At 53.3% G+C, this 461,373-nt stretch carries 420 protein-coding genes, 1 tRNA gene, 1 other RNA gene, 3 pseudogenes and 1 riboswitch (2 of these 426 only partly in view); of the genes and pseudogenes, 242 read left to right on the forward strand and 183 right to left on the reverse strand.

Going from position 1 to position 461,373, the window contains the following annotated elements:
- Positions 1-2,198, forward strand: the 3' portion of a protein-coding gene (locus MT343_RS03805) for a DUF6701 domain-containing protein (protein ID WP_145469799.1). The gene continues 1,645 nt to the left of window position 1, outside the view; only the last 2,198 of its 3,843 coding nucleotides appear in the window; its start codon lies beyond the left edge, outside the window; it ends in the stop codon at positions 2,196-2,198.
- A 20-nt stretch (positions 2,199-2,218) separates the two neighbouring features.
- Here MT343_RS03805 and ntrC read toward each other — a convergent pair whose 3' ends face one another.
- From ntrC to MT343_RS03820, 3 genes are all read right to left on the reverse strand, one after another.
- Entirely contained in the window at positions 2,219-3,649 is a 1,431-nt protein-coding gene (gene ntrC, locus MT343_RS03810) for a nitrogen regulation protein NR(I) (RefSeq protein WP_145469798.1), read from the reverse strand.
- A gap of 2 nt (positions 3,650-3,651) precedes the next feature.
- Positions 3,652-4,728 carry a nitrogen regulation protein NR(II) gene (glnL, locus tag MT343_RS03815; protein WP_186435967.1) on the reverse strand — a complete coding sequence of 359 codons (1,077 nt, stop codon included), beginning with the start codon at positions 4,726-4,728 and terminating at the stop codon, positions 3,652-3,654.
- 325 nt (positions 4,729-5,053) lie between these two features.
- The gene (locus MT343_RS03820; protein ID WP_186435966.1) at positions 5,054-5,566 is read right to left on the reverse strand and encodes a DUF4124 domain-containing protein; all 513 of its coding nucleotides are present in this window, start codon (positions 5,564-5,566) and stop codon (positions 5,054-5,056) included.
- Between the two features lie 104 nt (positions 5,567-5,670).
- Here MT343_RS03820 and MT343_RS03825 point away from each other — a divergent pair, with 104 nt between their 5' ends.
- The 7 genes from MT343_RS03825 to MT343_RS03860 all read left to right on the forward strand — a co-directional run bounded on the left by MT343_RS03825 (position 5,671) and on the right by MT343_RS03860 (position 15,448).
- Entirely contained in the window at positions 5,671-7,641 is a 1,971-nt protein-coding gene (locus tag MT343_RS03825) for a methyl-accepting chemotaxis protein (protein ID WP_145469796.1), read from the forward strand.
- 75 nt (positions 7,642-7,716) lie between these two features.
- Positions 7,717-8,151, forward strand: coding sequence for a D-aminoacyl-tRNA deacylase (gene dtd / locus MT343_RS03830; protein ID WP_145469795.1), 435 nt, complete (start codon positions 7,717-7,719; stop codon positions 8,149-8,151).
- Positions 8,152-8,359: 208 nt separating this feature from the next.
- On the forward strand, positions 8,360-8,734 hold the full coding sequence (locus MT343_RS03835; protein WP_145469794.1) for a SirB2 family protein: 375 nt from the start codon (positions 8,360-8,362) through the stop codon (positions 8,732-8,734).
- A gap of 18 nt (positions 8,735-8,752) precedes the next feature.
- Positions 8,753-9,232: a hypothetical protein gene (locus MT343_RS03840; RefSeq protein ID WP_145469793.1), complete on the forward strand. Its 480-nt coding sequence runs from the start codon at positions 8,753-8,755 to the stop codon at positions 9,230-9,232.
- An 86-nt stretch (positions 9,233-9,318) separates the two neighbouring features.
- Positions 9,319-10,722 (forward strand): TolC family protein, encoded by a 1,404-nt coding sequence (locus MT343_RS03845; RefSeq protein ID WP_145469792.1) that lies wholly within the window; start codon positions 9,319-9,321, stop codon positions 10,720-10,722.
- A gap of 6 nt (positions 10,723-10,728) precedes the next feature.
- Positions 10,729-12,321, forward strand: coding sequence for an efflux RND transporter periplasmic adaptor subunit (locus tag MT343_RS19570; protein WP_305852254.1), 1,593 nt, complete (start codon positions 10,729-10,731; stop codon positions 12,319-12,321).
- Entirely contained in the window at positions 12,302-15,448 is a 3,147-nt protein-coding gene (locus MT343_RS03860) for an efflux RND transporter permease subunit (RefSeq protein WP_145469790.1), read from the forward strand. Before MT343_RS19570 ends, MT343_RS03860 begins: the two co-directional genes overlap by 20 nt.
- A gap of 73 nt (positions 15,449-15,521) precedes the next feature.
- On the opposite strand, the gene MT343_RS03865 is transcribed toward MT343_RS03860, so the two are convergent.
- The 4 genes from MT343_RS03865 to MT343_RS03880 all read right to left on the reverse strand — a co-directional run bounded on the left by MT343_RS03865 (position 15,522) and on the right by MT343_RS03880 (position 20,620).
- On the reverse strand, positions 15,522-17,150 hold the full coding sequence (locus MT343_RS03865) for a methyl-accepting chemotaxis protein (protein ID WP_145469789.1): 1,629 nt from the start codon (positions 17,148-17,150) through the stop codon (positions 15,522-15,524).
- 184 nt (positions 17,151-17,334) lie between these two features.
- Positions 17,335-19,068, reverse strand: coding sequence for an ABC transporter substrate binding protein (locus MT343_RS03870; protein WP_145469788.1), 1,734 nt, complete (start codon positions 19,066-19,068; stop codon positions 17,335-17,337).
- Between the two features lie 134 nt (positions 19,069-19,202).
- The gene (locus MT343_RS03875) at positions 19,203-19,853 is read right to left on the reverse strand and encodes a 2OG-Fe(II) oxygenase (protein ID WP_230332677.1); all 651 of its coding nucleotides are present in this window, start codon (positions 19,851-19,853) and stop codon (positions 19,203-19,205) included.
- A 152-nt stretch (positions 19,854-20,005) separates the two neighbouring features.
- The gene (locus MT343_RS03880; protein ID WP_145469787.1) at positions 20,006-20,620 is read right to left on the reverse strand and encodes a TMEM165/GDT1 family protein; all 615 of its coding nucleotides are present in this window, start codon (positions 20,618-20,620) and stop codon (positions 20,006-20,008) included.
- A 392-nt stretch (positions 20,621-21,012) separates the two neighbouring features.
- Here MT343_RS03880 and MT343_RS03885 point away from each other — a divergent pair, with 392 nt between their 5' ends.
- The 4 genes from MT343_RS03885 (at position 21,013) to MT343_RS03900 (ending at position 24,288) form a co-directional block, all read left to right on the forward strand.
- Positions 21,013-21,189 carry a PA3496 family putative envelope integrity protein gene (locus MT343_RS03885; protein WP_186435965.1) on the forward strand — a complete coding sequence of 59 codons (177 nt, stop codon included), beginning with the start codon at positions 21,013-21,015 and terminating at the stop codon, positions 21,187-21,189.
- Between the two features lie 109 nt (positions 21,190-21,298).
- Entirely contained in the window at positions 21,299-22,384 is a 1,086-nt protein-coding gene (locus tag MT343_RS03890; protein WP_145469786.1) for a peptidase M42, read from the forward strand.
- 23 nt (positions 22,385-22,407) lie between these two features.
- A complete protein-coding gene (locus tag MT343_RS03895; protein WP_145469785.1) occupies positions 22,408-22,866 on the forward strand; it encodes a hypothetical protein in 459 nt (152 codons plus the stop codon).
- A gap of 270 nt (positions 22,867-23,136) precedes the next feature.
- Complete coding sequence (locus tag MT343_RS03900) at positions 23,137-24,288, forward strand: ABC transporter substrate-binding protein (RefSeq protein WP_145469784.1); 1,152 nt, start codon at positions 23,137-23,139, stop codon at positions 24,286-24,288.
- 66 nt (positions 24,289-24,354) lie between these two features.
- Here the strand turns inward: MT343_RS03900 and MT343_RS03905 are convergent, their stop codons facing one another.
- Genes MT343_RS03905 through MT343_RS03930 form a run of 6 tightly spaced genes read right to left on the reverse strand, consistent with a single transcriptional unit; the run spans position 24,355 to position 27,397 of the window.
- Positions 24,355-24,666, reverse strand: coding sequence for a peptidylprolyl isomerase (locus MT343_RS03905; RefSeq protein WP_145469783.1), 312 nt, complete (start codon positions 24,664-24,666; stop codon positions 24,355-24,357).
- A 33-nt stretch (positions 24,667-24,699) separates the two neighbouring features.
- The gene (locus MT343_RS03910; RefSeq protein ID WP_145469782.1) at positions 24,700-25,242 is read right to left on the reverse strand and encodes a paraquat-inducible protein A; all 543 of its coding nucleotides are present in this window, start codon (positions 25,240-25,242) and stop codon (positions 24,700-24,702) included.
- Positions 25,239-25,493: a cell division topological specificity factor MinE gene (minE, locus tag MT343_RS03915; protein ID WP_145469781.1), complete on the reverse strand. Its 255-nt coding sequence runs from the start codon at positions 25,491-25,493 to the stop codon at positions 25,239-25,241. Before minE ends, MT343_RS03910 begins: the two co-directional genes overlap by 4 nt.
- 1 nt (position 25,494) lies before the next feature.
- Entirely contained in the window at positions 25,495-26,301 is an 807-nt protein-coding gene (minD, locus tag MT343_RS03920) for a septum site-determining protein MinD (protein WP_145469780.1), read from the reverse strand.
- A gap of 42 nt (positions 26,302-26,343) precedes the next feature.
- On the reverse strand, positions 26,344-27,036 hold the full coding sequence (gene minC, locus MT343_RS03925; RefSeq protein WP_145469779.1) for a septum site-determining protein MinC: 693 nt from the start codon (positions 27,034-27,036) through the stop codon (positions 26,344-26,346).
- A gap of 1 nt (position 27,037) precedes the next feature.
- Positions 27,038-27,397 carry a HopJ type III effector protein gene (locus MT343_RS03930; protein WP_145469778.1) on the reverse strand — a complete coding sequence of 120 codons (360 nt, stop codon included), beginning with the start codon at positions 27,395-27,397 and terminating at the stop codon, positions 27,038-27,040.
- Between the two features lie 209 nt (positions 27,398-27,606).
- On the opposite strand from MT343_RS03930, the gene dinB reads away from it, so the two are divergent.
- Positions 27,607-28,725: a DNA polymerase IV gene (gene dinB, locus MT343_RS03935; RefSeq protein WP_145469777.1), complete on the forward strand. Its 1,119-nt coding sequence runs from the start codon at positions 27,607-27,609 to the stop codon at positions 28,723-28,725.
- 26 nt (positions 28,726-28,751) lie between these two features.
- Here dinB and MT343_RS03940 read toward each other — a convergent pair whose 3' ends face one another.
- From MT343_RS03940 to MT343_RS03955, 4 genes are all read right to left on the reverse strand, one after another.
- On the reverse strand, positions 28,752-29,336 hold the full coding sequence (locus tag MT343_RS03940; protein WP_145469776.1) for a phosphatase PAP2 family protein: 585 nt from the start codon (positions 29,334-29,336) through the stop codon (positions 28,752-28,754).
- Positions 29,290-30,504: a glycosyltransferase family 4 protein gene (locus MT343_RS03945; protein WP_145469775.1), complete on the reverse strand. Its 1,215-nt coding sequence runs from the start codon at positions 30,502-30,504 to the stop codon at positions 29,290-29,292. The genes MT343_RS03940 and MT343_RS03945 overlap by 47 nt, the downstream gene beginning before the upstream one ends.
- Positions 30,505-30,659: 155 nt before the next feature.
- A complete protein-coding gene (locus MT343_RS03950) occupies positions 30,660-31,688 on the reverse strand; it encodes an AraC family transcriptional regulator (RefSeq protein WP_145469774.1) in 1,029 nt (342 codons plus the stop codon).
- Positions 31,689-31,842: 154 nt separating this feature from the next.
- Positions 31,843-32,718: a DUF6685 family protein gene (locus tag MT343_RS03955; protein WP_145469773.1), complete on the reverse strand. Its 876-nt coding sequence runs from the start codon at positions 32,716-32,718 to the stop codon at positions 31,843-31,845.
- A gap of 93 nt (positions 32,719-32,811) precedes the next feature.
- Here MT343_RS03955 and MT343_RS03960 point away from each other — a divergent pair, with 93 nt between their 5' ends.
- Both MT343_RS03960 and MT343_RS03965 read left to right on the forward strand, forming a co-directional pair.
- Positions 32,812-33,204: a hypothetical protein gene (locus MT343_RS03960; protein ID WP_145469772.1), complete on the forward strand. Its 393-nt coding sequence runs from the start codon at positions 32,812-32,814 to the stop codon at positions 33,202-33,204.
- Between the two features lie 78 nt (positions 33,205-33,282).
- Complete coding sequence (locus tag MT343_RS03965; RefSeq protein ID WP_145469771.1) at positions 33,283-33,735, forward strand: flavodoxin domain-containing protein; 453 nt, start codon at positions 33,283-33,285, stop codon at positions 33,733-33,735.
- A gap of 30 nt (positions 33,736-33,765) precedes the next feature.
- On the opposite strand, the gene MT343_RS03970 is transcribed toward MT343_RS03965, so the two are convergent.
- From MT343_RS03970 to MT343_RS03980, 3 genes are all read right to left on the reverse strand, one after another.
- Positions 33,766-34,512 (reverse strand): DUF481 domain-containing protein, encoded by a 747-nt coding sequence (locus tag MT343_RS03970; RefSeq protein WP_145469770.1) that lies wholly within the window; start codon positions 34,510-34,512, stop codon positions 33,766-33,768.
- An 83-nt stretch (positions 34,513-34,595) separates the two neighbouring features.
- Positions 34,596-35,075 (reverse strand): hypothetical protein, encoded by a 480-nt coding sequence (locus MT343_RS03975; RefSeq protein WP_145469769.1) that lies wholly within the window; start codon positions 35,073-35,075, stop codon positions 34,596-34,598.
- 118 nt (positions 35,076-35,193) lie between these two features.
- The gene (locus tag MT343_RS03980) at positions 35,194-35,895 is read right to left on the reverse strand and encodes a hypothetical protein (protein ID WP_145469768.1); all 702 of its coding nucleotides are present in this window, start codon (positions 35,893-35,895) and stop codon (positions 35,194-35,196) included.
- A gap of 202 nt (positions 35,896-36,097) precedes the next feature.
- Between MT343_RS03980 and MT343_RS03985 the strand changes: the two genes are divergently transcribed.
- The gene (locus MT343_RS03985) at positions 36,098-36,808 is read left to right on the forward strand and encodes a TetR/AcrR family transcriptional regulator (RefSeq protein WP_145469767.1); all 711 of its coding nucleotides are present in this window, start codon (positions 36,098-36,100) and stop codon (positions 36,806-36,808) included.
- A 37-nt stretch (positions 36,809-36,845) separates the two neighbouring features.
- Here MT343_RS03985 and MT343_RS03990 read toward each other — a convergent pair whose 3' ends face one another.
- The 3 genes from MT343_RS03990 to MT343_RS04000 form a co-directional block, all read right to left on the reverse strand.
- Positions 36,846-37,097 carry a hypothetical protein gene (locus MT343_RS03990; RefSeq protein ID WP_145469766.1) on the reverse strand — a complete coding sequence of 84 codons (252 nt, stop codon included), beginning with the start codon at positions 37,095-37,097 and terminating at the stop codon, positions 36,846-36,848.
- 276 nt (positions 37,098-37,373) lie between these two features.
- A complete protein-coding gene (locus MT343_RS03995; protein WP_145469765.1) occupies positions 37,374-38,474 on the reverse strand; it encodes an NAD(P)/FAD-dependent oxidoreductase in 1,101 nt (366 codons plus the stop codon).
- Positions 38,475-38,645: 171 nt separating this feature from the next.
- Positions 38,646-39,662, reverse strand: coding sequence for a putative solute-binding protein (locus MT343_RS04000; RefSeq protein WP_222428581.1), 1,017 nt, complete (start codon positions 39,660-39,662; stop codon positions 38,646-38,648).
- 166 nt (positions 39,663-39,828) lie between these two features.
- On the opposite strand from MT343_RS04000, the gene MT343_RS04005 reads away from it, so the two are divergent.
- The 8 genes from MT343_RS04005 (at position 39,829) to MT343_RS04040 (ending at position 46,419) form a co-directional block, all read left to right on the forward strand.
- Positions 39,829-40,029 (forward strand): DUF2788 domain-containing protein, encoded by a 201-nt coding sequence (locus tag MT343_RS04005; RefSeq protein ID WP_145469764.1) that lies wholly within the window; start codon positions 39,829-39,831, stop codon positions 40,027-40,029.
- 183 nt (positions 40,030-40,212) lie between these two features.
- Complete coding sequence (locus MT343_RS04010) at positions 40,213-40,743, forward strand: hypothetical protein (RefSeq protein ID WP_145469763.1); 531 nt, start codon at positions 40,213-40,215, stop codon at positions 40,741-40,743.
- A 96-nt stretch (positions 40,744-40,839) separates the two neighbouring features.
- Positions 40,840-41,091 carry a DUF4404 family protein gene (locus tag MT343_RS04015; protein WP_145469762.1) on the forward strand — a complete coding sequence of 84 codons (252 nt, stop codon included), beginning with the start codon at positions 40,840-40,842 and terminating at the stop codon, positions 41,089-41,091.
- Between the two features lie 83 nt (positions 41,092-41,174).
- Positions 41,175-41,609 carry a CBS domain-containing protein gene (locus tag MT343_RS04020; protein ID WP_145469761.1) on the forward strand — a complete coding sequence of 145 codons (435 nt, stop codon included), beginning with the start codon at positions 41,175-41,177 and terminating at the stop codon, positions 41,607-41,609.
- Between the two features lie 223 nt (positions 41,610-41,832).
- Complete coding sequence (locus MT343_RS04025; protein ID WP_222428580.1) at positions 41,833-42,531, forward strand: helix-turn-helix domain-containing protein; 699 nt, start codon at positions 41,833-41,835, stop codon at positions 42,529-42,531.
- Positions 42,532-42,609: 78 nt separating this feature from the next.
- Positions 42,610-43,767 carry a glycosyltransferase family 4 protein gene (locus MT343_RS04030; protein WP_145469759.1) on the forward strand — a complete coding sequence of 386 codons (1,158 nt, stop codon included), beginning with the start codon at positions 42,610-42,612 and terminating at the stop codon, positions 43,765-43,767.
- 61 nt (positions 43,768-43,828) lie between these two features.
- Positions 43,829-44,131: a hypothetical protein gene (locus MT343_RS04035; protein WP_145469758.1), complete on the forward strand. Its 303-nt coding sequence runs from the start codon at positions 43,829-43,831 to the stop codon at positions 44,129-44,131.
- Positions 44,132-44,205: 74 nt separating this feature from the next.
- Positions 44,206-46,419 (forward strand): CHASE2 domain-containing protein, encoded by a 2,214-nt coding sequence (locus tag MT343_RS04040; protein ID WP_145469757.1) that lies wholly within the window; start codon positions 44,206-44,208, stop codon positions 46,417-46,419.
- A gap of 20 nt (positions 46,420-46,439) precedes the next feature.
- On the opposite strand, the gene MT343_RS04045 is transcribed toward MT343_RS04040, so the two are convergent.
- Positions 46,440-48,128: a FecR family protein gene (locus MT343_RS04045; RefSeq protein WP_186435964.1), complete on the reverse strand. Its 1,689-nt coding sequence runs from the start codon at positions 48,126-48,128 to the stop codon at positions 46,440-46,442.
- A gap of 11 nt (positions 48,129-48,139) precedes the next feature.
- A complete protein-coding gene (locus MT343_RS04050; protein ID WP_145469755.1) occupies positions 48,140-49,591 on the reverse strand; it encodes a tetratricopeptide repeat protein in 1,452 nt (483 codons plus the stop codon).
- 349 nt (positions 49,592-49,940) lie between these two features.
- Here MT343_RS04050 and ccoM point away from each other — a divergent pair, with 349 nt between their 5' ends.
- On the forward strand, positions 49,941-50,060 hold the full coding sequence (gene ccoM, locus MT343_RS19575) for a cytochrome c oxidase subunit CcoM (RefSeq protein ID WP_286716578.1): 120 nt from the start codon (positions 49,941-49,943) through the stop codon (positions 50,058-50,060).
- Between the two features lie 102 nt (positions 50,061-50,162).
- Here ccoM and MT343_RS04055 read toward each other — a convergent pair whose 3' ends face one another.
- Genes MT343_RS04055 through MT343_RS04090 form a run of 8 tightly spaced genes read right to left on the reverse strand, consistent with a single transcriptional unit; the run spans position 50,163 to position 57,672 of the window.
- Positions 50,163-50,936 (reverse strand): septal ring lytic transglycosylase RlpA family protein, encoded by a 774-nt coding sequence (locus MT343_RS04055; protein WP_145469754.1) that lies wholly within the window; start codon positions 50,934-50,936, stop codon positions 50,163-50,165.
- On the reverse strand, positions 50,933-51,907 hold the full coding sequence (mltB, locus tag MT343_RS04060) for a lytic murein transglycosylase B (protein ID WP_145469753.1): 975 nt from the start codon (positions 51,905-51,907) through the stop codon (positions 50,933-50,935). Before mltB ends, MT343_RS04055 begins: the two co-directional genes overlap by 4 nt.
- An 11-nt stretch (positions 51,908-51,918) precedes the next feature.
- On the reverse strand, positions 51,919-53,064 hold the full coding sequence (gene rodA, locus MT343_RS04065; RefSeq protein ID WP_225692195.1) for a rod shape-determining protein RodA: 1,146 nt from the start codon (positions 53,062-53,064) through the stop codon (positions 51,919-51,921).
- On the reverse strand, positions 53,064-54,917 hold the full coding sequence (gene mrdA / locus MT343_RS04070) for a penicillin-binding protein 2 (RefSeq protein WP_145469752.1): 1,854 nt from the start codon (positions 54,915-54,917) through the stop codon (positions 53,064-53,066). Before mrdA ends, rodA begins: the two co-directional genes overlap by 1 nt.
- A 7-nt stretch (positions 54,918-54,924) precedes the next feature.
- Complete coding sequence (rlmH, locus tag MT343_RS04075) at positions 54,925-55,392, reverse strand: 23S rRNA (pseudouridine(1915)-N(3))-methyltransferase RlmH (protein WP_145469751.1); 468 nt, start codon at positions 55,390-55,392, stop codon at positions 54,925-54,927.
- Positions 55,389-55,739: a ribosome silencing factor gene (gene rsfS, locus MT343_RS04080; protein ID WP_145469750.1), complete on the reverse strand. Its 351-nt coding sequence runs from the start codon at positions 55,737-55,739 to the stop codon at positions 55,389-55,391. Before rsfS ends, rlmH begins: the two co-directional genes overlap by 4 nt.
- Before the next feature lie 6 nt (positions 55,740-55,745).
- Positions 55,746-56,435, reverse strand: a complete 690-nt coding sequence (nadD, locus tag MT343_RS04085) for a nicotinate-nucleotide adenylyltransferase (RefSeq protein ID WP_145469749.1) — start codon at positions 56,433-56,435, stop codon at positions 55,746-55,748.
- Positions 56,416-57,672: a glutamate-5-semialdehyde dehydrogenase gene (locus MT343_RS04090; RefSeq protein WP_145469748.1), complete on the reverse strand. Its 1,257-nt coding sequence runs from the start codon at positions 57,670-57,672 to the stop codon at positions 56,416-56,418. Before MT343_RS04090 ends, nadD begins: the two co-directional genes overlap by 20 nt.
- A 117-nt stretch (positions 57,673-57,789) precedes the next feature.
- On the opposite strand from MT343_RS04090, the gene MT343_RS04095 reads away from it, so the two are divergent.
- Complete coding sequence (locus MT343_RS04095; RefSeq protein WP_145469747.1) at positions 57,790-58,722, forward strand: GGDEF domain-containing protein; 933 nt, start codon at positions 57,790-57,792, stop codon at positions 58,720-58,722.
- Entirely contained in the window at positions 58,712-59,698 is a 987-nt protein-coding gene (locus tag MT343_RS04100; RefSeq protein WP_145469746.1) for a GGDEF domain-containing protein, read from the forward strand. The genes MT343_RS04095 and MT343_RS04100 overlap by 11 nt, the downstream gene beginning before the upstream one ends.
- 30 nt (positions 59,699-59,728) lie before the next feature.
- Here MT343_RS04100 and MT343_RS04105 read toward each other — a convergent pair whose 3' ends face one another.
- Entirely contained in the window at positions 59,729-60,583 is an 855-nt protein-coding gene (locus tag MT343_RS04105; protein WP_145469745.1) for a class I SAM-dependent methyltransferase, read from the reverse strand.
- 99 nt (positions 60,584-60,682) lie between these two features.
- On the opposite strand from MT343_RS04105, the gene MT343_RS04110 reads away from it, so the two are divergent.
- On the forward strand, positions 60,683-61,303 hold the full coding sequence (locus tag MT343_RS04110) for a DedA family protein (RefSeq protein ID WP_145469744.1): 621 nt from the start codon (positions 60,683-60,685) through the stop codon (positions 61,301-61,303).
- Between the two features lie 9 nt (positions 61,304-61,312).
- Here MT343_RS04110 and MT343_RS04115 read toward each other — a convergent pair whose 3' ends face one another.
- Positions 61,313-61,552 (reverse strand): hypothetical protein, encoded by a 240-nt coding sequence (locus MT343_RS04115; RefSeq protein ID WP_145469743.1) that lies wholly within the window; start codon positions 61,550-61,552, stop codon positions 61,313-61,315.
- Positions 61,553-61,708: 156 nt separating this feature from the next.
- Here MT343_RS04115 and MT343_RS04120 point away from each other — a divergent pair, with 156 nt between their 5' ends.
- On the forward strand, positions 61,709-62,737 hold the full coding sequence (locus tag MT343_RS04120) for a DUF3549 family protein (RefSeq protein WP_145469742.1): 1,029 nt from the start codon (positions 61,709-61,711) through the stop codon (positions 62,735-62,737).
- Positions 62,734-63,195, forward strand: coding sequence for a YchJ family protein (locus MT343_RS04125; protein WP_145469741.1), 462 nt, complete (start codon positions 62,734-62,736; stop codon positions 63,193-63,195). The genes MT343_RS04120 and MT343_RS04125 overlap by 4 nt, the downstream gene beginning before the upstream one ends.
- Positions 63,196-63,226: 31 nt before the next feature.
- On the opposite strand, the gene MT343_RS04130 is transcribed toward MT343_RS04125, so the two are convergent.
- Positions 63,227-63,508 (reverse strand): hypothetical protein, encoded by a 282-nt coding sequence (locus tag MT343_RS04130; protein ID WP_145469740.1) that lies wholly within the window; start codon positions 63,506-63,508, stop codon positions 63,227-63,229.
- A 387-nt stretch (positions 63,509-63,895) separates the two neighbouring features.
- Here MT343_RS04130 and MT343_RS04135 point away from each other — a divergent pair, with 387 nt between their 5' ends.
- The 6 genes from MT343_RS04135 to MT343_RS04160 all read left to right on the forward strand — a co-directional run bounded on the left by MT343_RS04135 (position 63,896) and on the right by MT343_RS04160 (position 69,229).
- Positions 63,896-64,987, forward strand: coding sequence for a hypothetical protein (locus MT343_RS04135; RefSeq protein ID WP_145469739.1), 1,092 nt, complete (start codon positions 63,896-63,898; stop codon positions 64,985-64,987).
- A gap of 252 nt (positions 64,988-65,239) precedes the next feature.
- Complete coding sequence (locus MT343_RS04140; RefSeq protein WP_145469738.1) at positions 65,240-66,391, forward strand: D-alanyl-D-alanine carboxypeptidase family protein; 1,152 nt, start codon at positions 65,240-65,242, stop codon at positions 66,389-66,391.
- A 161-nt stretch (positions 66,392-66,552) separates the two neighbouring features.
- Entirely contained in the window at positions 66,553-66,825 is a 273-nt protein-coding gene (locus MT343_RS04145; RefSeq protein ID WP_225692204.1) for a YbeD family protein, read from the forward strand.
- A complete protein-coding gene (lipB, locus tag MT343_RS04150) occupies positions 66,825-67,460 on the forward strand; it encodes a lipoyl(octanoyl) transferase LipB (RefSeq protein WP_145469736.1) in 636 nt (211 codons plus the stop codon). The genes MT343_RS04145 and lipB overlap by 1 nt, the downstream gene beginning before the upstream one ends.
- Before the next feature lies 1 nt (position 67,461).
- Complete coding sequence (gene lipA, locus MT343_RS04155) at positions 67,462-68,424, forward strand: lipoyl synthase (protein ID WP_186435963.1); 963 nt, start codon at positions 67,462-67,464, stop codon at positions 68,422-68,424.
- 130 nt (positions 68,425-68,554) lie between these two features.
- A complete protein-coding gene (locus tag MT343_RS04160; RefSeq protein WP_145469735.1) occupies positions 68,555-69,229 on the forward strand; it encodes a TorF family putative porin in 675 nt (224 codons plus the stop codon).
- A gap of 65 nt (positions 69,230-69,294) precedes the next feature.
- Here the strand turns inward: MT343_RS04160 and MT343_RS04165 are convergent, their stop codons facing one another.
- Positions 69,295-69,534, reverse strand: a complete 240-nt coding sequence (locus tag MT343_RS04165) for a YdcH family protein (RefSeq protein WP_145469734.1) — start codon at positions 69,532-69,534, stop codon at positions 69,295-69,297.
- A gap of 145 nt (positions 69,535-69,679) precedes the next feature.
- Here MT343_RS04165 and MT343_RS04170 point away from each other — a divergent pair, with 145 nt between their 5' ends.
- Positions 69,680-70,819: a response regulator gene (locus MT343_RS04170; RefSeq protein ID WP_186435962.1), complete on the forward strand. Its 1,140-nt coding sequence runs from the start codon at positions 69,680-69,682 to the stop codon at positions 70,817-70,819.
- 2 nt (positions 70,820-70,821) lie between these two features.
- Here MT343_RS04170 and trxC read toward each other — a convergent pair whose 3' ends face one another.
- Both trxC and MT343_RS04180 read right to left on the reverse strand, forming a co-directional pair.
- Positions 70,822-71,259, reverse strand: a complete 438-nt coding sequence (gene trxC / locus MT343_RS04175; RefSeq protein ID WP_145469732.1) for a thioredoxin TrxC — start codon at positions 71,257-71,259, stop codon at positions 70,822-70,824.
- A 61-nt stretch (positions 71,260-71,320) separates the two neighbouring features.
- A complete protein-coding gene (locus tag MT343_RS04180) occupies positions 71,321-72,259 on the reverse strand; it encodes a GlxA family transcriptional regulator (protein WP_145469731.1) in 939 nt (312 codons plus the stop codon).
- Between the two features lie 91 nt (positions 72,260-72,350).
- On the opposite strand from MT343_RS04180, the gene MT343_RS04185 reads away from it, so the two are divergent.
- A complete protein-coding gene (locus MT343_RS04185) occupies positions 72,351-73,121 on the forward strand; it encodes an MBL fold metallo-hydrolase (protein WP_145469730.1) in 771 nt (256 codons plus the stop codon).
- 1 nt (position 73,122) lies between these two features.
- On the opposite strand, the gene dsbD is transcribed toward MT343_RS04185, so the two are convergent.
- Both dsbD and ispB read right to left on the reverse strand, forming a co-directional pair.
- Positions 73,123-74,949 carry a protein-disulfide reductase DsbD gene (dsbD, locus tag MT343_RS04190; protein WP_186435961.1) on the reverse strand — a complete coding sequence of 609 codons (1,827 nt, stop codon included), beginning with the start codon at positions 74,947-74,949 and terminating at the stop codon, positions 73,123-73,125.
- Between the two features lie 28 nt (positions 74,950-74,977).
- Positions 74,978-75,946: an octaprenyl diphosphate synthase gene (ispB, locus tag MT343_RS04195; RefSeq protein ID WP_145469728.1), complete on the reverse strand. Its 969-nt coding sequence runs from the start codon at positions 75,944-75,946 to the stop codon at positions 74,978-74,980.
- 409 nt (positions 75,947-76,355) lie between these two features.
- On the opposite strand from ispB, the gene rplU reads away from it, so the two are divergent.
- The 12 genes from rplU to ispH all read left to right on the forward strand — a co-directional run bounded on the left by rplU (position 76,356) and on the right by ispH (position 88,403).
- Entirely contained in the window at positions 76,356-76,667 is a 312-nt protein-coding gene (gene rplU / locus MT343_RS04200) for a 50S ribosomal protein L21 (RefSeq protein WP_145469727.1), read from the forward strand.
- 87 nt (positions 76,668-76,754) lie between these two features.
- The gene (rpmA, locus tag MT343_RS04205) at positions 76,755-77,015 is read left to right on the forward strand and encodes a 50S ribosomal protein L27 (RefSeq protein WP_145469726.1); all 261 of its coding nucleotides are present in this window, start codon (positions 76,755-76,757) and stop codon (positions 77,013-77,015) included.
- A gap of 87 nt (positions 77,016-77,102) precedes the next feature.
- A complete protein-coding gene (gene cgtA / locus MT343_RS04210; RefSeq protein WP_145469725.1) occupies positions 77,103-78,293 on the forward strand; it encodes an Obg family GTPase CgtA in 1,191 nt (396 codons plus the stop codon).
- A 57-nt stretch (positions 78,294-78,350) separates the two neighbouring features.
- The gene (proB, locus tag MT343_RS04215; protein ID WP_186435960.1) at positions 78,351-79,490 is read left to right on the forward strand and encodes a glutamate 5-kinase; all 1,140 of its coding nucleotides are present in this window, start codon (positions 78,351-78,353) and stop codon (positions 79,488-79,490) included.
- Between the two features lie 59 nt (positions 79,491-79,549).
- On the forward strand, positions 79,550-80,389 hold the full coding sequence (gene kdsA / locus MT343_RS04220) for a 3-deoxy-8-phosphooctulonate synthase (RefSeq protein ID WP_145469724.1): 840 nt from the start codon (positions 79,550-79,552) through the stop codon (positions 80,387-80,389).
- Between the two features lie 116 nt (positions 80,390-80,505).
- Positions 80,506-80,772: a 30S ribosomal protein S20 gene (gene rpsT / locus MT343_RS04225; RefSeq protein ID WP_145469723.1), complete on the forward strand. Its 267-nt coding sequence runs from the start codon at positions 80,506-80,508 to the stop codon at positions 80,770-80,772.
- Positions 80,773-80,939: 167 nt separating this feature from the next.
- Positions 80,940-82,523 (forward strand): murein biosynthesis integral membrane protein MurJ, encoded by a 1,584-nt coding sequence (gene murJ / locus MT343_RS04230; RefSeq protein WP_145469722.1) that lies wholly within the window; start codon positions 80,940-80,942, stop codon positions 82,521-82,523.
- A gap of 86 nt (positions 82,524-82,609) precedes the next feature.
- Positions 82,610-83,563 carry a bifunctional riboflavin kinase/FAD synthetase gene (ribF, locus tag MT343_RS04235; RefSeq protein WP_145469721.1) on the forward strand — a complete coding sequence of 318 codons (954 nt, stop codon included), beginning with the start codon at positions 82,610-82,612 and terminating at the stop codon, positions 83,561-83,563.
- Positions 83,564-83,597: 34 nt separating this feature from the next.
- Entirely contained in the window at positions 83,598-86,492 is a 2,895-nt protein-coding gene (gene ileS, locus MT343_RS04240) for an isoleucine--tRNA ligase (protein WP_145469720.1), read from the forward strand.
- A complete protein-coding gene (gene lspA, locus MT343_RS04245; RefSeq protein ID WP_145469719.1) occupies positions 86,493-86,999 on the forward strand; it encodes a signal peptidase II in 507 nt (168 codons plus the stop codon).
- Between the two features lie 26 nt (positions 87,000-87,025).
- The gene (fkpB, locus tag MT343_RS04250; RefSeq protein ID WP_145469718.1) at positions 87,026-87,469 is read left to right on the forward strand and encodes an FKBP-type peptidyl-prolyl cis-trans isomerase; all 444 of its coding nucleotides are present in this window, start codon (positions 87,026-87,028) and stop codon (positions 87,467-87,469) included.
- Positions 87,459-88,403, forward strand: a complete 945-nt coding sequence (gene ispH, locus MT343_RS04255; RefSeq protein ID WP_145469717.1) for a 4-hydroxy-3-methylbut-2-enyl diphosphate reductase — start codon at positions 87,459-87,461, stop codon at positions 88,401-88,403. Before fkpB ends, ispH begins: the two co-directional genes overlap by 11 nt.
- Here the strand turns inward: ispH and MT343_RS04260 are convergent.
- The 10 genes from MT343_RS04260 to MT343_RS04310 form a co-directional block, all read right to left on the reverse strand.
- Entirely contained in the window at positions 88,400-88,852 is a 453-nt protein-coding gene (locus MT343_RS04260; protein WP_145469716.1) for a type IV pilin protein, read from the reverse strand. The genes ispH and MT343_RS04260 overlap by 4 nt on opposite strands.
- Positions 88,842-89,651, reverse strand: a complete 810-nt coding sequence (locus tag MT343_RS04270; RefSeq protein ID WP_145469715.1) for a PilW family protein — start codon at positions 89,649-89,651, stop codon at positions 88,842-88,844. Before MT343_RS04270 ends, MT343_RS04260 begins: the two co-directional genes overlap by 11 nt.
- The gene (locus MT343_RS04275) at positions 89,648-90,220 is read right to left on the reverse strand and encodes a prepilin-type N-terminal cleavage/methylation domain-containing protein (protein WP_145469714.1); all 573 of its coding nucleotides are present in this window, start codon (positions 90,218-90,220) and stop codon (positions 89,648-89,650) included. Before MT343_RS04275 ends, MT343_RS04270 begins: the two co-directional genes overlap by 4 nt.
- Entirely contained in the window at positions 90,214-90,708 is a 495-nt protein-coding gene (locus tag MT343_RS04280; protein ID WP_145469965.1) for a GspH/FimT family pseudopilin, read from the reverse strand. Before MT343_RS04280 ends, MT343_RS04275 begins: the two co-directional genes overlap by 7 nt.
- A gap of 42 nt (positions 90,709-90,750) precedes the next feature.
- The gene (locus tag MT343_RS04285; protein ID WP_145469713.1) at positions 90,751-93,741 is read right to left on the reverse strand and encodes a pilus assembly protein; all 2,991 of its coding nucleotides are present in this window, start codon (positions 93,739-93,741) and stop codon (positions 90,751-90,753) included.
- 1 nt (position 93,742) lies between these two features.
- Complete coding sequence (locus MT343_RS04290) at positions 93,743-94,135, reverse strand: hypothetical protein (RefSeq protein WP_145469712.1); 393 nt, start codon at positions 94,133-94,135, stop codon at positions 93,743-93,745.
- 13 nt (positions 94,136-94,148) lie between these two features.
- The gene (locus MT343_RS04295; protein ID WP_145469711.1) at positions 94,149-94,709 is read right to left on the reverse strand and encodes a pilus assembly PilX family protein; all 561 of its coding nucleotides are present in this window, start codon (positions 94,707-94,709) and stop codon (positions 94,149-94,151) included.
- A 109-nt stretch (positions 94,710-94,818) separates the two neighbouring features.
- On the reverse strand, positions 94,819-95,382 hold the full coding sequence (locus MT343_RS04300; protein WP_145469710.1) for a GspH/FimT family pseudopilin: 564 nt from the start codon (positions 95,380-95,382) through the stop codon (positions 94,819-94,821).
- A 170-nt stretch (positions 95,383-95,552) separates the two neighbouring features.
- Complete coding sequence (locus MT343_RS04305; RefSeq protein ID WP_145469709.1) at positions 95,553-96,896, reverse strand: sigma-54-dependent transcriptional regulator; 1,344 nt, start codon at positions 96,894-96,896, stop codon at positions 95,553-95,555.
- Positions 96,897-96,927: 31 nt separating this feature from the next.
- Entirely contained in the window at positions 96,928-98,454 is a 1,527-nt protein-coding gene (locus MT343_RS04310) for a sensor histidine kinase (RefSeq protein WP_145469708.1), read from the reverse strand.
- Between the two features lie 115 nt (positions 98,455-98,569).
- On the opposite strand from MT343_RS04310, the gene MT343_RS04315 reads away from it, so the two are divergent.
- Positions 98,570-100,192: an NAD+ synthase gene (locus tag MT343_RS04315; RefSeq protein WP_145469707.1), complete on the forward strand. Its 1,623-nt coding sequence runs from the start codon at positions 98,570-98,572 to the stop codon at positions 100,190-100,192.
- Positions 100,193-100,251: 59 nt separating this feature from the next.
- On the opposite strand, the gene MT343_RS04320 is transcribed toward MT343_RS04315, so the two are convergent.
- Complete coding sequence (locus MT343_RS04320; protein ID WP_145469706.1) at positions 100,252-101,073, reverse strand: outer membrane protein assembly factor BamD; 822 nt, start codon at positions 101,071-101,073, stop codon at positions 100,252-100,254.
- Between the two features lie 158 nt (positions 101,074-101,231).
- Here MT343_RS04320 and rluD point away from each other — a divergent pair, with 158 nt between their 5' ends.
- Both rluD and pgeF read left to right on the forward strand, forming a co-directional pair.
- Positions 101,232-102,185 carry a 23S rRNA pseudouridine(1911/1915/1917) synthase RluD gene (rluD, locus tag MT343_RS04325; RefSeq protein WP_145469705.1) on the forward strand — a complete coding sequence of 318 codons (954 nt, stop codon included), beginning with the start codon at positions 101,232-101,234 and terminating at the stop codon, positions 102,183-102,185.
- Positions 102,172-102,903 carry a peptidoglycan editing factor PgeF gene (gene pgeF / locus MT343_RS04330; protein WP_145469704.1) on the forward strand — a complete coding sequence of 244 codons (732 nt, stop codon included), beginning with the start codon at positions 102,172-102,174 and terminating at the stop codon, positions 102,901-102,903. The genes rluD and pgeF overlap by 14 nt, the downstream gene beginning before the upstream one ends.
- 7 nt (positions 102,904-102,910) lie before the next feature.
- Here pgeF and MT343_RS04335 read toward each other — a convergent pair whose 3' ends face one another.
- Entirely contained in the window at positions 102,911-103,378 is a 468-nt protein-coding gene (locus MT343_RS04335; RefSeq protein WP_186435959.1) for a DUF4124 domain-containing protein, read from the reverse strand.
- A 369-nt stretch (positions 103,379-103,747) separates the two neighbouring features.
- On the opposite strand from MT343_RS04335, the gene MT343_RS04340 reads away from it, so the two are divergent.
- The gene (locus MT343_RS04340; protein ID WP_145469702.1) at positions 103,748-105,472 is read left to right on the forward strand and encodes an acetolactate synthase 3 large subunit; all 1,725 of its coding nucleotides are present in this window, start codon (positions 103,748-103,750) and stop codon (positions 105,470-105,472) included.
- Positions 105,473-105,474: 2 nt separating this feature from the next.
- Positions 105,475-105,966 (forward strand): acetolactate synthase small subunit, encoded by a 492-nt coding sequence (gene ilvN / locus MT343_RS04345; RefSeq protein ID WP_145469701.1) that lies wholly within the window; start codon positions 105,475-105,477, stop codon positions 105,964-105,966.
- A gap of 77 nt (positions 105,967-106,043) precedes the next feature.
- On the opposite strand, the gene MT343_RS04350 is transcribed toward ilvN, so the two are convergent.
- Both MT343_RS04350 and coq7 read right to left on the reverse strand, forming a co-directional pair.
- Positions 106,044-106,286, reverse strand: a complete 243-nt coding sequence (locus MT343_RS04350; RefSeq protein ID WP_145469700.1) for a hypothetical protein — start codon at positions 106,284-106,286, stop codon at positions 106,044-106,046.
- Positions 106,287-106,453: 167 nt separating this feature from the next.
- Positions 106,454-107,104, reverse strand: coding sequence for a 2-polyprenyl-3-methyl-6-methoxy-1,4-benzoquinone monooxygenase (coq7, locus tag MT343_RS04355; RefSeq protein ID WP_145469699.1), 651 nt, complete (start codon positions 107,102-107,104; stop codon positions 106,454-106,456).
- A 142-nt stretch (positions 107,105-107,246) separates the two neighbouring features.
- Here coq7 and MT343_RS04360 point away from each other — a divergent pair, with 142 nt between their 5' ends.
- The gene (locus MT343_RS04360; protein WP_145469698.1) at positions 107,247-108,722 is read left to right on the forward strand and encodes an AAA family ATPase; all 1,476 of its coding nucleotides are present in this window, start codon (positions 107,247-107,249) and stop codon (positions 108,720-108,722) included.
- On the opposite strand, the gene MT343_RS04365 is transcribed toward MT343_RS04360, so the two are convergent.
- From MT343_RS04365 to MT343_RS04405, 9 genes are all read right to left on the reverse strand, one after another.
- Positions 108,719-111,073, reverse strand: coding sequence for a 7TM-DISM domain-containing protein (locus tag MT343_RS04365; protein WP_186435958.1), 2,355 nt, complete (start codon positions 111,071-111,073; stop codon positions 108,719-108,721). The two genes, MT343_RS04360 and MT343_RS04365, sit on opposite strands and share 4 nt — an antisense overlap.
- 25 nt (positions 111,074-111,098) lie before the next feature.
- On the reverse strand, positions 111,099-112,391 hold the full coding sequence (gene purD, locus MT343_RS04370) for a phosphoribosylamine--glycine ligase (protein WP_145469696.1): 1,293 nt from the start codon (positions 112,389-112,391) through the stop codon (positions 111,099-111,101).
- A 235-nt stretch (positions 112,392-112,626) separates the two neighbouring features.
- A complete protein-coding gene (gene purH, locus MT343_RS04375) occupies positions 112,627-114,258 on the reverse strand; it encodes a bifunctional phosphoribosylaminoimidazolecarboxamide formyltransferase/IMP cyclohydrolase (protein ID WP_145469695.1) in 1,632 nt (543 codons plus the stop codon).
- A 70-nt stretch (positions 114,259-114,328) separates the two neighbouring features.
- Positions 114,329-114,607 carry a DNA-binding transcriptional regulator Fis gene (gene fis, locus MT343_RS04380; protein ID WP_444875579.1) on the reverse strand — a complete coding sequence of 93 codons (279 nt, stop codon included), beginning with the start codon at positions 114,605-114,607 and terminating at the stop codon, positions 114,329-114,331.
- A 50-nt stretch (positions 114,608-114,657) separates the two neighbouring features.
- A complete protein-coding gene (gene dusB / locus MT343_RS04385; RefSeq protein ID WP_145469693.1) occupies positions 114,658-115,647 on the reverse strand; it encodes a tRNA dihydrouridine synthase DusB in 990 nt (329 codons plus the stop codon).
- 147 nt (positions 115,648-115,794) lie between these two features.
- Positions 115,795-117,081, reverse strand: coding sequence for a DUF3426 domain-containing protein (locus MT343_RS04390; protein WP_145469964.1), 1,287 nt, complete (start codon positions 117,079-117,081; stop codon positions 115,795-115,797).
- A gap of 9 nt (positions 117,082-117,090) precedes the next feature.
- The gene (gene prmA, locus MT343_RS04395) at positions 117,091-117,981 is read right to left on the reverse strand and encodes a 50S ribosomal protein L11 methyltransferase (protein ID WP_145469692.1); all 891 of its coding nucleotides are present in this window, start codon (positions 117,979-117,981) and stop codon (positions 117,091-117,093) included.
- A gap of 1 nt (position 117,982) precedes the next feature.
- Positions 117,983-118,432 carry a type II 3-dehydroquinate dehydratase gene (gene aroQ / locus MT343_RS04400; RefSeq protein WP_145469691.1) on the reverse strand — a complete coding sequence of 150 codons (450 nt, stop codon included), beginning with the start codon at positions 118,430-118,432 and terminating at the stop codon, positions 117,983-117,985.
- Between the two features lie 134 nt (positions 118,433-118,566).
- Positions 118,567-120,168: a diguanylate cyclase gene (locus MT343_RS04405; protein WP_145469690.1), complete on the reverse strand. Its 1,602-nt coding sequence runs from the start codon at positions 120,166-120,168 to the stop codon at positions 118,567-118,569.
- A 69-nt stretch (positions 120,169-120,237) separates the two neighbouring features.
- Here MT343_RS04405 and MT343_RS04410 point away from each other — a divergent pair, with 69 nt between their 5' ends.
- The 3 genes from MT343_RS04410 (at position 120,238) to MT343_RS04420 (ending at position 123,500) form a co-directional block, all read left to right on the forward strand.
- A complete protein-coding gene (locus tag MT343_RS04410; RefSeq protein WP_225692235.1) occupies positions 120,238-120,999 on the forward strand; it encodes a transglutaminase-like cysteine peptidase in 762 nt (253 codons plus the stop codon).
- Between the two features lie 2 nt (positions 121,000-121,001).
- On the forward strand, positions 121,002-122,990 hold the full coding sequence (locus tag MT343_RS04415) for a bifunctional diguanylate cyclase/phosphodiesterase (protein WP_186435957.1): 1,989 nt from the start codon (positions 121,002-121,004) through the stop codon (positions 122,988-122,990).
- Positions 122,991-123,074: 84 nt separating this feature from the next.
- Positions 123,075-123,500: a copper chaperone PCu(A)C gene (locus tag MT343_RS04420; protein WP_186435956.1), complete on the forward strand. Its 426-nt coding sequence runs from the start codon at positions 123,075-123,077 to the stop codon at positions 123,498-123,500.
- 153 nt (positions 123,501-123,653) lie between these two features.
- Here the strand turns inward: MT343_RS04420 and MT343_RS04425 are convergent, their stop codons facing one another.
- The gene (locus MT343_RS04425; protein ID WP_145469687.1) at positions 123,654-125,342 is read right to left on the reverse strand and encodes a phytoene desaturase family protein; all 1,689 of its coding nucleotides are present in this window, start codon (positions 125,340-125,342) and stop codon (positions 123,654-123,656) included.
- Positions 125,343-125,492: 150 nt separating this feature from the next.
- Here MT343_RS04425 and MT343_RS04430 point away from each other — a divergent pair, with 150 nt between their 5' ends.
- The 3 genes from MT343_RS04430 (at position 125,493) to MT343_RS04440 (ending at position 128,744) form a co-directional block, all read left to right on the forward strand.
- Positions 125,493-126,029: a PadR family transcriptional regulator gene (locus MT343_RS04430; protein ID WP_145469686.1), complete on the forward strand. Its 537-nt coding sequence runs from the start codon at positions 125,493-125,495 to the stop codon at positions 126,027-126,029.
- Between the two features lie 18 nt (positions 126,030-126,047).
- Positions 126,048-126,986: a DUF808 domain-containing protein gene (locus MT343_RS04435; protein WP_145469685.1), complete on the forward strand. Its 939-nt coding sequence runs from the start codon at positions 126,048-126,050 to the stop codon at positions 126,984-126,986.
- A 234-nt stretch (positions 126,987-127,220) separates the two neighbouring features.
- Positions 127,221-128,744, forward strand: coding sequence for a hypothetical protein (locus MT343_RS04440; protein ID WP_145469684.1), 1,524 nt, complete (start codon positions 127,221-127,223; stop codon positions 128,742-128,744).
- A gap of 75 nt (positions 128,745-128,819) precedes the next feature.
- On the opposite strand, the gene yacG is transcribed toward MT343_RS04440, so the two are convergent.
- From yacG to MT343_RS04485, 9 genes and pseudogenes are all read right to left on the reverse strand, one after another.
- The gene (gene yacG / locus MT343_RS04445) at positions 128,820-129,020 is read right to left on the reverse strand and encodes a DNA gyrase inhibitor YacG (protein WP_145469683.1); all 201 of its coding nucleotides are present in this window, start codon (positions 129,018-129,020) and stop codon (positions 128,820-128,822) included.
- A 54-nt stretch (positions 129,021-129,074) separates the two neighbouring features.
- On the reverse strand, positions 129,075-129,674 hold the full coding sequence (gene coaE, locus MT343_RS04450) for a dephospho-CoA kinase (RefSeq protein ID WP_145469682.1): 600 nt from the start codon (positions 129,672-129,674) through the stop codon (positions 129,075-129,077).
- 16 nt (positions 129,675-129,690) lie between these two features.
- Positions 129,691-130,569: a prepilin peptidase gene (locus MT343_RS04455; RefSeq protein ID WP_145469681.1), complete on the reverse strand. Its 879-nt coding sequence runs from the start codon at positions 130,567-130,569 to the stop codon at positions 129,691-129,693.
- Positions 130,569-131,795, reverse strand: coding sequence for a type II secretion system F family protein (locus tag MT343_RS04460; protein ID WP_145469680.1), 1,227 nt, complete (start codon positions 131,793-131,795; stop codon positions 130,569-130,571). Before MT343_RS04460 ends, MT343_RS04455 begins: the two co-directional genes overlap by 1 nt.
- 48 nt (positions 131,796-131,843) lie before the next feature.
- On the reverse strand, positions 131,844-133,541 hold the full coding sequence (gene pilB, locus MT343_RS04465) for a type IV-A pilus assembly ATPase PilB (RefSeq protein ID WP_145469679.1): 1,698 nt from the start codon (positions 133,539-133,541) through the stop codon (positions 131,844-131,846).
- Between the two features lie 673 nt (positions 133,542-134,214).
- Positions 134,215-134,320 (reverse strand): annotated as a pseudogene (locus MT343_RS19645) (pilin); the annotation flags it as partial.
- 253 nt (positions 134,321-134,573) lie between these two features.
- On the reverse strand, positions 134,574-135,239 hold the full coding sequence (locus MT343_RS04475; RefSeq protein ID WP_145469677.1) for a hypothetical protein: 666 nt from the start codon (positions 135,237-135,239) through the stop codon (positions 134,574-134,576).
- A 34-nt stretch (positions 135,240-135,273) separates the two neighbouring features.
- Positions 135,274-136,137: a carboxylating nicotinate-nucleotide diphosphorylase gene (nadC, locus tag MT343_RS04480; protein WP_145469676.1), complete on the reverse strand. Its 864-nt coding sequence runs from the start codon at positions 136,135-136,137 to the stop codon at positions 135,274-135,276.
- Positions 136,112-137,494 (reverse strand): alanine/glycine:cation symporter family protein, encoded by a 1,383-nt coding sequence (locus tag MT343_RS04485; RefSeq protein ID WP_145469675.1) that lies wholly within the window; start codon positions 137,492-137,494, stop codon positions 136,112-136,114. Before MT343_RS04485 ends, nadC begins: the two co-directional genes overlap by 26 nt.
- 130 nt (positions 137,495-137,624) lie before the next feature.
- Between MT343_RS04485 and ampD the strand changes: the two genes are divergently transcribed.
- Together ampD and ampE are read left to right on the forward strand one after the other, a co-directional pair.
- Entirely contained in the window at positions 137,625-138,182 is a 558-nt protein-coding gene (ampD, locus tag MT343_RS04490; RefSeq protein WP_145469674.1) for a 1,6-anhydro-N-acetylmuramyl-L-alanine amidase AmpD, read from the forward strand.
- 9 nt (positions 138,183-138,191) lie between these two features.
- Entirely contained in the window at positions 138,192-139,067 is an 876-nt protein-coding gene (gene ampE, locus MT343_RS04495) for a regulatory signaling modulator protein AmpE (RefSeq protein WP_145469673.1), read from the forward strand.
- A 73-nt stretch (positions 139,068-139,140) separates the two neighbouring features.
- Here ampE and MT343_RS04500 read toward each other — a convergent pair whose 3' ends face one another.
- From MT343_RS04500 to MT343_RS04510, 3 genes are all read right to left on the reverse strand, one after another.
- Entirely contained in the window at positions 139,141-139,878 is a 738-nt protein-coding gene (locus MT343_RS04500) for an MBL fold metallo-hydrolase (protein WP_145469672.1), read from the reverse strand.
- A 37-nt stretch (positions 139,879-139,915) separates the two neighbouring features.
- Positions 139,916-140,515 carry a hypothetical protein gene (locus MT343_RS04505; protein WP_145469671.1) on the reverse strand — a complete coding sequence of 200 codons (600 nt, stop codon included), beginning with the start codon at positions 140,513-140,515 and terminating at the stop codon, positions 139,916-139,918.
- Positions 140,516-140,596: 81 nt separating this feature from the next.
- Positions 140,597-141,979, reverse strand: a complete 1,383-nt coding sequence (locus tag MT343_RS04510) for a DUF3530 family protein (RefSeq protein WP_145469670.1) — start codon at positions 141,977-141,979, stop codon at positions 140,597-140,599.
- A 153-nt stretch (positions 141,980-142,132) separates the two neighbouring features.
- On the opposite strand from MT343_RS04510, the gene rpe reads away from it, so the two are divergent.
- Positions 142,133-142,807 carry a ribulose-phosphate 3-epimerase gene (gene rpe / locus MT343_RS04515; RefSeq protein WP_145469669.1) on the forward strand — a complete coding sequence of 225 codons (675 nt, stop codon included), beginning with the start codon at positions 142,133-142,135 and terminating at the stop codon, positions 142,805-142,807.
- Positions 142,808-142,810: 3 nt separating this feature from the next.
- Positions 142,811-143,506, forward strand: a complete 696-nt coding sequence (locus tag MT343_RS04520; RefSeq protein WP_145469668.1) for a phosphoglycolate phosphatase — start codon at positions 142,811-142,813, stop codon at positions 143,504-143,506.
- Positions 143,507-144,332: 826 nt separating this feature from the next.
- On the opposite strand, the gene MT343_RS04525 is transcribed toward MT343_RS04520, so the two are convergent.
- Positions 144,333-144,824 carry a GNAT family N-acetyltransferase gene (locus tag MT343_RS04525; RefSeq protein ID WP_230332742.1) on the reverse strand — a complete coding sequence of 164 codons (492 nt, stop codon included), beginning with the start codon at positions 144,822-144,824 and terminating at the stop codon, positions 144,333-144,335.
- A 284-nt stretch (positions 144,825-145,108) separates the two neighbouring features.
- On the opposite strand from MT343_RS04525, the gene MT343_RS04530 reads away from it, so the two are divergent.
- The 4 genes from MT343_RS04530 to MT343_RS04545 all read left to right on the forward strand — a co-directional run bounded on the left by MT343_RS04530 (position 145,109) and on the right by MT343_RS04545 (position 148,451).
- Entirely contained in the window at positions 145,109-145,588 is a 480-nt protein-coding gene (locus tag MT343_RS04530; RefSeq protein ID WP_145469666.1) for an FxsA family protein, read from the forward strand.
- Positions 145,589-145,747: 159 nt separating this feature from the next.
- Entirely contained in the window at positions 145,748-146,041 is a 294-nt protein-coding gene (locus tag MT343_RS04535) for a co-chaperone GroES (RefSeq protein WP_145469665.1), read from the forward strand.
- Positions 146,042-146,096: 55 nt separating this feature from the next.
- A complete protein-coding gene (gene groL / locus MT343_RS04540; protein ID WP_145469664.1) occupies positions 146,097-147,737 on the forward strand; it encodes a chaperonin GroEL in 1,641 nt (546 codons plus the stop codon).
- Between the two features lie 267 nt (positions 147,738-148,004).
- Positions 148,005-148,451 (forward strand): hypothetical protein, encoded by a 447-nt coding sequence (locus MT343_RS04545; RefSeq protein WP_243989460.1) that lies wholly within the window; start codon positions 148,005-148,007, stop codon positions 148,449-148,451.
- A 90-nt stretch (positions 148,452-148,541) separates the two neighbouring features.
- On the opposite strand, the gene pdxR is transcribed toward MT343_RS04545, so the two are convergent.
- Positions 148,542-150,038 (reverse strand): MocR-like pyridoxine biosynthesis transcription factor PdxR, encoded by a 1,497-nt coding sequence (pdxR, locus tag MT343_RS04550; protein WP_145469662.1) that lies wholly within the window; start codon positions 150,036-150,038, stop codon positions 148,542-148,544.
- A 110-nt stretch (positions 150,039-150,148) separates the two neighbouring features.
- Between pdxR and MT343_RS04555 the strand changes: the two genes are divergently transcribed.
- Positions 150,149-151,390 carry a benzoate/H(+) symporter BenE family transporter gene (locus MT343_RS04555; protein ID WP_145469661.1) on the forward strand — a complete coding sequence of 414 codons (1,242 nt, stop codon included), beginning with the start codon at positions 150,149-150,151 and terminating at the stop codon, positions 151,388-151,390.
- Positions 151,391-151,669: 279 nt separating this feature from the next.
- On the opposite strand, the gene MT343_RS04560 is transcribed toward MT343_RS04555, so the two are convergent.
- Positions 151,670-152,221, reverse strand: coding sequence for a nucleoside 2-deoxyribosyltransferase (locus MT343_RS04560; RefSeq protein WP_145469660.1), 552 nt, complete (start codon positions 152,219-152,221; stop codon positions 151,670-151,672).
- A gap of 241 nt (positions 152,222-152,462) precedes the next feature.
- Between MT343_RS04560 and MT343_RS04565 the strand changes: the two genes are divergently transcribed.
- From MT343_RS04565 to MT343_RS04575, 3 genes are read left to right on the forward strand one after another with little or no spacing between them, the layout of a single operon-like run.
- The gene (locus tag MT343_RS04565; RefSeq protein WP_145469659.1) at positions 152,463-152,735 is read left to right on the forward strand and encodes a hypothetical protein; all 273 of its coding nucleotides are present in this window, start codon (positions 152,463-152,465) and stop codon (positions 152,733-152,735) included.
- Positions 152,725-153,048 carry a hypothetical protein gene (locus MT343_RS04570; RefSeq protein WP_145469658.1) on the forward strand — a complete coding sequence of 108 codons (324 nt, stop codon included), beginning with the start codon at positions 152,725-152,727 and terminating at the stop codon, positions 153,046-153,048. Before MT343_RS04565 ends, MT343_RS04570 begins: the two co-directional genes overlap by 11 nt.
- Positions 153,045-154,709, forward strand: coding sequence for a PepSY-associated TM helix domain-containing protein (locus tag MT343_RS04575; RefSeq protein WP_145469657.1), 1,665 nt, complete (start codon positions 153,045-153,047; stop codon positions 154,707-154,709). Before MT343_RS04570 ends, MT343_RS04575 begins: the two co-directional genes overlap by 4 nt.
- Before the next feature lie 75 nt (positions 154,710-154,784).
- Here MT343_RS04575 and MT343_RS04580 read toward each other — a convergent pair whose 3' ends face one another.
- The 4 genes from MT343_RS04580 to MT343_RS04595 all read right to left on the reverse strand — a co-directional run bounded on the left by MT343_RS04580 (position 154,785) and on the right by MT343_RS04595 (position 157,106).
- On the reverse strand, positions 154,785-154,991 hold the full coding sequence (locus MT343_RS04580; RefSeq protein WP_145469656.1) for a DUF2798 domain-containing protein: 207 nt from the start codon (positions 154,989-154,991) through the stop codon (positions 154,785-154,787).
- A gap of 128 nt (positions 154,992-155,119) precedes the next feature.
- Positions 155,120-155,683, reverse strand: a complete 564-nt coding sequence (locus tag MT343_RS04585; RefSeq protein WP_145469655.1) for a hypothetical protein — start codon at positions 155,681-155,683, stop codon at positions 155,120-155,122.
- Between the two features lie 168 nt (positions 155,684-155,851).
- Entirely contained in the window at positions 155,852-156,250 is a 399-nt protein-coding gene (locus MT343_RS04590; protein WP_145469654.1) for a GFA family protein, read from the reverse strand.
- Positions 156,251-156,305: 55 nt separating this feature from the next.
- Entirely contained in the window at positions 156,306-157,106 is an 801-nt protein-coding gene (locus MT343_RS04595; protein WP_145469653.1) for a hypothetical protein, read from the reverse strand.
- Positions 157,107-157,278: 172 nt separating this feature from the next.
- Here MT343_RS04595 and MT343_RS04600 point away from each other — a divergent pair, with 172 nt between their 5' ends.
- Together MT343_RS04600 and MT343_RS04605 are read left to right on the forward strand one after the other, a co-directional pair.
- Positions 157,279-157,761 (forward strand): hypothetical protein, encoded by a 483-nt coding sequence (locus MT343_RS04600; protein ID WP_145469652.1) that lies wholly within the window; start codon positions 157,279-157,281, stop codon positions 157,759-157,761.
- On the forward strand, positions 157,758-158,327 hold the full coding sequence (locus MT343_RS04605) for a hypothetical protein (RefSeq protein WP_145469651.1): 570 nt from the start codon (positions 157,758-157,760) through the stop codon (positions 158,325-158,327). Before MT343_RS04600 ends, MT343_RS04605 begins: the two co-directional genes overlap by 4 nt.
- 4 nt (positions 158,328-158,331) lie before the next feature.
- On the opposite strand, the gene MT343_RS04610 is transcribed toward MT343_RS04605, so the two are convergent.
- Positions 158,332-158,943 carry a TetR/AcrR family transcriptional regulator gene (locus MT343_RS04610; RefSeq protein WP_145469650.1) on the reverse strand — a complete coding sequence of 204 codons (612 nt, stop codon included), beginning with the start codon at positions 158,941-158,943 and terminating at the stop codon, positions 158,332-158,334.
- A gap of 126 nt (positions 158,944-159,069) precedes the next feature.
- On the opposite strand from MT343_RS04610, the gene MT343_RS04615 reads away from it, so the two are divergent.
- Both MT343_RS04615 and MT343_RS04620 read left to right on the forward strand, forming a co-directional pair.
- A complete protein-coding gene (locus tag MT343_RS04615) occupies positions 159,070-159,558 on the forward strand; it encodes an HPP family protein (protein WP_145469649.1) in 489 nt (162 codons plus the stop codon).
- A gap of 51 nt (positions 159,559-159,609) precedes the next feature.
- A complete protein-coding gene (locus tag MT343_RS04620; RefSeq protein WP_145469648.1) occupies positions 159,610-160,893 on the forward strand; it encodes a glycosyltransferase family 4 protein in 1,284 nt (427 codons plus the stop codon).
- Between the two features lie 110 nt (positions 160,894-161,003).
- On the opposite strand, the gene MT343_RS04625 is transcribed toward MT343_RS04620, so the two are convergent.
- On the reverse strand, positions 161,004-162,821 hold the full coding sequence (locus MT343_RS04625; RefSeq protein ID WP_145469647.1) for a 5'-nucleotidase C-terminal domain-containing protein: 1,818 nt from the start codon (positions 162,819-162,821) through the stop codon (positions 161,004-161,006).
- A 279-nt stretch (positions 162,822-163,100) separates the two neighbouring features.
- On the opposite strand from MT343_RS04625, the gene MT343_RS04630 reads away from it, so the two are divergent.
- On the forward strand, positions 163,101-164,222 hold the full coding sequence (locus MT343_RS04630) for a putative solute-binding protein (protein ID WP_222428579.1): 1,122 nt from the start codon (positions 163,101-163,103) through the stop codon (positions 164,220-164,222).
- 143 nt (positions 164,223-164,365) lie between these two features.
- The gene (locus tag MT343_RS19610) at positions 164,366-164,755 is read left to right on the forward strand and encodes a VF530 family protein (protein ID WP_145469646.1); all 390 of its coding nucleotides are present in this window, start codon (positions 164,366-164,368) and stop codon (positions 164,753-164,755) included.
- A 20-nt stretch (positions 164,756-164,775) separates the two neighbouring features.
- Here MT343_RS19610 and MT343_RS04640 read toward each other — a convergent pair whose 3' ends face one another.
- The 5 genes from MT343_RS04640 to MT343_RS04660 all read right to left on the reverse strand — a co-directional run bounded on the left by MT343_RS04640 (position 164,776) and on the right by MT343_RS04660 (position 171,516).
- The gene (locus tag MT343_RS04640) at positions 164,776-165,900 is read right to left on the reverse strand and encodes an ABC transporter permease (protein ID WP_145469645.1); all 1,125 of its coding nucleotides are present in this window, start codon (positions 165,898-165,900) and stop codon (positions 164,776-164,778) included.
- Positions 165,901-165,902: 2 nt separating this feature from the next.
- Complete coding sequence (gene rbbA / locus MT343_RS04645) at positions 165,903-168,668, reverse strand: ribosome-associated ATPase/putative transporter RbbA (protein ID WP_145469644.1); 2,766 nt, start codon at positions 168,666-168,668, stop codon at positions 165,903-165,905.
- 81 nt (positions 168,669-168,749) lie between these two features.
- Complete coding sequence (locus MT343_RS04650) at positions 168,750-169,724, reverse strand: HlyD family secretion protein (protein WP_145469643.1); 975 nt, start codon at positions 169,722-169,724, stop codon at positions 168,750-168,752.
- A gap of 227 nt (positions 169,725-169,951) precedes the next feature.
- Positions 169,952-171,172: a cation:proton antiporter gene (locus tag MT343_RS04655; protein ID WP_145469642.1), complete on the reverse strand. Its 1,221-nt coding sequence runs from the start codon at positions 171,170-171,172 to the stop codon at positions 169,952-169,954.
- A gap of 17 nt (positions 171,173-171,189) precedes the next feature.
- On the reverse strand, positions 171,190-171,516 hold the full coding sequence (locus MT343_RS04660; protein WP_145469641.1) for a hypothetical protein: 327 nt from the start codon (positions 171,514-171,516) through the stop codon (positions 171,190-171,192).
- A gap of 106 nt (positions 171,517-171,622) precedes the next feature.
- Between MT343_RS04660 and MT343_RS04665 the strand changes: the two genes are divergently transcribed.
- From MT343_RS04665 to MT343_RS04680, 4 genes are all read left to right on the forward strand, one after another.
- Complete coding sequence (locus MT343_RS04665; protein ID WP_145469640.1) at positions 171,623-173,011, forward strand: DsbA family protein; 1,389 nt, start codon at positions 171,623-171,625, stop codon at positions 173,009-173,011.
- A gap of 276 nt (positions 173,012-173,287) precedes the next feature.
- On the forward strand, positions 173,288-174,049 hold the full coding sequence (locus tag MT343_RS04670; protein ID WP_145469639.1) for an SDR family NAD(P)-dependent oxidoreductase: 762 nt from the start codon (positions 173,288-173,290) through the stop codon (positions 174,047-174,049).
- A gap of 7 nt (positions 174,050-174,056) precedes the next feature.
- Positions 174,057-175,205: an acyl-CoA dehydrogenase family protein gene (locus MT343_RS04675; protein WP_145469638.1), complete on the forward strand. Its 1,149-nt coding sequence runs from the start codon at positions 174,057-174,059 to the stop codon at positions 175,203-175,205.
- 137 nt (positions 175,206-175,342) lie between these two features.
- Positions 175,343-176,524: an acetyl-CoA C-acyltransferase gene (locus MT343_RS04680; protein WP_145469637.1), complete on the forward strand. Its 1,182-nt coding sequence runs from the start codon at positions 175,343-175,345 to the stop codon at positions 176,522-176,524.
- A gap of 69 nt (positions 176,525-176,593) precedes the next feature.
- Here MT343_RS04680 and MT343_RS04685 read toward each other — a convergent pair whose 3' ends face one another.
- Positions 176,594-177,079, reverse strand: a complete 486-nt coding sequence (locus MT343_RS04685) for a hypothetical protein (protein WP_145469636.1) — start codon at positions 177,077-177,079, stop codon at positions 176,594-176,596.
- A gap of 47 nt (positions 177,080-177,126) precedes the next feature.
- Positions 177,127-177,999 carry a hypothetical protein gene (locus MT343_RS04690; RefSeq protein ID WP_145469635.1) on the reverse strand — a complete coding sequence of 291 codons (873 nt, stop codon included), beginning with the start codon at positions 177,997-177,999 and terminating at the stop codon, positions 177,127-177,129.
- Positions 178,000-178,455: 456 nt separating this feature from the next.
- Between MT343_RS04690 and MT343_RS04695 the strand changes: the two are divergent.
- Positions 178,456-178,560 (forward strand): annotated as a pseudogene (locus tag MT343_RS04695) (hypothetical protein); the annotation flags it as partial.
- A 271-nt stretch (positions 178,561-178,831) separates the two neighbouring features.
- Here the strand turns inward: MT343_RS04695 and MT343_RS19650 are convergent.
- The 3 genes from MT343_RS19650 to MT343_RS04705 all read right to left on the reverse strand — a co-directional run bounded on the left by MT343_RS19650 (position 178,832) and on the right by MT343_RS04705 (position 181,852).
- Positions 178,832-179,053, reverse strand: coding sequence for a DUF7660 family protein (locus MT343_RS19650; protein ID WP_444875580.1), 222 nt, complete (start codon positions 179,051-179,053; stop codon positions 178,832-178,834).
- A gap of 220 nt (positions 179,054-179,273) precedes the next feature.
- On the reverse strand, positions 179,274-180,065 hold the full coding sequence (locus MT343_RS04700; protein ID WP_145469634.1) for a CPBP family intramembrane glutamic endopeptidase: 792 nt from the start codon (positions 180,063-180,065) through the stop codon (positions 179,274-179,276).
- 782 nt (positions 180,066-180,847) lie between these two features.
- Positions 180,848-181,852: an AraC family transcriptional regulator gene (locus MT343_RS04705; RefSeq protein WP_145469633.1), complete on the reverse strand. Its 1,005-nt coding sequence runs from the start codon at positions 181,850-181,852 to the stop codon at positions 180,848-180,850.
- Between the two features lie 263 nt (positions 181,853-182,115).
- Between MT343_RS04705 and MT343_RS04710 the strand changes: the two genes are divergently transcribed.
- Positions 182,116-183,777, forward strand: coding sequence for an AMP-binding protein (locus MT343_RS04710; RefSeq protein WP_145469632.1), 1,662 nt, complete (start codon positions 182,116-182,118; stop codon positions 183,775-183,777).
- Positions 183,778-183,998: 221 nt separating this feature from the next.
- On the opposite strand, the gene MT343_RS04715 is transcribed toward MT343_RS04710, so the two are convergent.
- Together MT343_RS04715 and MT343_RS04720 are read right to left on the reverse strand one after the other, a co-directional pair.
- Positions 183,999-184,418, reverse strand: coding sequence for a thiol-disulfide oxidoreductase DCC family protein (locus tag MT343_RS04715; RefSeq protein WP_145469631.1), 420 nt, complete (start codon positions 184,416-184,418; stop codon positions 183,999-184,001).
- 58 nt (positions 184,419-184,476) lie between these two features.
- The gene (locus MT343_RS04720; RefSeq protein WP_145469630.1) at positions 184,477-185,832 is read right to left on the reverse strand and encodes an MFS transporter; all 1,356 of its coding nucleotides are present in this window, start codon (positions 185,830-185,832) and stop codon (positions 184,477-184,479) included.
- Positions 185,833-185,900: 68 nt separating this feature from the next.
- Here MT343_RS04720 and soxR point away from each other — a divergent pair, with 68 nt between their 5' ends.
- Positions 185,901-186,338, forward strand: coding sequence for a redox-sensitive transcriptional activator SoxR (soxR, locus tag MT343_RS04725; protein ID WP_145469629.1), 438 nt, complete (start codon positions 185,901-185,903; stop codon positions 186,336-186,338).
- A gap of 111 nt (positions 186,339-186,449) precedes the next feature.
- Here the strand turns inward: soxR and MT343_RS04730 are convergent, their stop codons facing one another.
- From MT343_RS04730 to MT343_RS04740, 3 genes are all read right to left on the reverse strand, one after another.
- Positions 186,450-187,379, reverse strand: coding sequence for a hypothetical protein (locus MT343_RS04730; protein WP_145469628.1), 930 nt, complete (start codon positions 187,377-187,379; stop codon positions 186,450-186,452).
- Positions 187,380-187,599: 220 nt separating this feature from the next.
- A complete protein-coding gene (locus MT343_RS04735; protein WP_145469627.1) occupies positions 187,600-188,553 on the reverse strand; it encodes a hypothetical protein in 954 nt (317 codons plus the stop codon).
- Between the two features lies 1 nt (position 188,554).
- Complete coding sequence (locus MT343_RS04740) at positions 188,555-189,694, reverse strand: endonuclease/exonuclease/phosphatase family protein (protein WP_145469626.1); 1,140 nt, start codon at positions 189,692-189,694, stop codon at positions 188,555-188,557.
- 185 nt (positions 189,695-189,879) lie between these two features.
- Between MT343_RS04740 and MT343_RS04745 the strand changes: the two genes are divergently transcribed.
- On the forward strand, positions 189,880-190,473 hold the full coding sequence (locus tag MT343_RS04745) for a hypothetical protein (RefSeq protein ID WP_145469625.1): 594 nt from the start codon (positions 189,880-189,882) through the stop codon (positions 190,471-190,473).
- A gap of 32 nt (positions 190,474-190,505) precedes the next feature.
- Positions 190,506-192,038, forward strand: coding sequence for a DNA recombination protein RmuC (locus tag MT343_RS04750; RefSeq protein ID WP_145469624.1), 1,533 nt, complete (start codon positions 190,506-190,508; stop codon positions 192,036-192,038).
- Positions 192,039-192,102: 64 nt separating this feature from the next.
- Here MT343_RS04750 and MT343_RS04755 read toward each other — a convergent pair whose 3' ends face one another.
- Complete coding sequence (locus MT343_RS04755; protein WP_145469623.1) at positions 192,103-193,287, reverse strand: hypothetical protein; 1,185 nt, start codon at positions 193,285-193,287, stop codon at positions 192,103-192,105.
- 310 nt (positions 193,288-193,597) lie between these two features.
- Between MT343_RS04755 and cmoA the strand changes: the two genes are divergently transcribed.
- The 5 genes from cmoA (at position 193,598) to yghU (ending at position 199,106) form a co-directional block, all read left to right on the forward strand.
- On the forward strand, positions 193,598-194,350 hold the full coding sequence (gene cmoA / locus MT343_RS04760) for a carboxy-S-adenosyl-L-methionine synthase CmoA (protein ID WP_145469622.1): 753 nt from the start codon (positions 193,598-193,600) through the stop codon (positions 194,348-194,350).
- Positions 194,347-195,351 (forward strand): tRNA 5-methoxyuridine(34)/uridine 5-oxyacetic acid(34) synthase CmoB, encoded by a 1,005-nt coding sequence (cmoB, locus tag MT343_RS04765; RefSeq protein ID WP_256463987.1) that lies wholly within the window; start codon positions 194,347-194,349, stop codon positions 195,349-195,351. The genes cmoA and cmoB overlap by 4 nt, the downstream gene beginning before the upstream one ends.
- A 226-nt stretch (positions 195,352-195,577) precedes the next feature.
- Entirely contained in the window at positions 195,578-196,600 is a 1,023-nt protein-coding gene (locus tag MT343_RS04770; RefSeq protein WP_145469620.1) for a hypothetical protein, read from the forward strand.
- Between the two features lie 459 nt (positions 196,601-197,059).
- Entirely contained in the window at positions 197,060-198,133 is a 1,074-nt protein-coding gene (locus MT343_RS04775) for a 3-deoxy-7-phosphoheptulonate synthase (protein ID WP_145469619.1), read from the forward strand.
- Between the two features lie 112 nt (positions 198,134-198,245).
- Positions 198,246-199,106, forward strand: coding sequence for a glutathione-dependent disulfide-bond oxidoreductase (gene yghU, locus MT343_RS04780; RefSeq protein WP_145469618.1), 861 nt, complete (start codon positions 198,246-198,248; stop codon positions 199,104-199,106).
- A gap of 64 nt (positions 199,107-199,170) precedes the next feature.
- Here the strand turns inward: yghU and MT343_RS04785 are convergent, their stop codons facing one another.
- Positions 199,171-199,659, reverse strand: a complete 489-nt coding sequence (locus MT343_RS04785; protein ID WP_145469617.1) for a CreA family protein — start codon at positions 199,657-199,659, stop codon at positions 199,171-199,173.
- Positions 199,660-199,725: 66 nt separating this feature from the next.
- Positions 199,726-200,262: a hypothetical protein gene (locus MT343_RS04790; protein ID WP_145469616.1), complete on the reverse strand. Its 537-nt coding sequence runs from the start codon at positions 200,260-200,262 to the stop codon at positions 199,726-199,728.
- Between the two features lie 249 nt (positions 200,263-200,511).
- On the opposite strand from MT343_RS04790, the gene MT343_RS04795 reads away from it, so the two are divergent.
- The 3 genes from MT343_RS04795 (at position 200,512) to MT343_RS04805 (ending at position 205,944) form a co-directional block, all read left to right on the forward strand.
- Positions 200,512-202,341, forward strand: coding sequence for a DUF3592 domain-containing protein (locus tag MT343_RS04795; protein ID WP_145469615.1), 1,830 nt, complete (start codon positions 200,512-200,514; stop codon positions 202,339-202,341).
- 74 nt (positions 202,342-202,415) lie between these two features.
- Positions 202,416-204,293, forward strand: coding sequence for a transporter substrate-binding domain-containing protein (locus MT343_RS04800; RefSeq protein WP_145469614.1), 1,878 nt, complete (start codon positions 202,416-202,418; stop codon positions 204,291-204,293).
- A 208-nt stretch (positions 204,294-204,501) separates the two neighbouring features.
- Positions 204,502-205,944 (forward strand): DEAD/DEAH box helicase, encoded by a 1,443-nt coding sequence (locus MT343_RS04805; protein ID WP_145469613.1) that lies wholly within the window; start codon positions 204,502-204,504, stop codon positions 205,942-205,944.
- 113 nt (positions 205,945-206,057) lie between these two features.
- Here MT343_RS04805 and MT343_RS04810 read toward each other — a convergent pair whose 3' ends face one another.
- From MT343_RS04810 to MT343_RS04875, 14 genes are all read right to left on the reverse strand, one after another.
- A complete protein-coding gene (locus MT343_RS04810; protein WP_145469612.1) occupies positions 206,058-206,504 on the reverse strand; it encodes a hypothetical protein in 447 nt (148 codons plus the stop codon).
- 545 nt (positions 206,505-207,049) lie between these two features.
- Positions 207,050-207,376, reverse strand: a complete 327-nt coding sequence (locus MT343_RS04815; RefSeq protein WP_145469611.1) for a hypothetical protein — start codon at positions 207,374-207,376, stop codon at positions 207,050-207,052.
- Between the two features lie 394 nt (positions 207,377-207,770).
- Positions 207,771-208,370 (reverse strand): pentapeptide repeat-containing protein, encoded by a 600-nt coding sequence (locus tag MT343_RS04820; protein ID WP_145469610.1) that lies wholly within the window; start codon positions 208,368-208,370, stop codon positions 207,771-207,773.
- A gap of 146 nt (positions 208,371-208,516) precedes the next feature.
- On the reverse strand, positions 208,517-208,849 hold the full coding sequence (locus MT343_RS04825; RefSeq protein ID WP_145469609.1) for a hypothetical protein: 333 nt from the start codon (positions 208,847-208,849) through the stop codon (positions 208,517-208,519).
- The gene (locus tag MT343_RS04830; protein ID WP_145469608.1) at positions 208,849-209,649 is read right to left on the reverse strand and encodes a TatD family hydrolase; all 801 of its coding nucleotides are present in this window, start codon (positions 209,647-209,649) and stop codon (positions 208,849-208,851) included. Before MT343_RS04830 ends, MT343_RS04825 begins: the two co-directional genes overlap by 1 nt.
- 97 nt (positions 209,650-209,746) lie before the next feature.
- Complete coding sequence (catB, locus tag MT343_RS04835) at positions 209,747-210,382, reverse strand: type B chloramphenicol O-acetyltransferase (protein ID WP_145469607.1); 636 nt, start codon at positions 210,380-210,382, stop codon at positions 209,747-209,749.
- Positions 210,383-210,506: 124 nt separating this feature from the next.
- Positions 210,507-211,265: a hypothetical protein gene (locus MT343_RS04840; protein WP_145469606.1), complete on the reverse strand. Its 759-nt coding sequence runs from the start codon at positions 211,263-211,265 to the stop codon at positions 210,507-210,509.
- 401 nt (positions 211,266-211,666) lie between these two features.
- A complete protein-coding gene (locus tag MT343_RS04845; protein WP_145469605.1) occupies positions 211,667-212,242 on the reverse strand; it encodes a lysophospholipid acyltransferase family protein in 576 nt (191 codons plus the stop codon).
- Positions 212,243-212,408: 166 nt separating this feature from the next.
- A complete protein-coding gene (locus MT343_RS04850; RefSeq protein ID WP_145469604.1) occupies positions 212,409-212,819 on the reverse strand; it encodes a cupin domain-containing protein in 411 nt (136 codons plus the stop codon).
- Between the two features lie 11 nt (positions 212,820-212,830).
- Positions 212,831-213,229 carry a VOC family protein gene (locus tag MT343_RS04855; RefSeq protein ID WP_145469603.1) on the reverse strand — a complete coding sequence of 133 codons (399 nt, stop codon included), beginning with the start codon at positions 213,227-213,229 and terminating at the stop codon, positions 212,831-212,833.
- A gap of 146 nt (positions 213,230-213,375) precedes the next feature.
- Positions 213,376-213,858 carry a 6,7-dimethyl-8-ribityllumazine synthase gene (locus tag MT343_RS04860; protein WP_145469602.1) on the reverse strand — a complete coding sequence of 161 codons (483 nt, stop codon included), beginning with the start codon at positions 213,856-213,858 and terminating at the stop codon, positions 213,376-213,378.
- 88 nt (positions 213,859-213,946) lie between these two features.
- A riboswitch (FMN riboswitch) is annotated at positions 213,947-214,104 on the reverse strand.
- A 117-nt stretch (positions 214,105-214,221) separates the two neighbouring features.
- The gene (locus tag MT343_RS04865) at positions 214,222-215,247 is read right to left on the reverse strand and encodes a succinylglutamate desuccinylase/aspartoacylase family protein (RefSeq protein ID WP_145469601.1); all 1,026 of its coding nucleotides are present in this window, start codon (positions 215,245-215,247) and stop codon (positions 214,222-214,224) included.
- Between the two features lie 38 nt (positions 215,248-215,285).
- Positions 215,286-216,188 (reverse strand): 30S ribosomal protein S6--L-glutamate ligase, encoded by a 903-nt coding sequence (rimK, locus tag MT343_RS04870; RefSeq protein WP_145469600.1) that lies wholly within the window; start codon positions 216,186-216,188, stop codon positions 215,286-215,288.
- 121 nt (positions 216,189-216,309) lie between these two features.
- A complete protein-coding gene (locus MT343_RS04875; protein WP_145469599.1) occupies positions 216,310-216,588 on the reverse strand; it encodes a peptidylprolyl isomerase in 279 nt (92 codons plus the stop codon).
- Positions 216,589-216,712: 124 nt separating this feature from the next.
- Between MT343_RS04875 and upp the strand changes: the two genes are divergently transcribed.
- Positions 216,713-217,339, forward strand: coding sequence for a uracil phosphoribosyltransferase (gene upp / locus MT343_RS04880; RefSeq protein WP_145469598.1), 627 nt, complete (start codon positions 216,713-216,715; stop codon positions 217,337-217,339).
- Between the two features lie 21 nt (positions 217,340-217,360).
- Positions 217,361-218,659: a uracil-xanthine permease family protein gene (locus tag MT343_RS04885; protein ID WP_145469597.1), complete on the forward strand. Its 1,299-nt coding sequence runs from the start codon at positions 217,361-217,363 to the stop codon at positions 218,657-218,659.
- Positions 218,660-218,750: 91 nt separating this feature from the next.
- Here the strand turns inward: MT343_RS04885 and MT343_RS04890 are convergent, their stop codons facing one another.
- A complete protein-coding gene (locus MT343_RS04890; protein ID WP_186435955.1) occupies positions 218,751-219,539 on the reverse strand; it encodes an energy transducer TonB in 789 nt (262 codons plus the stop codon).
- A 194-nt stretch (positions 219,540-219,733) separates the two neighbouring features.
- Here MT343_RS04890 and MT343_RS04895 point away from each other — a divergent pair, with 194 nt between their 5' ends.
- Positions 219,734-220,336, forward strand: a complete 603-nt coding sequence (locus tag MT343_RS04895; protein ID WP_145469595.1) for a peroxiredoxin — start codon at positions 219,734-219,736, stop codon at positions 220,334-220,336.
- A gap of 366 nt (positions 220,337-220,702) precedes the next feature.
- The gene (locus MT343_RS04900) at positions 220,703-221,584 is read left to right on the forward strand and encodes a TIGR02285 family protein (RefSeq protein WP_186435954.1); all 882 of its coding nucleotides are present in this window, start codon (positions 220,703-220,705) and stop codon (positions 221,582-221,584) included.
- Between the two features lie 21 nt (positions 221,585-221,605).
- On the opposite strand, the gene MT343_RS04905 is transcribed toward MT343_RS04900, so the two are convergent.
- From MT343_RS04905 to bioF, 5 genes are all read right to left on the reverse strand, one after another.
- Positions 221,606-222,655 (reverse strand): cyclic nucleotide-binding domain-containing protein, encoded by a 1,050-nt coding sequence (locus MT343_RS04905; RefSeq protein ID WP_145469592.1) that lies wholly within the window; start codon positions 222,653-222,655, stop codon positions 221,606-221,608.
- A 98-nt stretch (positions 222,656-222,753) separates the two neighbouring features.
- Complete coding sequence (bioD, locus tag MT343_RS04910) at positions 222,754-223,473, reverse strand: dethiobiotin synthase (RefSeq protein WP_145469591.1); 720 nt, start codon at positions 223,471-223,473, stop codon at positions 222,754-222,756.
- A gap of 17 nt (positions 223,474-223,490) precedes the next feature.
- Positions 223,491-224,321, reverse strand: coding sequence for a malonyl-ACP O-methyltransferase BioC (gene bioC / locus MT343_RS04915; protein WP_186435953.1), 831 nt, complete (start codon positions 224,319-224,321; stop codon positions 223,491-223,493).
- Positions 224,318-225,118, reverse strand: a complete 801-nt coding sequence (locus MT343_RS04920) for an alpha/beta fold hydrolase (RefSeq protein ID WP_145469589.1) — start codon at positions 225,116-225,118, stop codon at positions 224,318-224,320. Before MT343_RS04920 ends, bioC begins: the two co-directional genes overlap by 4 nt.
- A complete protein-coding gene (gene bioF / locus MT343_RS04925; RefSeq protein WP_145469588.1) occupies positions 225,115-226,314 on the reverse strand; it encodes an 8-amino-7-oxononanoate synthase in 1,200 nt (399 codons plus the stop codon). Before bioF ends, MT343_RS04920 begins: the two co-directional genes overlap by 4 nt.
- A 209-nt stretch (positions 226,315-226,523) precedes the next feature.
- On the opposite strand from bioF, the gene bioA reads away from it, so the two are divergent.
- Together bioA and MT343_RS04935 are read left to right on the forward strand one after the other, a co-directional pair.
- Positions 226,524-227,843 carry an adenosylmethionine--8-amino-7-oxononanoate transaminase gene (bioA, locus tag MT343_RS04930; protein WP_243989461.1) on the forward strand — a complete coding sequence of 440 codons (1,320 nt, stop codon included), beginning with the start codon at positions 226,524-226,526 and terminating at the stop codon, positions 227,841-227,843.
- Positions 227,844-227,944: 101 nt separating this feature from the next.
- Positions 227,945-228,448, forward strand: a complete 504-nt coding sequence (locus MT343_RS04935; RefSeq protein WP_222428578.1) for a hypothetical protein — start codon at positions 227,945-227,947, stop codon at positions 228,446-228,448.
- Here the strand turns inward: MT343_RS04935 and MT343_RS04940 are convergent, their stop codons facing one another.
- From MT343_RS04940 to efpL, 3 genes are all read right to left on the reverse strand, one after another.
- Positions 228,449-229,099: a DUF502 domain-containing protein gene (locus tag MT343_RS04940; protein WP_145469587.1), complete on the reverse strand. Its 651-nt coding sequence runs from the start codon at positions 229,097-229,099 to the stop codon at positions 228,449-228,451.
- Between the two features lie 10 nt (positions 229,100-229,109).
- Positions 229,110-229,922, reverse strand: a complete 813-nt coding sequence (locus MT343_RS04945; RefSeq protein ID WP_145469586.1) for an ion transporter — start codon at positions 229,920-229,922, stop codon at positions 229,110-229,112.
- A gap of 125 nt (positions 229,923-230,047) precedes the next feature.
- The gene (efpL, locus tag MT343_RS04950) at positions 230,048-230,614 is read right to left on the reverse strand and encodes an elongation factor P-like protein EfpL (RefSeq protein WP_145469585.1); all 567 of its coding nucleotides are present in this window, start codon (positions 230,612-230,614) and stop codon (positions 230,048-230,050) included.
- Between the two features lie 504 nt (positions 230,615-231,118).
- On the opposite strand from efpL, the gene mraZ reads away from it, so the two are divergent.
- The 20 genes from mraZ to mutT all read left to right on the forward strand — a co-directional run bounded on the left by mraZ (position 231,119) and on the right by mutT (position 254,212).
- Complete coding sequence (gene mraZ / locus MT343_RS04955; protein ID WP_145469584.1) at positions 231,119-231,574, forward strand: division/cell wall cluster transcriptional repressor MraZ; 456 nt, start codon at positions 231,119-231,121, stop codon at positions 231,572-231,574.
- Positions 231,571-232,506: a 16S rRNA (cytosine(1402)-N(4))-methyltransferase RsmH gene (rsmH, locus tag MT343_RS04960; protein WP_145469583.1), complete on the forward strand. Its 936-nt coding sequence runs from the start codon at positions 231,571-231,573 to the stop codon at positions 232,504-232,506. The genes mraZ and rsmH overlap by 4 nt, the downstream gene beginning before the upstream one ends.
- Before the next feature lie 14 nt (positions 232,507-232,520).
- The gene (ftsL, locus tag MT343_RS04965) at positions 232,521-232,757 is read left to right on the forward strand and encodes a cell division protein FtsL (protein WP_145469582.1); all 237 of its coding nucleotides are present in this window, start codon (positions 232,521-232,523) and stop codon (positions 232,755-232,757) included.
- Entirely contained in the window at positions 232,754-234,478 is a 1,725-nt protein-coding gene (locus tag MT343_RS04970; protein ID WP_145469581.1) for a peptidoglycan D,D-transpeptidase FtsI family protein, read from the forward strand. Before ftsL ends, MT343_RS04970 begins: the two co-directional genes overlap by 4 nt.
- Positions 234,475-235,971: a UDP-N-acetylmuramoyl-L-alanyl-D-glutamate--2,6-diaminopimelate ligase gene (locus tag MT343_RS04975; RefSeq protein ID WP_145469580.1), complete on the forward strand. Its 1,497-nt coding sequence runs from the start codon at positions 234,475-234,477 to the stop codon at positions 235,969-235,971. Before MT343_RS04970 ends, MT343_RS04975 begins: the two co-directional genes overlap by 4 nt.
- Positions 235,961-237,346 carry a UDP-N-acetylmuramoyl-tripeptide--D-alanyl-D-alanine ligase gene (locus MT343_RS04980; protein WP_145469579.1) on the forward strand — a complete coding sequence of 462 codons (1,386 nt, stop codon included), beginning with the start codon at positions 235,961-235,963 and terminating at the stop codon, positions 237,344-237,346. The genes MT343_RS04975 and MT343_RS04980 overlap by 11 nt, the downstream gene beginning before the upstream one ends.
- 2 nt (positions 237,347-237,348) lie before the next feature.
- Entirely contained in the window at positions 237,349-238,431 is a 1,083-nt protein-coding gene (gene mraY / locus MT343_RS04985; RefSeq protein WP_145469578.1) for a phospho-N-acetylmuramoyl-pentapeptide-transferase, read from the forward strand.
- A 13-nt stretch (positions 238,432-238,444) separates the two neighbouring features.
- Positions 238,445-239,818 carry a UDP-N-acetylmuramoyl-L-alanine--D-glutamate ligase gene (gene murD / locus MT343_RS04990; protein ID WP_145469577.1) on the forward strand — a complete coding sequence of 458 codons (1,374 nt, stop codon included), beginning with the start codon at positions 238,445-238,447 and terminating at the stop codon, positions 239,816-239,818.
- Positions 239,815-240,975, forward strand: a complete 1,161-nt coding sequence (gene ftsW, locus MT343_RS04995) for a putative lipid II flippase FtsW (RefSeq protein WP_145469576.1) — start codon at positions 239,815-239,817, stop codon at positions 240,973-240,975. Before murD ends, ftsW begins: the two co-directional genes overlap by 4 nt.
- Positions 240,972-242,054 carry an undecaprenyldiphospho-muramoylpentapeptide beta-N-acetylglucosaminyltransferase gene (murG, locus tag MT343_RS05000; RefSeq protein ID WP_145469575.1) on the forward strand — a complete coding sequence of 361 codons (1,083 nt, stop codon included), beginning with the start codon at positions 240,972-240,974 and terminating at the stop codon, positions 242,052-242,054. Before ftsW ends, murG begins: the two co-directional genes overlap by 4 nt.
- Before the next feature lie 34 nt (positions 242,055-242,088).
- The gene (murC, locus tag MT343_RS05005) at positions 242,089-243,498 is read left to right on the forward strand and encodes a UDP-N-acetylmuramate--L-alanine ligase (protein WP_225692348.1); all 1,410 of its coding nucleotides are present in this window, start codon (positions 242,089-242,091) and stop codon (positions 243,496-243,498) included.
- Positions 243,495-244,421, forward strand: a complete 927-nt coding sequence (locus MT343_RS05010; protein WP_222428577.1) for a D-alanine--D-alanine ligase — start codon at positions 243,495-243,497, stop codon at positions 244,419-244,421. The genes murC and MT343_RS05010 overlap by 4 nt, the downstream gene beginning before the upstream one ends.
- Positions 244,414-245,172 carry a cell division protein FtsQ/DivIB gene (locus MT343_RS05015; RefSeq protein ID WP_145469572.1) on the forward strand — a complete coding sequence of 253 codons (759 nt, stop codon included), beginning with the start codon at positions 244,414-244,416 and terminating at the stop codon, positions 245,170-245,172. Before MT343_RS05010 ends, MT343_RS05015 begins: the two co-directional genes overlap by 8 nt.
- The gene (gene ftsA / locus MT343_RS05020; protein ID WP_145469959.1) at positions 245,172-246,407 is read left to right on the forward strand and encodes a cell division protein FtsA; all 1,236 of its coding nucleotides are present in this window, start codon (positions 245,172-245,174) and stop codon (positions 246,405-246,407) included. Before MT343_RS05015 ends, ftsA begins: the two co-directional genes overlap by 1 nt.
- Positions 246,408-246,468: 61 nt before the next feature.
- Entirely contained in the window at positions 246,469-247,632 is a 1,164-nt protein-coding gene (gene ftsZ / locus MT343_RS05025) for a cell division protein FtsZ (RefSeq protein WP_145469958.1), read from the forward strand.
- 92 nt (positions 247,633-247,724) lie between these two features.
- The gene (lpxC, locus tag MT343_RS05030) at positions 247,725-248,633 is read left to right on the forward strand and encodes a UDP-3-O-acyl-N-acetylglucosamine deacetylase (RefSeq protein ID WP_145469571.1); all 909 of its coding nucleotides are present in this window, start codon (positions 247,725-247,727) and stop codon (positions 248,631-248,633) included.
- A 161-nt stretch (positions 248,634-248,794) separates the two neighbouring features.
- On the forward strand, positions 248,795-249,721 hold the full coding sequence (locus tag MT343_RS05035) for a M23 family metallopeptidase (RefSeq protein ID WP_145469570.1): 927 nt from the start codon (positions 248,795-248,797) through the stop codon (positions 249,719-249,721).
- Between the two features lie 99 nt (positions 249,722-249,820).
- Positions 249,821-252,556 carry a preprotein translocase subunit SecA gene (gene secA, locus MT343_RS05040; protein ID WP_145469569.1) on the forward strand — a complete coding sequence of 912 codons (2,736 nt, stop codon included), beginning with the start codon at positions 249,821-249,823 and terminating at the stop codon, positions 252,554-252,556.
- A 28-nt stretch (positions 252,557-252,584) separates the two neighbouring features.
- A complete protein-coding gene (gene argJ, locus MT343_RS05045; protein WP_145469568.1) occupies positions 252,585-253,802 on the forward strand; it encodes a bifunctional glutamate N-acetyltransferase/amino-acid acetyltransferase ArgJ in 1,218 nt (405 codons plus the stop codon).
- Complete coding sequence (gene mutT, locus MT343_RS05050; protein ID WP_145469567.1) at positions 253,802-254,212, forward strand: 8-oxo-dGTP diphosphatase MutT; 411 nt, start codon at positions 253,802-253,804, stop codon at positions 254,210-254,212. Before argJ ends, mutT begins: the two co-directional genes overlap by 1 nt.
- Before the next feature lie 10 nt (positions 254,213-254,222).
- On the opposite strand, the gene MT343_RS05055 is transcribed toward mutT, so the two are convergent.
- Positions 254,223-254,588, reverse strand: a complete 366-nt coding sequence (locus MT343_RS05055; RefSeq protein WP_145469566.1) for a DUF6164 family protein — start codon at positions 254,586-254,588, stop codon at positions 254,223-254,225.
- Positions 254,589-254,897: 309 nt separating this feature from the next.
- Between MT343_RS05055 and MT343_RS05060 the strand changes: the two genes are divergently transcribed.
- Positions 254,898-255,701, forward strand: coding sequence for a FadR/GntR family transcriptional regulator (locus tag MT343_RS05060; protein ID WP_145469565.1), 804 nt, complete (start codon positions 254,898-254,900; stop codon positions 255,699-255,701).
- On the opposite strand, the gene lnt is transcribed toward MT343_RS05060, so the two are convergent.
- The 5 genes from lnt to miaB all read right to left on the reverse strand — a co-directional run bounded on the left by lnt (position 255,642) and on the right by miaB (position 261,075).
- Positions 255,642-257,186, reverse strand: coding sequence for an apolipoprotein N-acyltransferase (lnt, locus tag MT343_RS05065; protein ID WP_145469564.1), 1,545 nt, complete (start codon positions 257,184-257,186; stop codon positions 255,642-255,644). The genes MT343_RS05060 and lnt overlap by 60 nt on opposite strands.
- Positions 257,187-257,229: 43 nt before the next feature.
- On the reverse strand, positions 257,230-258,072 hold the full coding sequence (locus MT343_RS05070; protein WP_145469563.1) for an HlyC/CorC family transporter: 843 nt from the start codon (positions 258,070-258,072) through the stop codon (positions 257,230-257,232).
- Complete coding sequence (ybeY, locus tag MT343_RS05075; protein WP_145469562.1) at positions 258,069-258,548, reverse strand: rRNA maturation RNase YbeY; 480 nt, start codon at positions 258,546-258,548, stop codon at positions 258,069-258,071. Before ybeY ends, MT343_RS05070 begins: the two co-directional genes overlap by 4 nt.
- Positions 258,545-259,654 carry a PhoH family protein gene (locus MT343_RS05080; protein ID WP_145469561.1) on the reverse strand — a complete coding sequence of 370 codons (1,110 nt, stop codon included), beginning with the start codon at positions 259,652-259,654 and terminating at the stop codon, positions 258,545-258,547. The genes ybeY and MT343_RS05080 overlap by 4 nt, the downstream gene beginning before the upstream one ends.
- A 71-nt stretch (positions 259,655-259,725) precedes the next feature.
- Positions 259,726-261,075, reverse strand: coding sequence for a tRNA (N6-isopentenyl adenosine(37)-C2)-methylthiotransferase MiaB (gene miaB, locus MT343_RS05085; RefSeq protein WP_145469560.1), 1,350 nt, complete (start codon positions 261,073-261,075; stop codon positions 259,726-259,728).
- A 181-nt stretch (positions 261,076-261,256) separates the two neighbouring features.
- On the opposite strand from miaB, the gene MT343_RS05090 reads away from it, so the two are divergent.
- Positions 261,257-261,601 (forward strand): DUF1820 family protein, encoded by a 345-nt coding sequence (locus MT343_RS05090; protein ID WP_145469559.1) that lies wholly within the window; start codon positions 261,257-261,259, stop codon positions 261,599-261,601.
- Positions 261,602-261,668: 67 nt separating this feature from the next.
- Here the strand turns inward: MT343_RS05090 and MT343_RS05095 are convergent, their stop codons facing one another.
- The gene (locus tag MT343_RS05095) at positions 261,669-262,616 is read right to left on the reverse strand and encodes a hypothetical protein (RefSeq protein WP_145469558.1); all 948 of its coding nucleotides are present in this window, start codon (positions 262,614-262,616) and stop codon (positions 261,669-261,671) included.
- A 265-nt stretch (positions 262,617-262,881) separates the two neighbouring features.
- Here MT343_RS05095 and MT343_RS05100 point away from each other — a divergent pair, with 265 nt between their 5' ends.
- Positions 262,882-263,478 (forward strand): hypothetical protein, encoded by a 597-nt coding sequence (locus MT343_RS05100; protein WP_145469557.1) that lies wholly within the window; start codon positions 262,882-262,884, stop codon positions 263,476-263,478.
- A gap of 27 nt (positions 263,479-263,505) precedes the next feature.
- Here MT343_RS05100 and MT343_RS05105 read toward each other — a convergent pair whose 3' ends face one another.
- From MT343_RS05105 to MT343_RS05160, 12 genes are all read right to left on the reverse strand, one after another.
- Positions 263,506-263,670: a hypothetical protein gene (locus MT343_RS05105; protein WP_186435952.1), complete on the reverse strand. Its 165-nt coding sequence runs from the start codon at positions 263,668-263,670 to the stop codon at positions 263,506-263,508.
- A 102-nt stretch (positions 263,671-263,772) separates the two neighbouring features.
- Positions 263,773-264,366 carry a TetR/AcrR family transcriptional regulator gene (locus tag MT343_RS05110; RefSeq protein WP_145469556.1) on the reverse strand — a complete coding sequence of 198 codons (594 nt, stop codon included), beginning with the start codon at positions 264,364-264,366 and terminating at the stop codon, positions 263,773-263,775.
- A gap of 70 nt (positions 264,367-264,436) precedes the next feature.
- Entirely contained in the window at positions 264,437-265,687 is a 1,251-nt protein-coding gene (locus tag MT343_RS05115; protein ID WP_145469555.1) for a multidrug effflux MFS transporter, read from the reverse strand.
- A 144-nt stretch (positions 265,688-265,831) separates the two neighbouring features.
- Complete coding sequence (locus MT343_RS05120; protein ID WP_145469554.1) at positions 265,832-268,642, reverse strand: PKD domain-containing protein; 2,811 nt, start codon at positions 268,640-268,642, stop codon at positions 265,832-265,834.
- A 192-nt stretch (positions 268,643-268,834) separates the two neighbouring features.
- Positions 268,835-269,926: a redox-regulated ATPase YchF gene (ychF, locus tag MT343_RS05125; RefSeq protein ID WP_145469553.1), complete on the reverse strand. Its 1,092-nt coding sequence runs from the start codon at positions 269,924-269,926 to the stop codon at positions 268,835-268,837.
- A 57-nt stretch (positions 269,927-269,983) separates the two neighbouring features.
- Entirely contained in the window at positions 269,984-270,571 is a 588-nt protein-coding gene (gene pth / locus MT343_RS05130) for an aminoacyl-tRNA hydrolase (protein ID WP_145469552.1), read from the reverse strand.
- Positions 270,572-270,649: 78 nt separating this feature from the next.
- Positions 270,650-271,276 (reverse strand): 50S ribosomal protein L25/general stress protein Ctc, encoded by a 627-nt coding sequence (locus MT343_RS05135; protein WP_186435951.1) that lies wholly within the window; start codon positions 271,274-271,276, stop codon positions 270,650-270,652.
- 91 nt (positions 271,277-271,367) lie between these two features.
- Entirely contained in the window at positions 271,368-272,309 is a 942-nt protein-coding gene (locus tag MT343_RS05140) for a ribose-phosphate pyrophosphokinase (protein ID WP_145469550.1), read from the reverse strand.
- Between the two features lie 47 nt (positions 272,310-272,356).
- Positions 272,357-272,431 (reverse strand) — tRNA-Gln (locus MT343_RS05145).
- 7 nt (positions 272,432-272,438) lie between these two features.
- Positions 272,439-273,320: a 4-(cytidine 5'-diphospho)-2-C-methyl-D-erythritol kinase gene (gene ispE, locus MT343_RS05150; RefSeq protein WP_145469549.1), complete on the reverse strand. Its 882-nt coding sequence runs from the start codon at positions 273,318-273,320 to the stop codon at positions 272,439-272,441.
- On the reverse strand, positions 273,313-273,906 hold the full coding sequence (gene lolB / locus MT343_RS05155; protein ID WP_145469548.1) for a lipoprotein insertase outer membrane protein LolB: 594 nt from the start codon (positions 273,904-273,906) through the stop codon (positions 273,313-273,315). Before lolB ends, ispE begins: the two co-directional genes overlap by 8 nt.
- An 11-nt stretch (positions 273,907-273,917) precedes the next feature.
- The gene (locus tag MT343_RS05160; RefSeq protein WP_145469547.1) at positions 273,918-275,771 is read right to left on the reverse strand and encodes a tetratricopeptide repeat protein; all 1,854 of its coding nucleotides are present in this window, start codon (positions 275,769-275,771) and stop codon (positions 273,918-273,920) included.
- A 264-nt stretch (positions 275,772-276,035) separates the two neighbouring features.
- Between MT343_RS05160 and hemA the strand changes: the two genes are divergently transcribed.
- From hemA to MT343_RS05210, 10 genes are all read left to right on the forward strand, one after another.
- Positions 276,036-277,322, forward strand: coding sequence for a glutamyl-tRNA reductase (hemA, locus tag MT343_RS05165; RefSeq protein WP_145469546.1), 1,287 nt, complete (start codon positions 276,036-276,038; stop codon positions 277,320-277,322).
- Between the two features lie 3 nt (positions 277,323-277,325).
- On the forward strand, positions 277,326-278,411 hold the full coding sequence (gene prfA, locus MT343_RS05170) for a peptide chain release factor 1 (RefSeq protein ID WP_145469545.1): 1,086 nt from the start codon (positions 277,326-277,328) through the stop codon (positions 278,409-278,411).
- Positions 278,411-279,280, forward strand: a complete 870-nt coding sequence (gene prmC / locus MT343_RS05175) for a peptide chain release factor N(5)-glutamine methyltransferase (RefSeq protein WP_304650345.1) — start codon at positions 278,411-278,413, stop codon at positions 279,278-279,280. The genes prfA and prmC overlap by 1 nt, the downstream gene beginning before the upstream one ends.
- Positions 279,281-280,057: a HesA/MoeB/ThiF family protein gene (locus MT343_RS05180; RefSeq protein WP_222428576.1), complete on the forward strand. Its 777-nt coding sequence runs from the start codon at positions 279,281-279,283 to the stop codon at positions 280,055-280,057.
- A 199-nt stretch (positions 280,058-280,256) separates the two neighbouring features.
- Positions 280,257-281,537, forward strand: coding sequence for an NAD(P)/FAD-dependent oxidoreductase (locus MT343_RS05185; protein ID WP_145469544.1), 1,281 nt, complete (start codon positions 280,257-280,259; stop codon positions 281,535-281,537).
- Positions 281,538-281,810: 273 nt separating this feature from the next.
- Positions 281,811-283,037, forward strand: coding sequence for a hypothetical protein (locus tag MT343_RS05190; protein ID WP_145469543.1), 1,227 nt, complete (start codon positions 281,811-281,813; stop codon positions 283,035-283,037).
- Complete coding sequence (locus tag MT343_RS05195; RefSeq protein ID WP_145469542.1) at positions 283,034-284,023, forward strand: methionyl-tRNA formyltransferase; 990 nt, start codon at positions 283,034-283,036, stop codon at positions 284,021-284,023. Before MT343_RS05190 ends, MT343_RS05195 begins: the two co-directional genes overlap by 4 nt.
- Positions 283,983-284,561: a phage tail protein gene (locus tag MT343_RS05200; protein WP_145469541.1), complete on the forward strand. Its 579-nt coding sequence runs from the start codon at positions 283,983-283,985 to the stop codon at positions 284,559-284,561. Before MT343_RS05195 ends, MT343_RS05200 begins: the two co-directional genes overlap by 41 nt.
- A 15-nt stretch (positions 284,562-284,576) precedes the next feature.
- Positions 284,577-285,155 (forward strand): phage tail protein, encoded by a 579-nt coding sequence (locus tag MT343_RS05205; RefSeq protein ID WP_145469540.1) that lies wholly within the window; start codon positions 284,577-284,579, stop codon positions 285,153-285,155.
- A gap of 72 nt (positions 285,156-285,227) precedes the next feature.
- Positions 285,228-292,409, forward strand: coding sequence for an Ig-like domain-containing protein (locus MT343_RS05210; RefSeq protein WP_243989462.1), 7,182 nt, complete (start codon positions 285,228-285,230; stop codon positions 292,407-292,409).
- Positions 292,410-292,511: 102 nt separating this feature from the next.
- Here MT343_RS05210 and MT343_RS05215 read toward each other — a convergent pair whose 3' ends face one another.
- The 3 genes from MT343_RS05215 to MT343_RS05225 form a co-directional block, all read right to left on the reverse strand.
- Positions 292,512-293,096 carry a phosphoheptose isomerase gene (locus MT343_RS05215; protein ID WP_444875581.1) on the reverse strand — a complete coding sequence of 195 codons (585 nt, stop codon included), beginning with the start codon at positions 293,094-293,096 and terminating at the stop codon, positions 292,512-292,514.
- A gap of 71 nt (positions 293,097-293,167) precedes the next feature.
- A complete protein-coding gene (locus tag MT343_RS05220; protein WP_186435909.1) occupies positions 293,168-294,127 on the reverse strand; it encodes a M56 family metallopeptidase in 960 nt (319 codons plus the stop codon).
- Positions 294,117-294,560, reverse strand: coding sequence for a BlaI/MecI/CopY family transcriptional regulator (locus MT343_RS05225; RefSeq protein ID WP_145469093.1), 444 nt, complete (start codon positions 294,558-294,560; stop codon positions 294,117-294,119). The genes MT343_RS05220 and MT343_RS05225 overlap by 11 nt, the downstream gene beginning before the upstream one ends.
- 209 nt (positions 294,561-294,769) lie before the next feature.
- On the opposite strand from MT343_RS05225, the gene MT343_RS05230 reads away from it, so the two are divergent.
- A complete protein-coding gene (locus MT343_RS05230; protein WP_145469094.1) occupies positions 294,770-296,851 on the forward strand; it encodes a TonB-dependent receptor in 2,082 nt (693 codons plus the stop codon).
- A gap of 28 nt (positions 296,852-296,879) precedes the next feature.
- Here MT343_RS05230 and MT343_RS05235 read toward each other — a convergent pair whose 3' ends face one another.
- Both MT343_RS05235 and MT343_RS05240 read right to left on the reverse strand, forming a co-directional pair.
- On the reverse strand, positions 296,880-297,320 hold the full coding sequence (locus tag MT343_RS05235; RefSeq protein ID WP_145469095.1) for a YraN family protein: 441 nt from the start codon (positions 297,318-297,320) through the stop codon (positions 296,880-296,882).
- 36 nt (positions 297,321-297,356) lie between these two features.
- On the reverse strand, positions 297,357-299,159 hold the full coding sequence (locus MT343_RS05240) for a penicillin-binding protein activator (RefSeq protein WP_145469096.1): 1,803 nt from the start codon (positions 299,157-299,159) through the stop codon (positions 297,357-297,359).
- Between MT343_RS05240 and rsmI the strand changes: the two genes are divergently transcribed.
- The 7 genes from rsmI (at position 299,158) to sph (ending at position 305,418) form a co-directional block, all read left to right on the forward strand.
- On the forward strand, positions 299,158-300,018 hold the full coding sequence (gene rsmI / locus MT343_RS05245) for a 16S rRNA (cytidine(1402)-2'-O)-methyltransferase (RefSeq protein ID WP_145469097.1): 861 nt from the start codon (positions 299,158-299,160) through the stop codon (positions 300,016-300,018). The genes MT343_RS05240 and rsmI overlap by 2 nt on opposite strands.
- Positions 300,019-300,239: 221 nt before the next feature.
- Positions 300,240-300,604, forward strand: an RNA gene (gene rnpB, locus MT343_RS05250) — RNase P RNA component class A.
- Between the two features lie 411 nt (positions 300,605-301,015).
- Positions 301,016-301,474 carry a hypothetical protein gene (locus MT343_RS05255; protein ID WP_145469098.1) on the forward strand — a complete coding sequence of 153 codons (459 nt, stop codon included), beginning with the start codon at positions 301,016-301,018 and terminating at the stop codon, positions 301,472-301,474.
- A gap of 31 nt (positions 301,475-301,505) precedes the next feature.
- Positions 301,506-301,973: a GNAT family N-acetyltransferase gene (locus MT343_RS05260; RefSeq protein WP_222428564.1), complete on the forward strand. Its 468-nt coding sequence runs from the start codon at positions 301,506-301,508 to the stop codon at positions 301,971-301,973.
- Between the two features lie 185 nt (positions 301,974-302,158).
- Positions 302,159-302,743, forward strand: coding sequence for a DUF6151 family protein (locus MT343_RS05265; protein ID WP_145469099.1), 585 nt, complete (start codon positions 302,159-302,161; stop codon positions 302,741-302,743).
- A gap of 78 nt (positions 302,744-302,821) precedes the next feature.
- Positions 302,822-303,601 carry a nucleotidyltransferase domain-containing protein gene (locus MT343_RS05270; RefSeq protein WP_145469100.1) on the forward strand — a complete coding sequence of 260 codons (780 nt, stop codon included), beginning with the start codon at positions 302,822-302,824 and terminating at the stop codon, positions 303,599-303,601.
- Positions 303,602-303,837: 236 nt separating this feature from the next.
- Positions 303,838-305,418 (forward strand): sphingomyelin phosphodiesterase, encoded by a 1,581-nt coding sequence (gene sph / locus MT343_RS05275; RefSeq protein WP_186435910.1) that lies wholly within the window; start codon positions 303,838-303,840, stop codon positions 305,416-305,418.
- Between the two features lie 414 nt (positions 305,419-305,832).
- On the opposite strand, the gene MT343_RS05280 is transcribed toward sph, so the two are convergent.
- Complete coding sequence (locus MT343_RS05280) at positions 305,833-306,747, reverse strand: LysR family transcriptional regulator (RefSeq protein ID WP_145469102.1); 915 nt, start codon at positions 306,745-306,747, stop codon at positions 305,833-305,835.
- A gap of 122 nt (positions 306,748-306,869) precedes the next feature.
- On the opposite strand from MT343_RS05280, the gene MT343_RS05285 reads away from it, so the two are divergent.
- Together MT343_RS05285 and MT343_RS05290 are read left to right on the forward strand one after the other, a co-directional pair.
- The gene (locus MT343_RS05285) at positions 306,870-307,583 is read left to right on the forward strand and encodes an NAD(P)-dependent oxidoreductase (protein WP_145469103.1); all 714 of its coding nucleotides are present in this window, start codon (positions 306,870-306,872) and stop codon (positions 307,581-307,583) included.
- 11 nt (positions 307,584-307,594) lie between these two features.
- A complete protein-coding gene (locus MT343_RS05290; RefSeq protein ID WP_145469104.1) occupies positions 307,595-307,981 on the forward strand; it encodes a hypothetical protein in 387 nt (128 codons plus the stop codon).
- An 8-nt stretch (positions 307,982-307,989) separates the two neighbouring features.
- Here the strand turns inward: MT343_RS05290 and MT343_RS05295 are convergent, their stop codons facing one another.
- The gene (locus MT343_RS05295) at positions 307,990-308,463 is read right to left on the reverse strand and encodes a methyltransferase family protein (protein ID WP_145469105.1); all 474 of its coding nucleotides are present in this window, start codon (positions 308,461-308,463) and stop codon (positions 307,990-307,992) included.
- 208 nt (positions 308,464-308,671) lie between these two features.
- Here MT343_RS05295 and hemH point away from each other — a divergent pair, with 208 nt between their 5' ends.
- The 3 genes from hemH (at position 308,672) to MT343_RS05310 (ending at position 311,238) form a co-directional block, all read left to right on the forward strand.
- Positions 308,672-309,667: a ferrochelatase gene (gene hemH / locus MT343_RS05300; protein ID WP_368666039.1), complete on the forward strand. Its 996-nt coding sequence runs from the start codon at positions 308,672-308,674 to the stop codon at positions 309,665-309,667.
- Positions 309,668-309,726: 59 nt separating this feature from the next.
- On the forward strand, positions 309,727-310,206 hold the full coding sequence (locus MT343_RS05305) for a LabA-like NYN domain-containing protein (RefSeq protein WP_145469106.1): 480 nt from the start codon (positions 309,727-309,729) through the stop codon (positions 310,204-310,206).
- Positions 310,207-310,419: 213 nt separating this feature from the next.
- Positions 310,420-311,238, forward strand: coding sequence for a crotonase/enoyl-CoA hydratase family protein (locus tag MT343_RS05310; RefSeq protein ID WP_186435911.1), 819 nt, complete (start codon positions 310,420-310,422; stop codon positions 311,236-311,238).
- Positions 311,239-311,298: 60 nt separating this feature from the next.
- On the opposite strand, the gene MT343_RS05315 is transcribed toward MT343_RS05310, so the two are convergent.
- The 4 genes from MT343_RS05315 to MT343_RS05330 form a co-directional block, all read right to left on the reverse strand.
- Positions 311,299-312,384 carry a rhomboid family intramembrane serine protease gene (locus MT343_RS05315; RefSeq protein WP_222428566.1) on the reverse strand — a complete coding sequence of 362 codons (1,086 nt, stop codon included), beginning with the start codon at positions 312,382-312,384 and terminating at the stop codon, positions 311,299-311,301.
- Positions 312,377-312,994, reverse strand: a complete 618-nt coding sequence (locus tag MT343_RS05320; protein WP_145469108.1) for a hypothetical protein — start codon at positions 312,992-312,994, stop codon at positions 312,377-312,379. Before MT343_RS05320 ends, MT343_RS05315 begins: the two co-directional genes overlap by 8 nt.
- A 228-nt stretch (positions 312,995-313,222) precedes the next feature.
- The gene (rnk, locus tag MT343_RS05325; RefSeq protein WP_145469109.1) at positions 313,223-313,636 is read right to left on the reverse strand and encodes a nucleoside diphosphate kinase regulator; all 414 of its coding nucleotides are present in this window, start codon (positions 313,634-313,636) and stop codon (positions 313,223-313,225) included.
- Positions 313,637-314,530: 894 nt separating this feature from the next.
- A complete protein-coding gene (locus tag MT343_RS05330) occupies positions 314,531-316,375 on the reverse strand; it encodes an ABC transporter ATP-binding protein (RefSeq protein ID WP_145469516.1) in 1,845 nt (614 codons plus the stop codon).
- A gap of 381 nt (positions 316,376-316,756) precedes the next feature.
- On the opposite strand from MT343_RS05330, the gene MT343_RS05335 reads away from it, so the two are divergent.
- The 5 genes from MT343_RS05335 (at position 316,757) to MT343_RS05355 (ending at position 321,120) form a co-directional block, all read left to right on the forward strand.
- Positions 316,757-317,920, forward strand: a complete 1,164-nt coding sequence (locus MT343_RS05335; protein ID WP_145469110.1) for a type III PLP-dependent enzyme — start codon at positions 316,757-316,759, stop codon at positions 317,918-317,920.
- A gap of 139 nt (positions 317,921-318,059) precedes the next feature.
- Positions 318,060-319,439 carry a peptidoglycan recognition protein family protein gene (locus tag MT343_RS05340; RefSeq protein ID WP_145469111.1) on the forward strand — a complete coding sequence of 460 codons (1,380 nt, stop codon included), beginning with the start codon at positions 318,060-318,062 and terminating at the stop codon, positions 319,437-319,439.
- Complete coding sequence (locus MT343_RS05345; protein WP_145469112.1) at positions 319,426-319,989, forward strand: hypothetical protein; 564 nt, start codon at positions 319,426-319,428, stop codon at positions 319,987-319,989. The genes MT343_RS05340 and MT343_RS05345 overlap by 14 nt, the downstream gene beginning before the upstream one ends.
- A 2-nt stretch (positions 319,990-319,991) precedes the next feature.
- A complete protein-coding gene (locus tag MT343_RS05350; protein WP_145469113.1) occupies positions 319,992-320,483 on the forward strand; it encodes a hypothetical protein in 492 nt (163 codons plus the stop codon).
- 10 nt (positions 320,484-320,493) lie between these two features.
- Entirely contained in the window at positions 320,494-321,120 is a 627-nt protein-coding gene (locus tag MT343_RS05355) for a hypothetical protein (RefSeq protein WP_145469114.1), read from the forward strand.
- A gap of 26 nt (positions 321,121-321,146) precedes the next feature.
- Here the strand turns inward: MT343_RS05355 and MT343_RS05360 are convergent, their stop codons facing one another.
- Complete coding sequence (locus tag MT343_RS05360) at positions 321,147-322,469, reverse strand: metallophosphoesterase (RefSeq protein WP_145469115.1); 1,323 nt, start codon at positions 322,467-322,469, stop codon at positions 321,147-321,149.
- A 327-nt stretch (positions 322,470-322,796) separates the two neighbouring features.
- On the opposite strand from MT343_RS05360, the gene MT343_RS05365 reads away from it, so the two are divergent.
- The 4 genes and pseudogenes from MT343_RS05365 (at position 322,797) to MT343_RS05380 (ending at position 325,856) form a co-directional block, all read left to right on the forward strand.
- Positions 322,797-323,438: a chalcone isomerase family protein gene (locus tag MT343_RS05365; RefSeq protein WP_145469116.1), complete on the forward strand. Its 642-nt coding sequence runs from the start codon at positions 322,797-322,799 to the stop codon at positions 323,436-323,438.
- 245 nt (positions 323,439-323,683) lie between these two features.
- A complete protein-coding gene (locus MT343_RS05370) occupies positions 323,684-324,121 on the forward strand; it encodes a gamma-glutamylcyclotransferase family protein (protein WP_145469117.1) in 438 nt (145 codons plus the stop codon).
- Between the two features lie 156 nt (positions 324,122-324,277).
- Positions 324,278-324,844 (forward strand): annotated as a pseudogene (locus tag MT343_RS05375) (IS3 family transposase); the annotation flags it as partial.
- Between the two features lie 64 nt (positions 324,845-324,908).
- Positions 324,909-325,856, forward strand: coding sequence for an RDD family protein (locus MT343_RS05380; protein ID WP_145469119.1), 948 nt, complete (start codon positions 324,909-324,911; stop codon positions 325,854-325,856).
- A gap of 169 nt (positions 325,857-326,025) precedes the next feature.
- On the opposite strand, the gene MT343_RS05385 is transcribed toward MT343_RS05380, so the two are convergent.
- Together MT343_RS05385 and MT343_RS05390 are read right to left on the reverse strand one after the other, a co-directional pair.
- Positions 326,026-327,522: an RsmB/NOP family class I SAM-dependent RNA methyltransferase gene (locus tag MT343_RS05385; RefSeq protein WP_145469120.1), complete on the reverse strand. Its 1,497-nt coding sequence runs from the start codon at positions 327,520-327,522 to the stop codon at positions 326,026-326,028.
- A 132-nt stretch (positions 327,523-327,654) separates the two neighbouring features.
- On the reverse strand, positions 327,655-328,671 hold the full coding sequence (locus MT343_RS05390) for a helix-turn-helix domain-containing protein (protein WP_145469121.1): 1,017 nt from the start codon (positions 328,669-328,671) through the stop codon (positions 327,655-327,657).
- A 339-nt stretch (positions 328,672-329,010) separates the two neighbouring features.
- Between MT343_RS05390 and MT343_RS05395 the strand changes: the two genes are divergently transcribed.
- From MT343_RS05395 to tmpT, 4 genes are all read left to right on the forward strand, one after another.
- Positions 329,011-329,856: a metal-dependent hydrolase gene (locus MT343_RS05395; RefSeq protein WP_145469122.1), complete on the forward strand. Its 846-nt coding sequence runs from the start codon at positions 329,011-329,013 to the stop codon at positions 329,854-329,856.
- 498 nt (positions 329,857-330,354) lie between these two features.
- Positions 330,355-330,924 (forward strand): PhnA domain-containing protein, encoded by a 570-nt coding sequence (locus MT343_RS05400; RefSeq protein WP_145469123.1) that lies wholly within the window; start codon positions 330,355-330,357, stop codon positions 330,922-330,924.
- 117 nt (positions 330,925-331,041) lie between these two features.
- Complete coding sequence (locus MT343_RS05405; RefSeq protein ID WP_145469124.1) at positions 331,042-331,398, forward strand: VOC family protein; 357 nt, start codon at positions 331,042-331,044, stop codon at positions 331,396-331,398.
- A gap of 111 nt (positions 331,399-331,509) precedes the next feature.
- Positions 331,510-332,184 (forward strand): thiopurine S-methyltransferase, encoded by a 675-nt coding sequence (tmpT, locus tag MT343_RS05410; RefSeq protein WP_145469125.1) that lies wholly within the window; start codon positions 331,510-331,512, stop codon positions 332,182-332,184.
- A gap of 26 nt (positions 332,185-332,210) precedes the next feature.
- On the opposite strand, the gene tsaA is transcribed toward tmpT, so the two are convergent.
- Positions 332,211-332,951: a tRNA (N6-threonylcarbamoyladenosine(37)-N6)-methyltransferase TrmO gene (tsaA, locus tag MT343_RS05415; protein WP_145469126.1), complete on the reverse strand. Its 741-nt coding sequence runs from the start codon at positions 332,949-332,951 to the stop codon at positions 332,211-332,213.
- A 344-nt stretch (positions 332,952-333,295) separates the two neighbouring features.
- Between tsaA and MT343_RS05420 the strand changes: the two genes are divergently transcribed.
- A complete protein-coding gene (locus MT343_RS05420) occupies positions 333,296-334,780 on the forward strand; it encodes an OmpP1/FadL family transporter (RefSeq protein WP_145469127.1) in 1,485 nt (494 codons plus the stop codon).
- Between the two features lie 77 nt (positions 334,781-334,857).
- Here MT343_RS05420 and ccoG read toward each other — a convergent pair whose 3' ends face one another.
- A complete protein-coding gene (gene ccoG, locus MT343_RS05425) occupies positions 334,858-336,258 on the reverse strand; it encodes a cytochrome c oxidase accessory protein CcoG (RefSeq protein ID WP_186435912.1) in 1,401 nt (466 codons plus the stop codon).
- A gap of 156 nt (positions 336,259-336,414) precedes the next feature.
- On the reverse strand, positions 336,415-337,878 hold the full coding sequence (locus MT343_RS19530; protein WP_145469129.1) for a sigma-54 interaction domain-containing protein: 1,464 nt from the start codon (positions 337,876-337,878) through the stop codon (positions 336,415-336,417).
- A gap of 150 nt (positions 337,879-338,028) precedes the next feature.
- Here MT343_RS19530 and MT343_RS05445 point away from each other — a divergent pair, with 150 nt between their 5' ends.
- The 7 genes from MT343_RS05445 to MT343_RS05475 all read left to right on the forward strand — a co-directional run bounded on the left by MT343_RS05445 (position 338,029) and on the right by MT343_RS05475 (position 353,465).
- Positions 338,029-339,081, forward strand: coding sequence for a DUF2333 family protein (locus tag MT343_RS05445; RefSeq protein ID WP_145469130.1), 1,053 nt, complete (start codon positions 338,029-338,031; stop codon positions 339,079-339,081).
- Between the two features lie 344 nt (positions 339,082-339,425).
- Positions 339,426-340,556, forward strand: coding sequence for a DUF6160 family protein (locus tag MT343_RS05450; protein ID WP_145469131.1), 1,131 nt, complete (start codon positions 339,426-339,428; stop codon positions 340,554-340,556).
- 1 nt (position 340,557) lies between these two features.
- Positions 340,558-342,021 carry a DUF6160 family protein gene (locus MT343_RS05455; protein WP_145469132.1) on the forward strand — a complete coding sequence of 488 codons (1,464 nt, stop codon included), beginning with the start codon at positions 340,558-340,560 and terminating at the stop codon, positions 342,019-342,021.
- 13 nt (positions 342,022-342,034) lie between these two features.
- Complete coding sequence (locus tag MT343_RS05460; RefSeq protein ID WP_145469133.1) at positions 342,035-350,398, forward strand: lectin-like protein; 8,364 nt, start codon at positions 342,035-342,037, stop codon at positions 350,396-350,398.
- Positions 350,399-350,400: 2 nt separating this feature from the next.
- Positions 350,401-351,837, forward strand: a complete 1,437-nt coding sequence (locus tag MT343_RS05465; protein WP_145469134.1) for a hypothetical protein — start codon at positions 350,401-350,403, stop codon at positions 351,835-351,837.
- Between the two features lies 1 nt (position 351,838).
- Entirely contained in the window at positions 351,839-352,309 is a 471-nt protein-coding gene (locus MT343_RS05470; RefSeq protein ID WP_145469135.1) for a hypothetical protein, read from the forward strand.
- A 7-nt stretch (positions 352,310-352,316) separates the two neighbouring features.
- Positions 352,317-353,465, forward strand: coding sequence for a hypothetical protein (locus tag MT343_RS05475; RefSeq protein WP_145469136.1), 1,149 nt, complete (start codon positions 352,317-352,319; stop codon positions 353,463-353,465).
- A 528-nt stretch (positions 353,466-353,993) separates the two neighbouring features.
- Here the strand turns inward: MT343_RS05475 and MT343_RS05480 are convergent.
- Positions 353,994-354,635 carry a leucine-rich repeat domain-containing protein gene (locus MT343_RS05480; RefSeq protein WP_145469137.1) on the reverse strand — a complete coding sequence of 214 codons (642 nt, stop codon included), beginning with the start codon at positions 354,633-354,635 and terminating at the stop codon, positions 353,994-353,996.
- A 173-nt stretch (positions 354,636-354,808) separates the two neighbouring features.
- Here MT343_RS05480 and MT343_RS05485 point away from each other — a divergent pair, with 173 nt between their 5' ends.
- From MT343_RS05485 to MT343_RS05535, 10 genes are all read left to right on the forward strand, one after another.
- Positions 354,809-355,786, forward strand: coding sequence for a LysR family transcriptional regulator (locus MT343_RS05485; protein WP_145469138.1), 978 nt, complete (start codon positions 354,809-354,811; stop codon positions 355,784-355,786).
- Between the two features lie 120 nt (positions 355,787-355,906).
- Entirely contained in the window at positions 355,907-357,802 is a 1,896-nt protein-coding gene (locus tag MT343_RS19585) for a GAF and HD-GYP domain-containing protein (RefSeq protein ID WP_186435913.1), read from the forward strand.
- A 199-nt stretch (positions 357,803-358,001) separates the two neighbouring features.
- Entirely contained in the window at positions 358,002-360,980 is a 2,979-nt protein-coding gene (locus tag MT343_RS05500) for a TonB-dependent receptor (protein WP_145469140.1), read from the forward strand.
- A 98-nt stretch (positions 360,981-361,078) separates the two neighbouring features.
- Entirely contained in the window at positions 361,079-362,503 is a 1,425-nt protein-coding gene (locus MT343_RS05505) for a hypothetical protein (RefSeq protein ID WP_145469141.1), read from the forward strand.
- A 257-nt stretch (positions 362,504-362,760) separates the two neighbouring features.
- Complete coding sequence (locus tag MT343_RS05510) at positions 362,761-363,543, forward strand: DUF3450 domain-containing protein (protein ID WP_230331482.1); 783 nt, start codon at positions 362,761-362,763, stop codon at positions 363,541-363,543.
- Positions 363,543-364,925, forward strand: a complete 1,383-nt coding sequence (locus MT343_RS05515) for a MotA/TolQ/ExbB proton channel family protein (RefSeq protein WP_145469143.1) — start codon at positions 363,543-363,545, stop codon at positions 364,923-364,925. The genes MT343_RS05510 and MT343_RS05515 overlap by 1 nt, the downstream gene beginning before the upstream one ends.
- 2 nt (positions 364,926-364,927) lie before the next feature.
- Positions 364,928-365,452: a MotA/TolQ/ExbB proton channel family protein gene (locus tag MT343_RS05520; RefSeq protein ID WP_225691511.1), complete on the forward strand. Its 525-nt coding sequence runs from the start codon at positions 364,928-364,930 to the stop codon at positions 365,450-365,452.
- Between the two features lie 14 nt (positions 365,453-365,466).
- Entirely contained in the window at positions 365,467-365,877 is a 411-nt protein-coding gene (locus tag MT343_RS05525) for an ExbD/TolR family protein (RefSeq protein WP_145469144.1), read from the forward strand.
- Positions 365,878-365,879: 2 nt separating this feature from the next.
- Positions 365,880-366,506 (forward strand): energy transducer TonB, encoded by a 627-nt coding sequence (locus tag MT343_RS05530; RefSeq protein ID WP_145469145.1) that lies wholly within the window; start codon positions 365,880-365,882, stop codon positions 366,504-366,506.
- 12 nt (positions 366,507-366,518) lie between these two features.
- A complete protein-coding gene (locus tag MT343_RS05535) occupies positions 366,519-367,838 on the forward strand; it encodes a CDC27 family protein (RefSeq protein ID WP_243989463.1) in 1,320 nt (439 codons plus the stop codon).
- Between the two features lie 121 nt (positions 367,839-367,959).
- Here the strand turns inward: MT343_RS05535 and MT343_RS05540 are convergent, their stop codons facing one another.
- A complete protein-coding gene (locus tag MT343_RS05540) occupies positions 367,960-368,703 on the reverse strand; it encodes a hypothetical protein (RefSeq protein ID WP_145469146.1) in 744 nt (247 codons plus the stop codon).
- Complete coding sequence (locus MT343_RS05545) at positions 368,703-368,945, reverse strand: thioredoxin family protein (protein WP_145469147.1); 243 nt, start codon at positions 368,943-368,945, stop codon at positions 368,703-368,705. The genes MT343_RS05540 and MT343_RS05545 overlap by 1 nt, the downstream gene beginning before the upstream one ends.
- A gap of 102 nt (positions 368,946-369,047) precedes the next feature.
- Here MT343_RS05545 and MT343_RS05550 point away from each other — a divergent pair, with 102 nt between their 5' ends.
- The gene (locus tag MT343_RS05550) at positions 369,048-369,605 is read left to right on the forward strand and encodes a MarR family winged helix-turn-helix transcriptional regulator (RefSeq protein WP_243989464.1); all 558 of its coding nucleotides are present in this window, start codon (positions 369,048-369,050) and stop codon (positions 369,603-369,605) included.
- Between the two features lie 54 nt (positions 369,606-369,659).
- On the opposite strand, the gene MT343_RS05555 is transcribed toward MT343_RS05550, so the two are convergent.
- A complete protein-coding gene (locus tag MT343_RS05555; RefSeq protein WP_145469149.1) occupies positions 369,660-370,169 on the reverse strand; it encodes a DUF4442 domain-containing protein in 510 nt (169 codons plus the stop codon).
- 289 nt (positions 370,170-370,458) lie between these two features.
- Here MT343_RS05555 and MT343_RS05560 point away from each other — a divergent pair, with 289 nt between their 5' ends.
- The 5 genes from MT343_RS05560 (at position 370,459) to wrbA (ending at position 374,700) form a co-directional block, all read left to right on the forward strand.
- The gene (locus MT343_RS05560; RefSeq protein WP_145469150.1) at positions 370,459-371,493 is read left to right on the forward strand and encodes a metallophosphoesterase; all 1,035 of its coding nucleotides are present in this window, start codon (positions 370,459-370,461) and stop codon (positions 371,491-371,493) included.
- 121 nt (positions 371,494-371,614) lie between these two features.
- Positions 371,615-372,367, forward strand: coding sequence for an SDR family oxidoreductase (locus MT343_RS05565; protein WP_145469151.1), 753 nt, complete (start codon positions 371,615-371,617; stop codon positions 372,365-372,367).
- 137 nt (positions 372,368-372,504) lie between these two features.
- On the forward strand, positions 372,505-373,365 hold the full coding sequence (locus MT343_RS05570) for a LysR family transcriptional regulator (RefSeq protein WP_145469152.1): 861 nt from the start codon (positions 372,505-372,507) through the stop codon (positions 373,363-373,365).
- Between the two features lie 103 nt (positions 373,366-373,468).
- On the forward strand, positions 373,469-374,101 hold the full coding sequence (locus MT343_RS05575) for a DsbA family oxidoreductase (protein WP_145469153.1): 633 nt from the start codon (positions 373,469-373,471) through the stop codon (positions 374,099-374,101).
- Positions 374,098-374,700, forward strand: coding sequence for an NAD(P)H:quinone oxidoreductase (gene wrbA / locus MT343_RS05580; RefSeq protein WP_145469154.1), 603 nt, complete (start codon positions 374,098-374,100; stop codon positions 374,698-374,700). The genes MT343_RS05575 and wrbA overlap by 4 nt, the downstream gene beginning before the upstream one ends.
- A gap of 70 nt (positions 374,701-374,770) precedes the next feature.
- Here wrbA and MT343_RS05585 read toward each other — a convergent pair whose 3' ends face one another.
- Both MT343_RS05585 and MT343_RS05590 read right to left on the reverse strand, forming a co-directional pair.
- Positions 374,771-375,745 carry an alpha/beta fold hydrolase gene (locus tag MT343_RS05585; protein WP_145469155.1) on the reverse strand — a complete coding sequence of 325 codons (975 nt, stop codon included), beginning with the start codon at positions 375,743-375,745 and terminating at the stop codon, positions 374,771-374,773.
- A 38-nt stretch (positions 375,746-375,783) separates the two neighbouring features.
- Complete coding sequence (locus MT343_RS05590; RefSeq protein ID WP_145469156.1) at positions 375,784-376,458, reverse strand: hypothetical protein; 675 nt, start codon at positions 376,456-376,458, stop codon at positions 375,784-375,786.
- Between the two features lie 165 nt (positions 376,459-376,623).
- On the opposite strand from MT343_RS05590, the gene MT343_RS05595 reads away from it, so the two are divergent.
- Complete coding sequence (locus MT343_RS05595; RefSeq protein WP_186435914.1) at positions 376,624-377,748, forward strand: enoyl-CoA hydratase/isomerase family protein; 1,125 nt, start codon at positions 376,624-376,626, stop codon at positions 377,746-377,748.
- A gap of 7 nt (positions 377,749-377,755) precedes the next feature.
- Here MT343_RS05595 and MT343_RS05600 read toward each other — a convergent pair whose 3' ends face one another.
- Together MT343_RS05600 and ygfZ are read right to left on the reverse strand one after the other, a co-directional pair.
- On the reverse strand, positions 377,756-378,592 hold the full coding sequence (locus tag MT343_RS05600) for an HDOD domain-containing protein (protein WP_145469158.1): 837 nt from the start codon (positions 378,590-378,592) through the stop codon (positions 377,756-377,758).
- Between the two features lie 37 nt (positions 378,593-378,629).
- A complete protein-coding gene (gene ygfZ, locus MT343_RS05605; RefSeq protein WP_145469159.1) occupies positions 378,630-379,628 on the reverse strand; it encodes a CAF17-like 4Fe-4S cluster assembly/insertion protein YgfZ in 999 nt (332 codons plus the stop codon).
- Between the two features lie 218 nt (positions 379,629-379,846).
- On the opposite strand from ygfZ, the gene MT343_RS05610 reads away from it, so the two are divergent.
- On the forward strand, positions 379,847-380,101 hold the full coding sequence (locus tag MT343_RS05610) for an FAD assembly factor SdhE (RefSeq protein ID WP_145469160.1): 255 nt from the start codon (positions 379,847-379,849) through the stop codon (positions 380,099-380,101).
- Positions 380,085-380,477 carry a hypothetical protein gene (locus MT343_RS05615; protein WP_145469161.1) on the forward strand — a complete coding sequence of 131 codons (393 nt, stop codon included), beginning with the start codon at positions 380,085-380,087 and terminating at the stop codon, positions 380,475-380,477. Before MT343_RS05610 ends, MT343_RS05615 begins: the two co-directional genes overlap by 17 nt.
- A 6-nt stretch (positions 380,478-380,483) precedes the next feature.
- On the opposite strand, the gene nadB is transcribed toward MT343_RS05615, so the two are convergent.
- A complete protein-coding gene (nadB, locus tag MT343_RS05620) occupies positions 380,484-382,091 on the reverse strand; it encodes an L-aspartate oxidase (RefSeq protein WP_145469162.1) in 1,608 nt (535 codons plus the stop codon).
- Between the two features lie 271 nt (positions 382,092-382,362).
- On the opposite strand from nadB, the gene rpoE reads away from it, so the two are divergent.
- From rpoE to acpS, 12 genes are all read left to right on the forward strand, one after another.
- Entirely contained in the window at positions 382,363-382,962 is a 600-nt protein-coding gene (gene rpoE, locus MT343_RS05625; protein ID WP_145469163.1) for an RNA polymerase sigma factor RpoE, read from the forward strand.
- Positions 382,963-382,980: 18 nt separating this feature from the next.
- Entirely contained in the window at positions 382,981-383,556 is a 576-nt protein-coding gene (locus MT343_RS05630; RefSeq protein ID WP_145469164.1) for a sigma-E factor negative regulatory protein, read from the forward strand.
- Positions 383,553-384,635: a MucB/RseB C-terminal domain-containing protein gene (locus MT343_RS05635; RefSeq protein ID WP_145469165.1), complete on the forward strand. Its 1,083-nt coding sequence runs from the start codon at positions 383,553-383,555 to the stop codon at positions 384,633-384,635. The genes MT343_RS05630 and MT343_RS05635 overlap by 4 nt, the downstream gene beginning before the upstream one ends.
- Before the next feature lie 7 nt (positions 384,636-384,642).
- Positions 384,643-385,089 (forward strand): SoxR reducing system RseC family protein, encoded by a 447-nt coding sequence (locus MT343_RS05640; protein ID WP_145469166.1) that lies wholly within the window; start codon positions 384,643-384,645, stop codon positions 385,087-385,089.
- A 13-nt stretch (positions 385,090-385,102) separates the two neighbouring features.
- A complete protein-coding gene (locus MT343_RS05645) occupies positions 385,103-386,491 on the forward strand; it encodes a DegQ family serine endoprotease (RefSeq protein ID WP_145469167.1) in 1,389 nt (462 codons plus the stop codon).
- Positions 386,492-387,238: 747 nt separating this feature from the next.
- Entirely contained in the window at positions 387,239-389,038 is a 1,800-nt protein-coding gene (gene lepA, locus MT343_RS05650) for a translation elongation factor 4 (RefSeq protein WP_145469168.1), read from the forward strand.
- Position 389,039: 1 nt separating this feature from the next.
- Positions 389,040-389,402, forward strand: coding sequence for a DUF4845 domain-containing protein (locus tag MT343_RS05655; protein WP_186435915.1), 363 nt, complete (start codon positions 389,040-389,042; stop codon positions 389,400-389,402).
- Complete coding sequence (rnc, locus tag MT343_RS05660; protein WP_145469170.1) at positions 389,399-390,115, forward strand: ribonuclease III; 717 nt, start codon at positions 389,399-389,401, stop codon at positions 390,113-390,115. Before MT343_RS05655 ends, rnc begins: the two co-directional genes overlap by 4 nt.
- Positions 390,115-391,011, forward strand: coding sequence for a GTPase Era (gene era / locus MT343_RS05665; RefSeq protein WP_145469171.1), 897 nt, complete (start codon positions 390,115-390,117; stop codon positions 391,009-391,011). The genes rnc and era overlap by 1 nt, the downstream gene beginning before the upstream one ends.
- A gap of 3 nt (positions 391,012-391,014) precedes the next feature.
- Positions 391,015-391,686 (forward strand): DNA repair protein RecO, encoded by a 672-nt coding sequence (gene recO, locus MT343_RS05670; protein WP_145469519.1) that lies wholly within the window; start codon positions 391,015-391,017, stop codon positions 391,684-391,686.
- Positions 391,687-391,745: 59 nt separating this feature from the next.
- On the forward strand, positions 391,746-392,492 hold the full coding sequence (gene pdxJ, locus MT343_RS05675) for a pyridoxine 5'-phosphate synthase (RefSeq protein WP_145469172.1): 747 nt from the start codon (positions 391,746-391,748) through the stop codon (positions 392,490-392,492).
- An 11-nt stretch (positions 392,493-392,503) separates the two neighbouring features.
- Complete coding sequence (acpS, locus tag MT343_RS05680; RefSeq protein ID WP_243989465.1) at positions 392,504-392,911, forward strand: holo-ACP synthase; 408 nt, start codon at positions 392,504-392,506, stop codon at positions 392,909-392,911.
- Positions 392,912-392,937: 26 nt separating this feature from the next.
- Here acpS and MT343_RS05685 read toward each other — a convergent pair whose 3' ends face one another.
- Positions 392,938-395,769, reverse strand: a complete 2,832-nt coding sequence (locus tag MT343_RS05685) for a response regulator (RefSeq protein WP_145469173.1) — start codon at positions 395,767-395,769, stop codon at positions 392,938-392,940.
- A gap of 200 nt (positions 395,770-395,969) precedes the next feature.
- Between MT343_RS05685 and cysM the strand changes: the two genes are divergently transcribed.
- The 4 genes from cysM to mazG all read left to right on the forward strand — a co-directional run bounded on the left by cysM (position 395,970) and on the right by mazG (position 401,471).
- On the forward strand, positions 395,970-396,863 hold the full coding sequence (gene cysM / locus MT343_RS05690) for a cysteine synthase CysM (RefSeq protein WP_145469521.1): 894 nt from the start codon (positions 395,970-395,972) through the stop codon (positions 396,861-396,863).
- Between the two features lie 213 nt (positions 396,864-397,076).
- On the forward strand, positions 397,077-398,408 hold the full coding sequence (rlmD, locus tag MT343_RS05695; protein WP_186435916.1) for a 23S rRNA (uracil(1939)-C(5))-methyltransferase RlmD: 1,332 nt from the start codon (positions 397,077-397,079) through the stop codon (positions 398,406-398,408).
- Positions 398,401-400,650 (forward strand): GTP diphosphokinase, encoded by a 2,250-nt coding sequence (gene relA / locus MT343_RS05700; protein ID WP_145469175.1) that lies wholly within the window; start codon positions 398,401-398,403, stop codon positions 400,648-400,650. Before rlmD ends, relA begins: the two co-directional genes overlap by 8 nt.
- Entirely contained in the window at positions 400,647-401,471 is an 825-nt protein-coding gene (mazG, locus tag MT343_RS05705; protein WP_145469176.1) for a nucleoside triphosphate pyrophosphohydrolase, read from the forward strand. Before relA ends, mazG begins: the two co-directional genes overlap by 4 nt.
- An 11-nt stretch (positions 401,472-401,482) precedes the next feature.
- On the opposite strand, the gene MT343_RS05710 is transcribed toward mazG, so the two are convergent.
- Complete coding sequence (locus tag MT343_RS05710) at positions 401,483-401,815, reverse strand: pilin assembly protein (protein ID WP_145469177.1); 333 nt, start codon at positions 401,813-401,815, stop codon at positions 401,483-401,485.
- Positions 401,816-401,983: 168 nt separating this feature from the next.
- Here MT343_RS05710 and ppc point away from each other — a divergent pair, with 168 nt between their 5' ends.
- From ppc to MT343_RS05740, 6 genes are all read left to right on the forward strand, one after another.
- Positions 401,984-404,638, forward strand: a complete 2,655-nt coding sequence (ppc, locus tag MT343_RS05715) for a phosphoenolpyruvate carboxylase (protein WP_145469178.1) — start codon at positions 401,984-401,986, stop codon at positions 404,636-404,638.
- A 205-nt stretch (positions 404,639-404,843) separates the two neighbouring features.
- Positions 404,844-405,500 carry an adenylate kinase gene (adk, locus tag MT343_RS05720; protein ID WP_145469179.1) on the forward strand — a complete coding sequence of 219 codons (657 nt, stop codon included), beginning with the start codon at positions 404,844-404,846 and terminating at the stop codon, positions 405,498-405,500.
- 1,070 nt (positions 405,501-406,570) lie between these two features.
- Positions 406,571-407,428, forward strand: coding sequence for a hypothetical protein (locus MT343_RS05725; protein WP_145469180.1), 858 nt, complete (start codon positions 406,571-406,573; stop codon positions 407,426-407,428).
- A 146-nt stretch (positions 407,429-407,574) separates the two neighbouring features.
- Entirely contained in the window at positions 407,575-408,267 is a 693-nt protein-coding gene (gene tsaB / locus MT343_RS05730) for a tRNA (adenosine(37)-N6)-threonylcarbamoyltransferase complex dimerization subunit type 1 TsaB (RefSeq protein ID WP_186435917.1), read from the forward strand.
- Positions 408,268-408,287: 20 nt separating this feature from the next.
- Positions 408,288-409,085: an undecaprenyl-diphosphate phosphatase gene (locus MT343_RS05735; RefSeq protein WP_145469182.1), complete on the forward strand. Its 798-nt coding sequence runs from the start codon at positions 408,288-408,290 to the stop codon at positions 409,083-409,085.
- Between the two features lie 13 nt (positions 409,086-409,098).
- Complete coding sequence (locus MT343_RS05740; protein ID WP_222428567.1) at positions 409,099-409,902, forward strand: class I SAM-dependent methyltransferase; 804 nt, start codon at positions 409,099-409,101, stop codon at positions 409,900-409,902.
- 69 nt (positions 409,903-409,971) lie between these two features.
- Here MT343_RS05740 and plsB read toward each other — a convergent pair whose 3' ends face one another.
- Positions 409,972-412,425: a glycerol-3-phosphate 1-O-acyltransferase PlsB gene (gene plsB, locus MT343_RS05745; RefSeq protein ID WP_145469183.1), complete on the reverse strand. Its 2,454-nt coding sequence runs from the start codon at positions 412,423-412,425 to the stop codon at positions 409,972-409,974.
- A gap of 317 nt (positions 412,426-412,742) precedes the next feature.
- On the opposite strand from plsB, the gene MT343_RS05750 reads away from it, so the two are divergent.
- Genes MT343_RS05750 through MT343_RS05760 form a run of 3 tightly spaced genes read left to right on the forward strand, consistent with a single transcriptional unit; the run spans position 412,743 to position 416,314 of the window.
- Complete coding sequence (locus MT343_RS05750) at positions 412,743-413,660, forward strand: ABC transporter ATP-binding protein (RefSeq protein ID WP_145469184.1); 918 nt, start codon at positions 412,743-412,745, stop codon at positions 413,658-413,660.
- An 8-nt stretch (positions 413,661-413,668) separates the two neighbouring features.
- On the forward strand, positions 413,669-414,403 hold the full coding sequence (locus tag MT343_RS05755) for an ABC transporter permease subunit (protein WP_145469185.1): 735 nt from the start codon (positions 413,669-413,671) through the stop codon (positions 414,401-414,403).
- A gap of 18 nt (positions 414,404-414,421) precedes the next feature.
- Positions 414,422-416,314: a Gldg family protein gene (locus tag MT343_RS05760; RefSeq protein WP_145469186.1), complete on the forward strand. Its 1,893-nt coding sequence runs from the start codon at positions 414,422-414,424 to the stop codon at positions 416,312-416,314.
- 83 nt (positions 416,315-416,397) lie between these two features.
- Here MT343_RS05760 and MT343_RS05765 read toward each other — a convergent pair whose 3' ends face one another.
- Complete coding sequence (locus MT343_RS05765; RefSeq protein ID WP_145469187.1) at positions 416,398-416,658, reverse strand: SlyX family protein; 261 nt, start codon at positions 416,656-416,658, stop codon at positions 416,398-416,400.
- 133 nt (positions 416,659-416,791) lie between these two features.
- Between MT343_RS05765 and MT343_RS19590 the strand changes: the two genes are divergently transcribed.
- On the forward strand, positions 416,792-417,283 hold the full coding sequence (locus MT343_RS19590) for a cold-shock protein (RefSeq protein ID WP_145469188.1): 492 nt from the start codon (positions 416,792-416,794) through the stop codon (positions 417,281-417,283).
- Positions 417,284-417,349: 66 nt separating this feature from the next.
- Here MT343_RS19590 and MT343_RS19535 read toward each other — a convergent pair whose 3' ends face one another.
- Positions 417,350-417,478: a hypothetical protein gene (locus tag MT343_RS19535; protein WP_255449035.1), complete on the reverse strand. Its 129-nt coding sequence runs from the start codon at positions 417,476-417,478 to the stop codon at positions 417,350-417,352.
- A 249-nt stretch (positions 417,479-417,727) separates the two neighbouring features.
- Between MT343_RS19535 and MT343_RS05775 the strand changes: the two genes are divergently transcribed.
- Positions 417,728-419,695: a TonB-dependent receptor plug domain-containing protein gene (locus MT343_RS05775; RefSeq protein WP_186435918.1), complete on the forward strand. Its 1,968-nt coding sequence runs from the start codon at positions 417,728-417,730 to the stop codon at positions 419,693-419,695.
- Between the two features lie 102 nt (positions 419,696-419,797).
- Positions 419,798-420,523 (forward strand): 4'-phosphopantetheinyl transferase family protein, encoded by a 726-nt coding sequence (locus MT343_RS05780; protein ID WP_145469190.1) that lies wholly within the window; start codon positions 419,798-419,800, stop codon positions 420,521-420,523.
- On the opposite strand, the gene MT343_RS05785 is transcribed toward MT343_RS05780, so the two are convergent.
- Positions 420,506-421,702, reverse strand: a complete 1,197-nt coding sequence (locus MT343_RS05785; RefSeq protein ID WP_186435919.1) for a TolC family protein — start codon at positions 421,700-421,702, stop codon at positions 420,506-420,508. The two genes, MT343_RS05780 and MT343_RS05785, sit on opposite strands and share 18 nt — an antisense overlap.
- Positions 421,703-421,983: 281 nt before the next feature.
- On the opposite strand from MT343_RS05785, the gene MT343_RS05790 reads away from it, so the two are divergent.
- The 10 genes from MT343_RS05790 to entS all read left to right on the forward strand — a co-directional run bounded on the left by MT343_RS05790 (position 421,984) and on the right by entS (position 441,030).
- Complete coding sequence (locus MT343_RS05790) at positions 421,984-423,204, forward strand: isochorismate synthase (protein WP_145469192.1); 1,221 nt, start codon at positions 421,984-421,986, stop codon at positions 423,202-423,204.
- A complete protein-coding gene (locus tag MT343_RS05795) occupies positions 423,201-424,847 on the forward strand; it encodes a (2,3-dihydroxybenzoyl)adenylate synthase (protein ID WP_145469193.1) in 1,647 nt (548 codons plus the stop codon). The genes MT343_RS05790 and MT343_RS05795 overlap by 4 nt, the downstream gene beginning before the upstream one ends.
- Positions 424,848-424,855: 8 nt before the next feature.
- Positions 424,856-425,740 carry an isochorismatase family protein gene (locus tag MT343_RS05800; protein WP_145469194.1) on the forward strand — a complete coding sequence of 295 codons (885 nt, stop codon included), beginning with the start codon at positions 424,856-424,858 and terminating at the stop codon, positions 425,738-425,740.
- A gap of 2 nt (positions 425,741-425,742) precedes the next feature.
- On the forward strand, positions 425,743-426,495 hold the full coding sequence (gene dhbA, locus MT343_RS05805) for a 2,3-dihydro-2,3-dihydroxybenzoate dehydrogenase (RefSeq protein WP_145469195.1): 753 nt from the start codon (positions 425,743-425,745) through the stop codon (positions 426,493-426,495).
- Between the two features lie 74 nt (positions 426,496-426,569).
- Complete coding sequence (locus tag MT343_RS05810; RefSeq protein ID WP_186435920.1) at positions 426,570-427,700, forward strand: efflux RND transporter periplasmic adaptor subunit; 1,131 nt, start codon at positions 426,570-426,572, stop codon at positions 427,698-427,700.
- Positions 427,701-427,703: 3 nt separating this feature from the next.
- Positions 427,704-430,850, forward strand: a complete 3,147-nt coding sequence (locus tag MT343_RS05815; protein ID WP_145469197.1) for a multidrug efflux RND transporter permease subunit — start codon at positions 427,704-427,706, stop codon at positions 430,848-430,850.
- 32 nt (positions 430,851-430,882) lie between these two features.
- Positions 430,883-432,178: an enterochelin esterase gene (gene fes, locus MT343_RS05820; protein ID WP_186435921.1), complete on the forward strand. Its 1,296-nt coding sequence runs from the start codon at positions 430,883-430,885 to the stop codon at positions 432,176-432,178.
- Between the two features lie 15 nt (positions 432,179-432,193).
- On the forward strand, positions 432,194-432,412 hold the full coding sequence (locus MT343_RS05825; RefSeq protein ID WP_145469199.1) for an MbtH family protein: 219 nt from the start codon (positions 432,194-432,196) through the stop codon (positions 432,410-432,412).
- Complete coding sequence (locus tag MT343_RS05830) at positions 432,409-439,776, forward strand: non-ribosomal peptide synthetase (protein WP_145469200.1); 7,368 nt, start codon at positions 432,409-432,411, stop codon at positions 439,774-439,776. The genes MT343_RS05825 and MT343_RS05830 overlap by 4 nt, the downstream gene beginning before the upstream one ends.
- A gap of 24 nt (positions 439,777-439,800) precedes the next feature.
- Positions 439,801-441,030: an enterobactin transporter EntS gene (entS, locus tag MT343_RS05835; protein WP_145469201.1), complete on the forward strand. Its 1,230-nt coding sequence runs from the start codon at positions 439,801-439,803 to the stop codon at positions 441,028-441,030.
- Positions 441,031-441,120: 90 nt separating this feature from the next.
- Here the strand turns inward: entS and MT343_RS05840 are convergent, their stop codons facing one another.
- A complete protein-coding gene (locus MT343_RS05840) occupies positions 441,121-441,894 on the reverse strand; it encodes an inositol monophosphatase family protein (protein ID WP_145469202.1) in 774 nt (257 codons plus the stop codon).
- Between the two features lie 223 nt (positions 441,895-442,117).
- On the opposite strand from MT343_RS05840, the gene MT343_RS05845 reads away from it, so the two are divergent.
- From MT343_RS05845 to der, 12 genes are all read left to right on the forward strand, one after another.
- Positions 442,118-442,903 (forward strand): RNA methyltransferase, encoded by a 786-nt coding sequence (locus MT343_RS05845; RefSeq protein ID WP_145469203.1) that lies wholly within the window; start codon positions 442,118-442,120, stop codon positions 442,901-442,903.
- Positions 442,900-443,724, forward strand: a complete 825-nt coding sequence (cysE, locus tag MT343_RS05850) for a serine O-acetyltransferase (RefSeq protein ID WP_145469204.1) — start codon at positions 442,900-442,902, stop codon at positions 443,722-443,724. The genes MT343_RS05845 and cysE overlap by 4 nt, the downstream gene beginning before the upstream one ends.
- A 104-nt stretch (positions 443,725-443,828) precedes the next feature.
- On the forward strand, positions 443,829-444,314 hold the full coding sequence (gene iscR, locus MT343_RS05855; RefSeq protein ID WP_145469205.1) for a Fe-S cluster assembly transcriptional regulator IscR: 486 nt from the start codon (positions 443,829-443,831) through the stop codon (positions 444,312-444,314).
- A gap of 110 nt (positions 444,315-444,424) precedes the next feature.
- Positions 444,425-445,585 carry an aminotransferase class V-fold PLP-dependent enzyme gene (locus MT343_RS05860; RefSeq protein WP_145469206.1) on the forward strand — a complete coding sequence of 387 codons (1,161 nt, stop codon included), beginning with the start codon at positions 444,425-444,427 and terminating at the stop codon, positions 445,583-445,585.
- Positions 445,586-445,729: 144 nt separating this feature from the next.
- Positions 445,730-446,155 carry a nucleoside-diphosphate kinase gene (ndk, locus tag MT343_RS05865; protein ID WP_145469207.1) on the forward strand — a complete coding sequence of 142 codons (426 nt, stop codon included), beginning with the start codon at positions 445,730-445,732 and terminating at the stop codon, positions 446,153-446,155.
- 83 nt (positions 446,156-446,238) lie between these two features.
- The gene (rlmN, locus tag MT343_RS05870; protein ID WP_145469208.1) at positions 446,239-447,369 is read left to right on the forward strand and encodes a 23S rRNA (adenine(2503)-C(2))-methyltransferase RlmN; all 1,131 of its coding nucleotides are present in this window, start codon (positions 446,239-446,241) and stop codon (positions 447,367-447,369) included.
- 16 nt (positions 447,370-447,385) lie between these two features.
- Positions 447,386-448,186 (forward strand): tetratricopeptide repeat protein, encoded by an 801-nt coding sequence (locus tag MT343_RS05875; RefSeq protein ID WP_186435922.1) that lies wholly within the window; start codon positions 447,386-447,388, stop codon positions 448,184-448,186.
- A gap of 5 nt (positions 448,187-448,191) precedes the next feature.
- Complete coding sequence (gene ispG / locus MT343_RS05880; protein WP_145469523.1) at positions 448,192-449,304, forward strand: flavodoxin-dependent (E)-4-hydroxy-3-methylbut-2-enyl-diphosphate synthase; 1,113 nt, start codon at positions 448,192-448,194, stop codon at positions 449,302-449,304.
- A 27-nt stretch (positions 449,305-449,331) separates the two neighbouring features.
- Positions 449,332-450,612, forward strand: coding sequence for a histidine--tRNA ligase (gene hisS / locus MT343_RS05885; protein WP_145469210.1), 1,281 nt, complete (start codon positions 449,332-449,334; stop codon positions 450,610-450,612).
- 44 nt (positions 450,613-450,656) lie between these two features.
- Entirely contained in the window at positions 450,657-451,319 is a 663-nt protein-coding gene (locus MT343_RS05890; protein ID WP_186435923.1) for a YfgM family protein, read from the forward strand.
- Positions 451,319-452,557, forward strand: coding sequence for an outer membrane protein assembly factor BamB (gene bamB / locus MT343_RS05895; RefSeq protein WP_145469212.1), 1,239 nt, complete (start codon positions 451,319-451,321; stop codon positions 452,555-452,557). The genes MT343_RS05890 and bamB overlap by 1 nt, the downstream gene beginning before the upstream one ends.
- 81 nt (positions 452,558-452,638) lie before the next feature.
- Positions 452,639-454,123 (forward strand): ribosome biogenesis GTPase Der, encoded by a 1,485-nt coding sequence (gene der / locus MT343_RS05900; protein ID WP_145469213.1) that lies wholly within the window; start codon positions 452,639-452,641, stop codon positions 454,121-454,123.
- Positions 454,124-454,177: 54 nt separating this feature from the next.
- Here der and MT343_RS05905 read toward each other — a convergent pair whose 3' ends face one another.
- From MT343_RS05905 to MT343_RS05915, 3 genes are all read right to left on the reverse strand, one after another.
- Complete coding sequence (locus MT343_RS05905; protein WP_145469214.1) at positions 454,178-454,624, reverse strand: GNAT family N-acetyltransferase; 447 nt, start codon at positions 454,622-454,624, stop codon at positions 454,178-454,180.
- 70 nt (positions 454,625-454,694) lie between these two features.
- The gene (locus MT343_RS05910; RefSeq protein WP_145469215.1) at positions 454,695-455,090 is read right to left on the reverse strand and encodes a GFA family protein; all 396 of its coding nucleotides are present in this window, start codon (positions 455,088-455,090) and stop codon (positions 454,695-454,697) included.
- 76 nt (positions 455,091-455,166) lie between these two features.
- On the reverse strand, positions 455,167-455,463 hold the full coding sequence (locus tag MT343_RS05915) for a YceK/YidQ family lipoprotein (protein ID WP_186435924.1): 297 nt from the start codon (positions 455,461-455,463) through the stop codon (positions 455,167-455,169).
- A gap of 248 nt (positions 455,464-455,711) precedes the next feature.
- On the opposite strand from MT343_RS05915, the gene MT343_RS05920 reads away from it, so the two are divergent.
- Entirely contained in the window at positions 455,712-456,563 is an 852-nt protein-coding gene (locus tag MT343_RS05920; protein WP_145469217.1) for an ATP-grasp domain-containing protein, read from the forward strand.
- Positions 456,564-456,664: 101 nt separating this feature from the next.
- Positions 456,665-460,159 carry a DNA polymerase III subunit alpha gene (dnaE, locus tag MT343_RS05925; protein WP_145469218.1) on the forward strand — a complete coding sequence of 1,165 codons (3,495 nt, stop codon included), beginning with the start codon at positions 456,665-456,667 and terminating at the stop codon, positions 460,157-460,159.
- Between the two features lie 67 nt (positions 460,160-460,226).
- Here dnaE and MT343_RS05930 read toward each other — a convergent pair whose 3' ends face one another.
- Positions 460,227-460,991 carry an EAL domain-containing protein gene (locus tag MT343_RS05930; protein WP_145469219.1) on the reverse strand — a complete coding sequence of 255 codons (765 nt, stop codon included), beginning with the start codon at positions 460,989-460,991 and terminating at the stop codon, positions 460,227-460,229.
- A gap of 129 nt (positions 460,992-461,120) precedes the next feature.
- Between MT343_RS05930 and tilS the strand changes: the two genes are divergently transcribed.
- On the forward strand, positions 461,121-461,373 hold the 5' portion of the coding sequence (gene tilS / locus MT343_RS05935) for a tRNA lysidine(34) synthetase TilS (RefSeq protein ID WP_145469220.1). It continues 1,118 nt past the right edge of the window; only the first 253 of its 1,371 coding nucleotides appear in the window; it begins with the start codon at positions 461,121-461,123; its stop codon lies off the right edge, out of view.

Genomic DNA, 461,373 nt, shown 5'->3' on the forward strand with positions numbered 1-461,373 from the left:
GTTTTGTACCCCTGGTCGCGCCGGTTAATGTTGCGAACCTGAATGGCCAGGCGACGATTCCACAGAATTTATTACTCTCATTTACAGGATCAACCGGAGCCTCCAGTAATTATCACGAGATAGATCTGCTAAGGGTGTGTGCCAATACGATTAATCCGATTGGCCCCATCGTTCATCATTTTGAAATGAGCTACGCCAGCAGTGCACTGACCTGTTCTCCACAGGAAGTAGAGATTAAAGCCTGTGCCAATGCCAGCTGTTCCAGTTTATATACCGATCCTGTGACCGTCACACTTGGCCCTTCCGGCTGGGAAGGGGGCGATGTACAAACCTTCAGTGGTGGTTCTGCCACGCTTTCTTTACGCCAGAATACGGCGGCAACGGTTAATCTTCAGGTGTTGTCATCGGTACCGGTATCGCAGGCGTTTACGTCTAATCTTTGCTCGCGTGACGGTGGAGCATTATCGACCAACTGCAGTATGACCTTTGCAGACTCTGGTTTTGTGCTGGATATTCCGGATTTTCCCGCAGGGCTTGGCGCCAGTGATGTATTGCTGAAAGCCGTTAAAAAAGACGATGTAACCAGGGCCTGTGTGCCAGGATTTGCCAGTGTCAGTCGCGATATCGCTTTCAGCTCACAATATATTGACCCTGATAATACTTCCCGTGTTGTGTCCTGGCCGGTCAGTGTTAACGGAAATAATATCGCCGATATTTCTGCACCAGCAGTAACCTTAACATTGAGTTTTGATGCCAATGGACAGACTCCGCTGACGATTAACTATGCCGATGCCGGGCTGATGCAGCTGAATGTGCAATACAGCGGAACGGGTACGGAAAACGGATTAACCATGAGTGGCAACGACCGTTTTGTCAGTTACCCGGCGGGCTTCTGTATTCAGGCAGATGACAATAATGGCAACAATGGTGAATGTGGTCTTCCTGTCTATAGTGACTGTGATGCCTTCGTCAAAGCCGGAGATAATTTTAATCTGAATATTTCCGCCGTCGGCTGGCAGACGGCTAGTGATTCTGATTTTTGTAACAATACACCAACCCCAAGCTTTGCAATGAATAATATGACTCTGAGTACGGAGTTGGTTGCCCCTTCGGCAGGCGTTAATGCTGTATTAAATCCGGCGCAATATAATCACAGTGCCGCCACGGATAATAAAAACATTCTGGCAGCGAATGTATCAGAAGTCGGTGTATTTAATATCCGCTTAACACCGGGCAGTAATTATCATGGCGTAACATTACCAGCGGCGGTCAGTACTCCGACAGGACGTTTTTATCCACATCATTTTAACGTCACTGAACTGGTCGCCGGACAGTTGCAGCCCTATTGCAGTACGGCTTCTGGTTTTGCTTACAGCGGTCAGGATATTCACTGGGATCTTGCCCCTGTGCTGGAAATTCAGGCCCGGAATGCGCTGAATAATCTGACGCAGAACTATACCCAGACTGGGTTTATGAAATTACCGCCGAACCCGGCCATATTTTCTCTGCCGACCACAGACAGCAGCGCGTTGGCCAATGATGGTTTGCCTGTTTCGCTGTCAGCGGTGATTAATGCCGGAAACCTGACTACCGCTTCGGCAGGTATTCTGAATTATACCCTTGATGTGCTGAATGATACCTTTACCTACAGTAAAGAACTAAGAGCAAAAGTGTCCCCTTTTCAACCGAAGCCGATTTTAACCTTGAGCGATTTTAAAGATACCGATGAGGTTAATATGACTGGTTCATTAACGCTTAATATTTCTTCTGGTTTTGAGCTGCGTTACGGGCGTTTATGGCTGGAAGACAGCTACGGCCCGGAAACGCAAACTCTGCGGATACCGGCACGGGCAGAATATTTTTCTGGCGGACGCTTTGTGCAGAACAGCGATGACAGCTGCTGGAGTTACGACAGCAGCGTTGATGCCAGTGTCTTGCCGTCAACGCTGACCAGTGTGCTGGGTAATAGTCGTACGTTAATCAGTGGCCGTAATACGGATGCGGTGTTACTGCAGGCACCGGTTTTACACGCCGGTACACCGGATACCGGCACGGCAACGGTTGGCTTTAATGTGCCTGTATGGCTGCAGGATGATTTTGATAATAACGGTTCGCTGGACGATCCGCAGGCGACGGCCACCTTTGGTATTTACCGTGGCCATGACCGGGTGATTTACTGGCGCGAAGTCAGGCCCTGAGGCCTGACTGCAAAGAGACGTTATTCGTCGCTGTCATCGTCATCATCAGAACCGTGGCCATCCATATTCAGTTCTTTGATTTTACGGGTCAGCGTATTGCGTCCCCAGCCCAGCAGGTTGGCGGCATCACGACGGCGTCCGGCGGTATGCTTAAGTGCCGTTTCAATCATAATGCGTTCAAACACCGGTACGGCGGTATCCAGCAGATTGGTAACACCGTTGGCCAGTTGCTGATCTGCCCAGTAGCGTAAAGCCTGTTCCCAGTTGCCGGAGGTATGAATACTGCCCTGCTGTTCCAAAAGCTCCGGAGGCAGATCGCTGATTAATACTTCACGGCCGGACGCCATGACGGTAATCCAGCGGCAGGTATTTTCCAGCTGACGCACGTTACCCGGCCAGTCAAGCGAGCTTAAATAATCTTCGGTTTCACTGCGCAGGGTTTTGGCTTCGACTTCCAGCTCTTCGGCGGCACGCTTTAAAAAGTGTGACAGTAACTTCGGAATATCTTCACGACGATCCGCCAGACGTGGCAGATGAATACGGATAACGTTTAGGCGGTGGAATAAATCCTCGCGGAAACGTCCTTCTTTAACCAGGCCTTCAAGGTTCTGGTGAGTTGCGGCAATAATCCGTACATTCACTTTGACCGGCGTGGTGCCACCTACGCGGTAGAACTCACCGTCGGCCAGAACACGCAATAAACGGGTCTGGGTATCGGCCGGCATATCACCGATTTCGTCGAGAAATAAAGTACCGCCATTAGCCTGTTCAAAGCGTCCGCGACGCTGACCGCCGGCACCGGTAAAGGAGCCTTTTTCGTGGCCGAATAATTCTGATTCGATCAGGTCTTTGGGAATAGCCGCCATATTCAGGGCAATAAACGGCTGCGCCGAACGTGGGCTGTGTTTGTGCAGGGCATGGGCAACCAGTTCTTTACCGGTACCGGATTCACCGTTAATTAATACGGTAATATTGGATTGAGACAGGCGGCCAATGGCACGGAAAACTTCCTGCATGGCCGGCGCTTCGCCAATAATTTCATGCTCTTCGGTTTCTTCTTCGCTTTGCGGCGCATTGGCATTTAATTCAGCGAAGTGTGCAATCGCACGATGAATCAGGCTGACTGCTTCATCCACATCAAATGGCTTGGGTAAATATTCAAACGCACCCTGCTGATAGGACGATACCGCGCTTTCCAGGTCGGAATGGGCGGTCATAATAATTACCGGTAAATCCGGGTGAGCTTCATGAGCATGACGTAATAACGCCAGACCATCCATGCCGGGCATCCGGATATCGGAAATAATGGCATCCGGATGTTCTCGCTTTAACGCTGCCAGTGCCGGCTCCGCCTGTTCAAAGACGCGGGTGGTGATATTGGCCTGTTCCAGAGCTTTTTCCAGAACCCAGCGGATTGATTTGTCGTCGTCGATAATCCAGACAGTGCTCATAGTTATTCCAGAGGTAAATAAATAGAGAAGACGGTTTTACTGGCATCACTGACAAACTCAATGATGCCGTTCTTCTGATTGATAATGGATTGCGAAATCGATAATCCCAGGCCGGTGCCGTCGGCGCGGCCGCTGACCATCGGGTAGAAAAGATTTTCGCGTAATTCTTCGGGAATGCCCGGGCCGTTGTCGCTGATATCGATCTGTGCGACCAGACGGTGACGATGATGGCCAATGGTAAACTGGCGCACGGTGCGGGTGCGTAAACTCAGTTGTGGCTGTGCCAGTGGCGGCTGTGCTTCGAGCATTGCCTGCATGGCGTTGCGGCAGATATTCAGCAGGGCCTGAATCAGCTGACCTTTGTCGGCCTCAAGCTCCGGAATAGACGGATCGTAATCGCGCTCAATATTGATGCGGCCGGCCGATTCAACATCGATCAGCTGGCAGACACGTTCCAGCACTTCGTGAATATTAACCTGTTCCTGTTTCGGAATCTGGCGCGGGCCGAGCAGACGGTCGACCAGATCACGCAGGCGGTCGGCTTCTTCGATAATGATGTTGGTGTATTCCTTCAGCTCGGCCGAAGGTAATTCACGCTCCAGCAGTTGCGCGGCACCGCGGATACCACCGAGAGGGTTCTTAATTTCGTGGGCCAGCCCGCGGACTAAAGAGCGGGTGGTTTCCTGTTTGGCGATCAGCTGCTCTTCGCGGCTGATGCGCATCAGCCGGTCACGCCCCTGCAGCTCGATCAGCAGCGAAGGCAGGCGGCTTTCCGGATGGGATACCGGGCTGACACTGTAATCCAGTGTCATCTGTTGCTGATTGTGCAGCTGAATAGTGGCTTCGCGTTTGGTATAGGAGTGGCCGGTAATAATCGCCTGCTCCAGCGCGCTGGTCGCTTCTTCAGATTCGATGGCCAGTTCAAAAAAGGGCACGCCCAGACAGCGCTTGCCACTCATTTCCAGCAGGGCTTCGGCTGCGGGGTTCATATAAAGAACGGTCAGATCGGCGTCCAGCAGCAGAACACCGGTATTCAGGTGTTCCAGTAAGCGTTGATTGATGATCGGGCTGGCCAGCATGCTTGTCTCCGTTTGCTGCCTGTAAAAACGCCGCGTGAGGCGTGGGTCAGACCGCACCACCAGTACTTATCCAGAGGGCAGTCGTGGCCATCTGTCAGGCCGCTAAAACATTGTGCAACTGGCTTTCAGCAAAAACTGAGCCATATATCAGAGGTTATGGGAGGGATGCACAATATTAGCGCCGGGGTAGGCGATTCATGTTGCTAAGTCGAACATGAACGAACATACAGGAGAATTGAGCGCACAAAAACAGTGCTTCGCAGTATTTTTGTGCTCGAATTTGGTGCTTTGGTTTTAAGGCCAGTGCCGGCCGCGTTAACAGGCCTTAACGGCCTGAACGGTTCAGAACCGAAGCGCGCTGAACATAAATGGTCACCAGATTACTGCTGATAATGGTGTTGCCGGCTTGATCACGCACGACCAGTTGCAGGCCATGCTCGCCACGGCTGAGGTTGGTGAGCTGGAAGGATGTCTGGCGTCCCTGACGTAACACTTCGCCGTTATCCAGCAGATAAAGTGTGTCGGCCTCGCGCAGGCCGGGACTGAGTACGCCGGACACCTCAACATTACCGGCGAAACCGGTCGGAATATCCTGACCATTGCTTGGGGTGATAATACTCAGACTGGTGTAGTTAAAGCTGGGTTCGTTCACCTTGGCCGGCTGGTGTGCACTGGGGGGAGGCACATAGGCGGGGATGGACGGCAGCTCTTTTACCGCATGTTTTTCGGAGTTCTGTCCCGGCTTATCACTGAAGATGACGTTACCGTTAGCGTCGCGGCTGATGTACACCTCGGTCGCCAGACTGGTGCAGGCTGTTAATAAAAGAATGAGTGACATCAGTGTCTTCTTTGTCATGGTAATCCTGCTGTGCTGAGGGCGGTTATCCGGAAGAGTCAGGAATTCTCACTAGACTGAAAATAATCACCTTCCGGGCGTATTCTATGTTAATTCGTAAACAACTCTGGCTGGCCGGTGCATCTTTGCTGCTGGGCGCTGTTCTCTGTATCTACCTTCTTACCCACTATCTTGCCGAGCCACGTTTGTATCAGCAAGCGCAGGATAGTGCGCAGCTGCGGGTCGAGGGCATTGCTGCCGAAATCCATGGCGTACTGCAGGCCACAGCATCACTGACGCGCAGTATGGCGGCACTGGGTGCAACACTGCCATTGGATGAGACAACATTTATCACTCATTTACGCGATCTGGTGGACGAATTTGGTAATGGTGCCATTGCCGGTGGCGGTATCTGGCCAGAGCCGCAACGTCTGGACCCGGCGCGGGAGCGTGCCTCGCTGTTCTGGGCGCGTGACAGTCAGGGTCGTCTGCAACTGCTGAACGATTATAACGATCCGGCCGGGTCGGGTTATCACAACGAGGGCTGGTACAGCATCGGGCGCACGCTGGCGCCGGGGCAGTGTGCCTGGTCGGAGGCCTATGCCGATCCGGTATCCGGCACGCCAATGGTCACCTGTACCGTGGCTATTCGTCGTCAGGGAGAATTCTGGGGTGTTGCCACTGTCGATCTGATGCTCAGCGGTCTGGGCAAATTACTGCAGGGGCATCGCGAAATTGCTCAGGCTTATCCCTTCGTGGTTGATCAGACCGGTACCGTGGTCGCTGCACCGGGTCTGCGCGCGCAGTCTCTGGACATGAAAACACTGGATGAACTGGCCTCCAAAGACCGCAGCCTGGCACCGCTGAAAACACTGCTGAGTGCCGGCCGCAGTGGCGTTGCTGTACCTGCCGGCGTGGTGCCGGACGACGAGGCTTTGCTGGTTCTGAGCAGTCTGGAGGAACAGCATTGGCAGGTGGGCATGCTGTTGCCGCAGAGCGTTGCTCTGCAGACCATGAGTGCACTGTCGCTGATGCTGTATTCCAGTCTGGTTCCGCTGATTCTGCTGTTTGTGCTGGTGATGATTGTCTTTGGCCGGCAGATTATCGGCTGGCTGGAAGAAACCACGGCGCAGGTCCGCAGTCTGGTTAACGGTCAGATCAGTACCCGTCTTACCGTCAGCCGTGATGACGAAGTCGGGCGCTTACGTCAGGCGGTAAATGATTACGCCGATTATCTGGGCGGCATCCTCCGTAACATCAGCACCGAAGCCGAAGGTATCCGCACAGGTGCCGATGGTCTGAACGGTCTCAGCGATACCCTGACCCGCCGCGCCCATGCCCAGCTGGATGAAAACAACACTCTGGCAACCGCCGTCAGCGAAATGGCTTCCAGCGCCAAAGAGGTGGCCCAGAACACCGCCACCGCCGCGCAGACCGCCAGCGAAGCGCGCACCGTGGTTGATCAGGGGCAGCGGGTGGTCACCGAAAACAGTGAAGCCATTGGCCGGCTGGCGGATGCGCTGAGCAATGCTTCGCAGGTGATTGAACGTCTGGCCACCGATTCGCAGCAGGTCGGAGCCGTGCTGGCGGTGATTAAGGCGATTTCTGAACAGACCAACCTGCTGGCGCTGAACGCTGCTATTGAGGCGGCCCGGGCCGGCGAGCAGGGGCGCGGTTTTGCCGTGGTGGCCGATGAGGTACGTACTCTGGCCGGTAAAACCCAGGCCTCCGCCAGCGAGATCGAACAGATGATCACCCAGCTGCAGCAGGCCGCAGGCTCTGGTGTGCAGGTGATTGAAAACAGCCGTGAGCTGTCGCGTCAGTCAATCGAACGGGCGCAGGAAGCGCGCGACAGCTTTGCCGATATTGTCAGCGCTTTCAGTAATATTGAGGGCCGCACGGCGACCATTGCCACCGCCGTGGATGAACAGACGCGGGTTGCGCAGGAAATTCATCAGCTGGCCGAGCGTATCCGCAATTTGTCGGAGCAGAATGCACAGGATGCCAGCCATCTGAATGATATGAGCCGTGATTACACCGCCGTGGCGCAGCGTCTGCACGCCATCAGCCGTCACTGACGCCAGTGCGTGCAGGTTTGCGCGCGCTGGCTGAGCGGTTATTCTCTGCGCCTTTGTTTGCAGGGCAGGGTTTGTATGATCGGATTGATTCAGCGCGTCAGCAACGCCAGCGTGGTGGTGGATGGCGAAACCACTGGTGCCATCGGTGAAGGCATTCTGTTATTGCTTGGTGTACAGCGTGACGACAGCAGCGCCAGTGCCGATAAGCTGCTGAATAAAGTACTGAACTACCGTATTTTTGCCGACGAGCAGGGGCGTATGAACCGCAGCCTGCTCGATTGTGGTTATGAATTGCTGGTGGTGTCGCAGTTCACGTTAGCGGCTGATACCGGCAAAGGCACCCGCCCTGGTTTTTCCCGCGCCGCAGCGCCGGAGCTGGCGGATGAGTTATACCGCTATTTTCTGCAGCAGGCCGCGTTACAGGTAACCACCGCCAGCGGCCGCTTTGGCGCCGATATGAAAGTGTCCCTCACGAATGATGGCCCGGTAACCTTCTGGCTTGAGGTCTAGGGCCTGTTTAATTAGTGTCTAGCAGCCTGCTAGACGCGCGCGATTTCTGCTTGCTCTGTGTTGCCCATTGGGCCATATCGGTTCTGTCTTTGGCTGTGCGGGTGAATCGTCGGACACTTCTTGCTATGCTCGCCGCCACTTTTTTATCAGACCGCTGCCAGCCTCTGCCGATTCCGGGCAGGTAACGGCTGCGATAACGGAGATTGCCGTGGATTACTCTGTACTGAAACACTCGCACGCAGGCCTGGCCTATTTAACCGTCCTGCTGTTTGCCGGCCGCTTTATGCTGTTTTATTTCGCGCCGGTATGGCGCCGGAACAAACTGCTGAAAATACTGCCTCATGTGCTCGATACCCTGTTGCTGGTGTTTGCCATTATGCTGTGTATCCGCATTGCTCAGTACCCGCTGACCGATGCCTGGCTGACCGGTAAAGTGATTGGTCTGCTGCTGTACATCGGTTTTGGCACCGCCGCGATCAAGCGCGCCAGCCGCAGTGCATTTTTTATGGCGTTATTGAGTTATGCCTATGTTCTTGGCGTGGCAAAAACGCATAATGTTGTATCCTGGTTTTCGTATTTCTGAGCAATACAGGACAGAAACTTGCTGACACTGAGCCTTTCATCCATTAACCGCCGGCTGCGCGGCCCTCTTCAGGGGCTGCTGGTGCTGTCGTTGGTGTTTGGAGTGGTGCTGAGTGCCAACAGTCAGGCTCTGATGCTCTGGCAAATGGCAGCGCAGAATGAGCTGGTACAGATGACGGCGGGCGGAGACTCTCAGGCGCCGGCAGCAATGCATACCATGCCTGCCTGCCACGATATGATGCCGATGAGCGATATGAGCGGCGACGCTCAGCACGTCTCAGACAACAGCAGTATGCACACCGGTACGCATAGTAGCGCCACGATGGCCAACTGTGATGCATCCTGCCCCTGCTGTGCCGGTGCCTGTTCTTCTTTTGCTATGACGCTGGACATGCCGCGTGCCATACGCAGCAAACAGCAGAGTTTTTCCCGCTACGACCCACGCCCGGCTGCTGCCGTGGTGCTGGCCCTGCCGCAACGTCCCCCCATTTTCAGCTGAATCATCGCTACAGAACCGCACAGGTATTGGTGGCAACAGCCCCTGATCTTTGTGTCTTTTTGATTTGCTGAAAGTGGAGCATTTCCATGATGTTGTTTTTTACCGGCCGCCACCCCGCTGCGCAGGCCATTGTGTTTGTGCTGCTGTGCTGGCCTGCGCTCAGGGTACTGGCCGCGGAGCCGGGCCTGGGTCTGGGTCTGAGTCTGGAGCAGACCCGCGGCTACGCGCTGCAGTCGGACCCGGCGCTGCGCAGTCAGCGTCAGCTGGAGCAGGCCTATCGCCAGGACAGCGCCGCCAGCCGCTACTGGCCTAATCCGAAAATCGCGCTGAATGCGCAGAATCTTCCTACCGACTCCTGGTCGTTTGAGCAGGAACCCATGACCCAGATCCAGCTGGGTATCAGCCAGATGCTGCCGCGTGGTGACAGCCTTGATCTGCAGGCGCAGAAGCAAAGTCTGATGGCCGGCCTCAGCCGTGAAAATCAGGCGCTGCGTGCGCGTGAGTTACGCCGTGAAGTATCACTGTTATGGCTGGAAGCTGCCCGTGCTCAGGCGGCCGAAAAGCTGACCGCCGAACACCTGCAGCACCTGCAACAGCAGGCCGCCGTACTGAACCGCCGTTACCGTAACGCCAGCGGGCTGAATGCTGACAGCGGGCCACAGCAACAGGATTTGCTGCGCGTTGAGCTGGAAACCCAGCGTATCCGTGAGCGCCTGCTGAATCTGCAGCAGCAGTATCAGGCTGCGCGCCAGCGTCTGAATGAATGGCTGCCGCCGGGAGAGGCGATGACGGCTCTGGCGCTGGAAGATGCTCCCCGCTTTGAGCCCGCAGCAGAGCTGGTAAATGCAATGCCTGACGATCAGGCGTTAGCCGCCGTGCTGATGCAGCACCCGCTGTGGGCCCAGACCGAAAACCGCGTCGCCAGCGCCGCCGCTGATATCGAGCTGGCGCGTCAGGAAGACAAGGCGCAGTGGGGCATTCAGGCCAGCTATGGCTATCGCGGCGATGATGCGATGGGTAACGACCGTGCGGATTTTGTTTCCGTTGGTGTCAGCGTCGACCTGCCGTTGTTTAACGGCGAACGCAACGAGCGCAAGGTGGCCGCCAGTGTACGCCGCCGCGAAGCCGAACAAACCCGGCAGCAGCTGTTGTTACGCCAGCTGCTCAGCGCAGTACGTAACGAATGGGCTCAGTATCAGCTGCAGCGCCAGCGGCTGGAATTTTACGATCAGACTCTGTTGCCGCAGATCAGCCGCCAGCTACAGGCGGTAAAGAACAGCTACGGCCAGGACAGAGATGACTTTAACGATGTGATCCGTGCGGTGATGGAGCGCCTCAACGGCGATATCGAACGCCTTAACCTTTTGCGTGAACTGCACAAAACCGCAATCCGCCTTGAATTTTATGCCCCCGGATTTTCTGCACCGTCGCCTGCCGCCTCTGCTGCGCAGCCAGGCATGACATCCGGCCACGGTACTGAACAGGAATAAAACGATATGACAATGAAACAACAATGGCCGTTATTACTGGCTCTGGCAGTGGGTACCGGCCTCGGCGCCGGCCTGATGTCGGTACAGCAACCACAAACAGAAGCGGCAGAAACACAGGCCAGTGCTGAACCGCAGCCACTTTACTGGGTTGCGCCGATGGACCCTAACTATCGCCGCCCTGAACCCGGCCTGTCGCCGATGGGGATGGAACTGGTGCCGGTCTACGCCGATGACAACAGCGGTGCCGAAGACGCGCCGGGCACCATCCGCATCAGTCCTGCGGTAGAACAGAATCTGGGCGTACAGAGCGCTGCAGCAGAGCGGGTGCCGCTGGTGCAGCAGGCGCTGGCACTGGCGGAAATTCAGGTGAATCCGCAGTACGAACAGCAGATCCAGGTACGCAGCGAAGGCTGGATCAGCCGCCAGCAGGTGTTTGCCGTGGGCGAGCGTGTCAGCGCCGGACAGACGCTGTTTGAGTTTTACAGCCCGCGCATTATCAGCGCACAGGAAGAACTTTTGGGCGCACTGGAAGCCCGTCAGCCAGCGCTGATCCGCGCGGCGGAGAGCCGTCTGTTAGCACTGGGTGTGGATGCCGGCTGGCTGCAGCAGCTGCGCCGCGATCGCAAGGTGCGCCAGCAGGTGGCGATCGTGGCGCCGCAGGATGGTGTGATTACCCAGCTGAATCTGATGCCGGGAGCACGGGTAATGCCGGAGCAGGCGTTATTACGGATCGCGGATCTAAGCCGCCTGTGGGTGGACGTGCGTTTGCCGGGGTCGCTGGCCGGCTGGCTCAGCGCTGGTGATCGGGTTGTGCTGCAACGGCGTGACGGGGTGTCGGCCGAGCTTATGGCTGACAGTGTGTATCCACTGCTGAACAGCGAGCTGCGCAGCCAGACGGTACGCCTGCAGCTGGATAACCAGAGCGGTAACTGGCGCCCGGGGGATTTTGCCCAGGCACAACTGCAGAAACAGAGTGAACCGGTACTGCAGGTGCCGCGTAACGCCCTGATTGATGACGGCGTGCAGCCACGGGTTGTGCTGGCTTTGGGTGATGGTCGCTTCCGTTCTCAGGCGGTTATGGTTGGCCGCACCGGACAGGATAACGTCGAAATTCTGCGAGGCCTGAAAGAAGGCCAGCAGGTGGTTACCAGTGCGCAGTTTATGCTGGATTCGGAATCGGCCATCGGTGCCGACCTGAGCCGCTTTGACGATGAAGTGGATCATTCGCAGATGGATCATTCGCAGATGGATCATTCGCAGATGGATCATTCGCAGATGGATCATTCTCAGATGGATCATTCGCAGATGGATCATTCGAACATGGATCATTCGAATATGGATCACTCGAACATGGATCATTCGAATATGGATCATTCGAACATGGATCACTCGAATATGGATCACTCGAATATGGATCACTCGAATATGGATCATTCGAACATGGATCATTCGAACATGGATCATTCGAACATGGATCATTCGAACATGGACCATTCGAACATGGACCATTCGAACATGGATCATTCACAGATGAATCATGAGCAGATGGAAAGCGATAACCAGCCAGCGGAGGTGATGCATGATCACAGCCATCATTGATTGGTCGGTACGCAACCGCCTGCTGGTGCTGCTGCTCAGTCTGATGCTGGTTGGTGGCGGTTTTTACGCCTTATCGCGTACACCGGTGGATGCTATTCCCGATTTATCCGACGTGCAGGTAATTGTTAAAACCAGTTACCCCGGCCAGGCACCGGAGGTTGTGCAGGAGCAGGTAACCTATCCGCTGACCTCGGCATTAATGTCGGTGCCGGGTGCAGAAACCGTGCGCGGTTTTTCTTTTTTCGGCGATTCCTATGTGTACGTTATTTTTAATGACGACACCGATCTGTACTGGGCGCGTTCACGTGTGCTGGAGTATTTAAGCCAGATTGCGCCCAGCCTGCCGGAAGTAGCACGGCCGCAGTTAGGTCCGGACGCGACCGGTGTCGGCTGGGTATTTATTTATGCTCTGAGCGACCCTACAGGACAGCATTCGCTGGCGGATCTGCGCGCTTATCAGGACTGGTTTTTAAAATTCGAATTACAGAGTCTGCCCGGTGTTGCCGAAATTGCGCCATTAGGCGGCATGGTGAAGCAATACCAGATTCAGCTCGATCCGGTGGCGCTGGCGGCGCATAAAATTCCGCTGTCGCTGGTGGTGAATGCGCTGCAGTTATCGAATCAGGAAAGCGGTGCTTCGGTGATTGAAATGGCCGAAGCGGAAACCATGCTGCGCGCGACCGGTTTTATACGCAGCATTACCGATCTGGAAAATATTCCGCTGGGTATCGACAGTGCCGGCGTGCCGTTATTACTGAAAGATGTTGCCAGCATCAGTACCGGCCCGCAGATGCGTCGCGGTATTGCTGAGCTGAACGGTGATGGCGAAGTGGTTGGCGGTATTGTGGTGATGCGCTTTGGTGAAAATGCCAAGGCGACCATTGCCGGCGTTAAACAGCGTATTGAGCGTTTAAAGAGCTCACTGCCGGCCGGTATCGAAATTACCACGGTGTATGACCGCACCCGGCTGATCGATAATGCTATCGATAATTTATGGCAAAAACTCAGCGAAGAGTTTGTGGTGGTTGCTATTGTCTGTGCGTTGTTTTTATTTCATCTGCGTTCGTCGCTGGTCATCGTACTCAGTTTACCTGTGGGTATTCTGGCCGCCTTTGTACTGATGAAATGGCAGGGCATTAACGCCAATATTATGTCCCTTGGCGGTATCGCCATTGCCATTGGTGCCATGGTCGATGGTGCCATTGTGATGATTGAAAACCTGCACAAACATCTGGAAGCCGAAGAACAAAAACCACCCGCCGAACGCAGTGAACGCTGGGCACTGATCAGCCGCTCCGCGCAGGAAGTTGGCCCGGCGCTGTTTTTCAGTCTGCTGATTATTACCCTGAGTTTTCTGCCGGTGTTTGCCCTCGAAGCGCAGGAAGGGCGGATGTTTGCCCCGCTGGCCTTTACCAAAACCTATGCCATGGGCGCGGCTGCTATTCTGGCCATTACCCTGGTGCCGGTATTAATGGGCTATTTTGTTCGTGGCCATATTCAGCCGGAAGATAAAAACCCGCTTAACCGCGCTCTGCAGGCACTGTATCTGCCGCTGTTGCAACGGGTTCTTGCGCGTCCGAAAACACTGCTGGCACTGGTGCTGCTGGTGGCGCTTTCCAGCCTGTATCCGCTGAAAAATATCGGCAGCGAATTTATGCCGCCACTGGATGAGGGCGATTTAATGTATATGCCGACCACCTATCCGGGTTTGTCTATCGGTGAAGCGCGGCAGATATTGCAGCAGACCGATAAATTAATCCGCAGTGTTCCGGAAGTGGAAACCGTTATGGGAAAAATCGGCCGTGCGGAAACGGCGACCGATCCGGCACCATTAACCATGATCGAAACCTTTATTCAGCTGAAGCCCAGAGATCAGTGGCGTGAGGGGATTACGACCGCCGATATCCGTGCGGAGCTGGAAAATAAAGTACAGTTTCCGGGGCTGAGTAATGCCTGGGTTATGCCGATCAAGACCCGTATTGATATGCTGGCGACCGGTATTAAAACCCCGGTCGGGGTAAAAATTGCAGGGCCGGATCTGCAGCAGATTCAGGCAATAGGTCAGCAGCTTGAAGGCATTATTAAAACAGTACCGGGTACGGTATCAGCCTATGCTGAGCGGGTAGCCGGTGGCCGCTATTTAACGCTGGATATCCGCCGTGAGCAGGCCGCGCGTTATGGCCTGAGCGTGGCACAGCTGCAACAGATTATTACCACCACCATTGGCGGCAAAAATATTATTGAAACCGTCGAAGGACTGGAGCGTTACGGCGTCAATCTGCGTTATCCACAGGCTTACCGCGATTCCCCGGAAGCTTTAAAACAGCTGTTTTTTGTCGCACCAAACGGTCAGCTGGTGACGCTGGGCGATGTGGTTGATATCCGCAGTGAAGCGGGGCCTGCAGCCATTAAAAGTGAAAATGCCCGCATTAATGGCTGGCTGTTTGTTGATATCGACGGTGTGGATGTTGGCCACTATGTTGATTCTGCCCAGAGCCGGGTACAGCAGGCGCTGGACAGCGGCGAACTGACGCTGCCAGCGGGTTATTCGCTGCGCTGGTCGGGGCAGTATGAATATATGCAGCGTGCGAAAGAAAAACTGCAGTATGTGGTGCCGTTAACCATCGCCATTATTGCTTTGCTGCTGTATCTGAGTTTCAGCCGGCTGACCGAAGTCGCGATGATTTTGCTGACTCTGCCACTGGCACTGGTTGGCAGCCTGTGGCTGATGTGGGCGCTGGGCTTTAATTTTTCTGTGGCTGTCGGTGTAGGCTTTATTGCTCTTGCCGGTGTCGCCGTAGAAATCGGTGTGATTATGCTGGTGTATTTAAATCAGTCATATCAGGCTGCTCTGGCTTTGGCACAGGAGCAGCAGCGCAGGGTTACGGAAAGTGAATTACGTCAGGCGGTTATCAATGGTGCCGGTTTACGTCTGCGCCCGGTAGCGATGACGGTGGCTACTATTGCCGTGGGCTTATTGCCGGTCATGCTGGGAGAGGGCACAGGTTCGGAAATTATGAGCCGTATTGCCGCACCTATGGTGGGTGGTACTGCCAGTGCTCTGTTGCTGACGCTGGTGGTGATTCCGGTGTTGTATTTTCTCTGGCGTAAGCGTGAAACCGCATAATTAATCAACGCGATAAAATAAAAGCCGGCGACTGCGACAGTCGCCGGCTTTTATTATTTCCGTTTTACGCGGGTTAAAGTGAAAAGCTGGATACCTCATCACGCAGACTGGATGCCTGATGATTCAGCCCGTCAACGGCCTGGCGGATACTGCTGGCACTCTGCATACCCTGATCACTCAGATGTTTGGCATTGCTGAGGTTTTCATTAATGTTATTGATAACGGATGTCTGTTCTTCAATAGCGGAGGCAACCTGCAGAATGCGGTCACTGATACTGAGCAGTGAACCGGAAATATTGCGGATATTTTCTTCCGACTTGCTGGCATATTCGACGGTGCTGACCGCTTTTTCCTGACTCTCCTTCATGCTGCTGACGGCACGGTTAACACCACTGCGCAGCTTCTCAATCATGACATTAATATCGCCGGTCGACTGCTGGGTTTTGCTGGCCAGAGTCCGTACTTCATCGGCCACCACGGCAAACCCCCGGCCTTGCTCACCGGCACGGGCCGCTTCAATGGCTGCGTTCAGCGCCAGCAGATTCGTTTGCTCGGCAATGCCTTTAATCACATCCAGCACCGAGGCGATATTGGTGGTTTCGGCGACCAGCTCCTGAATAACGGCACCTGAGTTATCAACATTTTCGGCCAGTGCCTGAATCTCTTCCATGGCCTGACGGAATTGTTTTGATACCGCCCGCGCCGATTGGTCGGCCGCTTTGGCTTCTTCTGATACCTGCTGGGTGTTGGATGATACTTCCTGAATCGCCAGTCCCATTTCATGATTGGCGGTGGCAACCAACTCCATCGAACCTGCATATTCGCCGCTGATGCGCTGGCTGTCGCCGGCACCTTTTTTCAGGGTATTGGTGGTGGAAGCAACATCCAGTGCGACCTGTTGAATGGTGCCGATCATCTGCTGCATGCCGCCGAGAAAACGGTTGAAGTTATGGCTGAGCAAACCAATTTCATCGCGCCCAAGATCCGGCATGCGTTTACTCAGATCACCTTTACCATCGGCCATCTGGCCAAGCACTCTGGCCAGCTCGTTAACCGGGCGGGTAATCAGTCGTGGGAAATAGACGGCAACCAGCAATGCAATCAGCAGGGCCACACCGACCAGAATAAAAATGCTGCGCAGTGCGGCATTTTTGGCCTGTTCTGCTTTTTTCTGTAAGGATTTGGCTTCTTCACCAAGCTTTTCGCCGAGAACGTTGAGCGTTTCGCGGATGCCCTCAAATTCATTTTCCAACGAGCCTGTGCTCATTTCTGTTGCCTGGCGGGTACTCAGACTACCGCCGAGAACCTGCTGTACCATCGCTTCACTTTTCGGGCGCCAGCGTTCAAAAGCCGTCAGAAAAGATTGAGACAGCTTTTTCGCATCGGCAGAAATATCCAGTACCTGAATTTTTTTCAGACGGGTGGCAACCTGATCCAGATTTTCCTTATGCATTTGCTTATATGTGTCTGCTGTAAGACCTAAGGCCATCGAACGTTCGGCAATTTGTGCCTGATATAAATCGCGGTCAGCGTTCAGGGTCAGTTCCAGCGCCGGAAGATATTGCTCATTAATATGGCTGTATTCGGCAGTAATTGTGTTCAGGTTCGAGATCTGAATAACGGACAGTGTGGCGAGTAAAATCGCAAGAACGGCAATCGGTAATGTCAGTTTTTTGGCAAGGCCAAGGTCGGACCAGTTCATATTATTCTCCTGTTAGGCCTGCTTAATATGGGCAGATCCTGATACGAAATGGCTCAGTTATCCGGCGGAATATCTGGCCTTCATTACAGGGAAGTGTAGATCAGGGGCAGTTATCTACCATGTCAGTAACAACCGGCCCGGGAGGATGGCGCATTATGTGAACTGTGCAGCATACCGGCGTTATTTAATTATCAGCGCTGATAACCCGGTCGCGGCCACCGGCTTTGGCGGCGTAGAGATTCTGATCGGCCTGGCGCAGCAGCTGTGCGGTATTGTCGGCGTTGGTGCTGCTGCTGATTCCTATGCTGATGCTGAGGGTATTGTCAGCGCTGATCCGGATAGTGCGTGCCTGCTGGCGCAGACGCTCACACAGTACTGCTGCCTGTTCTGGCGTGCAGTTGTTCAGCAACAGCATAAATTCTTCGCCGCCCCAGCGGACAAGCAGATCCTGGGGGCGGATATGCTTAGTCAGTAAATCGGTCAGCTCAATTAATATCTGGTCGCCGCGTTCGTGGCCGTACTGATCATTGATACGCTTGAAATAATCCACATCGATCAGAGCCAGACTCAGCGGAGTTCTCTGCTGCAGAGCGTTCTCCATTGCCTTATGCAGTTGTATATCACCATGGCGGCGGTTGCTGATTCCGGTAAGCACATCGGTATTGGCCTGTAAGGCCAGCTGCTGGCTGAGTTCGGTCAGCTGCTGATTCTGGCGGTTAAGCGTATTGGTGCGTTGCGATACCCGTTGCTCAAGTGTCAGACGCAGGCTTTGCCATTGCTGCTCGGCATGCTGACGGCGACGAATATTCAGGCTCAGCACTAAAATAATCAGCGACAGAAAAACGATAATGCTCAGGCTGACACCGATCAGCACGGCATGGGCAGCGAGAAAACTTTGTGGCCGGAAATGCAGCTCGGTTCCGCTGGGCAGGTTGCTCAGCGGAATATTAAAACGCAGGCGCTGGCGCTCATCTAACTGTGGCGTAAAGCGGGTTTTTGGTAATACGGGAATATCAGCGGCAGGAACTCCACTCAGAATCTTGCGCACTATCTGTGCGGCCATTTCCGCCTGACTGCTGGCGTTGTGCATCATGCCACCGGCGCTGCCCTGACCCATCATCAGGTCGCCCCACATGCCGAAGATCGGTACCGGTGTTTTTGCGCTCAGCACAGGTAAATGTTTGGCGTAAGAAAAATATTCGCCATTACGGTCGTTATGAATGGCAAGAAACAACACCGCGCTGTTGGCTGGCATATTACTCAGGAACTGTTCCAGTTCGGTGAAGGTAAAATCGTCGTAAACAGATAATTTTATATCGTGAAAGCGCTGACTGCGGATCAGCTGGCGGGCTTCGTTTCCCATCAGGGCGCCCAGTCCGGAGCGGTCGGCAATTAACAGAATTTCGCGGGTGGCTGGCAACAGCGTGCGGATAAATTCGATATTTTCTTCAATCGCCATACCTTCCAGTACTCCGGTATGTTGCGGATGGCGGCTGAGGTCGTGGCCTTGGGGAACATTAATCCCTAAAAATACCAGTGGCGTATTCTTCAGCCAGGGCAGTTCAGCATTGAGCACCAGATTCAGTGCCGCATCGTCGCTGACTACCACCACATCCGGCGGTTGTTCTGCATATTTCAGATCATACAGGCGCAGTAATTCGGCACGGACCTGCGGGTTGTCGCTATAGCGCCGTTCATCCATAAATTCGACATGAATCTGTTCACCGGGCAGCAGCGGCTCAAGATTACTGAGTAGCTTGTCGTTAAGCAGACGGGTCCAGGGAAACTGCAGGTGATACGAGTGGATAATTAATATGTCAGGCTGGGGAAGGAATGTCGCGCGCTGGCTATCGGCCTGTAATACCGGGCTATAAATGATAGTAATAAAAATAACGAATAAAATATGCCTGATCAGCACGGTTGCTCCCGCAAATTATGCAGCCGGATATCCGTGGCTATACAACGGAGATTCCTCATCTCCGAAGTCAGAGCATAGCGTATTTTTCCTTGCCTTTCTGTTGCTCTTTAATCGTACAGCGGAAGCGTGGAGGCTCAGCGCGGAGGGTCGGCCCGGACAGTGGTTGAGCTGTTCAGACGGAACCAACCGGCAATGCTGTAGCGGTCGCGTTTGGCGGGCAGCACTTCGTGTGGGTAGTCTTCGCTGAGAAAGGTGACCAGCGTGCCGAAACGCGGACTGACGCGCAGCAGTTCCTGTTCATGGTTTTCAGCCTGATAGATCACCAGTTCACCGCCATCCTGAACTTCCCAGTTAGGGTTCAGATAGAGCACGGTGGTCAGTACGCGGTTGGCCTGCCCTTTGAATGCATCCATATGCTTTTTGTAAAAATCACCGGGCTGGTAATGGGCAAAATGGCCTTCGTAGCTGAACAGACCCAGATACAAACGGCGGTTCATATAGCGCTGCAGTTCGGCCATATAATCCAGCCACGCGGCTTCGGCCGGATCGTCATTGCTGAGCCAGCGGATTTTGTCGCGACGGACAAACTGGTTGAGCTGATGCTGTTGCTGGCGACCAGTGCCTGCGGCACTGAAATCATCGTGCTGCAGTCTCACCACACGGTTCAGCAGGCCGGAAGACATCAGCAGAGGCAGTGCATCATGGGTGATGGCATAGCCCTGGGTCTGCAGATCGGCGGCAATGCTTTCAAACAGATCATCATGGCTGGCTTCAGCAAACTGCAAGGACGTACTCCGGAGCAAAACACAAAGGGACTGGCGTTTTACCCAAAGCCCGGCGGCAGTAAAAACAAAAAATACAGATCGTTTCGATCCCGTTTATTGCTGGAGATAAGTGCCAGCGGCCGCACCGGGTACGGCCCTGACAGCACAGCGGCTCAGCTGAGCAATGTCCACAGCGCAAGTATGGCAAACAGCAGGCTGGTAGCGTAGCGGGCCAGATGCAGCGGCATACGGCGCATCAGACGTTCGCCATAAATCACCACCGGTACGTTGGCCAGCAGCATTCCGCAGGTCGTACCCAGAGTTACCCAAAGCACCGAGTTAAACTCGGCGGCCAGCAATACGGTGGCTACCTGGGTTTTGTCGCCGATCTCAGCCAGGAAAAACAGCACAGTGGTGGCCAGAAAGGCGCCCCAGGCCTGATGGGTGTCAGTGCTGTCGTCTTCTTTGTCCGGCACCAGCACCCAGATCGCCATGGCAGCAAAGCCGGCGGCCAGCAGCAGGCGGCCGGTACTGCCATTCAGCCATTCGGTCAGGGAATTGCCGAGCCAGGCGCCGAGCCAGGCCGAGGCTGCGTGGTTCAGCAGGGTTGCCAGCAGAATGCCGAGCACAATCGCACTCTTGTTACGGAAACGGGCTGCCAGCAGCAGAGACAACAGCTGGGTTTTATCGCCGATTTCGGCAATGGCAACTGCAACGGAAGAGGTCAGGAAGGCTGAATGAGCGAAGGTGTCGTTCAGAGCCGGCAGGCTAATCAGGGTATCAGTCATGTTTATAGTCCGGGCGGAGATCGTTAACCAAAGACAAACGGCACGATGCCGCCCTGGTCATCCTGCTGTTTGTCTCAGGTCTCATCAAACCATCGTGAGATGGTCGCCGGTGCCATGAGCATGAGGCTCAATTATGTTGACACGGGCGCCGCTGACTTTATGGGTCAGGGCAGATTACTCCCCCAAGAGCGCGGCGATTATAACGGCTTAAGCGGCACACGTCACCCCGTAAGACGTTATGGTGTTCTTTGTCAAAACAACAAAAAAAACTGATCCAGAAGAATAATTTTTTTCAATTTACCACAGCCGGAACTGGTGAAATTATGCCGCCGTTTTCGCCCCGGTGCCTTTGCCGGTAAGGGGCGGGCAGTATCTGAACATCTGAGGTGGGTATGAGTCAGCCACAAGACTACGAAGATTTTGACGATCTCGACGACCAGCCACAATCCCGCAGCAAGCCCAAAGGACGCAGTGTCGATTACGATAAAAAACGTCGTCGCGCCGAGCGTATTCTGGAGCAGGCACGTCTGCGCGATTTGCTGGGCTTCGATATCGATTATCAGGACTGAGCGCGCAACGCGCCGATTTCCTTCCTCCGGGGTGTAACTTCTCTTGCACCCCTTTTTCTAACCGTGCTTTCATCGGCTTTTCAATCTGTAGCAGCTCTGCGGGGTATCCATGAGCGACCGTACCGCCTTTCTCGATATTTTAAAAAGTCTGCTGCGCAGCCCTTCGGTGGTCGGCGCTGAGCATTCCTTTTTCCGCGTATTGCAGCGCGAACTGGAAGAGCGCGGGGCGCAGGTAACCTGGTACGAAGGCGTGCTGGTCGCGCAGGGCAAAGATCCGATGAGCCTGATGTTTTCGGCCCACATCGACCGTCACGGTCTGGTCTGTACCGGCCCGAACGAATTTCAGTACGCGGCCTTTGTCTCCGGCGGCCGTTCCGACCTGCTGGGTAACTCGGTGTCGGAAGAACTGATGAAAATGATCGTCGACCGTTTCGGCGATGTCGGCGTGTTTGCTTATGAACCCTGGTCCGGTGCTTACCGTGGGCGTGGCAAAATCGAGCGTACCTATATCTGTCCGCACCGTAATAACCTGATTTTTGAGCTGTCCGGTATGGAACATCTGGTGGCGGGTACGCCGGTGGCTTTCCGTGATCAGCTGCGTATCGAAAATGGCCGTTATCTGGGCCAGCTCGATAACGTACTGACCGCCGCCATGCTGGTGTATTTATTTGAACTGGGTTTTCAGGGCACCGCCTTTTTTACCGCTCAGGAAGAAGCCGGACGCAGCTGGCGTTACCTGCTCGAATGGTTCCGCCGTTTTGGTGGCTCCACCAACCAGCTGGTGGTGGTGGATACCAGCCCGTATCCGGATGTACCGGCGGCTAACGAGCAGTTGCTGGTGTTACGTCATTGCGATGCCAACGCTTCCTTTAATACGGAGTTAACCAACCGGCTGGCGGAAAAATGTAAAAAACTGGGCATCCGTTACAGTTTTAAAGATGACTATATCCGCCGTCAGAACGAAGAAAATGCCCGTCAGGGTATTGCTGCCAAATCCATGGGCAGTACCGAAATGGGCCGTATTATTGCGGCCTCTAATGGTCTGGTGGATGGCACCACGCTGCAGATTCCGACCACGGGTTACCACACCATGGACGAAAGTGCGGGCGTTGAAGCCTGTGATGCATTTTTACGTGTACTCTGTGCCATGGCTGGTCTGCGCTACCCGTTCTGGACCTATGATCCGATGGCCTGAGGCCATTAGCCGGTAATGGATTGATGAACGAACCTGTTGAGCTGCAGTTGTTAAGCGATTTACCACCCCCGGCGGATGATTCCATCAGCGGGCCGGGTGGCGCTTATGCATTTTTTTATGCCACAGCCACGGCAGCCGATCCGCATATTCTGGTGTATGAGCGGGCACGGGATTTTTTATCGGCCCCCAGAGCCTTTGTTGTGCTGGCGCTGATCTCTGCTGATACCGATGCAGTGGAGCTGAACAGTGTGCTGGAATACGACGGCATTGATTACGATACCGAAGGCAATATGCTGCAGCATGGCTGTTTTCAGTTAATTAATTCCGGCGCAGGTTTGGGTCAGGATCAGTGCCATTTTTTACTCAGCGTTCCCGGCCGTCGCTGTGAAGTTCTGTGCCGTGAATATCAGCTTAAAGCCACGCTGTATCATTGTCAGAGTGCCAGTCAGGCGCTGCGTCTGTTTCTGCATCAGGCAGAATAACCTACTCGCCAGCAGTATTTCAGCCGCTTTTCCGTAATCCTATTCTGCTTTGTCAGATGATTATTTGTGCCTTATTACCGTGCGCGGTAAAAAATATCAGCATCATGCTGGTGCTTTTATTCGTAGGTATTTCCGCTTTATTTTTTCCTTTGCTTTCTAATTGTGCAGTTGCTCACGAATTTGCGCTGATGTGAGGCGTATCACTAGCAATGGCATCATGTTTGCTAAAGCCCAGTGACGTTCATTAATCAGTTAATAGGAAATACCATCGTGCGTTCAATACTGTTGTTCTCTGCTGCCGTTCTGGCCCTGCTGTTCGCGCGGGGTGTCTTTGCGGAGCCCGAGTTTATTGAGCCTGAACCACTGGCAGCGCGTATTAATACGGCAGTGGGCCCGGTAAAGAATACTCAGCCACTGCGGGTGCCGATGATTACCTGGGGCGGCGATATGATCAGTATTCTGGCCAATGGTATGAATACCCGCACTCAGCCTGGCAGTGCCATGGCCAAGGCCGGATTGAATTACGAATTTGTCTTGCAGGATAACTTTGATAAACAGCTGCAGGATTATTTATCCGGCGCTTCCCCTTATCTGCGCTGTACCATTGGTATGTGCAACCAGGCGCTGGATCTGATTAATAAAGATCCGCGTACCCGCCCGGTGGTGATTTACCAGCTCACCTGGTCGCGCGGTGGTGACACCCTGGTTGCTAAAAACGGCATAGTCCGCGTTGGTGAATTAAAAGGAAAAACCATCGCTATTCAGGCTTATGGTCCCCATGTGGATTTTATGACCACGTTGCTGACCCAGGCCGGCCTGAAGATGAGCGATGTGAATCTGAAATGGATGCCGGATCTTACGTTATCGCCCAACTCACCACCGGAAGCACTGAAGCTGCCGGAAATCGATGCCTCATTTATGATTATTTCCGACGCTTACGGGCTGACCTCCGGCCGGCGGGTCGGTACCGGCAGTAACGGTTCGATTACCGGTGCCCGGATGATTATTTCGACTATGTTTGCACGCCGGATTATTGCCGATGTTTATGTGGTGCGTGCCGATTATTTTGAAAAAAATAAAGCTGAGGTGCAGAGTTTTGTACAAACGCTGATGAGCGCTTCAGCTCAGCTGCAGGAGCTGATGCGCGATCTGTCCAATCCACAGAAACTGCAATTACTGGAAGCCTCGGCAGATATTTTACTGGGTGATAAAAACGCCCAGCCGGATATTGAAAACCTGTATTACGACGCGCAGTTTGTCGATAAGCAGGGCAATGTTGATTTCTTCAGTAATCCGCAATTTCCACATCGTTTGGAAGTACTGAATGACCGGGTTCAGGATGCGTTTAATGCGATGGGGTTGATTAAAACCAGAGCGCCGATGGCGAAAGCTGACTGGGATTATTCATTGCTGTCGGAGTAAAGGCCCCCGGGGCAGAGAACAAAAAAAACGAGCCATTAGGCTCGTTTTTTGTTTTCAGCCAATTTATTACCCGGCTTCATCAATAAGCAGAGTGCGTTCCGGTTTCGCCACCGCTTTCAGAATATGGTAACCAAAGGCGGTTCTGACCGGACCGACGTAAGGAGATTCGCTGTCATGCTCATTCAGGGCGCGCAGCAGTTCGGTGGGTAATTGGTCGCTGTCGTGATAACCGGCAAAGCCCTGATGATGTGCTGAGGGGCAGGCGGAATATTCTTCGGCCAGTTCACTGAAGTCGGCACCAATATTCAGTTCCTGTAAAACATCGGCAGCCAGCAACGGGCTTTTCAGCAGAATATGGTGCAGGGCGAGGGTGGTCATAGCATCTCCGGAATCAACTGTCTGCGGATAAGCTTAGTTCAGCTCAGGCGTTCCTGCGCGCTGGTTTTGGTCGGTGTGCAGGGTCAGCATTTGTCCGGAGATAACGGAGCACAGGCAGAAGGCGGTAAACCAGTAAAAACCGGGTAACAGTTCGGCCGATAATTCGGCGGTGGCTTTGGCGGTAAAAAAAGCCACCAGAATAGCGACCACAAATACATCGGCCATCGACCATTTACCCAGCATGCCGACCAGGCGCCAGCGCAGTACTGAAGGCAGCAGCCAGGTGCTGATGATCAGCGCCAGTTTCAGCAGCGGAATAATCACACTGAAGCTGACAATAAGAATGGCAACCGGGGTGTAACCCAGCTCATGCAATTTGAGAACGGTCTGCCAGATTGAGCGGGTTTCGTGAAACAGCTGGGCCTTAAGGCCAAACATGCTGACCTGAGCGCTCAGGGTCATAATGGGTTCAGTAACCCCGGGCCAGAGTAAGGCGTAACTGCAGAGAGCGAAGAACAGGCCGCAACGCTGCAGAAGGGGGGCCTCTGACCAGCGTTGCACAAGCAGACGGATCATTTACGATCCGGCAGGGTAACGTTCAGCTCCAGCACCGATGTGGTGCCCTGCTGTTCGAGATGAACCGATACGTCGTCTTCACCGATGGCGACATATTTGCGGATAACCGCGAGAATTTCCTGCTGCAACTGTGGCAGATATTCGGGGCCGTTATTACGCAGGCGATCGTGGGCAACCAGAATCTGTAAACGCTCTTTGGCGACACTGGCGCTGCTTTTCTGCTCCTTGCGGAAGTAATCCATTAAACTCATATCAACCTCCGAATACGCGCTTCAGGAAGCCTTTTTTCTGCTTCTCAAGAAAACGATGCGGACGGTCTTCGCCCAGATAACGGGCTACAGCGTCATCGTAGGCCTGACCAGCGTCACTTTCGGCGTCATGCACAACGGGTACACCCTGATTCGAGGCTTTTAATACCGCTTCCGATTCCGGGATAACACCCAGCAGCGGGATGGCAAGAATTTCTTCAACATCCTGCACCGACAGCATTTCACCGCGTTCTACGCGTTCCGGGTTATAGCGGGTCAGCAGCAGATGTTCTTTAACGCTTTTGCCCTGTTCGGCGAGGCGTGATTTGCTCTGCAGAATGCCGATGATGCGGTCAGAGTCGCGTACGGAAGAGACTTCCGGGTTGGTGACGATGATGGCTTCCTCGGCGTAATACAGCGCCATATGTGCGCCGTGCTCAATACCGGCCGGGGAATCGCAGACGATGTAGTCAAAATCGGCGCTGAGTTCATTCAGCACTTTTTCCACACCTTCGGGATTCAGTGCGTCTTTATCACGGGTTTGTGAGGCCGGCAGGACAAACAGGTTCGGCAGACGCTTGTCTTTGATCAGTGCCTGTTTCAGGGATGCTTCACCCTGCACGACGTTAACGAAATCGTAGACCACACGGCGTTCACAGCCCATGACCAGATCCAGATTGCGCAGGCCAACATCGAAGTCGATGACGACGGTTTTATGGCCTTTCATGGCCAGAGCGGTGGAGAAGGCTGCACTGGTGGTGGTTTTACCGACTCCGCCTTTACCGGAGGTGACAACGATGATCTTTGCCAAAGCCGTATTTCCCTGAAAATTCAATGTGTGGCGCAGTATTTATCAAACGCTGGTGATGTTCAAGGTGCCATCCTGCAGGCTGACCGCGACCGGCTGCTGGCGTTGCTCCTGCTGTTCTTCAAACAGACGGTACTGACCGGCAATAGCAACCAGTTCCGGATCGAACTGCTGACAGGCAATAATGGCCGACTCATCGCCTTTTACCCCCGCCAGAGCTCGTCCGCGCAGGGTGCCGTAGATATGAATATCGCCGGTTGCCAGTACCTCAGCGCCGGCGCTGACCATGCCAAAAATGATCAGGTCGCCGTCGTTATACAGCTGCTGACCGGAGCGGATATTACCGGTATGAATTTTGACCGCACGTGCAGGCGGCGGTGTTTCATTGCCTGAATCTGTGGCCGCTGTGTCCTGCTGGCGGGCTGCAGCGCGGCTGGTTCCTTTACCAAGATCGGCCAGATGCAATGCTTCTGCCTGAGCCTGCCACTCATTGCCGGCATTGCGTACAGCAACGGGCAGCAGACCACAATCACGGCAGAGCTGTTGTAAATCCGCCAGCGTCAGCAGGTTGGGATCTAATGAGGATAAATCCAGCACACAGGGCAGATGACGGAACAATGCCGGCGCTTCGGCCTGTTTTTTCTCCAGCTGGGCGCGGATATCGGCAAGATCATTGCTGCTGAAATGCAATGTGGTCAGCGGCACCAGACCGGCTTTGAGACTGACGGCACTGTCCATATCAGGCCTGCGCTTTAGCAGTCAGCGGGAACAGCTCGAAGCTGATATCGCCTAAACCGTCGCGCAGTACACGGCGCAGGTTATGGTGATTATCGACATCCGGCGTGGCCAGCACGTCACGGTAATGTTCACCAAAGCAGCGCAGAGCCTGCTCTTTGCTCAGTTGCAGCAACTGGGCAAGGGCAAACACCTTGCAGCTGCCCTGGTTTTGTTCGGCGCTGTTTTGTACGCCACCGTTGTTGAACGCGCTTGGGGTGAAATCAAACCACTGCCCGATAAATGCCAGAGTGCTGGCAAACAGATGATCATTGCTGTCGAGTGCGGCAATAAAGTCGGCTTGCGCCTGAGAAAAATCGTTCACGCGGGAATTCCCTGTAAATAGGCGGCAAGGATAATGCTCTGTACGATTTCTGAGCGACTCGCCGGGCGGTTAATGACAGGTTGCCAAGGCTAACACCAGTACCGGGTTATGTCATGGCGATTGATTATTATACTGGTTGAATATACAGTAATTTAAACCTTGTACCAGATTGGCTGGTCATCGCTGTTTATCAAACCCGGAGTGATACGATGCCTTACAGCGTTCAGAGTTCACAGGCTTCCGCCGTGTCAGCGGAAGTGCCGGCTGTGGCAGAAACGGAATCTGCCGCTGTTACTCAGCGGAAAGTGATCCATATCGACTGCGACTGTTTTTTTGCCGCAGTTGAGATGCGCGAAAATCCGGCATTACGTGAGCTGCCCATTGCCATTGGCGGCGAATCTGACCGCCGTGGGGTGATCGCCACCTGCAATTATCCGGCGCGGGCTTTTGGCGTACGCTCGGCGATGGCAACGGCGCAGGCGAAAAAACTCTGTCCACAGCTGCTGTTGCTGCCAGGACGTATGGCGCTGTACCGCGAAGTATCAAAACAGCTGATGGTGATTCTGCAGGAATATGCCTTGCAGCTGGAGCAGGTATCGGTCGACGAAGCTTATCTGGAAATTGCCAGCCACCTGAATGCCACCGAGGTCGCGCGGGAAATCCGTGAGCGGGTACGTAACGAACTCGGTATTACCGTCTCCGCCGGTATCGCGCCGAATAAATTCCTCGCCAAAATTGCCTCCGACTGGAACAAGCCGGATGGACAATGGGCGGTAAAACCGCATCAGGTCGATGAGTTTGTCGCGGCGTTGCCGGTCGGGAAAATCCCCGGTATTGGCCCGGCGATGGAGAAAAAACTCGCGCTCTACAAACTGCAGACATGCGCCGATATCCGCCGCTGGGAGCTGACCGAGCTGGTGCGTACCTTCGGCCGTATGGGCGCGGTGCTGTATGAACGCTCCCGCGGCATTGATCATCGTCTGCTGAATCTGGAGCGGCCACGTAAATCGGTCAGTGTGGAATGCACCTTTGCCACCGATCTGGCCGGTGAAGAACATTGCCTGGCACAGTTGCCGCAATTGCTGGAACGCTGGCATGAACGGGTGGAACGCGCAGGCTGGCCGGCGGCGGCGCTGGCGCCCTTTGTGAAAGTGAAATTTGCCGATTTTACCCAGACAACGTTGGCCGACAGTCACGAGCAGGCATCAGAGCAGGGCTTTGCCCGTTTGCTGAAGCTGGCGCTGCAGCGGGAAAACAAGGCGGTGCGTCTGCTTGGTATTGGCGGACGCACGCCGGAGATAGACCGCAATCAGCTGACGCTGTTCTGATTGGCTGGCCTGATGTGCATGGGGTGTTACATCACCACGCCGGCAAACATCCCCACAGGCCAGATCAGCAGTGACAGATAGCTGATTAAAAGGCCAAGGCAGGCGCCGACCAGAACATCGGTCGGGTAGTGCATGCCGAGAATCACCCGCGACAGAGCAACCAGCAGGGCGAAAGGCACAACCAGCCAGAACAGCGCCGGGAAGAACACGCTGAACAGCACGGCAAAGTTCACCGCGTTCATGGTGTGACCGGATGGAAAACTGTACAGATCCAGTGGTGCGGTGTGGGCGCGGATATCGTCCCAGGAAATAAACGGCCGCTGACGCACCAGGCGGTTTTTCAGCTGGCTGTAAATCGCTACGCAGATCAGTCCGGTCACCGTCATATGGCCAACGGCAGCCAGACCTTCGATACCCTGCAACAGAATCAGCGACAGCGCCAGGCTGTACCAGAACACCCCGTCACCCAGACGGCTGATGCTTTTGAAAAACAGGCGTACTGAAGTGTACTGACCCATGCGGTTAAGGCGCTGACACAATGTCAGTTCGAAGCGGTCTGCTTTGTTAAACAGTAGCGCGGCTTTTGGCTGTATTGTTTTGCTCAGTTCCATGCTGGATTACCTCCGCAGTGGCGCCATTCAGGCGCTGAATAAAATCATCAACAATGCTGTTCCAGCTGATACTGCCTGCATGCAGGCAAGCCTGCTGGCGCAGTCGCCGGAGTAAATTCGGGCTGTCGAGTAAGGTTTCGGCACAGCGGATATAACTCTGATCATCGCCGAAGGGGGCGAGCATGCCGTTCTGACCGTTGTGGATATGTTCATGTGCGGCGGCATAGTCGAAGCTGACCACGGCTAAGCCGCTGGCCATGGCTTCGGTCACCACGTTGCCGAAGGTGTCGGTTTTACTCGGAAACAGAAAAACATCGCCGCTGGCATAGTGGCGGGCAAGGTCTTCACCACGTTGCATACCGCAACAAATCACCGCCGGGTAATGCTCACGTATGCCCGCCAGCGCCGGGCCGTCACCGACCAGCACCAGTTTCACCCGCTCATCGGCAGCCAGCAGGCGGCGGTATGTGGCCAGCGCCAGATCCATATTCTTTTCACCGGCAATGCGGCCGACGTACAGCAGCACCAGATCGTCTTCGCGTACACCCCACTGTTTGCGCAGTTCAGCACTGCGTTTTTGCGGGCTGAATAACTGGCTGTCAACGCCACGGGCCATCACCCGTACATTGTGAAAACCATGGGCATCCAGTTCATCGCGCTGAATGCGGGTCGGCACCAGAGTGCCGTTGGTACGGTTATGGAAGTAGCGCAGGTAACGGTAAGCCAGGCCTTCCAGTGCTCCGAGGCGGTAGTGCTCAATGTACTGGTGAAAATTGGTGTGGAAGCCGCTCAGTACGGTAATGCCACTGGCGCGGGCGGCACTGACCGCAGCCCAACCCATAGGCCCTTCGGTGGCGACATAGATCGCCTGCGGGGCAAAACGGTTGATAGCTTTACGGATGCGGCCAATCAGCGGAAAACCAAAGCGCAGGGCGTTGTAACCGGGAATCGGCAGGCCGGGCAGGGTAATGCTGTGCAGTTTGCCCTGACTGCTGGAGAGATCGTTGCGGTTCTGACGCGGGCGTATCACCTGAACCTCGATACCGCGTGATATTAGCCCCCGAACCAGATGACCGAGCGTATTGGCGACACCGTTGATTTCCGGTGCAAAGGTCTCGGTCACTATGGTCACGCGTTGCAGCGTGGAAGAACTCGCAGTCAAAGTCATAGGTCATCGCTGACAGGTTGAGTGTGACTTTCACTTTGCGGGTGCAGTATGACAGTTATGTTTCAGCCCTGTGACGGTCTGGTGAAGTCCGGGCGCCTGAGGCTGTGACGGGGAAATAAGGGAGAAATGACGGCCAGAAACTCTGGCCGCCGGGGTCAGAGTCCGCGTTCTTCGCGGTAGTAAGACGGCGCGTGCTGGGTCCAGCGGCGGAATGCTTTACGGAAGTTGGATGGGTCGCTGTAGCCAACGAGAGCGGCGATCTCTTCGATCGGCAGGCTGGAATTACGCAGGTACTCAATCGCCATCTCTTTGCGTACTTCATCCAGAATACGCTGATAGGAGGTGCCAACATCCTGCAGGCTGCGGCTCAGGGTGCGGGTTGAGGTTGCCAGATGGCTGGCAACCACATCCACCGGCGGAAAGGTGCCGGGATTACTGAGCAGAATACGGCGTACCTTGGCGACGATGCCTTCTTTCGGTCCCATACGGGCCAGGATCTCTTCGCACTGGCTTTCCGCCATGGCGGCGGTGGCACGGTCGGCCATCGCCAGCGGGGTATCGAGCAGCACGCTGTCGATAATAAATTCGGTGCGTGGCTGATCAAACAGTACAGGGCAGTTAAACAGGTGCTGATATTCGTCGGCATAACCCGGCATCGGATGGTTCAGGTGCACTTCGCGGGCGTCGATCTCTTTACCGGTCAGAAAACGTGCAAGGGTGGCAAAGATAGCAATGAACACATCGCACATCAGGCGATACATATGTTCAAACGGGATATGGGAGGTCAGGCGTACGGCGGTGGTATCGCCCTGATCGACCACTTCAAAAGTAAACGCAGGATCAACCAGTGAGTGATACTTCAGGCCCAGGCGCAACGCACTGCGCAAGTCGGCACAGCTGAGAATGGCGTAGCCGAGCATACCAAACTGATTGATATTGATGGCTTTGCCGAGATCCAGACCCAGCGTTTCTTCAGGATAATCACGCATCAGATTGCCGGCCAATAACAGCATCTGCTGATAGGTCAGACGGGCCGACGGGTCGGATAACTGCTCGGGACTGATGCCGGTGTTCTGCAGCAGGACATCGCTGGTTATCCCTTTTTCTGCGCCGACACGGATCATGGTTGCCGGAATATTTACCGGAACCAGAGGTTCGGTCAGGCTCCAAGTACCTCGGATCATGTGAATACCGTTATTGTTATATTGGGCGATAGGATGACAGGCTTTAGCGTTAAATCAAGAGCTATACGCTGTGTAAAGGGCACGAATGATACTTGTCGTTCGTATAAAAATGCTGAGTTTTTATGGTCGCCGGAGGCAGGTCAGATACATCCGGTCAGTGATTACGGAAAGGAAAATGCTGGCGCGTCAGAAAGCGGCCGAACTCGGTAATCTGCTGAGTTGAGCGATTATTCAGCAGATTCAGCAGAATGCGGTTGATCTTGCGGTTGTTCTTTCGTGCAACCAAAAAGACCAGATCACTGCGCCGCCATTCAAATTCGGCCAGTACCACAGGCAGGTCTGCACGGCTGAGCAGATCATGCATAATGTAGGCGCTGTCACGTTGCATCAACAGCAGCCAGTAATCGTTGCGCAGACGATCCAGCACCTTGGTATTCAGGCTTTCCACGTTGATCAGCGCCGGAATGGATGCGTCCCGCTGCTTTTGCTGAGCGTACAGCAGGGTAGCTGCAAACAGGCGCGGCTCCTCTTTATTCACCCAGTAATAACGGCCATCCCACTCGCGGTAGACCACCCGGTGAGGTTTGGCTGCATCGGGAAACACCGTATGCAGCGCCTGCTCAAAATCGTCCGCGCTTTCAAGCATGATGTCTGCGCAATTATGTTCTGCATAGGCATGCAGGTTGGGCCAGTCCTGTTCCTGATGACTGAATTCCACACCCTCAATTGCCGTGATTGATAGCGGCCGTTTATATTCTTTTTCGATCAGCAGTTTTTCCATTAGATCAATCAATGGCTGCCAGTCTTTGCCGGAGGCTTGCAGTGATTCATGCAGAGATTTAACCACAGCCTGCAGACTGAGCCAGCGGTGGCTGAGGAAACTGTTGGGGTTGATGGTTCCCAGTGGGGGCAAAGACAGTTCTTTCGCCGCCTGGCCGGCGTACCAGACAGGGAACAGACGCTGAATAAGATTGTTGAAAAAGCTTTCAATATCCAGAGCGGGTGGTGTTGGCTTTCCGGAATTATCCATGGGTCAGTGTAAGTACGTCTATGCTGAATGAAATGAAGGCCTGTCAACACTCATTAAGCAGGCACTATTACAAGTAAAGCATGAATGGGAGATATGGCTATGTCCGCCGAACCCTCTGCACCATCGCCTCTGCAGGTTCTGGCCCGGGTAAACCGTGCTCTGGAAGATGCGGGACTGAGCGATAACCGCGCTCAGCGGGAGCCCCTGCCGCTGTTCACTGAATTATTAAATGACTGGTTCGTGTGTCAGGACCTGAACGAGCAGCAGATGGAATGGAGCATCGCCCTGCCGCTGTTGCTGCAGACTATGACTGCTCTGGAGTTGTCGGAATCTATCCGCAGCGTGTTTGAAGAAACCCTGCAGTTATGCCGGGCGCACGGTACGCTTAGCGTCTGGACACGGCGCGAGCTGGAAAGCCGCTTCCGTTCGTTGCAGGCTGATATTGAGAAAGAAAACCAGCGCCTGCAGATTCCGGCCGGTTATTGAGGCCGTATGGTTGCTGTTCCGCTGAAGTGTTTCTGCCGGCCTTGATTGCGTATAATCGCCGCTTTTTGCGGAGGCCTTATGTCTGTTATTTATCTTGCTGTTGGCAGTGTAACGGGTACGGCGCTGATTGTTGCCAAAGCGGTACAGCAGCAACTGGAGCAAGCCGGTCACCGGGTTGTGTTAGACGATAAGCCCAGCGTCAGTGCATTAAACGCCAGCCAGTGCGATGCTGTATTAATCTGCACATCGACTACCGGGCGTGGTGATTTACCGGCCGCTATCGCCCCTTTCTATGTTGAACTCGAAGAACAATTCCCACTGCAGAATGGTAAGCCGTTTGGGGTGATCAGCCTTGGTGACAGCTCTTACGATGCCACTTTCTGTGGGGCCGGCGCCTTATTCGAAGAGCGCTTCTTTGAACTGCAGGGCAGTGCACCGGTACCTCGGGTCACCATCGATGCTACCGAAACCGTTACTCCGGATGAGGACGCCCTGTTCTGGCTGAACGAGTGGATGGAAAAAGCCCTCTGACAGCAAGGCTGGCAGAAGGCTGAATGTTGGTCAGAAACGCACCACCAGTTTCAGCTGAGTCTGGTGGTTGTGATATTCAGTACCTTCCGGCGGACGGGTATCCCAGCGGCTCTGCCATTGCCACTTCAGATCGGTATGAGTGCCCAGAGGTAAAGTGACTGCCAGCTGCCATAAGGCGCGCTGGTCTGAAGGCTCATCGACAGATGGCTGAAAATACAGTGTGCTCTGCAGCTTGCTGTAGGCCAGTTTCCACTGAATATGGGTGTACAGGCTCAGGCGTGTGAGCTGGCTGCTGTTATCTTCGTTGAGTACCCGTTCCCGTACTTCCTCATGAAACAAACCAATGCCCTGATACAGGCGGGTCTGCTCATCAAACGCATGCTGGTAACGCATTCCGGCACCGATCAGGGCCCGGTGTGCCAGGGCGGCAAAGGGATCACGTTCGTATTGGGCATAAAACTCTTCAGACCAGGTGTCACGACGGTTCAGCACCAGACGGCTGTGGATAAAGGTGTCATCGTCGGTGCGTTCACCGTTGCTGGATTCGTAGCTGCGGTTGCCCCAGGTGAAAAAGCGCTTGTTATCATCCTGCCAGTTGCCGTTCAGGCCCAGATTCCACTTCCGTTTTTCGTTGTTGCCGGATTCCGCATCAAAGCCGATCTCCGCTTTGCCGGACCAGCCCAGCTGATCGTCGCCGGCGCGCTTTTCTTCAACGTTGGTAATCGCCTGGGCGGTGAAACTGAGCAGGCTGAAAGCAGCGAGCAGCGGAAAGCGCATGTCGGACTCCTGAAATAAAAAAGTCGGACATTATAGGGAAGGCAGGGCAGAACTGCATGTTATGTCTGCCGCAGGAGGCGTAATTACTGCGGCAGACGGGCGGAAGCCAGATTCTGAATCAGGGTATGCAGACGGTTGATCTGCTGGCGCTCAGAGTAGGCCGTGCCGCGCTCACCAAACTGCTGGCGGGCTTCATCGAGAATGGCCACCGTATCCAGTTCGGCACTGTCATCCAGTTCAGCCCGGGCAGTATTGATCAGGGCAAAGGCGTTGAGGTCGCGCCCGGCGATCAGGCCGTACTGTTGCAGGCGGTTCTGAAATTCACCGACTTCTCCGGCAGGCAGGGAGCGCACATCGAAATCGCTGGCTACAGCGCTGACCATTAACGCGCGTTGCGAAGGAGAATATGGGTGGGCTCCGGCGGTGCTTTCTGCATTGCCAGTATTGGCAGCAGATACGGCTGCGGTAGCTCCGATCTGTCCGCCCGCGACGCTGTCTGCCGGATTGTGATCCGGAATCAGGGGCGACTGTTGTTGCAGGTAGCTGGTAAGGGCGTTAAGCATAAATCATATTCTCCGGCGTTAAGCGGAGAATGCAGAAGCTGTGCCACTACTGAAGAGGCGCTGAGCAAACAGCAGTCCCGCCAGGAGTGGCGGGACTTACGGAGCGGTTAGCGGGTTCTCAGAAGTGGTAAGTAGCGCTCAAGACAGGCCCGAAAGCGGCAACCTGCCAGTAAGGTGCGTCAGACTTTGCCGTTGCTGCCTCAAGGTTGCCATTGCGGTACTGTTCGCGCGCTGCCGTCATTGTCTGCGGCGAGGTGTAAATTTTCACTTCGGAGGCGATCATGCCAGTGGCGAAGGTCATCCAGCCATCAGCCGGACGTTTGTCGTCGTAGGCAACGGCAAGTCCGGCAAGGCCATTTACCAGGCCGGCCAGAAAATGATTCAGCAGGCTTTGTTCATAGATTTCACGCTCGGCAGCGGTGTTAAGCCATTGCTCGGCCTGTGCCAGCTTCACCTGCCGGGCCGTATTATCCGTTTCTGGCATGGCTTTCAGGTCCTCAGCAAAGCGATGGGTCTGCATCGGATTAAGCAACATATCGGCAGCACCGAGGAAGCTGGTCGTAAAGCCTACAGCACGGTCATATTTGTTGTGCTCGCCGTCGGTTTGCGTATAGGCAATGCCGTTCAGGGCGGTTACACCGGCAAATAATCCAAACCAGCCATCCTGCCACAGGCGGGAATGGCTGGCGCTGTTATCAAACTGTTGCTGCAGAAAGGCGAGTTTAGCCTGCTCATCTGCCTGGACTGCGGTGCAGCTCAGTAGCGAGAGAAGTGTCAGGGTCTGCAAAGAGGTTTGCCGAAGGTTGAGGCTGCTGAGCATACTTGGGTCCTGAAATTATTATTATTGTGCTTATAAAACCCAAATTTTGTACCAAAGTACAGTTTTGAGTGGGACAAATCCTGCCACTCTAAAGTATGAAATATGCTCAAGTGGTACCTTGGTGCTTATATTTGCCATTTTTCTTTCGTCGGACAATCCGCATAATAATGGCTATATCTGTGAAACATTCGGAGAGACGAACATGGCATTGGTTGCTGAAACAGCAATAAATAAAAGCAAGCCCTTACAATATCAGGGGCGAAAAGCCAGCCGGGCCAAGAGCGAGCAGCGTCGTCGGATTATTCTGGAAGCAGCATTACGTATTGTAATCAGTGAGGGGGTTCGTGGGATCCGTCATCGCGCTGTTGCGAAAGAAGCCGGCGTTCCTCTGGCGGCGACCACTTATTACTTTAAGGATATTCAGGAACTGATTATCGACACCTTCACCCTGTATACGGAGAAGGCGTTGGAAGTGGTTAACGAATTCACTCACCAGTTTTATCAGCCGATGGCCAGTATGGCTGGCACAGATATCAGCAGTCCGGAAGGCCAGAAGGCGCTGGTGGACTTTATGGTGGAACAGCTCACGGTGTATATGCATGAGCAGATTATCGGTCAGCGCGATATGTTGATTGCCGAGCAGGCATTCCGTTATGAAGCCATCGTTAATGAAAGTATCCGCAAACTGGCACAGATGCATCGTAAAGCGCTGTTTGAGAAAGCGGCAGAATTTTTCCGCAATGTAGCCAACTCAGATGCGCCGGAAGCTGATGCTGAAATTTTGCTGGGCTTATTCCATTCGCTGGAGTACAGCGCTTTGCTGAAAAATGAAGAAGAGCCGGATCTGGCAGAAGTGTCAGCCACCCTGCGCCGTCACCTGTCTCTGTTGCTGCCGAGGTTACTGGCAGTCTGAGGTTCTGCGCTTTGTCCTGAGGCCGGGCAAAGCGCTTTCAGAGTGCGAAGTGGTAGCCGGCCTGAGCCAGCAGCATGCGCATCAGGCGCATTTCTGTGGTGCTGAAGGTGCGGACATTACTGCAGTGCTCGCACAGAATACCGTGTTTGCTTTTCAGCGTTTCGATACTGATGTCGGTGTCCTGCTGGCAGTGGTCACAGTTTATCGGGATCATCACTTTGGCAGACAAAATTGTGCTGACATCTCCGTAGCTGACCTCTGCTTGTTTCACAGGCAGCGCTTGACTCATAGGGTTCCCCTGTTCATTCAAACCGTTTGTCTTAACAACTGTTCTTCAGATTAGCAGTTCGTTGTCTCATGCTTGTGTCGTATCAGGGAGTTATGGTGAGCATTCGTAAGCCGATTGTTCATCATCTGCGGCTTGTCGGATTACAGTGTAGTTTGGCTGTAACATAAATGCACAATCCGCCGTACTAACTGCATCAGATCGTATAACTCTATGATTTTTTAGATGAATTGCTTCGGCCCGTAGCCATGGGCAGGGCGTTTTTGGCAACACCTGAACCTACTTTTGTAACATTTCTGTTACAAAAGTGCCAATAGCAAGAGAAGCGGTCAGGCCCGGGCTTTCTATCCCAAACAGATGAACCGCGGGGGCACTGTTATCAGGACGCTGGATATTGAAGTCGGCTGCAGTCTCATGCTTTGTGTGCAGTTTGGGACGGATACCGGCGTAATCTGGCTGCAGGTGTTGTTCTTTCAGGCCGGGAAAGTAGCGCTGAATGGCCCTGGCGAACGTGGGTGCCAGCGCCGGGTCTACCCGGTAATCCGGGGTGTCGTCTGACAGATATTCGGTATCAGGGCCGAAGCGCAGCTGATTACCAAGGTCGAGGGTGGCATGAATGCCCAGTCCTGCCAGATTCTTTTCCGGCAGCGGGTAGATAAGATGCCGGAAAGGGTTTTTGCTCTGGTAGCTGAAGTAATGCCCGCGACAGAGATAAAGCTTTGGAATCCGGCTTTCTTTAATGCCCAGTGCGTGGGCCATCTTCTGGGCCTGCAGACCAGCGGCATTGACCAGTGCTGCGCAGCGGATACTGCTTACACCATCCATGCTGCATACCTCAATCTGCCAGCCATTATCGCGCTCACTGGCGGAGACAACCCGCGAGTGTTTGAGCAGCAGGGCACCGCGTTGCTCAGCCTGCTGGGCAAGACGCTCCATATAACTGTGGCTGTCGATAATACCGGTCGTGGGAGAGTAAAGTGCCACATAACCGCGCACCTGAGGTTCCATATCCTGCAGCTGCTGCTGATCAAGCGACTGCAGGGGAATCCGCAGATTACGGCCTTTGCGCAGCAGCTGTGTCAGCTGTTCCTGACCACTTTCGGGGGCGACAATCAGTTTACCGATAGCTTTGTGGGGAACATCAAAGTTTTCACAGAACCGATACAGGCGCTGCTTGCCTTCGATGCACAGACGTTCTTTCAGTGAGCCTGGTGCATAGTAAAGACCGGCATGAATGACTTCGCTGTTACGACTGCTGGTTTCTGCGCCAAAGCGGTTATTTTGCTCCAGCAGCAGGACGGAGCCGTGGTGGCTGAGTTCATAAGCACAGGCAAGGCCTATAACACCGCCGCCGATAATGCAGTAATCGAAGTCTGTCATAGGCTGAAAATCACCATGATGTGGCCGGGTCGGGTAGAGTACAGAATCAGGTCTGGCTGAATTGTAAAGGATATCCGCGCGTATGAAGATGCCTTCATGGCGGACCAAGGGGACGTGCGGTAACTGTTAACGCTCACCGCACGCAGCGAATCCCTGTTAATGGGGTTGGAATCAGCCTTCGGCCTTTTCAGCACATTCAAAATGGCCAGGATTAGCACGGCAGCGCAGACGGAACATCAGCTTCATCATCCGTGGGTCGTAAACCTCTTCGGCGGTCAGTTCCAGACGGATCTGACGCAACATTTCTTTGTACTCATCCATCATTTTCTGCGGTAGGTCGATCCAGTAGTTCTCCGGGATTCCGGCCTCCGCGACGCGGATATGTTCCATCGCTTTATCAAAATTACGGAAGGCAAACTCACGGCTCTGTTGTGCAAATTGTGGCGGGAAGCGCTTGCTGTGAATCAGCAGCTGGAAATTCATCTGCGCCATGCTGAAGCGATAAATACCTCCGTTTTCCCCCAGCCCTTTGTACATTTCGAAAGGCTGATAAGCGATGGCGGGTGCATAGGCAACGTCAACATCGCCATTATTAAAACGCGGTGCAAATGTGGCGACGCTGGATGGCACCATGGTGGCTCCTACATGTTCCACCACTTTTACCGAAGCCTTGTCGTAATCGAGAGTGGCGATACGCTTGCCGGCTGCTGCCTCGACTGAATTGATGGCCTTATCGCGTACGTAAATATATACCGCACCGCCAGGCATGATACCGGCCACCTCATAATCACCTTGCAGCATATATTTGCTGGCCTGAGGCTTGGCGAGCATGCCGATTAAATCCTGTAACTGCTGATAATCGCTGATGCCGCCCAGCGCTTCGATACTGGCAGTAAAGGCGTTATAGGGACGAACGCGCGTGCCTGTGACGCCCATAGCGTCACAATGACCGGCATTAAAATCGGCCAGTACGACGGCTTCGTTGGTATAGGCCTTTAACTCCAGTTCGGTTCCCCAGGACAGGGCGCTGGTCTGGTAATCACGCATGGCGTCGAATATCGGCCCTTTGGCACCGACCGGATCGAATACACAGAAGGTACGTTTGACGGTATCTGCATGGGCGGAAGACAGGCTGCACAGCAGAACAGCAAAAAGGATTAACAGGTGGCGTGAGGCGTTAGAAAACATAATCAGGACCTTTGTTTATTATTATGCAGGTCATCTGCCCGCCCATGATAACCGTCTGGGATGCGGTAGCAAGTCAGGCGCAGCATTGCCTTGCGGGCTGGTGCCAGAGCCCGCCTCTGAGTACCATACGCGCACTTTTTAGCTGTACACCGGAAGGTAGCGCGGAATGAATGCAGAGCTGTTTGAAACCTGGGCAATGAATATTGGCGTCACACTGTTGATCGGCTTTATGTTTTTCATTATTTACGACCTGGGTAAGCGCGCCAACGCCGGTAAGTTCGGGATGATGATTCTGCTGATTGGTCTGGGGCTGGGTATGGTTGGTTTTATTATTAAAACCGTACTGGTTGAAGTGCTTGATCTCTGAGCCATCCGTCATCTGACCAAAACACCAGATTTTTTAAGAACCTGGTGTGAATTCCTGCAGTAATGTCTGTCTGGTGCTAGCGCCAGCCTTGTTGTTTGTCTATACCTTAAAAGTATAAAGGATATCTTCTGTTTATCTGCTAACGGCAGAGGAGTCCGGCAATAATAACAACAGGGAGTGGTTATGGTTGCATGCAGCGCAGCACCAAGTCTGGAGCTATTGTCCCCAGAGCGGGGCGGAGCAGGAATCCAGCGGGTTCCATCAACCCTCAGCGGGCGTGCAGATGCCTGTGTTTATATCGTTAATCTGCCGGCAGATTCTGCTTCTCTGGGAATCGTGGGCTATACGCCTCAGCTCAGTGAACTGATTGAAGATGCTATGCCTCTTGTCTGGCACCTGCTTGCACGCCAGTCCCTGTCGGAACAACTCCCGATTTACCTTTTCTACGTGAACCCCCGTGATCAGATCGGCACTAATGCTGCGCGTTTGCTGCAATTGCTGCAGTTAATGTCCGGTAAGGCGCAAATCTGGGTGCCGGTGTCGACCAGCCACAGCGCGATCCTGCATTCGCTGCGCCTGATTTTGCCTGAAGCTGTGAGGCTGGATCTGAATCATTCATCTTTGCTGTATGTGGGCGACAACGCTAACCGCAAACCTATGAAGGCCATGGCTGAAGCCTGCGGTATGCCATTCTGCTTTCACGCGCTCTACTGAACAGGCTTTCTTGATTTGGATTAGCACCTGAGGCGCTGCAGTTGTTAGACTGACAGTAACAGTATGAACAGGCTTTAACCCAAGGAAGTTGCTTCTATGCCTCAACAAGATCTCAAACAACAACTGCAACAGCTGCACGAGACCCTGCAACAGAATCCCCAGCTGGACGACAGCAGTCTGGAGTTACTGCACAGCATTGCCCGTGATATCAATGCCATGGAGAACAGTGATGCGGCTGATATCGGCGAGCGGGTGCAGGAGCAGGCGATTCGTTTTGAGCAGGAACATCCGACCTTAGCGGGTATTCTGCATCAGATAGTGGATACGCTGGGGCGCATTGGCGTCTGAGCGCTGTACCGGGTACTGTACGTTGTGTGCTGGCGTCAGTATCCGGTACAGCGACCTGCGGAATTCGTTTTGAGGGAACAGCTATGCGCCATATGCCTACGATTGCAGAAATTATGACGGCGTTTCCGGTTCATGTGGAAGAAAGTCTGCCACTGGCCGAAGCCGCGGAACTGATGAAATCTCATAACTGCCATCACTTGCCGGTTATGGCCGAACATGAGGTTGTCGGGTTACTGACCATCGAAGATCTCAAACTGGCACAACAACCGGGTCATACCTCCAGCGATCTCGGAGACCTGAGTGCCGGCGATATGTGTCGCCGGCAGATTAAACAGGTTGATCTGCATACCCGGCTGGATGTCGTTCTTATGGGGATGGCAGAACAGCATGTTAATGCGGTGCTGATTATGCGTAATGATCGTCTGGCCGGAATCCTTACCAGTCAGGATGCCTGTCGCGGCTTTGCCCGCTGGCTGCAGAAAGAATACCTTCCGAGTGATGATCCGGGCGTAGCCTGAGGCGGCGCTTTCTCCGTAGTGGCCTCCGGTACTGCAGTTCCGGAGGTGCACCGCCTTGGAACATATCCATATTCCATTGTTTACAAATAGCGCATTTTTTCACGCTTTATCCTTCTTTTTTTCTGTCTTTCCGGCCGTAATCAGCCGTTTTTAAGCGCATCCTGAACAAAATAAAAACATGGTACGGAGTTTGCGAAAGGCTGATTATCAGGAGGAGCAGCCTATGTATAAAATTGCCGATATTCAGGATTACCGTCAGCCCGTTATGCCCGTTTCATCCATGCCATCGGCCTGGCTGAACAGCGTGACCGAAATTATTGAAAGCCGTTACCACGATGAGGACAGTATCCAGCAGCTGTTGTTGCTGGTGGCCGAAAACAGCGGACTGAATAATGTTTCCGTAGCCTTACCGGATTCTCCCAGCCGTTTTAAAGCTCAGTACTGTTCCACCGGAGTCAGTAACGGTGTTTACAGTTTCGCCGTACAGCATGCTCTGTGCCGTCAGTTTGAATCACGTGAGTGGTTGGTGATTAAAGATGGCAGCGAGCGCCCTGAGCGGTTCGAACCTTTTATCGATTCTTTGTGTCAGCAAGATCGCTGTCTGCTGGTGCCACTGGTGTTGCGCCAGTCGGTGCTGGCGGTGCTGGTGATGGATCTGCGTGGTGCACGGGCAGATCATATCGATCTGGCTCTGGTGAATTTTCTCGGTGCGCAGATTGCCCATATGCTGGCCACCCAGGTGGTGCCGAATTTCAAAACACTTTATGCCCGCCCTTACCAGCGGGTACAGGCCGATGAACTGAGTGACATTCAGTCGGCAATTGCCAAATGCAGCGGAAATAAGACCATGGCAGCGAAAGTGCTCGGCCTGACGCCGCGTCAGCTGCGTTATCGCTTGTCCAAACTTTCCGGCGAGTGCTGACACTCCTTCCTCTCTTCATAAAACTGTCATGGGTTAAGCGTCACACTGGTGGAATAATCACCAGAGTGCCGCTTAACCATGGCCAAGATCCGCATTTCGATCGTCACGGAAACCTATGTTCCGGACGTTAACGGCGTTGCCAATTCCCTGCGCCAGCTCCTCAGTGCACTGAACTCTGAACAATTTTGTATTCAGATTATCCGCACGGCACCGCGCAGCGACTGGCTGCCTGAAACCGAAGAAGTCTGGTGCCGTGGCCTGACCATCCCGATGTACCCGGATCTGCAGCTTGGATTACCAGCCCGGCGCCGGGTGGCCAGAGCCTGGCAAAGTTTCCAGCCGGATCTGGTGTACATTGCGACCGAAGGCCCGCTGGGTAACTCTGCTCTGCGCCAGGCCCGTAAGCAGGGTATTCCGGTTATCAGTGCCTTCCACACCAACTTCCATCGCTACAGCAGCTATTACGGTCTTGGCTGGATCAAAACACTGACCCTGGCCTGGCTGCGGCGTTTTCATAACCGCACGGCGGCCACGCTGGTGCCAGCGGGTGAAATCGCAAGCGCATTAAGCAGCGAAGGTTTCCGCAATGTATCGGTGCTGCCTCACGGGGTTGATTGCCAGCTGTTTCATCCGCGTCGGCGCAGCATTGCTTTGCGTCAGCAGTGGCAGGTTGGCGCTGAACCGGTGCTGTTGTATGTCGGACGCATTGCCGCTGAGAAAAATATTCCGCTGGCAATCCGCAGTTGGCAGGCGTTGCGGGCGCAGGGGAACAATGCCCGTCTGATCATGGTGGGTGATGGTCCTATGCGGGCGGAGCTGGAGCGAGAACATCCGCAGATTATTTTTGCCGGCGTGCAAACCGGTGAAACACTGGCGCGTTATTTTGCTTCAGCCGATGCCTTTATTTTCCCCAGTCAGACAGAGACTTTTGGCCTGGTAACGCTGGAGGCGATGGCCAGTGGCTTGCCGGTCGTGGCGTTCAATATGGCTGCCGCGCAGATGCATGTGCAACCCGGGGTTAATGGTGAGCTGGCGGCGGACGATACGGATGAGGCGTTTATTGCTGCGACATCGCGTCTTGTTGGTGGTGATCTTCAGGCCATGGGCATCGCGGCTCGTCTTCAGGCTGAGCGTGCCAGCTGGCAGAGTGTGGCAGAGCAATTTGCTGCACTGGCGAGCCGTCATACCGGAGCGGCTGCGCCGAATAAAACTGAACAGATTCAAACTATGGTATGAGGGTTGCAATACTTCGTTTAACTGAGACTTCTGATAGTAGCTATTAACCGGAGATGATTGCATGGAATTCAACCGTCATAACATCGCTTTGCTGCAAAAGATCAAACGACTGGCGAAAGACGAGCAGGGATGCGTGATTCACTTTGATTCACCGTCCCTTGAGCATGACCTGCGTGTTCTGGTGCAAAGCGGCGTCAGCCGTGATTTGCTGGCCCTGATTGAGGAGTTTCTGCCAACCCAGGAGCCACCAGAGCTGCATGAAATCAGCCATGTATACCGTGGCAGCCAGCGCCTGATGGATGATTCTGAGCGGGTCAGCAAACGTACCCAGCGTGTGTACCGCGGTCAGGTGGTGATGGCCTGAACTGCGGCTGGTGCGACATTAAAGTGCGCCTGTGCTAGTGTTCGCCCAATGCAGGGACGTTTCTGAGGGACTCTATGCGCTGGGGATCATTGTCTCGCACGCGTCTGCCCATTTTATTGGGTGTGTTACTGACCGCTTATTTTATTCTGCTGAGCCTGCAGCCCGGGCAAAGTCCCGGCCATTGGCTGAAACGACTCGACTTTCTGCTTTACGACCTGCGCTTTAACGCAGCACTCGACTGGCATCCGCCCGAACGTGGCGAGCAGCCAATTATCATTATCGACATCGATGAAAAATCCCTTGCCCATGAAGGCCGCTGGCCCTGGAGCCGGCACAAACTCGCCGATCTGGTAACCACTCTGGCGCAGTATGGCGCAGTGGTTGTGGCCTTTGACGTGGTGTTCTCTGAGCCGGAACGTAACCCGGTGGACGATATCCGCAAGCGTCTGGCGGTTGATGGTGAACGCTGGCAGGCGCCCGAAGGATGGCGCCGGCAGGTTGATGCCGATACTCATTTTGCACAGGAATTACCGGCGACCGATACGGTGCTGGGTTTTTTCTTTCTTGATGAGGGCAATGTGAGCGTGGGTCGTTTACCGGCTCCGGTCTACCGGTTGCCAGTGGAGGCTGCCAGACGTTCGGTAGTGATCGCCAAGCCGGGCTATGCTGCCAATCTGCCACTGCTGCAGGATGCTGCCGCCGGTGCTGGCTTTGTCACCACCTTTGCCGATGCTGATGGCGCGATCCGCCGGGCGCCACTGGTTATCCGCTATGGTAACGATCTGTACCCATCGCTGGCACTGGCGACGGTGATGGCTTATCTGTTCGACCGCACCTTGCAACTGGAAACGGTTGCGCTGGGCGATGTTGATGTACTGCGCTATGCCGGTGTCGGGGGACAGCTGGCACGTACCGATGCCGCTGGCCGGGTGATTGTGCCCTATAAAGGGCCGAAGCGTACTTTTACCTATTTTTCTGCCACCGATGTGCTTAATGGCAATATCAGCGACGATGCGTTGGAAGGTGCCATTGTGTTGGTGGGCACCTCAGCCCTCGGTTTATCGGATCTGCGTGCCACGCCGGTTGGAACGCAGTATCCGGGGGTGGAAGTACATGCCAATGTGATCGAAGCCCTGCTTAATGATGAATTCCCATACCGTCCGGAATGGGAAGCGGGTGCGTTGCTTGCCCAGCTGTTGTTGTTTGGCATAGTACTGTCGTTCTGGCTGCCACGGCTTGGGCCTTTCAGTGCCATGTTGTTGAGTGGTCTGGCGGTTGTACTGGTGATCAGTGGCAATTTTTATCTGTGGTCCTATCAGAACCTCGATTTACCGCTGGCAGCGGTATTGCTGCTGGTTGGCGGGCTGACCATCGTTAATCTGGGGTATGGCTTTGTCAGCGAAAATCTCAGCCGTCGCTTGCTGAAAGGGATGTTCGACCAGTATGTACCGCCGGCGCATATCGAGCGCATGATGAATGACCCTACGGCCTATCAGTTTGCCGGGGAAAGCAAAGAGCTGACGGTACTGTTCAGCGATATCCGCAGCTTTACCAATATCTCTGAAAATCTGTCGGCCGCTGATCTTAAGGCACTGCTGAACAGCTACTTCACGCCCATCACCAAAGTGATTTTTGATAATGAAGGCACCATCGATAAATACGTCGGCGATATGGTGATGGCTTTCTGGGGCGCGCCACTGGATGACGAACGTCATGCCTGTCATGCGGTACAGGCAGCGCTCAGTATGCAGCGCGTCACGGCTTCGCTGCGTGAAGAGTTCATTGCCCGTGGCTGGCCGGCGATTGAAATCGGCATTGGCATTAATACCGGTCCGATGAATGTTGGCGATATGGGATCATCCTACCGCCGTGCCTATACCGTGCTGGGGGATGCGGTGAATCTGGGTTCCCGGCTGGAAAGCATTACCAAGTTTTATGGTGTGAAGATTCTGGTTGGTGAGAACACCCATGCCCAGGCACCGGAGTTTGTTTACCGCTATGTCGACCGTATTCAGGTAAAAGGTAAAAACGAACCTATCCGCGTCTATGAACCGCTGGGCCTGGCAGGTGAAGTTGATGAGGCAACGCGGCAGGAGCTGGCACTGCAGCAGCAGGGAACCGAGCATTATTTTGCCCGCCGCTGGGATGAAGCGGTGCTGATTTTTACACAGTTATGGCAGCAACAGCCACGGCGTTTATATCAGGTATATATCGAGCGCATCGGCAGCCTGCGCCAGCAGACGCTGGCCGAGAATTGGGATGGTGTCTTCCGCCATACCGAGAAGTAAGCGGAAGACAGAGGTCAGCTTCAGAACTGACCTGTCCGCACCTGTTGTGGCCAGACAACAATGCCGGCGGCACTGTTGCCGTCCATATCGATCAGGTTGAAACTGCCGGCAAACACGCCGCCTGACGGAGCGACCAGTACGCCACTGAACTGGCTGGCGACGGCGTCCAGTGCAGAGCTTTCGCCGTGATAACCTGTGCCGAACTGCATCTGAACCAGCGCTGTATTTTTACCGTTGGCGCCACCCGCACGGATGGTGCCGGTAAAGTCGGCGTTCCAGAAATTACCGCCGATACTCTGGCCACCACTGCCATCAGCATAGTCAGCACTCAGAAAACCATTACTGACGATACCGGTAGAAAAATCCAGATCAAAATTGCCGCTGGCACTGAGCAGAGCATTCCCTTTGCTGTCTGTTCCCAGGGCCTGAGTGCCGCCGAAATATACCGAGCCAGAGGTAGGGATATTGCCTTCAAGTGCAGGATTGGCAATCACCCACATAACCGGCGATTCGACAGCGGTGACAACCAGCGAACTTTCTTCCAGCAACTGTGAAACCGGCGCCTCTGCGCTGCCGTTCCAGATGCCCCATTCAATACCGGCAATATCCGCCATCTCCGGCAGCAATGTACTGTCGGTTGTGCCACTGTAACGGGTGATATCAATACCTTTATTGTCGTCGACGGATACAAACACCGGCTCGCCACGCTCGTCACGGAAGGCGGATACAGGAATTGCTTTGCCATTAACAATAATGCTGCCGACGCTGGTACTGGTGAGAAAGGCGGTGAATTCTTCCGAACTCAGGCGCAGATCCGGTGAGGTGATCACAGGACCGCCGTCGCCACCATCACCACCGTCTCCGCCATCAGGAGGGGTGTTATCAATCAGATTACCGGCTTCTTTCAAGGTATCTTCATGACCACTGTCGGCATCCTGATCAAGAGGTGGCGGAACTTTGTTATCGCCGCTGGTGTTATTCAGTACCGTTGTAGCCGGGCTGGTAGTGGCTGTTCCGGGAGGTGGTGTGCTGCCATCCGGATTTTCTGAACCGGTTGTACTCATGCTGTCTGGTATGACGTCAGAATCAGCGTTATCCAGTGCCTGCGGTGCTTCCAGCATTCCCTGAAAGCCAGTGTTACCCAGTACGCCAAAGTTGAAATCAGCATTCTGACCAAGATTAAAATCGCCCTGATCTGAGGACAGCGTAATGCCTCCTTTCCAGACTCCCGCCATCAGCTGGCCTTTGGCCAGTAAGGCGCTGTAGAGCGTGCCACGGATACCGATGCTGGCAACGGGGGTGTCGACCCGGTAAGCCTCTTTATTGCCTTTGCCAATACTGCCGGTCAGGGTGCGGAACCCACCTTCTACCAGTTCCATCAGCACCTTGCCCCCTTTGCCATCGGCATCGGCCTGCTGGTAGGCATGAATACTGAGCTGGCTGTTTTCCTGCAAAGCCAGCAGGGCGTTATCGATAAAGCGGATCTGTACGCGGCTGCCGGTACCGGTACGAATTGTGTCGCTGGGGTAAATTTCATCGCGGCGCTTCAGATTGCGGCTGCTGCCATCGGCTGCCTGCGCAGTGACATCGCCTTTTACCATGATGATGTGGCCGGCCAGTTCGGCTGCGCGGGCTGAGTTCAGTGTGAACATCATCAGCAGAATAACCATTGCCTGAAACAGGCAGGCTGAACGTGTAATCCGGTGCATGATGGCCTCCATCAGAATGTCCAGTTGATGCCCGCTTCGAGCAGCGTGCGGTCATATTCGTACAAGGGGAGATTGCTGTTGTAACGGACCTGGCTGGCCTGGGTGTAAAGGGTCAGGGCTGGTAACAGGGTATAGCCGTAGCCCAGTACCAGCTGGATCATTTGCTCGGCACGGGTTTCGCCGGCGGCGAGCAGGTTGTCTGCCGGAAATGCCCCCTGAAACTGGTAGTCGCGCAGAATCAGGCTGGCATACAGACTGCTGTGAATGTTCAGCAGTTGCTGAGCACTCAGGTTAATACCCTGCGTGTCCCGTGCCTGATACTCCTGTTCGCCATCATCGGTGGCCAGCACCAGTGCAAACTGGGCTGAGAGCGATCCGGCTGAAAAAGCGGCACCCGCCTGAAGTTCGGCCTGCAGCAGGTCGAGATCATCATTGAGCTTATTGTCCTGGCTACTCAGTGTCAGACGGGTCTGACTCTGCCATTCGCTGGCCAGCTGGTAGTTCCATTCCAGATTCGCCGACAGGTCTGACAGCAGATCATCCCGGCCCAGCCAATAGTGGCTGTAACGACCGCCAAGCCGCAGATTGTGACGTCCACGGACCATCCGCATGCCGCCGCTGGCGTAGAGGTTATCCAGATCAAACAGATCATCGGCGGCGTTGTCTTTGCGGCTGGCTCCTAACTGCAGGTCGATGGCGCTGCGCTGTGTCAGTGGGCTGATATAACTGCCCTGGGCCCGCAGCTGATAGTAGCCACTGCCTTTAGCGCGCTGATCACGGCTCAGGCGCGCGGTCAGCAGGCCGTCGAGCAGGTCGACCTCATTGAGATCAGTAGCGGTATTGTAGTTGGAGTCATAACCGCCGCTGGCGGAGACAAAACCTCCCCAGGCAGGCATCACGCTCAGGCGCTGCTCCTGAATACGTTGCAGGAACTGTGCAATGGTCTCCCGGACCTGCGCAGGCGGGTTGGTACTCTGAACCCGGCTGAACTCCTGCTCGGCAGCATCGTGATTACCAAGGTAATAGTAAGCACGTGCTAACTCCAGACGGTAGCGGGCAACTGCCGGGTAGTTGCTGCTGAGGCGCTCGAAGCCGAATAAGGCTTCATTGAAATATCCAAGCTGGGCAGCGCTGAATGCGTAATAAAAATCAAATGACGGGTCGCCTTCGTAAAGGCTGAGCAGTGGTTGTGCCAGTTGATAGGCGCTCTGGTAGTCCTGCTGCCGGATCAGTTGTGACAGTTGCTGATTGGTTCGTGCCAGTGTTGTGGTATCTGCTTCGGGCGCTGCACCTAGTGCAACAGGCGTCAGGGCAGGTGTGGCTTGGTCTGTCGGAGCTTCTGCCGTTGCCTCTGTCACAGAGGACGTTCCGGCGGCGGGTTGTTCTTCCGCCTGCAGCAGGGCCGCAGAGAACAGTGATCCGCACAGCAGCAGTGAAGCAGCTTGTGTAATTGGTCCTTTCACCTTGCTCAGTCCTTTATGGTCGCCGGTTTACATAGTGTGCACTGACTGACGATAAATACCAATAATTGCGCAGTGTCTGTCTGCTGCATGGCTGCAAGGGATCTGCGCAGGAGTGTTGATGCTCAGCATATTCGGTAGCAAGGTTTACACCATTAGTCATAATAACTGTATGGTTATTTGATGTGTATCAAGCTCCGTATCAACCTCTTTCTGGGGCGATTTTTTCGTTGATTTACATCAATTCTGCCTTCCGGCCCCTTGCTAAAGTGACTTCATACCAAGCGCAATGAAGCAGCCAACGCAGCCATTGCCGCTCCGAACTGCACGGCTTAACTGAGAGGTGAGCACTATGTTTATGGATGAAGTTGTATTTTCCGGCCTGATTATTGTTGCCCTGACCTGCGCCTTCTTTGGCGGCGTTTACTGGGCTGTTAAGAAAGACATCGAAAAACACGGTACTGGTGAATAAGCCGGGCCAACACGCTTTAGTTTTACTGTTTCTGCGCTGAGTACCTTGCCTCTGGGCCTGACGTTGATCGTCATGGCCCCTTTTTTTGTCTCTTTGTTGTGATCAGTTCAGCTGGTGAGCAGCCAGCAGCAGTGGCTGGCGGATATTCAGCTGATTAAGCCGGTCCAGTACGGCCTGCAGATCATCACCCTCGGGCACTGGTCCGATCCGCACTTTATGTAAACCGGCTCCGCCGTCCTGAGTGCTGATGCTGACCGGCCAGGTCATGGGCGCCAGTGAGCGCTGCAGGCTGGCCTGCAGCCGTTGCGCGGCGGCGGCATCTGACAACGCGCTGACCTGCACCCAGCGTACGCTGTGGGCATGGGGTGGGGTGACAACTTCAACATCAACCACGGCCGTGCCCATTTTATTGATGCCAAGGCGAACGGCAGCAGCATAGGACAGATCAATAATCCGGCCTTCGTGGAACGGCCCGCGGTCATTGACCCGCACGATAATGGATTTGCCGTTATCAACCCGGGTAACACGGACATAGCTGGGCAGAGGCAGGGTTTTGTGGGCCGCGCTGAACTGATAGACGTCGTAAATTTCGCCGTTTGAGGTGCGGTGACCATGAAATTTCATACCGTACCAGGAAGCAATACCGCGTTCTTTGTAGTTATCGGCCTTGTCCATCACCTGATATTCCTTGCCGAATACCTGGTAGCTGCGCGGATTACCCATGCTGCTGCGGGGCTCTGCTTTAGGTTCCGGTTCCGGCAGATTGTGGATATCGGCAACGGTTGCCGGAGTGAAGTCGTTGGCGTGCTGATAACGCGAGGTTGCACAGCCTGCCAGCACCAGTGTCAGTGCCAGCAGAAGGGTAACCGCTCTCAACGCAGCGCCTCACTCAACTGATAGACGGCCATGGCATACATGCGGCTGTGGTTGTAGCGGGTGATAACATAAAAATTGTGTTCACCGAGCCAGAATTCTGCACCGACTTTTCCCTGCAGACGGATCAGGTTCGCGGGGCGGTCTTCGGCGACTTTATTGGTCGGTTCCACGCCCAGTGCTTTTAATTCGGCAACGGTCCATTTGGGTTTGAGGCTGTCGTTGATGATTTCTTCATAGTCTTTACCGCTGACCCGAACGCGTTGGGTTACGGCTTCACCGGTGCGCCAGCCGTGGCGTTTGAAGTAGTTGGCGACGCTGAAAATCGCATCCGCAGGGTTACCCCACAGATCACGCTTACCGTCTTTGTCAGCATCAACGGCGTAGTTCAGAAAACTGGTCGGAATAAACTGGCCATAACCCATCGCTCCGGCATAAGAACCTTTGACACTGGCCGGGTCGATTTTTTCATCGCGGGCGAGAGCAAAGAAGGCTTTTAATTCGCGCCAGAACAGCGGCCGTTGCGGATAATCAAAGGCCAGTGTGGCGAGGGAATCGAGTACGCGATAATTTCCCTGACGGGTTCCATAAAATGTTTCTACGCCGATGATGGCAGCAATAATGTGTTTATCCACACCGAATTTTTGTTCGGCCTGTTGCAGCAGCTCGGCATGTTCCTGCAAAAATGCTTTACCGGCAGATATGCGTTTTGAGGTCAGAAATATATCCTGATATTCGTCCCACTCTTTTACTTTTTCGGCCGGACGGGCAATGGCTTCGAGAACGGAGTCGAGCTTTTCGGCATGGGTCAGCCAGGCGCGGATTTCGGCCGGATCAATTTTGTATTCTTTGCTGGCTTCAGCAATAAATTCGTCGCTGCGCGGATGCTGATCATAAGCTGCAGAAACAGGCAGGGCTGCACATAACAATAAAGCGCTGCTTAATTTACTCAGGGTGTCACGGAAAAAACGCATAAATCTGTATCCTAATTCTGCCGGTGGGTGTACATGGACATAATTAAACCGAAAGCCGTCAGCAGACTGACTACCGAGGTGCCACCGTAGCTCACCAGCGGTAAGGGTACGCCGACCACTGGTAATATGCCACTGACCATACCTATGTTTACGAATACATAGATAAAAAACGTAACGGCCAGACTACCGGACAACAAACGGCCGAATAAAGTTTCACAGCGGGAAGACAGATACAGGCAACGCATAATAATCAGAAAGTACAATATCAGCAGGGCAAGTACGCCAATCAGGCCGAGTTCTTCTGCCAGTACGGCGATAATAAAATCGGTATGGCTTTCCGGCAGAAACTCAAGCTGCGACTGAGTGCCCTGTAAAAATCCCTTGCCATCAATGCCGCCTGAACCAATGGCCGTTTTTGACTGAATAATATTCCAGCCGGACCCGAGCGGATCGCTTTCCGGATTGAGAAAAGTCAGCACCCGTTGTTTCTGATATTCACGCATCACAAAAAACCACATCAGTGGTGCACAGGCTGCGACAATACCTATCATCGACAGTATTAATGCCCAGGACATACCGGCAAAAAACAACACCAGAATTCCGGACGCGCTGATCAGAATGGATGTACCGAGATCGGGTTGTTTCAGAATCAGAATGGTGGGCAGGCCAATAATTATCATGGCCTTAATCAGGTCGAAAAAACGCGGCGGTACAGGACGGGTCGACATATACCAAGCGACCGTCAGCGGCAGCGCCAGCTTCACCAGCTCTGATGGCTGAAAACGCGGCAGACCGGGTAGTTCCAGCCAGCGTTGTGCGCCTTTGGCACCCACGCCCATGACCAGTACGCCGATAAGCGCAATAACACCGATGGCAAAGGCCCAGGGAGCCACAGTCTGATAAAAGCGCGGAGGAAACTGGGCCACGACAATCAGGACGATAAAACCGATCAGAAAATGCAGCGCCTGACGTTTGACCATGGTCATATCCTGGCCGCTGCCGCTGTACAGAATCAGCAGGCCGCAACCGGCCAGCAGCAGAATCAGCAGGAACAGAATGAGGTCGATGTGCATGCGCTCAAACCAGGCGCGGCTGCGATCGAACCCATGCTGGTGATGGCCGCTGCCCATGGTGCGGCTGAAATCGGTATTAGCCACTAGCCTTCTGCGCCTCCGAGGTATTCGTTAATGATGCTCTGTGCAATAGGGCCGGCGGTACGGCCGGCGGATTCACCGTTTTCGATCACCACGGCAATGGCAATCTCTGGCTTTTCCACCGGAGCAAAAGCAATAAAGAGTGCGTGGTCACGCCAGCGCTCACGCAGGGATTCGGAGTCGTACTCTTCATCCTGTTTGATGCCCACGACCTGCGCGGTACCGGTTTTACCGGCAATCGGGTAGCGCAGTTTGCTCAGCAGGCGCCGGGCTGTGCCACGGCTGCCGCTGATCACCTGTTCCATGGCGTGATACATCTGTTCCCAGTCCTGCGGGTTTTTCAGCTGAATATCGGCAATATCGCCATGCGGAATTTCGTCGGCTATATCGTTATGCGCCAGAATCAGACGCGGTACCTGCCACTGACCACGATTGGCCAGTACTGCGGTTGCGGTTGCCAGCTGCATCGGCGTAACCAGCATAAAGCCCTGACCAATACCGAGGTTGACGGTGTCACCGGCGTACCAGAAGGATTTTCTTTTGGCGCGTTTCCAGTCGCGGTCGGGCAATAAACCCGGCAGGGCGTTGCTGATGTCCAGTGTCATATTGCGGCCAAAGCCGAACTGAGCGAGGAACGGCGAAATATTGTCGATACCGGCCCGTACAGCGACGTCGTAAAAATAGGTGTCACAGGATTCAACAATGGCACGCTGCAGGTTTACTTTGCCGTGGCCGCTGCGCTTCCAGTCGCGATACAGGCGTTCGTCATTTTCCAGCTGATACCAGCCCGGATCATCGATGCTCTCGTTCCAGCTGGTGATGCCGGAGTTCAGTGCCGCTAAGCCAACGAAAGGCTTGAGAGTGGAAGCTGGTGGATACTGGCCACGGATTGCCCGGTCAAACAATGGCAGATCGGGATTGTCACGCAGGCTTGAATAATCCTTGTGTGAGATTCCGGTAACAAATAAGTTCGGATCGAAACTCGGGTTGGAGTACAGACTGATAATACCGCCGGTTGCCACTTCGATTGCCACGAGGGCGCCACGCATCCCCTTCATTTCTTTTTCTGCCAGCTTCTGCAAACGGCTGTCGAGGTGCAGGCTGATGTCCTGGCCGGGCACAGGGTCCTGACGTTCAATAATCTGGATAACCCGTCCACGGGCGTTGGTTTCTACTTTCTGGTAGCCCACTTCACCGTGCAGATCCTGCTCGTAACGGCGCTCCACGCCGAGCTTGCCGATAAACTGGGTCGCGCTGTAACGGCGCTTGGTTTCCGGGTCGGTGTCGAGGGTGGCCTGCTCCTGCTGGTTGATCCGGCCAACATAACCGAGTACATGAGCAAAGGTTTCACCTTGCGGGTAATGCCGCACCAGCTGGGCTTCAACGTCGACACCGGGCAGGTAGAAACGGTTGACCATCACTTTGGCAATGTCGTCTTCGCTCAACTGGTGGCGCAGCACTACAGGCTCAAACGGCCGGCGGCGGAAGCCCTGACGTTTTTCAAACTGTTCGCGGTCACGTTCGCTGATACCGATCAGCTGATCGAGGAAAGCGATGGTCTGCTCCATATCGCGTACCCGTTCCGGTACCAGGGTCAGACTGTAAGAGGGAATGTTTTCGGCCAGCAGAATGCCGTTGCGGTCGTAAATCAGACCGCGGTTAGGTGCAATAGGACGCAGCTGAATACGGTTGTTTTCCGACAGGTCTTTGTATTTTTCGTAGAGGTTGATCTGCAGATAGGCCATGCGCCAGGCCAGTATGCACAGCATCAGGAAAATAAAGATGGCCAGTGTTAATGCGCGGGAGCGGAACAGCCTCCGTTCTGCCGATTTATCCCTGAATGAATGCTCCCACATAAACGACTCACTTATGGTAAGGGTGGCCCTGCAGGATGCTCCACGCGCGGTACAGCTGTTCGGCCAGCAGTACACGCACCAGCGGGTGGGGCAGAGTCAGTGCTGACAGCGACCAGCGCTGTCTGGCCAGTGCCAGTACTTCGGCAGTCATGCCATCCGGGCCGCCGACCAGCAGGGCCACATCGCCGCCCTGCATGCGCCAGCCTTCCAGCTGCTGTGACAACTGCTCGGTCGACCAGTTGCTGCCTTTTACATCCAGCGCCACGACATGATCCTGCGGACGGATTGCTTTACGCAGAGCGTCAGCTTCCTGCTGCATGGCTTTTTCTTTGCTGGTGTTTTTGGCGCGGTGTCCCGGCGGAATTTCCACCAGTTCGATGCTGCAGTCGGCGGGCAGGCGCTTGGCGTATTCCGCAAAGCCCTGTTCCACCCATGCCGGCATCTTATGACCTACCGCCAGAAGGCGCAGTTTCATGCCTCAGATTGTCCGGTCTCTGCGCCGGGTTCTCCCCAGAGGCGCTCCAGATCGTAGAAGTGACGGGACTGGTCGGTCATAACGTGTACCACCACATCAATCAGGTCGATCAGAACCCAATCAGCGGCGGCACGACCTTCCGTACCGTTAGGGCGCAGGCCGGCGTGTTTGGCTTTTTCTTCTACGTTAGCGGCAACAGCTGTGACGTGACGGTTAGAAGTACCGGTTGCGATGATCATCCAGTCGGTTACCGAAGTACGGCCGCGGACGTCGAGAACGGTGATATTTTGCGCTTTCAGGTCTTCCAAAGCGTCGATCACCAGAGATTTGATTTGCTCAGTTTGCATTCAGTTCTATCGATAGAGTTGTTGTTGGGTTATGTAATCCAGCACCGCGTCCGGTGTCAGAAAGGTCACATTGTCGCCCTGCTTGATAGCCCGGCGCAAGTCGGAGGCGGATATATCCAGCTCCGGCCAGTGATGAAGACAGATATGACCGGCTTCAGCGGCCAGTAAATCGGTCAGTGAGCACTCACGTTGCTCTAATTGTTGTTCCTGCCAGTGGCTGACATTGCGCAATCCGGGACGGCTGATGACCAGCAGATTGGCTTCATCCAGCAGTGACTGCGGCTGATGCCAGTGTTCGAACCCCTGCCAGGCATCCTGTCCCATGACCCAGGTAAAACCGACGCTGGGGTAGGCGGCGCGCAGGGCAGCGACGGTGATGGCGCTGTAGCTCAGGTCATCACGCTCAAGCTCGATGTTGCTCGGTTCAATCCCATCCAGGTTGCGGCATGCCAGCAGCAGCATTGCCAGACGCTGTTCAGCGCTGGCCTGTGGCTGGGGCCGGTGTGGCGGAATGCGGTTGGGAATCAGCAGGACTTTTTCGAAGCCGAGATCGCGCAATTGCACGGCGATACGTAGATGACCGATATGAACCGGATCAAAGGTACCGCCCAGCAGCGCCCAGCGTTTGTGGCGGCTGCCGGACGATTGCCTGGCGGTTGGCTGCGTGGCGGGCGGCTTATTTACGGACTTCGCCATTACCCAGCACTACGTACTTTTGTGAGGTCAGACCGTCGAGACCGACAGGGCCGCGGGCATGGATTTTATCGGTGGAGATACCGATTTCGGCGCCCAGGCCGTACTCAAAACCATCGGCAAAGCGGGTTGAGGCGTTGACCATCACCGAGCTGGAGTCGACTTCGGTCAGGAAGCGCCGTGCCAGCGTGTAGTTTTCGCTGACGATGGTGTCGGTATGGTGTGAGCCATAGTGGTTGATATGGTCGATGGCGCTGTCCATATCGTCGACGATTTTCACCGCCAGTACCGGCGCCAGATATTCGGTATGCCAGTCTTCTTCCGTCGCGGCATTAATATCGGTCAGCAATTCACGGGTACGCTCACAGCCACGCAGCTCCACGCCAAGGGCTTCATAGGCTTCGGCCAGCTCCGGCAGGATATCGGCGGCCACGGCCTGATGCACCAGCAGGGTTTCCATGGTGTTACAGGTGCCGTAGCGGTGTGTCTTGGCGTTGATGGCGATATTGATGGCCTTGGTTTTATCGGCGAATTCGTCGATATACACATGGCAGATACCATCCAGATGCTTGATCACAATCACCTTGGCGTCACGGCTGATACGTTCAATCAGGCCTTTGCCACCGCGCGGTACGATCACGTCCACGTACTCCGGCATGGTGATTAACGCGCCGACTGCGGCACGGTCGGTGGTTTCCACCACCTGCACGGCACTGGCCGGCAGGCCGGCTTCTTCCAGGCCGGCGCTGATAATGGCGGCCAGTGTGCGGTTGGCTTCAATGGCTTCGGAACCACCACGCAGAATGGCGGCGTTGCCGGATTTCAGGCACAGGCTGGCGGCCTCAATGGTGACGTTCGGACGGCTTTCATAAATGATGCCGATAACGCCCAGGGGCACGCGCATCTTGCCCACCTGAATGCCGCTTGGACGGTATTTCAGATCGGTGATTTCGCCGACCGGATCGGCCAGTGTGGCTACCTGATGCAGGCCTTCGATCATGGTATCGATACGCTCGTCGGTCAGTTCCAGACGATCAAGCAGGGCAGCCTCAAGGCCATTGTCGCGGCCGCGCTGCATATCACGCTGGTTGGCGGCCTTAATGGCATCGCGCTGGGCGGTAATGGCGTCGGCAATGGCCAGCAGCGCCTTATTTTTGTCCTGAGTCGACGCGCGGGCCATGGCACGGGAGGCCTGGCGGGCATTCTGACCCAGGGTCTGCATGTATTCGATTACATCCATCGATCACACCTGAACAGTCTGTAGCGGGAGAAAGTGCGCTAGTATACACCAACAACTACAATGAAAGCGTCCGCAGCCTCTGCGGTGCAGTAATTTCAGCTACGGATTCTCTCGGTTATGGAAAAAACGCAGTTTCACAGCCTGGTCGTGCTGCAGGTTAAAGTCCTTTATTGCCTGCTTGCGGCTTTGGGGTTGAGCATTATTGCCGCCCTGGATCTGCTCGAAGATAAAAAACAGTTCGCCATGATTGCCGCCGGTTTTTCGCTGGCGCTGGTGATTTATGCCGGTTACCTGCTACTGCGCCGTAAGCAGCGTTCTTCGCCGTACCCGGAGTGGGTTCTGGTGGGGCTGTTATCGGTGTTTACCCTGTTTGGTATGCATCAGAGTGCACAGGTCGCGCACTGGATTTATTTTGTGCCGGTGTACACCTACTTTTTGTTTCCCTTCCGTCTGGCAAGCTACATTACCCTCGCGTACAGCGCGGTGCTGGTATTACTGGTACTGGAAGACTTTGATAATTACAGCCGTTTGCAGATGCTGTTTACCTACGCTGCCTGTTACACCTTCTCGGTGATGTATGCACTGATTAACGAACGTAATAACCGTGCCCTGACCGAGATTGTGAATACCGATCCGCTGACGCAGGTCTATAACGAACATCAGTTGTATCTGGATCTGAATAAAGAAATGACCCGTGCTGACCGTCAGCGCAGCAGCCTGATGTTAATGGCGGTGGCAACACCAGAGGCCTGGCACAGTCTGAAAGTGGAAGATTATGAACAGCGCCTGAGTTATCTCGGTAATAAACTGCGCAAGTGTCTGCGTAAATACGATGCCTGTTACCGCCTGAATACCGATGATTTTGTGATTGTTATGCCGCACAGTGATCCGCAGGATTCTGAAGAGCTGAAAGCCCAGCTGCTGGGCTGTATGGCCGATAAAAAGTTTGCCGCACTGAAAGAACTGCCGGTGCATGTGGAGGCCTATCAACCGGATGACGATGCTCACAGTCTGATCCGCCGGGTTATGGAGACATTACATGCTGGCTGACTTATCACAGGACGAATTGCTGCCAAGACTTCAGGCCGTGGTGTATTTACTGGCATCGGTCGCCATTGGCATTCTGATGTACGACCAGTACCGGCAGGGGTTGTACCCGTTGGTGCTGAGTAACGCCATTGCCATCCCGGCGTTTGTATTCAGCGCCATTTTTATTTATATCAACCGCGACCGTGACAGCTTCTCCTGGGTCAATTATCCGCTGATTTTTACCCTGGCCGGACTGGCGCTGTATCAGTTGCCGCAGTACCCGCAGCTGATGACGCATTATTTATATGCCTTACCACTGTTCAGTTATTTTTGTCTGCCGCTGTATCCGGCCACCGTATTTAATGTGGTGGTCGCGGTTCTGATGACGCTGCTGCTGTGGCTTGATCATGGTTTTATGCTGGCGCTGCGCACCGGCACCAATTACTCATTGCTGCTCGGCTCTGCCTGGTGTTTTGCCTATTTAACGCTGTTAAAAGGCTGGTCGCTGAAACGTCTGGCGCTGACCGATCAGACTTCCGGCGCCTATAACCGCAGACACTTTTTTCATGCCCTGACCCGCGAGATTGCCCGCAGTGAATCGACCCGTCACAGTGTCAGCCTGATCGGACTGGTGATTGATGATTACCGTCAGCTGATTGATATTCACGGTAACCGGGTGATGTCGCAGTTTCTGCCGCGCTTTGTAGAACGCACTCAGCGCCAGATCCGTGCCGGAGATGAAATATTCCGTCTGGCCGATGATTTGTTTGTACTGGTGCTGCCGAACTGTCCGGAAGATGGCGCCATTGTGCTGATGGAGAGGGTTAAGCGCACCCTGCAGCAACAGGCGTGGAAACCCTTTGCGGAGATTTCCATCAGCGCATCGGCGGTGGGTCTGCAGAGTGGGGAAGACAGTAAAGATCTGGAAAAACGCTTATCGGCAAAACTGAAGAAACAGAAACGCGCCAGTCTGCAACTGGCGGCGTTTGCCGATTAACAGGGTTTCAATACGGTTGTTGCCTGTGACTTAAACGCTGGCGCGGATAATCCGCACCAGCGTTTTTGTTTTTGATTGTGGCAGGTTCAGCTTGCCGTAAAATTCCGCCGGGTCGTGTACCCGTACCTCGTTAAAACCATCCTGCTGAAAGCCTTCTTTAATCGCGGCATCCGATGAATAGTGCAGCGGCCATTGGCCGCGGGTAAAAAATCCCACCAGTTTCTGCGCGAATTTTACGTAGCGGTATGACGGATGATCGGCAAAATCCGGGTATAAATCGGTGACATAAAATCCGCCGGAAAATCCTTTCAGACCTTCCGCCATTCGTGCCCAGACACTGCGGATGGTGGTCAGATCAAAATAATTCACCAGCCCTTCGGTAACGATGGCGGTTTTTTTCGCCGGATCAAGACTGGCCAGCAAGGCGGCAATAGAGTCATCACCGCTTTGCTGCAGAATATTGCAGGCCCGGACGCTGTGGCCACTGGCCTGGCCAATGGCCGCCAATAGTGCCTGTTTGCGGTTGGCCATGCCGGGAAGATCGGCTTCGATATAAGTCAGCTGCGGATATTTCTGTTTAAAGCGGTAACCGCGCGGCGATAGACCAGCAGCAATTTCAACAATCTGCTCCACACCTTCTTCTTCAATCAGGCGCTCGACCTGATGATCAATAACAGAGTGCCGCTGCAGTAAAAATGTATCGATATCAGCACCGGCCACCAGACGTAAAAAGGCATTAACCGGGCTGAGTGCAGCGTTGGCGACACGTCCCATACCGGTAATAAACCCAGGGGCGGAGAGGCCGTGCTTGTACCAGATGTAGCCGGTATAGTGAGCGCTGATGCTGATGCGGGACGTATCGGTGGCGGAAGTGGAAGAGGTCATGAGCTGTCTTTTATTGTTGTTGTGTACGCACACGAGAATACAGGGGAATACCCTGCTGCGTCCACGCGTGGTCAATCGGCAACATCCCGGGCGGTTGTGATGGAGTCGGCACTATCCGGTTTTTTTGCAGGTTTCACCGACATTGTTGAGCAACATGTCTGGCTGTTGCTGCCGGCGGTATTTGTTCTGGCGCTGGCTGAGTCGCTGCTGGTGGTTGGGTTATTTATTCCTGGTGTGGCATTGCTGGTGGCGTTAACCATTCTGGCGGCGGAGCAGGGACTGCCCGTTGCATGGTGGTGGCTTGCCGGAGCGGCGGGGGCATTCTGTGGTGACGGTCTGAGTTTTCATATTGGTCGCTGGTATGGACCGCGGCTGGCGCACTGGAATATCTTCCGCCGTCACCCTGACTGGCTGCCCTCAGCTGAGCACTTTTTCGCCCGTTACGGTGTGTGGAGCATTGCGCTCGGGCGTTTTATCGGCCCGTTGCGCCCTCTGGTTCCGGCCATGGCCGGAGTGTGCGGGATGCCGGTGCGCGACTTCTGGTGGGTAAACAGCTGGTCTTCGGCGGCCTGGGCGGCGTTTTATCTGTTGCCGGTTTACTGGTTTGGTCAGGCAGCCCTGACCGTGCTGCAACCCTGGCAATTATTGCTGGGGCTGGGACTGGCAACGCTGGTCGCGCTGCTGCTCAGTCGCGTATTGCGGCGCCGGAAAGGCCGCTGATAACAGGTCTTACTGCTTATCCTGTAATGCCCGTACTTCGTTACGTGCCTCATTAAGCTGAAACTGCAGGTCGGCGACTTTCTGTTTCAGTTCGCGCGCAGCGGCCACTTCCTGCTGATGCTGGTCGGCAATCTCCTGCAGACTTTTTTCGGCATCTTTTACCTGCTGCTGCCAGCGTTTACTCAGCCGGTATGCCACCAGGGCACCACCAATAATCATGCCTGCCATAATGGCGAAAATAAGACCCATAACAACTCCTGTGGCCCTGAGGCTATGTGGGGTAAAACGTCAGTTTATCGGAATTAGCGCGGATATACCCGGCTGCCGGGCAAAAACTGGTAAACTGCCCGCCGTTGAATTTTCTGTGGGCTGATCGCCATCAGCCCATTGTTGTGGAGCTAAGTTGTGACCATTGCTGAACTGGTAGCCAAAAGTGGCGCGCAGATGCGCGTATTTGATCTTGGGCGACGCATCGAAGAAGTGCCTCTGGCGGATTTCAAAGCCTTTGAACAGATGCAGAAACCCTATCCGGTACCCTATCTGAAACATGCCTGGCTGGGCATTCTCAGCTGGAATCCCGATGAGCCGGGACAGCACAATATCTGGTTTGTGAAATTGCCGCTGGATGAGCAGAACATTCTGCAGCCGGGTCCGCGTGATGCCTTCCTGCAACACTGGCTGCGGGTTGCCCAGTATCCGGATCAGAAGCACGGCGATGCGCCCTGCAGCTACAAACCGGATGCCAACCGTATGGCCTACTTTCATGCACTGGCGCTGCAGGCGCTGGGGCAGGGGACGACCCAATACTACGCGACCGCCCGTGCTTACCTCAGCGGTGATATCGGCTGGGACAACTGGCAGCAGCTTGGTCTGCAGGGGCTGGCGGAAGTGGTTGCACGCCTGGCCGAAGAGCAGAATGAAACCCTGCTCTGTAATGCATTGCCGCATTTACCCGCGGTGCCGCGCAACGTGGTGCTGGGCTTCCTTGAAAATGCCGCACCGGGTCAGGCGCTGACCTCCGCGATTAACGACAGCCTGTCACAGGTGGTGGCAGGCGGTGCTGAGGTGGCCGATCTGGCAGCCTTTGCCCGTGCCTTATCGCACAGTGTTAATGCCGATCAGCGCGTGCTGTTGCTGCAGTTGCTGCTGCAACATCCGCACAGCCGTTCGGTCGAGTTGCTGGCCGCGCTGGGCAGCCGTTGTTGGCGTGATCTGCAGGGTGGACTGCTGCTGGCTTATCTCGAATGTCTGGCGGTTAACGAACAGGGCATCAGTGCCTTTAATGCGCTGGTTGCCGACCTGCTGGCGTTGCCGGGTATGCGCGAGCGCTTTATGGAAGTCTTCCGTTCTCCGCAGCGCAGTGAATCGCTGGCGCAGGCGATTGGTCAGCTGTTGTCGCTGGCGCGTCAGGGTGACCGCGGGCGTCTGCAATGAGCAGTCAGGCAGAAGCTCTTTGCCCCTGTGGCAGTGGCCGTCTGTATGGTGACTGTTGTCAGCCGTTGCATCAGGGACAGCCTGCTGCAACCGCTGAAGCCCTGATGCGCTCGCGTTACACCGCTTTTGTCTTTGGCTTGCAGGAGTATCTGCTCGAAAGCTGGGACAGCCGCACCCGCCCGGCAGAATTACCGCTGGATAACGATACCCGCTGGTTTGGCTTAACGGTGCATGATTCACAGCAGGATGGCGACAGGGCGACGGTCAGTTTCAGTGCGCGTTTTTGTGAAGGCAAAGACTGGTTCTGCCTGAGCGAGGTTTCTGCTTTTGCTTTAGCGGCCGATGGCCATTGGCGTTATGTGGATGGTAAGGCTGATTTTCAGCCGCTGCAGCCGGGGCGTAATGACCTTTGCCCTTGTGGCAGCGAGAAAAAATACAAGAAGTGTTGCGGCGCCTGACACTGATATCGGGCGCCGGATAAAAGGCCTGTCAGGATGGTTGCTGCGGACGGGTCATGCCTTTTAACAACATGCCCCAGACCATGGCAAAAGTGCCAAGCACAGACAACAGCATCATCAGATTGACCAGCGTGCTGTGGCGCTGATAGTAACTGCTCTGTGGTTGCGGCTGATCGGCACAGCGGGCATTGATGAAGTCGTAAAAGCCACCGCTTTGGCTGCATTCAGTCACGGCCGACATTTCGATTCCGTACAGTGTTAGCAAAATAATGCCGGGAACGGCAAATAACAGTGAACCGAGGCGTAGCCACATGGTTTTTTCTCCGCGTATTACAGGTGAATGACAGATGGAACTTGACATCAGAGGGCGATTCTTTGCATCTTACCAGCCTCGGGCCTGTTCACACTAATTGAATCAGGCCTGCTGAGAGCCAGTTTTCCTCAGAACAAGGAGAGAGGACTGATATTAGCAGGCTAAATGAATGACGAACGACGAGGTTTATGGGAGAAACCGGCCTCAGCCCGAAGGGTTATGGCTAAAAATTACTCATGCCGCGTTGCTGTTCGCTCGCTTAACCTGTTAGGCCACACTCTCAGCGCCTTGCCTGAGATATTTTTAGTCGATAACAGGCCTGTTTAATCAGTATGAACAGGCTCCGCTTATGCCCGACAAAACGATAACAAAATAAAGCTGCTCATTATGAAACGACTGATTACCGTAACTGCTCTACTGCTGGCCATGAATTCCCAGGCCGCTACCCAGAACCTGGATCAGCTGCTGAGCAGCATCAAAGCCGATATTGCTGCACAGCGTTTATCCAGCCCCGCAGGCAATAACGCGCTGGAGCGTATCGACGCTTTCCGTGAGCAGGCTCCCTATGATTTCCGTGTTGTGCCACTGGCCTATCAGTGGGGCGAAGCCTATGTGGCGCTGGCAAACAAAGCCATCGCAGCCAAAGAGTACGATAAGGCTCAGGGGTATCTGGATAAAGTCTGGCTGGTAGCAGCACTGACTCCGGGGCTGGAAGAAAGCCAGGATAAACTGGATAAGCTTTATAAAGGTGCACCGAACGTGGTTGCCCGTGCTGAAGAAAAAGGCCCGAGCAAAGAAGAGCTGGCGCGTCAGAAACAACTGGCCGAAGCTGCAGAAAAAGAAAAAGCCAAGGTAGAAGCCGAGCGTAAGCGTAAGGCGGAAGAAGAAAAACGTCAGGCTGCGGCGGACAAGAAGAAAGCCGAGCAGGAACGTCTGCGTCGTCAGGAAGAGGAACGTCAGCGTCGTGCTGAAGCGGAAAAAGCCGAAAAAGCAGCCGCTGCAAAACGTCTGGCTGATGCAGAAAAGGCCAACACTGCTAAATCTAAAGCTGATGCCAAACCAGCGGCTAAAGCTGCTCCTGTTGTCGCCGTGGCTAAACCCGTAGCGCCTAAGCCTGTGGTAAAAGCCAGCGCCGGCAGTAATGAAGTTTCTGAGTTGTGGAGTGAAGCGAAAGAAGATACCGCGCCTATGGCCAGCTATCCGGTTTCAGCCGAGCAGATTGCCAGCCGTGACCGTGATATCGCCGATAGTCTGCAGCCGGTCTGTAAAGCCATTCTGGATAACGATGCATCGGTGGTTGTTCATACTCAGGATAAAGCGGATTACCGTTGGTTGACGGTACGCCTGACACTGTGTCTGCGCCGTCTGGATAAGTCGTTCCGTCTGCGTCACAGCTATCAGGCTGTAGCTGACAACGCTCCGTTTGTGACTTTGCACCCAACGCGTGAAGTCTCTCTGGTGCGTCAGGCAGGGGATTAAACTTACGCGCTGAAGATAAAAACCCGGTTTTTTGCCGGGTTTTTTTATATCGTTTTTTCGTCTGTGGCGATGGAACCAAACACCGGTTTTTACGGTCACTCATGGTCGGGCAGCGGCCCGGCTAATTCACCCGACAGGGGCAAACGAACATTGGAGGGAGCAGGAGCAGTCGTTACTCTTTCTGCCCCCTGCAAAAAATGTTCAGCGTGTTACAATGCGCGCCCGTGTTTACCCAACGGTTAAATATTTGTTATGCGTTATTTGCTATTGATAGTTTCTGTAATGATTTCTGCCATCACTGCTTCTGCCGTGCAGGCAGAAGTAATCGTGCCTAAAGCGCCGGATCTGGATGCCAGTGCCTATGTGCTGATGGATGCCGACAGTGGCCGCATTCTGGTTGAACATAACGCTGATGAACGTTTACCGCCGGCCAGTCTGACTAAAATGATGACCAGCTATATTGCTGTGCATGAGCTGGAACTGGGCAATGTCACTGAGCAGACTCAGGTGCCGATCAGTGTTAAAGCCTGGCGTAAAGGCGGCTCAAAAATGTTCGTGCGCGAAGGTACCGAAGTTGCGCTGATTGATCTGCTGCGTGGCATTATCGTGCAGTCAGGTAACGATGCATCCGTTGCGGTGGCCGAATACTTTGCCGGTTCGGAAGAAGCCTTTGCCGGCTGGATGAATCAGTACGCTGAACGTTTTGGTATGACCAATACCCACTTTGAAAATGCAACCGGCTGGCCGGCTGAGGGGCATTTATCTACCGCTGGCGATATAGCTAAGCTGGCGTTGCATATCGTTAAAGACCATCCGCATTATTACAAGCTGTACGCCGAAAAATATTACGAATACAACGACATCCGTCAGCCAAACCGCAACAAGCTGCTGTGGCGTGACCCTTCCGTAGACGGCCTGAAAACCGGTCATACCGATGAGGCCGGTTTCTGTCTGGCGGCTTCTGCTGTGCGTGATAACACCCGTCTGATTGCCGTTGTTATGGGCACCCGCAGCGAAGAAGCCCGCGCCCGTGAAACCCAGAAATTACTGGCTTACGGTTTCCGTTATTACGAAACCCGTAAGGTCTATAACGCTGAAGAGGTACTGCAAACCAATCCGGTGTGGCTGGGTAAAACCGAAACCGCTGATATTGGTCTGGAAAAAGAGCTTTACCTGACCCTGCCGCGCGGCATGAAAGGCGAGCTGGAAGTGAATATCCTGACCGATGAATTTCTTGAAGCCCCCATCGTTAAAGGCCAGGTGGTTGGTACCCTGACCGTCAGCATGGAAGGTGAAGTACAGGCTGAGCGTCCGTTAATTGCGCTGTCTGATGTTGAAGAAGCTGGTTTCTTCGGTCGTCTGTGGGGCAGTATCAAGCTGTTCTTTGCCCGCCTGTTTGCCTGATTGAACGCGGCAGATACGTGCCAGTCTGGGTTTTGGCTCAGGCTGGCTTTTGTGTTTCTGGCTGCTGAATAATGTGGCGTCTTTGGCCAAAGTCCGATGGCGCTTGAATTTCGTATGGGTTACAACCATATAAGGCTCTGATGTACAGAGAGGCCATAAACGTGAGTCAGCCTGAAGCTCCAAAAATTGAATTCCCCTGCGCTAACTATCCGGTAAAAATTCTCGGTCATGGTAAGGATGACTATGTCGAGGTTGTACTGGAGATTGTGCGTATTCATGCGCCTGAATGCGATGTTGAACGCATTCAGATCCGCAACAGTTCCAATGGCCGTTTCCGTGCCCTGACCGTATATATCACGGCCACAGGGATCGAACAGCTGCAGGCTTTGCACAAAGACCTGCTGGCCCATGACTATATCCATATGGTGATCTGATGACGGCTGTGCTTGTGCGTGAGCTGGGCCTGCAGGAATACACCCGCGTGTATGACGATATGCTGGCCTTTACCGCCGCGCGCGATGAACAGACAGCTGACGAGCTCTGGTTTCTGCAGCATGAGCGGGTGTTTACCCAGGGGCAGGCCGGTAAGGCCGAACATGTACTGATGCCGGGCGATATCCCGGTGGTGCAGAGTGACCGTGGCGGGCAGGTTACCTATCATGGGCCGGGCCAGCTGGTGGTCTATCTGATGGTGGATATCAAACGCCTTGGCTGGGGACCGCGGGCACTGGTGTCGGCAATTGAGCGTGCGATCGTGGCCACTCTCAGCGAGTGGCAGATTGATTCTGCTCCGCGCGAAGATGCGCCGGGTGTTTATGTCGGTGAGCGCAAGATTGCCTCACTTGGGCTGCGTATTAAAAATGGCCGCTCCTTTCATGGCCTGGCTCTGAATATCGATATGGATCTGGAGCCCTTTCAGCGTATCAATCCCTGCGGCTATGCCGGCATGCAGATGACGCAGATGCGCAATGAAACCGATCTGCCGCTGAGCATTGAGGCGGTGATTGCTTCCTTACAACAACAGTTGCTGGCTGAATTGAGTGCCGGCAGCGATGCGCCCGGAGCGTGATATGACAGATAAGGCGAAAGTGGTTCAGGGAGAAAAATTACGTGGTGCTGAAAAGGTCGCCCGTATCCCGATCAAAGTCATCCCTACCGAAGAGTTGCCGCGTAAACCCGACTGGATCCGCGTGCGTATTCCGGCCTCACCGAAGATTAACGACATCAAACAGAAGCTGCGCAAGCACAAGCTGCACACCGTGTGTGAAGAGGCCAGCTGCCCGAACATCGGTGAGTGTTTTGGTGGCGGTACGGCAACGTTCATGATCATGGGCGATATCTGTACCCGCCGTTGTCCGTTCTGCGATGTGGGCCATGGCCGGCCGAATCCGCTTGATGTGGATGAGCCGATCAATCTGGCTACCGCCATTGCCGATATGGGCCTGAAATACGTGGTGATAACCTCGGTAGACCGTGACGATCTGCGTGATGGCGGCGCCCAGCATTTTGCTGATTGTATCCGCCTGACCCGCGAGCACAGCCCTGCGATTCAGGTTGAAACCCTGGTACCGGACTTCCGTGGCCGTATGGAAATTGCCCTCGATATTCTCAGCGAAACGCCACCGGATGTGTTTAACCACAATCTGGAAACCGTGCCGCGTTTGTACAAAGAATGCCGTCCGGGTTCTGATTACCAGTGGTCTCTGACGCTGCTGAAAGAATATAAGGCCCGCCGCCCTCAGGTGGTGACTAAATCCGGTCTGATGCTTGGCCTGGGCGAAACCAACGAGGAAGTGATTGAAGTGATGAAGGATATGCGCGCGCATAACATTGATCACATCACGCTGGGGCAATATCTGCAGCCGAGCAAAAATCACTCACCGGTTAAGCGTTTTGCTACACCGGAAGAGTTTAAAGAGCTGGGTGATATCGCCAAGAGTCTGGGTTTCCTGCGTGTGACCAGCGGCCCGCTGGTGCGCTCGTCTTACCATGCGGATCTGCAGGCGCAGGGGGAAGACGTTGGCGGATTGTAAAATGCTGTGGGCCGTGATTCTGTAGCGGCTCTTTCTGTGAACGTTATTGGATTGTGAAACGCTGGGCGATGATTCTGTAATCGCTCTGTGGTAGACAAGGGGTTCCTGTTTAATTCACTGAGGGAACCCCATGAAACGCACTACATTGCTGGCCATTCCGGCTTTTTTGGCACTCTCGTCTGCGGCATCCGCCGCCACTGTGACGTATAACGCCGCTTTTGTCTCAAACTACCTGTTCCGTGGCCTGAGCCAGACTGATGATGGTCCGGCCTTGCAGGGTGGTGCAGATGTTAAAAACGGTAATGCCTATGCCGGTGCCTGGTTCTCCAATGTTGATAAGCCAGACGGCGCCGAAGGTCTGCCGGTCGAGATGGACGTGTATTTCGGCTACAACAACCAGTTCGATGGTTTTAACCTCGATATGGGCGTGCGTACTTACAACACCCTGTTCGATGTGGGTCGTGAAGAAACCGAATTCAAACTGGGTACCAGCCCGGCCAAGGGTCTGTCTGTCAATATGCACCGTGGCGTAAAGGCTCAGTACTGGTATCCGGAAGTCACTTTCGAAAAACACCTGCCGCAGCGTCTGTACCTGGACGTAGCCGTTGGTATGTGGATGGTGGATGACGCTGACGATAAAGCGCTGACTGCCCGTGTTGAAGTGGCCCGTGATTTCCCCGAATTCCATAAGATTGATCTGTTTATCGCTGCTGACTTTATCAGCGATGACACCCCTTATGGCGACAATAACGATAAAGACGATTCCGATCTGAATTTCGTTATCGGTGTACGCAAAAACTTCTGATAAGTGATGCGTTACCCACAAAAAAGCCCGGAAAATCCGGGCTTTTTTGTGTCTGGCGGAAACGCTCAGGCGCTTTTCAGCATCGCATACAGGTCGTCCTTCAGATGCAGACGGCGCATTTTCAGGCCTTCCAGGCGCTCATCGGAGGCCGCTTCAACGGCTTCTTCGATTTTACGTACTTCGCGGTCAACTTCATGGTACTCGTCAAACAGACGGGCAAAGTGACGGTCTTTCATTTTCAGGGAACGGATCTGGTCGCCCATGTCCGGAAATTCGCTGTGCAGGTCGTGGTGTTCAATTGTCATTATCAGGCCTCCTTTTGCAGATGCTTTCAGATTGCCTGCTCTGGCAGAAAGCGTCTTGATACAGATCAGGCGAATCCCTGTCGTTTGCAGGGGCTTTGCTATAGTTGATGCAGATCAAATCGTTAATTATTTCAGGGAGAGGGATATGAGTTGTAACAACGTTGCGCTGCTGGATGATGAGATCAGTATGGTCAGGTTGCTTGAGCGCGCGCTGGATAACTACGATGTTCAGTCCTTTACCGATCCGGAAGGGTTTCTGAATGGTCTGCGTCCGGAGACGGACTGTATTCTGCTGGATATTCAGATGCCGGGCCGTGATGGCTATGAAATCTGTCGTCTGTTGCGTGCCCGTGAAGCAACACGCCATACGCCGATTCTGTTTGTCTCCGGTCAGAGTGATCTTGACCAGCGTCTGCAGGGGTATGCTGCCGGGGCCGACGATTTTATCAGTAAACCTTTTAATATTGACGAGATGCGCGCCAAGGTTGAGCGCGCTCTGCTCAGCAGTGAGCAGCGGGAAATCCTGCAATCATCGGCCGATTATGCCCGCCAGGCGGCGTTTGAAGCCATGACTCACTCGGCGGAGCAGGGGGAGATCAGTCGCTTTATCGAGCAGGTTATGGGCTGTAAAAACCGCCAGCAGCTGGCCTCTGTACTGATTGCCAGCCTGAAAAACTTTGGCCTGAATGCTGTTTTGGCTTGCTGGACGGGGCCGGAGTTCTGTTTTGTCTCGCATGCTGAGCAGGTGCGGCCATTGGAAGCGGAGCTGTTGCTGAGCTGCCGCGAAGGCGCGCGTATTATCGAGCTGGAAAAACGCATGATAGTGAACTTTGGTAATGCATCCGTGCTGATCAAGAACGTGCCCTGGCAGGAAGAGGCACGTTATGGCCGGATAAAAGATCACCTGTGCGTTCTTATGAGCAGTGTACATGCAAGGCTGCAGTCGCTGGCGACTGAGCACAAACTGCATCAGCAACAGACGCTGCTGAATGCACTGGACGATGTGGAATATGCCCTGCAGCATTTGCAGCAGCGTCAGGATCAGGGGTTAAACAGTGCGCGTGAAACCGTGCAGGAGCTGGAGCTGGAGTTGTCTGAAGAGCTGCTGTTGCTGAATCTCGATCCGGATCAGGAGCAGCATCTGACGCAGCTGGTGCGTAATCATATGGGTCAGCTGGAGCGCCTGTATCGTAACTGCGCAGATGTCACCGGCCCGCTGCAGCCGGTGCTGCAGGCGCTGGCTGATATTGCCGGAAAGCGCCTGCCTGACAGAGACTCTGTCTGAGATCAGTGAATTTTACTCAGCGCCGCCTGCAACCACTGTTGCAGCTGCGGTGCCGGTAAGGCTCCGGCCAGACGGTCAATTTCTTTTCCCTGATGATAAACAATCAGCGTCGGGATACTGCGGATGCCGAGTTGCGCGCTGGTTTGCTGCGCCTGTTCGGTGTTTACCTTGGCAAAGCGCATCTGTTGTTGCATCTGTCCGCACAGCTGGGTAAATACCGGCGCCATCATCTGACACGGGCCGCACCAGCTGGCCCAGAAGTCCACCACTACCGGCAGATCATTTTTCAGCAGAAAACGCTGAAAATTACTGTCGTTCAGTTCCACCGGATGACCGTTGAATAAGGGCTGTTTGCAGCGCCCGCACTGGGCCTGCAGCTTTTGTTGCTGATCTTCAGGGATGCGGTTAATGGCGGCACAGGATGGGCAGGTGTAATGCATGATGGAATCTCCGCGAGAATATGCCATCTATATGCGTCTTCGGTAATGAAGTTTCAAGGGCTCAGCCGAATTGCCGGCGATACTCACCTGGTGTCAGGCCGGTCAGCTGGCGAAAGCTGCGGCGCAGGCTGCTGTCATCAACAAACCCCAGCATATGGCTGATTTCGCTGATGCTGCGGTTGCTGGTCTGTAACTGATCACTGACCTGATTCAGTTTGATCAGCCGCAGCAACTGTGCGCAGGTCATTGTGCTTTCCTGTTTAACCCTGCGTGCCAGTGTGGCCGGGGTTAGGTGCAGATGGTCGGCCAGCGCAGAGGTTTGTACCTGTTGTGCCGGAGTTTGCTCCACCCACTGGATAATGCGGCGTAACAGCTCGCTTTGTTGCAGTAACAGGGGAAGTTGCTGAAAAGGGTTGTTCTGTTCATTCGGTCGCGGCAGCACCATATAGCGACGGATCTCTTCGGCGAGAGCAGCACCGCAGTGGCGGCTGATCAGCTTCAGCGCGATGGGCAGATAGCCGTTAACTCCCGAGGCCGTTGCCAGATGCTCGTCAAACAGGCAGCTGTGCTGCAGGCTCCAGTGAACCTGTGGAAAAGCCTGACTGACTGTATCTTTCAGCCACCAGGTTGTTGTGGCGTTGTGCTGATCCAGACGTCCGCTGCGGGCAAGCAGACAAACGCCGGTACAGTAGCTCCATAATTGTGTGTTGTCCGGCAGCCGCTGCAGGGTGTTAACCAGCGCCTGGTCACTTGCCTGTATGACCTGATGACGATCACGCCAGGCACCGGGGATAAGCAGGGCATCCGGTGGGTTTGCCGCCAGTGCTAGAGTGTCGAGCGTCTGACCATTGGCAACCGGCAATGCACCGCCGGGTTCACTCAGCCAGGTTATACGGAATTGCCGTTTGCCGAGGCGCAGATTGCAGGCAGTCAGCAGGTCGGCAAAGGCGAACAGGCCGGCAGGGATGCAATCAGGGTAGAGCAGTAATCCAATGTTCATCTGCTTAAAAATGTCTGTTTTATGTCGATTCTTGCCATGCTAGCGCGTGCAGGCCCCCTCTACAATGCCCTTACTCAGAGAGGAGAGCGCTATGAAAATACGACAGATTCGTAATGCCACCATGATTGTTGAGCTGGGCGAAAAGCGCATTCTGGTGGACCCTATGCTGGCTCCGAAAGGGGCGATCCCAGCGTTGAAATACGCAACTTTCAGCCGTCGGCGTAACCCATTGGTTGAGCTGCCGGATGACAGCCCTGACTGGTTGAATGAAGTGACCCATTGTCTGATTACCCATTGCCAGAAGGGGCACTTTGATCATCTTGACCGGGCTGGCAGCCGCTGGCTGCGTGAGCGCGGTATACCAGTATTCTGTATGACTGGAGATGCTGATTTTCTGCGCAGTAAGGGGCTGAACGTTCAGCCGCTGCAAAGCGGAACACAGTCTTTTCTGGAAGGCGAAATTACACCGGTTCCCTGCGTGCACGGCCGCGGGATTGTGGGCAGCATGATGGCCCATGGCTTTGGTTACCTGATTCGCTATCCGCAGGAGCCAAGTCTGTATATAGCAGGTGATACACTGCTGACAGCTGAAGTGAAACGTTGTCTGACGGAGCAGCAGCCGCAGGTTTCGGTGATTCCGGCAGGAGGGGCACGGTTTGATATTGGTGGCGATATCATCATGGGACAGGAAGAAGCACTGGAAGCCGCACGCCTTAGTCAGGGAGTGGTGGTGGCAAACCATCTGGAGGCTCTGGATCACTGCCCGGTGACACGCCAGTCACTGACACTGGCAGCACGTCGGGCAGGTATTCTGGAACGCTTACATATTCCGCAGGACGGTGAAGAACTCTGCTTTTCTTGAGTCAGGGTTGAGTAAGACCGGCGGCCTGAACCTTCTGCAGGAAGGCCGCTTTGTCCAGCTCTCCGACAATACGGGCGGATTGCATTTCCTGCTGCTGATTGAAAAACAGAATGGTTGGCGGGCCGAAGATCGCGTGCTTCTGCATAAAGGCAATCTGCTCGGCGCTGTTATCGGTGACGTCGAGCTGCAGCCAGAGGACGTTCTTCATCATCTGCTGCACATCGGGCTCGGCAAAGATTTCTTCTTCCATCACTTTGCAGCTGATGCACCAGTCGGCGTACAGATCGAGCATCACCGGTTGCTGGCTGGCAGCAATCCGGCGCTCGATATCGGTAACGGAATCGCTGCGGTAGAACGCTGAGCTGTGCGCTGTTGTGCTGTTAGTGTTAACCGCAACCAGACCGCCGCTCAGTGGTTGCAGCGGGTTGCTGTTACCCTGTAATACGCCGATAAAGGCGCTGATGCCGTAGAGTAAAAATACCCAGGCCAGACCTTTGACCAGCCGCTGTATGCCGCTGGTGGCCGGTTCCAGTGCGCCCAGGCTGATGCCGTAAAACAGGGCCAGCAGGGCCCACAACAGCAGGCTGACGCTCTCGGGCAGGATGCGGCTCAGCAGCCAGATGGCAACGCCCAGCAGCAGAATGCCAAAGAATGCCTTGATCTGGTTCATCCAGCCGCCGGCCTTAGGCAGGAACGAAGCGCCGGTGGTGCCGAGCACAATTAGCGGTGCGCCCATACCGAGGCCAAGCGCCAGTAATGCGCTGCCGCCCAAAACGGCGTCGCCGGTGGTGCTCAGATAAACCAGCGCGCCCGCCAATGGAGCAGACACACAAGGGGATACCACCAGAGCGGAGAGAACGCCCATGATAAAGACGCTCAGCCACTGACCGCCTTTCTGGTTCTGATTCAGCTGGTTCAGACGATTACGCAGGCCAGAAGGCAGTTGCAGCTCATACAGGCCAAACATGGCCAGTGCCAGCAGCACAAAGAGAACGGCAAACAGAATCAGTACCCAGGGTGTTTGCATCCAGGCCTGAATATTGGCTCCGGCACCCAGCAGGCCTACGGTCAGACCGGCGGCGGCATAAGTCAGCGCCATACCGAGGACGTAGATGGATGACAGCATAAAGCCACGGCTGGCGGAGGTATTCTTCTGACCCAGAACAACCGTGGTCAGGATGGGCACCATCGGCAGCACGCAGGGGGTAAAGGTCAGACCGAGGCCCAGCAGAAAGAACAAACCAACAACCGCGCCCCAGGAGCGGTTGCTGAACCAGCTGTCTGCTGCGCCGTTTGTTTGGTTGTTCGCTTTGTAGTTGCCAGTGCTGTCTGTGACACTGTTGCCTGACGCCGTATCGGAGTTGGCATTGGCCGTTGTGTTTTGTGCAGCCTGAATATCGGCCTGAGTAATGGTCAGGCGAGAGCGCTGCGGCGGATAGCACAGGCCGGCGTCGGCACAGCCCTGGTGGTGCAATACCAGTTCACCGGGCTGAAACCGGCTCAGGTCAAAGCGGGTATCCAGCTCACCATAAAATGCAGTGACCAGACCAAAGGCTTCGTCTTCTTTCTCTTTACCCGGATGCGAGTAGTACACCGGGTCGGCCTTCAGCTCACCCTGCTGGATAAAGATGCGGTGCTTGTAGAGGTAATAGCCATCGGCGGAGTGCCAGCTGGCGTGCAGCTGGCCATTATCGATCAGCGTGGTCAGCGGAAAGGCCTGTTCGACCGGCAGAAAGTCCGGCTCGTCGTTACCGGTCAGGCTGTCCAGCAAGCCAGCCTGCGCGGGCAGCCAGAACAGAGAAATACACAAGAGTAACCACTTCGCCACAGATAACCTCCGGGTCATTGTCCGTCTGTCAGGTATTACGCTTCACCGCCAGTAACGCCAGCGCACGCAGGGCCTCTTTGGCCTCTGAATCCGGCAAAAGTTGCAGGTGCGCCTGAGCGCGGTCAGCACAGTCATAGGCTTTCTGACGGGTGTATTCCAGCGAGCCCAGTTCGCGTACGGCATTCAGTACGTCGGCCATATCGTCAAGGCCGCCTTTGCGGATCGCCGAGCGGATCAGGCTGCGCTGTTGTTCGTTACCATGAGCCATGGCGTGAATCAGCGGCAGGGTTGGCTTGCCTTCGGCCAGATCGTCGCCGACGTTTTTACCCATGGCTTCGGCATCGCCTTCGTAATCCAGCACGTCATCAATCAGCTGGAAAGCCATGCCCAGTTCCTTACCGTATTCCTGCATGGCCCGGCTTTGCTCGGGAGTGCATTGCAGCAGAGCGGCAGCAGCATGGGTTGAGGCTTCAAACAGCATCGCCGTTTTGCCATGGATAACATCCATATACTGCGCTTCGCTGGTGTCCGGGTTCTTTACGTTGGTGAGCTGCAGTACTTCACCCTCGGCGATCACGCAGGTGGCATTCGACAGGATGCTCATCGTTGGCAGTGAACCCAGTTCAACCATCATGGTAAAGGCACGGCTGTACAGGAAGTCACCGACCAGTACGCTGGGAGCGTTGCCCCATTTGGCATTGGCGGTCGGGTTGCCGCGGCGCATGTCCGAGGTATCGACCACGTCATCGTGCAGCAGGGTGGCGGTGTGCAGAAACTCAATCACGGTGGCCAGCTTAACCGCTTGCTCGTTGCACTGGCCGAATGCTTTGGCGGTCATCAGTACCAGTAGCGGGCGAATGCGTTTGCCGCCGCTGCTGACAATGTAGTCGGCGATCTTTTCAACCAGGGGAACGCGCGATGCCAGTTGGGTATGGATCAGGCGATCCACCGCCTGAAATTCGTCGCTGACGACAGCGAGAATATCTTGTATCTGCATGAATTAAGGGCCTTATAAAAAACGGCGCTCGACTCCGGCGGAGCTTGCAGGCAGAACCGGAGCGGCTGAAGGCGTGCAGTGTAGCGATGTACTGGAAGGGCTGACAACGATAGCGGGTGAAAAAGTCAGTTTTTGGCCGCCTGAAACCGGCTTTTCAGCATATTTTTACTTTTTGGCCTGTAATTGCCGTCGCCGCTGGCCGGGAGTTTTCGCTGCTGATGTCAGCCGGATGGCAGGCTTACCGCCCAATAGGATTGTGACTTGCGCGTGTGGATAAGCTGGGGTATAGTCTCGCGCCCCGAAATTCTGCTCCCTGCCATATGGAAACCAGAGCGTTGCCAGTAGAAGCAGGTCGTGAAAGTAGCAGCCAAGTAAGTGCCCGTTTATGGGCTCATGTGGAGATTACAGTATGTACGCTGTAGTAGTAACTGGCGGTAAACAGTACCGTGTTGAAGAAGGCCAGACCCTGAAAGTTGAGAAACTGGAAATCGCTACCGGCGAATCCGTTGCTCTGGAAAAAGTTTTGCTGATCGGTAACGGCGATGACGTTAAGATCGGTGCTCCTGTTGTTGCAGGCGCTAAAGTGACTGCTGAAGTCGTTGCTCATGGTCGTCACAAGAAAGTGAAGATCCTGAAGTTCAAGCGTCGTAAGCACCACATGAAGCAAATGGGCCACCGTCAGTGGTTCACTGAACTGAAAATCACCAGCATCGCTGGCTAATTATCTGAATTAAGTCCGGGGTCCGTGCCGGTTTGCCAAACCGCCGCATCCGCAGTGTTGCAGTGACCCCAAAACAGGAGAAAAGCAATGGCTCACAAAAAGGCTGGTGGTTCTACCCGTAACGGTCGTGATTCCGAGAGTAAACGCCTTGGTGTCAAACTGTTTGGTGGTCAGGCTGCAAAAGCAGGCAGCATCATCGTTCGTCAGCGTGGCACCCGTTTCCACGCTGGTACCAACGTTAAAGTTGGCCGTGACCACACTCTGTTTGCTACTGCAGACGGCGTTGTTACCTTCGAGGTAAAAGGTCCGGAAAACCGTAAGTTTGTAAGTATCGTTCCAGCCGCTTAATCGCTGCACGACTTACCCGAGCGCCCTGGCTGCAAAGTTCACTTTGAAGTCAGGGCGTTTTTGTTTGCATTCAAGAGGATATAAGGCATGAAATTCGTCGACGAGGCGCGAATTACCGTTCAGGCGGGCAAGGGCGGCAATGGCTGTATGAGCTTCCGTCGCGAAAAGTTCATCCCTAAAGGTGGCCCGGACGGTGGTGACGGCGGTGATGGTGGTTCGGTTTTTCTGGAAGCCGATGACGCCATGAACACCCTGATCGATTACCGTTACACGCGCCATTATCAGGCCGAAAACGGTAAGAACGGTTCCAGCCGTAACTGTACCGGTTATAAAGGTGCTGACCTCTATCTGAAAGTTCCCGTCGGCACGACGGCTATTGATGAAGACACCGGTGAAACGCTGGGCGATCTGACTGAACATGGTCAGTTGCTGATGGTTTCCCGTGGCGGCTTCCATGGTCTGGGCAATACCCGTTACAAATCCAGTACCAATCAGGCGCCGACCCAGACCAAACCGGGTCAGCCGGGCGAATCACGCAACCTCAAGCTGGAGCTGAAAGTGCTCGCTGACGTAGGTTTGCTGGGCTTGCCGAATGCCGGTAAATCGACCTTTATCCGTGCGGTTTCTGCAGCCAAGCCCAAGGTGGCGGATTATCCGTTTACCACGCTGGTGCCGAATCTGGGTGTGGTATCGGTCGAAGCGCACCGCAGTTTTGTGGTTGCCGATATTCCGGGTCTGATTCCTGGCGCCTCTGATGGTGCTGGTCTGGGTACCCGTTTCCTCAAGCATCTGGTGCGTACTCACTTATTGCTGCATATCGTCGACATGGCACCCTTCGATGACTCCGATCCTGCGGAAAACGTACAGGCCATCAGCAACGAGCTGGAGCAGTTTTCTCCTGGTCTGGCGCAGCGTGACCGCTGGCTGGTGCTGAATAAGCTGGATCTGGTGCCGGAAGAAGAACGCGAGGCGCGTTGTCAGGACGTTATCGACCGCCTGCAGTGGCAGGGGCCGGTATACCGTATTGCCGCGATTAACCGCGAGGGTACGTTTAAAATCAGCTGCGACATCATGGAATACATTGAGCAGCGTCGTTTACGTGCCCAGGAAGATGAAGAATTTGCCGAGCAGTTACAGGCAGAGCGTGCACAGGTTGAAGCCGAAGCGCGTGAGCATATCGAGTATCTGCACGAGCGCCGTCGTCAGCAGCGCGAGCTGGATCAGGATTACGATGATGATGACGATTACGACGTGGAAGTTATTTATACCCGCGAATAATCGCGGCTAACCATAACGCTCGAAAGAGTAGTCGCAGAGAGCAACAGGCAGAAAGCAATGACGGCTGTGGAGTGGCAGGAAACCCGGCAGAAGCTGGCGCAACAGAAGCGCTGGGTCATTAAAATCGGCAGCGCGCTGCTGACCAATGATGGCCGTGGTCTGAATCGTGAAGGTATGCAGAGCTGGGTGGATCAGATTGCAGCTTTGCTGCAGCAGGGTCACGAAGTAGTGCTGGTATCATCGGGTTCGGTGGCAGAAGGCATGACTCGTCTGGGCTGGAGCAAGCGTCCGGACGAAGTGCATAAGCTGCAGGCCGCTGCAGCGGTCGGGCAGATGGGGCTGGTGCAGGCCTATGAGACGGCTTTTGCCGGTCACAAGCGCGCTACCGCACAGGTTCTGCTGACGCACGACGATCTCAGTGACCGCAAGCGTTACCTGAATGCCCGCAGTACCCTGCGCACGTTGCTTAGTCTGGGTGTGGTGCCGGTGATCAATGAGAACGACACCGTGGTTACCGACGAAATCAAATTCGGCGATAACGATACCCTTGGGGCGCTGGTTGCCAATCTGGTAGAAGCCGATGTGCTGGTGATTCTGACCGATCAGCTGGGCCTGTTTACCGCTGATCCGCGTTCCAATCCGGATGCTGAGCTGATCGCCGAAGGCCGCGCCTCAGATCCGCAGTATATGGCGATGGCCGGCGGCGGCGGTGTATTGGGGCGTGGTGGCATGATCACCAAGATCCGTGCGGCCAAACTGGCGGCGCGTTCCGGTGCGGACACTGTGATCGTCGGTGGCCGTATTGATAACGTCATAACCCGTCTGCGGGCCGGTGAAGTGCTGGGTACTATGTTACTGGCTGATAAAGAGCCGGTGGCGGCGCGTAAGCAGTGGATTGCCGGGCATTTACAGACCCATGGTGAACTGGTGCTGGATGCCGGGGCGATTAAAGCCTTGCGCGAAGGTGGCCGCAGTCTGCTGCCGATTGGTGTGGTGGCGGTTGGCGGTAAATTTGAACGTGGCCAGGTGGTGGCCTGTAAAGACGAGCAGGGCAATCTGGTGGCTAAAGGTCTGGTCAATTACAACCAGTCCGACGCTCAGAAAATTGTGCGCACACCGACTGCGCAGCTGGAGCAGGCTCTGGGGTATATTGCCGAGCCGGAGATTATTCACCGCGATAATCTGGTAGTCTTGTAACTTTGGCGCAGCACTTGGGCTGTGCGTTAAGCAAAAGTAAGAATAAGCAGAGGAATAACATGATCGAGGCCGTAAACGTAGCCGGTATTAACGTCAGTAATGACGCGCCTTTCACTTTGTTTGGCGGCATGAATGTGCTGGAAAGCCGTGACCTGGCAATGCAGATCTGTGAACACTACGTAAAAGTAACGGAAAAGCTGGGCATTCCGTATGTGTTCAAAGCATCTTTTGACAAGGCTAACCGCTCCTCGATCAATTCCTACCGTGGTCCGGGTATGGAAGAAGGTCTGAAGATTTTTGAAGAAATCAAAAAGACCTTTAACGTACCGCTGATCACCGATGTACACGAACCTTATCAGGCCGCACCTGTGGCTGAAGTGGTGGATGTTATCCAGCTGCCTGCGTTTCTTGCGCGTCAGACCGATCTGGTGGTGGCTATGGCCAAAACCGGTGCGGCCATTAACGTGAAGAAGCCGCAGTTCCTGGCGCCGCATGAAATGCGCCATATCATCAAGAAGTTTGCTGAAGCCGGTAATGAGCGCGTCATGTTATGTGAGCGTGGTTCCAGCTTCGGTTATAACAACCTGGTGGTGGATATGCTGGGTATGGACGATATGAAGACCATGGCGCCGGTTATATTCGACGCCACGCACGCGTTGCAGCGTCCTGGTGGCCGTGCCGATTCTGCCGATGGACGCCGTCAGCAGGCGTTCCAGCTGGCACGTTCCGGTATGGCTCTGGGGATTGCTGGTCTGTTTCTGGAGGCGCACCCGAATCCGGCTGAAGCCAAGTGTGATGGCCCTTGTGCCTTACCGCTGGATAAGCTGGAAGTGTATCTGGAGCAGATGAAAGCCGTGGATTCGCTGGTGAAGTCTTTTGCAAAAGTGATCATCGACTGATCATTAAGGGAAGGGACTGCTTTTTAAGCAGTGCCCTTGTTGACACTGGGGCGGGATGTCTGGATAATCCCGGCCCTCTTAGATTTGATTGATAAACCAATTTTGAGGAGCCGACTGTGGCAAATTCCGCTGGTTCTCGTAAACGCGCCCGTCAGGCTATCAAACGTCGTGCTCGTACTGTAGCTCTGCGCTCAATGGTGCGTACTTACATTAAGAAAGTACACGCTGCTGTTGCGACTAACGACTATGACCAAGCCCAGGCTGCGTTTACTAAGACTCAACCTTACATCGACAAAATGGTGAACAAAGGTATTCTGCACAAGAATACTGCTGGACGTATCAAGAGTCGTCTGAATGCTAAGGTTTTCGCACTGAAAGGTTAATCTCTGATTAACGTTCCGGTTCGGACGAAAAACCCGCTTTTGCGGGTTTTTTTGTTTCTGTCGTTTGCTGCGCGGATATGGCCAGGCCCGGCTGACTTTCCTGCAGGCTTTCCTACAGACTTTCCGGTGTAGCTGCGTATGATACGCGCAGGTAAATGGAGACTCGTATGACGCAACCGCAAGACCCTACTCCCGCCGAACAGAAGCCAGCCGGTAAAGGTCTGGGCCTGCTGCGTTCGTCGTCGATTGTCAGCCTGATGACGCTGCTCAGCCGGGTGCTGGGGCTGATCCGTGATGTGGTGGTGGCGCAGTATTTTGGTGCCCGCGCCGACGCTTTCTTTGTTGCCTTCAAAATTCCCAATTTCTTCCGCCGTCTGTTTGCCGAAGGGGCTTTCTCCGTCGCTTTTGTGCCGGTGCTGAGCGAATACCGCCGCCTGCGGCCGCTGGAAGAAGTGCAGCTGCTGATTGCCCGTACTTCCGGTGTATTGGGAGCGGCGCTGCTGGCGGTGACACTGCTGGCGCTGTTGTTTGCGGATTATCTGCCCTGGATTTTTGCGCCGGGCTTCCGTAATGATCCGGAAAAGTTTGCTTTAACTGCCGATCTGCTGCGTATCACCTTTCCCTATCTGTTGTTTATTTCGCTGACGGCCTTTGCTTCCAGTGTTCTGAACAGTTACGGTCGTTTCGCGGTACCGGCGTTTACTCCGGTGTTGCTGAATTTGTGCATGATTTTCGCCACGCTGGTGATGACCGACTGGTTTGAAGAGCCGTTGTTTGCGCTGGCCTGGGGTGTGTGTCTGGCTGGTCTGGTGCAGCTGGTATTTCAGTTGCCTTTTGTGGCGCGGCTGGGACTGCTGGTGCGCCCGCAATATCAGCCCAAAGATGAAGGTGTTAAGCGTATCGGCAGTCTTATGGTGCCGGCGCTGTTTGGTGTATCGGTCAGTCAGATCAATCTGCTACTGGATACTCTGCTGGCGTCTTTTCTGGAGAGCGGCTCGGTGAGCTGGCTGTATTATTCCGACCGCCTGAACAACCTGCCGCTGGGCGTTTTTGCTATCGCTATCGGTGTGGTGATTCTGCCGGCGCTGTCGGGTCGTCATGCTGCGGATGAAAAGGACAGCTTTTCCCGCACCCTCGACTGGGCTGTGCGTATGGTATTTCTGATTGCGCTGCCGGCAGCGCTGGCGCTGGTGCTGCTGGCGACGCCGCTGATGTCGACCATCTTCTTCCATGGAGAAGTGACGGTCTACGATGTCGGCAAGATGAGTCTGAGCCTGCAGGCTTACGGCAGTGGTTTGCTGGCCTTTATGATGATTAAGGTGCTGGCGCCGGGCTATTACGCCCGTCAGGATACGAAAACCCCGGTAAAAATCGGTATTCAGGCGATGGTGGTGAATATGGTGCTGAACCTGATTCTGGTTTTCCCGTTCGCTCATGCGGGTCTGGCGCTGGCGACCTCGCTGTCGGCTTATTTTAACGTGTATATGCTGTACCGCGGCCTGCGAAAGCAGGGGGTCTATCAGCCGCAGGCCGGATGGTGGTCTTTTGCCGGCAAGTTAGCGCTGGCTAATGGCGCTCTGGCGGCACTTATGTGGTGGCTGATGGGGCCGGCGCAGAGCTGGCTGGAATGGTCGCCTTCATTGCGTGCCGGCTGGATGGCGCTGATCGTTGTCTCCGGTATCGTTCTGTATTTTGCTTTACTGATTGCAGCAGGGCTGCGTTTGCGCCATCTGCGCGGCGAAGTGTTCTGAAATCATACGGCTGGCCAAATGGCTGTTCCCTGAGCAGTCATTTGGCTATAATCCGGCCCTTTGTATTCGGCGGGTAGTGGTTGTAGATGCGCTTATTGCGTGGGCTTCATAACATTCCGGAAGACTTCAGCGGTTGTGCGGTTACGATCGGTAATTTCGATGGCCTGCATCTCGGCCATCAGGGGATTCTGCGGGCGCTCAAAGCGGTCGCGCAGCAACACTCGGTGCCAACCCTGGTGATGTTATTCGAGCCCCAGCCGAAGGAGTTTTTTGCGCCTCAGGTGGCACCGGCACGTCTGGCTAACCTGCGTGAGAAGCTGCAGGATCTCGCCGCTCAGGGTGTGGATTATGTGCTGTGCCTGCCATTTAACCAGACGCTGCGCTCTATGCCGGCGGATGCCTTTATCCGCGATATCCTGATTTCTGCCTTAGGCGTTAAGCACCTGATCGTCGGCGATGATTTCCGTTTTGGCTGTGACCGCAGCGGTGATTATCAGGCGCTGGCCCTGGCCGGCAAAGAACATGGCTTTTGTGTGCAGGATACTTCCACCTTTGAGGTGGACGGCGAGCGGGTCAGCAGTACCCGCATACGCAGCGAGCTGGCCGCGAATAATCTGGCGCGTGTCGCGCATCTGCTGGGACACCCTTACCGCATGTCGGGCCGGGTCGCCTTTGGCCGTCAGCTGGGCCGTATGCTGGATACGCCAACCGCCAATGTGATGGTGCGGCGCAGTAAATTACCGCTGACTGGTGTGTTTGCCGTGTGTGCCATTGACGAAGCCTGCGGCAAGAAATATCAGGGCGTTGCCAATTGCGGTGTTAAGCCCACCATCAGCGGAGAGCCGGAACCTTCGCTAGAAGTACACCTGCTGGATTTTCAGGGCGATCTCTACCACCGCCATTTAACGGTGGAGTTTTTACATAAAATCCGCGAAGAACAGAAATTTTCTGGTCTGGATGAACTAAAGCAGGCCATTGCGGCCGATAAAACAGCGGCCAGACATTATTTTGCCGCCTTGCCTGATTCATCCCGATTTTGAACCGAATTCAGACTTTCAGAAAAGTGACGCAGCTATGAACGATAAAGTGGAAAGCCAATATAAAGCGACGCTGAATTTGCCCGATACCGACTTCCCGATGCGCGGAAATCTGGCACAGCGTGAACCGGAAATGCTCGCCCGTTGGGAGCAGATTGGCCTGTACCAGAAAATTCGTGAAGCCCGTGCCGGCCGTGATCAGTTTATTCTGCACGATGGCCCGCCGTACGCGAACGGCAAGATTCACCTGGGTCACTCCATTAATAAAATCGTAAAAGACATCATCGTGAAGTCGCAGACGCTCAGCGGTAAGGACTCACCTTACGTACCGGGATGGGACTGTCACGGCTTGCCGATTGAATTAAAAGTAGAAGAAAAAGTCGGCAAGGTTGGCGTGAATGTCAGCGCCAGTGAATTCCGTAAGCATTGCCGTGAATATGCGATGGAGCAGGTGAATGGCCAGCGCGCCGATTTCAAACGCCTGATGGTACTGGGGGACTGGGAAAACCCGTACCTGACCATGGATTTTAAATTCGAAGCCGACATCATCCGTACGCTGGGTAAAATCATCGATAACGGCCATCTGCACAAAGGCTTTAAACCGGTTAACTGGTGTTCTGACTGTGGTTCTGCACTGGCCGAAGCTGAGGTGGAATATCAGGATAAACAATCCATCGCTATCGATGTGAAATTCGCCTTTGCGGACAGCACTGCATTGCTGCGGGCTTTTGCTGCTGATGAATCTCTGGCGGCAAAAACGATCAGTATTGTGATCTGGACCACCACACCATGGACGCTGCCGGCTAACGAAGCCGTATCTGTACACCCGACGCTGGAATACTCGCTGGTATTGCTGAAAGAACAGGGTGAAATTCTGCTGCTGGCCGCCGATCTGGTGAACGATGCCATGCAGCGCTACGGTATCGCGGCTGATGGTTTTGAAGTGATAGCCACAGCTAAAGGTTCGGTTTTTGGCCAGTTGGATGGGCAGGCAACAGCACCTTTCGTTGTACAACACCCGTTTATGCCCGCGGCAGACGGCGGTGCGAAATATGTGCCTGTCATTACCGGTGATCACGTAACAGCAGAGTCCGGTACCGGAGCGGTGCATACCGCACCTATGCACGGTGCGGACGACTTTGTGGTGTCTAAACGTTTTGACGTTAAATCTGACGATATGTTGGTTGATGGCGCCGGTAACTTTATCAGTAACGCGGCTCTGGATGCGCTGGAGCTGGCAGGATTAAGTACCGCCGATAAAGGTAATTTCCGTGTGCTGGGTCTGTTGGCAGAAAAAGGCGCATTGCTGAAAAAAGCGAAAATTACCCACAGCTATCCGCATTGCTGGCGTCATAAAACGCCGATTATTTTCCGCGCCACGCCGCAGTGGTTTATCAGTATGAATCAGGCCGGATTGCTGGAAAAAGCCCTGCATGAAGTGAATGAAAATATCGAGTGGAAGCCAAGCTGGGGTCAGGCGCGTATCGAAAGCATGATGACCGACCGCCCTGACTGGTGTATTTCCCGTCAGCGTACCTGGGGTGTGCCGATTGCGTTATTTGTGCATAAAGAAACCAGTGCACTGCATCCGGATTCTGCGGCCTTGATTGAAAAAGTGGCCCTGAAAGTTGAAGAAAAAGGTATTGATGCCTGGTTTGAACTCGAAGCTGCTGAGCTGTTAGGCGCTGATGCCGAACACTATGTAAAAGTCACCGATACGCTGGATGTATGGTTTGATTCCGGTGTATCCCACAGCGCGGTTTTGCGTCAGCGTAAAGGGTTGCGGGCACCGGCTGATCTTTATATGGAAGGTTCAGACCAGCATCGTGGCTGGTTCCAGAGCTCCTTGCTGACCAGTGTCGCCGCGTACGGTGAGGCACCTTATAAAAGTGTGCTGACGCACGGTTTTACGGTCGACAGTAATGGCCACAAAATGTCCAAGTCGCTGGGCAATACGATCGAGCCTGCCGAGGTTATTAAACAGTACGGGGGCGATATTCTGCGTTGGTGGGTTGGTGATGTTGATTACACCGGTGAAATTACGGTGTCTCAGGACATCTTCAAGCGCAGTGCGGATTCATACCGTCGTGTACGTAATACCTGTCGTTTCCTGCTGGCCAATATTAATGGCTTTAACCCGCAGACCGATATGGTTGCCGGAAATGAACTGCTGCCGCTGGATGCCTGGATGGTGAATTATACCCGCCAGCTGCAGGACAAAGTTATTGGTTACTACCACAACTATGACTTTAAAGGCCTGACCAAAACACTGATGAATTTCTGTGTGACGGAGCTGGGTGGTTTCTATCTTGATGTGATTAAAGACCGTCAGTACACCTGTAAAGCCGATGGTCTGCCACGCCGTAGTGCGCAGACGGCTCTGTACCACGTGCTGGAAGCGATGAGCCGCTGGATTGCTCCGATTCTGTCATTTACCGCAGAAGAGATCTGGAGCTGTCTGGCCGGTGAGCGCGAGGAATCAGTTATGCTGGCCGAATGGTACAACGCTTTCCCTGACACCGGAGACAGCACCTTTGATGATGCGTTTTGGGCCGATATTATCGCCGCCAAAATTGCCGTGAACGGTGTGTTGGAAAAAGCCCGTACCGATAAAATCATCGGTGCCAGCCTGAGTGCCGAAGTAGAAATTTACGCGCAGCCTGAACTGAAAGCTCAGCTGGAAAAACTGGGTGATGAACTGCGTTTCGTGCTCATTACTTCCGGTGTTCAGGTATTGGATTTCAACGCCGAAGCCGGTGTTGAAACCGAGCTGACAGGTTTGCGAGTGCAGGTTAAAGCGTCTGCACATGACAAATGTGAGCGCTGCTGGCACCACAGCGATGATATTGGTCAGAATGTTCAGCATCCGACGCTGTGCGGCCGTTGTGTGGAAAACGTGGAGGGCGATGGCGAAGTCCGTCGTTTTGCATAAATGCCGAATTCTCAGCAGTCCCGCTCAGCATTAATCTGGCTCTGGTTGGCACTGGCGGTATTCGTACTGGATATCGCCACCAAACAGCTGGCCGAAATGATGCTGACGTATGGCCGTCCGGTATATTTATTGCCCGTACTGGATTTTACCCTGCTGTATAACCGTGGGGCGGCCTTCAGTTTTCTCGCTGATGAGTCTGGCTGGCAGCGCTGGTTTTTTACCGCTGTTTCACTTGGCGTGAGTGTCATGCTGATTGTCTGGCTGAAACGTTTGCCGCGTACACAAATCTGGATGCCGGTTGCACTGGCGCTGATTTTAGGCGGTGCTTTGGGCAATTTATTTGATCGCCTGGTGTATGGTCATGTGATCGATTTTATTTCCGTACATTGGGATCGTTCGTATTTTCCGGCTTTTAATCTGGCTGACTCGGCAATTACCGTCGGTGCTGTGATGATGGCATTGGATGTTGTGCGCGAGACCTGGCAGGAACGTCGTCAGGCTTCCTGAAATATAGTTTTTATTGAGTAGTTATTATGTCCGTCGGAATCATTGCAGCAGACAGTAAAATCACAATGCACTTTGCGTTGAAAATCGACGATGAGCAGATTGTTGATTCAACCTTTGAACGTAGCCCGGTTAACTTTGTTTTGGGCGATGGCAATCTGCTGCCAGGTTTCGAGGAGTATTTACTGGGACTGGCAACCGGCGATCATAAGACTTTCAGCGTGCCGCCGGAAAAAGCCTTTGGTCAGCCGAATCCGCAGAATATGCAGGAAATGAAGCGCAACAGCTTCCCTGTTGATATGCCGGTTGCACCGGGCTTAATGGTCTCTTTTGCTGACGCTCAGGGAGCAGAACTGCCGGGCGTTATCAGTAAAGTGGAAGGCGATTGGGTAACTGTTGATTTCAACCACCCGCTGGCGGGTAAAACCCTGCAGTTTGAAGTGCAGATTCTTGAGGTTCAGAATGCAGATTAAACTCGCTAATCCACGGGGTTTTTGTGCTGGTGTTGATCGCGCTATCGACATTGTTAATCGTGCGCTCGATTTATTTGAACCACCGATTTATGTGCGCCATGAAGTGGTGCATAACAAATTTGTGGTGAATGGCCTGCGCGAACGTGGTGCTATTTTTGTCGATGAACTGGATGAGGTGCCGGATAACAGCATTGTTATTTTTTCTGCCCATGGTGTATCTCAGGCGGTACGAAAAACCGCAGAAGATCGTGGCTTGCGCGTATTTGATGCGACCTGTCCATTAGTGACCAAGGTACATCTGGAAGTCAGCCGCTACAGCGCCGATGGCAGTGAGTGCATTCTGATTGGCCATAAAGGTCATCCGGAAGTTGAAGGCACAATGGGGCAGTATGATTATGCTCAGGGCGGACATATTTATCTGGTCGAAGACGAAGAAGATGTGGAAGCACTGTCGGTAAATAATCCGGACAGATTGTCGTATGTAACGCAGACGACGCTGTCTATGGATGACACCGCGCGTGTAATTGATGCTCTGCGGGTAAAATTCCCCAATATTCAGGGGCCGCGTAAAGATGATATCTGTTACGCCACGCAAAATCGTCAGGATGCAGTGAAAAATCTGGCCGCCGATTGTGATTTGTTACTAGTTGTCGGCTCACCGAACAGCTCCAACTCGAACCGTTTACGTGAGCTGGGTGAGCGTATGGGCGCTAAAGCTTACCTGATTGATAACGCCGCAGAAATCCAACCGCAGTGGCTGGAAGATGTGAAAGCCGTTGGTATTACCGCGGGAGCATCAGCTCCGGAAGTACTGGTGCGTGAAGTGGTTAACAAGCTGGTTGCTCTGGGCGGAGAAGCCCCGCAGGAAATGCAGGGCCGCCCGGAAAATGTGGTGTTTTCGTTGCCGAAAGAGTTACGGTTGCAAGAAGTTTAAAACTCTTCGAGAGTACCACCTTTAAGGCGATGATTTCTTGTACCTAAGGTGTTGAAAATAACATCACCGTCGTCTCGTTGATCCCCCAATGCGGTTGCTTCGACCTCAACGCATTGAGTCAATGGCATTACATTCCCATTAAGTACGCACTGTCGGGCACTGATGCGGAAGCGCCCGTTTGGGGTTGTATAAGGGTTGCTTGGCAGCCCCAGATCGGTCAGACTTGTAGTGTAGGTCAGGGTGTCGCGCCGAAATTCTTCCTGGGCTGATAAAATTGGCCCCAATTCGTCTGTACCGACTTCTGTACGATGGCTTTTGAGCATGTATTCGTAATAAGTGGGTACGGCTATTCCTGCAAGAATACCAACGATGGCAACGGTTACCATCAATTCCATCAGGGTAAAGCCAGAGTGTTTATTTTTGCCGGTTGTGCCTAGATTAATCTTCATTCGTCAAAAACACCGTCGTCAATTGTATTTGCCGTGCAATAGTATCATTGAATGTTAATGGCGTGGCATCCAGTAATACAAAGCTCCGTTGTTGTGCCCGCTGTGCCTGATCGGCGAAAGATCGTGTCAGAATGCTGAGTTTAACAGCATGAACATTGTTCCAGTTATTGACCTGGTCCGCTGATACATAGCGTCTTCCCGTAGCGTCGCGTTCACCATAGAGTATCTGCATATTTTCGACTCCAACTGCCAGTGTTTGCGCTGGAGCAACAACGGTGCCTGTGTTTTCGTTGTAGGTAACACAGCGGAATACATCATTAAAGTTATCATCTGCACCAGCACCGGCAAAATTTGGTTCAATCCAATAAACATCGACCAAAGGAGTGTCATCCGCCAGTGCCAGATTTACACCAGTACAGTCTTGTGCATCGCGTGGTGTTGTTGCGCCTCTGTAAAGGCGTCTGAGTGCAAGGCGATCGCTCAGATCTGTGCTTTCAAAGCTGCAGGCTGCTCCAGCAGCAGGAGGCATTGCTGCACCACCGCATAATGGTGCCATTGGAGTGGTACGGCCTTCTTGCTCATTCGGAGTATAGCCCGCACGATGAATTTCTTTTGTTAACCAATGCAATATGAAGCGACCAGTTTCCTGAGATTGTGCTGCAGAGTTTGATTGGTTAGCGCTGCGGTTAGAGGTCACCATTATGTTCATCACAAAATAAGTGACCATCATGCCGACGGATACTCCGATCAGGAGTTCCATTAATCCCAGGCCACGGTTCTTTCTGAAAGAACTTATCATGGTTCAAACCTCCCACTCACGCTGGCTCTTCTGGTTTCTGTTGCAAGTGGACTGTTGCTGGCGTAAATTTTATTGCCGTTTGCATCCTGTCTTTCTGTAGTTGAATCCCAGGTAACGGTTGCCACCATATCTGTTCCATCGACAGTTACCGATATAATGGGATTTGGCAGAAAGTTGATAGATTGCGCCCGAGTGGTAATACTACCCGGTACGCTGATTCCCATATTACAACGGACTTCCCAAAGATCATACGTAGCCAATTCTTCTGCAGTACAGCTGGGGTCTGCCAGAACCCGATTGCGGCCATCATGGTAATTTGAACATATTTTCGCAGGAACATTGCAATTCAGGGGAATTACGGTGGTGTCATAGTTGGCAGAGGCTTCTGAATTAAACTGGACCCTGCTGATAATTCCTTCCCTTATAAATAGTGCATGGGATTTTCCACCGGCATCAATCGCAGATTTATTCGCCTCAATCTGTAAAGAACTTAAACCAACCAGAGCTACGGAGGTTACGGCGACGGCGACCATTGCTTCAATAAGGCTGATGCCTTTTTGCTCTAACATGCTGCCTCCTGAACCAGAACCTGTCCCATAAACGTAATGGATATAGTTCTTACCCGGTTACCCGTGCAATTCGGAACATTAATAGTAAAGCTCCCTGCTGCACTGGTAACCCGCCCCTGGTCATCAAAAATTAATGGAGTACCTGACGTATAGGTTGAGGTAATAGTACCCGTTGCGGCAAGAGGCGTGGTTGCGCTTCCTGTTTGTATGCGAACAACCAAGCCGTCATCACCATCAGAAATGACCTGCCATCCGTTACTCCAGTCATTGTTGATTGGGCTAATCGATACAGTATCAATGGTTGTTACATTATTGACGGCGAAATCCCTGGCAAAGCTGATATCTCGCAGTAGATCATCGCGATACCGGTCTGCTGCACTATTAATGTTCATTGTGCTGAGGGATGGTACGCCAACAGTCAGCAGTATGCCGACTATCGCAATGGTGACCAGCAGCTCAATTAAGGTAAATGCACGTATTTTATACATCTGGTTCTCTCTGAGTGCCCTGCCCGAAGGCAGGGCAACATCTTAAAATAGTTCACGCCAGTAGCTTTTGTGGATAATTTTGGCCCCATCCTCACAGATTGAAATCGTAGAGCTACCATCGGTAATTATCTCTCCGCAATCCTTGGGCGGGAAAGGGGGCGGAGGGGGCGGAGGGGGCGGAGGGGGATCATCATCACCCCCACCAGTTGTTGATCCATTTCCTGTAATGATCAGTTTCAGATCATTCAAAGGGTTGTCAATTTTGCCCCAGTCATCAATATGCGGGTCTTTGGGTTGAGTAGCATCAGCATTGTTTGCCGAAATTTGTACTGAGTAGAGTTGGCCGTTACCCGCATCAGCGTTACAGCCAGATGAGCTTCCCAGATTTGGCCGGAAGGTGCTGAAGAATGTTCTTCCGTTTACTGTTGTTGACGTTGAAAGTACTTTTTCACCGGTTCGTGTGAGTGGTATATAGTAACCATTAATCTTTTTGTTAGCGGGCTCCGCACTGTAATTATTCAGGTTAGCCAGATCAGATTTAGTGACAGTTGTATAAGATGTCGGTGGTGTTACATCTACATTCATGTCGTTTACAACATAAAAACTATCTTTGGTATCGGTATCTAATGGATGAGCTCGATAGCCGGATCCTATTGCCAGCTGATATCTGGCAATTTCCTGATATACCGGGTTACCACTGACGGGATCAGTGCTGGTCTGAATTTTTCGCTTGGTATAAATAACATCCAGGTTGTTATAAAAACGCACATGGTTAAGGGTTGTATTGTCTGCACCAAGGTCTGCAATCATGCCTCCCTGTGCAGAATTGGCTGAACCTGAACCGAGATCAGTAAGATCAATACGCCATATCCGTCCACCCAAATCTGCGGCGTAGAGCAGATCGACATTTCCATCTCCCCTGTTATCAATGGGAATAACCTGACCGACGATGCCACTGGTCATTTTATTAAGTTGAAGATCAGCTGATGAATCTGCAGAAGCCCACCACAAACGTTTACCTGTTTCAGGGTCTACGAGATAAATTGCATTTCCCTGAGCGTGTTCCTTACGGGTTTTATTGTTGTCTTCATCAGGGTCATAACCACCTGCAAACAGTAAAACATCACGCTTTTTATTATTCCATAGCACAGGAATAACGGATATTTTTGACCAGCTTTGTCCCAGTTGTTTGAAATCTCCTGTACCGCCAGTAATTTGCCAGGCCAGTTTAGGGTTGTCGCGATCAGTAACGTCAAGTGCGTAATAATTACGGCCGCCACGGCGCATGGCTACGTAGATATAAGCTTTTTCACCAAGTGCAGGATCAATAATACGGTTACGATTAATATCTGTGTGGTAAGAACTGATCGGGCCATCCAATCCATAGACCTTCGTGCCTCCACCTGCGTAGTAAGCCGCAGCATTTGGTAGCAATTCTTTAGGGATAAAAGCGAATCGTTCTTTAGGGTTGCTCAGTTTGGTATCGAACGCATGCAAATAGCCGGAATTAGTACCAATAAACAGAGTGCTGTCTGGTACATTAACACCGTCCTCTTGTATTGTGCCGTAGTTAAGCAGGATTGGCTTGCTATGCAATGGGTCTTCGATACGGCGACGTGCTGCTGTCGGATCGCTGCCTTTTGTGTCCAGGCCGCGGGTCCACTGCACCAGCTTCTTGAATTCCGAACTAGAATAGCTGGTGTTAAACAGTGTTTGTTTCACATTGCTGTTGCTTTCTGTTATCCGGTTACCGCTATCCATGAGATTATTGTTGATGAGGTTGGAAACCACTCTACGATCAGTTGTGAGACGGCTGGCAATACCACCTTTTTCCACATTATCGCCATCCGGAGCATCGTCGTTTAAAGTCCAGAAACTTCTTGCATTGTTACGGAAGAAACCGGTGTTTGGGTCAATGGCGGGGCTGTCGTTCGCATCGACAAATGTACCGCCATCTTTAAGGCGGAAACGCTTAACATTACCTTGCCAGCTTACCGATGCATGTGGTTTGAAAACCGAAAAATATAATTGGTCGAGTAATTCCAGACTGTTGAATGCGTTTACGGCTACTGCAGGCGCAGAAAATGTATCTGCTGACTTGGAAATATCATCGAAAATTTTGGTTAATGCATTTTTCAGACTTTGATAGTCATTGGCTTCTGCCGAAATACCGCCACCATGGGTTGCTGCGCTGTTTAAAAAGCTTTGGGAATTCCCTGACAGGAAACCACCAATGGCATGAAATTGTACATGTTGATCACCATCCAGCGGGGAGTTGTCAGTGGTGTACATGTAGTAAGCCAGCTCTTCAATACAACTGTTAGTAATGGTGGTGTTACCGCCGCCATTGGATGAGCAGCTAGTGGACAGATCTCTTGGTCTGTCAGCGTATGGTGTTGTTCTCAGCATATCGCGGATAGCAGCATTGCTTTCACCATCCACGGACGAATCACCATCGGTGAACAGTACAATGTGATTTTTCTGACATTGGTCTGTAATAGGGCTTATATACCTGCCATTGCTGTGAGTGCTGGAGTGGCTGAGGTATGTCCACGGATAACTTGAATATCTCTTAGTCCGGCCGTAATTAACGGGGTCCCCACGCAGATATGACAGTGCCTCGTGCACACTTTCTGTCATCGGTGTACCGCCGCCATCATTATAAGCGTCAATAATATCTTTAAAATCTTCTTTATTTGAGCCAGCATCAATATCAAGCATCGGGGTGCTCAGATATCCCCCTCTGTATTGCTTATCCTGCCCGCTTTCATAATAACTCCGGGAAGGATTGTAGCGCATCAGAGCTAAATTGATGCCGCTGATATCATCGATTGTATCTTTCGCCGCGCGCTTGACAATATCAAGGCGGGTTTCAGATCCAGCGTAAGTCCCCATACTACCAGAGGTATCAAAAATAAAAATTACGTTAGGGTTTACCCGGTTGGGGTTGCCTAGGTAAATCTCCGTATCATCCGCCAGTAGCGGGTTGGTGAAGAGACCAAAACTTATTAATGACAGCCAATAGAGTTTCATATTATTTCTCCACCTGAGACTGATTTTCAGGGTTGTTCGGATCTGCAGCCAATTCGTCAAAGCCACCGATGATTATATAATCTGCTGATCTGTCATTACGGTTAATGCCGAGAGACAGGTACTCATATTTTCGTTTCAGGAAAAGCTCCAGTGCGGTCTGAAAATCTACTACGCTATTTTTTTCCTGAAATCTGGTGTTACTTGTAATTTTTACTTGCTCAATTTCACAGCCATCGCAGAGCCTTGCAGAAATATTATTGGGAGCAATGGATAGTACGCTGCTATTCAGAAGCTGTACTTCTACGTGGGACATAGGCAGTGCGGCGAATGTGTTCGTTGACGCTATCGACGTAATAAATACTGTCAGGGCCAACAGAGTTTTATTCATATTCATTATTTCGATCTCCTTACTGTTGGTTTGGGCTGACCGCGATCAGATAAAATCCCTGCTGTTGCCGGGATTTCAGTACATCGCCATTGGTAACACCTTCAGCATTGGCTTCCATATAGTATTTGAACTTAGCCCCGCCCTGAGAGTTGTCCTCGTTCTCTTTTGCCGAGTGTAGATTAGGTTCTTTAAGCATACGTACATTTATTGATACGGCCTTAATCGCTTTACCGTATCCGGGGCGGGTAATATTGTTAGTGCCAAAAGGGTCAAGGCGGACAAGGCCATATGGGTTACCCTGGGCAAAGCTGGCATTTTCCTGAAGGATAAGGTCACCAAGTGTATTGGCTGCTATTTGGTATTCGCCTGGCTCGTCGATTTCGGCAAGAAAAGAGCGCGAAGTACTGTAGGTCGCACGGAATACTTCCTGACCATGATCAAGATTTGAGATCATTCTAGCCTGGAGTGTGGTGCGCTGCATCGCGACCATTGCACCAACAGTGATCACCGTCATAATAACCAGACTGAAGATCAGGGCGGAGCCACGTTGCTGTGTATTGTTGCTTGATTGAGGAACCATAACCCACCTCAGATTGATGTCAGGCTTATAGTAATCTTACTGTGCTGTCATGGTAGGGATTGCCGATTAGTGGTCTTAATCCGGTGGCTAATGGTCGGCATTGCAAGGGTTAGCGGGCGGGGCAGGCCACATTCTTTCCGTTGGCGGTTTCTGGTAAGCCATCACCATCCTTATCCTGTCCGGGCCGGACACTTCCATTCCTTGATATGATAAAAGTTGCACCTGTAGGTCTGGAACCGTGGGCGCAGTAGCCGAAAGAGCCTGTGTGGAAGCCCGCAAAACCGCTTGCATTAAAGTGGATAACTGATCCATTGAAGGTTCGTAAGACTGTGCCAGCTATTACAGCGGGTAATCGCAGTAAAATGACCTCCCCCTGATCAAGTTGGCGATTGCTGTTTTTGTCCAGAAACATAGTTAATTCACTATTCCAATCAACGGCGCATTGATTGGTGTTGTTTAGCGGGCAAAGTGTGGTCGGAGTCATGTATTTAACGGCACTGCTTCTGGCGAACTGAATCGAAAACCTTAGCTGGCTGATGTCCTGCTCCGCAGACATGCGTTGTAGGAAGCTATTGAAAGCCGGGACTCCTGCCCCCAGAAGAAGGCTTGTCAGCATCAGAGTGGTCAGTGACTCGATCAGAGTAAAGGCTTTGATGTGTTGATTGTTATGCATAGTAACTCCTGAGTCCGTTCGGGAGGTGAGTGTTGCCGGCGCCTGTCCATGGCACCGCTTTCAATACTCTAGTGTCCGCTATGCTGGTGTCACTCAGACCTGAGGCTGAAATTTTGTTTTTCGGTTCAGTCTCAGGCCTGATGTCAGAGCTGCTTTAACGATCCGGAAATTTAATCTATCTCGAGTTTTTTACAGCGGTAACGCAGCGCGCGGAAGCTGATGCCGAGCTTTTCGGCGGCGGCGGTTTTGTTCCAGCGCGTGGCTTCCAGCGCCTGGGTGATGGCGCGGCGCTCAATGTTCTCGAGGTAGGCTTCGAGGTTGTTGGTTTCAATACGCGGATTGCTGCTGTCCGGTTCTTCGCTGATCGGTTTGCTCAGGCTCAGGTCGCTGAGGCCGATGCTGTCACCTTCGGCAAGGGTGACGGCACGCTGCAGGATATTCTCCAGCTCACGTACGTTCCCCGGATAGTGGTAGGCCAGCAGTGCCTGCTGTGCGCTATCTTCCAGCATAATCTCCGGCATGCCCCATTCCTGAGAATATTTACGGATGAAATGCCGGATCAGCATTGGAATATCTTCTGCCCGGTCGGCCAGACGCGGTACGTTAATCTGAATCACGTTAAGGCGGAAATATAAGTCCTGACGGAACTCTTCGGCTTTGACCAGTGCTCCGAGGTCTTTGTGACTGGCGCAGAGTATGCGCACATCGACCGGTGTTTCAAATTCGGAACCAACGCTGCGCACCGCTTTTTCCTGAATTACGCGCAGCAGTTTGGCCTGCATATCAAGTGGCAGTTCGGCGACTTCATCAAGGAACAGGGTGCCGCCATTGGCTGCGCGGAAAAAACCGGCCTTTTCGCTGCTGGCGCCGGTAAAACTGCCTTTGGCGTGACCGAAGAATTCGCTCTCCATTAAATCACGCGGGATAGCGCCGCAATTAACGGCGATAAAGGGCTGCTCCATGCGGGCGCTTTGGTGATGAATCAAACGTGCTACCAGTTCTTTGCCGGTGCCGGACTCACCGAATATAAATACCGGTGCCTGGGTGCGGGCCACTTTGAATATTTTTTCTTTCAGCGTGCGCATGCCGTCTGACTGGCCAAGCAGGCCGTCGGCAGAAGGCAGGTTTTCAATATTGGCCGGCACCTTGGTCAGCTGCAGGGCAGCTTTGACCAGTTCACGCAGGCGGTCGGTATCCAGTGGTTTGGCCACCACATCGAAGGCGCCGGCTTTCAGCGCGTTGACGGCGAGTTCCATATTGCCGTAAGCGGTGATCATGGCGACCGGCATGTCCGGATGGCGGGTGTTACACAGCTGAATCAGATCCAGGCCGTTACCATCCGGTAATTTCATATCCGTGATGCAGAAATGGTAAGGACGTTCCTGCAATAACGTCAGTGCTTCGCTGACACTTCCTGCCTGATAACAATCCAGTTCCATACGCTTCAGCGTCAGTGCAATCAGAGCGCGGATGTCGGGTTCGTCGTCAATAATCAGGGCGGCAAATTTATTCATACAACAGTGTCCGTTCTGTGGCGCAATTGGCTCAGGATGTTCGCATTATGATGCGGAAGCAGGTTCCGTTGGGTATCGGATGATACTGGATATGGGCCTGGTTTGCTTCGCACAGTTCGCGGCACAAATAGAGTCCGAGTCCGGTGCCATTATGTTCGGTGGTGTAAAAGGGTTCAAACAGGTGGGTGCGCTGTTCGGCCGGAACACCACTGCCATTATCAATAATATCCAGCTGTACCTGACGTTCATTTAAGGTTTGGGCGATAAGGGTGAGGCGCGCATTATCCGGTGCAGATTTAATCGCATAGCGCAGACCATTGGCGCACAGGTTATGCAGAATCTGTTGCAGATGATCCGGATCGAATTGCACCAGCAGGCTGTCGTTGCAGTGCACGCTGAAATGAAAGCTCTGACCGCTGGTCAGGTTGCGGAACTGATCGTGAAAATGCTGCAGCCAGGGTGCCAGACGCAGGGTTTCGGCAACGGCTTTATTGCGTCTGGACAGCTGCAGAATATCCTCGATGGTACGGTTGATACGCATGCAATGTTGTTCAACGATCTGGGTCAGTTGCTGTTCACTTTCCTGCAGATAGGGTGTTTCTGCCAGCAGCTGTGATGCCTGGCGCAAGGCGCTGAGCGGATTGCGTATCTCGTGGGCGATGGAGGCGGTCAGACGCCCTAATGATGCCAGCTTGAACTGTTGAGCCTCGGCGGCAATGCGTGCGGCTTCTTCAACATAAATGAGATAATCACCGGGCTCGGAACCATTCAGCGCCACGCGGCGGAACATCAGTTTTTCGTTACGCACTTCAATAACCTGATCGGCTTCGGCTTTCAGTAACGCCGGTGGCAGCGGTGCCCCTTCTGCGAGGCTGAACCACTGCCGCGCCTGTTGGTTATAAAACAGAATATGATCATTGATATCACAGGCGATGACGGCGTTGGGCAGTTCCAGCAGTGCCTGCTGGCTGAAACGCTGCAGGCGTTTGATGCGTGTCGCCTGATCAGAGGCCAGAGTTAAGGCACTGTTCAGACGATGTGACAGTGTCTGGGTTAACCAGGCGAGGATAAAGCATAAAAAGCCATACAAACCGGAGTTTACAATTTCTTGGGTGTTGTAGTTACCGGGCCAGAGGTGCTGAGTATAAAACACGGCAATGGTTGTCCAGGCGGCTACCCCATAGCCGAGAACGCCGGGAGCCAGCAGGTTGGACATCATGACCGGAATCAGAATCAGGCTGGAAAAGCCGGTATCCAGACCGCCGGAGGCATGCATCAGTGTGGCCAGAATAGCGATTTCAGCAAAGACATAACTGGTGGCCTGTTGCGGGTCCGGTTCGCGGTTGGCGATCGCGGCAAAACCTGAGGCGACAATCACATAGATTGATGATGCCACCAGAAAAATATGTGGCAGCTTGCCACCAATAATTACGTTCTGCAGGTCGATAGCATCAGTAATGATCAGCAACAGGGAAAGGAACAGCGAATAATAGCTGTAAAAGCGCAGCAGGCGGTTGCCACGTACAACCAGTTCAGTGGATTTAAACCAGCGTGCCACAGGGGCTCCTTAAGTATAAATATCGGGCGAAAAGCGCCGGCCAGTGCGTTGATGATTGCTTCGGCCCGGTAATTTTTCGACAATACGCGCAAATTCGTCAGGGTAACCCGAGAGTATGTCACAGTCACTTACCATCGCATTGGCACAGCACAACTTTCTGGTCGGAGATATTTCCGGCAATGGCCAGCGTATTGTTGAGGCTGCACAGCAGGTACAACAGCAGGGTGCGCAGCTGGTGGTATTCAGCGAGCTGGCGGTAACCGGTTACCCGCCGGAAGATTTATTACTGCGTCCGAGCCTTCAGCCGCGTGTAGAAGAAGCTTTACAGCAGATTGCCGCTGCCAGCCATAATATCGCTATCGCCGTTGGTTTCCCGTGGCGCGAGCAGGGCAAGCTCTATAACTGTGCCGGTGTCTGGTATCAGGGCGAATGTCTCGGGCGCTATGCCAAACAGTGTCTGCCGAATTATCAGGTATTTGATGAGCAGCGTTATTTCAGCGCTGGTGATCAGCCCTGTGTTATTGATCTGTTGGGACATCGTATCGGCCTGACCGTCTGCGAAGACGTATGGCACCAGGGGCCGGTGGAGCAGAGTGTTGTGGCTGGTGCGGAAATGATTCTCAACCTGAACGCTTCGCCCTTCCATCTGGGTAAGCATGGGGAGCGCCTGACTCTGCTGCAGCAACATGCCCGCAGTCAGAATGTACCGCTGCTGTATGTGAATCAGGTCGGCGGGCAGGATGAACTGGTGTTCGATGGCGGTTCTTTTGCGGTCGCCGCCGATGGTGAGCGCGTCCTGCAGATGCCATCCTTTAACGAATCGCTGGCACTGGTGAAGTACCACTCGGGTAAGCTGCAGGCGCTTTCAGCGCAGTCGGCAGAGCCGGACAGTGAACTGGCCAGTCTGTATCAGGCACTGGTGCTCGGTGTGCGCGATTACGTCAATAAAAACCGTTTCAAAGGGGTTTTGCTGGGGCTGTCCGGTGGTATCGACTCCGCGCTCACACTGGCCATTGCGGTGGATGCGTTAGGTGCCGAGCGGGTGCAGGCGGTGATGATGCCGTTTACCTATACCTCCGGCATGAGCAAAGAAGACGCAGCAGAACAGGCCGAAACCATGGGCGTGCGCTACCAGTCGATCTCCATTGAACCCATGTACCGTGAATTTATGGCGGCCCTTGCGGGTGAGTTTGCCGGTCTGCCGGTGGATACCACCGAAGAAAACCTGCAGTCACGCTGTCGCGGTGTGCTGCTGATGGCGATGTCGAATAAAAGCGGCTACATGGTGCTGACCACCGGCAATAAAAGCGAAATGGCGGTGGGTTACGCCACCCTGTATGGCGATATGGCCGGTGGTTACGGCGCTTTAAAAGACGTTTACAAAACCAAGGTATTCGCCCTGGCGGAATACCGGAATTCAATCTCGCCGGTGATTCCACAGCGTGTGATTGACCGTCCGCCATCGGCGGAACTGGCGCCGGATCAGAAAGACGAAGACAGCCTGCCGCCGTATCCGGTGCTGGATGCGATTCTTGAACGCTATATTGAGCGTGATATGAGTGCCGAAGCCATCATCAGTGCCGGTTTTACCCGTGACGACGTGCTGCGCGTGCTGCGTCTGGTCGACGTTAATGAATACAAGCGCCGTCAGGCACCCATTGGCGTGCGCGTAACTCAGCGTGGCTTTGGCCGTGACCGCCGTTATCCGGTGACCAACGGCTGGAAAGCCGGAATTTAATCCACAAAAAAGCCCGCAATAGCGGGCTTTTTTGTGTCTGTATATTTGTCGCTGTCTGCTCAGTCCAGCAAACCAAAACTGATGATGTTCCAGAACGAACGGCGGTCAACCATAGCCAGGCCGCTGTCTTCAAATTCACCGTCTTTTAATTGCGGATGTTGCGGGTAGTTCAGCTTCAGCAATGCCAGTGCCTGTTCTGATTCTTTATTCAGGCCCAGCAGGCGGTAGGCTTCAACCTGAATCGCCAGCGCGTCGGCAACGGCCGGGGTTTTCTGATAGTGCAGCAGAACGTTCTCACAACGGTTGGCGGCCGCCAGATAGGCGTGGCGCTTCATATAGTATTGCGCCACTCCGATTTCATGGGAGGCCATACGCTGCTGCAGGTACACCATGCGCGCCCGGGCATCGGCGGTATACGGGCTGTCTGGGAAGCGGATCAGCAGGTCGGAGAAATGGTTGAAGGCATCCTGCATGGGGGTTGGGTCACGCTGGGCGATTTCGCTGTCAAAATAACGCTCGGCAAAGGCAAAACCCATTTCATAGGTGGCCAGACCACGCATGTAATAGGCGTAATCGACCTGTTCATGCAGAGGATGCAAACGGATAAAACGCTCGGTGGTGGCCAGTACCGCTTCCAGGTCAGACATCATGTACTGAGCGTAAATCAGCTCCAGCTGTGCCTGCTCGGCGTAACGCCCGAACGGATAGCGGGATTCCAGCTGGCGCAGCTTTTCGGTGGCCGACAGGAAGTTATTGTTATCCAGCGACTCGCGCGCCTGTTCGTAGTACTCACGCTCAGTCAGCTCCTGAGGTTTGTCGGGGTTTCCTGAGCAGGCGCAGAGTAGCAGGGTAAAAATAACCAACAGCGAACGGGAGTTCATGGAGTGCATTCCTGATTGTCGATATACTTGGCAATGTGCCGGTTTACGAATGTGCCGTATTAAAACACAGTCCCCGCATAGCCCCAACTGACAGCACTGGCTGTTAGCGGGATACAGCCGATCGTCGCGGCAGCCATACAGCTAATCTCAGAGAGTTTATGTCCAATCAGATTTCAAACAGGGTAGAAGTTCCCTTCGACATGGGAAACAAGCGTCTTGATCAGGTCGCTGCCCAGTTATTTCCCGATTATTCGCGTTCGCGTCTGCAGCAGTGGATCAAAGACGGCCAGCTGACGGTCGATGGCAAGCCGTGGCGCGGCCGCGATAAGCTCACTGGCGGCGAAACCCTGATTCTGGAAGCCGAACTGGCGCCTGAGGGGAACTGGCAGGCGGAAGAGATCCCGCTCAACATCATTTATGAAGATGACCATATCATCGTCATTAACAAGCCCGCCGATCTGGTTGTGCATCCGGCTGCCGGTAATCAGGACGGCACGCTGCTGAATGGCTTGCTGCATCATTGCCCACAGCTGGAGAATATCCCCCGTGCCGGTATTGTGCACCGTCTGGATAAAGACACCACCGGCCTGATGGTGGTCGCCAAAACCCTGCAGGCACAGAACAATCTGGTCGGTCAGCTGCAGGATCGCTCAATGGGACGCGAATACGAAGCGGTGGTGCAGGGCGTGATGACCGGCGGTGGCAAAGTCGACCAGCCGATTGGCCGTCATGGTACCCAGCGTACCAAAATGGCGGTGAATCCTATGGGGAAAGAAGCCGTTACTCATTACCGTGTGCTGAAGAAATTCCCGACCCACACTTATATCCGTCTTAAGCTGGAAACCGGCCGTACGCACCAGATCCGGGTGCATATGGCGCATATCGGTTATCCGCTGGTGGGCGACTCCACCTATGCGGCGCGTACCCGTCTGACCAAAGGCATCGGCCCGGAACTGCGCGATACGCTGCTGCACTTTGGCCGCCAGGCTCTGCATGCGCGCAAGCTGGGCCTGATTCATCCGGATACCGACGAGTGGATGGAGTGGGAAGTGGATCTGCCGCAGGATTTTATTCATCTGCTCGATGTGCTCGAAGCCGATGCCGAGCGCTGAGTCCGGTCTGCTGATACCCGACTGGGATCTGCCCGCGGGTATCGGTGCCGCGATTACCACCCGCGAGGGTGGTGTTTCTTTACCTCCTTACGAACATAACAACCTGGCTCTGCACGTTGCTGATGATGCGGCCCGGGTGCGGTTTAACCGTAAGCGCTTGTGGCAGCAACTGCCGGGTGTGCAGGGCATTCAATGGTTATCTCAGGTACATGGCACGACCGTGGTCAAAGCCTGTGGCGAATCTGTGGTGCCCGAGGCTGACGCGCAGTTCAGTGATCGTGCCGGACTGGCCTGTGCCATTCTTACCGCCGATTGTTTGCCGGTATTGTTCTGTGCTGCTGATGGCTCGCAGGTGGCCGCTGCCCATGCTGGTTGGCGCGGACTGGCGGCCGGGATTCTGCTGAACACGCTGGCGACTTTCCCTGATCCTTCTCAGGTGCGGGTGTATCTGGGACCAGCGATTGGCCCCGACGCCTTCGAGGTGGGGCCTGAGGTACGTAAAGCCTTTGCGTGGGCGCCGGACCATTGTTTCCGTGCCGGGTGTGGTGATCGGGTGATGGCTGATATTTATGCGCTGGCGCGGCTGCAGTTATTGCGGGCGGGCGTGGCCGAGGTTGCCGGTGGTGGATTCTGTACCTTCAGCGATGAACGCTTTTATTCCTATCGCCGCCAGAGTCAGACCGGCCGTATGGCCAGCCTGATCTGGATACAGACTTAATCCTGCCTTACTGATTACGGGTCTTGTTGGAAAAGGTCATATTGCAGTATTTGGCAATCTGCTCGTCTGCCAGTTTGATCTGCTGCGCCCGCTGTTCATCAGAGAGCGGGCGATATTCGCCGTCTTCCTGCTTGAAGCGGGTGCTGTAGTTGGTGCTCACCACTTCTTTGTGTTTCCGGGCTTTGGCACAGGCTGCTTCGGCTTCGGCTTTACTCACCTTAGGTTCGCTGCTTTCACTGGCTTCTGTCGCCGTTTCTTTTTCTTTACCGGTGTTGATTTTATAGCCATCGACTTTGTCGGCGGGTTTGCTTACCCGCACTTTATATTCTTCAGTATTTTTAGCCTTGTCGGCGGGAGGCAGGCTGGAGAAATGGGTCTGACCATTTTCATCCACCCAGCGGTACATTTTGTCGGCCTGAACCGTCAGGCTCGCACAAGCAAGCAGCAGAGCGAAAAAAGCAGTAAAAAAACGCATAAAACACATCCGTTGTTAAGGAAAAGGATAATTTCTCTGACCTGCTCCGGACATTATTAAAACCGTATGATTTGTCAAGGATTTAGGGCGGTTTTTTGCTAGACAATAATACCGGGAATGCTAGAATTACCGCGCTTTTGTCAGCCGGCCTGCGCCTCCACCCAGTGCCCCGCTCGCTGACAATGACAGCCTCTGGTGCGGTTATCTCCGACCCAGTTTCAGACCCGGTGTCCTCGACCAGGCAACGGGACTCTGATGAGAAACTACAAGTTTATCATCCAGCCTGAGAGAGCCTTTGTGTTTCGGGCTCTAATCGCACAGTTATTTCAGTTACCCACGCCCCTGCGGGCTTGTGAAGAGGATAGTACGGTGGAATTACTTTCCGGCGGAGAAATGTTGGTTCGTGCACTGCATGAATCAGGCGTCGAATATATTTACGGTTACCCGGGCGGCTCGCTGCTGCACGTTTATGATGCGCTGTACAAGCAGAGCGCAGTCAAACACGTCCTGGTCCGTCATGAGCAGGCGGCTGCTCATATGGCTGATGGTTATGCGCGTGCAACCGGTAAGCCAGGTGTGGTCATGGTCACCTCTGGTCCGGGTGCTACCAACACAATTACCGGTATCGCCACGGCGTTTACCGACTCGATTCCTATGGTCGTCATTTCTGGTCAGGTGATGAGCCATCTGGTGGGCGATGATGCCTTCCAGGAAACCGACATGCTGGGTGTGTCACGTCCTATTGTTAAGCACAGCTTCAGTGTGCGCCGCCCGGAAGATATCCCTGAGCTGGTGGCTAAAGCCTTCCACATTGCCAGCACTGGCCGTCCGGGTCCGGTTGTTATCGATATTCCGAAAGACATGACCATGCCGAATGAGCGTTACGAATACGTTTATCCGAAGAAGGTCAAACTGCGTTCTTACACGCCACCTCAGCGTGGTCACTCCGGCCAGATCAAAAAGGCCGTTGAGTTGCTGCTGAAAGCCAAGCGTCCGGTTATTTATGCCGGTGGTGGTGTCATTATCGATGGCAGCTCCGACAAACTGCGTGCACTGGTTGATCGTCTGGATTTCCCTTGCACCAACACGCTGATGGGGCTGGGTTCTTACCCGGGCACCGGCGAGCGTTTTGTTGGCATGCTGGGTATGCACGGTACCTATGAGGCGAACATGACCATGCACCACGCTGACGTGGTTCTGGCTATTGGCGCGCGCTTCGATGACCGTGTAACCAACGCGACCAGCAAGTTCTGTCCGGATGCCAAGATCATTCATATCGACATTGATCCGTCTTCAATCTCCAAGACCATCATCGTTGATGTACCTATCGTTGGCCCGGTTGGCAACGTGCTGGACGAAATGATGGCGTTGCTGGATGAAAGCAACGAAGTACCGGATGCCGAAGCCATTGCGTCCTGGTGGAAACAGATCAACGAATGGCGCCAGCGTCATGCGATGCGTTATGAGAAAAACGACTCGCAGCTGATGAAGCCGCAGGAAGTGATCGAAGCGATCTGGGCGGCCACCAAGGGTGACGCTTACGTGACTTCTGACGTTGGCCAGCACCAGATGTTTGCCGCGCAGTACTACAAGTTCGATAAGCCAAACCGCTGGATCAACTCCGGTGGTCTGGGAACCATGGGCTTTGGTTTCCCGGCGGCGATGGGCATTAAGATGAACTTCCCGGAAGAAATGGTTGTATGCGTGACCGGTGAAGGCTCTATCCAGATGAATATCCAGGAACTGTCGACCTGTCTGCAGTACGGCATTCCGGTAAAAATCCTGTGTCTGAACAACGGCTCTCTGGGCATGGTTCGTCAGTGGCAGGACATGAACTACGAAGGTCGTCACTCCCACTCGTACATGGAGTCCCTGCCGGACTTTGTCAAACTGGTGGAAGCCTATGGCCACGTGGGTATCCGCGTGACCGGCCGCGATGAGCTGCCACAGGCACTGGAAGACACCTTCAATAAATACAATGACCGTCTGGTCTTCCTCGACGTTGCCGTCGACCCGGAAGAACACGTGTATCCGATGCAGGTGCCGGCTGGCTCCATGCGTGATATGTGGCTGAGCAAGACGGAGCGGACCTGAACATGAGACACATTATTTCGATTCTGCTGGAAAACGAACCGGGTGCTTTGTCACGCGTTGTTGGTCTGTTCGCCCAGCGTGGTTACAACATTGAAACCCTGACAGTGGCGCCGACAGAAGACAACACCCTGTCACGCCTGACCATGACCACCACCGGTGATGATCGCAAGATCGAACAGATCACCAAGCAGCTGAACAAGCTGATCGAAGTGGTGAAACTGGTTGATCTGTCTGAAGGCCCGCATATTGAGCGTGAGCTGATGCTGATCAAAGTGAAAGCGGTGGGTGCGCAGCGTGCGGAAATCAAACGTACTGCCGACATCTTCCGTGGTCAGATCGTGGATGTGTCTGCCAGCGTGTATACCATCCAGCTGACCGGAACCAGCGACAAACTGGAGGCTTTTATTGAAGCAATCGGTGCTGGCTGTGTTCTGGAAACGGTACGTACCGGTGTGTCCGGTATTTCCCGCGGCGAGAAAATTCTGAGCCTGTAATTCAGAATCAGAAGCCATAAAAGAACCCTCCGCCGGAGGGTTTTTTTATGCCTGCGATTTCGTGCACTAAAGAACCGTCAGAGTGGCGGATTATCCGGCTCAAGAAACGCCAGCGATAAAAAGGTGGCGAATGCGCCCAATACACAAACCACGGCGGTACTGCCGCTGGCGAGCATAATCAGGCCGGTAATAATCCAGCCATTTTTTACCTGCTCTAACCGGCGCCGGTACAGTTCGGTGCGGGTCCAGTTCAGTTCCGGATAATCCTGTGGCAGGCGATAAATACGGCGGATAAATTCGATAACGCTGAATCGGCTCATGGGATGCTCCTTACTCATCTTTATTCAGAGTAAAAGACCAGCGGCATTTTGCCTGCTAAACAGCGATTCTATCTATTGGTGACGGGAGTTATGCGTTCCGCATCTGACCTGCTTTGGTGCAGGTCAGTGCGCGATGCGGAGGCATGATTATACAGGCTGGGGTTTTATCAGAAGCGATAAACGGATTTGGTCATCACTTTCGATACCGCGGTCATCGCCAGTTTGACCGGCAGCGGGAATTTATGGCCGCCGGCTTCGAGGGCAACGGTTGCGTGTTTGGCTTCGTCTTCCAGCATTTGCAGCAGTACCGCTTTGCTCTTTTCGTCCTGCACCGGCAGGCTGGTCATATGCTGACTCAGATGCTTGCACACCTGTTCTTCGGTGGCGGCGACAAAACCCAGACTGACTTTGTCGGAGATTTTTCCGGCCAGAGCGCCGATGCCGAATGACAGTCCGTAAAACAGCGGATTCAGACGGCTGGTATGGCTGCCCAGATCTTTGATGCGATCTTCGCACCACACCAGGTGATCAATTTCTTCGCGGGCGGCTTCTTCCATGGCTTCCCGTACTTCAGGCAATTTGGCGGTCAATGCCTGGCCCTGATACAGCGCCTGGGCGCAGACTTCACCGGTATGGTTAATACGCATCAGCCCGGCGGCGTGTTTCTGTTCGGCCTCGTTCAGCTCGTGGTACGGGCGCTGCTGCGCCGGGGATGGGCGTTCTTCCTGTGCAGCACCGGGCACCAGTGTGCGTAATGCCTGATCGGCGTTCTGGATCAGTTTGTCAAACAGCGAGTAGCGACGGGAGTTGGCATTCATAACTCATACCTCCGGAATTTCCGGCCATTTTACGGCATAACGGCGTCCGGCGCATGACCCATATCAAGTGAGTTTCGGCCAGAACAGGGCGGACAGTCGCCCATGGAGTGGTTAGAATCGCGCATAGAATAAGGAGACTGCGATGCAGGATTTACACGATTTAAGCCTGTTGCTCGACCGCCAGGTGCCGCTGTTGCTGCTGGAATCCCATGAGGAAGCGCGGGCGTTGGAGATGCTGACCCGGCTGGCCATCCGCCGCGGTCTGGCGCTGCAACAATGGACGCTGAGCGATGGTCTGCGCCGTCTCGGCTTTGGTGAGGACATTGGCGCCAACGAAACCACGCAGCCCGCCGATGCCCTTCGAATCGTACGCGAGCGCGAACAGGGCGGATTGTTTATCTTCTGCGACCTGCATCCGTTTCTCGAAGAGCCTTTGGTGGTGCGTTTGCTGAAAGACATTGCTCTGCAGCATGAGCGTTACGGCAAAACCGTGGTGTTGCTCAGCCACCGCCTGCAGGCGCCACCGGAATTGCAGCGCCTGGCTGCCAGCTTCAGCCTGCAGTTACCGGATGACAGCCAGTTGCTGGCTTTGGTGAAAGAAGAAGCCCAGCGTTACGCCAAGCTCAGTGGCCGTAAAGTGCGCAGTGATAACGACACCCTGCAGCAGCTGGTCGCCAATCTGAAGGGACTTACTTTCTCCGATGCCCGTCGCCTGGTGCGCGGTGCCATCGTCGATGACGGCGCCATTACCCAGGACGATGTACCGGCGGTCAGCCGTGCCAAGATGGCCTTGCTGGATATGGACGGTGTGATGAGTTTTGAATACGACACTGCGCGTTTCAGCGATGTTGCCGGTCTGGAGGTGATGAAAACCTGGCTGGCGCAGCGCCAGCAGGCCTTTATGACCGCCGAGCGCAAACTGCGGCCGCGCGGCTTACTGCTGTTCGGTGTACAGGGCAGCGGTAAGAGTCTGGCGGCGAAGGCGGTGGCCGGTTCCTGGGGCTTACCCCTGCTGCGTCTGGATTTCGGCACCCTGTACAACAAGTTTTTCGGCGAGACCGAACGCAATCTGCGCGAAGCGCTGAAGCTTGCCGAAACTATGTCGCCCTGTGTGGTCTGGATTGACGAGATTGAGAAAGGACTGGGGCAGGACAGCAACGATGCCGGTGTCAGTCAGCGTATTCTCGGCACCTTGCTGACCTGGCTGGCAGAGCATGATGCGCAGGTATTTGTGGTGGCGACGGCGAACAACATTCATGCGCTGCCACCGGAGTTACTGCGTAAGGGCCGTCTGGATGAGCTGTTCTTTGTTGATCTGCCCAAGCCTGAAATCCGAGCGGAGATTCTGCGCCTGCATATGCACAAGCGCGGGCTGGACCCGCAGCGTTTTGATCTGGCTGCACTGGCTGAAGAAAGTGACGGTTTTTCCGGTGCCGAGCTGGAGCAGGCGGTGGTATCGGCCTGGCATGCCGCCAGCAGTGAGCACTCCGGCCCCGGTCTCAGCACGGATACCCTGCTGCAGGAAATCCGCCGTACCCGGCCGTTGTCAGTGGTGATGGCAGAACCTATGCAGGCACTGCGGCAGTGGGCTGCGAGCCGCGCAGTCGCGGCCGATTAACTGCCTTCGTTCTGCACCTGAGGCTGGTATTTGAGGGTCAGCAAGGCGTTACGCAGGCGTTCGCCGCTGGCCGGTTTGGCCAGCAGGTGCTGAATACCAACGGCCAGAGCATCGTCGCGCACACTGCTGATGCTTAAACCTGTCAGCATCAGGCGCGCTGGTTTTTGGCTGATGTCTTTATCAGAGCGGATTCGTTCTGCCAGCTGCAGGCCATCCATAATCGGCATATCGTGATCGATTATGATGAAATCATAGGGCTGGCCGATGCTTATCTGATTACGCAGCATGGCGAGTGCTTCCTTACCGCTGTAAGTGCTGTCCGGGCGCATGCCCCAGCGGCGTACCTGTTTTTCGATCACGTTTCTGAGTGATGCATTATCATCGACGATCAGAATGCGCAGACCAATCAGACTGTCATCCTGCGGCGAGGGAATGCTGTTTCCGGCTTCCGCTTCCAGCGGCAGGTAGAGCGTCAGTGAGGCTCCCTGACTGGTCATACTTTCTACTTCCAGAGTGGCTTTCATTTTCTGCAGCAGGTGGCGTGTTACCAGCAGATTCCAGCTCTTGGCGCTGTAGTTTTCTGCCAGCGGCAGGTGGTGCTGTAAAACGGAGAATGCATTTTTCAGCTCGTCCTGCTTAACGATGGTGCTGCTCAGCTGGATCTGCAGACGCAGTCCATGGGCCTGAGTGGTCTGGTAATAAGATGCCTGCAGTGCCAGCTCACCATATTCGGTATAAGCCAGAGCGCGGGCCAGAACATTATGCAGCAGGGTCTGCAGACGGCCGCGGTCACCGATAAAATATTCCGGCAGCTCGTCGCTGATATCCAGCACCAGTTCGACCTGTTTACGGCTGGCTTCCTGTTGGAAGTGGCTGATAACCTGATTCAGCAGCTGCGTGGTACTGAATGGTCGTTGCTCCAGTTCGAGCTGGGCGTTCTGGATGCGCGCCAGATCGGAAACTTCATTGGCAACATGCAACAGATCGCGACCGGCGAGGGCGATGGTATCGGAGAAATCACGCTGGTTGGCACTCAGTGGGGTATCGCCCAGTAACTCCGTCATGCCAATAACGCCATTGATTGGTGTACGCAGTTCATGACTGATCTGCGACAGCAGGGCAGGCGTCATACGCAGCTCGGCATTGGCCTGATTTTGCAAAGGGTGCTGTTGCAGCTTAATGCTCATAATTGCCAGCACCAGACTGGCAATAACGATAAATGGCAGAATAACCGGTGCCCAGCTGGTAAACAGATCCAGCGATAACAGGTTGTGGCTGGTCAGGATGGCCAGCAGCACACCAAAGCCAACCAGCAGGTGGCCAGTCAGCAGCCAGCGCTGAGCCTGTGGGTGTTCAGAACGTCCCTGGGTCAGAATCAGGGCTGCAAGAAATTCATTAGCGACAATCATGCAGGCAACCACCATCAGCGTGGCCTCCTGTGCCAGCCAGACGGTCACTAAAGCAACCGGCAGGTGAACCAATGCCGCCAGTAGCAGAATCCGCCGGTACAGTGTGGCGCGGCTGCCATGCCAGCCCAGCGCCAGTACGGCCAGCGCCTGACAGGTCGCGGAGGCTGCCAGTGCCAGTTCACCGATTTTATCGGCAATCAGTGGACTGATATTCAGCAGCAGGGAGAACTGTCCCATCCACGCCGGCTGGTAAATGATCATGCTGACGCAATAAGCGGCGCCGGCGGCCGCGAGCATAATGCGTTGGCTGCGGACCACAAAAATAAACCAGGCAAGGGTGGCCAGAATCCAGCCGATGCTCATGCCCTGCAGCATGAAAAATTCCTGCTCATTATTGAGGAAGCGGTCGAGACTCAGCAGGCTGACGTTGGTGCTCAACAGGCCATAAGAGTGAATGCGTACCAGATAACTGCGGGTGCTTTGTGCCGGTACGGTGAGTACAACCGGAAACGTCTGTAAAAAACCGCCACGCAGGCTGCGGGCCGGATCATCGGGGCTGATATAGCGGTAGGACTGTGCATCGCTGAGTTCATAAAAACTGAAATCGTCGATATCGCTGTCGGACAAAGTAAAAACAACTTCGCGCTCCTGAGCATAAGGATTACTCAGGCTGAAACGCAGCCAATAATTGGAATCGCTGATGCCGAATTTCAGCCGGCGGGCGTGGCTTGGAGTAAAACGCAGTTGCTGCTCACGGCTGAGCATGGCGTTGATATCGAGCGTGCGGCCAGGATCTTCGTAAACCGAAATATAGGGCGTGATCGGGTAATCAAACGAGGAGGTGGGCAGCAGCACAGGACTGCTGGCCCAAAGTTTCAGCGGCAGGAAAAACAAAAACAGCAGGGTGACAATCAGATGCTTACGTCCTCTGTACTGCCTCATCCCTGCTGTCTCCATTACGTTCTGCTTAGTTATCGGCCTGCTCGCGCGCAATGGCACGATAACCGATATCAGAGCGGCAGAACATGCCTTTCCAGCTGATCTGTTTGATCAGCTCATAGGCCTGAGCCTGAGCTTCACCCACGCTGTTACCCAGCGCCGTGGCACAAAGGACACGGCCCCCGGCGGTGACGGTATTGCCAGCATCGTCCAGCTTGGTGCCGGCGTGGAATACTTTGCGGTCAGCGCCGTCGTTTTCCGGCAGGCTGATGACATCACCTTTTGGGTAGTCAGCCGGGTAACCTGCAGCGGCCAGTACCACACCCAGAGAAGGACGCGGATCCCATTGCGCGGTTTCGCCGTCCAGTTTGCCTTCCAGCGCTGCCAGACAATGGGCAACGATATCAGACTGCATACGCAGCATGATTGGCTGGGTTTCCGGATCACCGAAACGGCAGTTGTACTCGATGACTTTCGGTGCACCAGACGCGTCAATCATCAGACCGGCGTAGAGGAAACCGGTGTAATCATTGCCTTCAGCGGCCATACCGTTAACCGTTGGCATAATTACTTCGCGCATCACGCGATCGTGGATTTCCTGAGTAACGACTGGCGCCGGAGAATAAGCACCCATACCGCCGGTGTTCGGGCCGGTATCTTTGTCGCCAACGCGTTTGTGATCCTGACTGGTAGCCATTGGCAGTACGTTTTTGCCATCGACCATCACGATGAAAGACGCTTCTTCGCCGGCGAGGAATTCTTCGATAACAACACGACAGCCCGCATCGCCAAAGGCGTTACCGGACAGCATGTCTTTGACGGCTTCTTCGGCCTGCTCCAGGGTTTCGGCGACAATCACGCCTTTACCGGCGGCCAGACCATCGGCCTTAACCACGATAGGAGCACCCTTCTCACGCAGGTAAGCCAGCGCCGGTTCGACTTCGGTGAAGTTCTGGTAATCGGCGGTCGGAATCTGCTGACGGGCCAGGAAGTCTTTGGTGAAGGCTTTGGAGCCTTCCAGCTGCGCAGCACCTTTGCTTGGGCCGAAAATCTTCAGGCCGGCGGCACTGAACTGATTAACGATGCCGCCAACCAGCGGAGCTTCCGGACCAACGATGGTCAGGCCGATGGCGTTATCTTCAGCAAATTTCTGCAGACCATCAAAATCCATAACGTCGAGGGCGACGTTTTCCATACCGGCTTCACGCGCGGTACCGGCGTTGCCCGGCGCAACAAATACTTTTTCAACCAACGGTGATTGCAGAGCCTTCCAGGCCAGGGCATGTTCACGACCGCCACTGCCGATAATTAATACCTTCATTCTTACATTCCTTATTGTAGGAGCGGGCCATGCCCGCGATATCTCGATCAGGTCGCGGGCATGGCCCGCTCCTACGGATTTTTATTTCATTTACGCGCCCCTGCGTCAGAAAGCGTTATGAGCGACGCTGTAGCAAGGCATTTTTTGCTGAGGGAGCGCAGTGTAGTTGACCTACATGAGCATCCCGAGGCAAAAAATAACGCCGCTACAGCGAGCGCAATCGCTTTCAACCCACTTAGTGGCGGAAATGACGCATTCCGGTAAATACCATCGCAATGCCGGCCTCATCGGCTGCGGCGATCACTTCTTCATCACGGATCGAACCACCCGGCTGGATAATGGCTTTGATGCCATTAGCCGCGGCGTTGTCGATACCGTCGCGGAATGGGAAGAAGGCATCGGATGCCATTACCGCACCTTCAACCACCAGACCGGCATGTTCGGCCTTAATCGCCGCGATGCGGGCTGAGTTTACACGGCTCATCTGACCGGCGCCTACGCCCACGGTCTGACGGTTTTTGGCGTAAACAATGGCGTTGGATTTAACGAACTTGGCGACTTTCCAGGCGAAAATCAGATCGTGTAGTTCGGCTTCGGTCGGAGCACGCTTGGTCACGACTTTCAGTTCATCGGCGGAGATCATGCCGTTATCGCGATCCTGCACCAGCAGGCCACCATTAACGCGCTTGTAATCCAGACCGGCGGCACGTTCTGCTGGCCACTGGCCACATTCGAGCAGACGCACGTTCTGCTTGGCGGCCACTACGGCGGCGGCTTCAGCGCTCACTTTAGGAGCAATGATGACTTCGACAAACTGACGGTCAACGATGGCTTTGGCGGTGTCGGCATCCAGTTCGCGGTTAAAGGCGATGATGCCGCCGAAGGCGGATTCGCTGTCAGTTGCGTAAGCCAGGTCGTAGGCCTTACGGATGCCACCGTCTTCTTCCGGAACCACAGACACACCACAAGGGTTGGCGTGTTTGACGATCACACAGGCAGGCTTAACGAAAGACTTTACACACTCCAGCGCAGCATCGGTGTCGGCCACGTTGTTGTAAGACAGTTCTTTGCCCTGCAATTGCTTGGCAGTGGCGATTGAGGCTTCGGCCGGGTTGGCTTCAACATAGAAGGCCGCATTCTGATGCGGGTTCTCGCCGTAACGCATGTCCTGCGCTTTGATGAACTGGCTGTTGAAGGTCTGCGGGAAGGCCAGACGGTTATCAGTGCTCAGTACTTCCGCGTTCTGGTTGATGGTGCCCAGATAGTTGGCAATCATACCGTCGTAGGCGGCGGTGTGTTCGAAGGCTTTCAGCGCCAGACCAAAACGGGTTTTGTAGGTCAGGCCGTTGTGTGCTTTAAGGTCTTCCAGCACCTTGCTGTAGTCGCTGCTGTTTACCACGATACCCACATAAGCGTGGTTTTTCGCGGCGGAACGCACCATGGTTGGGCCACCGATATCGATGTTCTCAATCGCCAGTGCCAGATGACAGTCTTCTTTGGCAACGGTGGCGGCGAACGGATAGAGGTTAACCACGACCAGATCAATCGGGTTGATGCCATGTTCGGCCATCACATCATCGTCCTGACCACGACGGCCCAGTACTCCGCCGTGAATTTTCGGATGCAGGGTTTTTACCCGGCCATCCATCATTTCCGGGAAACCGGTGTAATCCGATACTTCAACCGCCGGAATCTGGTTGTCGATCAGCAGCTTGTAAGTACCGCCGGTGGACAGAATTTCAACACCAGCCGCCTGCAGGGCCTGGGCGAATTCGACGATTCCGGTTTTATCCGACACGCTGATCAGGGCTCGGCGTACAGGGGTGATGTCCGCGGGGATCTCGTTGGCAGGAATAAAGTTGCTCATATGGTCAGGTTTTCTATGTTTTTAAAAAAGAAAAAGCGGCCACAAAGCCGCTGAGTATTCAGGATAAGTCTTAAAGCATGCCGTACTGCTTCAGTTTCTTACGCAGTGTGCCGCGGTTCAGGCCGAGCACAACGGAAGCTTTGGTCTGGTTGTCACGGGTGTACTTCATGACAGTTTCCAGCAATGGGGCTTCCACTTCGGATAATACCATGTCGTAGATATCGACTACGGCCTGACCATCAAGATGGTCAAAGTAGTTTTGCAGTGCTTTTTCCACACTGTCGCGCAGGGTTTGTGTCGCTTCTAACGGGGTGCGCAGATATTGCTGCAAGTCTGCTGAATCGGTCACTGTCTCAACCTTCCTTCTTTCGATTACTTCGCTGTTCAATGTATCGGTGTTCATGCTGCCAATTCCTTCTTCCGGATCGTATCCTTAAAAAACTGCTGCACCGCCTGTTGTTGCTCGGTACAGCCTTCCAGCCGGTTAAAGCGGGTACGGAAATCGCTGTCGCCGTTCTGATACTGGAGGTACCAGCTGACGTGCTTGCGGGCGATCCGTACGCCCAGAAAGTCGCCGTAAAACTCGTACAGCGCTTCCAGGTGGCTTAATAAAATCTGTTCGACTTCCTGCAGTTGTGGGGCAGGAAGCTCTTCGCCGGTGGCCAGATAGTGGGCCACTTCGCGGAAAATCCAGGGTTGACCCTGAGCGGCGCGGCCAATCAGCACGCCGTCTGCGCCGGTGTACTGCATTACCTCGAAGGCTTTGCGGGCGCTGGTGATATCACCGTTGGCAAACACCGGTATTCCAACGCTTTGTTTGATCGCGCGGATGGTGTCGTATTCGACGGTATTTCTGTAACCACAGGCCCGGGTACGGCCATGTACCGCCAGTGAGACAATGCCGGCGTCTTCGGCAATACGGGCAATGCGCACGCCATTGCGGTTGTCCGGATCCCAGCCAGTGCGGATTTTCAGGCTGACCGGCACATCAACAGAGCCGACGACCGCCTGTAATATGTCCTTCACCAAAGCTTCATCTTTCAGCAACGCTGAACCGGCAGCCTTGTTACAGACCTTCTTGGCCGGACAGCCCATATTGATGTCGATGATCTGGGCGCCGTTGGCAACATTAAATATGGCGCCCTGAGCCATGATTTCCGGGTCTCCGCCGACGATCTGTACCGCAATCGGTTCCGGTTCGCCGGTGTGATCCAGACGCAGCTGTGATTTACGCGTATGGCGTACATCCGGACTGGATGACACCATTTCGCCGACCACCAGGCCGGCACCTAACTGGCGGCAGAGCTGACGGAACGGACGGTCAGTTACCCCTGCCATTGGCGCCAGAACTACTGGATTGGGTAGTGTGTAAGGGCCAATCGAAGGCATGCGAAACCGCTGAAATCTGATCAAAAAATGTGCTGCGAAAAAGTCGCGGTATGATACTCATAACCCCCTGCTGAATAAAGGGGGAGTTGGCTGCTTTTGTATGAATAGTGTGAAAAATTCTGACGGCGGCCGCTTGACCGCCGGGAATTATTGGTTGCCTACAATCTGGATGGCATAGCTGACGGCTTCCGGGCCAGGATCGACAATTTCCAGTGCGATATGAATCGGTGCCTGGCTTGGCATATCGTGTTGTCCTGCCAGTTCACCGGACAGATACTGAGCCGGGGTAAACTGGCGGCTGGCGACGATATTGTCATTAAGATCACGGAATACCAGAGTGAGATCCGGGAACGGCTGTTCGTACGCCGCTTTATTCAGCAGCAGAGTGTCGACGACCAGCGCACGCTGCAGGTCAGGGTGTGCCCGCACAACCAGATGCTGAGTTGTCATCTCGCGGATGTTCTGAATTTTCGGCAGGCGGCAATCCATAGCAGCGCAGATTTGAGCGTAATAAGGACGCCATTGTGGGGTGCGTGCCCAGTTGTCGAACTGGAAATACAGCGTCTGCGCAGCGGCTGCGACCAGCATCAGTACGATCCCGGTGAGCCAGCCCCAGGGGAGTCTGCGACGGCGCTTTTTGGCCAGTTGCAGGGGTTCTTCCTGTAATCCGGCAATGCTGCTGGCCGGCAGGCTGATTTCCAGCGTTTCGGTTTGCAGGCCATCATCACCGCCGAGGGTGAAGTCATTCCGGTTATGGTGCTGATCGGTATCGTCTTCGTCATCGAGGAAACCGTGGAAGTCATCTTCTTCCGGTGGTGGCAGGTCGAAGTTGAATTCGTCGTTGCCGCTCAGTTTCAGGCGTGAGGAAGTAACTTTCTCTTCCTTCATCTGCCGGATGCTGTCGTCATCGTCGTTCAGCAGGGCATTGGCCCAGGACTCATCATCGTCCTTAATTTTGCCTTCGTCCTCTGCATCCATGTCAGAGAAATCGAGGGTGTCGTTGCTGACGTTACGCAGGCTGAAAATAGAATCGTCCATTTCCAGTTCAATACGGGGTTTGGGCCGTTTCTGCTTTTCGGGAGCGCGCAGATTGAAGTCGGTAAACGGATCGTCGGCGAGGGTGTCAGAGATAGGGTCATCGTCCATATCATCGTGGATCAGACCGGTGTCATCGTCATCTTCTTCAATCGCTGGCTGACTGGCGGCGGGTTTACTGGCTGGACGGGCCTGAGGGACCGCCGGGGCTTTTACCGTATCCGTCTTGGGCTGTACGGCTACCGCGGCCGCAGCGCCTTCCTGAATAAAGTGTTCGGCAGCTTTAAAAACCTGCAGGCAGGAGCCACAACGCACCATGCCACGGGCAGCATTCAGATGCTCATCGCGAACGCGAAAGCTGGTCTGGCAATGTGGGCAGCGGGTTACGTGAACAGCCATGACAGATCCTTAACGTTTAATCCCTGTAAGAATAACCCAATCACCCATTTGTTCCGCCGGGTTCATGATGAACCACTGAGCATAACAGGCCGAGACTTCGTCTGCCTGCTCGGCCAGCAGGCCGGACAGTGCCAGTTTGCCGCCGCTGCGGGTCAGTTCCGCCATGTGCGGCGCGAGGCTCATTAATGGTCCGGCGAGAATATTGGCTATCGTCATATCGGCCTGTACTACCGGCGTGGCTTCCGGCAGATAGATTTCGTACTGGCTGGCATCAATACCATTACGTTCGGCATTATCGCGGGTGGCAGTCAGTGCCTGCGGATCGATGTCGACGCCAATCATATGTTTTGCGCCAAGCAGCAGGGCGGCAATCCCCAGAATACCGCTGCCACAGCCGTAGTCGACGACCAGTTCGTTGCCTTCAACCGCGCCGTCGAGGTATTTCAGACACAACGCGGTCGTCGGGTGAGTGCCGGTACCAAAAGCCAGCCCCGGGTCGAGCATCAGGTTAACGGCATCTGCTTGTGGCGGCTCGCGCCAGCTTGGGCAGACCCACAGGCGCTTGCCGAAAGGCATCGGATGATAATCGTCCATCCAGGCGCGAACCCAGTCTTTGTCTTCCACCAGTTCCAGCTTGTGTTCAGGCAGTGCAGTACCGCCTTCGGCGGCATACATCAGGGCAATCTGCTCCAGCAGGGCATCGCTGTCCTGATTGGCATCAAACAGGCCGATGATCTGGGTTTTATCCCAGATAGGCGTGGTGCCCAGCTCGGGTTCGAGAATCGGCTGGTCAGCGTCATCCTGCAGGGTGACCGATAAGGCACCGGCGGCCAGTAATGCATTTTCAACCGCTTCAACATCGGCCTGTGTGGCGTGAATACGGATCTGAATCCAGGACATGTTATACGTTCTCCGCGTTTAAACGGCTGATAGCCGCCTGCAACGCCAGGTCATAGCCCTGCACACCGAGTCCGGCGATCACTCCGACGGCAATATCCGACAGATAGGAATGATGGCGGAAGGCTTCGCGTGCATGGACATTGGAAATATGAATTTCGATAAAAGGAATGGCAACGCCGGCCAGTGCATCGCGCAGGGCGACACTGGTATGGGTAAAAGCGGCCGGATTAATCAGGATAAAGGCCGTGCCATCCGTGCGTGCGGCATGGATGCGGTTGATCAGCTCATGCTCAGCGTTGCTCTGGAATTGTTCCAGGGTAAAGCCTGCGGCGCTGGCGTGCTGGCTCAGCTGCTGCTCAATATCGGCGAGGGTTGTGTACCCGTATATATGCGGTTCACGACTGCCCAGCAGATTCAGATTTGGCCCCTGCAATACCAGAATGCTTGCCATGATGATTCCCCTGAAATGAAGAAATAGGATCGCAGACGGCAGGCTCCTGTAGGCAGGCCGGCCGATATGACCCGAAAGCCCGCGAGTTTGCCGAAAAAGCCGGCGAGCGTCCAGTTCTGGCGGGGATAGCTTGGTTATTCGCCTTGCTCGGCGGTCTGCACCTGATTGCGGCCGTTACGTTTGGCGCGATACAACGCCTGATCGCTGGCAGCGACCAGTTCGCTGATACTCTGGCCACTCCATTCGGCGATACCGCAGGAGAAGGTCACGCGCAGTGACTGGCCATCATGAATCAGGTTGGCAAAGTTGAGACGGATATCGTCCATGATCTGGCGAGCCTGCTGGGCGGTGGCGTCGAGCAGGATGATGGCGAACTCTTCACCGCCATAGCGGCCGATCGGGTCGGATTTGCGCAGGCTCTGGCGCAGGAACAGTGACAGGTTGCGGATCACCAGATCACCGGCCGGATGACCATAACGGTCATTGACCTGTTTGAAGTGATCAATGTCGACCATGACAAAACTGATAGGCACATCTTCATTTTTGCGCATGGCATCCTGCAGGGCCCCCAGCAGGTGGGTGTGATTCAGCAGGCCGGTCAGGCTGTCACAGGCAATCAGATTCTGTAGCTGGCGGGCACGGCTGACACGGTTACGCAGGGTGGTAAGCAGATGTCCGGAATCGACGGGCTTCGTTAAAAAGTCATCACCGCCTTCGGCCATGGCGGCTAACTGGCGTTCGCGGTCTTCTTCGCCGGACAGATAAATGATGGGCAGGTTGATGTATTCACGTTGCTGACGGATCACTTTAGCCAGCTCCATGCCATTACAGCCGGGCATATACATATCCATCAGGATCAGATCCGGTGTAAATCCGCTAAGAACATCGAGTACCAGCAAAGGGTCGTTAGCGACCTGAGTGACCATACCGGCTTTATTCAGTACGTTGGCGGTATGGGTCGCCTGTGCGCGGGAGTCGTCGATGATCAGAATTTTGAAGGGCACATCGGGGGTGCTGTCGAGCAGGTTTTCCAGATGGCCGATGACCGACTGTACGTCCATTTCTTCGTAAATTCCCAGGCCACCGTTGCGCAGAGTCGCCAGACGTTGTTCCAGCGTTGGCGGTGTTTCGCGATAAGTGAACAGTACCGGCAGCGGATTTTCACGGCTTTGCTGCAGGCTCTGCGCCAGTTCCAGTCCCTGACCGGGTCCGGCAAAGTCGAGATCCAGCACCACGGCCGCGGGATGACGTCGTTCCAGTGCCTGGGCAAAGTCATGGGCGGTGCGCTGCAGCTCAGGACGTAAGCCAAAGTACTGCATCTGCTCGGCCATGGTCAGGGCGTGGTCGGTATTACTGAGGGCAATATAAACCGGCTTTTTTTCCGGAATCAGGGTGTCTGCGTTTTTATCGTCGGTATGGCGTAATGCCGTTTTACTGAGGGCGATAATTGTTTGATTGAGGCTTTCCAGCTGGGCACTGTCGGGGCTGTGGCCAACGGCGATATGGGCCAGCGTGGATAATAACTGACGGGCCAGTTTTTCATGCCGGGCAGCTTCAAAACGTTGTGCAAAACGCACCAGCTTTTCTACCGCGAGGGTGAAATCCATCATGCGCTCAGCACTCCAGTGCTGTGCCGGCAGCTGGCGCCAGAGATCAATAACCTGACGAACCTGATTAATAACCCGGAAGGAGAAGTGTTGTTTTAGGCGGGCGGCAGGGCTCAGGTTATCCGTCATCAGTGTTACTTCTTAGCTACAGATGTTCTAAGAGTAGCAGTTTCTGCGCCGGACTCATGTTGTCTGTCTATGCTTAATGGTAACAATTTTTATCTGTTGGTTGCCTGTCTGCGCATGGATTTCTCCATCATTGTGTTTTGCTCCCGTCGTCAGCCGGACTACCTCAGGTGGCTGCCATGGGTGTTGCTTGTTTCGTTGTGCTGGCATTTTTCCGGGCAGGAGAGACTGTATGCGGATACTGAAGGCTGGGTCCCTGAGTCTCTGACCCAAAAGGCGCAGCAGCAGTATGACGCTCCTGCGGCGGCGCGGATTGACGCCTGGCGACAGGTTTTACATGGACTGGCGGACGCTACCGAGGCCGACAAGCTTAAAGGGGTGAATGATTTTTTTAACCGCAAGTTGCGCTTTGTCAGCGATGAAAAACACTGGGGCATGGATGACTACTGGGCCACACCTTATGAAGCTCTGGGCAGTGATGGCGGCGATTGTGAAGACTATGTGATTGCCAAATATTACTCGTTGCGCAAGCTGGGCGTGGATACCAGTAAACTGCGCATCACTTATGTGAAGGCGATCCGTCTGAATCAGGCGCACATGGTGTTAACCTATTTTCCCACGCCGGATGCGGTACCTCTGGTGCTGGATAATCTGATCGGCATTATTGCTCCGGCCAGTGAGCGCGGTGATTTATCGCCGGTTTACAGTTTTAATGGCGATGGTATGTGGCTGGAGCGTATGAAGGGCGAAGGGATTCGTATGGGGAATCCGAATAAGCTCGATTTATGGACAGATTTACGTGTCCGCATGAACCAACTGGGAATGGACTTATAACAATGACATTGCGACAACAATTTTCCCTGCTCACCGGTTTGCTGGTTGTTATTTTACTGGCTGGTAATCTGCTGGTGATGGTTATGAATGGCCGTGATTATTTTCAGCAGCAGCTGAATGCCCGGGCTTATGATGCGGCGACTTCTCTGGCTTTATCCATGTCTCAGGTAGCGGCTGATGACGAGGTGCAGTTAACCCGTCTGATGGATGTGCTGTTTGACCGTGGTTTTTTTGCAGAGATCGAATTGCAGCGGGTCGACGATGAGCCCATCTATCGCCGCAGCCGCGATACGCCGGGGGATTTACCAGCGCCGCGCTGGTTTATGCATTGGGTTGGGCTGGAAATGATTCCGGCGGAAGCGGATGTTACCCGCCAGTGGCAGCGTCTGGGAACTGTACGTGTTGTCAGTCACAGTGATTTTGCTTACCGCGATCTGTGGGCGATGGTGCGCGCCGAGCTGATCTGGTTCTCGTGGGTGCTGGTGATTACGCTGGTTCTGTTGCAGTTGCTGCTGAACTGGCTGTTCCGGCCGTTGGTACGGGTCGAGCGTCAGGCGCTGGCCATCTGTGAACGGCAGTGGCAGGTACAGACCGAGATTCCGCGCCCACGTGAGCTGCGGCGCATGGTTCTGGCGATGAACAAAATGGTGCAGAAGCTGCAAAGCATTTTCACCGAACAATCGGCGATGACCGAGCAACTGCGGGCTGAGTCCTTTAACGATAATGTCAGCGGTTTGCTTAACCGTCGTGGCTTTGACCAGCGTTTGCAACATATTCTGCAGCGCGGGGAAGAGCACAGTGGTGTGCTGATGCTGCTGCAGCTGCAGAATCTGAGCGAGCTGAATCAGTCGCAGGGACGGCAGCTGGTGGATGACGTTCTGCACATGCTGGGAGCCGGGTTGCAACGCTGTTTGCAGGAATATCCCGCAGCGTTCACTGGTCGCCGTTCCGGCAGTGATTTTGCGCTTTATATTCCCTGTGCTGATCAGGCTCAGGCCGATGCCTTATTGCAGCAAATGTTCAGTCAGCTGGCGACCAGTGTTCTGTCGCGTCGCAAAGAGCTGATTTTTCATCTTGGTGGCGTGTTTCTGCAAGGTGTGCAGGACGATCCTGTGCAGGCGTTAAGTTGTGCTGATGCGGCTTTACGCCAGGCGCAGCGCTCACCGGAAGGCCGCGCACAGCTGTACCGCAGCGATAGCAGTAGCGGGATTCAGGAGTGGACGGCCGGTGAGTGGCGCGAGTTATTGACCGGTGTTCTGGAGGCGGGAGCGCTGCAGTTGCAGTTTTTGCCGGTGATCAGCAACCGCAATCGCCGCTTGCTGCAGTTTGAAGTATTCAGCCGTATCGTCTGGCAGGGGGAAACGTTGTCGGCGGCACGGTTCTGGCCAATGGTGGAACAGCATCAGCTGGCTGCCCGTTACGATGCCAGTATTGTTGCCCAGGTACTGGCTTTACTGGAGCAGCATGCCCCGCAGAAAGGTATTCGCTATTGCATTAATATTTCGCCGGCCTCAGTCCTGGATGAACAGTTCCACCAGTGGCTGGTGGAGTTATTCCGCGCTTCACCTGCGCTGGCGGCTCATATTGCACTGGAAGTACCTGAATCATCTCTGACCGGTATCGAAACTGCTCTGGCCCGGCTGGCTATACAGCTGAAACCTTTTGGCGTAACTCTTGGCGTTGATCAGGTGGGTACCGGCAGCATGGCCTTTGCTTACCTGCAGCGTTTGCCGCTGGATTATATCCGTATTGATGGCAGCTTTAACCGCGGCCTGCATCAGGCGCAGGATCATCGTTTCTTTATCCAGTCGATGGTGCAGATTGCCCACAACCTGGATCTGCTGATTCTTGGCGAAGGTATTGAAGAAGCCGATGATGTCAGCGTGCTGCGCCAGACCGGTGTGGATGGCATGAGCGGTTATTTCTTCAGCAAGCCGCTGGCGACACTGGCAGATGCTCATGCCTGGCAATTACCGGCAGACGATGACTAAAGCTGCGACATTTTGCCTCTGTATCCATAGGCTGTAACCAGTACAATGCGCCCAGTTTATACGCTGTCGTGCGGAGAAATTATTATGCGTAATATGACTGCTGTTTTGGTATTGCTGTTGGGGCTGACGTGCTCTGTAATAGCGTTGTCTCAACCGCTGGATGTGAGCGGTGCTTACGTGCGAGAGCCCATTCCCGGGCGCTATATGAGTGCAGCATTTATGACGCTCACTAATACGTCAGCCACCGATAAAACACTGATCAGTGTCAGTGCTGACTGGGCGGGAATTATTGAAATACACACCCACTTGCATGATAACGGCGTGATGCGTATGCGTCAGCTGGAGTCACTGACTATCCCGGCCGGCGAAACCGTGAGCCTGCAGCCCGGTGGTTTGCATTTAATGTTGTTTAAGTTGCAGTTACCTTTGACGGCACCGCTGCCATTAACCCTGTGTTTCGATGATGGTGAGTGTCAGACCGCCAGCGCTGAGTTACGCAGTCTTAAATAAATTCCCCGACATTTAAACCCAACAAAAAACGCGCCCATTAAGTATTCATCAGGAATATTTACAGGGCGCGTTTTTTTATTGCTTATTATTATCCATCATCAGGCTCCCATGTGGAGCATGGGAACGATAAATTGTCGTTAAAACACTGCCAGCTCAGGCTGTTTCAGTTTGCCCGGCATTTTTCTTGGCGGTTGTTTCTTTGGTGGTTTCCGTTTCATCAGGCTGAGGTGGCTGCCACTCTTTCAGCAGTTTTAATACCTCTCCGGCTTTACGTCCCTGCATGGCACAGGCGGTCATCATGCCCGCCATTAAAGCGCCACCCACGCCTGCGGTCATCACATCGGCACCTGTCATGTAGAGGTTTTTAACCGGTGTGATCGGATGAAGAAACGGCTTTTTAAAACGATCGACAAAGTGATCAAGGCCGTAGATTTCACCGGCCGTGCTTTTCTGGAACCAGTCGCTCGACAACGGTGTGGATAATTCCTGAAACACCAGTTTGTCGCGTAACTGCGGCAGACGCTGGTAGAGTTTTTCCAGCAGACGCTCGCTGACGCGGGCTTTGATATTGTCGTACTCTTCGCCACGCTGATTCCAGGTGCTGCCGCTCCACTGACTGAACCATTCGTGTTTGGCCACGGTGACAATTTCGACGGTGGATTTACCCGGAAAGCGGTTGTTCCAGTCAGGGTCTTTGGCCGATGGGAAGGAAATATATACGACCGGAAATTCCTGCTCCGGATCGTCATAGTAGCGCTGCAGATTGCCTTCGTGGTCGGCGCTTGGGTAAATCCACAGGTTGGTGGTGTTTAAGCCCAGTTCTTCGGCAGTCCCTTCAAAGCCGGCATAAATACAATAATGAGCGCTTGAACGCTGCACCTGTTTGGCCCAGCGTTCGGTGCCCAGTTTTTTCCGCACATCGGCGGGCAGCAGGCGCTGGGTGGTATTCCAGAAGCCTGCGTTACTGACCACGCGACCGGCCGTCAGCTCGGTGCCATTGGCCAGGCGCACGCCACAGGCGCGGTTATTACGCACGATGATTTCGTCGACATCAGCGTAGGTAAAGACTTCGCCGCCGGATTTCTGAATGGTCGGAATAATAGTGCGGGCAATAGCCGAAGCGCCGCCAACCGGATAGGCGCCACCGGCCAGATAATGCTTGGCGATTAAAGCGTGCATGATGAAGGCGGCGTCGGTAGGCGTCTGACCGTAATCGCCCCATTGGCCGGTCAGTACCGAAATTAATTGCTGATTGCTGGTGAGATTTTCCAGCACTTCACGGGTGGTCTGGAAAAATTCTTTCGGCAGAAGCAGCGGACGAATGAGGTTATAGGCCCGTGCAAGTAAGGGGGGCATCGCCTGGCCGGCAAAAAAACGCGGGGTCTTGCGGCTCATTTCACGGATCAGTTCGATGTAACGATCAATCGCCTGAGCTTCCTCTGGGAAGCGTTCTTTCAGCATGGCGGCAAAGTTATCCCGACCGGCAACAAAACCATATTCTTCTTTGCCGAGAATAATGCGGTCGTATTCCGGTTCCATTTCCGCCCACTGCAGGCGTCCTTCGCTGACCACATCAAATACCCGGCGCAGGGTAGAGGGCTTATGCACTTCACCGATGTAGTGCACGCCGACATCCCATTCAAAACCTTCACGGTCGTAAGCATGGGTAAAGCCACCGGCAGTGTAATGCTGTTCAAGAACCGCGACTTTCTGGCCCAGTAAGGACAGGAAGGCCGCGGTAGTCAGGCCGCCCATGCCGGAGCCAATAACAATTACATCGTAATGGCTGTCGGCGCGATTGGCGCGAAAGCGGGTGCCGGTTCTTACTTTGACCTTGCTCATGGGGTGCTCCTCCGGATGGGGCTGGTGTTTTGTTATTGTTATTACGATTTATCTATGCAAAAAGTTGCATATGGTTGTCAGATTATCCCGACCACATAGGCGATGCAAGCCCGGACAGGTAGAATGACGGCGAAAATTAAGGAGAACACAGTGTCGCTGAAACACGCCATTCTGGTGTTGCTGGAAACCGAGCCGGGCTCAGGCTATGACCTGCTGAAGCGTTTCCGTGAGCATATGGGGTATTTCTGGAATGCCAGTCATCAGCAGATTTATCAGCAGCTTAAATGGATGCACGAAGCCGGCTGGCTGGCGCTGCGCACCGAGCCTCAGCAGGGGAAGCCGGACCGCAAGGTGTACGAACTAACGCCGGCGGGCCATGATGCCTTGCTTGACTGGCTGGCTGAAACCAGCAAGCCGCAGAAGGTCAATGACAGTCTGCTGGTGCGTTTGTATGGTGGCCATTTACGTGAAGCGGACGCTATCCGTGCGGATATCGCCCATCACCGCAAACTGTATGAGCAGAACCGGGCAGCGCTGTTGTCGATTGAACAGCATTATCTGGCGTTGCCTGAAACTGAGCGGCAGCGTTACCGCTTTCCATACCTTACTTTGCGTCGCGGCATTCTGTCCGTGCAGGCTTGGCTCGACTGGGCAGATGAAGTCGACGCTTTTCTGAATCACCAATAAATTGAAAAAGGAACAACAATGGCGGGTGCAAGTTTATTAGCGTTGCTGGACGATATTGCCACGGTACTGGATGACGTGGCTGTGATGTCGAAAATGGCGGCCAAGAAAACCAGCGGCGTGCTGGGGGATGATCTGGCGCTCAATGCGCAGCAGGTTTCCGGTATACGTGCCGAGCGTGAGTTGCCGGTGGTGTGGGCGGTTACCAAAGGCTCATTGAAGAACAAGCTGATTCTGGTTCCCGCAGCACTGCTGATCAGTGCGTTTGCTCCTTGGGCGGTGATGATTCTGCTGATGCTGGGCGGCGCTTATCTGTGTTTTGAAGGCGTTGAAAAACTGCTGCACAGCTTTTTACACCGCAAAGAGGCGGAAGCTGGCAAACAGCAATTGCAGCAGGCGTTGCTCAATGGCTCTGAAGATTTACTGGCGTTTGAGCAGGGAAAAATCAAAGGCGCGATACGCACCGATTTTATTCTTTCGGCAGAAATTATTGTGATTACGCTGGGCTCGGTTGCTCAGGCCAGTTTTACCACTCAGGTGCTGGTTGTCTCGGCCTTAGCCCTGCTGTTTACCTTTGGCGTTTATGGCCTGGTGGCGGCGATTGTGAAAATGGATGACGCCGGTCTGTATCTCAGTGAACGGAGCAATCGTCTGCTGCAGGGCGTCGGCCGTGGCTTGCTGGTTCTGGCTCCGTGGCTGATGAAAACCTTATCGGTGGTCGGCACGCTGGCGATGTTTCTGGTGGGGGGCGGTATTCTGATGCACGGCGTACCACAGCTGGAACATTTGGCGCATTCGGCATCCGGTTGGGCGATTCACAGCTGGGGCGCAACGCTGCCATGGCTGGCGGATATCAGCAGTGCATTACTGCCGCTGGTATTTAACCTGCTGGTGGGATTGCTGGCCGGAGCTGTTTTGGTTGCTGTGGTGTCTGTATGGACAAAACTGCGCGGTCATTAAGACCGCGTAATAACTCCTGTTGGGGATTCTTAGCGGTGTTTTGCCGCCTATTAAGCTAGTGTAGTACATCCGCCTTATTTATAGGCGTTCTTCAATACATTCGATGATTCAGTTTATGTGCTGCCGATCACAATAAAAACAAAATTGTTATTAGAGGGCTGATAAGGCTGTTAGTTTTAGGATTCTGTATCAAAAGCAATTTTGTATACGTAACGTTATATAAGGAAATACTTAATGTCGCTGTCTAATTTATTCAGGAAAGTCTGTTTGTCGGGTCTAATTGCAACTCTCGGAGGCGTGAGCCACGCTGATTCTGGGAGGGGCGATTATGACTTAGATGATGACGGACTGATTGAAATTAACGATCTGGCTGATTTGGATGAAATTCGCCGTAATATTTATGGAACGACCTTATATGGTTCTGACTTAGGTTGTCCGGCCGGCGGTTGTAATGGATTTGAGCTGACCACCGATCTGGATTTTGATACCAGTGGTGATGGCCTTCTCGACTATCAGGATGCTTATTGGAATGCCGGTATCGGGTGGGCCCCTATCTCCTCATTCTATGGAGTATTCCGCGGAAACGGACATGTGATTAACAATTTATTCATCAGCAGAACTTCAGGCCAGACAGGGTTGTTTGGCGCCCTGAGAAATGCCGTTGTGACGGATCTGATATTGTCTGGACCACTCTTAGAACTGAGCGGTACTTCATCTGTAGGTGTGCTGGCTGGTGCTGCTATTTTAACCGATATATCTAATGTCCATGTTACATCCGGAAAAGTATCGGGATCATCAGACATAGTTGGTGGGTTAATCGGGAAATACGATGGTGGTCGTCTTGAACACTCCTCCTCTGTTGCTAATGTGACGGGGAATAGTTATGTAGTGGGAGGATTGGTGGGGGCAGCCCGAGGATTCTCCGGAACCAACTTAGTTATTTCCCATAGTTTTACTTCGGGTTATGTTTCTGCCGGGCGTGATAAAGTGGGCGGGTTGGTCGGATATTTTTCTGACGGATTGATTGAAGACAGTTTTTCTCTCGGTGAGGTATCTGGAGGCTTGGGTAATTATGGTTTTGGCGGGCTTGTTGGTCAGGGAAATAATGCCATCTTTGTCAGAAGCTATGCTACTGGCAAAGTATCCGGGAATCACCATTCGGCGGGATTGGTTGGCTATGCGGTAAACAGCCATTTCACAGCGTGCTTTGCGACAGGGGAAGTTATTTCTGATGGCTTGGTAGCTGGTGGACTGGTTGGCTATCTTAAGCATGGTGGAGTGTACTTGAGTTATTCAACATCATCTGTAACCGTTGATAGCTCAGGAGTTACTTACGCAGGAGGGTTAATTGGCACAGCGAATCCCGAATCATACCCAATGGAGATCACTGGCAGTTATGCCGTAGGTGCTTTAAGTGCAAGCTATCGCGGTGGTTTAATGGGCTATGATATGAGCTCGCCTACAAGAGGTGTTACCTTAACATCGAATTACTGGGCTTTTGATCGTGCGGGGCTGGTTTCAGATGTTGCAGGACGAGGACTACCTGGAGCCCGGTATTATCACACTCAGGCAGATTTGCAGCAGGCGGCTCCGGCAGGAGGAAATAGTATATTCAATGGATGGGATTCCTACAGCTATACTGATAGTAGTGGGGATAGTGTGCAGTATTGGGATTTTGGGACAACTGCTCAGCTACCAGGATTGAATCTTAGCGGTGTTGTATATCGCGATGGTGATGCTGATGGGGTTCTGGATTAATCATCAAGCTTTTGGTGGTTTATAGAGCAAAAAAGGCGGATAGATGCCCGCCTTTTTATTGGGTAGTGAAACCTGTCAGTTATACGGCTTATTCTGTTCCTGCTGCCATTCTTCCGACATCAGTACTTCATCAGCCGGTTTGCCGGGAATGGCATGACCTTCGCTGGCCCATTCGCCCAGATCAATCAGCTTGCAGCGTTCGCAGCAGAATGGACGGTATTTGTTTTCCGCAATCCATTCCACGTCTTTTTTACAGGTCGGGCAGTTTACTTTCATGGGTTTCTCACAGGTTTGCTACTCGCATGTCAGCCAGCGCTGTTGCTGACGATTTTATAGTGAGGCTGCACGCAACAGGTAGCTGTTGTGTAACAGTTCCAGTTGCTGGTGCAGCTCAGCCAGCCCCAGGCTGTTATCGGCAATATCATCGGCGCGTGCACGGCGTTCATCGCGAGGCATTTGTGCAGCGATAATGCGGCGGATCTGATCGGCGTTATTCTGGTCGCGGGAAGTGGCCCGCGCAATCTGAATATCGACCGGCACATCAATCAGCAGTGTATGTTGTGTTAATAATGCCTGGCCGGATTCGAACAACAGGGGCGACACCAGAATGGCATAGGCAGAGGTTGCTTGCTGCAACTGGCGGATAATACTGTCGCGGATGCGCGGGTGAGTTTGGGATTCCAGCCACTTACGTTCATTCGGCTCGGAGAAAACTTTGTCACGCAGCCAGGCACGATTAAGACTACCGTCCGCCAGCAGTGCCTGTTCGCCGAAATGCTCCTTGATTGCCTGCCAGGCCGGCTGGCCAGGCTCAACAACTTCGCGGGCGACAATATCGGCATCGACCACAGTAATACCTTTGCCGGCAAAAAAGTCACTGGCAGCGGTTTTGCCGCTGCCAATTCCACCGGTTAAACCCAGAACCCACATCGCTGATTATTACCTGTCAGAAACGGCCCAGATACCACTGGCTGATGTCATTGCCCCAGAGGGCGGCAATCCAGCCAGCGGCGGCCAGATAGGGGCCAAAAGGAATCGGAACATTTTTGTCCCGTCCGAGAATAATAATGCCGGCAATACCAACCACAGCGCCCACCACGGAAGAGAGCAGGATGATCAGCGGCAGGCTTTGAACGCCGAGCCAGGCGCCAAGGGCGGCCAGCAATTTGAAGTCACCGTAACCCATTCCCTCTTTGCCGGTAACCAGCTTGAAGATCCAGAACACGCTCCACAATGCCAGATAGCCTGCAGCTGCGCCGTATACCGCACTTTCCAGATCGGTAAATAATCCCTGACTATTGACCAGAAGACCCAGCCACAGAAGGCTTAACGTCATGGTGTCGGGCAAAATCTGATGGTCGATATCAATCACCGACATGCTGATTAACAGCCAGGTGAACACCAGCATAGCGGCCAGTTGCCAGCCCCAGGGATACACCAGTAATAACGCCGTACTCAGAATGGCGGTGGCAATTTCCACCGCCGGATAACGCAGGCCTATAGGGGCGCCACAACCGGCACACTTACCGCGCAGTAAGACCCAGCTCAGCAGCGGAATATTCTGCCAGGCTTTTACCGGAGCCTGACATTTGGGGCAGTGTGAGTCAGGCTTTAACAGGTTGAAGGGCTTACTCAGATCGTCAATGGCCGGGTGCTTGGGCAGATTGCTGTCCATTTCCAGGCAATCCTGCTTCCAGCTGCGGAACATCATGACCGGAAAGCGCAGTATCACGACATTGAGGAAGCTGCCTATAAGGAGGCTGAACAGCGTGATAAAAATAGCCAGCCAGACAAGGTTGTCGGCCAGCAGTTGCAGCAGTTTCATCAGATCGCTTTACCCATCTCGAAGATTGGCAGGTACATTGCGATGATCAGACCACCGATTACCACACCGAGGAATGCCATAATCATAGGCTCCAGCAGAGCGGTCATGTTGTCGACTGCGTTATCCACTTCATCTTCGAAATAAGTGGCGGCTTTATCCAGCATGGCATCAAGAGCACCGGATTCCTCACCGATACTGGTCATCTGTACCACCATATTGGGGAACACACCGGTCGAACGCATCGCAAAGTGCATCTGCTGGCCAGAGGATACTTCATCACGGATTTTCAGTACGGCTTCGCGGTAAACAACATTGCCTACCGCACCGGCAACCGACTCCAGTGCTTCTACTAAGGGCACACCCGCAGCAAAGGTGGTCGACAGAACCCGGGCATAACGGGCAACCGCCGCCTTGCGGATAAGATCGCCGAACACGGGAAGCTTAAGGGTGAGGCGCTCAAAGTTATTGCGGAAAGCCGGTGAGCGTTTCATTGCCTGTGAAAAGAACACCCCGGCAACGGCAAGAACGCCCAATACATGCAGATAATAGGCCTGCGCCTGTTCGGACAGATAAACCACAAACTGTGTCGGTGCCGGCAGTTGTGAACCAAAACTGCGGAACATATCATCAAAGGTTGGTACCACTTTAATCAGCAGGATAGCGGTTACCACGAAAGCCACTACCAGAGTTGCAAGGGGGTAGGTCATCGCCTTCTTGATTTTGGCTTTCAGTACTTCCGTTTTTTCTTTGTAGATAGCCACTTTTTCCAGCATGGCTTCAAGCGCACCGGCCTGCTCGCCGGACTCGACCAGATTACAGGTCAGGTCGTCGAAGTACTCAGGATGTTGTTTCAGCGCAGAGGCGAAGTCATTACCGGCAGAAACGGTATCACGCAGACCCAATATAAGCTCTTTCATCGACGGGTTATCAATGCCATCGGCCACGATATCAAATGACTGTACCAGAGGAACACCAGCTTTGATCATGGTCGCCATCTGTCGGGTAAAAAAGGTGATATCAGCGGATTTGATTTTTTTCTTGCCCAGCCCACCCATTCCCAGCAGGGGTTGTGCAACTTTACGGACCTTCAGCGGATTAACACCCTGCTTACGCAGCTGGGCTTTGACCATAGCGGCATTTTGGCCGCTCATCTCGCCCTTAATCGTCTGGCCGCGGCGATTGATGCCTTCCCAGGCAAAGGCGCTGTTCTTTATTTGCTTAGCCATTGTGCTGTTGTATCCATGCTATGGGCAGCACAAAGGCTGCCGTAAAACTTAGTCGGTGGTTACCCGGTTAGCTTCTTCCAGGCTGGTAACCCCTTGGGCAACCTTTTGCAGCGCCGATGTACGCAAATCGTTAAAGCCTTCTTTGCGCGCCGCATCAGAAATCTCAATCGAGTTACCGCCCTCCATGATAATACGGGAGATGGCATCGGTTATTCTAACTACTTCATAAATACCGACACGGCCTTTGTATCCGCCTTTACATTGTTCGCAACCAACCGGCTTATAAATCTCAGCGGTTTGCAGCTGCTCATCCGTAAAGCCAGCTTCCAAAAGCAGCTCTTTAGGTATTTCTGCCGGAACCTTGCAACTTGGGCAAAGGCGGCGTGCTAATCGTTGAGCGATAATCAGACTGACGGAGGTGGCAATATTGAACGAGGGCACGCCCATGTTGGCCAGACGGGTCAGGGTTTCGGCAGCACTGTTAGTGTGTAGTGTGGAAAGCACTAAGTGACCAGTCTGGGCTGCTTTAATCGCGATGGAGGCAGTATCCAGATCCCGGATTTCCCCTACCATCACCACGTCCGGGTCCTGACGCAGGAAGGAACGCAGAGCCGCTGCAAAGTCGAGGCCTACGCGGGCGTTCACGTTTACCTGGTTAATACCTTCGAGGTTAATTTCCACCGGGTCTTCGGCAGTGGATATATTGGTGCCTTCCACGTTAAGGATATTCAGACCGGTATACAGGGATACCGTTTTACCGGAGCCGGTCGGGCCGGTAACCAGAATCATCCCCTGAGGCTTGGCCAGGGCATCCAGATACAGGGTTTTCTGATCGGCTTCATAGCCGAGCATATCAATCCCCAGTTTGGCTGAAGAAGGATCGAGAATACGCAGTACGATCTTTTCGCCCCACAGGGTTGGCAGGGTATTGACGCGGAAGTCGATGGCCTTGGTTTTGGACAGCTTCATCTTGATACGGCCATCCTGGGGAACACGCCGCTCAGAGATATCCATCTGTGACATCACCTTTAAGCGCGCAGCAATCTTGCCGGCAAGGTTGACTGGCGGGCTGGCGACTTCATGCAACATACCATCGGTACGGTAACGTACCCGGTAGCGCTTTTCATAAGGCTCAAAATGAATATCGGAAGCGCCGCCTTTAATAGCATCGAGCAGCATTTTATTGACAAAACGTACGATCGGAGCGTCGTCGCCGGAGGAATCTTTCTCGGTTTCCTGGGCTTTATCCCGGGCGTCCGGGTCTTCCAGATCCACATCGTCGAGCTCGCCGTCCAGGTCACCAAAGCTGTTGTCGTTAGCGGCCAGAAACTTATCGACGGCACTGCCGAGTTTATCTTCTTCAGCCAGTACCGCTTCAACGGTCATGCCGGTATTAAACTTGATTTCGTCGATTGCCAGCATGGCGGATGGGTCGCTTTGCGCAACAAAAAGACGGTTTCCGCGCTGAAACAGTGGCAGCACCCGGTGTTTCTCGATCAGCTCCCGGCTGACCAGTTCTTTGGGCATCAGATCAAAATCAAAGGCACTGAGGTCCAACAGGGGGAGACCAAACTCTTCAGAAGCCAGCAGTGCAATGGCGCGTGATTTTATGTAACCCGATGCAACGGCGGCGGCAACAAAGCTGATTTTGTCCTGCTTTGCCTTATTGATGATTTCCTGAGCCTGCTGACTGTTCACCAGATTCTGCTCAACGATACGGCGTGGTAAGCCGGTTAAGACGGCCATAGAGATTCCCCAAAGGCATTGTGCTTTTTGTATCAGAACATACCAGAGGGCGTGGGGATAAGCCAGAGATTGGGCGTGGTAAGAGGGGGAGCACAGGCAATAAAAACCCCGCCAGAGCGGGGTTTTATTAGCTATTAAAGCTGGGTAGCGAAGTCTGAGTTGACGTTCTCATGCATCCACTTGCATGCAACACCAGCCAAATCTATACCAGCTGCGAGCGCGCCGGTTGCAGTTGCAGCCCACGCCAGTGTTTGTGGACGGTTTGCTATGTACAGAGGAATCAAGTCGATAGTTCCGTCGATATCGGCATCAATAGATCCGTCCAGATTGATTTGAACGTAAATATTAGGTGCTGTTGGGGCGGCAGGATATGCCAGAGGGAACCCTGTACAAGTTACTGCTGGAATGGCAGCACCCTCCAGAATAGACACGCCATCATTAGTGTCAACGCCATCAATGCGGTCTGCATCTGGAGCTGCACGCATTCCATATACGGTTTGCCAGCACGATTGAGCTGTATTCAATGGGCTATAGAGACATTCCACGGCTCTGATACTGCCGACACCGTTTGTTGCCAGGAGCCAGTTTTCGCCTTTGTCGGAGTAGTTCGAATTGATTGCTGTTTGTACAGAGCTAACAGCAGAAAAAATACCACTCATTTTGGTGGTGACGATGTATTCGCGATACGCAGGCAGAGCCACAGAGGCCAGAATACCGATAATCGCAATAACGATCATCAATTCAATCAGGGTAAAACCTTTTTGAACTTGTTTTAACATAGGGAATTCTCCACTCGATTTGAGATTTTTAATTCTTGACTCGTTTGGTGACGGTTGACTGTATTTCAGTCTGCGACACGCCTGCGGGTCAGAGCCATTCATGCTAGATGGTGCGAAGAGTGTGCCAAGCTTGCGGAGCCTCCGCAAGCCCTATTTGTGCGCTATCTCAATGATCTGTGAAGTAGTTACGGAAAAACCAGGTGACAAATATTGTCACTTTTGAGTGTGTTTTGTCCGGTGATGGCTAAGCATGTCAATGCCCGGTAGTGGCCTGGCCATCTTGTGGAGATAAATGAGTGATTTCCAGGTTTTTATCCTTATCGATGAGGATGTAGGTAGTATCTTTGACACCAGCATCGAGCTTTAGAAATACTGATGGCCGATCAGAGTACGTCTTATCCCGTAATATTTCGTTACTGAACGGGAGAAGATTGTCTTTACTGATTGAAAAATCCGACGCGTTCACTGAGCCTGTTACGGGACGATCATAAGCAGTTTGGTAATAGAACAATGGTGTATTTTGTTCGGCGATGTATGAAAGGGTACTTTTGTCAATATTTGATGCATACAGGGTTATTGCTCCGTTTTCCGGATTAAATACCAGAAACCCCACCGGCCGGCGTTCATGTATCAGGTAACTACCGGCGATCAGTGCGCCGGCCTGCAATAACGCAATTACAGCCAGATCCATCTTCAGACTTTTTTTCGCCGGATTAAAAACAATAAGGGTGCAAAGCGGGCCGAGAACCAGATCGACACCCGCGATTAACGCAATGGCTTTCCAGCCTTTTTCCGACTCAAAGAAAATACCCGGATACCAGACGTAAAACACCAGCAACAACAGAATAAGAAAAATAAAAAAGCTGACCGCCAGGTGAACGGCAAAAGCCTGATAACGGTTGTACGAAGTAATATTCATTTATATGCCTTTGAAATCTTTTTTATGGCGATTGTTAATTTACCAGTCGCATCGACAGGTCAATCGCTTTGCAGTCTTTGGTCAGAGCACCAATAGAAATGTAATCCACGCCGGTTTCGGCATAGGCACGCAGACTGGTATCGGTAATGCCGCCGGAAGCTTCCAGTTTTACCACGCCGTTAGGGCGGCCCTGACTTTTCTGTCTGGCATGGACAACGGCAACGCGCATTTGTTCAGGATTAAAGTTGTCGAGCATGATGATGTCGGCACCGGCGTCGATAGCTTCATCCAGCTGTTGCATGGTTTCCACTTCTACTTCGACTGGTTTGCCAGGGGCAATGTCATGAGCCTGGCTGATCGCCGCCCGGATGCCACCGGCGGCCATGATGTGGTTTTCCTTAATAAGGAAAGCGTCGTACAGGCCAATACGATGGTTAAAGCAACCGCCGACGCTGACGGCGTACTTCTGTGCGATTCGCAGACCAGGAATGGTTTTGCGGGTATCGAGCAACTTAACGCCGGTGCCGGTCACTTTGTCGGCATAGAAGCGGCACAGGGTGGCAGTGCCGGACAGGCTTTGCAGAAAGTTCAGGGCGCAGCGCTCGCCGGTCAGCAGCGAGCGGGCACTGCCCTGCAGTTCAAACAGCGTCTGGTTGGGGCGTACCCACTGGCCTTCAGATACACGCCAGATCACGCTGACGGCCGGATCGAGCTGGCGGAATACTTCATCTACCCAGGCGCGTCCGGCAACAATGGCGCGCTCACGGGAAATGATGCGCGCTTTGGCTTGCTGAGTTGCCGGGATCAGACGGGCGGTAATATCGCCGCTGCCCACATCTTCTTCCAGCGCACGGGCAACGATGGTGGCGATATCATTTTGATGCAGGCTCAGATCCATGGTTTAAGAAACTCTTTGTCAGCTTGAAGACGACCGGGCTCAGCAGTAACAGGGCAACCAGGTTTGGCAGCGCCATCATTGCGTTGAGGGTATCGGCAATCAGCCAGGCGACGTCGAGTTCACGCGTTGCACCGATCGGAATGGCCAAAACCCAGATGATCCGGAAAATGGGCACGGATTTTACACCGAACAGGTACTCTGTGCATTTCTCTCCATAAAAAGACCAGCCAATAATGGTGGTGAAGGCAAAAATCGCCAGGCCGAGGGTCACAATATAGTTACCAACGCCGGGCAGGCCGAGGGCGAAAGCGGCGGAAGTGAGGTTGGCGCCACTTAAGCCTTTGCCGGCGACACATTCGGCGACTTCGGGCGGGCACAGTTGCCAGGCACCGGAGGCGACAATCACCAGCCCGGTGATGGTGCAGATAATGATGGTGTCGATAAAGGTACCCAGCATGGCAATGCTGCCCTGACGCACCGGATTGTCAGTCTGAGCGGCGGCGTGGGCAATCGGCGCGCTGCCCAGACCGGCTTCGTTAGAGAATACGCCGCGGGCCACACCAAAGCGGATAGCAGCCCAGACCGCTGCGCCGGCAAAGCCACCCACTGCGGCTGTCGGGTTAAAGGCGTGATGAATAATCAGTTCAATTGCCTGTGGTACCCGGTCGGCAAAGATCACCAGCAGTATCAGGCCACCAAGTATGTAAGCAATCGCCATAAAAGGGACGAGCTTACCGGCCACTTCAGAGATACGGCGAATGCCACCTAATAGAACCATGCCAACGAGAATGGCGATAGCTACGCCGGTCGCCCATTCCGGCACACCAAAACCATCGTGCAGGGCGTCGGCGACCGAGTTGGCCTGTACGCCGTTACCGATACCGAAGCCTGCCAGCATACCGAAGAAAGCGAAGATTAATGCCATCCAGCGGAATTTCGGGCCAAGGCCGTTGCGGATGTAGTACATGGGGCCGCCAACATAATGGCCCTGTTCGTTGCGTTCACGGTAATGAACGGCAAGTACGGCTTCAGCGTATTTGGTAGCCATGCCCAGCAGGGCAATCAGCCACATCCAGAACAGCGCCCCTGGCCCACCGGAAGCAATCGCGGTGGCAACCCCGGCAATATTTCCGGTACCGATCGTGGCTGACAGCGAGGTCATCAGGGCGTTGAAACCGGATATTTCGCCCTGACCTTTGCCTTCGCGGTTGGTCCACAGGTAGACGAAACCGCGTTTGATATTACGGATCGGATAAGCTTTCAGGCCGATGGTCAGATACAGGCCGGTGATGCCGATCAGAAACAGCATGGGCGCACCCCAGGCCCAGCCATTAATCGTCTTAATAAACTCCAGCATGCTGCTCTCTCTTTATTGTCATTTTATGTCAGCGGTCACTATAAAGGTTGTGGCAGAGGCTGCCAAACTGACGACACTGCTAAAAAGCGTTAAGGTGTCGACTTTGTTCATGGTATCCGGGAGCACAAGCATGAAAGTGAGTGAGGGGCGTCTGGATAGTGCCTGCTGGTGTCCGTCACCGAACTTTGGCCCGCGCCCGTCCGGTAGTGAGGGTGAGATCAGTCTGTTGGTGATTCACAATATCAGCCTGCCGCCAGGCCAGTTTGGTGGTGGTTATGTGCAGCGTTTTTTTCAGAATGAATTGCCGGTCGATGAGCATCCGTACTTTGCCGAAATCGCTTCTCTGCAGGTTTCCAGTCACTTACTGATCGAGCGCGACGGAACCGTAACCCAGTTTGTGAATTTTAATGACCGCGCCTGGCATGCCGGGCGTTCGGTTTATAACGGCAGGGAAGACTGCAACGACTATTCTGTAGGTATTGAGCTTGAGGGTACGGACACCGATGCCTACAGTGCGGTGCAATACGTTACGCTGGCTGCTGTCATCAGAGCGTTGCAGCAGGCCTATCCTGCTATCGGTGCGCGTATTACCGGGCACGAGCATATTGCGCCAGGGCGGAAAACCGATCCGGGCCCGGCATTCGACTGGCAACATTTACTCCGTTTATTGGCTTCGTCCGGAGATTGAGAGGCTGTTATGAAATTTCTGATCGTTTTTATCGCACTGGTACTGCAATCGCAATTACCTTTGCCGCAGCGCAGTACACGCAGCCGCACCTTTGCGCGCTGGCTCAGCCTGTGGCTGCCGCGCAGCTTTTTTCCGCGTATCCCGCGCCACGTAAAATACGCTTTGATCGTGGTTATTCCTGCGTTGCTGCTGGCGGGCGGGTTCTGGTATATGGAGCAGTTTGCCTGGGGATTAATCAGCTTTGTGCTGGAAATCCTGTTGTTGCTTTATGTGCTGTCGCACATCGGTATTGAGCGGCACCTGCAGGAATACCGTGAAGATTTGCAACAGGGGGATACTCAGGGCGCTTACCACTGTGCTGAAAAATTCCTCGCGGTACCGGAAGTCAGCGTGACGGAAGATACCGGGCAGATGAACGAGCAGGTAATTAAAGCGCTGTTGCATCGCTGGTTCGAATATTTTTTCTTGATGGTTTTCTGGTACATGATTGCCGATGTCGCCGGGGTATTGCTGGCCTGGTTCAGTGTGCAGTATGCGCGCGCCAGCGACTGTGATCAGAAAGCCTGGCGTTACCTGCACTGGCTGGAGTGGATTCCGGTTCGTCTGTTAGGGCTTACTTATGGTCTGGCGGGTAATTTTATGCGTGCCCTGCCGGTCTGGCAGGGGTATTTATGGCAGCTGAAAGCGAGTGGCGCCGATATTTTGTTTTCCGTCGCCAGCAGTGCGTTATCCCATAACGGTGAGCAGAGAAAATGGCATAGCGTTGCTGACGATGGTGAGGCGGCGGCACGGGAGCTGGATGAATGGCATCAGCTGCATTTGCGCAGTGTCTCTATTTGGATGGTTATGATCGCTGCGGCCACGGTAGGGGGGTGGTTGCTGTAGTAACAGCGGCTTAAAAGTCGCTGCCCTGATAGTACTTAATGCACGGTCAGGGCAGCATTATTGTCTCTTACCTTCAGCCTTTGATGGCAATGCCGACTGGCAACTCTTCAAACCAGTTCAGAAATTCGTGCACATAGGGCGGCTGAAACAAGCGGCCATGCTGTGGTGCCATAATCTGAATATCCAGTTGCCGTACGCGACGAACCCAGTCCAGCTTTGCCTCATTCGACGGCATCCAGCGCTGGTGGAATTTACGCATTTTGGGAATGTGCGTACTCATATTGTCGACCCAAAGCGGAGCATCGGTGGATTCCATCGCTGCTCCGATATCGCCACTCATTAATATTTTAGCTTTCGGATCATAGACATTAAAATTGCCGGAAGAATGCAGATAATGGGCAGGAATAAACTGCAGCTGAATGCGGCCCAGATTCAGCGTCATACCTTCATCCGGAATTGAGCAATACTCTATTTTTTCCATACCGAAGTGACGGATAAAACTTTCCCATAACCAGGGGGAGTAAAGCTTGGCATTGGGTAATGCCTGATCCCATAAACCCAGCGACGAGATAATGTCAGGATCCTGATGCGAGGCAAATAAATGTGTGATCTGTTCGGCGGGTACGAATTTTAATACCGCTGACAACATTGGGGCGAATAGCTCAATACCGCCCGGATCCAGCAGAATGGTCTGATCACCACTCTGAATCAGATACTGATTGGTATCGATAATACCTTCGGCTTTATGTGGGTCGCGGCCGAACATAATCCAGCGGTGATCACCGTCTTCATACAGAGTGGTTGCCAGCATAGTGCGATTCCTTATCCTGTTTATCGTCCGTTGCGGATTATTGTGTGTGTTTTTGCCGCTGCCCGAGCAGGCGTCTGGCCTGGCTCAGGTGAGCGCGGATTTTGTCGGCGGTATCGGTAATATTTTGCGCAATCACCTCCAGCTGATTGCGGAAATCACCGGCTGAGGCGGCTTCTACTTTGCTGGAAGTGGCAATCAGATTGGCGGTGCGGATGTGTTTATCGCCTTCTTCCAGCTGTTGCTCCAGTTCACGCAGACCACGGCTGAGGGTTTGCGACAACGTCTCGCGCTGTTTATAGCAGTTCTGCATCGAAACGGTCAGCGAACCGAGGTTCTGGCTGTGCTGGTCGGCGACCCAGCCAAATTTGTCGGCGGCGGTACTGGCGCGCCACAGAGCCACCGCGTTATGGGATAAATGCTCAGAGACGCCGTTAATATATTGCGACTGGCGGATAATGTCGGATGCCAGCTCATCAATAAAATGCGTAATTGCCTTAAAACCTACGGTTTTGGAACCGGCTCGGACGGCCAGCGCACGGGCGTTTTTGGCTGTCAGGGCGAGTCCTTTGGCTTCCAGCATGGCCTGATGTAATTCGGCGGCAATGCTGGCAGCGGTAACAAAAATAGGTGTAGCCATAATCAGTGTGTCCGGCAGAGGCTCTGGTATCTGAGCGCGAATACTGAAAAGTATAGATAGTTTTTCTGTTATCTCCGCAGATCAGTTCGCGGTTATCTTCTGGTTCGGTAATTCAGTGCCCGCAGCATTGGTTTTCAGCCAGCCACGCACGCGGCGCACGATCAGGTTGCTGTCGTCGTAATTCAGATCAAATGCCGGAATTTCGATTTGCTGATATTGCAGGCGTTGTTTATGCCGCATGCTGCCGGCGCGTTGCTGAGTAGCATAAACAGGGCTGATGCTCTGCTCGCTGATCAGATCGAGTAATGGCAGATCCAGCCGCACCAGTTGCTGATTCAGTGGCACGGGAGACAGCGGGTTATCCAGGGCATCAATCAGAATCAGTGCCAGTCCGCGCTCCTGTGCTTTACTTTGGCTGCCTGCATTGCCTGCCGTTTTACTTGTCGCGCCGTTCTTGCTGCGCGCCAGTAAAAAATCAGCCGCCCAGTTAGCGCTGTTACCACAGGCAATCACCACAATATTGAGCTGACCGCGCTGATTGAGAAAGCTGATGCCTTGCCGGATACGGTCCTGCATCTGCTCGCGGTAGCGTTCGTTGGGGTCCGTTTTCTCTGCCGGTTCCGCTGTCTGCGGTTCATCTGTTGTTGGCAACGGTGGTAGTCCGCTCAGTCTTGGTAAGGCAGGTTCGGCGGCATTAAATGCACTGTCCTGTCCGTCGCTGGAGGTTTTTTCGACAGCACTGATGCCATTGCTGTCGACGCTGTCCGCGACTGGTGTTGCCGCTGGCGGTGAGGCTTCAGAAGGCGCTGCGGCATTGTCGGCAGGGGTTGCTTCAGGAACTTCTGTGGCTGCCGGCGTGGCGGCGGCGGTATATTCGGCCGTACTGGTGCGTGCCGGTGGCTGTGCTACGGGTTGTTCCGGCAGTTCGATGCTCAGGGTGGTCCAGCCATAAGCCGGCAGGGTTTCACGCAGCGGCGCGACGATTTCCGGCCAGTGTCCGTGCTGGCCATTGTCGTGCAGAATCAGCACACCGCCCTGAGGCTGGCCACGGGTTTCGGTTAACAGCAGGCCGTAAAATTCACTTTCGGCGGCAACCAGTCTGACCAGTTCGGATTCACGGCTGTGCAGTTGCAGATATTGCAGCAGGCCGTAATGGCGGCTGGCGTCCGGATTCGGAACAACCCGCGGCAGTTGCTTTACGGCGGTTTGATTCTGATCTTCCGGTGACTGCGGATCTTCTGTTGCCGCGGGTGCTTCTGCAGTATCCGGCAATGCTGCGTCACTGGCCGGCACTGGCTGACCGCTCTCATTGCCGCTGTTGTCATTATTGCCGCTGCCGCTATTTGGACTGCCGCTGCCATTGGTGTTGTCGCCATCTGCGGCATAAAGCACACAGCTACCCAGCAACAGCAGAGCGGGCAAGGCTTTGAGCAGGTTTTTCAGCAACCCTGAGAGAGCCGTCATGGGTGTAAAATCCTTAAAAACTGACGCTTTTCAGGCTTACAGCAAAAGCCGTTCCTGTTTTCTGGCTGTGGCTGACATGGTATTGCCGGCGGTAGTGTTCGCCGCGCTCAGACCTTACAATGCGCGCTGAATTTCTCTTTGCCGGAACCGCTGATGAAAGACTTCCTGATTGCACCGTCCATTCTGTCTGCCGACTTTGCCCGTCTGGGTGAAGAAGTTGAAAACGTACTGGCCGCCGGAGCCGATGTGGTGCACTTCGACGTGATGGATAACCACTACGTACCGAACCTGACCATCGGCCCGATGGTGTGTAAAGCGTTGCGCAATCATGGCATCAAGGCACCGATTGATGTGCACCTGATGGTAAAGCCGGTGGATCGTCTGATCGGCGATTTTATTGAAGCCGGTGCAACCTATATCACCTTCCACCCGGAAGCGTCTGAGCATATCGACCGCAGCCTGCAGCTGATTAAATCGGCGGGCTGTAAAGCGGGCCTGGTGTTTAACCCGGCAACACCACTGCATTACATGGACTATGTGATGGATAAGCTGGATGTGGTGCTGCTGATGTCGGTTAACCCGGGCTTTGGTGGTCAGTCTTTTATTCCGGCCACACTGGATAAACTGCGTGAAGCGCGCGCCAAAATTGATGCATCGGGTCTGGATATTCGTCTGGAAATCGACGGTGGTGTTAAGGCCGATAATATCCGCGAAATCACCGCTGCCGGTGCCGATATGTTTGTCGCCGGTTCTGCCATTTTTAATGCGCCGGACTACAAAACTGTTATCGATCAGATGCGTGCAGAAATCGCTGCTGCGGCGAAGTAACGGATGCGCTGGAATGCTGCGCTGAGTGCGCATTTTGCAGTGGCTTCAGGCCCGCAGTTATTGCTGCTGGATCTGGACGGCACACTGATTGACAGTGTGCCCGATCTGGCGGCCGCGGTGGATATTATGCTGGCAGGTCTTGGCCGTGCAGCCGCCGGCACAGAAAACGTCAGCCACTGGGTCGGTAACGGTGCGGATATGCTGATCCGCCGCGCCCTCTGCGACGGTGATGAACAGGCTGCCGTGGCGTTGGCCACCGGGCATGTGCAACCGGCGCGGGCGCTGTTCGATCAGGCGTATCTGAATGCCCTGCATCATGCCACCGGCGCATATCCGGGCGTTAGCGAGTGGTTGCAGCAGGTGTCGGTGCCCAAGGTGTTGATTACCAATAAACCGCGTTTATTTACCCTGCCTTTACTGCAATCACTGGGCTGGGAAGAGTACTTCGTTCAGGTGTTGTGCGGCGATGATCTGGCCGAGAAAAAACCATCAGCCATGCCTTTGTTACACGCCTGCCAGACGCAGAATGTGACGCCGCAACAGGCACTGATGATCGGTGATTCGCGTAACGATATTCAGGCGGCAAAAGCGGCGGGTATTGCCAGTGTTGCCGTCACTTACGGCTATAACCACGGCGAAGATATTCACAGCGCCCGGCCTGACTGGGTGGTGGATAATCTGCTGCAGTTACTCGGCTGATACTATCAATACTAACAGCGGCGGCCTAACCGCCGCTGTTGTCTGCTTTCTTTATCTGCCCGAAAACGGCTTAAAGGCACTGCTGTCCCACAGTTTTTAATCAGCACCATAAGTAGCAAAAACAGCATTTTTTAACATCAAGGCCTGCTGCCTCCCAGGGGAACTTATCCCCTTGCCGGCGGGCCGACCCCAGCTTCGCGCTTTCTGGGCCGTGAGACTCCGGGCGTCCTTGCCCTTCGCGCTACGCGCCAGCCTTCGGCTGTTCATTTTGCTCCGGCAAAATAGTCCTTGAAACCTTGATATTTACTGGCCGCGCGCCTCATCGGCCATCCATGGCCGGAGCCGCTTGTCCGCATCCCTGCGGACAGACCAGACATATCAGCGGTTTCTGCGGCGGCCCCAGAGGCGCAGAACACCGTCACCGCGATGCCGTTTTTCAGATCAAACGCATTTTTGAAATATCATGTCTCAAACACGGTTTCCTCTGGAATACGGCTGAGCGGATTGCTCAAACCGGCGATCGTGCGGCGCCAGACAACCAGATGATTCTGTGGCCTTCAGAGCAAAACCCGGCCCCGGAACGATACAAATTGTTGGTACTTAAAAGAGTCGTTCCGGGGCGAATTGTTTTGCGTGCCACATAATCATTGCAGTTGGCTGGATGAAGCCGGACGCGCCGAAAAGAGAGGATCGGAAGGAGATACCTCTCCTTGCAGGGGGCCAGGGGCTTGCCCCGGAAAGGCGTTTCAGATTGAAAAACAGTCGTCGATTAATGCTGCAATTTGGAGTGACGCGATGTCACTCCAGGCTGTGGACAGTAGTGTGCTTAAAGGTATTTCTGCCAGAACATCGCTTTACCCATGGCCGCATCCAGCTCATAGCTGGCATAACCCAGTGAGCGGTATGCGTTCTGCGCCACCTTATTACCTTCCAGCACTTCCAGCGTCAGCTTGCAGCAGCCGAGTTCGCGGGCGATCTCTTCGGTTTTATTCATAATGCGCTTTGACAGACCACGGCCCTGGAATTTTTCCATTACGGCAACGTCGTGCACATTCAGCAGTGGTTTGCAGGAGAAGGTTGAAAAACCTTCGATGGAAATCACCAGTCCCGCTGGCTCATCATCAATAAAGGCCAGTACCACGTGCACATTCGGGCGCCTGGCCAGCTCAGCTGCCAGATTAGCACGGGTAAAGTCAGACAGTTTTTCACCGCCACCCATAATGCCGTCGGCATAGTGGTTCAGCACCTCGATCATGGCGCTGGCATGAAGGGGATTGTTCAGATCAGCAATAACGATTTGTTCAGATTGTTCAGACACAACAGCAATTCCGGATTTAATAAGATACTCAGCAGTGCCGTACTGTAGGAGTTCCGGTCCGTGGCGTAAAGCATCGCATCCTGTGCTGCGTGGAATGACCGGCAGTGTTGACATTTTATGACGCCAGGGCCTGTTTAATTAGTGTTAACAGGCCCTGAGCCAGCCCCTTTGCCTTGTAATCTCCGCCCTTGATCCCATATAGCTGTTACCACCCGCCATCTTCTGCTGCACAGTCAGCCAACAGACCCGGCGGCCATTCAAGCACTGACCTCACGGAGCTGCCTGTGCCTTTGTTATTAATCTTTATTCTGGTGCCGATGATTGAACTGGCGGTTCTGATCAAAGTTGGCTCCCATATCGGTGTGCTGTGGACGCTGGCGCTTATTTTCCTTACCGCCATTATTGGCGTTACCCTGCTGCGTGCTCAGGGGCTGGCGACGCTGATGCGTGCTGGTCAGCGTCTGCAGGAAGGGCAGTTACCTGCACAGGAACTGGCGGAAGGCTTTTTGCTGGCACTGGCGGGTGCCTTGCTGATTACTCCGGGATTTGTCACCGATGCTATCGGCTTTACCCTGTTGTTGCCCGGCGTGCGTGGCCATTTTGCCGGTTCGGTGCTGAAAATGCTCAAACCTCAGATGATGGGGGGCATGGGCGCAGGCCGTGGCCCGCGTGATGTCTATGGCGAAAACGAGCAACCGGACCGTATTCACCCGAATCAGCACCGTCCGACCATTATCGACGGTGAATATCGTCGCGAAGACTGAAATTTTTTAACCGGGGGTGTTGAAAAGGTTGTGTGCCACCCCCAATAAGCGAAACACAACGAAAATACAGTTTGGGGATGAGGGCGAAGCAGGCTCTGTCTGTACCGTCCGACCCCGGTTATCAGCAAACATTGCTTTAAACATTGGAGAAAACCTCAAATGAAAATCCGTCCTTTACACGATCGCGTCGTTGTTCGTCGCAAGGAAGAAGAGCAAACCACCGCTGGCGGTATCCTGCTGCCGGGCGCCGCTGCTGAAAAGCCGAGCCAGGGTGAAGTGCTTGCTGTCGGTACGGGTCGTATTTCCAACAATGGCGAAGTTCAGCCTATGTCTGTGAAAGTTGGCGATACCGTTGTGTTCGGCAAATACTCCGGCTCCAACACCATCAAGATCGATGGTGAAGAGCTGCTGATTCTGAACGAAAGCGAAATTTACGGTGTTCTCGAAGCCTAAGCGTTTCTGCTTCAACCGTTAGTATCGAAACTCACTGAATTTAAAGGAAACAAACATGGCTGCTAAAGAAGTTAAATTTGGCAATGACGCCCGCGTAAAAATGCTGGCTGGCGTTAACGTACTGGCTAACGCGGTAAAAGTAACTCTGGGCCCTAAAGGCCGTAACGTGGTTCTGGAAAAGTCTTTCGGCGCTCCGACCATCACCAAAGACGGTGTATCTGTAGCCAAAGAAATCGAACTGGAAGATAAGTTCGAAAACATGGGCGCGCAGATGGTTAAAGAAGTGGCGTCCCAGGCTAACGATCAGGCCGGTGACGGTACTACTACTGCAACCGTTCTGGCTCAGGCCATTGTTAACGAAGGTCTGAAAGCCGTTGCTGCGGGCATGAACCCGATGGATCTGAAGCGCGGTATCGACAAAGCCACCGCCGCTGTTGTTGAAGCCCTGAAAGAACAGGCTCAGCCTTGCACCGATTCTAAAGCCATTGCTCAGGTTGGTACTATCTCTGCCAACTCTGACGAATCTGTTGGCACCATCATCGCCGAAGCGATGGCCAAAGTAGGTAAAGAAGGCGTTATCACCGTTGAAGAAGGCAAAGGCCTGAACGACGAACTGGAAGTGGTTGAAGGTATGCAGTTCGACCGCGGCTTCCTGTCTCCTTACTTCATCAACAACCAGGAAAAAATGGTTGCTGAACTGGAGCACCCGGTGATCCTGCTGGTCGACAAGAAAATCGACAACCTGCAGGAACTGATCCCGATTCTGGAAAACGTTGCCAAATCCGGCCGTCCGCTGCTGATCGTGGCTGAAGACGTTGAAGGTCAGGCGCTGGCGACTCTGGTTGTGAACAACCTGCGCGGTACCTTCAAAGTCGCTGCGGTTAAAGCGCCTGGCTTCGGCGACCGTCGTAAAGCCATGCTGCAGGACATCGCTGTTCTGACCGGTGCTCAGGTGATTTCTGAAGAAGTGGGTATGTCTCTGGAAACCACCACCATCGATATGCTGGGTACTGCCAAGAAAGTTGTGATCAGCAAAGAAAACACCGTGATCGTTGATGGCGCTGGTAACGAAGGCGACGTAAAAGGCCGCGTTGAACAGATCCGTGCCGAGATGGAAGCGTCCACCTCTGACTACGACAAAGAAAAACTGCAGGAACGTGTGGCCAAGCTGGCTGGCGGCGTAGCCGTTATCAAAGTAGGCGCCGGTTCTGAAGTTGAAATGAAAGAGAAAAAAGACCGCGTAGACGACGCTCTGCACGCTACCCGCGCTGCAGTAGAAGAAGGCGTGGTTGCCGGTGGTGGTGTTGCACTGGTTCGCGCTCTGACCAAGGTTGACGTGAAAGGTGACAACGAAGATCAGAACGTCGGTATCGCTCTGGCACTGCGTGCAATGGAAGCTCCGATCCGTCAGATCGCTGCCAACGCCGGTGCAGAAGGTTCCGTTGTGGTTGATAAAGTAAAAGCCGGTTCCGGTGCCTTCGGCTTTAACGCTGCCAGCGGTGAATACGGCGACATGATCGAGATGGGTATTCTGGATCCTGCCAAAGTAACCCGTACTTCTCTGCAGGCTGCTGCTTCTGTTGCTGGTCTGATGATCACCACCGAAGCCATGGTTGCAGAAATTCCGAAAGAAGCGCCAGCAATGCCAGATATGGGTGGCATGGGCGGAATGGGTGGCATGGGCGGCATGATGTGATCTGACGCCAGCCCGGCTGTCTGTAAGAACAGCGCCCACACCAAGGGTACTGCAATAAAAACCGGCCTCATAAGGGCCGGTTTTTTTATGTCTGCAGTTTGCGTTGTTAGTGTGGAGAACATGCTTATTGTTATATGTGATAACAACTTGAAAGATCGGAAAATCAGTGCATGCTGGTCCGGTGATGAACATATCATCAGAGATGTCTGGTGCAGAATCAGCCGGTAATTTCCGGCGGACACATGAGCATGCACAGAGACTACATGAATGCATTCAGCCACGGGGAGTTTGTTGATGTTTATCCCGCGAAAAACAGAAAGTAACCCGCAATGGACAGATCCGGATGGCATTAAAATTTATACCATTTCGGTTAATGATAATGCCGTTGATCAAAGCCGCTTCAGCGGGCGCTTAAATGCCGTAAAACAATCGAAAGCCCTGCCATGGGCAGAAACTGCAGCATTTACCATTTTTCATGAAGGGGCAGGTTTTCTTTATTTAATTCTCGCCTGGTGGGGGAACGATAATGAATTATTCACGTCGGTTTCCGTGCTGACTGAAGAAGGATGGGTGGAAGATCCGGGCCGATTTTCTTTCTGTGTTTATGATCTTGAGGTGTTCTGGGCAGAAAGAAATATTTATATCGACACACTGTATTGCGCTACCCCAGATATTCAGAAATACCGTGAACAGCGTATGGGGGTTGGGGAGTAAGAATAACTGGTATCGGGTAACAAGGGCCAACGCAGAGGTTGGCTGGATAACGATGTGATACATAAATCCTGTTCGTCCGGCTTATGGCGGTCAGCGACACAGTGCCCGCAGGATGTTAGCCAACTTCTTTACGGCGATTTCCATTTCATGCGGAGCGTGGGCGGCGAATCCCATCAGGAATCCAGGTGTATGCCGGTTCGATGCATGGAGCGCCGTCAGTCCCAACAGGTCAATTCCAGCCCGGCTCGCAGAGTCTATAGCCTCATCTTCGGGGATGTCGCGGATAAACACACAGGGCATCTGCATCCCGCCGGCGGGCACCCGTGGCTCCACGAATTCAGCCAGGTACTGGCGCACCAACCGCGCCAGTACATCGCGCCGTTCGGCATAGATGGCACGCATGGTACGCATATGCGCACCGAAGTGACCCCCTTCGATAAAGCGCGCCAGCGTGAGCTGCGGAATAGGTGCGCTGTGGCCATCCAGTAGGGTACGGGCTACGGTCATAGGCGCGACCAGCGGTGACGGCAACACCATATAGCCGATGCGCAGGCCGGGGAACAGCGACTTGGTGAAGGTACCGATGTAGATCGTCCGCTCATGCTGATCAAGCCCCTGTACGCAGGCGGTGGGCTTGCCTGCGTAATGGAACTCGCTGTCGTAGTCGTCTTCGATGATCCAGCTCTGATATTGCCTGGCCCACTCAATAACGGCCAGGCGCCGCTCCAGCGTCAGTGTTGTCCCGGTCGGAAACTGATGCGATGGCGTCAGGAATACGGCCTTGGCCGAATCTCCGAATGTTTGTGCCGCATTGTTCAGGTGTTCCACCTGCATGCCATTGGCATCAAGTGGCACGGGTACGCATTCCAGACCGGCGGCGTCGAATGCTTTGCGGGCTCCCTGGTATACCGGATCTTCAATGAAAATTCTGTCGCCAGGATCGAGCAATACATTGGCGCACAGCGTCATCGCTTGTTGTGAACTGGTCAGCACCAGAACGCGCTCGGGTGTGGCATGTGCCCCGCGTTCAAGGCTGACGTAATCTGCGATGGCCCGCCGTAATGGTTCCAGCCCTTGCGGGTCGCTGTGTGACAAAAGCTGAGTTCCATATTCCTTGAGTACCTGCCGCTCCAGGCGCTCCCAAATCTGGAGGGGAAAGTTACGCGTTTCCGGTACACCCGGAGCAAATGGGCGCGGAGCCAGGAAATCGCGCAAGCCTCCGCCCTGAAACATAGCGCTGCCGCGCTGGCTAAGGCGCAGGGTTTCCTTACGTGTTCCCGGGCGGCGTGCCGGGCTGCGTCTCGGGAGGCGTTTGGCCTGTTCCGATACGAAGCTACCGCTGCCAACGCGGCGCTCGAGGAAACCTTCCGCATGCAACTGGCTATAGGCCGATTCGACGGTATCACGGGAAACGCCCAGCGATTTCGCCAGAGCACGCGAAGCGGGCAGTGGCTTACCTACGGCCAGCGTGCCATCAAGAATCAGTTGCCGGATTCCACGCTGTATTCGCGCATACAGCGGCAAGGCGTTATGCGCAGGGTCGCCAATCCAGGCTTTGACCGATTCCAGCTGGGCATGCTTAAACAATTGGTCTGTATCTCTTTCATAAAATGGTGGGGCTTAGCCATCCATTTTAGGGCTATAAACATGTTTATCAACTTTGCCCATCAGATTGCATTCAGGAGCCTCTTCAGACCATGTCATCCATTCCTTCATCTTTACCCGTCCGTTGGAGCGATCTTACTCATCCCATTGTGGCGGGTCTGATCTCCGTTATCGTTAACTATGGCGGTACGTTTATTCTGGTATTCCAGGCCGCCAAAGTGGCCGGTCTCAGCCCAGAGCTTACGGCGTCATGGGTGTGGTCGATCTCCATCGGCGTAGGCGTGACAGGGATTATTCTGAGCTGGGTTTCCCGCGAACCGATCATCACGGCCTGGTCGACACCAGCGGCCGCATTTCTGGTTACTGCTCTGGCGAGTACACCCTACGCGGAAGCGGTCGGCGCTTATCTGATTTCAGCCGCCGCTTTTGTCGTACTGGGGCTGTCGGGCTGGTTTGAGCGGGTAATTCGCCTGATTCCACCCGGGGTAGCGGCCGGGTTACTGGCTGGCATCTTGCTCCAGTTCGGTATCGGGGCCTTTGGTGGCATGAGCATTGATCCATTATTGGCGGGACTCTTAATCGTTGCCTATGTCGCACTCAAGCGCTTCACCGCACGCTATGCGGTGGTGGGTATTCTGGTGCTGGGGTTGGCTTTCTTGCTTATTCAGGATCGCGTTGACTTATCGGGCCTGAGCCTGAAGCTGGCCGCCCCTGTTTTTACCACGCCCGAATTCTCGTTCAATGCTTTGCTGAGTGTGGCGTTGCCGTTATTTCTGATCACTCTGACCGGGCAATATATGCCGGGCATGCTGGTACTGAGCAACGATGGCTTCAGAACCAGTGCCAACCCTATTGTGACGATCACCGGATTTGGCTCTCTGCTGATGGCGCCCTTTGGCTCGCATGCTTTCAACGTCGCCGCGATAACGGCGGCTATCTGTACTGGCCGGGAGGCACACGAAAATCCGGATAAACGCTGGATCGCCGGTATTGCTGCTGGTGTGTTCTACATTCTGGTCGGTGTTTTTGGGGTGACACTGGCTGCGGTCTTTATGGCTTTCCCGGCAACCTTTATCACCACCCTGGCGGGTCTGGCTTTGCTGGGCACCATCGGCGGTAGTCTTGCCAGCGCTATGGCTGATGCCAGAACCCGTGAAGCCTCGCTCATCACCTTCCTTGCAGCAGCGGCAAATATCACCTTGCTGGGGATTGGCGGCGCGTTCTGGGGACTGGTGATCGGTCTGGTGGCTTATACGGTGCTTAATGGTCAGTTGCCACAGCGCACACCTGAATCGCTCATACCTCCCATAGCAGGCAGCAGCAAGGCGAACTGATATAAGCCACAACTGACACAGCCGGTAGCCAAACATTATGGTCAGTAACAGCCGCTGGTTGGCAAGGAAATGCAGACCGATGAGGGAGTGGCGTGCATTTCCCGCTTACTGTCCTCAAGCGCCGTGCTCAGTACGGCAACGGGGAGGACAGTCGCGCCGGTGGCATCAGTGACGTGAGTCAGATAGCCGCATAGCAGAGCAGCTGCAGATTGAGCCTTTGTTGCTGTCCTGCGCTATTAAAAAGCTGCAGGGCGCGGCTGATTCGTGCCGGGAAACGCATCAATTCAGCCTGATTAATAGCGCTTCAAATGCCGTTAAATCGGTGTACTTTTCCGCCTCTGCTGCCTGATGTGTCAGGAATATTCCGCCGCTCAGGGCGATACCGCCTTCGATCATCAGATTGTCGTGCAGATCAAATTGCTCGATGCTTAATCCATCACGATCGTGTAATTCAGAGCTGCCATGTTCTCCCTGACCAAATAACGCAAAGGTACGCTCGGCAAACAATGCCGGATCATTGCTGTAGCCATGAATTATTTTTCCAAGGCCACGTGCCAGTCCCAGCTCATACACCGTACCAGCATCAGCGCTGGCTCCGCGGAACGGCGTCAGGTTGGCAATCACCAGATCGGCACGGCGAATCAGTTGTTCGTTTGCCGCACTGATGGCAAAGCCCAGTTCGCGGGCGCTGCCACTTTGCTGTAATTCCCCATCAAGTGGAAATAAACCGCGGAACCCATAGTGTTCACACAGGGCTTTTTTACGCGCGCCAAGTTCACTGGCAGCCGGGCAGAAGACTTCCGGGCCGGCAAGGTAAATGGTTCTCGGCATCCCGATGTCTCCATAAAGGTAAATAAGAAAGCCCCGTTGGCATGGCGGCACTATAACAAAGACGTATAACAAAGACGGTTCAGCAGGGCAGTTGAGATTCAAATAATAATAAATCTCATTAACTATTGATGTGATAGCTAAAATACTTCAGAATCAAATGCTAATCGTTATCATTACCTGATCTGCCCTGTTTACTTTGTGTCGGCAGGCTCCGGGTTCTGTTCTGTAGCAGGAGTGTTCCATGCTGATGTTTATTGTGCTTACTCTCACCGGCTGTGTGCTGTTGTATCTGTCGCATAGCAACCAACAGTGGCTGCAACGGCCTTTATCCATACGCCCCTGGCGCTGGCTTGGCGTGGCCGCGGTACTTAGCGGACTGCTGTTTTCTGCCAGTTATTTGCCGGTTAACAGCGCATTGTTTGCCTGGCTGGTAATTATGATGCTCTGCATTGGCCTGCTGCCATTTGCTGCCTTGCTTAAACCTCCGGTGGAGGATTCCGTCAGTGAGCGCTGAATCACTATCGGCAGGCAGACAGAAGGCTCCACGCCTGCAACCCGATTGGTGGCGTAAAACCCTGGCGGCGGTTCTGCTCGGTTTTCCGCTGGCGCTGGTGATCACTGGTCTGTTTGCCTGGGCTGGTCCGGGCGGCATCGCAGCTACCGATAAAGTGCAATTTAATATGTGGCTGCTGACCTTGTTATGGCTGCTGGTCCTGAGTCTGGTGTACCTGTTCCGCAGTGGTAATCAGGCATTGTTGTGGCTCGGCGGTGCGAATCTGCTGTTGTGGCCGTTATTTTTGATCGTGCGGGGAGTCATGGCCGGATGAAAGTCAGCAGCGATATTCTGCGGGTTTATAAAGCGCTGCATACCTGGGTGGGTATTGGTACCGGTTTATTATTATTTATCGGCTTTTTTGCCGGCGCGCTGACCATGTTCAAACAGTCGCTTGACCGTTGGTCGGCACCTCCGGCGCAGCAGCTGGCTATGGTGAAAAGCAATGAGCTGGATATGCTGGTCAGCGGGGTCATGCAGCAATTCCCGGATGCCCGCCAACAGCTGGTGGTGCATCTTGAATCGGCAGAGCATATTTCTGCTCCGGTTGAGTGGCAATCGCAGGATGAAGATGGCGGTCATGGCCCGGATCTGGACGGCGAGTACTGGCATGCAACGCTGAATGCGGCTGGTGAAGTACAGGCTGAAAGTATCCGGCCTTCTATGCTGGGTGATCTGATTGATTTACTGCACCAGACCGCGGGTATTCCCGGTACTGTCGGGCATGAATATCTGGGCGTACAGATTCTTGGGCTGGCCGGCATTCTGTATTTTCTGGCGTTGGTTTCCGGGCTGATTATTCTGCTGCCGACTCTGGTAAAAGATTTTTTCCTGATCCGGCGCGGCAAAAACCGCAAACGTTTCTGGCTGGATGCGCATAATGTAATCGGCATAACCAGTTTGCCTTTCCATCTGATTATTGCGTTTACTGTTGTTGTTTTTGCTTTTCACGATTCATTTTATGGCAGCCTGAAGGCGGTTGTTTATCAGGACACTCCGATGTTCGGGGCGCCTCCGGCTGCGGGAGAACGACCACAGGCCAGAATCGTTGATCAGCTGTTACCGCCGACAGAACTGATCCGGCGGATCGAACAGGCAGCACCGGATTTTAAAGTGACCGAACTGGTGTATATGCAGGTCGAAAGCCCAAGGCCAATAGTGCGTGCCGGTATTTATAATCCGCAATATCTGGTGCGCGGTCCGCTGACGGGTTATGTCGGTATAAACCCCTACAACGGTGAGCTGACCATGACGGGTATGCTGCCGGGCAAGAGTAATGTCTGGAGCGATATCGTTGTGACATTTTTCGCGCTGCATTTTGGCAGTTTTGCTGGCGAGTGGGTACGCTGGGTGTATTTTCTGCTGGGATTAAGCGGAGCGTTCTTGTTTTATTCCGGCAATTTATTATGGATAGAAAGCCGGCGTAAAAAACAGAAACGGGGCCAGCCATTACCGCAACAGGCACGTAATACCCGCCTGATGGCAGCGCTGACCATTGGTGTTTCGCTGGGCTCCGTCGCCGGAATCGGGTTTGCTATTGCCGCCGGGAAATGGGGGCATGTTGCGGCTGTTGCCGACATTAACAGCCTTTATCTGCAGGTTTATTATCTGGTGTTCCTGTTGGCCCTGACATTTGCGTTTATGCGTGGCGGTGCCCGTGCGGCGGTACCGTTATTATGGTTGTGTGCGCTGGCCAGCGCGTTGATCCCGGTAACTTCGGCTCTGGCGGTTCTTATGCCATCTACCGGACTCTGGTTTTATAACAGTGCGGCTACGCTGGCGGTCGATTTTACGGCATTGTTGCTGGCACTGGCCTTTATCTTTGCGGCTTACCGCACACAGCGGGGCTTGCAGCGTGCCAATGCCGATACCGTATGGCATATCGAGGAATCCGGCCATAAGGCTGAGCCTGCCGGTATCGGAGCAGGTTCCTGATTACTGACAGACGGTACATATAAAAAAACGGACGCGTCAGCGTCCGTATTTATGTCTGGCTGTCAGTGAGCACTTTTATTTAAAACGCGCAGACCAGTGCTGAATTGTCGGGCCGCTAAAAAAGGCAATCAGCGCCGCCGCTGGCCAGGCCAGTATCCAGGCATTAAACCAGCGCAGAAAAAATTCGTCGGTAAATCCGAGATTGAGAAAGGTAATCCAGCAGGTCATCAGCACCGATAAGACAAAAGACATCATCAGCGTAAATGCAATGCGCTGTTTCATGGTCACAGCCTCGCGGAATAATGGATTGAACAGAAAGAAAGCGGCGCAGACTACGCCTGGCGGGGGAGCAGAAAAAGCCGTTGCGCCGGAACAGAATATTCCGGCGCAGACAACAGCGGTTACCGCTGTTATTTCAACAGGGTCAGATATTGTGGTTCAACATCGGTGGCCAGATAAGCCAGACCCAGTTTATTCAGGTAATCCATACGGTCACACTTGAACGGATCAATCTCGGCCAGTGTTTTGCCGTTGTTTTCATACAGCTCGCGCAGCCAGGCTACATACAGGTTACCCGGCTCCATCACCAGTGCTGCACCACCGGCATCGGTAGTCACCTGTGCCTGCAGTGTTTCTGGCAGGTTTACTGCAAAGATAACGGCTTCTTCGTTGCCCTGCAGGTAAAGATTACGGGTGTGGGTTTTCTGGCTGGCCCAGAAATACGCCAGTTCTTTACTCTGGGTTAAAAACACCGGGTCTTTATGTTCGCTGGTGGTGTGACCAATAGTGCTCAGGGTTTTCAGCTGACGCGCCATAATTTCAGCGTCGCCGGAGCCTTTCAGGCCCTCGCTCTGAATCGCAGCAACCAGACCGGAGGCGGTGCCGTGATACCAGATGCCGGACGTGGCAATACCATCGTCAGAAAGCAGCTGGGCAAGATCCTGAAACTGAGTTGGGGTGGTAAATTCTTTCATGTTCTGGATTCCGGACTAAGGGCCGGCACGGCAGGCCCTGATCAATGATCGTGTAAAGGCGGCCATTGTAGCAGGAGTCCGGCACTTTGTCTGAGCCGGCCAGCGTCCGGAGGGCTCCAGTCTGTTGTGTTAGGCCTGTTTAATTAGTGTTAACAGGCCCTAAGCGTATCAGTTTTTTCCGGGCGGCCATTGGGCAAAACCGTCAATCCCTTCCCAGTTAAGCCAGGGCTTGTCGTGTTCCTGCCAGATATGCGCCTCTGGCCGTGCACCCGGGTCTTCATCAAGGGTGGCAACACGCACAATCACCAGCGGCATCGCCGGACGTTCGGCCATTAAATGGCTGCCGCAGCGTGAGCAGAACCAGCGGTTTTTACCCGGTGATGATTCATAGCAGCTGAGCTTGTCTTCACCGCTCAGCCAGCGGAAGTGCTCACGTTTAACACCGGCGGTGGGTACAAAGGCTGCGCCCTGAGCCTTACGGCAGGTATCACAATGGCAATGCATAATGGGCATGGCCAGTTCGTCCATTTCGTAGCTGACCGTGCCACACAGGCAACTTCCTTTCATAACGCGGTTCCTTCTGTTTTTTCAGACCTGGGGGTTATTTCTTCAGGTGCGGGATTTATTTCTTCAGACGCGAATAGACCAGTAAGTAGCCTACCGAACACAGCAGCGAGGCGGCCGTTCCCCAGTGCAGGCCAAGCAGCGGATACAGGTAACTGACTGCCAGCGCATAAACCACTAATGCACCGATGCCATCGGGGTAATGTTTGATGGTGGCGTTAAGCACGCCGGCGCCATAGCTGATATGCAGAATCAGCATCAGCGGGAAAAAGCTCACCGGAAAAGCCGCCAGCAGGCCAGCACGGGTCGGGCCAAGCAGATCGGCGAGGCCGGTAATCAGCAGTATCGATGCGGTGGCAATACTGGCGCGGAACAGCAGGGTCGCGGCCTTACCGGATAATAATTCGGCCAGCCTATTGGCCGGTGGCTGGCTGCGGTCAATCTGTTGCTCCGTAATATCTTTAAACAGCGTGCGGAATAAAAAGATGGCAGCCACCACCACCGCCAGACTCAGCCAGCGGTTGGCCGGTAATTGCTGCAGTATCACGCTGGCAGAAAAAAAACAGGCAAAGCCACTGAGTACCGCCAGCGGCAACCAGGCTAAACCTGGTTTGCGCTTAATCACCTGCCAGTAACCAAAGGCCAGACAAACAGCGGAAGTCAGGCCCGACAGGGTAAAGACCGCGCTGTCGGCGGCAAACTGCGGCCCCTGCTGCCAGCCGAAAAAATACAGCGCAATGGCCGTGCCCAGAGGAAAACCGGCCAGTAATCCGGCGTGGCGCGGGCTCATACGTTCGGCCACTTTGGCCAGCAGCACAACGGTTAAGAAGGTAACCAGAATTTTGGCGAGTAACAGCACAATAACCTCACGATGCCGGAGCGGGCGGTGAAACAACGCGGACACCGGTGCCCGGTGTTTAAAATGCAGTTTAACAACAATGCCGGACAGGGCGAATGAGTAGTTTTACCGCCGTATATTCTGTGGCAGAGTCATGGCACAGGGATAAACAATAATTCATCAGGGAAATATCGTGAAAGATTATATCTATCTCGCCATTATTGCCGCCCTTGGTTCTGCGCTGGTTTATCAGGTGTTTAACCCACCGGAATGTCCTTTGCAGCAGGAACTCAGCGCGATACAGGATGAGCTGCGTAACTGCCGCAGTGAGCAGGATGGTCTGAAGACGGCCAATGCCTTACTGAATAACCAGCGTACTCAGGCTGAAGCACAGCGTGATGCGGCAAAGCTGCAGGCCGATCAGGCTGAGGGCAAAGTCGAAGGTCTGAATAACACCATCACCCAGCGTACCCATGAGCTGAACGAACAGATCGAAGCCTTTAACCGCTTAAAGACAGGGCGTGATCAGCTGCTGGTGATTAATCAGCGTATTAATGACCGTCTGAGTTTACTCAAAGCGCTTAAGCAGCAGGGGTCAGAACGCAGTCAGCAGCAGCTGGATGAATTACTGGCCGAAGATATTGATGGTTTTCTGGTATGGGAGGGCAGCCAATGAAACTGGGCCAGAGTCTGTTTATTGCGGCGCTGCCGTTTTTCCTGCCGGGGTGCGTGATGCTGACCAGTACGCACAATCAGTTAATGGCGGCAGAAGAGTACCGGGTGAATGACCTGAAACATCAGCTGCAGCAGGTCAGCACTGAACGTGATCAGTTAAAGCTGGATCAGCAGAGCAGTGCCAGCCAGCTGCAGGAATGCAGCTCGGCATTGAGTGTATGCAACCGGGAGCGTGCCGCGTTGCAGACCCAGCTGGCAGAATGCAATGCCCGGCCGACTGCTCCTGTGACCGTAGCAGATTGCAATATCACCAATGTTCGCTTTGAGGTGCTGGAAGAAAACAAACCACCGCAATGGCTGCGCGACTTCCACGTGCCGGATATCCGTGTTCAGCCACAGAAAGACGGCATCAATGCGCAGGGTGAAACACTGTATTACCTGTCGGCTGCTCAGCTGCAGGAACTGAACAACGGCATTAAATTATTAATCCGTGCCAGTCGCGGCTGGCCGATCTGGTATCGCGAAGTACTGGAGCGGCCACAGCGGCAAATGCCCGCAGCGGAATAAATCGTTAATGGGCTGATATCAGCAAGCCCTGAGCTATTAAAGCCGCCTGCCGGGCGGCTTTTTTATTGCCCTGCACCTGAGCGCAGACAATCGCCCCTTCTTTTAACAGACACAAATCATCCGCCAGTTTTTTTGCTTTTCTGCTATCCAGCCATTGCCCCAGGTGTTTGCTCAGCATACTGACAAGGCGGTTTTTATGCAGCGCACAGTGCTGATGAACCGGATGGGCAGGGTCGGTAAATTCGGCGGCGCTGTGCATAAAAAAACAACCGCGGAATTCCTGTAACTCGGCCACACGGTTATGAAACCAGTCATCCAGAGCGGCAAACCAGTGCTGCACCGTATCTTCTGTGCTGCTGGCGCCGCAGATACGTTGTTCAAGCCAGTTAAAAAATACCTCATCGCGATAGGCCAGCACTGCCAGTACCAGTTCATCTTTACTGGCGAAGTGGTGGTACAGGGTTTTTTTCGCAATACCGGCTTCCTGCAGAATCTGATTAATGCCAACGCCATGAATGCTGTCACGGTAAAACAAAGCAAAGGCCGTCTGTATCAGCTGTTGCTGCTTGGCGGGTACAGCATTGACTGCTGATGGTGTCGGTGATGAATCGGTCATGGTAAGGCTCCGCTGATATGCTGATATTGACAAAGGTATACCGATTTGTCTACCTTGTGTTTAAGGTAGACCGATCGGTCTATTTTGTTTGAGTTTAACGCTACAGCCGTTATCACAGGAGACACTATGCTTCATCTTTTACGCCACCCATCCATAACCTCGCTCAGGGCAGCTTTACTGGCCGGCGCCGGGGCAATGCTCTGTATCAGCAGCCTGGCATTACTGCAGCACTGGCAGCACAGCCTGCTGATCATGGCGCCTTTTGGTGCCACCATGGTGATTCTGTTTGCCTTGCCCGACAGCCCGCTGGCACAGCCGCGTAATATTATCGGTGGCCATCTGCTGACCACTCTGATCGGCTTGCTGATGCTGCATTATGCAGAGGTCAGCCCGCTGACACTGGGGCTGGCGACCGGGCTTGGAGTCAGCCTGATGGTGCTGACCAATACTCTGCATCCGCCGGCCGGAGCGAATCCATTGCTGGTTATGCTGACGGTTCCTGAATGGGATTTTTTACTGACTCCGGTGCTTAGCGGAGCCGTGCTGATTGTACTGTTCGGAGTGATCTACCACCGTATGATCAACCGTCGTGCGTATCCGTTGCGCTGGTTTTAACCTTTTTATCTGCGATGGCGGCCGGGGCATTGCGGCCGCTATAATCCGCCGATGACTGATTTCAATACTTCCCCCGAAACGACCGTGCCGGCGAAAACACTGCTGGTGATTGGCTATGTCTGGCCCGAACCCAATTCCTCGGCAGCCGGCAGCCGTATGCTGCAGCTGATTCAGGCGCTGCAGCAGGGTGGCTATACCGTGCACTATGGTTCACCGGCCGAGTTCAGTGAACATGCCACGGATTTGCCTGCACTGAATATTCAGCCGCATAAGCTGGCGCTGAACTGTTCGTCGTTTGATGACTTTATTCAACGGCTTAAACCCGATGCGGTGATGTTTGACCGTTTTATGATGGAAGAGCAATTCGGCTGGCGGGTAGAAAAATATTGTCCACAGGCATTGCGTATTCTTGATACCGAAGACCTGCACTGTCTGCGTCATGCGCGTGCGGCGATGATTAAAGCCGACCCGCAACAGCCGGTGATTCAGCCTCCGGCAGAATTTATGCACAGCGAGCTGGCCGTGCGCGAAATCGCTGCCATCCTGCGTTGTGATCTGAGCCTGATGATTTCTGAATTTGAAATGGACTGGCTGCAGTCACAATTTAATGTGCCGGCCACTCAGTTGTTGTATCTGCCGTTTATGCAGGCTGAAAAAAACACGGCACAGACTGTGCCGGATTTTTCCCGGCGTCAGCACTTTATCAGTATCGGTAACTTCCGCCATGAACCTAACTGGGATGCCGTGCGCTATTTAAAAGAATCGTTATGGCCGGCGATCCGCCAGCAACTCCCTCAGGCTGAGCTGCATATTTATGGCGCTTATCCGCCGCCTAAAGCCACCCAGCTGCATAACGCCCGTCAGGGTTTTCTGGTCAAAGGCTGGGCTGATGATGCGCAACAGGTAGTGCGTTCGGCGCGGGTGATGCTGGCACCATTACGCTTTGGTGCCGGATTAAAAGGCAAATTAATTGATGCCGCCGAATGCGGTACGCCAGCGGTGACGACCGCCATTGGTGCTGAAGGTATGTATGCTCCGGGCTCTGAGGCGGCGCTGGTTGCCAATAGCGCTGAGGAATTTATTCAGCAGGCGGTGGCGTTGTATCAGGATGAAGCGCAGTGGCTGCGTCTACAGAAAAACGGGCTTAATCTGATTCGTTCACGTTTTTCTTTTGCTGAACATGCGCCGCGTTTACAGCAGCGTCTGGCCGCTATCTGTAAGAATATTCAGGCCCACCGTCAGCAGCATTTTTACAGCATGATGCTGCGCCATCACAGCTTAAAAAGCACGCAGTATATGGCCCAGTGGATCGAAGCGAAAAACCGCATTCAGTAAAGTCAGTTGCAGATATAAAAAAACCGGCCGGGCATAATGCCGGGCCGGTGATCACAAGACCTTGTTAATAAGTGTGATCAGGCTGCAGATAATCTTCTTAGTGCAGATGCTCAGGGCGCAACGCTTACCGATTTAATGCAGTAATTGGCCGCATCCAGTGGCGGTAAAATATTGTCGGCCAGTACATCACGGAAATACTCAATTAAAGGAACAGCGTAGGCCACATCGGATTCTTCGAAAGCCGCCGGATTGGCCGCGCGCACATTGGCAAAGGTGTTATAGCCATCTTTACCCAGTGCGGTAAACGAGTTGGTGGCAACGGTGTAAGTTGCAGCCATATCAATATTACTCCACACGCCTGTGGCACGGTTGCGCACTTCGACATTGTGAATACCGGTTCCGGCCGCAGCCCCCAGGGTTACGTCATAGCGCAGGTTGGATGAGTACGGGAAAGCACCGGTTGAACCGGAAACACCCTGTGCATAATCCAGACCTTCGTTCAGCACTTTCACAATATCGGCACCGCTCATATCAATGGTAACCACGGTATTGGAAAACGGCAGAATGGTGTAAGCATCGGCTACGGTGAAATTACCACTGGCCATTTCTGCACGTACACCGCCGGCATTCTGAATCGCAACATCAGCTTTCGGCAGATACTGCATAAACGCATCCGCTACAACCTGTGCCGCGTAACTGCCCGATGGCGTGTCACCATTATTAAATGGCTGTGGAATGCGGGTAAACGGCATAGTGTTGGTAACAGTGCCCAGTGACGCATTTTTAAAGGTTTCGAGTTCGGTTTTATAAGGCGCGAGAATATCTTCGATACGGCTGTCGGCAGCCATTTCGCGGATGGTTTTCAGATTCTGAATCGCGGCTTTAATCTGTGTTTGTTGTTCTGCGCTGGCATCCACCCAGGCATTGCTGTCATTTTTTACCTGATAAGGTGCGCCAACCAGCAATTCTAAATTACCGTTGATGGCGGTAATTTCGCCCTGTTTATCAAAGGAAACATTCATACGGCCAAGGCCCTTGGCATATTCCCAGGCCTGGGCAATATAAACCGGTTTACCGGCCGGGTTCATAATGACCGTCGGATATGCACCGTGAACATCAATCCCCATACTACTCAGTTCGCCGCTGGAATCGAGAACATCATGGGTATCGCCACCGATAATAATATCCACATCGGTTACGCTGGCGGCGAGAATCTGGTCAAAGTCGTAACCCAGATGGCTCAGCACGATAATTTTATTCACGCCTTTCTGCTGCAGGCTGCTGACGTGCTCTTTTACCGAGGCAATTTCTTCATCAAACTCAACGGCGTCGGTAACCAGTGATGATTCACGGGTTTTCTCAACTTTTAATACACCGAGAATAGCAACCAGTTCGCCATCCACTTCTTTAATAACGTACGGCTGAATATCTGAACCGTATAACGGGCTGCTGCTGGTCGGGTGAATATTACCGCTGATCACCGGGAATTCGGCCATCTCAATCAGCTCGGCCAGACGGTTTTCGCCTTCATCAAATTCGTGGTTGCCCAGTTCGTAGGCATCCAGGCCAATAGCATTGAATACTTTAAAATCCACTTCGCCTTTAAACAGGCTGAAATACAGGGTGCCGTTTAATTCACCACTGTTCAGTACCAGAGTATTGTCATCGCGGTATGCGCTGATAGCACTGGCGATACGGGCAAAGCCACCCAGGTTAAGCCGTACATTTTCCGGCGCGCTGGTGGTGGTGTTGTAGTCCAGCTTCAGGTCGTAGGTCTGGCCTTCAAAGTAAGAATGGTGATCGTTGGTATGCAGGATCGTCAGGTCGATGGCTTTGGCTGAGTCTTTATTGTCGTCATCCTGACAACCGCTCAACAAGGTCACCAGACCCAGACTACTGAGGGCAATAATACGGCTTAACGGTTTCATAGCGGATCTCACAGGGTTACTGTTGGTTAAATAAGGTGAGCCTAAGAGATAAGCATGACGTTTGGGTGTCAGTTTTATGATCTTGCTATGTATTTTGTCAGTTATTGTCAGGTTAGCCGGAATCAGCAGCATGTCCGGTTACGCCAAAAACAAGACCATCGTTTCTTTTTTTCACCTGCTGCTGACTGCAGCATCAGGCTACTATCGAGCATGCCGTGTCTGGCCGGATAAGTACTGCCAGGCAGCACAATAATAACAATTCAAAACGCAGGCCCTTCCATGATCCGATTTTTGCTGTTTTCTCTCGTGTTACTGACTGGCAGTGCGTATGCCGCACAATCCACCACCAGTTCCGCTGTTTCTGCAGAGGCTCTGCACCAAAAAGCAATGAATCCGGCGCTGACAGAACATGAACGCATTGATGCGATTAAGCAGCTGTATGGCAATACACTGGTTGATGGCAATATTCCGCCACGAACGGTTTGCGTCTGGGATATTCTTGGCCGCTCCGGGCCTATTTATGCGGCTGCACTGGATCAGCAGGCACGGATGCTGGATATGGGGGTGACCATTAATATGGAGGCCTATACCAATGAAGGGGTGCTGGCCGATGATCTGAAAGCCGGTCAGTGCGATGCCGCTTTATTTACCGGTATCCGCGCGCGTTTATTTAATAAATTTACCGGCACCATCGATGCGATTGGTGCGATTCCGTCATCAAAGCATATGAATATGCTGATGAAAGTACTGGTCAATCCGAAAAATGCACCGCGCATGGAAGAAGGCCAGTTTGTGGTGATGGGTTTTGCCCCTATGGGTGCGGCTTATATTTTCGTCAACGATAAGCAGATCAGCACGCTGGCGAAAGCGGCGGGTAAGCGCGTGGCGGTGATGGATTACGATCTGGTGCAGGCGGAAATGATTCTGCAGCTGGGTGCCAATCCGGTGCCGACCAGCGTGGTCAGTGCCGGCAGTAAGTTTAATAACCGCGCCGTGGATGTATTACCTGCACCGCTGGTGGCTTATAACATTATGGAGTTATACCGCGGTATCGGCGATAAGGGCGGTATTGTGAATTATCCGTTCTCGCAGTTAACGCTGCAGTTAATTGGCCGTAAAGATAAATTTCCGACTGAAATTGCCCAGCTGGTGCGTGAGAATTTTTACAGCCGCTTTGCCGCTATTGAAAAAGAAGTAGAACGTCAGACCGGTGATGTGCCGGATAATCTGTGGATTGATATTTCAGCGGAAGACAAAGCCGAATACCAGCTGATGATGCAGCAGGCACGGATTGCCCTGCGTGACCGTGATTATTACGACGGTGATATGCTGACCCTGCAGCGTAAAATCCGCTGTAAATTTGAGCCTTCGCATTCGGAATGTGCGCAGCCGGTCGAGTAATTCTGATGGTTGCCAGCGGCGGTTGAGGCGGTCGCTGGCTGTTACAGCGTGCAGATGATGGTGTCAGCTGTAACCTGTCGCTATGCGCTTCTTCTTCCATCTGCTAAGGTCGCGCCTTAAGTACGAACCCGGAAGAGAAAATCATGACCGATACCCCGCCTGCTACTCCATCTGCACCGCGTAAAACCGACCATCTGCAGGGTGTTACGCTGGAAAATCTGCTCAACCAGTTGGTGGATCAGTACGGCTGGGCAACGCTCAGCGATCTGGTGCGTATCAACTGTTTCCGCTCCAACCCCAGCATCCGTTCCAGTCTTACCTTTCTGCGCCGCACTCCCTGGGCCAGAGCACAGGTGGAAGCGGTGTTTATTGGTTTCAAAGATGGTCTTGAGGTAGAAGCGATTCGCGGGCGGCTCAAAACCATGGCGGCCGGTGATGGCTTAAGCAAAGCGGCGCAGAAGCAAAAAAGCGCCGCCGCCAAACCCCGTAAACCCGGCGCTCCGGATCCCTGGAAAAAAGCCCGCGGCGAATAAATCCGGTTGGGCTGAACGCATCAGCCCATACTGACAATGGCTTTGCGGAAGCGTGCCAGTGCCACGCTGAAAAATACCGCGCCAATCGCCAGTAATATCAGCAGTAACGGCCAAACACTTTCAAACCCGGCACCGCGATAGAGAATATCCTGCGCCAGTGACACAAAATGAGTGGAAGGCGACAGCTGCATAATCCAGCGCAGCGCATCCGGCATACTTTCCTGCGGTGTCGTACCGCCCGATAGCAGATACATAATCACCACCACCGGAATAATCAGCAGGCCGAACTGTGCCATGGAACGGGTGAGGGTGCCGAGCATAATGCCCAGCGACGTTACCGAAAACAGGTACAGCGCTGAGGCCAGGGCAAATAAAGTCACCGAGCCATGAATGGGTACCGCCAAAAGCTTATTCACAACCAGCCAGAGTGACAGCAGGGTTGCGATTAAAATCACCAGACCATTGGCCCAGATTTTGGCCAGCATAATTTCTGCCGGAGTGACCGGCATCACCAGCAAATGTTCGATGGTGCCGTGTTCGCGTTCACGGATCAGGGCTGCACCGGTAAGAATAATGCCGAGCATGGTCACACTGTTAATCACCTGCATTACCGAGTTAAACCAGGCCGAGCTGGAATTCGGGTTAAACAGCTTACGCACGCTGATTTTAACCGGCAGCTGGTCGGCAAAGTTCAGCGTCGGAGCCAAAGCATGAATGGCCTCGGCGAGAATAATCTGCTGAATATACACGGCGCCGTTACCGGCCTGGGTCATGGCGGAAGCATCCACATTTAACTGTACTTCAGGCTGTTTACCCTGCAGCAGATCACGTTCAAAATCCGGTGGAAATACCAGCACAAAGACAAACTCGCCGTTATCCAGCACTTCGTTCATGCGGGAGGCTGCAATGCGCACCGCAGGCTGAAATTCCGGTGCCAGCAGGCTGGCGGTAATCTGCCGCGATAACGCGGAATTATCATCATCAACCACCGCGACCGAGGCGTTTTTAACTTCAAAATTAACCCCGGTTGCCACGGTATAAACCGCCACTGAAAAAATATAAATAATCAGCAGCAACAGTACCGGGTCGGCTTTCAGGCTGAATAACTCTTTGATGCCCAGCTGAGCGATATTTTTTATACGCATAATTAACGCTCCTGTTTATTCAGGCCGAGCCAGGCCAGCAGGGTAAAGAGCAGCACAAAACCAGCCAGTGCCAGATGGTTATGCCACAGCTGGGAGAAGGTCAGGGCTTTGGTAAAACTGCCCATGCTGATCTGCTGAAACCAGGCCGACGGGAAACCCAGCCCCAGCCACTGGCTGGCACCGGTTAATGACGATACCGGGGTTAATAAACCGGAGAAATTCACCGCCGGTAAAATGCTGAGTACCGCGGCGGCAAATAAGGCGGCAACCTGAGTACGGGTAAAAGATGAAATCACCATACCGAAACCTGTGGTCGCCCACACATACAGCAATGCGCCACTGCTTAGTGTCAGCAGTGAACCGCGCACCGGCACCTGAAACAGCAGCACGGCCATTAACAGCAGGGTGATATAGCTTAAAAAGGCAATGGCAATATAAGGCGCCTGTTTGCCAAGCAAAAACTCCAGCCGGGTGACCGGGGTAGAACGGAAATTGGCAATAGAGCCGGTTTCTTTTTCCCGCACAATACCCAGTGCAGTCATCATCGCCGGAATCAGCGCCAGCATCAGCATGACCACGCCGGGCACAATGGCAAATACACTTTTAAATGACTGGTTAAAGTGAAAGCGGGTGCTGACCGACATCGGTAAACTGAGCCCGGATGCCTGCGGACTGGCGGCGGCCATCGCCTGTAATTCCTGCAGCATCAGGCCGTCAATATAACCGGCGCTGGTTTCCGCTTTAAAGGGCATGGCGCCGTCAATCAATACACCAATTTCCGGCTGCCAGCCGAGTAATAAATGGCGGCCAAAATCCGGCGGGATTTCAACCAGCATACTCAGTTTGCCACTGCGCAATTGCTGCATACCATCAGCAAAATCCAGTGGTGCGGGTTGCTCGTCAAAATAGCGTGAACCGGATAGTCCTTCGAGCAGCATACGGCTTTCCCGTGACTGGTCCTGATCGATGACCGCGTATTTTAAATTATCCACATCAAAAGAAATGCCATAACCAAAGGTCAGCATCAGTAACAGCGGGCCGAATAAGGCAAACAGCAGGCGGATAGGATCGCGCTGAATTTCCAGCGTTTCACGCCAGGCATAGGCCCACCAACGGCGCAGGCTGAAGGCCTGACGTACAGGTTTCTGGCGCATGTCCTGTTCAGGAATATCCGGACGGCCCGCCAGTGTCTCCACTGAAACGTCACTTTTAACCGGGCTGTCCGTCAGGCCTGCGGCTTCGCGCAGGTAATCAACAAAGGCAATTTCCAGTGACGCGCTGCCACGCTGTTGCGCCAGTTCGGCGGGTTTTCCCACCGCCAGCACTTTACCGGCATGCATCAGCGAAATACGGTCGCAGCGCTCGGCTTCGTTCATAAAATGGGTGGAAATAAAGATGGTCACGCCCTGTTCACGCGACAGGCGGATTAAATGACTCCAGAACTGATCACGCGCCACCGGGTCAACGCCGGAGGTTGGCTCATCCAGAATTAAAATATCCGGCTGATGCAATACCGCAACCGCCAGCTGCAGACGCTGGCGGATACCTAAAGGCAGACTTTCCGGCAGGCTGTTCTGCACGTCGGCAAGACCGAATTCTTCCAGTACATCGGCAATACGCACTGATCCCTGTTGCTCTTCCAGCGCATAGAGTTTTGCATGCAGTTCGAGGTTCTGGCGTACGCTGATTTCGCTGTACAGCGAAAAGCTCTGCGACATATAGCCGACTTTTTTCCGCGTTTCCATATCGTTGGCCTGCGGCAGCTGACCGAATAAACGCGCTTCACCGGATGAGAAGGGTAAAAGCCCCGTCAGCATTTTCATGGTGGTGGTTTTGCCACAGCCATTGGAACCTAAAAAGCCGAATATCTCGCCGCGCTGGATGCGGAAGGAGACATCATTCACTGCAATAAAATCGCCAAAACGCCGGGTTAAATGCCGTGCTTCAATCGCGGGAGGACCATCGTGCTGCACCGCCGGGGGCACCACCACCTCATGATGACCGGCACGTTTTTCTTCCGGCAACAGGGCAATAAAGGCTTTTTCCAGCGTATCGCAGCCGGTTTTATGCAGTAATTCCTGTGGTGTGCCGGTGGCAATAATCTGGCCATCGTCCATGGCGGCCAGCCAGTCAAACTGCTGCGCTTCTTCCATATAAGCGGTGGCGACCAGTACGCTCATCTGCGGCCGCTCACGGCGGATTTCCTGAATCAGCTGCCAGAATTGCATACGTGATAACGGATCAACGCCGGTAGTGGGCTCATCCAGTACCAGTAAATCGGGGTCGTGAATTAATGCGCAGCACAGACCGAGTTTTTGCTTCATGCCGCCGGACAATTTGCCTGCCGGACGTTCAAGAAAAGGGGCCAGACCGGTGGCTTGGGTTAAACGCTGAATACGGCTGTTGCGCTCGGCTTTATCCTGACCAAATAAATGCCCGAAAAAATCCAGGTTTTCCGCCACGCTTAATGTGGGGTAGAGGTTTTTGCCCAGCCCCTGTGGCATATAGGCAATGCGCGGCAGGCTGGCATTACGGTGGCGGCGGTTATTAATATCGCCACCGAGTACCGTCAGCTGCCCCTGCTGCAGTTGGCTGACGCCGGTAATTAATGACAGCAGTGTGGATTTACCCACACCATCTGGGCCGATAAACCCAGCCATTACCCCGGCGGGAATATCAATATCCAGCGGTGCCAGCGCCTGGGTTTTACCATAAACGTGCTTTAAGCCGCGGGCTCTGACAATGCTGCGGAACGCTTGCTGATCCATATCTGTATCCATACCTGTATTCATAGGTCAGGGTCTGCGGCAGTCTTTGCTGTTACAGACGATTGTTGGCGGATATGAATATCAGGGCAGTTGCACGGCCAGATTTTGCGGCCATTCCAGAGTGCTGTTGGTACGCACATAGGCACTGCCGCGCACGCCGGTTTTGACTTTTTCTTCGTGCAGTTTCAGTAACTGCGGATCAATGCTGAGTTTTACCCGGAACATCAGGTTGTTGCGCTCTTCGCTGGTTTCTACCGATTTCGGGGTAAATTGCGCATCACCGGCAATAAACGAAATCCGTGCCGGTACCACGTATTCCGGAATCGGGTCGAGCACCAGCCGTGCTTCGTCATTAATACCCAGCTTTCCAACCTGAGTGGCCGGTAAGAAAATGGTCATATACACATCGGAAACATCCAGCAGGGTAATCACCCGGCCACCGGCGGCGAGCACTTCGCCCGGTTGTGCCAGTACATACTGCACACGGCCGTTACGCGGGGCGTAAATCTGTGTGTCATCCAGCAGACTCTGTAATTCCTGCAGTCCGGCGCGTGCCGCTTCGATACTGGCCTGGGTGCGTTTTTCGGTGGCCTGTGCCAGACGCAAACCAGCGCTGGCTGATTCCTGCTGGGTTTCGGCCTGATCCAGTTTGTCCTGCGGGGCGACTTTTTGTTTAAACAGGGTTTGCGCGCGTTTTAATTCGGCATTGGCCAGCTTCAGCTGACTCTGACGCTGGGCGACAGCAGCGGCGGCTTCTTCGGCGGCCAGTTCAGCCTGGGCAATCTGTGCTTCGGCTTCGCGCTTTTTCGCCAGCAGTTGCTGGTTATCCATGCGTACCAGCAAATCACCGGCGGCGACCAGCTGGCCTTCGCTGACCAGGACTTCGGCTACCCGGCCAGCGGTTTTTGTGGCCACTTCCACCTGTTCGGCTTCCAGCCGGCCGTTGGTTTCAACCACGCCTTCCGGCAGTGATGATGGGTTAAATAAAGTCCAGGCCAGTGTGCCGGCCGCGGCGAGAATAACGGCAGCGGCAGAGAGAATTTTCTTCGTTTCCATGACACAAACTCCTTAAGGCAGAAAAAGGGGCAGAACAAACAGGGATGAATAATAAATACTGTGCTGCCAAGGGTACTCAATCCGGGCCATAAGGCTATTGATATTGCGCAAACTTCAGCAACAGGATAGTTATCGGTAATACGGTCTTTGCTCAAGAAAGATCAGGTTTTATGCGGCTTAGCTCCGTTTTATCGCAGGGTCGTTGCATTTTCAGGACAGAGTGTCGGCTATGTCGGTTTGTTATCCACACTCAGGCGCGTAAAAAAGCGCGCCGAAATGCCATGAATAAAAATGCTGAGCAGCACGGTCAGTACGGTGGTGGCGAAGAGTTCGGCGTGATCCGGATTGCTGCTGCCGAAGCCGAGCTGCTCGCTGACCAGCAGCAGATACAGAATACTGGCAATACCGCGCGGGCCAAACCAGGCAAGAAACATACGCGCGCGCAATGGCAGGCCGCTGCCGGTGAGGCTGATAAATACCGGAACCATACGGATAACGGTCAGGCTCAGCAGGGCGTAAATCCAGCTGTTAAGCGTGATGTGTGGCAGGGCATCGGGCACAAAAATCAGGCCAAACAGGAAGAACATGGTCAGGCTCAGCAACTGCCCTTCGGCTTCACCAAATTCTTTCAGACGCTGCAGTACCAGAGTGTGATGTGACTGCAGAAAAAGCCCGGCGAGAAACACCGCAATAAAGCCGTTACCACCAAGAATCTCAGCCCCGCTGTATGCCAGAAGAGCCAGTGCCGGGGCTGATAAGCGCTGGAATGAAGCCGTCATCCACTGACGCCGGGCAGCGGTTTCGGTCAGCAGTCCGCCGACCCGGCCGGTTGCAACACCGCATAACACGCCGATCAGAAATTGTTTGCTGATAAACAACAGCCAGTGCAGATGATCAATGGCAGAACCGGCAGCGGTATTTGCTGCCAGCAGGGCCATAACAAATAATAAAACCGGCAACGCAATGCCATCGTTCAGGCCGCTTTCCACGGTAATGGAATGGCGCAGCGACTCATCGATATCTTTTTTATTAAAAATAGACTGTGCCAGTGCCGCATCGGTCGGCGTGAGCATAATGGCGAGCAGGGCCGCCAGCAGCCAGCCTCCGGCAAATAACGGATAGGCCAGCAGGGTGCCGGCAACCATGGTCAGTGGCAGGCCAATAGCCAGCAGGCGGATGGGTAATACTTCAAATTTGACCAGATGGGCACGTTCAATCTGGCTGGCATCAACAAACAGAATCAGTGCCAGGGTAAATTCCGCCAGCACCATCAGGCCTTTGCCGTCAATTTCTGCGGTTACCCAGTCAAGCCAGGCCGGCCCGAGCAAAATCCCCAGGGCGGTGAACATCATCGGCGCAGTCAGCGCGGCCTGCTCGGTCTTGCGGGAAAACAGCGCATAAGCAAATACTGCGGCGGCAATTAACAGAGCAAGAGGTTCTGCCAGCATGGAAAAATCCTTTCCGGTTATTCTTCCCAGATAATACGCAATGGCTCGCCAAAATCATCGTAAATGACTTTTTTACGCGGACGGCGGTGTTTTTTCTCGGCTGCCGGTTTGCTGTGCTTGCGGCTGGCTTCGCGTCGCTGGTCGATGGTTTTTAATACATCAGTCAGCGGAGTGCGTTCTTCTTTGGGCTTATCAAAGGCCAGGGAGTGATCGTTATAGCGGCCATTCTGCAGCCCGGTTTCACCACGGGCCACCTCTTTTACTTCGCCACCCTGACGCAGAAAGTCATCGACTTCCTGATTCAGTTGATCGCGTAAATCGCGTTTGCTCGGGCGTTTATTCATAGGCTCGCTTTAGCGCACTGATGGTCGTACAAGGAGTCAGGAAACAGACCTGACATGTCTGACACGGAGGTTTAGTATAAAGCATCGAATAACAATAAGAATCCCAATGACACTAATACCGACGCTTTTCCTCCGCGCCCGTCTGCAGGCGCAGGCTGCGCGCCTACTCAGTCAGCCCGGTTTACTGGCCCTGCGCCGCCGCTGGCGTGAAGGTCGAAGGCTGCTGGCCAATCGCCCGCATGAAATACAGGTTTTTCTGCGCATCGACGACCCTTACAGCTATCTGCTGGTACAGATACTGGCGGATTTTCAGCAGCATTATGGCGTCAGCGTACGCTGCTTTACCGTGCTGGAGCTGCAGGATGATATGTACCCCGAGCCTGCGCTGTGGCACAGCAATGCCTTTAAAGATGCCGGTTATCTGGCCGGGCTGTATGGGCTGGATTATCCATCACAGGAATTGCCGGATTCACAACAACAGCGCCTGCAACAACGCCGACAACAGCAAAGCCAGCAGCGCGCGATGCGCCGCTTACAGGCCAGTGCCCAGCTGCTATTGCTGGAGCGTCGCGGCCAGCCCGACTGGCAGGCGGTAGAAAAGGTATTCCGCGCTTACTGGTACGACGATACGCGGGTGCTGGACAGTTATCCGCTGCTCAATCACGACCTGAACGAGCATCTGCGCCGCAATGAACAACGCCTGCAGCAACTGGGACATTACCTCAGTGCAACGCTGTATTACGAAGGCGAATGGTACTGGGGGCTGGATCGTCTTGATCATCTGCAGCAGCGTCTGCGTGATCTGGGCTTACAAAAGGCCGATAGCACCCTGATGGAATTTAACCGCACCTGGCGCGACTTCTGCTGCCATCCTGTTGCTGATATTCCTCCTGCAGAAAACCAGCCGCTGGTGCTGTATTTTTCTGCACGCAGCCCCTACAGCCATCTTGGGCTGGAACAGATGCTGCAACTGGCACAGCACTACCGCCAGCCATTAATGATTAAACCGGTATTGCCCATGCTGATGCGCGGGCTGAAAGTACCGGCGCTGAAAAAATGGTACATCTTCGCCGACACCCAGCGCGAAGCACGCAAGCGCGGCATTGCGTACGGCTATGTTGCCGATCCGCTCGGTGCCGGGGTGGAACGCTGCTACAGCCTGTTCGCCTGGGCGCAGCAGCAGGGCAAAGCCGCCGACTATTTACTGAGTTTTTCCCGCGCGGTTAACAGCGAAGGTGTACTGGCCGAAACCGACTCCGGCATGCGCTTTATCGTGCAGCGCGCCGGCCTTAACTGGCCTGACGCCAAAGCCATTCTGCAGCGTGATGACTGGCGTGCACACTGGCAGGACTGGGCCGAAGCCAACCGCCAGGAAATGATCAGTTATGGGTTATGGGGCGTGCCCAGTATGCGTTATGGCGAGCTGGCGGTGTGGGGGCAGGACAGGATTTTTGTGATAGAGCGGGCGTTAAGACAAGCCGGGGCGGTTGAGTAACCGCTGCGCGGGATAGCTTTTGTAATCTCTTCTATGGAAATACTTGGTTCTGATGAGTAGCCGCTGTGCGGGCTGGCTTTTGGGCTGACCGCGCAGCGGCTATGGAGCAAGCCCAACCTAATCCTGCTTTTTTTTGCCAAATTTCCTGCGCAATCTTGTCATGGTTTGCTCCGCCAAGCTGCGTCACACTGAACTCCGCTGTTTATTCATCGTATAACCCGTTAACGGGTATTCCAGTCAGGAAAATTAATAACAACTAATAACAAGAGGCATGTCATGGAATTTAATAATGTAGCTGCCATCGTCACCGGCGGCGCGTCAGGTTTGGGCGAAGGCACGGTACGCGCACTGGCCGCCGAAGGTTGCCGTGTAGCGATTTTCGATTTACAGGAAGAGCGGGGCGAAGCGCTGGCCAAAGAAGTTGGCGGTATTTTTGTGCGCTGTGATGTGTCGTCGGCCGAGAGTGCCGAGGCCGCTTTTAAAACCGCACGCGAAGCTCATGGCCTGTGTGGTATTGCCGTGAACTGTGCCGGTATTGCTCCGGCGGCAAAAATTGTTGGCCGCGAAGGGCCAATGGCGCTGGATGCTTTTAACCGCGTTATTCAGGTCAATCTGGTGGGTACCTTTAATATTATGCGTCTGGCCGCGGCCGAGATGATGGAGCGCGAAGCCAATGCCGATGGCGAGCGCGGCATTATTATCTGCACCGCGTCAGTGGCAGCTTACGAAGGCCAGATTGGTCAGGCGGCTTACAGCGCTTCCAAAGGTGGTGTGGTGGCAATGACACTGCAGTCGGCGCGTGAATTAGCGCGCAGCGGTATCCGTGTTAATACCATTGCTCCGGGCCTGTTTATGACACCGATGATGGCCGGTATGCCGCAAGAAGTGCAGGACAGCCTGGCGGCGACATTGCCATTTCCGCAGCGCCTTGGTCGTCCGGAGGAATTCGGCATGATGGTGAATCAGATGGTTAAAAATCCGATTCTGAACGGCGAAGTTATCCGTCTGGATTGCGCCCTGCGCATGGCACCGAAGTGAGAGCAGCATGAGCTTTATTAAAGAACCTCAGGAACGCGCACTGTTCCGCGACAACGTAGCCCGCCTGCTCGAAGCCGAAGTTGCTCCGCATTATGAGCAGTGGGAAAAAGACGGCATTGTACCGGCACAAATCTGGCGCACTCTGGGTGAGTCGGGTTTGTTATGTGTCGATATGCCGGAAGAATTTGGCGGCTGCGGTGTACCGTTCGATTATTCCGTAGTGGTCGGTGCCGAGCTGGCGCGCATGGGCTTTGGCGCACTGGCGACCAATGTGATGGTGCATTCCGATATTGTTGCGCCGTACCTCCAGCATATCGGCAGCGAGCAGCAAAAACAGCAGTGGCTGCCGAAAATGGCCAGCGGTGAAATCGTGGGTGCCATCGCCATGACCGAACCCGGCGCGGGCAGCGATTTACAGGCCATGCGTGCGTCGGCAAAAAAAGACGGCGAGCATTATATCCTTAACGGTTCAAAAACCTTTATTACTAACGGCCAGCACGCCGGACTGGTGATTGTGGCGGCGAAAACCGATCCGACGGCCGGTGCCAAAGGCATCAGTTTATTTCTGGTCGACACGACGCTTGCGGGCTTCAGCCACGGCCGCAATATGGAAAAAATCGGTCAGCATTGCGGCGATACGTCAGAATTATTTTTTGACAATATCCGCCTGCCGGCATCGGCGTTACTGGGCGAAGAAGGCATGGGTTTTGTTTACCTGATGCAGGAATTACCCCGCGAGCGTCTGGTGATTGGTGCGCTGGCCTGTGCCGCCGCCCGTGGCGCACTGGATTTAACCGTTGCCTACACCACCGAGCGTGAATTATTCGGCCAGAAACTCAGCCAGTTGCAGAATACCCGTTTCCGCATCGCCGAAATGGAAACTGAATACCGCGTTAATCAGGCCTTTATTGACCAGTGCATTGGCCAATACAGCGCCGCTGAGCTGGATACCGCCACCGCCTCGATGGCGAAATACAGTGCCACCGAAATGCAGTTTCGCGTAGCCGATGGTTGCCTGCAATTATTTGGTGGTTATGGCTACACCTCGGAATACCCGATTTCCCGTGCCTTTACCGATGCCCGTGTGCAGCGTATTTACGGCGGCGCGTCAGAAATTATGAAAGAAGTGATTGCCCGTTCCCTGTTAGGAAAATAGCAGTCCAGGCAGCAGCTGATAAAGCGACAGCGCAGAGCAGCAACTCAGATAAACCCCGATATATAAACAAAAGTGGCTGACCATCCGGCAATAATATTTATCCAGGGATCGTCAGCCCAAAAAATCCGGAGCAAACTATGCACAATAATGACGTCGTTATTTGTGGGGCAGCCCGTACCCCAATGGGCGCTATGCTGGGCGAATTAAGCAGTGTACCGTCACCGCAATTAGGCGCGGTGGCTATTTCCGCTGCGATAGAGCGTGCGGGCCTGAGCCCGGATGAGATTAACGAAGTGATTATGGGCTGTGTATTACCGGCCGGACTGGGTCAGGCACCGGCGCGTCAGGCGTCGCGTGCGGCGGGAATTCCCGACAGCTCTGGCTGCTCGACCGTGAATAAAATGTGCGGCTCCGGTATGCAGGCAATTATTCTGGCCCACGACCAGATCAAAGCAGGCACTAATAACGTGATGATTGCCGGTGGTATGGAAAATATGAGTCAGGCACCGTATTTATTACCCAAAGCGCGCGCCGGTATGCGTATGGGGCACGGCCAGGTCATTGACTCCATGTTTTTTGATGGCCTCGAAGACGCCTACGAAGGCGGCCTGATGGGCGTGTTTGCTCAGCGCAGTGCCGATGAATATGGCATCAGCCGCGAAGCCATGGATAACTTTGCCATCCGCTCGCTTAATCAAGCGCTGGCGGCGATTAAAAACGGCCATTTTGAACAGGAAATTGCGGCAGTGCTGGTATCAGACCGCAATGGCGATACCCTGATTGACATTGATGAGCAGCCGGGCAAGGCCCGCCCGGAAAAGATCCCGACGCTGAAACCGGCGTTCAAAAAAGACGGTACTATTACTGCTGCTAACGCCAGCTCCATCAGCGATGGTGCTTCGGCGCTGGTACTGACCAGCAGCGCCTACGCGCAGCAGAAAAACCTGCAACCGCTGGCGCGCATCGTTGCTCATGCGACCCATGCGCAATTACCGGCGGAATTTACCCTGGCGCCTATCGGCGCAATAAAAAAGGTGTTGGAAAAAGCTGGCTGGAACAGCGCTGAGGTGGATTTATTCGAGATTAACGAGGCCTTCGCCGTTGTCAGCCTGCTGGCGATTCAGGAATTGGGGCTGGATGAGAATAAGGTAAACGTCAATGGCGGTGCCTGCGCACTTGGCCACCCGATTGGTTCTTCCGGTTCACGTATCGTGGTTACCCTGATTAATGCACTGAAACAGCGTGGCCTGACAAAAGGCGTGGCCTCTCTCTGCATTGGTGGTGGCGAAGCCACGGCGGTGGCTGTCGAGATTCTGTAAGCAGGGGTTTATCCGGTTTGGCAGGAGGCCATACTCTGCAAGTAACAGCCTTAAAGCCACTGATAAAGGTCAGTGGCTTTCCTGACGTTGTAAATCGGCCTGAACACGTGCCAGACAGGCGGCTGCTTCAGAACGAATACCGGCATCAATGGCATTGAATGACACATAGGCCACGGTCGCAATCGCACGGTTACTTAATTCATCCGCCTCTGTGCTGTCGCACTCATCCGCAATCTGCCGGCCCAGTGCATCCGGGTAAGCATGGGTTGTAACATCGGCATAATTCTGCAGCTCAGCGGCGCTCATGTTTTTAACATCCAGCTGCTTCAGTTCCTCTATGGGATATGCAAAGCCATGGCGGTTAAAAGGCTTACCTTCGATACTCAGGGGAACCAGCTCACGGGCAGCTTCCATAATATCGGGAAACCTCCAGGTAGGCGGTTCCGGAATACTCTGTACCTGTGCAGCAGCCTCAGTATCTGCGGTCTGTGTTTCAATCTGAGAGCAGGCGGATAACAGCAGGACTGAGGTTGCTAAAATCAGTAGTCTGGTCATTCAATATCCGTATCGATGATCTATGCAAAGGGCGTCATTCATGCACTTTATTCCCATACACAGGGTTGGCTTCCGGTTGCGCCAGAAAAGGGCATCTGACCTGATTTATAGTGCCAGGGTTGGGCTTGTTCGTAGGTTTTTAAGCGGCAACTCAGCCAGCTTTCCCAAACGATAAACTGTGGGTGCTCTTTACTTTCCTTTGTCAGTTTCTCAATGGCTTCTTTCTGAATTTTTACAGCCTCGTTGAATTGGCCATTTTCTGCATATATTGCTGCAAGCGTATCCAGTGTGGATGATCTTTCTGCTTCCTCATCATCTTCCATGACATCTTTAATAAGCTCTGATGCCAATGCGCCATCTCTGAACTCTTCGTCAGGATGGGTGGCTAACCACCAGGCATAATGATGAGCGGAATAAACATAGCGGTCATGGTCAATGGCTCTTTGAAATAAGAGCTTTGAAATTTTTAGATTCTTATCGACACCTTTACCAAAGGCATAAGTTTTTGCCAGCAACCCCAGTGCAGGTGAGTATTCAGAATAGCGGTTACCTCTGAGTATATCTGTACCTTGGCTGTCATTATCCGGATCGTCGTCATATAGCATTATCCGTGCTTCAGCTAAGGGGATGAAGTAATCAAGATACTGATCCCAGGGGGCATATCCCAGGCTTTTGGCTAACTCGAAGTATTTTTTAGCCTTATCAATGTCCCGTGGTATCTGATAATCGGATAAGTACAGAAAACTGGCCATCACAGCGGAGGTCTTGTCGCCATCCTGAATCGCGGCGGCTTCAAAGAAGGGCAGGGCTTTAGCGTATTCGTTGTCATCAACCAGATCAAAGCCTTTACCGCCCTGGGTGGTTGCGCAGCCTGATATTTGTAATAAAAAAGTGAAAGCTACCAGTATTTTCTTATACATAAAAAATTAAAAACCAAAATTAATCACTCGATTACCGGGAATGCTCTCATATTAAGGTCAGTCTATATGAGACGTTTTTCTTCGCCGCTTTTAAATGACGGATTGAACGGCAAATTTTCGCACTCACATCGTATTTTGTAAAACAAAATAACCTTATTACTCATCTTTTGATGCATTCAGGTTCCTGAGGCTGCGCTTACCAAGGTGGTAGTCCAGCATAGTCAGGCACCTGATAAGAAAATTTTCTGATTGAGCGAGGCATCAGTAGGAGTGTTGCAGTATTCATCTGATGATCGTAAAAGATATATTGATTAAACCTGCCTTCCGGGAAAAGCTCATTATGTGCCATGTTCAGGGCTTCATATGGCGTTTATCTTCCCGATTTACAATCCCATCGGTATGTTTATATTCAAGAAGAAGAGCGAAATTATACTCATACCTCATCGTCAATGGTGCGAGGTGGATTTATACGAAATTAACGAAACCTTTGCCGTCGTCAGTCTGCTGGCAATTCAGGAGCTGGGGCTGGACGAGGATAAAGTCAACGTCAATGGCGGTGCCTGACAAAAGGCGTAACCTCTCTCTGCATTGGTGAGGGGAGCCACGGCGGTGGTTATCGATATTCTGTCGGGGTTCAAAGAAGGCGTTTATTAAAAAGCCGCTGGCGGTGGGTCAGCGGCTTTGGTTTTTGGAAGTGAGAGCTGAGTTTTTTAAAAGCGGAGATGATCACACCTCGCCAGTTTGACTTTGGTGTCCGTTTTGTCTGAGCAAGATCAGGGCGATCTTTTCTTTGCTTGTTATGTATTGAAGATTACTCATAGATAGTTGCGGCCTAGATTGCATCCGCGAATATCTGCCAATTAGGAAGATCTGAATTCGTGTCTATTTTGAGATTTTTATAGAAATGACCTGAACCCTCTAGCCAAGCCGCCATAGCTTCAAGGAAGGATACAATAGATACGCTCTCCCACTTGGACGTATCCTCAGTGCAAAGTCTAGCAATAAGAGCGATCAGCTCCTCTTTACTTCCAATTTTTTCGTAGTCTATTTCCATGCACTTACTCTGATTGACACATAAGGATTAAGCTAACGGGCAGGAAAAGCGTAGCTTTTTACCGTCCAGTAACGAAGTTAGCGGTAGTTGAACGCGCTGTTGTACGCTTACACAAATTCATGCTTTTTCATTCCTGTGCAGCTATCGCGGCTGAAAGTCACTTCTACAGATCTCGGCTTTATCGCGGATAGGAGAAATTACAGGACTGGTTAGGCATTTATTAGAATCTACCTATCCCTGTTAAGGATAGCTTTATACCGTATATTCTGGCGACTAATAAGATACCTAAGGCAGAAATTATTAGTGATAAAAAGTTTACCTCAATGCCATTAAAATCACCTTGTGGCCAATAAATGAAAGCTAAATATGCAATTGCATTGTTTAAAGAGTGTGCAAATATACAAGGCCACAAAGAACGTGTAACGTAGTAAAGCCAACCGACATAACATCCTAAAAGAAAAGCCGTCGGCATTTGATATATATTAAAATGTACTGCAGAAAATAATATTGATGAGTAAAGTATTGATCTGGTAGGACTGTAATGCCCTAGAAAACCTCTTAGGAACATACCTCTAAAAAGCATTTCTTCGAGGAATGGAGCGATTACACAAATTGATATTATAGTTACCACTCCTCCTGATAGCATATTATTTAATGAATCAATGCTTTGTTTGTTTTCCGGTAAAAAGTTAGTTACAAACATAACTAGATCATTAAGCCATAAGGAGGAGGGAATTATCGTTAATGAAACAGGTATAAACAAAAAGCTTAAGGTGCTAAATATAGAATTGCTGGATAAGTGGAAAATATCTTTATAAGTTGAATTTGTTACTTTCATTAGTATGGAAATTAAGAAGCCGGTTGAGATTACAGAAATCACAGAGTTTTTCGGATCGCCATTGATGATGGAAGCACCGGAATCAATGAAGCTAATTACCACTAGAAACTGGAGGGCAAATAGTAAAACTAAAGCTGCACAGGCTTCGTAAATATTCAGAGTTTTCTGGTTCATTTCGGTCCTTGATTTGAAGAATTATTACTTAACAATGTATTAGTGTGCGTGCGCATTTATCCTGAGCGACTCTTTCGATAAAGCCTGCGTGACTGATTGATCCTGCTGAGAAATCTTCCATAACTCAAAAATCCCTTCCAGAAAACGCGAACCCTGTTAATTCAGGTTCAGAAGGCAGCTGTATTAACTAGCAGTTTGCAAACCATGTTTGCAAACTGTTGATTCATTTGACGTTTAAGTTACTACCCTCTGGAAAAACGAGCAAGCACGAATGTAAAGTGTGCCTGATTTGCGTATAACTCGGAAATATACTGTATATAGTTCCACCGTTTCTTTACATACGAAGCTTTGTGGGTAAATTGCAGATACCTACAAAGTCACTATTCAGCGGTCTTCTGTTCAGGCCTTTTGGTGGGCAGTGCCCACTTTACATATGAGAGTGAATGTAGGGCTGCTTCCGTTGCGGATAAGATCCGTTCCCACAGTGCGATGTTTGGTGTTATATCGGGCGTTGCGTGATTGATGGTTTTTGCTCCTGAAAAACCTGCATTTCCCCATCCATGGCGGTCAGGAGTAAGCTTCCGACCAGCGTGAGGGTAAGCCCCCTCAAAGAGGTCATAGGGCGGTAGCCAAAAAACCAACCCACGTAGCAGCTACAACTCAGAGCACAATCATTTCCAGAACCAAAAAAGCGGTAGGCACTACTACGCAGAGCGTAGTAGTGAGCCGAGAAATTATAGAACCGGGCGGCAGCCCAAAAGCCAACCCGCGCAGCGGCTCCTTTATTGATCCTGCTGCCGGTACGCCAACGGGCTCACCCCGGTCCAGCCTTTAAACGCGCGTGAAAACGCTCCCGGTTCGGCAAAACCAAGCTGGCTGGATATTTCAGCAATACTGAGGTTTTGCCGGGTCAGCATTACCACGGCCTGATCGCGGCGCAGGTTATCTTTAATTTTCTGATAGGCGCTGCCTTCGGCTTTTAATTTGCGGCACAGGGTGTAGGAGGTCATGTGCAGTTGCTCGGCCACCCAGTCGAGGTTCGGCAGGCTGCTGGTATCGCCGGCTTCAAGCAAGCGGCGCACCTGGGTGGTGATGCTGTCGTCTTCATCGGTCCAGACAATCAGGTCACGTGGTGAATTATTAATAAATTCATCCAGCTCGGCGGGTGTGCGCACCACCGGCATAGAAAGCAGGTTTTTACTGAAAAACAGGCTGTTGCGCTCGCGGCCAAAAAAACAGCGGGTGGGAAACACAAAACGGTATTCATCAAAATGCGGTGGCAGGGCGTGTGTGAACGTGGCCTGGCTGAGCACAATTTTACGGTCAATCAGCCAGCCGGTCAGGCGGTGCCAGACCAGTAATAACCATTCGACCAAAAAAGCATCGGGGTCGAGCTGCGGATTATGATGAGTCAGGCTCAGTTCGGCATCATCGCCATCGAGGTTCAGGCTGATTTCTATTTCGTTGGTAAATAAACGGTAACAGCGGATGCTTTCGCGCAGCACTTCTTCGAGATTATTAGCATGTACCGCCAGTGACCCCATAAGATGAAAATGACCGACCTTACAGGGGTTGATGGTGCGGCCCATAAACTCGTCATCCAGCGCTTTCCAGATCAGGCGGAACAGACGCACAAACTGGTCGGTAGGAATACGCGCCAGTGGCTCGCGGATCAGGTTGGGGTCAATATTCTTCGCCTGCAGCAGGGCCGAGCAATCGCCTTTTTTCTGTTCCAGTCCGTAGAGTGCAGCGCGGGCATAATGTGAAGAGAAGGTCAGATTTTGCATAGCGATATCGGCTGTCCTGCGTTGTTTTTACCAGTGTCTGGCCCGGGTGTCTGGACTGAGCGGCTGGCCTGGCATCAGCGCTCTGGCTGTGCGCAAAAGTTGTTAAGTTATCTGCTTAATCCTGTCATTCTGTTTGTCGCCTGCCTTGTCTTAGCATGGGTGAATCGCATGTCAGGGGCTGTCGACACTATTTAAACAGGCTCTGATAAACGCCCGCGCAGACAACAATGATGCGCACAACAAGAACAACAGGGTAAAGCACTATGCACACTATGAGCTATGACGCCTTCGTCAGCGGTTTTTCTGTCGATTCTCTCAAACAGCAGTTCTGTGCTGACTTCGACCAAGGTCTTAATGTCTGCACCGAAATCTGCGACCGCCATGCCGGAGATCCAACCCGGGTTGCCCTGCGTTACGAGCGTATTGATGGCTCAACCGGCGAAATTACCTTTGCCGGGCTGCAGCAGCGTGCGGCGCGCTTTGCCGGTTTTCTTAAAGCTCAGGGCATTGGCCCCGGCGACCGTGTGGCTTGTCTGTTGCCACGAACCCCGGAATTACTCATTTGTGTGCTCGGTACTCTGAAAGCCGGTGCAGTATATCAGCCATTGTTTACCGCGTTTGGTTCCGGCGCAATCGAATACCGTCTTGAACAGGCGCAAAGTAAGCTGATTATTACCAATCCGGAACAGTGGCCCAAGCTGGCCGATGTTAAAGGCTTGCCACCCAGCATGCTGGTCGCGGATTCCGCCGATGTTGTGGCGGGTAAGCCGGATTTTCTGTTCGAAGCCGAGCTGGCCAAACAATCAGACAGCTTTGAACCGGTTTTAATTGGTGCCGATGATCCGATGCTGCAGATGTTTACCTCCGGTACCACCGGCAAAGCCAAAGGTCTGGTGGTTCCGGCGCGGGCATTAATGGCCTTTCATATGTATATGAAATACGCCGTGGGTTTGCGTGCCGACGATAAATTCTGGAACGTTGCCGATCCTGGCTGGGCCTATGGTTTGTATTACGGCATTGTGGCGCCGCTGCAGTTGGGTGCGACCATTCATTTTAACGAAGCCGGATTTACTGCCGACAATACGTTTGAATTTTTACGTAAATACGCCATTACCAATCTGGCGGCGGCGCCAACGGCGTATCGTTTATTAAAAGCCAATGATGATTTATTAAAAAACTATCCGGAGATTAATCTGCGCGTAGCCAGCAGTGCCGGTGAACCGCTGAATCCGGAAATTGTCAGCTGGGCACAGCGCATGCTGAATTGCCGTGTGTGTGATCAGTATGGCCAGACCGAAACCGGTATGACCTCGGCGAATTTCCACGAGTTTGATCATATGCACCGTGATGCCAGCATGGGATATGAGATACCCGGCTATCGTCTGGTTGCGCTTGACCCTTATGGCAAAGAAGTGGCGCCCGGTGAAACCGGCGAGCTGGCGGTGGATATGGATAACTCGCCGCTGTTCTTTTTTCAGGGTTATATGGGCGATGCGAAAAAACCTTATAAAGGTCAGTATTATCTGACTGGCGATGTGGTCGTCAGCAATGGCGATGGTTCACATTCTTACACTGGCCGCGATGACGATATTATTGCCTCCGCCGGTTACCGTATCGGCCCGGCCGAAGTTGAAAGTGCATTGCTCGAACATCCGGCAGTGATTGAAAGCGCGGTCGTGGGTAAACCCGATGCCGAGCGTGGTGCCATTGTTAAAGCCTATGTGGTGTTGCGCCCGGAATATTTCAGCGATGAGGCGCTGGCGAAAGAATTACAGCAGCATGTGCGTAAATGCCTGTCGACCCATTCTTTCCCGCGTGAGATTGAATTTGTTGCTGAACTGCCGAAAACCTCCAGCGGAAAAATTCAGCGTTTTATGTTGCGTAAGCAGGCCGAGGATGAGGCTAAACAGCCTGTTGTGGGGTGAGTGTTTTGAAAATCCGCTGCGCGGGCCAGCTTTTGCGATTAATTCAACACCGGTGCAGGGCAAGCCCCTGCGCCCCCAACTTAACTAAAAAAGCCAGCCCGCGCAGTGGCTACAACTCAGAGCACAATCCTTTCCAGAACCAACAAAGCGGCAGGCACTACTACGCAGAGCGTAGTAGCGAGCCGGCCGCCTCAGATAGCCAGCCCACGCAGCGGCTACTATCACTTCCCCTGCTTTTTTTCCGCAATATCACAGCCACTAATCGCACAGGCCTCACACCGCTGCTGGCCGGTCAGCCAGCCGGAAATCCGGTAACGGTTGCGGGCAAACCACAGGTAAACCTGATCGGCGAGCAAGCGGATAACCGGCCAGCGCAGGGGCGCGATCCAATAGCCTTTGCCGACCAGTTGCCAGGCGCGGTGAGTAACATCGAGGCCGCGCAGCCATTCACCGTTGTCCTGCACGGCCAGCAAGATGCTGCTGGCTTCTGCTTTATTAACCTGCGGCCAGTGTTGGCTGAAATCATCGCTCTGGATATCGACGAGTTGCATCTGCCCGGCGGTATCCAGCCGGGTAAGATGCTTCATTTCGCGTACACAAAGCGGGCAGTAGCCATCGTAGAACAACGTCAGTTCGGGCATTGGTTTTCCCTGATATTGCTGGCGGAGGCTTTGATATTAATAGAAAAAGACGATACTTTCAGCGCCCTTTTACCTGACGCAGCTGTGCATAACGCACCGGGTTATAACGGCTGCACAGCAGCAAGGCGGCAGCATACATAATAGCCAGAGCCAGCCAGGCTGAGCTGAAATTACCCAGCTGATCGCGCACACTTCCCATTATTAACGGCGTAATTGCTGCGAGGCTGTAGCCGTATCCCTGCACTTTGCTGATTAATGACCCCGCCTGTTGAGCATCCGGGTGATGATCCATAGTAACGATCATAATCATCGGAAATTGTCCGCCAATACCCAGTCCCAGCAGCGTCAGCGGGATAAGCACTATGGGCATTGATGCCAGGGTGAATGCTGCAGAAGGCAATGGCACTGCACCTGTCAGCGGAAAATACGCCAGCCAGATAAAACCACCGATGGATAATATCAGCACGCTGAATAATACCCGGCGGCGGTCGGGGCTGCCTGCAGCCCAGGCCGGAAAGAGTAATCCGGCAATCACTTCCACTGCGGTCAGATAACCCAGCATTAATCCGGATTCTGTGTTGCTGTAGCCAAGGTCAATCAGAAACGGCGGCAACCAGGCCAGTACGCATACATAGCCAGCGGCTGCCATGCTGAAGGTCGCCACTAATGACATAAGCCGGTAACGGTTGAAGCTCTGGGCAGCCGGGCGTGCAAAGAGTATTTCAGCGTCTGTTGCTGACTGTGGTTCAGCGGACGTTGCCGCAGGCTGAATTTGTGTCCGTGCTGTCCAGCGTATCCAGGCCACGAATGCTGCCACCGCCAGCACCGCCCAGAAAGCCAGAGCGGCGCGCCAGCTGGCCAGCCACTGCGCCAGAAAAGGAGTAAGGCCTGCGCCTAACGCCGCACCCGCCATAATGGCACTGACATAAAACCCCATAATTCTGGCACTGTCGCTGGCCAGCGACTTAATCACAATCGGCAGTGTTGCCTGAATAACGGCAATACCGGAGCCGGCCAGTAATGCGGTCAGCAGTAATAGTGCGGAATTCAGGCTACCGGCGTCGATCAGACGCAGCAGGTTGGCGAGCAGTAACAAGGCTAAAGCGCCCTGAATTAAGTACGCCAGGCTGATATGGCGGCGCAGCCATAAGGTAACAAAGCAGCCAATACCCATCGCCAGTACCGGCAGCAGGGTCAGCCAGGCAACAGCGCTGAAGCTCAGCCCGGTATCCTGTTGTAGCAGCGTTACAACCGGGCCGATGGCCGCCAGTGCCGGGCGCAGATTCAGGCCGACCAGAACGCAGATAATAATCAGACTGAGCGCTGAGGTTTGTTGTGTTGGCGGCAATTCCGCGGATGTTGCGGGGGCCTGTATCGGGACAGCCTGAGCCGGGGATATGACGGTCTGTGACATAAATAGTCTTCTCAATAATGAAACCGGCGGCTACCATAAAACCTCAACTTAACTTGAGGTCAAGCCTTATGCCGCAGCCGGTTGCCGCCGACAAAACCGCATTGAGCGTGGGTGAAATTGCCCGGCGCTGTGATATCCCGGTATCCACCGTGCATTTTTATGAAGCAGAAGGGCTGATCCGCAGCTGGCGTAATAATGGCAATCATCGCCGTTACAGCCGCCATGTATTGCGCCGTATTGCGGTTATTAAGGTGGCGCAGCGCACCGGCATCAGCCTGCGCGAAATTAAACAGGCGCTGGCGGTATTACCCGCAGACAGCGCCCCGACTGCCGCACAATGGCAGGCCATGTCACGTCAGTGGCAGGCGTTACTGCAACAAAAAATAGCTGACCTGAATTTATTACAGCAGCAGCTCGACAGCTGCATAGGTTGTGGTTGTTTATCGTTAGCGGATTGCCCGTTGCGTAATCCGGGGGATTGCCGGGCGGAGAGTTTGGATATGTGAGTGCGGGTCTAAGGCCCGGTTCAATTAGTGTTAACAGACCCTGGCAAAGAAAATATCTGTTCATCGCGCTGGTCGTGATGAACAGATATTTTTAAATCTTAATGTGGTTATTTATTCGATTGGCTCCTGGTACCAGGTTTTGAGCATATTAGAGTCCAGAGGATCATCGAATATCGCTGAACTTCCCCAGTTCTGGTTTATCCCCTGAACTTCATAACGATACACTTTCTGCCACCAGGCAATACGGATAGGTGAGCTGTCTGTGCTTCCGGTCAGTTTCTGAGTAATCGTCGTGTGGTTGGTTATTCTTTGGGTATGGGTTGTTTCTTTGGATATTTCCGCACCGATGCTCAGGAAGCTGGCTTCCACGCCCAGACTGGCACTGACCTGCTCAGTAACCGATATTTCATTTTCGACACCAGCACTTACTTCTATCATTCGGTCGATAGGACTTCCTTTAATGGCAGTACCGGAATAAACCAGCTTGTAAAATGCACTGACTTTTAATGTTCTGTATTTACTGTTGTTTAAATCCGGCAGTCGTTTGTGACAGACTAAAACAGGCTGTGAATCCACAAGATTGTCATTGATGCTGGTCGGGGTAGGACAGATAAGATGGCTTTCATCCCAATCCTGTTGCTGGAAATCCAGAACCGGAATAGTTATGGGTTTGTTTACACCATGTTCTTTTTCGGTGGCTGCGTTACTGTAGTTCGGAAAAACCCAGGATTCCTTTCCGGATCTTAAAACAACGACGCAGGGACGGTAAGCATCACTGTGCAGGCAGGAAATGGTGATGCTGGTAGGGGATACCAGATCCTCCACCATTACCGGAATCTCTTTTGCTGCGAACGGATCAGAATGAGGAGACGCAACACTGTTATTATCTTTAAGCCCACGGCAACTTAAAATTTCAAATGATGGGGAGGAAATCATCTTTCCCTTGGAATTCAGGCCGTGGAGGGTGAAGTGTATTCTGTAATCGGTTCCGGAGTCGCCTTTCCCTGCGGTGGTCATTCGAACGTAAAATGCATGTTCCATACGCTGTTCTCTTGGTTTAGCTTCTGCTGAAGCGGAAGAACAAGGGTAGTGGAAAACAGAATAATTATTTTACAGCTGATTTATATTGCAGAAAAAACAGCAATATTTATTAGAACACTTATCCGATGTGCTCAGGGGTAATATCATCCTTGATGATTTAGTACGAGGATGCTCCGGGATAGCTGATGCAGGCGATGGTGCAACCGTCTCCGGAGCTATATCAGTGCAGTTTCGCTAAGGTTCCGCTTTCTTTTAATTGTCTTTCTTCACGCTTGCGCCAGCGTTCGGCACTGGCTTCACTCAGGTATTGGCGGCGCAGCTGGTAGCGTTGCTGCAGCTTATCGCCAGCATTGGCAGCGTCGCCGGCTTCGTACAGGCTGATCAGGCGGTTAACGTGGTCGATGGCATCGCTGCTCAGGGCGCTTAACGGCTGACCATGCTGGCTGGCAAATTGTTGCTGCTGTTGTTCATACCAGGCCAAACGGTCTTTTAATGGCAGGTTTTTGGCCTGTGTTAAAAAATCCTGAAAGCGTTGATTAAAACGCATGCCATCGCGCTGGGCGCTGAAGACTTCCCGGCTTATATCGGTACCGTAAAGTGCATCCTGTGTGGCCCAGTATTGTTCAAAAAACTGCAGCGGATTATCGAAATCGCTCAATGGTGAGCGTTGCTGGAATTGTTTCAGCGGTTGTGGGTTTTCCCGGCTGAGCGAGATAAAACGACTGGCCTGCTCCAGGGTTAAGCCCTGACTTTCCGCCAGAGATAACAGCAATTGCTGTTCACAGAGTTGCTGAATGTCGCTGTCGTCAGTGTTGCGTTCAAAGGCACGGCTGAGTTGTTGTTGGCAGCGTTGCTGCAAACGCTCAAGCCCGGCATTGGGGTCGGCCTGCCATTCGCTTTCGCGCCAGTGCAGGGTATTCAGTGATTGGGTCAGCTGTTGAGCGGCGGCCTGCTGGGCGCCGCGCAGTAAACTCTGGTGCAGGCGTTCACGCAATGACGCCGGCGCGTCGGCCAGAGTGTGCTCTGGCGCAGCATCAGACTGTGGGTCAGTAACAAGGGATACAGAATCACCGCCGACCTGAGTCAGCGGTGTCCGCCATTGCAGCAACAGCAGAGTGAAACCAGTGGCGAGTGCTGCAAGCAGCACCAGCCGGATAATAGTTAAACGCTGCATATTACGGCTGGCAGAAATCGATTTCGGTCAGACTGCCGTAATGATCGCTGTGGGTGTAATAGGCGAGGTAACGCTGGCCATCCTGACCGCGCCATTCCGGTGCCCAGACGCTGGTATTGACGCGGGTAACGCCGCAGCCGGTAGCCGGAGCGCCGATGTTCCAGTTGGCTGCATCAAATACCAGGGTGTAATCGAACCAGGCGTAATCGTCGGTTGCCAGACCGTTTGGACCGGTGTCTTCACAGCAGGCATCTTTTGGCCAGTAGGTATATTGCAGGCCATCGCGTACTTCGGTGTTCTGATTACGTACTAATGCCATCTGATCCCACAGGCTGCCCTGGGTGATGTTCTGTACCGCGGCGGGGTTCTGCAGGTCGGTGTTAAAGTCGCCACCGAAAATAACGGCCGCTGGCGGGAATTGTGCGGCGTTGGCGTCGATCTTACCTTTAATCCAGTTAATGGCTTCATTCATCTGGCCACGGCGGGCGTTGTCGTCGCTGCTGTTGCCGCCCAGATGCTGAGCGCTGCCGTATACCAGATGGGTGTTGAATACATAAATGTACTGGCCATTTTTTTCGACAATGGCACCGATCACGCCTTTGCCTTTTACGCCATCAATACCGCTGGTGGCGTTGTATTTGTGGTAGCCCAGTTTTTTTGCATAACCGTGGCGCGAGAAAATCATCAGTCCCGGACAGTCGTCTTCGATATCACTGCCGTTGCAATAGTTGCTGCCACCGCCGTAGGTGTCTTCAAAACCGCGTGCGGCAAAATCATCCACCGGGCCGTCTTCGTACATATCGTCGTAGTCCCAGGCTTCCTGCAGCATAATAACGTCGGCACATTCAGTGACCTTGCCCAGTGACTGTTCCATTTCATCACCGAAGTCGTACACAAAGCCCACATTGTGGAAAATGTTGTAGGTGACGGCGGTAAAGTCGGCGCTGTTATCGCAGGCCGGATTGGTTACCCAGGTGGTGGTGAAATTGGTGTCGAAGTATTCCAGCTCGGAAACCTCGTTGTACCACTGCAGCGGATGGGTAGAGTAGTGGTTGTTCATGCTCGGGGTAGAGGAGCTGGCCTGAACCTGAGTGGTCAGCACCGGGGTCAGCGCAAGCAGCGCTAAAGCAACGGCTTTCATGGAATTATCCTTTGGTGGTGAGCTGTTTTTATTGTGATGTCGATTCTGCACGATGGAACCAGTTTGGCAATTCACTGGCACGCAATGCCGCAGCAATCAGGCATAATCAGCACAGATTGGCGCGCAGGGTGGCAAATGACGACAGCGCATTTGGCCCGATGGCCTAAGTAACAACAGGACTGAACATGATGTATTCCGATGACAACACGATGAAAGGCCGGTACAGCTGCGGTACCGCAACGAGCCGTATGGGCTTTCTGCTTTTACTGCTGGGTATGCCGGTACAGGCATGGCAGCCTCAGGGGTATGCCGCGCTGGCGCTTGGGCTGAGTGCCCAGAGCATTCCGGAAGAGCGCAGTGACGATGGTGAGTCTGACACCCTGCTCACCGATCTGGTGTATGCCAGAGGCGGCATCGAGTGGATTCCGGGTGTCAGTACCGGTCTGGGTTTATGGTTGTGGGGCGATAAAAACATTAACGAGAATGCCGAAAGCCCACAATTCGACGGTATCAGTGCCGGTTGGGATGTTACCCTGCGTTTGCCACTGGCCAATGGCGTTGGCCCCTGGGTGCGTTATGGCCGTCATTGCTGGAGTACGGCGGTGAGTGGTGTTCTGGAGCCCTGGTCAGACGATGGTTGCTCTACCATGCGCAGTGCCGGATTTAACTTCCCGCTGCCCAATCAGCATGATGTGGTGTTATTCGCCGAATATTCCACCACCGAATTCAGCGATATTGATGCCGACAGTATTATTGCCGGCGTGCGTGCGCATTTTTAACTGATGTTTATGTCTGCATCTGATGAGGTTTTATGTTTGAGTTTTCGTTAATACAGCTGGCTTTATCGGCGCTGGCGTTATCATCGGCTGCTGCAGCTGCGTCCTGGTTTTATCAGCATGCACAGATGCAGAAAATTCAGCAGCAGCTGGAGCAGGAACAACTGCAGTGGCAGCAGAGCGAGCAGCAGTGGTTGCAGAAAGAACAGCAATATCAGCAGCAGAATACTCAGCTGAGCCAGAGTCTGGATGCGCAGCAACAGAAGCTGGAACAGGTACAGCAGGAATTGCAGCAGCAGAATGTCGCCCAGGCACGCTGGCAGGAGCGCAGCGAAAATCTGCAGCAGCAGGCACAACAGCTGGAACAGCAGCGTCAGGAGCAAAACCTGCAGCAACAGCAATTGCAGCAGCAGCTGAATCAGTTGCAGCAGCAACTGGCCACCGAGCAGGAAGCGCGCGCGCAACAGCAGCGCAGCGCTGAAGAAAAGTTAGCCTTGCTGGAGCAAAATAAAGAACAGCTGCTGAAAGAGTTTGAGCATCTGTCGCATAAAATTTTCGAGCAGAAACAGCAGCAATTCAGCGAGCAAAGCCAGAAAGGTCTGAACTCATTACTGACGCCTTTTAAAGATCAGCTCGAAGGTTTGCGTAAAAAAGTCGACGATGTTTATGTGAACGATGTTAAAGACCGCACCGAGCTGAAAACCCAGATCGAAAATTTGCACAAACTCAATCAGCAGATTACCGCCGAGGCCCACGCATTAACCACCGCATTACGCGGTGAGAAAAAAATGCAGGGTAACTGGGGCGAAATGGTACTGGAAACCGTGCTTGAACGTTCCGGCTTACGCAAAGGGGAAGAATACCAGCGCGAGCAGAGCCATCAGAATGATGAAGGCAAGACCTACCGTCCGGATGTGATTATTAATTTACCGGAAAAGAAACACATCATTGTCGACTCTAAAGTCTCGCTCAATGCCTATACCGATTATGTTAACGCCGAAAGCGATATTGAGCGCGATGCTGCCGCGCGCCGCCATGTGGATGCTATCCGTAATCATATCCGCAGCCTGAGCGATAAAGCCTATCAACAATTACAGGGGCTGCATTCACCGGATTTTGTCTTCCTGTTTATGCCGGTAGAGCCGGCTTTTATGCTGGCATTCCAGCAGGATGAAGCCTTATTTAACGAAGCCTTTGAACGCCGTATTGTGGTGGTCACACCAACCACCTTGCTGGCGACCCTGCGCACGGTGGCCAGTATCTGGGCGGTGGAACGGCGCAGTAAGAGCACCGAAAAACTCGCTGACCAGGCGGCTAAGGTGTATGAAAAACTGGTAATCGTGGTGGAGAAATTCGAGAAGGTCGGCAGCCAGCTTGGCACCGTACAGAAGAGTTACGACGATGCCTGGAACTCAATGAAAAGCGGCCGTGGTAACCTGCTCAGTCAGAGCGAGAAGTTTTTACAGCTGGGCGTACGGGCGAAAAAAGAACTGTCGCGCGATCTGGCCGAAGAAGCACTGGAACAGGATGGCCAGTTATTACTGGATGAGGTGTCGGAACCGGATTGAGTTTTCTGGCGCCGGAAGCAGGTAAAAAAAGCACCGCAGAGCGGTGCTTTTTTATTCTTTCTTATCAGAAGGCTACGGTAACGTTTACCCGGCCACTGACAGTTAAGCCGCTGGTATCTACCAGGTTCAACACGTTGTACAGCTCTGTGGTGTCGCTGTCTTGCAGACGAACAAACAGGTTGCTGTAAGTAATGTACATAGCATTGTCAGCGGTGCCGCTGTTATTGCCGTTGAAGTTTACCGGATTGGTAATAAAGTTTGGCTGCAGAGTCAGAGTCAGACCGTCGGCAGACAGAGTAACCGTTACTTCACTGCCCTGGCTGTTGGTATCCAACACCGCTGTCGTGGCATTGGTCAGTGCAGCGCTGGCAAATGATTCATTCACGATGCTGACCGGACGGCTCAGTTTCAGAGTCAGAGTACCATTGCTGTTAATGGCGTTGTCGTCTTCGTTAGACGCCTGAGCAACGTACAGACCGTCGTTGTTGCCTGGTACGATATCGACCATCGCTACGCGCTGGTGGATAGTGCTGGTACCAATATTCACGTTAACGGCAGTAGGCTGACCCAGTTCAATGCCTTTGTAGCTCATTGGCAGAATCTGTACCTGATAACGGCCACCCAGAACCAGAGCGTCGCCGGAGAATACAGCGTTACCTTCAACATCGGTTGTGGCAGTGATTGCACCCTGGAAACCATTGTTAGGGGCAATAACATTAATGCTGTCGGCAGTCAGGGTATTACCATTGGTATTTGGTTGCAGCTGAACGGCTGCTCCTTCAATCTTTTCACCATTGTAGGTAACGCTCACTGTCATATCCGCAGCGCTTACGCCCAGCGGGTACAGATAAAAATTACCCATGCGCCATGCATTTTTATCCTGCAGGTTGTTTGTATCAGCGTTGAAATCAACGGAAGCAATGACCGGCTGGTAACCCGTTGCTGTGGCTTCCATACGGAAAGTCACATTGTTTTCAGTTGAGGTCGGAATATCCTGAATGAAATAGTCACCAGCGTATTCTTTGTTCAGTTTCGCTGTACGGTATTTATCTCCCTGGACCAGCAGCACTTTCAGAGACTCGTTGCTGATTCGTGCACCGGTAACGGCATCAAATACCGTGCCCTGCAGATGGGTGGTAATGTTGTGATAATTCTGCGGAACTGCAGCATCCTGATTTTCATCGCCGCCACAGGCGATCAGGCCAGATGCCAGCACGCTCAGGCCGGCGGTTTTCAGCATTACATTCATGCGATTCTCCATAGTGTTGTAATAACGACAGGGAACCGGGTGGCTGTCAGAGTTCGTCTGAGTGGTTGCCTTTTGGCTTCCCTGTCGGGTCCTTTTAGGACGGCGGCACCTTAAGTAGCGGCCAGACCGGAGTCAAAAGCTGTTCGGTCGCCTTTACTGATTATTTAATAGTTTTATCAGTAAATAGTATGGGGTCGCTGGGTATTATCAGACTCGGGCGGCCTTACAGGCGCGAATGGCGGCCAGTGCTGGCCGCTCCGGTGTCCATCCGTTAGAATGCGCCCCCTGCACAGAATCTGGTCAGTTTGCCATGTCCGACTTCGATCAACAGCCCGATACCATCTTTAATACCCCGCAGCAGAAGGTCGCCAGTTTTACCTTCGACAGTGCGGTCGCGCGTGTCTTTCCGGACATGATCAAACGCTCCGTGCCGGGCTATGCCGAAACCGTGGCAATGTCCGGCATTATTGCCGGCCGTTATGCGCAGCCGGGTTCCAGTCTGTACGATCTGGGCTGTTCGCTGGGGGCGGTTACTCTGGCGATGCGCCATGGTGTACAGGCGGCGGGTGAACGCGCCGCGGGCTGCCGGATTATCGGTCTGGATAATTCGGCCTCGATGATTGAGCGTGCCGAGCATTATGTGGCGCTGGATGAAGGTCAGGTGCCGGTCACCATGGCCTGTGCCGATATTCTTGAATACCCGCTGGAAAATGCTTCGGTAACGGCACTGAATTTTGTGCTGCAGTTTATTGCCCCCGAGCAGCGTCTGACTTTGCTGAGCAGAATTGCCGATGCGACCCTGCCGGGCGGGGCGCTGATTCTGTCGGAGAAACTCTGCTTCGGTGCTGAAGAGCAGTTGCTGCAGGACGAACTGCATCTCGACTTTAAACGCGCCAATGGTTATTCCGATCTGGAAATTGCCCAGAAACGCAGCGCGATTGAAAACGTACTGATTCCGGAAACGGAACAGACGCATATTGAGCGTCTTAAAGCGGCCGGCTTCCGTCAGGTTATCCGCTGGTATCAGTGTTTTAATTTTGTGTCTTTTTTAGCGGTTAAATGATGACAGAGCGTGACGATATTCTGCACTGGTTTGATGATGTGCTGGCCTTTATGCGTGAAGGCAAACTGGCGCCCTGGGCGGAGGTTTTACCGCGTCAGCTGGAACTGGTGCTGCAGGAAAAAGAACACGGCGATCAGCAGCGCTGGTTACATGCCCTGCAACAGCTACCGGTTATTGAGCAGGTTCAGGCCGATCTAAATCGCCATGATATTGCCCTCAGCAGCGATGCCATCACCGCCGCTCAGCAGGAACAATTACAGCAGGCGCTGGAAGGGCTGATTCCCTGGCGTAAAGGGCCGTTTCAGTTTTTTAGCACACACATCGATACCGAATGGCGCTCCGACTGGAAGTGGGAGCGGGTGGCTCCGCATCTGGCGCCGCTGGATGGCCGTGTGGTACTGGATGTTGGCTGTGGTTCCGGTTATCACATCTGGCGCATGCTGGGTGCCGGTGCTTACCGCGTGATTGGTGTTGATCCGTCACGTTTATTCCTGATGCAGTTTCAGGCGTATAAACGCTATCTTCAGGCTGCAGGTCACAGTGCCCGCGCCGATTTATTACCGCTGAAAATGGAAGATGTGCCGGGCAATTTAAAAGCCTTTGATACGGTGTTCTCAATGGGTGTGCTGTATCACCGCAAATCGCCGGTGGATCATCTGCAGGAATTAAAAGACGCACTGCGTCCCGGCGGTGAGCTGGTGCTGGAGACGCTGGTGATCGATGGCGCTCTGGGCGAAGTATTAATGCCGGAAGACCGTTACGCCATGATGCGCAATGTATGGTTTATTCCCAGCACCGAAACCCTGCTGCTCTGGTGTCGCCGCGTCGGCTTTAAAAACGCAAGGGTGGTGGATCTGAACCAGACCTCGCTGGATGAGCAGCGCACCACCGACTGGATGCATTTCAACTCGCTGGCGGACTTTCTCGATCCGCAGGACCGCAATAAAACCGCCGAAGGTTATCCGGCACCATTGCGGGCGGTGATTATTGCCGAAGCCTGATCTTTACTGAGCAGGCAATAAATAGTGTAATCGGCACTGCTTTTGAAAATCCCGGCAATAGCCGGGATTTTTATATTTTGTACCGTCTTTCTGATGCCGGGCAGGGAATGCAGCGGTCATTCAGCCGCCATGCAGCGGTCATACAGAGACGAGTGCTTATTCTGCCCCATTTTGTCCGTGCAGTTCCTGAGCTGCTGGCGGCACAACGATAAAAGGATTATTTATCATGTTATTGCTATTAAAAGACCTGTTCTGGCGCGACCAGTTCAGCGGCGAAAAACCCGCTGTTCTTGACGGACGCATCGACCGTGACCGCTATATGCTGGCGTTTTTTATTCTGTTCGCGATACAGGGTGCATTGCATGCCGGTGGCGCTTATGTATTCCCGGATTCTGGTTATGCGTTTAACGGTCCTTATTCCGACTACGTTGAGCTGATGTGGGTTTTCTTCTCCATTAATATTCTGGTTGATCCGCTGTGGCTGGTGCTGAGTGTCATTCTGGCCTGCCGTATGTTTGGTCGCTGGCTGATGGTACCGGTTGGCTTGCTGAATTACGGTTTGCTGTCGATGGTGCCTTATATGTCGAATATCAACATGAACAGCTCGCCATCAGGAGTGATGATGTTCTCCATTATGGGGATCAGCGCAGGCTGGTTGCTGTTTCATATTTATGTACTGTTCCGCCCGGCACTGAGCGTCAGCCAGCCGCAGCATCCGTTGCTGCGTATGAATCCGCGCTATGCGGCTGAAGAGCAGCTCAACAGTATTCAGTTTTTCTGGCGCTGTACGGTGCTGGGTGTGGTGGCAGCGCTGCTGCTGATTGCGGGAGCTGTGTCGCTGTTTGGTTACAGCAATGGTTATGGTTATTCGTCGTCACGTCAGGAACAGCTGCTGGTCTGGTTTGCTCTGGTGCTGATTGTGAGTGTGATTGTTGCGTTCTGGTTTCTGGTTCAGCGCCTGCGCAATATGGGCTGGAGTCCGCTGAAGACCATCCTTCTGGCCATGCTGTTACCGGGTTTGTTCTTTGGTCTGCAGCTGTTTTTCTACTTCAACGATTACTACGACAACCCGATACTGCTGGCGGTCTTCTACCTGTTGCTGCCATGGGTACGCTTGGCGCTGGCGGTGTTTAACAGCTTTATCATCGTCTTACCTGCGCCAGAAAACGCCAGCCCGGCATATGCCGGAACGGATACCGGAGCTGACGCCGGGCCTGAAGGTGATGCGCAGCAACCGGTTGCCGGATAAATGGCCTTGTTTCACAAAATTGTCATGGATGAAACGCGCTGCGGGGTTGAAATGTATGCCTTTCAGCGTAGTATTGAGCGCTATGAATACTGATTCCCGCGTCCTGAACATGCTTTCTGCCCATGCTGCTTCTGCAGCAGGCAGCGCTGTATCTGCTGTTCAGAACGTTAATTATTGGTGGTTTGGTTATGGCTATTTTAGCCAGGAGCCGGGCCGCGCTTAATTTGCATCATGCAGTTAAGGCAGTCCGGTGAGAACCGACTGCCACCGGAAAACCCCGATTGGCAGTCCGCCTTTCGGGGTTTTTTGTTATTGGCTTGGCAGAATTAAGGAATATGTCATGAAAGTTCAGTCCGCTGTTTGTTTGTTGCATCAGTACCGCCGATTTAGTCGCGGCCGCTATTGGCCGCACTTCTGATTCGCAGGAAATACGCTGACAAATACATTGAGGACTGCACCATGAACGTACAAACACAGAGCAAGCAACCAACAGAAACACAAACCGCCGATCAACAGGCAAGCAATGACCCGGCGGTGCGTCCGCTGCGTACACCGCGCCAGCTCAAGGCTGACCTGCCGCTTAACGAAGCGCTGGCATTGCAGATTGACCAGCAGCGTCAGCAGATCCGCGATCTGCTCAACGGCAACGATGACCGTCTGCTGATCGTCACCGGCCCCTGTTCCATTCACGATGAAGCGGCGGTACTGGATTACGGCCGCCGTCTGGCCGCGCTGAACGAGCAGCTGAGCGATCGCCTGCTGATTGTGTTGCGCGCCTACGTGGAAAAACCCCGTACCAGCATCGGCTGGAAAGGGCTGGCCTACGATCCGGAGCGTAACGGCAAAGGCGATATGGCGCTGGGGCTGGAACGCTCGCGCGGCATTATGCTGCAACTGGCGGAGCTGGGTTTGCCGCTGGCCACCGAAGCACTGAATCCGCTGGTGATGCGCTACCTCGATGATCTGGTGAGCTGGACCGCCATCGGCGCACGCACCGCCGAATCGCAGACCCATCGTGAAATGGTCAGCCATCTGCCAATGCCGGTGGGCATTAAAAACAGCACCGATGGTTCGGCCACCAATGCCGTGAATGCGATGATTTCTGCGCGTCACAGCCACCATACGCTGGGCGTGGATGTGGATGGTCAGATGGCCATGCTCGACACACCGGGAAACCCGGACACGCATCTGGTTCTGCGCGGCGGCCGTGGCATTACCAATTACGACGCCAGCTCAATTGCGTCTGCTCTGGCGGAACTGGAAAAAGGCAACTGCCACGCCAAAGTGCTGGTGGATTGCAGCCATGATAATGCCTGCAAGCAGCATGAGCGTCAGGTGGCGATCGCGCAGGACGTGGTGGCTCAGCGGGCTGCAGGCAATCGCGGTATTTTGGGTTTAATGCTGGAAAGCTTCATTCACGCCGGACGTCAGAACGATGAAGGTGAGCTGCAGTACGGCCAGTCAATTACCGATGCCTGTATCGGCTGGGATGAAACCGAAAGCTTGTTGCGCGGATTGCACGCTGCACTTTAAGGCTGCAACTCAGTGTGCCGTAATCCGTTATAAAACGGCCGCTTGCGGCCGTGGCCTTGGTCTGCGGAAAGGGTACACTTGAGGCTATCTGTTCATCCGCAAGGGGAGCCTCATGACTGAAACAACTTACATCCCGCCTAAAGTCTGGCAATGGCAGGCGGGGAATGGCGGTAAATTCGCCAATATTAACCGTCCGGTTGCCGGCCCGACTCACGACAAAGAATTGCCGGTCGGCAAGCACCCGTTGCAGTTGTATTCGCTGGCGACGCCGAACGGTGTGAAAGTCAGCATCATGCTGGAAGAGCTGCTGGCTGCCGGAATCAGCGATGCCGAATATGACGCCTGGCTGATTAATATTATGGAAGGCGATCAGTTTGGTTCAGGTTTTGTTGAGGTTAACCCTAATTCCAAAATTCCGGCGCTGATGGATCACAGTGTTAATCCGCCGCAGCGTTTATTTGAATCGGGTTCCATCCTGATGTATCTGGCAGAAAAATTTAATGCCTTTATTCCGGCGGATGCCGCAGGCCGTGCTGAATGTTTTAACTGGTTATTCTGGCAGATGGGCAGCGCGCCGATTTTAGGTGGTGGCTTTGGTCATTTTTATGCGTACGCGCCGGAAAAATATCAGTATCCGATTGACCGCTATACCATGGAAATCAAGCGCCAGCTCGATGTATTAAACCGTCATCTGGCGGATAAAGAGTTTATCTGTGGTGATGAATACAGTATCGCTGATATGGCCATCTGGCCCTGGTATGGCGTGCTGGTGCGTGGCGGCTTATACGACGCCGCAGAATTTATAGAAGCACACACCTACACCCATGTTCTGCGCTGGGCCAATACCATTGCTGATCGTCCGGCTGTGCAGCGTGGCCGTATGGTTAACCGTACCTGGGGGGAACCGCACGAACAGTTGCATGAACGGCATGATGCCAGTGACTTTTTGCTTAAAACTGCGGACAAGGTATAAGCCAACGTCTGAGTTTTGAACGAAAAAGGTCCGTCAATGACGGGCCTTTTTTATTGTGTATGCCTTATTTCTGTGCCGGTTGCGGTGCATTGTTGTACGCCTGAGTTCCCCACAGGGGCACTGTCGATAAACTGTGTTTAAAACTGCCGGATGTTTCTTTGGTGGCATAAGACAGATACATCAGGGTCTGGCTTTCGGCGTCGTAAATACGGCGGATTTTCATATTTTTAAAGAAAATACTTTTTGATTTTTTAAACACCACATCGCCGGATTTACTTTTATCGATCTGGGCAATCATCGCGGCGGTAATTTCACCGGTCTGACGGCAGGAAATGGCACTGTCGCTGGGATCGGAAAAACTCAGGTCAGCTTCAATTGACGCAACATGGCAGGTAACGCCGGGAACCAGCGGGTCGGTCATAACATTCAGTTTGATGTCTTTGAGGGTAAATAAACCCAGTGAAACATCGCCAACTTCATCATTGCTGCAGGCACTGAGCAGGCCAGCCAGGCAGACGGCTGCAAGGGTCAGGGCCGTTTTAGGTTGTTTCATGAAAATACTCCGATGGTCAGATAATCAGTTGCGGTTACCCACTTACAGTCTGCGAGCGGGTGCGGTTCAGGCGTGCGGCTGCCGGGTTTTGCGCAGGCTGACATAGCGGATGGTCAATGTCAGCGCACCGCTCAGATACAGTGCGGCGAGTGTCCATTTTAAGGTGGCGCTGAAACCGGCAATCATAACCCAGGGATCGCTGGGGGGGCTGAGCAGGTTAAACCAGGGTTCATGAATGCTGTTTTCAATAACATCCAGAACCGACATCAGCACGGCAGGCCACAGCAGCAGATTCCAGCGCGCGGATAATGCATTCAGATCAAACAGCCAGCTGGTCAGGGATAATGCCAGCAATCCGTACCATAGCGGGTGCATATGGTCATAGGCGAAGTGTTGCTGCAGGGCATTTAACTGAGCATCGCTGATGCTGTGCAGCAGCGCGGTAAATGCATCTGCCTGATAGCAGAACTGAAAACGGAACAGCAAGGCCTCGGCACCACCCTGTTGCAGAGTATGGGCAATCATACTTTGGGAAACGATATAAATAACCGCCATTGCAATAACAATCAGCGGGTGAGCCAGCCAGCGGCGTACGGCATTCATAGTACAGTTCCTTGTGTGTTATCTGTTGTCCAGCCTGCCACAGTTCTGCGCGTTGTAAAACTGCGGGGTTATGCTCTGTTATCGGTAGCGCTTTACCCGGTGCGGCGCTGCATGAAGGATTCCCGGGGGCTTTTCTTTCAGGCTGTGATCTGGCTCGCACTGATGATAAGAAAATCAGATTCTGCGTTGCAGCTTGTTGCTGACTGTCTCATCATACCGGGCATTTAATTATAGAGTCAGGGAATACCTATGCCGGCTTCATCGAACATCCGCAGTAAAGGCGGAGAATCCACCGAGAAAAGTAAATCCGGAAAAAGCGTCGGTATGATGCTGTTTGGTTTTATTTTTTTTGCAGCAGGCTTTGCCGTTGCCGCTTTTACTGTGGGCAGTAATCTGCTGCGTTATTACGAAACAGAAGACTGGGCCCGCGTACCGGCCACTATTACCAGCCTGGATTTGCGTACACATCACGGTGATGACAGCGTGACCTGGAGTGTAGAAGCACACTATCAATACCAGTTTAATGGCCGCACCTATTACAGCGACAGCGTGGCCTTAACCGGTGGCTCTGACAATATCGGCGATTTCTGGCAGGTACTTTATGCCCGCCTTAAATCGGAGCAGCAGCGTAATCAGGTGAAGGCTTACGTGAATCCTGCGAAGCCGCAAGAAGCCTATCTCGACCGAACCCTGCGTATGGGGCTGATGGTGTTTGGTGGCATTTTCGGTGCGGTATTTATGGCAGTGGGCGGCGCCGTTATGTTTATGGGCGGCCGCAGCAGCAATGTCAGCGATCAGGCAGATCGTGCGCGTGAAGGAATTCCCAGTGACCAGCGAGGCAGTTATAAAATTCTGCTGTTTATTGGCTGTCTGTTTGTCCTGATATCTGCGCCACTGTTGTTCATTATTGTTGATGCCCTGCAGGATGGTGAGCCGGAGGTTTTGCTTGGGCTGATTTTCCCGCTGGTTGGAAGCGGTGCAATTTATGCCGCACTGCGTATGCGTAAGCGCTATCTGCAGATTGGTCAGACTCTTTTTTATCCTGATCCTTTACCCGGAAATGCCGGCGGACAGGTGGGTGGATATTTTCATCTGGCCAGCGGTGAGTGGGTTACGTCACCACAGGTGCGGTTAACCTGTGTGCATATCTACAGCACCGGTAACGGCAAAGAGAGTAAGACCCATCACGATGTTATATGGCAGAGCAAAGGCCGTGCGCACTGTGAGCCGAATAACAGTGGCTGTAATGTGCATGCCCTGTTTGATGTGCCGGCTGATTTACCGGGCAGTGGCTCACCGTCTGGTTACCGGGGGCGTATTCAGTGGAATCTTCATTGTGACGGTATTGTCAGTGTGCCGGTTGCAGCGGCACGTAATCCGCGGGTGGATAACAGCCGGGCGATGCGCGACAGCAATCGTCTGCAGGTTGAGTTCGAACGCAGCTGGAGCATTCCGGTAGAAAAAGGTCAGCAGACATCATCATTTCAGATGCCGGCAGAAGAGCAGGAAGCCTGGAATCAGCAGCAGCGGGAAGACGCGCACACCAGCGCCGCTGCGCAGATTGCTATGACAGCCGCAGGCAGTGGTCTGCATCTTGAGAGTGCTGCCGGACGGCATACCGGTATGGCGCTTGGGCTTTTGGTATTCGGCCTGATATTTGATTGTGTCGGCGTCTTTCTGTTCTTTATGGCGGCACAGGGTGAACTGATGCTGTGGCTGATGGCTCCGGTATTTTTGCTGGTCGGCCTGCTGGTCACCTGGCTGGGTGTATTCTGGTTGGGGCGTGGCCTGGAAGCCGATGTTGAGCCGGGCAGAGTGCGTGTGGTGCGGCGTTTATTCGGTATCGCCTTATATCAGCGCAGTGCTGAGATTAATGCCGCCAGCCCGCTGACTCTGGATATGGGGATGTCGTCCAGCAATCAGAACGGTATCAGCACCGAGTATTTTTCTCTGCAGGTTGAAGCCGGCGGTAAAAAAATCAAACTGGCCGAAGGCATTGAAGGACGTGAAGCCGCCGAAGCATTAAAAGAGAAAGTCAGGGCAGTGCTGACCCGTGAACTGGATAGTGAGCTGATCTGAAGGCAGAAATATACGATTGGTTTATGCTGAATAACAGATAAACAGACACCCGGGGCACGGGCAGGGAGACGCAGATGCACTGGCAGGATAAAACGGACAACCCTTATCCGCTGTCGGCAGCGGCTCTGCAGTTCCGCCTGATTGTCGCGGTGGTGCTTGTTACGCTGATCACCGCCGCGGTTGCCCTGAGTCTGCATTACTATTTCAGCCGTGCCATGGTGCTGGATTCTGCCATGGCGCGTTATCAGCAAACCGTCAGTGCGACCCGCGACTACCTCAGAAACCTCGATAACAATGCGCTGCAAACCACACGGGCACTGGCACAATATCCACAATTAGTAGAGGGACAATGGGTTAACCGCGCAACTCCGCAGTTATTTGCCGAAGTAATGCGTAATAATCCGGTGCTGTACGCCATTTATATCGGGTTTGAAAATGGTGATGTCTACGAACTGGTAAACCTTAACAGCAGCGATGCTGTACGCCGTCAGCTGAAAGCCGCGCCCAGCGACCGCTGGGTGGTCATTACGGTTACAGGGAAAGGAGATCAGCGTCGCCGCCGCTTCGAATTTTACGACCTGCATATGCAGCAAACGTTTGCCCGCGATGAAGCCAGTGACTACAACGCCAGCCAGCGTCTTTGGTATACCAGCGCCCAAAGCGGCAGTGTGAATAAAACCCAGCCATATTTATTTCAGCATCTGCAGGCGCCGGGACAGAGTTACAGCACACGTATTGCTGGCGGGCAGGCTGTACTGGCGGTAGATATTGCCTTTTCTACCCTTGCCGCCCACTTGCGCAGCCAGCCATTGAGTCTGGATGGTGAAATATATCTCTACCAGCAGAGTGGCGAAATTATTGCCAGTAATGCCGAACGCTGGAATGAAGACCGCCTGCCTCCCGCCGATCCCTTTACGCTCAGCGAAGCACAGACCCGCTATATCGACAGCCTGGGGCTTTTGCGTATTTCCAATGAAACCGACTGGCCGCCGATTGATTTTGCCGTATCAGCCGAGCCGCGTGGTTACAGCATTGATTTATTACGCTTAATTGCGCAAATGACCGGCCTGAATATCGAATTTGTAAATGGCTATGCCTGGCCGGAATTAATGGAATTATTCCGTCGTAAAGAGCTGGAAATTCTGCAACCGGTATTAAGTCGTCAGCAATTACCCGGCGTAATGACTCAATCATTTCTGCAGTTGCCCTACGCAGTGGTGCAGCGGCCGGAAGACGCTGAAATTAATGATTTGCAGCAACTGAACGGTAAAACACTGGCTATTCCTGCCGGCTGGAGCGTTATTAATGTTATCCGCAATAATTACCCACAGATCACTTTGCTGGATATTGCCAATACGCGGGAAGCACTGGAAGCGGTAAAACAGGGCAGGGCAGATGCGGCGCTGGATATGGAACTTATTCTGCGTAAAACCGCCGACCAGTATTTTATAAACGGACTGCGTTTCAGCCAACAGATTGCCGGATTGGAGCTATTGCCTCAGGGGCTTAAATTGCTGCTGCAGGAAGATCTGCACCCGTTAGCGGCGATACTGGATCAGGTGCTGGCCGCTATCCGTCCACAAACCTGGCAATTTTTACAGGATAAATGGCTGGCCGGAGAAGACGCCAGCCGCAACGCTGTACCCGCGGTAGTGCCTTACCCACAGCTTCTCAGTATGACCCGCCATAATGCGTTGCAGAATCGTCTGGAAAAAACCACGATTAACGGCGCTGAGTACTATATTTTCGCCTCCTCCTTTGAGCATAAACAAAGCACGCGTGAGCATTTTGCCTTTGTTATATCTGCACAGCGTTTGTTTGCCGGCAGCAGCCGCGAAGTATGGTGGTCGGTGCTGATTATTGCCGCCGTCTGGCTGCTGCTGATACCACCGGTTCTGCTGCTTTTAGTACTGCGGCCGTTACGCCATTTTGGCTCTGACAACCACGGGTAAGACCGGCAGCCGTTATTACGCAGCGCTACATTTCCATACCGGGCTTTTCTGGACTCACCCTGTTAATTCCAGTACAGTCCGCCCCCTCTCAAAGGCTGGGTGAACACCTGTTGACCTGCCTTGCCGGGCGACTGCCCGGATGGACGCGGCTGCTGACACCGCGCCATTTCTCCTTGCAATGTCAGCTCTCAGAGCAGATCACGCACTCATGACCCAATTTTCCGAACTCGGCTTAGCCGATGCCATCCTGAAAGCCGTTGCTGATCAGGGTTACACCACGCCATCTCCGGTACAGGCCCAGGCCATTCCCGCCGTACTGGCTGGCCGCGATGTAATGGCCGCCGCCCAGACCGGCACCGGTAAAACCGCCGGTTTTACCCTGCCAATGCTGCACAAACTGCAGCAGGGCGAACGCGCCAGCGCCAACCGCTGCCGCGCGCTGGTATTAACACCCACCCGTGAGCTGGCTGCTCAGGTAGGTGAAAACGTTGCTGATTACAGCAAATACCTGAATATCCGCTCCGCCGTTGTATTCGGTGGGGTCAGCATTAATCCGCAAATGATTGCCCTGCGCCGTGGGGTGGACGTACTGGTGGCCTGTCCGGGTCGTTTGCTCGACCTGTACCAGCAGAAAGCCATTCGTTTTGACGAAGTGGAATTTCTGGTGCTGGACGAAGCCGACCGTATGCTCGATATGGGCTTTATTCACGACATCAAAAAAATCCTCGCACTGCTGCCGAAAAACCGCCAGAACCTGATGTTCTCGGCCACTTTCTCTAACGAGATCCGCACCCTTGCCAAAGGCCTGGTAAACGATCCGGTAGAAATTGACGTCAGCCCGCGTAACAGCACAGCCCACACCGTTGAACAGTGGCTGATTCCGGTCGATAAAAAACGCAAACCTGAAGTGCTCAGCCACCTGCTGAAACAACACGGCTGGAAACAGGTACTGGTATTTACCCGCACCAAACACGGCGCTAACCGTTTAACCACGCATCTGCAGGATCGTGGTATTACCGCCGCTGCAATTCACGGTAATAAAAGTCAGGGTGCCCGTACCCGTGCGCTGGCCGAATTTAAAAGCGGCGATATTGCAGTATTAGTGGCGACCGACATTGCCGCCCGTGGTCTGGATATCGAACAATTACCGCACGTAATCAACTTTGAATTGCCTAACGTTGCCGCCGATTACGTACACCGTATTGGCCGCACCGGACGTGCCGGTGCCAGTGGTGAAGCCATTGCCCTGGTCTGTGCCGAAGAACTGGAAGACCTCGAAGGCATTGAAGGCTTAATCGGCAAAAGTATTGAACGCCGTGTGCAGGAAGGTTTTGAGCCTAATACCCCGCTGCCGGTGTCGCGCCCTAAATCTCCGCGTAAACCGAAAAAAGCCAAGCAACCTAAAGGCTTTAAAGATACCTTCGACCGCGAGCCGCGCGCTCCGCGTCCGGCCGGTAGTGGTCGCTCTAACGGCAATGGCGGTAACGCTGGCCGTTCCGGTTCAGGTCGTTCTGGCTCAGCTCAGAAACAGGGTGAGCAAAAGCAGGGTGAACAGCGCCGTTCATCCGGCAGCAGCGGTAATAACAATGGCGGTAACAGCCGCCCGGCAGGCAGCGCACCGCGTCGTCCACGCCGCCCGGCACAGGGATAAAACCTGCGCCAATAGCGGCTGCTGTTAACGCCGCCTAAAACAAAAACGGGCCTCAGATGAGGCCCGTTTTTTATGCTGATAATAAAGTAAAGAACCTTATTACCTATTCCTGCTTAGCGATCAGTGTTATTGGCGTCTGTTTGAAAATTGCTTGCAGGCCTGAATGCTAACTCCGGATTGATCAGATAGGCAAAAATAAATCCGATACCGGCGGAGCCAAAAAACGACAGAATAGGAATGGCGCTGCTGTCTCCGTTTACGAACAGGTAATAGCCGAACCCGGAAATTGCGGTAAAGATTCCGAATGTAATCATGAAAAAAATCATATTGATATACCTGCCGATTTTTTGGTTGGTCGCAGGTGCTGGTAGCGGAATAATCTTACTGAAAAGAGCCAGTATCGCCGGAGCGAACAGACCGAAGAATACCCCAGGAAGAACTGGCATATGCTCTGTGTGAAGGATAATGTTGCTGCTGAATATCATGATTCCCTGAATCAGGCCTGCAACAGTCCCGGCAGCAAGACCAAGCCAGTCACCGGGTAAAAAATGGATCTTCATTGTGATACCTTTATTTTAAGTGAGATAAGTCGTGAAGGGGTAGCTCTGTCTTTATTGCTATGAACCGGGACTCAGAAGGTCGCGCATTAGGTGATCTGAATTCAGGTCTTTTACGGCAGAGGTTGCTGTAGTCGGGCAGTTAGTTCCTGATTGAGACGCAGAGTCTCAGTTACTCAGAGGCAGGCTTCGCAGAAAGGGTGCAATTTTCAGGATATTGCTGACATAACCACACTAAATATCTGATGAAGTAATACTTATAGATTCCATTGTCTGGCATGAAATCAATAATTGGCTGTGCAGTGTTTTCATATGTCCGGCTTATCCAGCGGTTATTTATCTCAAGTCTGGGTCAGGCTGCGAGTAAGGGATAAGTGAGGAGCACGGTTATCGCTACGGCTAATATTCCTGCTGTTGCTTTCTGCTTTTCGGATATGGTTAAGGTTTATTGCCTTTTCGTATGCTGTTCGCTGCAGAGCGTTTAAATACGCTCTCTGGTCTTTAATCTCTGATGATAAGAGGTCCTGGAGGACCATGGTTGGTAACTTTTATACACCAGTGAGAGCAGCGAAAAATCCAATGATCAGAAGAGCGGATCCGGACAATAATAAGCGCCTGGCAATGATGGCTTTTTTGAAGTCAGACCTTCCACGCTCTTTTACTTCCGGGCTTTCAGAACTTTCATAGCCCTGATTCAGTACCCAGCTGAACATTCCCAGTGTTTTTCCAAGATCAATAAATGACGATCCCTCCGGAGATCCCAGTTTCGTCCACTGCGCCTGATCCTGCTCTTTTAGTGACTGAGTAAGACCCTCAAAATTAATTGAGAGTAATCCGGCAATAAGAAGAAAAGATCCGATTAAAATGAATAACATATCATAGTCCTCTGATTTCTTTCATGCTTGCTTACACCAGACACGCTGCCGCCCATCCTTATATACGCAGACAGGAATAGCGTGGCTTTATCATTCGGGATTGTTAGCGGGGGGCGGTTGTTCTCGGTCGTTCTGACTGCGTTGTATTAACGATATAGCGGCATCTCTGCTGTGGTTCGAGAGTACTTAAGTTCAGGCTTTGGTTCAATAATTGATAGAGATGGGTACAAGTGGCAACAGACGACAGGGAGTGCTCTGTCTGGCGCGTAGGTTGGTTCAAGTGCTACTCAACGGAGCCGAGCATTGGCATAGAATAGATTACAGAAATCACTCCGCGCAGCGGCAATGTCTGAGTCGCTGATGACCGCACACCTTCACACAAGCCGCCAAAACATTAATCCACCAGATTAATACCCAGACTCTCCAGCAGATTTAACGCCTCATAGCGACTGAAGGTCGCATTGCTCAGATTATTATCCAGCACATCGATATTAAAATTAACCGATTCACTCAGGTCTGCACCGCTTAAATTGGTGCGGCCAAACAGGCTGTGGGTAAAGTCGCAGTAGGTGAGGTGGGCGTTGTTCAGCTGGGTTTCGCGCAGGTCAACATCGTGTGCTTTGCACTCTTCCATAACCACTTCATGCAGGTTCAGTCCGAGGAAGGAGGAGTCGTTCAGTATGCACTGGTAGAACTTCAGTTCAGGGTGAAACTGGTAGCTGGACCATTGGGCACGGGTCCAGTCGATACCAACCATTTTGCACTCGCGGAAGGTTGTTTCGGCAAAACGGCTTTGCGGAATTTTAATCAGGCTCAGATTGCAGCGGGTAAAGCGGCAGTTAATAAACTTACAGGCTTTAAATACGCTGTGCGATAAGTCGCAGTCGCTGAATTCGCATTCTTCAAACTCGGTATTGCCGATCTGGCTGTCGGTGATATCGAGTTTAGTGAAGTGTTCTTCAAAATACTGGCTGGCGCTGGTCAGGCTGATCACGGCACTCTCCGCTGCAATTTCTTAAGATGGTAAAGCAGAAGCAGAGCGTCTGCACGGTTGCGGTTATGAATACCCTGTTGCAGCCAGGGTAACGGTTATTCTGCATTTTGTGCTTGTTACCGCCGTGAATATCAGAGCAAGTCCTGTCATTGACGGGGATCATTCAGTTCAACCAGCAGCCAGGCAACGTAGGCAATAAAAGTGGTCGGAAAATACAGAATACGTGAATACCAGTAACCTGCGTCTTCACCTAAAAAGGTGTATACCGGCACGACGGTCAGCATAGCGGTAACAAAGGCAATATAAATAAAGCGTGGTGCATGCCAGCGCAGGTTGGTGAAAGGGTATTTATTGTAGCTAAAAGCCCAGCGCGCCCACAGTCGTGAGCTGGCATAAAAAAAGACCCCGAAGGCCAGCAACCAGAGCCAGTCGCTGGCACCGAGTTCACTGAGCTGGCAATCGGGCAGGCAGCTGAACATTAAAAGAACTCGCGCAGGGAATTCTGGTAAGTCTGCGCTAACACCTCTTCAACACTCAGGCCTTTTACGCCGGCAATTTTTTCGGCAATAAAAGGCAGATATTTCGGAGCATTTTCCATCCCGCGGAACGGAATCGGCGTGAGGAAAGGTGCGTCGGTTTCCAGCAATAAATTGCTCAGTGGTGTGGCGGCAACCACTTCGCGCACGTTGTCGGCTTTATTAAAGGTAACGATGCCGTTAATACCGAGGCAAAAGCCCAGTTCAACGGCCAGCAGTGCCAGTTCCATGCCGGAAGTAAAGCTGTGCACCACGCCTTTACGTTTCATCTGCGGGGCGTATTCACGCAGAATGGCCATGGTATCTTCGTCGGCTTCGCGGGTATGAATAACAACGGGTAATCCGCATTCAACCGCCAGTTGCAGCTGGCGGGCAAATACCTGACGTTGCACAGTACGGTCACAGTGGTCGTAATAATAATCGAGACCAATTTCGCCGACGGCGACCACTTTTTCGTGGATGGCATGGGTGCGGATATAGCCTTCGGCGGCGTCATCAAACAGCGCGGCTTCGTGCGGGTGTACACCCAGTGTGGCATACAGGTCGGCGTGGGCTTCGGCCAGCGCCAGCGCCTTGGGCATATTGTCCGGCTCAACACTGATGGTCATAAAGCGTTCCACGCCAATGGCGCGGGCGGCACTGAGAATATCGTCGGCACTGCCTTCTTTCAGATAATCGAGGTGAAAGTGGGTTTCGATAATGGGCAGGCCGTAGGCCGGAATATCACGACGCTTTTTACTCATAATGGTTCTTTCTGATCTCAGCGGTAGCAGACAGGGCGGCGCAGAATTATAACGCGCTTAAGCGCTGATTTCTGCAGCGGCCCGTTTTTGTCCGTATTCAGGGTTTTATATGTTGCTGCCAGTGTTGATAGAGCGCGGCAATATCTGCGGAACAGAGCAGCTCCATACAGGCGCTGAGTTGTTCATCCGGCCAGTGCCACCAGGCCATTTCCTGCAACAGGGCAATATGCTCGTCACTGAAGCGCGAGCGGATAACCCGCGCCGGGTTAGAGCCGACAACGGCATAGGCCGGAACGTCGCGGGTAACCACCGCCCGGCTGGCAATAATGGCGCCGTTGCCGACGGTAATGCCCGGCATAATCATGGCTTCTGAGCCGATCCATACATCATGGCCGATGCAGGTGTCGCCAGCGCGGCTGAAGCCATCTTTACTGGCAGCAAAGGCTGGGTGCAGCTGGTAGAAAAAGGGGAAGGTGCTGATCCAGTCACTGCGGTGCCCCTGATTACCCGCCATCATAAAAACGGCGCCGGAACCAATAGAGCAATAATTACCGATAATGAGTTTGTCAACATCGTCGCGGTCGGGTGCCAGGTAGCGGGCGCAGTCATCAAAACTGTGGCCATGGTAATAACCGGAATAATAACTGTGACGGCCAGCAATAATATTGGGGTTGGTTATCTGTTCGCTCAGGGGTTTACCGGCAAAGGGGGAGTCGAAATAATTTCCGGTCATGGGGTTGTACCTGATCTGTCATCAGACCGCATGATAAAACCTTTTGGCGAGGGGCTCACGGTTTAGTGTGTTTCAGGTCTGTTGCCATTGCAGCAAACCTGAAAAGACAGGCACGGAGGTGCCGTCAGTTGAATAAACGACGCAGCTGTTCGCCGATAGCGGCTTTGGCGTTGTTCATTAATGGTGAGCCGTGGGCGGCGAGTAGATGGTCAAAATCCAGATTCATCAGACGGTTAAAATCCGCTTCCAGAGTCTGGCCTTTCGGTGTTACGCGTTTCAGCCACGGCTTGCCGATATTCAGCCCCGGTTTAAAACCCATAACGCGCAATGCCAGACGGCTGAACAGGCTGGTGTAATTCCAGTTATCCAGATATTGCAGGGAATCGGTGGTCAGCAGGCATTTGTGCTTGGTCAGCAGTAAAGCCGCTTCCGGGTATTTGGCGTTATCAAAGATAAACAGCTCAGCGTGCGGGAAAGGCATGGCCAGACCGGTTTTCAGATGCACGTTTGCGCGTGGGGTTTTGTAGGTGCTTTGGCCAGGCTGGCACCAGAAACGCGCCTGATATTTATCGACGTAGTACTGATCATCCAGTCCATGAAAATCGCCGAGGCGGAACACATGGGTTACGCGGCCAAGTTTTTCCAGTTTGCGTTCTTCCGTCTCGTTCAGCCGAACCGGGTTGATCAGGGTCAGCTCGTGGCGATTACGGATGATCACCATATTACGGTTCATGCTCATGCCCGGGCCTACGCGGATACTGCCCTGCACCCAGAAAATATCCCAGAAGAGTTGTTCGATTTTACCGTGTGGATAAGCCGGGGCGTAGCTCTGGCTTTGTGCCGCCGCTGCGGGCGACAGCTCTGAATTCAGTGTGGCAGTCATGGCGTTCTTCCTGCGTTTATAGGTATGCGTGTGAAAATGGTCGGCACAGACAACGGCCGCAGAGAGATATTAACGGGAATTAACGGCAAAACATTACGCAATGTGACAATTTTTGTCACATTGAGCTGAAAGTGTGACGAATTTTGTCAGGATGCTGGGCTCGGCAGGTCAGGATGAGAATCTGTGTTGGTTTTTGTCCTGTCAGGACACGACAGGCATCAATCCGGAATGTGACAGAAGAGCCTAAAAGAAGAGCCTAGAAAAAGAGCTCAGAAAAATGAGCCGGGAAAACAGCAACGCAAGAAAAATAAACAGAGGAGGCAAGACAGGCGGTAGTCAAAACTGCAGTACGGATGCCAAAGCGCAGGCGGTTGCGCTGCGCTTTGCCGTTGGGCGGTAAATTACTGTCCGGCTTTTTTCCCGCTCATGGGGGCGTAGACCGCCTGAATAGCCTGCATATCGGCGTCGATGTCGCCTGTGGTATGGAACACGCCGGCAATGCCGCCGGTTTTGTTCGGATAGTCGAGAAATCCCATCAGCACCGGCACGCCGGCATTATGGGCAATATGATAAAAGCCGGTTTTCCAGTAGGTTACTTTGGCGCGCGTACCTTCCGGCGGTACGATCAGGAACAGCTGCTCGTTGCTGTTAATAGCATCAACCGAAGCCTGCACCATGTTGTTGGCTTTGGAGCGGTCAACGGGAATGCCACCCATCCACATCATCAGGCCGCGGAATGGCGGTTTGAAAATCTGCTCTTTACCCATCCAGTAAATTTTTACGCGGAAGACAAAAGCGATCATAAGCATAAAGGGCAGATCCCAGTTGCTGGTGTGCGGCGCAGCGATCATCACGCATTTTTTTAAATCCGGCGGGATATGGCCCACGCTTTTCCAGCCGGCGAGCTTCAGAAAAGCAATGGAACCCCAGCGCAGCAGGGTTTTCAGAATGGGGGTATCGAACATGGTACGGTGCATAACAGGCCCTAGTAAAAGGGCAGGCGTACGGACAATGCCGGATAAGACAGCAGGTCCGGAGACTCCGGCCCCGATCAGTGAGGCGCAGATCATAGCGGATTTGTTGAGGGCCGACACTGAGATAAATCAGCCTGCCTGGCCCCTCACACCCGGCGAGGTCGCCTGTTCAGAGCGCAGGTGGTTCTGCGCCCTGATGGTGACGGGTGTTTTCGCCAGGGGTGATAAACAGCAGGCGGGTGGCTTCAGAAGTGGTTGCGGTATGCCAGATGCCTTGCGGAATCAGTACATAGTCTCCGGCGGTTGCCAGCGCTACCTGCTGCTGACCGTCGCCGGTCAGCAGGGTAAAGGTGGCACTACCGCTCAGCAGTATCACGGTTTCATCACCGGCCGGATGAATCTCCCAGCTGTTCCAGGGACCGGAAAACTCATACTGAGCAACCAGTGAGCACTGCCGGAACTGATTAAAATCGCGGTCGAGGGCGGCGTACATGCCCTCATTAACCGCGACCCGACTGGCACGCTGCTGGCCATCCAGCACAACGAATTCATCGGTAATCTGTGCTTTGCGGATGTCCATAAGGTTTGTCCTCAGCTGTTTTGTGCTTCCATATACATCAGCTCCCAGGTGTGGCCATCCGGATCTTCAAAGGCCAGGCCGTACATGGGTCCCTGATCCTGGCCGGGCCGGGCAATTCGTCCGCCATTGTCTTCGGCGGCCTGGCCGATGGTATCGACTTCGGTGCGGCTGCTGCAGCTCAGGCACAGCAACACTTCGCTGCTGGTATGGGCATCGCACAGACTCTTGGAAGTGAACTGCGAATAGAATTCCGGCTTCAGCAGCATGGCGAAAATGTTGTCGGCAATGACGACGCAGATGGCCACTTCATTGCTGTACTGCTCGTTAATACTGAAGCCCAATGCGGTAAAAAACTGGCGCGAACGCTGGATGTCGCTGACGGAGAGATTCACAAAAATCTGACGGCTCATGGCGCTTCTCTTGTTCTTGTTATGGATGAGAACGCTATTGTTAGCAGATTTTTGCGCCAGAAAAAATCCGTTGCCGAGCAGAGGGCAGGTGTTGAAAGCGGCAGCTGCAGATACAGAACTGCCGCGTAAGGCTGCTTAGCGCCTGTTTAATTGCCCTGGGCCAGGGCTTTGGCGCTGGCTGTTAAACGCATGGCCTGATCGGCGGCGTTAGCCAGTTCCTGCCCTTTAATCACAAAATGGCGGGCATAGTAGTTTTTATGCTCGTCGTGCTCGTGAAAATTGTGCGGGGTCAGTACCGCGGTCAGTACCGGTACTTCGGTTTCCAGCTGTACCTGCATCAGGCCGTTACACACGGCGGCGGCAACGAAGTCGTGGCGGTAAATACCACCGTCGACTACCAGAGCGCTGGCGGCAATGGCGCTGTAGCGCCCGCTCCTGGCCAGCAGTTTGGCCTGCAGGGGAATTTCGTAGGCGCCGGGAGCGGCAATCACATCAATATTGCTGATGTCGTAACCACGGCTGGCGAGTTCGTCTTTAAAACCATCCAGACACTTGAGTACGATGTCGGTGTGCCAGGAAGCGTGAATAAAGGCGATGCGTTGTTGCTGAGGATTAAAAGTGTTGTTCATTGGCTCTGATTCTTCTTTAAATGCTGATTAGAATCAGGGCGAACGGGCAGACAAAAGCACTGACAGAGGCGGGCCTCTGTGCTGTCTGACACGCTCTCTCTTATCCGGACTATACCGTCGGCTCCGGAGTTACACCGGATCTGCTGACCTTGCTGGCAGTTAAACCGCCGGCAAGCGCTCGCGGGCTTCAGCGCAATAAACGCTGTTACCGCCGGTGGGGAATTTCACCCCGCCCCGAGAACGATGCGCTCTCAGCAGGCTGAGATCGCGGCGGCAATATAGGGAGTTTGGCGGGAAGAGTCAAAGGCAGCGGGCGCAACGCATTGTTGCGCCCGTGCGGCTTTTGATTTGTCTGAGCGTGCATCAGCTCAGGGCTTCGTCCGGCAGCAGATCCTGCAGCTGTTCGATACCTTCGACCACATCATCGGGCTGATGGAAGTAGGCCACGTGGTACATGGCTTCGCCTTCCTGCACCAGCGGGATATTGGTTTTGCCGATAATAATGCCTTCGTAACGCGAGCGGACTTCGTCCAGCACAGTGCCGTACGGGTCGCGGATAGTAGCGAGTAATTCCTGTTTCTGTACGCGGTCACCGAGTTCTTTATGGTGCTGCACAAAGCCGCTGTCGGTAGCGCGTTCCCAGGCACTGGTACGCGCCGTGACCGGCTCCAGCACATGGGATTTTTTCGCCCGGCTGCGTGGCAGCATACCGAGGTGGCGCATAACGTTAATGGTGCCGCGTTCGCCGGCACGGATGCACAGCTCGTCGTAACGCAATGCTTCGCCGGCTTCGTACAGCAGAATACGCACGCCATGGTCGGCGGCGGCTTCACGCAGCGAGCCATCGCGCAGGTTGGAATTCAGCAGTACCGGAACACCAAAGGCGCTGGCCATGGCGGCGGTTTCTTCGTCGTCGAGGTTGGCGCGGATCTGTGGCAGGTTAGAGCGGTGAATGGCGCCGGTATGAAAGTCGATGCCGTAATCGCATTTACTGACGATTTCTTCGAGAAACATATTCGCCATACGCGCCGCCAGCGAGCCTTTTTTGCTACCGGGAAAAGAGCGGTTTAAATCGCGGCGGTCGGGCAGATAACGGCTGTGGTTGATCACGCCATAAACATTGACGATCGGCACCGCAATTAACGTACCGCGCAGGCTGTTGAGTTTGCGTGAATTAATCAGACGCTGAATGATCTCGATGCCATTCAGCTCGTCGCCGTGAATGGCTGCACTGATAAATAAAGTGGGGCCGGGGCGTTTACCACGTTTAACAAAGACCGGCATGGAGACGGAATTGTCGGTGTATAAACGCCCGACCGGTAATTCGATTTTCTGGCTTTCGCCGGGAGCGATGCTGATCCCGGCAATTTCAATACTACGCTTTGGCATGCTTTCCCTGATCGTTATGTATTAATTCAGTCCGCGCATTAACCCTGACCGCGGGTTTTGGTGCTGGTGCGGGCTGATTTTTCCAGAAACTGGAACACCATGCCGGCAACGTCTTTACCGGTGGCGGTTTCAATGCCTTCGAGGCCGGGAGAGGAGTTCACTTCCATCACCACCGGACCATTGTTGGAGCGCAGAATATCCACACCGCACATATTCAGGCCCATGGCTTTGGCGGCGTCGATGGCGGTTTTACGTTCAGCCGCTGATAAACGTACGATTTCGGCACTGCCGCCACGGTGCAGGTTGGAGCGGAATTCACCTTCGGCCGCCTGACGTTTCATCGCCGCAACAACTTTACCGCCGACCACTAAACAGCGGATATCGGCACCGCCGGCTTCCTTAATAAATTCCTGCACCAGAATGTTGGCGTTCAGACCCATAAAGGCTTCGATGATGCTTTCGGCGGCTTTTTTGGTATCGGCCAGTACCACGCCAATGCCCTGGGTGCCTTCCAGCAGTTTGATCACCAGCGGCGCGCCGCCGACGTTTTTGATCAGGTCTTCAACGTTATCCGGACGATGGGCAAAACCGGTACGCGGCAGGCCAATACCTTTACGTGACAGCAATTGCAGCGAACGCAGTTTATCGCGCGAGCGGCTGATGGCGACGGATTCGTTAATGGAATAGGTGCCCATCATTTCAAACTGACGCACCACCGCCGTACCGTAGAAGGTAACGGAGGCGCCGATACGCGGAATCACCGCATCGTACTGCGGCAGGGCGTCACCTTTGTAACGCACCGTCGGCTTGTTACTGGTGATATCCATATAGCAGTGCAGGGTGTCGATAATATCGACCTCATGCCCGCGTTGCTCCCCCGCTTCTTTCAGACGACGGGTCGAATAAAGATTGGCATTACGGGAAAGAATGGCGATACGCATAGCGGCTTCCGGAAGCTGAAAATAAAGCGCTTAGTCTGCGCTGACGGATGGCAAATGTCATCATAGGCAGAAAAAGATAGTTACAGACAGAGCATAGGCAGGGGTGGGCATTGCCACTGCCTCAGTTACGGTAAATAGTCTCGATCAGATGGTAGCCAAAACGGGTTTTAACCGGCCCCTGTACTTTTAACAGCGGCCCTTTGAACACCACATCGTCAAAGGCTTTGACCATATCGCCTTTGTTGAACTCACCGAGGCTGCCGCCGTTTTTCTTGCTCGGGCAAATGGAGTGTTGTTTGGCCAGTTTGCTGAAGTCGGCTCCTTTATCGAGTAACTGCTTCAGTTTGTCGGCTTCTTCTTTGGTTTTTACCAGAATATGGCGGGCACAGGCGCGGGGCATACTTACCTCGGATTCAGTCTATCAGGCCAATCTGACCATTCGGTTAAATTTTGCGTCGCGCAGGATCAGGTGCTGTGCGAAAATTGCGCCCGTTATTGTACCCGAAAGACAGAATGAGGCATGCATGAGCGTACATGAGATCCGCCACCCCCTAGTGCAGCATAAAATTGGTTTGATGCGATCCAAATCAATGAGCACCCGCACCTTCCGCCAACTGGCGGCTGAAGTCGGCAACCTGCTGACCTACGAAGCAACCAAAGATATGGAACTGGAAAGCTACACCCTCGATGGCTGGTGTGGTCCGGTTGAAGCGGAGCGGATTCGCGGCAAAAAAATTACCGTGGTACCGATTCTGCGTGCCGGTCTGGGCATGCTGGACGGCGTGTTAGAGCTGGTGCCAAGTGCCAAAATCAGCGTTGTCGGCCTGTACCGCGATGAAGAAACCCTGGAGCCGGTGAGCTACTTCGACAAACTGGCCGGTGATATCGACCAGCGTATGGCACTGATTGTGGACCCGATGCTGGCCACCGGCGGTTCGATGGTTGCAACCATCGACCTGTTAAAACAAGCCGGTTGTACCAGCATCCGTGCATTGGTGTTGGTAGCGGCACCGGAAGGCATTAAAAAGGTTCAGGATGCGCACCCGGATGTGGATATTTATACCGCATCGGTGGACAGCCATCTGAACGAGCAGGGGTACATTATCCCTGGTCTGGGCGATGCCGGTGACAAGATCTTCGGCACGAAATAATTAAAAATCAGGGGAGTTTCTATGCGGGACAATACAGAAGATCTGTATCGCGGCTGGCGTATGCTGCTGGCCGGTTTACAGATGTTGTTCGTTGCCTTCGGCGCACTGGTGCTGGTGCCATTGATTACCGGCCTCGATCCGAGTGTGGCGCTGTTTACCGCCGGTATTGGTACGCTGATTTTTCAGTTCACCACCAAGCGTTCGGTGCCGGTATTTCTGGCTTCATCTTTTGCCTTTATTGCGCCGATTCTGTTCAGCGTAAAAACCTGGGGCATGGCGGCCACCATGGGCGCGCTGTTCTGTGCCGGTATGGTTTATGTTGCGCTGTCGGCTCTGGTGGCGTTGCGTGGCCCGGGTTTCCTGCACCGCTTACTGCCACCGGTGGTTACCGGTCCGATCATTATGGTGATTGGTCTGGGCTTAGCTCCTATCGCGGTGAATATGGCGATGGGTAAAGCCGGTGATGCGTCAGCAGAGCTCTTCCCTTATGCCGATGCCATGTGGGTATCGATGCCTGCCCTGATTACCACCTTGCTGGTGGCCACTCTGGCGAAAGGTATTTTCCGTCTGGTGCCGATTCTGGCCGGTGTGGCGGTGGGTTACACCATTGCGGCGTTTACCGGTATGGTCGATCTGACTGCCGTGGATGCCAGCCCCTGGGTTAAGTTACCGCAGTTTGTGACGCCGGAATTTCAGCTGGCGGCCATTCTGTTTATGATTCCGGTGGCCATTGCGCCGGCGATTGAACACGTTGGTGACGTTCTGGCCATCGGCAGTGTGACCGGTAAAAACTACGTGCAGAAGCCTGGTCTGCACCGCACTCTGCTGGGCGATGGTTTGGCGACCTCTGCGGCGTCTCTGTTTGGCGGCCCGCCAAACACCACTTACTCCGAAGTGACCGGTGCGGTGATGCTGACCAAAGCCTTTAACCCGGTCGTCATGACCTGGGCGGCGGTGTTTGCCATTGTGCTGGCATTCGTGGCCAAGTTTGGTGTGCTGCTGCAGACCATTCCGACGCCGGTGATGGGCGGTATTATGATTCTGCTGTTCGGCTCTATTGCCGGCGTGGGCATGAACATCCTGATCAAAGCCAAAGTCGATATGAGTGCACAGCGCAATCTGGTGATTGTGGCGACCACTCTGGTATTCGGTATTGGTGGTATGGCAATTGGTTCTTCCGAGTTCCACCTGCAAGGTGTCAGCCTGTGCGGTGTGGTGGCGATTGTGCTGAACCTGCTGTTGCCGCATGAAAAAGCCGACGCTGAAGACCTGCATGAAGAGCAGGAAATTGTGGAAGATATTCTGGAACACAGTAAATAAGCTGTCGTTTCTTTTTATCTGCATTATCCGCAGAAAAATGGCCGCCTATGCGGCCATTTTTTATGGGCTGTGTTCAGGGCATACCGCTGCGTTATTGCAGGGTACGGATGGTCGGGCGGAAGGTATACGACGCTGGTAATTCATCCGGCACTCTGGGGTACGGGTTGGCACTCAGTGCGGCTTTGACGGCCCAGTCGTCCATTACCGGGTCGCCACTGGAGCGGATAACCCGCACGTTGGTGGCCACCTGACGGTAACTTAAGGTCAGCTCCAGCCTTACACTGCCGGTAAATTGCGCCGGTGCGATTACCCGTTCGCGCAGATGTGCGAGCAGTTGCTGCTGATAGCTGCGCTCCAGCGGATCGGCTGATAAATCTTCTTTCTCCGTGACCAGTCCGGCTTGTTTCTGGCTCGGTTGTTGTGCTGTCTGTGCGCTCGACTGCTGCTTTGGTTGTGGTGCGGATTTCGGCTCAGGTATTGGCTTTTGGGGCTGTTGTTTGGCGGCTTCTGTTTTTGCCTGAGGCTGCTTTTGAATCTGCTCCGGAGCTGTGTTTTGTTTCACCGCCGCGTTTTGCTTTAGAACTGCATTTTGCTTGAGAGCCGCGCTTTGGCTTTGAGCTGTCTCCTGAACCTGGGCTGTATGAACCTCAGCCGTCGGCACCTGAGCTGGCGCTTCATCCTGTAAGGTCCGGGCGCTTACCTCTGGCTGGCGCAGTTCGGCATTAATTACGGGTTGGGTCTGGGCCGGTGTCAGCCGTACAGAGAAGGGCGCCGACAGCAGCAGGGCATGCAGCAACAACGAGATAGCCACAGCCAGCAGCAAGCGCTGGTAGTGTCTCCGCTTCGGTGCCGGGAGTTTGCTGAAAAACCCTTCTGCCACAATCACTTACCCGTGTTATAGACAATTGCTATGGCTATGATTGGCAAAATTAATCATCGCCCTGATTCTCTGGCGGCGGCGGTATGCTTAGCCGGGAGCGCGTTGTATGATACCAGCTCTTTATGCTCCGGCTGCGCCGCAGGTGTTGTCCGGATAATACCGATAAATTTCAGAACTCACAGGGAGTAAGAAACATGAGCGTACTGGTAGGTAAAAAAGCACCTGACTTTACCGTTCCGGCTGTACTGGGCAACGGTACCATCGTTGATTCATACAACTTCGCAGAAGCAACCAAAGGCAAATACGCTCTGGTGTTCTTCTATCCACTGGATTTCACCTTCGTGTGCCCATCTGAGCTGATCGCTCTGGATCACCGTATGGCCAAGTTCGAAGAACTGGGCGTGGAAGTGATTTCTGTGTCTATCGACTCTCACTTCACCCACAACGCATGGCGTAACACGCCGGTTGCCAAAGGTGGTATCGGCGAAGTTAAGTACACCATGGCGGCTGACGTTGACCACGGTATCTGTAAAGCATACGACGTAGAAACTGCCGGTGGCGTTGCGCTGCGTGGTGCTTTCCTGATCGATAAAGAAGGTGTGGTACGTGCTGCCAACATCAACGACCTGCCACTGGGCCGTAACATCGATGAGCTGGTACGTCTGGTTGAAGCTCTGCAATTCCACGAAGCGCACGGCGAAGTTTGCCCGGCTGGCTGGAACAAAGGCGACAAAGGTATGGACGCATCTCCTGAAGGTGTTGCCAAATACCTGGCAGAAGAAGCCGGCAAACTGTAAGTTTTGCCCTTCTGAAAAAACCCGCCTTGTGCGGGTTTTTTTATGGCGGCCATCCATGGCCGCCACCCTGCGGGCCATTGCTACGCAATGTTGATCAACGCTCCCGGCGTTGATGCTATGCCCGCCATCCGTGGCGGTCACCCTTCGGGCTATTGCTGCGCAATGTTGATCAACGCTCCCGGCGTTGATGCTATGCCCGCCATCCGTGGCGGGCACCCTTCGGGCCGCGCTGAAGCGCGTTAAGCTATGCTCCTGCTGCGCTTTGATGCCCGCCATCTATGACCAATACCCTGAAGTACCTTCCTGTCCTCAGACGATATGGCTGGTCTACGCTTAAGTTCTTATTATCGGAGGATGGGGGTTGATATGCGTTGGCTGTTGGCTATGGGGATGTTTGTGGTGGCACTGTCCTGCCTGGCGCAGGAAACGCCTGTAGCAGATGATCGTCCGCTGTTGCGCTGGATTGTGATGCCATATCCGCCGCTGCATATCAGCGAGGGACCAATGGCAGGCAAGGGCATCGCCGATACTTATCTGGATCTGGTCATCGCGGCGATGCCGCAGTATCGCCATGTACGGGAAGAGATGACCCCGGCCCGGGCCTGGCAGCTGATCCGTGCCGGGGAAAATATCTGCCATCCGGCGGCGCTGTATACTCCGGAGCGGGCAAAGTACACCCTGTTCAGTGATTCTCCGGCGTTGTTTCCATCATTGGCCTTTATGGTGCGGCTGGATGATTATCAGGCGCTGTTTGCGCCGCAGATGACCATTGCAGCAGCAGATATGCTGGCGCGTACCAATATGCGCCTGGGGCTGGTGGCTGACCGTTCCTATTATGTGTTTCTCGATAATCTGCTGAGTGCCGGCGATGTGTATCAGCGTGCTACGGTGCTCTCCAGCCTGCATGGGCCGCTGAGTCTGTACCGTATGCTGCAGTCGGGGCGTATTGATTACATTATCGAATACCCCTGGATTAACCGTTATATGGTCGACACGATTCAGTCACCGGAAGAGCATGAGCTGGTGGCACTGTCGATCAAAGAGCTGCCGCAGTTTGCCAAGGGTGCCATGGCCTGCCCGAAAACGCCCTGGGGAGAAACCGTGGTGGCGGCGGTAAACCGCTGGGTAGCTGAGCAGAAAAATACCGAAACCAACCGTCAGCGTATGGCGGTATGGCTCGACCGCAATACGCTGCCGCGTTATATGAAAGCTTATGAAGAGATGATTGCACCGGTAACCAGGCCCTGAACCGGTCTGGCAGGCGCTGCGCTATTCACTGCGCTTCAGCACCCGCGCCTGATAACCGGCCTCGGTGAGGATATAGGCCGCGGCTTCTGCCCGGCCTTCGCCGGTAACCACATACACAAAGGCTTTGGATAATTCATTCAGACGGGTACGCAGCTGTGCCAGTGGTATGGTTGTCGCACGGTGAATCGGGCTGGCCGCGACCTCCTGTGGCAGGCGTACATCGAGCACCACAGTACCTGTATCGCCTTCATCGATCAGGGCGCTGAGCTGGCTTTCGCTGACGTATTCAACCACCGGTGTTTTCAGCAGGGTGTCGAAGTCTTCTTTGGTTAATACCATCAACACGCCGTTACTGCTCATGGTAATGCTGGCATTACGCGGCAGATTACTGACCAGGGCGTCTTCACCAAACAGATCTCCGCTGCCAAGAGCGGCGAGGGTTTCCTGTTTGTTATTTACTTTACGGCTGACAATGGCCTTGCCGCTTTTGATCACATAGCACTCATGGCCTTCTTCGCCCTCACGGATGATTTCTTCACCGAGTGACACTTCACGTTCGTTAAAACGGGCCAGCAGCTTCTGGATATTGGCCGGTGGTACACGGTTGAACAGATCGGAGGTGAGCAGGCTTTCCAGCCAGTCGTGTTCAGAGTCTTCTTCCTGATCATAGGCCTGACGTAACTCCGACCATGTGGTGATCAGCTCCAGATATTGACGCTTGATAGCAAACAACTGGCAGGGCGACTGGGTAATGGCCGCATGGCGGTGAATTGGATGGCTGGCATCCAGAGCGAGAAAGTTTTCGTCATCGTCGCCTTTAATCTGGGTAATACGGAACTGGTCATCGGCCAGGTCGACCGTTCCTTCAAGCAGAAAGTGACATTCGTCGTCTTCTTCACCACGTTTGAACAGAATCTTTTTATCGGCCAGCGAATAGGCACGGAAATGCGGCAACAGCTCGCTGACAGCATGGGCAGACAGCTCATCAAAGGGAATAAAGCGCTGAATCTGCTCTGTCGTAAGGGCCGTATCCGGCGCGGTTGCTGAAGATGGATTGATAGAATCTTCCATGGTGTTTCTGGCCTGACCAATGACGAATGAAATAACACACGATGAATGTATTTTTGCACACTATCACGAAGCCTGCCGTTTTTTGCTGTGCCTGTTATTCACAACTGCAGGCCCGGAGGCCAATGCAGACAGTCAGAAACGGCCTGTAATTGTTGCTTATCTGTGCAATTCAGAGCGTCGATAGGCGGAATAACCCCCAGGCAGGGAACATTCTGCTGATTGAACCAGTGTTGCAGGAATTGCAGATTTTCCTGTGCTGCGGTCATCCCCGGTGGCAGCTGGTTGGCCACCCAGCCTGCCAGCGCTAAGCCGGATTGCTGTATGGCGCGGGCACTGAGCAGTGCGTGGTTAATACAGCCCAGTTTCATTCCCACCACCAGAATCACCGGGGCGCCCAGTGCACAGGCAAAATCGGCGAGGGTTTCTGCGTTATTTAATGGTACCAACCAGCCACCGGCGCCTTCGCATAACAGCAGATCCGGCTGCTGACGCAGGGCGGGCTGGCAGGCCTGCATCAGACTGTCCACAGTAAGTGTGCACTGCTCCTGTTGCGCGGCAATATGGGGTGCAATCGCCGCCTGCAGAGCGATGGGATTGTGGACGCTGTAATCCTGTGCCGGCTGGCTGTACTGCTGGTGCAGCAGGGCATCGCTGTTGCGCATCAGATAAGAGGAAGGCTTACGTTCACAACCGGCGGCGACGGGTTTCAGACCCAGGCAGGTTAAACCCTGCTGTTGTGCTTTCAGCAGATAGGCGGCGCTGATCAGGGTTTTGCCGGCGTCAGTATCGGTGCCGGTAATAAAGAGGCGCTGTGTCATTTGGCTCTGTTCCCATTTTACTCTTTACGCAGCAACAGCCACTGGACCTGATAGCTCAGCGGCAGCAGGCCATTGCGGTCACGCGGATAAGCGTTATCCAGCTGCTGCAATGCCCGGCGGCCGCCCAGGCCGCTTTTCCGGCCGGGGTTCACATTGGTGGCGCCAATGGCTTTGAGGTTGCGCAGCAGGCTGGTGAGTGAGTCGTAATACTCCTGCAACAGACTCTGCTGCCGGCTGACGCTGCGCAACCCGGCCTGCAACAGTGCCTGCTGCAGGTCTGCGGCGCTGATGAAATTATTTACATGAGGCTTGTCGTCGATGCTGCGCCAGGCCTGTAACAGCTCCCGCTGAGTACCGGGCAGCAGCGTTGCCAGGGCCAGTGTGCCGCCGGGTTTCAGCACCCGCGCCCATTCCCGCAGGGTGCTGTGCGGCTGCTCGCTCCATTGCAGCATCAGGCTGGAAAACAGCCCATCGCAACTGGCATCGGCCAGAGGAATCTGGTCGGCATCGGCCTGTAACAGGGCGATGGCCGGGCTGGCAAAGCGCCGGGCACTGCTGATCATGCCGCAGGCCAGATCAATACCGCAAACCTGTTGTGCGCCCAGCTGGTGCAGACGTGGCAGGGTCTGTCCGGTACCACAGCCAATATCCAGCCAGTGACCAAACAGCGGCCCGTTTACGCGCTGCAGACGGCTGAGCAATTGATTGCGCACCTGCAGCTGAATGCCTGCGGCCTGATCGTACGAGTGGGCGGCGCGGCTGAACTGCTGTGCCACCAGACGTTTATCACGCTGCAGCGTTATCGTGCTGTCGCCGGGCGTTTGCAGAGAAAGACATTCAGCGTTCATCCCTGTGCTCCGCTGGCCGGTTTGAGCTGGCAGCATAAGGCCTGCAGCCGGGTTAACAGGGCGGCCTGTCCCTCGGGTTCGAGAAAAAAGGCATGACTGTGGCCGGGGCTGTAATACACCGGGTTGAGTCCGCCGGCATTGAGCGCATCGTGGCTGCCGAGCCAGTGTTGTTCCTGCCTGACCTGCAGGCGGTTGCCGGTTGCAGGGTTAAGACGATAGCTGCGCAGCCAGTCGAGGCCCGGCAGCAGGGTAGCCGGATCACTCAGCTGGTGGCTGGCAAGCAGGCGACTGAGTGGCCGTGCGTCAGCGGCGCCCTGAGTGCAGAGTGCGAGAAAGCGGCGCCGGGTTTTCTCCGGCTGTTGCTGCATATTCTGGCTGAACTGCTGCAGCAGATCGGCATCCAGACCAAACTCGTCCTCCGCCTGTAAACGGCAGAACGTGGCACTGGTGGCCAGTGTGATCAGGGTAATATTGCCCGTTTTTTGCGTTGCTGATGCCGCTGCAGAAACAGACAGCGCTGCGCAGGCCAGGGCCCCCCCCAGCGACCAGCCAACCCAGATCGCCGGACGTTGCGGACTGGCGGGAGCCTGATTGATCAGAGCCTGAGCGCAGCTGTTGAAGTCACTGTTGTCTGCAACACCTGTTGCGGAATAATCAAAGCCATAGTGATGACCCGGCAGCTGGTTATAGAGCGGGGCAAAGACTTCCGGGGCAAAACTCCAGCCCGGCAGCCAGAACCAGTCGGGGCCGGGGCTTTCTGTCCGTAGCAGGCGCCATGGGGAGATAGGCTGGCTCATGCACTGGCCTCCTGAACCGGCAGCAATTCAGCGAGGGCGTTTAACAGTAAGTCGATATCGCTCTGACGATGTGCAGCACTCAGGGTTATGCGCAGGCGGGCGCTGCCGGCAGGTACGGTGGGCGGACGGATGGCACTGACCCACAACCCGCGTTGCAGCAACTGCTCAGATAGCCGCAGGGCGCTACCGCTGTCACCGATCAGCAGCGGCTGAATGGCTGATTCTGACGGCATAAGCGATAAACCCAGACTGGCGGCCTGACGGCGGAAATAGCGGATATTGGCCTGCAACTGTTGCTGGCGGTCGCCCTGCTGCAGACGCTTCAGGTTGGCCAGCATTGCTTCGGCCAGCGCTGGTGGCAGCGCGGTGGTGTAGATGTAAGGCCGGGCAAACTGGATCAGGTAATCGATAAGGTCAGCACTGCCGGCAACAAAAGCACCAAAACCGCCCAGCGCTTTGCCCAGAGTGCCGACGTACAGCGGCAGCTGTTGCGGACTGAGGCCAAAATAGGCCCGTACTCCCTGGCCTGCAGCGGGTTCGATGTTGGGTGTGCTGAGTGTACTGCCCAGTACGCCAAAGCCGTGGGCGTCGTCGATCATTAACAGGGCGTTGTGTTTGCTGCTCAGTTCGCTCAGGCGACGGACGTCGGCCAGATCGCCGTCCATGCTGAAGATACTGTCGCTGACGATCAGACGTTCGCCGTTGGCCGGCACGTCCAGCAGCTGTTGCAGATGGTGGTAATCGGCATGGCGGTAACGGCTGAGTCTGGCGCGGCTGAGCAAGGCGCCATCCAGCAGTGAAGCGTGGTTGAGCTTGTCCTGCAGCACTTCGTCACCACGTCCGGCGAGGGCGGCAATCGTGCCGAGGTTTGCCATAAAGCCGGTTGAGAATAACAGCGCCCGCTCATAGCCACAGTGCGCGGCCAGTGCCTGCTCCAGCTCATGGTGGGCGCTGCTGTGGCCACACACCAGATGTGAAGCACCACTTCCCATCGCCCAGCGCTGTGCGGCATGGGCCAGATCATCAGCACCACAGGCGGCCAGACCAAGATAATCATTGGCGCAGAAGTTCAGCACCGGCTGGCCGTTGCGCAGGGTGTGTGTCTGCTGCACATCGCCCAGCAGAGCGCGCTGGCGCCACAGCTGCTGTTGCTGGCGTTCATGCAGTGCCTGTTGAATACGCTGGTTCCAGCTCATGCTGCCTGAGGGTGCCTTTTCTGAATGGGTTAAAGCCTGTCGCTGTTGCCGGCTCGTCTGTTTCTGTTGCCGACTCGACAGGGGAGTTGCGGCTGATCATAATGCTGATGGTTAACCAGTCAATTTAAAAATGGTTTACAAGTTTACTGCGGAACGGTCCGGAGCCGGGCCTGCCTCGGCCTGGGTCTCTTCCACTGTCAGGAGTTGCTATGCATTTTTCATCTGTTTCTCACCCGGCTTCTTCCATGCTGCGACAGAAACCCGATCTGGCTTTTGACCGTGAACACCTCTGGCATCCTTACAGCTCAATGGCTGATCCGGCGCAGGTGTGGCCGGTGGTTGCGGCCCGTGGCGTCAGGCTGCAGCTGGCCGATGGCCGCGAGCTGGTCGATGGCATGGCTTCCTGGTGGTGTGCGGTACACGGCTATAACCATCCGCGTCTGAATGCTGCTCTGCTGGAGCAGGCTGAGCAGATGAGTCATGTGATGTTTGGCGGTCTGACGCACAGTCCGGCCATTGAGCTGGCACGGCGTCTGGTGGCGCTGACGCCGGCGGGGCTGGATAAGGTGTTTCTGGCGGATTCTGGCTCGGTGGCGGTGGAGGTGGCGCTGAAAATGGCGCTGCAGTATCAGCAGGCCCGCGGGCTTAGCGGTAAACATAAGATTCTGGCCCTGCAACGCGGCTATCACGGCGATACTTTGGGGGCGATGTCGGTATGTGATCCAACCCGTGGGATGCACCAGTTGTTTGCCGGTATTCTGCCGCAGCAATATTTTGTTCCGCCGCCGCAGACGGGTTTTTATGACGACTGGGATGCCGCCGACTGCAGCGCACTGGAGCAGGTGTTACAAAAGCATCATGCCGACATAGCCGCCCTGATTGTTGAGCCGGTGGTGCAGGGAGCCGGAGGTATGCGCTTCTATCACCCGCAGTACCTGCGCGAGGCGCGGCGCCTGTGTGATGAATACGACGTGCTGCTGATTGCCGATGAAATTGCCACCGGTTTTGGTCGCACCGGACGTTTGTTTGCCTGTGAATGGGCCGGAATCACACCGGATATTCTCTGCCTTGGCAAAGCCCTGACCGGTGGTTATATGACACTGGCGGCAACGCTTACTACCTCACAGGTTGCGGAAACCATCAGCACTGGTGAGGCTGGCTGTTTTATGCACGGCCCGACTTTTATGGGCAATCCGCTGGCTTGCCGGGTGGCCTGTGAAAGTATCGATTTACTGTTGGAAAACGACTGGGCGGCGCAGGTCGCGCGTCTGGAGCAGGGACTGCTGTCGGGATTAATGCCGGCACGTCAGTTACCGGGAGTTGCTGATGTCCGTGTGTTGGGTGCTATTGGCGTGATTGAAATGCAGCAGCCGGTGAACATGGCGCAACTGCAGCCAGCCTGTGTGGAACGCGGTATCTGGGTGCGGCCATTTGGTAATCTGCTGTATGTGATGCCGCCTTTGGTGATGGATGATAACGACCTTGCGCACTTAACTTCTGGAATGCTTGCAGCGCTTGCAGCCCTGTAGTTGTACTTCAGCTGTGCTTTGGCTGTAAAAAAAGAAGGAACCGTGCAGGGATGAGGCAGTCTCAGACAGACGTATTTTTAACGCTGTCACGGGACCGACTTATGCTGAATTCGTTACTGACTCCATCGGGAAACACTGCCCAGCCTTTGCTTCATCAATACAAAACCGGCGTCGCTTTATTATTTTCCGGTGTATTCCATCTGCTGGCTTTATTGTTGGTGGGATTATCGTTTTCGACGTTTTTTAACGGATTATTTAGCAGTGATGGCGATATGGTCACGCTGGTGATTAAGGCGATTAATACGCTTGTTATCGCGCTGGCAATGTATGAGCTGGGGTTGGGGGTTGGTAAGGAATACGCGGCGGAAGAAGCCGGGGAAAATATTTTCCAGAATATCCGCCGCACCATCACCCGTTTTGTCGGCACCGTGTGTATTGCACTGGTGCTGGAAGCGCTGATTATGATTATTAAATACAGCCAGCTCGATCTGGCCGGTAATCTGTATTATCCGGTGGCGATTCTTGTTGCCTGTGCCTTTTTATTGCTGGCGCTGGGAGCCTTCCTGGCGCTGACGCGCCAGGTGTGTGACATTGCCGCCGATTGATTATTCAGAGACACCTTTGTTTTTATCGTCACCATTAAGGGGCCATAACGGCTCTTTGGTTTTGCGTGCCTGGCTTTGTGATACTCCGGCAGTTAATGCAAAGCGCATGGCATCTTCAAACGACCAGTCGAGCATCGTCAGGCGGGCGCGCGGAACAAACAGGGTATAGCCGCCAACCATGTAGCTCATGGGCAGGTATACCGCGACCAGCTCTTCCTTATCACCGGCATTCTGCACCGCCGGCGGAATTTTGCTGGCGGTAATAAAGCCCAGTAATTGTGCATCGCCGGGCATATCGACCAGCACGACCTGTTGATTGTGCTGTTTTTCCTGATCGAACATGGCGGCAAAGTCTTTAACCGCGCCGTACAGTGTTTTTACCAGCGGAAAACGCAGCAGGGCATCTTCCACATACTGATACAGCCAGCTGACCGGGTTGAACTGAAATAATAATCCGACTGACAGCAAAGCCAGCAGCATCAGCAGCAGGCCCATACCAGGAAAAATGCTGGGAATATGCAGGCTGGCGAGCAGGCTCAGGCCCAGACCGTTAAGCCACATCAGCGCAGACCATAACAGCCAGATGGTAATCAGTAACGGCAGTACCACCATGGAGCCTTTGATCAGCGGTTGCAGCAGATAGCGTTTCATAAAAACTCCGTCAGGACTTTGGTGGTTGCTGCTGTTGCAGCAGGGCTTTCAGTTCGCGGATTTCTGCCGCCAGATCGTCAAGGGTAGCTTTGCCGTCGGCGGCATCCTGCTCGGCTTTTTCCTGTGCATGTTCATCTTCAAGTACGTTTACCACAATACCGATGACCATATTAAGAAAGGCAAAGGTGGTGAGGAAAATAAAGCTCAGATAAAAAATCCACGACAGCGGGTAGACCGCCATGGTTTCGTACATAACATCGGTCCAGTCTTCAAAGGTCATCACCCGGAACAAGGTCAGCATGGAGATGGAAATATCCCCCCACAGCACATCATTGATGGGTTCAAAAAAGGTGGTGCCGATAGCCGCGTAAATATAATAAATAATAAACATCAGCAGCAGGACATAGCCCAGCTGTGGCAACGCGCGCAGCAGCGAGTTCAGCAGCATACGCAATTCCGGGATGATAGATACCATCCGCAGCACGCGGAAAATACGCACCAGACGACCAATAAGAGCCATATCGCTGTGATCGACCGGAATCAGACTGACAACCACGACCAGGGTATCAAACAGGTTCCAGCCATTATGGAAGAAGCGTTTCTTATCCGGTGCCGCGAGAAAGCGGATAACGATTTCGATCAGGAAAATAACCGTAATGCCGGTATCCAGCCAGTTCAGCACCACCATCAAAGTGTCGGGAATGCTGTAGGTTTTGGCACCGATCAGAAGGGCAGAAAAAATAATGATGGCTACAACAAAGAGTTCGAAGGCTTTGTTATCACGAACGGCCTGCGAAGCGGCCTGTAATTGCTGAATATTCATGGTCTGGATTGAAGTCGGATGACGGCTGGTGATAGGACGACGCGAAGTCTGTCACAGCCGCCGGACTTCGCCAAGACAGGCTGACGCAACTATACATTGCGCCAGCCTCAGATTTGCCAGATCAATCAGGCGCGGGAGATAAAACGGTTCTCAGCGGTGTTGATCTTGACGGTTTCACCCTGTTCCAGATATTCCGGCACCTGGATGACCAGACCAGTGGCAAAACGGGCCGGTTTGGTACGGGCACTGGCGCTGCCGCCTTTAATGCCTGGGCTGGTTTCGATTACGGTCATTTCTACCGATGATGGCAGCTCAATGGCAATCAGCTGACCATCGACCAGCAGACCCATAGTGCCTTTCAGGGATTCGCTGATATAGAGCGCATCGGTGTCCAGGGTTTCGGCATCGATCGGATACTGGTCGAAGCTTTCTTCGTCCATAAAGTAGTAGGTGTCTTCTTCACGGTAAGAGAACACGATCTGGCGACGCAGCAGTTCAATGGCTTGTAGCTGATCGTCACCTTTAAAACTTTCTTCCAGCTTCTGCCGGCCGGGAACGGTCTGGAAGCGGATTTTGTACAGGGTGGCACCACCGCGCGAATGCGGGTTCTGCACTTCGATGTTTTTGATCAGGCAGGTCTGATTCTTGAATTCGACGACGCCGCCTTTCTTCAGTTCGTTGGCTCTTGGCATGCAAGGGGTCCTTGTGGCAGTGCTTGCAGGATGATGTAAAGGGAGCCGATGTTACCGCCTTGATTATTCCGGCTGAAGATTTTTTTGCACAACGGCTGCAGAATTCTGCACTGGTTTCCCGTCGCAGATTTCGCCATCATTGGCCCGGCTGCACAGAGCCTGTCTTTAATGATTAGTTAGTGGTCACTTCTTATAGCTAAATTATATAAACCCTCATGTAAGTGAGTACTAACCTCAGAAGTTACTTTAACTTCGTGATGCAGGCTCACAGTCCTGTTTAAGATTTGCTCTCCACATTTTCCCACCTTGCCGTTAAGGCTTTCTAAGTCCTTGTGAGATAAAGCAAAAATGCAGATATCCACACCCCGAAGTGGCTTGCAAAAGGCTATTTGCCTTCCTATAGTGTCGTAAAGTGGAAAATAGTGGGTAATAGTGGGACTTTGACGAGGTTGGTAACTACTTACACCGACAGAGGATTCACACCCAAACCAACAGGAAGGACGTATGTTCCGGGGGCTGCACACGATCAATCTGGATGCCAAAGGGCGTCTGGCGATCCCGACTAAATATCGGGAAACGCTGGCGGAGCTCTGTGGCGCCCGTTTGGTGGCCACCATTGATACTGAAGAACGCTGCCTCCTGATTTACCCCGTAAACGAATGGGAACTGATCCAGGCCAAAATCGAGGCTCTGCCCAGCTTTAACCCGGTTGCCCGCCGCATTCAGCGCTTATTGATTGGTCATGCGACTGATCTGGAGCTGGACAGCGCCGGTCGTATCCTTTTGCCGCAACCGCTGCGCGAATATGCCTCGCTGGAAAAAGAAAGCGTGCTGATGGGGCAGGGAAAGAAGCTGGAGTTGTGGAGTAAGTCGCTGTGGGAAGACCGCCGCGATGAGTATCTGGATATGGTCAGTCAGCCCGAACAATTACCCGAAGAACTACAGAGTCTGTCGTTATGAATCTGAGTGAGTTTGCTCACACCACCGTACTGCTGCAGGAGACGGTCGACGGCTGCCTGAATGATCCGGCGGGTATTTATGTGGACGGAACTTTTGGCCGTGGCGGTCACAGTCGTCTGCTGCTGAGTAAGTTGGCACCTGAAGGTCGCCTGATTGGTTTTGATAAAGACCCGCTGGCCATTCAGACCGGTAAAGAGCTGGAGCAGGAAGACAGTCGCTTTCAGATTGTGCAGGCCAGTTTTGCCGATATGAAAGCCGAGCTTAATGCTCTGGGGATCAGCCAGATCAACGGCATTCTGCTGGATCTGGGGGTGTCTTCGCCACAGCTGGATGATGCTGAACGCGGCTTCAGCTTTATGAAAGATGGCCCGCTGGATATGCGTATGAATCCGGATGCCGGCCTGAGCGCTGCTGAGTGGTGTGCCCAGACTTCCGAAGAAGAAATCGCCCGCGTATTAAAAGAATACGGAGAAGAGCGCTTCGCCAAGCGTATGGCGCGCGCGATTATCAAGGCCCGCGCTGAAGCGCCTATTACCCGTACCCGCGAGCTGGCTGAGTTAATTAAAGAAGCCAATCCGGCCTGGGAAAAACATAAGCATCCGGCGACCCGTGCTTTTCAGGCAATCCGTATTGCAGTGAATAACGAGCTGGGTGATCTGGAAAAAATTCTGGCCGACAGCGTTGATCTGTTGCTGCCACATGGCCGCCTGGCAGTCATCAGTTTCCATTCGCTGGAAGACCGTATGGTGAAGCGCTTTATCCGCGCACAGGAAAAAGGCCGTGATTTACCTCCGGGTATTCCGGTGCCGGATGACATGCTCGGCCGCACCATGAAAAAAATGGGTAAGGCGATTATGCCCGGCAACGATGAAATACGGATTAATGCCCGCGCCCGCAGTGCGGTATTACGCATTGCTGAGCGGTTGGCGTGAAAGCAGGAGTCGCCGTGTTGTGGGCTGTGGTGCTTATGTCTGCTCTGGCTCAGGTCGGGGTGGTGCACTGGCACCGCGTGCTGCTGCAGGTGTGGCAACAGGAAGATGCATTACGGGCGCAGCTGCTGCAGGAACATACCCGTTTGCTGCTGGAAAAAAGCACATTAACTGCGCATGGCCGGATCGACCAGCAGGCGCGTAAACAATTAAACATGACAGAACCAGGCAAGGTGCAGGTGCTTTCACAATGAATGCGCAACCGAACCAAGAGACAACATTAAGCGGCATCACCCGCTGGCGTTTTACGCTGGTGCTGGTGGTGTTTGGCTGTCTGCTGGCTGCGGTTCTGGTGCGTCTGGTTATGCTGCATACCGTGGATCAGCCTTTCCTGTTTGAGCAGGGTGAAAAGCGTACGGTGCGTGAAGAAGTTCAGCCGGCAATGCGCGGCATGATAACCGACCGTTATGGCAAACCACTTGCAGTCAGTACTCCGGTGGTAACGCTGTGGCTGAATCCGCAGCAGGTTAATGTTCAGCAATTACCGGCTGTCGCCACGGATCTTGGTCTGAGCACCAGAGAACTGGTGCGCAAAGTTGAACGGGCGGCCTCTCAGGGTCGCTCTTTTTTATACATTAAGCGTCAGGTTCAGCCGGAGCTGGCACAGCAGGTATTAAAACGCCGTATCGCCGGTATTTATGGTGATGATGATTTCCGCCGTTTCTATCCGGCAGCAGAAGTGACCGCACACACGGTGGGTATCGTTGATGTGGACGGTAATGGACAGGAAGGTCTGGAGCTGGCTTTTGATGAATTTCTGCAAGGCAGCGAAGGCTCGCGCCAGGTGGTTAAAGACCTGTATGGCAATGTGATTAAACAATTAAAAGTTAATGCGGTGCCAAAGCCAGGCGGTGACTTGGCGTTAACGCTGGATCTGCGCCTGCAGTATCTGGCATACCGCGAATTAAAAGCAGCCGTTTCCCAGCATAATGCTAAGTCCGGCAGTGCAGTGTTGGTGGATGCGCGCAGCGGGGATGTACTGGCTCTGGTTAATCAGCCGTCTTATAACCCGAATAACCGCGCCAGCCTGCGTGCGGAAAACATGCGTAACCGGGCTATCGCCGATCTTATTGAGCCGGGCTCTACGATTAAACCTTTTACGGTGGCTGCGGCTTTAAGTTCCGGACGTTATTTCCCAGGTTCCGAAATTAATACAGCGCCGGGTTATGTGCGGGTTAAAAATAAAACCATTCGCGATCACCGTAATTACGGTGTGCTGGATATTACCGGTGTTATTACCAAATCCAGCAACGTTGGAGTTACCTATCTAGCTCATCAGCTGGGGGCAGAGAATATCTGGAATTTTTTCAGCAAAGCCGGTATTGGCCAGGCAACAGTGCTGGGTTTTCCCGGAGAAGCGGTAGGCAGCCTGCCTTATCCGGAGCAAATGGATGCTCTGCGTCTGGCGACGGTTTCTTACGGCTATGGTTTATCGGTATCGCCTTTGCAGCTGGCGCATGCCTATACCAGTTTTACTCAGGGTGGTTGCCGTAATCCGGTGCGTTTATTGATGAATAATCAACCACAGACGGAATGTCAGCGGGTAATGCCAGCGAAAGTTGCCCGTCAGGTTCTGGATATGCTGGAAACTGTTACCTCAAAACAGGGAACCGGCAGTCGTGCCCGGGTTGCCGGTTACCGCGTTGGCGGTAAAACCGGTACTGCGCATAAAGTGGGTCAGCAAGGTTACGAAGATTCAGAATACACCGCGGTATTTTCCGGAATAGCGCCGATTTCCTCCCCGGATCTGGTGCTGGTTGTTGTGATCGACTCACCTCAGGGCAAAGAATATTACGGTGGTGAAGTAGCAGCGCCGGTATTCTCACGCATTATGCAACAGGCGTTGCGTCTGCGTCAGGTTGCTCCGGATGATGGCAGTGTACCGGCGTTACAGATGGCAGGAGGTCCGGCATGAAATTAAGTCAGATGGTTACTCCTGAATTATTTATTCCGCCGGAGTGGGATCGTGAATTCGCACAGGTTGCTGTCGATAGCCGCGATGTACAGCCTGGCGATGTATTTATTGCCCGTCGCGGTTTGAAGAGTCATGGCGAAGAACATATTGCCGCAGCTATTGAGCAGGGTGCGGTTGCGGTACTGGCAGAAGGTGAGTTGGGCTTCCGTTGTGAACAGAGCCCGCATTTTCCTGCCGTCCCTGTCTTCTTTAATAATGAAATTCCAGCCTCGTTAACCACCTGGCTTCATCGTCGTTATGCACCCGTTGCGGATATGAAACTGACAGCGGTAACCGGTACTAACGGCAAAAGTTCTGTGACGCAATATATGGCACAGCTGGCTGGTTTTTGTTCAGTACCTTGCGGCGTATTGGGGACTTTAGGTAATGGTGTATGGCCAGATCTTCAGACCAGTCGTAATACAACCGCCGATTTATCCGTAATCTTACGTCACCTGAACAATATGCAGGAAAACGGTGTTGATTTTGCCGCACTGGAAGTCTCATCCCATGGTCTGACGCAGCAGCGTGTGGCCGGATTGAACTTTCGGGTAGCCGTGCTGACCAACCTCACCCAGGATCACCTGGATTATCACGGCAGTATGGCCGATTACTTTGCGGCAAAGCGTCAGTTATTCGTTGGTCATGATATTGAAGCGGCATTAATTAATATTGATGACGATTATGGCCGCCGACTGGCCGCTGATTCAGCAGTAAATACCAATGTCATTACCTATGGCCAAAGCGAGCAGGCTGCAGTGCGGTATTCCGCTGTGCAGATGCAGGCCCGTGGAATGCAGGCCTGGCTGGATACCCCATGGGGCAATGGTTTATTGGTCCTGCCATTAATCGGTGAATTTAATCTGGCCAATGCAACGGCTGCGATTGCTGCACTGGCCTTGCAAGGATTTGATTTTAAGCAGCTGCTCGCGGCTGCACAAAAACTGGAGCCGGTGGCCGGACGTATGGAGTTGTATGTAAAAGATGATGCGCCACTGGCGGTTATCGATTTTGCCCATACGCCGGATGCTTTGCTGAATGTATTGCAGGCACTTAAGCCCTGGAATAAAAAAATTACTGCGGTATTTGGCTGTGGTGGTGATCGTGACCGCAGCAAGCGCGCGCTGATGGCTCAGGTAGCTGCCGCGCATGCGGATGTAGTCTGGCTGACAGACGACAATCCGCGCAGCGAAGATCCGCAGCAGATTTTTGCCGATGCACTCAGCGCAGAGAATACCAGCGATTTTTATTGTGAACATGATCGCAGCCGTGCCATTACACAGGCACTGGATATGACAACTGCTGCCGGTATTGTACTTATTGCCGGCAAAGGTCATGAAAATTATCAGGAAGTTCAGGGCGTGAAATTACCCTACAGCGATGCCTCAGTGTTAACTCAGGCGGGTTATCGCAAGGCCGGACGGTTACTGAGCGGAGATCATCATGCTGAGTAATTTGTCGCTGTCGCAATTAGTTAAAATTGTGCATGGGCAGCTGCAGGATAATACGGCAGCTGCGCTTGATGATGACATGATTCATGGTGTGAGCACCGACAGCCGTAACATTAAAGCCGGTGATCTGTACGTACCATTAAGCGGTGAACGTTTTAATGGTCATTATTTTATTGCTCAGGCCGCAGAGCAGGGCGCGGTTGCTGCGCTGATTGATCAGGATGTGGATACTGCCCTGACACAGTGTCTGCCGTTAATCCGGGTAACGGATTGCCTGATCGCGCTGGGGCAGATTGCCGGCTGGAACCGCAGTCAGTTTCACGGGCCGTTGGTTGCCGTAACCGGCAGTGCCGGTAAAACCAGTGTGAAACAATTAATGAGTAGTGTACTGGCACAGCGCTACCGCACATGGATGACACAGGGCAATCTGAATAACCATATCGGTGCGCCGCTGACGCTGCTGGCATTACAACCTGAGCATGAGGCGGCCGTCATTGAACTGGGTGCCAGTGGTGCCGGTGAAATTGCTTACACCGCACAGTGGGTTAAACCTCAGGTTGGCATTATTACCAATGCTGCAGAAGCTCATCTTGAAGGTTTTGGCAGTCTGCAGGGAATTGTGCAGACCAAAGGTGAGTTGCTCGATTTTATTCAGCCAGGCGGCTGCGCCATTTTAAATGCCGATGATGTGTTCTATGGCGAATGGGCAGAGCGCGCAGCGGCGGTTAAATTGCTCAGTTTTGGATTTTCTGCCTCAGCGGACGTACGTGCCAGTGCTTTGCGCTGTGATCTTCAGGGCAGTCATTTTGTACTGCATCTGGACGGTGAAGAATATGCAGTTCGCCTGCCATTACTGGGTGAACACAATGTGCGTAATGCGCTGGCTGTGAGTGCCGCGGCTTATGCGCTTGGGCTGAGTGCTGCTGAAATTATTCAGGGTCTGCAACAGGCAACCACGGTTTCCGGTCGTTTGCACTGGCTGGATGGGCAAGCCGGTCAGCGGATTTTAAATGACGCTTATAACGCCAATCCTGCGTCAGTCAAAGCAGCTATCGACGTGTTAAAACACGCGGCACAGAGCTGGCTGGTATTGGGCGATATGGCCGAACTTGGTGAAGGCGAATTGGCTGCCCATGTGGATATTGGTCTGTACGCCAAAACGCAGGGAATTCAGCATTTATTGGCAACGGGCGAGCGCAGCCGGAAAACGGTTGAGGCATTTGGCGCCGGAGCGCACTGGTTCGCAACCAAAGAAGAATTGGTGCGGTATTTACAACAACAGACCACTAAACAGGATGTCATTCTTGTTAAAGGGTCACGTAGCGCTGGTATGGATCAGGTGGTTCAGGCGCTGCAGAAAAATACAGAGGAAAACTGATCATGTTGCTATGGCTGGGAGACTGGTTAGCGCAGTACCACTCCGGATTCGGGGTCGTTAACTATTTAACGCTGCGCGCTATTCTGGCGGTGATTACTGCCCTGATGGTGTCATTACTCCTTGGGCCTGTGGTTATCCGCAAATTGCGTGAATACCAGATTGGTCAGGCGATCCGTGAATTAGGTCCTAAATCCCATTTAAGCAAAGCCGGTACTCCGACCATGGGCGGCGTGCTGATTCTGCTGTCGATTGCCGTCAGTACTTTGCTGTGGGGCAATCTGGAAAATCGTTTCGTCTGGGTTGTACTGCTGGTAACCCTGGTCTTTGGTGCGATCGGCTGGGTGGATGATTACCGTAAAGTGGTTGAGAAAAACTCCCGTGGTTTACCGGGGCGCTGGAAATATTTCTGGCAGTCGGTGTTCGCCTTAATTGCTGCCGCTTATCTTTTCTACAGTGCGCAAAGTCCGCAGGAAACCCAATTGGTTGTTCCTTTCCTGAAAGATGTGATGCCGCAGTTAGGCCTGCTGTTTATTCTGTTGACCTACTTTGTAATTGTCGGCTCCAGTAATGCCGTAAATCTGACCGATGGCCTGGATGGTCTGGCGATTATGCCAACCGTGATGGTGGGTGGTGCTTTAGGTATCTGTGCGTACCTTGCCGGTAACGTTAATTTTGCTAGTTATCTGCATATTCCTTATATCGCCGGTGCCGGTGAACTGGTGATTTTCTGTGCCGCTATTGTCGGCGCCGGTATCGGGTTCCTGTGGTTCAACACCTATCCGGCTCAGGTTTTTATGGGCGACGTGGGCTCTCTGGCATTGGGCGCAGCATTGGGTGTGGTGGCGGTGATCGTTCGTCAGGAAATTGTGTTGTTTATTATGGGCGGTATTTTTGTGGCGGAAACCGTATCGGTGATCCTGCAGGTTGCCTCATTCAAAATGACTGGCAAGCGTATTTTCCGCATGGCACCGTTGCATCATCACTATGAATTAAAAGGCTGGCCGGAGCCGCGCGTTATTGTCCGTTTCTGGATCATCACCATTATTCTGGTGCTGATCGGTTTAGCCACGCTGAAGATTCGCTGAGGAATCTGAATTTATGTCGCAGCTGATTTCCACAGATTACAAACGACTGATCGTCGGTCTTGGCATGACCGGGCTCTCTGCTGCCCGTTATTGCCAGAGCCGCGGCTGGGCGTTTGATTTGTGCGACAGCCGCGATGTGCCACCGGGACTGGATGCGGTACGCAGCGAGTTTCCACAGTCGGCTATTTATAGCGGTGAATTGCAGGCCGCTGTCCTCAGTCAGTACGACGAATTAATCGTCAGCCCCGGCATTGCGGTTTCTCATCCGGCCATTGCTGCAGCCCGTCAGGCCGGTGCTCGGATTGCCGGTGATATTCAGTTATTTGCCGATGTCTGCAGCAAGCCATTAATTGCCATTACCGGCTCCAATGGTAAAAGCACGGTCACTACTCTGGTGGGAGAATTACTGGCAGCGGCCGGCAAGCGTGTTGCGGTTGGCGGTAATATTGGTATTCCTGCGCTGGATCTGCTGCGTAACGATGCTGGAATCGATATCTATGTCTTGGAGCTGTCGAGCTTTCAGCTGGAAACCACCGAAAACCTGGCCGCCTCGGCTGCGGTGGTGCTCAATATGAGCGAAGACCATATGGACCGTTATCAGGGCATGGCGGATTATCATCAGGCCAAGCACCGCATTTTTCAGCAGTGTCGTGGCGTTGTGGTGAATCGTGACGATGCGCTCAGTCAGCCGCTGGTTTCCGATAAAATGCCGCGTCTGAGTTTTGGTGTAAATAAAGCGGACATCGGTCAGTTTGGTCTTGAGCGAATCGACGGCGAAAGCTGGATCATGTTCGGTACTGAAAAAATTATCGCTGCCAGCGAGCTGAAAATTAAAGGTCAGCATAATCTGGCAAACGTAATGGCGGCGCTGGCACTGATCAAACTGCTGTCGGTAGATATTACTGCCGTATTACCGGCGCTGCGTGAATTTGCTGGCCTTGATCATCGTTGTCAGTGGCTGGGCAATAAAGCCGGTGTTGATTTTTACAACGATTCTAAAGGTACCAACGTCGGTTCTACTCTGGCGGCGCTTTATGGTCTGGGGCCGGAAATTAACGGAAAAATCTGGCTGCTGGCCGGTGGTGAGGGTAAAGGACAGGATTTCAGTCCACTGGCTTCTGCCTGTGAGCGATACGCCGCGGAAGTTCTTACTTTTGGTGCTGATGCAGGAACCATTGCGGCGGCCGTTGCTAACGTTTGTCCGGTATCGCAGCAGGTTACTTTAGCTGAAGCTTTTACCCGCGCCTGTTCTGTAGCAGCTGCAGGTGATGTCATTTTATTGTCTCCGGCTTGCGCCAGTTTTGATCAGTTTAAAAACTATGTCGCCCGCGGAGAATATTTTGCGCAGCTGGTAAAAACGGAAATCAGCACTGAGGTGGCGTCATGAATGCTGAACGCTTTCTCTGGCAGAGCCGGCAGAGCATGTTTTATCCCTGGCTGGCGCTGATGTGCCTGGGTTGGCTGATGGTGGCATCGGCTTCAACCGGAATCGCAGAGTTTTATACCGGTAATGCTGCGTATTTTGCTGTGCGTCATGCCGTTTACCTGCTGTTAGGCGTTGCCGTGGTTTATACCATCAGCCAGATTCCGCTGAGCTGGTGGAGCAGGGTTGATGTGATTTTTCTGCTGTTGGCGGTAGCGGGTCTGATTCTGGTGTTTGTGCCCGGAATCGGCCACGAGGTTAACGGCAGTCAGCGCTGGCTGAACCTGGGGATTATTAAAATTCAGGCATCAGAACTGGCGAAATTAGCGGCGGTTTTTTATGTGTCTGGTTATCTGGTTCGCCGTCAGGATGAAGTTCAGCAGCAGTGGTCTGGCTTCCTCAAACCGCTGGGTATTCTGGCCGGAATGGTTTTCCTGTTGTTGCTGGAGCCGGATTTTGGCGCCGTTGTTGTGTTGATGGGGGCCGTGCTGATTCAGTTATTTTTAGGTGGTGTAAAAGCCGGGCAGTTTTTCCTGCTGTTAATCGCCACCTTAATTATCAGTGTCGTGGTACTGACCTCCGAAAGTTACCGTGTTGAACGCTTGATGGCTTATCTCGACCCCTGGGCGCCAGAGCATGTGTACGGCACCGGTTATCAGCTGACCCAATCGCTGATTGCTTTTGGCCGTGGAGACTGGTTTGGCGTAGGTCTGGGTGAAAGTGTGCAGAAATTATTTTATCTGCCGGAAGCTCATACGGACTTTGTTTTTGCCATCTGGGCAGAAGAAACCGGTCTGATTGGTGGTGTAGCTGCTTTGACATTATTGGCTGTTGTTATTGCTCAGATCTGGCGGGTGTCATGGAAAGCCCAGCTGCAGGGGCAGTTATATGGTGCTTATGTTGCCATTGGTATTGCTTCGTTGTTAGGGCTGCAGGTGGTGATTAATCTGGGTGTGAATATTGGCCTTTTACCAACGAAAGGACTGACATTGCCTTTCTTCAGTTATGGTGGCAGCAGCTTGCTGGTGTGCTGCGTTATGGTTGGTATTGTAATGCGTATTGCTCATGAAAATGATCAGGCTAATCAGAGCGAAAACGCTGCTGCGGGAGGTGCTGCATGAGTCAGGCATCTTCGGGTAATGTTTTATTAATGGCAGGCGGTACTGGCGGGCATGTTTTCCCGGCATTGGCCGTTGCTGAACAACTTAAACAGGAAGGTTTTACCATTCACTGGCTGGGCACAGCATCCGGTATTGAAAAAGACCTGGTGCCTGCCAACGGTTATCCGCTGCATTGCATTAATATCAGTGGCCTGCGTGGTAAGGGCAAACTGGGTTTGTTAACTGCGCCGCTGCGTATTGCTAAGGCAATTCTTCAGGCGCGGAAAATTATTAAACAGATAAAACCTGTCGCGGCTTTAGGCTTTGGTGGTTATGCCACAGGCCCCGGTGGTGTTGCTGCCCGTCTGAGTGGGGTGCCTCTGCTGATTCATGAGCAGAATGCTTTCGCTGGTATGACCAATCGTTTATTAAGCCGCATCAGTCAGCATGTTATGCAGGCATTTCCGGGAGCTCTTGCGGGAGCCCAGGTTACCGGAAACCCGGTACGTGAAAGTGTTCTCAACCTGCCTTCACCAGCGCAGCGGATAAAAGCCGATGGGCCACTTAAGGTTCTGGTTGTCGGTGGTAGCCTTGGTGCTGCTGCGCTGAACCGTACGGTGCTTGCGGCGATGCAATTGCTGTCTGAAAATCAGCGCCCGCAGTTACGTCATCAGGTGGGTAAAAGTAATCTGGCAGAAATGCAGGCTGCTTATGAGCAAGCCGGAGTGCAGGCTGAGGTTATTGCTTTTATTGATGATATGGCGGCCGCTTATGGTAATGCCGATTTACTGATTTGCCGTGCCGGTGCACTGACCGTATCTGAAGTTGCAGTCGCAGGCTGTGCAGCGATTTTTGTACCTTTCCCTTTTGCGGTGGATGACCATCAGACTGCAAACGCAGAGTACCTGACGAAAGCCGGTGCGGGTCTGATCTGTCAGCAGAATGAATTAACCGCGGAATGGCTTGCAGCTCAGTGGCAGCACTTTTCTGAGCACAGAACATTATTACTGGAAATGGCTGAGAAGGCGCGTAGTCAGGCCATCACCAATGCAACCGCACAGGTTGCTGAACAGATTAAGAGGTTTGCCCGTGACAGATAAATCCAATACACCGCTGAATCATCTGATACCGGAAATGCGCCGCATCCGCTGCATGCATTTTGTTGGTATTGGCGGTGCCGGTATGTGTGGTATTGCTGAAGTATTACTGAATCAGGGCTATCAGATTTCCGGTTCAGATTTACGTCAGTCGGCGGTTACTGAGCGGCTGCAGGCTCTGGGGGCCACTATTTATATCGGCCATCAGGAAAGTAATGTCACACATGCTGATGTACTGGTGGTGTCGACAGCGATTGATCATGAAAATCCGGAAATCCGTGCCGCGGTTGAGGCGCGTATTCCTGTTGTCCGTCGTGCGGAAATGCTGGCGGAGCTGATGCGCTTCCGTCATGGAATTGCGGTGGCCGGAACCCATGGTAAAACCACAACCACCAGTATGGTGACATCGGTACTGGCTGAAGCCGGTCTGGACCCGACCTTTGTTATCGGTGGCAAATTAAACAGTGCCGGTACTAATGCCCGCTTGGGAGCCAGTCGTTATTTAGTCGCTGAGGCCGATGAGAGCGATGCTTCTTTCCTGCACCTGCAGCCGATGGTTTCTATTGTTACCAATATCGATGCTGACCATATGGCGACTTATGGCGGTGATTTTGAACAGCTGAAAAATACCTTTATCGAATTTCTGCATAATCTGCCTTTTTATGGGCTGGCGGTGGTCTGTATTGATGACGATGTTGTGCGTGAATTATTGCCGCGGATCAGTCGTCAAACCGTCACTTATGGTTTTTCGGAAGATGCTGATTATCGTGCCACCGAGTTGCGCCAGGATGGACTGTTCACGCACTTTACCGTACAGCGCCCGGCAGGCCGTGCGCCGCTGAATATCAGTCTGCGCATGCCTGGTAAACATAATGTGCTGAATGCTATGGCGGCTATTGCGGTAGCGGATGACGAAGGTGTGGCAGACAACGCAATTGTTACATCACTGGAAAAATTTGCCGGTGTGGGCCGTCGCTTTACAGTCTGTGGTGAATTTCCATTGGGTGATGGTGATGTGATGCTGGTTGATGATTATGGTCATCACCCACGCGAACTTGAAGTTACGCTTGATGCCATTCGCAAAGGATTTCCTGAACGCCGGCTGGTAATGGTATTTCAGCCACATCGTTACAGCCGGACCCGCGATCTGTATGAAGACTTTACCCGGGTACTATCCGGTGCCGATGTACTGCTGTTAATGGATGTATATCCGGCGGGAGAGAAACCCATTGCCGGTGCTGATGGACGTTCGCTGTGCGGCAGCATTCGCCAGCGTGGCATGGTAGATCCTATTTTTATTGAGCGTGATGAGTCTCTGGAGGCACCGCTTAAAAGCGTATTAAAACCAGGTGACCTGTTACTGACTCAGGGAGCCGGTGATATCGGCAATCTGGCTGTGACATTAACCCAGCAATTACCGGTATGGTTGGCAGAGGTAAAAGTATGAACGTTGCCGCATTAGGAAAAATCGCGGTTTTAATGGGCGGAACATCTGCGGAGCGCGCGGTGTCACTGAAAAGTGGTCAGGCTGTTTATGCCGCCCTGCAGCAAAGTGGTGCTGACGTTATTGCTATTGATGTTCAGGCGCATGCGATTGAGCAATTAACCAATGTTGATTTTGATGTGGCGTTTATTGCACTGCATGGTCGTGGTGGTGAAGACGGTACTATTCAGGGTGTGCTGGAGTGGCTGAATAAACCTTATACCGGCAGTGGTGTAATGGCATCTGCCCTGGCAATGGATAAATGGCGCACCAAGCTCATCTGGCAGGCAGCAGGTTTGCCGACGCCAAAAGCGTTTCTGCTGAATGAGAACAGTGACTGGAGTCAGCTGATTACCGAACTGAACGCCGATGCCATTGTGAAACCAGCACGTGAAGGTTCCAGTATCGGTATGCGTAAGGTTCACACTGCAGAAGAACTGCAAAACAGCTTTGACTTTGCCCGTGAATACGATGGACTGGTTTTGGCTGAGTCCTGGGTGAAAGGCGCAGAGTTCACGGTTGCTATTGTGGATGGCAAGGCGTTGCCGGCTATTCAGTTAAAAACCAGTCATGCTTTTTATGATTACGATGCCAAATACCAGGCAAATGACACTCAGTATTTGTTGCCTTGCGGTCTGTCAGCGGAAAAGGAGCAGGAATTACAGCAACTGGCTCTGAAAGCGTTTGATGTTATTGGCGGTCAGGGTTGGGGGCGTATCGATGTGATGCAGGATCAGAACGAACAGTTCTGGTTGCTGGAAGCAAATACCAGTCCGGGAATGACCGATCACAGTCTGGTACCGATGGCAGCGGCTGCGGTTGGTATGAGTTTTTCTGAACTGGTTGTGCATTTATTAACGGAAGCCAGGGAAAGAATTCGTGGCTAAAAAAGCAGCTCCACGCGGCGCAACCCCTTTGGTGGTTAAAGAGCCCATACAGTGGCGGATAACGATGCCGGATATTGCCTGGCAGTGGCTGTTGTTGCCATTAATCGTGGTTGCTTTGGCAGCTGGAGTCCGCTGGGCGTATCACAGCTGGCCTATTACCAGTGTTGATGTTAAAGGGCGCTTGTCGGTCTGGAATGCAGAGGATATCGCAGGAAAAATTGTCTGGGTAAAAGACGAGAGTTTTTTCTCGCTGGATCTGCAGCGCGTATATCAGCAGCTTTCCGGGTTGCCATTAATTATGCAGGTGACTGTGCGTAAACGCTGGCCGAACACGTTAGAAGTAAATCTTTATGAAGATGTGCCGATGGCAATCTGGAATGGGGATCAGCTGCTGAGCGGAAATGGACGTTTAAGCGAAATTCCGGCACACCTGAACGCCGGGAATCTGGCGCGAATTGATGGTGACCGTAATTACGCTGAAGCGGCAGTAAGACATTTTCGCCGTATCCAGCAATCGCTGGGGCATTTGAATATTGGAATCAGCCGGTTGACGGTTTCTTCTGTCGGTGCGGTTGATGTGGAATTAAGTAATGGCTGGCAGGTTCGTTTTGGTCGCCAGTATTTTGAAGAACGCGTTCAGCGTTTGGAATTATTGATCGCGCAACTGCCGGAAGCTGCGGTTGTGAGTGTTGATTTACGCTACGGAAAAGGTGCCGCCATTGGCTGGCGCACAGTGCAGGAGATGGGATGATGAGTCAGGTACAACAAAAAAATATGCTGGTTGGCCTGGATATTGGCACCTCTAAAATTGTGGCCATTGTTGGCGAGTTGGGGGCGGACGGCACTATCGAGGTGGTTGGTCTGGGTTCTCATCCGAGTCGTGGGCTAAAAAAAGGCGTGGTGGTCAATATTGAATCCACGGTGCAGTCCATCCGGCGTGCTGTGGAAGAAGCCGAATTAATGGCGGGCTGCACGATCCATTCAGTTTATGCCGGTATTGCCGGCAGCCATATTCACTCAATGAACTCTCATGGGATTGTTGCTGTTCGGGATCGTGAAGTAACGCCTATGGATGTCGACCGCGTTATTGACGCGGCTCAGGCGGTGGCCATTCCTCAGGATCAGCGTATTCTGCATGTCTTGCCGCAGGAATATGTAGTCGACAATCAGGAAGGTATTAAAGAACCGGTGGGAATGTCCGGTGTCCGTCTTGAGGCGAAAGTGCATTTGGTTACCGGCGCCGTTAATGCAGCACAGAATATAGAACGTTGCGTTCAGCGCTGCGGTCTGCAGACCGATGCCATTATTCTTGAGCAGCTGGCTTCCAGTTATGCCGTATTAACAGACGATGAACGCGAATTGGGTGTCTGCCTGGTGGATATTGGTGGCGGTACAACGGATATCGCAATTTTCACTGAAGGTGCAATCCGTCATACCGCGGTGATTCCGATTGCCGGTGATCAGGTCACCAATGATATTGCAATGGCGCTGCGTACTCCGACTCAACACGCAGAAAAAATCAAAATTAAATATGCCTGTGCTTTAACTCAGTTAGCTAAAGCCGACGAGACAATTAAGGTTCCTAGTGTTGGCGAACGCCCTCCACGCGACCTTTCCCGTCAGGCACTGGCAGAAGTAGTTGAACCCCGTTACGACGAACTTTTTACCCTGATTCAGGCAGAGCTTCGTCGCAGTGGTTTTGAAGATATGGTTGCTGCAGGCATTGTTCTGACCGGTGGTACCGCAAAGATGGAAGGCGTAGTGGATCTGGCTGAGGAAATTTTCCACATGCCGGTTCGGCTGGCAAAACCATATGGTGTGTCAGGGTTGACCGATGTGATTAATAACCCGATTTATTCGACGTCTGTGGGCTTGTTGTTGTATGCGGCAAAACAGCACAGGAATAAAACAAATAATACCCGCAATGAAGATTGTCCGGATGGCTTTTATTCCAAAATAAAAGATTGGATTAAAGTCAACTTTTAAGATTAAATATTATTCAGCGCGCTAAGGAGATAACGCTATGTCTCAGCAAAGAGAAGGGGATATGTTCGAACTGGCAGATGATTTACAACAATCGGCGGTCATTAAAGTCGTCGGCGTTGGTGGTGGTGGTGGCAATGCTGTTCAGCACATGGTGGCTGGCAACATTGAAGGTGTTGATTTTATTTGTGCTAACACCGATTCACAGGCACTGCGTAATGTGAGTTCCCGCTCCATTATTCAACTGGGTAACGGTCTGACCAAAGGATTGGGTGCAGGCGCGAATCCGGAAGTGGGCCGTCAGGCTGCTCTGGAAGATCGTGAACGTATCGCCGAAGCACTGAAAGGTGCTGATATGGTATTTATCACTGCCGGTATGGGTGGTGGTACAGGTACCGGTGGTGCTCCGGTTGTTGCTGAGGTGGCGAAAGAATTAGGTATTCTTACTGTTGCTGTGGTTACCAAGCCGTTCCCGTTTGAAGGTAAAAAACGGATGTTGATTGCTGACCAGGGTCTTAAGCAACTGGCCGAGCATGTCGACTCCCTGATTACTATTCCGAACGAGAAGCTGCTCTCTGTCTTGGGGAAAAATACTTCCCTGCTGGATGCTTTTAAAGAAGCAAACAATGTTCTGCAGGGAGCTGTTCAGGGGATTGCCGATCTGATTACCCGCCCGGGTATGATCAACGTCGACTTTGCTGACGTGCGTACAGTGATGTCCGAAATGGGTCAGGCGATGATGGGAACTGGTGTTGCCAGTGGTGAAAACCGTGCCCGAGAAGCTGCAGAGCGTGCAATTGGCAGTCCGCTGCTGGAAGATGTTGATCTGCAGGGGGCCCGTGGCATTCTGGTTAACGTAACTGCAGGTTTTGATCTGTCTCTGGGTGAGTTCAGCGAAGTCGGCAGCGTGATCGAAGAGTTTGCCTCTGAGCATGCAACCGTTGTTGTTGGTACTGTAATTGATCCGGATCTGTCGGATGAGCTGCGTGTAACTGTTGTTGCTACCGGTTTGGGACGCCGCGACGCGATTGAGGAACCAAAGCCGACCAAGGTGGTCGATAACACGGTCAACGCACGTAAGGCTGATGGCACGACAGATTACAGTCAGCTGGATCAGCCGACCGTAAAACGTCAGGCAGGTAACGCCGCGAAGCAGTTGGATGTCGCAGCTCGTCCGGATATGGACTATCTCGATATTCCGGCCTTTTTGCGCCGTCAGGCTGATTAAAGAATGCGCACTAGCGCATTCTTTATTTATTGCTATAATGCCGGACTAGTCTTTTTGTATGAAATTTGCTCAGTAATGGCAGGATTGTTCAGATGATTCCACAACGAACGTTAAAAAACGCTATCCGGGCGACTGGGGTTGGCCTTCATTCAGGTGAGAAGGTGTATCTCACGCTGAAACCGGCACCTGTTGATACCGGTATCGTGTTCCGACGTATCGATCTTGATCCGGTTGTGGATATCCCTGCTCACGCGCTGAATGTTGGCGAGACAACGTTGTCCACAACGCTGGTTAAAGATCATGCACGTGTAGATACCGTTGAACACCTGTTGTCAGCAATGGCGGGCTTGGGTATCGATAATGCGATTGTTGAACTCAGCGCGCAGGAAGTGCCGATCATGGACGGCAGTTCTGGTCCGTTTGTGTTCCTGGTACAGTCCGCAGGTATTGCTGAGCAGAATGTTGCGAAGCGCTTTATCCGTATCAAACGTCGTGTTGAAGTGCGTGAAGGCGATAAAGTTGCCTCTTTTGTTCCCTACGATGGCTTTAAAGTCAGCTTTGAGATCGATTTCGATCATCCGGTATTTAAACAGAGCGTACAGAAGGCAAGCCTGGATTTTTCATCCACTTCTTATGTAAAAGAAGTCAGCCGTGCCCGTACCTTTGGCTTTACCAAAGATCTGGAATACATGCGCTCCAAAAATCTGGCACTGGGTGGCAGCGTTAAGAACGCCATCGTGGTTGATGAGTATCGTGTGCTGAATGAAGACGGTCTGCGCTACGATGATGAGTTTGTGAAGCACAAAATACTGGATGCGGTAGGTGACTTATACCTGCTCGGTCACAGTCTGATTGGTGAATTCATCGGCTATAAGTCGGGTCATGGCCTTAATAATAAGCTGCTGCGTGAGCTGTTGTTGCAGGAAGATGCCTGGGAATTTGTCGAATTTGCTGAAGAAAGCTCGCCAATCTCCTACATGCGTCCGGCCGCTGCTGGTTAACTTATTGAAACAGTAATACGTTTGAGTATCCTCATACAAAGGCCATAATTGATTTATGGCCTTTGTTTTGTGGGTGGCTGGTGATTCGTTTATACGGGTCAGGCAGGCAGGAAGTCAGTGCCAGAGATTGCACAGCCGATTAGGAAGTAAATAGCTTAACTATGAATATCATTATTGTTGGCCGCCGCCATGGTGAATCTAGAACCTACACACTGAGTGCTTCTGCACGCACAGTGATGTTTGGGTTCCTGTTCGCTTTGCCTTTTGCGATGGGAGTCGCGGGCTACTGGCTGGCTGAGCGTCTGGCTGATGAGGGTATTCTTGATCTTAACGCTGCCAAAGCCTGGGAGCGTGACCTCAATATGCAGCGTCAGGAGCTGCAGCAAATCCGCAAACAGACCGATCAAGAGCTGGAAGCGCTGACTCTGCGTCTGGCTGAGCTGCAGGCCAAGTTACTTCGTCTGGATGCTCTTGGTGAGCGTCTTGTGGATGTTTCCGATCTTAATTCCGAAGAATTCGATTTCAGTATGCAACCGGCCGTTGGCGGCCCGGGCACGCTTGGTGAAGCCTATCAGGTTCCTGAAATCAATGAAGTGCTGAATGAGCTCGCTGAACGTATCGACAGCCGTGAGCAGCAGCTCGAAGTGCTGGATGATCTGATGTCGGCCAATAAGCTCAGTGCCGATACCTTTGTAGCCGGGCGTCCGATTACCAAGGGCTGGATGTCATCTCGCTATGGTAAACGTACGGATCCGTTTACAGGCCGTCTTGCCTGGCATGGCGGAGTCGATTTTGCCGGCAAAATGGGCGCTGACATCGTTGCCGTTGCCTCAGGTGTTGTTACCTGGTCCGGCCCGCGTTACGGCTATGGCAATCTGGTCGAAGTTAACCACGGCAATGGCTATAAAACCCGTTATGCACACTGCAAAGAGCTGAAAGTTGCTCTTGGAGATATTGTCCGCAAAGGTGATGTTGTTGCATTAATGGGAAGTACCGGACGTTCAACCGGCCCTCACGTTCACTTCGAAGTGTATAAAAACGGTCGCACAGTCGACCCGGCGGCGTACATTCACCGCACTCCTCAGTAATCTTTCTGTTTCAACACGCTTGTCATCATTCTGGGTTATAAGTAGCCTTTAGCACTTTGGCCCAGCGCCTTATTTTGTTTCCCGGATAATGATAATTCCATGATTGGTAACCTTTTTCGTAAAGTCTTTGGCAGTAAAAACAGCCGCGAACTCAAGCGCATGGGCAAACTGGTATCCCAGATCAATGCCTTTGAAGAATCTGTAAAATCCCTCTCTGATGAGCAGCTTAAAGCAAAAACAGCGGAATTCCGCCAGCGCTTGAGCGATGGTGCGTCACTGGACTCCCTGCTACCCGAAGCTTTTGCCGTGTGTCGTGAAGCCGGCAGTCGGGTTATGGGGATGCGCCATTTCGACGTTCAGCTGATCGGTGGTATCACCCTGCATGAAGGCCGGATTGCTGAGATGCGTACCGGTGAAGGTAAAACCCTGGTGGCAACCCTGCCGACTTACCTGAATGCCCTGACCGGCAAAAGCGTTCATGTTGTAACCGTGAACGACTATCTGGCCCGTCGTGACGCCGAGTGGATGCGTCCGCTGTACGAATTTCTGGGTATGAGTGTGGGTATTGTTGTTCCCGGGCAGAACCCGCTGGAAAAACGCGAACAGTACAAGGCTGATATCGTTTACGGTACTAACAACGAGTTTGGCTTCGATTATCTGCGCGATAACATGGCTTTCTCTCTGGCCGATAAAGCGCAGCGAGAACTGTATTTTGCCATTGTCGATGAGGTGGATTCGATCCTGATCGATGAGGCCCGTACGCCGCTGATTATTTCTGGCCCGGCGGAAGACAGCTCTGAGCTGTACCGTAAAATCAATAAGCTGATTCCTAAGCTGGAACGTGGTCAGGCTGCCGATGAAGGTAATGAGGCGGCTTCGGGTCATTACTTCGTGGATGAAAAGCAGCGCTCTATTGAAATGACCGAAGAAGGACATGAGTTTGTTGAAGAGCTGTTAACCAAAGAGGGCATTCTGAAAGAAGGTGAAAGCCTTTACGCCGCCGGCAATCTCAATCTCCTGCACCATGTGCATTCTGCGCTGAAGGCTCATGCGGTTTATCAGAAAAATGTCGACTATATCGTGCAGGGCGGTCAGGTGGTCATCGTTGATGAGCACACCGGCCGTACCATGCCAGGCCGCCGCTGGAGCGAAGGTCTGCATCAGGCGGTTGAAGCGAAAGAAGGTGTGAATATTCAGAACGAAAGTCAGACTCTGGCTTCGACCACTTTCCAGAACTACTTCCGTCTGTACGAAAAACTGGCCGGTATGACCGGTACTGCAGATACTGAAGCCTTCGAATTTCATCAGATTTACGGTCTGGATGTGGTGGTTATTCCAACCAATAAAGCCGTTCGCCGGATCGACTATAACGACGTTATTTACGCCACTCAGAAAGAAAAATTTGATGCCGTTATTGAAGAAATCCGTGAAGTAACCGCACAGGGCCGTCCGGTTCTGGTGGGTACTGCATCTATTGAATCATCAGAATATATTTCGCATCTGCTGACGCAGGCGAAAGTTGCTCACAATGTTCTGAACGCCAAAGAAAACGCGCGCGAAGCACAGATTATTGCTGAAGCCGGTAGTCCGGGTGCGGTGACGATCGCTACCAACATGGCCGGTCGTGGTACCGACATTATGCTGGGCGGTAACTGGGAAGCTGAAGCAGCGGCGCTGGAGAATCCGACCGACAGTCAGATTGCAGCGATTAAAGCCGACTGGCAGAAGCGCCACGATGCTGTTCTGGAAGCCGGTGGCCTGCATATCATCGGTACCGAGCGTCATGAATCCCGCCGTATTGATAACCAGCTGCGTGGTCGTGCTGGTCGTCAGGGGGATGCAGGTTCCACCCGTTTCTTCCTGTCGCTGGAAGATAACCTGATGCGTATTTTCATGTCTGAGCGTATGCGCAGCATGATGCAGGCGCTGGGTATGAAAGACGGTGAATCCATCGAGCATAAGATGGTGACCAATGCCGTTGAGAAAGCTCAGCGCAAAGTAGAAGGCCGTAACTTCGATATCCGTAAACAGTTGCTTGAATACGATGATGTGGCTAACGACCAGCGTCGCGTGGTCTACAACCAGCGTAACGATATTATGGCGATGGAAGATATTTCTGAAATCATCACCAATATCCGTAAAGACGTTGTTAATGAAGCCATCGATGGTTATATCGCACCACAAAGTCTGGAAGAGCAGTGGGATATTGCCGGCCTTGAAAGCCACCTGAAAGCTGAGTTCGATGTCGAGCTGCCGGTGCAGCAGTGGCTGGATAACGAAGATAAATTGTACGAAGAAACTCTGCGCGAGCGTATTCTGGAAGCAGTACAAAAAGCCTATGACGAAAAAGAAGCGACCGTAGGTGCCGAGCCAATCCGCATGTTTGAGAAGCAGGTGATGCTGCAGATTCTCGATAACCTGTGGAAAGAGCATTTGGCGACCATGGATCACCTGCGTCAGGGCATTCACCTGCGTGGCTACGGCCAGAAAAATCCAAAGCAGGAATATAAGCGTGAATCCTTTGGCCTGTTCCAGGAACTGCTGCGTAATATCAAGCACGAAACCATCCGTATTCTGTCCCACGTAAAAGTGCGTCAGGAAGAAGAAGTCCGGGCGATGGAAGAACAGCGCCGTGCGGCGGTGGAAGCCCAGGCACAACGTGCGCAGTATCAGCATGAAGCTGCTGAGTCTCTGTCAGGTGGTCAGCCAGAGGTTGATAGTGGCGACGATCAGGCACAACCTTTTGTGCGTGATGAAAAGAAAGTCGGCCGCAACGAGCCATGCCCGTGCGGTTCAGGTAAAAAATACAAACATTGTCACGGCACTTTGTCGTAAGCAAAAGTCGGAAGGCGTAAGCAAAAAAATGGCAGTTAATTTCACGGTTTTTGAAGATTTTAAAGCGGTAGATGGCGTTCGTCTTGGTGTGGCACAGGCGCATGTGCGCTATGCCAACCGTGACGACATGGTGGTGATTGAGCTGGCCGAGGGAACAACCGTTGCCGGCGTATTTACCACCAACGCATTCTGTGCAGCGCCGGTGCAGATCAGCAAAGTGCATCTGACAGATACTGCTCCGCGTTACCTGCTGATCAATACCGGTAATGCTAACGCCGGTACAGGTCCGCAGGGCTATGCTAATGCGGTTCGCAGTTGCGAAATGCTGGCGGCAGCAACTGCTGTACAGCCGGCTCAGATTCTGCCGTTTTCGACCGGCGTGATTGGTGAGCCGCTGAACATGGCGGCGTTTGAACGTGGTATCCCGGCAGCACTGGATAATCTCAGTGCCGATAACTGGGCCCGTGCTGCCAAGGGCATCATGACCACTGACACCCTGCCAAAAGGTTACAGCACCCAGTTTGAGGTTAACGGTAAAACCGTCACCATCACTGGTATGTCCAAAGGCGCCGGTATGATCATGCCGAACATGGCGACTATGCTCGGTTATATCGCTACCGATGCCGGTATCTCTCAGGCGCTGTTGCAGTCCTGGTGTAAAGAGCTGGCCGATTGCTCGTTTAACCGTGTGACCATCGATGGTGATACCTCAACCAATGATTCCTGCATGCTGATGGCCACCGGCCGTTCCGGTGTGCAGATCAATGATGTTGCCAGCCCGGAAGCACAACTGGTCTTTGCCAAACTGAAAGAAGCCTTCCAGATTCTGGCTCAGGCGATTGTTCGTGACGGTGAAGGGGCCACCAAATTTGTGACCATCGAGGTCGGTGGTGCAGCCAGCCAGAAAGAAGCGCTGGACGTAGCTTATACCGTGGCGCACTCACCGCTGGTTAAAACCGCGATGTTTGCATCCGATGCGAACTGGGGGCGTATTCTGGCTGCGGTCGGTCGTTCCGGTGTACAGGATTTTGATCTGGAGAAAGTACAGATCTTTATCGATGACGTGCAGATCGTGGAAAACGGGGGCCGCTGTGAGTCTTATACCGAAGAAGCCGGCGCTGCTGTTTTTGCCCTGACTGAGTTCCGTGTCCGTATTGAGCTTGCGCGCGGAGACTTCCGCGAAGAGCTGTGGACCTGTGACTTCTCGCACGAGTACGTAACCATCAACGCCAACTACCGCTCCTGATGAAGACGGTGCATGTAGCTGTAGCTGTCGTGGTCGTTAATGACCACGATATTCTGATTGCCCGCCGCCCGGATGACAAACATCAGGGCGGGTTGTGGGAGTTTCCCGGCGGAAAAGTAGAAGCCGGTGAAAGTGTCACGGCGGCTCTGGTGCGCGAGCTGGATGAAGAAGTTGCACTGAGTGTGACGGAGCAGTCTATGTCACCTTTGCTGCAGATCCCTTTTGATTATCCGGATAAAAGCGTGCTGCTGGATGTGTACTGGGTCGAGGCGGATATGAATTCCGCCTTGCTGGCTCACGGTGCAGAAGGCCAGGAAGTTCGCTGGCTGCCTTTCACCCGCCTGGCAGAGTTTGAGTTCCCGGCGGCGAATCAGCCAATTCTCAATGCTGTTTGCGCCCGTCTGGGCTGACGTTTTCCTCTTACTGACCCAGTGACAGAAATGGCCACAGGGTCAGGCCCAGAACCAGAAGCACCGCAATCAGCGTCATGATCAGCTCAGCGGGTTGCTCCAGCCAGCGCTGCAGCATGCTCTGGGTGTTGCCTTCCTGTTGTTGCTGTTCATATTCGCTGCGTATACGCTGCAGGCGTTCCTGCTGATACTGATCAAGTAAACCGCGCGCCTGTTCATAGTCGTCATTGTGGCGAAGCCAGATGGCGGCCACAGAAATACGCCAGCGGCCTTCGTCGGTTTCGTAAAATTCTATTCCGGCATCCTGCAGGAGGGTGCGGACATCTTCTGCTTCATCTTCATTAACGCCATTGAGGCGGAACAGCAGCTTGGCCATAGTGATCTTCAGTTCAGAAATTTGTGCTTATTGTACCTAAAGTGCTGGCATAACTTCCGGCTAAATCCGGCCGCGAATGGCGGGCATAAAAAAGCCGCCAGACCCGTAGGTGGCGGCTGAAGCTCTGAGAGTGTGCACTTCTCAAATTGGATAATCCAATGCTAGTTCAGGATCTGCAAATGCGCAAGTAAAGATCTGGTCAGTTACATGGGATACAGGCTATTGCACCGTTGGCGGATTTTCGCCAGACTGGGTCATCCGGCTGAGGCTGGCGTATGAATGACTCACTAATAGATAAGTATAATAATAATGAGTAAAACCCTACCGGATCAGATAGCTGATCTGTTGATTTCCCTTATTTTTACCGGCGATCTGCGGGCCGGTGAGAAGTTGCCACCTGAACGTCAGCTGGCAGAGTTCCTTGACGTTGATCGTACTTCCTTACGCATGGCACTACGTACCTTAGGGCGTATGAACGCTGTACGCAGTGTGCAGGGTTCAGGTATCCGGGTCGGTGATGTGCGCCGTGATATGGGCCTGGATTTTCTTGATAATCTGTACCGCATACCGGAGCTGGAACTGGGCGGTGAACTGTTGCTGGCCGGACTGGAATTATTCAACCGCGCGATTCCGACGGCTATCCGTCTGGCTCTGGAGAAACGTGAGCGCTCCGGAGGAAGCCCGGAAGATGCGGTTATTCCGCAGCTGGTGCAGCGTATGTATCAGGGGCTGAACGAGGGAATGCCGATGAGTGACCTGGCTGATCTGGAGGTGGAGATGATCGACACCATCATGACCGCGACCGGCAATCTGGTGCTGCAGGCTTCATCGACTAGCTCCCGCCGCATCCGCAGCTTGCTGACTCAGAAATTGTTTGAACAGATTGATGTACGTGCCCATCTGGATCATCAGGTGCAGATGCTGATGCGCACCCAGCAGGGGGATTACCGGTTGGATGAGATGATTCAGCAATACCAGCAGTACATCGATACTCTGACTAAACCGTTACGTGAGCATCTGAATAACATTCCGGAGCAGCCGCGTTTATTGCGTTCACCGCTCCACAACGGGCGCAATATTATCAGCCTGCGCCATCTCACGGGCTCTTCCTGAACGCCGCAGCCACCAGGCCGCGCCGATAATCAGCAGGCTCAGGACATACAGCGGCCACAACTCCCAGATCATATAAGGCGTTTTGCCCTGACGCATTTCTGCGGTTCCGCTCAGGGTTGCCCTTTGTTCATAAGGCAAACGTGACATCATCCGGCCTTTGTTATCCACCAGAGCGGTAATGCCGGTATTGGTCGAACGCAGCAGCCAGCGTCCGGTTTCCAGTGCGCGCATTTGCGCCAGCGCCATATGCTGTTTCGGCCCCAGAGAATCGCCAAACCATGCATCGTTGCTGACCGTAATCAGAAAATCGGCATCCTGTGCCATACGGCTGACCAGCTGTGGATAGGCAATTTCGTAGCAGATATAGGGTGCGACCAGATACAGCTCTTCTGTGCTTTCTGAATGCTTACCGACTTTCAGCAGTGGCTGATTCGCCGGCCCATGCAGGAAGCTGGACATATCCAGATCAAAAAACGGAATCAGTCCGCGAATCAGCGCCTGCAGGGGAACATACTCACCGAACGGCACCAGATTCTGCTTGTGGTAGATGCCTTCGCCGTTGCCGAAGGCGATCACGCTGTTATGAAACTGTCCGGCCAGTTCGTGGCCACGGGGGTAGCGGTAGGGAATGCCGGTAATCACTGTAGTGCCGGTTTCCTGTGCCTCAATCGCCATATCATCCATATAAGGCTGGAACTGATCGAGTAGCAGCGTCATGGCGGTTTCCGGCCACAGAATCAGGTCACTGTCCCAATGCTCGCTGGTCTGCTGGAAATAGGCATTGATGGTTGGGCTGATCCACTCACGCTGCCATTTCTGATCCTGAGGAATATTGCCCTGTACGGCGCTGACTTTCAGCTCACCGGTTTTATGGGTCCAGTCCTGCTGCTCTAACAGCAGGCCAGCAGGCCACAACAGCAGCACCAGCAGGAAAGCCGGCTGATGTGTCTGCCAGAAACGGTAGAGTGCGGTCACGCTCAGTACACAGATAAAAGATAATCCGTAGCTGCCGAATACCGGTGCCCAGCCGGACAGCCAGGTGCCGAGGTGAGCATCGCCGGCAAACAGCCAGGGGAAGCCGGTCATAAACCAGCTGCGGAACCATTCGTGCAGAAACCAGAATACCGGAATCGTCAGCCAGGCCAGACTCTGGCCGAGAAAGCGCTGGCGCAGGGCAAACCAGAAACCGGGGAAGGTGGCTAGAAAGGCGGCAAACAGGCCGATCATCAGCACGGCGAGCAGTGCAGGCGTTCCGCCATGGTCATGCATGCTGACGTAAATCCAGGAAATACCGACCGAGAATTTGCCCAGACTGAACCACCAGGCGGTGGCAAAGGCAGAACGTGCATTGTCCGTCTGCAACAGAAAATGCACGAACACCGCAATACTTAACAGGCCAACCGGCCACCAGAAAAGGGGAGCCAGGGCGAGTGGAAACAGCGCACCCGCCAACAATAACAACGCCCGCGCAGCCCAGCCTGCCATAGCTTTACCTGATTATGAGATGTGTGAGGGTTAATGCGCCGGCTCAGCCGGCGTCGATGGGCGTTACTTCCAGCAGGTTGATCTGTCGGCTGGTACCGTTGACCACCTTGAACTGCCATTGTTCGATGCGGATGCTTTCATTGCATTCCGGCACCCGGCCAAAGTGATGTACCACAATGCCGCCAATGGTATCGAATTCGTCGTCCGGAAAACGCGCACTGAAGTGTTCGTTGAAGTCGTCCACCGGGGTCAGGGCTTTGACCATGGTAATGCCGTCTTCCACTTCTTTGATCATGCTGTCTTCTTCATCGAAGTCGTGTTCGTCTTCAATGTCACCGACAATTTGTTCAAGCACGTCTTCGATGGTAACCAGACCGGCAACTCCGCCAAATTCATCGACCACAATCGCCATATGATTGCGGGTTGCACGGAATTCACGCAGCAGCACGTTCAGGCGTTTGCTTTCCGGAACGAAGGTTGTTGGGCGTAACACCTCTTTCAGGCGGAATTCTTCACGATTTTCGTTAAGGATTAATGGCAGCAGGTCTTTGGCCAGCATAATGCCCAGCACTTCGTCCTGGCCTTCACCCATCACCGGGAAACGTGAATGCGCAGATTCGATGATCTGCGGCAGATAATCTTTGAGCGAATCGTTGACGTTGATGGAAGTCATCTGCGAGCGCGGAATCATAATGTCCCGCACCTGCATTTCAGATACCTGCAGAGCGCCTTCGAGAATATTGAGGGTTTCGTTATCGACAATGCTGCGCTCGGCAGCCTCGCGCACAATAACCTTGATGTCCTGACGGCTTTGCGGGTCGTCGGAGAATAAATCAGTCAGTCTTTCCAGCCAGCTACGATGCTGGCCCGATCGGTCTTCGCTCATGGTGCCTCATCTGGATAAGGATCAGGGAATCCCAGTCCGGCCATAATCTGGCGTTCCAGGTCTTCCATAACTTCTGCTTCGTCGTCCTTTATATGGTCGTACCCCAGCAAATGCAAGCAGCCATGCACGACCATGTGGGCCCAGTGGGCTTCGGCGGCTTTACGCTGTTCTTCACTTTCCTGCTGTACCACCTGAGCGCAGACGATCAGATCGCCCAACAGTTCGATCGGTACCTGCGGTGGCGCTTCAAAAGGGAAAGACAGCACATTGGTGGGTTTGTCTTTGCCACGGTACTCGTTGTTCAGTTCCTGGCTTTCTTCTTCTGCGACCAGACGAATCGTCAGTTCCGGCTCGGCGAAATTGGTGCGGCCGCTCAGTGCGGCGCTTGCCCAGAGTTGCAGCTGCTCTTCGCCGGGCAGCCAGGCCTGGTAGCCTTCCAGCTCGTCGGCAAGCTGCACATCAAGCAACAGGTTCATACCGCATCCTCGTCGTTCTGCTGTGCAGCCAGACGGGCGGCCTTACGTTCTTCGTCGGCCTGCTTTTCTTTTTCGTCGAAGCGGTCATAGGCATCAACAATCCGCTGTACCAGCGGATGGCGAACCACGTCGGCGTTGGTAAAGCGGGTAATGCCGATGCCGGGAACGCCATCGAGCACTTCCAGACCGTGTTTCAGGCCTGAGTAGACGCCACGTGGCAGGTCGACCTGAGTAACGTCACCGGTGATCACCGCTTTGGAGCCAAAGCCAACACGGGTGAGGAACATCTTCATCTGTTCTTTGGTGGTGTTTTGCGATTCGTCGAGGATCACAAACGAGTGGCTGAGGGTACGGCCACGCATATAGGCCAGCGGTGCAATTTCAATCACATTGCGTTCCAGCAGGCGGGCAACCTGTTCAAAGCCCAGCATTTCATAGAGTGCGTCGTACAGCGGGCGCAGATAAGGGTCGATCTTCTGTGCCAGATCGCCGGGCAGGAAGCCCAGTTTTTCACCGGCTTCAACCGCAGGACGCACCAGCAGGATGCGCTTCACTTCGTCACGCTGCAGTGCTTCGACAGCGGCGGCAACGGCGAGGAAGGTTTTACCGGTACCGGCCGGGCCCACACCGAAATTGATATCAAACTCACGCACGCGCTGCAGGTAGTCAAGCTGGTGCGGACCGCGCGGCTTGATGATGGCCTGTGGCGTTTTAATGGTGCGGCTGTCGTAATCGGATTTGGCTTTGCGTCCGGCGGCCTGCTCGCTGCCGTCTTCCTGCAGCAACAGATGGATCAGATCTGGCGTGATCGGCGTGCCATTGGCGGTTTCGCGGTACAGGCGCTGAATCAGCAGGGCGGCACGCTGTGCCAGCTTCACCTTACCTTCGATAGTGAATTTATTACCGCGGTTATAGATTTCCAGCTCGAAGTGGTCGGCAATCTGCTCGATATGGCTGTCAAAATGGCCGCACAGATTGGCCAGACGCTGTGCATCATCCGGTTCCAGTGCAAAGCTGGTGCTGTGGCGGTTGGGGCTGGCGCTTTCAGTCTCGGCAGGCTGAAGGGCCTCGGTGGATTCTGGTTGCTCAGTATCTTTGCGGGTCAATGAGAACTCTCTCTGTGGGCTTTTGTTTATGTGGCCCGGCTCTGGCCTGGCCACATAAATCACGAATGAGGTTAGTAGGCTAACTCTGGATTAAGCAGGATGCCACGCAAACTGTTTGGGTACGCATCCTCGATGCTGACTTTAACGAATTTGCCGATCAGGCTGTGATCGTCGGCCTTGAAGTTCACCACCCGGTTGTTTTCGGTACGGCCCTGTAATTCGCCCGGATCTTTACGTGATACGCCGGTAACCAGAATGGTTTCTTCACGGCCTACCATGCGGCGGCTGATCTGCTGCGCATGCTGCACGATACGGGCCTGCAGAATCTGCAGACGCTGCTTTTTCAGCTCTTCCGGCGTGTCATCTTCCAGATTGGCGGCCGGTGTTCCCGGACGCGCACTGTAAATGAAGCTGAAGGAGGTGTCGAAGCCGATACGGTTGATCAGGTTCATGGTGTCTTCGAAATCTTCGGCGGTTTCACCCGGGAAGCCGACGATAAAGTCTGAAGAAATCGAAATGTCCGGGCGCAGTGCTTTGATGCGTTCGATTTTATCGATGTACATATCGATTTCATGGCCGCGTTTCATCGCCGCCAGAATGCGGTTGGAGCCGCTCTGTACCGGCAGATGCAGGTGGCTGACCAGTTCCGGCACTTCGGCGTACACGTTGATCAGGCTGTCACTGAATTCCAGCGGGTGCGAGGTGGTGAAACGGATACGGTCGATGCCGTCGATATCGGCCACCAGAGTGATCAGCTCCGCCAGATCGGCCACTTCGCCATCGCTGGTGTCACCGCGGTAGGCGTTAACGTTCTGACCCAGCAGGTTAACTTCACGTACGCCCTGATCGGCCAGAGCCTGAACTTCTTTCAGTACATCGGCCAGCGGACGGCTGACTTCTTCGCCGCGGGTGTAAGGCACGACACAGAAAGTACAGTATTTGGAACAGCCTTCCATGATGGAGACAAAGGCAGAACAGCCTTCTACTTTCGGGGTCGGCAGATGATCGAATTTTTCGATTTCAGGGAAGGTAACGTCCACCACCTGAATGGCATTGCTGGCCTTGTTCACCATATCCGGCAGACGGTGCAGGGTCTGCGGACCGAACACCATATCCACGAACGGAGCGCGTTTGATGATGGCATCGCCTTCCTGTGAGGCGACGCAACCGCCGACGCCGATTTTCAGATCCGGATTCTTGGTTTTCAGGCCTTTCCAGCGGCCCAGTTCATGGAACACTTTTTCCTGGGCTTTTTCGCGGATCGAGCAGGTATTGAGCAGAATAACGTCCGCTTCTTCCGGGTTATCGGTCAGCTCCATCTTATGACTTTCGCCCAGCATGTCGGCCATGCGTGATGAATCGTACTCATTCATCTGGCAACCGTGGGTCTTGATGTACAGCTTTTTCACCTGGTCAGTCATGAGGGAGTTTCCGGCCTCGTCAGCGGTTTATACAAAAGGGGCAACATTATACTGTCCCTGCTCAGTTAGTCACCAGTATCCGTCGGCTGTCTGCATCCTGTCTTGCCCGCCCGTGTTACAATTGCTCTCTTTTTCTTTGTCCGGTGCTTTAACCGGCATTTCAGGTCGACAAGCAGGCACCATGAGCAGTAAAGACAAGCAGGAACCGACTTACCGTATTGTGTATCAGCAGCAGGGCGATGTGGTTGAGATTTACGCCCGCTACATCTATCAGAGTGATCTGCATGGTTTCATTGAGGTGGAGCAGCTGCTCTTTGGCGAGCGTTCTTCTCTGGTGGTTGATCCTGATGCCGAGAAGCTGAAAGCCACCTTTGCCGATGTAAAACGCACTTTTATTCCGATGCACAGCATCGTGCGCATTGATGAGGTGGAAAAAGAAGGCAGCCCGAAAATCAGTAAGGGCGAAGGTTCGAATATTTCGCACTTTCCGACCCGTTTTCTGCCACCGCGTGACGAAGACGAGTAAAATCTGAGCGGCGAAAGAGCACAAAAAAGCCCGGATTACCGGGCTTTTTTGTGGCCAGTGGCCAGGATTAACGGTTACGCATCAGGGCTTCAATCGACGCCGCATATTCACCAGCCTGTTCATCCAGTGGCTGATGACGGATGTCTTCATGTTTGAGTGCGACGCTGATGCGGTACAGCCAGCGTTCCATGCGCAGGGCAATGGCTTCGGCGTCATCTTTGCTGGCATCCAGAATTTCGTTACTCAGGTTGGTGATCACTTCGGCATGCTGAGCGGCCTTTGTGGCGGCTACGGTCGCCTTGGCGATGGCACCCTTGGCACGCGGTGTTTTGCTGATCAGCGCCTGAGCCTGCAGCAGGGATTTCTGCGCGGTATCCCAGCTGATCGGAGCAACAGAAGCGCCACCTTTGTTTTTGATACGTTCGAGATGATCTTTAACCGGCTGCAACTGGATGTACTCGATGGTGGCAACCTCAACGCGGTGCATCTCCGCTAACAGCAGTTTCTGTCCGGCATCGGCTTTGATGGTCTGGTGGTCTTCCATCAGATCAATCAGTTTTACCAGTTCTTCTTCAATGGCCAGATAGTCGGCCGGGAAGTACTGATCGGCCTTGATGTCTTTCAGCACCTGACGGTGATCCAGAGTTGGCTTCAGCTGTTTGAGAATGTCTTTTTTTACATTCAGGCCGGCCTCAACGGTTTTCAGCGAGGTCATGGCGACGGTTTTTACAACGCCATCGGGCTCGCCGCTGGTCAGCATTTCCTGTGCTTCCAGCAGTTGTTTCTGTGCCAGCTCAAGGTGGCGTGGGGCGTAAAAACGCAGGTTTTCGCTTTTGCCCAGCTCAATTTTGGATTGTGCGTGCTGGATGGTGCGGGAGGCCGATTCGTCCGCCATCGCAGCGTCACGTTTGGCATCGAGGCTGATGGCATCAAAGTTAGCGATTGGCGTGGCGCAGCCGGACAGCAGTAACAAACCGCAGCCGGTGATCAGGGTGCGGGTAAAGAGTGAGTGCATGGTAATTCCCCGGAGTTCTGTCAGTGTTTGTTATTAGACCCTGATGTTAACACCATTTTTCACGCTGACTGAACGTTTACGGCGCAATCGGTGCCAAAGGGTAAATACAGAATTTGTCATCACTGCCCGGCGATATTGTGCGGCTGCTTCTTGTCACTGTCATGCAGCCCTGCTATATAACGGATATAGCCAAGCATAAGGGAGGTTCGTCAGACTCATTGCCACGCAGGCTCCATTTAATCATGGTGAATACGGAGTGATCCCTATGAATGCAGAGATGCAACCCTTGTTTTGGCGTATCAGTGATCAGGACCAGAGCGGTTTCGAAGCCGTAAGCCTGTTAATGCCTGCCGGTACCGCCGGTGAAGATCCGGCAGAATTTCCCACCGAAGTCAGTTTCCGTTCCAACCGCAGCAGTCATCATCCTGTCGACCTTCGCTGGTCTGAAGAAGATTCCGATCTGTTTATGAGTTTGCTTGATCGCCTTATGGAGCCAGAAGAGGAGGGCGACATCGAGGTGGATATCAGCGATGGTGTGATTCAGGGCATTGTGCAGCTGGTGGCGCTGGCGCGCTTCAAAACGCCGTGGCCGACTGACGAACTGGTAGGGGACGATATTATTACCGAGCGCGAAGAGCTGGAGGTGGGTGATCTGGTGGCGCTCAATACCAAATATGGTTTTGCCCTGGCGATTATCGTCGGACTGGATTCGATCGATGCGACCTGTGTGCTGCTGGACGCGCTGATGGATAACGACCAGCTGCTGATTCCGGATCACAGCCTGCTGATGGTAAACCGTCTGTGTGTGTTGCCGGCGTCATTTGCGGAGGCCGATCTGGGCGAGGATGCCATCATTCATTAACTGATGGCTCGCCCGGATGACGGTGGTTCAGGCGCTCTGTCGTGCCGTGGCGCGGTTGCGCTTCTGGGTCAGAGTCAGCTGAGTCAGCATGGAATAAAAATCACTGCCGCTGTTACGTACTGCCGGAGTCATCGCGGCACTGGCTGGCATCGTGGTGGTTGATTCTGACGCCTGAGGTAAGCTGTTCGACATGGTATGTCTCCTTAGTTAGATTTGAATCAACGAGAGTGAACGTTCATTCAGGGTCTGGCGTTTAAAAAAAGGCCTTGTGGGCCTGTTTTGTTCATCCGGCTGTTACGCTTTGATGGCGTCCCAGCACAGATTCAGCAAATCTTCGGCTTGCACCGCCTGTGGAAACATCTGCGGTGATAGCTGTTGTTTCTTGGCCATCATGGTCAGACTGCCGAAAGTCATGGTGGTGATGATTTCATCCGGCAGGTCTTTGATCAGCATCTGGCTTTTGCCCTCGGCCAGCAGCCGGGTCAGCGCTTTGTTCATCGGCTCCAGTGCTTTTTCCCGTTGCAGCTCACTGATGGCTGGTGAGGCTGACAATTGTTCCATCAGTGCACGGTCTCTGGGATGCTCACGCATGTAACGGTAAAAATTTCCCCAGAAGCTGTAAAACCTTTTCTTGATACAGGCACTTTCGTCATAGCCAGCCATGCAGTGGCTCGCCATTACTTCGGTCAGATGCAGAAACAACTGCTGCACTAATTCTTCTTTGGTCTCGAAATAGCGGTAGATGGTACCAGCACCGCAACATGCATGCTTTGCGACCATCGCCATAGGGCAGGAGTGTAATCCCTGCTCTGCAATCAGATCGGCGGTGGCTTCCAGAATTTGCTGGCGTTTATCCATGTTCTTTCGTGTTTCGGACTGAACGTTCATTCTGTTCCTCTTCCGGCGCGCAGACAAGTCAGATTTGTCCCACTGATGCACCAGTCTGTTGTTCTCATAATCAGGATGTTGTAACCGCGTCACTCTGCTCTGCCGGAATGCGGCACAGCGCAAGATTGGCCAGCAGTGCCGTGCACAGCATGACCGCCATCATCGGCAGTGGTGTGCCGTTATGCAGGTGGCCCCAGATCAGGCCAAACAAAGCGCCACTGCAGAAAACACTGACGCCGGTCAGAGCAGTGGCTGTTGCACTGATATCACGGAAATAATGCAGGATGGTTGCCGTGGCATTGGCTGAAATCAGGCCGAGTGAGCCAATAAACAGCATCATTAAAGGCAAGGTCAGGGACAATGAGGCCTGCTGGGGATATGCGCTAAACAGCAGAACCAGCAGCAGCGCACTACTCAGTTGCAGACTGAGTCCGGCCCTGAGTATCTGCTGGCTGTCGAAACGGCGCAGCAGCAGTATATTCAGGCGGTTCATTGCCATCATGGTCAGAACGTTGGCGCCAAACAACCAGGGGAAGTGTTCGGCATCCTGCTCAAAGTAATCCAGATACAGGTAAGGCGAGGCGGTAATAAAGACAAACATGCCAGTGGATGCCAGTGCCTGAGCCAGAATAAAGCGGCGAGCACGGACATGTCTGATGACCCGCAGGTAGTCACGCACCGGCAGACGTTGCTGACGTTTGTGTGGCGGATGACTTTCTTCCAGCTGCCAGACGAGAATGATCAGTACCAGCACCGCATAGATGGTCAGTGTCTGAAAAATGGTGCGCCAGCCGGCAAAGGATAAGGTCAGGGCGCCGAGCATCGGTGCTACCAGCGGTGCCAGCATCATAATCATGGACACCAGTGATAAGGTTTTGGCGACATCCGCCCCCTGAAAACGGTCACGGACGATGGCGCTGGAATTAACCGTTGCCAGCCCACCGCCGATGGCCTGCAGGAAGCGCAGTGTCAGCAGTGCCTCAAGCGAAGTTGTCAGCATCAGTGCAGCGCTGCTGAGGGCAAACAGAATCAGGCCGGTGATGATCAGGGGACGGCGGCCGTAGCGGTCAGACAGAGGTCCGCCACCGAGCTGACCAAGTGCAAAGCCCAGCAGGTAACTGCTGACGGATAACTCCACCAGGTGGATGCTGGTCTGCAGATCGCCGGCCATTGCCTCCATCGCCGGAAGATACATATCAATGGCCAAAGGCGAAAGTGCTGTCAGCAAGGCCAATAGCAGAGGAAGTGGCAGTGTAAGTGCGGGCATAGTGTTACCGATAGAGGCTGCCGGGCGCTGCTCGGCGAAGATAATGTCAGACATGGTCTGCAGAATGAGTATTTTAGCCCTAATGCCTTGCTACAGTGAGAGGCGGGGTGGAACGGATTGTTCAGGTTATCTGTCGGCGGACATAACAAGGGCCTTCCGTGGAAGGCCCTTGTATGGCTTTACTGCAGAGTGTTGCGATTATTCAATCAGGCGCCCTATCAGGAAACCGTGTGCACCACGATCGCTTTCTGTGGTGTTAAGCAGGCGTAGTAGTACCAGCTTGCCATTGGCACTGACATAACCGTCCAGTGTTGTTTCGCTGTCGTACAGTTTTATGGCGGAGGCCGAGCCGAACTCAGCCGCCAGCGGGTCATCACTGGAGCTATAGTCTTCGCTGCTGCGGACAACGGTGAAGTTGGTATTACGTAGTCTGACCTCTTGGTTATTGACCGTAACCACCGGCGCTGCCGGAGTGCTGCCAAAGCTCAGGGTACCGCGGATCAGATTGGCGGAAGAACCACGGTCATTGGCATCAACAGCGTATTCAACGCCGCGCAGTTCATAGGTTTTACCGGTAAAGTCAGCCGCTATGAGGGTCGAGTTATCGATGGCCAGACCAATATAGCGCTCATTGACCAGGGTTTTTACCGGTGTGCTGTTATAGCTTCCTTTGGATGTTGTTCCCATTAATGTCGACATAAATAACGCTCCATTGGGAGTCGCTATCCCTTCCATAATGGCATTACCACCGTCAGGCAACAGGGCTGCTGCAAGGCTGCTTGGAATACGGAATTGTCCGCTCTTGCTGCCGTCGATAGCAAAAATTGCCTGGCGTTCACTGGCAGGAGTCTGCGGATCATTGCTGGGAGATTCTTCGCCTGAGAGAACGGAAAAGCTGCCAAGACTCTCAGAGTAGACGCCGCCAGACAGTTCTATGTCATGGCTGTAACGACTGCCAACCCGGCCGGACCCACTGAGGCCGGGGTCAGACTCCATGGTGGCGGTGATGACGGACGGCGTACCACTGTCTTTCGTGATGTTCCAGCGCTGCAGCTCTGAGACCAGCGCATGTGCAAAGGTTTCATCCGTCGCCTGAGACAGGACAATCACCCCATAATCGTTCTGGAAACTGTCCTGGCTGAAGTTGCCGTTGTTTTTAACAAGCAGCAGGTTTTCGACATCAAAGTCACGGTACCTTAGCTGGCTGGTATCAGCACTGCCGTCAGCCTTGGCGGCAAAGCCTTCGCTGTGGTTCATATTCAGCGCCAGGTAGCTGCCGGTATCGACGGGCATAAAGGTCAGAATGTTGGAGTAATCGTAACGGACAACTTCATTACCCTGACCATCTGTATCCTGTTCAACCGAGGTTGGATCGTTGATGGTAATCACGCCCTGAGCATCGACCTTGCCGTCCAGGGTAAAGTTTTCACTATCGACTTGTGGTACCAGTTGTCCGTCCGTAACAGACTGGGCTGCACTGCCGGGGCCGTTAAAGAAACTGCCGTAGGGATAACGGTTTTCCAGCCGCCAGCTTTCGGCCGAACCTTTGATGTTTAAGCTGAAGGCGGATGGATCACTGGCCGACGCCGTTACACTCAGTCCGGAAACCAGATTCAGATCAAAATCAAACTCCGTCTGCTGATTACTGAAAGCGCTGCTGCTGAACATCTGGTTAGGAATATAAATCCGGTAATTACCGGCCAGAGCGGCTGCGGCCCCGGCTGCGGCCCGGATTTTTACTGTAACCCTGTCTATGTCATCGTAGCCTGCAGCATCCTTGGCGCGCAGAGCAAAAACCAGATCGCCGCTGGCTTGTGGGGCAGTGAAGCTGGTGGTTAAGGCCGTGGGAGTATTCAGGTTGACGGGAGTGCCGGATACCTGAGTCCATTGGTAGGTCAGATTCGTACCGCTGATCAGGTTGCCGGTCAGTGTTACGCCGGCCTGATTCGGTGTGGCGCTCAGGTCTGCGCCGGCATCAATTTCCGGCGGATTAATATTACTGACACCGCTGTTGTTATCGGCACTGTCTTTCTCGTTGCTGAGGCTGGTGGTGATGCTCCCCGGAACATTACCGTTAGCCGCAGCAACGGCATTGGCAGCGGCGAGAATAGCGGCAATATTCAGTTCACCGGTATCGGTGCCGTTCCAGTAGAGCTGACCACCATTGGCGGTAAAATTCTGGGCAAAAGTGCTGAGCACCTGCTGGATGCTTTCACCACGCTGCCCGGCCAGCTCGGCGAGGGCGGCAGTTATCAGACCATAGGCGATGCCGGATGGATCATCGCTGTTCTGTGCTGAGGTCGGATCCAGAGGGGAGGTCAGCAGAAGATCCACGGCGCCGACTTTATCTGCGCTCAGGCCGAACAGCTGCCGTACCCGGTTATTCAGGCGGCGTATCAGATCCGCGTTAACACTACTCTGAGCGGCACTGTATTGGGCAGCGATGTGTGTCAGTGACGTGATATTGGCGGTATAGCTGTTGTCTTCCAGGGATGAAGTGCTGATCGAGGGCAGCAGGGCGGACATTTCAAAGTCGGTAGCCAGATCGAAGGTTTCACCGAAGTCGATGGCTGCAGAGTCGGGATTATTCGTATTGCGGTCGTCAGGAATAACAGGGTAATCACCACAACCGGAGTTGGCATCGCAGATCATTTCAGCGCCTTCCTGCCAGCTTATTTTTACCAGAGCAGGGCCGTTATAAGCCTCTTCTGAGGTGGCTGTCAGATTGTAGCGACCTTCCAAATCGGTTGTGCCGGTTGCGAATGCTGTCTCTTCAATATTTCCATTGATCAGACGGAAGAGTTCAGCCTTGGCACCTATGACGGTTCCTTTGACGGCGAGGCCTGTCAGGCTGACACGTTCAACAGTCACTGCTTCGCCGGCCTGACCATCGCCACCTGAACCGTTATCACTGGGTTCGTCACCGGAACTGGTACTTGAGCCGCTACAGGCGGCGAGTGATGCTGCTAACAACAGAGAGATAGACGATGCGAGGGGATGCAATTTCATGCAGGGCTCCGGGTCGACTTAAGTTTCAGTTGAAAGAGTATAGTGAGAGATTTGGGTAAAGTGCGACAGTCATTCACCGGATTGCCCAGATGGTTGATTCAGGTTGGCCTATATTGCTGCAGATAATAAAAAAGCGCCCTGAGGCGCTTTTATTCTTTGCAGTATGTGTGCGGGAGTTTTTCCTGTCAGGCTTCACACATTAAAGCGGAAGTGCACTACATCGCCGTCTTTAACGATGTACTCTTTGCCTTCTAAGCGCCATTTACCGGCTTCTTTGGCACCGGCTTCGCCTTTGTACTGGATAAAGTCGTTATAACCAATCACTTCGGCACGGATAAAACCACGTTCAAAGTCGGTGTGAATCGCGGCGGCTGCGCGTGGTGCGGTATCACCGATTTTGATGGTCCAGGCGCGTACTTCTTTCACGCCGGCGGTGAAGTAAGTCTGCAGACCCAGCAACTCGTAACCGGAACGGATTACACGGTCCAGACCCGGTTCTTCCATGCCCATTTCCTGCAGGAATTCGAGTTTGTCTTCATCGTCCAGCTCGGAAATTTCGGCTTCGATCTTGTTGCAGACCACCACAACGGAGGCGCCTTCTGACTCGGCAATACCACGTACCACATCGAGGTGAGGGTTATTTTCAAAGCCGTCTTCCGCCACGTTAGCGATGTACATGGTTGGCTTGATGGTCAGCAGGTGGAAGGTGCGCGCCAGCTTGCGCTCGTCGTCGTTCAGTTCCAGCATGCGGGCGGTTTTGCCCTGTTCGAAATGCGGAATCAGACGTTCCAGCAGTGCTTTCTGCGCAATGGCGTCTTTATCACCACCTTTGGCAACGCGGGTAATACGCTGCAGCTGCTTCTCACAGGATTCCAGATCGGCCAGTACCAGTTCGGTATTGATGATGTCGATGTCGTCGGCCGGGCTGACGCGGTTGGCAACGTGGATCACGTTGTCGTCTTCGAAGCAGCGCACAACGTGGGCGATGGCGTCGGTTTCGCGGATATTGGCGAGGAACTGGTTACCCAGGCCTTCACCTTTGGACGCGCCGGCAACCAGGCCAGCAATGTCCACAAACTCCATCGAGGTTGGCACAACACGCTCAGGTTTTACGATGGTCGCCAGTTCATCCAGGCGCTTGTCAGGCATGGCAACCACACCGGAGTTGGGTTCAATGGTACAGAACGGAAAGTTCTCGGCGGCAATACCGGATTTGGTCAGTGCATTGAACAGTGTGGATTTGCCGACGTTGGGTAAGCCAACGATACCGCATTTAAAGCCCATAAAAGTATCCTGTGATCCGTACTGCTGCCGTAACAGCGTTAAAATTTGGCGGGTATTTTACCCTTTAAATGAATGAAGTCGATTCATGGCTTTGGCCAGGTCGCCGCCCAGTACATCGGGCAGAACGCGTAAGGCTTCATCGATCACCGCATCAATGGCCTGTTGGTCGCTCTTGCTGGCGCGGCCCAGTACATGGCCGGTGACCTGGGATTTGTCACCAGGATGACCAATACCGATACGCAGGCGGTGAAAATTCTGATTGTTGCCAAGCTTGCTGATGATATCGCGCAGGCCATTCTGGCCACCGTGACCGCCGCCAAATTTAAATTTGGCTGTGCCGGGAGGTAAGTCCAGCTCGTCATGAACCACCAGAATCTGTTCCGGTTTCAGCTTATAAAAGTTGGCCAGCGCCTGTACGGCCTGTCCGCTGAGGTTCATAAAAGTCGTGGGAATCAGTAACCAGCAATCCTGCCCGCCGAGGCGGCCTTTACCGGAGCGACCGGAGAATTTTTTGTCCGGGCTGAGACTGATGCGTTCATTCTGCGCCAGGCGTTCAACCAGCCAGGCGCCCGCATTGTGACGGGTATGCTCGTATTCGGCGCCGGGGTTGCCCAGGCCTACGATCAATTGAATAGGGTCAGACATGATGTCGATATCCGATGATAAAGAATCACCAATAAAAAAGCGGGGACCAGCCCCGCTTTTTTGCTACAGCAACCGGAATTACTCGGCAGCTGCTTCTTCTTCGCTGTCGCCGCCTTTAGGAGCGATAACAGTAACAACAGAAGTGTCGTGCTCTGGGCCGTGAGACAGAGCCAGAGACTCAACGCCTTTTGGCAGTTTCAGATCAGACAGGTGGATCACGGAGCCAGCTTCAACGTTGGCCAGATCTACTTCGATGAACTCAGGCAGGTCGCCAGCGTTACAGATGATGTCCAGGCTGGTCAGCTGGTGAGCGATTTTGCCACCACCGGTTTTCACGCCTACACAGCTTTCTTCATTGATGAAGTGCAGAGGTACGTGAGCTTTGATCTTGGTGGTTTTGCTTACACGCAGGAAGTCAGCGTGCCAGATCAGAGCTTTGGATGGGTGACGCTGCAGATCTTTCAGAACAACCTGCTCGGCTTTTTCACCGATAGTCAGGGTGATCACGCTGCTGTAGAACGCTTCGTTTTCCAGTACTTTGTTCAGCTCGTTAGCTTTCAGAACGATGGCTTGTGGCTTGCGATCGTTACCACCGGCTTTACCACCGTAAACGATGGCTGGTACGGCGTTTTCGCGACGCAGGCGGCGGCTCGCACCTTTCCCCGCATCTTCGCGAAGTTCAGCTGACAGATTAAATTCTGACATGGGTATTTCCTCATGGTTTTGACATAAAAAGCCGTTTGAGCTTGCGACCAGCTCAAACGGCCCGAAAAATCGTTTTGTATGCTGTTATGGCTTAACGAAACATCGCACTGATGGATTCTTCGTTATTTACCCGGCGTACAGCTTCAGCCAGCAGACCAGCAATGGTCAGTTGGCGGATGCGGCCAATGGATTTAGCAGCTTCAGACAGCGGGATGGTGTCGGTAACAACCAGCTCATCCAGTTCAGCACTGGCTAGACGCTCAACAGCGGGGCCGGATAGTACAGGATGTGTACAGTAGGCGACAACTTTTTTCGCACCGAACTCTTTCAGAGCTTTGGCTGCGTGGCACAGGGTGCCGGCGGTATCGACCATGTCGTCAACCAGTACACAGGTACGGCCGGAAACATCACCGATAATATGCATAACTTCAGAAACGTTGGCTTTTGGACGACGTTTGTCGATGATCGCCAGGTCAACGTTCAGCTGCTTAGCGATTGCGCGGGCACGAACAACACCGCCGATGTCCGGAGACACAACGATCAGGTCTTCGTAAGCCTGACGCTCAAGGTCATCAATCAGTACCGGAGAGCCGTAGACGTTATCAACAGGAACATCGAAGAAGCCCTGGATCTGGTCAGCGTGCAGGTCAACGGTCAGAACGCGGTCGATGCCGGCAGTCGACATCATGTCGGCAACTGCGCGGGCACTGATTGGCACACGGGCAGAACGCGGACGACGATCCTGACGGGCATAACCGAAGTAGGGAACAACCGCAGTGATACGGCTGGCTGATGCGCGGCGCAGGCCATCGGCCATCAGCAGGATTTCCATCAGGTTATCGTTAGTCGGTGCACAGGTAGGCTGGATGATAAACACATCCTTACCACGCACGTTCTCATTGATTTCGATGGTTATTTCACCATCACTGAACTTGCCAACAGTGGCTTCGCCAAGGGGAATATCGAGACGCTCAACAACGAGCTTAGCGAGCTCCGGGTTAGCGTTACCGGTAAAAACCATCAACTTAGACACAGTTGTCCCCTTTGATGTAATTGTTCAATGATGGAAGGAAAGAGAATTGGCTGAGGTGGTAGGACTCGAACCTACGAATGACGGGATCAAAACCCGTTGCCTTACCACTTGGCGACACCCCAGCAACTTTTAAGACGGTCCGAATAATACCTTATGTGCAGGTGATTGGTTAACACCCTTAGCCACAAAGACCTTATATTCGGCCGGTAACTGCGCAGAAACACTGATGGCTTCTGTTTCAGAGCCGAAGCTTGAGAATATACAAGCTCCAGTGCCCGTCATCTTAGCAAAGGAAAATTTATTTAGCAAATTCAATGTGTTACCAACTTCTGGATACAACATTGAGACTATTGCCTGGCAGTCATTTCTGCCCCCTTGCCTCAGCGCGGTGCGAATATTAATGGGGTCCGTATCCCTTGTCAAACCCTTATGTGAAAAAATTTTTCCTGTATTAACATGGACTTGCGGGCACACCACCAGATACCAGGGTTCGTCCAGCTCCGGTACCGGGGTCAGTATCTCTCCCACGCCTTCGGCAAAGGCCGCTTCACCCCGCACAAACACTGGAACGTCGGCTCCGAGCGTGAGTCCGAGTGACGCCAGTTCGTCGAAAGACAGTTGCAGATTCCATAGCTGATTCAGTGCCAGCAGGGTTGTGGCTGCATCAGAACTTCCACCGCCAAGACCGCCACCCATGGGCAATTTTTTATCCAGCCGGATATCGGCACCCAGTGTTTTTCCGGATGTTTTTTCAGATTTTTTTTGCAGCAGGCGGGCGGCGCGGATGATCAGATTGTCTTCGAAGTCGACACCTTCAATGGCCGGGCTCAGTGTCAGGTCGCCATCGTTGCGTAATTTAAAGTGCAGCTCATCACCATAGTCAACGAACTGAAACAGGGTCTGCAGGTTATGGTAGCCGTCATCCCGGCGTCCGGTGATGTGCAGCATCAGGTTCAGTTTGGCCGGCGCTGGTACGCTCAGCCAGCCAGTGTTTTCAGGCAGTTCAGCCATTAACAGTCCACTCTTTGATCGAAAATACAAAACGGAAATCGTGGCCGGATATTTTAATCAGGCCGGGCAGCCAGTAATCGCCATGCTGCTGGTAGCGGGAGAAACGGATATCCCAGCCATGCTGTTGCAGATGCGTGAGCAGGCCATGCTCATCGTACTTGCCGGTTGCCGCCGCATTGGGGCTGGCCTGGCCTTTTACCCAGTAGCGGATGTCGGTCACCGGAAAATTCCAGCCCATATGAGCAAGCATCAGTTGCTCGGGCGTGCGCGCGCGCTGTGGTTTGTCCCAACCGGGTAAGGTCAGCTCAGCCTGGCGGGCATTACCCTGCAGACGGGAAGCGCCGGAACCGAAGGGGCCGGAAATAAACAGGTCATAGCTTTGTTTATCCTGTTCCCAGGTCAGGTAGCCGGTGACACTGTCATCAGGTGAGGTCACCGATAATTTACCGCGCACCTGCCACTGTTGCAGGTGATTGAGGCTGCTTTGCAGGTTCTGTTTGCCGCCCTCTGGCTTCGGCAGCAGGCTGCTGCAGCCGCTGAGCAGCGTCAGCAGGAGCAGTGTTGTAAGCGTGGTTCTGATGGTCATGGCAGGTCTGATCAATTCTGGCTCAGGCTTTCCGGATCAATATCCAGGCGTTGCAGGGTACGCAGAATAATCTCGCTGTCAGGGGTTTGTTCCAGCCCCTGCAGCCATATGTCGCGCGCTTCGTTCTGATCACCGCTGAGCCATAACAGTTCACCGTAGTGGGCGGCAATTTCATGGTCTTTCATCATGTCGAAAGCTTTTTTCAGCAGTGGACGGGCGCGTTCGATATTGCCCATGCGGAAGTAGATCCAGCCCAAGCTGTCGATAACCGCCGGATTTTCCGGTGTCAGTTCCAGTGCGCGCTCAATTAACGGCAAAGCTTCAGCCCAGCGGTCGGTACGGTCGGCGAGGGTGTAGCCCAGTGCATTCAGGGCTTCGGCATGGTCTGGTCTGAGGCGGATAACCGTGCGCAGATCCTGCTCCAGTTTATTCAGATCCCCCAGACGTTCAGCCAGCATAGCGCGGGTATAAAGAAGATTGATGTCTTCCGGTGCAACGCTCAGTGCCTGGCTGATGAGTACCATGGCGTCTTCCGGCTGACCGGCAGCGGATAACAGGTCGACCTCGATCCGTACCAGTTCGCTTGAGTGTTGTGGAAAATCTCCGCGCAGGTCATTCAGATAACTGCGGGCGGCATCAATCCCCTGGGTATCATTCAGCAGATAAGAAGCTTTCAGGTGAGCCGCGAGAAATTCACGGCCGCTGCTGACCTGAGCGTACTGCTCAATGGCGGTGTCGTAGTCTTCTTCTTCCTGAGCAATTTTACCCAGATAAAAGTGGGCTTCGTCTGTATGCGACTGGTTGGCCAGCAGTTGATACAGATGCTCCCGCGCCTGTTCCCGCTGGCCCAGTTCTTCTTCCAGCAGGGCCAGTGACAGCAGAATGGCAGAATCTTCGGGGAAATTTTTGTGCAGCTTGGCAAAGGCATCGCGGGCACTGTCCATTTTGCGCTGCTCGAGCAGGATGCGGGCATGCAGAACCTGGATACCTTTATGCTCCGGGTAGTCTTCGTGAATATCTTCAAGCCAGTCGATAGCGTCGTCAGAGCGTTGCAGCAGCACCAGTATGCGTGCTTTCTGCAGGGCGGCACTCAGATATGCCGGATTACGTTTCAGCGCTTCATCTATATGCAGCAATGCTTCCGGATAGAGGCGCAGGTGTTGCTCCATTATGCCGCGTGCGTACCAGACGGAAGCATTCTCCGGGTATTTGTTGGAAAGAAGCTGAAACTTCGCCAGCAGAGCCTGTTGCTGTTCCTCCGGTAGCTGTCCGGCATTCGCAGCCAGATAGTCAAACTGACTGATGCCGGCAAGATCCTGCAATATCTCCAGATGTTCCAGTGCCTGGCTGAACTGGCCCTGTTCCATCAATAGCTGGGCTGCCGCCTGGTGAGCAGCGGGGTTTTCGGGCTCTTCTTCTAGCCAGATGGCAACGGCTTCAATGGCGTGGGTGTCGCTGCCAACATACTGGGCGATACGGGCAGCACGTTCGGCAATGGCCGGATCACGGGTGGTACGGGCCTGATCCATATAGTTGTAGAGCGAAATATCAAAGCGCTGGCGCTGGCCGGCCATTTCTGCAACCAGCAGGGAATACAGTGTGGCTGCAGGAATCGGGCGGTAGACCGGTTCGGCTGAGGTACCGGTAGGCGGGGTGGTTTTATAGTGAATACTTTGTGGCTGGGTGTTATCAGCCGGAACGCTTTGTTGCTGATCCGCTGCCGGTGAGGTGCCGAAACTGGCGCAGCCCGGAAGGACGATCAGCGCCGAAAACAGCGGCGCCAGCCAAAGACCTGTACGTAGGAAAACAGGCAGCGGCGGGCGCTCAGAAGAGGTACGGCGGGACTCACGGATGTAAAAAAACATATAAAGAGAAGACCTGATGATTCGGATGCCAGTATGAGATAGCGCATGCTATTTAGGGTCAGATAGCGATTTAAGTCAAAGATTTCAGCGGCAAAGCCGCGGCCAGATGTTTATAATCCCCGCTTTTGCATAGCCGCCACCTGCTGTGACGTGCAAAGCGACTGCTTAGTTGCAGTACGCTTGGCGTTTTTTGGGCAGGTCAGGCACTCCGCCGCTGATGATCGTCAGCGGAGCAGTTTGAAAGCGGGAGCAGCGTCAGTCGACATGGGTATTTGGGCACTGGGGATTAACCATAAAACAGCACCGGTTGCTGTGCGTGAGCGTGTTGCCTTCGATCCGGCGTCTATGCCGGCGGTGTTGGGCGAAGTGCAGGCTCTGGACCCTGTGTCTGAAGTAGTGATCCTGTCGACCTGTAACCGTACCGAAATTTACTGCTCGGCTGATGAATTGCGCGAAGAGGTGATCGTCGACTGGCTGGTCCGTCATCATCATATTGACCGCCGCGATCTCGATTCGGCCCTCTATTGCCTGACCAGCGAGCAGGCGGTGCAGCACACCATGCGTGTTGCCAGCGGTCTGGATTCGCTGGTGCTGGGTGAGCCGCAGATTCTCGGCCAGATGAAATCGGCCTTTGCCGTGGCGCAGGAAGCCGGCACCGTCGGTTCCGAGTTAGGGCGTCTGTTCCGCCAGACCTTTTCCATTGCCAAACGCGTGCGCACCGATACCGCCATCGGTGAAAACCCGGTGTCGGTCGCCTTTGCTGCGGTGCGTATGGCACAGCATATCTTTGCCGATATGGCCAACAGCCGTGCGCTGCTGATTGGTGCCGGCGAAACCATCGAACTGGTGGCCCGTCATCTGTATCAGGCCGGCGTGCGCGATATTATTGTCGCCAACCGCACCCTGGCACGGGCGCAGAACCTGGCGCAGGAATTTCATGCCGAAGCGGTGCTGCTGGAAGACATTCCCAATGTACTGGCACGTGCTGATATCGTGATCTCATCCACCGCCAGTCCGTTGCCGATTCTGGGCAAGGGCATGGTCGAGAAAGCGCTGAAAAAACGCCGCCACAAGCCGATGTTTATGGTCGATATCGCTGTACCGCGCGATATCGAAGAAGAAGTTGGTGAGCTGTCGGATGTCTATCTGTATTCGGTAGACGATCTGCGCAGCATCATCGAAGAAAACGTGCGCTCCCGTGAAGACGCCGCGCGTCAGGCCGAAGAGCTGATTCTCTCCGGCGTCGACCATTTTATGCGCGAGCTGAAAGCGCTGGATGCGGTGCAGACCCTGACCGATCTGCGCAGCAGTATTGATGAGCTGCGTGAAGAACAGCTCAGCAAAGCGCTGAAACAACTTGAAAACGGTGCCGACGCAGAAAAAGTGTTGCGCCAGTTTGCCCATACCTTCAGCAATAAGGTGCTGCATGCACCGACCACTGCGCTGCGCAAAGCCGGTGCTGAAGGCCGTCTGGAAGTGCTCGACTGGACCCGCGAACTGTTCAGCCTGAACAGCCCTGCGGCGCCATCCTCCTCTGCTGATACCGAATAAACCATGAAAAGCTCGATTCTGAATAAACTCGAACACCTGCGCGACCGTTATGAAGAGGTCGGACATCTGCTGTCTGAGCCGGATGCGGCCAACGATCAGGATCGTTTCCGCAAGCTGTCGAAGGAATACGCCGATCTCGAAGTGATCGCCCAGACCTACAGCGATTACGAGCAGGCCGGCGCCGATCTGGCAGAAGCCAAAGCCCTGGCCGCCGATCCTGATCCGGATATGCGCGCCATGGGTGAGGAAGAAGAGCAGGCCGCCGGCGAGCGTCTGCAGCAGCTGGCGCATGAGCTGGAAATTCTGCTGTTGCCGAAAGATCCGGACGATGGCCGCAACGTGATTGTCGAAATCCGTGCCGGTACCGGCGGTGACGAAGCCGCGATCTTTGCCGGCGATCTGTACCGTATGTACACCCGTTATGCCGAAACCCGTGGCTGGCGCACCGAACTGATGAGTGCCAGCGAAGGTGAGCACGGTGGCTTTAAAGAGGTGATTACCCGCATCTCCGGCACCGATGTGTATTCACAGCTGAAGTTTGAATCCGGCGCGCACCGTGTGCAGCGGGTACCCGAGACTGAAAGTCAGGGCCGTATTCATACCTCGGCCTGTACCGTAGCGGTGATGCCGGAAGTTGAGAGCGAAGAAGAAATCGACATCAACAAGAACGATCTGCGCATCGACACCTTCCGCGCCTCCGGTGCCGGTGGTCAGCACATTAACAAAACCGACTCGGCCATCCGCGTTACGCACCTGCCAACCGGGCTGGTGGTGGAATGTCAGGATGAGCGTTCGCAGCATAAAAACCGCGCCAAGGCGCTGGCGGTGCTGGCGACCCGGTTGCGCGACGCCCAGCGTCAGGCCGCCCAGGCAGAGCAGGCGGCGACGCGCAAAAGTCTGGTCGGCTCCGGTGACCGCTCAGAGCGTATCCGCACCTATAACTATCCGCAGGGCCGGGTTACCGATCATCGCATCAACCTGACGCTGTATAAGCTCGACGAAATTGTGCAGGGCGATCTGACGCCGGTGATTGAGCCGTTAATCCGCGAGCATCAGGCCAATCTGCTGGCTGAGATGGCAGGCGGCTGATGATCTCTGATCCGGCATCCGTGCTGAGCATTGAAGCCTGGTTAGCCGAGGCACGAACGCAGCTGGAAGCCGGTTCCGACAGCGCCCGGCTGGATGCCGAATTGCTGCTGGCCCACGTGCTGCAGCAGAGCCGTACCTGGCTTTACACCTGGTCTGATCGGCCATTAAGCGCAGAACAGCAGCAGGCAGCGGATGCCTTACTGGCGCGGCGTCTGGCCGGAGAGCCGGTGGCCTATCTGCTGGGTGAGCGCGATTTCTGGTCGCTTAATCTGAATGTGAACCCTTCAACCTTAATTCCCCGCGCTGACACCGAAACCCTGGTGGAATGGGCACTGGAATTACCTTTGCCAGCCAACAGCCGGGTGCTCGATTTAGGCACAGGCACTGGCGCGATTGCTTTGGCGCTGGCGTCGGAGCAACCTTCCTGGCTGGTATCCGGCGTTGATTTTAATGCTGATGCCGTGGCGCTGGCGCAGAGCAATGCCGTCCGTAACCAGCTGGAACGGGTGGCTTTTGCTCAGTCCGACTGGTACAGCGCCGTCAGTGGCGATTTCGATCTGATCGTCAGCAATCCTCCTTATATAGATGAAGACGATGAGCATATGGCGCAGGGCGATGTGCGCTTTGAACCACGCTCAGCACTGGTGGCCGATAACCATGGCCTGAGTGATCTGGCGCTGATTATTGACCGGGCGCCGGACTTTCTGCGCGCCAATGGTTGGTTATTGCTGGAGCATGGTTATCAGCAGGCGGATGCGGTGTGTGAGTTATTGCGCGCCCGTGGCTTTACTGAGGTGAGTAATCGTCGTGACCTTGCTGGCCAGCCGCGCATCAGTGGTGGCCGCTGGCCGCAGCAGGTGATGGGATAAATGATGAACGATCAGCAATTACTGCGTTACTCGCGCCATATTCTGTTACCGCAGCTGGATATTGACGGGCAGCAGGCGCTGCTCGACGCCCATGTGATGATTATCGGCCTCGGCGGTCTTGGCTGCCCGGTGCTGCAGTATCTGGCGGCCAGCGGTGTTGGCCGCCTCAGTCTGGTCGATGATGACCGTGTAGAACTGTCGAATCTGCAGCGCCAGACCGCCCATGGCAGTGCTGATGTTGGCCTGCTGAAAGCAGAGTCCGCCGCCGCCGAAGTGCAGCGGTTAAATCCGGAAGTACAGGTGATCACTCACGCTCTGCGCGCTGATGCCGACTGGCTGATGACGCAACTGTCCGCCGCGGGTGACGCGCAGGAAGACCGGGTGAAAGTGGATCTGGTCATCGACTGCAGTGATAACAGTAACGTGCGCTATGCGTTGAATCGCGCCTGTATTGCGCACTCTGTACCCTGGGTTTCGGGCGCGGCGGTTGGGCTGAATGGCCAGATTACTGTGTTTGATCCACGTCAGGCTGATGCTCCCTGCTATCGCTGTTTGTACCCCAGTCTGGATAATCAGCAGCTCAGTTGTGCCGAAAGCGGCGTGTTGTCACCGCTGGTGGGGGTTATTGGCGCCATGCAGGCACTGGAAGCACTGAAAGTGTTGGCGGGCATCGGCGAAAGCCTGAGTGGCCGTTTGCTGACCTTCGATGCTCTACAGGGCGAGTGGCGGCGCTGGGGTATCAGCCGCAATCCTTCCTGTTCCGACTGCCAGAACTGACGCTTCCTTCCGACAAATCTGTCACCCTGTGTTTTTTGTGTTGCTTTCTGCGCTGGTCGCTACCTGCAGCAGCGGTTGAAATTCTCTGTGAATTCAATCGCTTTGCACTATTAATTCTACTTTATGCTTATGTAGTAATATTTGGCCTCTGTTTTGCTCCTTATCTGTCACTTCGACAATAACAAGCGTGAGGCAGACTATGGCCAGAGTTATCATATTGGGCGCCGGTACCGGTGGTATGGCAGGCGCGTATGAAATCCGCGAAATCCTGAATAAAGAACACCGGGTTACGGTTATCAACGAACGTGAAGACTTTCAGTTTGTTCCTTCGAACCCCTGGATTGCGGTTGGCTGGCGCGAACGCCCGGAAATCAGTTTTCCTATCCGCCCTCATCTGGAGAAAAAAGGCATTGAATTCATCGCTTCGGCGGTGGTTACCATCGATCCCAAAACCAACCAGCTGACGTTAGCCAATGGCGATGTTGAAGCCTATGACTATCTGGTGATCTGCACTGGCCCGAAACTGAATTTTGCCGCGGTTGAGGGCGCTGGCCCACATGGCGGTTTTACCCAGTCGGTGTGTTCGCTGGATCATGCTGAAACCTGTTATGACAATGTTAAAGCCATGATTGCCGAACCGGGCCCGGCGATTGTCGGTGCCATGCCGGGCGCTTCCTGTTTTGGGCCGGCTTATGAGTACGCCTTTATTCTTGATAAAGAACTGCGCAACAAAAAAGTCCGTGACCGTATTCCTATGACCTATGTGACCAGTGAGCCTTACATTGGTCATCTGGGGTTAGGCGGTGTGGGGGATTCCAAATCGATGCTGGAAAGCGAGTTGCGTAACCGTCATATCAAATGGATTACCAACGCCAAAGTCACCCGCGTGGCCGACGGCATGATGTATGTCGATGAGATGAACGACGATGGTTCACTGAAAAAACAGCATGAGCTGCCGTTTAAGCACTCCATGATGTTGCCGTCCTTTGCCGGGGTTGACCCGGTGGCTGCGGTGGAGGGGCTGGTGAATCCGAAAGGCTTTGTCATTATCGATGAGTTCCAGCGTAACCCGACCTTTAAAAATATTTTCTCGGCGGGTGTGTGTGTTGCCATTCCTCCTGTAGAGGAAACGCCGGTTCCGACCGGTACACCGAAAACCGGCTATATGATCGAATCCATGATGACGGCGATTGCGCATAATCTGGCGGCTGACCTGGATGGCAAAGGTGAAGCTAATGCCCGCGGGACCTGGAATGCAATCTGTCTGGCGGATATGGGAGACACTGGCGCGGCCTTTGTTGCCATCCCGCAGATTCCGCCACGCAATGTCACCTGGTTCAAAAAAGGTAAGTGGGTGCATCTGGCGAAAATTGCTTTCGAAAAATACTTTATCCGCAAGATGAAAACCGGTTCGAGTGAGCCGATTTATGAAAAATACACATTAAAAGCATTGGGTATCAACCGTCTAAAGGATGAGTAATGACAGATATAGCCGGAGTTAAATTCACAAATGTTTTTTATTACAGGTAAATATTAAAGGATGATTTACTAAACGCCCCATTTTTGAACGTGGGGCGTTAACACAAATAAATTTTATCGTGTATATCCAAAAGTATAGTTTTTAATAGGTTGCTTCAATCCAAGAAAATATTACTTATATTAATATCGTCTGATATTCCTGGTGCCGTTGATTTTTGTGGGGCGATAGATCATGCTGCGCTTTATATCAAGGATGTCGAACGAGAATCAGGTTATGGATACAGCAGTGCCGAACCCCAATACTCAGATAACTTTTATGCCGGAAGACAATTCATCTGAGCAACAGTATTCATATCACCCTTCGCTATTAGCTTCTCTTAACCAGCAATTACGCACGTCATTAAAAACGCCAGCGAAAATTTCTGCAGGAGAATGGCCTGAACGTATAACAAATGTATTTTCTGAAAGTGTCTGTCAGGTAATTAATGATTCTCCGGCTCTGCCGGTATTTCAGCAATGTTTTCAGGAACTTACGGGGTTTTATTGCTCGCTGGATATTCCCGCTCCTTTACGTCAGCGTCAATTTATTAATAAAAATGGCTTAGTGATGTCGCCGGATTATGCCATCCGTACGGTACTGGACAGCCAGCGTGTGGGAGCATTCTGGCAGGCGCTCAGTAACATTCTGCCGCAGTATGCAGAGCGCGAATGTCATCTTGTTTATCCTGCCTGTGGCCCCTTTGCACCACTTCTTCTGCCGGTACTGCATTTTCTGCGTGAACAACAACAGTTACCGGAGAAGCTGGAAGTTACCCTGATTGATATTCATCCGGCTGCTGCTCAGAGTTTGCAGGCTTTGGTGGAAGTCACTCAGCTTGATTCTGTTGTGCAGGTATTATGTCAGGATGCCTGTGACTACCGCGCCGAACATGGCAGTGTGGATATTTTGCTGGTGGAGGCCATGCAGCATGGTCTGAGCCGGGAAGGGCATCTGAATATATGTCAGCATTTTGCCCCTCTGCTGGCCGAAGACGCATTGTTGTTACCGGAAAAAGTCAGTGTCCGTGCTGTTCTTACTCAGGCCGAAGATGAATTTCCGACAGAGCCAAGAGCAGAGGGCGAAAAAAATACACGCCGGATTGATATCGGCCCTGTGCTGGAGCTGAGTCGTGACACTCTGCGACAGCTGGATCTGCTCCGTCTGGATGATGGCAGTGAGCTGATCCGCTGCCTTCAGGTTAAGATCCCTGAAGATCTGGATACCTCTGTTGAACATATTCTGTTGCTGACCACTGAGATTCAGGTTCATCAGGATTTATCACTGCCTGAGTATGCATCCGGTATCACTCATCCGCTGCCGGATTTAAGTGTCTGTATTGGTTTTGAACCGCGCAATCCTCAGCCCGGTGACCTGCTGATAAAACCTGGCGACAGTATTCTTTTTTATTACCGTAAGCAGGGGTTACCCGGTTTTCTGCCGGTGTATGTGGAGCCGGTATGAAGCTGATTATTGCCACTCAGACCAGTCTTGCCCTGCCATTAATTCAGGATCTCTATGCCCGTCAGCAACTGGCGGCTGTATGGCTTTACGATGTAACGGGGGAAGACAGCCGGCAGTTAGCAGCACAATGCTCCATGCTGGGAATTAATCTGCTGGTTATGGATCCGGAACAGCCTCAGGTTCTGATTGATCATCAGAAAACGCTGCAGGCCGATGCCATCGTTTCCTGCTATTTATCCTTCTTATTTCCACCGGCGATGGTGCAGGCTCTGCAGGGTAAACTCCTTAATATTCATGCCAGTGATCTGCCACAGTGGCGTGGTGCAGATCCTTTGTTCTGGCAAATTTCAACAGGTGCTGAAAGCAGTTGTCTGACTTTGCATCAGATTGCAGAGCAGGCTGATAGTGGTGACATTCTTTTTCAGCAGGAATTTGCTATACACCCATACGATACCCATCAGGGGCTTAATCTTTATCTGTCGCAGCAGATGCCATTATTTATAGCGCAATGGTGGTCATCAGGCGGTATAGATCTTAAACCGCAGCCGCAGCGTGTTGTGCAAAATACGGATAAGCCTGCCACACGCCCTGACATTAATTCGGCGGGTATCAACTGGCAGCAATCAGGGTGTCTGGAGATTTTTAATCTTGCCCGCGCCTGTAATCCAAACCTGGGTGGGGCAGCTTTCAGTTTTAATCAGGAGGTGTTGTACTTGCTGGAGGCAACTCCGGTCAGGTATCCATCCTATGGGTTAGAAGCAGGAACCATTGTGCACATCGGTGAACCGGAAGGTTTATTGGTTGCCTGTCACGATGGTGTATTACGCCTTGATGTTATTTATTTATCGGCAGGGATATTCAGTGGACTGCGCTTCGCTGAGCGTTATCAACTTCAGGCCGGACAAAGCTTTGACAGTTATCCAATAACAAAACGGGAGAAGCAGGATGGAAGGAACAATAGCCAATATAACGAACTTTGCCGGTAATTTTGCCCCCAGGAACTGGGCATATTGCCATGGACAATTACTGGCGATCAGTCAGTATGATGCTCTGTTTTCATTGCTCGGTACGAATTTTGGTGGTGATGGGCGCACAAGTTTTGCTTTGCCAAACCTGTCGGGCCGGACGTCCATAGGTACCGGGCATGGTCCGGGTTTAAGTGATCGCAGAATCGGAGAGTGGGTCGGGAGTGAGGATGTAACTCTCACCATTGCCCATATGCCAGCACACAATCATTCGGTGCGTGTTGATCACGCTGGGCATATCGAAATTCCGGTTAACACAGCGGTAGGAGATGCAGATGAAGCGAGTCCGGGCAGTGGTGTTCTGGCAAACAGCGGTGGAGATGTTTATGCCAGCTCCGCGAGTATCAACGCTGTTTATTCCGGCAGCCCGCTGGCGGTTAATGGTCTTGAAGCCGTGGCGACCAATACCGGAGCAGGGAAAGAGTTCAATAATATGCAACCTTCTCTGGCACTGCCCGCCATCATTTGCATGTTTGGTATTTACCCATCCCGAAGCTAATCAAGGAGAATAAAAATGGAAGGAACAATTGCAACCGTTACCCAGTTCGGCGCTAACTGGGCTCCGCGAGCCTGGTCATTTTGTGGTGGCCAGTTGATTGCTATTTCAAGCAATACCGCACTGTTCTCTATTATCGGCACTATGTACGGTGGCGATGGCCGGACGACTTTTGCTTTGCCTGACTTACGTGGTCGTTGTGCGCTGGGTACTGGTGCTGGTCCGGGTTTGACGCCGCGTTCTGCTGGACAGAAGTTTGGTACCGAAACGGTAACCCTTACCAGTCTGAATCTGCCTTCTCACAACCATGCGGTGATTGTGCAAAGTGCCGGTCATGTTGCGGTGCCTGTTAATACTGAGACAGGTGAAGCAGATGAAGCCAGTCCGGGGGCTGGTGTTCTTACCAATAGTGGCGGTGATGTTTATGCCAGTGCACCGACAGCCAACGCTATGTACTCAGGTAGTCCGATGCCTGTTGCGGGTCTGCAGGTAGAAACCGGTTTAATGGGCGGCAGCCAGTCGTTCAATAATATGCAACCATCACTGGCAATCAGCTACATTATCTGTACACAAGGGGTATTTCCTTCGCGTGGTTGATGAATACCGGACCGGTTTACCGGTCCGGTATTTCTGCACCTAAGGAAATCTGAATAACGAATGGAGATTGGTATGAAGCAATTTTTATTTTTACTATGTTTTTTGCCGTTAGTTGCTTCAGCCGCAACCCAGAACAGCTCGCTGGACTCTCCGGGCGATGTAGCAATTCTGGCATACAACGGTTATGACGTCAGTCCTTCAGTTATTTATAACGATGGTTTAACTTTTCTATTGGTTGATGACTGCCCGAACGGAACAACACTGACCATTACAGATGAAGAATGGGATGGTACCGCCTTTTCAACGCCAACCGGCGAAGGCAATTTAACCTGGACAAATAATACCGGCAGTACTCTTGCCAGAGGGACGGTAATTAAAATTACCAATGCTTCCGATGATCCAAGCACTTCTGGTATTACCGTTAATATTGGTAGTGCTGCGGAAAGTGATACCGGTTTTAATATGATCGATGGTGATCAGCTTTATATCTATACCGGAACCCGGGCAGCACCTGGTGTTTTTCTGGCTTTTTATGGTGACGAAAGTAGTCTTGGTAATGGAGATGCAGCAACTATTTCAGGGACTTCGCTTGTTAACGGGCAAACTGCGCAACTGAATATTTTACAAGGCTATTACATCGGTCCCGCATCTTGTAACTCAACACTGTCAGATTGTTTATCCCAGATTTATAATACTTCGAACTGGTCATTTACAGATAACCCAAGTTATCCCAGCAATCTTCCGGATACTTTTACCGGCTCGTTATTTTCTACCAATAACGCTCCAACAGCTGCAAGCTTTACTGCAAGCCCTGTTTATCAGGGAACAGCTTATGCTTTTTCAACGTCGGATTTTTCATATTCCGACACTGATGGTGATCCTTTAAATCATATTCGTATTGTCACTGTTCCTGCACAGGGAAGTCTCTGGCTTGACAGTGATGGCAGTAATACGATTAATGGCGGTGAATCCGCTATGAGTAATGGATCGCCGGTCAGTAAAGCCAGTATTGATGCCGGTTATCTTAAATATCTGAACACTACAGGTTCATCTTCCAGTTTCACTTTTGATGTTAATGATGGCACGGAATACAGTGCGTCTGCTTATACCGCAACGCTGACAGTAACAGCCTACCCATCCATCACCTTATCAGCCAGCAGTACGAGTCCCGCAGAATCTGCCGGCAGTATTAATTTAACTGCAACCGCCAGTCATGCTTTTAATCAGGATATTACGGTTAATCTGAGTTACTCAGGAACAGCAACCAGTGGTGTTGACTATACCCAGATCAGCAGTCTTGTGATTACCACAGGAAATACGACGAAAACCTCAGCGCTGAGTATCAGCGAAGATGCAACAGAAGAGGTCAACGAAACAATTATTGTCGATATTTCGACGGTCAGTAATGGCACTGAATCCGGCACGCAGCAACAGACGATAACCATTGTTGATAATGATCAGACAATTCCTTCCGTTGCTATATCCGGGGCCAGTGGCACTATCAATGCGGCTTTTACCGCAACTTTCACCTTTAGTGAAGATGTCACCGGCTTTACCGTTGGCGACATTGTTGCCGGTAATGCCTCCGTCAGTGCCTTCAGCGCGACCAGTGCATCGGTTTATACCGCGTTAATTACGCCAACCACAGATGGTGCAGTCACGGTGGATGTTGCAGGCTCTGTTGCCCAGGATGGTGTTGGCAATAACAACACGGCTGCGACTCAGCTGGCAGTTACTTATGACGGCACAGCCCCGACAGTGGCTATCAGCGGTGCCAGCGGCAGTATTAATGCTCCGTTTACCGCGACCTTTACCTTCAGTGAAAATGTTACCGGTTTTACCGTTGGCGATATTGTTGCCGGTAATGCCTCCGTCAGTGCATTCAGTGCGACCAGTGCATCGGTTTATACCGCGTTAATTACGCCAACCGCAGATGGTTCGGTAACGGTGGATGTTGCTGGCTCTGTTGCCCAGGATGGTGTTGGTAATAACAACACGGCGGCAACTCAGCTGGCGGTTACTTACGATGCGACGGCACCGACGGTGGCTATCAGTGGTGCCAGCGGCAATATTAATGCAGCGTTTACTGCGACCTTTACCTTCAGCGAAAATGTTACCGGCTTTACCGTTGGCGATATTGTTGCCGGTAATGCCTCCGTCAGTGCGTTCAGTGCAACCAGTGCATCGGTCTATACCGCGTTAATTACGCCGACTGCAGATGGCGCAGTAACGGTGGATGTTGCTGGCGCTACTGCTCAGGACGCTGCGGGTAATAACAACACGGCAGCAGTGCAGTTAGCCGTTACCTACGATGGCACCCAGCCTTCTGTTGTTATCAGTGGTGCCAGCGGCAGTATTAACGCAGCGTTTACCGCAACCTTTACCTTCAGTGAAAATGTTATCGGCTTTACCGTTGGCGATATTGTTGCCGGTAATGCCTCAGTCAGTGCGTTCAGTGCGACCAGTGCATCGGTCTATACCGCGTTAATTACGCCAACCGCAGATGGTTCGGTAACGGTGGATGTTGCTGGCTCTGTTGCCCAGGATGGTGTTGGTAATAACAACACGGCGGCAACTCAGCTGGCGGTTACTTACGATGCGACGGCACCGACGGTGGCTATCAGTGGTGCCAGCGGCAATATTAATGCAGCGTTTACTGCGACCTTTACCTTCAGTGAAAATGTCACCGGTTTTACCGTTGGCGATATTGTTGCCGGTAATGCCTCCGTCAGTGCGTTCAGTGCGACCAGTGCATCGGTTTATACCGCGTTAATTACGCCAACTGCGGATGGCGCAGTAACAGTGGATGTTGCAGGCTCTGTTGCTCAGGACGCTGCGGGTAATAACAACACGGCAGCAGTGCAGTTAACCGTTACCTACGATGGCACCCAGCCTTCTGTTGTTATCAGCGGTGCCAGCGGCAGTATTAACGCAGCGTTTACCGCGACCTTTACCTTCAGTGAAAATGTTACCGGTTTTACCGTTGGCGATATTGTTGCCGGTAATGCCTCCGTCAGTGCATTCAGTGCGACCAGTGCATCGGTTTATACCGCGTTAATTACGCCAACTGCAGATGGTTCGGTAACGGTGGATGTTGCAGGCTCTGTTGCCCAGGATGGCGTTGGTAATAACAACACGGCGGCAACTCAGCTGGCGGTTACTTACGATGCGACGGCACCGACGGTGGCTATCAGTGGTGCCAGCGGCAGTATTAATGCTCCGTTTACCGCGACCTTTACCTTCAGTGAAGCGATGAGCGGTATTACCAATAATAATTATATCAGCGTCAGTAATGCTTCTGTGAGTGCGTTTAATGCAATCAGCTCTTCAGTGTATACCGCATTAATTACGCCAACCGCAGATGGCGTTGTAACTGTGGATGTTACTGCAGGGGTTGTGCAGGATACGGCGGGTAACAACAACATGGCTGCTGCTCAGTTGACTGTTACCTACGATGCTACGGCACCAGCGGTTGTTATTACTGGTGCCAGTGGTTCGATTAATTCATCATTTACCGCCACCTTTACCTTCAGCGAAGCGATGATGGGTATTACCGATAACAGCTACATCAGCGTCACTAATGCTTCTGTTGGTGCATTTAATGCAATCAGCTCTTCAGTGTATACCGCATTAATTACGCCAACTGCGGAGGGCGCTGTAACGGTGGATGTTGCTGCGGGGGTTGTGCAGGACACGGCAGGTAATAGCAATACGGCAGCAACACAGCTGGCGATTACTTACGATACAACGGCACCGACGGTTGTTATCAGTAGTGCCAAAAGCAGTTTCAATGCTCCATTTACTGCGACTTTTACGTTCAGCGAAGCGATGAGCAGTATTACCGATAACAGCTACATCAGCGTCACTAATGCTTCTGTTGGTGCATTTAATGCAATCAGCTCTTCAGTGTATACCGCATTAATTACGCCAACTGCGGAGGGCGCTGTAACGGTGGATGTTGCTGCGGGGGTTGTGCAGGACACGGCAGGTAATAGCAATACGGCAGCAACACAGCTGGCGATTACTTACGATACAACGGCACCGACGGTTGTTATCAGTAGTGCCAAAAGCAGTTTCAATGCTCCATTTACTGCGACTTTTACGTTCAGCGAAGCGATGAGCAGTATTACCGATAACAGCTACATCAGCGTCACTAATGCTTCTGTTGGTGCATTTAATGCAATCAGCTCTTCAGTGTATACCGCATTAATTACGCCAACTGCGGAGGGCGCTGTAACGGTGGATGTTGCTGCGGGGGTTGTGCAGGACACGGCAGGTAATAGCAATACGGCAGCAACACAGCTGGCGATTACTTACGATACAACGGCACCGGCGGTTGTTATCAGTAGTGCCAAAAGCAGTTTCAATGCTCCATTTACTGCGACTTTTACGTTCAGCGAAGCGATGAGCAGTATTACCGATAACAGCTACATCAGCGTCACTAATGCTTCTGTTGGTGCATTTAATGCAATCAGCTCTTCAGTGTATACCGCATTAATTACGCCAACTGCGGAGGGTGCCGTAACGGTGAATGTTGCTGCCGCAGCTGCTCAGGATGTTGCGGGTAATAACAACACAGCTGCGACTCAGCTGGCCGTTACTTACGATGCTACAGCGCCAACGGTTGTGATCGGCGGTGCTAGTAGTACGATTGATGGGCCTTTTACCGCAACCTTTACATTCAGCGAAGCGGTCGGTGATTTTGTGGCGGCAGATGTCACGCTGACCAATGCCACTCCCGGAGCTTTTGTTGCTGTCAGTCAGACTGAATACCGTCTTGAGGTAACTCCGGCAGCGCTTGGTCAGGTAACGGTAACGGTTGCTGCCAACAGTGCGCATGATGCTGCGACTAACGGTAACTCCCCAAGTACTCTGTCAGTCGACTATCAGAATGCGGTACCTACGCTCAGCCTGCAGGGACCGGCCCTGGCGACCGGAAGCTTTACCCTCACGCTTGAGTTCAGCGAAACCGTTACAGGTCTAGAGGAAACGGATATCACCGTTGCTAATGGCAGTGTTCAGCAGCTGACCGGCAGTGGTGCTCTGTACAGTGCAGAAATTCTTCCGGCAACCTTGGGGTCTGTAGTCAGCATTAGTGTTGCAGCAGGCGCAGTAAAAGATCTGAGTGGTCAGGATAATCAGGCTGCAATGCTGATGGTGTTTACCAACAATAATGGTTCTGTTGGTATTTCTGGTCTTGCCGTAGAGGGCCAGGCTCTGTCAGCGCAGGTGAATGATGCTGACGGTATTGATGATGCTACTCAGGTTTATCAGTGGCTGTCGGATGGTAACCCGGTTGGAAGTGCAGCAACTTACACCATTGTTGCGGGTGATGTTGGTCACAGCATCAGCCTGCAGGTCAGTTACACGGATGATCTTGGCCGTGATGAGCAATGGACATCCGCCGCAACCGGTACTGTGATCAGTATTCAGCAGTACGCTCTGGATACCATTTCAGCTGCTGCCGGAAGCGACGTTAATGCCGCACTTCTGACGGTTGTTCAGTACCGTCAGGCCGGACTGGATTGGCCGGATAACGTTGGCTTTACCCGTATCCTGCCGATTCTGAACAGCGCAGTTGCCCGTTCTCAGGCTGATGATGTCAATGAGTTGTCAGAGCTGGAAGCCCTGGTTGCCCTGATTATGGAAGCCCAGGACGATGACGGTGATGGTCTGCCGAACAGCCTCGAAGGGGATGCAATTAGTGACAGTGATGGTGATGGCATTGTTGACCGTAAAGACACCGACAGCGATCAGGATGGTCTGTCTGACCGGGTTGAGCTGGGTCTGGTGCTGACCGACACCGACAATGACGGCATTATCGATTTCTTCGATGCCGATATCGATAACGATGGCAATGTCGATGATGGCCGTACCGACGACAACCTTGATGGTGCGGAAGACAGTCTGATGACCGTTGAAGGTTATCGTACAGCCAATGCTCTGGCGGATGCTGACAGTGATGGCCTGCTGAACAGTCAGGATCTGGATTCCGATAACGATAGCATTGGCGACATCGTGGAGAATCGTCTGGCCGATGCTGACGGTAATCTGCTGGTTGATGATGCGCGTGTTGAAATCGATGACAGTAACGATCTGATCGACGATAACAACGATGGCATCTTTAACTTCCTGCAGCTGAGCAGTGATGGTATTCAGACGGATTTCTCGCGCACTGGTTTGCCGAAGCTGCTGGATGCCGATAACGATGGACGTCTCGACAGCACGGTGGATATGGACCGTGATGGCCTGATAGACGCTGTGGATAACGCGGTCGGGGCCTTCGGTTCTCTGCCCGATATTGATGGTGATGGTATCCCGAACCATCTGGATGATGATGATGACGGTGACGGCATTCCGGATGCGGATGAAAATCCACAGCTGGGCTTCTTTACCGGTCTGGATGCTGATGCCGATGGTATTGATGATGGCGTTGATTACGATGTGAACGGCCTGATCAGCGGCACTGACACCAATGCTAATGGCGTACGTGATGACCGTGAGATGCCGGATCACGACAACGATGGTATCGCTGACCATCTGGATCCGGACTCCGATAACGACAATGTCACCGACGGAGAAGATCCATCAATCAATACCGGCGATGATGTAACGACCGCTACCGGTGCATTCAGTCCATTAATGCTGCTGATTGCCGCAGCACTGGCGATGGCCGGACGAATGGCTGCGCGGGTGTCTGTGCCGGCATCAGTGCCGACATTGTTGCTGGTCAGCATGCTCTGGGCGCCGCTGTCGCAAGCCAACAGCACGCAGCCTGCCAGTGAATTGGCGATGGATGATATGCACTGGCTGCTGGCCTGGGGCGTGGGCTATAGCTGGCTTAGCCCGGAAGTACACGGCAATAATAAAGTCACCGACGACGGCGGGCTGGCCGGGCATTTTGCCGCCGGCCTGCAGCTGAACGATGCCTGGCAGGTTCGCTATCAGTACAATATTCCGGGTTCTGCCGAGGTTAACAGCGCCGCTATCGAATACACAGTGCACAGCCTGCTGGCGCAATACAGCCAGCCACTGCAGGGGCAGTGGCGCTGGATGCTGGGAGCGGGAGCCTCGCAGATTGACGTTGATGTGGCAGCGGGCTTTAACGCGGATCTGGATAGCGAAATCCAGCTGAGCCTGCAGGCCGGTGCCAGTTATCAGCTGCCCAACAACATCAGCATTGCTTTACAGGCAACCCGCTATTCGGATGATGTGCAGACCCTGATGCTGGACTTCAGCCATCTGATTCCCTGATAGCGGCACAGGTGTAAGTAATAAAAAAACGGCCCGGGCATGCGAATGTCCGGGCCGTTTTTTTATGCGCCGCGTTTGTCGCGGCCAGAATGCTGTGTAGGGTTATTCTTCGCCGAACAGTGAGCAGTCAATCAGGTCGCACAGGCAGTGAATCACCAGCAGGTGAACTTCCTGAATCCGCGCCGTTATATTGGCTGGTACCCGCACCTCAACATCGTCACGGGTAAGAAGTGACGCCATATGGCCACCGTCTTTACCGGTTAAGGCAACTACCGTCATATCGCGCTCGTGGGCGGCCTGAATGGCCTGCACCACGTTGGCGGAGTTACCGCTGGTGGAAATGGCCAGCAATACGTCGCCGGCATTGCCCAGAGCACGGATCTGCTTGGAGAAAATCTCGTTATAGCTGTAATCGTTGGCGATTGAGGTCACGGTCGATGAGTCGGTGGTCAGAGCAATGGCCGGCAGACTCGGACGCTCACGCTCAAAGCGGTTCAGCAGTTCGGAAGAAAAGTGCTGGGCATCGCCGGCAGAGCCGCCGTTACCACAGGTAAGAATTTTCCCGCCGCTGAGCAGGGCATTCACCATAATCTGCGCCGCGCGCTCAATATAAGGTGGAAGCTCTTCTGCTGCGTGGGTTTTGGTTTCGATACTGGCGCCAAAATGGCCGATGATCCTATCCTGCACAATAACGCTCCGGGAGTAACAGATGGGCCATCATAAATGAGCCATGAGACAAAACCAAATAACAGTGATTCTCAGAGAAATAATGTATCCAGAAGCGGATGCAGCCAGTGGCTGAAAAGCGCCACCTGAGCGCAAAGCAGCAACACCAGCAGCAACCAGCCATCGGCACTGCTGCAAGTGGTTATCTGTTTCTCCGGCAGCAGCGCCTGTATACGCACGCCACTGGCCTGGGTCGCCATATCGGTCTGCGGCTGCAGTTGCTGCAGCAGTGCGGCCAGTTCCTCAGGTGCATAACCCTGGCTGGTGACATAGGCGTCGCACTGTAATTCACAGTTCAGCGCAAACTGTTCTTGCAGGGCTTTGCGTGCCTTTGGCAGCCACAGCAGGCTGGCCCAGTGCAGCAGGAACTTGCGCAGGTTGTCACGGCGGATAAGGTGGCAATATTCATGCAGCAGCACCATGGCCGACTGCTGTGGCGTCAGCTGTTGTTGCAGCGCACTGGACAGATAGATCCGTGGGCGCCAGAGCCCTGCACACCAGGCCAGAGGTAACTGCGAATGAATCAGGCGGAAGTCTGGAGCTGCGCTGCTGTTACCGGACGGGTTACCTGCTGTGCTGAGCAGATCCACACTGGCCAGACGCTGACGTCCGCGCCGCAACTGATGATTGAACAGCAATAACGCAAACAGCAGCAGAGCGCTGACAACGCCTGCCAGTACGGCTCCGGTCAGCGATGAGGAACTGACATCCGGCACATGGGGGCCACACAACTGCCCGTGGCAATGGGCGCTGTGCAGGGCGCCGGTCAGTTCCGGATTCATCAGCAGAAACACCACCCAGAAGGTCACGACCCAGGGCAGCAGGGCGTACAGCATCAGCAGGCGGGACTGCTGCTGTGGGCGGCTGTTGCGCAGTGTTTTCTGCAGCAGAGGAAACAACAGGGCCACCAACACCGATGACGCCGTCAGGCTAAACGCACTGGCCAGAAGAATATCGGCCAGCTCAGGAATCATGGCCAATTCAGGAGTCATTGTTTGCGCAGCGGCTTTCTGACTCGTCATTCAGAGCCTGATGCAGACGATTTCCCATGGCCGGTGCCACATCCGCTAAATAATCGATAAAGCCCGACACCATAGGCGCCATATCGCCGCCACTGAGGTCGGCGGCAATGTCGTGCAGCAGATTGCTGATCAGCGCCTGCTTCTGCAGCACAGCACTGTAAAAAAACGCCCGGCTTTCTTTGCGGCGCTGCAGCAGGTCTTTGCGGTGTAAACGCTCCAGCGTGCTTTGCACGGTATTCAGCGAGATGTCTTCCTGCAGGCTGGCATGCACCTGCTGCACCGACAGTGCTCCCTGTTGCCAGAGTACTTCCAGAATGGCCAGCTCGCGCTTTCCCAGTGCCGGGGTGCGTGAGCGGGCGGCCGGCAGTTTCAGCCAGCGGGTTAAATCGGTGCTGCGGTTCATGGGTCGTTTGGCCGTTTCTTTTACGCGTTTTCTGGCGCGTCCGTTATTTCCATCCCTTACCTGCCGCAGATGGCGAACACCGAGCCGTTATCGGTATTCATCTGGGCTGATAAGTTCGTCAGCAGATGATGATATTTTCGTTAACAGGGCCGGTGGCGGCAATTGTTGAGAGCCGCCTTACGCCGCTTAAATGGACAATGAGGATAAAGATGAAAATTCAGCCAGCCGGTTTTTTGTTATTGGGGTTGCCTGTGTTGGCCGTGGCGCAACAGGCGCCGCTTAACGATAACCCGGCAACAAAAGGCGCATCTTTGGATACCCAGCAGGTTACGGCCAGAAATCAACTGCCGGGTGAGGCGATGTCGGCCTCGCAGGGGTATGTCACCGCCGACGATATTAACAGCCGGCCGTTATTACGCACCGGCGAAGTGCTGGAGCTGGTGCCCGGCTTAGTCGTCACCCAGCACAGTGGCAGCGGCAAGGCGAACCAGTATTTTCTGCGCGGCTTTAATCTCGATCATGGTACCGACTTCGCCACCTTTGTTGATGGTATGCCGGTCAATATGCGCACCCACGGCCATGGTCAGGGTTATACCGACCTGAATTTTATAATCCCGGAAAGCATCGGTGCGCTGAGTTATCAGAAAGGCAGTTACTACGCCGATGTGGGTGATTTCAGCGGTGCCGGCAGTGCCGCCCTGCAGACCGCCGATGTCTTTGCGCAGGGTCTGGCGCAGCTGAGTCTGGGCGAAGATCAGTATCGCCGGGCGCTGTTGCTCGACAGTCTGAGCAATGCTCAGGGCGACTGGCTGTATGCACTGGAGCGCAATACCTACGATGGCCCCTGGAGCGATATCCGTGAAGATCTGGATAAAACCAGCCTGCTGCTCAAACATCGCCGTACACTGGCCGGCGGCAAGCTGAGCCTGTCCTTTATGGGCTACGACAATCAATGGAACAGCGCCGACCAGATTCCGCAGCGCGCGGTCGACAGCGGCCTGATCGATGAGCTGGGTTCGCTGAACGACAGCGTGGGCGGAGAATCCAGCCGCTACAGCCTGAATGCCATCTGGCAGCGTGAGGGTGTTCAGGCTTCGGCCTATGCCATCCGTTACGACATGAACCTGTGGTCGGACTTCACCTATTTTCTCGACGATACCGTCAACGGCGATCAGTTTGAGCAGGTCGATAAACGCTGGATCTACGGCGGCCAGATCAGTTACCTCTGGCACTCAGAGATGGCCGGACTGGCGATGAGCAACCGTATCGGCGCTGACCTGCGCTATGACGATATCGGCGAAGTCGGTCTGTACCGCAGCAAGCAGCGCCAGCGTATGGGAACCGTACGCAGCGACCGCGTAGGCGAACTCAGCAGCGGCTTCTATGGAGAAAACACCCTGTACTGGAATGAACGCGTGCGCACCGTGCTCGGCCTGCGCTACGACCACTACCGTTTTGACGTGCAAAGCCGGGTTGGCAGCAATATCAACGGCGTCGATCTGCATGCCAATAGCGGCAAAGCCAGCGACGACAACATCGCCTTAAAAGGCAGCCTGATCGTCGCCCTGAACCGCGACTGGGAAAGCTATCTGGCGGCGGGGCAGGGACTGCATTCCAACGACGCCCGCGGCACCACCATTCAGGTTGATCCGGCCGATGGCAGTGCGGTTGCGGCGGTTGATCCGCTGGTGGATTCGATGGGTTATGAGGTCGGTGTGCGCGGTATTATGGCCGGGCGTCTGAGCACCTCGCTGGCGTTGTGGCAGCTGGATCTCGACAGCGAACTGCTGTTTGTCGGCGATGCCGGTAATACCGAAGCCAGCCGTGCCTCACGGCGCAAAGGGCTGGAAATGACGCTCTATTATCAGCTGAACGAGCGCTGGAATATGGATCTGGAATACGCCTGGACCAAAGCAGAATTACGCGGCGATGCGGCCGGGGGGAACGAGATTCCCGGTGCGGTGCGCAATGTGCTGCAGGCGGGCATCAGCAGCCAGCGCGGTGCGGGCTGGTTTGGCAGTCTGCGCCTGCGCTATTTTGGTGAGCGGCCGCTGGTGGAAGATGGCTCGGTCACCTCCGATCCGACTACAGTGGTGAATCTGCGCAGCGGCTACAGCCTGAACAGCTGGGTGTTCAGTGCCGATGTGCTTAATCTGTTCGACAGCCGCGATCACGATATTGATTACTGGTACGCCTCGCGTCTGGCGGGCGAAAGCAGTGAGCAGGAGGATATTCATTACCATGTAATCGAACCGCGCACTGTGCGTCTGGCGGCGGCCTATCAGTTCTGAGGCGGGTGCTGTCTGTTGCTATACGGGGTCAGCCAAACACATTCCGCAGCCACTCAAACTGCACCGGCTGACCACTGCCCGACATCACGTCAAAGCGGCAGTCCGGCGGGTTCGCACCATAGTGTTGCTGCAGATAGTGCTGAGCTGTTTTGACTAAGCGCTGTTGTTTGTGATGAGTGATGCTTTCGGCGCCGCTGCCGTGGCTTTGGCTGGCGCGGTAACGCACCTCAACAAAGACCAGCACCTTGCCGTGGCGCATAATCAGGTCGATTTCACCGCCGCGGATGGTGTAATTGCGGGTAACGGCTTTCAGCCCCTGACGCTTAAGGAAGTGTTCGGCGGCCTGTTCAATCTCGGCGCCTTTTTTACGGGTTGCAGGCTTTTCTGCAGTACAGGTTTCAGCGGCAGAGGAATTCTCTGCCGTTTGTTCTGAATCCTGCGGGTTTTTGTCTTTGCGGGTAAACCACATGGCATCCTTGCCTCGTGAGTTATGCGGTGTGAGTACTCAGCGTCTGGCTAAACGCTGCGGCCGGCCAGAACGGAACTGGGTACATTCGGTACGGCGGTGAATGCGGCGCTCGTGATCCAGCGCCAGCGCGCCGGTGCTGCCAAACATCTGGCTGTGCGGGAATACTTCAAGCTGTTTTAACCGTGGCAGCAGGCGGAAGGCATCCACGCCCATGGCGTATAAGCGGGCATAGCCGCCCTGACCATTCGGCATCACTTTTTCTACGGTGCGGTACAGCTCGCTGCTTTCCAGCAACCAGGGCACATCACAGAACTGCACGCCGTTCAGGTCGCGGTCTTTGGTTGGATTCGGTTCGCCGGAATACACATGCGAGGTGGCGTATACCGGCAGATCACCGGCAAAGTTAAATGCCAGCGTCGGCTTGATCTGGCGGGCCTGCTGCGGCAGGGCGACCATAAACACCCAGTCGACATCCTGACGGCGGCGCGGCTCAAACTCGGTGCTCTGACGTAACAGACGGCGCATGGTCTGATACCGCTTCTGGCTGTCGTCGACGTTCAGCAGCGCTTTGATTTCCGGGTTGTAGTCCTGACGGTTCGGATAAAAACGCTGTTCGCCGATTTCACCACCCAGCTCCAGCCAGCGCTGTTCAAAGGCAGCATAAATACGCTCGCCCCAGTTGCCCTGTGGTACCAGCACCAGTGCGCGGCGCAGGCCATCGGTCCAGGCTTTTTCGGCAATCTGTACGGCTTCGTCTTCAGCGGCCAGGCCGAACTGATAGAGGTTGGCGGGCAGGGTTTCGGCTTCGCTGCGGTCACCATAGTTCAGGGCCAGGGTTGGCAGCGGCAGGGTTTCGCGTTGCTGCAGCGCCTGCACCTGCATTTTGTTGATCGGCCCGATCACCCACTGCGCACCGTCGAGCTGCGCCTGGGCGTAAGCAATATCGATATCGCTGTATTTCTGGCTGTCGTACAGGTGTACCTGCGGAATGGCGTAGCCTTTATCCAGAGACTCGTAGTAAGCGGCCATAAAACCATCGCGGATGGCGCCACCGGTTTTCTCCAGCGGGCCGGATAACGGCAGCATCAGTGCGACGCTGTGCGGGCGGTTAGCCGCCAGATCAGCCAGCAGCGCCAGGCCGCCGGGTAATTGTATCGCTGCCGGGTGAGCCGGATTCTGTTCGCGCCATGTGGTTACCGCCGCCAGATGTTCGTCCAGTGTCAGGCGGGAGTTACGGGAAATCGCCGCCAGTCGCAGCCAGTCGCCAAACTGGGTAGCCGGGGTTTTTTCTGCCCATTCCAGCAGCTCGACTTCCGGCATGGCCATTAAATCCTGCCAGATTTGCTCATGATTCTGCTCGCGCTGCTCCGGATTTAATGCGCCGGATAAAAAATCACGCTCGCGCGCGGCGGCCAGATATTCGCCATTGCTTTCGTACCAGCGGGCTTTTAACAGGCTGGCACGCAGTTCCTGCTCCGGCGTGGCGTAATCCATACGCTGGGCAAGCTGGCTGAGATATTCGCCGGCAATTTCCGGCTCATTGCTGCCCAGATGCATCTGCGCCGACAGCAGCATAAATTCCACCTGCTCCTGTGGCGTGAGCACACGCTCGTGCAACAGTTGCAATTGCAGCGCAGCATTGCCAAACTCGCCGTCGTCGAGTTCGCCGCGAATCTGCTGCATTAATACTGAATTACTCTGACTACTGCTTTCGGTAAGGCTGTTGTTGCCCAGCCCGGTTTGTCCCGGTGTGGTAGAACAACCGCTTAAACCCAGACCCGCGCTGACAACCAGCAGCGATAATCCGCGTAACCAACGATCAGGTAAGTTTCCCCGCATGACTTCAGATCCCAGAATGCAGGTCGGCACGTTTTACGTCGTGGCGACACCCATTGGTAATTTGGCTGACCTCACCGAGCGTGCAAAGCAGGTGCTGACCAGCGTTGATGTAATTGCCTGCGAGGATACCAGACATACCGCAAAATTACTCCAGCACCTGGGCCTGCGGAAGCCGCTGTTATCGGTGCACGAACACAACGAACGCGAGCGTGTAGAACAGATTGCCCGCCATCTGGAACAGGGCCAGAGCATGGCGCTGGTATCCGATGCCGGCACCCCGTTAATTTCCGATCCGGGATATCCTTTGGTGCAGGCGCTGCGTGCGCGCGGCCTGAATGTCAGCCCGATTCCCGGCGTCAGCGCCATTATTACTGCCCTGAGTGCCGCGGGCCTGCCGACCGACCGTTTTACTTTTGAAGGTTTCTTACCGCATAAAAGTGGTGCCAAACGCGAAAAATTACTGGCTCAGGAACAGGAAGCACGCACCCTGGTTTACTACGAATCCAAGCACCGGATTCTCGATACGCTGGAAGTCATGGCTGAGGTTTTTGGCGCAGAACGTCAAGCCTGTGTTGCACGCGAATTAACCAAAACCTTCGAGACTTTTTATCACGGAACACTGCCAGACATTCTCAGCCAGCTGCAGGAGGATGCCGACCAGCAGAAGGGTGAATTCGTGGTGATGATTGCCGGCAACCCCGATCCGGCACCGGCCAGCGAAGTCGACAGCAACAAATTGTTCCGCCTGCTGCTGGTCGAACTGCCACCGAAAAAAGCAGCGGCCATTATCGCCGACCTGACCGGCGAGAATAAAAAAGAGCTGTACCAGAAAGCGCTGGAAATGCAGGGAAAAGCTTAAACACAGGCGTCTGCGGGTATTCCACACCGCCGCAGACAATTGACTGAATACGATGGTTGATTCAGTGGAAGTGACTTTCAGTAGTGGGAGTGACTTTCAGTCACGATTATCAGCGCGGCAGAAGTGCCGCTCCCACTGGTTTGGTTATTTCCCTTTCCTGCAGAACCGGCGCCCGAATACCGGTCTGGCTATTACTGCTCGTTCCTGTAGAATCCGCGCCCGGAGTCGGCCAGACAGTCGTCGCCCGCACTGGCAACAGTGTGGGGGGAGGAAAGTCCGGGCTTCACAGGGCAGGGTGCCAGGTAACGCCTGGGAGGCGCGAGCCTACGACCAGTGCAACAGAGAGCAAACCGCCGATGGCCCGCGCAAGCGGGATCAGGTAAGGGTGAAAGGGTGCGGTAAGAGCGCACCGCGCGACTGGTAACAGTTCGTGGCACGGTAAACTCCACCCGAAGCAAGACCAAATAGGTTCCCTATAGGCGCGGCCCGCGCTGGGAACGGGTAGGTTGCTTGAGCCTGTGAGTGATTGCAGGCCTAGACGAATGACTGTCCACGACAGAACCCGGCTTATCGGCTGACTCCTTTTATTATGAAAACCCCGCTCAGGAAACTGAGCGGGGTTTTTCTTTACCAGCGTTTCGCCGGCTTCGGCGGGGACAGTGACTGCCCACGACGACGATTCAGAAACTCAGGGCTTATCGGTTGGCTCCTTTTATTTAAAAGCCCCTGAAAGAAATATCCGGGCTTTTTCTTTGGTCCTAAGCCGGTTCTGCCGGGACAGTGACTGCCCACGACGACGATTCAGAAACTCAGGGCTTATCGGCTGACTCCACTTATTTAAAAGCCCCTGCAGGCTAACGTTTGCAGGGGCGTTTTCTTTGGTCCTAAGCCGGTTCTGCCGGGACAGTGACTGTCTACGACGACGATTCTATATCACGTTAATGCATGTACGGGTATTATGAATATCAGGATTTTATTTTTAGTGGTGTGGTAATTAATGAGTTCTTTGTACCTGATTAGAGCTATATCTCTCGCTCTTTTTCATACTGTAGCAGTTGTAGCTTCTGATATATTATTTTTGGCCTGCATGTCTGATGTTGTACGGGAAGTCGAATTATCTTTTTTGCCAATTTCTTTGGTAAGTATGACTGTTGAGGGGGGAGGAGTATTTCACTCTGTTCTTGGGCTTGCCCGTTTTGGTTTGATAGAGCTTTTGGTGGCAGCGATTACAGTCTTCGTATTTCTTTTTAATATTAAGGTTCGTATTCTTACCAATTGTCTGATTTTGGCTGTGTCGATATTTATATTTCGTCTTCTCATTGGTGATGTGGCTCATTCTTGGTACTTGTTTGGATTGGTAAGTTCGTTGCTGTCTTGTATTGTAATTTTTTCTATCGGGGCTATGCACTGTAGAGAAGATAATAATAGGATCACTACGCCAGTGGATTCACTATGAAACGAGAAATAGGATCAATGGTGAAACCAGCATGATGATTCCGGTAAAACTAAGAGATCTTCAACGTCAGGATAAAACAGCGGTTATGGCCATGCTCCAGGATTCCCGGGTCATGAGGTTTCTTGGGCCCCGCCGGGCTTTAACAGAAGATGAGGCAGATTCGTGGTTTGAGAATGCGCTTGATAACCCGTCACGTTATGCTATTGCTCAATCTGATACTGATGAGTTCATCGGATTCTGCGGTGTTAAAGAGATCGAAGGTGTTTTGGACTTCGGCTATTTCATCAGATCGGAGTTCTGGGGTAATGGCATAGTGGTAAGGGCCTCCAGACTGGCGCTTGAAAGGTTGTCGGCTGAGATCGACACAGAGTCCGTTCAGGTTTTTATTGCTGACGATAATGTGGCAAGCAAGAGAGTGGCCCAGAAATTGGGCTGGCAGGTCACACACAATGGGACTAAGGATGGGGAGTATGGCGGATATTACCGGATCGTCCTGTAATGCATGAAAATGACCTGTGACTTTTCTCCGCTTTAACGCACCCTAAAGTAAAACCGACAGGCACTTAATGCCTGAGTATCAGAATGATCACCAGAAATAAGATTTAACTTTAATTAGTGTTAACAGGCCCTAAACATGCATCATAAAAGCTATCCAGATAGCATTTTTCAGTAACGAGTAAAAATATGCACAAAATTCAGTGTCAATGCGGGGCTCTTAGTGGTCATGTTCGGGGGGGCGGAACCTGTAGTCGGGTGGTATGTTACTGTGCCGACTGTCAGGCTTTTGCGAAATTTTTAGGCCGGGCAGGTGATATTCTGGATGCACAGGGTGGGACTGAAATTGTGCAGTTGGCACAGCCCCGTGTGGTTTTTTCACAAGGTAAGGAGCATCTCGCGGCTGTGCGGCTTAGCGATCAGGGGATGATCCGCTGGTATGCCGCCTGCTGTAACACTCCCCTTGGTAATACGCTGCCAGATCCTAAGGTTTCATTTATCGGCCTTATTCATTCGGTGCTGAATCGTGCAAAGATGGCCGAAGATTTTGGCAAGAATATCGCAATAGTCAATGTGGATTCTGCTATAGGAGAACCGAAGCCGAAGCAAAAAGGACTCCCCGGTATGATTGTAAGATTTTTGTGGATTATTTTATCCATGCGTATCGGTGGTAAGTATCGTAATTCTCCGCTTTTTACTGAGTCTGGTGAACCTGTTGTGTCACCCGTTATACTCAGTGGCGAAGAGTTTAAGAACTTAAAAAATACCCTGTGATAAGGTGTTATGTATTTACAGCGTCACGGGCTATAAACCCTGTAGTGACGGTGATTACCAGGTTAACCAGACATCGCTATGATTGAACCCGCTGTTAAAAAAGAGATCCTTACCCGCATTGAAAATGCCGAAAAAGAGCACGGTGTTCGTGTTCTTTACGCGGTTGAATCGGGTAGCCGTGCCTGGGGATTCGAGTCACCTAACAGTGATTACGATGTGCGTTTTATCTATGCACATCCTAAAGACTGGTATGTGGCGGTGGATCTGGAAGATAAGCGCGATGTTATCGAGTATCCGATTGTCGATGAAATCGACATCAACGGCTGGGATATCCGCAAAGCCTTAAAGCTGTTCTCGCGTTCGAATCCGGCCTTTGTCGAGTGGCTGCAGTCGCCCATTGTTTACCTTGATCGCGGTGATTTTGCGCACAGGTCGCGTGAGCTGCTGAGTACGGTCTATTGCGTTGAAAAAGGGATATACCACTACCGCAGTATGGCGAAGACGAACTACCGGGGTTATCTGCGTGATGATCTGGTGCCAATTAAAAAATACTTTTATGTGTTACGCCCGTTGCTGTCCATTATGTGGTTGGAGAGATATCGCGAGCCTGCACCCATTGAATTTGAAACTCTGCGCCAGCTGATCGCTGGCAACAGCGAGCTGAATGAACGGATATCAGCACTGCTGGAGCGTAAGAAGATCAGTCTGGAAAAAGAACTTGCGCCGCCGATTCCGGAGCTGAATCAGTTTATCGAATCTGAATTAGAACGTCTGGAATCCTTTGCTGACAGTACATTTAATGACCGTCTGGTAATGGAGGAACTGAATGCTTTGTTTCATGAGAGCCTGGTTTTTTAAGGCGCTCGGTAAAGAAAAAGCCCATACAAGCGCGGGTTTGTATGGGCTTTTTCTGTCACGGGTCCGGCCTGTGGACGCCCGGAATGCTGACTTCAGCGGATCAGTTCTGATGTTGCTCTGAGATATTTATCTGAATTGGTACGATAGGCCCATTTTTGCTGAGGCTGTTGCTCTTTAGAATGACAGGTCGGGGAAGGGAATCCCAATCTGATAAACATAATAAATCCGGGATTAACATGACTCTGAAAAACGCTGCATTCAAACCGCTGATGGCCGCTTCTTTATTGCTGGCCGCTATGAGCAGTCAGGCCATGTCTGACACGCCAATCGTCACTCAGGAAGCCACGGCGCCCACTCCTGCACCCGTAACCCCTGCCAGCAATCTGGCGTATGTGGACGATTTAAAGCTGCTGGCCTACAACGTGTACATGTTGACCGGTGCTATCTCCGACTGGTCACAACAAACCCGTGCGGAACTGATTCTGCAATCGGACGTTATTCATGGGCACGACGCCATTATTCTTAACGAGCTTTTTGATAATGGGCCGGCGCAAACCCTGCTGGATGGCCTGAAAGGTCAGTATCCGTATCAGACTCCGGTACTGGGCCGCACCCAAAGCGGCTGGAATCAGACTCTGGGTGCATACAGTAGTACCGCTCCGGAAGATGGCGGGGTGGCTGTTGTCAGCCGCTGGCCTATTGAGGAAAAAATTCAGTACGTCTACAAGGACGGCTGCGGTGCAGACTGGTTAGCCAATAAAGGCTTTGTTTATATCCGTCTGGATAAAAATGGTCATGACTATCATGTGATTGGTACCCATGCCCAGGCCGAAGACGGCGCCTGTTCCGACCCGGCTGCCACACGCAGAAGTCAGTTCACCGAAATGCAGCAGTTTATTGCCAGCAAAAATATTCCGGCTGATCAGGTTGTGTTTATTGGTGGCGACTTTAACGTAATTAAAAACAGTGCTGAGTACCCGGATATGCTGGAAACCCTGCATGTGAATGCACCGGATGCCTACGCCGGATTTGATACATCCTGGGACCCGGAATCCAACGGTATTGCCGCCTATAATTATCCGGACCTGCCCAGCGAATACCTCGATTATATTTTTGTTTCCCGTGATCATGCGCAGCCAACCTACTGGCATAACCAGTCGCTGGACGTGACCTCGCCACGCTGGGAAAACAAAAATTATCAGTATCAGGAACTGTCCGATCATTATCCGATTGCCGGTTTCTCCTATGCCGATGACAACACCCGCACCGAAAGCTACCGCTTTGTGAATCAGCCTTATTCCGCCGTGAAATTCCGTAACCAGGCCAATGGCGCTTATATCAAAATTAACGCCAGCGATAACGACGGCTGGATTAAGGTGAATGGCAGTGCCAGCGATGCGGCAGCCAGTTTTAATCTGGATAACTGGTATCCGAAAAACCGCGCTTTCTGTATTCGCAGTAACGACTTTGTGCAGGTACAGGGTAATCTGCGTGCCGGCTCTTACTGGAACTGGTGGCTTGGCGGTGGTGGCGGTAATTATGCCTATTTTACCAAACAGGATAATGCCTCCAATAAATTACGTATCCGTATTCTGAATGACGATGGCGACTGTCTGAAAAACGGCGATCAGGTGGTATTTGTTGACCGCGATACGGTGAGCGGCAAAGATTATTATCTGCAGCGCTGGCCGTCAGGTTCCTGGACCGATCATCTGTATATGTGGTCAGGTTCGGTGGGTGCTAACGAAACCTTTACTGTTGAAATGGGTGTGGGTGAGAAGCAGGACTGGACGTCAAAACTGCGCTACGTGCAGTAATTATCAGGCTTCGGTCTGATGGAAAATGGCGTGCTACGGCACGCCATTTTTTTATTTGTCTGCCATTGACTGAAAACTCAATGACGTTCAGTCTGATCAGTAGAGCAAAGGAGAGGCTTTATTGAAGGCTGGGTGGAGAGTATCCGTCTGGCCCGACAGGGAGGTTTTTGATAACAAACACTAAGAATCGGAATCTCACCATGAAAAAAATAATCCTGGCATTATCACTTGTGATTTTTACATCGGCTGCTTTCGCTCACAGCGGCGGTTGCCGGAAAGACAGCCCGGCAGGGCAGTGCTGTCATGCCGGATCACAGCCTTATCATTGTCATTAATGCTGTCCTAATAAACAGGGCCACTTTCTCGGGGTGGCCTGTTTAACCGCCCTGAAACGCTGCTGGTTAAAAGCCTTTACTAATTTTCCTCCGTCAGCATCTCTGCCAACAAATCAAATACCCGCTTAACCCGCGGATTGGTGCGCAATTCCCGGTGGCAGACCAGCCATAGCGGCACGGTTACCGGTGCGCCGCGTTCGCTGAAGGCTCGACGGAACGCTGGCTCGGCATCGCCAATCTGTTGCGGAAAAAAGCCAAGGCCATTGCCTTGTTTGACGAGTTGCCATTGCAGCATCTGAAATGTGGTGACGATGGAAAAATTCTTCTGGCTCAGCTGCCAGCCATGCTGGTTAAGAATATTCATCAGTCTGTCGTTACGTTCAAAACCGATAATCTGAATATGTGGGTCAATGCTTGTTTTGCTCTTGCCGGCAGTCTTATTAACCGTATCCAGATTATTAAGGTACTCGTGGCTGCCGTACAGCCAGATAGGTTCATCGGCGAGTTTCCTGACGATTAAATCGGGCTGTTCGGGGCGGAGGCTGCGGATAGCAATATCGGCTTCACGGCGCTGTAAATCGCTGATGTTGTTGGATACCACAATTTCCAGCTGGATGCCGGGTTCGTGCTGGCGGATAGCGTCGATCATGGCGGGCAGGCGGAAGATGGCGTCAATTTCGCTGGCGGCAATACAGACCGGGCCTTCGGTCAGTTGTGATTGCCCGGCGGCCGTTAAAGCAAAGCGGTTGGCGGCTTCACCCATGGGGCGCAGGTGCTCAAGCAGGGCAGCGCCGCTGTCGGTCAGCTGCAGTCCTTTACCGACCCGCTCAAACAGGGTGATGCCGAGTTCCTGTTCCAGTGCCGCGACCTGACGGCTGAGGGTGGGCTGGCTGGTATTGAGCAGACGTGCGGCGGCCGACAGCGAGCCTTGCTCGGCGCTGATTAAAAACGCGCGGGCGTGGTTCCAGTCGAAGTTTACCGAGCCCCAGTCCATATTCTTCTCTCCTTAAATTCATTGTTCTTATACAGATATGTATATGAATGATGCAACTTTAGCGGATTTCTATACGTTTTGTGTATGGATAAGCTGGGCAGACTGAAATGAGGGCTCAGGCTATGAAGAAAATCTGCATCGTTGGTATCTCGGGCAAACTTGGCCAGTATATGACCGAACACGCGCTGGCGCAGGGTTATGAAGTGGTGGGCGTTTGCCGCCCGCAAAGTGTCGCTAAGCTCAGCCGCTTTGCCGGACAAATCCGTATTTTTCCCGGTCGTACGGATGAGCGCGAGGTTATCCGTGCGGCGGTCGCCGATTGTGATGCGGTGCTGACGGTGCTGGTGCCCTGGGGCGTACAGGGCTACGCCACCAACACGGCGCAGGCGGTGCTGGATTTTGCTCCGGCGGAGGCACGCCTGGTGTTTTCCTGCGGCTGGCATATTTCGCGCGACGGTAAAGACCGTTATTCCTGGCAGCTGCGTTTATTCGTCGCGCTGTTCGGGCGGCTGGCACGCTGGTTACGGCTGGCGGATCTGAGTGATCAGGAAGAGGCCTGCCGCCGGGTGTTTAACAGTAAAAGACGCTGGACAGTGGTGCGTGGCAGCGATCTTGAAGAGGGCGAGCCGGAGGGGTTACCGCGCTGGAGCGGGCATGTGGGCGATGCCGTTCTGGCCAGTAATCTGACCCGGCGTACCGACTTTGCGCTGTTTATGGTGCATGCTGTGGAAGATGACAGTCTGATTCAGCAGGCGCCGGCGATTGTTGGCTGCCGGGCGCCGTCAGCTCTGATGGCCAGAGCCGACGGAAAATATCAGAAGCCACTCAGCGGCTGAGGAGATACAGGATGGATGCAGCAGCAGCGCAGGCCCTGTTGAAGGGCGCCTGCTTACAACAGGCCAGTCCGGCTGACAAAATAATGCAGGCCACAGAGCGTGCAGGTTATCTGGATATTGCAGGCCTTAATCTGCAGTTTGATCGTGGCCATCTGGCGGTTTTTAATCCGCTGCGTTTGTTGTGCGACAGTGGCGTCGCCCTGAGTTTGCAGGCTTTGATTGGCTGTCGCGTTACCTCGGTCAGCCTCAGCGAGGATGATCTGGAACTGCTGTTTGATGACCGCCTGTTATTACGTATTTCTTTGCGTGATGAAGATTACACCGGGCCCGAAGCCGCGGTGTTTTACGCGCCGCCTGACACTGGGTGTGTGAATGCCGCTCCGCTGATGGTGTTCTGAATACGGCCTTACAGCCAGCGTCTTACCCGCTGACAGTAAGCGCGGTATTCGTCGCCGAATAATTCGCTCAGGGCTTTTTCTTCGGCCTCAATCTGAAAGTGATTCATATAAGACATAAACAGCGGAATGCACAGCGCGCTCAGGTAATTACCCAGCACCATCGCCAGCGCGCCAAGCAGCAGTACGAAGCCTGTATACATGGGGTTACGGCTCATGCGATAAACCCCGGTCTGCACCAGTGTGCTGGCCTGTTGCGGGCGCATCGGATTAACGGTGGTGCGGGCACGGCGGAAGCTGGCAACTCCGGCCAGGCAGAAGACGGCACCGGCAAAAAACAGGGCCAGCGTGATAACCAATAGCGGAGAGCGCAGGCCATGCCAGCCGCTGATATGACCGGTACGCAATATCACCGGCAATAACATCAGCAAGGCGGTAAGGCCAGCCAGCAGCAGTGGCGGTATTTTTAACTGCAGAAATTTCATCGCTGTACTCCATCATGGGGTTGCTGCGCGCAATCGGCAGACACTGGCATCATGACAGAGTTATTCCCCCTGTATACAGACCTGAATTTCACCCAATACCGGCTTGCCTTATCGGCCTTCATCAGCCGGATCAGATAATCACGGATGACCCTCTGCCACGGTTCCGATAAACTTAGGCAAAACTTATACAAGGCAGGAGATTACGCCCGTGAATTTGCCTCAACGCCCGCCTTTTGGCGTGCTGCTCGCCAACCTTGGTACTCCCGAAGCGCCGACACCGAAGGCCGTGCGCGAATATCTGGCTGAATTTCTCTGGGATAAGCGCGTGGTCGATGTGCCGCGGCCGTTGTGGTGGCTGATTCTGCATGGCGTGATTCTGCGTATCCGTCCGGGCCGGGTGGCCAAGGCTTATGCCTCGGTCTGGGGCGAGCATGGCTCACCGCTGATGACCATTTCCCGTGCCCAGCAGCAGGCTCTTAAAGAGGCCTTAAAGGCACAGTATGGGTGCGATATTCCGGTGGTACTGGCGATGACTTACGGCCAGCCGTCGATGGAGCAGGCCGGGCGTGAATTGCGCGCCGCCGGTGTCGATAAAATGCTGGTGCTGCCGCTGTACCCGCAATTTTCTTCCAGCACCACGGCGGCGGTGTTTGATCGTCTGGCTAAGGCGCTGAAGCCTTGCCCGCATCTGCCGGAAACCCGCTGGGTCAACGAATATCATCAGCACCCGGCGTATATCAAAGCACTGGCTGATTCGGTGCGTGAATACTGGGCAGAGCACGGTCAGGGCGACCGTTTGCTGATGTCGTTTCATGGTATTCCGCAGCGTTATGAAGACCGTGGTGATCCGTATCCGTCACAGTGCCGGGCAACCGCTGCAGCGCTGGCAGCCGAGCTTGGGTTAAGTGAAGAGCAATGGCTGTGCTCGTTTCAGTCACGCTTTGGCCGTGAAGAGTGGGTGAAGCCTTATACCGATTTTACCCTCACCGACTGGGGTAAAGCCGGTGTTGGCCGGGTGGACGTGATCAGCCCGGCTTTTGCTGCCGACTGTCTGGAAACCCTGGAAGAGCTGGATGTGGAAAACCGCGAAACCTTCCTGCATAACGGCGGCCGCGAGTATCACTATATTCCCTGTCTGAATGACCGTCCCGATCATATCGGTATGATGGCGCAGCTGGTGAAGGACAATACTCAGGGCTGGTAGCCAGGCTCGTGTTCACAGGCCCTGGCAGCCCTTTTTATGGTTAATTTTCCGGCGGATTTATGACAGAACGCATTGCCCTGTTTGTCGATGTGCAGAATATTTATTACACCACGCGCCAGACCTTCGGCTGCCATTTTAATTATCAGGCCTTCTGGGATCAGCTGACCGCCGGGCGCGAAGTAGTGCGCGCGGTGGCCTATGCCATCGACCGTGGTGATGCGGCGCAGATGAATTTTCAGCGTATTCTGCACAACATCGGTTTTGAGGTACGGCTTAAGCCTTTTATTCAGCGCCGCGATGGCTCGGCCAAAGGCGATTGGGATGTGGGCATCACTATTGATTTACTGGATGCCGCGCCTGAAGCCGATATCGTGGTGCTGGCCTCCGGTGATGGCGACTTTGATCTGGCACTGGAGCGGGTTAAACGCAGCGGTGCCCAGGCCTGGGCTTTTGGTGTTGAGGCGTTAACCGCCCAGGCGCTGATTAAAGCCGCTGACCGCTTTATTGCCATCGATGAGTCGCTGTTGCTGCGGCGCTGAGCCTTGTTGTTTTAACCCGGCTGTCTGAGCCGGGTTTTAGCAGCCAGTTGTGCCTTATTTGCTGAGCGCTGCGCTTTTGGGTTTCTGATCTGTTCAGATTGATCATGGCTGACGGCCGTAATCTGTGAAATCATCGCCTGCAGAATCATACGAGGCTGAGCCTGAACTACAGGCCAAACCAGCCGGATACCCCCGAATGCTATGGACAACCTTATGAGCAGCACCGACCGTATTCTCTGCGAAATCAAAGATCATATTGCTTACGTGTATATGAACCGCCCGGAAAAACTCAACGGGCTGGATATGCCGATGTTTAAAGAGATGATCGCCTGTGCGAAAAAACTGCGTAAAAATCGCAGTGTGCGCGCCGTGATTCTCGCTGCCAAAGGCGACTCTTTCTGTGCCGGTCTGGATTTTAAAGCGCTGAGCAAAGATCCGATGATGGTGCCTAAAGTCTTTTTAAAATGGCCCTGGACCAAACAGAATATCGCCCAGCAGATTGCCCATTGCTGGCGTGACCTGCCGGTGCCGGTTATCTGTGCGATTCACGGTAACTGCTTCGGTGGCGGTATGCAGATTGCGCTGGCCTGCGATTACCGTATCGCCACGCCGGATGCCAATTTATCCATTATGGAAATGAAGTGGGGCCTGATTCCTGATATGAGCGGAATGGTGACGTTGTCACGTTTAACCCGCGTGGATATCGCCCAGGAACTGACCATGACTGGCCGTCAGTTCAGTGCCGAAGAAGGTTACGAATACGGATTAATCAGCAAGCTGTCGGCCGATCCGCTGGCCGATGCTCAGGCACTGGCGGAAGTGATTGCCAGTAAATCGCCGGATGCCATTGCCGCCACCAAATATTTATTCAAAAAATCCTGGAAAGCCGATACCTGGAAAGCACTGCGCTGGGAGCGTTGGGTGCAGGCACGTTTGCTGGGCCGTAAAAACCAGCGTATTGCCATGGCCAATGGGCTGGCCGGTAAAGATAAAGAGCCAAAACCCTTTAAAGACCGTACCTCTTTTAAATAATAAAAGTTCCGGACGAAAAAACGGGCGCTGTAAGCGCCCGTTTTTTATGCCGGATACTATTCAGCGCAGTAGCTGAGCGTGCGGCTTGGCCAGCATAGCAATGACCGGATTGCGCTCCATCACGAAGTTTTTCAGCAGCAGCGCAATAACAACACCGATAATAAAACCACCGATGTGTGCCCAGTAATCGATACCACCGCCGCCAACGGCCATACCAAACAGGTTGATGCCTAACCAGATCAGGAAGTACCAGGCTGCTGACAGTTTTTTCTGCCAGACAACAATCATAAAGGTCAGGCTGGCATGGCGGAACCAGATCATATACATACCAAACAGACCGGCAATTGCACCGCTGGCCCCTACGCTTGGAATGGTGCTGTTCCAGTTCATGCCGATACTGAAGGCACTGGCACCCAGACCACAAATCAGATACAGACCAAGGAAACGCCAGCGGCCAAGCGCATCTTCGAGGTTATCACCAGTCAGCCAGAGGAAGTACATATTGCCGAGCAGGTGCATCAGGCTGCCGTGCAGGAAGGTTGCCGTTAATGGCGTCCACAGATGTTCGCCATGGGCAAAATCGGATGGTGTGCTGGCAAACAGCTCAAAAACCTGATTGGTCATTTCATCGCTGGTGGCGTAAGTAAAATAAATCAGGCAGTTGATAATAATCAGCGCCCAGGTCACCACCGGAGTGCGATGCGGTTTAACGTTATATTCCACCGGCATTTGCGACAGAAACTGGAACAGCCAGGTTTTCCAGCTGGTTTTCTGGTTGATGTTGTTTAATACATCACGCAGGCGTGGCGAGTGTTTAACTTCTTCCAGTTCGTCGTGGTCAATCCAGGTGCCGTCACACTTATGACAGATATCGACCTCCACCTGAAAAGATTCGAGCAGATGGTAGTTATACAGTTTGGCGTTGCACTGTGGACAGTCGGCATCGGTTTGTCCCAGACGCTTGCCCAGCTGTTCTTCAAACTGAACGGCATCGTCACCATTATCGAAGGCGGACAGCAGAGAATTCAGCTCGTTCTTTTCAAACCACATGCCGCCGCATTTGCGGCAGACATCCAGTTCTTCACCCTCATAGGCCATTGGCGTCAGCAGGGAATTACTGCAGCGCGGACAATATTTATTACTCACCGGCTACTTCCTTATCTTCATGGACATCAACGTTGTATACCAGCAGCTCAGCCGCCAGCCTGTTACCGTTTTCGGCCAGTTTTGGTAATACGTTCTTTTCCATATTGTCGAGTTGCTCTGTCAGCAGCTTGGTTGCGTATGACGGGCCATAAGTGAACTTTTCACGCTTCTCAATCAGATCATCCACGGTGCGGTAGAAGTTCTGAATTTCGGTCAGGAAATAGCTCGGAGTTTCCAGTGTGTTAGGAGAGTACTTCATGGTCTCCCAGACATAACGGCCGATTTTCGGATTGTTCTGCTTCAGTTCCTGTACCGAAATGCCACGGGCGAAATATTCTTCGTTGTATTTACGCAGAATTTTTACGTTCGTGTTGACTTCGTCATACAGTGACTGACGCAGATAATAGTTGGTTTCTTTACTGGTGATATCATCAAACAGGATGGCTTGCTGCAAACCGGCCTGAGCGGCCAGATACACACCGGCAATGGTGGCTGCAATCATTAATAAATGGCCGATCCAGAAACCAGAGCTGGTCAGATCCCTGTGGTCCGCATGTGCCAGTTTTTCTTTCACCGGCCGGCTGAGTACGGATAATACTTTCATTGGCATGCTGCCTCCCTGTATGAATTCAGGGCGGCATTATAGCGACTGAAACGCAGCTGCCATACAGCGCTGACATGAAAATAACAAATATATTAATGCTTAGGTGCGAGGAGTCTGGATAAAGATGCCAGACACCGTGGATTATCGACGCATTTTATCGGCATTATTTATCTGAAAGGAGACGTGGTTCACAGACGCAGGGCGCCATTAACTACAGGCGCCCCGCGAGGAAAATCAGCGGTGGAATTCACCGGCACTTTCCGGTTGATACAAAATCTCTCCGATAGAGACCTGCATCGGCTTGCCGCTGGGACCTGGCCACTCAATTTCATCGCCAACCGACAGACCAAGCAGGGCACTGCCGACCGGCGCCAGAATAGAAATTGTACCGCCCGTGGTGTCCATGTCTTTTGGATACACCAGCGTCAGACAGAATTCCTCCTGCGTATTTTTTACCTGAAAACGCACGGTAGAATTCATGGTAACAACAGTTGCCGGAACATCGCGCGGTGCGACAATCTGAGCCCGTTCCAGCTCTTCTTCCAGCTCATTCATTCCCGGGAAGGCTTTGCCGGGCAGGGAATCCAATAAACGTTCCAGGCGTTCCAGATCAAGACTGGAAATAATAATGTTCGGCTTGCTGCTCATAAAACTGACCTGTTTGTAGGTAAGGCCCGCATGAAAAAAACGCCCCGCAGCAGGGCTGCGGAGCGAATAAGGGATTACGGGAATAAAGATTAAGTTACAATTGTGTTAATAATAAAGCAAGGGGTCATAAACGGCCATGGTATGAATGCCGCGGTGCTTATGTTTTGTCTTACTTTCTGCCAATAAAACTACTGATCCGGTTTGTCTGAATGAGCCCAGAGTGGGCTTAAATACTGACTTAACGCTAATGCTGTTCACTTAAGCAACCAGCCAGCGCGGACTGCACTTGAACAGCCTTTGCGGGGCAAGCCCCTGCGCCCCAATCCGGGGAACTTCTCCCCGGGCCCCTGCTTTGCGCTTTCTGGCCCGTGATCCTTATTCACTCAGTTTTTACTGACCACGCGTATATCGGCCATCCATGGCCGGATACGCTTGCCTGGCATCCATGCCAGCCAGATCGTAAAAATCATCGCTCATGGCGGCGGGCCCAGAGGCGCGGCTTATCTCAGCCGCAACGTCGTTTTTATCGAACAATAATGTCCGTTCTGAAAAGCCGCTTTGCGGAGTAATCAATGCGCCTGCAGGACGCCGGAATGAAGAGCACTGAGCCGGTACGTCTCTGCATGGATGCAGAGCGAGCGGATAGGGCCATGGATGGCCCATTATCCGCGTTACCGTGACCGAGGAGGTCTGAATGGAGGAAAAAGGCCTGCAAAGCGCGAAGCTGGGCCTGTTTGTGCTCCTGCAAAACATGCATTTCCGCCATCCATGGCGGTCAGGTATAAAGCCCCGCCGGCAAGGGGAGAAGTTCCCCTGGGAGGCATTGGGCGTTTCAAAATGATTTAAAACGTTAAGTGAGCAGCATTACGGTTCAACGCGGCTTTGCTATTTACCTTATTCTTCGCCAATAAAACCGCCGGTCTGGTGCGCCCACAATTGCGCGTAAATTCCACCTTTGGCAATCAGTTCCTGATGCGTTCCCTGCTCAGCAATACGCCCCTGATCCAGTACGATCAGGCGATCCATCGCGGCAATGGTCGATAACCGGTGAGCAATAGCTATCACGGTTTTATTTTCCATTAACCGGTACAGACTTTCCTGAATGGCGGCTTCGACTTCCGAGTCCAGCGCGGAGGTGGCTTCGTCCAGAATCAGAATTGGCGCGTCTTTTAATAATACCCGGGCAATGGCGATACGCTGGCGCTGACCACCGGACAGTTTTACCCCACGTTCACCGACCTGAGCGTCGTAGCCCGTGTTGCCTTCCGGATCGTGCAGTTCCTGAATAAATTCGTGCGCTTCGGCCTTGCGCGACGCTTCCAGCAGTTCGGCTTCGCTGGCATCCGGGCGTCCGTAGAGAATATTGTCACGTACGCTGCGGTGCAGCAGCGAGGTATCCTGAGTCACCATGCCGATATGTTTGCGCAGTGAGTCCTGAGTTACGTCTTTAATATCCTGACCATCGATCAGAATACGGCCGGAATTCAGGTCGTAAAAACGCAGCAGCAGATTAACCAGTGTCGATTTGCCGGCACCGGAGCGTCCGACCAATCCCACTTTCTCGCCGGCTTTGATATGGATATTCAGTGCCTCGAATACCTCTTTATTCTGGTTGTCTTCATGTCCCTGATAATGGAATGAAGCCTGCTCCAGGCGGATTTCGCCCTGATTTACGTTCAGTGCTTTGGCGTCAGCGCTATCCTGCACCTGCGGGGTTTTGGACAGCGTTTTCATGCCGTCGGCAACGGTGCCGATATTTTCAAACAGGGCGCTGACTTCCCACATAATCCACTGCGCCATACCGTTGATGCGCAGCGCCAGCGAGATCGCAATGGCAATGGCGCCAATACTGATGGCGCTATCCATCCACAGCCAGACGGCGATGGCGGCAATGGTAAAAGCCAGCAGGTAATTAATGACGTTAACGGTCACATTCAGACCCGTGACCAGACGCATCTGGCGGTACACGGTATCCATAAAGCCTTCCATAGAGTCGCGTGCATAATCTGTTTCACGGTCGGTATGTGAGAACAGCTTTACTGTCTGAATATTGGTGTAGCTGTCGACAACGCGTCCGGTCATGGTGGAGCGGGCGTCGGCCTGTTCGGTGGCGATGCGTTTCAGCTTGGGTACAAAGTACAGCTGGGCAAGAATGTACAGCGCCAGCCAGGCAAGCATTGGCAGCATCAGGCGCCAGTCGGCCAGTGCCACCATGACCAGTACCGAGGTGAAATACACCAGAATATAAACCGCCAGATCCATCAGCTTCATAACGGTTTCGCGCACCGCCAGAGCGGTTTGCATCACCTTGGTGGCGAGGCGGCCGGCAAATTCATCCTGATAAAAACCGAGGCTTTGCTTTAACAGGTAGCGATGGGTCAGCCAACGGATTTTCATCGGGTAATTACCCAATAACGTCTGATGCACCAGCAAGGTGTGGAAAAAGACGACTAAAGGCATCACCAGTACGACCATCAGTGACATCAGCAGCAGGCGGCCGCCTTCTTCAGCGAGCAGGGTGTCGGGTGTGCGCTGACTCAGCCAATCAACCAGATTGCCCATAAAGCCGAACATCATGACTTCCAGCACCGCCAGCAGAGCCGTCAGCAGCGACATAAACACCAGTGGTACTTCCAGACCACGGGTGTAATGGCGGCAGAAAGCAAAAATTCCGGCAGGTGGCTGCTGCGGGTGTTCCGGAGGAAAGGGATTCACAAAACGTTCAAAGAGTCTGAGCATACTGGTCATATAAAGGCAGGAGTGAAACAGCCCGACACCTTAGCGGAGCAGGCTTATGAATGTAAGCGCTGAAAATTGATTTCACTGTTCGGGCGACGGAATAACGCTCTGAGAGAGGTTGCTGGTGTAAACCCGGTGTTTTACTCTGCCGCAGTGCTAAAGCGGCTGTAGCGCTTTGTCAGGACGATTCAGGAGCATTGCTGGCGGATTGCTGTGAATTTGCATCCCTTTGAGCAAAGATTCTGATCGCCAGACGTGTTACGATTTGAGAATGTGATCGTTAGGACAAAGAAAAATCACTGTACTACCGCGCAGATAAGCCTATCTTTGCGCGACTTTTTTCATTCACATCACTACCCGGATAAGGAGGTAGCGAGCCCAATGGTTGTTCAACCTGAAGACTACTACGATGCCGAGAGCTTTGCTCGCCTGAAAGAATTTGCCGACAAACAGGAAACTCCTTGTCTTGTTGTCGATAAACGTATTTTTGAGCGTCAGCTTGATGAACTGATCAGCAGTTTTCCTTATGCGAAAACTTACTACGCCATTAAAGCCAACCCGATGCCTGAACTGCTGGGCATTCTGCGTGACCGTGGCTGTTGTTTTGACGTAGCTTCACGCTACGAGCTGGATAAAGTTCTGGCACAGGGTGTGACAGGTGACCGTGTAAGCTATGGCAACACGATCAAGAAAGCCCGGGATATCCGCTACTTCTATGAGAAGGGTGTGAACCTGTTTGCTACCGACTCAGAAGCCGACCTGCGCAATATCGCCAAAGCGGCGCCGGGTGCGCGTGTATTTGTGCGTATTCTGACTGAAGGTTCGCAAACTGCCGACTGGCCACTGTCGCGTAAATTCGGTTGTCAGACCGATATGGCGATGGACCTGTGCCTGCTGGCGCGTGATCTGGGTCTGGTGCCTTACGGTATTTCTTTCCACGTAGGTTCTCAGCAGCGTGATATCGGTGCCTGGGACTCGGCGATTGCCAAAGTGAAGGTGATTTTCGAACGTCTGAAAGAAGAAGACGGCATCGAACTGAAAATGATTAACCTGGGTGGTGGCTTCCCGGCCAACTACATCAGCCGTACCAACGATCTGAAAACCTATGCAGAAGAAATTACCCGTTTCCTGCATGAGGATTTCGGTGACGAACTGCCGGAAATCATTCTGGAACCAGGTCGCTCGCTGGTCGCCAACGCCGGTATTCTGGTCAGCGAAGTGGTGCTGGTCAGCCGTAAAGACCGTTACGGTCTGCACCGCTGGGTATTTACCGATGTGGGTAAATTCGGTGGTCTGATCGAAACCATGGACGAGTCCATCAAGTATCCGCTGTTTGTGGAGAAAAAAGGCGAACTCGAAGAAGTGGTTCTGGCTGGTCCGACCTGTGACAGCGCCGATATTCTGTACGAAGACTACAAATATGAGCTGCCACTGAATCTGGCATCCGGTGATCGTCTGTACTGGTTCTCAACCGGTGCTTACACCACTACATACAGTGCTGTGGAATTCAACGGCTTCCCGCCGCTGGCTTCTTTCTGCATCTGAGCAGGCTCCGGTCTGCTATATAAACCGCCTGCGGGGTAACCTGCCGGCGGTTTTTTTATGCCCTTCGCATGGTGGCGGTTGGTCAACAGGCGCGAAAAGGGTATCTTGTCTGCAACGATCTCATACACAGGGAGGATGTATGCAAGCCGTACCTCTGGAATTGCTCATCAATGGCCTGACGGTAGCCGCCGGTGCTGCCTTACTGGTCGAACGGTTTACCGAAATTCTCAAGCACGTAAAAGAGCGCGCCAACAAATTCTTTCTTGAACGTGATGCTGAAGCGGCCAGACTGGCAGCGCTGAAAACGGCGCAGCAACAGGCCGCAGCTATTCAGCAGCATTTACAGGCTGGCCATGCACCCGACGTTGCGGTCTTGAAAGCGGCTGCCGCCTCTGCTGAAAGTTCCGCTGCCGGAACAGACAACGACACCGCTTCTTTTGAACAGCATACGGCCATCAGCGTTGTTCCAATTCCCGTTATCTCCACAGAAAGTGCTGCGCTTAATTTATTTATGCGACTGGCCCCTTTGGGGTTGGGCATTATTCTCGCCGGTATTTTTGATCTGCATTTATTAGCGATGTTTACCGGACAAACCGTAACAGATATTCCAACGCTGTGGGGGCAGGGCAATTGGCACGCCATCATTCTGCAATCGCTGGACACTCTGTTGTCGGGGTTATTGATTGGTGGTGGCAGTCAGCCGGTGCATGTGCTGCTGTTGTTTTTAACCACCCGCCGCTTAACCGACAGTGAGAAGCAGGCACTGCAACAGGTGGTTGATCCGGGAGAAGAAGCACACTGCCAGCCTGTACCGCAGGCGCCGGAAGTTGCCGCAGCGACTAACGATGATCGTGGCGGCAGCCTTTTAGCCGGCCCGGATATTCACTATGCCGGCGGCGTTAATCCGCAGAGTTTGGAACAGGTTCACCGCCGCAGCGGTGATCCGGAGCAGATTGTTGTACACCACACGGCGATGAATTCGGCGTTGGGTTTTAATGCCATTGTGGATGAATTTATCGGGCAGAAAAAATGGCTTACCGGTTATCACTGCGTGATTATGCCCGATGGCAGTATCCGCCCGTTCTGTCGCTGGGACCGTATGGGTAATCATGCGAAGGGGCACAATGACCGCACGCTGGGCATTGCCTTTCATGGCAATTTTCATAATCAGGAACATGACCGCTTTGCCAACAGCGATGGCCGCTATGGAGCGCTGAAACCGACCGCTGCGCAGCTGGATGCCGGAGCCCGGGTGATAGCCCTGTGGCTGAATCTGTATCCGCAGATGTCCGGCGTGCTGACACAGGCAGTAGTACCGCACCGTGCACTGGCAGGCGCTGACACCGTGTGTCCGGGAAATCAGTTTCCTTTTGCCGAATTACTCAGCCGTACCGATGCCTATTGCAGCGCCTGGCAAACATCCGCCGCAGCTCAGGCCGGGCTGCAGGCATTCCGCCAGAAACCCTATATTTATGCCCTGAGCACAACCAGCGCAGGAGGTCAGCATGGACAGCTTTGATTCCGCATTAATTATGCTTTGCAGTGCGTTGTTTTTCTCCTTATTACTGGAGCGCCTGCTAGAAATTCTGAAAGCCCTGTACGATTTTTTTGAAGTACGGCTGGGCTATCAGAGTTACTGGAACCGCACTGCGCAACGTCTCAGTGAACAACTGGATGGTCTGCGTCAGGCGGGACGTGTTCAGGCGGAAGTGAGCAAAGCGGTCAACGATTACTTACGCACCGATTATCCGGGGCTGGAAGGTGTGGAAGCTTTATCGGCGGCGACGCTGCGCTCGCTGACGATTAAAGCCGTCAGTAAAATTCTGGCCATTATTCTTGGTATATTGCTGGCGCTGCTGTTGGGCATTAATTTATTTGCCTTAATCGAACAACTGAACAGCCAGATCGGCGGTGCCGTCTATGACGGCTATTTTTCCAGCCGTTATATCCCCGGCTGGCTGGGAGAATGCCTGACCGGTATTGCTATTGGTCTGGGCAGCGGTCCGCTGCATAAAATTATTGAAGCACTGGAAAAATCCCGCAAAAACCGCACGGATAAAGGAGCCTGAACATGGACAAGCTGCATATTGGTTTATGGCTCGCCGAACATCTGGATACCGTGATTGGCTTTGTATTATTGCTCGGCGCTTGCCTGATGCTGCCGAAAAGTGTGCGTTGGTATGTTTTTACCGGTGGCGCCGCTTTGCTGTTGATGAACCTTTGGCAGGTGGCGCGAGCACGGGAAAAATTAAAAAAACTGGATAGTGAACGTTCTGCCCTGCAGGAGCAGCTGAGCGGATTAAAAGACGCCAGCGAGCAACTGAAGCAGCGTAATCAGGAGCTGGAAAAACAATCGGCTGAACTTGAGCAGCAACGTCAGGCGTTATTGCAGCGCCAGCAGGATCTTGCCAGTGGCGATGCGGCATTGCAGCAACAGCAGGAAGACATTAACCGTCAGGTTAACAACCACGCTGAGCAGCGCAATGCATTGCAGGACGAAAACCAACGCGTGCTGGATGCGCTGGCCAAACTGAAACAACTGGAAGCAACCTCACAACTCTGACGGAGGCTATATGCTGGTTTTAACAAGGATGGCTTTACTGAGCAGTGTTATCGCTGTTTTTGCCGGGCAAAGTGTACAGGCAGAAGAGACTACCTGTGAAATGCTGATCACACTGGCAAATCTCAGTCAGCAGACCATTAATGGTCAGGTTGTTTATCTGCTGCCTGCCGACAAGGTACAGCAAACTCAGAACATTACCGGCTGTGTTAATTACACTGAGTTGTTGCAGAAAAATCAGGATGACAGCCGTAAAGCCAGTGCCGATATTGCTGCACTGCAGCAGCAGAATGCTGACCTGGCGCAGCAGCTGGAAAAATACCGCATACTGGTGGCGGATCAGACGCAGCTGGGCGACCGCTATAGCCAGCTGAGTACTCAGTATCAGGATCAGGTTAAACAATGCCAGGCGCTGAACACGAATCTGATTTCAGTGGCCGATAAACTGGATACGTTATCCGGAGAATACCGCAGCATTGCCGTACAGTCGCTCAGCCGTTACCGCGTTGGCGCTGCCGTTGGCGGTGGCAGCGAAGGTTTTGCCAGCCAGCTGCATGTTGGTTATGACACACTCAATCTGTTTATTCATAATTACGATGATAAAACCAGCGCGTTAATCGGTGCCGAGCTGCGTTTTTAAGACGCAGTCCGGCCGATTGAATACCGTTAATGTTGCTGGCTGCGTTGTGGAAAGGTCAGCATAACCTGTTCTGTGGTGGCACCACTTTCATCATTGGGGGTGGTGATCATCCTTACCTGAATATCATCACCAAGCGTGATATGCGCAAATCCCCAGACCATGCCCTGCAACCACAGCTCCTGATATTCAGCATAGGTTTTTTTCTGATATGCCTGAAACGGCGTATGAATTGGCCGCTGTTTTGCCGCAGCACCTGAAACAATGATTGGCAGTGGTTTTAATTCTTTTCTGTTTGCACTGTTATATTGCTGGCAGTCATCCTGATGAGCTTCCAGATCATGCTCATGCCCGGCCAGATAAAGATCGGCAAACTCGCACAGCATAGGCATTAATAACGGGCGCAGGGCGCGGGCCTCTTCAAATTTACTGCCCCCGGATGACCAGAGCGGATGATGTCCGGCAACAATTTTCCAGCGTGCTGAAGACTGCTTCAGGGCATTTTCCAGCCAGTCTAACTGCTGCTTTTCCTGTCCCTGTGGTTTCTGCCAGTCATCATAGTGTTCCAGACTGTTATGCTTTTTTTCGCTGCCGTCAGGGTTGAGTTTGTCTTTTAAAACCGTTGTTCCGGCCAGCAATAAATTGGTATCAATAACAAAGAACTCGGCATCACCGCGATTAAAAGAATAAAACCCGGGTTGTGGTAAGACCATTTTATTGTCGTTACGGCTGGCCCAGGCAATCTGTGCATCGCGACCGGCGCGGGAGGTTTGCCAGTCATGATTGCCCAATACACCGTAAATACGGAAATCATCATGGCTGCTGACCAGTTGGCGGAAAGGCAGATCGAGAATATCGAGGAAACGCTGCTCATCACGCTCACTGCCATCGCCACCGGCCGGATAAATATTGTCGCCGAGCATCAGCGAGAAATCACAGCGATTGCTCTGACAATACTGTGTCATGGCGCCAGCCACGGCATTCAGCCCGGTGCGTTCGACGACATAATCTGTGCCACTGAGACGATGCATTGGCGGTGCAACAAAATCTGCGGGTGGCAGACCCTTCTTTTCCCAGGCAGCGCGTTCACTGAGCAGGAATTGCTGGCGGGTTTGCGGGTTATTTAAGCTCGCCTGTTTTGGGTAATCATAGTGGTAACCGCTGTCACCAAAGGCAATAAAAGCAACGGGTTGCTGCGTATCAGCCAGTGGTACTTTGTTGAATGGCTGATTTTGCTGCACATTGGTGGTTGTCATCGGTTTGTTCTGACAGGCCGCCAGCAGTGCAGAAACAGTGGATACCAGTAAAAAAGTGCGCAGTTTCTTATGGCCGTATTGCAGTCGCAGTGTCATTTCATTCTCCGGTTAAAGCAATTGCCCGCTGTTGTAGCATGGGTAATGCAGAGAATGGATGACAGTGGGGGTCTGTTTGGCTCACGCTAATCCGTATTTCTGGTAGTTAATGCGGTTTTTATCAGGAATAAGAAGGAGAATTTAAGGGAAACCTCCCCATACCCGTCAGGCTAAAGGCTTACAAGTGCGGTCTTGCGGTCATACTCCGGAGTGGTTAGAGTGCAGGGCTGAAATGCTGGTAAAGGATGTTGCCAGTGTTGCCTGTTGTGATCTGTGGGTTTTCCTTACAGGACATAATCGGGCGTTAATAATGATAAGGAGTGTCGTATGAAAATATTCTCAGCCGCTTTTTCCCGCCTTTGTAATTTCCAACCCCGCATTGCTGTTGCGGCCTGTTTTTCGGTACTGATATTAATGCTGTCAGTGCAGGTACAGGCACGGACCATTGCCGATACCGAATTCCCCGATGTGCTGGAAGCGACCAGTGAGTTTCCACAGATGACACTGAATGGCGCCTCGGTGCGTAAATACTATTACGTGGTCGATATGTATGTGGGCCTGCTGTATATGCAGAACCCGGGACGCTCTGAACAGGCCGTGATTAATGATGAGGGCTACAAACGCATGGTATTCCACACGCTGCTGCCGCGTGCCAGCGGCCGTCGTGTTGCTAAAGCCTTATACGATGCATTGAACCTCAGCAACGAAGAAGCCGAGGCATTAGGTGCGCCGATTGACGAAGTAATTGAGATGTTCGATGTCAGCATGAAAAGTGGTGACGAAACCCACGTCGAATACGTTCCCGGTGTTGGCACCCGCATTATTGTTAAAAATGAAGTGCGCGGTGTGATTGCCAGCAAGCGTTTATTTGATGCCTTTCTGGGAATCTGGATTGGCGCCAAGCCATTCAGCGAAACTTTTAAAGCGGAAATTCTGGGTACCGAAAATGCCCTGATTGCGCACGAGTAGTTGCGCATGATGGCGCATATAAATAGCCGCTCATAAATAGCAGCATATAAAAAACAGGAATGCATAATTGCCTTTCCTGTGCTTAATCCGGACGGTGTGCAGCCGTACACCGTCTGGCATCAATATCCCTCTGTTTCTCTTCGTTGTTCTTTTTCGCTGCTTTCTTTTACGCGATTTTTCTTTGACGCGATTTTTCTTTTTAGGTTTGACGTTTTACACTGCAGGCAAAATTCTGAGAGTCAGCCATGAACGACTGGTTGTTTGTCTACGGTACTCTGCAACAGCACTGGCTGGCGGATGAATCGAAGTGGCCTGCTACGGCCGATAAAAAGGCATTACGGCAATTGCGCCGCGCATTGCAGCAACAGGCACGCTGGTGCGGGCCGGCACAGATCCGTGGCCGTCTGTATCGTGTGGCTCATTATCCGGGGCTGATCTGTGATCCGCGCGGTGACTGGATCAATGGCGACCTGTACGCCTTACGCCAGCCGCAGACTCTGTTGCCATTGCTGGATGCCTATGAAGAATGCAGCCCGGCGTTTCCGCAACCACATGAATATCAGCGCGTGCGCTGCCCGGTGCAGGTTATGGCGGAAAATGGTCAGCGGACGCTGACGAGACGCGCCTGGGTGTATCGTTATAACCGTTCTGTGGCGGGGTTGGAGCTGCTGGCGGGTTACTGAAAAACGCTTCACGGCTTAACGGTTTTTTAATCAGCGGGTAGGGTGGGCACTGCCCACCAAATGGCCTGTAAAGAAAGCCGCTGCTCAGCAATGAGTGGCGGCTTTCTTGTGGGCGATCTCGTAACTCTGAATGTAAATAGATGATGGGGTAGAACCCAACTGAATATGAGGAGAAAAGGTAAACAGCGTTTACCGAGCCGTTATCCTCAACCTCTGGCTGTACCAGATGCAGAGAACCATAACTGGTCTATGGATTTTATGAGCGATGCTCTGAAGTGCGGAAGAAAGTTCAGAACGCTCAACGTAGTGGATGATTTTAATCGTGAAGTACTGGGAATCGAAATAGACCTCAACCTCCCATCAAAACGTGTAATCAGAACATTAGATCGGATAGCAGAATGGCGTGGTTATCCTGCGCAAATCTGTACAGATAACGGCCCGGAATTTACAGCTTTGGTACTGTCAGAGTGGGCAGAAGAACATGGTGTGAAGCTTGAATTTATCAAGCCAGGAAAGCCAACTCAAAATGGTTATATCGAACGATTAAACCGCACATACCGAACAGAAATACTGGATTATTATCTGTTCAGTGACCTAGATGAAGTAAGAAATATTACCAGTCGCTGGATGATGGAATACAATGAAGAACGACCTCAAGAATCGCTTGGAGATATGACGCCTGTTGAGTATCGTGAGAAAGCATCCTCCCTAGAGATACTCTAATAATGAATGGCACTAATTCGGGGAGGGTTACAAGATTACCTTGAAAACCAATGAAGGAATAATAATGTCTGAAGAAATACAACAAAATTGGATAGCGAAATTTTGGAGAAGAGTCTGGGCCCTTTTCATCGATACACTGATTCTTGGTCTAGTAGGCTTTTTATTGGGACTGGCTCTTGATAGTACATTTGTTCAACTCGGTGGCTGGGGGCGATTTATAGGTTTCGTAATCGCACTGATCTATTTCGGAATAATGAACAGCAAGCTATTTGAAGGTCAAACTATTGGCAAAAAACTCCTCAATCTGAGAGTGGTTGATTCGGAGAACAAGACAATATCCTTGAGTAGGTCTGCTCTTCGATACATTGTTTTAGCTACCCCTTTTTCTTTAAATGGGGCTCAGTTCTCGAGTGAAGCGATGCTTTCTTTTTTGATGTATCCGCTTTCACTGATCATTTTTGGTGGGCTAATTTCGATAATCTATTTATATATATTTAACCGAGTCACTAGACAGTCCCTACACGACCTTGTAGCAGGCACATTTGTGGTTAATGCCAATATCGACAAGCAAGAGGTTGGCACAGTCTGGAAAGCGCATTTAGCAGTAGTCGCAGTGTTTTTTATCGCTGCTGCAATAGTCCCAGCCTTTACAGCAAGACTCGCGGAGAATGAACTATTTAAAGATATGCTCACCGTTCAATCAGCTCTCTCAAATGAGTCTGGAGTAACCTATGCCACAATTACTACGAGTACAACGACCTTTAGTTCCGTAAACGAAGGAACTAAAACAACTACCTACGTAAATGCTCAGGTCTTTCTTTCATCTAATAATGTTAGTGATGTTGATTTTGCCCGTAAATTAGCGGCAATAGTTGTCAAGAATTATCCAGAGACCAAGAATAAAGATGCCCTAAGAATAACTCTTACTTACGGTTATGACATAGGTATTTGGTCTCAATGGTCTAATCATACACATGACTTCAACCCTGGTGAGTTTGCAGGTGCGGAGTAAGCGTAATTTCGCAAGCGGCTGTTGTCTGGCGTGCCTACGCTTCGCTTCGGCACGCCTCTGTTGTAAGCGCTAAGCCCTCTGCCCCGATCGCTACAAAATTACAGATTAAAACACTAACCAATTAAGCTTCAGCCGGAGTGACACTCTGTCACTCCAGCTATAAAACCGCTCAGCTGCCTGCCTTCTTCATCACCGCTACAAACATACAGTCGCAGTCATCTTCCGGTGCACCTAACATTTGCTGGCTTTGCAGGCTGAAGGCCGGGTTGGCCTGCAGGAAGGCGCTGACGATGTCTTCGTTTTCGCTTACCTGCCAGCTGCAGGTGGCGTATACCAGCATACCGTCGGGGCGCACGGCCGGTGCGGCCTGGGTCAGAATATTCAGCTGAATCTGCTGCAGCTCGCTGCTGTCGGCGCTGTTAAAACGCCAGCGCGCATCAGGGTTGCGGCGCCAGGTTCCGGCGGAGCTGCAGGGCGCGTCGACCAAAACTTTGTCGAAGCCCTGCTGACGGGCAATTTCCTGTGGCAGACGCAGTGGTGCAGCGGCATCCCACAAAAAAGTCCGCACATTACGCGCACCGGCGCGGCTGGCGCGGCGTTTTAATTCGTCCAGTTTGTGCTGATGCAGATCGGTGGCGACTACGGCGCCTTTGTTGTTCATCTTCGCTGCCAGAGCGAGGGTTTTGCCACCGGCACCGGCGCAGGCATCCCAGATTTTATCGCCGGGGCGGGCATCGAGTGCGGCGGCAATCTGCTGGCTGGCCAGATCCTGAATTTCGATCACGCCGTTACGGTATAACTCGCTGCTGTTTACGCCGCGGCCACCGCTGGCGCAGAGGTGGTCGTCACGCAGCTGGGCGCTGACGCCTTCTTCCTGCAGGCGCAGTTGCAGGGCTTTCAGCTCCCGTGCATCGGCCGGTAATTCGTTCAGGCGCAGGTCGTTGATGCGTAACCACAGCGGCGGAAAGCCATTCTGCATCTGCAGGAAACGCTGCAGGTCGCTGTCTGACCACTGGCTGCGTTTGGCGCGCTGTTGCAGCAGCGGCAGAAAGGACGGACGCACGCCGTGCCAGAGCAGGGCAAGCGGGGATAACGGTTTGGCTTTTACCTGATGTTCGATGCTGGCAAACAGGTGGGCGCGTTGTTCGTCCTGGCGCACCATGCGCACGAAATTCCAGGGCTGCAGGCTGCGCAGCTGAATCCAGTACCAGAACGCACTGGGGTGCATGGTATCGGCAGCGGCCGGTTGCCATTGCTCATCCCAGCTCTGCCAGTCGTGCTCAGCGGCATGGCTGGCGCTGACGCCGTTGCGTTCATTCAGCATATCTTCCAGTGCACAGGCCAGTTGCTGAAAGCGCAGGGCACTGAACATGGCTTCGCTCAGGGCGCGGCTGTTGTCGGCGCTGTCGGCCTGACGCGGTGCGCGCAGCTGGCCACGCAGCCAGCGGTCAAGCGGCGGTTTTACCGCCTGCGACTGCCATTGTGACCAGAGCTGGATAATACGGGCTTCATCACCGCTGCCGCGGCGGCCATTAGCTGAACCTGAAGCGGCACGGCTCTGGCGTTGTTTCTGCGGCGGGCGCGAACTCTGGCTTTTGGCCGGGCGTTGTTTGCTTTTTCCGAAGGTGGAGCCGGAATTTTTGGCCGGGCCATGAGATTTGCGCATAGAGAGTATCTGCCGTTGCGGAGCGAAAGGGGCCTTAGATACGGAAAAGCCGGGAGTGTGACCAGTTAAAAGAGTTTATAGATGGGGGAATCTTAATTCTTTTTAGCTATCGGTTGCTGTAACCGCCCGGATTCAGGCGCTTTGCCGGTATTGCGAGGGTGATACGCCGGACCAGGCTTTGAAGGCCTTGGCGAAGTTACTGGCGTCGCTGTAGCCCAGTTGCTCGGCGATCAGGTCGATGGCTAGATCTTCCTGCTTCAGCAGGCGCTGGGCGTGGCGGTAACGGACATCGTCTTTCAGCTGCTGAAAACTGCTGCTGTCGGCTTTGAGTTTGCGGTTAAGGGTGGCGGCCGACATGCAGAGCATGGAGGCCACATGCTCAACGGTGGGCATATCCTGCAGCCGGTCGTTGAGGATTTCCCGTACTTTGCCGCTGACAGAGCCGCTTTGAGTCAGGCTGGTGAGTGCGTTCTGCAGTTGCTGCTCGGCGAGGGTTTCCAGCTCCGGGTTAAAAAAGGGCAGCGGATGTTCCAGGGCATCGGCCGGCCAGGTCAGGCTGTTGTCGCGCTGTTCTCCGATTACGCTGCAATGCGGCAGGGTGCTTTGCTGTGCCAGATCGGTCGGGCAGACCATGCGAATGCAGCTTTCAGCCGTCAGGCCATGGCTGCCGACCAGAGTGCGGCAGATGGTTTCGACGCTGCTGAGAAAGGCCAGGGTAATAAAGGGGCCGGCAACCGGATTATCAAAACGTGGGGTAATGGTCAGGTGGCGGTGATGTTCGCTGCTGGCGCGGGCGATTTCGAAAATCTGAGCGCGGGTTTCAACATAGCGCATCACCTTTAATGCCGCATCACCCATGGTGGCACTGTACTGCGCGGCGTAGCCCAGAGCACCGTGCTTGGACAGGGTCATGCGCTTGCCGTATTCCAGCGCGATACCGAGGTCATTGGTCAGGCGGCAGAAGCGTTCAATAACCTTCAGGCAGGATTCATGGCCAACGGGCACGCCGGGCTGGAACAGAATCTGTTCTGGCAGGCCTGAATCAATCAACAGGTCGGCGGCCGATATGCCGCGCTCGAACGCCAGTTCGGTCAGCAGAATCAGATAGTCGGAGGAGATGCTGTAGGCGCCGGTGCCGATGGTCTTCATGCCTGATGTTATGCCTGTTTCTGCGGTTATTGTTTTTGCTTTTTTGTGCCGGTATTGCTGTATCCGTCAGGGATCTGCTCCGGCGACTGCGTTTGCGCTTTTTGCACTGGAGACTGCAAGCTTATCACCGGGGGACAGTTGCCCGAGTATGTCATAGTGCTGAGCATGTCAGGATGTCTTATCTGGCCACTGTTATCCGGGCACTTTTATCCGGCTAATGTTAAATGACAACGACGCTGTAGCCGCTTACAGCAATGACCTGTCTGCAGCCTCCCTCGATCCGTCGCGTTATAAGGCTCAGGTTGCCGGCAGACCCTGTTCTATCTCTGGAGTAACACCATGACTGAGCACAACAATAAATCACAGTCGGTAGAAATCAAACCACGGCGCATGGCGTTCGATACCGCCGCGCCGATGCGTAAGTACACCTTTAAAGATAACTCGCTGGTCAGCACGTTTTTTTATGCGCTGTCGGCACTGTTTCCGGATGGCGAGCGCTTCTTTATTCACTCGGTGCGTAACTATCAGAACGAAATCAAAGACCCGGTATTGCTGGCGCAGATCCGCGGTTTTATCGGTCAGGAAGCACACCACGGCCACTCCCATGAAGGGCTGAATAATACCATCGACCAGATGGGCTTTCCGATGCACGAAATTACGGCCCGGCTACAGAAACGGGTAGCCATGCTTAAGCGCACGCTGGGTCGTGGCCGTCAGCTGGCACTCACGGTAGCGATGGAGCATTTCACCGCATCCATGGCTGAGTTCCTGCTGAAAAATCCGGAAATTCTTGACGACGTTGATCCGACCATCCGCCAGATGCTGATCTGGCACGCGGTGGAAGAAATCGAGCACAAGGCGGTGGCCTTCGATATTTACCGTCTGAAGGTGAATAACGAAAAACTGCGCAAACGCGTGATGTTTATTTCGATTATCGGCCTGTTCTCACGTCTGGCGTACTATCAGTTCCTGATGCTGAAAGCCGACCGGCATTTTCCCAGTCTGCGAGAGTGGGTTGAAGCGACAAAATTCTTCTGGGGTAAAAAAGGCATTCTGCGTGACAACCTGAAGTCGATGCGTCTGTTCTTTCAGGATGGCTTCCATCCGTGGGATATCGACCAGCATGACCTGATCGACGGCTGGCAGGAACGCTTCCCCGATATTGCTGCTCTGCAGATGAACTGAAGTTTATCCTGAGCGGCCTGGCCTTTGCCGTTCAGTCTGCAGAAGGTAACGAAAGCCTGAATATCCGCTGAGGATATTCAGGCTTTTTCGTATACGGGCAGTGCTGTCGTGAAAAGCGGAGCAGGGCTACAGGCTCAGCAAAGAGCCTGAACCGGCTTTACAGTTTTTGACACAGGCGACAAAAAGGGTGTTTTTGTGCATAATAGCCCGCCTTAATTCAGGGCCTGTTAGCACTAAGTGAATCGGACCTGCTGAGAGCCAGTTTTTCTCAGAACAAGGAGAGAGGAGTGATATTAGCGGGCTAAATGAATGACGAACGACGATGTTAATGGGGAAAACTGGCCTCAGCCCGAAGGGTTATGGCTAAAAATTCCTCATCCAGCGTTGCTGTTCGTTCGCTTAACCCGTTAGGCCACACTCTCAGCGCCTTGTTTGAGAAATTTTTAGCCAATAACAGGCCTGTTTAATTAGTGCTAACAGGCCCTAAGGGTAATGCTTATGTCCATCGAACAAAGTCTGCTGCAGCGCGCGGCTAATCAGTGCGAGCTGTGTACTTCTGCCAACGATCTTTCTCCGTTTCTGGTGCCGCCGCACAGCCAGCTGACCGTCGACAGCGGTGTTGTTCTCTGCGCTACCTGCAAAGCCCAGGTTGAAGGCGGTGAGCCGGATGCTAACCACTGGCGTTGCCTGAATGACAGCATGTGGAGCCAGGTTCCTGCGGTACAGGTGCTGGCTTACCGTATGCTGAAGCGTCTGTCGGCCGAGCCATGGGCGCAGGATCTGCTGGATGTGATGTATATGGAAGACGACACCCGCAAATGGGCAGAAACCAGTGCCGCAGCGGCCGATGATGACCGTGAACCAACCCGTGACAGCAACGGTGCTGTGCTGCGGGCCGGTGATAACGTCACCCTGATCAAAGACCTGGATGTAAAAGGCGCCAACTTTACTGCCAAGCGCGGCACCATGGTGCGTGGTATTGGCCTGACTGATAACCCGGAGCATATTGAAGGCCGGGTAAACGGTACGCGTATTGTGATTATCAGTGCTTACACCAAAAAAGCCTGAGTTACGAAATTGATCGTCTCAAAAGCCGGATTTATTCCGGCTTTTTTGTGGCCGTTATTCAGGCTATGGTGATGGACTTTATTCACAGTCAGACAGTATCTGATACAGGGAGCATGTATGCAGGAAAAATTAAATTACGTCGAATTTTCCAGCCGCGATCTGGCGGCCAGTAAAACCTTTTTTCAACAGGTTTTTGGCTGGACATTTCAGGACTATGGCCCGGAATACTGTGCTTTTTTTGCAGCCGAAGCCGGACTGGATGGTGGTTTTTATCTGGACCCTGAAAAAGCGCCGGCCGCCGGTGCATTATTGGTGTTTTATTCTGCGGAGCTGGAACATTGTCTGGCACGGGTAGAAGAGGCTGGCGGGCAAATAACAAAGGCGGTATTCAGCTTTCCCGGTGGCCGGCGTTTTCATTTTTCAGAACCCGGTGGCAATGAGCTGGCGGTCTGGTCGGATAAAGCAGCGGAATAGGCCGACCGGCATAGAACGACCAGAGTCGGATTGGAATCGGTATGTCTGATCGGTTATAAACAACCTTTGCGCCGCATTGTCGGCGTGTTGAGATTGGCAGATGGGGTATTCATGCACAGCGAATTCTGGCACGACAAATGGTCAAAAAAAGAGATTGGTTTTCACCTCGACGAGGTGAATAAAGTCCTGCTGAAATACTGGCCGGATATGCATCTGGCCACAGGATGCAAAGTGTTGTTGCCTCTGTGTGGAAAAACGCTGGATCTGTTCTGGTTGCGTCAGGCTGGTTATGGCGTGGTCGGTATTGAACTCAGTGAAATTGCGCTGGACGAACTGGCCGCTCAGCTGACTGCGGAACTGGACATTGCCATTGAAAAAAACCGTGAAGGCGAGCAGGTGTTTTATCGTGGCGACGGCGTATTACTGATTGCCGGTGATTTCTTTAACGTCAGCCGGGAATTGCTGCAGCGTGAGCTGGGTGGCGATATCGATGCGGTGTATGACCGTGCGGCACTGGTGGCGTTACCGGAAAGTATGCGCCGGCAATACAGCCAGCATCTGCATGCTCTCAGTCATGGTGCGCCACAGATGCTGGTGACCCTCGATTATGATCAGAGTCAGATGGACGGCCCGCCGTTTGCGCTCAGTGACGCCGAAGTACATGCTCACTACGATGCGTTGTATACGCTGACATTGGCGGAAGAGCGGGAGCTGATCGAGCAAGAGCCGCGCTTTAAGGCCCGTGGCCTGACATCCTTTAAACAGCGGCTGTATTTTTTACGCTGAGTGCGGATGTCGGGCTGTGGCGGAGCTTATACGGCTCCGTCAGTCTCAACCGACAGAACACAAATCCCGCCGCTTTGCGGGTAATGCCAGACCACATTGATATCCCAGAAACGCACACCGTAACGGCGGCTCTCATCCGGCTGCTGATAAGCCGGTTTTGGGTCCTGAGCCAGGCACTGTTCCACCAGTGCCACAACGTCTTCCCCCAGTCTTTTCGCCTGTTGTTGTGCTGCCGCCAATGCGTCTGGCTGCCAGCTGACGCTGACGGTGACCGGTGCCTCACTGGCGATGCCATTGTGGGCACCGGCAATACTGTCGGCGTAGGGGACATAGGGTTTGATATCCAGGATAGGAGTGCCGTCGAGCAGATCGACACCGGATACCCATAATCGCGTGCCTTCCACTTTTTCCAGCCTGACCACTGACTGGCCAATACCGTTGGGGCGGTGGGTGCTGCGCGTGGCGAATACTCCCAGTTTCTCGTTGCCGCCCAGACGCGGTGGCCGTACCCGCAGCCGCGGTGCTGCAGGATCATCGGCCGGTGCCTGATGGAACTGAAACAGCAACCAGATATGGCTGACCTGCTCCAGACCAAGCAGGGCTTCCGGCTGATTGTAAGGTGGTAGCAGCTCAATCACCGCCCGTGCAGCCAGTGCCAGTTGTGGCTGGCGCGGAATGGCAAACTTTTCGGCAAACGGCGTACGCGCAATGGCAACTGGCTGCACGCTGGTGGGGCCGATTGCAGAATGTATGGCTGCTGGGCTCATGACAGATTATTCCGGAAAAAGCGGCAGTATACCTGTGGTCGGTTCGCGCATACGACCCCGCCATGATTTTGTGCAGAGCTTGTGCTGGCGTTGCGCCGACCCTGCAATGGCGCACAGGTTCCGTGGTGTTTTTTTCAATACTGAACATGGATGTTCAAAAAATTTATTTGAAGCCTAATTTGTTTCAATAAGTTACCTAATGATTACCATCTGATACAAATTGGCCGTTTTTGTGCTGGCATACTGCCGCCGCATTCGACGAACAGTAATAAATCCGTCGGTTATTCCGCCTGTGGGGTTCTCCTGACCGGGCGGCTCACATAGCGTTTCAGCAAGGTGTTCTGATGTTCAATAAACCATCCGTTCTGGCGGTTGCCGTAGCGGCAGCTTCCCTGTTCAGCGCCGGTGTTCAGGCTTCCGGTTTTAAAATTAATGAGCAAAGCGCCAGTGGCGCCGGCCGTGCCTTTGCCGGCAGCGCAGCGGTTGCCAACGATGCTTCTGTGGTGTTCTTTAACCCGGCCGGTATGAGCCGTCTTGAGCGCTCCCAGGCCAGCTTTGGTTTTACCTATCTGCAGCTGGAAGGCAGTTTTGAAGGTGTACGCACCAACCCGACTGGTATGGTGACCAGCGATACTGCTGAAGCCGGTGTGTATAACGACGGTGGCGATTTTATGCCGGATAAAGTCATTCCGTTTGGCTATATCGTGCACAAGCTGGATGACAAAGCGGCCGTGGGTCTGGGCATTTTCGCGCCGTTCGGTACCGCAACGGATTACAAAAGCGGCTCTCTGGCCGGCGGTTTTGCCGATGAGACTCAGCTGTCTGCCATTGATATTCAGCCAACCTTCTCTTATCAGCTGAGCGATACCCTGTCATTCGGTGTGGGTATTGATATTGTTTACGCTCAGGGTCTGCTGAGCAAAGAACTGGATCTGATTCCTTATGGCGCTCCTGGTGCTACCGATCCTCAGTACAAAGGTTACGAAAACAAGTTTGAAGTCAAAGGCGATGATATCGGTTATGGCTGGAACTTCGGTGTAATGTGGGATGCCAGCCAGTCGACCACACTGGGCTTTGCTTACCGCTCTGAGATCGACTTTGATCTGGAAGGTAAGTCTGAGTTTAAGCAGTCTAATGGCGTTGAAGTTTACAATGCAGACCTGAAAGGTCATCCACTACTGGATCCGGATGACAACGGTATTGTTCTGGCGGATGCAGCTATTGCCGCAGCAACTGGCAGTTACAATCCGGCCAACACATACACCGGTAAAGTCGATAAGCAGGACTCCCGTGTACCTCTGACCGGCCCGCGTTCTGCGACCTTCAGTATCGCGCATAAGCTGGATGACCGTCTGCAGTTGCTGGCCGGTGCCACCTGGACTGACTGGTCTTCGTTCAAATACTTCGATGTGATCGCGACCAAGTCCGGCATCATCGATGACCTGAGTGGTCTGGGTGAGAACTACGTTGGCCATATCGTTGAAAAATGGCATGACACCTGGTCTTACTCTGTGGGTGCTGAGTACAGCCTGAATCAGGACTGGACGCTGCGTACCGGTTACGCCTTTGACGCTTCACCGGTTAAGGACGAGCACCGTACTGCGCGTGTACCGGATAACGACCGTCAGTGGCTGACAGCAGGTGCCACCTACAACCTGAACGACAGCTGGAGCTTTGATGCGGCCGTGGCGTACCTGTTTATCGATAAATCCAAGATCGACGAGTACAACTACGATCTGGACGATGAGCAGAAAGGCGCCGACAACCTGAAGGGTGAGTTTGATGTGAATGCACTGGGTCTGTCTTTCCAGGCAAACTATCGTATGTAACAGACGCTTTTAACCGGTCTTAAAAAAAGCCCGTATGGAACTCCATACGGGCTTTTTTGTGGGCGTTGATCAGGCCCTTAATTGTTTGCCGCGAGGCTGGCGGTACGCACTCTGGGGTTGGTAAAGCGCGCTGGCAGTTCCTGCTGATAGCCGCTGCGCTGGTCTTCAATACGTAACTCCAGCGCCTGGCTTGGGGTGTCGGTGGTGCGCTCGATATCCAGGCTGTGGGCGGCGCGCTGACCGGCGCTGAGGGTGGTGTGCAACAGGATCTGCTGCTGATCGTAAACCGTCAGCTGCATAGCGTCTTGGCTGCGGTTGTGCAGCTTCAGGGTGTAGCGGTTAATCAGGGTGTCGTCCGGTGTCAGCTGGTACAGAGCCAGGCGGTCGCGCTCCAGGCTGGCACTCAATGGCGGTTGCAGCAGTGTGGTGACCAGAATGACGGCAAAGGCACTGAGTGCCAGTGCGCCATAACCCCACAGACGCCAGCGCTGCAGCGGGCTTAGCTGTTGCTCCGGCTGATAGGTAATGAGTCCGGTGGCACGGCCGATCTGCAGCATTACTTTGTCACAGGCATCGATGCAGGCACCGCAGTCGATACAGGCAATCTGCAGACCGTCACGGATATCAATATTGGTCGGGCAGACCTGCACACACAGACCGCAGTCGATGCAATCGCCGCCGCTGTTGGTATTGTCAGGGTTGTGCTTACCCCGGGGTTCGCCACGCGCGCTGTCGTAGCGTACGGTGCGGGTCTGGTTATCGAACATCACCGACTGAAAGCGGGAGTAGGGGCACATATGGGTGCAGACGGATTCGCGCAGCCAGCCGGCGTTGAGAAAGGTGAGGGTGCTGATCAGGATCAGCCAGAACATAGCGACGCTGCTGATATCTCCCTGGATAACATCACTCCACCACTGCGCCAGCGGGTAGAAGTAGGCAATGATGGTTATGGCGGTCGCCAGACTGAGCAGTCCCCAAGCAACAAACTTCAGTGCCCGGCGAACCTTCTGCTGGCGGCTCCCTTTCCCCTGATCCAGCTTGCGGCGCATCTGGCGTGAGCCTTCGATTTTCTCTTCCAGCCAGATAAACATAAAGGTCCACACTGTCTGCGGACAGCTGAAGCCACACCACAGGCGGCCGGCGTACATGGCAACAAAAAACAGGGCGAAGGCACTGCCGATCAGCAGACCACTGAGCAGCAACAGATCTTCCGACCACAGGAGCCAGCCGCCGATATGAAACTGCTGAGCATTGAGGTCAAAAAACACCGCAGGTTTGCCCTGCCAGCTGAGCCATGGGGTGATAAAGAACACTGCCAGCAGCGGCCAGCCAACAGCACGGCGCCAGTTGCGGAACAGGCCGCTGGCCAGACGCACCCGGTGCGGCGGCTCGTCAATCATATGCAGGGGGATACGGTTGTCGTGGCGGCGGCGGGCGGCGGTGAACAAAGCGGAGAGCAGGGGAATGCGGGGGATCATAACCATCAGAACCTGTGAAAATCTTTGACAGGCTCCTATGGCAACCGGCGTACCAGTTATTCAGGGCGCATAAATACTGGGGTTTTGGTCATTACCTCAGATACAAAAACGATATCCGGAGTCGATATATAGTTTTATGCGATATGTCGCTTTTTGTTACAGCAGGCCCAGCTTTTTCATGCGTGAGCGCAGGGTGGAAACCGGCAGGCCCAGCAGTCTCGCAGTGCCCTTATCGCCACCGATCATACCGCCACAATAGTTCAGGGCGCGCAGGATATGCTGCTTCTCGGCTTCCTGCAGAGGGAGTGGCTTTGTCTCCTGCCCGTTGTGGTCCTGCAGGCTGGTCATGCTCTGTAACAGCGGCAGTTGCAGCTGGTCGCTGCTGAGAATCAGGCCGTGTTCGAGCACGTTGGCCAGCTCGCGCACGTTACCCGGCCAGGGATGGTTCATCAGCTGGCGCAGTTGTGCCGGTTGCAGGGCCGGCGCCTTGCGGTTCAGACGGCTGGCCAACCGCTGCAGCAGGTGGGTGGCCAGCAGCGGGATATCAGCCTGGCGTTCACGCAGAGGCGGTACATGCAAAGGGAAGACATTGAGGCGGAAATACAGGTCGGAGCGGAACTGACCACTCTGTACCATGGCAGCCAGATCGCGGTGGGTGGCGGCAATGATACGGACATCTACCTTAATGGTGTGCTGGCTGCCCAGGCGCTGGATTTCACCTTCCTGCAGTACACGCAGGAGTTTTACCTGAGCGGCGGCGGATAATTCACCGATTTCATCGAGAAACAGAGTGCTGCCGTCGGCCTGTTCAAAGCGGCCGATACGGCGCTGGTGGGCGCCGGTAAAGGCACCACGTTCGTGGCCGAACAGCTCACTTTCGAGCAGGTTTTCCGCCATGGCACCGCAGTTCACCCGCACCATGGGTTTGGCAGCACGCGGGCTTTGCTGGTGCAGACTGCGCGCGACCAGCTCTTTACCACTGCCGCTTTCACCCAGAATCAGCACGCAGCTGGGGGTAGGGGCCACCTGACGGATACTGTGCTGCAGCTGCAGCATGCCATCGCTCTGGCCGAGTAGCTCCGATTCTCCCTGCTGATCACGCAGCTCTTGCTGCAGGTACTGGTTTTCGGCCTGCAGCTGGCGCTGCAGCTGACCTACCTGATCAAGGGCAGCCTGCAGTGAGCGCTGATGTTGCAGGCGTTCACTGATGTCTTTGAATACCACCACCGCGCCGGTAATGACACCGTTGTCGATGATGGCGGTGCTGGAATATTCCACCGGAAACCAGCTGCCGTCTTTGCGCCAGAAGACTTCCTGATCGCTGTAGGCGGTGATGCCGGTCTGCAGGGTCTGGTAAATCGGGCAATCTTCCTGCGGATAATGGCGGCCATCCACATGGCTGTGATGATGAAAGCGGTGGATACTCTGGCCTTCGATTTCGGCCTGGCTCCAGCCGGTCAGACGTTCGGCCGCCGGGTTTACAAAAGTCGCGTGGCCTGCAGCATTAAGGCCGTAGACACCTTCAGACATCGCCTCAAGAATACGCTGATAGCGATGGCTCAGTTCACTGTGGCTGAGTGCGCTGTGGCTCTGGGCTGGGGAATTCTGACTGGCGGACATGGCCTGGCCTCGGCTGACAGGGTTAACCGCCAAAGCGGTACAGACTAATTGAGTTGCCGCAGTATATCAGCTGTGTGCAGCTTGTCCGAACGGGCGGTGGCGGGTAGGCTTGCTGCTGTTTTTTGCGATACAGACAAAGGAAAGGAAGATATGAAGGGGCAGTTGCAGAACAAAATTCTGGATATGCGTGAGCGTCTGCAGGACTGGTGGACTGATGGTGGTGTGGTACGCAGCGCGGTACTGCTGGGGCTGGTGGTGTATCTGCTGGTATGCATTGTTCTGGGATTTCTGTGGAGCTCTGAGCCGGATATGTTCCCGGTGCGCGAGCGCGCTATGCAACGTGCTGAGGCGATGGGCGTTGAGCCGGTGGTTGGTTTCACCACCACCGCAACGCTGATGGAAGTGACGGCGGCTCTGTTAAACAAGCAGGGAGGCTATCTGAGTAATGATGTTTTCCCGCCGGGTTTGTGGCTCGACAATATCCCTAACTGGGAATACGGCGTGCTGATTCAGGTGCGTGACTTTACCCGTGCCCTGCGTAAAGACTTCAGCCGCTCGCAGAGCCAGTCTACTGAAGATAAAGACCTGTCGGTGGCGGAACCGCAGCTGCACTTTGATAACAACAGCTGGGCAGTTCCTTCTTCTGAAGCGGAATACGAGCGCGGCCTGAAAGCACTGGATAACTACCTGCACCGCCTGGCTGACCCGAAAGAACCGACGGCACAGTTTTATGCCCGTGCCGATAACCTGCGCCAGTGGCTGTTTGATGTGGAAACCCGCCTGGGCAGCTTGTCGCAGCGCCTGAGTGCTTCCGTAGGCAAGCGCCGTCTGAACACCGATCTGGCTGGTGACAGTGCTGCCAGTCAGTCAACGCCGGCGGATTATGATCAGGAAGTGAAAACCCCCTGGACGCAGCTGGATGATGTGTTTTATGAAGCGCGCGGTACCGCCTGGGCGCTGTCTCATATCCTGCGTGCGATTGAAGTGGATTTCCGTGACGTGCTGGATAAAAAGAATGCACTGGTGAGCCTGCGGCAGATTATCCGTGAGTTGGAAGCAACCCAGGAGCCGCTGTGGGCACCGATGATTCTTAATGGCAGTGGCTTCGGTCTGTTTGCCAACCACTCTCTGGTAATGGCGTCTTATATCTCCCGTGCCAACGCCGCCATTCTGGATTTGCGCGAGCTGTTGTCGCAGGGCTGATTCTATAGATCTCCGGGTGGCCAGATCCGCCCGGAACCCCCTCCTGATTTGTTGCCTCGGGCCACTTTCTGGCGCCATGTAACCCATGCTTTTTTCTGCCTGTCTGACGCCTGAGCTTACTGCTTCCGGTTGACGCAATCTGGCCAATTTCTGCGAACTTTACATAATGTTTAGCTGCTATCTAAGTGGTTGAATATTAATGTGTTTTTCTTATTTTTTCGTGTTTGAAGTAAAACAATCGTCCAGCATATAAGTGGAACGGCTGTTTTGGTTCTGGTATCTTGCACGTTCGTATCACCGCTAGTCCGTACGTATAACAACAATAAAAAATTAGGGAGAGTCAGATGGCATCAAAGTGCTGTCTCATCCTGGCCACAATGATGGCCGGTTCACCTGCTCTTGCGCTTGAAGCGCTGGATGAAAGCTCGCTGTCGGAAGTGACAGGTCAGGCTCAGGGGTTGCGTTATACGTCGGAATACGACGCGCGTATTGATTCCATTTCTTATATCGACGACGACGGCCTGGGTGCAGATGGCACCGTGGGCAGTATTTCTATGTCGCCAATCCGCGTTTACACCCAAACCAACCGGCCGGTTCAGGTTGATCTTGAAGTAAAAGATGTTGGTGGCCGTAAGGCGCTGGTGTTCACCAACCGTGACCTGCCGGTTGAAGTGGAAATAGGATCCATTGCCATTAATGAATATTCCCTTGGTGGTTTTGGGCAGGGCAATTTCCAGATAGGCGCTGGCGATTCTATGGTTACTTACCTGTATGCCGGCGGCTTTGATGGTAATGGCCTGACGCTGGATCTGGATATTCCCAATTCGATGTCTTACGAAACCTACATTGACGATGAAGGTGCACGCTTTACCACAACGGTGGACTTTTCTGACCCTTATGATGCAAACGGCGGTGGTCTTTTCCTTAAGGATATTACCTTCGACTTAGTTGGCGAAGGCTTGCGTATGGGCCTTCCTACAACGACCGGAGGTAACATTAACTTCTATAACGCCCGGGTTGGCGACGATGTTCTTAACAGTATTGCTCTGCGAAATATTGTGCTGACTCCAGGCGGTTATTTGCTGATTAAGAATGCTCGTGGTGCCAGTGAAATCGGTCTGGAGATGGATGCTGTACTGAAGCAGGGTTCCAATTTTGATTATGTGTATATTGCCGGTGAAGTGGATGGTTCTTACCCCAACCCGAATGTGTTTGAAATGTCAGCAAATATCAGCCTGTTAAGCGACTTCAGCGTCAAAGGCATGCGTATGAATGTTGATGGTCAGCGTGGGCTGGTTTTTGATTTTGATAATACTGACCCTTCCAGCGGTGTTACAGCCAATATTCTTGTTCAGGATTATACGTTGCAGCGCAGCGATAAGGTCGCTGCCGCTGTAAATCCGGTGAGTATCGGCACGATGGATATTCAGATGAACCTGACCAATAACAGTTATTTACAGGTTGAGGGGCATTAATATGGCGCTGCGTAAATTGCTGTACCTCTCTTTTGTTGCTGTAACTGTACCTGTGATGGCGATGCAGCCTCTCGGTGATGAGTCTATGGCAGCCGTATCCGGGCAGTCGGGTATCACTATTGAAATGACTACACAGGATCCGAATGGTGATTTTCTGACAACAGGCACCATCCGGTTTACTGAAAACGATAAAGACGGTAAAGGTAAAGATTTTCTGGAAATCGGCAGTCTGAAGTTACGCACCATCGAAACTGATGGCGCAGGCAATATGATTGGTGTCGATACAATCCGTACAGATATTGATATCGACAGTGGCGGTAACATCAGCATCCGCAGCAGCGATATTAATACACTGGATCTGGAGTTGGGTGAGATATCCCTTAGCGGGCGCACTCTGTTCGGAGCTATGCGTTTCTCGGTCTGGGAATTTGTTGGTAACAGTTACCTGGAGACGGTACTCCTCAACGATGTTGCCGGCTCTAAAATTGCTTTCCGTACAGTGATGGAAGCGGGTAGTGGTCTGACCTATCAGTTTGATGAGGATGGCCTGACTTTTTCTTCTGATGTTGTATTTTTGCCTGCAACCGGACAATCGGAATTTCGTAGTGAGTTATTTCTGACCGGCGATAGTGACAAATTAAAACTGGAGCTTGGTGAAACCAGTGGCAGCTTTGAAATCAAAAATATTTCACTGCTGGACCCTGCCGGAAATAACATTTTTGGTGCAAACAACTTTGGCGATGTGGGCTATTCCGATATTACTATTAATACCGGTTATATGACGATTGCCGCGAATAACACGCCTGGTGTCGATGGTCTGAAAGGTGTTGTTAACGCAGATCTGAATATTGGTAGTGCGTTTTACCGCACAGGAGATCAGCGCCTGAATATGCGCAATGTCCAGCTGCGCACTAATGGTGAAATTAACTATCAGACGGATTTTACCGATAACGGTTATTCAACAGGTATCGATGCCACCATTTATGGTGTCAGTGATCTGGATCTGATTATTGGTGCGCTGACTCTGAGCTCCGGAGATGGCAGTAATGAATCTCTGAGCATGGGGTCATATGCAATCGAGAATCTTAACCTGAATGGCGGCAGTATCGAGCAGCAGCTCTATACCTTGCCGGGAGCTGGCGCTCAGGGCATGCAAATGGATCTGACAATCGCAGGGACAACCAGTTTTGATCTGACTATTAAAGATGATCCTGCAGTAAACAGCGGTGATCCTGACCCAACGCTTACCGCCGAAGTTGTTCTGAATAATGTCTCTGTCTCGCAAACCATCGACCAGACCAGTAAAGGCCTGCATATCGGTATTCTTAATCAGAGTATGGATGCCAATATCAATGCCATTCGTGTCGGTGATGGTTTAATTCAGCAAGGGCAGAGTGGCCGTTTGGTTATGAATAATCTTTCGCTGCAACCGGGTAGTTACTTCCGGATAGAACCGCTCCAGTAAGGGCCTGTAGTATATGAATAACAATTATAAAAAAATATTTCTCACGCTGACGTTTGCCCTGAGTGCTGTTGCTGCTCAGGGAGCAAGCGTTTCGTCGAAGGCGTCTGTCTGGTATGACCTGGTACGTAATACAGGAACACCTGTCGACTATAACGGTGGCAGTATTACCCGTGCACAGGCCGGTATTATCAATGCTGACACGGTAACTTTCTGGGCTTCTGGGGAGCCTAATGATTCCAGCAGCGAAGATTGTGCGACACAGGTCGCAAACGGTAGCTGGAACGATCTTGGTTGTGAACAGAGCCGCCGGGTTGCATGTTTTAATGGCACTAACTGGACGATCAGCTCTGCCAGTGTTGCCATGGGCGCAGACAATAATGCAGCTGAAAACATCAGCAATGCTCAGAACGCCTGTCCTGCTAATACCTATTTTTCAGCACCGGTTACGCTTGCACAACGTAATGCCCTGTCCTCTGCCATCAGTGCAGCCAATGTAACTAATGGTGTCTGGATTAATGCTCAGGACATGAAAACTGAAAATGTCTGGGCAATTAATAAAAACTCTTCGGCCATTGCTCCTTTTTGGGGGGCGGGTGAACCTTCGGGCGCTGCCAGCGATTGTGCTGTTATTGATGGCGCAGGAAACTGGAGTGCTTCTGATTGTTCAGCTTCATATGCTGTTGCCTGTGCTGACGGTACGCTCGACAACTGGCAAATCGTAAACTCTCCGGTTGCATTTACTTCTATCGAAAAATTAACTCAGGTGTGTCAGCAAAGTTTCGGTGTTTTTTATCAGTTTGCTGCACCCCGTACTTCTTCTGATAACACTGCCCTGAGCAACGCGCTGTCTTCTGCCGGAATTTCTTCTGCCTGGATTAATGCGCGCGATAACGGCATTGAAGGTTATTGGATGCTGAATCACGGCTTGTTTGATTGGGCTGCTGGACAACCTGATGCCTCTGCGGGTATTTGTACTCAGATCCAGAAAAGTGATGGCAAGTGGATTACCGTTGATTGTGACAACAGAGGAAAACTCCTATGTTCAGACGGAAAAAACTGGATTATCCGTGCTGTAGAGCATCAATTCAGCAATCAGGCACTGGAAGCCTGTAGCCGGGGTGATGGGTATCAGAGCTATTTTCTGGCAGCTCCACGTACTGAACATGAACGCTCCTTGGTATCCAGGCTTAACAGTGCCCGTCCGTCCTCTGATACAGGGCCTTTGTGGCTGAATTTAAAATACATTCAGGACAGCAGCTTCTGGTTATGGAATGACGGCTATGATAGTCCGAATGTCAGTGGTGGTGATCTGGCGAGTGTCGTATGGTATGACCTTATTGAGGAAGGTACGAACTGGGTTGGTCAGCCTGATGATAGCCCATACTCAAGCTGGCAGAGGTATTCTGATAACGTCACCATTTATATGGATGAAGCCTCCAGAGCTAATCGTGCTGCAAAAGCTTATTTCAGCCCACGGGAGCCGAATGATTCGGGCGATTGTGTTCAGCTGTACAGCAGTAATGCACGCTGGGATGATGATGATTGCTATATATCAAAAAGGGTCGCCTGTTTTAATGGCTATGACTGGGCTATTTCCAGTGCATCAATCGGGCTGGAAATGGAAAACGCTCAAGGGACATTAAATGAATATCAGCTGGTAGATACGGCTAATGCCGCTTGCAGCACGATTCCGGATGCTAATGGCTCTGTAGGAAATTACCGCTTTGCTGCGCCAATGTCGTATGCGCAAACTCAGGATTTGCGTACAGTGGCTGCAAATGCAGGGGCTGGCGACGTTTGGATCAATATGAATGACCGCCGCCGTGAAAAAGCTTTTATCCTGAATATCGGTGTGGATGTATTGGCCCCTTTCTGGAATGCAGGAGAGCCTAATAACGCCGGTGCCGGAGAAAATTGTGCCGTTCAGCAAACCAGTGGCCTGTGGAATGATCTGAGCTGTTCTTCTGTCCTGCCACTTGCTTGTTTTAATCCTGAAGGTAGTGCTAACGGTTCCTGGAATATCACATCGACGAGTTACGCTTTTTCAACCCCCGAAGCTATGTCTGTTATTTGCGAACAGACATTTGGAGGTCCTTATAAATTTTATGCACCGGTTACATTAAGTCAGAAGAATGATCTGATATCTGCAATGACAAGCGCAGGTGTAAATAATGTTTATATCAATGCAAGTGATCTGCAGAGTGAAGGAACCTGGCTGCTGAATCAGGATATTAATAATTGGGATAGTGGCCAGCCAACGTTAAATACAAGTGAGCGTTGTGTTTCAGCATCTGCAGAGAGCTCTCGCTGGAGCGCCCGTGATTGTTCTATTGCATTACCTGTTGCCTGTACCAGTGGTGGACGCTGGTATTTTACGGATGAAACCGTCACTCTGAATGATTTCAGCAATGGCCAGAAAGCATGTTCAGAGCTTGCTAAGGGATACCTCTTCATTGCACCGCGTTCCCTGGATGAATCAGCGTTATTGCAGTACTACGCAAAACTTGAAGGTTATGGCGGAGATTTCTGGATCAATGGCAACCGGTTAAGCAGTTTCAGTAAATGGGAATGGAACAAGCCTTCTACTATTCTTCCTATCTGGTCCGGAAGTGAGCCAAATGGTGGTGTTAAAGCGAATTGTGCGACGTTGAGCAGTACAGATGCGTCCTGGTCAGATGAATACTGTGATACAGCTTCCGACTTTAAATACCTGTGCCGTAATGGAGATAACTGGGCTATTTCTGCGGTGTCTGGTGACCTTCATGATTTCTCTCTGGCATTTTCAGCTTGCTCTGCGTTGGGGGCCGGCTGGTATTTCGCAGCTCCGACAACGTATAACGAGAATATTTTAGCTAAAAATGCGATGGGAGCCGAAGCTCAAGTCTGGATGAATGCCACTGATGCTATGCGTGAAGGTAGTTGGGTATTAAATGCAGCTGCGATTGATCAATATCCTAACTGGGCTTCTGGTGAACCCGATAACGGCGGAATTGATGCAGTTTCTGAAACTGCAATGATTAAAGGCGAAGATTGTGTGTACCAGTCTGATAGTGGGTATTGGTCGGATACCAGTTGCTCTGGGGCAAATGAATACCCTTGGGCCTGTACTGATGGCTATATCTGGAAAGTAACCAAAGGACAGGGGCGCATTCAGAATCTTGCTGATGGCCATAAACAGTGTTTTAAAGAGTATGGCGCCGCTTTTGTATTTGCCTCACCTCTTAACAAAAATGATGCGATTCAGATTGATTTTGCTCGTCTTCAGGCCGAAAAAGAGCGGTTGTCTGCTATTTCTCGCGTTTGGTTGAATATGACGGATGGTGGAGATGAGGATATTGGTGCAGCTGGAACCGGTTCGCTTTTCCGTAAAAATCTGCCATTTGTTAACTGGCTGAATCCTTATCCGGGAGAAGAACCGCAGAATGTTTGTGTCTATAAATCGACTGTTTCTGCTGGGCAGAATAACCCTTGGTATACCGCAAATTGCACAGCTAATGCTGCACATTATGCCTGCTTCGATGGTGCCAGTTGGAAGATTGCGACGTCCAAAGGTACATTGGTTAATGGTTCACTTCAGGTAGTTCCTCAGGTTGGTGAAGATTACTGGTCTTACGAACGTGGCGATCGCATGTGTAAAGATCAGTTTGGCCAGCAGTACTACTTCTCTGCACCGGTAACTGCAGCTGAAGAACTGGCGCTGGATGCTACAATTCGATCGACTAATGCTCAGGTGAAGAGTACTTGGCTCAATTATTATTATGTGAGCAATATCACCTCCAAAAATAACCGTTGGTTTGCTAATCGGCTGAAGCTTGGCGTTTGGCAAAAGCCTGTATTTGATAATTACAATAACTCAGATTGTGCCGTCGTGGATGGCAGTGGTAATTGGACAGATGTCCCCTGTTCTGAAGCTCATCCATATGCGTGTTTTGATGGCAACTGGACAGTGACAGGACTGAGTGGTCAGTGGAGAGATGGTTTTTCTGCCTGTGATAATTCCCTGGCTGGAAGAATGTTTGCTGTACCCCGAACCCCAGATGAAATGAATGCTCTGATCAACCAGATCAGTGGTGGAGAAAAGGTCTGGGTAAATCTTTCAGATACAGGACTCGAATCTCAGTGGATATCTAATCGCTTACGTTATGCTTGGTGGGCTGAAAATGAGCCGTCCAATACAGGTAACCGTGATTGCGCACGTATAAACAGTACGGGTGAATGGTATGCGGCCAAATGTTTTACAGAGACTGCTCCATTCGCCTGTCGCAAAGTGAACGGTGCTAATATTGAATGGTACCTGACAACGGAAGAAGGTATTTGGTCGCACGGTTTTTCTGCCTGCGCTCTGGAATATCCGGGTAGTGAATTTATTTCGCCAAATGGCTACGGCAACCATTCTGCAACGATGGATCAGAATACTCTGCAGGCCATTGTTATTGCGGCGAATAAAGATGTCTGGCTGAACCTGAGTGATCAGGAAGTCGAAGGTAGCTGGCGCCCGTATCAGGTTTATGGTGATTGGGCTGTAAGCTCCTTGCTCGATCAGAATAATGACTGCGGTTATTTTGATCGTGTGACAACAGGGAGCGGAACCTGGCATTCGGATAGCTGTAAGTATTTATCTGGCACACCAGTATCCCGTGGATTTTCATGCACAAACGGCTATGAATGGCGTGTTGTAAACAGCGCACCAACGACTGACTTGCGCTGGTCCGAAGGCTTTACTGCCTGCCAGGCCCAGGGTACTGACTGGCATTTTGCAGCGCCTACAAATGCTGTAGACAATGCAAAATTAAAACTTGCCCTGGAATTAGCAGGTCTTGAGCAAGTCTGGATTAATGCCCACGACCGGATTGAGGAAGGTGAATGGCAGATTAATGGTGCGGAAACCAACTTTGCCGTATCCATTGATCTGACTCAGACAGCACAACTGGTTAATGAACAGGTTAATAATATTCAGTTGCATGCATTGCTGGCTGATGATGAGGAGGTTGGTGTAGCGTCGGCCAGCTGGGAGTTGATCAGCAATACAGATTTTGACAACCCGGCAAGCACTCACAATGATATTACGGTGGGCAGCAGTGTTGTGACTTTGGGGGCCAATGGCACGGCAACGGTTGTCGCCAATTATTCAACGCCGGCTTTATTGCAGAAAGACCGTATTCTGACCTTTAAAGTAATTGCGACGGATATTCCTCCTGGTACGGCCAGTCCGGCGGTGGCAGAAGCTTTTGTCAATGTTCGGGTAAAAGCACCTATTCTTGCACACTACGACTTTAGTAATTCATCACAGCCGCAAAATGATATTTCGGGCAATGATCATCACGCCCTTAATACGGTGGCATATCCTATGCCAGATGTCGTTAACGGCGCTCTTATGCTTGAAAACACACGAAGCATGGTAATACCTGGCCTGGCAGCCGACAGTGTTAATGGGTTGGTACTTCCGGAAGATGCATATACGGTTGCTTTCCGTATCAGTGTCGAAAGCGCCGTTGCTGGCGGTATTCTGCAGAAAGGTGATGGTGATCTCGAACGTCAGCCTGCACTCTTTATGTATCCGGATGCTGCTTCTTTGCATGCAACTAACTCAACAAGCGCTGACAACAATCGTGCAGCTAACGTTGCAGATATTCCTTTCCAGCAGTGGCTGAATCTGATTTACGTTAAGGATGCTACAGGGTTTCGTGTTTACATCGATGAAGAACTCGCGGCGAGTTATACCTATACTGGCGGGGAAACCGCAGTTGCTAACACCGGCAATCTTTATGTCGGTAAAGTTCCGGGACATGCATCCTCTTTCTTTGGACTGCTTGATGACTTACAAGTCTTTAATCGGGCACTGAATGCAACGGAGAGAGCTAATATATTGCCTGAGCCGCCAATGGGGCAGGTTCAGTTTGTTGATGCTGGTACCATTACTGACGAGTTCACAACAATACCGGGAAATACTGTCACTATCGCATTGGAGCGTACCCGTGGCAGTAAAGAACCGTTAACTGTTTATGTAGACGTCGATAGTACTAATAGCACTGCTACGCGTGGTACTCAGGCTGATATGATAACAGCAGTTAATGCAGCAGATTTTGCTTTCCCTGCCAGTTATATCCAAGGCACAGGTTTAGCGGTCAGCTGGCCTGCCAATACCCGAGGTCAACAAAGCTTCGTCATTACATTGGATAATGACGATGATAACCTGCGAGAGGGTACCGAAATTGCCCGCCTGAAAATCAGTGATACCGGTAGTGCGAACACCGGTACACCGGCGAATTTTGCATTGCGTCTTACTGATCTGACGCCAAATCCTTATGGAAATTTTTCGTTGGTTGGTCCAGACCCACATGTTGTTCTGGAAAATAATAATGCTGTTCAGAGTTTCTGTATCCGACGTGAGTCGGGTTCCGATGGTGAAGTAACAGTCAGCTATGAAATCAGTGGTGATGCGATCGCTGGCGTTGATTATCAATATGTAGCAGGAGATATAACTCCGGCAGGCAGTAGCGGCAATGTCATCTTTGCTGATGGTGATGGTGCTGATAAATGCATTAATCTACAAGTTGCTGTAAATCCAGAGGTGGGTACTGCTGATAAGTCGTTATCCGTTGCCCTGACAGGCCTGACTTATACGGCACCAACAGATCCTATTTTGACAGCTCAAAATAATGCGGTGCTGATTATTCGTGATTATGCCCCAGGAGACTTTTCATTTGCTGCGAGCAGCTTTAGCTGTAAAGAACCAAATACTGGTGTAACTGTCCCTGATGAGCTGAAACCTAGCGCTGCAGAGCTGACATGTGAGGTTATTGTTACCCGGACCAATACAAGTATTTATGCACCAACGGCAACTGTTAATGTTATTGCTTCTCCTGCATCACCTACAGATTATGGCTTTACTGCTCAGCTTAACTGGCCAGCAATAACGCCTTCTGAACCAGCAAGTGCTGCAACTGAAAATCAGTTAATTACTTTTACTATTGTGAATGATGATGTTCAGGAAAATGATGAGATTGCATCTTTGTCGCTAATCCCTGCTGACTCTGAGAATATTGTTTCGGGTAATGCCGCGCTTACAATTGTGGATGTTACAAGCCCTGCATTAGTGACTTTGTCATCAGCAGTTGGTTCGGTTGATGAAGGCGATGATGTCATATTTAATATTCTGCGTGGTGGTAACCTCAATACGGTATTCAGTTTTGATTATGAATTAAGTGTTGAAGGAAAGCCGATAGGGAAATCAGATTCAGATTATGTTGACTTTGTCGGAGGAGCTGCACAAACGGGTACTATCAGTTACAGTATTGCTGATGCGAATGATTCTCGTCAGTTGGCGTTTAAGTCCATAGATACTTTAGATCCAACCGCAAGCGTTGGCTTGAGGTTAATGTTGAAAAACCCAACAACACCAAGAGTTGTTGGAATGGGGGTGCTGAGTAATGCCAATAAAGACAATACAATCAACCAAACCGATGATCTTGTTACGGTACTGAATACAAAGGACAGTATCCAAAACAATTACAGTATCAAGCTTACGGATGGTGGAGACATTCGCGAATATCAGCCGGGAGTAGATGCTTCCATGCCAACTTATCTGGTGGCTTTGGAGCAGCACTCACCTAACAGGAAGGTAATTAATTGGTCATTTACGCTACCCGCTAAGAATACACTTGATATTGATTACACAAAAATTCGTTATAGCTGGCGTTTGTTAAATGCTGCAGGGACTGCTCCTGCGACTTGGTTTGATGGTGTAAATAACCAAACGGACACTGCAGACTTTCTTGGTGGAGATACAGGTCTATTTACCGTCAACGGTAGTGCAGGCAATGGAGAAGTTGAGTATGGTGACGGACTGCAGAGTCCGGATGATAGCCTGACCATTACTGGCTCTATGCGCATTCCTTTTGTTCTGGATCCGACTCAATTTACTTTAGAATTGACTTTGGAAGGAGGAGATGGGGTAACCTGGCCCGAACTTTACCAACGTTCCATTCCTATTGCAGCCCAGCCGTATTACCGTCAGTTGTATAACAATGGAAAATGTTTAAATCGTTCGGGAAAAACATCCTCCTGTGGTTATCCGGCGAATTTCTGGACATGGAACCAAAGTTATAATCGCTTGATCAATCGTCAGTCTTTACTGGATTCCGCAAGTAATATCTGCTTCCAACAAAGCGGTAGTGGGGTAGCGATCGTAGATTGCTCAAATACCAGTAATACCAACGTGACATTCCCTACCGTCAGTGGCTTTAATCAGTTAAATGTTGGAAGTAATGCTGTATGTGGCGTGTTGTGGAGTGACAATTTGTCACAAACGAGTAATCCAGGTGGTTGCATTGCAGCTCACAGAACTTGGAGCTGGTCTGCTCCTCTGGAATTTTGATTATGAAGAATAATTATCAGATAGTCTTATTTGTGATTACTTTGCTATCTCCGATGGTATCGGCTATGCAACCTATGGATGAATCTCAGTTAGGAGAAATTACAGGCGAAGGCATCGGCGCTACCTTCGATAATGTCGTGATTCATTCTGGTAATTATGGTGATCCGGATGATTTTCAGATTCGTTATAAACTGACAGAAAATGGCCCGGAAACGCTTATATTCAGTGAGCTGCGTTTTTATCGCTCCGGTGCGACACCTGGTCAGGCTGACAGCGGTGGCTTTTTCGGTACCTACGATGATCCGTTTTTTGTTGGAGATTTGAGGGAAATCAGTGAGAGCTACATAAGTTCTATTGATCCTGAGGGGGATGGAACCTACGTTGATGCAAACCGCACCCATGTCGCTTTGTATACAGGATTTCCGGCGGCGGATGTTAGCCAGCTTAACCGAAATTTTTATTCATATTCTGGAAAACGGTTTAATGCCCCATCGAATGTCGGTTCTTCATCATACTATCGGGGGCTTCCTAATGGTTTCTTCAGCGGAACACCAAATGTTCCGCTAGGCAATCTTGAAGAGTTAACCACGCAGTATGCGGGATATCTTGCTGGACAAGATGCACGTTTAGATCAGGCTACTGATAAATTTGACCTGCATTTCCGTTTGGATGCCATTACCAGTGCAAATGTAAATATGAATACCGACGACCAGTTTATTGCTTTCGTCGATGTTGAAGGGGCGCGTCTCTATGGGACTAGCTCATACATTTGGTCTCACAGCCGTCAGAACGAAGTACTCGGGCAAACAGAAATTAATAAATATAGGAATAACAGTGCACCTGTTCAGGCTGATTATGGTCTGGCAATGGCGATGACAACAGGCTTGCGAGCTGATGTTATCCGTATTTCTGCAGACCCACGGGTCAGTGATCCTGTCACTCAGGAAGCTGCAAAAGCGAGTATCCTAGAGTTGCGTGATGTTGATATGTATCTGCCAATGGGAAGTGTTGATCAGCCAATGACAATCAGCACTGTACAATACTCTCAGGTCCAGCGTGGAACATGGAAGAATCCGACGTATCTTCCAGCCAGTACACAGCTTCGTATTGAAATCGCAGCGTTACCAAAAGAAGTTCAGCAAGCTCCTCAGGGAAATATTTATGTTCAGTCGCTATCTTTTGGTGATCCGAATGATGAAGAAGTTATTACCGGACGGGAAGATATCTACTTGCGCGATGCCAGTGGGAATATTATAGCAACAGTGCCAGATGTTATTCATCGTGCCTTTGTTCCTAAGACCGTTATCTATAACGAGCAGGTCGATTTATATAATAAGAATAATCCCTTGAATGAGATTCCTCTGATTCCTAATCAGAATGTTATTGAAATAAAAGGGATTGAAATCCAGCGTATGATTATTACGACACAGGATCTTTGATATGCGAATTTTTGCTCTTATTTTTTTGTTGATTCCTGTCATTTCCTGGTCAGAAATGAATGAGTTGACTGAAGATGAAATGGAAAGCACTAGTGGCCAGTCAGGGATTACGCTAAGTGCGCGCTTTGAATTCGATGAAGGTAGCCGGATAAGCTACACCAATAAAGATGCTGAATATCTTGATTCTCAGGAATACTGGTTTGTTGTTGATAACCTTACTGGAGCAATGGAGATAAAAGGACTTAAGCTGGATCTTGTTGGGGATTTTGGCCCATCAAAAAACACTGGTGCTTTACAGTGGACTCTGCCGGAGGAAATGGTATTCGATAATTTGAAAACGGACGGGATCTATGTCGGAGCAGGAAAAGAAGTAGATGCTGGTTCAGGTCATCGCTTCCTGATGGGTATGGAAATTGACGGAGTTCTGCAATTTCCTGCAGCTACGACTATGAGCATATTTGCAACTAAATAGGTGGAATATGAAAATAATAAAAATTCTGCTGCTGAGTACAATGTTCCACACCTTGTGTTCATATGCAGCAATGAAGCCTATGGATGAGGCAACACTTTCCGAGACATATGGACAGGCTATTTTTGAGGTTACAGACCAGCAGGTTTCCCAGGCCGATGGATCGGCTTTAAGCCTGTTAAGACTGACGATGGGAGCACGAATAGAAATTAATGCCAACGTCGAGGAAATATCCCTCGGGCGTTACTGGCGCCCGGAAGGAACTAACTGTAGCGGTGGCCCGGACAACAATAAGATTTGTTATAACAATGTTGTTCCTGTGGATTACAACGATAATATCGACTGGGCATGCACCGCGAAGCCTTGCGGCTCAGTGGGTCTTGATGCGAATTCATACAAGTCATCAAGCCTGACTCACACAACCGGGGGGGCCAGTTTCTTTGAATACCCAGGCGGTTACCAACCAGACTCCGGTGTAGATGTGAAATTGCGTGACGTTACAATGGGTCAGATTCGGAATGAAAATGGTGTTTATGAAATGCTGCCTTTTGTGCAGGAAAATCCTTACTTTGAGTTCGCTTTTGATGAGTCATCCGGAGTAAGAAAGCTGGTCGGTTTTCGAATGGGGGCTGAAGATGCATTTGGTTACCAGGGTAATATTATTGATGTTATTTCTGGCTTTATTCGTCCGACAATTACTGCGGATACTGGTTTCCTTGGACAGGTCAAACTGGAAGCTTTCCTGGGGGGAGTGCGAACTATTGGCTGGCTTGATGCGAATAATCTGACCATCTTTGATGTGTCTGGTCTGGCTTCTCTTTTGATTACCGATCCGCAAAGTCTGGTCAATATGTCGAAAGAAGCTCAGTTATTTCCCGTACAGTCTAATTATCTGGAACATACAGGAGCATTCTTTTTCAGTGTCGGAACCCGCTCTATCCAGTGGAGCAGTGTAGGTGGTTTTTCTCCGGAGGTAACGGAGCCAGGATTCTGGCTCAATATGGGTGGAGATGGTGGTCTTATTGCTAACACAAGGGCTGGCGATCACCCGAATAACTATTTTCCAGGTCATCCTAAGTATGATCTGTATAGCGGTAGTGAGAATTATGGTAATGTGAATAACTTGCCTAAGTGGTCACAAACATACAGAAATCACTAAGTTTCCTATGTTATTAATGGAAGCAGCGCACAACATCAGCAGAAAGCGTTGTTGTGCGCATCTTTTTCTCAATTTTGAAAATTTTTCCTGCTTCACTAGACCTTTCAGGAAAAGCATTTTCTTATAGCAAAGAATATCCTCAAGCTGAAAGTCTTTCTGAATCATCCTTTTTAAATGGATTATCAGATACTGTATTTTCGATTCGACCTGTTGTGAAATAGATCAAATTGTGTAGACAGTGCATTTATAATACTCAACTCTCTGTATGCTCAGATATATATATATAGTTCTAACTGATAAAGGGAAGTACTTATTGAGGAGTTGTGTTAATTGTGCGCTCACTTCTGAAGTAATATAGGTAAATTACTTTGGCCTTTGGGTCGAGAGCCGAAAAACTAGCAGGTTTTACGTAGGGATAATTTGACCCTGATATGAACGAGAGCCCTAGGCGTAGATGGCTTTTCACATTGAAAGGCTCAGCGTAAAAAAGCCGGCACTTGCCGGCTTATTTTGATCATTGTTCCAGCATCAGATGCTGAACGTTTGCAGTGAGACCGGTAATAAAGATGGCATTGGCGCAGGATTATCCTCCGCTGCCAGATGACGGATAGCCGTTGTACTTACCAGTGGCTCAAGGCTTGCCACTCTATTATGGTTTATATAAAGGCGGGTTAGTTTGGGCAATTGGCTTATAACATCAACCGAATGAATCTCGTTATTACCGGCAACTAATGTGTTCAGCTGGTGTAGTGCATCTAACTGACTAATGTCACTAAGTTTATTATGGCTGACATCCAGATAGCTCATGGAGCTAAGGCTGGTAAGTGGCGTAATGTCAGCGACTTCATTCATGCGGATATTCAAAACACGCAGATTTTTAAACTGTTCGAGCCCGTTGAGTTGTTGGATATTCTTGTCCGCACACTCCAGCATTTGCAGCTGCTCCTGATATTCAATTCCTGTATCTGCAATACAGCTGTGCAGGGCACTGTCAGCCAGGCGATTAAAATCTACCGGAGTCAGGGCAACAGCGGGCGGCTGCTTATTTGTGTCAGGTGTGTTTGAATCAGTGCCGCTGTAGCTGCTGCCACTACCGCCCCCGCCATTACATGCGGCGAGTAGGGTGCTGAGTGCTGCAGCCAGTGCTGATCGGGTCCAGGACGTATTCATGGTAAGCCTGTTTTATTATTTTTTTAATGGATACCATCGTACCACAGTGACCAGAGACACTCTAGATTCGTATGAAAAACGGCCGATTTTGTAGCTCATTGATTTATAAGTAAAATTATCCGCTCTGGTGACACCTGAGCCGGTATTCGATGTAAAGGGAGCGTAATATCCACATGCTGGATCTGAATCAACTGACTGTGTTTATCCGTGTGGTGGATGAAGGCAGCTTTACTGCCGCCGGTAAGGCGCTGGGAATGCCCAAATCACGCGTTAGCCGTATGGTTGCCGACCTTGAGGCAAACCTTGGCGCACGCTTACTGCAGCGTACTACGCGTCAGCTTAGTATGACGGAAGTCGGTAGCGCCTATTACAGTCGTTGCCGGCATCTGGTACATGAAATCATCGAAGCTCATGAGATGATTTCTGACCGCGAGGGGAACCCGCAGGGTTTATTGCGCATTGCTGTACCAATGATGGCCGGCAGTGGCGTTATGGGGCATTACTTTGCCCGTTATCAGGCTCAGTATCCGGATGTCCGGCTGGAAGTGATTCATACCGACCGTCCGGTCAACCTGATTCAGGAAGGCTTTGATCTGGGGGTATACCTGGGCGATCTGCCCGATTCGTCGCTGATTGCCCGTACGCTGGCAGAATCCGATTCTGTACTCTGTGCCGCGCCTTCGTACCTGGCACGTGTCGGGCGGCCTTTACATCCCAACGATCTGACGCAGATGCGTTGTGTCAAAATCGGCGAGGGCAGCCAGCCGCAAAGCTATGAACTGACGCATAATGAAACCGGTGAGGTTGTGGAAGTTAAAGTTGAGCCGACAATCTCAACAAACTCGGTGGTTGCTGGTCTGGGGAGTCTTGTGCAGGGCGCTGGCATTGGTGATGTGCATTACCTGCTGGCTGGAGAGCAGTTTCTTAATGGTCAGCTGGTACCGCTGTTTACCGACTGGAGCCTGCGACCGCAGCCAATATCTCTGGCCTATCCGTCACGCCAGTACCTGCCACGCAAAGTACGGGTGTTTATTGATTTTATGGTGGCCGAAGCAGAGCGCCTGGAAAAGGTTCTTGATGCCTTGCCAACCACTGAAGAGCAGATAACGGCTTTTGCCAGATTGCTGCGTAACGAAGAGCGTAAATCCTAGGGCCTGTTTAATTAGTGTTAACAGGCCCTGGCCGATGCGTGGGGGCCGCAGCACATGTTTCCTCGTCAGGGTCTATTCTGGAAGCTGACACGGTAACGGCATGTGTGGATGGATACCCGAATGAGCACGGTACCTTCGCTTTTTTTCCCTGAATCCTTGTCGCAGGAAGCAGCCCACGTTGTACAGGCGCTGCTGGATGGCGGCTATATGGCTGTGGCAGACTCTGCGACTGCGGACATTGGTTTATATTCATCAGCATTAGCCTGCCAGCAGGCGCCGCAAGGCCAGATCCGCCTGCTGGAGTATGATCAGCACAGTGGCCTGGATTACAGCACCTTAGGGGCTGACATTCTTCTGCCGGTTTCTTTACCGGTACCCTTTTTAAACAATGCCCTCAAACAGGCCCTGCGCCTCTACCAGCAACAGCAGCAATCGCAATACCTTTCCCGCCAGCTTGCCCATCAGGAAAACCAGTTTGAACGCCTGATGGATATCGGCCTGGCGCTGTCAGCTGAACAGGATCACGCCCGCTTACTGGTGCGAATTCTGCAAGAGGCGAGGCGTTTTGCTAACTGTGATGCTGCGTCGATTTTTCTGATTGAACCCGGCGACAACGGCGAGCGGCAGCTGGTGTTTAAACTCAGTCAGAATGACTCGGTGGAATTTCATTCGGAAGAGCAGCATTTTACGCTCGACAGCTCATCACTGGCCGGCTTTGCCGCGCTGTCTGGCGAGATCCTGAATTTTGACGATGTCTACCACCTGCCGGCAGGCTCCGGCTTTGCATTTAATAAAGCCTATGACCAGCAGCTGGGTTACCGTACCCGCTCAATGCTGGTTATTCCGATGCGCACACACGATGGAAAAATTGTCGGTGTTATCCAGTTTATTAACCGTAAACGCAGTCCTCAGGTGCAACTGAGCAGCCCCGAGATCGTCGAACGTGAAACCCTGCCGTTTGACGAGCGTCTGGTAACCCTGCTCGAAACCATGGCCAGTCAGGCCGGGATTGCGATTGAAAATAACCTGCTGATTGAACGTATCAATACTCTGTTTGAAGGCTTTGTCAGTGCGTCTGTGCACGCCATTGAACAACGTGACCCAACCACTTCCGGTCATTCTTTCCGGGTTGCGGAACTCACCATTGCACTGGCCGAGGCGGCGCACAGTGAAACCGGCCGCGAATATCAGGCCATCCGTTTTCGCAGCGAAGAGCTGCGTGAATTACGTTATGCCGCACTGCTGCACGATTTCGGCAAAGTCGGGGTGCGTGAACATGTACTGGTAAAAGCCAAAAAACTCAGCCCGGAAGCCTGGGTGCGTTTTCATTACCGTATAGCCCTGCAGAAAGAGCGGGTGCGTAATCATTTTCTGCAGCAGAAATTAACCGCTGCACGAGAACGGCGGCTGAACACTGAATATGAACAGCAACTGCAGCAGGCTGAAGAACAGGCTCTGCAAAAACTGGATGCGATGCAGCAGGCCGTAGAACTGGCTAACGAACCCAGCATCCTTGATGAAGGTACATTCGGGCATCTGCAATTATTGCGTGGTGAGGTTTACGCCGATATTGATGGGTGTGAACGGCCCTTGCTGGAAGATCAGGACTTTCTGGCATTGGCCGTGCGCCGTGGCAGCCTGACTGAAGAAGAACGGCGTGAAATAGAAAGCCATGTCAGCCATACCATCCGCTTTCTGGCCACCATTCCCTGGACGCCGGAGCTTGAACGTATCCCGCAAATTGCCGGAGCACACCACGAAAAACTGGATGGCACAGGTTATCCCCATGGGCTGATTTCCGCTGATATTCCGGTCGGCGCAAAAATGATGGCCGTGTGCGATATTTTTGATGCCTTAACCGCCTCCGATCGCCCTTACAAAGCTGCGATGCCGGTCGGGCGGGCGCTTGATATTCTGCATGCCGATGCCGGAAACCATAAAATTGATGCGTCACTGGTGCGCCTGTTCAGCCGTCTGCCATTGCTGCAGATATTACCCGGCCTTAAATCCATCTGATTCCTGCCCCTGCCGGCTTTCGGCGCTTTGTAATCGAAATGTCATATAACCGCAACATACTGCACCGCACTTAAGGTGCGGCTGCTGATTCCAGCTTGAGTCAGAAGAGTATCACGGACGACAACAGTTAATTGACTGCCATTCTGTCACTCGTTTACGGCGCCGCCTGTTAATTCCTGTATTCCTCGTAGGGGGCGTAATGAAACCAACTCGTGTGCTGCTTGCCGCAGCATCGTCTTTATTCGTGTCTCAGCTGATGGCTGGCGAAGCCGTTTTGTATATTACCGAAGATGGCAGCGCGGTACGTGATCTTGCTGTCAGCGTTGATGGCCAGAAAAAACTGGTCGGTGCATCGGGCTTTGTCGTTTTTGATATTAAAAAGGGCGATCACAAAGTTGAGCTTTCCAAATACGGTGAGTGGTTAGGCGAATTTGATTTTGCTACCGCAGGCAGCACTCAGAATGCCGAAGTTCAGGTTGAACTGGTCGGCGGTGAGCCGATGCCGGAAATTAATATCTACACCCCGGGTCAGGAAGAAGCTCCTGCTGTTGGTCAGATTTCAGGTTATCTGCAATCTGATGAAACCGGCGGCCCGGTAAGCGGAGCACGCATTTCTGTTGCCGGCACCGAAATGGCAATGATGACTGATGCCGATGGCTTCTTCAGCTTCGAATTACCCCGCGGTGAATATGCGCTGAATATCGCGCACCCGAATTATGGTAAGCGCGATGTTTCTTCTGTACGCGTTATGTCCAACGTTAATACCGGCGTCAACATGACCATGAGCATGTCCGGTGATGGCGTGATTGAAGAAGTGGTAGCGGTTGGTTCTTATATTCCGTCTACTGCAACTGCACAGGAACGTGACTCATCAGCCGTACTGGATGCCATTGGTTCTGAGCAGATGGCCCGGTTTGGTGATTCCTCTGCAGCTTCTGCACTGAAAAGGGTTGCGGGTGTATCGTTGGTTGGTGGTCAGTTCGCGGTCGTGCGTGGTCTGCAGGGACGTTATATTTCCTCCACACTGAATGGCAGTCTGATGCCAAGTACCGATCCAATGCGTCGTGATGTCCCTCTGGATCTGTTCCCTGCCAGTGTATTGGGTGGGATCAATATTCAGAAAAGTTATACGCCAGACCTGCCGGGTGATACGACCGGTGGCGCGATCATGATGACGACCAAAGGCTTACCTGATGGCCCGGTCAATAAAATCAAAGTTAACGGTGGTCTGAATACCCGTACCACCTTCAGTGATGTTAATGGTTATGAAGGCAGTAGTACCGATTTTACTGGTATGGATGATGGTAGCCGTGACCTGCCATCACTGGTGGACAGTGCAACCAATGGCGGTAATGACGCTATTAATTACTGTAATTTTGCTGGTTGTACTCTGCCGTCAGAAGCTGCGGCTCTGGGTAAATCATTCGATAATAATTACCGTGTAGATCAGATTCAGGCAAAACCCGAGCGTGGGTTTTCTTACGCATTTGGTGATTTAATCAGTAAAGATGCCGGCGATGTTGGTTTTTACGGTGCTGTTCAGTACAACGATAAAACAGAAGCCCGTCATGATGCGAAAACCGACGATCAGAATATTTCTGGTACCTATGAGCGTAGTAAGCGCAAAATTGATGCTACAGGTTATTTTGTTGCCGGCTTTGAAAATGAAAACCATAAACTGAACAGTAAATCGATTTTACTGCGTAAAACCGATAATACTGTTCGTACCTCCTCCGTATATGACGCTGATGATAACCAGCAAACCAAAGAATATACACTGCAGTGGGTGGAGCGTCAGTTTCTGTCACAGCAGTTTTCAGGTGAGCACTTCTTTGTCGATGGCACCAACCAGTTAAACTGGCGCCTGGGCTACTCTCAGACAAGTCGTGATGAACCGGATCGCCGTACGTATCAGTACATTAACGGTAATCTGATTCCTTCGACGATTGAACGTCGCTATGCAGAATTAACTGAAGATGCGTTTGAATTTGGTTTGGATTACACCTTCGATCAGATGATTACCGACACCATCGGTATGAAGCTGAAAGCCGGTATGCTGATGTCAACTAAAGACCGTACCGTTGATCTGGTGCGTATTGGTTTTGAGATACCGTCGACCTCAACCCTTGATGTCACTCAGGATATTGAACATATCCTTACGGCTGCCAATTTCGATAGCGGAGATGCACGTATTCAGGTACGTACTTCACCAACGGACAGCTATGAAGCTACTGATGATATGTTCGCTTATTATGGTTCGGCTGAGCTGGATCTGACGGATGTGAAAATTCTGGCTGGCGCCCGTCTGGAAGATTCTGAACAGACCCTGAGCTATCCAAACAGCAGTGTTGTGGATGATACCCTGAGTGCGAATGAGGTTCTTCCGGTCGTTTCTGTCAGCTGGCAGGCAAATGAAGAAATGCAGGTTCGTTTTGGTGTCAGTCAGACGCTGTCCCGCCCAGGTCTGACAGAGCGTTCGCGTTCTGTACAGTACGATCCGGAAACCGATGAGCAGATTTTCGGTAATCCGAATCTTCAGATCTCAAAAATTACCAATATTGATCTGCGTGGTGAATACTACTTCAGTGAAGAAGAAAGCATTTCTGTTGCGTTATTCAGTAAAGATATTGCTGATCCGATTGAACGCAGTATTCCGGATGGTTCAGGTTCTGCTTCCGATGGTTCAACCTTCCGTAATGAAGATTCAGCGACAGTTCAGGGGATTGAGTTTGATTTCCGGAAAAACACTCTGGATGGTGATGCCTGGTCAGGTTTTGTCTCCGGTAATCTGACCTTTCTGGATGCGACGGTTAACCTGAGTGATGACACTGCCCGATTTGAAGGTAAAAGCAGTCGTAAACTTCAGGGACAATCAGAATATCTGGCTAACCTTCAGATAGGTTTCGATCACTTACCATCAGGCCAAAATATTACTTTCCTGGTGAATTACTTCGATGATCGTATCTATAAGACTTCTCGTGCACTGGATCCTGAAATCGAAGAAGGGCGTTATAGCGTCGATATCGTATATCAATACGATGCGACAGAAAATCTTATGGTAAAAGCTAAGGCTAATAATATCACCGATGAAAAAGTGGTTTTCAGTCGTGATGGTAAGGAAATAGAAAGCTATTTCGATGGTGCAAATATCAGCGCCAGCATTGAATACAGTTTTTAACTGAATCGTAAAAATTACTTATTAAATGTCATTTAAGTGTCATAAAGCCGGATCAGAATACGAGTCGGCTTTTGATGAACTCTCTGAGGAAAGATTAAATGGAACTGAAAAAGAACTACCTGGCTCTGGCCGTAATTTCTGCAGCACTGGTTGGCTGTGGTGGTGATGATGACAACAACAGCAGCAAGAAGAACGTTTCTGGTGTTTCTTGTGTAGACAATGTTTGTACTCTGGAAGGCCAGATTACTGAAGACGTGACCCTGACTGCGGATAAAGAATGGCGTTTAAATGGTTTTGTAACCATCGGTGCAGGTAACGTTGAACTGGCTGATGCTGCTGCCGTTGCAGCTGCTAAAGCTGCTGGTGTGACTCTGACAATTAAACCAGGTGTTCATGTTAAAGCATTTAACACCGGTGCTCTGTTGGTTACCCGTGGTTCAAAAATCATGGCAGAAGGTACAGCTGCTGCGCCAATTACTTTCAGCTCTATTCAGGATGATGACTTTGATGGTCAGGGCGAATGGGGTGGTGTTGTTGTTCAGGGCTTCGCTCCACAGTATGGCAAAGGCAATACTGAAGCTTGTTTCGGTACCGGAACAGTTTGTAATGTTGATGGTGAAGGCGGTGATGGCATTGGTAAATTCGGTGGTAACGATACTGCCGATAACAGCGGTGTGATCAAGTATGTTCGTATTGCTGAAGCTGGTCGTGTAGCAGGTCCTAACAACGAAATCAATGGTCTGACTCTGCAGGGTGTTGGTTCTGGTACTACTCTGGAGTACATCCAGATCCACAATAACCTCGATGATGGTATCGAGTGGTTCGGTGGTAATGCTAACCTGAAGCACGCAGTTCTGACCGGTAACGATGATGATGACATCGACTTCGATGAAGGTTACCAGGGTAATATGCAGTATGTTCTGATTGTTAAAGATCAGTCTAAAGATAAGCCAAGTGGTTCTAACGATCCTCGCGGTGTTGAAGCTAACTCCAGTGGTTCAGATGCTGTGTCGCACACGACTGCTGCTCTGGCCAACTTCACTGTTGTTGGCGGCCCTCTGACCAATAACGCCTCGTATACCGTTCCTGTAAAACAGTCAGATGGTACTTACAAAGACGAAGCCATTGGTTATCAGCCAGGTCTGAAGCTGCGTGGTCAGGTGAATGTTGAGTTTGTAAATACTGTAGTAGCTAACTGGGACAAAAACTGTGCAGAAGCGGATGACGTGGTAGCTAACTTCACTCAGGTGGAGTCTGACTGTACTGCAGCTAACGTTCTGAAAACGAAAAACTCTCCAACTGTAACCGGTACTATTGCGTCTGATCTGACCATCAGCTTCGACAGCAAACTGGCGTACAGCTCTAACTCTACTGTTAACTCCATCAAGCCAACAGCTGTTGGTGCGGGTAACGACAGCTTCTTCGAAGCAACCGACTACATCGGTGCTGTTGATCCAGATGCTGCTACCGCATGGTGGTCTGGCTGGACTCTGCCAAACACTGTACCAAGCCTGAATAACTGATTTCAGTTTCAGGTTAAAACGGCGCCTTCGGGCGCCGTTTTTATTTAATTTCCTGCATTTCCGTTACTTTCCTGCTCCGTTTTTCCCCAATCCTTATATTCAGCCGCTCCGGCAATAAATGACACTCTGTCATAAAAATGCAGCCTTTCTGTCATGTAATAGAACTGTCACAGAACTGCAGTATCTTGCGCTCTGAATTTGGGGAGTCTGCGTCACGCAGACGAATTGAGAACAAAACGGGTAATACACATATGCCGATGCAACTGCGAACTCGCAACCTTCTGGCGGCCGCCATGCTCAGCGCAGGCGTGGTAATGGGTGCTTCTGCCGCCACGGTAGACGGTGCTCTGGATCAGGGCGTTAACCGCGCCAATAAAGCACAGCAATCGCAGCAGAAAATTGATTCTGTTGATAACAGTATCCGCGCTCAGGAGCGTGAATACCGTGGCCTGGTCAAAGAAATTGACGGCCTGAATGTTTACGTAACACAGCTGAATAAGCAGCTGAAAGCCCAGCAGGATGAGCTGGCCAGTATTGAAGCCAGCATTAAAAACGTCACGCTGGTTGAACGTCAGATCACACCGCTGATGCTGCGTATGATTGATGCCATCGACCAGTTTGTGGCTGCCGATGTGCCGTTTCTGGCCGAAGAGCGCAGCAAGCGCGTTGCCAATCTGAAAAATATGATGGGCCGTTCGGACGTAACCGTTGCCGAGAAATACCGCAAAGTAACAGAAGCCTATCAGGCCGAAGTCGATTACGGCCGCACTATTGAATCGTACCGTGGCACGCTGGCGACCAATGGCCAGAGCCGTGAAGTGGATTTCCTGCGCGTGGGCCGTATTTCCCTGATGTATCAGTCACTGGACGGTCAGGAGCTGGGTGTATGGAACACCGCGGCTAATCAGTGGGAGCCACTGGACGCATCCTTCAAAAGCAAGCTGATGGCCGGTATCCGTATCGCCCGTGAACAGGCTGCACCAGATCTGATTAAAGTGCCTGTCGCCGCACCCACTTCAGCACAGCAGGAGACTAAATAATGAAACTGCAATCTTTGTTTTTAAGTGCCGCTCTGGTGCTGGGTCTGAATACTCATGTTCAGGCGGCGGAGCCGGTCAGTGTTGATTCTCTGCTGAATCTGGTTAAACAGGGTCAGGCCCGTGATGATAAAGAATTCAAACAGCGTCTGGCACGTTTCAATCAGTCAAAAGCTGAGCAGGAAAAAATGGTTGCGGATGCGCAGAATGAACGCACCCGTCTCGAGCAGCTGAGCGCACAGAAAGAAAAAGAATTTCAGCAGAACGAAACCGCAGTGGCGGAAGCTCAGGAACGCCTGAATAACCGTCTGGGCAGTCTGAAAGAATTATTTGGTGTACTGCAGCAGGTGGCCGGCGATACCAAAGCGGTATTTGAAGGTTCTGTTATCAGTTCTGAATTACCGGGTCGTGAACAGTTCCTGACCGATCTGATTAAAACCGCAGGTTCTTCTTCCAAGCTGCCATCCATTGAAGAACTGGAACGTCTGTGGTTCGAAATGCAGCGTGAAATGACCTACAGCGGCCGTGTATCGACTTACAACGCGCAAGTGGTACTGCCAAGCGGTGATACAACGGAAGAGCAGGTTATTCGTGTTGGCGGCTTTAACGTTGTCTCTGCTGATAAATACCTGAACTGGGATCTGGAAGCCGGTCGTCTGGTTGAGCTGGATAAGCAGCCTGGCAGCCGTTACACCGATCCTGCTGCGGAACTGGCTTCTGCTACCGGCACTGAACTGACCGGTTTCTGGATCGATCCTTCCCGTGGTCAGCTGCTGAAAATCATGGGGCAGTCACCAGAGCTGGGTGACCGTGTTGATCAGGGTGGTGTGGTTGGTTACATCATTATTGTACTGGGTGCTATTGGTATTGCCCTGGCTCTGTGGCGCATGGTTGTACTGTACAGCGAAGCCGGAAAAATCCGTGCGCAGATGGATAACGACACGCCAAACGAAAATAACGCTCTGGGTCGTGTAATGGCAGTATTTAATGCCAATAAAAATGCCGATACCGAAACCCTGGAACTGCATCTGGGTGAAGCCATCGCCGCGGAAATTCCACGTTTAACCCGCGCGATTGGCTGGATCAAAATTATCTCCGTGGTTGCCCCATTGCTGGGTCTGCTGGGTACGGTGACAGGTATGATCGACGTATTCGAAACCATGTCGCTGTTCGGTACCGGTGATCCGAAACTGATGGCAGGTGGTATTTCTCAGGCACTGGTAACAACGGTTCTGGGTCTGGTAGCGGCAATTCCTTGTGTGTTCCTGCATACCTTAACCAACAACCGTTCACGTGAACTGATGATGATTCTGGAAGAACGCGCCACCGGTATTCTGGCGCGTCAGTCCGAACAGCAGACCAAACCTCAGGCAACAGCGGCGTAACCATGATGTTCGGTGAATTGTACGAACCGGTATATCTGTTTATGGAACGTGGAGGCGATGTCCTCTACGCCATCTTCGGACTGATTTTTATCCTCTGGTTACTGGTACTCGAACGCGCCGCTTATTTTATGTTCTCGTACCGCCCGGCTCTGGCCGCCGCGGTACAGGAATGGGAAGCGCGCAGTGAGCGCCGCTCCTGGCATGCGCATCAGATCCGCCAGGATCTGATCAGCCAGCTGAACATTAATTTAAGCGCCAATATGAGCACCATCAAAATGGTGATTGGACTGGCGCCACTGTTCGGCTTACTGGGAACGGTAACGGGCATGATTGAAGTATTTGATGTGATGGCATTTCTGGGGAACGGCAGTCCGAAAGCCATGGCCTCCGGTATTTCCAAAGCCACCATTCCAACCATGGCCGGGATGGTCGGTGCACTGACCGGGGTATTTGCCCAGTCACTGCTCGAACGTTTTATCAAGCGCGAAAAAATTCGCCTTGAAGACCAGTTAACTTTTGACCACTAATTGGAATTAATAGTATGAGACGTGGTTTTTCGAATTTAACCCCGCAGGCAGAAGAAGGCGAAATCGACATTACGCCAATGCTGGACGTGGTATTTATTATGCTGATTTTCTTTATCGTAACGGCCTCGTTCGTTAAAGAATCCGGTATCGAAGTCAATCGTCCGGATGCCAGCACAGCGCAGTCCAAGCCGCGTGCCAATATCCTGATTGCCATTAACGACATGGGTGAAATCTGGATTAACAAACGCAAAGTTGATGAAAGCCAGGTACGCGCCAATATCGAACGCATGCACGCTGAGAATCCGCAGGGTACTGTCGTTATTCAGGCCGATGAGGAAGCCAAAACCCGTCAGCTGGTAGCGGTAATGGACGCTGCCCGTCAGGCCGGTGTTTATGATGTATCACTGGCGACTGAGGAGCGCTGATCATGCAATCCAGCTTGCTACGCTTCGGCGCTGCGCTGGCGGTTGCAGCCGTCGCTACCTTTGCGGTGTTCTGGATGATGCAGAGCCTGATCAGCACCGGGGGATCGGTGCTGAACGAACAGGACTTTGGCCGCATTCAGAGCTTCGTGATGGATAAGCCAGACGACGAAGTCCGCACCAAAGAGCGCAAGCCACAGAAGCCACCAACGCCGCCGGCCGAACCACCAAAACCGGATATGCCCCGCCCTGATATGGCACAGGCAAATACCGATGGTTTTGATATCGGTGGATTTGATCTTGGCGCCGATCTTAACGTTGATGCCGGACTCGGTGGCGGCAGTGGTGATGGTGAATTTTTACCGATCGTAAAAGTTGCACCTAATTATCCGCGCCGTGCTGCGCAGAAAGGTATTGAAGGTTATGTGGTGGTGGAATTCACCGTAACCACGCTGGGTACGGTGACCGAGCCGCATGTTATTGAAGCCGATCCTCCGGGTATTTTTGACCGTGAGGCGATGGCGGCGGTTACCAAATTCAAATACAAGCCGAAAATCGAAAACGGTAAAGCCGTTGAGGTAAAAGGCGTACGCAACATTATCCGTTTTGAACTGGATAAGAGTGGCAGATAACAGGAGTCCTTTATGACGAATGCTATGAAACAACCCGTTGCTGTGCTGATGACTGCGGTACTGGCCTATGGCGCAAGCATGCTTGCGCCGGCGGCAGCCTGGTCGCAGAGCAAGGATCAGCAGGCAGAAGAGCAATCTTCTCCTGCAGAAAAGAAACGTGTACGCCGTGCCCAGACTTTACGACCTCATATCTATAAAAAGCTGGATGCTGCCCGGGCGTTGTCTGATGAAAAGAGATACGCCGAAGCAATTGAGGCACTGAACGCGGTTGAGAAAATCAAACGCAACAGTTACGAACAGGCGATGACCCACAATATGTTCGCCTATGTGTATTTCAATCAGGAAGATTACAAGAACGCTATTGGTGCCTATAAAAACGTCGTTGCCACCAAAAATATTCCGGAAAGTCTGGAGCAAACCACACTGTACAGTCTGGCTAAACTCTATCTGATTCAGGAAGATTATAAAAATGCACTGACGCAGCTGAATAAATGGTTCGCGATGGTTGAAAAACCGAATGCTGAAGCCTTTATTTTACGGGCACAGATGCAGTTCCAGCTGGAAAAATATCAGCAGGCTCTGCCGGATGTGAAAAAAGCCATCGCCATGACCAAAGAGCAGGGCAACCAGCCAAAAGAAAACTGGCTGCTGCTGGAGCGTGCGGTGTATTACCAGAACAAAGATTTCAAAAATCTGGCGCGCTGTCTGCAGGATCTTTCGACCCTGTATCCTAAAGCCCAATACTGGGTGCAACTGGCGGCCGTTTACAGCGAGCTTGGTCAGCCGCTGAAAGAACTGGCGGCGTTGGAAACTGCACACGAGCAGGGTTTGCTGAGCAAAGAAAGCGAGCTGGTGAATCTGGCACAGGCATTACTTGGACAGGAAATTCCGTATAAGGCTGCTGCCATTCTTGAAGACGGCATGAAAGACAAAAAGATTGAAGCCAGTGCTAAAAATCTGTCTTTGCTGGGCGATGCCTGGATGCTGGCAAAAGAATACGATAAAGCCATTGTGGTAATGGCCAAAGCGGCTGAAGCCTCTCAGGCCGGTAAAGATTTCTACAAGCTGGCGCAGATTCATACCGAACGTCAGGAATGGAAGCTGGCACTGAATAATGTCGATAAAGCGCTGAAGCTGGGTAAGCTGCAGCAGCCTTCGGCGGCTTATATCCTGAAAGGTCTGATTCTGTTTAATCTGGATGATCTGCCATACGCACGCGACAGCTTTGAAGAAGCGCAGAAGTTTGCCGAAGCAGAAAAAATGGCTGATCAGTGGTTGCGTTATATCGATGGCGAACAAAAGCGCCGTGAGTATATGGCTGCGAATAACTGATTCTTTTATCGGCTATAAAACAGCCCCGGCAGGTTAATACCGCCGGGGCTTTTTTATGGAGCTTTTCAGGTATTTATCCTCTGATTTTTTGAATAAGCAGACATCCTTGTCCGGCTATGGCTCAGTGATTGACCTTGCCCGGTAAACTCAGATCACCCGAGGCTATATCCATTACATTCACCACACACAGCAGTGGCGAGTGCACACTCTGATTAACCCGTAAACCTGCGGTTACACCATCAAAGTTTGCCTGTTCAACAACGGCAATATCTGCAAAGGGAACACGAACCTCCACATGCTCGGCGGAGAACACCGGATCCCAGCCCGGGCTGTCGAGCAGAATTGGCAGGCCCGGCCAGGTTGCCGGCAAACGCGGCTTAACACCTTCCGGAATATCGGCAACGCCCAGTGCACCTTTGCCACAGCGTTCATCGGGATGTAACACCACCCAATGACTGTGCCAGAGATTGCCGTCGTTGCCGGTATCGCCATCATTGTTTTCATCGTACAGCGGTGTGTCGTCAAAATCCGGATGGCTGGTTACCGCCAGAGCCAGAATACCGGCTTGTTTGTCAAAACCCACCTCGTAGCTGTCAATGGTTGTTGGCCAGACATAAGAAAATACATGGCTGCCGGCAAGCTGTCCGCTCGCCGCGGGAGTATTTTCTCCGGCATTACCGGATACCGCCATATGGAAGGTTGCGATGCTGCCTTCAGTGGTGATTTTGGTATGAATAATATCGAAAGGAGCCAGCTCAATATTTTTCTTTTCTGCCTGTATGCCGCCGTGATGGTGGCCGCCCGCACAGGCTGCGGCAGAAAATCCCGCCGCTATAAAGGCCAGCAACAGTGAATGATTAGCCATTATTGCGCTCCTTTTAAATCGTCTAATGAGGCTCCGAAATTGATATGGAGCACCTGACCGTTGAGCAGCAATGCGGGTACCGATTTTACGCCGGCTAATTCCGCAGCTGTGATTTCGGCGGGCTCTTCACCCAGATGGACGACTTTCAGATTCAGGCGCTGCTGATCCAGTGCGGCCAGCAGAACCTGTTCTGCGCTGACACATACCGGACAACCGGCGTGATAAAAAATGGCGTTGTTCATTATCTCTCTCCAAAGTTATGTATCGACTCGATACCTTTTAAACCCTAAGGGACGAATTGCCCTGTTGTCAATAAAGTTTTTAGTCGATACTATGTGCCAATGATGACTGATCTGATTTACAACCACGTTGAACGGCTTGGGGAATTACTCCGGGTTGACGCACGCCAGTGCGGCGCAGAATTCGGCCTGTTGCCGGTTCAGCTGGAGGCGCTGCATTACCTGTCGATCTGCAATCGCTATTCGGATACGCCAATGGCGGTGAGTGAGTATCTGGGGCAGACCAAAGGCACGGTGTCGCAGACGCTGAAAGTGCTGGAAAAAAAGGCGTTGCTGCAAAAGGTTGCGGATACCGCGGATAAGCGCGTAACGCATCTGCGCGTGACTGAGGCGGGTCAGCAGCTGTTACAGCAGCTGATTCCCTCTCCGATGTTTGTTAAAGCCTGTGCGCATTTATCGGCTGCTGAGCAGCAACATGTCAGCGCCGCCCTGAAATTATTGCTGACAGGATTTTTAAGCGCTAATCAGATGAAATCATTTGGTATATGCCGTTCGTGTCGCCATAACCGTGAAACAGAAGACGGGTATTTCTGCAATCTGCTGCAACAGCCACTGTCAGCAGAAGATGCAGAGCTGATTTGTAAGGAGCATGAACGGCAGTAGCGTCTTGCTCCCGCGTAATGGCTGCGGCAATTCCTTTGCCGCTGCATCACATACTTACTTCTTCTTCGGCGTCCACGCCCACACCATGGTGGCTTTGACGGTTTCGGTACCGCTGCCATCGGTGATTACAACCGGCACTTCGATATCACCTTTTTCGGTGTTCTTCACATAGTCGAGCTGCTCATCGCTGAAGCTTGCCACCGCTTTCATATCGCCGCTGGCACGCTTGAGGTATTCCAGCTGCATGGAGCGGATAACAATGATGCGGTCATCGGGTACGCTCATGCCGGTCATAAAGCCAGTGGCCGACTCGGCCAGCAGACCCATCGCCGCGGCGTGCACACTGCCGATATGGTTCTGCACTTTCTTCTTGTTGCGCATAACGATCACGCATTCCTGCGGTGTCAGTTTTTCTACGCGGGTGCCGGCGGTGCCGGCGAAAGGAATTACCCGGCCCATTACCAGTGACAGTGCCTTGGCGCGCCAGGCTACCGGCAGTTTATTCACTTTGCTGACGACGGTGCTGAGTCGGTTAGGACGGTTTGCTTTATCTGTGTTTGCCATAGCTGGGTTCTTCGGTTTTGGTTGTAAAGGCGCGCAGTGTAGAGTGGCTGGCCTGTGTTGAATATGGCCGAAATGACGTTTTAACGGCCCGTGTATCAGGCTGTTTTGACGCCGTCCTGAGCCGGGTTGCGTTATATCCTCACCACTGGCCGGTAGTGTCCTTTTGAGATTGGTACCTTTGTGCTGTTATCCGCATTGCCATAAAACAAAAACAAAGCTGTAACATGGTGCCACTATGCTGCGGCGGCTTTCACAATGTTGTTCTCACCGCTGAATAAAGGAGATACCTATGAATAAAATGATGCTTCCCGTGCTGCTGAGCAGTGTGGTTGCCGCTCAGGCGCTGGCCATGTCGAAAACCCCGGAGCCGCTGCCGGATGTGGGTACTGTTAACAAGACCGTCCGCTTTATCGCTATCGGCGATATGGGGACTGGCGGTGATGGTCAGTATAAAGTGGCTGCGGCACTGGAATCTGTATGTGCCGAACGTGGTTGTGATTTCGCCATCGGACTGGGCGATAACATTTATGAAGCCGGCGTAGATTCGGTATCGGATATTCAGTTTCAGACCAAATTTGAAGACCCGTATAAAAACCTCAACTTCCCGTTTTATATGACGTTGGGCAACCACGATAATTCATGGTTATTCGGTGGTGACGGTCTGGATAACGATAAAGGCGATATTCAGGTGGATTATCACTACCAGCAGAACCGCCCAAGCAATAAGTGGCAGATGCCGGCACGTTACTACACGTTCTCCGCGCCGTTAAACGAAGAGCAGCCACTGATTAACTTCTTCTCCCTCGATTCCAACCCGCTGGCTGCAGTGGGCGATGCCGATGCTGAATACTGGCAGCTGCCGTACAAAAAGACCCAGGCAGAATGGATCGACCGCGAGCTGAATAACGCTTCCGCACCGTGGAAAATTGCCTTTGCCCATCATCCGTTTCTGTCCAACGGTAAGCACGGTAACGCCGGTATGTATGACGGCTTCCCGGGCGCCGGCGTGGTGTATTACGACATGCTGAAAGACCACGTCTGTAACAAGGTGGATGTGATGATTGCCGGTCACGATCACGAACTGCAATTCCTGCAGCCGGTGGATAAATGCGGAAAAACCCTGCACATGGTTTCCGGTGCCGGTGGCAAGAGCCGTGAGTTCAAAGACACCGAGCGCAACGCCGCTTACTGGCAACAGGATAAAACGCTGGGCTTTTTCTATATCGAAATCGCTGGCGATGAATTCCGTGCGACTTCTTATACCGTTGACAGCGTCAGCGGTGAAGTGACCCGTGCTTTTGATAAAACCCTGACCCGCCAATAAACCGGGCGTTAGTGCAATAACGCATAATCCGCTGTCACCCGTGTGGCAGCGGATTTTTTTTGCCTATGCTTTGATCATGGTCCGGCAAATGCCGGCTGCAGAATCAGCAAGGAGAACCGTTATGAATGTAATCGCAACGCAGGATCTGAAAATACTGATCACTGGCGGAGCCAGTGGTATTGGTGCCGCTACCGCCAGGCTGCTGGCAGCGGAAGGTGCTCAGGTATTGATTGCCGATGTACAGGACGATGCAGGAAATGCTCTGGCTAAGGAGCTGGGTTCACGGGTGCGTTACCGGCATCTGGATGTGGTCAGTGTTAAGGACTGGGAGCAGGCAATCGCTTTTGCCGAAGCAGAATTCGGCGGCCTGAACGCACTATTCAATAATGCCGGAGTCGTGGGTTTCAGTGGTGCAGAAAACAGCTCGCCGGAAGAGTTTAAGCGCATTACCGATATCAATTTATACGGTGTGTTTCTCGGCATTCATTGCGTCACACCGGCGCTGAAAAAAGCAGGGGGCGGGGCGATTGTAAATACCTCATCCACGGCAGGTTTACAGGGTTATGGCGGTCTTGCCGGTTATGTTGCCAGTAAATGGGGCGTACGCGGGTTGACCAAGGCCGCGGCGCTGGATCTGGCGCCATACAATATCCGCGTGCTGTCATTACACCCCGGGCCAATACGCACTGCCATGACCGATGGCTTGCCCGATGCGATTGCTCAGGCGCAGCCCATTCCCCGGTTTGGTGAGGCGCTTGAGGTCGCGCGCATGGCGCGCTTTATGTTTACCGAAGCCACCTATTCAACCGGCAGTGAATTCGTCATTGATGGCGGCGCCGTGACCGGACAGGTATTATCCTGGGCGGACGAATAACTTCGTCATCGTATGTTGTCAGAGCTGCTCAGTATATTGTCAGAGCTTTGCTCTCCGCTGTAAGCAAGCTCTGACATCGCCGTTTTCCGTCAGGAAATACGGTTGTATCCCCGGATCGGTATGCGGTTTAAAACAGTATGAAAATTACTCTGGAAATGTGGCGCACTTTTGTTGCCACCGCTGAACAGGGCAGCACCATTAAAGCAGCAGAATATCTCTGCAAAAGCCAGTCGGCGGTGGTGCACAGTCTGAAAAAAATGGAATCTTTATTAAATCAGCCTTTATTTCAGGTTCAGGGGCGTCAGTCGCAGCTGACGCTGGCCGGGGAACAATTGCTGGTGCAGGCACGGGCTTTACTGGCCCGCGCCGAATCGCTGGAAATAAAAGCTACCGATAGTGCTTTGGCACAGCGTCAGGAAATCGCCCTGGCGGTGGATGTCCTGTTACCTCCGGCATATTGGTTACCGCGACTGGCGCAGTTCAGCGCAGAAATGCCACAGGTGTCGGTACAGATTTATGAAAGTGCGTTATCGGGTGCCGCGCAGCTGCTGGAACAGGGGCTGGTTGCTGTCGCCATCGCCAGTCAATTACCCCATGACATACTGAGTGAGCCTTTACTGGCGGTGCGTAAACACTGTGTCTGCGGTTTATCTCATCCGCTGGCGAGCGCCGGGCAACTCACTGACAGCGACCTTAAACAACACTGCCAGATCGTGTTGCGTGATAGTGGCAGCGCCAACCGCGACAGTGGCTGGCTGGCAGCACAGCAGCGTCTGACCCTTGATTCTGCAGCACTTGCCCAGCAGGCGGTAGAAGTCGGAGTGGGCTTTGCCTGGCTGCCGGAATATCTGATTACCGGGCGGATGCAGCGCCTTACTCTGGCAGCTGGCAATGAGCGGGAAGTGGCCTTGCATATCGGTCTGAACCCGGAGTTTGCACATCTGACTGCCGTTGCCCGCCTGTATGAACTGCTGATCCAGACCCCGCCTGCCGAATAAACATGCAAAAAACGGCGTATATTCAGCCGTTCTTTTCATTATTTTTTATTTTCCCCTGGCCGTAATCTGCTCTCCGTCCAATATCTGCAACAGGAGAGCAGTAATGATCACAATCGATTTTTTCCACGATGCTGTTTGCGGCTGGTGCTATGTGCTCAGCCCACGTTTACGCCGCTGGGCGGATCATCCGCAGGTTCAGATCCGTCAGCGCTGTTTTGTATTGCAGCGCAATGAGCAGGAAATGATTGAGCGCTTTGGCTCAATGGCGCTGGCAAAAGCCGAAATCCTGCGCCACTGGCAGCAGTGTCAGGCAGCTGCCGATGATCCGGCCCGTTTTAATACCGAGGGCATGCGCGCCAAGCCTTTTTCTTATCCGTCCGGTTGGCTGGCGGCACTGTTCGCCAAGGCCGCAGAAATAACCTACGGCACTGCTGCCCACTGGGATATGTTCGATGAAATTCAGCGTCGTCACCTGCTGCTGAATGAAAATATTGGCAGTGAAGACACTCTGATAGCCGCAGCCAATACGCTGGGATTTGACGGTAAGGCTCTGGCGGAACAGGTAAAAACGGAAGAACTTCGCCTGCTGGTGGAAGATGATATAGCGCTGGCACGGCGGCTGAATGTTCGTTCGATTCCAACCTTGCTGATTAATGGTAAAACGCTGGTTTCCAGCACGTTAACCAATGAACAGTTAGAACAATTAATTGAACAGCAACTGGCGGAGGCGGCATGAAAAAATTACTGGTTTTATATTATTCAAGTTATGGCCATATCGAAACCATGGCACAGGCCGTAGCAGAAGGTGCCGGTAAAATTGAGGGGGTCGACGTCAGCCTGAAGCGTGTACCGGAAACCCTGAGTTCTGAGATAGCGGAAAAAGCCGGTATTAAAATGCAACAGGCCGGAGATGAAGCCAGCGTTGCCGAATTAGCCGATTATGACGGTATTATTTTTGGCACGCCAACCCGCTTCGGCAATATGGCAGCTCAGATGCGAAATTTCCTCGATCAGACCGGTGGCCTGTGGATGCAGAACGCACTGGTGGGAAAACTGGCCAGTGTGTTTACCTCAACCGGCACCGGCGGTGGCAATGAAACCACGATTCAGTCGTTTCATACTACGCTGCTGCACCATGGTATGTTGATTGCCGGCCTGCCTTATACCGCTCCGGGGTTAACGGATATCAGTACGGTAAAAGGCGGCTCACCGCTGGGCGCTGCCTGTATAGCCGGTGCTGATGGCAGTCGTCAGCCGTCAGAGCTGGAGTTGAGTCTTGCCGCTTATCAGGGAGAATATATGGCGCGGACACTGTTGCGTTTGCAACCGGTTTAAACGTTATTAAACAACATAAAAAAGCCCCGGATAACGGGGCTTTTTGGCCTGCATTCTCTTTTTTGCCGAATTATTCAGCGGTTGCAATAAAACGGCTGTACAGTTCTGCGGTTTCCGCCGGAATTTCGACCATCGGTAAATGACCGATTCCCGGATAAATTTTTACCTGTGCCTGTGGCAGCTTTTCTTTGAATACCTGTGCGGCTGATACATCCAGTACGCGGTCTTCCTCTCCCCAGATAATCAGCGTTGGCATGGTGACTTTTTCGCTCAGCTGTTGCTCAAACTGGCTGGCTGCCAGCTCTTCGCGGGTAGCGAGCATATCGCTGAATATTTCGCGGTTAATACCTTCGCGGGTGATGGTTTTACGCACAACCACCGGACGCAGCGGCCATGGCAATAGTGGTGGTTCACTCATGACGAAATTCCAGCGGTATTCAAAACTTTCTTCGTCGGTAGCGATTAACGGATTTTTGCCTTCGGCCAGCGCCTGCATATATTCGCTTTGCTCTGGCGCATCAACACCGGCAGCATCAATTAAGGTCAGGCTGAGAATCTGTTGCGGATAGCGGGTGGCATAAATGGCGCTGATGGCACCGCCCATGGAATTACCGGCAATATGGAATTGTTCAGCGCCCGTCGCAGCCATCAGCTTATGCAGGCGTTCAGCCTGGCGGATTAAATTATAATCCTGGGTCGATGGTGCCGGGGTGTCACCGTGACCGGCCAGGTCGGGAATAATCAGGTGATAATCCTGTGGCATTTCGGCGGCAAATTTCAGCCAGGTATCTTTGTTGGCAGAAAAACCATGCAGCAATAAGACGGTTGGTCCTGTGCCCTGACGTTCCAGATAACGCATTTCCACGTCACCGGTATCGGCCTGTTTCAGGGTCAGGTCGGCGCTGCTGCGGGCCAGGTTAATGGCTTTGTCATAAATCACTTCCTGCTGACTGGCCGAGCAGCCGCTCAGCATTAATGTTGCGAAGGTCGTGGCGCCGATAAGCAAGCGGGTGGACGTCTGAAACATGGCTGAGATAGGCCGCATAAAAAATACCTGTAATTTTATTATTGAGAGACACTGATTCAGACCATTCTGGCACTGTCCTGCAGACGTTTGATCAGTTGCAATGCATGTTGCAGGGCGTCTTCGATCTGGGCCGGCGGCAGAACATGGTGAGGCCGGCAGAGCAGCAGGATGCCATCTGCCCACTCAATGTGAAGGTGAGGATGCGCCAAAAGCCAGTCGCAGACCTCTGGTTTCAGTAAGGCCCACAGGCGTTCGCCATTCTGGCTGTGCAGCTGCCACTGGCGCAGCAGCAGGGGTTTTTGCTGTGCCGTTAATGAGACGAGCTTCTTGTGCTGGCTTTCGGAAAACACATCTTCCTGCAACCAGCGCTTGCGACAGATGCTGAAGGCACTGGCCTCGGGCAGCGGGCAGGGCAACAGAATAACGGTCTGAGTCGACGCACCTCCGGCCCCGATCAGGCTGTAATCAAACAGATTAAGGTAGCGGCTGTCATCGTTCTCCAGTTGCCCTTCAAGCAAATGGCGGAAGTGCCGGAACTGGCCAATATCCAGCAGCTGAAAGTGCGCGTCGCGGATACGCTGGCTGAGTGAGGCATAAGGCCGGTAAGCCAGTTTCAGCTGATCAGCCAGAGCCGATAATTCACTGCCTCTGCTACCTCGGTCGACTAGCATCAGCAGCAGTAACAAGCCGATAATGGCGGCAATTATGATCAGACTCAGTAACGGCGTCATGCTGGGTGTTCACTCTGGCGTACGGTTGCTTTCCGTGTGAGTGTAACACTCCTGTATGATGCGCGTACGGCAGCCGGATTGTCTGCCGGTTCTGCGCCGACTGAGCATTATCAGAGCCTGTTTAATAAAGATGAGCAGGCCCTGGGAACATTCAAGGAGACTGTTTTGACTGTTGAATCCCCGGTTTTGTTTGACACCCTGACGACCCGTTCTGGCCATAAGATTGGTGTTCTGACCCTGAATGCCCCAAAAGCCATGAATGCTGTCGATCTGACCATGGTGAATCTGATCGACAAGCAGCTGAAGCGCTGGGAAAAGAGCGACAAGCTGGTGGCGGTACTGATGCGTGGTGCCGGTGATAAAGCCTTCTGTGCCGGTGGCGATATCCGCCAGCTGTATGACAGCATGCAGGCCGAAGGCGATGAGCATTGCCGTTATGCCGACAATTTTTTCAGCGGCGAATATGGCAAAAACTACCGTGTTCACCTGTTTTCCAAGCCGCTGATTGCCTGGGGAAATGGCTTTGTCATGGGCGGTGGCTTAGGGCTGTTTATCGGCGCTAATCACCGCGTTGGTACTGAGACACTGAAGCTGGCCTGGCCGGAAGTTCGTATAGGTCTGTTCCCGGATGTTGCTGCCACCTGGTATCTGTCACGTTTGCCATATCCGGCGGGTCACTGGATGGGGTTGTCCGGCAGTCATATGAATGCCGTTGATTGCAAAGACCTGAAACTGACTCACTATTGCCTGCAGCACGCCCAGCTGGATGAGGTTCTGGCGCAGCTGCGTCAGCAAAACTGGAGCGATAACCAGGCCGAAAACCATTATTGCGTGCGCTCTCTGTTGCAGCAGCTTGAAGGCTCTGCAGCGGCGGAGATGCCGGCCAGCCAGCTGCAACCGGTGCAGGCCGAACTGGATGAGCTCTTTGCCTGCGACGATCTGAGCAAAATAGCCGCGCGTTTTGCGGCGCACAGCACAGACAACGCCTGGCTGCAGCAGGGACTGAATAACTTTAAAGCTGGTTGTCCGGCAACGGCACATCTGATTATGGAGCAGTTGCACCGCGGCAAGCAGATGAGTTTAAAAGAGGTGGTGCAGTGGGAGCTGGTGCTGGCCTATCAGTCGGTGCGGCATCCGGACTTTGCCGAAGGCATTCGCGCCATGGTGGTGGATAAAGATTTCAGCCCGCGCTGGCAGCACGCTCATGTGGATGATGTGCCGGCCAGCTGGATTGAGGCGTTGCTGGAATCTCCCTGGCCGCAGGATAAGCACCCGCTGGCCGGCATTTAGTCGGCGCTCAGCGCAGCGCGTTTTGCGTGGCTTCGGCTTCTTCAGTCAGTTCCTGCCATTGGGTAACTTCATCGTCGGCATCCAGTCCCAGACGCTGATAGGAACCCAGTTCACTGCGCTTGATCCGTGCCAGCGGGTGATCGCTGCCGTCGTAGCTTTGCAGCGTGGCAACCTGGATCAGGTCGCAGTAATCCGCACTGTCGGCCTGATGCTGCAGATTCAGATATTCCTTCGGTACATTGACCAGATCCGGCGAAAACTCCCAGCTGCGCAAAATATAGCTGCCCAGAGACGGATGCAGTTTTTCCAGTACCAGATCCAGTGAGAAGCTGTCGTTGAGCAGGTCGCTGTGATTTTCGGCATAAGCCAGAATTGGCAGCATACCGATCTGATGTACTAGTCCGGCGAGCATGGCCTGATCCGGCTGCAGTTTAGTGAAATGCCGTGCCAGCACCTGAGCCGATGAGGCGATCTCCATGGCCCGTGCCCAGCATTCGCGCATGCGTTTATCAATAATGTCGTGGGTGGCCTGAAACATCTGCTCCATGGCCAGGCCGATGGCCAGATTACTGGTGAAATCGATACCCAGGCGCGAAATGGCGGTGCCAAGGTCGGTGACTGGGCTGTTGGCGCGGATTAATGGGCTGTTAGTGACCTTAATAATGCGCGCACTGAGCGCCGGGTCCTGGGCGATGATCTGACTCAGCTGGGGAATGGTGGCGTTGGCATCTTCTGCCACTTCGCGTACACGTAAAGCAATCTCGGGCAGGGTGGGCAGCACCAGTTCGTCCTTCTTGATCTGGGCTACGATATCGTCTTTTACCTGTTGTGCCAGGTTGCTCATGGGCCGGCCTCTTAAGCGCTCCGGCCCTGTGGCCGGATCAGTTATCTGTGATGGCAGGATCAGCGTCGCTGTTATTCTGCTCAGTTGTGCCTTCAGTATAGGAAAGACGGGCGAGAGTGACGGGAATTTCCCCGGCTTTTATGCCGCTCTCTGGCCAGTCGCTGTTCATCACCGCCAGGCCAAGACGGCCGCACCAGGCGGCAATGTCGCCCAGCGTCTTACCCTGACTGTCCTGCAGGGCGGTCATAATGGCGATATTGGCATCCGCGACAGTGCTCACGGCGACCAGATTCTTTTTGCTTTTGCCCAGATACTGCAGACGCGCAACGATCTCCTGACCGGTATAGCAACCTTTGCGGAAGCTGATGCCCTCGTGGATATGCCAGTCGATAAACTGTGGCACCCAGGCTTCGCGGCTGGCTTCTTCGACCCAGACAATGCCTTCGGCAATGTCGCCCAGCCACCATTGCTGCTCGGCAGTAAGTTCCGGGGCCTGTTGGAGTTGGGCGTTGGCTTTTTCTGACGGCAGCCAGTATTCAACGCGGCCATCCGGCCAGTGCAGGGTCAGGCTGTTATCACTGCTGTCGTGCTGCAGCAGGCGGCCATCGCTCAGGCTGTCAGGGTTGTCGTCGTACGCAGACAGCTCGGCAGGCACATCGGCAGTGACCAGCCAGTCGTCCAGATGTTCGGTCATGGTGACCTTAAAAAACACCGCGTAGCGTGCCAGATGCTGGCGCAGCGCGCTGACCTGAGCCCGTGGCAGACGCAGCCAGACGCTGTCGCCATGGCGGGCAATCACAAAGTTCGCCACCATGCGGCCTTTGGCGGTACAGCAGGCGCCCAGAGTCCAGCGGTCTGCTTTAAGGCTGGTCATATCGCAGGTTAATTGTCCCTGCAGAAAGCGTTCACTGTCCGGGCCGCTGATTTCCAGCAGGGCAAAGGCGGAAAGCCAGGTCAGCCCCTGTGTGGCAGGTTGCTCCGGGATGAACCCCTGCGGGTCAATTTGGCCGGGAAGTACGATGGATGCTTCAGACATAATGAATACGGGTCTTGTGTCGGTGATAACAATATGGCCGCAGTTTACTGCAAATTGGTCATACTCTTAACGTTGCAGATTGTGTGGCTATCGGGCTTATACCACCGTCGGGATAGCGGTATCCGCTGCCAGCTTTGATATACTGCGGTTTTATCACCGGCGTGGCCGCACCCTGCGACTGCTGCCGTTTACTTTTATTGCTTATCTGGGAGTTCCGAGTGTCTGACGAAATTGAAGCAAAACGCGTCCGCTGGCACAGCCGCCGTGGCATGCTGGAGCTTGATGTATTGCTGGTTCCTTTTGCCGAAGAAGCCTTCACCGGTCTGAGCGCAGACGATCAGGCCCGCTACCGTCAGCTGCTGGAATGTGAAGATCCGGACCTGTTTACCTGGTTTATGGAGCATCAGGTTCCGGATAATGCCGATCTGGCTCGCATTATTGAACTGGTGCGGGAGCATGCCCGTAACCGCTGAGTGGTTACTACAGCCATCAGGTCGGCAGCGCTGGCTTGATGGTGCCTTTCTGTTGTCTGCTCTTCTGATTTTTAGCTGGCTGCTGCCTCCGCTGTGGTGGGGAGTGGTGGCGGTTTTTCTGTTATTGCTGATGCTGTGGGGGTGGCGTAAGCCGGCAGTGCGCAGGCTGGGCTGCGACAGTCGTGGCTGGTGGCTGGAATATCATGGCTGCAAACTATCGGTGCGCTGGCGCCATGGCAGTGTACGCCGGGCGGATGTGCTGATTCTCGAATGGTCGTTCTGGCCCTGGCAGCGGCTTATGATCCGCCCGGACAGTCTGGGCAGCGCAGAGGATTATCGCCGCCTGACGGCGGTGCTGTATAACGATCTGCGCTGAGCTGGCTCAGAGTTCGCCCAGCTCCTTCAGATATTTGGGCGTCAGCACGGTATCGAAGGCGCGTGGCAGAGGTTGCGGATAGTCACGGCTGAAATGCAGGCCGCGGCTTTCTTTGCGCAGCAGTGCCGAGCGGATGATCACGTCGGCCACATCCACCAGATTACGCAGCTCAAGTAAGTCATTACTTACCCGGTAGTTGCTGTAAAACTCCTGAATTTCCTGCCGCAGCATCTGCACCCGGTGCTGAGCACGCACCAGTCGTTTGGTGGTACGGACAATACCAACGTAATCCCACATAAAGCGCCGTAATTCGTCCCAGTTATGGGCAATCACCACGTCTTCATCGGAATCGGTCACCTGACTGGCATCCCAGGCCGGCGCTTTGGGGGCCGGTTCGTTACGGTCGATATTGGCGGCAATATGAGCCGCGGCGGAGCGGGCAAACACCAGACACTCAAGCAGCGAATTGCTGGCCAGGCGGTTGGCTCCGTGCAGACCGGTGCTGGCGGTTTCGCCGATGGCATACAGGTTTTCGATATCGGTGCGGCCATGGATATCGGTTACCACACCACCACAGGTGTAGTGCGCCGCCGGAACCACCGGAATCGGCTGGCGGGTGATGTCGATGCCCAGCTCCAGACAGCGCTCATAAATGGTGGGGAAGTGCTCTTTGATAAAATCGGCCGGTTTGTGGCTGATATCGAGGAACAGGCAGTCGGCACCGATGCGTTTCATCTCATGGTCGATGGCGCGTGCGACGATATCCCGTGGTGCCAGTTCGGCGCGTTTATCGAAGCGCTGCATAAAGCGCTGACCGTTGGGCAGCAACAGCTTGCCACCTTCACCGCGCACCGCTTCGGTAATCAGGAAGGATTTGGCCTGCGGGTGATACAGGCAGGTCGGGTGGAACTGATTGAATTCCATATTGGCGACGCGGCAACCGGCACGCCAGGCCATGGCAATGCCATCGCCGGAGGCGCCGTCCGGGTTGCTGGTGTACAGATACACCTTGCTGGCGCCACCGGTGGCCAGTACCACCGAGCGTGCGGTAATGACGTCGACATCGCCGGTATCGTTATTGAGAAAATAAGCGCCGATACAACCATGACCGCCGCTGCCGAGTTTTTCGCGGGTGATCAGGTCAATGGCGATGTAGTTCTGCAACAGCTTGAGGTTGGGCTTTTCTTTCGCCCGTGCCAGCAGCGTATCGGAGATGGCATGGCCGGTCGCATCGGCGGCGTGAATGATGCGCCGTGCGCTGTGGCCACCTTCACGGGTCAGATGGAAATGATCCGGGCTGTCCTGGGTAAAGGGCACGCCGATATCAATCAGCCACTGAATGGCATCGGTGGAGTTTTCTACGGTGAAACGCACGCTGGGTTCATGACACAGACCGGCACCGGCGATCAGGGTGTCCTGCACGTGGGCCTCAACACTGTCGTCTTCATCCAGCACCGCCGCCACGCCGCCCTGAGCCCAGCGTGTGGAGCCTGCATCCAGGCTGTCTTTGCTGATGATGGCGGCATTAATGTGATCAGGCAGTGACAACCCCAGCGTCAGGCCGGCGGCGCCGCTGCCAATAATAAGAACATCGAAAGAGAAAGATTGGCTCATGCTGTATTGTACGTATCAAAGTGGTGGGCACTATAATGCCGCCGCGGTAGCTTATGCCAGTGCCAGACGGGCCATAACGGACGCTGTACGGGGAATAACTTTCTGTCCGTCATCGGCCACATATGCCACCCATGATACACTCTGGCGGAACTAATCCGAACAAATCCCCTCTATCCTCCCAGAACCAGGTCGACACACTGGCATACAGGAGGCTGGGTAGATGAGCTTAGCAATGGCTGTAGAGACACAGCGCACGACAGCGGAAAAAAGCATGACAGATCAACAATCTACAGATCGGCAACTGGTTGCCCGCGTACAGAAGGGCGACCGGCGCGCATTTGATCTGCTGGTCATCAAATATCAGCACCGCATTCTGGCGCTGGTCGGACGCTTTGTCCCTGACTTTGCTGAGGCTCAGGACGTGACTCAGGAAGCCTTTATCAAGGCCTACCGGGCACTGCCTGGCTTTCGTGGTGAGAGTCAGTTTTATACCTGGATGTACCGCATCGCAGTGAATACGGCAAAAAATTATCTGGTCAGCCGCGGGCGCAAGACACCGACCCGCGATATTGATCTGGATGATGCCGAGTTTTTTGCTGACGAAGCTAATATGAAAGATATCGAAACTCCGGATGGTCTGCTGCAGCGCGATCAATTGCAGAAAGTGGTGTTTGACGCCATCGAAGCCCTGCCGGAGGAGCTGCGTATGGCCGTAACCCTGCGTGAGCTTGAAGGTATGAGCTATGAAGAAATTGCCGAGGTGATGGAATGTCCGATCGGCACTGTACGGTCGCGCATCTTCCGCGCCCGTGAAGCCATTGACCGCAAAATGCAGCCACTGCTGGCCGATACTGCCAGCGCCATTGCCTGACCGGGAGGATAGCAACCGATGAATGAACGCATGAATGAATCCTTATCCGCCCTGATGGACGGTGAAACCGACGAACTGGAAGTCCGCCGTTTACTTAATCAGCTCGAGCAGGACGATGAACTGCGCGGTACCTGGCAGCGTTATCAGATGATTGGTTCGCTGATGCGCGGTGAGCCTGCCGCTGCAGTTGATCTTTCGCGGGGCATCATGCAGGCGCTGGATGGCGAGCCAATGGATGAAGTGAGCCGCCCTCAGGTGGTTGTGGCCAATAACCACAAGCTGCGCTGGTTGGCCTCAGGAGCGGTTGCCGCATCGGTAACGTTGGCGGTACTTGTCGGGGTGAGGCTGAACAGCGTTGAGCCAGATGCCCTGGTCGCTGAGCAGCAAACGCAGATGCCTGCAGCGGTGCAACTGGCATCGGCGCCGGTACAGGCCATGTCTGAAGCCGATGCTGCCCAGCTTGAAGCCGCACAGCGCAAACTGCAGGAGTACGTGCTGCAGCATACTGAGCAGGCGACTATGACCGGCAGCCGTGCAGCCATTCCTTTTGCCCGTGTGGTGGATTTCCAGCAGCCTGCTGAGGGCAGCAAATGAGGGGAGGCAGACTACTGCTTACCCTGAGTTTCAGTCTGCTCGTGCTTAGCGCGCAGGCTGAGGAAGGCGCCCGGGGCTGGCTGGAACGCATGACCCAGGCCTTTCAACAACAGAATTATCGCGGTGTTTTAATCTATGGTGATGGTCAGGAATGGCAGACTCTGGCCATTACTCACGCAGTAATCGATGGGGTGGAGCAGGAAAAACTGCAGCACCTTACCGGCCTGCCGCGTGAAATGGTGCGTCATGGTCATGACATCGTCTGCATTCATCCCGGCGACCACTCCCCACGCCTGAACAGCGAACTCAGCAACCCATTACACGGTTTTTCCCGGGTGATGGATATTGATGATGGTCAGTACCACTTTACGCTTGGCAATGTGGAGCGCATTGCCGGACGTTTTGCCCAGCGTTTACAGGTAACTCCGGTGGATGCGGACCGCTATGGTTATCAGCTCTGGCTTGATCAGGTTACCGGCCTGTTATTGCGCTCTGATCTGCTGAATCATCAGCAACAGGTGCTGGAGCGTTTCCAGTTTGCCCAGATTGAGATTGGTCCTGATATCCCGGTGACTGCCTTTGAGCCCGATGATCAGGGGCATAAACTGACTCTTTACCCTGTTTCCCCCGACCATGAGCAGATCAGTACGGCCGATATCGGCTGGTTACCTGGCTGGGTTCCGTCTGGTTTTCATATTACTGCAGTGATTCAGGCCGGATCGCCACAGACGCAAATGGCGGCTGAGCAGAAGGATGACTCCGGGGCCATGAGCAAATTGCCAGTACGCCTGATGTACAGTGATGGTCTGGCCGCTTTTACCTTGTTTATTGATCCTGTCAGTCAGGAACACCTGCCGGAAATGACCAGCCGCTGGGGCGCCACCGCAGCGGTTGTGCGCTATCGTGAGCATTCTTCCGCAGAGGCCGATGGCGACAATCAGAGTCGTTTAAGGGTGACCGTGGTGGGTGAATTACCGGCCGATACCATGATCCGTATCGCGACATCGGTCGTCCCCGCAGCTCTGGCGGAACAGAATACCGACAGTGCAAACAGCGCGCTGTCCGCGGCAGAGGAATAAGCAGGCGATGAGTCAGGAAATCGTTGAAGTTATAGAGCAGGGCGATGGCGGTATCTGGGTTGAAGCCGTGCAGCGCAGTGCCTGCAACAGCTGTAATGCCCGCTCTGGTTGCGGTCAGCACAGCCTGAGTAAACTTGGCCGGCCGATGCGCCTCTGGGTCAGTACCGAACAACCGCTGCAGCCGGGTCAGCAGGTGGTGCTGACGCTGCCCGACGGTAGTCTGGCACTGAGTGCACTGGCTCTGTATGGCCTGCCTTTACTGGGCCTGATTGGCGGCGCGGTTATCGGCCAGCTGAGCGGCAGCGATGGCTGGGCCGGTGTGGCTGCACTTGCCGGACTGGCGGGCGGTTTTGCTCTGGCACGCAAGCTGGCGGCACGCTATCAGTCACAATGGCAGCCGACTCTTAAGTCCGGTTGTGAACGTATCCCTATGATCCACTCAGAACACCTTTGAGCAAGGAAAAACCATGACACAGATGATCCGTATGTTAGTGCTGCCTCTGCTGTTGCTGGCCTCTGTGGCCCGGGCGGAGTTACCCGATTTCCGTGACCTGGTGAAGGAAACTTCGCCGGCCGTGGTCAATATCAGTACTGTGCAACATATGCAGAATAACGGCTTTCAGCAGCGTTATGGTCTGCCGGAAGATGTGCCGGAAATTTTCCGCCACTTCTTTGGTGCACCGGGGCAGGGCCCTCGTGGTGGTGAGCAGGAGCGGGCATCGCTCGGCTCCGGTTTTATCGTCTCCAAAGATGGCTACATCCTGACGAATAATCATGTGATCAAGGATGCCGACGAAATTGTTGTGCGTCTTAATGATCGCCGTGAGCTCGAAGCCAAACTGATTGGTGCCGATGAGAGCTCTGATCTGGCCCTGCTGAAAGTTGAAGCCAAGAATCTGCCTATTGTTGAACTGGGCGATTCGGATGCGCTGGAAGTGGGCGAGTGGGTTGTCGCTATTGGTTCACCTTTTGGTTTTGATTACTCGGTGACCGCCGGTATTGTCAGCGCCAAAGGCCGCAGCCTGCCGAACGAAAACTATGTCCCTTTTATCCAGACCGATGTTGCTATTAACCCGGGTAATTCCGGCGGCCCGCTGTTTAATCTGGATGGCAAAGTCGTGGGCATCAACTCCCAGATCTACACCCGCTCCGGTGGTTTTATGGGCGTGTCTTTTGCCATTCCGATCAATGTGGCCATGGATGTCGCCGACCAGCTGAAAGAAAAAGGCAAGGTCAGTCGCGGCTGGCTCGGTGTGGTGATTCAGGAGGTCAGCAAAGACCTGGCTGAATCCTTTGGTCTGGAAAAAGCAGCCGGTGCGCTGGTCGCTCAGATTGTGCCTGGCAGTCCGGCGGAAGCGGCAGGTCTGAAAAATGGCGACATCATTACCCACTTCAACGGCAAGTCGATTTACCTGTCGTCCGATCTGCCGCATCAGGTTGGCCGGGTGAAGCCGGGCAGCAGCGTGAAGCTGGACGTGGTGCGCAACGGTAAGCGTAAGAAAATCAACGTGACCATTGGCGTGCTGCCGGATGGTGATGGCGCCGAGCTGGCGCTGAATAATGCCAGTCCGAAAGAAAGCACCAGCAACCGTCTGGGTGTGGTGGTCAGTGAGTTGTCTGACGCGCAGCGCAAAAGCGTCGGTGATGGCGTGGTCGTTCGTGATGTGAAGCGTGGTCCGGCGGCCTTTGCCGGTCTGGTCAACGGCGACATCATTACCATGATTGCCGGTGAGCCGGTGCGCAGCATGGACGATTTTAATACGGTGGTTGCCAAGCTGCCGGCTAACCGCAGCGTACCGATGCGCATTGTGCGTCGCGGCGCGGCGATGTTTATCCCGCTGCGGATTACCGAGTAGTTGCAGCAACCAGCACAGCCCGGCACTGGCTGCACGTGAACAGCCTTTGCGGGGCAAGCCCCTGCGCCCCAACTTGGGGATCTTATCCCCAAACCCCTGCTTTGCGCTTTCTGGCCCGTAATCCTTGAAACCTTGATATTTACTGGCCGCGCGCCTCATCGGCCATCCCTGGCCGGAGCCGCTTGTCCGCATCCCTGCGGACAGACCAGACATATCAGCGGTTTCTGCGGCGGGCCCAGAGGCGCGGTTTATCCCAACCGCTACGTCGTTTTTATCGAACAGCAATGCCCATTCTGAAAAGCCGCTTAGCGGATTAATGAATGCGCCTGCAGGACGCCGGAATGAAGAGCACTGAGCCGGCGCGCCTCTGCATGGATGCAGAGCGAGCGGATAGGGCCATGGATGGCCTATTATCCGCGTTGCCGTGACCGAGGTGGTCTGAATGGAGGAAAAAGGTCTGCACAGCGCGAAGCTGGGCCTGTTTGTGCTCCTGCAAAACATGCATTTCCGCCATCCATGGCGGTCAGGTATAAAGCCCCGCCGGTAAGGGGATAAGTTCCCCTGGGAGGCATTGGGCGTTTCAAAATGGTTTAAAACGTTAAGTGAACAGCATTACGGCCCTGGCCGGGCTGTGTTGTTTATGGCGGCTGGCCGCAGCCGGATTGCCGGATAGCGTACAAAATAGCCTTTGCCCTGCCTTTCAAGTAAAATCGCTCACCATTTCAATTAACAACCGGGTTGTATTCTGTGAGCCAGCTGGACCACATTCGTAACTTTTCCATCATTGCCCATATCGACCACGGCAAATCCACTCTTTCAGATCGTTTTATTCAGGTATGTGGCGGCCTTTCCGACCGGGAAATGCAGGCGCAGGTACTGGATTCGATGGACATTGAGCGTGAGCGTGGCATTACCATCAAAGCCCAGAGCGTGACGCTGGACTATAAAGCCCGCAATGGTGAGGTTTACCAGCTGAACTTTATTGATACTCCGGGACACGTGGACTTCAGCTATGAAGTCAGCCGTTCGCTGTCGGCCTGTGAAGGGGCACTGCTGGTGGTGGATGCTGCTCAGGGCGTTGAAGCCCAGTCGGTCGCCAACTGCTATACCGCCATTGAGCAGGGCCTGGAAGTTCGTCCGGTTCTGAACAAGATGGATCTGCCGCAGGCTGATCCGGATAAAGTCGCACAGGAAATCGAAGAAATTATCGGCCTGGATGCGACCGATGCTGTGCGTTGCAGCGCCAAAAGCGGTCTGAATATCGAAGATGTACTGGAAGATCTGGTGGCTAATATCCCGCCGCCGGAAGGTGACCCGGATGCCCCGTTACAGGCGCTGATCATCGACTCCTGGTTCGATTCTTATCTGGGCGTTGTCTCCCTGATCCGGGTGAAAAACGGCAGCATCAAGAAAGGCGACAAAATCCGCATGAAATCCACCGGCCGTGACCACCTGGTGGACGGCATTGGTATCTTTACGCCGAAAATGACTCCGACCGGCGAACTGGGTACCGGTGAAGTGGGTTATATGGTCGGCAGCATCAAAGACATTCACGGTGCGCCGGTGGGCGATACCATCGTCAGCGCGAAATTCCCTGATGTCGATGCGTTACCGGGTTTCCAGAAAGTGAAGCCGCAGGTGTATGCCGGTCTGTTCCCGGTATCTTCCGACGATTTTGAAGCCTTCCGTGATGCGCTGGAAAAACTGTCGCTGAACGATGCGTCGCTGTTCTATGAGCCGGAAAATTCCGACGCACTGGGCTTTGGTTTCCGTTGTGGTTTCCTTGGCATGCTGCACATGGAAATTATTCAGGAGCGTCTGGAGCGCGAATACGACCTCGATCTGATTACCACCGCACCAACGGTAATTTATGAAGTGGTGAATAAAAAAGGCGAAGTGCTGATGGTGGATAACCCATCAAAACTGCCTGATCCTGGCGTAATCGATGAAATGCGTGAGCCGATTGCCGAATGTAATATTCTGGTGCCACAGGAATATCTGGGTAACGTGATTACCCTGTGTATTGAAAAACGTGGTGTGCAGGTGGACATGCAGTACACCGGCACGCAGGTGGCGCTGAAATATGAAATTCCGCTGGCCGAAGTGGTGATGGATTTCTTTGACCGTCTGAAATCGGCCAGTCGTGGTTTTGCCTCACTCGACTATAACTTTAGCCGTTTCCAGGAAGCGCCGCTGGTGCGTCTGGATGTACTGGTTAACGGTGAGCGTGTGGATGCGCTGGCAGTGATTATGCACCGTGATAACGTTCGTCGCCGTGGCGCGTCGCTGACCGAAAAAATGAAAGAGCTGATTCCGCGGCAGATGTTTGACGTGGCGATTCAGGCGGCAATGGGTAATCAGGTTGTTGCCCGGACCACGGTAAAAGCGCTGCGTAAAAACGTAACCGCAAAATGTTATGGTGGTGACGTCAGCCGTAAGAAAAAACTGCTGCAAAAGCAGAAAGAAGGTAAAAAACGAATGAAACAAATCGGCAGTGTGGAAATCCCACAATCTGCCTTCCTAGCCGTTCTGAAAGTGGATGATTAATATGCGTCGTCAGCGTGGTCTCTCAATCGTTTCGATTCTGGTTGTATTGTTTGTGGGTATCCTCCTGGTTAAAGGAGCTATTACTCTGGTTCCAATGTATTGGGACAATAAACTGATCGGAACCATTCTTGATGGCGTAACCAAGGATCGCGAATATCGCGCCGATATGAGACCTAAGGATTTCAAGCGACTGCTGGAAACACGACTGCAGGACAACAACATTAAAGCCAGTCTCGATGAGCTGAAAATCCGCAAGGGTGATCAGGGATTCACACTGGACTGGACCTATGAAGCCCGTGACACCTATCTCGGGAATATCGATATGGTGGTACGCTTCCAAGTGCAAAAAGATTTTACTCAGTGAATAATCCCCTCGTTAAATTATCTCAGCGCCTGGGCTATAACTTCCGCGATGAATCGCTGGTTATGCTGGCGCTTACACACCGCAGTAAAGGCATCAGCAATAACGAACGTCTGGAGTTTCTCGGCGACTCGATTCTGAATTTTGTCGTCGCGGAAGATTTATACCGCCGTTTTCCCCAGGCGAAAGAAGGCAAGCTGAGCCGCCTGCGTGCGCGCATGGTAAAAGGCGAAACACTGGCGGTGATTGCCCGTGAATTCGATCTGGGTGATTTTCTGTTACTCGGCTCCGGTGAATTAAAAAGCGGTGGTCATCGCCGTGAGTCTATTCTGGCCGATACGGTTGAAGCCTTAATTGGTGCTATGTATCTGGATGCTGGTCTGGAAGCCGCACGCGAGCGCATTCTGTCCTGGTACGCAACCCGTCTGGATGCCTTAACGCTGGAAGATCCGATTAAAGATCCGAAAACCCGTCTGCAGGAATACCAGCAGGGGCGGAAATCCAGTCTGCCGAAATATGAGGTTCTGAACGTCGAAGGCCCGACCAACGAGCAGGTATTTACCGTTGAGTGTCGTATTCCTGAACTGGCTGATGCCATTGTCGCTCAGGGCAGCAGCCGCCGTGGTGCCGAACAAAGCGCCGCCGCTCAGGTTCTGACTATACTGGGCATTGATGAATCAGCAGAGCCTGCGCATGACGCAGGAGAGGAAGAATAATGACACAACGTACCGGCTATGTAGCCATCGTTGGCCGCCCGAATGTGGGCAAATCCACGCTGCTGAACCGCATCCTCGGGCAGAAGTTATCCATTACCTCGCGTAAACCGCAGACTACCCGCCACCAGATTTTAGGCATCAAAACCGAAGGTGACGTGCAGGTGGTGTATGTCGATACCCCGGGTATGCATAAGCATCAGGAAAAAGCGATTAACCGCTATATGAACAAAGCGGCAACCACGGCAGTGAAAGACGTGGATCTGATTCTGATGCTGGTCGACCGTACACGCTGGACTGAAGAAGACGAAATGGTGCTGCAGGCTGTTAAATCCCAGCGCGCCCCGGTCGTTCTGGTGGTGAATAAGGTCGATTTCGTCCGCGAAAAAGAAGAGTTGTTGCCTGTGCTGCAGGAACTCAGCAGCCGGCATAATTTTGACCAGATTATTCCGGTCAGCGCCAAAACCGGCCATAACGTCGAACGGCTGGAAAACCTGATCGAAAGCTATCTGCCGGAAAACCAATACTTCTTTCCGGAAGACCAGATCACCGACCGCAGTTCGCGCTTTCTGGCGGCAGAACTGGTGCGTGAAAAAATCATGCGTCAGCTGGGTGATGAGTTGCCGTATGCGATGACGGTTGAGATCGAAGAGTTTGTGCACACCGGTACGTTAATCGAAATCAGTGCTCTGATTCTGGTGGAGCGCGCTTCGCAGAAAGCCATTGTTATCGGCGATGGTGGTTACCGTATCAAGCAGATTGGTCAGGAAGCTCGCAAAGATATGGAGCAGCTGTTCGACTGCAAAGTCATGCTCAAGCTCTGGGTTAAAGTCAAAGCCGGCTGGTCCGATGATGAGCGTGCCCTGCGCAGTCTGGGTTACGACGACCGCATCGGTTAAGTCATGAAGACGCTGTTTGTACTGCAGCGTCAGCCCCTGCGGGAGCAGGAATGGCTGCTGGATATATTTACCGCAGAACAGGGACGGCTGAGTGTGGTTGCCGGGCGCAGCCAGCCACAACCTGATCTGCACCAGCGCTATCAGGGTGACTGGGCCCGTGCCGAAGACTGGCCGCAGTTACGCGGCCTGCGCAGTCTGCAAACTTACTCACTGCGGGGGGCTAACCTGTACTGCGGTCTGTACCTCGCTGAATTACTGGTGCGCTTATTACCACGCTATGAAGCTCAGCCAGAACTCTTCCTGACTTACGTCAGAACCCTTGAAGGGCTGCAGCATCCCGGTTTACCGGACCCCTGGTTACGCCTGTTTGAATATCAGCTGTTGCAGACGCTGGGATATGGTTTTTCCTGGCAACAGGATCGTGAGGGACGTCCGGTCAATGCTTCTGAATTCTATCGTTTTATCGCCCGTGAAGGCTTTGTGCGTTCGGATGCCTCCGTGGCTCCGGCGCCGAGGCAGCCGTTGTTCTCCGGTGAATATTTACTCGAGCTTGGACAAGGCCGGGCACAGCGGCCACAATGCTGGGCGGCGGCCAAGCAGGTGCTGCGTTGTGCACTTGAGGACCTGCTGGAGCGGCCACTGATCAGCCGCGAACTGTTTCAGCCGGGCCGTTAAGCTCATCAGTATTATTAACATCATCCAGTAATGCCTGTTCAGACAAGAGGGAAGTCCCTGTGAAAAATGCTCAACGCGTCCTGCTGGGCGTGAATATCGACCACGTTGCCACCCTGCGTCAGGCGCGCGGCACCATTTATCCCGACCCGGTCCAGGCGGCATTTCTGGCCGAAGAAGCCGGCGCCGATGGCATTACCATTCACCCGCGGGAAGACCGTCGTCATATTCAGACCCGTGATGTGTATGTGCTGGCCGAAACCCTGTCCACCCGTATGAATCTGGAAATGGCGGTTACCGATGCCATGCTCGAGCTGGCCGAAGAAGTCTGTCCGCCCTGTACCTGTCTGGTGCCGGAAAAGCGTGAAGAGCTGACCACCGAAGGCGGACTGGATGTGATTGGTCAGGAAGCACATATCCGTGCGGCGGTTGAGCGTCTGCAGGCGATTAAGAGTGAAGTATCGCTGTTTATTGATCCGGATTTTGCTCAGATCGACGCCACGCTGCGTGTTGGCGCACCGGTGATTGAACTGCATACCGGCCGTTACGCCGATGCCAAAACCGAAGCAGAGCAACAGCTTGAGCTGAAGCGTATTCAGGAAGCCGCCACCTATGCCCATGAGCGTGGTCTGATTGTGAATGCCGGCCACGGTCTGCATTACCACAATGTGGAAGCCATCGCCGCGATTCCCTGCATGAATGAACTGAATATCGGCCATGCCATCGTTGCCCGGGCGCTGTTTGTCGGCCTGAAAGAAGCGGTTCGTGAAATGCGTGACCTGCTGGCTGCGGCTACACAGCGCGGCTGAGGACTACTGTCGTGGCGCAGGCCGATGAGTTGAAAAAGGTGCCGGGGGTGATTGCCATCGGCACCGACCTGCTCGACAGCAAACGCATTCACCAGGCTGTTGAGCGCCATGGTGAGCGTTTTGTGCAGCGTATTCTGACCCCGGCCGAGCAGACCTTGTATCGTGCGCGCGCCAATCCCCTTAACTTTCTGGCCAAGCAATATGCCGCCAAAGAAGCGCTGGCCAAAGCGCTGGGCACCGGTATTGCCAAGGGGGTGGGATTTCAGCAGCTGGAAATACTGCGCGATGAACTGGGGGCACCACAGGTATTGCTGCATGCCGCCGCCGCAGAGCGTTTGCGGGTTCTGGGCGGGCAGCGTGCGCTGGTCAGCCTGTCGGATGAAGGCGACTGGATTCAGGCCTTCGCCTTGCTGAGTTAAACGCTGCCGGGTCAGGTGCAGGAGGGTCAGGCGCTGGTGAATTGCTCGCTGCGTTTGCTGGCGGCTTCAGCCAGCGTGGTTTTCCAGTCGTTACTTTGTGCCCACTGCTGCAGATTGGCGACATCTTCCACCAGTTGCCGCATCAGCGTTGGCAGCTCCGCCTGGCGGTTGGCTTTTAATGCTGTTTCAAACGTTTCCAGTGTGCTGCGCAGGCAGGGAACACCGCAGTAGCGGGTAGCGCCGTGAACCCGGTGAACCCGTTCCAGCAGGTCATCCATATCCTCTTCTTCCCAGGCATCCACGATGTGCTGCATATCCTGCTGCAGTGAATCCAGCAGCATGCGGAACATATCCTGCGCCAGATCGACCTTGTGGTTCGCATGGCGTAAGGCCGTTGCCGCATCAAACACCCATTCGCACTGACTTTTCGATGGCGGTGAGGCTTCAGCCGCGGCTGCCGGGCTGAGTGAGCGGTAACCGGTCCAGCGCTCAACACAGGCGGCCAGCTGCTCCTGGCTGATGGGTTTGGTCTGGTAATCGTTCATGCCGGCTTTAATCAGGGCCTCTTTTTCATCGGCCATGGCATGGGCGGTGAGTGCAATAATTGGCAATGTTCCTCTGCCTGGCAGGGTACGGATCTGCTCGGTGGCTTCCAGACCATTCATGCCCGGCATCTGAATATCCATAAACACCATATCGACGGTCTGTTGCTGCACGATATCAATGGCATCGCGGCCGCTGCTGGCGGCTGTCACATGAATGCCCAGCTCCTGCAGCAGGGTCACCACCAGTTTCAGATTGGCGCTGTTGTCGTCAACGGCCAGTACACAGGGTGGTTTCTGCGCCGAGGAATGGCTGCTGTTGCCGGGCTGGGCGTCACGGAATTCCGTTCCCTCGTTGCCGAGAGCCCGGCACAGCGCCTGATACAGGCGTTTATGCAGGAACGGCTGGCTGAGACTGCTGCTGGCGCCCTGCTGTTTCAGCTGCTCCAGATGTTCGTGGCTGACGCTGTCGATCAGGGCTATCAGGGGCAGCTCATACTGTGCCAGCTGCTGCATAAACAGGCGTTGCTGTGGGTCGTTGATGTGTTGACGGCTGACGGCAACGATCAGTGCCTGCAGTTCATGCTCATTGCTGTTCAGTAATTCCAGTAATTGCTGACGGTTTTCGCAGTCGTGGTGTTCAACCTGCCATTGATTCAGCAAGGCTCCGGTATTCATCCGGTTCAGCAGCGAAGGCTCCAGCAGGGCGATATGCTGACCGCTCAGCAGGGGCAGGTTATTGACCGTCCCGGCATGCATACCTACCTGGATATGGAAACTGAAAGTCGAGCCGCGGCCTTCGTGACTGCTGACCAGTATCTCGCCGTGCATGGCTTCGACCAGAGCGCGGGAGATAATCAGGCCCAGTCCGGTGCCGCCAAACTGGCGCGCAGTACTGGCGTCGGCCTGTGTGAAGGCATTAAAGATCTTGTTGATCTGTTCTTCGGACATGCCGATACCGGAGTCCTGGATTTCAAATTTGATGCTGGCGCGGTTATCTCCCTTGCTGATCAGCGATACGCGCACGCTGACGTTGCCGCGCTCGGTAAATTTGATGGCGTTATTGACCAGGTTGGTGAGTACCTGTTTAAGGCGCAAGGGATCGCTTTCGATCTGCAGCGGTACATCTGAATAAATCAGGTGGCTGAGTTCCAGTTCTTTCTGAAAGGCGGCCGGAGCCAGTACCGTCATTACATCTTCCAGAACATCGCGCAGATTAAAGCTGGTGTGCTCAATAATCAGCTTGCCGGCATCAATTTTTGACAGGTCAAGGATGTCGTTAATGATGTTCAGCAGATCGCCGGAGGATTTGCGGATGGTATCCAGATAGTCAGCCTGACGTTCATCCACATGAGTGCGCAGCAGCAGGTCACTGAAACCGATAATACCGTTCAGTGGGGTGCGGATTTCATGGCTGACATTGGCCAGGAACTCTGACTTCATGCGGCTGGCTTCCAGTGCTTCTTTACGGCCGATGGTCAGTTCGCGGTTGCGGATTTCCATCTCATCCAGCGTTTCCTGCAGATCCTGTGTCGCCTGTTCCAGATTTTGCTGATGTTCGGTATTCACGCGCTGCAGTGCACTGGCCATGGCATTGATGCCTGAGGCCAGTTGCTGGAACTCGCCGCCGCTGTTGATATGAATACGGCTTTCCAGCTTGCCGTCTTCCAGTTCGCCAATGGCTTTGACGATGCGCCCCATAGGCTCAGATACCTGACGGCTGAAGCGGATAGCCACAAAGGTACAGCTCAGCAGCGCCAGCAAAATAACGCTTAGCGAAGACGCAATATGCTGATAGCGCAACAGCAGGGTGTTGCTGTTTGACAGCTCCAGTTCGGCCCACCCCAGCAGTTTGATCTGGCGGCTTTCTTCGGCATAGAACTGATCGGACAGCTGATCGGGAATCACCAGATTCTGGGCAAAAATCGGTGCCCGTACCCGGACCGACCCTTCGGTACGCAGCAGCTGTAACTGGTTAGCCTGCAGTTGTGCTGAGCCGATGCGCTCGGTCAGCATTTTCGGTCCGGCATGGGCCAGAATTTCCACATCCTGGTTATAGATGCTGACCGAGCGGACGTCCTTTTCTTCCAGCATGTTGTTAGCGATGTTCTGCAGAATACCGACATTGCCGGTCATCACGCCGTATTCACAGGTCGGAGCCAGCTGTTTGGCCATCGCCAGCGCACGCTGATCGAGCAGGTCATTCAGGTCGCGTGCACGCTCGGCCATAAAGAAAATACCGAGCACAACGGAAACAATAACGCCGGGTAGCAAAGCGAGAAACAGAATACGGCTCTGGATGGTCCAGTTTTTCATGCACACAACTTAAAGAAAGGTAAAGCCGTAGAGTAAAGGGCAGGCAGGATGGGTGCAATCGCAGCCTGCATTGCCGCAGCAGGACTGTGCGCTGGTATGCACAGCGATATAACGAAATCACCAATTGATATTACGTTCAGGTGAGGTGCAAAGGTAAACTACGCGCTCTTTGGTTATAAGTAGAGATCGCCGTGACCGATATTCAGTACCCGACCATCGCCGACTGCGTGGGCAATACACCGCTGGTACGTCTGCAGCGTTTATTACCGGCAGACAGCAGTAATACCATTCTGCTCAAGCTGGAAGGTAATAACCCGGCCGGCTCGGTGAAAGATCGTCCGGCGCTATCCATGATTGAACGCGCCGAACAGCGCGGTGATATTCAGCCCGGCGATACCTTGATTGAGGCCACCAGTGGCAATACCGGTATCGCGCTGGCGATGGCAGCTGCCATTAAAGGCTACCGCATGATTCTGATTATGCCTGACAGTGCCACCATGGAACGGCGCTGGGCGATGGAAGCCTATGGCGCAGAACTGATTCTGGTCGACAGTGGTATGGAAGGCGCCCGCGATCTGGCGCTGGCGATGGAGTCGCGTGGCGAAGGCAAGGTGCTGAATCAGTTTGGCAATGGCGATAACCCCGAGGCGCATTATCACAGCACCGGGCCTGAAATCTGGGCGCAGACCGGTGGGCGCATCACCCACTTTGTCAGCTCAATGGGTACCACGGGAACCATTATGGGAACCTCACGTTACCTGAAGGAACAGAATCCGGCGGTGCAGATTGTTGGTCTGCAGCCGGAAGATGGTTCGGCCATCCCCGGAATCCGTCGCTGGCCGCAGGAATATCTGCCGACTATCTTTGATGCCCGTCAGGTGGATCTGGTAATGGACATCAGTCAGCAGGAAGCAGAGCACTGCATGCGCGAACTGGCGCGGCGTGAGGGGATTTTCTGCGGAGTTTCCTCCGGTGGCGCGGTGGCCGGTGCCCTGCGTCTGGCGCAAACGCTGGAAAATGCCACTATTGTTGCCATCATCTGTGACCGTGGTGACCGTTATCTGTCATCCGGTGTCTTTGCGCCTGAAAAGTGAGCGCTATGCAGCGGCTGATAACCGTCAGCCGCTGCGCGATGTGTTCCTCCCGGACCCTGGGCACCTCTGAATCATCCTGCACAGCTTCGCGTGAGTGTTGCAGAGTTATTCGGAGGTACCCTTGAATCTTTTCCCCTTTGCCCCAATCTTGTGCGCCAGATGCCATGTCGTGCTGCTGTGCATGATACTGGCTGGTCATTAAAGGAGTGCCTGGTGAAACCAGCAGATAAACAACGGCGCCTGACGCTGTCGGTGGATAACCTGACCTCGGAAGGGGAAGGGGTGGCGCGGCTGGGTCGCGATGTCTATTTCGTTCCCGGTGCTTTGCCCGGCGAAGAAGCCGAAGTGGTGCTCGATGGTCGCCGCCGTAAGGTGTGGCAGACCCGTTTGCTGAATCTGATTAAAACCTCTCCCGAACGCGTAACCCCCGACTGTCCGCATTACCAGCGCTGTGGCGGCTGTGATCTGCAGCATCTGGCCTATGATGCTCAGGTGGCGTTTAAGCAGGAGCGCGTGGCGCGTGAGCTGAGCCGTCAGGGCGTTGAGGTGCCAGAGTGGTCGGCGCCGATTGTGGCTGAACCCTGGCATTATCGCCGCAAAGCGCGCCTCGGTGTGCGTTACAGCAAAGACAGCCGTGAGAACTTTGTTGGCTTCCGCGAAGCCTCGTCTGCGCATATCAGTAATGTTGACCGCTGTCTGGTGCTGCCCGAGCACCCGGCCCTCGACTGGGCATCCTGGCGTGAACAGATTAACCACCTTGATGCGCGGGCAGTCATTACCCAGATTGAAGCCATTGCCGCCGATAATGCGCTGGCACTGGTATTGCGCATTCTGAAGCCTTTATCGCCGGGCGATGAGAAAAAACTGTGCAGCTTTGCCGCAGGGCTCAATATTGATGGCCTGCTGCCGTTACAGCTGTGGCTGAAAAGCGAACGCGATGCGCCGCCACAGCGGTTATGGCCAGAACAGGCTGAGCCTTTGCATCATCAGGTTGATGATCTGGCACTGCGGCTGGAACTCAGCGACTTTGTGCAGGTCAATGGCGCGGTCAATCGTGCCATGGTACAGCAGGCGCTGGACTGGCTGCAGCCCGGTGCCGATGAAGTTATCTGGGATCTGTTTGCCGGTCATGGCAACTTCAGTATGCCGCTGGCGAAACGCTCGCAGCAGGTACTGGCGGTGGAGGTAGAGCAAAGTATGGTAGACAGCCTGGCCACACAGGCGTCCAATCTGGCCTTACCTTTGCAAGCGATTCAGGCCGATTTAAGCGGCGCCGGTGGTCTGGCGGATTTGCCTGAGCCGCAGGCGGTGCTGCTGGATCCGCCCCGCGCCGGAGCGGCCGGAGTGATGAACGAACTTATTGCACGCCGGGTGCCGCGCATTCTCTATGTGTCCTGCGATGCGGCAACTCTGGCACGGGATCTGAATGTGCTGGCGGCGGCCGGTTATCAGGTCCGGCAGGCGGGAATTATGGATATGTTCCCGCAGACTCACCATGTAGAAACCATGGTATTACTGGAAAGAAAGGCTAAGCGTCATGGTTAAGGTCAGAGATGATCATCCGTTGTTACATGATGGATCGCTCGATGTTTCACGTTGGCTGGACAGCATCCAGCAGGCGTACGATGTAAAAGACCCGGAAACACTCGGGCGCGCGCTGACACTGGCGAAACAGCTGTCAGACGAAGCCATTGCCAACCGCACCTACTGGTCAATCGACAGTGTGCAGATGGGTATTGAGATGGCGCAGATTCTGCTGGATCTGCGTCTCGATACCGAGTCGCTGGTGGCTGCCATTCTTTACCGTGCGGTGCGTGAAGGGCGTCTGGCCCTGCAGCGTGTGGAGCGCGATTTTGGCGCTGAAGTGGCCAAGCTGATTGAAGGCGTGCTGCGCATGGCGGCGATCAGCGCAATCCAGAATTCGCGCGACGAAGTGGTGCTGGGCCAGCGTCAGGCACAGGTTGAGAACCTGCGCAAAATGCTGGTGGCAATGATCGATGACGTGCGCGTGGCACTGATCAAGCTGGCCGAGCGGACCTCGGCGATCCGGGCGGTGAAAGATGGCCCGGAAGACAAGCGCCGCAAGGTCGCCGAAGAAGTATTCAATATCTATGCGCCGCTGGCGCACCGTCTGGGTATTGGTCATCTGAAGTGGGAGCTTGAGGACCTGGCGTTCCGCTATATGCAGCCGGAAGCCTATAAAAAGATTGCCGGTCTGCTGGATGAAAAACGTCTTGCCCGTCAGGACTATATCGAAACCGTGGTACAGCGCCTGCGTGATGACCTGCTTGGTGCCGGCATCAAATGCGATGTCTATGGCCGTGCCAAGCATATCTACAGCATCTGGCGGAAGATGAGCCGCAAGAACCTCGATTTCTCGCAGATTTACGATATCCGCGCGGTGCGTATTCTGGTGCCGGAACTGAAAGACTGTTACGCCGCACTGGGCATTGTGCATACCCTCTGGCGCCATATTCCGAACGAATTTGACGACTATATCGCCAACCCGAAAGAGAACGGTTACCGCTCGCTGCATACTGCCGTGATCGGCCCTGAAGGCAAGGTACTGGAAGTGCAGATCCGTACCCACAACATGCACGAAGATGCCGAGCTTGGGGTTTGTGCGCACTGGCTGTACAAAGGCACCGACCTCAACGCCAAAGATCAGGGCTACGAGCAGAAAATTGCCTGGCTGCGTCAGGTGCTGGAATGGCACGAAGAGCTGGACGATCTGCCGGAGCTGGTGGGCGAACTGCGCGCCGACATCAACCCCGACCGTATTTACGTGTTTACCCCGGAAGGCCACGTGGTGGATCTGCCGCCGCGTGCCACACCGGTAGATTTCGCCTATCGCGTGCATACCGAAGTCGGTAATAAATGTCGTGGTGCCAAGGTCAATGGCCGTATTGTGCCGCTGACCTATCTGCTGAAAAACGGCGAGCAGGTCGAAATTCTGACCAACGCTAATGCGCACCCGAGTCGCGACTGGCTGTATCCGGAATCCGGTTATATTCACACCACCCGTGCGCGCGCCAAAGTGGCGCACTGGTTCAAACTGCAGGCGCGCGATCAGAATATCGATGAAGGCCGCCAGCTGGTCTTGCGTGAGCTGGATCGTCTGGATCTGGTGAATGAGCCGCTGACCGATGTCGCCAAAGACATGAATATGAAGTCGGTGGACGATATGTTCGCCGCCGTCGGTGCCGGTGATCTGCGCGTTGGCCAGATTGTGCATAACGTACTGAAAAGAGCCGATACCGGCAACAGCCAGCAGGAACTGCCGCTGGCGCGTAAGCCGGAACACAGTGAGCGTCATGCCAAGGCCGACGATATTTATATTGAAGGCGTTGGCAATCTGCTGACTCAGCTGGCGCAGTGCTGTCAGCCGGTGCCCGGTGACGACATCCGTGGCTATATCACCGTGGGGCGTGGTGTGACCGTACACCGCAGTGACTGCGATAACCTGCTGCATCTTGAAGCGATGGAGCCACAGCGTCTGTTGCAGGTCAGCTGGGGGAATAAGCCGAACAGCACCTATCCGGTGGATATGCTGATTCAGGCCTATGACCGCACCGGTCTGCTGCGCGATGTCAGCTCTGTACTGGCGAATGAACGCATTAATGTACTGTCGGTGAATACCCAGTCCAATCAGGGTGAAAACACCGCCAATATGCAGCTGACGGTAGAAGTGGAAAGCCTTGAGCGCTTTGCCCGGCTGATGAGCAAAATTGCGCAATTGCCAAATGTGATTTCTGCCCGCCGGGTACGTGGAGGCCATGGCTCATGAGTTATGGCCTTGATGATCTGCTGTACCTGATGCGCCGTCTGCGTGATCCGCAGACCGGCTGCCCCTGGGATCTGAAGCAGGATTTTGCCACCATTCTGCCGCACACCCTGGAAGAAGCCTACGAAGTAGCCGACGCTATTGAACGTCAGGACTGGCCGCATCTGGAAGAAGAGCTGGGCGATCTGCTGTTTCAGGTGATTTTTTACGGTCAGATGGGCGATGAGCGGCAGCTGTTTAGCCTCAGCTCGATTATTCACCGTCTGGTGGAAAAGCTGATCCGCCGTCATCCGCACGTGTTTCCTCAGGGCACACTGCACAGCGAGCTGGACTCTTCGGTCAGCCCGCAAGAGGCAGAGATCAACGCCAACTGGGATCTGATCAAACAACAGGAAAAAGCACTCAAACCCGTAGCGCAGAATATGCCTTCCGGTTTACTGGCCGATGTCCCGGCCACGCTGCCGGCCCTTAACCGGGCGGTCAAATTACAGAAAAAAGCCTCAAAAGTGGGCTTTGACTGGCCGTATGTGCAGGGCGTGCTGGATAAAATCCGTGAAGAACTGGCCGAGGTCGAAGCCGAAATCAGCGCAGCCGACCCAGAGCGGCTGGAGCATGAAGTGGGCGATCTGTTATTTGCCGTCAGTAATCTGGCCCGGCATTTAAAGGTGGATGCGGAAGTCGCGCTGCGTGGCACTAATGCCCGTTTCTGTTCGCGCTTCGCTCAGGTCGAAGCGCAGGTTGAACGCCTGGGCGGCTGGGACAACGCCAGCGCCGCCGAGATGGAAGCTGCCTGGCAGGCTGCCAAGCAGCAGGAAAAACACTGAAGCAGTACCGCTCAGTGTTTGCCTTTTTGCAGGCTGTTCAGATGCTTGCGGGTCAGCTGCAGGAATTGCGGTGTCGGCCCCACATCTTCAAATACCGGATACCCTTCTTCATCCTGCGCCACGACTTTATCCCCGGCAATATAAGGAAAACCGCTGGTCAGATCTGATAATGCTGCACTGACGAGATCGCGCAGAATGCGTTCTTTTGTGCTGCCGGGAAACATTTCTGCAAGTGCTTCAAGCCGGGCCGCATCTTTTACATTTAATGGCAATTCATAGCGGGCGGCAGTCAGCGGTTCACCGAATTCTTTTTCCCAGTGGCGTAATAATTCTGAGGTTTTCATCGGGCGTTCCTTTTTCTCTGGCTGTTTTATCAGAATAGAATGAAAAAAAGCCGCTGCCCTGTAACTGAACAAAGTGTTACCAAAATGCAGTGAAAGTCACCCTGCGTAACTCCTTGCTATCTGTCTGTTTTTCCGCACACTGAATAAAACGATCTGACAGGAGTAGGTATGAGTGCTACGGATGCTTTTGAATTGGATGCTTTGTTACGCGACAAAGTAAAACTGCTGGGCAACCTGCTGGGCAAAACGATCGAAAATCAGTACGGCAGCAGTATGCTCAAACGTATTGAGGATATCCGTAAGCAGGCCAAAAAAGCCCGCAATGGCGACGATGCCGAACGCGACCGTTTACTGGCATTACTGAAAACCATGCCGGATGATGCACTGGTGCCGGTGGTGCGTGGTTTTAATCAATTCCTTAATCTGGCCAATATTGCCGAACAGCAGCACGGTGCCAGCTGGCGGCGCAGTGATTTTCTGCACGATGATGTCGAGCAGATGTTCAGTAATTTACTGGACCGTTTACAGCAGAAAGGCATCGCCGGGCTGAATCTCAGTCAGAAAGTCGCCGATGTGAATATTGAGCTGGTTCTCACCGCCCATCCGACCGAAATTACCCGCCGTACCCTGATCCAGAAATACGATCTGATTGCCCGATTACTGCAGCAACGTGATGACCTGCGCGACGGCCATCCGCAATTGCTGGAAATTGAGCAGCAGCTGGCTTCGGTGGTGGAAGAAATCTGGCACAGCGATGAAATCCGTCAGGTAAGGCCAACCGCTGTGGACGAAGCCAAATGGGGTTTCGCGGTGATCGAAAACTCCCTCTGGTACGCAGTGCCGCAATTATTACGCAATCTGGATGATGAGCTGCGTCAGCGTGGCAGCAGCGCATTACCGCTGACGGCGGCGCCGGTGCGTTTTTCTTCGTGGATGGGCGGCGACCGTGACGGCAATCCGAATGTCACTTCTGCCGTTACCCGTGAGGTTTTATTTCTGGCACGCTGGATGGCGGCGGATTTATTCCTGCGAGATATTGAACAATTAGGCATGCAGTTATCGATGACGGCAGTCTCGGCGGAATTACGCCGCGCTTATCCGGATAATCTGCACGAACCTTACCGCGCCTGTATGCATCAGCTGCGCCATCGGTTGGAACAGACCAAACTCTGGGCGGCCGCCAAAGCCCGTGGGGCGGAAAGCGATTACGAACCTCTGCTGGAAGACGATGAATTACTGCAGCCATTAATGCTCTGTTACAACAGCCTGGTAGAGCAGGGGCTGGATACGGTGGCCAATGGTTCATTGCTCGACACCCTGCGCCGGGTCGCCTGCTTTGGTCTGGCGCTGGTGAAACTGGATGTACGTCAGGAATCGACCCGCCATGCCGATGTGCTGCAGGAAATCTGCGCCTTTTATAACTGGGGTGATTACAAATCCTGGGATGAAGAAAAGAAACAGCAGTTCCTGCTGAATGAACTCGCATCCCGCCGCCCGTTAATTCCAAGCCGATGGACGCCAACGGCCGAAACGCAGGAAGTGCTCGACACCATGAACGTGCTGGCGACCCGAGCCGGTGACGGTGTGTCCTGTTACATCATTTCCATGGCCAGTGAGCCGTCGGATATTCTGGCGGTAGCTTTGTTATTACAGGCCTGTGGTGTGCGCGATCATATGCCGGTGGTGCCATTATTTGAGACCCTCAGCGATCTTGAACAATCGGCGCCGCGCATGGAGAAACTCTGGTCGGTGGACTGGTACCGCCAGTACTGTAAAGGTCATCAACAGGTGATGATTGGTTATTCCGATTCCTCTAAGGATGCCGGTCAGCTGGCGGCTGTCTGGGCGCAATACCGGGCGCAGGAAGCGCTGTCAAAAACGGCACAGGATAAAGGCATTAAACTGCGTTTATTTCATGGTCGTGGCGGCAGTGTTGGCCGCGGCGGCGGTCCTGCTCACCGGGCGATTTTATCGCAGCCGCCGGGGTCGGTACTGGGTGGCTTGCGGGTAACCGAGCAGGGTGAAATGATCCGTTTTAAATTCGGTTTGCCGGAAGTGGCGGTGCGTAACCTTAAGGTTTATGTTTCTGCGGTATTGGAAGCCAATCTGTTACCGCCGGAAGCTGCACAGCCGCAATGGCGTGAGCGTATGGAGCAGTTAGCGGGTGCCGGGGTTAAATCTTACCGGGCTATGGTGCGTGATACGCCGGATTTTGTCCGTTATTTCCGCGCCGCAACGCCAGAGCAGGAATTGGGTAAATTATCATTAGGCAGCCGGCCAGCGCGCCGTAAAAGTGGTGGTGGTATTGAAACACTGCGCGCTATTCCGTGGATTTTTGCCTGGACACAAATGCGCTTAATGCTGCCTGCCTGGCTGGGTTCGGATGAAGCTCTGGCGCAGCCGGTTAATCATGGTGAGCTGCCACAGCTACAATCGATGTATGCGCAGTGGCCGTTCTTCCGTACCTATATCGATATGCTGGAAATGGTGATATCGAAAGCCGATCCGGCTATTGCTCAGTATTATGAAAGTCGTCTGGTTGAAGCCGAGTTACAGCCGCTTGGCAGCCAGCTGCGTATCCGTTTGCAGAAGATCCGTGAGCTGGTGCTGGCGATTAAAGATCAGCAGACTCTGCTGCAGGATAACCTGGCCTTACAGCACTCCATGAGTGTGCGTAATCCATATACAGATCCACTGCATTATTTGCAGGCCGAATTACTGTACCGCGAGCGGCAGGATCAGGATGTGGTCAGTAAAGAAGTGGAGCGTGCATTGAAAGTCACAATGGCTGGTATTGCTGCTGGGATGCGTAATACCGGTTAATCCCTTGTCGTGGGCGTGGCATCACTTCAGGTGCTGCGCGGTCTATACCAAAGTCGGGCATTATCTGCCCGGCTTTTTCATCACAATCACTTGAGCAAGAGCCCGGCTCGGAGTAAGGTTAGGCCTATTTTTTCCGTGACTGGTTGAAAAATAACCAATTTTTTGACTCGCCGGACAGTTTCTATTAACCACAAGGGGTATGCGCATGCGCGTAATTCTGTTGGGTGCGCCCGGTGCAGGTAAAGGCACACAGGCACAGTTCATTTGTGAAAAGTTTGCTATTCCACAAATCTCTACCGGCGATATGCTGCGTGCAGCAGTAAAAGCCGGTAGCGAACTGGGTCTTAAAGTAAAAGAAATCATGGAAACCGGCGGTCTGGTTTCTGATGAAATCATTATCGGTCTGGTAAAAGAACGTATTCAGCAGGATGACTGTGTAAACGGTTTCCTGTTTGATGGCTTCCCGCGCACTATTCCTCAGGCAGAAGCCATGCTGGAAGCGGGCGTTGATATCGACCACGTTGTCGAAATTGACGTAGCTGACGAAGAGATTGTTAAACGTCTCAGTGGCCGTCGTGTTCATCCGGGTTCTGGCCGCGTTTACCACGTTATTTACAACCCACCTAAAGTGGAAGGTAAAGACGATGAAAGCGGTGAAGATCTGGTGCAGCGTGATGATGACCAGGAAGAAACCGTACGCAAGCGTCTGGCTATTTACCATGATCAGACTGCACCACTGGTCAGCTTCTACAAAAAACTGGAAGCAGAAAAGGGTGCTAATGCACCTAAGTACAGCCACATCCAGGGTGTTGGCTCACTGCAGGAAATCACTTCTCAGGTTCTTGAGGCCTTACAGGGCTGAATAACCGGATAAGTTAAAAAGGGCTTCGGCCCTTTTTTTATGTCCGCGTTTTACATCCGGCGACAGTTGATCGTGATGTTGTTCCGGTAGGCCGTTTAAATCATAGCGGGTGGTTTTCACCTTTCCTTTATGCACCGGCTAATGTCATTGAGCTTTATTTGTCTCTATTGCGACCCGATCTGTACGTGCTGATGGTGTTGCAGAGATTAAAAAGTACCTTCTGAAGGCCGGGGTCGACTGCACTTAGTGCAGGAGATACCTAGGGCCTGTTAACACTAAGTTAATCGGGCCTCAGCCCGAAGGGTTATGACTAAAAATCCCTCATCCTGCGTTGCTGTTCGCTCGCTTAACCCGTTACCAATCTGTCTGGAACAGATTGGCGTGACAACCCCGAAGGGGTGAAGCACAGGGATGTGCTGAACATCCCACACTCTCAGCGCCTTGTCTGAGGCATTTTTATCCGATAACAGGCCTGTTTAATTAGTGTCAACAGGCCCTGGGGTCGTATCGGTTTTTTAATAGAATCAACAACTTAAAAACAGGTGTGTGCACCATTAAGGTTCATCTTTATTTGCTGAGTCAGAACATAAATGCGTGATTCCGTATTTGCTTTTGCCATTACCGGGTACCAACAGGCAAATATTGTCAGCTTTTAAACTACCGGGATTAAACTGATCCGTAAAACTACCAAGACGCTGCTTATTACATTATCGATCGATGAACTTCCTTTCAGCGGAATTTAAGACATGGCTGAATTATTCGGAAGTACCTTAAGAAGTATCTTAAGAAGTGCCTTAATAGTAATCCGGGAGATTAATAGGAAGGCTGTTAAATACGTCATTGCAAGTAACGCGAGGATGCAAAAATCATATCTATTTTCAGTAATGGCAGCGGAATATCACAGAACAATGACCAGAATAGGCAAAAACAGGTCATAAATAGCATTGTTGATTCATTATTTTTTGGTTTTCGATAATAAAAATACTATTATTGCTCCCGTTAGCTTATGCACTTATATATTTTGTGCTAGCGTTACCCTACCTGATCAGGAATATTAGAGGAATTCACCTATGGCCAGACCTAAAAAAGCTCCAGCCAAACGCGGTCGTAAGCCTGCAGCTGCTAAAGCAGTTGCGGCTAAAACTGCAGAGGCAGTACCAGCTGTTGTCGCTTCAGCAGTAAAAGCATCTGAAAAAGCCCATGCAGCGGTTACCGCTCAACAGGCTAAAGTCGATGCTGCTGCAACTAAAGCAACCGCTGCAAAAGAAAAGGCAACCGCTAAACCAACGCCTGCTGCCAAGCGCGCAGTTGCTGCAGCTAACGCTAAAGTAAAAGCAGAAAATACCAAGCTGCAGGCTCTGAAAGCTGAAGCCCGTACTGCTACTGTTGCGGTTAAAGCTGCACAAATTGAAGCGAAAGCAGAAGAAGTGGCAGCAAAAGCCATTGCGGCTGTTGAAGCGTTTGAAGCGTCACTGGTTGCTAAAGCAGAAGCCGATCTGGCGAAAGCCGTTGCTGCATTTGAAGCCAAATGGCGTAAAGCCCGTGGCAAACAGGATGCTGCAAAAGTTAAAGCTCATGCCACTAAAGAACATGGCAAAGCCTCTGTTGCTGCTAAAAAGCTGAAAGCCAAAGCAACTGCAACCGCAAAAACAGCAACCGCTGCTGCGCCTAAAAAGCGTGGCCGTCCGGCTGCAGCAAAAGCAACAACCGCTGCTGCGCCTAAAAAGCGTGGTCGTCCGGCTAAAGCTGCGCCAGCAACTGCTGCTGCTCCTAAAAAACGCGGTCGTCCGGCTAAAGCAGCCGCTGTACCGGCTGCTGCAGGTGCCGCTCCTAAGCGCCGTGGTCGTCCGGCTAAGGCCAAACCAGCAGCTGCGGCTGCCGGTACTGCGCCTAAGCGTCGCGGTCGTCCGCCAAAAGTAGCAAGCTGATTGCTGCATTGAAAAACCCGGCAATGCCGGGTTTTTTTTCGCCTGTCATTTTTGTTCTGCAGGGACTGTCTGTCAGCGTTGGGCAGCAGGATGGAAGAATCATGCCCTGTGTTATACTGCCGCGCCTGTTCGCTGCGGAAAGTATTATGTCCTGTTTATTGATCGTTGATGCCTCATCCTCTCTGTGTTCTGTTGCCCTTAGCCGTGGTTCGGAATCCTGGTCGTTGTGTGAAGATCAACCGCGTCGTCATGCACAGCGCTTATTGCCGATGGTGGATGAGTTGTTAACCCGGGCAGGGGTGAAAAAAGCAGAGTTGGAGGGCATAGCTTACGGGCGTGGACCAGGCTCTTTTACCGGTATCCGGATTGCGGCTTCGGTATTACAGGGAATTGCTTTTGCACTGGAGCTTCCTGTTTGCGGTATTTCCTCATTGCAGAGTGTGGCATTAAAAACTTTACGCAGTTCTCAGGCTGACCATGTAATGGCGGTAATGGATGCCCATATGGGAGAGGTATTCTGGGGGCATTTCCAGCGTGAAGGTGAACTTTGCCGGTTGATCGGAGCCGAACACGTCGGCAGTCCGGAGCAGTGTCTGCAGGCGCTGAAGGCGTTTGACGGTATCGTTGCAGGAGATGGCCTTACTCTGCCGGCATTTGCTTCCTGCGCTCAGGACTGGGCTGATGTGCAACCTCAGGCCGATATTATGTTAGCGCTGGCTGAGGACGCATGGCAACGCGGTGAATTTGGCAGTGTCGAACAACATCCGCCGGTTTATTTGCGTGATTCTGTTGCCTGGAAAAAACTCGATGAGCAACCGAGCCTGTTGCGCCGGGATTAATACTTTTAAGGAATCAACTTATGGATCTTATTGAGATCATTGTACTGGCGGTACTGCAGGGATTAACTGAGTTTTTACCTATTTCCAGTTCGGCACATCTTATTCTGCCTTCACAGGTTCTTGGTTGGCAGGATCAGGGACTGGCATTTGATGTAGCCGTGCATGTGGGCACACTGGCAGCAGTCATGTTTTATTTCCGCCAGGATATTCACAGGCTGATCAGTGCATGGTTTAAAAGTGGCTGGACGGCAAAGCCCAGTGCTGATGCAAAACTCGCCTGGTATGTCGGGCTGGCAACAATTCCTGCCGGTTTGGCCGGGGTATTATTAGGCGACTGGATTGAAGCTAACCTGCGTTCGGTTGAAGTGATTGCCTGGGCCACGATCGGGTTTGGTATTTTATTGGGCATTGCCGACCAGAAACGCGGGAAGGGCATCAGCCTGGCAAAAATGACGCTGGCGATGGCGTTGATTATTGGTGTCGCCCAGGCGCTGGCATTAATTCCCGGTACGTCACGTTCCGGTATTACCATGACGGCGGCGTTATTACTTGGCTTACACCGGGTTGATGCGGCGCGTTTTTCTTTTCTGTTATCGATACCGTTAATTCTGGCAGCCGGTGGTTTAAAAGCGCATGAGTTGAGCCAGTCGCTGTTGCCGGTTGACTGGACCTCACTGGCTCTTGGTGCGGTATTGTCGGCGGTCAGTGCCTGGGTCTGTATTTATTACTTCCTGGCTTTTATTAATCGGATTGGCATGCTGCCGTTTGTTCTGTACCGCCTGGCATTGGGTGGCGTGTTGCTGCTGTTTTTTGTCTGAGAACGGATAGGTTGTGACTGAACTAATCAATCTGGTGCGTGAATCGGACAGTGAAGTCCGGGAACTGTGTGAACGCTACGGTCTGACACTGGCACCTAAATCCCTGTTGCAGCAGGATGGTTTTCATCTGTGCTTTGACTATGACGGTCTGAGCCTGCGTCAGGGCAATAATCTGCGCACCGCGGTACGTGCTGATTTTTCTGCCGGAGCTGCGGCGCACCGGCGTAAATTTGGCGGTGGTCTGGGGCAGGATATTGCCAAAGCGGTGGGAGTGAGTGGTTCGTACAAACCCTCGGTGCTGGATGCCACCGCAGGTCTTGGTCGTGACAGCTTTGTGCTGGCGACTCTGGGTTGCAGCGTACGTGCTCACGAACGTCAGCCGGTGGTCGCGGCCTTATTGGCCGATGGTCTGGCGCGGGGCGCTAACGATGCAGAAGTTGCCGATATTATTGCCCGTATTGAATTGCACTTTGGCAGCAGTCACGATCTGCTGGTGCCTGAATCCGATCCGCAGCGGCAGCCGGATGTGGTGTATCTCGATCCGATGTTTGATCACGACCCGAAAGCAACGGCGCAGGTTAAAAAAGATATGCAGGCGTTCCGTGATGTCGTAGGGCAGGACACCGATGCTGATGATCTGCTTGAACGGGCTCTTGCCTGTGCCCGTTGCCGGGTAGTGGTGAAGCGGGCACGTAAAGCCGAGCCTCTGGCGGGTAAAAAACCAACCTTTGCCTTAACCGGTAAATCCAACCGCTTTGATGTTTATGTTAAAGCCAAAGTTGCTCCCTGGAATCCAGAAGATACTGACGCTGAATAAGCGCTTTGCTACAGATTACAGATATAAAAAAACCGGCAGATGCCGGTTTTTTTTATGCTCTGAGCAGGTTTAAACGCTGCGCAGAATGCTCTGACGCAGAGCGCCGTCCAGCACTTCTTCCAGGGCGCTGGTCAGCGCATCCAATTCATTGCTGAAGGTCAGTTTGTCGTCGCTGTTTTTAGCCAGCAGTTTTTCACTGACCAGTTGCTGAATCAGGGTGCGGAACAGCGATTTATCAAAGAACTCCGGCGCGTTAATGCCGTACAGCAGGCTGATACGCTGTGCCAGCAGGGTGCATTGTTCTTCCAGTTCTTTGGCGCTGAGTTCGCCTGAACCTTTACGGCTGAGCACGCTCAGGGTGAGGAAGTAACGTTCCAGCGTCTGCATCACGTTAGCCGCCAGTCCTTCGAGCAGAGCATATTCATTACTGCTGGCCGGCGTGGCGTGGTAGCCCTTATCGTTCAGATGCAGATAACCACAATCCACCAATGCATCCAGCCAGCGCTGTACTTCGCTGCTCAGCTCGCTGCTGTTCCAGTGCAGGAATAATTCAGCCTGCAGGTAAGGATAGAAGCTGGCAACCATGGCCTGAACCTGTTCGCTGCTGTAGCGCTGGTTGTTCACGAACAAACAGGCCAGCAGTGATGGCAGAGCGATTAAATGCAATACGTTGTTGCGGTAATAGGTCAGGGTAACGGCCTGACGGTCGCTGGTCTGAATCAGATCGCCGAGCGGGTGCTTGGAGCGCGATACGGCATCCAGTTTTTCGGCATAGGCCAGCCACTCAGCACCATTACCATCCGGCAGGGCCGTCAGTTTGCTGTATGGGGTTTGTGCCAGCAGATTGCGGTAGGATTCCATCTGCACAATCAGCTGCTGCTCATCCATCGCCTGACGCGGTGCCGACAGAATGCTCAGGGCAATCAGGTTGATCGGGTTAACGGAGGCCGCGCTGTTGATACCGGTGACCACTTCTTTTGCCAGCTGATCAACTACCTTAGGTGCCCATTCCGGACGGTAATCACAGGTGCTGTAGTCTTCCGCACGCCAGTCCGGGCGCTGCTGATTAAGGAATTCGGTGAAGTAAATCGGCTCGCCGAAAGTAACGTTTACTTTTCCGAAGGAACGTTTAAAAGAACGCAGTGTACCCACAACACCCAGCAGGCTTTCTTTTTTCTTCTGCTGGCCGCGTAACTCGCCCAGATAACTGTTGGCTTCGAATACTTTCTCGTAACCGGTGTATACAGGCACAAACATAATCGGCTTGCGCGAATCGCGCAGATAGCTGCGCAGGGTCATGGCCAGCATACCGGCTTTCGGACTCAGGGTGCGGCCGGTACGTGAACGTCCGCCTTCAACGAAATATTCGGTGGCGTAACCACCGGAAAATACCGAGTGCAGGTATTCATCAAAAACCGCGGCATAGAGTTTATTGTCACGGAACGTCCGGCGCATAAAGAAGGCACCGCCACGGCGCAGGATTGGGCCAACAACCGGCATATTAAGGTTAATGCCGGCGGCAATCTGCGGCAGTTGCAGACCGTGGTGATACAGAACGTAAGACAGCAGCAGGTAATCAATATGGCTGCGGTGGCAGGGCACATAAATAATTTCGTTGTCTTTGCTGATGTTTTTCAGCTTTTCGATATTGTGCAGCGAAATACCATCGTAAATTTTATTCCATACCCAGGTCAGCAACACATCCAGGAAGCGCACGTTGGTGTAGGAAATATTGGAGGCAATTTCGTCGGCATACTTCAGCGCCTTTTGCTGCGCTTTGGCTTTACTGATGCCCTGGGTTGCTACTTCTTCTTCAATGGCTTTGAGTACCAGTGGCTTGTGCGGAATCTGATGCACCAGAGTGCGGCGGTGGGATAAATCCGGTCCCAGTACCGAGGCGGAAACCTGACGGTTATGCACACGCAATACGCGGGCTACTTTACGCGCCAGCATTTCCGGCGATTTGCCCGGCTCGTACAGTTCACGCAGCGACATTGGCCGGCTGAAATGCACAAAGGTATTACGACCGTTGAGTAAAATGGCCATCAGAGTAAATAAACGGCCACCCAGAGTACCGCTGTTCTGCAGCCAGATACGCAGGAAAGAGCCTTCTTTTTCCGGTGCCCGTCCCCAGAAAACCCGCACAGGCACAACCTGAATATCGCGCTCATCCTGCTCTGCCAGCCATTCGGCCTGACGGATCAGCTGCTTGGCGACAATCGGTGTGCCCTGTTTGCGGAAGGGGGTTCCGGCGCGGCGGTAAATATTAAAAAACGGCTTACCCGGCAGGCGGCGCTCAATGCGGTCCTGATGGGGACTGCCCCAGCCCAGTTTATTGACTTCGGCATCTATCACCAGCTGCTCAGCATGGGATGGATAGAGCATGGCATAGATGATTGGCTTGTCAGGGTCCAGGTTGAAATCTTTAATATCCGGCCCGATGATCTGGGTTTTGATTACGCCATACAGCCATTTTTGTTGCCAGCGGAACAGGGTGCTGCGGATGTTTTTAATAATATTCATAGTCAGTCTCTGGTGTGTCTGCGGGTCGTGACGCCCCCGCGTTGTAAATGCCTGCGGAGTTTACCCTGCAAGTCTGTAGGTTTAAACGGTCTGATCGCGCGGGCTGTGACGTAATAGGCAGTCATGGCGCCTTTATCGGTGGTTGTACAGGTTATTGTCCGGAAATGGCCCGGTTGTCGCTGTTTATGGCGCAGACCTGCTGTTTCAGGAAACAAAATGCCATCTTTATGGTCTGGATTTTACCTTTTAGGTTGTTCTGTGCGGCAGGTGGTTGCGGCCTGCCAGTGTTACTGATCATGGCAAAATAGGGAGTTGATATGATTGAAGTGCAACATCTGACCAAGCGTTTCGGCGGTTTTACCGCTGTAGACGATCTCTCTTTTGAAGTCAGGCCCGGCGAAGTGCTGGGTTTTCTCGGGCCAAATGGTGCCGGTAAATCAACCACCATGAAAATGCTGACAGGTTTTCTGCCGGCAACTTCCGGTACGGTTTGTATTGGTGGTTATGACGTGGCACAGCATCCGGTGGCGGTGAAACGTCAGATCGGCTATCTGCCGGAAGGTGCCCCCAGTTATGGTGATATGAGCGTGCTGGCATTTCTGCGTTTTATTGGTGAGGTGCGCGGTTATCGTGGTACCGAGCTGCGTCAGCGCCTGGCCCGTGTGGTTGAACAGGTTGGCCTGCAGGACGTACTTAAACAGGCAGTGCAAACCTTGTCTAAAGGCTATAAGCGCCGCGTTGGTCTGGCGCAAACGCTGTTGCATGATCCGGCCATTATGATTCTGGACGAGCCAACCGACGGTCTCGACCCTAACCAGAAGCAGCAGGTCCGCCAGCTGATCACTAACCTGGCGGAAGATAAAATGGTGATTATTTCCACCCATATTCTTGAAGAAGTCTCAGCGGTTTGCTCGCGGGCGATGATTATTGCTGCGGGTAAAAAAGTCGCCGATGGCACCCCGGCCGAGCTGGAAGCCCGCTCGCGTTATCACCAGGCGATTTCGGTGCGTTTTCAGCAGCCGGTAAATGCTGCCGCCGCCTTTTCTGCATTGCCTGAAATCAACGAGGTTGATGAGCTGGAACAGGGGCAGAGTTATCTGTTGTTTCCGCAGCCGGGTGCGCGTCCGTATCACGCGGTGAATGCCCTGATTGAACAGCAGGGCTGGGATCTCGACACGCTGCATATTGAGCGTGGACGTCTGGATGATGTTTTCCGTCAGTTGACCGGAGTCTGAACAGCACTATGAATACATTAATGACGATTTGTAAGCGCGAATTTTCTGCTTATTTTGCAACCCCGGTTGCCTATGTTTTTATTTTTATCTTCCTGGTGATGTCCGGCGTCTTTACCTTTTATCTGGGTAACTTTTATCAGCGTGGGCAAGCCGATCTGCTGCCATTTTTCAACTTTCACCCCTGGCTGTATCTGTTTTTTATGCCGGCGGTGGCGATGGGGCTGTGGTCGCAGGAGCGCCAGCTGGGCACCATTGAACTGCTGATGACGCTGCCTGTTACCCTTTGGCAGGCGGTACTGGGAAAATTCCTCGCCGCATGGCTTTTTGCCGGTCTGGCGTTGTTGTTAACCCTGCCGCTGTGGCTGACTGTTAATTATCTGGGCACGCCGGATAACGGCGTGATTCTGGCCAGCTATCTGGGCAGCTGGTTAATGGCCGGTGCCTTTATTGCGGTAGGCTCCTGTATGTCGGCACTCAGCCGTAATCAGATCGTTGCCTTTATTCTGACCGTGGTGGTTTGCTTTGTGCTGATGCTGAGTGGTTTTCCGCTGGTGCTGGATTTTTTCCGCGGCTGGGGCTCTGAAGGTTTGCTGGATCTGATTGCCAGCCTGAGTTTCCTTACGCACTTTGAAGCCCTGGCGCGTGGTGTGGTCGATATCCGCGACCTGCTGTATTTCGTGTTGGTTATTGCTGTGTGGCTGCTGGCGACAACACAGGTTTTAACCGTTAAAAAATCCGTATAAACAGGGCAGGAGACCGATATGAAATTCAAACTGTTTTCACTTCTGGCGCTGTTGCTGGGCTTTATTGGCGGAGCGTTTTTGCTGAACCAGCTGGGCAGTGGTGCGCGTCTCGATTTAACCGAACAGAAACTCTACACCCTGTCAGAGGGAACGCGGAATATTCTGGCACAGCTGAACCAGCCGGTTGAGCTGGAGTTGTATTTCTCGCAGAAAGCCAGCGCTGATCTGGTGAAAGTGCGCGCTTATCAGCAGCGTGTGCGGGAATTACTGGATGAATATGTGATGCTGGCTGGCGGTAAGCTCAGTCTGAAAGTTATCGACCCGGCACCCTTCTCAGAAGAAGAAGATCAGGCCACCGCTTATGGCCTGCAGGCCGTGCCGGTATCGGTCAGTGGCGATAACCTGTATTTCGGTCTGGTTGCGAAAGCCCAGCTGCCGCAAGCCGCAGAAAATCAGGGCTCAGATGAGAAAGCCGCAGACGCAGGCAAAGAGCAGGTGGCGCAGCTGCCTTTTCTGCAGCCTGACCGCGAGGCCTTTCTTGAGTATGAAATTACCCAGCTGATTTATCAGGTGCAGCAGAGCAAGCCGGTGGTGATCGGCTTACTCAGCGGACTGGATGTACGCGGCGGCTTTAATCCACAAACCGGCCGCCCGGCGCCAGCCTGGATGGCGATAGATCAGCTGGATGGCCCTTATGAGTTACGCTCACTGACGGCCGGACTGGATCAAATCGATGACGACATTGACCTGCTGCTGCTGGTGCAGCCGCCGGAGCTGACCGACAGCGCGCTGTATGCCATTGACCAGTTTGCGTTAAAAGGCGGACGCGTATTGGCGTTTCTTGATCCGGTTGCTGAAACCGCACCGAATGGCGGCCTGATGGGAATGGGCGACAGCGGCTCGGCCAGCAGTCTTAATAAACTCCTGCAAAACTGGGGTGTGGGCTGGAACCCGGATCAGGTGGTGCTGGATGCTGCCAATGCGCTGGTGGTGAATCAGGGGCCGGGGCGTCCGCCGCTGCGCCACTTTGGTTTGCTGGCGCTGCATCCGGAAAGCCTGAACGCCGATGATGTGGTCACCGCTCAGCTTGAAGCCATTAACCTCAGCAGCGTTGGGCATTTTACCGCACTTGAAAATGCGCTCAGCAGCATCGAACCCTGGCTGTACAGCAGCACGGAAGCCATGCTGACGGACGCCAACCGCCTGCGCATGGGGGGCGATTTAATGGCGCTGCAGCGTGACTTTGTGCCGGCCAATGAAGAATTTAATCTGGCTGTGCGCGTGCAGGGCAAAGCGGATTCTGCTTTCCCGGATGGTGTTGATGGCGTAAAAACCGACACTCATCTGGCCTCAACGGAGCGCCTGGCGGTCACGTTGGTGGCCGATACCGACGTGCTGTCTGACCGTTTATGGGTGCAGGTGCAGAACTTCTTTGGTCAGCGCATCGCCTCTCCCTGGGCAGATAACGGCGCCCTGCTGGTGAATCTGGCCGATCATCTGGGCGGCAGTGCTGACCTGATCAGCCTGCGTGCCCGTGGACAATACAACCGTCCATTTGAACGGGTAAATACTTTGCGCCGCGATGCCGAGCAACAGTTTCTGGCCAGCGAGCAGCGTCTGCAGCAGGAACTGGAAGAAACCGAGCAGCAGCTCAGTGCTCTGCAGGACCAGCGTGACGGTGATAATGGCGTGCTGACGCTGTCGGCAGAGCAGCAGGCCGCGCTGGAGCAGTTTCAGCAGAAGAAAATCGAAATCCGCAAAGAACTGCGTAATGTGCAGCATGAGCTGGATAAAGATATCGAAGCGCTGGGCATGCGCCTGAAAGTGCTGAATATCTTTGTGCTGCCGTTGTTGTTTACCCTGTTATTGTGGGGGCTGGTGGCCTGGCAGCGGCGCCGGCAGAGCCTTTGATCATTTGATTAATAGTGCCAATAAAGAAGCCGGGCTTAGCCCGGCTTTTTTATATCTGCCTGTTACTGCTCCGCTATGGGCTATCAGTAATGCGGCGGCGGTGGTTCATCGGCCATTGCTTCGCCGGCAGAAGGGTTCTGCTGCAGTTGCTCCAGCTTACGGTGCATCAATTGCATGGCCTGTTTGGCCAGCAGGAATTCCTGGCTAAGGGTCGATACCTGGTCATTCAGGCTATCGATGGTGTCTTCCAGGAAGGCAATACGCATTTCCAGTTCGTCGATACGTTGTTGCGCCAGCGGTTGTTTATCAGGCGCTGCAGCGGAAGCCGGTGGCTGTTGGCTCATAGGTGTGTTTATACCCTTTAGCTATCGTGTTGATTTTTTTAATGAATTGGGCTTTCATAGCCCACTTGTCAAAGGCCCGCGGGCCAACGATTTTGTTACAGCTGTGATATTAACGAGTGATACGAGAGAACGCATGGGTAAATTGATATTACGTAAAATTATTGTAGCGCTGGTGTTTGCTGCAATTGTTCCTTTCATTGTTGCCGGCATCTTTACTTCGCTGGTGACAGGTCTGCAATTGACCGACGGTACGGCGCTGACCGCCGATAACCTGATGAATGTCGCCGGTATGACCGAGCTGCTGCTGGTTGTTGCCGTTCTGACACTGGTTACCAGCCTGCTGTCAGCGCAGTTGGTTCCTTCCCGTCGCCGTCGTTTCCGCTCCAGTGGTACCGTTGTGGAAAGCGATGTTGAAGATGGTCGCGAGCGTGGTGTGGTTAAGTGGTTCAACGTGAAAAAAGGTTTTGGCTTTATTACCTGGGATCAGGGCGAAGATGTGTTTGTGCATTTCCGTTCTATCCGCGGTCAGGGGCACCGCTCTCTGACTGAAGGTCAGCGCGTGAAATTCACCGTGGTGCGTGGTCAGAAGGGCCCGCAGGCGGAAGATGTTTCAGCGGTTCGCTGAAGCCTGAAACCGATACAAAAAAAGCGGCTGTTGCCGCTTTTTTTGTATCTTCAGTTTTTAGTTCTGCTATGCCTTGTGGCTTTGTGCCTGACTGATGGGCTGGGTATCGGTCTGATGCAGGCCGGGTTCATCGCAGCCCTGGGGCTCGGCGAACCATTGCAGAATCAGAGTGAAATATTGCCAGAGCAGTGTCATAGCGAGTCCTCCCGCGTTGTCTTATCTGAGTGTAGACAGGGCTCGGGAGGTTGCCAGCAGGCCGGTTTTTCAGGAACTGGCGCCTTGCCGACTACCGGCCGCCATAATCTTCCACAGACAGCTTATTTGGAGTACTCAATACTCATTGTTAAATACGAATGATTATCAAATATTGTAATGGCTGTGATAGTCGCATACTATCTGTCGAGTTCTAAATGATAATCAATGTTATTTATTGGGGAGGAGTTCATGAACTTCAGATATTCAGTACTGGCATTTGCTCTGGCAAATGCATCAATGGTTGTCGCCGCAGAAGAGCAGACCAGAGAGTTAGAGAATATGGTGACGACAGCAACGCTGTCGGCCCGGGATTCGGCAACAGTGCCGGCTTTTACTACGGTAATCACCGCGGAAGATATTGAACGGTCGGCGGTAACCAGCCTGGCAGATCTGCTGCGCGATACCGTAGGCGTGCATAATTCCAACGACAGCCTGGGACGTGATGAATTACGTATCCGTGGTCTGGGAGGCGATTACACTCTGATCCTGGTGAATGGCAAACGTGTTTCCTCTGGCTCTGCTTTCGCCAAAGGCAGCGATGTGGATTACAACTCAATTCCGCTGAACAGTATTGATCGCGTTGAAATCATCCGTGGCCCTATGTCTTCTGTTTATGGTGCCGATGCGATTGGTGGTGTGCTGAACATTATTACCAAAGCACCGACTCAGGAATGGAGCGGCAACGTATCTGCTGAATACCGTACGATTGAATCGGGTGAAGATGGTCAGCAGCAGCGCTTGGGAGCTTCTGTCCGTGGTGAGCTGGCACCGGGTTCGCGTCTGTTTGTGGCCATTGAGCAAAAGCAACACGATGCCTGGTATGAAGATCGTGCCGATAAAAAAGCGAATGAGCCTCCGCGATTGGAGGAGAAAACCTCGACCAATCTGTTTGTCACACTGAGCCAGGATCTGAATGCAGAACAGACACTGGATGTGGACTTGGCGCTGAATAAAGATGATCGTCCACTGGGTGTTTATGCTTCCGGTCCGCGTACCCGTGAACAGGAGTTGGAGCGTATGGAGCTGGCTCTGACTCACACCGGTCGCTGGGGTTGGGGTACAACAACAGCGTTCGTCAAACATGAAGACTCTGAGGTAAAAGACTTTAACTCATCTTATGCTGCTCCACAGACTCACAATACCGGTGAACAAAATCTGTATGCCAAAGCCTACGCCAATGTAACGGCCGGCAGTCATGCCATTGTTGCCGGTATGGATTACCGCCATCAGGAAATTGAAGACAAAACGACCTACCTTAAAACCGGTAAGCTGTCGATTGATGAGCTGGCAGCTTTTGTTCAGGATGAAATTACAGTCGCTGATAATCTGTTCGTTACTCTGGGCGGACGTTTGGATAATCACGAAATTTTTGGCTCGAATTTCTCGCCGAAAGCTTATGTGGTGTATCAGGTTAACAATGCGCTTACCGTTAAAGGTGGAGTGAGTAAAGCCTTTAAGGCGCCGGATGGCAGCTATCTGAGTGAAGAATACCGCGTGATCAGCTGTGGTGGTGCTTGTTCGCTGGCCGGTAATCCGGATCTGAAAGCCGAAACCAGTATTAACTATGAAGCGGGTATCGAACTGCGTCAGGATACCTGGGAAATGGCACTGAGCTGGTTCAATAATGATATTGATGATCTGATTGAGCGCCAGATTACTTATGATACCAACAATGATCCGGTTGCCGCTGAATGGATCAACGTTGCCAAAGCAAACACCAATGGTTTTGAACTGACAGCCTCTGCCGATGTGCTCAGTAATCTGACTCTGTCGGGCAATATGACGTACCTGGACACCGAATATGAAGACGCAGCAGGTGAGAAGTTTGTGCTTACCGGCCGCCCTGAATATGAAGCCAATACAACAGTCGACTGGCAGGCCAGCGATGCAGTTTCTGCCTTGTTGAGTGTGAATTATCTGGCGGGTATGCAGTATTCCAGCTGGGCAAATAATGGTGGTACCTGGGTGCAGGAGTTTCCGGTTGCAAAATCTTACTACCGCACCGATCTGGGTGTTGTGGGTAAGGTTTCTGATACCTTTACGCTGCGTGGTGGTGTGAAAAACCTCACCGATGTGCAGCTGAGTGAAATTGATCCAAGTTATACCCTGTTCGAACTGGGCCGTAACTACTACGTCAGTGGAACTTATAACTTCTGATAGTCAGTAGCAGCAGGATTACTGAATCCGGGTAAGGAAAAAGCACACATAAATTCTTGTGTGCTTTTTATTGCCCATCAGGATGTTCGCCAGGGAGAGATCATGGCTTTTACACAGGGAGACGTATTTCTTTGCCGGCAGGAGTTGTCGCTTTCGGATTTTAACGCGGATGATTTTGAGCGGAAAAATATTAAATTGCCGCAGAAAATAGCAACGGCTTCACCTGTGCGTCAGGCGTCTTATCTGGCCGGACGCCAGGCAGCCCGACAGGCTTTGCAGATGGCGGGTGAGTCCGGGGAATTTAATATTGGCAGTGATGCTGGTGGTTGTCCGCAGTTTCCGCCAGCGGTGGTGGGGTCGATCAGTCATGTGCGTACGGGCGAGCGTATCGAGGCGGTTTGTCTGCTGGCCAGAACAACGTCGGCCAGATCTCTGGGTGTTGATCTGGAAAATATAATGAGCAGGGATATCGCTGCGGCGGTGTTCAATCAGGTATGTGATGCATCTGAAAAACTGCTGTTAAAAAGCAATCTGCATTTTACTGAAAACGTGGCATTAAGCCTGATATTTTCTGTTAAAGAAGCGTTATATAAAGCCCTGTGGCCGGAAGTGAGGCAGATTTTTGATTTTACCGATGTTGCGGTAGTTGCTGTTCATCCGCTTTGTCAGACTCATTATTATCTGTATTTACCTGATCAAATACAGTGCGGCTATTGTGATATAACGCTGAAAAGAACACTGGCTCCGGGAGTAACACAGGGACGCTGTTATCGTGCTGACTGGATTCTGACAGATAAACAGGTTCTTACTTCAGTTCTCGTCAGCTGAAAACCAGCGGTTCATCAAAGCTACATCTGTTTCATCAAGAGCGCCGGCATAATATTTCAGTTCCATCAGGTGAGTCATATAGTCGCTACGCGCATTGGCGAACTCTTTTTCTGCCGCCGATAATGTACGCTGAGCATTGAGGACATCCACCATGTTGCGGGTTCCAATGCGATGGGCACTGCGTGTTGCGTTCATGGCAGACGTAGCAGAAATAATTGCTTGTCGGCGTCCGTTAATATTCATCACATCATAGCGTATCTGTCGTAACAGGCGGCGTAGCTCAAAGCGTACTGCCCGCCGGCTTTCTTCCTGCTGATGTCCGGCAGCGATAGCTTGCCAATGAGTTTTCTGCTGCTCACCATAGTGGCTGCCTCCGGCCAGTAATGGCAGGGTGATTTTGGCCGAGAGCATCGTTGTCGTTCCTTCGTCATGTTTATTACCGTAACCCTGCGTATGCTGAACGGTGGCGGTAAAATCGGCCTTGGGGAAATGTGCGGCTGCAGCTGATTTATTCAGCAGCCGCATTTTAATTTCTTCCTGTTGAGCCTGTTGAATCTGTGGATGATTAATTCCATCCGACATCAACCACTGGTTCAGCTGTTGCTCATCAGGCAGCTGTAATTCAAGGCCGGGTGTAAATGGTGTAACAGCAGTTACCGGCTGACTGCTGATACGGCTTAGTATTTCCAGTTGCAGGCTGAGCTCTGCCTTGGCTGAATGAGCCGCTGCATACGCATTGTCGAGTGCGGCCTGTGCTTCCAGCACTTCTGTTTTTACAACAAGCCCCGCAGTATGGCGCTGGCTGGCATGGTGCAATGCTTCAGTAAATGCCAGGGTATCAATGTTGGCGGCTTCCTGTGCGGCGATTGCCCGCAGGGTGTCTGCGTAAGTCCGGATAAGTGTCAGCAGCCATTGTTGCTGAGTGTCACTGAAGGCTGTTTTTGCTGCTGCGCTTTCTGCATAAGCTGCGCGGTAGTCATACCAGGCAACCGGATCGAACAGACTTTGTTGCAGAATTATTTCCCCTGACCGGCTGCCGCCATTACCTGTCTCATCATCTGTACTGGTCACTTCCAGCCGTGCATTTATCTGCGGCAATAATTTACCAAGAGCAATATCTGTGGTGAGTTGGTCAGCGGCCAGTTGCGCCCTTGAGCTGTTTAAAGTTGGGTCTGTCATCTGGCCCGCTTTAAATAGTGATAATAAATCATGGGTTTCGGCCTGGGCATGATTTGTAAGAAGAATTACTGAGAGAAAACCTGAAGAAAGCGGAAAAGGAGAAAAAATAAATCCCGGTTTCTGGCGGCGGAATGGATTAAAAAAGAATTTCATAAAATCCGTTTAAATAGCAGAAGAAAAAAATAGCCAATTCTTGCTTGACGTTTGTTGACACTCATCCTGATGGTGATGTACCGTAAAATGATAAGCATTATCATTAGCGTTTGAGGCTGAGGTGTCAAGTGAATAACCCTGTATCCGGTATTGAGGAAAATTCCTCTCATCCTGTTTTGGCTTCTGGCATCAGCGCTCATCCTGATGTGGAAAACGCCTGCTTTTTTTATGCTTCATCTCAGGGGTGCATTCAGGCGCGGGGTATCGCAGAGGCTGTTTGTCAGCCTGTAGGTGTTGATGCTGTTCAGCGGCTGCAGTTTTTACGTTCAGTTGATTCAGCATTAAATCGTGCGCGCGCTTATGGTCAGAAACGACCCTTGGTAATGGGCTGTATTCCATTTGATCGTACGCAGCCAGCCACTCTTTATGTACCCCGCGAGAGCGAATTCCTGACGGAGGCGCCGGTTTTACCGGTGCCTGATTTGGCAATAAGGTCGCGTGTTATTTCCTGTGACAGCGTGCCGGGTGAGCAGCGTTTCCGGCAATCTGTAGAGCAGGCTGTGGCGAATTTCCGTCTTAGTGATATTCGCAAAACGGTTCTGTCTCGGGTTCTGAATGTGGACCTTGACCGGCCACTGGATGCCGGTTCTGTTTTTCAGCGATTACGTGCACAAAATCCATCCGGATATCATTTTCGTTTTCCACTGGCTGATGGTTCTGAGCTGATTGGTGCCAGCCCGGAATTATTACTGCGCAAGCAGGGGCGAAAAATTATGTCGAATCCTTTGGCGGGTTCAGCACGCCGGCGTGCTGATGCAACAGAAGATCGCCAGGTCAGTGAACAGTTATTACGTTCAGCGAAAGATGCATACGAACATAAGCTGGTAATTGATGATATTCGTCAGGTTTTATCTCCCTGGTGCGAGGAACTTGATATTCCCGATGCTCCGTCGTTAATCAGCACTCCGGCTATGTGGCATTTATCAACCTGCATTCACGGTCAGGTTAATGATGCGACTATGAATCCATTGAAAATCGCTACTGAGTTACACCCTACGCCTGCTGTTTGCGGCTCTCCTACCGCTCAGGCATATAAACTTATTCAGCTTATAGAACCTTATGAACGAGGGCCATTTGCAGGAATGGTCGGCTGGTGTGACGGTGAAGGCAATGGTGAGTGGGTGGTAACTATCCGTTGTGGGCGTATCACTGCAAACCGGATCCAGATCTTTGCTGGTGCGGGTATCGTCGCAGACTCGTCGCCGGAAAGTGAATGGGCAGAAACCCGTGCAAAAATGCAGACCATGCTCAATGCGCTGGATGCCGATTTTTCGGGAGTAACACTATGAGGCCTTCTCTGCCGTTTAGCCGTTGGCCGCAGGTTCTGGAGGATGAGTATCGCGGGCAGGGATTCTGGCTGGACTTACCGCTCAGCAATATTCTGCAGCGCCATCGTGATAATCAAGGCACTGCTGTTATCTGTGGTGAACGACATTTTTCTTATGCAGAGCTGAATCGTTTAAGTAATAACCTGGCAGCGCAATTTGTCTGTCGTGGTTTAGGTGTTGGTGATACTGCACTGGTGCAGCTGCCGAATATCGCTGAATTTTACATTGTTTTTTTTGCCTTACTGAAAGCCGGTATTGCCCCGGTTAATGCACTTTTCAGTCATCAGAAACTGGAGTTGCGTGCTTATGCCAGTCAGTTGAATCCGGCATTACTGGTGATCAGTGATGAGCACCCGCTGTTTACCGATGAGGTCTTTACTGCTGAATTAAAGACACTGGCTCCGGCACTGGATTTGGTCTGTTCTGCAGGGGAATGCAATTTTGCACTGCATCTCAGCAGTCTGTGTTCCATGACCGTTGACGTGGATGTTGACGCAGATATTGACTGTAATAGTGCAGCAGAAGAGGTTGCATTTTTTCAGCTCTCAGGCGGCAGTACAGGTACGCCCAAATTAATTCCCCGGACACATAACGATTACTACTATAGCGTACGCCGCAGTGCAGAAATCTGTCAGCTTGATGGTGCCACACGTTATTTGTGTGCGTTACCTGCGGCGCATAATTATCCGCTCAGTTCGCCGGGAGCATTAGGTGTCTTCTTTGCCGGTGGCTGTGTCGTTATGGCGCGTGATCCTGAACCTCTGCGCTGTTTTTCCTTAATTGAAAAACACGGTGTGACTATGACTGCGCTGGTGCCGTCGGCGGTCATCCTGTGGTTGCAGGCGGCACCCGGTTATCAACAGCAGTTAAGCAGCCTTAAATTACTGCAGGTAGGCGGAGCCAGTTTTGCTGAAGCTTTGGCACGACGTGTACCCGTTGAACTTGGCTGTCAGTTACAGCAAGTGTTTGGTATGGCCGAGGGTTTGGTGAATTACACCCGCCTGAATGACAGTGATGAGCGTATTTTCACCACTCAGGGATGTCCGATGAGCAGCGCTGATGAAGTGTGGGTCGTTGATCCTGAAAGTCACACACCTGTGGCCTGTGGTCAGACCGGAATGTTAATGACCCGTGGCCCTTACACGTTTCGCGGTTATTTTAACGCCGCAGAGTATAACGTCAGCGCCTTTAATCCGGATGGATTTTATATCTCCGGAGATCTGGTGACACAGGACGAAAACGGCTACCTGAGAGTAGTCGGCAGGGTAAAAGATCAGATTAACCGTGGCGGTGAAAAAATCGCCGCTGAAGAAATTGAAAATATTCTGTTGCGTCACCCTGATGTATTGCAGGCAGCGTTGATTTCTGTGCCGGATGCTTTGCTCGGTGAAAAAAGCCTGGCCTGTATCGTTGCGCACAAAACCGCAGGGCAGAGTGAATTAAAGCCTGTCGCGCTGCGCAAATACCTGCGTGCTCAGGGGGTCGCTGAATTTAAGTTGCCTGACCGCTTTCAGTTTATGGCCTCGCTGCCACTCACCGCCGTCGGTAAAACCGACAAAAAAGAATTACGTCAGCAGATTTTTACTACTGCACCTGCTATCTGAGGTTTTTTATGAGCATTCCCGATATCACCTCCTATTTATTGCCCGCAGCCGATGAGCTGCCAAAAAATAAGGTTAACTGGACGGTCGACAGCCAGCGTGCGGTATTGCTGGTGCATGATATGCAGGATTATTTTCTGCGTTTTTACGGCAAAGACAGCCCGCTTATGCGTGCTCTTACCAACAATATTGCACGTATCTATCAGTGGGCAAAGCAGCAGGGTATTCCTGTGGTGTATACAGCACAGCCGGTGGAGCAGAGCGATGCCGAACGTGCGCTGTTAAATGATATGTGGGGGCCGGGTCTGACTAAGGCCGATCCTGCGCAATGCAAAATTGCTCAGGCCATTGCCCCGGCTACAGATGACACTGTACTGGTTAAATGGCGTTACAGCGCTTTTCAGCGTTCTGAGTTGCAGGAAAAAATGCTCGGCTGGCAGCGTGATCAGTTAATCATTGTTGGTGTTTATGCACATATTGGCTGCCTGACCACGGCGCTGGATGCCTTTATGCGTGATATTCAGCCTTTTATGGTGGCGGATGCGGTCGCTGATTTTTCCCACGCCGAACATGTCATGGCACTGAAATATGTGGCAGGCCGCTGCGGTTCTGTGATCACGACTCAGAATTTATTTGCTGAAAATAACAAGGCCGGAATACTGACCCGTGAAGGTCTGCAGGCGCGTCTGTTGCAATTGCTGGAAATCAGCGCCGATGAATTCGACGGCGACGAACTGCTGGTCGATTACGGTCTGGATTCGGTGCAGGTAATGCAGCTGATTGGTGAATGGGATAAAGCCGGTATCCGCGTGCAGTTTGAAGAGCTGGCGCGCCAGGCCACCTTTAATGCCTGGTGGGATTTACTCAGTCGCCGGCAAGCGGCAAAGGCGGCATAAATATGGCCGCATTTGATTTTTCCGGACGCCATGCCTGGGTTACCGGTGCCGGTCAGGGGATTGGCTGGCAGGTCGCGCAGCAATTAACGGCGCTGGGTGCTGACGTCACAGGTTTTGATCTGGCTTTCAGTCAGCCGCCGGCAGCCTATGCGTTTCGCCGGCAAACACTTGATCTGAGTCGTGACGGCGATGTGCAGGCCTGTGTGGCGGATCATCTGCACCATGCAGTGCCCGATATTCTGATTAATGCGGCCGGTATTTTACGTCTGGGCGGTCTCGACAATCTGACGATGGCCGATTGGGATGCCTGTTTTGCCGTTAATGTGCGTGCCGTCTTTTCTATGATCCGTGCACTCAGTCCGGCGATGAAAGAGCAGCGCCGTGGCAGCATTGTAACGGTGTCGTCCAATGCGGCCCATGTACCACGGCTGAATATGGCAGCGTACTGTGCCTCTAAAGCAGCCGTGCGCAGTTTTGCCCAGTGTGCGGCTCTGGAGCTGGCGCCTTTTGCTGTGCGCTGCAATCTGGTTTCGCCGGGTTCCACCGATACCCCAATGCTGCGTGCCATGCTCCCCGATGGCTATCAGCGCACCATCGGCGGTCTGCCCGAGCAGTACAAACTCGGTATTCCGCTGGGCAAGGTCGCGACCCCGGCCGACATCACCAACGCCGTTATTTTTTTAGCCTCTGATCTGGCAGGCCATATCACCATGCATGATCTGGTGGTGGACGGCGGTGCCACGCTGGCGGCATGACGCTGCCATCTTTTGTGAAGGAATTTATAACCACCATGAGTTATTCAATATCCATTCGGCGGAGGCTGTGTCTGTTGTCTCTGCTGTGGTCGCTGCTGTTATTGACCGCCTGTTCGTCCGCTCCGGAGCCGGCTCCCGAAGAAGAAACTCCGGCAAAGGTTTCGGTGCTCACTCTGCAGTCCGGCCCGGAAATCCTGACCAGTGAATTACCTGGCCGGGTATCGGCTTTTCGTTCGGCGGAAGTGCGTCCACAGGTGAGTGGCATAGTGGTGCGGCGCCTGTTTGAGGAGGGCGCTGATGTTACGGCAGGGCAGCTGTTATATCAGATTGATGATGCCAGTTACCGTGCGGTGGTTGCCCGTGCTGAAGCCGGGCTGGCCGTCGCGGAGGCCAGCCTGGTGAACTTAAACATCAGTGTGGAGCGCTATCGTCAACTGGTGGACAGCGAAGGGGTCAGCCAGCATGAATATGAGCTGGCACTGGCGTCCTATCAGCAGGGCGTGGCCGAAGTAAAAGCGGCGCGTGCCGAAGTGGATGCCGCGCGTATTGATCTGGAACGCACCGGTATCCGCTCCCCCATCGATGGTCGTATCGGCCGCTCACTGATCAGCGAAGGCGCGTTAGTGGTGGTCGGACAGAATGAACCGCTGGCAACGGTGCGCCAGTCTGATCCTGTCTATGTGGACATCGTTCAATCCAGTCGCGATCAGGTAAATATCCGCCGCCGCCTGGCTTCCGGCGAGCTGCTGTCAGGCAGCCAGCAGGTCAGATTGACGCTGGAGGATGGCAGTGCTTACCCACTGGCCGGAGAGCTCAAGCTGACGGAAATGAATGTCGATGCTGATACCGGCGTGGTCACCATGCGCGCCCAGTTTGCCAATCCACAGGGCCTGCTGTTGCCTGGGATGTATGTCCGCACCCGGGTTGAGCAGGGCGTGGCACCTGCGCTGTACAGAATCCCGCAGCAGGCCGTACGTTACAACGAGCGCGGTGATGCCACAGCCTGGATTCTGGACGGTGATGGCCGGGCGCAGCTCAGTGTTCTGAATGTTCAGGGCCAGTCCGGCCGTGACTGGCTGGTGTCGGCCGGAGTGCCGGATGGCGGGCGGCTGGTGATGGAAGGCAGCCTGCGCCTTTGGCCGGGGCGGATTACCGAAGCCCGCAACTGGGCAGATACCCTGCAGATACAGGCGGAGGCTCAGTAAATTATGGTGTCGCATTTTTTTATTGATCGTCCGGTTTTTGCGTGGGTGGTGGCCATTGCCATTATGCTGGCCGGCCTGATGACCCTGCGTACATTGCCGGTGGCGCAGTATCCGGATATCGCGCCACCGATCGTGCGCGTGGGAGCGATGTATCCCGGTGCGTCAGCCGCTGTTGTTGAAAACAGCGTGACTCAGGTGCTGGAACAGGAGCTGAAAGGACTGGAAGGACTGCTGTATTTTAATTCCACCAGTTCTTCCAGTGGTGAAACCGACATCATGCTGTTTTTTCAGCACGGTCAGGATGCCGAAGTCGCGCAGGTGATGGTGCAGAACAAGGTCAATCAGGTGACCTATCGTCTGCCGCAACAGGTTCAGCAGAACGGTCTTTCGGTGACGGCGATGCAGAACACCTTTCTGATGGTGGCGGTGTTTTATGACGAAAGCGGCGCGCGCAGTAACTCGGATATTGCCGACTGGCTGAGTAACAGCATGCTGGATGCGTTAAGCCGCGTACCGGGTGTTGGCCGCATACAGAATTTCGGTTCACCTTATGCGATGCGTATCTGGCTGGAACCGGACAAGCTGGCCAGCTATAGCCTGATGCCGCAGGACGTTATCGCCACTATTGAAGCGCAGAATGCGGAAGTGCCGGTGGGCGAACTGGGTGCTCTGCCTGCGCCGGATCAGCAACAGCTCAACGTTACAGTAACGGCGCTGTCGCGTTTGCGGACGGTGGATGAGTTCCGCAATCTGGTGTTGAAAACCAGCACTGACGGTGCACTGGTGCGGCTGCAGGATGTTGCCCGGGTAGAAATCGGGCAGGAAAGCTATGGCAGTATTTCGCGTTTAAATGGTATGCCGGCGTCCGGACTGGCGATTATGACAACACCCGGTGCCAATTCACTGGCGACGGCTGCCGCAGTAAAAGAGCGGATTGAGCAGCTCAGCCGTTCATTTCCCCATGGCGTTAAAGTGATGTATCCGGAAGACGCCACCCGTTTCGTCAAACGCTCCATCAGTGCGGTATTTAAAACTCTGGCCGAGGCCGTGGCGCTGGTGGTGCTGGTGATGTTTCTGTTTCTGCAGAACTGGCGCACAACCTTAATTCCCGCCATTACAGTGCCTGTGGTTTTACTGGGTACCTGCGCAGTGCTGGCTTTGGGCGGATTTTCCATTAATACCCTGACGTTATTTGGCATGGTGCTGGCGATTGGTCTGCTGGTGGACGACGCCATTGTGGTGGTGGAAAACGCCGAACGCATTATGCAGGAAGAGGGTGTGGATGCCCTGACGGCTACGCGGCGCAGTATGAAGGAAATCACCAGTGCGTTAATCGGTGTGGCGGTGGTACTCGGCGCGGTATTTTTGCCGATGGCATTTTTCCCCGGCTCTGTTGGTGTGATTTACCGCCAGTTTTCCGTGACGCTGGTATCGGCAATGGGCTTGTCCGTTCTGGTGGCACTGACCCTGACGCCGGCATTGTGTGTCAGCCTGTTACACACAAAGCAGGACGCTGCACCGGCCACTGGCTGGAGCGCTCGTCTGGCCCGGGCAATCGGCGGGCTGCAGACTGCTTACCGCCGGCGTTTACAGGCATTTCTTAACCGTCCGCGTCGTTTTGCTGTTATTTATCTGTTGCTGGGACTGGGCGTTTATTACGGGTATCAGAAATTACCCACCACCTTTTTACCGGAAGATGATCAGGGTACGGTCATGGTGCGCTATATGCTGCCACCGGGGGCGACCTATGAGCGCACGGCTGAAGTAATGCGCCAGATCGAAGACTATTTTCTGACCCGGGAAAAAAATAATACCGCTGCTATTTATACCGTCTCCGGCTTCAGTTTTTCCGGCTCAGGTCAGAATGCCGGTATTGCTTTTGTTAACCTGCGCGACTGGGATGAGCGTCCTGACAGTGACAATACCGCACAGGCGATTGCCGGACGGGCAACCCGTATTCTGAATGAAGAATTACGCGACGGGCGCATGTTCGCCATGGTGCTGCCACCGGTGGATGGTCTGGGTGACAGTGCCGGTTTTGAATTCTGGTTGCAGGATACGGCGGCGGTGGGAATTGAGGCACTGACCACCAAAGCGCATGAGCTGGTGGAGCGTATCAGCGAATCACCGGACGTTCTGTTTGCCGATGCCGAAGGCAGCGACATTATTCCGCAATTACGCATCGATATAGATCAGCCAAAAGCGGCGGCTATGGGACTGCGTCCGGCCGATGTTAATTCCACGTTAAGTGCGGCCTGGGGCGGCGCTTATGTGAATGATTTTATTCATCACGGCCGGGTAAAAAAGGTCATGGTGCAGGCCGCCGCCGAATACCGTGCTCAGCCGTCGGATCTGGGTGAATGGTATGTACGTGGTGTGAATGGCAGCATGACACCATTTTCTGCATTTGCCTCCACTCGCTGGACCTCCGGACCGGCACAGCTGGCACGCTTTAATGGTTTACCTGCGATTGAAATCAGTGGCGCCGGAGAAGCCGGAGCCAGCTCTGGTGACATCATGGCCATGATTGAAAAAGCGGCGGCCAGCATGACCGATACCAATCTGGAATGGGCAGGGCTTTCTTATCAGGACAAAATTTCCGGCGATCAGGCCCCGGTGCTTTATGTCGTATCCGTTTTGTTTGTTTTTCTTTGTCTGGCCGCGTTATACGAAAGCTGGAGCATTCCGGTTGCCGTGATGCTGGTGATTCCGCTGGGCCTGCTCGGTGCCGTGGCGGGAGTCATGTTGCTGGGTATGAAAAACGATATTTTCTTTCAGGTCGGCGTGCTCACCACCATCGGCCTTGCTGCTAAAAATGCCATTCTGATCGTTGAATTTGCCGAAAGCGAAATTGCCCGCGGAGAGATGCCAATGGCTGCCGTCGTGCATGCCGCCAGCCAGCGCTTACGACCGATTCTGATGACCTCACTGGCTTTTGGTGCAGGCATTATTCCACTGGTATTTGCTACCGGCCCGGGTGCTGCGGCACAGAATGCCATTGGCGCCAGCGTGCTGGGTGGCGTCATTTCCGGCACGGCGCTGGCTATTTTCTTTGTGCCTCTGTGTTACCTGCTGATTGCCCGTTTGCGTCAGCGGCTGAGCCTGTCTGGAACGTCTGTGGCGGGTGAGCTGCAGCCTCCGTGTCAGTGAGTGTGGGGGTCGTAATGAACGCCGGGAATATTATGAACTCAGGAACTGTGGCTGAGGCTTCTGCCGTAATGCAGGAGAGCGCTTTACGGCAGGTTTTTTCTGCCTCAGATATAACCGCAGTTCCTGGTTCAGATGCATTCTGGAAACAGATAAAAAAACAGGGTACGCCACTGCTAACCAGCCGTGCTGATAACCAGTGCGGTATCACCTTTCTGTGGCGTGATCCGCAAGGTGCAGAAAACTGTTCGCCTTATAAAGCGGTATTTATTGATGTGTATTCACACACGCCGCACCCGACCCGTCAGCTGACCAGTCTGGTGCGCCTGAGCGGTACCGATGTCTGGTACTGGCAAACGCAATTACCCGCCGACTGGCTTGGCAGTTACGTGCTGTTGCCAGCAAAAAATACGCAATTACCACCGGCCAAAAGTGCGCAGCAAAGCAGCAGTGATTTTTCCGCAGCAGTGCGCGGCTGGTGGATAAATTTATTGCAGCAAAGCGGTCAGGCCGATGTGCTGAATCTGCGCGCCCCACATGTGGATGGTAATGGCCGTGAATTATCGGCGCTGATATTACCGGGTGCTGCTGTGCATGCGCAGCTACGCGATGAAAAATGCCTGCCTGCGCAAGGCAAGCTGCATCACTGGCGCTGGCATAACGCTCTGCTCGGCGCAGAGCGCGATGTGTGGTGTTACCGCTGTGGTACGGGTCGGGATTTACCTCTGGTTATTTTTCTCGACGGACAGCGCTGGGCACGCAGCAAAGGCTTTTTCACCCAGCTGGATGCCTTAACTCACAATGGCGAATTTCCGCCCGCGGTGTATTTATTTATTGATTCGGTCAGCAGTGATGTGCGCTCGCGCGAATTAACCTGTAATTCAGCGTTCTGGCTGATGCTGCAGCAGGAATTATTAGCCGATGCGCAAAGACTGGAAGCTTTTTCCACTGCTGCGCAAAAAACCATCGTCGCCGGTCAGAGCTTTGGTGGTTTAGCGGCGCTGTACGCCGCGCTTAACTGGCCACAGCGTTTCGGCAACGTGCTCAGTCAGTCGGGCTCTTTCTGGTGGCCGGATGTTAATGAGGAGGCCGGTAATGGTCTGCTTACCCGCCATGTGCGTTCGTCTGCCCCTGTGCTCAGTGAGCTTAATGTGGAACTGCAGATCGGCTGCTACGAAGACAGCATGCTTGGGGTTAATCACGCCATGCACGATGCCCTGAATGCTGCCGGAGCGCATGTTTCTTTTCAGCAATTCCGTGGTGGTCACGACTGGCTGTGCTGGCACAGCGAATTACTGTCGGGATTAAAACGCCTTTTTTCGGTTATTTAAAAATCAGGATCTGTTATGAGCAATAGTGCCTATTTAAATCCGTTCGACGATGACCAGCATGAATTTCTGGTGCTGAAAAACAGTGCGGGGCAATACAGTTTATGGCCGGTATTTGCCACCGTTCCTGAAGGCTGGCACCCGCAATTCGGTCCGGCGGCGCGCAGTGCCTGTAACGATTTTATTGAGACGCACTGGCTCAGTATTAATCCATTTACCGCAGGTGCCGGACAATGAGCGGTGCAGATATTAACGGGCAGGCACTGACCGGCACCCAACAGGGAATCTGGCTGGCGGATCAGGTCAGCGAAAGCGGCGACCTGTATAACATTTCCCATGCGGTGGAAATCCGCGGGCCGTTAAATGCGGCACTGCTCGATCTGGTCATTCGCCAGGCCATGACGGAAGCCGATACGGTGTGTGCGTTGTATCGTGACGGTCAGCAGACGCTGCGTTGTTTAAGGGCAGAGGATATTTCCGCCTGTGAACAGCTGGATTTCTCGGCACGGCCTGATGGCCGTGAACAGGCCTTTGCACAGATGTGGGCCGACAGTCACGCCCATCTGGCGGTGGATGGTGAAGCCCCTCTGTTCCGTCATCTGCTGATTCAGCTCGCGCCGGAGCACTGGCTCTGGTACCAGAGATACCACCATATTCAGCTCGATGGGTTCAGCATTAATGCTTTAAGCCGCCGTATTGCCGCTCTGTATTCTGAGCGTCTGGCGGGTATCGCCTGTGGGCCGTCGCCCTTTACAGCGGTAACTGAGGTGACGGCGGAATATCAGGCTTACCGCGCCTCGGACGCCTGCCAGCGTGATAAGGCTTTCTGGTCAGAGCTCTGTGCCGACCTGCCCACACCGGCATCCTTATCGGCCAGGCCGCACAGCATTGCGGGGGCCGCATCGTTATTAACCGTGGAATTACCGCTGGCCGGCGATGTGCTCAGCCGCCTGAAAACCTTTGCCGCGCAATGCGCTAAACGCACCGGTCTGCCGGATGTGCTGATGGCCCTGATTGGTGCTTATCTGGCCCGCATGACCGGCCAGAGCACTCAGGTGCTTGGCGTGCCCTTTATGCGCCGTCTGGGTTCGGCGGCCATTACCTCTGCGGCTCCGGTGGTGAACGTGTTGCCATTACCACTCAGTATTGCGCCGCTGACCTCGCTGTCTGAATTAACCCGTCAGGTGCACGAACAGATGGCCGCCGTGCGCCGCCATCAGAAATACGATGCCGAACAGATTGCACGCGACCTGAAGCGCGTGGCCGGCGACCCTTTATACGGCGCGGTGGTGAACTACAAACACTTTGATTACCGCCTGGATTTTGCCGGAGCCGAAGGTATTACCCATCACCTCGCCACCGGCCCGGTAGACGATATTGAATTCGGTCTGCTGGTGCATGAGCAGCACTTATTGCTGGAATTACGCGCCGGTGCTGGCCGTTACACTGCCGCTGAATTAGCTGCCCATGCTGAACGCTTTGTGCGCCTGCTCAATTACTGGCTGGCGCAACCGGAATCTCCACTGGCCGATGTGCCCCTGCTCAGCGACGACGAACGTCACAGCCTGAACCTGTGGCAACAGGGGCGGGTATTCCCGCCACCACAGGATCTGCACAATATCGCTGACCTGTTCTGGGAGCAGGTGCAGAAAAAACCGGCGCACACCGCGCTGGTTTTTGCCGCTGGCAGCGGCGCCGACGAGCGCCTGACCTTTGCCGGGGCTGGTGCAGAAGTTGCACGTCTCAGCCGCTGGCTGCGGGCTCAGAGCATAGGGCGTGGTCAGGTCGTGGCCACTGCGCTGCCAAGGTCGCGCTATTCGGTACTGGCCATGCTGGCGGTGCTCGACAGCGGTGCCAGCTGGTTGCCGCTGGATCTGGATTACCCGGCCGGGCGTATGGCCATGATGTGTGAGGACGCCAGACCAGCTTTGTTGCTCAGTACTGCTCAGGTTGGGGCACAGTTTCCGGCACAGCTTAAGCGGGCGAACCTCGACGATATGGCGTTGCTGGCAGAGTTGCAGACCCAGCCCGCCGTGCGACTGAACGCTGATGAGCGACCGCTGCCGGGGGGCGATGATATCGCCTATGTCATTTTTACCTCGGGCAGTACCGGGCGGCCGAAAGGGGTGATGAACACCCACGGCGCGTTGCTTAATCTGATCAGCTCACACCGCAGCGCCTTTTATGAGCCGCTGCGCGAGCAGATCGCGCAGCGCTGTCCGGGGCGGCCACTGCGCGCCGGTCACACCCATTCGTTTTCGTTCGATTCCAGCTGGCTGCAGATTTTCTGGCTGCTGCTGGGCGAAGAAGTGCATGTGTTCGACGACACTGTGCGACGCGACGCCAGCGAGCTGGTGCAGCAGATCCGGCAACGTGGCATCGACACCCTCGACCTGCCACCGTCGTTTCTGGCACAACTGCTCAATCAGGGCCTGATGGACGCCGACCATCATCAGCCGTCGCTGATTCTGATCGGTGGCGAAGCCTGCCCGGCTAACCTGTGGCAGCAGCTGAATCAGCATCCGCAACTTACCGCCCACAATTTGTACGGCCCGACCGAATACACAGTGGATACCCTGCGTGCCTGCGTGCGTGACAGCGAGCGCCCGCTGGTGGGCCGCCCCATCGGCAATACCTGCGTTTACATTCTCGATGCCCGCTTACAGCCGGTGCCGCCGGGCGTACTGGGCGAACTCTATATCGCCGGTGCCGGTCTGGCGGCGGGTTATCTGGCCCGTGGCGCACTCTCGGCCGGACGTTTTGTTGCCGACCCTTATGGCCCGCCAGGCAGCCGCATGTACCGCAGCGGTGATCTGGTGCGCTGGACCAGCGATGGCCGTGTGGAATTTGCCGGGCGCGGTGACGATCAGGTGAAAATCCGTGGCTACCGCGTCGAAATCGGTGAGGTGGAAAATGCCCTGTCGCTACTGCCGGCGGTGGAAAGCGCGCTGGTGCTGGCGGAGTCGATCAACAACAGCCAGCGTTTGCTTGGCTATTGCGTGATTCCGGGGCTGAGCGGTGACGAGCGCACACAGCGCAGCCGCGAACTGCTGGGTCTGCTGCGCGAGCGGCTGCCGGATTACATGGTGCCGTCGTTGCTGCTGGTGATGGATGAATTCCCGCGTAATGTCAGCGGTAAGATTGACCGCAAGGCATTACCGAGCAGTCAGGATATGCACGGCGGCAGTGTTCACACCAACAGGGCACTAAGCGACGACGAGGCGCTGCTGTGCATACAAATGGCCGCTGTGCTTCGGCTCGGGCAGGTGGGCGCGGATGACGATTTCTTTGCCATCGGTGGTGACAGTATCAGCGCCATTATTCTCTGTACCGCTGTGCGCGGGCAGGGCTGGCTGCTGAAGCCGGCGCAGGTGTTCAGCCTGAAAACCCCACGCGCACTGGCCACTGTAATGACGCCCCTGCAGGCAAACACGGCTTCTGAGCTGGAGTGGCTGAGCGCGGCGGAGCGCCAGACCCTGCAGCTGCGCTATGGGCGTGAGGTGGAGGCCGCACCTCTGCTGCCGCTGCAGCAGGGTATGCTGTTTGAAACCCAGTTGCACCCGGATGGCGGTAACTACAACGCCTTTACCCGCCTGTCTCTCAGTGGCGTGGTGGACAGTGAACGCTTACAGCAGGCGCTCAATCATGTAGTGGGCTGCTATCCGCAACTGGCCGGGCTGTTCGACAGTGACAGTCTGGAGCAGTCGTTACTGGTAATGCCGGCCGTTACGGAACGGCACTGGCCGTTGAGCGAACACGATCTCAGCATCTTGCCCGCCAGCGAGCGCGCCCGGGCCTTTGCTGAGCTTGAACAACAGCTGCTGCAGGCGCATTACCCCACCGACCGCGCTGGTGGGATGCTGGCAGCGGCATTGGTGCATCTCGGGGTGAATGAAGACAACGCACCGCGCAGTGAACTGATTCTGGTGATTCACCATCTGGTGGTGGATGGCTGGTCGACGCCGCTGCTGCTGCGCGATCTGATCACCGCTTACCAGACACAGGCGCCGCTACCGGCGCTGGATGTGTCCTACCCGCAACTGATGCAACAGCTGCTGCAGCGTGATGACACTGAAGCACGCGCTGTGTGGGCGCAGGCGCTGGCGGGGGCCAGCCCGACCTGTATATTCGATGCTGCCGACAGCCGCACAGCGGTGGCCGCTGTCAGCGAATACACGCTCACCTTAACCACGGCAGAAACCCAGGCGCTGACGCAGAGGCTGCGGCGTCAGGGGATTACCCTCAACGTGCTGATGCAGGGCATCTGGGCTCAGGTCCTGCGTGGCATAACCGGGCGCGACGACGTACTGTTCGGCACGCCGGTGTCCGGACGCAGCGCGGCCATTAACGGTCTGGCCGATCAGGTTGGCTTGTTCCTCAATACCCTGCCGGTGCGGGTTAAGACCGACGCTGATCAGGCCTTCTGGCCCCAGCTTGCGGCCATACAGCAGCAACACGCGCATCTGATGGAACAGGACAGTCTGGGACTGGCGGACATTCAGCGTCAGGCCGGACTGGGTACTCTCTTTGACACTCTGCTGGTGGTGGAAAACTACCCCGACTCCGCCTGGGCCAGCGCCGAGCTCAGTGGCAATGGCAGCCAGCCGTTGCATATCCGCGCTATTCATAACCGTGGCTACAGCCATTACCCGCTGGCGCTGCTGGTGATTCCCGGCGAGCAGCTGACTCTGCTGGTAGAAGACCGCCAGGCACTGGCGACGCTGGGCCTGAACGCAGCGCTGCTGGCGCAGCGCGTGGCCCATGTGTTGCGTCTGGCGCTGGCTGAAGCCAATAGCAATTCCGCTGTGCCGTTGGCCCGCTGGCCAGCGCTGAGTCCGGTGGAGCAAAGCCTGCTGACAGAGGCTAATAACACGCAGCGGCCATTGTCCGGTGCCACCCTGCAGTCGGCGCTGCGCAGTCGGGCTGAGCATCATATGCAGGCGTTCTGTGTGGCCGACGAGCACCAGACTCTGACCTATGGCGCAGCGCGTGCGCGGGTGGATGCCATGGCTGCAGGTCTGCAGCAGGCTGGGGTGACGCAGGGCAGCATTGTGGCGCTGGCCCTGCCGCGCTCGGTGGATCTGACCCTGGCCATCTGGGCGGTAATTGAGGCCGGTGCGGCTTATCTGCCGCTGGATACCGGTTATCCGGACGAGCGTCTCGGCTTTATGTTGCAGGATGCTGGCGCGGCGGCGCTGATCACGGCAGAAGCCCTGTTTGCACGGCTGCAACCACTGGCTGGCAACAGCCCGCTGCTGGATGTGAACGACCTGCAGACCAGCGATGCGTCACAGCTTAAGCGGGTGACTATCACCCCAGCGCATCCGGCGTATCTGATTTACACCTCGGGCACTACCGGGCGGCCAAAGGGTGTGCTGGTTGGCCATGAAGCCATCGTTAACCGGCTGGAGTGGATGCAGCACCAGTACCCGCTGACGGCAGCGGATGTGGTATTGCAGAAAACGCCGTGCAGCTTTGATGTGTCGGTGTGGGAATTTTTCTGGTCGGCGTGTGTGGGCGCCGGGTTGGTGATGGCCGCACCCGAGGCGCACAAAGATCCGCAGGCGCTGATCGACACCATTAACCGCTGGCAGGTCACCACCCTGCATTTCGTCCCCTCCATGCTGGCGATTTTTACCAGCACAGCGCGTGCGCTGTACGGTGAAGAACAACCGCTGTGTACATCATTGCGTCAGGTCTTCTGCAGCGGTGAAGCCCTGACCTGGGCTCAGGCCGATGCCTTTAACCAGCGTTTTGGTGCTGGTGCCGCGGATGATCAGGGCGTGCAGCTGCACAATCTCTACGGCCCGACCGAAGCGGCGGTGGATGTCAGTTACGAACCGGCCTCACAGGCTGTGTCGTCTGCGGGCAGCCCAGTGTCATTGGGTAACAGTGTGCCGATAGGACGTCCGGTGTGGAACACCCGTCTGCAGGTGCTGGATGCGACATTACGCCCGGTCCCTGTGGGGGCTACCGGCGAGCTGTACCTCAGTGGTGTACAGCTGGCGCACGGCTATCTGGGCCGCGCTGCACTCAGCGCCGGGCGTTTTGTTGCCGATCCTTATGGTCCGCCGGGCAGTCGTATGTACCGCACCGGCGATGTGGTGCGCTGGCTGAGCAATGGCGCAGTGGAATATCTGGGGCGTGCCGACGATCAGATCAAAATCCGCGGTCAGCGCATTGAGCTGGGTGAAATCGAAACCTGTTTGCTGGCGCAACCGGGCGTGGCCAATGCCGTGGTGCATGCAACGGTGCTGCACGAGGGCAATAACGGCTCCGGTGAAGACAACCGCCAGCTGGTGGCTTATCTGGTGGCGCAGCCCGGCGTAACGCTGGCAGAGGATGCACTCAAAGCCGCCGCCAGTGCTGCGCTGCCTGCGCATATGGTGCCGGTGGCCTGGGTTGCGCTGGAAAAGCTGCCGTTAAGCGCCAACGGCAAACTCGACCGTAAAGCTCTGCCCAAACCTCAGCTCAGCAGCGCTGTCAGCAGCAGCGGGCGCGCACCGGCACGCGGGCTGGAGCAACGTCTGGCGCAGCTGTTTATGCGCCTGCTGGAGGTGACGGAACTCCGTGCCGATGACGACTTCTTCGCCCTTGGCGGCCATTCGTTACTGGCCATGCGCTTAGCGGCCGATATCCGTCGGGAACTGAAACGTGCGGTGACTGTGGGGCAGATTATGGGCGCACCCACCGTGGCGCGACTGGCAGCGTTGCTTAACGAAAACGACCAGCGCAACGATTTTGGTCACGATGGTTTTGCCGAAGTGATCAGGCTTCGTGCGGCGCGTAAAGACGTTCACGGCCACACACCAGAGCCGCTGTTCTGCTTCTGTCCGGGCTCGGGCTTTGCCTGGCAGTACAGTGTGCTGTCGCGTTACCTGCGTGAAGGCCGCGCCATCATCGGCCTGCAGTCACCGCGCCCGCACGGCCTGATGGCCAGCAGCGCCAGCATGGAGGAACTGGTGCAGCGTCAGCTGAGCATTATCCGCCGCGAGCAGGCTCACGGACCTTACTATCTGCTGGGTTACTCGCTGGGTGGCACGGTGGCCTATGCCGTGGCGGCGCAGTTGCGCGCTCAGGGCGAGGAGGTGGCCTTCCTCGGTCTGCTCGATACCTATCCGGCGGAAGTACATGACTGGAACGATCCGGAAGGTGCAGAAGAAGCCTTAGGTGCCGAGCGGGAACAGGCGCAACTGCTGAATGATGCCGTCGGTGCGGAAACAGACAGTGCAACGCTGGCGCAGGACGAGCAGCAGGCCATGGCCCAGGCACAGGCAGAAAAAGACGCCATGCTGGAGCAGATTTTTGCCAACTACAAAGATGCGGTACGTCTGCTGAAACAGACGCGTACTCCGGTTTACGACGGCCGCTTCAGCGTGTTTGTCGCCGCCCAGGATCTGCCCGCTTATATCCGCCCGCAAGCCGACTGGCAGCCTTATGCACCGGGAGCCGAGTATGAATTTCTGCCCTGGGCCAGTCATGAAAATATCCTTTCGCCACAATCCCTGCAGCAGCTCGGCCCGTTACTCGACCGTCTGCTTGCTGAGGGAGACAGTGAAGCCGCAGGTTTCTCCCGTCATTACCCGCCGGTCAGTGCATGACCGGCCTTAGTTTAAGTTGATGCTATGAATAAAAAATCGTTCTTTGTTGATTTCAGCCTGCTGAAAACCAACCGTCATTTCCGCAACGTATTTATTGCCCGTACCATTTCCCTGCTGGGGCTGGGCATGCTGGCGGTTGCCATACCCATGCAGGTGTATCAGCTCAGTGGTGATTCGTTTCAGGTGGGGCTGGTAATGGCACTGGAAGGCGCGGGTATGTTTGCCGGACTGTTACTGGGTGGCGTGCTGGCCGACCGTGATGACCGTAAAAAACTGATTCTGTTTGCCCGCGCTGTGTGCGGCATTGGTTTTCTCGGGTTGGCGGTAAACGCCTGGCTGCCACAGCCGCAACTCTGGGTTATTTATCTGCTGGCCGTCTGGGACGGCTTCTTCGGTGCTATTGGTGTAACCGCTTTGTTAGCCTGCATGCCTTTTATTGTCGGACGTGAAAATCTGCTGCAGGCGCGTGCCGTCAGTATGTTGTCGGTACGTCTGGCGACGGTTATTTCCCCGGCGCTGGGCGGGCTGATCATCGCCTTTGCCGACGTCGGCTGGAATTATCTGATTGCCGCACTGGGCACTGGTCTGACCCTGATTCCTTTGCTGGCATTGCCCTCCATGCGTCCGCAGGAGGTGGAAGAGCATCATCCGCTAAAGGCGCTGGCGGCGGGTTTTCGTTATCTGTTTGCTAACCGCATTGTGTTTTACACCGTACTGGCCGGAACTCTGGTGACGTTAACCACAGCCATTCGTGTGCTGTTTCCGGCACTGGTAGAAGACGCTTTTGCCGGTGGGGCGGCTGAACTCGGGCTGATGTATTCCGCAGTGCCGCTGGGGGCAACCTTAGGCGCACTGGTGAGTGGCTGGGCCAGCCATGTGCAGAAACCCGGGCAGGTGATGCTGTTTGTCAGTCTGGCGGCCTTTGCCTGCATGATGGCGCTGGGGCTTAACCACAGTTTTATTACTGCACTGTTTTTGCTCGCCGCTTTTGGCTATCTGGTGTCCATCGCCTCGCTGCTGCAATACAACCTGGTGCAGATTAATACTCCCGATCAGTATCTGGGTCGTATTAATGGTATCTGGACGGCGCAGGATGCTTCGGGGGACTCCCTCGGTACTCTGGGGATTGGTGTGCTGGGCAAGTTTATGTCATCGCTGGGCAGCATTTTTACTCTTGGGGCAGTCGCGATGACACTGGGAGTGCTGCTGCTGGGTAACAAAACACTGCGTGGTATAGAGAACACTGACGGTTAGTGATGGTGCGGCAGTAGGCAGGGCAAACCGTGATCACCGGCAGTGTCGTTATCTGTTGAAAACAACATGCTGCCGGTGATGGCCGGTATATCAGTCTTTGGCGAGCAGGGCTTTCAGCAGACGTGGGTTGCTGACCACCAGGTTGGCCGGAGCGCGCAGCAATGGCTGACCACTCACTTCAGACAGCAGACAACCGGCTTCGGAAGCCAGCAGGCCGGCAGCGTTCAGGGCAAACTCATCAACGTTGCTCAGCAGGGCGCCCTGGAAACGGTCGGCGGCTACGTAGCAGATAGACAGGGCGTTGGAGCCGATGTTGCGCAGGTCAAAGCTTTTTGACATCAGACGCTGTAAACGCTGCAGCTGATCGAAGGCGGCTTCGTTGTTGCCCATAGGCTGGGTGTAACCAACGATGGCGTCGCTCAGGCTGTTAACGTTACCGCTGCGGATACGGCGGTTGTTCAGCTGGGCGCCACGGCCACGTGAAGCCGTGAATTCATCACCATTAATAGGATTGAGGATCACCGAGTGTTCTGCTTTGCCGTTTTGCATGCAGCAGACGATGATGGCAAAAGATGGGATACCTACGCGGAAGTTGGAGATGTCGTCGATGACGCACACCTGCCACACAGGCTGGTTGGCCTGTTCGCCGTTCTGACCGGTTTCACGGCCGTAAAAGTTGTGCTCAGGCAGGGCTTTCTTCAGCTCAAAAATAATGCCTTTTTCCAGACCAATGGTGCAGTCTGCCACAAACTTTGCTTTCTCCTGATCCGTGCTTTTGTACGAATCGAAGCGGTCCAGGCGACGGACCAGATCTTGACCAGCATTACGCGCAGCGCGCAACGCCAAGTTCACCATGGGTTGCATAGGGATCGCTATCTCTTAAAGTTAAAGAACATTTTTCGGGCGCGGGATTATATCAGCACCTGACTGGTTAGCGAAGCCCGTTTTGCGTTACACTTCGTGCCCCTTATTCTGTACCGGCCTGGCTCCCGCAGATGCTCCGTTGTGAGGTTAACCTGCGGATTGCACGGGTTTCAGACCGGCCGCCATTCTCCGATAAGCGCCGTTGCGGCGCAGACAAGGCGTTATGCTCGATAAAATCCGTATCGTAATGGTTAATACCACCCACTCCGGCAATATCGGAGCGGCCGCCCGTGCGATGAAAAACATGGGCCTGAGCCGGCTGGTGCTGGTTGATCCGATCGCCAGCATTGACGAAGAGGCGATCCAACGTTCTTCGCGCGCAGAAGATATTCTGCACAACGCGGTCATCGTACCGACGCTGGAAGACGCCATTGCCGACTGTGGTCTGGTGATTGGCACCAGCGCGCGCAGCCGCCATATTCCCTGGCCGCTGATGTCGCCGCGCCAGTCGGCCGCAAAAGCTGCGGAAATGATTCCCGCCGGTAATGAAGTGGCGCTGGTGTTCGGCCGTGAATCCCGTGGTCTGACTAATGAAGAGCTGCATCTGTGTACCGCGCACGTGCATATTCCGACCGACGAAAACTTCTCATCACTGAATGTTGCCCAGGCCATTCAGGTGCTGTGCTATGAAATGCGTTTGGCACTGGTGACGGATGATTTCCGCGCCGAAGCCGAACCGGAAGATGAGGCCGGAGCCTGGGGCGTGCCCTGGGATTATCCGCTGGCAACCCAGGGCGAGCTGGATGGACTGTTCCGTCATATGGAAACTGTGCTCATTGATATCGGCTTCCTTGACCCCAATACTCCGAAGCACCTGATGTCCCGTATGCGCCGTCTGTATCAGCGCGCTGCACCGGACAAAACAGAAGTGAATATTTTGCGTGGCATTCTGGCGGCGGTACAGCGTCAGGGCGACACCAGCCATAAAACACAAGGGGATACTGAGTGATCAGACAACTGCGTGAAGACATTGCCAGTGTATTTGAGCGTGACCCGGCAGCGCGCAATACCTTTGAGGTGGTCACCACCTATCCGGGGTTGCATGCTCTGCTGCATTACCGGGTGGCCAACTGGCTGTGGCGCAAGGGCTTTAAATGGCTGGCGCGCATGCTGTCGACCTTCAGCCGCTGGATGACCGGTATTGAGATTCATCCGGGAGCAACCATTGGCCGGCGTTTCTTTATCGACCACGGTATGGGCGTGGTGATTGGTGAGACCGCTGAAATCGGCGATGACTGTACCCTGTATCACGGCGTGACGCTGGGTGGTACTACCTGGAATAAAGGCAAGCGCCACCCGACCCTGCAAAATGGCGTGGTGGTCGGTGCCGGCGCCAAAGTGCTGGGGCCGATTGTCGTCGGTGAAAACGCCCGTATCGGTTCCAATGCGGTGGTGACTAAAGAAGTTCCTGAAGGCGCCACGGTGGTCGGAATTCCGGGTCGTATTGTGCGTAAAGCGAGTACGGCTGAAGATGAGCAGCGGCGCAAAATCGCCGAGAAAATCGGCTTTGATGCTTATGGTATGGCTGACGAAATGCCCGATCCGATTGCCCGTTCCATCCATAACCTGATGGATCACATGCACGCGGTGGACCGTAAAATCGACACCATGTGCAAAGCGCTGCACGATCTGGGTGACCGCACCTGCTCTGAGGCGCTGCCGCAGCTTGAGGCGGAAACCTTTGTCAGCCTCAGCGAAGCGGTCAGTAGTGACGATGCTGACAGTGCCGAAACGGCTGACAGTGCTGGTCCGGGTGTGGAAAAGCACTGAAACCAGTCCGGCGTGTTTTGTTATGTAAAGGCATGCAGGCTAAAGTTGACTGAAATAGTCGGATATACGCATAATGCCACCACGATTTATGTGGGGGATAGACCATGCGTTTAACGACCAAGGGCCGCTATGCGGTGACGGCCATGCTGGATCTGGCGATTCATGCGCAGGACGGGCCGGTAAGTCTGAATGATATTTCCGGTCGTCAGGGCATTTCCCTGTCGTACCTGGAGCAGTTGTTTGCCAAGTTGCGCCGTGGTGGTCTGGTCGCCAGCGTGCGTGGCCCGGGTGGTGGTTATCGCCTGAGCCGTGATGGCAGTGATATTAATGTGGCTGAAGTGGTGGACGCGGTAAACGAATCCATGGATGCCACGCGCTGCAACCGCCGTGGTGATTGTCAGGATGGCGAAGAGTGCCTGACCCATCATTTATGGCTGGAGCTGAGTGATCAGATTCACGCATTTCTGCGCGGCATCACGCTGGCGCAACTGATTCAGCGTAAAGAGATCCGTAATACCGCCGACCGTCAGGACAGCAATACACGAAACCGTATTGATGCAGTACTGAGTACAGAAGACATTACCGGCTGAATGGCCGGTCCTTGACCGGAGTGCTCTTCTTGATCTGAGCGCCCCTTGACCTGAGCGCTGCAGCGCGGACAATGCGCCGCCTCAGGTTTCAGATTTTCCAGCGGTGACCCATGAAATCCATCTATCTCGATTATGCAGCGACCACGCCGGTCGACCCCCGTGTGGCTCAGGTGATGGCAGCCTGCCTGACTCTGGATGGTACCTTTGGTAATCCGGCATCACGTTCCCATCGGTATGGCTGGCAGGCTGAGCAGGTGGTGGAAAATGCCCGGCGCCAGCTGGCTGATCTGCTCGCCGCCGATCCACGTGAAATCGTCTGGACCTCAGGTGCAACCGAGTCCAACAACCTGGCCTTAAAAGGTGTGGTCGAAGCGCTGCGTGCTGACGATGCCGGCCGTCCGCTGCACATTATTACCTCAGCCATTGAGCATAAGGCGGTACTGGATGTCTGTGCCTGGCTGCAGGCGCAGCATCAGGTTGAAATCACTTATCTGGCGCCGGATGCCGATGGTCTGATCAGTGTGCAGCAGGTGGCTGATGCCCTGCGTGACGATACCTGCCTGGTCAGTCTGATGGCGGTTAATAACGAGCTGGGCACCATTACCGATATCGCCGCCATCGGCGAGTTGTTAAAAGATCACCCGGCGTATCTGCATGTGGATGCCGCTCAGGCGCTGGGTAAAGTTGCTGTGAACGTCAGAGACTGGCAGGTCGATCTGTTGTCGGTATCCGCGCATAAATTCTATGGCCCGAAAGGCATTGGCGCGCTCTATGTGCGCCGTGAACCGCAGGTGAAGCTGGCGGCCCAGATGCACGGCGGTGGCCATGAGCGCGGTATGCGTTCCGGCACGCTGCCAACCCATCAGCTGGCGGGTCTGGGTGAGGCTGCACGTCTGGTGCAGGAAGGGCTGGCGGCCGATGAAGCCCGTATCCGTGCGTTGTCGGCCCGTCTGTGGGACGGGCTGCAGGCGCTGGGTGGGGTGTATCTGAATGGCCATACGCAGCAGCGTACCGCTAATCATCTGAACGTCAGCTTTGACGGCGTGGATGGTGAGATCCTGCTGGCCTCGCTGGCTAAGGTGGCGGTGTCTTCCGGTTCGGCCTGTAACTCGGCGACGGTTGCGCCTTCCTATGTGCTGAAGGCCATTGGCCGCAGCGATGCGCTGGCCCATGCCGGTCTGCGCTTCAGTCTCGGGCGTTTCACTACGGCCGAAGAGATCGGTTTTGCCCTGAGTGAAGTTACGCGTGTGGTGCAGATGCTGCGCGGCTGATCGCTGAGTTCCGTATTTCCTGCCGCTGGCGGTCAAATAATCCGCCAGCGCGCCCGCGTACGCGTACAACTTTAATGAAAAGGTGCGTATAATCCGCGGGTTTTATTTTCCGTAACCCTGATAATTTACCCTTGGGAGCTAAAAATGGCTGTTGAACGCACTCTGTCCATCGTTAAACCAGACGCTGTGGCCAAAAACGTAATCGGTGAAATCCTGACCCGTTTCGAAAAAGCTGGCCTGAAAGTTGTTGCCGCTAAAATGATCAAACTGGACGACGAAAAAGCGGGCGGTTTCTACGCAGAGCACAAAGAGCGTCCTTTCTTCAAAGATCTGGTGTCTTTCATGACTTCTGGTCCTGTTGTTGTACAGGTTCTGGAAGGCGAAAACGCTATCGCTGCTAACCGCGAACTGATGGGTGCTACCAACCCTAAAGAAGCGGCTGCCGGTACTATCCGCGCTGACTTCGCTGAAAGCATCGATGCTAACGCAGTACACGGTTCTGACTCTGCAGCTTCTGCTGAGCGCGAAATCGCTTACTTCTTCGCTGCCGACGAAATCTGCTCACGTTAATGAGTGGAACTCAGAGGGCAGGAATGCCCTCTGATCAATCCTCCGGGATGCACCAGTGCCAACAGGCCTCAGGTAACCAATTGATGTCCGAAACACCAGAAAAAATTAATCTGTTGGGCTTATCGCCCGCCAAAATGGAAGCCTTCTTCGCGGATATGGGCGAGAAGAAATTCCGTGCTCAGCAAATGCTGAAATGGATTCATCAATATGGCGAAGCCAACTTCGACAACATGACCAACATGGGTAAGCCCTTGCGTGCGCGCATGGCCGAAGTGTGTGAGATCCGCCTGCCGGAAGTGATTTACGAAGATTTCTCCAAAGACGGCACCCGTAAATGGGTGATGCGTATGGATGGCGGCAGTGCCGTCGAAACCGTTTATATCCCGGAAAAAGACCGGGGCACCCTGTGTGTGAGCTCGCAGATCGGCTGTTCGCTCGACTGCAGTTTCTGCTCCACCGGTAAACAGGGTTTTAACCGCGACCTCAGCGTGGCGGAAATTATTGGTCAGGTATACGTGGCGGCTATGAGCTTCCATGCACCGGGCGAGCGTCGCGAACGCCGTATTACCAACGTGGTGATGATGGGCATGGGCGAGCCGCTGCTGAACTTCGACAACGTGGTCGATGCCATGAACCTGATGATGGACGACAACGCCTATGGCTTGTCCAAGCGTCGTGTCACCCTGAGCACCTCCGGCGTCGTACCGATGATGGATAAGCTTGGCGATGTTACCGATGTATCACTGGCGGTATCGCTGCACGCACCGAATGACGAGCTGCGTAACCAGCTGGTGCCAATCAATAAAAAATATCCGATTAAAGAGCTGATTGCGGCCACTAACCGTTATCTGGCGAAACTGCCGGACCGTCGTAAGGCCACCATCGAATACACCATGATGGAAGGCGTTAACGATGAGATGGAGCACGCGGAGCAGCTGTCCGTGCTGATGAAACAGGTGCCGTGCAAAATCAATCTGATTCCGTTTAACCCTTTCCCTAACTCCGGCTATAAACGCCCGAGTAACAATCGTGTGTACCGCTTCCGCGATTATCTGGTGAATCAGGGGCATATTGTCACCATCCGCTCGACCCGTGGCGACGACATCGACGCCGCCTGTGGTCAGCTGGTAGGCAAAGTTCAGGACCGCACGCGCCGCAGTGAGCGTTATATCAATGCGGTGCAGATCGACGAGTCTTCACAGGGCAACCAATAAAATGACCGGGATGGGCATGAAAAAATTAATCACCACACGCGCAGCGAGCCTGTTGATAGTGCTGCTGAGCCTGACGCTGGCTTCCTGCGTTACCGTCACTGAAAGTCGTTTTACCAAGAAAAAATCACCGGAAAAAGCGGTGGAGAATTATACCCAGTTAGGTTTGGGCTACCTGCAGAAAGGCCGTCCGGACTGGGCGCGTCAGCGTCTGCAAAAAGCACTGGCGATTGATCCTGATTACGCCCCGGCCAACGATGCCATGGGGCTGGTCTGGCAGACCGAAGGCGAGATGGATCTGGCGGAAGAATATTTTCAGAAAGCGCTGAGCAACGACAGCAGCTTTACTCTGGCACGCCACCATCTGGGGCGCTTGTATGTGCAACTGAAGCGTTACGATGAAGCCGAGGGTAATCTCCAGCGGGTTACCAACGATCGTTATTACGATAATCGTGCTTCAGCCTACAACGATCTGGCGCTGAATGCTTACCGCCAGGGCAACACTGAGCAGGCAATCGACAGCTACGGTCAGACCCTGCGTATTGCTCCTTACAATGTTGATGGGCTGGTCAACATATCGACCCTGCTGTTTGAAGCGCAGCGTTACGATGAGTCACTGAAATACTACGATCGTTTTGAGCGTCTGGTGCAGCGCGAGCAGGCGCGTCAGACCGCCCACACCCTGTGGCTGGGCATTAAGCTGGCAACGCTGCAGCAGAACACTCAGCGGGCGATTGCGCTGGCGACCGACCTGAAGCGTAACTTCCCGGAATCGGTTGAATACCGTCTGTATCAGGACTCCCTGTCCGGAGCCAAATAATGAGCATGCATTTCGAAAATCCCATCAAGCGTCGTCAAAGCCGCAAAATCTGGGTTGGTGATGTGCCGGTCGGCGGTGATGCGCCGATTGCCATTCAGACCATGACCAACACCGAAACCACCGATGTGGCGGCCACTGTGGCGCAGATTCAGCGCGCTCAGGATGCCGGTGCCGACATCGTGCGCGTTTCTGTGCCGACCATGGACGCAGCGGAAGCCTTTGGCAAAATCCGCAAAGAAGTGAATATTCCGCTGGTGGCAGACATTCACTTTGACTACAAAATCGCCCTGCGCGTCGCTGATCTGGGTGTTGACTGTCTGCGTATCAACCCCGGCAATATCGGTCGTGAAGACCGTGTGCGCGCGGTGGTGGATGCGGCGCGTCATAACGGCATTCCGATCCGTATCGGGGTGAATGCCGGGTCACTGGAAAAAGACCTGCAGAAGAAATACGGCGAGCCGACCCCGGCCGCGCTGGTGGAATCCGCCATGCGCCATATCGATATTCTCGATCGCCTGAACTTCCCGGATTTCAAACTCAGCCTGAAAGCCTCCGACATCTTTATGACCGTGGCGGCTTACAAACAGATTGCCAGCCAGATTGAGCAGCCGCTGCACCTTGGCATCACCGAAGCCGGTGGCCTGCGTGGCGGTACGGTTAAATCGTCTATTGGTCTTGGCCTGCTGTTGTGGGAAGGCATCGGTGACACCATCCGCGTATCGCTGGCGGCCGATCCGATTGAAGAAGTAAAAGTGGGCTGGGACATGCTCAAATCGCTGAAGCTGCGTTCGCGCGGCATCAACTTTATTGCCTGTCCGAGCTGTTCACGTCAGAACTTCGACGTGATCAAAACCATGAACGAGCTGGAAATGCGCGTTGATGATATCCGCACCGATATGAGTGTGGCGGTGATTGGCTGTGTGGTGAATGGCCCCGGCGAATCCAAGGAAACCGATATCGGTCTGGCCGGTGGGCAGCCGAATCTGGTGTATATCGACGGTAAACCAGCCGGCAAACTGAGTAACGAGACTCTGGTGGATGACCTTGAGCGTATGATCCGCGAACGCGCCGCCAGCCTCGATGAAGAACGCAAAAATCTGATTGCCAGCGACAGCTGAGCGCTGACCCAGACAAGAACGGACATTATGGCAACGAAAATCCAGGCCATTCGTGGCATGAACGACATCCTGCCGGCCCAGAGCCCGGTATGGCAGTATCTCGAAGGCACAGTGAAAGACCTGCTGGCTTCTTACGGTTATGACGAAATCCGCATGCCGATTGTGGAGCAGACCGCGCTGTTCAAACGCTCTATCGGCGAAGTGACCGACATCGTCGAAAAAGAGATGTACACCTTCGACGACCGCAACGGTGACAGCCTGACCCTGCGTCCGGAAGGCACCGCCAGCTGTGTGCGTGCCTGTGAAGAACACGGTCTGCTGTACAACCAGACGCAGCGTCTGTGGTACACCGGCCCGATGTTCCGTCACGAGCGTCCGCAGAAAGGCCGTTACCGCCAGTTCTATCAGATTGGTGTGGAAACCTTTGGTATGGCCACGGCTGATATCGATGCCGAAGTGATTCTGATGACCGCGCGTCTGTGGCAACAGCTGGGCCTGACCGATGCGGTTACCCTGCAACTGAACACTCTGGGCTCCAACGCAGCGCGTGCCAATTACCGCGATGCCCTGGTAGCTTATCTGAGCGAGCGCAAAGACCAGCTGGACGAAGACAGCCAGCGCCGTCTGGAAACCAATCCGCTGCGCGTGCTCGACAGCAAAGATCAGAACACCCAGGCACTGCTGGCCGATGCGCCACAGCTGCACGATTACCTCGACGACGAAAGCCGCGAGCACTTTGCTCTGCTGCGCAGCATCCTTGATGCCGCCGGGGTGAAGTACGAAATCAACCAGCGTCTGGTGCGCGGTCTCGATTATTACTGTAAAACCGTGTTCGAGTGGGTCACCGACAAACTCGGTTCGCAGGGCACCGTCTGTGCCGGCGGCCGTTACGACGGCCTGGTCGAGCAGCTGGGTGGTAAGCCAACCCCGGCGGTTGGTTTTGCCATGGGCGTTGAGCGTCTGATTCTGCTGCTGGAAACGCTGGAGCTGATTCCGGCCGAAGTGCTGCAGACCATCGATGTATACATCTGTCCGGTCGGTGAGGGCAGTGCTCAGGTGGCGCTGCTGCTGGCAGACCGTCTGCGCGACGAGCACAGCTGGTTACGCATTCAGACCCACTGCGGTGGTGGCAGCTTCAAGAGCCAGATGAAAAAAGCCGACAAGAGCGGTGCACATCTGGCACTGTTGCTGGGCGAAGACGAAATTGCCAACGGTACTGTGACCGTTAAAGATCTGCGTGGTGAAGGTGGGCAGCAGACGCTGGCGCTGAGCGACGTGGGCGAATGGCTGGCACAAGAAACTTTTTAATAACCAATAACTCACAATATTCGTTTTTTTGGGGAAGTGGACGCATGACTGAATATCGTACGGATGAAGAACAAGCAGAACTGCTGAAAAAATGGTGGGCAGAGAACGGTAAAAGCCTGCTGGCGACCATCGTGATTGTTGCCGGTGGCTGGTTTGGCTGGAACAGCTATCAGGCTAATCAGCAGGCAACAGCCGAAGCAGCTTCCATGCTGTACTCACAGCTGGTCGACAAAGTCGCACAGCCGGCAGCGCAGCAGGATGAAGCGGCTAAAACCGAAATGGAAGCACTGGCGACTCAACTGAAAAAAGACTTCGGCAATACCAGTTATGGCCAGTTTGGTGCTCTGTTCCTGGCGCGCTTTGCTGCCGATGCCGGTGACTTTGATAGCGCCGCTGCTGAACTGAACAGCATCATTGCCACGGCTGACGAAGGTCCGATCAAATATACCGCTCAGGCGCGTCTGGCCAATGTCCTGATTCAACAGGAAAAAATGGACGAAGCGCTGGCGCTGGTTGCGACTGTACCGGACGCTGCCTATGCCGCGCAGTTTGAAGAAGCCAAAGGCGATGCCCTGTTCCGTAAAGGCGAACTGAGTGAAGCCCGTGCGGCTTATGTCCGTGCGCAGGAAGCCGCTGCGAATCTGGGTCTGAACACCCAGCAGCTGCAGCGTAAGATTGATAATCTGGCTGCGAGCGGAGACGCCTGATGCGCCTGAGTCCTGTTGTCGTCCTGTTGAGTGCTCTGCTGGCTGTGCAGCTGAGTGGTTGTGCCAGTCAGCCAGCCAATCAGGCAGAAGCGGCTGACACTGCCGACGAGACAGGGCTGCCCGATTACAACGATGAAACCGATATCTCCATCGAGTGGCGTAAGCAGCTTGGTGTGGGGGCTGGTACGGCTTATACCCGTCTGCGCCCGGTGGTGAGCGGCGATACCGTGTTTATGGCTGACACTTCCGGTGAGGTCTACGCGCTGGATCTGGCCGATGGCAGCGAACAGTGGAATGTGGACCTGGAGCAGCCGGTAACGGCAGGTGTGGCGCAAGACAACGGTCAGTTGTTTGTTGCTACCCGTGACGGTTTTCTGCATTGCCTGAACAGTGCCGACGGCTCTGAAATCTGGCGTTCACGTATGACCAGTGAGTCTGTCGCACCAGCGGGTACCGACGCTAAGCGGGTGTTTGTACACACCGTTGACGGTCGTGTTACAGCCTTTGAACGGGCGGATGGCAAGCAGGCCTGGTCTTACGAAACTGCGATGCCGGTACTGACTGTGCGCGGCACCGGCACGCCGCTGGTGCTGGATCAGCTGGTGATCACCGGTTTTGCCACCGGCAAACTGGTGGCACTGGATAAGACCCTCGGTATTCCGCGCTGGGACGTGCGCCTGGCAACGCCGGATGGCCGCTCTGAGCTGGAGCGTCTGGTGGATGTTGATGGCGCACCGATCTGGGATAACGGCATTATTTATGCGGCCAGCTACCACGGCAAACTGGCAGCCGTTTCGCTCAATGGCGAAACCCGCTGGGAAGAAGAAGGTTCAACCTACACCAGTCCGGAACTGGCGCTGGGCAACCTGTACCTGACCCTCGACAGTGATCACATCCAGTCCTATGACATGGCCAGTGGCGCGCCGGTCTGGACTCAGAAAGCACTGCATGGTCGCCGCCTCGGGCAGACCAGTGCTTATGGCAGCTGGTTGGCAGTCGCTGATGGCGAAGGCTATCTGCACATTATGAATCAGGTGGATGGCGAGTTGGTGGGACGTAAACTGTTGCGCCCTAAACCACTGCACGTCAACTATCCTAATCAGACGGAAGGCACCAACTGGCGTGCGCTGCGTGGCCGCGATATGGGCATCCGCAGTCCGTTAGTTGCCACTGATAAAGGTCTGCTGGTGTATACCAATGCCGGTGAACTGCTGCTGCTGAGCGTTCAGACCGACTGACGCCGGCGGTATCAGCCAATGTTTTTTACCGGGCGTCGTATAGCGACGCCTGTTTTATTTCTTAAATGAGGTTTTCTGATCATGGTCCCTGTGATTGCTCTGGTCGGACGTCCCAACGTGGGCAAGTCCACGCTGTTTAACCGTCTGACCAAAAGCCGTGATGCGCTGGTGGCTGAAATTGCCGGCCTGACCCGTGACCGTAAGTACGGTGAGGGCAAGGTTGGTGATGTGCCATTCATCGTGATTGATACCGGTGGTATCAGCGGCCAGGAAGAGGGCATCGACGAGGCCATGGCCGCGCAAAGCTTCCAGGCCATTAAAGACGCGGATATCGTTTTCTTTATGGTCGATGTTGGTGCCGGTATTACCAACGGCGACCGTATGATTGCTGAATATCTGCGCCGCAGCGGTAAAGACGCCTATCTGGTGGCCAACAAGATTGACGGTAAAAACCCCGATCTGGTGCTGGGTGAATTCTTTGAACTGGGTATGGGTGAACCGCTGCCGATTGCTGCGGCGCATAACCGTGGCATCAGCGCATTGATCGAATACGTGCTGGGCGAACTGCCGCAGGACGATGACGACTACTTCCGTGAACTGGCCGGCGAAGAAGCCCCGGTACACGAAGAGCTCGACGTTAAAGGTATTAAAATTGCCGTGGTAGGCCGCCCGAACGTGGGGAAATCGACTCTGGTTAACCGTTTTCTCGGTGAAGACCGGGTGGTGGTATTCGATGAAGCCGGCACCACACGCGACAGTATTTATATTCCCTACGAGCGTCACGGTCAGGAATACACCCTGATCGACACCGCCGGTGTACGCCGCCGTAAGAATATTTCCGAAGTGGCGGAAAAATTCTCCATTATTAAAACCCTGCAGGCCATTCAGGACTGTCATGTCTGTATTCTGGTGCTCGATGCCCGTACCGGTATCGTCGAGCAGGACTTACATATGCTCAGCTTCGTGCTGAACTCCGGCCGGGCGCTGGTGATTGCCATCAATAAATGGGATGGCATGGAAGCGGACGCCAAAGAGCGGGTAAAAACCGAAATTGATCGTCGTTTCGATTTCTTAACCTTTGCCGAAATGCATTTTATTTCGGCATTGCACGGTACCGGCGTGGGTAATCTGTACGATTCGGTTGATCAGGCTTACCAGTCGTCCATGGCGAAATGGCAGACCAATATGCTGACCCGTATTCTGGAAGACGCAACGGCCAGTCATCAGCCACCGGTTGTACGCAACCGCCGGCCAAAACTGCGCTATGCCCACCAGGGTGGCTCTAACCCGCCCATTATTGTGGTGCACGGTAATCTGGCGAAAGAATTGCCGGAAGACTACAAACGCTATCTGGCCAATACCTTCCGCCGCGTGCTGGAAATTAAAGGTACGCCGATCCGTATGGAATTCCGTCAGGGCGATAACCCGTATTCCGGCAAAGAGAAAGAAATCCGTCACAGCAGTAAAAAGCGTGCGGATGCGGTGGAACGGACAGAAAATAAACGTAAGATTAAGATTGAAAAAGCACGTAAGCAATTACGTAAAAGCTATAAAAAACCGACCTGATAAAAAGGAGCTTCGGCTCCTTTTTTATTGTGTGTATGTTATGGAAGTTTTTGGTCAGTCGCGTATCAGCGTCATGGGTATAAAGCGGATGCCATTGAATGCTGCTTCCTCGCCCGTCGCCTTAAAACCATAGCGGCGGTAGAAGCCGGCCGCATTCAGTGACGAGCGCAGGCTGATTTCTTTAGCGCTGGTGGATGCCAGTACGGCGTCCAGCAGTTGCTTTCCGAGCCCGCAGCCCTGAGTCTGTTTCGCCACGAACAGGTGGGTCAGATAATTGCCATCACGCAGGGCTGCAAAGCCAACCAGTTGATGAGCGTTCAGCGCCTTCAGTGTGACGAAACGGCTTTCATCCATGGTTGTTGCTATATCCGGCAGAACGCGCTGTTTATATTCACGCTGACCGTCGGCGCTGAATAAGGGCAGTACATCAATCTCGGAGATCGCTGAAATTAATGCCTGGATAGTTTCGGTATCGGCGCTTGTTGCTTTCTGAATATCCATTTTCTTTCTGCTGTGTGGTAACAGGGCGGCGCTTATCGTCACCCTGATGCCTGAGAATAACACGGCTTTTTCAGCTGTGCGGATGCTCCTGAAATTGTTTTGCTTCATCGCCTATCTTATACCAGTGCGGCTTTTCTTTAACGAACTCATGAAAGCTGTTACTGAGATTCAGTTCATCGTCAAAGCAGTTCGCAGATACCGGAAAGGTTTCGTTGTCGGAGGTTACCTCGCCCAGCGATGTACCGCATTTTGAGCAAAAGCAACGGTTGTACATATAGGGCGCTTCCGGTTTGTAGGTGCTGATTACATCAGCGCCGGAGGTCAGCTGAAAAGCATCGCGCTTAACAAATACCAGAGCACTGGCTCCGACTTTGCGGCAGCGGGTGCAGTGGCAGGTTCCCATCATGGTCGGTGGGCTGGACAGGGTGAATTTTACGGCTCCGCAGCAGCAGCTACCATGCAACATAATGTGATCCCTCGGTTATGAATAAGGCTTGTACTGTATTTATATACAGTCCTTATTGCAAGGGGGCAGGGAGACTTTATTCAGCCTTGTCTGCCATGCTGCTGTTTTCCGGCTTCAGGGCATCGTAAGGCAGCAGGAGAGTATCGAGGGTTATATCAACCGGCAGGGCAATCAGGGTGAACAGCGGGCAAACAACAGACATCCAGCAGAACACCATTTCGCCGCTGGCTTCGCCTGTATGGCCGTCCAGGCCAAGCAACAGCAGACTTCCCTGAGTACCCGGATAGTAGCGGGCATCAACCGGGCTACTGTCCGAGCGGGCAATGAGTGTGCCGCAACCATTTAACAACGCCAGGCTGATAAGCATCATCATGGTCAGGATTCTGCTTCGCAGGCCGCAGCCCTTAGTGGCGAACCGGTGCATTACATGTGTATCCCTGCAGTTTTCGGAAGGCTGATCATAGAGTGCTTTGTTGTTCAGAGCGAATTCCGCGCGGGGGCAGCATCAATGGCCGAGTAAAAGCTTTATCGTCAGCAGCAAAAAATTTCGCTGAGCCGGAATCCGGCCATTGCTAATATCGCTGCCCCTTTACTCAGGCTCCGACTGCGCCAGTGTGATCCATGCAGCTGATCTCTTTTGATCCTTACCGCACCCTTCATTTTGCCCAAACCCAGTATCTGAAACCGGAACTGATGAATCATCATCTCGATCTGCTGATCGCGGCTGATGGCATTCTGTTTCCGCAATACTGGCAGGTGAACGCGTTGCTGTATGGCTTAAAAAAGCGCATATTTCCCAGTCCGGCGAGTTACTACATCGGCCATGATAAGGTCGAAATGACGCGCTGTTTTCAGACCATCGCGCCGCAGCATGTGCCCTGGACCCTGATCGAAGCCAATACCCCGGCCAATGCCGAACGGGTATGGGATACCTTACCTTTGCCTTTCGTCGCCAAAATTCCCAAAAGCAGTATGGGAGATGGTGTATTCCTGATTGAAACTCAGGCTGACTGGAACCGCTATCTGGCACTGTCACCGGTGATTTATGCGCAGGAATATCTGCCCATTGACCGCGACCTGCGCATCGTCTGGGTGGGCGATCGCATTATTGGCGGTTACTGGCGGATTCAGGCCGATCGTGGTTTTTATAACAATGTCGCCAAGGGCGGCCAGATTGAAGCCGGTATTCTGCCGCCGGAAGCCTGTGCGCTGGTTGAGAAGCTGGCTCTGGGGCTTGGCATTGACCACGGCGGGTTCGATATTGCCATGGTAGGCCATTATCCCTATGTGTTCGAGTTCAACCGTCTGTTCGGCAATCAGGGCCTCAGCGGCCTGCAGGGCAGGATTGATGACGCTATCCACGACTATCTGGGGCGCATCTGGCACGACGGTGAGCCGGACTCTCCTGACCCTTTCAAAAACCCGGATCAGCCTCCCGGCATGGGCGGGCCGGACTTACCTCAGGTAGTGTAAGCCGCAGCTCTATGGGGCTGTGCTGAATCCGGCGCACAACTGAATCCAATGGGCGCAAAATCCGTTACAATGCTCCTTTTTGCTGGTCAGGGCGTCCGTTCATGTCACAGGGCTTTGTACACCTCCGGGTTCACTCCGAATTTTCGCTGTACGACAGCACCATCCGCGTTAAAAAGCTGATTGGTAAAGTCGCGGAGCTGGGTATGCCGGCGGTCGCGCTGACCGATCAGGCGAACATGTACGCCCTGGTTAAGTTCTACAAAAGTGCCATGGACGCCGGGGTTAAGCCGGTACTGGGCGCTGACCTGTGGCTGGAAAACCCGGATGACAACACCCAGCCGTTCCGCATCACCGCACTCTGTCTGAACCCCGATGGTTATCTGGGGCTGCGCGAACTGATCTCCCGTGCTTACGCCAAAAACCAGCATTACGATAAAGCCATTGTTAAAAAAGAATGGCTGTTCGAGAAAAATGCCGGACTGATTATTTTATCCGGCGGGCGCGACGGTGATGTCGGCCAGCGGGTTATTAAAGGCAAAGTTTCTGACGCCGAAATTCTGGTGCGCGAATATCTGCAGCACTTTCCCGACCGTTTTTATTTTGAATTACAGCGTACCGGCCGTCCCGGTGAAGAAGCGGTTATCCGCGCCGGTATCGCCATGTCAGCGCGCTGCGGTGTGCCTCTGGTTGCCACTAACGACGTACGCTTTTTAGCCGCCGAAGATTTTGAAGCGCACGAAACCCGTGTTGCGATCGGTCAGGGCTATGCGCTGGAAGATAAACGCCGGCCGCGCGAATATACCGAGCAGCAGTATTTCCGCAGTGCAGAAGAAATGGCGGAACTGTTTAACGATATTCCATCGGCCATCGACAATACCGTCGAAATTGCCAAACGCTGTACAGTGGAAGTGTTGCTGGGTAAATACTTCCTGCCGGATTATCCGATACCGGAAGGCATGAGTGAGGCGGATTTTTTCCGTAAGATTTCTCAGGTGGGTCTGGAAGAACGACTGGACGTGGTGCTGGCCGGTATTCCGAAAGACTCAGCGGAATATGCCGAAAAGCGTAAACCCTATGATGACCGTCTGAACTTTGAGCTGGATATTATTATTCAGATGGGGTTCCCCGGTTACTTCCTGATCGTAATGGACTTTATTCAGTGGGCTAAAGACCACGATATTCCGGTCGGTCCGGGCCGTGGTTCCGGTGCCGGCTCGCTGGTGGCCTACGCTCAGAAAATTACCGATCTTGATCCGCTTGAATACGATCTGCTGTTCGAACGATTTCTGAACCCGGAACGGGTATCCATGCCCGACTTCGATATCGACTTCTGTATGGAAAACCGTGAGCAGGTAATTGCTTACGTAGCCGACACTTATGGCCGTGAAGCGGTATCGCAGATTGTGACCTTCGGTACTATGGCGGCAAAAGCGGTGGTGCGCGATGTGGCGCGGGCGCAGGGAAAATCCTTCGGTCTGGCTGATAAATTATCCAAATTAATTCCCGGCGATCCGGGCATGACGCTGGAAAAAGCGCTGGCGTCGGAAGCCCTGTTAAAAGAATTCCTCGACGAAGACGAAGAAGCCCAGGAAATCTGGGAAATGGCGCTGAAGCTCGAAGGTATTGCCCGTCAGACCGGTAAGCACGCCGGTGGTGTGGTGATTGCGCCAACCAAATTAACCGATTTTTCGGCCACCGCCTGTGAGCCTGACGGCACCGGTCTGGTGACCCAGTTCGATAAAAACGATGTGGAAGAAGCGGGTCTGGTGAAGTTCGACTTCCTCGGTCTGCGCACCCTGACCATCATCGACTGGGCGCTGAAAACCATTAACAGCAAACGCGCCAAAGAAAATCTGCCACCGGTCGACATCAGTCAGATTCCGCTCGACGATGAGCCGTCGTATAAATTATTAAAAGCCGCCCAGACCACCGCGGTATTCCAGCTGGAATCACGCGGGATGAAAGATCTTATCCGCCGCCTGCAGCCGGATAATATCGAAGATATGATTGCACTGGTGGCCCTGTTTCGTCCGGGGCCGCTGGAGTCGGGCATGGTGGACGACTTTATTAACCGTAAACATGGCCGCGCCAAGGTGGCCTATCCGCATCCTGATTTTGAACACGAAAGCCTGAAAGAAACGCTGGAACCGACCTACGGCGTTATCGTTTATCAGGAACAGGTTATGCAGATCGCCCAGATTCTGGCCGGTTATACCCTCGGCGGCGCGGATATGCTGCGTCGGGCGATGGGTAAGAAAAAGCCGGAAGAAATGGCCAAGCAGCGCGACACCTTCCGTGACGGCGCCGCTTCGCAGGGCGTTGATCCTGATCTGGCGATGAAGATTTTCGATCTGGTGGAAAAATTCGCCGGTTACGGTTTTAACAAATCGCACTCCGCGGCTTATGCGGTGGTGTCTTACCAGACACTGTGGTTAAAGCAGCATTACCCGGCGCCGTTTATGGCCGCGGTTCTGACCTCCGATATGCAGAATACCGATAAGGTTGTGACCTTTATCGAAGAATGCCGTGAGATGGAACTGGAGCTGGTACTGCCGGATGTTAACCAGAGCCAGTTTGGTTTTACCGTAAATGATGACGGTGCCATCGTTTATGGTCTGGGCGCGGTAAAAGGCGTGGGTGAAGGCCCGATAGCGGCCATTATTGCTGCCCGCAGCGAAGGGCCTTTTAAGGATTTATTCGATTTCTGCCAGCGTGTCGACGGCAAAAAAATTAATAAACGTGTGCTGGAAGCTCTGGTGCGCTGCGGTGCCTTCGACCGTCTGGAAAGTACAGCACCACGTTCTGTATTAATGGCCAGCCTGGAAGATGCGATTAAGAGTGCAGGCCAGACAGCCGCGAACGAAGCGGCCGGTATGATGGATTTATTCGGTGAGGTGCAGGAGGAAGAAGCCGTTGGTGCCGACCCTTACGAACGTTACCGTCATTTGCGCGACTGGTCCTTGAAAGAACGTTTACAGGGCGAAAAAGATACCCTGGGCTTATTTGTTACCGGCCACCCGTTCGATGAATACGAACACGAAGTGCGCAAGCTGGTGCCGAATAAATTGTCGCATTTACAGGAAGCCAAGGCGCCGCAAAAACTGGCGGGGCTGGTGGTGGATATGCGCGTGATGAAAAATAAACGCGGCGACAATATGTGCTTTGTGACCCTTGATGACCGCACCGGCCGGGTTGAAGTGGCGCTGTTCTCGGATATTTATGAACAGGTGCGCGAAGTCGTGGCGAAAGACCGTGTGCTGGTGGTAGAAGCATTGGTTTCCCACGATGATTATTCGGGCGGTTTAAAAGCCACCGGGCGGGCGGCCATGGAAATCAGTCAGGCGCGTCTGACCTTTGCCAAAGCGCTGCGTATCCGTGTCGATGGTGAACGTTCGGAAGATGAATTCTGCAATGATTTAAAACGCCTGCTGCAGCGTATGGATAACGGCTGCCCGGTGGTGCTGGATTTCTATAACTCGGTTGCGCGCTGTGATATTCAGCTGGGTGATAGCTGGCGCATTAATCCCAGCGATGAGCAACTGCAGGAACTGCGTTATGCCTATGGCGATGATGCGGTGGAATTATTATTTGCATAAGCTTGTGGGGGCGACGACGTGGGTGTGAAAAATACCGCTGTTGCCCCGATAACCAATATGCGGCTGGCTAAACGGGAAAACTGACCTCAGGCAGGGTTTCAAAGCCGGGTCTGGCAAACAGGTAGCCCTGCATCAGTTCAATACCGGCATCCCGCAGCCAGTCATATTCTTCAGCGGTTTCAATTCCTTCTGCTAATGCGGTGATATTCAGCTCGCTGAACATCGCCAGACAGTTACGTACGATCGTCTGTCGTGCGCTGCTCCGATGAATATTACGGATTAATTCCATATCCAGTTTTATGATATCGGTCTGAAAGTCTGCCAGCAGATTCAGCCCGGAATAACCGGAGCCAAAGTCATCTGTCGCGGTTTTGAAACCCAGATCATGGTAATACTCAACAATGCGTTTTATATGACCGCTGTCTGAGATTTTTTCGACCTCGGTGAATTCGAACATGATTTTATCGGTGGGAAAGCCATATTTCCGGGCGGCTTCCAGAGTGGTGCGGATACAGCGTTCGGGCTGATAAATCGCATTGGGTAAAAAATTGATGCTCAGCATGGAATCAATGCCCAGCCTGGCCGCCAGTGCGATGGCCTTGATGCGGCAGAACTGATCAAAGGTATAACGGTTATCGTCATTAACGCGGGAAATGACTGAGTACGCAGATTCATTATTCAGCCCGCGCACCAGCGCCTCATAACCAAAAATGCGTTGTGTCGTACAATTCACAATGGGCTGAAAAGCCATGGTGAAATCAAAACCCAGATTGGCGGCATCAGCGCATTGATTGCAAAGTAATCGTTCACAATCGGCGTTTTTATCTGCCATTACTCTTTCCTGTGTTCAGCATCATCCGCTAAGCCTAGTCAGTGGATGACATTGCCGCAATGCATAACCCGCTGGTCTTGGCTGCGCAGGCTGCCTACAATCCCTGCTTTATTCTTCTGAAACAGCGCTATGTCCGAAGCTTTGCTGAACACCCTGAATCAGGCACTGGCATCATTGTCCGCAAGTCAGGGACGACTGCTGGTTGGCTACAGTGGCGGGCTGGATTCCACCGTGTTGCTGCATCTGCTGGCACAGAACGCTGCGCTTAAAGACCGTTTGCTGGCGCTGCACGTACACCATGGTTTATCGGCTAATGCTGATGCCTGGGCGGCTCACTGTGAGCAGCAGTGCGCGCAATTACAGGTTCCTTTTGTCTGCGAGC

Source organism: Venatorbacter sp. C2-1 (assembly GCF_022832715.1).
In the GTDB taxonomy this organism is placed as follows: Bacteria; Pseudomonadota; Gammaproteobacteria; order Pseudomonadales; family Oceanobacteraceae; genus Venatoribacter; species Venatoribacter alkanivorans.

Excerpts from the sequence above, each read along its gene's own strand:
- ntrC (WP_145469798.1), bottom strand. The coding sequence starts at position 3,649 with ATGAGCACTGTCTGGATTATCGACGACGACAAATCAATCCGCTGGGTT.
- glnL (WP_186435967.1), bottom strand. The coding sequence starts at position 4,728 with ATGCTGGCCAGCCCGATCATCAATCAACGCTTACTGGAACACCTGAAT.
- MT343_RS03820 (WP_186435966.1), bottom strand. The coding sequence starts at position 5,566 with ATGTCACTCATTCTTTTATTAACAGCCTGCACCAGTCTGGCGACCGAG.
- MT343_RS03825 (WP_145469796.1), top strand. The coding sequence starts at position 5,671 with ATGTTAATTCGTAAACAACTCTGGCTGGCCGGTGCATCTTTGCTGCTG.
- dtd (WP_145469795.1), top strand. The coding sequence starts at position 7,717 with ATGATCGGATTGATTCAGCGCGTCAGCAACGCCAGCGTGGTGGTGGAT.
- MT343_RS03845 (WP_145469792.1), top strand. The coding sequence starts at position 9,319 with ATGATGTTGTTTTTTACCGGCCGCCACCCCGCTGCGCAGGCCATTGTG.
- MT343_RS19570 (WP_305852254.1), top strand. The coding sequence starts at position 10,729 with ATGACAATGAAACAACAATGGCCGTTATTACTGGCTCTGGCAGTGGGT.
- MT343_RS03860 (WP_145469790.1), top strand. The coding sequence starts at position 12,302 with ATGATCACAGCCATCATTGATTGGTCGGTACGCAACCGCCTGCTGGTG.
- MT343_RS03865 (WP_145469789.1), bottom strand. The coding sequence starts at position 17,150 with ATGAACTGGTCCGACCTTGGCCTTGCCAAAAAACTGACATTACCGATT.
- MT343_RS03880 (WP_145469787.1), bottom strand. The coding sequence starts at position 20,620 with ATGACTGATACCCTGATTAGCCTGCCGGCTCTGAACGACACCTTCGCT.
- MT343_RS03885 (WP_186435965.1), top strand. The coding sequence starts at position 21,013 with ATGAGTCAGCCACAAGACTACGAAGATTTTGACGATCTCGACGACCAG.
- MT343_RS03890 (WP_145469786.1), top strand. The coding sequence starts at position 21,299 with ATGAGCGACCGTACCGCCTTTCTCGATATTTTAAAAAGTCTGCTGCGC.
- MT343_RS03895 (WP_145469785.1), top strand. The coding sequence starts at position 22,408 with ATGAACGAACCTGTTGAGCTGCAGTTGTTAAGCGATTTACCACCCCCG.
- MT343_RS03905 (WP_145469783.1), bottom strand. The coding sequence starts at position 24,666 with ATGACCACCCTCGCCCTGCACCATATTCTGCTGAAAAGCCCGTTGCTG.
- MT343_RS03910 (WP_145469782.1), bottom strand. The coding sequence starts at position 25,242 with ATGATCCGTCTGCTTGTGCAACGCTGGTCAGAGGCCCCCCTTCTGCAG.
- minE (WP_145469781.1), bottom strand. The coding sequence starts at position 25,493 with ATGAGTTTAATGGATTACTTCCGCAAGGAGCAGAAAAGCAGCGCCAGT.
- minC (WP_145469779.1), bottom strand. The coding sequence starts at position 27,036 with ATGGACAGTGCCGTCAGTCTCAAAGCCGGTCTGGTGCCGCTGACCACA.
- dinB (WP_145469777.1), top strand. The coding sequence starts at position 27,607 with ATGCCTTACAGCGTTCAGAGTTCACAGGCTTCCGCCGTGTCAGCGGAA.
- MT343_RS03940 (WP_145469776.1), bottom strand. The coding sequence starts at position 29,336 with ATGGAACTGAGCAAAACAATACAGCCAAAAGCCGCGCTACTGTTTAAC.
- MT343_RS03945 (WP_145469775.1), bottom strand. The coding sequence starts at position 30,504 with ATGACTTTGACTGCGAGTTCTTCCACGCTGCAACGCGTGACCATAGTG.
- MT343_RS03950 (WP_145469774.1), bottom strand. The coding sequence starts at position 31,688 with ATGATCCGAGGTACTTGGAGCCTGACCGAACCTCTGGTTCCGGTAAAT.
- MT343_RS03955 (WP_145469773.1), bottom strand. The coding sequence starts at position 32,718 with ATGGATAATTCCGGAAAGCCAACACCACCCGCTCTGGATATTGAAAGC.
- MT343_RS03960 (WP_145469772.1), top strand. The coding sequence starts at position 32,812 with ATGGCTATGTCCGCCGAACCCTCTGCACCATCGCCTCTGCAGGTTCTG.
- MT343_RS03965 (WP_145469771.1), top strand. The coding sequence starts at position 33,283 with ATGTCTGTTATTTATCTTGCTGTTGGCAGTGTAACGGGTACGGCGCTG.
- MT343_RS03970 (WP_145469770.1), bottom strand. The coding sequence starts at position 34,512 with ATGCGCTTTCCGCTGCTCGCTGCTTTCAGCCTGCTCAGTTTCACCGCC.
- MT343_RS03975 (WP_145469769.1), bottom strand. The coding sequence starts at position 35,075 with ATGCTTAACGCCCTTACCAGCTACCTGCAACAACAGTCGCCCCTGATT.
- MT343_RS03980 (WP_145469768.1), bottom strand. The coding sequence starts at position 35,895 with ATGCTCAGCAGCCTCAACCTTCGGCAAACCTCTTTGCAGACCCTGACA.
- MT343_RS03985 (WP_145469767.1), top strand. The coding sequence starts at position 36,098 with ATGGCATTGGTTGCTGAAACAGCAATAAATAAAAGCAAGCCCTTACAA.
- MT343_RS03990 (WP_145469766.1), bottom strand. The coding sequence starts at position 37,097 with ATGAGTCAAGCGCTGCCTGTGAAACAAGCAGAGGTCAGCTACGGAGAT.
- MT343_RS03995 (WP_145469765.1), bottom strand. The coding sequence starts at position 38,474 with ATGACAGACTTCGATTACTGCATTATCGGCGGCGGTGTTATAGGCCTT.
- MT343_RS04000 (WP_222428581.1), bottom strand. The coding sequence starts at position 39,662 with ATGTTTTCTAACGCCTCACGCCACCTGTTAATCCTTTTTGCTGTTCTG.
- MT343_RS04005 (WP_145469764.1), top strand. The coding sequence starts at position 39,829 with ATGAATGCAGAGCTGTTTGAAACCTGGGCAATGAATATTGGCGTCACA.
- MT343_RS04010 (WP_145469763.1), top strand. The coding sequence starts at position 40,213 with ATGGTTGCATGCAGCGCAGCACCAAGTCTGGAGCTATTGTCCCCAGAG.
- MT343_RS04015 (WP_145469762.1), top strand. The coding sequence starts at position 40,840 with ATGCCTCAACAAGATCTCAAACAACAACTGCAACAGCTGCACGAGACC.
- MT343_RS04020 (WP_145469761.1), top strand. The coding sequence starts at position 41,175 with ATGCGCCATATGCCTACGATTGCAGAAATTATGACGGCGTTTCCGGTT.
- MT343_RS04025 (WP_222428580.1), top strand. The coding sequence starts at position 41,833 with ATGTATAAAATTGCCGATATTCAGGATTACCGTCAGCCCGTTATGCCC.
- MT343_RS04030 (WP_145469759.1), top strand. The coding sequence starts at position 42,610 with ATGGCCAAGATCCGCATTTCGATCGTCACGGAAACCTATGTTCCGGAC.
- MT343_RS04035 (WP_145469758.1), top strand. The coding sequence starts at position 43,829 with ATGGAATTCAACCGTCATAACATCGCTTTGCTGCAAAAGATCAAACGA.
- MT343_RS04040 (WP_145469757.1), top strand. The coding sequence starts at position 44,206 with ATGCGCTGGGGATCATTGTCTCGCACGCGTCTGCCCATTTTATTGGGT.
- MT343_RS04045 (WP_186435964.1), bottom strand. The coding sequence starts at position 48,128 with ATGCACCGGATTACACGTTCAGCCTGCCTGTTTCAGGCAATGGTTATT.
- ccoM (WP_286716578.1), top strand. The coding sequence starts at position 49,941 with ATGTTTATGGATGAAGTTGTATTTTCCGGCCTGATTATTGTTGCCCTG.
- mltB (WP_145469753.1), bottom strand. The coding sequence starts at position 51,907 with ATGCGTTTTTTCCGTGACACCCTGAGTAAATTAAGCAGCGCTTTATTG.
- mrdA (WP_145469752.1), bottom strand. The coding sequence starts at position 54,917 with ATGTGGGAGCATTCATTCAGGGATAAATCGGCAGAACGGAGGCTGTTC.
- rlmH (WP_145469751.1), bottom strand. The coding sequence starts at position 55,392 with ATGAAACTGCGCCTTCTGGCGGTAGGTCATAAGATGCCGGCATGGGTG.
- rsfS (WP_145469750.1), bottom strand. The coding sequence starts at position 55,739 with ATGCAAACTGAGCAAATCAAATCTCTGGTGATCGACGCTTTGGAAGAC.
- nadD (WP_145469749.1), bottom strand. The coding sequence starts at position 56,435 with ATGGCGAAGTCCGTAAATAAGCCGCCCGCCACGCAGCCAACCGCCAGG.
- MT343_RS04090 (WP_145469748.1), bottom strand. The coding sequence starts at position 57,672 with ATGGATGTAATCGAATACATGCAGACCCTGGGTCAGAATGCCCGCCAG.
- MT343_RS04095 (WP_145469747.1), top strand. The coding sequence starts at position 57,790 with ATGGAAAAAACGCAGTTTCACAGCCTGGTCGTGCTGCAGGTTAAAGTC.
- MT343_RS04100 (WP_145469746.1), top strand. The coding sequence starts at position 58,712 with ATGCTGGCTGACTTATCACAGGACGAATTGCTGCCAAGACTTCAGGCC.
- MT343_RS04105 (WP_145469745.1), bottom strand. The coding sequence starts at position 60,583 with ATGACCTCTTCCACTTCCGCCACCGATACGTCCCGCATCAGCATCAGC.
- MT343_RS04110 (WP_145469744.1), top strand. The coding sequence starts at position 60,683 with ATGGAGTCGGCACTATCCGGTTTTTTTGCAGGTTTCACCGACATTGTT.
- MT343_RS04115 (WP_145469743.1), bottom strand. The coding sequence starts at position 61,552 with ATGGGTCTTATTTTCGCCATTATGGCAGGCATGATTATTGGTGGTGCC.
- MT343_RS04125 (WP_145469741.1), top strand. The coding sequence starts at position 62,734 with ATGAGCAGTCAGGCAGAAGCTCTTTGCCCCTGTGGCAGTGGCCGTCTG.
- MT343_RS04130 (WP_145469740.1), bottom strand. The coding sequence starts at position 63,508 with ATGTGGCTACGCCTCGGTTCACTGTTATTTGCCGTTCCCGGCATTATT.
- MT343_RS04135 (WP_145469739.1), top strand. The coding sequence starts at position 63,896 with ATGAAACGACTGATTACCGTAACTGCTCTACTGCTGGCCATGAATTCC.
- MT343_RS04140 (WP_145469738.1), top strand. The coding sequence starts at position 65,240 with ATGCGTTATTTGCTATTGATAGTTTCTGTAATGATTTCTGCCATCACT.
- lipB (WP_145469736.1), top strand. The coding sequence starts at position 66,825 with ATGACGGCTGTGCTTGTGCGTGAGCTGGGCCTGCAGGAATACACCCGC.
- lipA (WP_186435963.1), top strand. The coding sequence starts at position 67,462 with ATGACAGATAAGGCGAAAGTGGTTCAGGGAGAAAAATTACGTGGTGCT.
- MT343_RS04160 (WP_145469735.1), top strand. The coding sequence starts at position 68,555 with ATGAAACGCACTACATTGCTGGCCATTCCGGCTTTTTTGGCACTCTCG.
- MT343_RS04165 (WP_145469734.1), bottom strand. The coding sequence starts at position 69,534 with ATGACAATTGAACACCACGACCTGCACAGCGAATTTCCGGACATGGGC.
- MT343_RS04170 (WP_186435962.1), top strand. The coding sequence starts at position 69,680 with ATGAGTTGTAACAACGTTGCGCTGCTGGATGATGAGATCAGTATGGTC.
- trxC (WP_145469732.1), bottom strand. The coding sequence starts at position 71,259 with ATGCATTACACCTGCCCATCCTGTGCCGCCATTAACCGCATCCCTGAA.
- MT343_RS04180 (WP_145469731.1), bottom strand. The coding sequence starts at position 72,259 with ATGAACATTGGATTACTGCTCTACCCTGATTGCATCCCTGCCGGCCTG.
- MT343_RS04185 (WP_145469730.1), top strand. The coding sequence starts at position 72,351 with ATGAAAATACGACAGATTCGTAATGCCACCATGATTGTTGAGCTGGGC.
- ispB (WP_145469728.1), bottom strand. The coding sequence starts at position 75,946 with ATGCAGATACAAGATATTCTCGCTGTCGTCAGCGACGAATTTCAGGCG.
- rplU (WP_145469727.1), top strand. The coding sequence starts at position 76,356 with ATGTACGCTGTAGTAGTAACTGGCGGTAAACAGTACCGTGTTGAAGAA.
- rpmA (WP_145469726.1), top strand. The coding sequence starts at position 76,755 with ATGGCTCACAAAAAGGCTGGTGGTTCTACCCGTAACGGTCGTGATTCC.
- cgtA (WP_145469725.1), top strand. The coding sequence starts at position 77,103 with ATGAAATTCGTCGACGAGGCGCGAATTACCGTTCAGGCGGGCAAGGGC.
- proB (WP_186435960.1), top strand. The coding sequence starts at position 78,351 with ATGACGGCTGTGGAGTGGCAGGAAACCCGGCAGAAGCTGGCGCAACAG.
- kdsA (WP_145469724.1), top strand. The coding sequence starts at position 79,550 with ATGATCGAGGCCGTAAACGTAGCCGGTATTAACGTCAGTAATGACGCG.
- murJ (WP_145469722.1), top strand. The coding sequence starts at position 80,940 with ATGACGCAACCGCAAGACCCTACTCCCGCCGAACAGAAGCCAGCCGGT.
- ribF (WP_145469721.1), top strand. The coding sequence starts at position 82,610 with ATGCGCTTATTGCGTGGGCTTCATAACATTCCGGAAGACTTCAGCGGT.
- ileS (WP_145469720.1), top strand. The coding sequence starts at position 83,598 with ATGAACGATAAAGTGGAAAGCCAATATAAAGCGACGCTGAATTTGCCC.
- lspA (WP_145469719.1), top strand. The coding sequence starts at position 86,493 with ATGCCGAATTCTCAGCAGTCCCGCTCAGCATTAATCTGGCTCTGGTTG.
- fkpB (WP_145469718.1), top strand. The coding sequence starts at position 87,026 with ATGTCCGTCGGAATCATTGCAGCAGACAGTAAAATCACAATGCACTTT.
- ispH (WP_145469717.1), top strand. The coding sequence starts at position 87,459 with ATGCAGATTAAACTCGCTAATCCACGGGGTTTTTGTGCTGGTGTTGAT.
- MT343_RS04260 (WP_145469716.1), bottom strand. The coding sequence starts at position 88,852 with ATGAAGATTAATCTAGGCACAACCGGCAAAAATAAACACTCTGGCTTT.
- MT343_RS04270 (WP_145469715.1), bottom strand. The coding sequence starts at position 89,651 with ATGATAAGTTCTTTCAGAAAGAACCGTGGCCTGGGATTAATGGAACTC.
- MT343_RS04275 (WP_145469714.1), bottom strand. The coding sequence starts at position 90,220 with ATGTTAGAGCAAAAAGGCATCAGCCTTATTGAAGCAATGGTCGCCGTC.
- MT343_RS04280 (WP_145469965.1), bottom strand. The coding sequence starts at position 90,708 with ATGTATAAAATACGTGCATTTACCTTAATTGAGCTGCTGGTCACCATT.
- MT343_RS04285 (WP_145469713.1), bottom strand. The coding sequence starts at position 93,741 with ATGAAACTCTATTGGCTGTCATTAATAAGTTTTGGTCTCTTCACCAAC.
- MT343_RS04290 (WP_145469712.1), bottom strand. The coding sequence starts at position 94,135 with ATGAATATGAATAAAACTCTGTTGGCCCTGACAGTATTTATTACGTCG.
- MT343_RS04295 (WP_145469711.1), bottom strand. The coding sequence starts at position 94,709 with ATGGTTCCTCAATCAAGCAACAATACACAGCAACGTGGCTCCGCCCTG.
- MT343_RS04300 (WP_145469710.1), bottom strand. The coding sequence starts at position 95,382 with ATGCATAACAATCAACACATCAAAGCCTTTACTCTGATCGAGTCACTG.
- MT343_RS04305 (WP_145469709.1), bottom strand. The coding sequence starts at position 96,896 with ATGAATAAATTTGCCGCCCTGATTATTGACGACGAACCCGACATCCGC.
- MT343_RS04315 (WP_145469707.1), top strand. The coding sequence starts at position 98,570 with ATGTCACAGTCACTTACCATCGCATTGGCACAGCACAACTTTCTGGTC.
- MT343_RS04320 (WP_145469706.1), bottom strand. The coding sequence starts at position 101,073 with ATGAACTCCCGTTCGCTGTTGGTTATTTTTACCCTGCTACTCTGCGCC.
- rluD (WP_145469705.1), top strand. The coding sequence starts at position 101,232 with ATGTCCAATCAGATTTCAAACAGGGTAGAAGTTCCCTTCGACATGGGA.
- pgeF (WP_145469704.1), top strand. The coding sequence starts at position 102,172 with ATGCCGAGCGCTGAGTCCGGTCTGCTGATACCCGACTGGGATCTGCCC.
- MT343_RS04335 (WP_186435959.1), bottom strand. The coding sequence starts at position 103,378 with ATGCGTTTTTTTACTGCTTTTTTCGCTCTGCTGCTTGCTTGTGCGAGC.
- ilvN (WP_145469701.1), top strand. The coding sequence starts at position 105,475 with ATGAGACACATTATTTCGATTCTGCTGGAAAACGAACCGGGTGCTTTG.
- MT343_RS04350 (WP_145469700.1), bottom strand. The coding sequence starts at position 106,286 with ATGAGCCGATTCAGCGTTATCGAATTTATCCGCCGTATTTATCGCCTG.
- coq7 (WP_145469699.1), bottom strand. The coding sequence starts at position 107,104 with ATGAATGCCAACTCCCGTCGCTACTCGCTGTTTGACAAACTGATCCAG.
- MT343_RS04360 (WP_145469698.1), top strand. The coding sequence starts at position 107,247 with ATGCAGGATTTACACGATTTAAGCCTGTTGCTCGACCGCCAGGTGCCG.
- MT343_RS04365 (WP_186435958.1), bottom strand. The coding sequence starts at position 111,073 with ATGAGGCAGTACAGAGGACGTAAGCATCTGATTGTCACCCTGCTGTTT.
- purD (WP_145469696.1), bottom strand. The coding sequence starts at position 112,391 with ATGAAGGTATTAATTATCGGCAGTGGCGGTCGTGAACATGCCCTGGCC.
- purH (WP_145469695.1), bottom strand. The coding sequence starts at position 114,258 with ATGAGCAACTTTATTCCTGCCAACGAGATCCCCGCGGACATCACCCCT.
- dusB (WP_145469693.1), bottom strand. The coding sequence starts at position 115,647 with ATGCCTTCGATTGGCCCTTACACACTACCCAATCCAGTAGTTCTGGCG.
- MT343_RS04390 (WP_145469964.1), bottom strand. The coding sequence starts at position 117,081 with ATGGCTGTTCACGTAACCCGCTGCCCACATTGCCAGACCAGCTTTCGC.
- prmA (WP_145469692.1), bottom strand. The coding sequence starts at position 117,981 with ATGTCCTGGATTCAGATCCGTATTCACGCCACACAGGCCGATGTTGAA.
- aroQ (WP_145469691.1), bottom strand. The coding sequence starts at position 118,432 with ATGGCAAGCATTCTGGTATTGCAGGGGCCAAATCTGAATCTGCTGGGC.
- MT343_RS04405 (WP_145469690.1), bottom strand. The coding sequence starts at position 120,168 with ATGACGGATAACCTGAGCCCTGCCGCCCGCCTAAAACAACACTTCTCC.
- MT343_RS04410 (WP_225692235.1), top strand. The coding sequence starts at position 120,238 with ATGCTTAATGGTAACAATTTTTATCTGTTGGTTGCCTGTCTGCGCATG.
- MT343_RS04415 (WP_186435957.1), top strand. The coding sequence starts at position 121,002 with ATGACATTGCGACAACAATTTTCCCTGCTCACCGGTTTGCTGGTTGTT.
- MT343_RS04420 (WP_186435956.1), top strand. The coding sequence starts at position 123,075 with ATGCGTAATATGACTGCTGTTTTGGTATTGCTGTTGGGGCTGACGTGC.
- MT343_RS04425 (WP_145469687.1), bottom strand. The coding sequence starts at position 125,342 with ATGAGCAAGGTCAAAGTAAGAACCGGCACCCGCTTTCGCGCCAATCGC.
- MT343_RS04435 (WP_145469685.1), top strand. The coding sequence starts at position 126,048 with ATGGCGGGTGCAAGTTTATTAGCGTTGCTGGACGATATTGCCACGGTA.
- MT343_RS04440 (WP_145469684.1), top strand. The coding sequence starts at position 127,221 with ATGTCGCTGTCTAATTTATTCAGGAAAGTCTGTTTGTCGGGTCTAATT.
- yacG (WP_145469683.1), bottom strand. The coding sequence starts at position 129,020 with ATGAAAGTAAACTGCCCGACCTGTAAAAAAGACGTGGAATGGATTGCG.
- coaE (WP_145469682.1), bottom strand. The coding sequence starts at position 129,674 with ATGTGGGTTCTGGGTTTAACCGGTGGAATTGGCAGCGGCAAAACCGCT.
- MT343_RS04455 (WP_145469681.1), bottom strand. The coding sequence starts at position 130,569 with ATGAAACTGCTGCAACTGCTGGCCGACAACCTTGTCTGGCTGGCTATT.
- MT343_RS04460 (WP_145469680.1), bottom strand. The coding sequence starts at position 131,795 with ATGGCTAAGCAAATAAAGAACAGCGCCTTTGCCTGGGAAGGCATCAAT.
- pilB (WP_145469679.1), bottom strand. The coding sequence starts at position 133,541 with ATGGCCGTCTTAACCGGCTTACCACGCCGTATCGTTGAGCAGAATCTG.
- MT343_RS04475 (WP_145469677.1), bottom strand. The coding sequence starts at position 135,239 with ATGAATATTACTTCGTACAACCGTTATCAGGCTTTTGCCGTTCACCTG.
- nadC (WP_145469676.1), bottom strand. The coding sequence starts at position 136,137 with ATGGATCTGAGCCTGCATCAAAATGATATCGCCACCATCGTTGCCCGT.
- MT343_RS04485 (WP_145469675.1), bottom strand. The coding sequence starts at position 137,494 with ATGCTGGAGTTTATTAAGACGATTAATGGCTGGGCCTGGGGTGCGCCC.
- ampD (WP_145469674.1), top strand. The coding sequence starts at position 137,625 with ATGAAAGTGAGTGAGGGGCGTCTGGATAGTGCCTGCTGGTGTCCGTCA.
- ampE (WP_145469673.1), top strand. The coding sequence starts at position 138,192 with ATGAAATTTCTGATCGTTTTTATCGCACTGGTACTGCAATCGCAATTA.
- MT343_RS04500 (WP_145469672.1), bottom strand. The coding sequence starts at position 139,878 with ATGCTGGCAACCACTCTGTATGAAGACGGTGATCACCGCTGGATTATG.
- MT343_RS04505 (WP_145469671.1), bottom strand. The coding sequence starts at position 140,515 with ATGGCTACACCTATTTTTGTTACCGCTGCCAGCATTGCCGCCGAATTA.
- MT343_RS04510 (WP_145469670.1), bottom strand. The coding sequence starts at position 141,979 with ATGACGGCTCTCTCAGGGTTGCTGAAAAACCTGCTCAAAGCCTTGCCC.
- rpe (WP_145469669.1), top strand. The coding sequence starts at position 142,133 with ATGAAAGACTTCCTGATTGCACCGTCCATTCTGTCTGCCGACTTTGCC.
- MT343_RS04520 (WP_145469668.1), top strand. The coding sequence starts at position 142,811 with ATGCGCTGGAATGCTGCGCTGAGTGCGCATTTTGCAGTGGCTTCAGGC.
- MT343_RS04535 (WP_145469665.1), top strand. The coding sequence starts at position 145,748 with ATGAAAATCCGTCCTTTACACGATCGCGTCGTTGTTCGTCGCAAGGAA.
- groL (WP_145469664.1), top strand. The coding sequence starts at position 146,097 with ATGGCTGCTAAAGAAGTTAAATTTGGCAATGACGCCCGCGTAAAAATG.
- MT343_RS04545 (WP_243989460.1), top strand. The coding sequence starts at position 148,005 with ATGCATTCAGCCACGGGGAGTTTGTTGATGTTTATCCCGCGAAAAACA.
- MT343_RS04555 (WP_145469661.1), top strand. The coding sequence starts at position 150,149 with ATGTCATCCATTCCTTCATCTTTACCCGTCCGTTGGAGCGATCTTACT.
- MT343_RS04560 (WP_145469660.1), bottom strand. The coding sequence starts at position 152,221 with ATGCCGAGAACCATTTACCTTGCCGGCCCGGAAGTCTTCTGCCCGGCT.
- MT343_RS04565 (WP_145469659.1), top strand. The coding sequence starts at position 152,463 with ATGCTGATGTTTATTGTGCTTACTCTCACCGGCTGTGTGCTGTTGTAT.
- MT343_RS04575 (WP_145469657.1), top strand. The coding sequence starts at position 153,045 with ATGAAAGTCAGCAGCGATATTCTGCGGGTTTATAAAGCGCTGCATACC.
- MT343_RS04580 (WP_145469656.1), bottom strand. The coding sequence starts at position 154,991 with ATGAAACAGCGCATTGCATTTACGCTGATGATGTCTTTTGTCTTATCG.
- MT343_RS04585 (WP_145469655.1), bottom strand. The coding sequence starts at position 155,683 with ATGAAAGAATTTACCACCCCAACTCAGTTTCAGGATCTTGCCCAGCTG.
- MT343_RS04590 (WP_145469654.1), bottom strand. The coding sequence starts at position 156,250 with ATGAAAGGAAGTTGCCTGTGTGGCACGGTCAGCTACGAAATGGACGAA.
- MT343_RS04605 (WP_145469651.1), top strand. The coding sequence starts at position 157,758 with ATGAAACTGGGCCAGAGTCTGTTTATTGCGGCGCTGCCGTTTTTCCTG.
- MT343_RS04610 (WP_145469650.1), bottom strand. The coding sequence starts at position 158,943 with ATGACCGATTCATCACCGACACCATCAGCAGTCAATGCTGTACCCGCC.
- MT343_RS04615 (WP_145469649.1), top strand. The coding sequence starts at position 159,070 with ATGCTTCATCTTTTACGCCACCCATCCATAACCTCGCTCAGGGCAGCT.
- MT343_RS04620 (WP_145469648.1), top strand. The coding sequence starts at position 159,610 with ATGACTGATTTCAATACTTCCCCCGAAACGACCGTGCCGGCGAAAACA.
- MT343_RS04625 (WP_145469647.1), bottom strand. The coding sequence starts at position 162,821 with ATGAAACCGTTAAGCCGTATTATTGCCCTCAGTAGTCTGGGTCTGGTG.
- MT343_RS04630 (WP_222428579.1), top strand. The coding sequence starts at position 163,101 with ATGATCCGATTTTTGCTGTTTTCTCTCGTGTTACTGACTGGCAGTGCG.
- MT343_RS19610 (WP_145469646.1), top strand. The coding sequence starts at position 164,366 with ATGACCGATACCCCGCCTGCTACTCCATCTGCACCGCGTAAAACCGAC.
- MT343_RS04640 (WP_145469645.1), bottom strand. The coding sequence starts at position 165,900 with ATGCGTATAAAAAATATCGCTCAGCTGGGCATCAAAGAGTTATTCAGC.
- rbbA (WP_145469644.1), bottom strand. The coding sequence starts at position 168,668 with ATGGATCAGCAAGCGTTCCGCAGCATTGTCAGAGCCCGCGGCTTAAAG.
- MT343_RS04650 (WP_145469643.1), bottom strand. The coding sequence starts at position 169,724 with ATGGAAACGAAGAAAATTCTCTCTGCCGCTGCCGTTATTCTCGCCGCG.
- MT343_RS04655 (WP_145469642.1), bottom strand. The coding sequence starts at position 171,172 with ATGCTGGCAGAACCTCTTGCTCTGTTAATTGCCGCCGCAGTATTTGCT.
- MT343_RS04660 (WP_145469641.1), bottom strand. The coding sequence starts at position 171,516 with ATGAATAAACGCCCGAGCAAACGCGATTTACGCGATCAACTGAATCAG.
- MT343_RS04665 (WP_145469640.1), top strand. The coding sequence starts at position 171,623 with ATGACACTAATACCGACGCTTTTCCTCCGCGCCCGTCTGCAGGCGCAG.
- MT343_RS04670 (WP_145469639.1), top strand. The coding sequence starts at position 173,288 with ATGGAATTTAATAATGTAGCTGCCATCGTCACCGGCGGCGCGTCAGGT.
- MT343_RS04675 (WP_145469638.1), top strand. The coding sequence starts at position 174,057 with ATGAGCTTTATTAAAGAACCTCAGGAACGCGCACTGTTCCGCGACAAC.
- MT343_RS04680 (WP_145469637.1), top strand. The coding sequence starts at position 175,343 with ATGCACAATAATGACGTCGTTATTTGTGGGGCAGCCCGTACCCCAATG.
- MT343_RS04685 (WP_145469636.1), bottom strand. The coding sequence starts at position 177,079 with ATGACCAGACTACTGATTTTAGCAACCTCAGTCCTGCTGTTATCCGCC.
- MT343_RS04690 (WP_145469635.1), bottom strand. The coding sequence starts at position 177,999 with ATGTATAAGAAAATACTGGTAGCTTTCACTTTTTTATTACAAATATCA.
- MT343_RS19650 (WP_444875580.1), bottom strand. The coding sequence starts at position 179,053 with ATGGAAATAGACTACGAAAAAATTGGAAGTAAAGAGGAGCTGATCGCT.
- MT343_RS04700 (WP_145469634.1), bottom strand. The coding sequence starts at position 180,065 with ATGAACCAGAAAACTCTGAATATTTACGAAGCCTGTGCAGCTTTAGTT.
- MT343_RS04705 (WP_145469633.1), bottom strand. The coding sequence starts at position 181,852 with ATGCAAAATCTGACCTTCTCTTCACATTATGCCCGCGCTGCACTCTAC.
- MT343_RS04710 (WP_145469632.1), top strand. The coding sequence starts at position 182,116 with ATGCACACTATGAGCTATGACGCCTTCGTCAGCGGTTTTTCTGTCGAT.
- MT343_RS04715 (WP_145469631.1), bottom strand. The coding sequence starts at position 184,418 with ATGCCCGAACTGACGTTGTTCTACGATGGCTACTGCCCGCTTTGTGTA.
- MT343_RS04720 (WP_145469630.1), bottom strand. The coding sequence starts at position 185,832 with ATGTCACAGACCGTCATATCCCCGGCTCAGGCTGTCCCGATACAGGCC.
- soxR (WP_145469629.1), top strand. The coding sequence starts at position 185,901 with ATGCCGCAGCCGGTTGCCGCCGACAAAACCGCATTGAGCGTGGGTGAA.
- MT343_RS04730 (WP_145469628.1), bottom strand. The coding sequence starts at position 187,379 with ATGGAACATGCATTTTACGTTCGAATGACCACCGCAGGGAAAGGCGAC.
- MT343_RS04735 (WP_145469627.1), bottom strand. The coding sequence starts at position 188,553 with ATGCAGCGTTTAACTATTATCCGGCTGGTGCTGCTTGCAGCACTCGCC.
- MT343_RS04740 (WP_145469626.1), bottom strand. The coding sequence starts at position 189,694 with ATGAAAGCCGTTGCTTTAGCGCTGCTTGCGCTGACCCCGGTGCTGACC.
- MT343_RS04745 (WP_145469625.1), top strand. The coding sequence starts at position 189,880 with ATGATGTATTCCGATGACAACACGATGAAAGGCCGGTACAGCTGCGGT.
- MT343_RS04750 (WP_145469624.1), top strand. The coding sequence starts at position 190,506 with ATGTTTGAGTTTTCGTTAATACAGCTGGCTTTATCGGCGCTGGCGTTA.
- MT343_RS04755 (WP_145469623.1), bottom strand. The coding sequence starts at position 193,287 with ATGAATGTAATGCTGAAAACCGCCGGCCTGAGCGTGCTGGCATCTGGC.
- cmoA (WP_145469622.1), top strand. The coding sequence starts at position 193,598 with ATGTCCGACTTCGATCAACAGCCCGATACCATCTTTAATACCCCGCAG.
- cmoB (WP_256463987.1), top strand. The coding sequence starts at position 194,347 with ATGATGACAGAGCGTGACGATATTCTGCACTGGTTTGATGATGTGCTG.
- MT343_RS04770 (WP_145469620.1), top strand. The coding sequence starts at position 195,578 with ATGTTATTGCTATTAAAAGACCTGTTCTGGCGCGACCAGTTCAGCGGC.
- MT343_RS04775 (WP_145469619.1), top strand. The coding sequence starts at position 197,060 with ATGAACGTACAAACACAGAGCAAGCAACCAACAGAAACACAAACCGCC.
- yghU (WP_145469618.1), top strand. The coding sequence starts at position 198,246 with ATGACTGAAACAACTTACATCCCGCCTAAAGTCTGGCAATGGCAGGCG.
- MT343_RS04785 (WP_145469617.1), bottom strand. The coding sequence starts at position 199,659 with ATGAAACAACCTAAAACGGCCCTGACCCTTGCAGCCGTCTGCCTGGCT.
- MT343_RS04790 (WP_145469616.1), bottom strand. The coding sequence starts at position 200,262 with ATGAATGCCGTACGCCGCTGGCTGGCTCACCCGCTGATTGTTATTGCA.
- MT343_RS04795 (WP_145469615.1), top strand. The coding sequence starts at position 200,512 with ATGCCGGCTTCATCGAACATCCGCAGTAAAGGCGGAGAATCCACCGAG.
- MT343_RS04800 (WP_145469614.1), top strand. The coding sequence starts at position 202,416 with ATGCACTGGCAGGATAAAACGGACAACCCTTATCCGCTGTCGGCAGCG.
- MT343_RS04805 (WP_145469613.1), top strand. The coding sequence starts at position 204,502 with ATGACCCAATTTTCCGAACTCGGCTTAGCCGATGCCATCCTGAAAGCC.
- MT343_RS04810 (WP_145469612.1), bottom strand. The coding sequence starts at position 206,504 with ATGAAGATCCATTTTTTACCCGGTGACTGGCTTGGTCTTGCTGCCGGG.
- MT343_RS04815 (WP_145469611.1), bottom strand. The coding sequence starts at position 207,376 with ATGTTATTCATTTTAATCGGATCTTTTCTTCTTATTGCCGGATTACTC.
- MT343_RS04825 (WP_145469609.1), bottom strand. The coding sequence starts at position 208,849 with ATGTTCAGCTGCCTGCCCGATTGCCAGCTCAGTGAACTCGGTGCCAGC.
- MT343_RS04830 (WP_145469608.1), bottom strand. The coding sequence starts at position 209,649 with ATGAGTAAAAAGCGTCGTGATATTCCGGCCTACGGCCTGCCCATTATC.
- catB (WP_145469607.1), bottom strand. The coding sequence starts at position 210,382 with ATGACCGGAAATTATTTCGACTCCCCCTTTGCCGGTAAACCCCTGAGC.
- MT343_RS04840 (WP_145469606.1), bottom strand. The coding sequence starts at position 211,265 with ATGACTGCCACACTGAATTCAGAGCTGTCGCCCGCAGCGGCGGCACAA.
- MT343_RS04845 (WP_145469605.1), bottom strand. The coding sequence starts at position 212,242 with ATGCACCGTACCATGTTCGATACCCCCATTCTGAAAACCCTGCTGCGC.
- MT343_RS04850 (WP_145469604.1), bottom strand. The coding sequence starts at position 212,819 with ATGGACATCCGCAAAGCACAGATTACCGATGAATTCGTTGTGCTGGAT.
- MT343_RS04855 (WP_145469603.1), bottom strand. The coding sequence starts at position 213,229 with ATGAGCCGTCAGATTTTTGTGAATCTCTCCGTCAGCGACATCCAGCGT.
- MT343_RS04860 (WP_145469602.1), bottom strand. The coding sequence starts at position 213,858 with ATGAACAACACTTTTAATCCTCAGCAACAACGCATCGCCTTTATTCAC.
- MT343_RS04865 (WP_145469601.1), bottom strand. The coding sequence starts at position 215,247 with ATGCCAAAGCGTAGTATTGAAATTGCCGGGATCAGCATCGCTCCCGGC.
- rimK (WP_145469600.1), bottom strand. The coding sequence starts at position 216,188 with ATGCGTATCGCCATTCTTTCCCGTAATGCCAATCTTTATTCGACCCGT.
- MT343_RS04875 (WP_145469599.1), bottom strand. The coding sequence starts at position 216,588 with ATGCCCCGCGCCTGTGCCCGCCATATTCTGGTAAAAACCAAAGAAGAA.
- upp (WP_145469598.1), top strand. The coding sequence starts at position 216,713 with ATGAGCGTACATGAGATCCGCCACCCCCTAGTGCAGCATAAAATTGGT.
- MT343_RS04885 (WP_145469597.1), top strand. The coding sequence starts at position 217,361 with ATGCGGGACAATACAGAAGATCTGTATCGCGGCTGGCGTATGCTGCTG.
- MT343_RS04895 (WP_145469595.1), top strand. The coding sequence starts at position 219,734 with ATGAGCGTACTGGTAGGTAAAAAAGCACCTGACTTTACCGTTCCGGCT.
- MT343_RS04900 (WP_186435954.1), top strand. The coding sequence starts at position 220,703 with ATGCGTTGGCTGTTGGCTATGGGGATGTTTGTGGTGGCACTGTCCTGC.
- MT343_RS04905 (WP_145469592.1), bottom strand. The coding sequence starts at position 222,655 with ATGGAAGATTCTATCAATCCATCTTCAGCAACCGCGCCGGATACGGCC.
- bioD (WP_145469591.1), bottom strand. The coding sequence starts at position 223,473 with ATGACACAGCGCCTCTTTATTACCGGCACCGATACTGACGCCGGCAAA.
- bioC (WP_186435953.1), bottom strand. The coding sequence starts at position 224,321 with ATGAACGCTGAATGTCTTTCTCTGCAAACGCCCGGCGACAGCACGATA.
- MT343_RS04920 (WP_145469589.1), bottom strand. The coding sequence starts at position 225,118 with ATGAGCCAGCCTATCTCCCCATGGCGCCTGCTACGGACAGAAAGCCCC.
- bioF (WP_145469588.1), bottom strand. The coding sequence starts at position 226,314 with ATGAGCTGGAACCAGCGTATTCAACAGGCACTGCATGAACGCCAGCAA.
- bioA (WP_243989461.1), top strand. The coding sequence starts at position 226,524 with ATGCATTTTTCATCTGTTTCTCACCCGGCTTCTTCCATGCTGCGACAG.
- MT343_RS04935 (WP_222428578.1), top strand. The coding sequence starts at position 227,945 with ATGCTGAATTCGTTACTGACTCCATCGGGAAACACTGCCCAGCCTTTG.
- MT343_RS04940 (WP_145469587.1), bottom strand. The coding sequence starts at position 229,099 with ATGAAACGCTATCTGCTGCAACCGCTGATCAAAGGCTCCATGGTGGTA.
- MT343_RS04945 (WP_145469586.1), bottom strand. The coding sequence starts at position 229,922 with ATGAATATTCAGCAATTACAGGCCGCTTCGCAGGCCGTTCGTGATAAC.
- efpL (WP_145469585.1), bottom strand. The coding sequence starts at position 230,614 with ATGCCAAGAGCCAACGAACTGAAGAAAGGCGGCGTCGTCGAATTCAAG.
- mraZ (WP_145469584.1), top strand. The coding sequence starts at position 231,119 with ATGTTCCGGGGGCTGCACACGATCAATCTGGATGCCAAAGGGCGTCTG.
- rsmH (WP_145469583.1), top strand. The coding sequence starts at position 231,571 with ATGAATCTGAGTGAGTTTGCTCACACCACCGTACTGCTGCAGGAGACG.
- MT343_RS04970 (WP_145469581.1), top strand. The coding sequence starts at position 232,754 with ATGAATGCGCAACCGAACCAAGAGACAACATTAAGCGGCATCACCCGC.
- MT343_RS04975 (WP_145469580.1), top strand. The coding sequence starts at position 234,475 with ATGAAATTAAGTCAGATGGTTACTCCTGAATTATTTATTCCGCCGGAG.
- MT343_RS04980 (WP_145469579.1), top strand. The coding sequence starts at position 235,961 with ATGCTGAGTAATTTGTCGCTGTCGCAATTAGTTAAAATTGTGCATGGG.
- mraY (WP_145469578.1), top strand. The coding sequence starts at position 237,349 with ATGTTGCTATGGCTGGGAGACTGGTTAGCGCAGTACCACTCCGGATTC.
- murD (WP_145469577.1), top strand. The coding sequence starts at position 238,445 with ATGTCGCAGCTGATTTCCACAGATTACAAACGACTGATCGTCGGTCTT.
- ftsW (WP_145469576.1), top strand. The coding sequence starts at position 239,815 with ATGAATGCTGAACGCTTTCTCTGGCAGAGCCGGCAGAGCATGTTTTAT.
- murG (WP_145469575.1), top strand. The coding sequence starts at position 240,972 with ATGAGTCAGGCATCTTCGGGTAATGTTTTATTAATGGCAGGCGGTACT.
- murC (WP_225692348.1), top strand. The coding sequence starts at position 242,089 with ATGCGCCGCATCCGCTGCATGCATTTTGTTGGTATTGGCGGTGCCGGT.
- MT343_RS05010 (WP_222428577.1), top strand. The coding sequence starts at position 243,495 with ATGAACGTTGCCGCATTAGGAAAAATCGCGGTTTTAATGGGCGGAACA.
- ftsA (WP_145469959.1), top strand. The coding sequence starts at position 245,172 with ATGAGTCAGGTACAACAAAAAAATATGCTGGTTGGCCTGGATATTGGC.
- ftsZ (WP_145469958.1), top strand. The coding sequence starts at position 246,469 with ATGTTCGAACTGGCAGATGATTTACAACAATCGGCGGTCATTAAAGTC.
- lpxC (WP_145469571.1), top strand. The coding sequence starts at position 247,725 with ATGATTCCACAACGAACGTTAAAAAACGCTATCCGGGCGACTGGGGTT.
- MT343_RS05035 (WP_145469570.1), top strand. The coding sequence starts at position 248,795 with ATGAATATCATTATTGTTGGCCGCCGCCATGGTGAATCTAGAACCTAC.
- secA (WP_145469569.1), top strand. The coding sequence starts at position 249,821 with ATGATTGGTAACCTTTTTCGTAAAGTCTTTGGCAGTAAAAACAGCCGC.
- argJ (WP_145469568.1), top strand. The coding sequence starts at position 252,585 with ATGGCAGTTAATTTCACGGTTTTTGAAGATTTTAAAGCGGTAGATGGC.
- mutT (WP_145469567.1), top strand. The coding sequence starts at position 253,802 with ATGAAGACGGTGCATGTAGCTGTAGCTGTCGTGGTCGTTAATGACCAC.
- MT343_RS05055 (WP_145469566.1), bottom strand. The coding sequence starts at position 254,588 with ATGGCCAAGCTGCTGTTCCGCCTCAATGGCGTTAATGAAGATGAAGCA.
- MT343_RS05060 (WP_145469565.1), top strand. The coding sequence starts at position 254,898 with ATGAGTAAAACCCTACCGGATCAGATAGCTGATCTGTTGATTTCCCTT.
- lnt (WP_145469564.1), bottom strand. The coding sequence starts at position 257,186 with ATGGCAGGCTGGGCTGCGCGGGCGTTGTTATTGTTGGCGGGTGCGCTG.
- MT343_RS05070 (WP_145469563.1), bottom strand. The coding sequence starts at position 258,072 with ATGAGCGAAGACCGATCGGGCCAGCATCGTAGCTGGCTGGAAAGACTG.
- ybeY (WP_145469562.1), bottom strand. The coding sequence starts at position 258,548 with ATGAACCTGTTGCTTGATGTGCAGCTTGCCGACGAGCTGGAAGGCTAC.
- miaB (WP_145469560.1), bottom strand. The coding sequence starts at position 261,075 with ATGACTGACCAGGTGAAAAAGCTGTACATCAAGACCCACGGTTGCCAG.
- MT343_RS05090 (WP_145469559.1), top strand. The coding sequence starts at position 261,257 with ATGAGCAGTAAAGACAAGCAGGAACCGACTTACCGTATTGTGTATCAG.
- MT343_RS05095 (WP_145469558.1), bottom strand. The coding sequence starts at position 262,616 with ATGCACTCACTCTTTACCCGCACCCTGATCACCGGCTGCGGTTTGTTA.
- MT343_RS05100 (WP_145469557.1), top strand. The coding sequence starts at position 262,882 with ATGAATGCAGAGATGCAACCCTTGTTTTGGCGTATCAGTGATCAGGAC.
- MT343_RS05105 (WP_186435952.1), bottom strand. The coding sequence starts at position 263,670 with ATGTCGAACAGCTTACCTCAGGCGTCAGAATCAACCACCACGATGCCA.
- MT343_RS05110 (WP_145469556.1), bottom strand. The coding sequence starts at position 264,366 with ATGAACGTTCAGTCCGAAACACGAAAGAACATGGATAAACGCCAGCAA.
- MT343_RS05115 (WP_145469555.1), bottom strand. The coding sequence starts at position 265,687 with ATGTCTGACATTATCTTCGCCGAGCAGCGCCCGGCAGCCTCTATCGGT.
- MT343_RS05120 (WP_145469554.1), bottom strand. The coding sequence starts at position 268,642 with ATGAAATTGCATCCCCTCGCATCGTCTATCTCTCTGTTGTTAGCAGCA.
- ychF (WP_145469553.1), bottom strand. The coding sequence starts at position 269,926 with ATGGGCTTTAAATGCGGTATCGTTGGCTTACCCAACGTCGGCAAATCC.
- pth (WP_145469552.1), bottom strand. The coding sequence starts at position 270,571 with ATGTCTGACCCTATTCAATTGATCGTAGGCCTGGGCAACCCCGGCGCC.
- MT343_RS05135 (WP_186435951.1), bottom strand. The coding sequence starts at position 271,276 with ATGTCAGAATTTAATCTGTCAGCTGAACTTCGCGAAGATGCGGGGAAA.
- ispE (WP_145469549.1), bottom strand. The coding sequence starts at position 273,320 with ATGGCTGAACTGCCTGAAAACACTGGCTGGCTGAGCGTACCAGCGCCG.
- lolB (WP_145469548.1), bottom strand. The coding sequence starts at position 273,906 with ATGACCATCAGAACCACGCTTACAACACTGCTCCTGCTGACGCTGCTC.
- MT343_RS05160 (WP_145469547.1), bottom strand. The coding sequence starts at position 275,771 with ATGTTTTTTTACATCCGTGAGTCCCGCCGTACCTCTTCTGAGCGCCCG.
- hemA (WP_145469546.1), top strand. The coding sequence starts at position 276,036 with ATGGGTATTTGGGCACTGGGGATTAACCATAAAACAGCACCGGTTGCT.
- prfA (WP_145469545.1), top strand. The coding sequence starts at position 277,326 with ATGAAAAGCTCGATTCTGAATAAACTCGAACACCTGCGCGACCGTTAT.
- prmC (WP_304650345.1), top strand. The coding sequence starts at position 278,411 with ATGATCTCTGATCCGGCATCCGTGCTGAGCATTGAAGCCTGGTTAGCC.
- MT343_RS05180 (WP_222428576.1), top strand. The coding sequence starts at position 279,281 with ATGATGAACGATCAGCAATTACTGCGTTACTCGCGCCATATTCTGTTA.
- MT343_RS05185 (WP_145469544.1), top strand. The coding sequence starts at position 280,257 with ATGGCCAGAGTTATCATATTGGGCGCCGGTACCGGTGGTATGGCAGGC.
- MT343_RS05190 (WP_145469543.1), top strand. The coding sequence starts at position 281,811 with ATGGATACAGCAGTGCCGAACCCCAATACTCAGATAACTTTTATGCCG.
- MT343_RS05195 (WP_145469542.1), top strand. The coding sequence starts at position 283,034 with ATGAAGCTGATTATTGCCACTCAGACCAGTCTTGCCCTGCCATTAATT.
- MT343_RS05200 (WP_145469541.1), top strand. The coding sequence starts at position 283,983 with ATGGAAGGAACAATAGCCAATATAACGAACTTTGCCGGTAATTTTGCC.
- MT343_RS05205 (WP_145469540.1), top strand. The coding sequence starts at position 284,577 with ATGGAAGGAACAATTGCAACCGTTACCCAGTTCGGCGCTAACTGGGCT.
- MT343_RS05210 (WP_243989462.1), top strand. The coding sequence starts at position 285,228 with ATGAAGCAATTTTTATTTTTACTATGTTTTTTGCCGTTAGTTGCTTCA.
- MT343_RS05220 (WP_186435909.1), bottom strand. The coding sequence starts at position 294,127 with ATGACTCCTGAATTGGCCATGATTCCTGAGCTGGCCGATATTCTTCTG.
- MT343_RS05225 (WP_145469093.1), bottom strand. The coding sequence starts at position 294,560 with ATGAACCGCAGCACCGATTTAACCCGCTGGCTGAAACTGCCGGCCGCC.
- MT343_RS05230 (WP_145469094.1), top strand. The coding sequence starts at position 294,770 with ATGAAAATTCAGCCAGCCGGTTTTTTGTTATTGGGGTTGCCTGTGTTG.
- MT343_RS05235 (WP_145469095.1), bottom strand. The coding sequence starts at position 297,320 with ATGTGGTTTACCCGCAAAGACAAAAACCCGCAGGATTCAGAACAAACG.
- rsmI (WP_145469097.1), top strand. The coding sequence starts at position 299,158 with ATGACTTCAGATCCCAGAATGCAGGTCGGCACGTTTTACGTCGTGGCG.
- MT343_RS05240 (WP_145469096.1), bottom strand. The coding sequence starts at position 299,159 with ATGCGGGGAAACTTACCTGATCGTTGGTTACGCGGATTATCGCTGCTG.
- MT343_RS05255 (WP_145469098.1), top strand. The coding sequence starts at position 301,016 with ATGAGTTCTTTGTACCTGATTAGAGCTATATCTCTCGCTCTTTTTCAT.
- MT343_RS05260 (WP_222428564.1), top strand. The coding sequence starts at position 301,506 with ATGATGATTCCGGTAAAACTAAGAGATCTTCAACGTCAGGATAAAACA.
- MT343_RS05265 (WP_145469099.1), top strand. The coding sequence starts at position 302,159 with ATGCACAAAATTCAGTGTCAATGCGGGGCTCTTAGTGGTCATGTTCGG.
- MT343_RS05270 (WP_145469100.1), top strand. The coding sequence starts at position 302,822 with ATGATTGAACCCGCTGTTAAAAAAGAGATCCTTACCCGCATTGAAAAT.
- sph (WP_186435910.1), top strand. The coding sequence starts at position 303,838 with ATGACTCTGAAAAACGCTGCATTCAAACCGCTGATGGCCGCTTCTTTA.
- MT343_RS05280 (WP_145469102.1), bottom strand. The coding sequence starts at position 306,747 with ATGGACTGGGGCTCGGTAAACTTCGACTGGAACCACGCCCGCGCGTTT.
- MT343_RS05285 (WP_145469103.1), top strand. The coding sequence starts at position 306,870 with ATGAAGAAAATCTGCATCGTTGGTATCTCGGGCAAACTTGGCCAGTAT.
- MT343_RS05290 (WP_145469104.1), top strand. The coding sequence starts at position 307,595 with ATGGATGCAGCAGCAGCGCAGGCCCTGTTGAAGGGCGCCTGCTTACAA.
- MT343_RS05295 (WP_145469105.1), bottom strand. The coding sequence starts at position 308,463 with ATGAAATTTCTGCAGTTAAAAATACCGCCACTGCTGCTGGCTGGCCTT.
- MT343_RS05305 (WP_145469106.1), top strand. The coding sequence starts at position 309,727 with ATGACAGAACGCATTGCCCTGTTTGTCGATGTGCAGAATATTTATTAC.
- MT343_RS05310 (WP_186435911.1), top strand. The coding sequence starts at position 310,420 with ATGAGCAGCACCGACCGTATTCTCTGCGAAATCAAAGATCATATTGCT.
- MT343_RS05320 (WP_145469108.1), bottom strand. The coding sequence starts at position 312,994 with ATGCCAATGAAAGTATTATCCGTACTCAGCCGGCCGGTGAAAGAAAAA.
- rnk (WP_145469109.1), bottom strand. The coding sequence starts at position 313,636 with ATGAGCAGCAAGCCGAACATTATTATTTCCAGTCTTGATCTGGAACGC.
- MT343_RS05330 (WP_145469516.1), bottom strand. The coding sequence starts at position 316,375 with ATGCTCAGACTCTTTGAACGTTTTGTGAATCCCTTTCCTCCGGAACAC.
- MT343_RS05335 (WP_145469110.1), top strand. The coding sequence starts at position 316,757 with ATGGTTGTTCAACCTGAAGACTACTACGATGCCGAGAGCTTTGCTCGC.
- MT343_RS05340 (WP_145469111.1), top strand. The coding sequence starts at position 318,060 with ATGCAAGCCGTACCTCTGGAATTGCTCATCAATGGCCTGACGGTAGCC.
- MT343_RS05345 (WP_145469112.1), top strand. The coding sequence starts at position 319,426 with ATGGACAGCTTTGATTCCGCATTAATTATGCTTTGCAGTGCGTTGTTT.
- MT343_RS05350 (WP_145469113.1), top strand. The coding sequence starts at position 319,992 with ATGGACAAGCTGCATATTGGTTTATGGCTCGCCGAACATCTGGATACC.
- MT343_RS05355 (WP_145469114.1), top strand. The coding sequence starts at position 320,494 with ATGCTGGTTTTAACAAGGATGGCTTTACTGAGCAGTGTTATCGCTGTT.
- MT343_RS05360 (WP_145469115.1), bottom strand. The coding sequence starts at position 322,469 with ATGACACTGCGACTGCAATACGGCCATAAGAAACTGCGCACTTTTTTA.
- MT343_RS05365 (WP_145469116.1), top strand. The coding sequence starts at position 322,797 with ATGAAAATATTCTCAGCCGCTTTTTCCCGCCTTTGTAATTTCCAACCC.
- MT343_RS05370 (WP_145469117.1), top strand. The coding sequence starts at position 323,684 with ATGAACGACTGGTTGTTTGTCTACGGTACTCTGCAACAGCACTGGCTG.
- MT343_RS05380 (WP_145469119.1), top strand. The coding sequence starts at position 324,909 with ATGTCTGAAGAAATACAACAAAATTGGATAGCGAAATTTTGGAGAAGA.
- MT343_RS05385 (WP_145469120.1), bottom strand. The coding sequence starts at position 327,522 with ATGCGCAAATCTCATGGCCCGGCCAAAAATTCCGGCTCCACCTTCGGA.
- MT343_RS05390 (WP_145469121.1), bottom strand. The coding sequence starts at position 328,671 with ATGAAGACCATCGGCACCGGCGCCTACAGCATCTCCTCCGACTATCTG.
- MT343_RS05395 (WP_145469122.1), top strand. The coding sequence starts at position 329,011 with ATGACTGAGCACAACAATAAATCACAGTCGGTAGAAATCAAACCACGG.
- MT343_RS05400 (WP_145469123.1), top strand. The coding sequence starts at position 330,355 with ATGTCCATCGAACAAAGTCTGCTGCAGCGCGCGGCTAATCAGTGCGAG.
- MT343_RS05405 (WP_145469124.1), top strand. The coding sequence starts at position 331,042 with ATGCAGGAAAAATTAAATTACGTCGAATTTTCCAGCCGCGATCTGGCG.
- tmpT (WP_145469125.1), top strand. The coding sequence starts at position 331,510 with ATGCACAGCGAATTCTGGCACGACAAATGGTCAAAAAAAGAGATTGGT.
- tsaA (WP_145469126.1), bottom strand. The coding sequence starts at position 332,951 with ATGAGCCCAGCAGCCATACATTCTGCAATCGGCCCCACCAGCGTGCAG.
- MT343_RS05420 (WP_145469127.1), top strand. The coding sequence starts at position 333,296 with ATGTTCAATAAACCATCCGTTCTGGCGGTTGCCGTAGCGGCAGCTTCC.
- ccoG (WP_186435912.1), bottom strand. The coding sequence starts at position 336,258 with ATGATCCCCCGCATTCCCCTGCTCTCCGCTTTGTTCACCGCCGCCCGC.
- MT343_RS19530 (WP_145469129.1), bottom strand. The coding sequence starts at position 337,878 with ATGTCCGCCAGTCAGAATTCCCCAGCCCAGAGCCACAGCGCACTCAGC.
- MT343_RS05445 (WP_145469130.1), top strand. The coding sequence starts at position 338,029 with ATGAAGGGGCAGTTGCAGAACAAAATTCTGGATATGCGTGAGCGTCTG.
- MT343_RS05450 (WP_145469131.1), top strand. The coding sequence starts at position 339,426 with ATGGCATCAAAGTGCTGTCTCATCCTGGCCACAATGATGGCCGGTTCA.
- MT343_RS05455 (WP_145469132.1), top strand. The coding sequence starts at position 340,558 with ATGGCGCTGCGTAAATTGCTGTACCTCTCTTTTGTTGCTGTAACTGTA.
- MT343_RS05460 (WP_145469133.1), top strand. The coding sequence starts at position 342,035 with ATGAATAACAATTATAAAAAAATATTTCTCACGCTGACGTTTGCCCTG.
- MT343_RS05465 (WP_145469134.1), top strand. The coding sequence starts at position 350,401 with ATGAAGAATAATTATCAGATAGTCTTATTTGTGATTACTTTGCTATCT.
- MT343_RS05470 (WP_145469135.1), top strand. The coding sequence starts at position 351,839 with ATGCGAATTTTTGCTCTTATTTTTTTGTTGATTCCTGTCATTTCCTGG.
- MT343_RS05475 (WP_145469136.1), top strand. The coding sequence starts at position 352,317 with ATGAAAATAATAAAAATTCTGCTGCTGAGTACAATGTTCCACACCTTG.
- MT343_RS05480 (WP_145469137.1), bottom strand. The coding sequence starts at position 354,635 with ATGAATACGTCCTGGACCCGATCAGCACTGGCTGCAGCACTCAGCACC.
- MT343_RS05485 (WP_145469138.1), top strand. The coding sequence starts at position 354,809 with ATGCTGGATCTGAATCAACTGACTGTGTTTATCCGTGTGGTGGATGAA.
- MT343_RS19585 (WP_186435913.1), top strand. The coding sequence starts at position 355,907 with ATGAGCACGGTACCTTCGCTTTTTTTCCCTGAATCCTTGTCGCAGGAA.
- MT343_RS05500 (WP_145469140.1), top strand. The coding sequence starts at position 358,002 with ATGAAACCAACTCGTGTGCTGCTTGCCGCAGCATCGTCTTTATTCGTG.
- MT343_RS05505 (WP_145469141.1), top strand. The coding sequence starts at position 361,079 with ATGGAACTGAAAAAGAACTACCTGGCTCTGGCCGTAATTTCTGCAGCA.
- MT343_RS05510 (WP_230331482.1), top strand. The coding sequence starts at position 362,761 with ATGCAACTGCGAACTCGCAACCTTCTGGCGGCCGCCATGCTCAGCGCA.
- MT343_RS05515 (WP_145469143.1), top strand. The coding sequence starts at position 363,543 with ATGAAACTGCAATCTTTGTTTTTAAGTGCCGCTCTGGTGCTGGGTCTG.
- MT343_RS05520 (WP_225691511.1), top strand. The coding sequence starts at position 364,928 with ATGATGTTCGGTGAATTGTACGAACCGGTATATCTGTTTATGGAACGT.
- MT343_RS05525 (WP_145469144.1), top strand. The coding sequence starts at position 365,467 with ATGAGACGTGGTTTTTCGAATTTAACCCCGCAGGCAGAAGAAGGCGAA.
- MT343_RS05530 (WP_145469145.1), top strand. The coding sequence starts at position 365,880 with ATGCAATCCAGCTTGCTACGCTTCGGCGCTGCGCTGGCGGTTGCAGCC.
- MT343_RS05535 (WP_243989463.1), top strand. The coding sequence starts at position 366,519 with ATGACGAATGCTATGAAACAACCCGTTGCTGTGCTGATGACTGCGGTA.
- MT343_RS05540 (WP_145469146.1), bottom strand. The coding sequence starts at position 368,703 with ATGGCTAATCATTCACTGTTGCTGGCCTTTATAGCGGCGGGATTTTCT.
- MT343_RS05545 (WP_145469147.1), bottom strand. The coding sequence starts at position 368,945 with ATGAACAACGCCATTTTTTATCACGCCGGTTGTCCGGTATGTGTCAGC.
- MT343_RS05550 (WP_243989464.1), top strand. The coding sequence starts at position 369,048 with ATGACTGATCTGATTTACAACCACGTTGAACGGCTTGGGGAATTACTC.
- MT343_RS05555 (WP_145469149.1), bottom strand. The coding sequence starts at position 370,169 with ATGGCAAACACAGATAAAGCAAACCGTCCTAACCGACTCAGCACCGTC.
- MT343_RS05560 (WP_145469150.1), top strand. The coding sequence starts at position 370,459 with ATGAATAAAATGATGCTTCCCGTGCTGCTGAGCAGTGTGGTTGCCGCT.
- MT343_RS05565 (WP_145469151.1), top strand. The coding sequence starts at position 371,615 with ATGAATGTAATCGCAACGCAGGATCTGAAAATACTGATCACTGGCGGA.
- MT343_RS05570 (WP_145469152.1), top strand. The coding sequence starts at position 372,505 with ATGAAAATTACTCTGGAAATGTGGCGCACTTTTGTTGCCACCGCTGAA.
- MT343_RS05575 (WP_145469153.1), top strand. The coding sequence starts at position 373,469 with ATGATCACAATCGATTTTTTCCACGATGCTGTTTGCGGCTGGTGCTAT.
- wrbA (WP_145469154.1), top strand. The coding sequence starts at position 374,098 with ATGAAAAAATTACTGGTTTTATATTATTCAAGTTATGGCCATATCGAA.
- MT343_RS05585 (WP_145469155.1), bottom strand. The coding sequence starts at position 375,745 with ATGCGGCCTATCTCAGCCATGTTTCAGACGTCCACCCGCTTGCTTATC.
- MT343_RS05590 (WP_145469156.1), bottom strand. The coding sequence starts at position 376,458 with ATGACGCCGTTACTGAGTCTGATCATAATTGCCGCCATTATCGGCTTG.
- MT343_RS05600 (WP_145469158.1), bottom strand. The coding sequence starts at position 378,592 with ATGAGCAACCTGGCACAACAGGTAAAAGACGATATCGTAGCCCAGATC.
- ygfZ (WP_145469159.1), bottom strand. The coding sequence starts at position 379,628 with ATGTCTGAAGCATCCATCGTACTTCCCGGCCAAATTGACCCGCAGGGG.
- MT343_RS05615 (WP_145469161.1), top strand. The coding sequence starts at position 380,085 with ATGCCCGTAACCGCTGAGTGGTTACTACAGCCATCAGGTCGGCAGCGC.
- nadB (WP_145469162.1), bottom strand. The coding sequence starts at position 382,091 with ATGAGCCAATCTTTCTCTTTCGATGTTCTTATTATTGGCAGCGGCGCC.
- rpoE (WP_145469163.1), top strand. The coding sequence starts at position 382,363 with ATGACAGATCAACAATCTACAGATCGGCAACTGGTTGCCCGCGTACAG.
- MT343_RS05630 (WP_145469164.1), top strand. The coding sequence starts at position 382,981 with ATGAATGAACGCATGAATGAATCCTTATCCGCCCTGATGGACGGTGAA.
- MT343_RS05635 (WP_145469165.1), top strand. The coding sequence starts at position 383,553 with ATGAGGGGAGGCAGACTACTGCTTACCCTGAGTTTCAGTCTGCTCGTG.
- MT343_RS05640 (WP_145469166.1), top strand. The coding sequence starts at position 384,643 with ATGAGTCAGGAAATCGTTGAAGTTATAGAGCAGGGCGATGGCGGTATC.
- MT343_RS05645 (WP_145469167.1), top strand. The coding sequence starts at position 385,103 with ATGACACAGATGATCCGTATGTTAGTGCTGCCTCTGCTGTTGCTGGCC.
- MT343_RS05655 (WP_186435915.1), top strand. The coding sequence starts at position 389,040 with ATGCGTCGTCAGCGTGGTCTCTCAATCGTTTCGATTCTGGTTGTATTG.
- era (WP_145469171.1), top strand. The coding sequence starts at position 390,115 with ATGACACAACGTACCGGCTATGTAGCCATCGTTGGCCGCCCGAATGTG.
- recO (WP_145469519.1), top strand. The coding sequence starts at position 391,015 with ATGAAGACGCTGTTTGTACTGCAGCGTCAGCCCCTGCGGGAGCAGGAA.
- MT343_RS05685 (WP_145469173.1), bottom strand. The coding sequence starts at position 395,769 with ATGAAAAACTGGACCATCCAGAGCCGTATTCTGTTTCTCGCTTTGCTA.
- relA (WP_145469175.1), top strand. The coding sequence starts at position 398,401 with ATGGTTAAGGTCAGAGATGATCATCCGTTGTTACATGATGGATCGCTC.
- mazG (WP_145469176.1), top strand. The coding sequence starts at position 400,647 with ATGAGTTATGGCCTTGATGATCTGCTGTACCTGATGCGCCGTCTGCGT.
- MT343_RS05710 (WP_145469177.1), bottom strand. The coding sequence starts at position 401,815 with ATGAAAACCTCAGAATTATTACGCCACTGGGAAAAAGAATTCGGTGAA.
- ppc (WP_145469178.1), top strand. The coding sequence starts at position 401,984 with ATGAGTGCTACGGATGCTTTTGAATTGGATGCTTTGTTACGCGACAAA.
- adk (WP_145469179.1), top strand. The coding sequence starts at position 404,844 with ATGCGCGTAATTCTGTTGGGTGCGCCCGGTGCAGGTAAAGGCACACAG.
- MT343_RS05725 (WP_145469180.1), top strand. The coding sequence starts at position 406,571 with ATGGCCAGACCTAAAAAAGCTCCAGCCAAACGCGGTCGTAAGCCTGCA.
- tsaB (WP_186435917.1), top strand. The coding sequence starts at position 407,575 with ATGTCCTGTTTATTGATCGTTGATGCCTCATCCTCTCTGTGTTCTGTT.
- MT343_RS05735 (WP_145469182.1), top strand. The coding sequence starts at position 408,288 with ATGGATCTTATTGAGATCATTGTACTGGCGGTACTGCAGGGATTAACT.
- plsB (WP_145469183.1), bottom strand. The coding sequence starts at position 412,425 with ATGAATATTATTAAAAACATCCGCAGCACCCTGTTCCGCTGGCAACAA.
- MT343_RS05750 (WP_145469184.1), top strand. The coding sequence starts at position 412,743 with ATGATTGAAGTGCAACATCTGACCAAGCGTTTCGGCGGTTTTACCGCT.
- MT343_RS05755 (WP_145469185.1), top strand. The coding sequence starts at position 413,669 with ATGAATACATTAATGACGATTTGTAAGCGCGAATTTTCTGCTTATTTT.
- MT343_RS05760 (WP_145469186.1), top strand. The coding sequence starts at position 414,422 with ATGAAATTCAAACTGTTTTCACTTCTGGCGCTGTTGCTGGGCTTTATT.
- MT343_RS05765 (WP_145469187.1), bottom strand. The coding sequence starts at position 416,658 with ATGAGCCAACAGCCACCGGCTTCCGCTGCAGCGCCTGATAAACAACCG.
- MT343_RS19590 (WP_145469188.1), top strand. The coding sequence starts at position 416,792 with ATGGGTAAATTGATATTACGTAAAATTATTGTAGCGCTGGTGTTTGCT.
- MT343_RS19535 (WP_255449035.1), bottom strand. The coding sequence starts at position 417,478 with ATGACACTGCTCTGGCAATATTTCACTCTGATTCTGCAATGGTTCGCC.
- MT343_RS05775 (WP_186435918.1), top strand. The coding sequence starts at position 417,728 with ATGAACTTCAGATATTCAGTACTGGCATTTGCTCTGGCAAATGCATCA.
- MT343_RS05780 (WP_145469190.1), top strand. The coding sequence starts at position 419,798 with ATGGCTTTTACACAGGGAGACGTATTTCTTTGCCGGCAGGAGTTGTCG.
- MT343_RS05785 (WP_186435919.1), bottom strand. The coding sequence starts at position 421,702 with ATGACAGACCCAACTTTAAACAGCTCAAGGGCGCAACTGGCCGCTGAC.
- MT343_RS05795 (WP_145469193.1), top strand. The coding sequence starts at position 423,201 with ATGAGGCCTTCTCTGCCGTTTAGCCGTTGGCCGCAGGTTCTGGAGGAT.
- MT343_RS05800 (WP_145469194.1), top strand. The coding sequence starts at position 424,856 with ATGAGCATTCCCGATATCACCTCCTATTTATTGCCCGCAGCCGATGAG.
- dhbA (WP_145469195.1), top strand. The coding sequence starts at position 425,743 with ATGGCCGCATTTGATTTTTCCGGACGCCATGCCTGGGTTACCGGTGCC.
- MT343_RS05815 (WP_145469197.1), top strand. The coding sequence starts at position 427,704 with ATGGTGTCGCATTTTTTTATTGATCGTCCGGTTTTTGCGTGGGTGGTG.
- fes (WP_186435921.1), top strand. The coding sequence starts at position 430,883 with ATGAACTCAGGAACTGTGGCTGAGGCTTCTGCCGTAATGCAGGAGAGC.
- MT343_RS05825 (WP_145469199.1), top strand. The coding sequence starts at position 432,194 with ATGAGCAATAGTGCCTATTTAAATCCGTTCGACGATGACCAGCATGAA.
- MT343_RS05830 (WP_145469200.1), top strand. The coding sequence starts at position 432,409 with ATGAGCGGTGCAGATATTAACGGGCAGGCACTGACCGGCACCCAACAG.
- entS (WP_145469201.1), top strand. The coding sequence starts at position 439,801 with ATGAATAAAAAATCGTTCTTTGTTGATTTCAGCCTGCTGAAAACCAAC.
- MT343_RS05840 (WP_145469202.1), bottom strand. The coding sequence starts at position 441,894 with ATGCAACCCATGGTGAACTTGGCGTTGCGCGCTGCGCGTAATGCTGGT.
- MT343_RS05845 (WP_145469203.1), top strand. The coding sequence starts at position 442,118 with ATGCTCGATAAAATCCGTATCGTAATGGTTAATACCACCCACTCCGGC.
- iscR (WP_145469205.1), top strand. The coding sequence starts at position 443,829 with ATGCGTTTAACGACCAAGGGCCGCTATGCGGTGACGGCCATGCTGGAT.
- MT343_RS05860 (WP_145469206.1), top strand. The coding sequence starts at position 444,425 with ATGAAATCCATCTATCTCGATTATGCAGCGACCACGCCGGTCGACCCC.
- ndk (WP_145469207.1), top strand. The coding sequence starts at position 445,730 with ATGGCTGTTGAACGCACTCTGTCCATCGTTAAACCAGACGCTGTGGCC.
- rlmN (WP_145469208.1), top strand. The coding sequence starts at position 446,239 with ATGTCCGAAACACCAGAAAAAATTAATCTGTTGGGCTTATCGCCCGCC.
- MT343_RS05875 (WP_186435922.1), top strand. The coding sequence starts at position 447,386 with ATGAAAAAATTAATCACCACACGCGCAGCGAGCCTGTTGATAGTGCTG.
- ispG (WP_145469523.1), top strand. The coding sequence starts at position 448,192 with ATGCATTTCGAAAATCCCATCAAGCGTCGTCAAAGCCGCAAAATCTGG.
- hisS (WP_145469210.1), top strand. The coding sequence starts at position 449,332 with ATGGCAACGAAAATCCAGGCCATTCGTGGCATGAACGACATCCTGCCG.
- MT343_RS05890 (WP_186435923.1), top strand. The coding sequence starts at position 450,657 with ATGACTGAATATCGTACGGATGAAGAACAAGCAGAACTGCTGAAAAAA.
- bamB (WP_145469212.1), top strand. The coding sequence starts at position 451,319 with ATGCGCCTGAGTCCTGTTGTCGTCCTGTTGAGTGCTCTGCTGGCTGTG.
- der (WP_145469213.1), top strand. The coding sequence starts at position 452,639 with ATGGTCCCTGTGATTGCTCTGGTCGGACGTCCCAACGTGGGCAAGTCC.
- MT343_RS05905 (WP_145469214.1), bottom strand. The coding sequence starts at position 454,624 with ATGGATATTCAGAAAGCAACAAGCGCCGATACCGAAACTATCCAGGCA.
- MT343_RS05910 (WP_145469215.1), bottom strand. The coding sequence starts at position 455,090 with ATGTTGCATGGTAGCTGCTGCTGCGGAGCCGTAAAATTCACCCTGTCC.
- MT343_RS05915 (WP_186435924.1), bottom strand. The coding sequence starts at position 455,463 with ATGATGATGCTTATCAGCCTGGCGTTGTTAAATGGTTGCGGCACACTC.
- MT343_RS05920 (WP_145469217.1), top strand. The coding sequence starts at position 455,712 with ATGCAGCTGATCTCTTTTGATCCTTACCGCACCCTTCATTTTGCCCAA.
- dnaE (WP_145469218.1), top strand. The coding sequence starts at position 456,665 with ATGTCACAGGGCTTTGTACACCTCCGGGTTCACTCCGAATTTTCGCTG.
- MT343_RS05930 (WP_145469219.1), bottom strand. The coding sequence starts at position 460,991 with ATGGCAGATAAAAACGCCGATTGTGAACGATTACTTTGCAATCAATGC.